Origin of the sequence: Micromonospora sp. NPDC093244 (assembly GCF_040683695.1) — a bacterium.
Taxonomy (GTDB): Bacteria; Actinomycetota; Actinomycetes; order Mycobacteriales; family Micromonosporaceae; genus Micromonospora.
The window spans coordinates 1,221,803-1,676,382 of record NZ_JBFBEO010000002.1 but is presented as its reverse complement, the minus strand read 5'-3'; the positions used below and the strand labels follow the sequence as shown (position 1 = coordinate 1,676,382).

At 71.2% G+C, this 454,580-nt stretch carries 430 protein-coding genes, 8 tRNA genes, 2 pseudogenes and 1 riboswitch (2 of these 441 running past the window's edge); of the genes and pseudogenes, 251 read left to right on the top strand and 189 right to left on the bottom strand.

The features are described from left to right. Positions 1–378: the 5' portion of a DUF4192 domain-containing protein gene (locus AB0N27_RS18055; RefSeq protein ID WP_364370308.1), read on the bottom strand. The gene continues 669 nt to the left of window position 1, outside the view; only the first 378 of its 1,047 coding nucleotides appear in the window; its start codon is at positions 376–378; its stop codon lies off the left edge, out of view. A 152-nt stretch (positions 379–530) separates the two neighbouring features. On the opposite strand from AB0N27_RS18055, the gene AB0N27_RS18050 reads away from it, so the two are divergent. From AB0N27_RS18050 to AB0N27_RS18030, 5 genes are all read left to right on the top strand, one after another. Further along, entirely contained in the window at positions 531–1,445 is a 915-nt protein-coding gene (locus tag AB0N27_RS18050; RefSeq protein ID WP_364370305.1) for a fructosamine kinase family protein, read from the top strand. Next, positions 1,442–2,455 carry a GTP 3',8-cyclase MoaA gene (gene moaA / locus AB0N27_RS18045; protein ID WP_364370302.1) on the top strand — a complete coding sequence of 338 codons (1,014 nt, stop codon included), beginning with the start codon at positions 1,442–1,444 and terminating at the stop codon, positions 2,453–2,455. The genes AB0N27_RS18050 and moaA overlap by 4 nt, the downstream gene beginning before the upstream one ends. An 18-nt stretch (positions 2,456–2,473) precedes the next feature. Next, positions 2,474–2,713 (top strand): MoaD/ThiS family protein, encoded by a 240-nt coding sequence (locus AB0N27_RS18040; RefSeq protein WP_364370820.1) that lies wholly within the window; start codon positions 2,474–2,476, stop codon positions 2,711–2,713. Between the two features lie 13 nt (positions 2,714–2,726). Further along, positions 2,727–3,971, top strand: coding sequence for a metallophosphoesterase (locus AB0N27_RS18035; protein WP_364370299.1), 1,245 nt, complete (start codon positions 2,727–2,729; stop codon positions 3,969–3,971). Positions 3,972–4,032: 61 nt separating this feature from the next. Next, positions 4,033–7,215, top strand: coding sequence for a UvrD-helicase domain-containing protein (locus tag AB0N27_RS18030; RefSeq protein WP_364370296.1), 3,183 nt, complete (start codon positions 4,033–4,035; stop codon positions 7,213–7,215). Between the two features lie 102 nt (positions 7,216–7,317). On the opposite strand, the gene AB0N27_RS18025 is transcribed toward AB0N27_RS18030, so the two are convergent. Then, complete coding sequence (locus tag AB0N27_RS18025) at positions 7,318–7,947, bottom strand: prepilin peptidase (protein ID WP_364370293.1); 630 nt, start codon at positions 7,945–7,947, stop codon at positions 7,318–7,320. A 10-nt stretch (positions 7,948–7,957) separates the two neighbouring features. Beyond that, a complete protein-coding gene (locus AB0N27_RS18020) occupies positions 7,958–8,950 on the bottom strand; it encodes an EamA family transporter (protein WP_364370290.1) in 993 nt (330 codons plus the stop codon). A 420-nt stretch (positions 8,951–9,370) separates the two neighbouring features. Here AB0N27_RS18020 and AB0N27_RS18015 point away from each other — a divergent pair. The 3 genes and pseudogenes from AB0N27_RS18015 to AB0N27_RS18005 all read left to right on the top strand — a co-directional run. After that, a pseudogene (locus AB0N27_RS18015) lies at positions 9,371–9,811 on the top strand (flagellar basal body protein FliL); the annotation flags it as partial. A 436-nt stretch (positions 9,812–10,247) separates the two neighbouring features. Next, a complete protein-coding gene (locus AB0N27_RS18010; protein WP_364370817.1) occupies positions 10,248–10,658 on the top strand; it encodes a hypothetical protein in 411 nt (136 codons plus the stop codon). 152 nt (positions 10,659–10,810) lie between these two features. Beyond that, on the top strand, positions 10,811–12,052 hold the full coding sequence (locus tag AB0N27_RS18005; protein ID WP_364370287.1) for an ATP-binding protein: 1,242 nt from the start codon (positions 10,811–10,813) through the stop codon (positions 12,050–12,052). Positions 12,053–12,061: 9 nt separating this feature from the next. Here the strand turns inward: AB0N27_RS18005 and AB0N27_RS18000 are convergent, their stop codons facing one another. Then, positions 12,062–12,610 (bottom strand): N-acetyltransferase, encoded by a 549-nt coding sequence (locus AB0N27_RS18000; RefSeq protein WP_364370284.1) that lies wholly within the window; start codon positions 12,608–12,610, stop codon positions 12,062–12,064. A 133-nt stretch (positions 12,611–12,743) separates the two neighbouring features. On the opposite strand from AB0N27_RS18000, the gene AB0N27_RS17995 reads away from it, so the two are divergent. Together AB0N27_RS17995 and AB0N27_RS17990 are read left to right on the top strand one after the other, a co-directional pair. Continuing rightward, positions 12,744–13,292, top strand: coding sequence for a DoxX family protein (locus AB0N27_RS17995; protein WP_364370281.1), 549 nt, complete (start codon positions 12,744–12,746; stop codon positions 13,290–13,292). Positions 13,293–13,507: 215 nt separating this feature from the next. Beyond that, entirely contained in the window at positions 13,508–14,953 is a 1,446-nt protein-coding gene (locus AB0N27_RS17990; protein WP_364370278.1) for a glycosyltransferase 87 family protein, read from the top strand. A 4-nt stretch (positions 14,954–14,957) separates the two neighbouring features. Here AB0N27_RS17990 and AB0N27_RS17985 read toward each other — a convergent pair whose 3' ends face one another. The 5 genes from AB0N27_RS17985 to AB0N27_RS17965 form a co-directional block, all read right to left on the bottom strand. Beyond that, the gene (locus AB0N27_RS17985; RefSeq protein ID WP_139586432.1) at positions 14,958–15,386 is read right to left on the bottom strand and encodes a molybdenum cofactor biosynthesis protein MoaE; all 429 of its coding nucleotides are present in this window, start codon (positions 15,384–15,386) and stop codon (positions 14,958–14,960) included. Then, positions 15,383–16,639: a molybdopterin molybdotransferase MoeA gene (locus AB0N27_RS17980; RefSeq protein ID WP_364370274.1), complete on the bottom strand. Its 1,257-nt coding sequence runs from the start codon at positions 16,637–16,639 to the stop codon at positions 15,383–15,385. The genes AB0N27_RS17985 and AB0N27_RS17980 overlap by 4 nt, the downstream gene beginning before the upstream one ends. 53 nt (positions 16,640–16,692) lie before the next feature. Then, the gene (locus AB0N27_RS17975; protein ID WP_364370271.1) at positions 16,693–17,163 is read right to left on the bottom strand and encodes a MogA/MoaB family molybdenum cofactor biosynthesis protein; all 471 of its coding nucleotides are present in this window, start codon (positions 17,161–17,163) and stop codon (positions 16,693–16,695) included. Further along, positions 17,160–17,651: a cyclic pyranopterin monophosphate synthase MoaC gene (moaC, locus tag AB0N27_RS17970; RefSeq protein WP_364370268.1), complete on the bottom strand. Its 492-nt coding sequence runs from the start codon at positions 17,649–17,651 to the stop codon at positions 17,160–17,162. The genes AB0N27_RS17975 and moaC overlap by 4 nt, the downstream gene beginning before the upstream one ends. Before the next feature lie 267 nt (positions 17,652–17,918). Beyond that, positions 17,919–20,984, bottom strand: a complete 3,066-nt coding sequence (locus tag AB0N27_RS17965) for a BTAD domain-containing putative transcriptional regulator (RefSeq protein ID WP_364370265.1) — start codon at positions 20,982–20,984, stop codon at positions 17,919–17,921. 511 nt (positions 20,985–21,495) lie between these two features. Here AB0N27_RS17965 and AB0N27_RS17960 point away from each other — a divergent pair. From AB0N27_RS17960 to AB0N27_RS17940, 5 genes are all read left to right on the top strand, one after another. Further along, entirely contained in the window at positions 21,496–24,009 is a 2,514-nt protein-coding gene (locus tag AB0N27_RS17960) for a bifunctional diguanylate cyclase/phosphodiesterase (RefSeq protein ID WP_364370262.1), read from the top strand. Between the two features lie 58 nt (positions 24,010–24,067). Then, positions 24,068–25,405: a glycosyltransferase family 87 protein gene (locus AB0N27_RS17955; protein ID WP_364370259.1), complete on the top strand. Its 1,338-nt coding sequence runs from the start codon at positions 24,068–24,070 to the stop codon at positions 25,403–25,405. A 41-nt stretch (positions 25,406–25,446) separates the two neighbouring features. Beyond that, complete coding sequence (locus AB0N27_RS17950; RefSeq protein ID WP_364370256.1) at positions 25,447–26,079, top strand: phosphoribosyltransferase family protein; 633 nt, start codon at positions 25,447–25,449, stop codon at positions 26,077–26,079. Between the two features lie 19 nt (positions 26,080–26,098). Then, complete coding sequence (locus tag AB0N27_RS17945; RefSeq protein ID WP_357984693.1) at positions 26,099–26,476, top strand: zf-TFIIB domain-containing protein; 378 nt, start codon at positions 26,099–26,101, stop codon at positions 26,474–26,476. 105 nt (positions 26,477–26,581) lie between these two features. After that, positions 26,582–27,259, top strand: a complete 678-nt coding sequence (locus AB0N27_RS17940; protein ID WP_364370252.1) for a maleylpyruvate isomerase N-terminal domain-containing protein — start codon at positions 26,582–26,584, stop codon at positions 27,257–27,259. Between the two features lie 18 nt (positions 27,260–27,277). Here the strand turns inward: AB0N27_RS17940 and AB0N27_RS17935 are convergent, their stop codons facing one another. Continuing rightward, entirely contained in the window at positions 27,278–29,974 is a 2,697-nt protein-coding gene (locus tag AB0N27_RS17935; protein ID WP_364370249.1) for a replicative DNA helicase, read from the bottom strand. A 380-nt stretch (positions 29,975–30,354) separates the two neighbouring features. On the opposite strand from AB0N27_RS17935, the gene AB0N27_RS17930 reads away from it, so the two are divergent. Continuing rightward, positions 30,355–31,902, top strand: a complete 1,548-nt coding sequence (locus AB0N27_RS17930; RefSeq protein ID WP_364370246.1) for a hypothetical protein — start codon at positions 30,355–30,357, stop codon at positions 31,900–31,902. 85 nt (positions 31,903–31,987) lie between these two features. Here the strand turns inward: AB0N27_RS17930 and rplI are convergent, their stop codons facing one another. The 4 genes from rplI to rpsF form a co-directional block, all read right to left on the bottom strand. Further along, positions 31,988–32,434, bottom strand: a complete 447-nt coding sequence (gene rplI / locus AB0N27_RS17925) for a 50S ribosomal protein L9 (protein ID WP_151487665.1) — start codon at positions 32,432–32,434, stop codon at positions 31,988–31,990. A 14-nt stretch (positions 32,435–32,448) separates the two neighbouring features. Next, a complete protein-coding gene (rpsR, locus tag AB0N27_RS17920; protein WP_013289355.1) occupies positions 32,449–32,688 on the bottom strand; it encodes a 30S ribosomal protein S18 in 240 nt (79 codons plus the stop codon). Between the two features lie 41 nt (positions 32,689–32,729). Beyond that, entirely contained in the window at positions 32,730–33,266 is a 537-nt protein-coding gene (locus tag AB0N27_RS17915) for a single-stranded DNA-binding protein (protein WP_354815052.1), read from the bottom strand. Between the two features lie 81 nt (positions 33,267–33,347). After that, positions 33,348–33,638: a 30S ribosomal protein S6 gene (gene rpsF / locus AB0N27_RS17910; RefSeq protein WP_074315517.1), complete on the bottom strand. Its 291-nt coding sequence runs from the start codon at positions 33,636–33,638 to the stop codon at positions 33,348–33,350. Between the two features lie 642 nt (positions 33,639–34,280). Between rpsF and AB0N27_RS17905 the strand changes: the two genes are divergently transcribed. Then, positions 34,281–35,072 (top strand): deoxyribonuclease IV, encoded by a 792-nt coding sequence (locus AB0N27_RS17905; protein WP_364370239.1) that lies wholly within the window; start codon positions 34,281–34,283, stop codon positions 35,070–35,072. Next, positions 35,069–37,270 (top strand): hypothetical protein, encoded by a 2,202-nt coding sequence (locus AB0N27_RS17900; protein ID WP_364370236.1) that lies wholly within the window; start codon positions 35,069–35,071, stop codon positions 37,268–37,270. The genes AB0N27_RS17905 and AB0N27_RS17900 overlap by 4 nt, the downstream gene beginning before the upstream one ends. Before the next feature lie 124 nt (positions 37,271–37,394). On the opposite strand, the gene AB0N27_RS17895 is transcribed toward AB0N27_RS17900, so the two are convergent. Then, a complete protein-coding gene (locus AB0N27_RS17895) occupies positions 37,395–38,897 on the bottom strand; it encodes a glycosyltransferase 87 family protein (protein WP_364370233.1) in 1,503 nt (500 codons plus the stop codon). Between the two features lie 128 nt (positions 38,898–39,025). Then, positions 39,026–41,503: a transglycosylase domain-containing protein gene (locus AB0N27_RS17890; protein WP_364370230.1), complete on the bottom strand. Its 2,478-nt coding sequence runs from the start codon at positions 41,501–41,503 to the stop codon at positions 39,026–39,028. Between the two features lie 91 nt (positions 41,504–41,594). On the opposite strand from AB0N27_RS17890, the gene AB0N27_RS17885 reads away from it, so the two are divergent. Continuing rightward, the gene (locus tag AB0N27_RS17885) at positions 41,595–41,951 is read left to right on the top strand and encodes a hypothetical protein (protein ID WP_364370227.1); all 357 of its coding nucleotides are present in this window, start codon (positions 41,595–41,597) and stop codon (positions 41,949–41,951) included. Positions 41,952–42,090: 139 nt separating this feature from the next. Here AB0N27_RS17885 and AB0N27_RS17880 read toward each other — a convergent pair whose 3' ends face one another. Next, positions 42,091–42,540, bottom strand: a complete 450-nt coding sequence (locus tag AB0N27_RS17880) for a DUF5318 domain-containing protein (protein ID WP_364370224.1) — start codon at positions 42,538–42,540, stop codon at positions 42,091–42,093. A gap of 175 nt (positions 42,541–42,715) precedes the next feature. Between AB0N27_RS17880 and AB0N27_RS17875 the strand changes: the two genes are divergently transcribed. Together AB0N27_RS17875 and AB0N27_RS17870 are read left to right on the top strand one after the other, a co-directional pair. Next, complete coding sequence (locus tag AB0N27_RS17875) at positions 42,716–43,354, top strand: PadR family transcriptional regulator (RefSeq protein WP_139588080.1); 639 nt, start codon at positions 42,716–42,718, stop codon at positions 43,352–43,354. Between the two features lie 23 nt (positions 43,355–43,377). Continuing rightward, on the top strand, positions 43,378–44,457 hold the full coding sequence (locus AB0N27_RS17870; protein ID WP_139588081.1) for an inositol-3-phosphate synthase: 1,080 nt from the start codon (positions 43,378–43,380) through the stop codon (positions 44,455–44,457). A gap of 60 nt (positions 44,458–44,517) precedes the next feature. On the opposite strand, the gene AB0N27_RS17865 is transcribed toward AB0N27_RS17870, so the two are convergent. Both AB0N27_RS17865 and AB0N27_RS17860 read right to left on the bottom strand, forming a co-directional pair. Further along, a complete protein-coding gene (locus tag AB0N27_RS17865) occupies positions 44,518–45,003 on the bottom strand; it encodes a methylated-DNA--[protein]-cysteine S-methyltransferase (protein WP_364370219.1) in 486 nt (161 codons plus the stop codon). A 169-nt stretch (positions 45,004–45,172) separates the two neighbouring features. Further along, positions 45,173–47,263, bottom strand: coding sequence for a S8 family serine peptidase (locus AB0N27_RS17860; protein ID WP_364370216.1), 2,091 nt, complete (start codon positions 47,261–47,263; stop codon positions 45,173–45,175). Between the two features lie 220 nt (positions 47,264–47,483). On the opposite strand from AB0N27_RS17860, the gene AB0N27_RS17855 reads away from it, so the two are divergent. Both AB0N27_RS17855 and AB0N27_RS17850 read left to right on the top strand, forming a co-directional pair. Beyond that, the gene (locus tag AB0N27_RS17855; RefSeq protein WP_364370213.1) at positions 47,484–48,005 is read left to right on the top strand and encodes a hypothetical protein; all 522 of its coding nucleotides are present in this window, start codon (positions 47,484–47,486) and stop codon (positions 48,003–48,005) included. A 28-nt stretch (positions 48,006–48,033) separates the two neighbouring features. Further along, the gene (locus AB0N27_RS17850; RefSeq protein WP_364370210.1) at positions 48,034–49,551 is read left to right on the top strand and encodes an SPFH domain-containing protein; all 1,518 of its coding nucleotides are present in this window, start codon (positions 48,034–48,036) and stop codon (positions 49,549–49,551) included. A gap of 70 nt (positions 49,552–49,621) precedes the next feature. Here the strand turns inward: AB0N27_RS17850 and AB0N27_RS17845 are convergent, their stop codons facing one another. Next, positions 49,622–51,082 (bottom strand): CCA tRNA nucleotidyltransferase, encoded by a 1,461-nt coding sequence (locus AB0N27_RS17845; RefSeq protein WP_364370207.1) that lies wholly within the window; start codon positions 51,080–51,082, stop codon positions 49,622–49,624. A 126-nt stretch (positions 51,083–51,208) separates the two neighbouring features. Here AB0N27_RS17845 and murJ point away from each other — a divergent pair, with 126 nt between their 5' ends. The 7 genes from murJ (at position 51,209) to AB0N27_RS17810 (ending at position 59,557) form a co-directional block, all read left to right on the top strand. Next, a complete protein-coding gene (murJ, locus tag AB0N27_RS17840) occupies positions 51,209–52,966 on the top strand; it encodes a murein biosynthesis integral membrane protein MurJ (protein ID WP_364370204.1) in 1,758 nt (585 codons plus the stop codon). 445 nt (positions 52,967–53,411) lie between these two features. Then, complete coding sequence (locus AB0N27_RS17835) at positions 53,412–55,019, top strand: protein kinase family protein (protein ID WP_364370201.1); 1,608 nt, start codon at positions 53,412–53,414, stop codon at positions 55,017–55,019. 43 nt (positions 55,020–55,062) lie between these two features. Continuing rightward, the gene (sigM, locus tag AB0N27_RS17830; protein ID WP_364370198.1) at positions 55,063–55,758 is read left to right on the top strand and encodes an RNA polymerase sigma factor SigM; all 696 of its coding nucleotides are present in this window, start codon (positions 55,063–55,065) and stop codon (positions 55,756–55,758) included. Continuing rightward, entirely contained in the window at positions 55,755–56,741 is a 987-nt protein-coding gene (locus tag AB0N27_RS17825) for a hypothetical protein (RefSeq protein ID WP_364370195.1), read from the top strand. Before sigM ends, AB0N27_RS17825 begins: the two co-directional genes overlap by 4 nt. Positions 56,742–56,921: 180 nt before the next feature. Continuing rightward, positions 56,922–57,872: a thioredoxin-disulfide reductase gene (gene trxB / locus AB0N27_RS17820; protein ID WP_364370192.1), complete on the top strand. Its 951-nt coding sequence runs from the start codon at positions 56,922–56,924 to the stop codon at positions 57,870–57,872. Between the two features lie 31 nt (positions 57,873–57,903). Then, positions 57,904–58,227: a thioredoxin gene (gene trxA, locus AB0N27_RS17815; protein ID WP_053651673.1), complete on the top strand. Its 324-nt coding sequence runs from the start codon at positions 57,904–57,906 to the stop codon at positions 58,225–58,227. A gap of 163 nt (positions 58,228–58,390) precedes the next feature. After that, positions 58,391–59,557: an N-acetylmuramoyl-L-alanine amidase gene (locus AB0N27_RS17810; RefSeq protein ID WP_364370188.1), complete on the top strand. Its 1,167-nt coding sequence runs from the start codon at positions 58,391–58,393 to the stop codon at positions 59,555–59,557. Between the two features lie 22 nt (positions 59,558–59,579). Here AB0N27_RS17810 and AB0N27_RS17805 read toward each other — a convergent pair whose 3' ends face one another. Further along, complete coding sequence (locus AB0N27_RS17805; protein ID WP_074315552.1) at positions 59,580–60,245, bottom strand: GNAT family N-acetyltransferase; 666 nt, start codon at positions 60,243–60,245, stop codon at positions 59,580–59,582. A gap of 287 nt (positions 60,246–60,532) precedes the next feature. On the opposite strand from AB0N27_RS17805, the gene AB0N27_RS17800 reads away from it, so the two are divergent. Then, on the top strand, positions 60,533–61,849 hold the full coding sequence (locus AB0N27_RS17800; RefSeq protein ID WP_364370184.1) for a PLP-dependent aminotransferase family protein: 1,317 nt from the start codon (positions 60,533–60,535) through the stop codon (positions 61,847–61,849). 7 nt (positions 61,850–61,856) lie between these two features. Continuing rightward, complete coding sequence (locus tag AB0N27_RS17795) at positions 61,857–62,858, top strand: D-alanine--D-alanine ligase (RefSeq protein ID WP_364370181.1); 1,002 nt, start codon at positions 61,857–61,859, stop codon at positions 62,856–62,858. Between the two features lie 114 nt (positions 62,859–62,972). On the opposite strand, the gene AB0N27_RS17790 is transcribed toward AB0N27_RS17795, so the two are convergent. From AB0N27_RS17790 to rpmH, 9 genes are all read right to left on the bottom strand, one after another. After that, positions 62,973–63,989: a hypothetical protein gene (locus AB0N27_RS17790; RefSeq protein WP_364370178.1), complete on the bottom strand. Its 1,017-nt coding sequence runs from the start codon at positions 63,987–63,989 to the stop codon at positions 62,973–62,975. A 1,499-nt stretch (positions 63,990–65,488) separates the two neighbouring features. Further along, positions 65,489–66,502 (bottom strand): ParB/RepB/Spo0J family partition protein, encoded by a 1,014-nt coding sequence (locus AB0N27_RS17785; protein ID WP_364370175.1) that lies wholly within the window; start codon positions 66,500–66,502, stop codon positions 65,489–65,491. A 27-nt stretch (positions 66,503–66,529) separates the two neighbouring features. Beyond that, positions 66,530–67,846, bottom strand: a complete 1,317-nt coding sequence (locus AB0N27_RS17780; protein ID WP_364370172.1) for an AAA family ATPase — start codon at positions 67,844–67,846, stop codon at positions 66,530–66,532. 259 nt (positions 67,847–68,105) lie between these two features. Beyond that, positions 68,106–68,933 carry a 16S rRNA (guanine(527)-N(7))-methyltransferase RsmG gene (gene rsmG / locus AB0N27_RS17775; RefSeq protein ID WP_364370169.1) on the bottom strand — a complete coding sequence of 276 codons (828 nt, stop codon included), beginning with the start codon at positions 68,931–68,933 and terminating at the stop codon, positions 68,106–68,108. A 5-nt stretch (positions 68,934–68,938) separates the two neighbouring features. Beyond that, on the bottom strand, positions 68,939–69,559 hold the full coding sequence (locus AB0N27_RS17770) for a R3H domain-containing nucleic acid-binding protein (RefSeq protein ID WP_139584729.1): 621 nt from the start codon (positions 69,557–69,559) through the stop codon (positions 68,939–68,941). Positions 69,560–69,771: 212 nt separating this feature from the next. Beyond that, positions 69,772–70,758, bottom strand: coding sequence for a membrane protein insertase YidC (gene yidC / locus AB0N27_RS17765; protein ID WP_357984843.1), 987 nt, complete (start codon positions 70,756–70,758; stop codon positions 69,772–69,774). Positions 70,759–70,760: 2 nt separating this feature from the next. Beyond that, positions 70,761–71,006, bottom strand: coding sequence for a membrane protein insertion efficiency factor YidD (yidD, locus tag AB0N27_RS17760; protein ID WP_139584732.1), 246 nt, complete (start codon positions 71,004–71,006; stop codon positions 70,761–70,763). 38 nt (positions 71,007–71,044) lie between these two features. Next, the gene (rnpA, locus tag AB0N27_RS17755) at positions 71,045–71,461 is read right to left on the bottom strand and encodes a ribonuclease P protein component (RefSeq protein WP_364370165.1); all 417 of its coding nucleotides are present in this window, start codon (positions 71,459–71,461) and stop codon (positions 71,045–71,047) included. Between the two features lie 34 nt (positions 71,462–71,495). After that, on the bottom strand, positions 71,496–71,633 hold the full coding sequence (gene rpmH / locus AB0N27_RS17750) for a 50S ribosomal protein L34 (RefSeq protein ID WP_007453904.1): 138 nt from the start codon (positions 71,631–71,633) through the stop codon (positions 71,496–71,498). Positions 71,634–72,259: 626 nt separating this feature from the next. On the opposite strand from rpmH, the gene dnaA reads away from it, so the two are divergent. From dnaA to AB0N27_RS17720, 6 genes are all read left to right on the top strand, one after another. Further along, entirely contained in the window at positions 72,260–74,077 is a 1,818-nt protein-coding gene (gene dnaA / locus AB0N27_RS17745; RefSeq protein WP_364370161.1) for a chromosomal replication initiator protein DnaA, read from the top strand. Between the two features lie 303 nt (positions 74,078–74,380). Continuing rightward, positions 74,381–74,653, top strand: coding sequence for a hypothetical protein (locus tag AB0N27_RS17740; protein WP_364370158.1), 273 nt, complete (start codon positions 74,381–74,383; stop codon positions 74,651–74,653). A gap of 212 nt (positions 74,654–74,865) precedes the next feature. Beyond that, entirely contained in the window at positions 74,866–75,999 is a 1,134-nt protein-coding gene (dnaN, locus tag AB0N27_RS17735) for a DNA polymerase III subunit beta (RefSeq protein WP_139587409.1), read from the top strand. Positions 76,000–76,039: 40 nt separating this feature from the next. Continuing rightward, on the top strand, positions 76,040–76,912 hold the full coding sequence (gene gnd / locus AB0N27_RS17730) for a phosphogluconate dehydrogenase (NAD(+)-dependent, decarboxylating) (RefSeq protein WP_364370154.1): 873 nt from the start codon (positions 76,040–76,042) through the stop codon (positions 76,910–76,912). 16 nt (positions 76,913–76,928) lie between these two features. Continuing rightward, positions 76,929–78,062 (top strand): DNA replication/repair protein RecF, encoded by a 1,134-nt coding sequence (recF, locus tag AB0N27_RS17725; RefSeq protein WP_364370151.1) that lies wholly within the window; start codon positions 76,929–76,931, stop codon positions 78,060–78,062. Beyond that, positions 78,052–78,678 (top strand): DciA family protein, encoded by a 627-nt coding sequence (locus AB0N27_RS17720; protein ID WP_364370148.1) that lies wholly within the window; start codon positions 78,052–78,054, stop codon positions 78,676–78,678. Before recF ends, AB0N27_RS17720 begins: the two co-directional genes overlap by 11 nt. Positions 78,679–78,687: 9 nt before the next feature. On the opposite strand, the gene AB0N27_RS17715 is transcribed toward AB0N27_RS17720, so the two are convergent. Beyond that, on the bottom strand, positions 78,688–78,903 hold the full coding sequence (locus tag AB0N27_RS17715; RefSeq protein WP_139587413.1) for a hypothetical protein: 216 nt from the start codon (positions 78,901–78,903) through the stop codon (positions 78,688–78,690). A gap of 87 nt (positions 78,904–78,990) precedes the next feature. On the opposite strand from AB0N27_RS17715, the gene AB0N27_RS17710 reads away from it, so the two are divergent. Then, entirely contained in the window at positions 78,991–79,482 is a 492-nt protein-coding gene (locus AB0N27_RS17710) for a MarR family transcriptional regulator (protein WP_364370144.1), read from the top strand. Here the strand turns inward: AB0N27_RS17710 and AB0N27_RS17705 are convergent. After that, complete coding sequence (locus AB0N27_RS17705) at positions 79,467–80,021, bottom strand: hypothetical protein (protein ID WP_364370141.1); 555 nt, start codon at positions 80,019–80,021, stop codon at positions 79,467–79,469. The two genes, AB0N27_RS17710 and AB0N27_RS17705, sit on opposite strands and share 16 nt — an antisense overlap. A 524-nt stretch (positions 80,022–80,545) precedes the next feature. On the opposite strand from AB0N27_RS17705, the gene gyrB reads away from it, so the two are divergent. From gyrB to AB0N27_RS17660, 9 genes are all read left to right on the top strand, one after another. Further along, positions 80,546–82,492 carry a DNA topoisomerase (ATP-hydrolyzing) subunit B gene (gene gyrB / locus AB0N27_RS17700; RefSeq protein ID WP_364370139.1) on the top strand — a complete coding sequence of 649 codons (1,947 nt, stop codon included), beginning with the start codon at positions 80,546–80,548 and terminating at the stop codon, positions 82,490–82,492. A 129-nt stretch (positions 82,493–82,621) separates the two neighbouring features. Beyond that, positions 82,622–85,144, top strand: coding sequence for a DNA gyrase subunit A (gyrA, locus tag AB0N27_RS17695; RefSeq protein ID WP_364370136.1), 2,523 nt, complete (start codon positions 82,622–82,624; stop codon positions 85,142–85,144). A gap of 4 nt (positions 85,145–85,148) precedes the next feature. Next, positions 85,149–86,042 (top strand): DUF3566 domain-containing protein, encoded by an 894-nt coding sequence (locus AB0N27_RS17690; protein WP_364370133.1) that lies wholly within the window; start codon positions 85,149–85,151, stop codon positions 86,040–86,042. 151 nt (positions 86,043–86,193) lie between these two features. After that, a tRNA-Ile gene (locus tag AB0N27_RS17685) sits at positions 86,194–86,267 on the top strand. A 42-nt stretch (positions 86,268–86,309) separates the two neighbouring features. After that, complete coding sequence (locus AB0N27_RS17680) at positions 86,310–86,438, top strand: DLW-39 family protein (protein WP_225854086.1); 129 nt, start codon at positions 86,310–86,312, stop codon at positions 86,436–86,438. A gap of 42 nt (positions 86,439–86,480) precedes the next feature. Beyond that, positions 86,481–86,556, top strand: a tRNA-Ala gene (locus tag AB0N27_RS17675). A gap of 97 nt (positions 86,557–86,653) precedes the next feature. Next, positions 86,654–86,908: an HAD hydrolase-like protein gene (locus AB0N27_RS17670; protein ID WP_364370129.1), complete on the top strand. Its 255-nt coding sequence runs from the start codon at positions 86,654–86,656 to the stop codon at positions 86,906–86,908. 226 nt (positions 86,909–87,134) lie between these two features. After that, complete coding sequence (locus AB0N27_RS17665; protein WP_364370126.1) at positions 87,135–87,602, top strand: nuclear transport factor 2 family protein; 468 nt, start codon at positions 87,135–87,137, stop codon at positions 87,600–87,602. Between the two features lie 195 nt (positions 87,603–87,797). Further along, a complete protein-coding gene (locus AB0N27_RS17660) occupies positions 87,798–88,349 on the top strand; it encodes a CbrC family protein (protein ID WP_364370123.1) in 552 nt (183 codons plus the stop codon). A 311-nt stretch (positions 88,350–88,660) separates the two neighbouring features. Here the strand turns inward: AB0N27_RS17660 and AB0N27_RS17655 are convergent, their stop codons facing one another. Continuing rightward, positions 88,661–89,713: a hypothetical protein gene (locus tag AB0N27_RS17655; RefSeq protein ID WP_364370121.1), complete on the bottom strand. Its 1,053-nt coding sequence runs from the start codon at positions 89,711–89,713 to the stop codon at positions 88,661–88,663. A gap of 237 nt (positions 89,714–89,950) precedes the next feature. Here AB0N27_RS17655 and AB0N27_RS17650 point away from each other — a divergent pair, with 237 nt between their 5' ends. Both AB0N27_RS17650 and AB0N27_RS17645 read left to right on the top strand, forming a co-directional pair. Further along, positions 89,951–90,460: a hypothetical protein gene (locus tag AB0N27_RS17650; RefSeq protein WP_364370118.1), complete on the top strand. Its 510-nt coding sequence runs from the start codon at positions 89,951–89,953 to the stop codon at positions 90,458–90,460. A 96-nt stretch (positions 90,461–90,556) separates the two neighbouring features. Continuing rightward, entirely contained in the window at positions 90,557–90,793 is a 237-nt protein-coding gene (locus AB0N27_RS17645) for a hypothetical protein (RefSeq protein WP_364370115.1), read from the top strand. Here AB0N27_RS17645 and AB0N27_RS17640 read toward each other — a convergent pair. Both AB0N27_RS17640 and AB0N27_RS17635 read right to left on the bottom strand, forming a co-directional pair. After that, positions 90,777–91,577: an MBL fold metallo-hydrolase gene (locus AB0N27_RS17640; RefSeq protein WP_364370112.1), complete on the bottom strand. Its 801-nt coding sequence runs from the start codon at positions 91,575–91,577 to the stop codon at positions 90,777–90,779. The genes AB0N27_RS17645 and AB0N27_RS17640 overlap by 17 nt on opposite strands. A 61-nt stretch (positions 91,578–91,638) precedes the next feature. After that, positions 91,639–96,072, bottom strand: a complete 4,434-nt coding sequence (locus tag AB0N27_RS17635) for an HAD-IC family P-type ATPase (RefSeq protein ID WP_364370812.1) — start codon at positions 96,070–96,072, stop codon at positions 91,639–91,641. Positions 96,073–96,290: 218 nt separating this feature from the next. Between AB0N27_RS17635 and AB0N27_RS17630 the strand changes: the two genes are divergently transcribed. From AB0N27_RS17630 to AB0N27_RS17610, 5 genes are all read left to right on the top strand, one after another. Next, entirely contained in the window at positions 96,291–96,551 is a 261-nt protein-coding gene (locus AB0N27_RS17630) for a hypothetical protein (RefSeq protein WP_364370109.1), read from the top strand. 59 nt (positions 96,552–96,610) lie between these two features. Further along, positions 96,611–97,990: an MFS transporter gene (locus AB0N27_RS17625; protein WP_364370106.1), complete on the top strand. Its 1,380-nt coding sequence runs from the start codon at positions 96,611–96,613 to the stop codon at positions 97,988–97,990. A gap of 63 nt (positions 97,991–98,053) precedes the next feature. Beyond that, the gene (locus AB0N27_RS17620) at positions 98,054–98,707 is read left to right on the top strand and encodes a GAP family protein (protein WP_364370103.1); all 654 of its coding nucleotides are present in this window, start codon (positions 98,054–98,056) and stop codon (positions 98,705–98,707) included. Between the two features lie 73 nt (positions 98,708–98,780). Further along, positions 98,781–98,975, top strand: a complete 195-nt coding sequence (locus AB0N27_RS17615) for a hypothetical protein (protein ID WP_278136729.1) — start codon at positions 98,781–98,783, stop codon at positions 98,973–98,975. A gap of 83 nt (positions 98,976–99,058) precedes the next feature. Then, positions 99,059–99,607, top strand: a complete 549-nt coding sequence (locus AB0N27_RS17610) for a YbaK/EbsC family protein (RefSeq protein WP_357992535.1) — start codon at positions 99,059–99,061, stop codon at positions 99,605–99,607. Between the two features lie 54 nt (positions 99,608–99,661). Here AB0N27_RS17610 and AB0N27_RS17605 read toward each other — a convergent pair whose 3' ends face one another. The 6 genes from AB0N27_RS17605 to AB0N27_RS17580 form a co-directional block, all read right to left on the bottom strand. Continuing rightward, positions 99,662–100,297: a DsbA family oxidoreductase gene (locus tag AB0N27_RS17605; RefSeq protein ID WP_364370098.1), complete on the bottom strand. Its 636-nt coding sequence runs from the start codon at positions 100,295–100,297 to the stop codon at positions 99,662–99,664. Positions 100,298–100,317: 20 nt separating this feature from the next. Next, positions 100,318–100,746, bottom strand: coding sequence for a SufE family protein (locus tag AB0N27_RS17600; RefSeq protein ID WP_357992541.1), 429 nt, complete (start codon positions 100,744–100,746; stop codon positions 100,318–100,320). Positions 100,747–100,771: 25 nt separating this feature from the next. After that, positions 100,772–101,197 carry a CBS domain-containing protein gene (locus AB0N27_RS17595; RefSeq protein WP_354945799.1) on the bottom strand — a complete coding sequence of 142 codons (426 nt, stop codon included), beginning with the start codon at positions 101,195–101,197 and terminating at the stop codon, positions 100,772–100,774. A gap of 56 nt (positions 101,198–101,253) precedes the next feature. Next, complete coding sequence (locus tag AB0N27_RS17590; RefSeq protein ID WP_364370094.1) at positions 101,254–103,023, bottom strand: proline--tRNA ligase; 1,770 nt, start codon at positions 103,021–103,023, stop codon at positions 101,254–101,256. Positions 103,024–103,142: 119 nt separating this feature from the next. Beyond that, on the bottom strand, positions 103,143–104,183 hold the full coding sequence (locus AB0N27_RS17585; RefSeq protein WP_364370091.1) for a hypothetical protein: 1,041 nt from the start codon (positions 104,181–104,183) through the stop codon (positions 103,143–103,145). Further along, on the bottom strand, positions 104,147–105,271 hold the full coding sequence (locus AB0N27_RS17580) for a transporter substrate-binding domain-containing protein (RefSeq protein ID WP_364370088.1): 1,125 nt from the start codon (positions 105,269–105,271) through the stop codon (positions 104,147–104,149). Before AB0N27_RS17580 ends, AB0N27_RS17585 begins: the two co-directional genes overlap by 37 nt. A gap of 251 nt (positions 105,272–105,522) precedes the next feature. Between AB0N27_RS17580 and AB0N27_RS17575 the strand changes: the two genes are divergently transcribed. Beyond that, entirely contained in the window at positions 105,523–106,290 is a 768-nt protein-coding gene (locus AB0N27_RS17575) for an SGNH/GDSL hydrolase family protein (RefSeq protein WP_364370085.1), read from the top strand. A gap of 521 nt (positions 106,291–106,811) precedes the next feature. Further along, on the top strand, positions 106,812–107,714 hold the full coding sequence (locus AB0N27_RS17570) for a sulfurtransferase (protein ID WP_364370808.1): 903 nt from the start codon (positions 106,812–106,814) through the stop codon (positions 107,712–107,714). Between the two features lie 49 nt (positions 107,715–107,763). Here AB0N27_RS17570 and AB0N27_RS17565 read toward each other — a convergent pair whose 3' ends face one another. From AB0N27_RS17565 to AB0N27_RS17555, 3 genes are all read right to left on the bottom strand, one after another. After that, on the bottom strand, positions 107,764–108,951 hold the full coding sequence (locus tag AB0N27_RS17565) for a hypothetical protein (protein WP_364370082.1): 1,188 nt from the start codon (positions 108,949–108,951) through the stop codon (positions 107,764–107,766). Continuing rightward, the gene (locus AB0N27_RS17560; RefSeq protein ID WP_364370079.1) at positions 108,948–109,493 is read right to left on the bottom strand and encodes a SigE family RNA polymerase sigma factor; all 546 of its coding nucleotides are present in this window, start codon (positions 109,491–109,493) and stop codon (positions 108,948–108,950) included. Before AB0N27_RS17560 ends, AB0N27_RS17565 begins: the two co-directional genes overlap by 4 nt. Before the next feature lie 68 nt (positions 109,494–109,561). Next, positions 109,562–110,134 carry a TetR family transcriptional regulator gene (locus tag AB0N27_RS17555; protein ID WP_364370076.1) on the bottom strand — a complete coding sequence of 191 codons (573 nt, stop codon included), beginning with the start codon at positions 110,132–110,134 and terminating at the stop codon, positions 109,562–109,564. Between the two features lie 107 nt (positions 110,135–110,241). Between AB0N27_RS17555 and AB0N27_RS17550 the strand changes: the two genes are divergently transcribed. Continuing rightward, positions 110,242–111,399, top strand: a complete 1,158-nt coding sequence (locus AB0N27_RS17550) for an FAD-dependent oxidoreductase (RefSeq protein WP_364370073.1) — start codon at positions 110,242–110,244, stop codon at positions 111,397–111,399. Here AB0N27_RS17550 and AB0N27_RS17545 read toward each other — a convergent pair. After that, entirely contained in the window at positions 111,396–112,604 is a 1,209-nt protein-coding gene (locus tag AB0N27_RS17545) for an MFS transporter (protein ID WP_364370070.1), read from the bottom strand. The two genes, AB0N27_RS17550 and AB0N27_RS17545, sit on opposite strands and share 4 nt — an antisense overlap. Before the next feature lie 120 nt (positions 112,605–112,724). Between AB0N27_RS17545 and AB0N27_RS17540 the strand changes: the two genes are divergently transcribed. From AB0N27_RS17540 to AB0N27_RS17520, 5 genes are all read left to right on the top strand, one after another. Further along, entirely contained in the window at positions 112,725–114,512 is a 1,788-nt protein-coding gene (locus AB0N27_RS17540) for an HSP90 family protein (RefSeq protein ID WP_364370067.1), read from the top strand. A gap of 2 nt (positions 114,513–114,514) precedes the next feature. After that, positions 114,515–117,376, top strand: coding sequence for a hypothetical protein (locus AB0N27_RS17535; RefSeq protein WP_364370064.1), 2,862 nt, complete (start codon positions 114,515–114,517; stop codon positions 117,374–117,376). Positions 117,377–117,449: 73 nt separating this feature from the next. After that, on the top strand, positions 117,450–118,049 hold the full coding sequence (locus AB0N27_RS17530; protein WP_364370061.1) for a helix-turn-helix domain-containing protein: 600 nt from the start codon (positions 117,450–117,452) through the stop codon (positions 118,047–118,049). 72 nt (positions 118,050–118,121) lie between these two features. Beyond that, a complete protein-coding gene (locus AB0N27_RS17525) occupies positions 118,122–119,489 on the top strand; it encodes a biotin carboxylase N-terminal domain-containing protein (protein WP_364370058.1) in 1,368 nt (455 codons plus the stop codon). A gap of 231 nt (positions 119,490–119,720) precedes the next feature. Continuing rightward, positions 119,721–120,632, top strand: coding sequence for a hydroxymethylglutaryl-CoA lyase (locus tag AB0N27_RS17520; RefSeq protein ID WP_364370805.1), 912 nt, complete (start codon positions 119,721–119,723; stop codon positions 120,630–120,632). 78 nt (positions 120,633–120,710) lie between these two features. Here AB0N27_RS17520 and AB0N27_RS17515 read toward each other — a convergent pair whose 3' ends face one another. Continuing rightward, on the bottom strand, positions 120,711–121,283 hold the full coding sequence (locus AB0N27_RS17515) for a snapalysin family zinc-dependent metalloprotease (RefSeq protein ID WP_364370055.1): 573 nt from the start codon (positions 121,281–121,283) through the stop codon (positions 120,711–120,713). A gap of 149 nt (positions 121,284–121,432) precedes the next feature. Between AB0N27_RS17515 and AB0N27_RS17510 the strand changes: the two genes are divergently transcribed. The 3 genes from AB0N27_RS17510 to AB0N27_RS17500 all read left to right on the top strand — a co-directional run bounded on the left by AB0N27_RS17510 (position 121,433) and on the right by AB0N27_RS17500 (position 127,026). Then, positions 121,433–122,965: an acyl-CoA carboxylase subunit beta gene (locus AB0N27_RS17510; protein WP_364370052.1), complete on the top strand. Its 1,533-nt coding sequence runs from the start codon at positions 121,433–121,435 to the stop codon at positions 122,963–122,965. Positions 122,966–123,042: 77 nt separating this feature from the next. Next, the gene (locus AB0N27_RS17505; RefSeq protein ID WP_364370049.1) at positions 123,043–124,191 is read left to right on the top strand and encodes an acyl-CoA dehydrogenase family protein; all 1,149 of its coding nucleotides are present in this window, start codon (positions 123,043–123,045) and stop codon (positions 124,189–124,191) included. Between the two features lie 168 nt (positions 124,192–124,359). Next, positions 124,360–127,026 (top strand): helix-turn-helix domain-containing protein, encoded by a 2,667-nt coding sequence (locus AB0N27_RS17500; protein WP_364370047.1) that lies wholly within the window; start codon positions 124,360–124,362, stop codon positions 127,024–127,026. 255 nt (positions 127,027–127,281) lie between these two features. On the opposite strand, the gene AB0N27_RS17495 is transcribed toward AB0N27_RS17500, so the two are convergent. Continuing rightward, positions 127,282–127,797, bottom strand: coding sequence for a MarR family transcriptional regulator (locus AB0N27_RS17495; RefSeq protein ID WP_364370044.1), 516 nt, complete (start codon positions 127,795–127,797; stop codon positions 127,282–127,284). 99 nt (positions 127,798–127,896) lie between these two features. On the opposite strand from AB0N27_RS17495, the gene AB0N27_RS17490 reads away from it, so the two are divergent. Both AB0N27_RS17490 and AB0N27_RS17485 read left to right on the top strand, forming a co-directional pair. Continuing rightward, positions 127,897–128,478 carry a YceI family protein gene (locus AB0N27_RS17490; RefSeq protein ID WP_139586897.1) on the top strand — a complete coding sequence of 194 codons (582 nt, stop codon included), beginning with the start codon at positions 127,897–127,899 and terminating at the stop codon, positions 128,476–128,478. Between the two features lie 284 nt (positions 128,479–128,762). After that, the gene (locus AB0N27_RS17485; protein WP_364370041.1) at positions 128,763–130,241 is read left to right on the top strand and encodes a glutamate--cysteine ligase; all 1,479 of its coding nucleotides are present in this window, start codon (positions 128,763–128,765) and stop codon (positions 130,239–130,241) included. Positions 130,242–130,262: 21 nt separating this feature from the next. Here AB0N27_RS17485 and AB0N27_RS17480 read toward each other — a convergent pair whose 3' ends face one another. Further along, the gene (locus tag AB0N27_RS17480) at positions 130,263–131,615 is read right to left on the bottom strand and encodes a hypothetical protein (protein ID WP_364370038.1); all 1,353 of its coding nucleotides are present in this window, start codon (positions 131,613–131,615) and stop codon (positions 130,263–130,265) included. 114 nt (positions 131,616–131,729) lie between these two features. Here AB0N27_RS17480 and AB0N27_RS17475 point away from each other — a divergent pair, with 114 nt between their 5' ends. Together AB0N27_RS17475 and AB0N27_RS17470 are read left to right on the top strand one after the other, a co-directional pair. Further along, on the top strand, positions 131,730–132,425 hold the full coding sequence (locus AB0N27_RS17475) for a PASTA domain-containing protein (RefSeq protein ID WP_364370035.1): 696 nt from the start codon (positions 131,730–131,732) through the stop codon (positions 132,423–132,425). 123 nt (positions 132,426–132,548) lie between these two features. Further along, entirely contained in the window at positions 132,549–133,442 is an 894-nt protein-coding gene (locus AB0N27_RS17470; RefSeq protein ID WP_364370032.1) for a PASTA domain-containing protein, read from the top strand. Between the two features lie 7 nt (positions 133,443–133,449). Here the strand turns inward: AB0N27_RS17470 and AB0N27_RS17465 are convergent, their stop codons facing one another. After that, complete coding sequence (locus AB0N27_RS17465) at positions 133,450–133,887, bottom strand: hypothetical protein (RefSeq protein WP_364370029.1); 438 nt, start codon at positions 133,885–133,887, stop codon at positions 133,450–133,452. 103 nt (positions 133,888–133,990) lie between these two features. Beyond that, on the bottom strand, positions 133,991–134,275 hold the full coding sequence (locus AB0N27_RS17460; RefSeq protein ID WP_364370026.1) for a hypothetical protein: 285 nt from the start codon (positions 134,273–134,275) through the stop codon (positions 133,991–133,993). Positions 134,276–134,901: 626 nt separating this feature from the next. Here AB0N27_RS17460 and AB0N27_RS17455 point away from each other — a divergent pair. The 3 genes from AB0N27_RS17455 (at position 134,902) to AB0N27_RS17445 (ending at position 136,566) form a co-directional block, all read left to right on the top strand. Continuing rightward, positions 134,902–135,783, top strand: a complete 882-nt coding sequence (locus tag AB0N27_RS17455; protein WP_030487606.1) for a helix-turn-helix transcriptional regulator — start codon at positions 134,902–134,904, stop codon at positions 135,781–135,783. Beyond that, entirely contained in the window at positions 135,753–135,974 is a 222-nt protein-coding gene (locus tag AB0N27_RS17450; protein WP_121656330.1) for a DUF397 domain-containing protein, read from the top strand. Before AB0N27_RS17455 ends, AB0N27_RS17450 begins: the two co-directional genes overlap by 31 nt. A 205-nt stretch (positions 135,975–136,179) precedes the next feature. Continuing rightward, a complete protein-coding gene (locus AB0N27_RS17445; protein ID WP_364370021.1) occupies positions 136,180–136,566 on the top strand; it encodes a hypothetical protein in 387 nt (128 codons plus the stop codon). Here the strand turns inward: AB0N27_RS17445 and AB0N27_RS17440 are convergent. Further along, on the bottom strand, positions 136,549–137,133 hold the full coding sequence (locus AB0N27_RS17440) for a hypothetical protein (RefSeq protein WP_364370018.1): 585 nt from the start codon (positions 137,131–137,133) through the stop codon (positions 136,549–136,551). The two genes, AB0N27_RS17445 and AB0N27_RS17440, sit on opposite strands and share 18 nt — an antisense overlap. A gap of 217 nt (positions 137,134–137,350) precedes the next feature. On the opposite strand from AB0N27_RS17440, the gene AB0N27_RS17435 reads away from it, so the two are divergent. Then, positions 137,351–138,907, top strand: a complete 1,557-nt coding sequence (locus tag AB0N27_RS17435) for a S8 family serine peptidase (RefSeq protein WP_364370015.1) — start codon at positions 137,351–137,353, stop codon at positions 138,905–138,907. A 66-nt stretch (positions 138,908–138,973) separates the two neighbouring features. Here AB0N27_RS17435 and AB0N27_RS17430 read toward each other — a convergent pair whose 3' ends face one another. From AB0N27_RS17430 to AB0N27_RS17420, 3 genes are all read right to left on the bottom strand, one after another. After that, positions 138,974–139,780, bottom strand: coding sequence for a WecB/TagA/CpsF family glycosyltransferase (locus tag AB0N27_RS17430; RefSeq protein ID WP_364370012.1), 807 nt, complete (start codon positions 139,778–139,780; stop codon positions 138,974–138,976). Next, positions 139,777–140,892: an NAD-dependent epimerase/dehydratase family protein gene (locus AB0N27_RS17425; protein ID WP_364370009.1), complete on the bottom strand. Its 1,116-nt coding sequence runs from the start codon at positions 140,890–140,892 to the stop codon at positions 139,777–139,779. The genes AB0N27_RS17430 and AB0N27_RS17425 overlap by 4 nt, the downstream gene beginning before the upstream one ends. A 64-nt stretch (positions 140,893–140,956) precedes the next feature. Continuing rightward, positions 140,957–141,042: transfer RNA gene (locus AB0N27_RS17420), tRNA-Leu, on the bottom strand. A 207-nt stretch (positions 141,043–141,249) separates the two neighbouring features. On the opposite strand from AB0N27_RS17420, the gene AB0N27_RS17415 reads away from it, so the two are divergent. Genes AB0N27_RS17415 through AB0N27_RS17380 form a run of 8 tightly spaced genes read left to right on the top strand, consistent with a single transcriptional unit; the run spans position 141,250 to position 150,949 of the window. Continuing rightward, a complete protein-coding gene (locus AB0N27_RS17415; protein ID WP_139586798.1) occupies positions 141,250–142,038 on the top strand; it encodes a DUF3662 and FHA domain-containing protein in 789 nt (262 codons plus the stop codon). A 6-nt stretch (positions 142,039–142,044) separates the two neighbouring features. Next, the gene (locus tag AB0N27_RS17410; RefSeq protein ID WP_074315675.1) at positions 142,045–142,530 is read left to right on the top strand and encodes an FHA domain-containing protein; all 486 of its coding nucleotides are present in this window, start codon (positions 142,045–142,047) and stop codon (positions 142,528–142,530) included. Further along, on the top strand, positions 142,527–143,981 hold the full coding sequence (locus AB0N27_RS17405) for a protein phosphatase 2C domain-containing protein (protein WP_364370004.1): 1,455 nt from the start codon (positions 142,527–142,529) through the stop codon (positions 143,979–143,981). Before AB0N27_RS17410 ends, AB0N27_RS17405 begins: the two co-directional genes overlap by 4 nt. A 30-nt stretch (positions 143,982–144,011) precedes the next feature. Beyond that, positions 144,012–145,502 (top strand): FtsW/RodA/SpoVE family cell cycle protein, encoded by a 1,491-nt coding sequence (locus AB0N27_RS17400; protein ID WP_364370001.1) that lies wholly within the window; start codon positions 144,012–144,014, stop codon positions 145,500–145,502. Beyond that, positions 145,499–147,004 carry a penicillin-binding protein 2 gene (locus tag AB0N27_RS17395; RefSeq protein WP_364369998.1) on the top strand — a complete coding sequence of 502 codons (1,506 nt, stop codon included), beginning with the start codon at positions 145,499–145,501 and terminating at the stop codon, positions 147,002–147,004. Before AB0N27_RS17400 ends, AB0N27_RS17395 begins: the two co-directional genes overlap by 4 nt. Before the next feature lies 1 nt (position 147,005). Further along, positions 147,006–148,421, top strand: coding sequence for a protein kinase (locus AB0N27_RS17390; RefSeq protein ID WP_364369995.1), 1,416 nt, complete (start codon positions 147,006–147,008; stop codon positions 148,419–148,421). Then, positions 148,418–150,235 carry a Stk1 family PASTA domain-containing Ser/Thr kinase gene (pknB, locus tag AB0N27_RS17385; protein WP_364369992.1) on the top strand — a complete coding sequence of 606 codons (1,818 nt, stop codon included), beginning with the start codon at positions 148,418–148,420 and terminating at the stop codon, positions 150,233–150,235. The genes AB0N27_RS17390 and pknB overlap by 4 nt, the downstream gene beginning before the upstream one ends. A 48-nt stretch (positions 150,236–150,283) precedes the next feature. Further along, on the top strand, positions 150,284–150,949 hold the full coding sequence (locus AB0N27_RS17380; RefSeq protein ID WP_364369989.1) for an ElyC/SanA/YdcF family protein: 666 nt from the start codon (positions 150,284–150,286) through the stop codon (positions 150,947–150,949). Positions 150,950–150,952: 3 nt separating this feature from the next. Here AB0N27_RS17380 and AB0N27_RS17375 read toward each other — a convergent pair whose 3' ends face one another. From AB0N27_RS17375 to AB0N27_RS17360, 4 genes are read right to left on the bottom strand one after another with little or no spacing between them, the layout of a single operon-like run. Beyond that, complete coding sequence (locus AB0N27_RS17375; RefSeq protein WP_364369986.1) at positions 150,953–151,603, bottom strand: aminodeoxychorismate/anthranilate synthase component II; 651 nt, start codon at positions 151,601–151,603, stop codon at positions 150,953–150,955. 2 nt (positions 151,604–151,605) lie between these two features. Beyond that, positions 151,606–151,890 carry a hypothetical protein gene (locus AB0N27_RS17370; RefSeq protein WP_139586791.1) on the bottom strand — a complete coding sequence of 95 codons (285 nt, stop codon included), beginning with the start codon at positions 151,888–151,890 and terminating at the stop codon, positions 151,606–151,608. Positions 151,891–151,894: 4 nt separating this feature from the next. Beyond that, complete coding sequence (locus tag AB0N27_RS17365) at positions 151,895–153,487, bottom strand: class E sortase (protein WP_364369983.1); 1,593 nt, start codon at positions 153,485–153,487, stop codon at positions 151,895–151,897. Then, entirely contained in the window at positions 153,484–154,287 is an 804-nt protein-coding gene (locus tag AB0N27_RS17360) for a DUF881 domain-containing protein (protein WP_364369979.1), read from the bottom strand. Before AB0N27_RS17360 ends, AB0N27_RS17365 begins: the two co-directional genes overlap by 4 nt. A gap of 222 nt (positions 154,288–154,509) precedes the next feature. On the opposite strand from AB0N27_RS17360, the gene AB0N27_RS17355 reads away from it, so the two are divergent. The 5 genes from AB0N27_RS17355 (at position 154,510) to AB0N27_RS17335 (ending at position 160,866) form a co-directional block, all read left to right on the top strand. Then, positions 154,510–154,773, top strand: coding sequence for a cell division protein CrgA (locus AB0N27_RS17355; RefSeq protein WP_357989847.1), 264 nt, complete (start codon positions 154,510–154,512; stop codon positions 154,771–154,773). 288 nt (positions 154,774–155,061) lie between these two features. After that, positions 155,062–157,260, top strand: coding sequence for a (Fe-S)-binding protein (locus AB0N27_RS17350; RefSeq protein ID WP_364369976.1), 2,199 nt, complete (start codon positions 155,062–155,064; stop codon positions 157,258–157,260). 117 nt (positions 157,261–157,377) lie between these two features. Further along, a complete protein-coding gene (locus tag AB0N27_RS17345; RefSeq protein ID WP_364369973.1) occupies positions 157,378–158,691 on the top strand; it encodes a hemolysin family protein in 1,314 nt (437 codons plus the stop codon). Further along, positions 158,684–159,685 carry a hemolysin family protein gene (locus AB0N27_RS17340; protein ID WP_364369970.1) on the top strand — a complete coding sequence of 334 codons (1,002 nt, stop codon included), beginning with the start codon at positions 158,684–158,686 and terminating at the stop codon, positions 159,683–159,685. The genes AB0N27_RS17345 and AB0N27_RS17340 overlap by 8 nt, the downstream gene beginning before the upstream one ends. A gap of 167 nt (positions 159,686–159,852) precedes the next feature. Beyond that, positions 159,853–160,866, top strand: a complete 1,014-nt coding sequence (locus AB0N27_RS17335) for an NlpC/P60 family protein (protein WP_364369967.1) — start codon at positions 159,853–159,855, stop codon at positions 160,864–160,866. Positions 160,867–160,936: 70 nt separating this feature from the next. Here the strand turns inward: AB0N27_RS17335 and AB0N27_RS17330 are convergent, their stop codons facing one another. Further along, on the bottom strand, positions 160,937–162,916 hold the full coding sequence (locus AB0N27_RS17330; RefSeq protein WP_364369964.1) for a peptidoglycan recognition family protein: 1,980 nt from the start codon (positions 162,914–162,916) through the stop codon (positions 160,937–160,939). Between the two features lie 235 nt (positions 162,917–163,151). Beyond that, positions 163,152–163,286, top strand: a riboswitch (cyclic di-AMP (ydaO/yuaA leader). Between the two features lie 13 nt (positions 163,287–163,299). Between AB0N27_RS17330 and AB0N27_RS17325 the strand changes: the two genes are divergently transcribed. Then, positions 163,300–164,340, top strand: coding sequence for an NlpC/P60 family protein (locus AB0N27_RS17325; protein WP_364369961.1), 1,041 nt, complete (start codon positions 163,300–163,302; stop codon positions 164,338–164,340). A gap of 60 nt (positions 164,341–164,400) precedes the next feature. Here the strand turns inward: AB0N27_RS17325 and dcd are convergent, their stop codons facing one another. After that, on the bottom strand, positions 164,401–164,979 hold the full coding sequence (gene dcd, locus AB0N27_RS17320) for a dCTP deaminase (protein ID WP_364369958.1): 579 nt from the start codon (positions 164,977–164,979) through the stop codon (positions 164,401–164,403). Between the two features lie 96 nt (positions 164,980–165,075). Between dcd and AB0N27_RS17315 the strand changes: the two genes are divergently transcribed. Further along, positions 165,076–165,633, top strand: coding sequence for a pyridoxamine 5'-phosphate oxidase family protein (locus AB0N27_RS17315; RefSeq protein WP_364369955.1), 558 nt, complete (start codon positions 165,076–165,078; stop codon positions 165,631–165,633). Between the two features lie 68 nt (positions 165,634–165,701). On the opposite strand, the gene AB0N27_RS17310 is transcribed toward AB0N27_RS17315, so the two are convergent. Further along, complete coding sequence (locus tag AB0N27_RS17310; protein WP_364369953.1) at positions 165,702–166,685, bottom strand: zinc metalloprotease; 984 nt, start codon at positions 166,683–166,685, stop codon at positions 165,702–165,704. A gap of 203 nt (positions 166,686–166,888) precedes the next feature. Here AB0N27_RS17310 and AB0N27_RS17305 point away from each other — a divergent pair. Beyond that, a tRNA-Gly gene (locus AB0N27_RS17305) sits at positions 166,889–166,962 on the top strand. A gap of 481 nt (positions 166,963–167,443) precedes the next feature. On the opposite strand, the gene AB0N27_RS17300 is transcribed toward AB0N27_RS17305, so the two are convergent. Next, positions 167,444–168,460, bottom strand: a complete 1,017-nt coding sequence (locus AB0N27_RS17300; protein ID WP_364369951.1) for a site-specific integrase — start codon at positions 168,458–168,460, stop codon at positions 167,444–167,446. Positions 168,461–168,555: 95 nt separating this feature from the next. Between AB0N27_RS17300 and AB0N27_RS17295 the strand changes: the two genes are divergently transcribed. The 8 genes from AB0N27_RS17295 (at position 168,556) to AB0N27_RS17260 (ending at position 176,174) form a co-directional block, all read left to right on the top strand. Beyond that, complete coding sequence (locus AB0N27_RS17295; RefSeq protein ID WP_364369948.1) at positions 168,556–169,422, top strand: GntR family transcriptional regulator; 867 nt, start codon at positions 168,556–168,558, stop codon at positions 169,420–169,422. Continuing rightward, positions 169,419–170,141 (top strand): HAD-IA family hydrolase, encoded by a 723-nt coding sequence (locus AB0N27_RS17290; RefSeq protein ID WP_364369945.1) that lies wholly within the window; start codon positions 169,419–169,421, stop codon positions 170,139–170,141. Before AB0N27_RS17295 ends, AB0N27_RS17290 begins: the two co-directional genes overlap by 4 nt. Positions 170,142–170,289: 148 nt before the next feature. After that, the gene (locus AB0N27_RS17285) at positions 170,290–171,330 is read left to right on the top strand and encodes an AAA family ATPase (protein WP_364369942.1); all 1,041 of its coding nucleotides are present in this window, start codon (positions 170,290–170,292) and stop codon (positions 171,328–171,330) included. A gap of 1,069 nt (positions 171,331–172,399) precedes the next feature. Next, complete coding sequence (locus tag AB0N27_RS17280) at positions 172,400–172,726, top strand: hypothetical protein (protein WP_364369939.1); 327 nt, start codon at positions 172,400–172,402, stop codon at positions 172,724–172,726. A 1,000-nt stretch (positions 172,727–173,726) separates the two neighbouring features. Further along, the gene (locus AB0N27_RS17275) at positions 173,727–174,206 is read left to right on the top strand and encodes a nuclear transport factor 2 family protein (protein ID WP_364369937.1); all 480 of its coding nucleotides are present in this window, start codon (positions 173,727–173,729) and stop codon (positions 174,204–174,206) included. Between the two features lie 275 nt (positions 174,207–174,481). Then, complete coding sequence (locus tag AB0N27_RS17270; RefSeq protein WP_364369934.1) at positions 174,482–175,027, top strand: TetR/AcrR family transcriptional regulator; 546 nt, start codon at positions 174,482–174,484, stop codon at positions 175,025–175,027. A gap of 120 nt (positions 175,028–175,147) precedes the next feature. Further along, complete coding sequence (locus tag AB0N27_RS17265) at positions 175,148–175,678, top strand: LLM class flavin-dependent oxidoreductase (RefSeq protein WP_364369931.1); 531 nt, start codon at positions 175,148–175,150, stop codon at positions 175,676–175,678. A gap of 34 nt (positions 175,679–175,712) precedes the next feature. Further along, on the top strand, positions 175,713–176,174 hold the full coding sequence (locus AB0N27_RS17260; protein WP_364369928.1) for a nuclear transport factor 2 family protein: 462 nt from the start codon (positions 175,713–175,715) through the stop codon (positions 176,172–176,174). 91 nt (positions 176,175–176,265) lie between these two features. Here AB0N27_RS17260 and AB0N27_RS17255 read toward each other — a convergent pair whose 3' ends face one another. After that, on the bottom strand, positions 176,266–176,757 hold the full coding sequence (locus tag AB0N27_RS17255) for a hypothetical protein (RefSeq protein WP_364369925.1): 492 nt from the start codon (positions 176,755–176,757) through the stop codon (positions 176,266–176,268). Between the two features lie 132 nt (positions 176,758–176,889). Between AB0N27_RS17255 and AB0N27_RS17250 the strand changes: the two genes are divergently transcribed. Further along, entirely contained in the window at positions 176,890–177,561 is a 672-nt protein-coding gene (locus AB0N27_RS17250; RefSeq protein ID WP_364369922.1) for an HAD-IA family hydrolase, read from the top strand. A 37-nt stretch (positions 177,562–177,598) separates the two neighbouring features. Here AB0N27_RS17250 and AB0N27_RS17245 read toward each other — a convergent pair whose 3' ends face one another. Then, positions 177,599–178,150, bottom strand: a complete 552-nt coding sequence (locus AB0N27_RS17245; RefSeq protein WP_364369919.1) for a DUF6886 family protein — start codon at positions 178,148–178,150, stop codon at positions 177,599–177,601. A gap of 141 nt (positions 178,151–178,291) precedes the next feature. After that, positions 178,292–178,996 carry a dihydrofolate reductase family protein gene (locus tag AB0N27_RS17240; RefSeq protein WP_364369916.1) on the bottom strand — a complete coding sequence of 235 codons (705 nt, stop codon included), beginning with the start codon at positions 178,994–178,996 and terminating at the stop codon, positions 178,292–178,294. 235 nt (positions 178,997–179,231) lie between these two features. Here AB0N27_RS17240 and AB0N27_RS17235 point away from each other — a divergent pair, with 235 nt between their 5' ends. Then, entirely contained in the window at positions 179,232–180,110 is an 879-nt protein-coding gene (locus tag AB0N27_RS17235; RefSeq protein ID WP_364369913.1) for an LLM class flavin-dependent oxidoreductase, read from the top strand. A gap of 10 nt (positions 180,111–180,120) precedes the next feature. On the opposite strand, the gene AB0N27_RS17230 is transcribed toward AB0N27_RS17235, so the two are convergent. From AB0N27_RS17230 to AB0N27_RS17220, 3 genes are read right to left on the bottom strand one after another with little or no spacing between them, the layout of a single operon-like run. Beyond that, entirely contained in the window at positions 180,121–180,552 is a 432-nt protein-coding gene (locus AB0N27_RS17230; RefSeq protein ID WP_364369910.1) for an ASCH domain-containing protein, read from the bottom strand. A gap of 53 nt (positions 180,553–180,605) precedes the next feature. Next, positions 180,606–181,646 (bottom strand): hypothetical protein, encoded by a 1,041-nt coding sequence (locus AB0N27_RS17225; RefSeq protein ID WP_364369907.1) that lies wholly within the window; start codon positions 181,644–181,646, stop codon positions 180,606–180,608. Between the two features lie 33 nt (positions 181,647–181,679). Beyond that, a complete protein-coding gene (locus AB0N27_RS17220; RefSeq protein ID WP_364369905.1) occupies positions 181,680–182,231 on the bottom strand; it encodes a phosphoribosyltransferase family protein in 552 nt (183 codons plus the stop codon). A gap of 188 nt (positions 182,232–182,419) precedes the next feature. On the opposite strand from AB0N27_RS17220, the gene AB0N27_RS17215 reads away from it, so the two are divergent. From AB0N27_RS17215 to AB0N27_RS17200, 4 genes are all read left to right on the top strand, one after another. After that, positions 182,420–183,052, top strand: a complete 633-nt coding sequence (locus tag AB0N27_RS17215; RefSeq protein ID WP_364369902.1) for a septal ring lytic transglycosylase RlpA family protein — start codon at positions 182,420–182,422, stop codon at positions 183,050–183,052. 101 nt (positions 183,053–183,153) lie between these two features. Beyond that, complete coding sequence (locus AB0N27_RS17210) at positions 183,154–184,281, top strand: PP2C family protein-serine/threonine phosphatase (RefSeq protein ID WP_364369899.1); 1,128 nt, start codon at positions 183,154–183,156, stop codon at positions 184,279–184,281. A 130-nt stretch (positions 184,282–184,411) separates the two neighbouring features. After that, complete coding sequence (locus tag AB0N27_RS17205; RefSeq protein WP_364369896.1) at positions 184,412–186,268, top strand: acyl-CoA dehydrogenase; 1,857 nt, start codon at positions 184,412–184,414, stop codon at positions 186,266–186,268. Positions 186,269–186,553: 285 nt separating this feature from the next. Beyond that, positions 186,554–186,823 carry a DUF6458 family protein gene (locus AB0N27_RS17200; RefSeq protein WP_030332052.1) on the top strand — a complete coding sequence of 90 codons (270 nt, stop codon included), beginning with the start codon at positions 186,554–186,556 and terminating at the stop codon, positions 186,821–186,823. Positions 186,824–186,863: 40 nt separating this feature from the next. On the opposite strand, the gene AB0N27_RS17195 is transcribed toward AB0N27_RS17200, so the two are convergent. Beyond that, the gene (locus tag AB0N27_RS17195; protein WP_364369892.1) at positions 186,864–187,403 is read right to left on the bottom strand and encodes a histidine phosphatase family protein; all 540 of its coding nucleotides are present in this window, start codon (positions 187,401–187,403) and stop codon (positions 186,864–186,866) included. Positions 187,404–187,515: 112 nt separating this feature from the next. Between AB0N27_RS17195 and AB0N27_RS17190 the strand changes: the two genes are divergently transcribed. Then, on the top strand, positions 187,516–187,800 hold the full coding sequence (locus AB0N27_RS17190; RefSeq protein ID WP_364369889.1) for a DUF6458 family protein: 285 nt from the start codon (positions 187,516–187,518) through the stop codon (positions 187,798–187,800). A 94-nt stretch (positions 187,801–187,894) separates the two neighbouring features. Here the strand turns inward: AB0N27_RS17190 and AB0N27_RS17185 are convergent, their stop codons facing one another. Next, entirely contained in the window at positions 187,895–188,572 is a 678-nt protein-coding gene (locus AB0N27_RS17185; protein ID WP_364369886.1) for a hemolysin III family protein, read from the bottom strand. 209 nt (positions 188,573–188,781) lie between these two features. Between AB0N27_RS17185 and AB0N27_RS17180 the strand changes: the two genes are divergently transcribed. Genes AB0N27_RS17180 through AB0N27_RS17170 form a run of 3 tightly spaced genes read left to right on the top strand, consistent with a single transcriptional unit; the run spans position 188,782 to position 191,157 of the window. Further along, the gene (locus tag AB0N27_RS17180; RefSeq protein WP_364369883.1) at positions 188,782–189,564 is read left to right on the top strand and encodes a carboxyltransferase domain-containing protein; all 783 of its coding nucleotides are present in this window, start codon (positions 188,782–188,784) and stop codon (positions 189,562–189,564) included. Continuing rightward, positions 189,561–190,424: a biotin-dependent carboxyltransferase family protein gene (locus AB0N27_RS17175; protein WP_364369880.1), complete on the top strand. Its 864-nt coding sequence runs from the start codon at positions 189,561–189,563 to the stop codon at positions 190,422–190,424. Before AB0N27_RS17180 ends, AB0N27_RS17175 begins: the two co-directional genes overlap by 4 nt. Continuing rightward, on the top strand, positions 190,408–191,157 hold the full coding sequence (locus AB0N27_RS17170; RefSeq protein WP_364369877.1) for a 5-oxoprolinase subunit PxpA: 750 nt from the start codon (positions 190,408–190,410) through the stop codon (positions 191,155–191,157). The genes AB0N27_RS17175 and AB0N27_RS17170 overlap by 17 nt, the downstream gene beginning before the upstream one ends. A gap of 3 nt (positions 191,158–191,160) precedes the next feature. On the opposite strand, the gene AB0N27_RS17165 is transcribed toward AB0N27_RS17170, so the two are convergent. From AB0N27_RS17165 to AB0N27_RS17135, 7 genes are all read right to left on the bottom strand, one after another. After that, a complete protein-coding gene (locus tag AB0N27_RS17165; protein WP_364369874.1) occupies positions 191,161–192,999 on the bottom strand; it encodes an NHL domain-containing thioredoxin family protein in 1,839 nt (612 codons plus the stop codon). Between the two features lie 124 nt (positions 193,000–193,123). Continuing rightward, positions 193,124–195,751, bottom strand: coding sequence for a hypothetical protein (locus AB0N27_RS17160; RefSeq protein WP_364369871.1), 2,628 nt, complete (start codon positions 195,749–195,751; stop codon positions 193,124–193,126). A 334-nt stretch (positions 195,752–196,085) separates the two neighbouring features. After that, complete coding sequence (locus AB0N27_RS17155; RefSeq protein WP_167517372.1) at positions 196,086–196,223, bottom strand: hypothetical protein; 138 nt, start codon at positions 196,221–196,223, stop codon at positions 196,086–196,088. A 219-nt stretch (positions 196,224–196,442) separates the two neighbouring features. Beyond that, a complete protein-coding gene (locus AB0N27_RS17150) occupies positions 196,443–197,906 on the bottom strand; it encodes a dihydrolipoamide acetyltransferase family protein (protein ID WP_364370802.1) in 1,464 nt (487 codons plus the stop codon). Between the two features lie 5 nt (positions 197,907–197,911). After that, positions 197,912–198,901 carry an alpha-ketoacid dehydrogenase subunit beta gene (locus tag AB0N27_RS17145; protein ID WP_364369866.1) on the bottom strand — a complete coding sequence of 330 codons (990 nt, stop codon included), beginning with the start codon at positions 198,899–198,901 and terminating at the stop codon, positions 197,912–197,914. After that, complete coding sequence (gene pdhA / locus AB0N27_RS17140; protein ID WP_364369863.1) at positions 198,901–200,076, bottom strand: pyruvate dehydrogenase (acetyl-transferring) E1 component subunit alpha; 1,176 nt, start codon at positions 200,074–200,076, stop codon at positions 198,901–198,903. The genes AB0N27_RS17145 and pdhA overlap by 1 nt, the downstream gene beginning before the upstream one ends. Before the next feature lie 642 nt (positions 200,077–200,718). Further along, entirely contained in the window at positions 200,719–201,378 is a 660-nt protein-coding gene (locus AB0N27_RS17135) for a hypothetical protein (RefSeq protein ID WP_364369860.1), read from the bottom strand. An 87-nt stretch (positions 201,379–201,465) separates the two neighbouring features. Here AB0N27_RS17135 and AB0N27_RS17130 point away from each other — a divergent pair, with 87 nt between their 5' ends. Next, positions 201,466–202,086, top strand: a complete 621-nt coding sequence (locus AB0N27_RS17130) for a phosphatase PAP2 family protein (protein WP_364369857.1) — start codon at positions 201,466–201,468, stop codon at positions 202,084–202,086. A gap of 97 nt (positions 202,087–202,183) precedes the next feature. On the opposite strand, the gene AB0N27_RS17125 is transcribed toward AB0N27_RS17130, so the two are convergent. The 3 genes from AB0N27_RS17125 to AB0N27_RS17115 are packed head-to-tail and all read right to left on the bottom strand — an operon-like array spanning position 202,184 to position 206,966. Beyond that, positions 202,184–203,407 (bottom strand): hypothetical protein, encoded by a 1,224-nt coding sequence (locus AB0N27_RS17125; RefSeq protein ID WP_364369854.1) that lies wholly within the window; start codon positions 203,405–203,407, stop codon positions 202,184–202,186. Between the two features lie 56 nt (positions 203,408–203,463). Beyond that, positions 203,464–205,152 carry a GTPase gene (locus AB0N27_RS17120; RefSeq protein ID WP_364369852.1) on the bottom strand — a complete coding sequence of 563 codons (1,689 nt, stop codon included), beginning with the start codon at positions 205,150–205,152 and terminating at the stop codon, positions 203,464–203,466. Beyond that, positions 205,149–206,966, bottom strand: a complete 1,818-nt coding sequence (locus AB0N27_RS17115; RefSeq protein WP_364369849.1) for an ABC transporter — start codon at positions 206,964–206,966, stop codon at positions 205,149–205,151. The genes AB0N27_RS17120 and AB0N27_RS17115 overlap by 4 nt, the downstream gene beginning before the upstream one ends. A 219-nt stretch (positions 206,967–207,185) precedes the next feature. On the opposite strand from AB0N27_RS17115, the gene dnaK reads away from it, so the two are divergent. The 5 genes from dnaK (at position 207,186) to AB0N27_RS17090 (ending at position 211,933) form a co-directional block, all read left to right on the top strand. Beyond that, a complete protein-coding gene (gene dnaK, locus AB0N27_RS17110) occupies positions 207,186–209,063 on the top strand; it encodes a molecular chaperone DnaK (protein ID WP_364369846.1) in 1,878 nt (625 codons plus the stop codon). 47 nt (positions 209,064–209,110) lie between these two features. Beyond that, on the top strand, positions 209,111–209,869 hold the full coding sequence (grpE, locus tag AB0N27_RS17105; RefSeq protein WP_364369843.1) for a nucleotide exchange factor GrpE: 759 nt from the start codon (positions 209,111–209,113) through the stop codon (positions 209,867–209,869). An 82-nt stretch (positions 209,870–209,951) separates the two neighbouring features. Further along, positions 209,952–211,139, top strand: coding sequence for a molecular chaperone DnaJ (dnaJ, locus tag AB0N27_RS17100; RefSeq protein WP_364369840.1), 1,188 nt, complete (start codon positions 209,952–209,954; stop codon positions 211,137–211,139). A gap of 30 nt (positions 211,140–211,169) precedes the next feature. After that, complete coding sequence (locus tag AB0N27_RS17095; RefSeq protein ID WP_030332087.1) at positions 211,170–211,610, top strand: helix-turn-helix transcriptional regulator; 441 nt, start codon at positions 211,170–211,172, stop codon at positions 211,608–211,610. 128 nt (positions 211,611–211,738) lie between these two features. Next, positions 211,739–211,933 (top strand): hypothetical protein, encoded by a 195-nt coding sequence (locus AB0N27_RS17090; RefSeq protein WP_364369837.1) that lies wholly within the window; start codon positions 211,739–211,741, stop codon positions 211,931–211,933. Positions 211,934–212,010: 77 nt separating this feature from the next. Here the strand turns inward: AB0N27_RS17090 and AB0N27_RS17085 are convergent, their stop codons facing one another. The 5 genes from AB0N27_RS17085 to AB0N27_RS17065 all read right to left on the bottom strand — a co-directional run bounded on the left by AB0N27_RS17085 (position 212,011) and on the right by AB0N27_RS17065 (position 215,868). Next, the gene (locus AB0N27_RS17085) at positions 212,011–212,442 is read right to left on the bottom strand and encodes a hypothetical protein (RefSeq protein ID WP_139583603.1); all 432 of its coding nucleotides are present in this window, start codon (positions 212,440–212,442) and stop codon (positions 212,011–212,013) included. A 141-nt stretch (positions 212,443–212,583) separates the two neighbouring features. Continuing rightward, positions 212,584–213,795, bottom strand: coding sequence for a cation:proton antiporter (locus AB0N27_RS17080; protein ID WP_364369834.1), 1,212 nt, complete (start codon positions 213,793–213,795; stop codon positions 212,584–212,586). Between the two features lie 5 nt (positions 213,796–213,800). Further along, entirely contained in the window at positions 213,801–214,301 is a 501-nt protein-coding gene (locus AB0N27_RS17075) for a TrkA C-terminal domain-containing protein (protein ID WP_364369831.1), read from the bottom strand. Between the two features lie 154 nt (positions 214,302–214,455). Beyond that, positions 214,456–214,638, bottom strand: coding sequence for a GntR family transcriptional regulator (locus AB0N27_RS17070; protein WP_364369828.1), 183 nt, complete (start codon positions 214,636–214,638; stop codon positions 214,456–214,458). 96 nt (positions 214,639–214,734) lie between these two features. After that, complete coding sequence (locus tag AB0N27_RS17065; protein ID WP_364369825.1) at positions 214,735–215,868, bottom strand: epoxide hydrolase family protein; 1,134 nt, start codon at positions 215,866–215,868, stop codon at positions 214,735–214,737. A gap of 84 nt (positions 215,869–215,952) precedes the next feature. On the opposite strand from AB0N27_RS17065, the gene AB0N27_RS17060 reads away from it, so the two are divergent. The 10 genes from AB0N27_RS17060 (at position 215,953) to AB0N27_RS17015 (ending at position 224,920) form a co-directional block, all read left to right on the top strand. After that, a complete protein-coding gene (locus AB0N27_RS17060) occupies positions 215,953–216,597 on the top strand; it encodes a helix-turn-helix domain-containing protein (RefSeq protein ID WP_364369822.1) in 645 nt (214 codons plus the stop codon). An 85-nt stretch (positions 216,598–216,682) separates the two neighbouring features. Further along, a complete protein-coding gene (gene clpB, locus AB0N27_RS17055) occupies positions 216,683–219,274 on the top strand; it encodes an ATP-dependent chaperone ClpB (protein WP_364369819.1) in 2,592 nt (863 codons plus the stop codon). Positions 219,275–219,398: 124 nt separating this feature from the next. Beyond that, positions 219,399–219,779, top strand: coding sequence for a hypothetical protein (locus AB0N27_RS17050; protein WP_364369816.1), 381 nt, complete (start codon positions 219,399–219,401; stop codon positions 219,777–219,779). Positions 219,780–219,848: 69 nt separating this feature from the next. Next, positions 219,849–220,703: a hypothetical protein gene (locus AB0N27_RS17045; protein ID WP_364369813.1), complete on the top strand. Its 855-nt coding sequence runs from the start codon at positions 219,849–219,851 to the stop codon at positions 220,701–220,703. Positions 220,704–220,785: 82 nt separating this feature from the next. Beyond that, the gene (locus tag AB0N27_RS17040; protein WP_364369810.1) at positions 220,786–221,367 is read left to right on the top strand and encodes a DUF4178 domain-containing protein; all 582 of its coding nucleotides are present in this window, start codon (positions 220,786–220,788) and stop codon (positions 221,365–221,367) included. Between the two features lie 92 nt (positions 221,368–221,459). Beyond that, on the top strand, positions 221,460–222,236 hold the full coding sequence (locus AB0N27_RS17035; protein ID WP_364369807.1) for a hypothetical protein: 777 nt from the start codon (positions 221,460–221,462) through the stop codon (positions 222,234–222,236). Positions 222,237–222,308: 72 nt separating this feature from the next. Further along, positions 222,309–222,959: a hypothetical protein gene (locus AB0N27_RS17030; RefSeq protein WP_364369804.1), complete on the top strand. Its 651-nt coding sequence runs from the start codon at positions 222,309–222,311 to the stop codon at positions 222,957–222,959. A gap of 9 nt (positions 222,960–222,968) precedes the next feature. Further along, positions 222,969–223,778: an SDR family oxidoreductase gene (locus AB0N27_RS17025; protein WP_364369801.1), complete on the top strand. Its 810-nt coding sequence runs from the start codon at positions 222,969–222,971 to the stop codon at positions 223,776–223,778. A 167-nt stretch (positions 223,779–223,945) separates the two neighbouring features. Next, on the top strand, positions 223,946–224,485 hold the full coding sequence (pyrE, locus tag AB0N27_RS17020; RefSeq protein ID WP_364369798.1) for an orotate phosphoribosyltransferase: 540 nt from the start codon (positions 223,946–223,948) through the stop codon (positions 224,483–224,485). 57 nt (positions 224,486–224,542) lie between these two features. Continuing rightward, on the top strand, positions 224,543–224,920 hold the full coding sequence (locus AB0N27_RS17015) for a metalloregulator ArsR/SmtB family transcription factor (protein WP_030332125.1): 378 nt from the start codon (positions 224,543–224,545) through the stop codon (positions 224,918–224,920). A 171-nt stretch (positions 224,921–225,091) separates the two neighbouring features. On the opposite strand, the gene AB0N27_RS17010 is transcribed toward AB0N27_RS17015, so the two are convergent. Together AB0N27_RS17010 and AB0N27_RS17005 are read right to left on the bottom strand one after the other, a co-directional pair. Continuing rightward, the gene (locus AB0N27_RS17010) at positions 225,092–225,910 is read right to left on the bottom strand and encodes a DedA family protein (RefSeq protein ID WP_364369794.1); all 819 of its coding nucleotides are present in this window, start codon (positions 225,908–225,910) and stop codon (positions 225,092–225,094) included. Positions 225,911–226,038: 128 nt separating this feature from the next. Beyond that, on the bottom strand, positions 226,039–227,598 hold the full coding sequence (locus AB0N27_RS17005; protein WP_364369791.1) for an LPXTG cell wall anchor domain-containing protein: 1,560 nt from the start codon (positions 227,596–227,598) through the stop codon (positions 226,039–226,041). Positions 227,599–227,781: 183 nt separating this feature from the next. On the opposite strand from AB0N27_RS17005, the gene AB0N27_RS17000 reads away from it, so the two are divergent. Next, positions 227,782–228,267: a SigE family RNA polymerase sigma factor gene (locus AB0N27_RS17000; protein WP_364369788.1), complete on the top strand. Its 486-nt coding sequence runs from the start codon at positions 227,782–227,784 to the stop codon at positions 228,265–228,267. Next, positions 228,264–229,328 carry an LCP family protein gene (locus AB0N27_RS16995; protein ID WP_364369785.1) on the top strand — a complete coding sequence of 355 codons (1,065 nt, stop codon included), beginning with the start codon at positions 228,264–228,266 and terminating at the stop codon, positions 229,326–229,328. Before AB0N27_RS17000 ends, AB0N27_RS16995 begins: the two co-directional genes overlap by 4 nt. Before the next feature lie 61 nt (positions 229,329–229,389). Here the strand turns inward: AB0N27_RS16995 and AB0N27_RS16990 are convergent, their stop codons facing one another. Further along, entirely contained in the window at positions 229,390–230,958 is a 1,569-nt protein-coding gene (locus AB0N27_RS16990) for an LPXTG cell wall anchor domain-containing protein (protein ID WP_364369782.1), read from the bottom strand. Between the two features lie 143 nt (positions 230,959–231,101). Then, positions 231,102–231,314 (bottom strand): hypothetical protein, encoded by a 213-nt coding sequence (locus tag AB0N27_RS16985; protein WP_364369779.1) that lies wholly within the window; start codon positions 231,312–231,314, stop codon positions 231,102–231,104. Positions 231,315–231,439: 125 nt separating this feature from the next. Between AB0N27_RS16985 and AB0N27_RS16980 the strand changes: the two genes are divergently transcribed. Then, complete coding sequence (locus AB0N27_RS16980) at positions 231,440–231,823, top strand: phage holin family protein (RefSeq protein ID WP_364369776.1); 384 nt, start codon at positions 231,440–231,442, stop codon at positions 231,821–231,823. 135 nt (positions 231,824–231,958) lie between these two features. Beyond that, on the top strand, positions 231,959–232,984 hold the full coding sequence (gene fbaA / locus AB0N27_RS16975; protein WP_354815565.1) for a class II fructose-bisphosphate aldolase: 1,026 nt from the start codon (positions 231,959–231,961) through the stop codon (positions 232,982–232,984). Positions 232,985–233,042: 58 nt separating this feature from the next. On the opposite strand, the gene AB0N27_RS16970 is transcribed toward fbaA, so the two are convergent. Continuing rightward, entirely contained in the window at positions 233,043–234,236 is a 1,194-nt protein-coding gene (locus tag AB0N27_RS16970; RefSeq protein WP_364369773.1) for a hypothetical protein, read from the bottom strand. A 248-nt stretch (positions 234,237–234,484) separates the two neighbouring features. Between AB0N27_RS16970 and AB0N27_RS16965 the strand changes: the two genes are divergently transcribed. Then, positions 234,485–234,913 (top strand): DUF3151 domain-containing protein, encoded by a 429-nt coding sequence (locus AB0N27_RS16965; RefSeq protein WP_357990730.1) that lies wholly within the window; start codon positions 234,485–234,487, stop codon positions 234,911–234,913. A 43-nt stretch (positions 234,914–234,956) separates the two neighbouring features. On the opposite strand, the gene AB0N27_RS16960 is transcribed toward AB0N27_RS16965, so the two are convergent. Continuing rightward, on the bottom strand, positions 234,957–236,675 hold the full coding sequence (locus tag AB0N27_RS16960) for a chromosome partitioning protein (protein WP_364369758.1): 1,719 nt from the start codon (positions 236,673–236,675) through the stop codon (positions 234,957–234,959). Between AB0N27_RS16960 and AB0N27_RS16955 the strand changes: the two genes are divergently transcribed. Further along, on the top strand, positions 236,674–237,024 hold the full coding sequence (locus tag AB0N27_RS16955; RefSeq protein WP_364369755.1) for a hypothetical protein: 351 nt from the start codon (positions 236,674–236,676) through the stop codon (positions 237,022–237,024). The two genes, AB0N27_RS16960 and AB0N27_RS16955, sit on opposite strands and share 2 nt — an antisense overlap. Positions 237,025–237,359: 335 nt before the next feature. Here AB0N27_RS16955 and AB0N27_RS16950 read toward each other — a convergent pair whose 3' ends face one another. After that, positions 237,360–238,370: a diacylglycerol kinase family protein gene (locus tag AB0N27_RS16950; protein WP_364369752.1), complete on the bottom strand. Its 1,011-nt coding sequence runs from the start codon at positions 238,368–238,370 to the stop codon at positions 237,360–237,362. A gap of 124 nt (positions 238,371–238,494) precedes the next feature. Here AB0N27_RS16950 and AB0N27_RS16945 point away from each other — a divergent pair, with 124 nt between their 5' ends. The 3 genes from AB0N27_RS16945 (at position 238,495) to purD (ending at position 242,226) form a co-directional block, all read left to right on the top strand. After that, positions 238,495–239,784, top strand: coding sequence for an adenylosuccinate synthase (locus AB0N27_RS16945; protein WP_364369749.1), 1,290 nt, complete (start codon positions 238,495–238,497; stop codon positions 239,782–239,784). Positions 239,785–239,954: 170 nt separating this feature from the next. Beyond that, positions 239,955–240,884: a type IV toxin-antitoxin system AbiEi family antitoxin domain-containing protein gene (locus AB0N27_RS16940; RefSeq protein ID WP_364369746.1), complete on the top strand. Its 930-nt coding sequence runs from the start codon at positions 239,955–239,957 to the stop codon at positions 240,882–240,884. Between the two features lie 91 nt (positions 240,885–240,975). Then, complete coding sequence (purD, locus tag AB0N27_RS16935; RefSeq protein ID WP_364369743.1) at positions 240,976–242,226, top strand: phosphoribosylamine--glycine ligase; 1,251 nt, start codon at positions 240,976–240,978, stop codon at positions 242,224–242,226. Positions 242,227–242,246: 20 nt separating this feature from the next. Here purD and AB0N27_RS16930 read toward each other — a convergent pair whose 3' ends face one another. From AB0N27_RS16930 to AB0N27_RS16920, 3 genes are all read right to left on the bottom strand, one after another. Continuing rightward, positions 242,247–243,809, bottom strand: coding sequence for an AMP-binding protein (locus tag AB0N27_RS16930; protein WP_364369740.1), 1,563 nt, complete (start codon positions 243,807–243,809; stop codon positions 242,247–242,249). 194 nt (positions 243,810–244,003) lie between these two features. Continuing rightward, positions 244,004–245,218 carry an acyl-CoA dehydrogenase family protein gene (locus AB0N27_RS16925; protein WP_364369737.1) on the bottom strand — a complete coding sequence of 405 codons (1,215 nt, stop codon included), beginning with the start codon at positions 245,216–245,218 and terminating at the stop codon, positions 244,004–244,006. Between the two features lies 1 nt (position 245,219). Then, complete coding sequence (locus AB0N27_RS16920; RefSeq protein ID WP_364369734.1) at positions 245,220–245,672, bottom strand: SCP2 sterol-binding domain-containing protein; 453 nt, start codon at positions 245,670–245,672, stop codon at positions 245,220–245,222. A 68-nt stretch (positions 245,673–245,740) separates the two neighbouring features. Here AB0N27_RS16920 and AB0N27_RS16915 point away from each other — a divergent pair, with 68 nt between their 5' ends. Next, positions 245,741–246,379: a TetR/AcrR family transcriptional regulator gene (locus AB0N27_RS16915; protein WP_364369731.1), complete on the top strand. Its 639-nt coding sequence runs from the start codon at positions 245,741–245,743 to the stop codon at positions 246,377–246,379. 236 nt (positions 246,380–246,615) lie between these two features. Here the strand turns inward: AB0N27_RS16915 and AB0N27_RS16910 are convergent, their stop codons facing one another. The 7 genes from AB0N27_RS16910 to AB0N27_RS16880 all read right to left on the bottom strand — a co-directional run bounded on the left by AB0N27_RS16910 (position 246,616) and on the right by AB0N27_RS16880 (position 253,645). Next, positions 246,616–247,236 (bottom strand): DedA family protein, encoded by a 621-nt coding sequence (locus tag AB0N27_RS16910; RefSeq protein WP_364369729.1) that lies wholly within the window; start codon positions 247,234–247,236, stop codon positions 246,616–246,618. A gap of 64 nt (positions 247,237–247,300) precedes the next feature. Continuing rightward, a complete protein-coding gene (locus AB0N27_RS16905; RefSeq protein ID WP_364369726.1) occupies positions 247,301–248,563 on the bottom strand; it encodes an adenylosuccinate synthetase in 1,263 nt (420 codons plus the stop codon). Then, positions 248,560–249,519 (bottom strand): hypothetical protein, encoded by a 960-nt coding sequence (locus tag AB0N27_RS16900; protein WP_364369723.1) that lies wholly within the window; start codon positions 249,517–249,519, stop codon positions 248,560–248,562. The genes AB0N27_RS16905 and AB0N27_RS16900 overlap by 4 nt, the downstream gene beginning before the upstream one ends. 9 nt (positions 249,520–249,528) lie before the next feature. After that, a complete protein-coding gene (locus AB0N27_RS16895; RefSeq protein ID WP_364369720.1) occupies positions 249,529–250,500 on the bottom strand; it encodes a serine/threonine protein kinase in 972 nt (323 codons plus the stop codon). Then, positions 250,497–251,249: an NUDIX domain-containing protein gene (locus AB0N27_RS16890; protein ID WP_364369717.1), complete on the bottom strand. Its 753-nt coding sequence runs from the start codon at positions 251,247–251,249 to the stop codon at positions 250,497–250,499. Before AB0N27_RS16890 ends, AB0N27_RS16895 begins: the two co-directional genes overlap by 4 nt. Positions 251,250–251,330: 81 nt before the next feature. Continuing rightward, positions 251,331–252,146, bottom strand: coding sequence for a MaoC/PaaZ C-terminal domain-containing protein (locus AB0N27_RS16885; RefSeq protein ID WP_364370799.1), 816 nt, complete (start codon positions 252,144–252,146; stop codon positions 251,331–251,333). A 131-nt stretch (positions 252,147–252,277) separates the two neighbouring features. Continuing rightward, positions 252,278–253,645 (bottom strand): 3-oxoacyl-ACP reductase, encoded by a 1,368-nt coding sequence (locus AB0N27_RS16880; RefSeq protein ID WP_364369714.1) that lies wholly within the window; start codon positions 253,643–253,645, stop codon positions 252,278–252,280. Between the two features lie 56 nt (positions 253,646–253,701). Here AB0N27_RS16880 and AB0N27_RS16875 point away from each other — a divergent pair, with 56 nt between their 5' ends. Next, a complete protein-coding gene (locus AB0N27_RS16875; RefSeq protein WP_364369711.1) occupies positions 253,702–254,994 on the top strand; it encodes an acetyl-CoA C-acetyltransferase in 1,293 nt (430 codons plus the stop codon). Positions 254,995–255,063: 69 nt separating this feature from the next. Here AB0N27_RS16875 and AB0N27_RS16870 read toward each other — a convergent pair whose 3' ends face one another. Continuing rightward, positions 255,064–257,394, bottom strand: coding sequence for a PKD domain-containing protein (locus AB0N27_RS16870; RefSeq protein ID WP_364369709.1), 2,331 nt, complete (start codon positions 257,392–257,394; stop codon positions 255,064–255,066). 124 nt (positions 257,395–257,518) lie between these two features. On the opposite strand from AB0N27_RS16870, the gene AB0N27_RS16865 reads away from it, so the two are divergent. After that, the gene (locus AB0N27_RS16865; RefSeq protein ID WP_364369706.1) at positions 257,519–257,704 is read left to right on the top strand and encodes a hypothetical protein; all 186 of its coding nucleotides are present in this window, start codon (positions 257,519–257,521) and stop codon (positions 257,702–257,704) included. 65 nt (positions 257,705–257,769) lie between these two features. On the opposite strand, the gene AB0N27_RS16860 is transcribed toward AB0N27_RS16865, so the two are convergent. Next, entirely contained in the window at positions 257,770–260,079 is a 2,310-nt protein-coding gene (locus AB0N27_RS16860; RefSeq protein ID WP_364369703.1) for a PKD domain-containing protein, read from the bottom strand. 174 nt (positions 260,080–260,253) lie between these two features. Between AB0N27_RS16860 and purB the strand changes: the two genes are divergently transcribed. Further along, complete coding sequence (gene purB / locus AB0N27_RS16855; RefSeq protein WP_364369700.1) at positions 260,254–261,678, top strand: adenylosuccinate lyase; 1,425 nt, start codon at positions 260,254–260,256, stop codon at positions 261,676–261,678. Between the two features lie 11 nt (positions 261,679–261,689). Here the strand turns inward: purB and AB0N27_RS16850 are convergent, their stop codons facing one another. Together AB0N27_RS16850 and AB0N27_RS16845 are read right to left on the bottom strand one after the other, a co-directional pair. Then, complete coding sequence (locus AB0N27_RS16850) at positions 261,690–262,253, bottom strand: YbjQ family protein (RefSeq protein ID WP_364369697.1); 564 nt, start codon at positions 262,251–262,253, stop codon at positions 261,690–261,692. 24 nt (positions 262,254–262,277) lie between these two features. Continuing rightward, positions 262,278–262,961, bottom strand: a complete 684-nt coding sequence (locus AB0N27_RS16845; protein ID WP_364369694.1) for a trypsin-like serine protease — start codon at positions 262,959–262,961, stop codon at positions 262,278–262,280. 357 nt (positions 262,962–263,318) lie between these two features. On the opposite strand from AB0N27_RS16845, the gene purS reads away from it, so the two are divergent. The 4 genes from purS (at position 263,319) to AB0N27_RS16825 (ending at position 267,747) form a co-directional block, all read left to right on the top strand. Beyond that, entirely contained in the window at positions 263,319–263,582 is a 264-nt protein-coding gene (gene purS / locus AB0N27_RS16840; RefSeq protein ID WP_030332194.1) for a phosphoribosylformylglycinamidine synthase subunit PurS, read from the top strand. Continuing rightward, positions 263,579–264,262, top strand: a complete 684-nt coding sequence (purQ, locus tag AB0N27_RS16835) for a phosphoribosylformylglycinamidine synthase subunit PurQ (protein ID WP_364369691.1) — start codon at positions 263,579–263,581, stop codon at positions 264,260–264,262. The genes purS and purQ overlap by 4 nt, the downstream gene beginning before the upstream one ends. A gap of 67 nt (positions 264,263–264,329) precedes the next feature. Further along, positions 264,330–266,987 (top strand): phosphoribosylformylglycinamidine synthase subunit PurL, encoded by a 2,658-nt coding sequence (purL, locus tag AB0N27_RS16830; RefSeq protein WP_364369688.1) that lies wholly within the window; start codon positions 264,330–264,332, stop codon positions 266,985–266,987. A gap of 4 nt (positions 266,988–266,991) precedes the next feature. Then, positions 266,992–267,747 carry a 2-phosphosulfolactate phosphatase gene (locus AB0N27_RS16825; protein ID WP_364369685.1) on the top strand — a complete coding sequence of 252 codons (756 nt, stop codon included), beginning with the start codon at positions 266,992–266,994 and terminating at the stop codon, positions 267,745–267,747. 90 nt (positions 267,748–267,837) lie between these two features. Here AB0N27_RS16825 and AB0N27_RS16820 read toward each other — a convergent pair whose 3' ends face one another. After that, positions 267,838–269,844, bottom strand: a complete 2,007-nt coding sequence (locus AB0N27_RS16820; protein WP_364369682.1) for a carboxypeptidase-like regulatory domain-containing protein — start codon at positions 269,842–269,844, stop codon at positions 267,838–267,840. Between the two features lie 163 nt (positions 269,845–270,007). Here AB0N27_RS16820 and AB0N27_RS16815 point away from each other — a divergent pair, with 163 nt between their 5' ends. The 6 genes from AB0N27_RS16815 (at position 270,008) to amcA (ending at position 276,271) form a co-directional block, all read left to right on the top strand. Then, the gene (locus AB0N27_RS16815; protein WP_364369680.1) at positions 270,008–270,361 is read left to right on the top strand and encodes a sterol carrier family protein; all 354 of its coding nucleotides are present in this window, start codon (positions 270,008–270,010) and stop codon (positions 270,359–270,361) included. 229 nt (positions 270,362–270,590) lie between these two features. After that, positions 270,591–270,890: a peptidase inhibitor family I36 protein gene (locus AB0N27_RS16810; RefSeq protein WP_364369678.1), complete on the top strand. Its 300-nt coding sequence runs from the start codon at positions 270,591–270,593 to the stop codon at positions 270,888–270,890. A gap of 1,143 nt (positions 270,891–272,033) precedes the next feature. After that, positions 272,034–273,572, top strand: a complete 1,539-nt coding sequence (purF, locus tag AB0N27_RS16805; RefSeq protein ID WP_364369676.1) for an amidophosphoribosyltransferase — start codon at positions 272,034–272,036, stop codon at positions 273,570–273,572. Positions 273,573–273,633: 61 nt separating this feature from the next. Then, positions 273,634–274,788: a phosphoribosylformylglycinamidine cyclo-ligase gene (gene purM / locus AB0N27_RS16800; RefSeq protein WP_364369673.1), complete on the top strand. Its 1,155-nt coding sequence runs from the start codon at positions 273,634–273,636 to the stop codon at positions 274,786–274,788. 174 nt (positions 274,789–274,962) lie between these two features. Continuing rightward, entirely contained in the window at positions 274,963–276,066 is a 1,104-nt protein-coding gene (amcB, locus tag AB0N27_RS16795) for a cyclophane-forming radical SAM peptide maturase AmcB (RefSeq protein ID WP_364370796.1), read from the top strand. Next, positions 276,035–276,271, top strand: a complete 237-nt coding sequence (gene amcA, locus AB0N27_RS16790; RefSeq protein WP_139586138.1) for a multiple cyclophane-containing RiPP AmcA — start codon at positions 276,035–276,037, stop codon at positions 276,269–276,271. The genes amcB and amcA overlap by 32 nt, the downstream gene beginning before the upstream one ends. Positions 276,272–276,415: 144 nt before the next feature. Here the strand turns inward: amcA and AB0N27_RS16785 are convergent, their stop codons facing one another. Together AB0N27_RS16785 and AB0N27_RS16780 are read right to left on the bottom strand one after the other, a co-directional pair. Further along, positions 276,416–276,631 carry a DUF3073 domain-containing protein gene (locus AB0N27_RS16785; protein WP_007454329.1) on the bottom strand — a complete coding sequence of 72 codons (216 nt, stop codon included), beginning with the start codon at positions 276,629–276,631 and terminating at the stop codon, positions 276,416–276,418. A gap of 302 nt (positions 276,632–276,933) precedes the next feature. Further along, on the bottom strand, positions 276,934–278,016 hold the full coding sequence (locus tag AB0N27_RS16780; protein ID WP_364369669.1) for a Glu/Leu/Phe/Val dehydrogenase dimerization domain-containing protein: 1,083 nt from the start codon (positions 278,014–278,016) through the stop codon (positions 276,934–276,936). Positions 278,017–278,208: 192 nt separating this feature from the next. On the opposite strand from AB0N27_RS16780, the gene AB0N27_RS16775 reads away from it, so the two are divergent. Next, positions 278,209–279,048 carry a hypothetical protein gene (locus AB0N27_RS16775; RefSeq protein WP_364369667.1) on the top strand — a complete coding sequence of 280 codons (840 nt, stop codon included), beginning with the start codon at positions 278,209–278,211 and terminating at the stop codon, positions 279,046–279,048. Between the two features lie 250 nt (positions 279,049–279,298). After that, positions 279,299–279,508, top strand: a complete 210-nt coding sequence (locus AB0N27_RS16770; protein WP_007073996.1) for a BldC family transcriptional regulator — start codon at positions 279,299–279,301, stop codon at positions 279,506–279,508. 66 nt (positions 279,509–279,574) lie between these two features. Here AB0N27_RS16770 and AB0N27_RS16765 read toward each other — a convergent pair whose 3' ends face one another. Next, positions 279,575–279,964 carry a PPOX class F420-dependent oxidoreductase gene (locus AB0N27_RS16765; RefSeq protein ID WP_364369664.1) on the bottom strand — a complete coding sequence of 130 codons (390 nt, stop codon included), beginning with the start codon at positions 279,962–279,964 and terminating at the stop codon, positions 279,575–279,577. Positions 279,965–280,018: 54 nt separating this feature from the next. Here AB0N27_RS16765 and AB0N27_RS16760 point away from each other — a divergent pair, with 54 nt between their 5' ends. Beyond that, positions 280,019–280,798 (top strand): class I SAM-dependent methyltransferase, encoded by a 780-nt coding sequence (locus AB0N27_RS16760; RefSeq protein WP_364369661.1) that lies wholly within the window; start codon positions 280,019–280,021, stop codon positions 280,796–280,798. Positions 280,799–280,847: 49 nt separating this feature from the next. Here the strand turns inward: AB0N27_RS16760 and AB0N27_RS16755 are convergent, their stop codons facing one another. Continuing rightward, the gene (locus AB0N27_RS16755) at positions 280,848–281,135 is read right to left on the bottom strand and encodes a hypothetical protein (protein WP_030491406.1); all 288 of its coding nucleotides are present in this window, start codon (positions 281,133–281,135) and stop codon (positions 280,848–280,850) included. A gap of 177 nt (positions 281,136–281,312) precedes the next feature. Between AB0N27_RS16755 and AB0N27_RS16750 the strand changes: the two genes are divergently transcribed. After that, positions 281,313–282,170, top strand: coding sequence for a 3-hydroxyacyl-CoA dehydrogenase family protein (locus AB0N27_RS16750; protein WP_364369657.1), 858 nt, complete (start codon positions 281,313–281,315; stop codon positions 282,168–282,170). Further along, the gene (locus AB0N27_RS16745; protein ID WP_364369655.1) at positions 282,167–282,910 is read left to right on the top strand and encodes an enoyl-CoA hydratase/isomerase family protein; all 744 of its coding nucleotides are present in this window, start codon (positions 282,167–282,169) and stop codon (positions 282,908–282,910) included. The genes AB0N27_RS16750 and AB0N27_RS16745 overlap by 4 nt, the downstream gene beginning before the upstream one ends. Before the next feature lie 63 nt (positions 282,911–282,973). Here the strand turns inward: AB0N27_RS16745 and AB0N27_RS16740 are convergent, their stop codons facing one another. After that, the gene (locus AB0N27_RS16740) at positions 282,974–284,317 is read right to left on the bottom strand and encodes an ABC transporter substrate-binding protein (protein ID WP_364369652.1); all 1,344 of its coding nucleotides are present in this window, start codon (positions 284,315–284,317) and stop codon (positions 282,974–282,976) included. A 156-nt stretch (positions 284,318–284,473) separates the two neighbouring features. Here AB0N27_RS16740 and AB0N27_RS16735 point away from each other — a divergent pair, with 156 nt between their 5' ends. Continuing rightward, complete coding sequence (locus AB0N27_RS16735; protein ID WP_139586146.1) at positions 284,474–284,863, top strand: hypothetical protein; 390 nt, start codon at positions 284,474–284,476, stop codon at positions 284,861–284,863. Positions 284,864–284,920: 57 nt separating this feature from the next. Here the strand turns inward: AB0N27_RS16735 and AB0N27_RS16730 are convergent, their stop codons facing one another. Next, entirely contained in the window at positions 284,921–285,361 is a 441-nt protein-coding gene (locus AB0N27_RS16730; protein WP_364369648.1) for a hypothetical protein, read from the bottom strand. Between the two features lie 126 nt (positions 285,362–285,487). On the opposite strand from AB0N27_RS16730, the gene AB0N27_RS16725 reads away from it, so the two are divergent. After that, positions 285,488–286,195: a DUF2786 domain-containing protein gene (locus tag AB0N27_RS16725; RefSeq protein WP_364369645.1), complete on the top strand. Its 708-nt coding sequence runs from the start codon at positions 285,488–285,490 to the stop codon at positions 286,193–286,195. A 6-nt stretch (positions 286,196–286,201) separates the two neighbouring features. On the opposite strand, the gene AB0N27_RS16720 is transcribed toward AB0N27_RS16725, so the two are convergent. Further along, complete coding sequence (locus tag AB0N27_RS16720) at positions 286,202–286,729, bottom strand: SRPBCC family protein (protein ID WP_364369642.1); 528 nt, start codon at positions 286,727–286,729, stop codon at positions 286,202–286,204. Positions 286,730–286,893: 164 nt separating this feature from the next. Between AB0N27_RS16720 and AB0N27_RS16715 the strand changes: the two genes are divergently transcribed. Beyond that, positions 286,894–287,922: a hypothetical protein gene (locus AB0N27_RS16715; protein ID WP_364369639.1), complete on the top strand. Its 1,029-nt coding sequence runs from the start codon at positions 286,894–286,896 to the stop codon at positions 287,920–287,922. Between the two features lie 53 nt (positions 287,923–287,975). Here AB0N27_RS16715 and AB0N27_RS16710 read toward each other — a convergent pair whose 3' ends face one another. From AB0N27_RS16710 to AB0N27_RS16660, 11 genes are all read right to left on the bottom strand, one after another. Next, complete coding sequence (locus AB0N27_RS16710; protein ID WP_364369636.1) at positions 287,976–288,512, bottom strand: hypothetical protein; 537 nt, start codon at positions 288,510–288,512, stop codon at positions 287,976–287,978. Then, a complete protein-coding gene (locus AB0N27_RS16705) occupies positions 288,509–289,246 on the bottom strand; it encodes a hypothetical protein (RefSeq protein ID WP_364369633.1) in 738 nt (245 codons plus the stop codon). The genes AB0N27_RS16710 and AB0N27_RS16705 overlap by 4 nt, the downstream gene beginning before the upstream one ends. Positions 289,247–289,338: 92 nt before the next feature. Continuing rightward, the gene (locus AB0N27_RS16700; protein WP_364369630.1) at positions 289,339–290,043 is read right to left on the bottom strand and encodes a hypothetical protein; all 705 of its coding nucleotides are present in this window, start codon (positions 290,041–290,043) and stop codon (positions 289,339–289,341) included. Positions 290,044–290,305: 262 nt separating this feature from the next. Further along, a tRNA-Phe gene (locus tag AB0N27_RS16695) sits at positions 290,306–290,379 on the bottom strand. Positions 290,380–290,478: 99 nt separating this feature from the next. Next, a tRNA-Asp gene (locus AB0N27_RS16690) sits at positions 290,479–290,552 on the bottom strand. Between the two features lie 31 nt (positions 290,553–290,583). After that, a tRNA-Glu gene (locus AB0N27_RS16685) sits at positions 290,584–290,656 on the bottom strand. A gap of 153 nt (positions 290,657–290,809) precedes the next feature. Then, positions 290,810–291,598: a polysaccharide deacetylase family protein gene (locus AB0N27_RS16680; RefSeq protein WP_364369627.1), complete on the bottom strand. Its 789-nt coding sequence runs from the start codon at positions 291,596–291,598 to the stop codon at positions 290,810–290,812. 77 nt (positions 291,599–291,675) lie between these two features. After that, complete coding sequence (locus AB0N27_RS16675) at positions 291,676–292,620, bottom strand: MerR family transcriptional regulator (RefSeq protein WP_364370793.1); 945 nt, start codon at positions 292,618–292,620, stop codon at positions 291,676–291,678. Continuing rightward, positions 292,610–293,227, bottom strand: a complete 618-nt coding sequence (gene idi / locus AB0N27_RS16670) for an isopentenyl-diphosphate Delta-isomerase (protein ID WP_364369624.1) — start codon at positions 293,225–293,227, stop codon at positions 292,610–292,612. Before idi ends, AB0N27_RS16675 begins: the two co-directional genes overlap by 11 nt. Beyond that, complete coding sequence (gene crtI / locus AB0N27_RS16665) at positions 293,224–294,705, bottom strand: phytoene desaturase family protein (protein ID WP_364369621.1); 1,482 nt, start codon at positions 294,703–294,705, stop codon at positions 293,224–293,226. Before crtI ends, idi begins: the two co-directional genes overlap by 4 nt. Positions 294,706–294,733: 28 nt before the next feature. Next, positions 294,734–295,876: a polyprenyl synthetase family protein gene (locus tag AB0N27_RS16660; RefSeq protein ID WP_364369618.1), complete on the bottom strand. Its 1,143-nt coding sequence runs from the start codon at positions 295,874–295,876 to the stop codon at positions 294,734–294,736. A 65-nt stretch (positions 295,877–295,941) separates the two neighbouring features. Between AB0N27_RS16660 and AB0N27_RS16655 the strand changes: the two genes are divergently transcribed. Then, positions 295,942–296,865 (top strand): phytoene/squalene synthase family protein, encoded by a 924-nt coding sequence (locus tag AB0N27_RS16655; protein WP_364369615.1) that lies wholly within the window; start codon positions 295,942–295,944, stop codon positions 296,863–296,865. Beyond that, a complete protein-coding gene (locus AB0N27_RS16650; RefSeq protein WP_364369613.1) occupies positions 296,862–298,187 on the top strand; it encodes a deoxyribodipyrimidine photo-lyase in 1,326 nt (441 codons plus the stop codon). The genes AB0N27_RS16655 and AB0N27_RS16650 overlap by 4 nt, the downstream gene beginning before the upstream one ends. On the opposite strand, the gene AB0N27_RS16645 is transcribed toward AB0N27_RS16650, so the two are convergent. Continuing rightward, entirely contained in the window at positions 298,188–299,258 is a 1,071-nt protein-coding gene (locus AB0N27_RS16645) for a serine hydrolase domain-containing protein (RefSeq protein ID WP_364369610.1), read from the bottom strand. Positions 299,259–299,350: 92 nt separating this feature from the next. Here AB0N27_RS16645 and AB0N27_RS16640 point away from each other — a divergent pair, with 92 nt between their 5' ends. The 7 genes from AB0N27_RS16640 (at position 299,351) to AB0N27_RS16610 (ending at position 311,078) form a co-directional block, all read left to right on the top strand. After that, on the top strand, positions 299,351–300,826 hold the full coding sequence (locus tag AB0N27_RS16640) for an FAD-dependent oxidoreductase (RefSeq protein ID WP_364369607.1): 1,476 nt from the start codon (positions 299,351–299,353) through the stop codon (positions 300,824–300,826). A gap of 91 nt (positions 300,827–300,917) precedes the next feature. After that, on the top strand, positions 300,918–301,922 hold the full coding sequence (locus AB0N27_RS16635; protein WP_364369604.1) for a LacI family DNA-binding transcriptional regulator: 1,005 nt from the start codon (positions 300,918–300,920) through the stop codon (positions 301,920–301,922). Positions 301,923–302,205: 283 nt separating this feature from the next. Further along, positions 302,206–303,585 (top strand): extracellular solute-binding protein, encoded by a 1,380-nt coding sequence (locus tag AB0N27_RS16630; RefSeq protein ID WP_364369601.1) that lies wholly within the window; start codon positions 302,206–302,208, stop codon positions 303,583–303,585. 77 nt (positions 303,586–303,662) lie between these two features. Continuing rightward, a complete protein-coding gene (locus AB0N27_RS16625; protein WP_364369598.1) occupies positions 303,663–304,619 on the top strand; it encodes a sugar ABC transporter permease in 957 nt (318 codons plus the stop codon). Positions 304,620–304,632: 13 nt separating this feature from the next. Further along, positions 304,633–305,520, top strand: a complete 888-nt coding sequence (locus tag AB0N27_RS16620; RefSeq protein ID WP_364369595.1) for a carbohydrate ABC transporter permease — start codon at positions 304,633–304,635, stop codon at positions 305,518–305,520. A gap of 98 nt (positions 305,521–305,618) precedes the next feature. Further along, positions 305,619–307,271 (top strand): glycoside hydrolase family 13 protein, encoded by a 1,653-nt coding sequence (locus tag AB0N27_RS16615; RefSeq protein WP_364369592.1) that lies wholly within the window; start codon positions 305,619–305,621, stop codon positions 307,269–307,271. A 168-nt stretch (positions 307,272–307,439) separates the two neighbouring features. Then, entirely contained in the window at positions 307,440–311,078 is a 3,639-nt protein-coding gene (locus AB0N27_RS16610; RefSeq protein ID WP_364369589.1) for a discoidin domain-containing protein, read from the top strand. Between the two features lies 1 nt (position 311,079). On the opposite strand, the gene AB0N27_RS16605 is transcribed toward AB0N27_RS16610, so the two are convergent. After that, entirely contained in the window at positions 311,080–311,883 is an 804-nt protein-coding gene (locus AB0N27_RS16605) for a crotonase/enoyl-CoA hydratase family protein (protein WP_364369586.1), read from the bottom strand. Between the two features lie 182 nt (positions 311,884–312,065). On the opposite strand from AB0N27_RS16605, the gene AB0N27_RS16600 reads away from it, so the two are divergent. Further along, a complete protein-coding gene (locus AB0N27_RS16600; protein ID WP_364369583.1) occupies positions 312,066–312,917 on the top strand; it encodes a Rieske 2Fe-2S domain-containing protein in 852 nt (283 codons plus the stop codon). Between the two features lie 48 nt (positions 312,918–312,965). Here the strand turns inward: AB0N27_RS16600 and AB0N27_RS16595 are convergent, their stop codons facing one another. Genes AB0N27_RS16595 through AB0N27_RS16540 form a run of 12 tightly spaced genes read right to left on the bottom strand, consistent with a single transcriptional unit; the run spans position 312,966 to position 321,839 of the window. After that, complete coding sequence (locus AB0N27_RS16595; RefSeq protein WP_364369580.1) at positions 312,966–314,069, bottom strand: LysM domain-containing protein; 1,104 nt, start codon at positions 314,067–314,069, stop codon at positions 312,966–312,968. A 16-nt stretch (positions 314,070–314,085) separates the two neighbouring features. Next, complete coding sequence (locus AB0N27_RS16590; RefSeq protein ID WP_364370790.1) at positions 314,086–314,457, bottom strand: hypothetical protein; 372 nt, start codon at positions 314,455–314,457, stop codon at positions 314,086–314,088. 53 nt (positions 314,458–314,510) lie between these two features. Then, positions 314,511–314,978: a TadE/TadG family type IV pilus assembly protein gene (locus AB0N27_RS16585; protein ID WP_364369577.1), complete on the bottom strand. Its 468-nt coding sequence runs from the start codon at positions 314,976–314,978 to the stop codon at positions 314,511–314,513. Beyond that, a complete protein-coding gene (locus tag AB0N27_RS16580) occupies positions 314,975–315,424 on the bottom strand; it encodes a TadE family protein (RefSeq protein ID WP_364369575.1) in 450 nt (149 codons plus the stop codon). Before AB0N27_RS16580 ends, AB0N27_RS16585 begins: the two co-directional genes overlap by 4 nt. 10 nt (positions 315,425–315,434) lie before the next feature. Next, on the bottom strand, positions 315,435–315,644 hold the full coding sequence (locus AB0N27_RS16575) for a hypothetical protein (protein WP_364369572.1): 210 nt from the start codon (positions 315,642–315,644) through the stop codon (positions 315,435–315,437). A gap of 26 nt (positions 315,645–315,670) precedes the next feature. Then, complete coding sequence (locus AB0N27_RS16570) at positions 315,671–316,540, bottom strand: type II secretion system F family protein (RefSeq protein WP_364370787.1); 870 nt, start codon at positions 316,538–316,540, stop codon at positions 315,671–315,673. Beyond that, entirely contained in the window at positions 316,540–317,442 is a 903-nt protein-coding gene (locus tag AB0N27_RS16565; RefSeq protein ID WP_364369569.1) for a type II secretion system F family protein, read from the bottom strand. Before AB0N27_RS16565 ends, AB0N27_RS16570 begins: the two co-directional genes overlap by 1 nt. Before the next feature lie 4 nt (positions 317,443–317,446). Next, on the bottom strand, positions 317,447–318,994 hold the full coding sequence (locus AB0N27_RS16560; protein ID WP_364369566.1) for an ATPase, T2SS/T4P/T4SS family: 1,548 nt from the start codon (positions 318,992–318,994) through the stop codon (positions 317,447–317,449). Continuing rightward, positions 318,984–319,784, bottom strand: a complete 801-nt coding sequence (locus AB0N27_RS16555) for a ParA family protein (RefSeq protein WP_364369563.1) — start codon at positions 319,782–319,784, stop codon at positions 318,984–318,986. Before AB0N27_RS16555 ends, AB0N27_RS16560 begins: the two co-directional genes overlap by 11 nt. A gap of 2 nt (positions 319,785–319,786) precedes the next feature. After that, a complete protein-coding gene (locus AB0N27_RS16550) occupies positions 319,787–320,446 on the bottom strand; it encodes an SAF domain-containing protein (RefSeq protein ID WP_364369560.1) in 660 nt (219 codons plus the stop codon). Further along, positions 320,443–321,318 carry a hypothetical protein gene (locus AB0N27_RS16545; protein WP_364370784.1) on the bottom strand — a complete coding sequence of 292 codons (876 nt, stop codon included), beginning with the start codon at positions 321,316–321,318 and terminating at the stop codon, positions 320,443–320,445. The genes AB0N27_RS16550 and AB0N27_RS16545 overlap by 4 nt, the downstream gene beginning before the upstream one ends. Before the next feature lie 59 nt (positions 321,319–321,377). Then, positions 321,378–321,839: a hypothetical protein gene (locus tag AB0N27_RS16540; RefSeq protein WP_364370781.1), complete on the bottom strand. Its 462-nt coding sequence runs from the start codon at positions 321,837–321,839 to the stop codon at positions 321,378–321,380. A gap of 773 nt (positions 321,840–322,612) precedes the next feature. Between AB0N27_RS16540 and AB0N27_RS16535 the strand changes: the two genes are divergently transcribed. After that, positions 322,613–323,359: an A24 family peptidase gene (locus AB0N27_RS16535; protein WP_364369557.1), complete on the top strand. Its 747-nt coding sequence runs from the start codon at positions 322,613–322,615 to the stop codon at positions 323,357–323,359. A 16-nt stretch (positions 323,360–323,375) separates the two neighbouring features. On the opposite strand, the gene AB0N27_RS16530 is transcribed toward AB0N27_RS16535, so the two are convergent. Continuing rightward, positions 323,376–324,005 carry a phosphatase PAP2 family protein gene (locus AB0N27_RS16530; RefSeq protein WP_364369554.1) on the bottom strand — a complete coding sequence of 210 codons (630 nt, stop codon included), beginning with the start codon at positions 324,003–324,005 and terminating at the stop codon, positions 323,376–323,378. A 215-nt stretch (positions 324,006–324,220) separates the two neighbouring features. On the opposite strand from AB0N27_RS16530, the gene AB0N27_RS16525 reads away from it, so the two are divergent. After that, entirely contained in the window at positions 324,221–326,575 is a 2,355-nt protein-coding gene (locus tag AB0N27_RS16525; protein WP_364370778.1) for a glycosyl hydrolase family 65 protein, read from the top strand. A gap of 17 nt (positions 326,576–326,592) precedes the next feature. Here the strand turns inward: AB0N27_RS16525 and AB0N27_RS16520 are convergent, their stop codons facing one another. Next, on the bottom strand, positions 326,593–327,057 hold the full coding sequence (locus AB0N27_RS16520; RefSeq protein WP_364369551.1) for a hypothetical protein: 465 nt from the start codon (positions 327,055–327,057) through the stop codon (positions 326,593–326,595). A 145-nt stretch (positions 327,058–327,202) separates the two neighbouring features. Between AB0N27_RS16520 and AB0N27_RS16515 the strand changes: the two genes are divergently transcribed. Together AB0N27_RS16515 and AB0N27_RS16510 are read left to right on the top strand one after the other, a co-directional pair. Further along, entirely contained in the window at positions 327,203–327,991 is a 789-nt protein-coding gene (locus AB0N27_RS16515) for an SAM-dependent methyltransferase (protein WP_364369548.1), read from the top strand. Positions 327,992–328,067: 76 nt separating this feature from the next. Next, positions 328,068–329,228 carry a low temperature requirement protein A gene (locus AB0N27_RS16510; protein WP_364369545.1) on the top strand — a complete coding sequence of 387 codons (1,161 nt, stop codon included), beginning with the start codon at positions 328,068–328,070 and terminating at the stop codon, positions 329,226–329,228. A gap of 120 nt (positions 329,229–329,348) precedes the next feature. On the opposite strand, the gene AB0N27_RS16505 is transcribed toward AB0N27_RS16510, so the two are convergent. Further along, positions 329,349–329,810 (bottom strand): VOC family protein, encoded by a 462-nt coding sequence (locus AB0N27_RS16505; protein ID WP_364369543.1) that lies wholly within the window; start codon positions 329,808–329,810, stop codon positions 329,349–329,351. Positions 329,811–329,917: 107 nt separating this feature from the next. Between AB0N27_RS16505 and AB0N27_RS16500 the strand changes: the two genes are divergently transcribed. After that, positions 329,918–330,877, top strand: coding sequence for a transcriptional regulator (locus tag AB0N27_RS16500; RefSeq protein ID WP_364369540.1), 960 nt, complete (start codon positions 329,918–329,920; stop codon positions 330,875–330,877). Here AB0N27_RS16500 and AB0N27_RS16495 read toward each other — a convergent pair whose 3' ends face one another. The 4 genes from AB0N27_RS16495 to argS all read right to left on the bottom strand — a co-directional run bounded on the left by AB0N27_RS16495 (position 330,878) and on the right by argS (position 337,225). Next, the gene (locus AB0N27_RS16495; protein ID WP_364369537.1) at positions 330,878–332,914 is read right to left on the bottom strand and encodes an ABC transporter permease subunit; all 2,037 of its coding nucleotides are present in this window, start codon (positions 332,912–332,914) and stop codon (positions 330,878–330,880) included. It abuts the gene before it with no gap. Continuing rightward, positions 332,911–334,347 (bottom strand): extracellular solute-binding protein, encoded by a 1,437-nt coding sequence (locus tag AB0N27_RS16490; RefSeq protein ID WP_364369534.1) that lies wholly within the window; start codon positions 334,345–334,347, stop codon positions 332,911–332,913. Before AB0N27_RS16490 ends, AB0N27_RS16495 begins: the two co-directional genes overlap by 4 nt. A 280-nt stretch (positions 334,348–334,627) precedes the next feature. After that, positions 334,628–335,398 (bottom strand): IclR family transcriptional regulator, encoded by a 771-nt coding sequence (locus AB0N27_RS16485; protein WP_364369530.1) that lies wholly within the window; start codon positions 335,396–335,398, stop codon positions 334,628–334,630. A 108-nt stretch (positions 335,399–335,506) separates the two neighbouring features. Continuing rightward, complete coding sequence (gene argS, locus AB0N27_RS16480; protein ID WP_364369527.1) at positions 335,507–337,225, bottom strand: arginine--tRNA ligase; 1,719 nt, start codon at positions 337,223–337,225, stop codon at positions 335,507–335,509. Between the two features lie 333 nt (positions 337,226–337,558). Here argS and AB0N27_RS16475 point away from each other — a divergent pair, with 333 nt between their 5' ends. The 7 genes from AB0N27_RS16475 (at position 337,559) to AB0N27_RS16445 (ending at position 343,410) form a co-directional block, all read left to right on the top strand. Then, the gene (locus AB0N27_RS16475) at positions 337,559–338,110 is read left to right on the top strand and encodes a sigma-70 family RNA polymerase sigma factor (RefSeq protein ID WP_364369524.1); all 552 of its coding nucleotides are present in this window, start codon (positions 337,559–337,561) and stop codon (positions 338,108–338,110) included. Next, entirely contained in the window at positions 338,107–338,913 is an 807-nt protein-coding gene (locus AB0N27_RS16470) for a zf-HC2 domain-containing protein (protein WP_364369521.1), read from the top strand. The genes AB0N27_RS16475 and AB0N27_RS16470 overlap by 4 nt, the downstream gene beginning before the upstream one ends. 11 nt (positions 338,914–338,924) lie before the next feature. Beyond that, positions 338,925–339,725, top strand: a complete 801-nt coding sequence (locus AB0N27_RS16465; protein ID WP_364369518.1) for an ATP-binding cassette domain-containing protein — start codon at positions 338,925–338,927, stop codon at positions 339,723–339,725. Further along, entirely contained in the window at positions 339,722–341,044 is a 1,323-nt protein-coding gene (locus AB0N27_RS16460) for a hypothetical protein (protein ID WP_364369515.1), read from the top strand. The genes AB0N27_RS16465 and AB0N27_RS16460 overlap by 4 nt, the downstream gene beginning before the upstream one ends. After that, on the top strand, positions 341,041–341,613 hold the full coding sequence (locus AB0N27_RS16455; RefSeq protein WP_364369512.1) for a hypothetical protein: 573 nt from the start codon (positions 341,041–341,043) through the stop codon (positions 341,611–341,613). Before AB0N27_RS16460 ends, AB0N27_RS16455 begins: the two co-directional genes overlap by 4 nt. 76 nt (positions 341,614–341,689) lie before the next feature. Then, positions 341,690–343,108 (top strand): hypothetical protein, encoded by a 1,419-nt coding sequence (locus AB0N27_RS16450; protein WP_364369509.1) that lies wholly within the window; start codon positions 341,690–341,692, stop codon positions 343,106–343,108. 17 nt (positions 343,109–343,125) lie between these two features. Further along, positions 343,126–343,410 (top strand): hypothetical protein, encoded by a 285-nt coding sequence (locus AB0N27_RS16445; RefSeq protein ID WP_364369507.1) that lies wholly within the window; start codon positions 343,126–343,128, stop codon positions 343,408–343,410. 136 nt (positions 343,411–343,546) lie between these two features. On the opposite strand, the gene AB0N27_RS16440 is transcribed toward AB0N27_RS16445, so the two are convergent. Beyond that, positions 343,547–344,284 (bottom strand): hypothetical protein, encoded by a 738-nt coding sequence (locus AB0N27_RS16440; protein WP_364369504.1) that lies wholly within the window; start codon positions 344,282–344,284, stop codon positions 343,547–343,549. A 245-nt stretch (positions 344,285–344,529) separates the two neighbouring features. Here AB0N27_RS16440 and AB0N27_RS16435 point away from each other — a divergent pair, with 245 nt between their 5' ends. Next, positions 344,530–345,105 carry a DinB family protein gene (locus AB0N27_RS16435; protein WP_364369501.1) on the top strand — a complete coding sequence of 192 codons (576 nt, stop codon included), beginning with the start codon at positions 344,530–344,532 and terminating at the stop codon, positions 345,103–345,105. 155 nt (positions 345,106–345,260) lie between these two features. On the opposite strand, the gene AB0N27_RS16430 is transcribed toward AB0N27_RS16435, so the two are convergent. From AB0N27_RS16430 to AB0N27_RS16420, 3 genes are all read right to left on the bottom strand, one after another. Further along, positions 345,261–345,518 carry a Txe/YoeB family addiction module toxin gene (locus AB0N27_RS16430; RefSeq protein WP_364369497.1) on the bottom strand — a complete coding sequence of 86 codons (258 nt, stop codon included), beginning with the start codon at positions 345,516–345,518 and terminating at the stop codon, positions 345,261–345,263. Continuing rightward, complete coding sequence (locus AB0N27_RS16425) at positions 345,515–345,790, bottom strand: type II toxin-antitoxin system prevent-host-death family antitoxin (protein ID WP_364369494.1); 276 nt, start codon at positions 345,788–345,790, stop codon at positions 345,515–345,517. Before AB0N27_RS16425 ends, AB0N27_RS16430 begins: the two co-directional genes overlap by 4 nt. A gap of 145 nt (positions 345,791–345,935) precedes the next feature. Next, positions 345,936–346,007, bottom strand: a tRNA-Lys gene (locus AB0N27_RS16420). Between the two features lie 223 nt (positions 346,008–346,230). Between AB0N27_RS16420 and AB0N27_RS16415 the strand changes: the two genes are divergently transcribed. After that, positions 346,231–346,533 (top strand): hypothetical protein, encoded by a 303-nt coding sequence (locus AB0N27_RS16415; RefSeq protein WP_364369491.1) that lies wholly within the window; start codon positions 346,231–346,233, stop codon positions 346,531–346,533. Between the two features lie 83 nt (positions 346,534–346,616). After that, a complete protein-coding gene (locus AB0N27_RS16410) occupies positions 346,617–347,699 on the top strand; it encodes an NAD-dependent epimerase/dehydratase family protein (RefSeq protein WP_364369488.1) in 1,083 nt (360 codons plus the stop codon). Between the two features lie 49 nt (positions 347,700–347,748). Here AB0N27_RS16410 and AB0N27_RS16405 read toward each other — a convergent pair whose 3' ends face one another. From AB0N27_RS16405 to AB0N27_RS16370, 8 genes are all read right to left on the bottom strand, one after another. After that, positions 347,749–348,927: a hypothetical protein gene (locus AB0N27_RS16405; protein ID WP_364370775.1), complete on the bottom strand. Its 1,179-nt coding sequence runs from the start codon at positions 348,925–348,927 to the stop codon at positions 347,749–347,751. 61 nt (positions 348,928–348,988) lie between these two features. Beyond that, positions 348,989–349,756: a ZIP family zinc transporter gene (locus tag AB0N27_RS16400; protein WP_364369485.1), complete on the bottom strand. Its 768-nt coding sequence runs from the start codon at positions 349,754–349,756 to the stop codon at positions 348,989–348,991. Between the two features lie 42 nt (positions 349,757–349,798). Continuing rightward, positions 349,799–350,989, bottom strand: coding sequence for a GNAT family N-acetyltransferase (locus tag AB0N27_RS16395; RefSeq protein ID WP_364369482.1), 1,191 nt, complete (start codon positions 350,987–350,989; stop codon positions 349,799–349,801). A gap of 53 nt (positions 350,990–351,042) precedes the next feature. Beyond that, positions 351,043–351,735 (bottom strand): hypothetical protein, encoded by a 693-nt coding sequence (locus AB0N27_RS16390; RefSeq protein ID WP_364369479.1) that lies wholly within the window; start codon positions 351,733–351,735, stop codon positions 351,043–351,045. Beyond that, positions 351,732–352,577 (bottom strand): ATP-binding cassette domain-containing protein, encoded by an 846-nt coding sequence (locus AB0N27_RS16385; protein WP_364369476.1) that lies wholly within the window; start codon positions 352,575–352,577, stop codon positions 351,732–351,734. The genes AB0N27_RS16390 and AB0N27_RS16385 overlap by 4 nt, the downstream gene beginning before the upstream one ends. Then, complete coding sequence (locus tag AB0N27_RS16380; protein ID WP_364369473.1) at positions 352,574–352,912, bottom strand: PadR family transcriptional regulator; 339 nt, start codon at positions 352,910–352,912, stop codon at positions 352,574–352,576. The genes AB0N27_RS16385 and AB0N27_RS16380 overlap by 4 nt, the downstream gene beginning before the upstream one ends. A gap of 103 nt (positions 352,913–353,015) precedes the next feature. After that, positions 353,016–353,735 carry a protein phosphatase 2C domain-containing protein gene (locus AB0N27_RS16375; RefSeq protein WP_364369470.1) on the bottom strand — a complete coding sequence of 240 codons (720 nt, stop codon included), beginning with the start codon at positions 353,733–353,735 and terminating at the stop codon, positions 353,016–353,018. A 36-nt stretch (positions 353,736–353,771) separates the two neighbouring features. Beyond that, positions 353,772–354,377 (bottom strand): XRE family transcriptional regulator, encoded by a 606-nt coding sequence (locus AB0N27_RS16370; RefSeq protein WP_364369467.1) that lies wholly within the window; start codon positions 354,375–354,377, stop codon positions 353,772–353,774. Positions 354,378–354,435: 58 nt separating this feature from the next. On the opposite strand from AB0N27_RS16370, the gene AB0N27_RS16365 reads away from it, so the two are divergent. Further along, a complete protein-coding gene (locus AB0N27_RS16365; RefSeq protein ID WP_364369464.1) occupies positions 354,436–355,671 on the top strand; it encodes a benzoate/H(+) symporter BenE family transporter in 1,236 nt (411 codons plus the stop codon). A gap of 10 nt (positions 355,672–355,681) precedes the next feature. Here the strand turns inward: AB0N27_RS16365 and AB0N27_RS16360 are convergent, their stop codons facing one another. From AB0N27_RS16360 to AB0N27_RS16345, 4 genes are all read right to left on the bottom strand, one after another. Then, entirely contained in the window at positions 355,682–356,053 is a 372-nt protein-coding gene (locus tag AB0N27_RS16360; protein ID WP_364369461.1) for a hypothetical protein, read from the bottom strand. Positions 356,054–356,203: 150 nt separating this feature from the next. Further along, positions 356,204–356,452 (bottom strand): hypothetical protein, encoded by a 249-nt coding sequence (locus tag AB0N27_RS16355; RefSeq protein WP_203174066.1) that lies wholly within the window; start codon positions 356,450–356,452, stop codon positions 356,204–356,206. Positions 356,453–356,533: 81 nt separating this feature from the next. Next, positions 356,534–357,007: a large conductance mechanosensitive channel protein MscL gene (gene mscL, locus AB0N27_RS16350; RefSeq protein ID WP_354815906.1), complete on the bottom strand. Its 474-nt coding sequence runs from the start codon at positions 357,005–357,007 to the stop codon at positions 356,534–356,536. 39 nt (positions 357,008–357,046) lie between these two features. After that, complete coding sequence (locus tag AB0N27_RS16345) at positions 357,047–357,727, bottom strand: FadR/GntR family transcriptional regulator (RefSeq protein WP_364370772.1); 681 nt, start codon at positions 357,725–357,727, stop codon at positions 357,047–357,049. Positions 357,728–357,813: 86 nt separating this feature from the next. On the opposite strand from AB0N27_RS16345, the gene AB0N27_RS16340 reads away from it, so the two are divergent. After that, the gene (locus tag AB0N27_RS16340) at positions 357,814–359,097 is read left to right on the top strand and encodes an MFS transporter (protein ID WP_364369456.1); all 1,284 of its coding nucleotides are present in this window, start codon (positions 357,814–357,816) and stop codon (positions 359,095–359,097) included. Between the two features lie 13 nt (positions 359,098–359,110). Here AB0N27_RS16340 and AB0N27_RS16335 read toward each other — a convergent pair whose 3' ends face one another. Then, complete coding sequence (locus tag AB0N27_RS16335) at positions 359,111–359,467, bottom strand: STAS domain-containing protein (RefSeq protein ID WP_007454464.1); 357 nt, start codon at positions 359,465–359,467, stop codon at positions 359,111–359,113. Between the two features lie 166 nt (positions 359,468–359,633). Here AB0N27_RS16335 and AB0N27_RS16330 point away from each other — a divergent pair, with 166 nt between their 5' ends. Genes AB0N27_RS16330 through AB0N27_RS16305 form a run of 6 tightly spaced genes read left to right on the top strand, consistent with a single transcriptional unit; the run spans position 359,634 to position 365,226 of the window. Further along, on the top strand, positions 359,634–360,494 hold the full coding sequence (locus tag AB0N27_RS16330; RefSeq protein WP_364369453.1) for an STAS domain-containing protein: 861 nt from the start codon (positions 359,634–359,636) through the stop codon (positions 360,492–360,494). Continuing rightward, positions 360,494–360,904: an STAS domain-containing protein gene (locus AB0N27_RS16325; protein WP_364369450.1), complete on the top strand. Its 411-nt coding sequence runs from the start codon at positions 360,494–360,496 to the stop codon at positions 360,902–360,904. The genes AB0N27_RS16330 and AB0N27_RS16325 overlap by 1 nt, the downstream gene beginning before the upstream one ends. Continuing rightward, positions 360,901–361,320, top strand: coding sequence for an ATP-binding protein (locus AB0N27_RS16320; RefSeq protein WP_364369448.1), 420 nt, complete (start codon positions 360,901–360,903; stop codon positions 361,318–361,320). The genes AB0N27_RS16325 and AB0N27_RS16320 overlap by 4 nt, the downstream gene beginning before the upstream one ends. Further along, complete coding sequence (locus tag AB0N27_RS16315; protein WP_364370769.1) at positions 361,317–362,327, top strand: SpoIIE family protein phosphatase; 1,011 nt, start codon at positions 361,317–361,319, stop codon at positions 362,325–362,327. The genes AB0N27_RS16320 and AB0N27_RS16315 overlap by 4 nt, the downstream gene beginning before the upstream one ends. Continuing rightward, positions 362,324–363,685 carry an ATP-binding protein gene (locus tag AB0N27_RS16310; RefSeq protein WP_364369445.1) on the top strand — a complete coding sequence of 454 codons (1,362 nt, stop codon included), beginning with the start codon at positions 362,324–362,326 and terminating at the stop codon, positions 363,683–363,685. Before AB0N27_RS16315 ends, AB0N27_RS16310 begins: the two co-directional genes overlap by 4 nt. Positions 363,686–363,696: 11 nt before the next feature. Then, a complete protein-coding gene (locus AB0N27_RS16305; protein WP_364369442.1) occupies positions 363,697–365,226 on the top strand; it encodes a SpoIIE family protein phosphatase in 1,530 nt (509 codons plus the stop codon). A gap of 10 nt (positions 365,227–365,236) precedes the next feature. Here the strand turns inward: AB0N27_RS16305 and AB0N27_RS16300 are convergent, their stop codons facing one another. Next, on the bottom strand, positions 365,237–366,046 hold the full coding sequence (locus tag AB0N27_RS16300) for an AraC family transcriptional regulator (RefSeq protein WP_364369439.1): 810 nt from the start codon (positions 366,044–366,046) through the stop codon (positions 365,237–365,239). 31 nt (positions 366,047–366,077) lie between these two features. On the opposite strand from AB0N27_RS16300, the gene AB0N27_RS16295 reads away from it, so the two are divergent. Genes AB0N27_RS16295 through AB0N27_RS16280 form a run of 4 tightly spaced genes read left to right on the top strand, consistent with a single transcriptional unit; the run spans position 366,078 to position 369,434 of the window. Then, positions 366,078–366,647 (top strand): TIGR03086 family metal-binding protein, encoded by a 570-nt coding sequence (locus tag AB0N27_RS16295; RefSeq protein ID WP_364369436.1) that lies wholly within the window; start codon positions 366,078–366,080, stop codon positions 366,645–366,647. Between the two features lie 32 nt (positions 366,648–366,679). Then, complete coding sequence (locus AB0N27_RS16290; protein WP_364369433.1) at positions 366,680–367,216, top strand: PadR family transcriptional regulator; 537 nt, start codon at positions 366,680–366,682, stop codon at positions 367,214–367,216. Next, positions 367,213–367,914, top strand: a complete 702-nt coding sequence (locus AB0N27_RS16285; RefSeq protein ID WP_364369430.1) for an ABC transporter ATP-binding protein — start codon at positions 367,213–367,215, stop codon at positions 367,912–367,914. Before AB0N27_RS16290 ends, AB0N27_RS16285 begins: the two co-directional genes overlap by 4 nt. After that, positions 367,911–369,434, top strand: a complete 1,524-nt coding sequence (locus AB0N27_RS16280; RefSeq protein ID WP_364369426.1) for an FtsX-like permease family protein — start codon at positions 367,911–367,913, stop codon at positions 369,432–369,434. Before AB0N27_RS16285 ends, AB0N27_RS16280 begins: the two co-directional genes overlap by 4 nt. Position 369,435: 1 nt before the next feature. On the opposite strand, the gene AB0N27_RS16275 is transcribed toward AB0N27_RS16280, so the two are convergent. Continuing rightward, positions 369,436–369,591, bottom strand: coding sequence for a hypothetical protein (locus AB0N27_RS16275; protein WP_364369423.1), 156 nt, complete (start codon positions 369,589–369,591; stop codon positions 369,436–369,438). A gap of 15 nt (positions 369,592–369,606) precedes the next feature. Beyond that, complete coding sequence (locus AB0N27_RS16270) at positions 369,607–371,703, bottom strand: S9 family peptidase (RefSeq protein ID WP_364369420.1); 2,097 nt, start codon at positions 371,701–371,703, stop codon at positions 369,607–369,609. 96 nt (positions 371,704–371,799) lie between these two features. On the opposite strand from AB0N27_RS16270, the gene AB0N27_RS16265 reads away from it, so the two are divergent. After that, positions 371,800–373,158, top strand: coding sequence for an FAD-binding oxidoreductase (locus AB0N27_RS16265; protein ID WP_364369417.1), 1,359 nt, complete (start codon positions 371,800–371,802; stop codon positions 373,156–373,158). 10 nt (positions 373,159–373,168) lie between these two features. On the opposite strand, the gene AB0N27_RS16260 is transcribed toward AB0N27_RS16265, so the two are convergent. After that, a complete protein-coding gene (locus AB0N27_RS16260; RefSeq protein WP_364369414.1) occupies positions 373,169–375,223 on the bottom strand; it encodes a SpoIIE family protein phosphatase in 2,055 nt (684 codons plus the stop codon). A gap of 268 nt (positions 375,224–375,491) precedes the next feature. On the opposite strand from AB0N27_RS16260, the gene AB0N27_RS16255 reads away from it, so the two are divergent. Next, a complete protein-coding gene (locus AB0N27_RS16255) occupies positions 375,492–379,859 on the top strand; it encodes a HAMP domain-containing protein (RefSeq protein WP_364369411.1) in 4,368 nt (1,455 codons plus the stop codon). After that, positions 379,856–380,410, top strand: a complete 555-nt coding sequence (locus AB0N27_RS16250) for a response regulator (RefSeq protein ID WP_364369408.1) — start codon at positions 379,856–379,858, stop codon at positions 380,408–380,410. Before AB0N27_RS16255 ends, AB0N27_RS16250 begins: the two co-directional genes overlap by 4 nt. 9 nt (positions 380,411–380,419) lie before the next feature. On the opposite strand, the gene AB0N27_RS16245 is transcribed toward AB0N27_RS16250, so the two are convergent. Continuing rightward, positions 380,420–380,917 (bottom strand): helix-turn-helix domain-containing protein, encoded by a 498-nt coding sequence (locus AB0N27_RS16245; protein WP_364369405.1) that lies wholly within the window; start codon positions 380,915–380,917, stop codon positions 380,420–380,422. 91 nt (positions 380,918–381,008) lie between these two features. On the opposite strand from AB0N27_RS16245, the gene AB0N27_RS16240 reads away from it, so the two are divergent. Both AB0N27_RS16240 and AB0N27_RS16235 read left to right on the top strand, forming a co-directional pair. Continuing rightward, positions 381,009–381,905 carry an ABC transporter ATP-binding protein gene (locus AB0N27_RS16240; RefSeq protein ID WP_364369402.1) on the top strand — a complete coding sequence of 299 codons (897 nt, stop codon included), beginning with the start codon at positions 381,009–381,011 and terminating at the stop codon, positions 381,903–381,905. Continuing rightward, positions 381,902–383,575 (top strand): ABC transporter permease, encoded by a 1,674-nt coding sequence (locus AB0N27_RS16235; protein ID WP_364369399.1) that lies wholly within the window; start codon positions 381,902–381,904, stop codon positions 383,573–383,575. The genes AB0N27_RS16240 and AB0N27_RS16235 overlap by 4 nt, the downstream gene beginning before the upstream one ends. Before the next feature lie 95 nt (positions 383,576–383,670). On the opposite strand, the gene AB0N27_RS16230 is transcribed toward AB0N27_RS16235, so the two are convergent. Then, the gene (locus tag AB0N27_RS16230) at positions 383,671–384,006 is read right to left on the bottom strand and encodes an STAS domain-containing protein (RefSeq protein ID WP_007454492.1); all 336 of its coding nucleotides are present in this window, start codon (positions 384,004–384,006) and stop codon (positions 383,671–383,673) included. A 154-nt stretch (positions 384,007–384,160) separates the two neighbouring features. Here AB0N27_RS16230 and hemL point away from each other — a divergent pair, with 154 nt between their 5' ends. The 6 genes from hemL to ccsB are packed head-to-tail and all read left to right on the top strand — an operon-like array spanning position 384,161 to position 390,135. Further along, complete coding sequence (hemL, locus tag AB0N27_RS16225; protein ID WP_364369395.1) at positions 384,161–385,498, top strand: glutamate-1-semialdehyde 2,1-aminomutase; 1,338 nt, start codon at positions 384,161–384,163, stop codon at positions 385,496–385,498. Between the two features lie 6 nt (positions 385,499–385,504). After that, positions 385,505–386,152, top strand: coding sequence for a histidine phosphatase family protein (locus AB0N27_RS16220; protein WP_354815974.1), 648 nt, complete (start codon positions 385,505–385,507; stop codon positions 386,150–386,152). Then, positions 386,152–386,721 (top strand): TlpA disulfide reductase family protein, encoded by a 570-nt coding sequence (locus AB0N27_RS16215; RefSeq protein ID WP_364369392.1) that lies wholly within the window; start codon positions 386,152–386,154, stop codon positions 386,719–386,721. Before AB0N27_RS16220 ends, AB0N27_RS16215 begins: the two co-directional genes overlap by 1 nt. Then, the gene (locus AB0N27_RS16210) at positions 386,721–387,539 is read left to right on the top strand and encodes a cytochrome c biogenesis protein CcdA (RefSeq protein WP_364369388.1); all 819 of its coding nucleotides are present in this window, start codon (positions 386,721–386,723) and stop codon (positions 387,537–387,539) included. The genes AB0N27_RS16215 and AB0N27_RS16210 overlap by 1 nt, the downstream gene beginning before the upstream one ends. Then, positions 387,539–389,164: a cytochrome c biogenesis protein ResB gene (locus AB0N27_RS16205; RefSeq protein ID WP_364369385.1), complete on the top strand. Its 1,626-nt coding sequence runs from the start codon at positions 387,539–387,541 to the stop codon at positions 389,162–389,164. The genes AB0N27_RS16210 and AB0N27_RS16205 overlap by 1 nt, the downstream gene beginning before the upstream one ends. Next, positions 389,164–390,135, top strand: a complete 972-nt coding sequence (gene ccsB / locus AB0N27_RS16200; RefSeq protein ID WP_364369383.1) for a c-type cytochrome biogenesis protein CcsB — start codon at positions 389,164–389,166, stop codon at positions 390,133–390,135. The genes AB0N27_RS16205 and ccsB overlap by 1 nt, the downstream gene beginning before the upstream one ends. Before the next feature lie 25 nt (positions 390,136–390,160). Here the strand turns inward: ccsB and AB0N27_RS16195 are convergent, their stop codons facing one another. Together AB0N27_RS16195 and AB0N27_RS16190 are read right to left on the bottom strand one after the other, a co-directional pair. Next, the gene (locus tag AB0N27_RS16195; protein ID WP_364369380.1) at positions 390,161–390,403 is read right to left on the bottom strand and encodes a hypothetical protein; all 243 of its coding nucleotides are present in this window, start codon (positions 390,401–390,403) and stop codon (positions 390,161–390,163) included. 67 nt (positions 390,404–390,470) lie between these two features. Continuing rightward, positions 390,471–390,947, bottom strand: a complete 477-nt coding sequence (locus AB0N27_RS16190; protein ID WP_364369377.1) for a MarR family transcriptional regulator — start codon at positions 390,945–390,947, stop codon at positions 390,471–390,473. A 73-nt stretch (positions 390,948–391,020) separates the two neighbouring features. Here AB0N27_RS16190 and AB0N27_RS16185 point away from each other — a divergent pair, with 73 nt between their 5' ends. The 3 genes from AB0N27_RS16185 to mqnP all read left to right on the top strand — a co-directional run bounded on the left by AB0N27_RS16185 (position 391,021) and on the right by mqnP (position 394,022). Then, complete coding sequence (locus AB0N27_RS16185) at positions 391,021–391,575, top strand: carboxymuconolactone decarboxylase family protein (RefSeq protein WP_364369371.1); 555 nt, start codon at positions 391,021–391,023, stop codon at positions 391,573–391,575. 75 nt (positions 391,576–391,650) lie between these two features. Then, entirely contained in the window at positions 391,651–393,111 is a 1,461-nt protein-coding gene (locus AB0N27_RS16180) for a menaquinone biosynthesis decarboxylase (RefSeq protein WP_364369368.1), read from the top strand. After that, a complete protein-coding gene (gene mqnP / locus AB0N27_RS16175; RefSeq protein WP_364369365.1) occupies positions 393,111–394,022 on the top strand; it encodes a menaquinone biosynthesis prenyltransferase MqnP in 912 nt (303 codons plus the stop codon). Before AB0N27_RS16180 ends, mqnP begins: the two co-directional genes overlap by 1 nt. Positions 394,023–394,051: 29 nt before the next feature. Here the strand turns inward: mqnP and AB0N27_RS16170 are convergent, their stop codons facing one another. After that, the gene (locus AB0N27_RS16170) at positions 394,052–394,834 is read right to left on the bottom strand and encodes a class I SAM-dependent methyltransferase (RefSeq protein ID WP_364369362.1); all 783 of its coding nucleotides are present in this window, start codon (positions 394,832–394,834) and stop codon (positions 394,052–394,054) included. Positions 394,835–394,882: 48 nt separating this feature from the next. On the opposite strand from AB0N27_RS16170, the gene AB0N27_RS16165 reads away from it, so the two are divergent. Beyond that, positions 394,883–395,455, top strand: coding sequence for a TetR family transcriptional regulator (locus AB0N27_RS16165; protein ID WP_364369359.1), 573 nt, complete (start codon positions 394,883–394,885; stop codon positions 395,453–395,455). A 62-nt stretch (positions 395,456–395,517) separates the two neighbouring features. Continuing rightward, on the top strand, positions 395,518–396,504 hold the full coding sequence (locus tag AB0N27_RS16160) for a DUF1648 domain-containing protein (RefSeq protein ID WP_364369356.1): 987 nt from the start codon (positions 395,518–395,520) through the stop codon (positions 396,502–396,504). Position 396,505: 1 nt separating this feature from the next. On the opposite strand, the gene AB0N27_RS16155 is transcribed toward AB0N27_RS16160, so the two are convergent. Then, positions 396,506–397,468: a terpene synthase gene (locus AB0N27_RS16155; protein ID WP_364369353.1), complete on the bottom strand. Its 963-nt coding sequence runs from the start codon at positions 397,466–397,468 to the stop codon at positions 396,506–396,508. A gap of 159 nt (positions 397,469–397,627) precedes the next feature. Here AB0N27_RS16155 and AB0N27_RS16150 point away from each other — a divergent pair, with 159 nt between their 5' ends. Continuing rightward, a complete protein-coding gene (locus AB0N27_RS16150) occupies positions 397,628–398,272 on the top strand; it encodes a UbiX family flavin prenyltransferase (RefSeq protein ID WP_364369350.1) in 645 nt (214 codons plus the stop codon). 61 nt (positions 398,273–398,333) lie between these two features. On the opposite strand, the gene AB0N27_RS16145 is transcribed toward AB0N27_RS16150, so the two are convergent. Beyond that, positions 398,334–398,600 carry a BldC family transcriptional regulator gene (locus AB0N27_RS16145; protein ID WP_007454516.1) on the bottom strand — a complete coding sequence of 89 codons (267 nt, stop codon included), beginning with the start codon at positions 398,598–398,600 and terminating at the stop codon, positions 398,334–398,336. Between the two features lie 269 nt (positions 398,601–398,869). Here AB0N27_RS16145 and AB0N27_RS16140 point away from each other — a divergent pair, with 269 nt between their 5' ends. The 3 genes from AB0N27_RS16140 to AB0N27_RS16130 are packed head-to-tail and all read left to right on the top strand — an operon-like array spanning position 398,870 to position 401,325. Next, positions 398,870–399,328: an Lrp/AsnC family transcriptional regulator gene (locus tag AB0N27_RS16140; RefSeq protein ID WP_364369346.1), complete on the top strand. Its 459-nt coding sequence runs from the start codon at positions 398,870–398,872 to the stop codon at positions 399,326–399,328. A gap of 47 nt (positions 399,329–399,375) precedes the next feature. After that, positions 399,376–400,206, top strand: a complete 831-nt coding sequence (locus AB0N27_RS16135; protein WP_364369343.1) for an SDR family oxidoreductase — start codon at positions 399,376–399,378, stop codon at positions 400,204–400,206. 27 nt (positions 400,207–400,233) lie between these two features. After that, entirely contained in the window at positions 400,234–401,325 is a 1,092-nt protein-coding gene (locus AB0N27_RS16130) for a PLP-dependent cysteine synthase family protein (RefSeq protein WP_364369340.1), read from the top strand. Positions 401,326–401,329: 4 nt separating this feature from the next. On the opposite strand, the gene AB0N27_RS16125 is transcribed toward AB0N27_RS16130, so the two are convergent. From AB0N27_RS16125 to AB0N27_RS16110, 4 genes are all read right to left on the bottom strand, one after another. Next, positions 401,330–401,950, bottom strand: a complete 621-nt coding sequence (locus tag AB0N27_RS16125) for a putative glycolipid-binding domain-containing protein (RefSeq protein ID WP_364370766.1) — start codon at positions 401,948–401,950, stop codon at positions 401,330–401,332. Positions 401,951–402,065: 115 nt separating this feature from the next. Then, on the bottom strand, positions 402,066–403,901 hold the full coding sequence (locus AB0N27_RS16120; RefSeq protein ID WP_364369337.1) for a DEAD/DEAH box helicase: 1,836 nt from the start codon (positions 403,899–403,901) through the stop codon (positions 402,066–402,068). Between the two features lie 194 nt (positions 403,902–404,095). Further along, a complete protein-coding gene (locus AB0N27_RS16115; protein ID WP_364369334.1) occupies positions 404,096–405,535 on the bottom strand; it encodes a hypothetical protein in 1,440 nt (479 codons plus the stop codon). A 114-nt stretch (positions 405,536–405,649) separates the two neighbouring features. After that, positions 405,650–407,194, bottom strand: coding sequence for a C40 family peptidase (locus tag AB0N27_RS16110; RefSeq protein ID WP_364369331.1), 1,545 nt, complete (start codon positions 407,192–407,194; stop codon positions 405,650–405,652). Between the two features lie 236 nt (positions 407,195–407,430). On the opposite strand from AB0N27_RS16110, the gene mqnE reads away from it, so the two are divergent. From mqnE to AB0N27_RS16095, 3 genes are all read left to right on the top strand, one after another. After that, positions 407,431–408,600 (top strand): aminofutalosine synthase MqnE, encoded by a 1,170-nt coding sequence (gene mqnE, locus AB0N27_RS16105; protein ID WP_357982616.1) that lies wholly within the window; start codon positions 407,431–407,433, stop codon positions 408,598–408,600. 23 nt (positions 408,601–408,623) lie between these two features. Further along, positions 408,624–409,061 (top strand): hypothetical protein, encoded by a 438-nt coding sequence (locus AB0N27_RS16100; RefSeq protein WP_364369327.1) that lies wholly within the window; start codon positions 408,624–408,626, stop codon positions 409,059–409,061. A gap of 61 nt (positions 409,062–409,122) precedes the next feature. Beyond that, positions 409,123–409,410, top strand: a complete 288-nt coding sequence (locus AB0N27_RS16095; RefSeq protein ID WP_364369324.1) for a DUF4229 domain-containing protein — start codon at positions 409,123–409,125, stop codon at positions 409,408–409,410. A 74-nt stretch (positions 409,411–409,484) separates the two neighbouring features. Here AB0N27_RS16095 and AB0N27_RS16090 read toward each other — a convergent pair whose 3' ends face one another. Next, positions 409,485–410,822 (bottom strand): C39 family peptidase, encoded by a 1,338-nt coding sequence (locus AB0N27_RS16090; protein ID WP_364369321.1) that lies wholly within the window; start codon positions 410,820–410,822, stop codon positions 409,485–409,487. Positions 410,823–411,033: 211 nt separating this feature from the next. Between AB0N27_RS16090 and AB0N27_RS16085 the strand changes: the two genes are divergently transcribed. From AB0N27_RS16085 to AB0N27_RS16070, 4 genes are all read left to right on the top strand, one after another. Beyond that, the gene (locus AB0N27_RS16085; RefSeq protein ID WP_364369318.1) at positions 411,034–412,914 is read left to right on the top strand and encodes a M14 family metallopeptidase; all 1,881 of its coding nucleotides are present in this window, start codon (positions 411,034–411,036) and stop codon (positions 412,912–412,914) included. A 354-nt stretch (positions 412,915–413,268) separates the two neighbouring features. Then, positions 413,269–414,198 carry an ABC transporter substrate-binding protein gene (locus AB0N27_RS16080; RefSeq protein ID WP_364369315.1) on the top strand — a complete coding sequence of 310 codons (930 nt, stop codon included), beginning with the start codon at positions 413,269–413,271 and terminating at the stop codon, positions 414,196–414,198. Positions 414,199–414,211: 13 nt separating this feature from the next. Next, positions 414,212–415,309: an iron ABC transporter permease gene (locus AB0N27_RS16075; RefSeq protein ID WP_364369312.1), complete on the top strand. Its 1,098-nt coding sequence runs from the start codon at positions 414,212–414,214 to the stop codon at positions 415,307–415,309. Further along, a complete protein-coding gene (locus AB0N27_RS16070; protein ID WP_364369309.1) occupies positions 415,306–416,118 on the top strand; it encodes an ABC transporter ATP-binding protein in 813 nt (270 codons plus the stop codon). The genes AB0N27_RS16075 and AB0N27_RS16070 overlap by 4 nt, the downstream gene beginning before the upstream one ends. 17 nt (positions 416,119–416,135) lie before the next feature. Here AB0N27_RS16070 and AB0N27_RS16065 read toward each other — a convergent pair whose 3' ends face one another. From AB0N27_RS16065 to AB0N27_RS16045, 5 genes are all read right to left on the bottom strand, one after another. After that, on the bottom strand, positions 416,136–416,900 hold the full coding sequence (locus AB0N27_RS16065; RefSeq protein ID WP_364369306.1) for a VOC family protein: 765 nt from the start codon (positions 416,898–416,900) through the stop codon (positions 416,136–416,138). Positions 416,901–416,996: 96 nt separating this feature from the next. Then, positions 416,997–417,734, bottom strand: coding sequence for an ABC transporter permease (locus tag AB0N27_RS16060; RefSeq protein WP_364369303.1), 738 nt, complete (start codon positions 417,732–417,734; stop codon positions 416,997–416,999). 12 nt (positions 417,735–417,746) lie between these two features. Beyond that, a complete protein-coding gene (locus tag AB0N27_RS16055) occupies positions 417,747–418,667 on the bottom strand; it encodes an ABC transporter ATP-binding protein (protein WP_364369300.1) in 921 nt (306 codons plus the stop codon). Next, on the bottom strand, positions 418,664–418,975 hold the full coding sequence (locus AB0N27_RS16050; RefSeq protein ID WP_364369297.1) for a transcriptional regulator: 312 nt from the start codon (positions 418,973–418,975) through the stop codon (positions 418,664–418,666). Before AB0N27_RS16050 ends, AB0N27_RS16055 begins: the two co-directional genes overlap by 4 nt. Next, positions 418,972–419,610, bottom strand: a complete 639-nt coding sequence (locus AB0N27_RS16045) for a transporter (protein WP_364369295.1) — start codon at positions 419,608–419,610, stop codon at positions 418,972–418,974. The genes AB0N27_RS16050 and AB0N27_RS16045 overlap by 4 nt, the downstream gene beginning before the upstream one ends. A 133-nt stretch (positions 419,611–419,743) precedes the next feature. On the opposite strand from AB0N27_RS16045, the gene AB0N27_RS16040 reads away from it, so the two are divergent. The 4 genes from AB0N27_RS16040 to AB0N27_RS16025 are packed head-to-tail and all read left to right on the top strand — an operon-like array spanning position 419,744 to position 422,019. Then, the gene (locus tag AB0N27_RS16040) at positions 419,744–420,139 is read left to right on the top strand and encodes a type VII secretion target (RefSeq protein WP_364369292.1); all 396 of its coding nucleotides are present in this window, start codon (positions 419,744–419,746) and stop codon (positions 420,137–420,139) included. Further along, positions 420,136–421,062 carry a WXG100 family type VII secretion target gene (locus AB0N27_RS16035; RefSeq protein ID WP_364369289.1) on the top strand — a complete coding sequence of 309 codons (927 nt, stop codon included), beginning with the start codon at positions 420,136–420,138 and terminating at the stop codon, positions 421,060–421,062. Before AB0N27_RS16040 ends, AB0N27_RS16035 begins: the two co-directional genes overlap by 4 nt. Positions 421,063–421,072: 10 nt before the next feature. Next, the gene (locus AB0N27_RS16030) at positions 421,073–421,411 is read left to right on the top strand and encodes a YbaB/EbfC family nucleoid-associated protein (RefSeq protein WP_364369286.1); all 339 of its coding nucleotides are present in this window, start codon (positions 421,073–421,075) and stop codon (positions 421,409–421,411) included. A 2-nt stretch (positions 421,412–421,413) separates the two neighbouring features. Beyond that, positions 421,414–422,019: a hypothetical protein gene (locus AB0N27_RS16025; RefSeq protein ID WP_364369283.1), complete on the top strand. Its 606-nt coding sequence runs from the start codon at positions 421,414–421,416 to the stop codon at positions 422,017–422,019. Positions 422,020–422,048: 29 nt separating this feature from the next. Here the strand turns inward: AB0N27_RS16025 and AB0N27_RS16020 are convergent, their stop codons facing one another. From AB0N27_RS16020 to AB0N27_RS16010, 3 genes and pseudogenes are all read right to left on the bottom strand, one after another. Next, positions 422,049–424,157: an AAA family ATPase gene (locus AB0N27_RS16020; protein ID WP_364369280.1), complete on the bottom strand. Its 2,109-nt coding sequence runs from the start codon at positions 424,155–424,157 to the stop codon at positions 422,049–422,051. A 237-nt stretch (positions 424,158–424,394) separates the two neighbouring features. Continuing rightward, a pseudogene (locus AB0N27_RS16015) lies at positions 424,395–424,521 on the bottom strand (HNH endonuclease signature motif containing protein); the annotation flags it as partial. A 5-nt stretch (positions 424,522–424,526) separates the two neighbouring features. Next, entirely contained in the window at positions 424,527–425,243 is a 717-nt protein-coding gene (locus tag AB0N27_RS16010) for an SDR family oxidoreductase (protein WP_364369277.1), read from the bottom strand. Between the two features lie 102 nt (positions 425,244–425,345). On the opposite strand from AB0N27_RS16010, the gene AB0N27_RS16005 reads away from it, so the two are divergent. The 4 genes from AB0N27_RS16005 to AB0N27_RS15990 are packed head-to-tail and all read left to right on the top strand — an operon-like array spanning position 425,346 to position 429,085. Beyond that, entirely contained in the window at positions 425,346–426,257 is a 912-nt protein-coding gene (locus AB0N27_RS16005) for a LysR family transcriptional regulator (protein ID WP_364370763.1), read from the top strand. A gap of 36 nt (positions 426,258–426,293) precedes the next feature. After that, positions 426,294–426,875 (top strand): winged helix-turn-helix domain-containing protein, encoded by a 582-nt coding sequence (locus tag AB0N27_RS16000; RefSeq protein WP_364369274.1) that lies wholly within the window; start codon positions 426,294–426,296, stop codon positions 426,873–426,875. Between the two features lie 43 nt (positions 426,876–426,918). After that, positions 426,919–428,241, top strand: coding sequence for an MFS transporter (locus tag AB0N27_RS15995; RefSeq protein WP_364369271.1), 1,323 nt, complete (start codon positions 426,919–426,921; stop codon positions 428,239–428,241). Beyond that, positions 428,234–429,085 carry a menaquinone biosynthesis protein gene (locus AB0N27_RS15990; RefSeq protein WP_364369268.1) on the top strand — a complete coding sequence of 284 codons (852 nt, stop codon included), beginning with the start codon at positions 428,234–428,236 and terminating at the stop codon, positions 429,083–429,085. Before AB0N27_RS15995 ends, AB0N27_RS15990 begins: the two co-directional genes overlap by 8 nt. Positions 429,086–429,137: 52 nt before the next feature. On the opposite strand, the gene AB0N27_RS15985 is transcribed toward AB0N27_RS15990, so the two are convergent. Next, positions 429,138–430,097: a hypothetical protein gene (locus tag AB0N27_RS15985; protein ID WP_364369265.1), complete on the bottom strand. Its 960-nt coding sequence runs from the start codon at positions 430,095–430,097 to the stop codon at positions 429,138–429,140. Further along, positions 430,097–431,086: a hypothetical protein gene (locus AB0N27_RS15980; RefSeq protein ID WP_364369262.1), complete on the bottom strand. Its 990-nt coding sequence runs from the start codon at positions 431,084–431,086 to the stop codon at positions 430,097–430,099. Before AB0N27_RS15980 ends, AB0N27_RS15985 begins: the two co-directional genes overlap by 1 nt. Before the next feature lie 373 nt (positions 431,087–431,459). Here AB0N27_RS15980 and paaA point away from each other — a divergent pair, with 373 nt between their 5' ends. From paaA to AB0N27_RS15860, 24 genes are all read left to right on the top strand, one after another. Beyond that, positions 431,460–432,536 carry a 1,2-phenylacetyl-CoA epoxidase subunit PaaA gene (paaA, locus tag AB0N27_RS15975; RefSeq protein WP_364369259.1) on the top strand — a complete coding sequence of 359 codons (1,077 nt, stop codon included), beginning with the start codon at positions 431,460–431,462 and terminating at the stop codon, positions 432,534–432,536. After that, complete coding sequence (gene paaB / locus AB0N27_RS15970) at positions 432,533–432,820, top strand: 1,2-phenylacetyl-CoA epoxidase subunit PaaB (RefSeq protein ID WP_364369256.1); 288 nt, start codon at positions 432,533–432,535, stop codon at positions 432,818–432,820. The genes paaA and paaB overlap by 4 nt, the downstream gene beginning before the upstream one ends. Before the next feature lie 76 nt (positions 432,821–432,896). Then, positions 432,897–433,622, top strand: a complete 726-nt coding sequence (gene paaC / locus AB0N27_RS15965) for a 1,2-phenylacetyl-CoA epoxidase subunit PaaC (protein ID WP_364369252.1) — start codon at positions 432,897–432,899, stop codon at positions 433,620–433,622. Beyond that, positions 433,616–434,092 carry a 1,2-phenylacetyl-CoA epoxidase subunit PaaD gene (gene paaD / locus AB0N27_RS15960; RefSeq protein WP_364369249.1) on the top strand — a complete coding sequence of 159 codons (477 nt, stop codon included), beginning with the start codon at positions 433,616–433,618 and terminating at the stop codon, positions 434,090–434,092. Before paaC ends, paaD begins: the two co-directional genes overlap by 7 nt. Next, on the top strand, positions 434,089–435,198 hold the full coding sequence (gene paaE, locus AB0N27_RS15955; protein WP_364369246.1) for a 1,2-phenylacetyl-CoA epoxidase subunit PaaE: 1,110 nt from the start codon (positions 434,089–434,091) through the stop codon (positions 435,196–435,198). Before paaD ends, paaE begins: the two co-directional genes overlap by 4 nt. After that, positions 435,195–435,596 carry a hypothetical protein gene (locus AB0N27_RS15950; RefSeq protein WP_364369243.1) on the top strand — a complete coding sequence of 134 codons (402 nt, stop codon included), beginning with the start codon at positions 435,195–435,197 and terminating at the stop codon, positions 435,594–435,596. Before paaE ends, AB0N27_RS15950 begins: the two co-directional genes overlap by 4 nt. 78 nt (positions 435,597–435,674) lie before the next feature. Next, the gene (mqnC, locus tag AB0N27_RS15945) at positions 435,675–436,865 is read left to right on the top strand and encodes a cyclic dehypoxanthinyl futalosine synthase (RefSeq protein WP_364369241.1); all 1,191 of its coding nucleotides are present in this window, start codon (positions 435,675–435,677) and stop codon (positions 436,863–436,865) included. Positions 436,866–437,277: 412 nt separating this feature from the next. After that, positions 437,278–438,492, top strand: a complete 1,215-nt coding sequence (locus AB0N27_RS15940) for an LPXTG cell wall anchor domain-containing protein (RefSeq protein ID WP_364369238.1) — start codon at positions 437,278–437,280, stop codon at positions 438,490–438,492. A gap of 135 nt (positions 438,493–438,627) precedes the next feature. After that, positions 438,628–439,338: a demethylmenaquinone methyltransferase gene (locus AB0N27_RS15935; protein WP_364369235.1), complete on the top strand. Its 711-nt coding sequence runs from the start codon at positions 438,628–438,630 to the stop codon at positions 439,336–439,338. A gap of 71 nt (positions 439,339–439,409) precedes the next feature. Then, complete coding sequence (locus AB0N27_RS15930) at positions 439,410–439,634, top strand: hypothetical protein (RefSeq protein ID WP_357990531.1); 225 nt, start codon at positions 439,410–439,412, stop codon at positions 439,632–439,634. A gap of 139 nt (positions 439,635–439,773) precedes the next feature. Then, positions 439,774–441,051 carry a geranylgeranyl reductase family protein gene (locus AB0N27_RS15925; protein WP_364369231.1) on the top strand — a complete coding sequence of 426 codons (1,278 nt, stop codon included), beginning with the start codon at positions 439,774–439,776 and terminating at the stop codon, positions 441,049–441,051. A 135-nt stretch (positions 441,052–441,186) separates the two neighbouring features. After that, on the top strand, positions 441,187–441,552 hold the full coding sequence (locus tag AB0N27_RS15920) for an NADH-quinone oxidoreductase subunit A (RefSeq protein ID WP_007454588.1): 366 nt from the start codon (positions 441,187–441,189) through the stop codon (positions 441,550–441,552). Between the two features lie 14 nt (positions 441,553–441,566). Then, positions 441,567–442,244: an NADH-quinone oxidoreductase subunit B family protein gene (locus AB0N27_RS15915; protein WP_364369227.1), complete on the top strand. Its 678-nt coding sequence runs from the start codon at positions 441,567–441,569 to the stop codon at positions 442,242–442,244. A 55-nt stretch (positions 442,245–442,299) separates the two neighbouring features. Then, complete coding sequence (locus tag AB0N27_RS15910) at positions 442,300–443,037, top strand: NADH-quinone oxidoreductase subunit C (protein WP_364369224.1); 738 nt, start codon at positions 442,300–442,302, stop codon at positions 443,035–443,037. Positions 443,038–443,146: 109 nt separating this feature from the next. Next, positions 443,147–444,472 (top strand): NADH-quinone oxidoreductase subunit D, encoded by a 1,326-nt coding sequence (locus tag AB0N27_RS15905; RefSeq protein ID WP_139585187.1) that lies wholly within the window; start codon positions 443,147–443,149, stop codon positions 444,470–444,472. Then, complete coding sequence (nuoE, locus tag AB0N27_RS15900) at positions 444,469–445,626, top strand: NADH-quinone oxidoreductase subunit NuoE (RefSeq protein WP_364369220.1); 1,158 nt, start codon at positions 444,469–444,471, stop codon at positions 445,624–445,626. Before AB0N27_RS15905 ends, nuoE begins: the two co-directional genes overlap by 4 nt. Next, the gene (gene nuoF / locus AB0N27_RS15895) at positions 445,623–446,939 is read left to right on the top strand and encodes an NADH-quinone oxidoreductase subunit NuoF (RefSeq protein ID WP_139585189.1); all 1,317 of its coding nucleotides are present in this window, start codon (positions 445,623–445,625) and stop codon (positions 446,937–446,939) included. Before nuoE ends, nuoF begins: the two co-directional genes overlap by 4 nt. Further along, positions 446,939–449,446, top strand: a complete 2,508-nt coding sequence (locus AB0N27_RS15890; RefSeq protein WP_364369216.1) for an NADH-quinone oxidoreductase subunit G — start codon at positions 446,939–446,941, stop codon at positions 449,444–449,446. Before nuoF ends, AB0N27_RS15890 begins: the two co-directional genes overlap by 1 nt. Next, positions 449,443–450,795: an NADH-quinone oxidoreductase subunit NuoH gene (gene nuoH, locus AB0N27_RS15885; protein ID WP_364369213.1), complete on the top strand. Its 1,353-nt coding sequence runs from the start codon at positions 449,443–449,445 to the stop codon at positions 450,793–450,795. Before AB0N27_RS15890 ends, nuoH begins: the two co-directional genes overlap by 4 nt. Before the next feature lies 1 nt (position 450,796). Next, positions 450,797–451,438, top strand: coding sequence for an NADH-quinone oxidoreductase subunit NuoI (nuoI, locus tag AB0N27_RS15880; protein ID WP_007454597.1), 642 nt, complete (start codon positions 450,797–450,799; stop codon positions 451,436–451,438). After that, positions 451,435–452,205, top strand: coding sequence for an NADH-quinone oxidoreductase subunit J (locus tag AB0N27_RS15875; RefSeq protein WP_364369210.1), 771 nt, complete (start codon positions 451,435–451,437; stop codon positions 452,203–452,205). Before nuoI ends, AB0N27_RS15875 begins: the two co-directional genes overlap by 4 nt. Beyond that, on the top strand, positions 452,202–452,501 hold the full coding sequence (nuoK, locus tag AB0N27_RS15870) for an NADH-quinone oxidoreductase subunit NuoK (protein WP_030486270.1): 300 nt from the start codon (positions 452,202–452,204) through the stop codon (positions 452,499–452,501). The genes AB0N27_RS15875 and nuoK overlap by 4 nt, the downstream gene beginning before the upstream one ends. An 11-nt stretch (positions 452,502–452,512) precedes the next feature. After that, the gene (gene nuoL / locus AB0N27_RS15865; protein WP_364369206.1) at positions 452,513–454,438 is read left to right on the top strand and encodes an NADH-quinone oxidoreductase subunit L; all 1,926 of its coding nucleotides are present in this window, start codon (positions 452,513–452,515) and stop codon (positions 454,436–454,438) included. 64 nt (positions 454,439–454,502) lie between these two features. Beyond that, positions 454,503–454,580: the beginning of an NADH-quinone oxidoreductase subunit M gene (locus AB0N27_RS15860; protein ID WP_364369203.1), read on the top strand. 1,458 nt of this gene lie beyond the right edge of the window; 78 of the gene's 1,536 nt are visible here — the first part of the coding sequence; its start codon is at positions 454,503–454,505; its stop codon lies off the right edge, out of view.

Genomic DNA, 454,580 nt, shown 5'->3' with positions numbered 1-454,580 from the left:
GTCGGCCTCGGCGCAGAGGTAGGACCACCAGCGGTCGCCGGTGACCCGCAGCGCGTCGAGCACCTCCAGCCCGACACCGGCGAGGGCGAGACGCACCGCGTCCACACTCGGTGTCACCCGTTCGGGAGGCCCGTAGCCGACCACGGTGGCGGACTCCGCGCCCTGGCGCAGGATCACCCCGGCCAGGTGCCGGGCCGGCTCGGCCGGATCGGTGGACGGGGCCGGCAGGTCGGCGCGGGCGGCGAAGATGATCTGCCGGCCGCGCAGCGCCACCGCGACGACGCTGTCGGCGGGATGGAAGCCGAGCAGGTACGGCACGGCGGCGATCAGGTCGGCGGGTGAGCGGACGGCGAGCTGGGCACGGTCGGTCGAGGTCATGTGGGGAGCGTGCGACCCGCCCAGCCGTCCCCGCCGCCCCTGTGGACGACACGCGGCTTATCCACAGTTACCGAGCGTATTTGTCCAGGTGGACGCGTTCTGATGTGCTCACACGACACAGATGTGTCACGGGGAGCGGTTACCGTGCGCTGATGGACCTGGCGTACCTGCGCGCGCATCCGGCACACCTGCCGACGTTCCGTACCCACCAACGGATCCGGGAGACACCCGTCGCCGGTGGGGACATCTGCGCGGCGGCCCGGCTCACCCTCGACGACGGGCACTCCGTCTTCGCCAAGTCCTGGCCCGAACAGGCCGACCGTCAGGTGCCTGAGGGTTTCTTCGAGACCGAGGCGGCCGGCTTGCGCTGGCTGCGGGAGGCGGGCGCGGTCGCCGTACCCGAGGTGCTCGTGGCGCTGCCCGACCTGCTGGCGCTCGACTGGGTGGAGCCCGGCGAGCCGACGCGGGAGGCGGCGGAGCGGTTCGGCCGCGAGCTGGCCGACCTGCACCGGGCCGGCGCCCCCACCTTCGGCGCGCCCTGGCCCGGCTTCATCGGGGCGCTCGAGCAGGACAACACCGCCGACGACGGCCCCTGGTCGACGTGGTTCGCCGAACGGCGACTCGCCCCCCACCTGCGCCGCTCGGTCGACCGGGGCGCTCTGACGCTCAAGGACGCCGCGCTTGTCGAGCAGGTGATGGGCCGATTGGGCGAGTTCGGCGGCGACGAGCTACCGGCACGCATCCACGGCGACCTGTGGCCGGGCAACGTGCTGTGGGGCGCGGACGACCGGGTCTGGCTCATCGACCCGGCGGCGCACGGCGGGCACCGGGAGACCGATCTCGCCCAGCTGGCGCTCTTCGGCGGCCTCCCCCACCTGGACACGGTGCTGGCCGCCTATCGGGAGAGCTGGCCGCTGTCGGCCGGCTGGCGCGAACGGGTGCCGCTGCACCAACTCCACCTGCTGCTCGTGCACACCGCGCTGTTCGGCGGCGGCTGGCGCGATGCGGTCGTCGAGAACGCCCGTGCCGCCCTTGGCCGGGCCGGGCGCGCTACGGTCGACAGGTGAGCGTCGCCCCGCGGTCCGACGGCGTCCTCGTCGACCGGTACGGCCGCGTCGCCCGGGACCTGCGCGTGTCCCTGACCGACAAGTGCAATCTGCGCTGCACCTACTGCATGCCTGCCGAGGGGCTGCCCTGGCTGGCCGGCCCCGAGCTGCTCACCGACGCGGAGATCGTCCGGCTGGTCCGGTTGGCCGTCGAGCGGCTCGGCGTGACCGAGGTGCGGTTCACCGGGGGCGAGCCGCTGATCCGCGCCGGCCTGGTGGACATCGTGGCCTCGGTGGCCGCCGTCGAGCCCCGCCCCCGGATCTCCCTCACCACCAACGGCATCGGCCTGGACCGGCTGGCCCCGGCGCTGCGTACGGCCGGTCTGGACCGGGTGAACGTCTCCCTCGACACGCTCGATCCGGCCCGGTTCACCCAGCTCACCCGTCGTCCCCGGCTGGACGCGGTGCTCGCCGGGCTCGCCGGGGCCGCCGCCGCTGGCCTCGACCCCGTGAAGATCAACTCGGTGCTGATGCGCGGCGTCAACGAGGACGAGGGGCCGGCGCTGCTCCGCTTCGCCCTCGACCACGGCTACCAGCTGCGGATCATCGAGCAGATGCCGCTGGACGCCCAGCACGGTTGGGACCGCGACACCATGGTCACCGCCGAGGAGATCCTCGCGTCGTTGCGTACCCGATTCGACCTCAGTCCCGACCCGACCGAACGCGGCGCGGCCCCGGCGGAGACCTGGCTGGTCGACGGCGGCCCGGCCCGGGTGGGCGTGATCGCCAGCGTCACCCGCCCCTTCTGCGGTGACTGCGACCGCACCCGGCTGACTGCTGACGGCCAGGTCCGCGCGTGTCTCTTCGCCACCGAGGAGTCCGACCTGCGTGCCGCGCTTCGCGGCGGCGCGGACGACGAGGAGCTGGCCCGACGCTGGCGCACCGCCATGTGGGGCAAACGCGCCGGGCACGGCATCGACGACCCCACCTTCCTCCAGCCGACCCGTCCGATGTCCGCGATCGGAGGCTGACGCGTGGACCAGGCATCGATGACCGTCCGCTACTTCGCGGGTGCGCGCGCCGCAGTCGGGCGCTCCGAGGAGGTCGTACCGGCCGGCCGGTCCCTCGACGACCTCACCGTCGACCTGGGCCGGCGGCACGGTGACCGTCTCGCCGCCGTGCTGCGCGTCGCGAGTTTCCTCGTGGACGGCGTCACCTGTCATGATCGTGCGACACCCCTGCCGGGCGGGGCCACGATCGACGTCCTGCCGCCGTTCGCGGGCGGCTGAGGGAGGCGCACAGATGTTGGCGGTAGTGGGGTTCGTGGCTGTCCTGGCGCTGGTCACCGGCCTCATCCACCTCTACCTGTGGAAGCGGCTCGTCCGGGACACCACCACGCCGGGTCGGTGGCGGCGGGCCGGCGGAATCGCGGCGCTGGTGCTGGCGTTCCTCGTGCCGGTCACCCTGACCAGCACGCAGGCCGGCCTCTACTGGCTCGCCTGGCCCGGCTACCTGTGGCTCGCGCTGATGTTATACCTGCTCGTCGTGCTCATCGTGCTGGAAGTGCCGATGCTCGTCACCCGGCTGGTCCTGCGTCGCCGGGTGGTTGCCGCCGAGCCCACCACCGCCGCGCCCGAGCCGGTGCTCGTCGGCGCCGCCGGGCCGACCGAGCCGCCGGCCGCCGCCGCCACCGCGACGCCAGACCACGACCCGGCCCGTCGGCTGCTGCTCGCCCGTGGGGCGGCCATCTTCGCCGGCCTCACCGCCGCCGGCATCACGGGGTACGGCGTACGCACCGCTCTCGGCCCGCCGCGACTGGACCGGGTGCAGATCCCGCTCGCCAAGCTCCCGCGATCCATGGACGGCCTGCGCATCGCCACCGTCTCCGACATCCACCTCGGCCCGCTGCGCGGCCGCGCGCACACCGAGCGGATCGTCGCCGCCATCAACCGGCTCGACGCCGACCTGGTGGCTGTCGTCGGTGACCTTGTCGACGGCTCGGTGGCCGAGCTGGGTTCGGCCGCCGCGCCGCTTCGTGACCTGCGCTCCCGGTACGGCAGCTTCTTCGTCACAGGCAACCACGAGTACTACTCAGGCGTCGAGGAGTGGGTCCAGGAGGTCGACCGGCTCGGCCTGCGGGTCCTGCAGAACCGGCGGCAGGAGATCCGGACGCCGGGCGGCGTGCTCGACCTGGCCGGGGTCAACGACGTGTCGGCCGCCGGCACCGGGCTGGCCGCCCCGCCCGACTTCGCCGCCGCTCTTGGCGACCGCGACCCGAGCCGGCCGGTGGTCCTGCTGGCGCACCAACCGATCGCCGCGGTCGACGCCGCGAAGTTCGGCGTCGACCTGCAACTGTCCGGGCACACCCACGGCGGGCAGATGGTGCCGTTCAACCTGGCCGTGCGGTTGGAGCAGCCGGTGGTCAGCGGGCTCGGCGAGGTCGACGGCACGAAGGTCTACGTGACCAACGGCGCCGGTTTCTGGGGCCCTCCGGTGCGGGTCGGCGCGGAGCCGCAGATCAGTGTGGTCGAGTTGCGCTCGGCATAGCGGACGTCACGTCCGCGCGTGGCGGCGGGCGACCCGCGTGGCGGGCGTGACAGGATGCGGCGTGCCCCCGTTCAGCGCCGTACCCTCCGGTGGCCTTCCGCCATTCGTCGCGGACCTGCACATCCACTCGAAGTACTCGCGCGCGTGCAGCCGGGACCTCACCCTGCCGAACCTCGCCTGGTGGGCGCGGCGCAAGGGAATCGCAGTGCTCGGCACGGGGGACTTCACCCACCCCGCCTGGTACGACCACCTGGTGGAGACGCTGCGCCCGGCGGAGCCGGGACTGTACCGGCTCGACCCGGAGGCGGAGCGGGACGTCGCCCGCCGGCTGCCGCCCCGGCTCGCCGGTACGACCGAGGCGGACGCGGTCCGGTTCATGCTGAGCGTGGAGATCTCCACCATCTACAAGCGGGACGACCGGACCCGCAAGGTGCACCACCTGATCTACCTGCCCGATCTGGAGGCGGTGGCCCGGTTCAACACCGCGCTGGGGCGGATCGGCAATCTCGGCTCCGACGGCCGGCCGATCCTCGGCCTCGACTCGCGGGATCTGCTGGAGATCACCCTGGAGGCGAGCCCGGACGGGTATCTGGTGCCGGCGCACATCTGGACGCCGTGGTTCTCCGCGCTGGGCTCGAAGTCGGGCTTCGACGCGATCGCGGACTGCTACGCCGACCTGGCCGGGCACATCTTCGCCGTGGAGACGGGCCTCTCCTCCGACCCGGCGATGAACTGGCGGGTCGGCAGCCTGGACGGCTACCAGCTGGTGTCCAACTCGGACGCGCACTCTCCGCCCGCGCTGGGCCGGGAGGCGACAGTGCTGACCGCCCAACGGGACTACTTCGCCGTCCGGGAGGCGTTGCGCACCGGCGACGGGCTGGCCGGCACCATCGAGTTCTTCCCGGAGGAGGGCAAGTACCACGCGGACGGGCACCGGCTGTGCGGGGTCAACTGGTCCCCGGAACGCACGCGGGCCGCCGGCGGACGCTGCCCCGAGTGCGGCAAGCCGCTCACCGTGGGCGTGCTCAGCCGGATCGAGGAGCTGGCCGACCGTCCGGAGGGACACCGCCCGGCGCATGCCCGCGAGGTCACCCACCTGGTGCCGCTGGCCGAGATCCTCGGCGAGATCAACAAGGTGGGCGCCCGCTCGAAGAAGGTCGAGGGGCGGTTCAACGAGTTGCTGGCCGCGCTCGGCCCCGAACTGGAGATCCTGACCGGGACGCCGTTGCCGGACATCGCGCAGGTCGGCGGCGAGCTGCTCGCGGAGGGCATCGGCCGGCTGCGGCGCGGTGACGTCCGCCGGGTGCCCGGCTACGACGGCGAGTACGGAGTGATCACCCTGTTCGATCCGTCCGAGCTGGGTACGCAGGAGACGCTGTTCGACGTACCCGTGCCCGCGCAGCGGCGCCCCGCGGAGCCGGCGCCCCGGGCCGCGGCCAAGCGCCAGGCTGCGCCCAGGGCGGAGCCGAAGCGCAAGGCCCCGGCGCCGCCGCCCGCCCCGCCGATCGCGTCGCCACCGTCGCCACACGAACCCTTCGAGCCGATGCTCTCCGGCATGGAGGAGGTCGGCACGGGTCTGCTGGACCGGCTGGACGCGATGCAGCGGGTGGCCGCGTCCGCGCCCGGCGGGCCGCTGCTCATCGTGGCCGGTCCGGGCACCGGCAAGACGCGGACGCTCACCCACCGGATCGCGTACCTCTGTGCCGAGCTGAACGTCTTCCCCGAGCACTGCCTGGCCATCACGTTCACCCGCCGCGCGGCGGAGGAGCTGCGGCACCGCCTCGACAGTCTGCTCGGCCCGGTCGCCGAGGACGTCACCGTGGGCACGTTCCACGCGCTGGGGTTGACCATCCTGCGGGAGAACGCCGACGCGGTGGGCCTGCCTGTCGGCTTCCGGATCGCCGACGACGCCGAGCGGGCGGCGGCCCGGTCGGAGGCCGGTGACGACCCCGCCACCTACACGACGCTGCTGCGCAAGCAGGACCTCGTCGACCTCGACGAGCTGGTGAGCCTGCCCGTGGAGCTGCTGCGGGCCGACCGGAAGCTGGTCCAGCGGTACCGGGACCGCTGGCGGTGGATCTTCGTCGACGAGTACCAGGACGTCGACGCGGTGCAGTACGAGCTGCTGCGGCTGCTCAGCCCCGCCGACGGCAACCTGTGCGCCATCGGTGACCCGGACCAGGCGATCTACTCGTTCCGGGGTGCCGACGTCGGCTACTTCCTGCGCTTCTCCGAGGACTTCACCGACGCCCGACTGGTCCGGCTCAACCGCAACTACCGCTCGTCGGCCCCCATCCTGGCCGCCGCCGTGCAGGCCATCGCCCCGTCCTCGCTGGTCCGGGGCCGACGGCTGGACCCGGCCCGCCTCGACCCGGAGGCGCCGTTGGTCGGCCGGTATCCGGCTGCGTCGGTCGCCGAGGAGGCCGACTTCGTGGTGCGTACGGTCGACGAGCTGGTCGGCGGGCTGTCCCACCGTTCACTGGACTCGGGCCGGATCGACGGCCGGGCCACCTCCTTGTCGTTCTCCGACATCGCGGTGCTGTACCGCACCGACGCGCAGGCCGCGCCGATCGTGGACGCCCTGGCCCGGGCCAACATCCCGGTGCAGAAGCGCTCACACGACCGGCTGCGGGACCGGCCGGGCGTGGCGGCCATCGCACGCGAGCTGCGGCACGCCGACGGGTTGGCCGGCTCGCTGGCCGCCCGGGTGCGCCTGGCCGGCCAGGTGGTCGCCGAGCGGTTCGCGGTGCCCACCCTGGACGGCACCGGCGGGGCTGTCCGCCCCGAGGACGTCCGCTCGGCGGTGGACCTGCTGACCCCGTTGGCCCGTCGCTGCGGCGACGACCTGGAGGCCTTCCTGTCGCAGTTGGCCACCGGCGCGGAGGTGGACGCGCTCGACCCGCGCGCGGAGGCGGTCACCCTGCTCACCCTGCACGCCGCGAAGGGCCTGGAGTTCCAGGTGGTCTTCCTGGTCGGGGCCGAGGACGGGCTGCTGCCGCTGCGCTGGCCGGGCTCGACGCCGGACGAGGACGCGGTCGCCGAGGAGCGCCGTCTCTTCTTCGTCGGTCTGACCCGGGCCCAGGACCGCCTGTACGTCAGTCACGCCGCCCGCCGTACCCGGCACGGTGTGGAGCGCGAGTGCAGTCCGTCGCCGTTCCTGAACACGATCGACCCTGGCCTGTTCGAACGGTTCGGCGAAACCGAACCCCGCCGCCCCAAAGACCGCCAGCTCCGCCTGATCTGACCCGTGACCGCCCCGTCGATCTTGCGCTTTCGGTTGCCGTGATGCCGTGATCCGCACCTTTCGCACCAACAAAAAGTGCAAGATCGACGGGGAGGGTGGGGGTTACGTCACGAGCACCGCGAGCCAGGTGCCGGTTAGCAGGGCCGGGCCCAGGGGGAGCAGCGTTTTCCGGTTCGCTCTCCGGGTGGCCAGCAGGGTGAGCACCAGGGTGCCGTGCAGCAGATGCGGCAGGAGCAGGCCGGCGAGGAGGGCGTCGCGGCCCAGCCAACCGAGCGGCAGGCCCAGGACGGCTGCGAGTTTGACGTCCCCGAAGCCCAGCCGCGACCCGGGGAGCAGCGCCAGCAGCACGTGGGCCGCCCCGGCGACGGTCGCGCCGGCCAGCGCGCCGAGCAGCCGCGCCGGGTCGTCGGCCAGCACCGCAGCGCCGGTCAGGCCGGCGAGGGCCAGCACTCCCGCGGCGAGGACGAGCGGGTCGGGCAGCCGCAGGCAGACCAGGTCGACCCCGGCCAGCACCAGCCCGACCGCCGCCACCGCCAGGAACACCGGCAACGCCGGATCGTCACCCCGCGAAACGGCGAGCCCTCCGAAGACCACGGCCGCCACCACCGGCCCGAGCCGGAACCACCTGCCGCGCCGGGCCGGCGGGCCCGTGAAATGCCAGGCCAACGGGGGTACGACAAGACCGACCAGCCCGCCGAGCACCACCACCCCGAGCAGCGCGGCCGCCGACATGGGCCGGACGTTACCGGCGGTCCCCCACCGGCGCGGCCCCCGAACGCGTTTCCGCGCTGACCCGGCGCGGCCGTTCGGTGCTCACCACCACCGCCACCCCGGCCACGATCACCGCACCGCCGAGCAGGGTCTGCGCGGTGACCGGCTCGGCCACCAGCAGCGCGCCGAGCGCCACCGCGACCGCCGGGTTGACGTAGGCGTACGTCGAGACCAGCGAGATGGGTGCGTTGTGCAGCAGCCACACGTACGCGGTGAAGGCCACGAGCGAGCCGGCCACCATGAGGTACACCAGCGCGAGCCAGGACCTGGTGCTGACCGACGCGGGGTGGAAGTCGCGCAGTTCGCCCCGGCCGGCGGCGATGACGGCGAGTACCAGCGCGCCGGCAAGCATCTCGTACACCGTTGCGACGAACGGGTCGGCGGGCATCCGCAGACGTCCGGACAGGAATGATCCGACCGACCAGGAGACGGCCGCCGCGACCACTGTCAACGCCCCGACCAGCGGCACAACGCTCGTGCTTCCCGCCGGCAGCACGAGCAGCACCAGGCCGACGAAGCCCACGGTGACCCCGACGAACGTCCACGCCGGTGGCCGGTCCCCGGTGCCGGAGCGCAGCAGCACCACGAGCAGCGGCACGGTCGCCACCAGCAGCGCGGCGATGCCGGAGGGCACCGCCACCCCGGGCGGTCCGGACTCGGCGAGCACCACCAGGCCGTTGCCGCCGGCGAGCAGGAGCACCCCGACGAACGCGGCGGAGGCGAGCTGCCGGCGGTCCACCCGCAGCGCGCCCGGCCCGCGACGCAGCCGTAGCACCACGGCGAGCACCAGACCGGCGGCGGCGAACCGCATCGCCGCCGACGTCAACGCGGGAAGCGTCTCCACGGCGATCCGGATGGCCAGATAGGTGGAGCCCCAGAGGACGTAGACCACGATCAACGCGGTCCAGATCAGAGTCGGTGCGGGGCCGGGGCGGCCTGCGGCACTCGTCGGAGATGAGCTCATCGGTGGACCACGCTACGGTGACGTCGGAGCCCGCGTCCCGCTTTGGTGGCCGGCCTCTCACCACTCGTGCAGGAGGGCGGCATGACGAACTACGGACCACCGGGTGGCGGCGTGCCAGGGGCATGGCGTGGGCAGCGGCCCGACGAGACGCCCGGTCGCCCGGCGCAGCAGCCCTACCCGCCTGCGCAGCAGCCCTACCCGCCTGCGCAGCAGCCGTACCCGCCGGTGCCCCAGCCCTACCCGCCGGCGCAACCCGGCCGCCCCGGTCCCTACGGTGACGGCTCCTACGGTGGGGCGCCCCCCTACGGCGGCGAGTCCTACCGGCCGGCCGAGCCGGTAACGCCGTACGGCGGGCAGCAGTACCGGCCCGACGACCGTCCGTACGGCGGGGATCCCGAACCGCCACCGGGTCGCTCGGGCCGCGGGCCGTTGCTCGCGGTGCTCGTCGTCCTGCTGCTGCTCGTGGCCGGCGGCGGCGCCTACTGGTTCTTCAGCGGTCGGGACAACCCCGCACCTGTCGCCGCGCCGACCGCCTCGGCTCCGGCAGTGGACACCGCACCGAGTGTGGACGCCGCCGAGCCGGCACCGAGCGCGGCGGCACCGGAGTCGTCGGCCGACCCGCGGTTCGCCAAGGTCGGCCAGTGTGTCCGCAACGACGGCGCGGCTGGCGGCAAGCCCAAGCTGCTGATCAGCGAATGCGCACCGAAGTCGTACCAGGTGTTGAGCCGGATCGACGGCGCGACCAGCGGCGAGCGTGACGCCGAAGCCAAGTGCGCCAAGGTCGAGGGCTACACCAACTGGTACTTCTTCGACAGCGAACTGGACACCCTCGACTTCGTCCTCTGCCTCAAGCAGCGCTGAGCCCACCCACCCTGGGGATGACATGACGACCTACGGCCCACCGGGCTCCGGGCAGCCGGACGACCCGTACCAGCGCCCGCAGACCGGCTCCGACGGCCCGCCGCCGGTGGACCCGACCCTGCCGCAGTGGGGTCCGCCACCGTCCGGCGACGATCCGACCCGGCAGCAGTGGGGTCCCCCGCCGGGCGGCGAGGAGCCGCCGACCGCGCCCCTGTGGGGCCCTCCGCCGACGTCGAGACCGGGCTACCCGCCGCCCGCATCGGGGCCTGGCTACCCGCCGCCCACGTCGGGGGCGGGCTACCCGCCGCCGCCCGGCCCGTTTCCGCCGGCCGGCCCGACGCCGGGAGCGGTGCCCGGAGCGTGGGGTCCGCCGGTCCCCGGCGGGTACGCGATGCCGCCCGGCCCACCGGCGAAGAGGTCGGGAGGGAAGATCGCCCTGATCATCGGCCTCGTGGTGGTGCTCCTGCTGTGCCCGTGTCTGGGTCTGGCGGGCTGGGCGATCTGGAGGGCCGCCGACGCGGGCGACGACACGTCGTCCGCCCCGCCGATGAGGACGAGCGCCCCGATCGTCCCGCCCGCGCTGCCCAGCGCCGCGCCGAGCCCGAGTGAGGACGAGGACCAGGACGAGTTCGCCAAGGGTGACTGCGTGGTGAACGACGGCACCGAGGACGACGCCGAGCTGCGCAAGGTGTCCTGCGCTCCGGGCACGTACCAGGTTCTGCTGCGGATTCCGGCGACCACCGACGGGGACCGCTGCGAGACGCTCGCGCCTCAGGCCACAGCGAACTACGTGCACGACAACTCGATCGACCTGTTCGACTACGTGCTCTGCCTGAAGAAGCGGTGACCGGGTGGAAGCAGTGACCGGTAGACAAAACTAGTGCTGTCTAGCGTGGACGCTAGACAGCCCTAGTTTGTTGTCGACGATCCCCGACACGCCGGTAGCCGCATCTATCCATGTCTAGCCCCCCAGCTAGATGGCCCGATACTGTGCGATGCGTGGATCCGGTCCGCAACCCGTACGCACCTGGCGCCGGTCAGCGCCCTCCCGAACTCGCCGGGCGGGGGCGGGAGCTGGACGTCTTCGACATCGTGCTGGAGCGCATCGCCCGGGGCCGCCCCGAGCGCAGCCTGATGCTCACCGGGCTGCGCGGCGTCGGCAAGACCGTCCTGCTGAACACCCTCCGGTCGCAGGCGATCAACAGGCTCTGGGGCAGCGGCAAGATCGAGGCCCGACCGGACCAGTCGCTGCGCCGCCCGGTCGCCGCCGCACTGCACATGGCCGTCCGGGAGCTGGCTCCCCGCCACCGGGCACCGGACCGGATCGACGCCTTCCTCGGCGTCCTCAAGGCATTCGCCCAGCGGTCCACCCCGACCGGCCGGGCCGGCGCGTCCAGCAAACTCCGCGACCGGTGGCAGCCCGGCATCGACGTGCCCGCCGCCAGCGGCCGGGCCGACTCCGGTGACATCGAGATCGACCTGGTCGAGCTGCTCAGCGACGCCGCCGCCGTGGCCAGCGACGTGGGCACCGGCATCGCCATCTTCATCGACGAGATGCAGGACCTCGGTCCGGAGGACGTGTCCGCACTCTGCGCCGCCTGCCACGAGCTGTCCCAGCTCGGCGCGCCACTCATCGTCGTCGGCGCCGGCCTGCCGCACCTGCCGGCGGTGCTCAGCGCCGCCAAGTCGTACTCCGAACGGCTGTTCCGCTACCAGCGCATCGACCGGCTCGACCGGATCGCCGCCGATCAGGCGCTCTGCGCGCCGGCCGACCGGGAGGACGTCGAGTACGAGCAGAAGGCGCTCGACCTGCTCTACGAGAAGTCCGGCGGCTACCCGTACTTCGTCCAGGCGTACGGGAAGGCGACCTGGGATCACGCGCCCCGCTCACCGATCACCGCCGCCGACGTACGGGTCGCCGCGCCGGAGGCGGAGGCCGAACTGGCTGTCGGCTTCTTCGGCTCCCGGTTCGAACGAGCCACCCCCGCCGAACGCGAATACATGCGGGCGATGGCGACGTTGTCCCTGGTGGAGGGCGAGTCCGGCGGCGTGGTCCGCGACGACATGGACGCCGCGGTGCCGACCGCGGAGATCGCACGGGCCCTCGGCCGCAAGCCGGCGAGCCTGTCACCGGCCCGGGACGCCCTGATCAAGAAGGGGCTGATCTACTCCGGCGAACGCGGCACCGTGGCGTTCACCGTGCCCCACTTCGGCCGGTACCTGCGCACCCAGCCGGCCTGACCGGCCCGGTCAGACCCGGGACCAGGGGGCCGGAAAGAGCACCTCGCCGCGGGGCGGCGCCCCCTCCTCGCTGGTGGACGGCGGCAGCACGAACGCCTGCCAGGGCTCACCGAGGCCGGCCCACGGGCTGGTCAACCCCAGGTCGCCGGCCGGTCCGAAGCCGAACCGGCGGTAGAAGGCCGGATCGCCGAGGACCACCACGAGACGCTCACCCAGCTCGGTGGCGGCGTCCAGGGCGGCCTGTACGACTGCCGTCCCGTGCCCGACGCGCTGCCGGTGCGGGGCCACCGCCACCGGGCCGAGCGCCAACGCCGGCGCGGCGCCTCCCCGGTCCGGTCGGACCCGGACCCGGCTCAGCAGCGCGTACCCGACCACCTCGCCGCCGTACTCGGCGACCATGGCCAGCTCCGGGAGCCAGGCGTCGGTGCCGCGCAGCTCGTCGACGAGAACCACCTCGGGCGGCGTCGTCACGTCGGGGCGGGCGAAGGCGGCGGCCAGCACCCGACGTACCGGCCCGGAGTCGGCCGGGTCCTCGGGGCGTAGCCGCAGCGTGGTCACCCGCGCGACGTTACCCGCCACGGCTCGTCCATCAGCGATTGTCGCTGGAATCGGCGTGGCGACGTGCACGCTCGCCGATTCGGATCCGGCGGTTGCCGGGGTAGGAAACGCCGCGACGGGGTATGACTGATCCATGACGCCTGTACGCTCCCTCGCTCGCGCCATGCTGAGCGGCATCTTCGTGGTCAGCGGATACCGCAACCTGCGCGCGCCGCAGCGGCTGGCCCAGAAGGCCGCGCCGGTGACCGACCGGGCGGCGCCGCTGCTGCGGAGGGTGCACCCCAACTTCCCCACCGAGACCGAGCAGCTGATCCGACTCAACTCGGCGGTGCAGCTCGGTGCCGGGCTGATGCTCGCCACCGGAAAGCTCACCCGGCCGGCCGCCCTGGTCCTCGCCGGCACGATCGTGCCGACGACTGTCGCCGGGCATCCCTTCTGGAACAAGGAAGACGACCAGGCGACCCGCGACACGAACAAGATCCACTTCCTGAAGAACATGGGGCTTCTCGGTGGACTGCTGCTCGCCGCCGCCGACACCGAGGGCAGGCCGGGTCTGCGTTGGCGTACCGGCCACCGCATCGGCCACTCTCGACGTTCCGTGGAGCGTGCGGTCCGGACGGCCAGGCGAGAGGCGCGGATCGCCGTCCGATCCGCCGCCACCGCCCGGCGCATCCCGGGCTGACCTGCGTCGATCCTCCCCCTCGCCGCCGCCACCCCCCGCTAAGGCCGCGAATTACCTGAACCACCCGGTAGGCGTTAACGCGGTGGAAATGTCAAAAACATGTGTGGGATCGGACACGGTCGCATAACGCGGGAGGCACTGACGTGAGGCGCCGTTCTAGGCTCCGTGCAGGACCTGGACGGGTAGGACGACCTTGGTACGGGGGTGGCCACGCCATGCCGACGGCTGTCGGTAGACGGGCGGACCGCCTCGCCCCAATCCAACGCGTGACGCGCAGGATCGATCGCAGGAAAGTCGTACGTGGCGCCATCGTGGCTGCCGTCGCCTATGCCGCATGGCTCGCCATCGGCACCTTCGGGCGTCCGTACAACTTCTTCGATATGAAGATCTACCACGGCGCGGTGGTGTGGTGGGCGAGCGGTCACGAGCTCTACGAGTTCATCGCGCCAGGCACAACGCTCGGTTTCACCTACCCCCCGTTCGCCGGGCTGGTGATGCTGCCGATGGCACAACTGCCGATCGAGGCCGCCGGCATGGTCAACGCTCTCGCGAGCATCGCCGCGCTGGCCCTGGTGCTGGCCGGGCTTCTCCGGCCCATCGTGGACCGGCTGGCCTGGCCACTGTGGTTCACCGTGGCCCTGGCGGTGCCGCTCGCGGTCGCCATCGAACCGGGCCGGGAGACCCTCGGCTACGGCCAGGTCAACATCCTGCTCTTCGCGTTGATCATGGCCGATCTGATCGGGCTGCGCTGGCGTTCCCGCCGGGGCACCCACTACGCCGCGACGGACGGCCCCCTGCTGCGCTTCGTCTACGGCGGCGCCTGGGCGGGCGCCGGCATCGGTCTCGCCACAGCCGTCAAGCTCACCCCGGCGCTGTTCATCGCGTACCTGCTGATCACCCGCCAGTGGCGGGTCGCGGCCACCGCCATCGGCACCACGATCGGCGTGACCCTGGGTACGTTCGCGATCGTCGGCGACGAGTCGCGGACGTACTTCGGCAGCGTGCTCTGGCAGACCGAGCGGGTCGGCGCGGCGGACATGACGCCGAACCAGTCACTCGCCGGCCTGCTGGCCCGGCTGTACGACTCGATCGAGACCCCGGGGCTGCTGTGGTTCACCTTCTCGGTGCTGATCCTGGCGCTCGGCCTGTCCCGGGCGGCCAGTTCCCGCGCCGACGGTGACGAGCTGACCGCGTTCACGCTTGTCGGCCTGACCGCAAACGTGATCAGCCCGATCTCCTGGACGCACCACCTGGTCTGGGTCATCCCCGCGATCATCGTCCTGGCCGACGCCGCCGTACGCCGCCGCGAGGCGAGCCGGGGGGTGACGCAGCGCTCCGGTCAGGGCCCGGCGTTCGGCGGGTTCCCCGGGCTCAACGGGCTCCGCCCGCCGATCTGGTATCCCACACTGACCGGGCTCCGGCACGGCGTCGCCGCGATCGGGCTCTACCTGCTCTTCCTGATCTCGCCGATCTGGCCGTACGAGCACCAGCTGCCCGAGATGTCGCACTATCAGGACGGCCTGTTCGGCGCGCTGATGGAGAACTCGCTGGCGCTGGCGCTGATCGTGCTGGTCGCCGCGCTGCCCTGGCGACCGGGCGCCGAGCCGGCGTTCTACGGCGACCGGCTGGCCCGGGCCGTGACTGTCAACGGCCGCCGCTGAACGATCAGGGGCAGTTGACCCATTCCTCGGTGCCGTCGGCGAAGACCTGCCGCTTCCAGATCGGCAGCCGGGCCTTGGCCTCGTCGACGAGTCGGGCGCACGCGGCGAAGGCCGCCGCGCGGTGCGCGGTGCTCACCGCGGCGACAAGCGCCACGTCACCGATGGCCAGCGGCCCGACGCGGTGTGACACCGCCACCGCGTAGACGTCGGGGTCGGCCGCGATTTCGGCGGCCACCTCGCGTAGCACCTGCACGGCGCTCGGATGGCCCTCGTACTCCAGGCTCACCACGGGTCGGCCGTGGTCGTGGTCGCGGACCACGCCCTGGAAGGAGACAACCGCGCCGGCCCGGCGGTCGGCGACGGCCGCCTCGTGCGCGGCGAGGTCGAGCGGCTGGTCGGTGACCTCGCCGAAGGTGATGGCCGGCGCGGTCACGACGCACGCTCCCCGGGCAGCAGCGGCAACGGCACGATCGGCACCCGGTCGCCCGCGGCGGCACTGGTGCCCGGCCTGATGACGGCGAACCCGTCCGCGCCGGCCAGCCCCCGCAGCATCGCCGAGCCGACGTGCCGCACCGGGAACGCGGTGCCGGTCAGCCGGTCCACACGGACCAACGCCAGGTGGGTGTGGTCACCGCGACCGGGCACCGCCTCGGCCAGTGTGACCTGCGGCAGCACCGGCATCGGGCGGCCCTGGAGGCCGGCGAGCAGCGGGGCGACAAGCGACACCAACGCGACGATCGCGGACTGCGGGTTGCCCGGCAGCCCGGCCACGAACCGGACCCGTCCGTCGTCACCGACGAGGCGGGCCAGCAGCATCGGGAAGCCCGGCCGCACGGCCACCGTGTTGACCACGTAGTCGGCGCCGAGCGCCTGCAACGTCGGGTGCAGGTGGTCGACCGGCCCGTTCATCGTGCCGCCCGTGGTGCAGACCAGATCGGCGCTGGCCAGAGCGGCGCGCAGCGCCGCCACGTGTGCGGGCAGCGTGTCGGCCACCGGGCCCACCACGTCCGCCGCCCGCACCTGGCAGCCGTACCGGCGCAGCCACCCCGGCACCGCCGGCCCCAGCGCGTCCCGGACCCGACCGGCCGCGGGCGGACCCGCCGTGAGCAGCTCGTCGCCGAACACCAGCAGCGCGGCGCGCGGCGCCCGCCGGACCCGCAGCGCGTCATGCCCGCAGGAAGCCGCCAGGCCGATCACCGCCGGGTCGATCGGCGTGCCGACCGGCAACAGCTCCTCATCGGCGTACGCCTCCTCGCCCGGCTGCCGCCACTCCGGTGTCGACCGGGGAGTGCCGCGCACCAGGCCGTCGGCGACGGTCGACTCCTCCACGCGCAGCACCGCAGTGGCGCCCTCGGGCACCATGGCGCCGGTGGCGATCTCGACTGTCGTGTCGTCCTCGGTGAGCGGCGCCGGGGTGTTGCCGGCCAGCACCCGACCGACGACGCGCCACGGGCCGGCGCCGCGCACCGCCCAGCCGTCAACGCTCGAGGTGGGGAAGGCGGGCAGGTCGGTGCGGGTGGTCAACGGCTCTGCCAGGGTCGACCCGTCGGTGTCGGCCAGCGGTCGGGCGACCACGGGGAGCGCGGCGGCCAGGCCGACGGCGTACACCCGGGATCGCGCCTCCTCCCAGCCGGCCGGCGGGGGAGCGGCGACCCGGTCCGTGGTTGGTGCCGTTTCCGTACTCACCGGCCGAGCCTATCGGGACGCGCCGACACCCGTCGGCGCCTGGCACGGACCGGTCAGTGGTCGCCGCCGCGAAGCTGGTCGACTGTGTGCCCGAGGATCGGACCGAGCACGGCCAGCCCGTCGCGCGCGCCACCTGTCGAGCCCGGCAGGTTGACCACGAGCATCCGGCCGGCCACCCCGGCCAGCCCTCGGGACAGCACCGAGGTGGGCACCCGGTCCCGGCTGTGGGCGCGGATGGCCTCGGCGATGCCGGGGATCTCGTAGTCGAGCAGACCCCGGGTCACGTCGGGCGTCCGGTCCGACGGGGTGACGCCGGTGCCGCCGCTTGTCAGCACCACGTCGACGCCGTCGGCGACCGCCGCCCGCAGGGCCACGCCTACCGGTTCGCCGTCGGGCACCACCACCGGCTCGTCGACCTCGCACCCCAGCTCACGGAGGCCGGCCACGAGCAGCGGCCCGCTGGTGTCGGCGTAGACACCTGCCGAAGCACGGTTGGACGCGACGATGACCCGGGCCCGGATCACGACCGGTCCTCCGGTCGAACCCACTCGCCGGTCTTGCCGCCCTCCTTGCGCAGCACCCGGACCGCCTCCACGGAGGCCGCGGGATCGACCGCCTTGACCATGTCGATCAGGGCGAGACCGGCGACGGCGACGGCGGTGAGCGCCTCCATCTCGACGCCCGTCCGGTCGGCCGTGCGCGCGGTGGCCGTGATCTCGACGGTGTCGGCGGTCAACAGCAGGTCGACGGTGACGCCGTGCAGGGCGATCGGGTGGCAGAGCGGAATCAGATCGGCTGTGCGCTTGGCGCCCATAATCCCGGCCAACCGACCCACCGCCAGCGCGTCACCCTTGGGCAACCCGTCGCGGTGCAGCAGGTCGATGACCTCGGGCGTGGTGCGCAGGCGGCCAGCCGCGACGGCCATCCGGCCACTCACCGGCTTGGCGGAGACGTCGACCATGCGGGCCGCGCCGGCGCGGTCGACGTGGCTGAGCTGGGCGGGTTCGGTCACGGCCGTGAGCCTATCGGGACGGTACGACGTCCACCTGTTCGGAAAGGAGCGGCGCCCGACAGCCAACCACGCCGGGTGCTGCGGCGCAGGGACGCAGGCACCGCTCCTCCCTCACCACCCGCAGCCGAAGTCGCTGGGGGGACCCGGCTGCGGGCGCGTGTCGACGACCCGGTTCTGCCCACGGGCAGAACCTCCCCCGTTCGCCGCTACGGCCGAAGAAGCTACCGGGGGTGGCGATAAGAAATCGATAAGAGCCGTACGGGCAGGTCAGTGGACGTTCACGGCGGTGGTGCCCAGCTCCGCGAGGCGACGCTCGACCTCGAAGCGCTCCGGCACCCCCATCCGCCGGAAGATCGCCAGCGCCCGCTCCCAGTGCCGGCGTGCCTCCGCCCGGTCGGTACGGGCGAAGTGCTCGGCCAGGCCGGCAAGCGCACGGCCCTGCTCGTACGGGTTGGAGATCCGCCCCGCAAGCCGAAGCCCTTCACGGAGAGCATCCGATCCTGCGGCCAGCTCCCCCGTCGCCAGCAGCGTCATGCCCAGATCGTTGAGTGCGGCGCACTGTGCATGCCGCTCGCCCGAGTCGTTCGCCAACTCGAAGGCGGCCTCGTGCTGCCGCCTGGCCAGATCCAGCTGTCCCAGCCCTCGATAGGCGGCACCAAGGGTGTTCCGCGCCTCGGCTTCGCCGTACCGGTGCCCGGTACGGCGAAACAGCGCCAGCGAGGAACTCAACAAGATCACAGCTCGCCTGAACTGTCCGAGCCGTACGCGTACCGCCGCGAGATGGCTCAGGGCGTTCGCCAGGTGGTAGTAGTCCTGTTTCAGCCGAGCCTGGAACAGGTGGTGCCGGTGGACCGTCATGGCCTCGTCCCAGCGACCGAGCGAGGCCAACGCGAGGCCCAGGTTCGGCAGGGCCAGTGGTACGCGGTTGTCGTAGAGTCCGCCGGCGAGGCTCTGCCGCCCCAGGGCCACAGCCTCCTCGAGATTGCCGCTCAGCCAGTTGACGACACTCAGATTCGCGCGAAGCTTGGCCAACTCCCGCACGTCGTCTGTCGCCTGGAACAGCGCGATCGCCGCGTGGAGATGGTCGGACGCGGACCGGTGGGAGCCGGTCTTCGCCAAGGCCGATGCGAGGTAGTTGTGCATTGTGCCGATCGCCCGTTGGTGGACGATGATCTTCGCCGAGGCAAGCCCCAACTCCTGGGTGTACAGGATGTCGTCGAAGTAGCCGCGCACGTACAAGAAGCGCCAGAGCACCCGGGACAGCTTCCATACGTGGTGGTGGAGCTCGTACGCCGCGCCGAGGCCCACGAGCATCGCCAGGTTAATGCGCTCCCGTTCGAGCCATTCGACACCAGCGATGATGTCGGGGCCGGTGAGATCCGGACGCGAGAACAGCCCAGGATCGACCTCTCCACGGACATCGACGGCCTGATGTAGTTCCTTGGCGGCTTCGAGGGAGGCATGGAGCGCGAAGTCCAGTAATCGCCGCACTGCCGTCCTGGTGGCCTCTGGGCCGTCCGCCGCCAGCAACTGCGCGCGCGAATACTGACGTAGGAGGTTGTGCAGCCGGTACCGGCCCCCTTCGATCTCCTCGACCAGGTGCCGATCGACCAGATCGTCGAGCAGTTCGACGGCAGCGGCGCGAGGCAGATCGAGCAGAGCCGCGACCATCTCCGCGCTGTACTGGCCCGCGTGGATGCTCAACAGACGAAAGGCACGCTTCGCCTGCTCCGGAATCGGCTCGTACGACGCCGCGAAGGCTCGCGCTAGAGTCCGGTCACCCACGTGGAGCTGGTCGACCGACGGCGGCTCTGCGGCCAGCAGCGCGGCGAGGTCCGAGACCCGTCGTGCGGGGCGATGCGCAAGTCGGGACCCGGCGAGTCGAATCGCCAGCGGGAGATAACCACAACGGCGGACGACCTCGGCGGCCGCATCCGGCTCCGACGCCACCCTCTCGATGCCGCCACTCTGCGACAGCAGCGCCATCCCTTCGGCGAGGGTCATCAGAGGCAGCGACTCAGGCGGGCCAACGTCCAGGTCAGCCAGTCGTCGACGGGACGTCACGAGGACCGCGGCACCCGGTGCGGTTGGTAGCAGGGGGAGTATCTGGCTGCTGTCGGCAACGTTGTCGAGGACGACGACGACTCTTCTGGCTGCCAGTTCCCGACGCCACAACTCGACGCGATGATCCAAGTCGGCAGGAATGCGGCCACCTGGCACACCCAACTGTCGGAGCAGGGTGAAGAGCGCCGTGAACGGCTCGATGGCCTCTTCGTCCCCGTGCCCCTGTAGGTCGATGAAGAGTTGCGCGTCGCGGTACTTCGGGGCGAGCTTGCGCGCCACATGGAGAGCAACTGTCGTTTTTCCGCTTCCCGCCATCCCGTCAACCACAAGTACCGCGGACGCACGGCCCTCCACCCGGCTGACGTGACTGAGCAGACGGCTGACGCACTCCTTCCGGCCGACGAACTCGATCACCGTTCTGGGAAGCCAGTCGGCAGCGGCCCGCTCACCAGTGATCCCCGGGCCGCTCGCGGACCGCAGACGGTCTTCGTCGTGGCTGGACACGCCAGTCCGGTTCGGCCCTCGCACCCGACCCAGTTCAGCCTCGTACAGTGCCTGTATCTCCGCCCCAGGCTCAACTCCGAGCTGATCATGCAGCACGTGGCGCGCCTCGTGATACGCCTCGACCAGTCCGGCCGTGTCACCGTTGCGCTGAAGAACTCGCATCAGGAGCAACCGAGCGGATTCCCGTAACGGATGCTCGGCGATCAGCCGCCGCAGTAACGGCACCGCCCGCCCTGCGCGACCTTGCTGCGACTGAAGATCGGCGAGGAGTTCGACCGCGAGAGCCCGCTCCTCCTCTATCGCGACACGCTGAGTCGCCAGTACGGGGCCGAGCGTCATTCCTGCGAGTACCGATCCCCTCCACTCCGACATGGCCCGTTCCAGAACGGCCTCGGCCCGGTCGAGTTCACCTTCCGCGACGAGCTTCCGGGAATGGTGATGATCTGCCATGAAACGGAAAGAGTCGATCGTCTCTGTCGGCAGCTCCAATCGATAACCGCTGCCCTCTCTCACCAGAGCGCCGCGTCCCTCGTCAGTCGCGTCGAACGTACGGCGCAGGCTTGCGGCGTACGTGCGAATATTGGGTAGCGCTGATCGAGGGGGGTTCGCACCCCACAACTCATCGACCAGCTCGTCGGGAGTGACGAGCCGGCCCGGATGCAGCGCGAACATGGCAAGCACAGTGCGTTGCTTCGGGGTCCCCAACCCCTGCCGCTCTCCCGAGATGAGCAGCGAAAGGCCGCCAAGTACTCGAATCTCCACCATCCCTCGGCCCCCCAGCCTTGAGGGTGATCTCATCGGGCCCACCATAACCACCACGAGCTTCCGCGAGCGGACCGCCAACCCACTCCGAGGTGAGGTGCACCTCTGACCGAAGCCGGCGCCTGGTTAACCGAATCGGCGGATGAGGTGCGACGATCCAGTACCGACACTGGTGGTTGCGGCTCACGCAACCGATCACCCAGCGACATTCTGCGACGGCGAAGCTGCCCTACGAAAGCAGCTGGACGCTCTCCGCACCGAAGTGCGAACAGAATGTCACTAATCGGCACCGAATTAACTAATAATGGTGATACCGACATTTATCAGCCCTAACCGGGGCCTACTCCACTTAAGCTCCCTTCATGGATCCGGTTCCCCAACAAGTTGGGTAGCCGAACGAAAGAAAGGAGTAGGTGAAATGCGCGGTAACGAGTGGGGCTGACATCGACGCGGGACTTCCGCGTCACACAGAGGTATGGTTCGAGCACGATAGGCGTGGTCATCCGGGAGTTGAGTGACCTCTTCACGACGGCGCGAGAGCGAGACCGAGCGACGGCTACGGCCGCTCGTCGGTCTCCTCGTCGTTGCCGCCACGTTCGTTACGCTCGCCGCCCTGCGAGTGATCCTGACCTCCGGGCCGGAAGCGGTACCTGACGTCGCGACTCTCGTGACCCTCACTTTCATGATCACCGTCGGGGCCTTCGTCAAGGCACGTGTCCGCGTGCGCTCCACCGTGCATCTGATCAGTTGGAGCGAAGCGGCAATCGTCATAGCGGCTGCCATCGCGCCGATGTCCTGGTTGATCGTCTGTACCTGCGTCGGCATCACGCTCGCCTCCGTCCGCCTGCCGACGATCAAGCTGACCTTCGGCGTCAGCAAGAACATCCTTGTCGCGGCTGGTGCAGGCCTGACGTTCACGGTGCTCGACTGGACCTGGCCCACGATGGACGCCCCGCAGCTGGTGGGAATCCTGGCTTTCGCGTACCTTTCGGCTGCTCTGCTGGACGAGACATTGGCAATCCCGGTCATCGCCCTAGCGTCCGGAAGCAAGATTTCATCGCAGTTCAAGAGCAACCTGGACCTCCGGCTTGCCGGGTACGGGGTCCGGTTCGTGGTGGCCGCGATCACCCTGCTCATCCTCCAGGCGGAACCCCGCCTCCTCCTCGCCGTCCCGCCCCTGGTCCTGAGCCTGCACCTCGCCTACTCCGCGCGCATCCGGGGCCGCACCGAACAGCAGGCGTGGCAACGGCTCGCCCGCACCACCGACGCGCTAAACGTGGTCGACCTGGACGAGGTCCTGACCACCGCCGTCACCCAGGCCGCCGAATTGTTCTCCGCCGACGAGGTCGAGATCGAGCTGCGCGACGGCGGCCGCACCGTACGCGGCGGCACGGGCGGACTCTCCTTCGACGGCCCGACCGGCGCAACCACCGAGGTGAACGCCACAGTCATCCCGGCCCCTCTGGAAGGCCACGACCGCTCCGTCGACGTCGGCGTGCTGCGGCTGCGTTTCCGGGGACCGGTGCAGCTCTCCGAGCGGGAGCAGTACACGCTGCGCACCTTCGCGTCCGCGCTCTGCACCGCCGTCCGCAACGCCCAGGCGTACGCCGAACTGGCCCGGGTCGCCGAAGAGCACGCGTACGCCGCCACTCATGACGCGCTCACCGACCTGGCGAACCGTAGGCATCTGCTCGACCAGGGCACCGAGCAGTTGAGCGCGCGGCACGCCGACGGCGTCACCGCGCTGGTGTTGATCGACCTCAACCACTTCAAGGAGGTCAACGACACCCTCGGGCACGCCGCCGGTGACCAGGTGCTGGTACAGGTCGCCGATCGGTTGAGCACAGCCGCCCAGTCCAGCGATCTCGTGGCGCGCCTCGGCGGCGACGAGTTCGCCGTACTCCTGCGCGGGCTGCCTGCCCCGGCGGTGGCCGCACACCGCGCGGAGACGCTGCTCGCCGCGCTGCACGAGCCGTTCGAGCTGGACGGCATGCGGATCAGCGTCGAGGCCAGCGGGGGCATCTCCGTCGCGCCGACCAGCGGCGGCATGCCCGAGCTGCTGCGCCGCGCCGACGTAGCGATGTACCAGGCGAAGCGCGCCGGGCTGCGGATCTCCACGTACGCCCCGGCGCGGGACACCGCCGACCTGGGCCGCCTCACTCTCGGCGGTGACCTGCCGCGGGCGGTCGAGGACCACGAGTTCGTCGTCAACTTCCAGCCGATCGTCGACCTGGGCACCGGCGAGGTGACAAGCGCCGAGGCCCTGGCTCGCTGGCACCACCCCACCCACGGCATGATCGACCCGCTGCGGTTCCTGGAGGCGGTGGAACGCTCCGGGCTGCTGCCGGCGTTCGCCGAGGCGATCCTCGACCAGGCGTTGACAGCTGCGGGCAGTTGGCGCGACGCGGGCTTCGACGTACCGGTCGCGGTCAACGTGTCGCCGCGCAGCCTCCTCGACGCGCGTTTCCCAGGTTCGGTGCTGGCCCGCCTGCGCGCCCACGACCTTCCACCGGACCGGCTGGTGCTGGAGTTGACCGAGACTCTGACGCTCAGCCAGCTCGACGTGGTCGACCGGGTGCTGAGCCGGCTCCGCGAGGAGGGCGTACGGCTGGCGTTGGACGACTTCGGCACCGGTTACTCGTCCCTCTCCCTGCTCTCCCGGATCCCCGTGCACGAACTCAAGATCGACCGCAGCTTCGTCACGACCATGGAGAGTTCGGCCGAGGCCGCCGCCGTCATCCGTTCCACCCTCGACCTGGGCCGCAGCCTCGACCTGGACGTGGTCGCCGAGGGCGTGGAGAGCGAGCCGCAGCGCCGCGCCCTCTGGGAGTTGGGCTGCGTCGCCGGCCAGGGGCACCTGTTCGCGCGGCCGATGCCGGCCGGCACTCTCCTGGCGGCCCTGCAACGCGGCTCGGGCGGTCGACCGGGTGCCCTGGCCGCCCCGCTGCACGACGCCGGGGCGGTGATCCGGCTGAACCAGACCCGCCGCCAGGCCGGGCGCAACAGGCTCCCGCACCTCCCCGCCTGACCGGGCACCGGCCTGCGGGAGTGACGTGGGCGCAGCCTGGTCTGCCAAACTGTCGCCCGTGACCGCCGACGACCCGACCGCCCGCCGCTGGCACTGGCGGGCACTCGACACCGCCGCCGGCGGGCTCGCCCTCGACCTCGGCCTCTACGCCGTCTCCGCCCTCTTCGCCGCGATCACCGCCGTCACCTCGACGCTGCTGCCGCACCGCGCGTGGGGGGCCGTCGCAGCCGTCGGCTACCTGGTCGCGGCACTGGCGGTGGTCGTCCAGCTCCTGCTGCGCCGGCGCACCCCCACCTCCCGGCTCGCCGGACTCCCCGCCCGGTGGACGGTCACCGCCCTCACCTGGTTGAGCACCGCACTGCTGCCGGTCATCTGGCAGAGCGTCGAGCGCACTGCCGGCCGCACGGACCGGGCCCAGGAGGAGGTGCTGGTCGTGGAGCACGCGGGCACCCGCCTGCTGGAGCACGGCACCCCCTACCTCGGGCCCGACGCCATCGCCGCCCTCCCGCCCGGCGAACAACTGCTCGGCTACACCCCGTACCAGCCGGGCATGGCCCTGTTCGGCCTGCCCAGAGCACTGATCGACACCTGGTGGACCGACGCCCGGGTCTGGTTCGCGGTGGGCACCGCGCTGGCGCTCGCCCTGGCGGTGCTCGCCCTGCGCGGAAAACCCGCAGCCAACCGGAAGACCGGCACGGGAAACCGCCGGGACGCCGCGCTGCTCCGCGCCGTACAGGCCGCCACCGTCCTGCCGATCTGCGCCCTCACCCTCGCCACCGGCGGCGACGACCTACCCGTACTCGCGCTCTGCCTGCTGGCCCTCGCGTTCGCCGCCGCCGACCGGCCCGGCCTGGCCGGCATCGCGGTCGGCCTGGCCGGCGCACTCAAGCTGTTCGCGTGGCCGGTCGCCCTCGTCCTGATCGTCTGGGGCCTCACCCGGCGGGCCGGCGCGCGGGTCGCCGCCGGCGCGATCGGCCTGCCCGTCGCCGCGCTGGTCCCGGCCCTGCTTGTCGACCGCGACGCACTTGTCGAGAACGTCCTGCGCTTCCCCCTCGGCCACGGCCTGGTGACCAGTCCGGCGCAGTCCCCGTTCCCCGGCCACCTGATCGCCTCGGCACTGCCCGCCGGCCGGATCATCGCCGCCGCCCTGCTGGTCGCGGTCGGCGTGGCCATCGCCGTCCGGCTCGCCCGCCGACCGCCCCGCACGGCCGTCACCACGGCGCTGATCTGCGGGTACGGGCTACTCGCCGCCATCGTCCTGATGCCCTCGACCCGGTTCGGCTACCTGCTGTACCCGCTCGCCCTGCTCGCCTGGGCACCCGCCCTGCACCGCCGCGCCGACACGTCGAGTGCCTCCGCGCCCGGTGAGCTGTCCGGTCGGGCCACTTCGGCGTAACTGCCGGGCGCGATCCCACCTCAGGGCGTAGACCTGAAGGCATGACCACGTACCGTGACCGCGCCGACGCGGGCCAGGTGCTCGCCGAGCGACTCACCGGACTCATCGGCGACCCCGACGTCGTCGTCCTCGGCCTCGTCCGCGGCGGCGTACCCGTCGCGCGTGTCGTCGCCGAACGACTCGGCGCACCACTCGACGTGCTCGTAGTCCGCAAGCTCGGCATGCCGTGGGCCCGCGAGGTCGCCTTCGGCGCCCTCGGTCCGGGCGGCGTGCAGGTCCTCAACGACGCGGTGGCCAGCCGACTCAGCGGCGACGACATCGCCGAGGTCAGACACCGCGAACAGACCGAGTTGGAGCGCCGGGAACGCCTCTACCGCGCCGGGCGGCCCCCGCTGGCCCTCGCCGGGCGGATCGCGGTCATCGTCGACGACGGCCTGGCCACCGGGGCGACCGCACGTGCCGCCGTCGAGGTCGTCCGCCAGCTCGGCGCCCGCCGCGTGGTGGTCGCCGTCCCGGTCGGCGCCCAGGAGGCGTACGAGCTGCTCGCCGCCGAGGCCGACCAGGTCGTCTGCGCCCAACGCCCCGCCGACTTCGGCGCGGTGAGCGTCTACTACGACGACTTCCACGAGGTGTCCGACGAAGAGGTCACCGAGGCGCTCACAGCAACCGCGTAGGTGGACCAGGTACCGTCGGGTGATGAGTCTCACCTGTCCCAAGTGCCACGGAGAAATGCGTCAGTACGAGCGCAGCGGTGTCGTCATCGACCAGTGCGGGGAGTGCCGGGGCATCTTCCTGGACCGCGGCGAGCTGGAGAAGCTGTTCGAGGCGGAGGCCAACTGGAGCCGTCAGCAGGCCGGCGGCCCGCCCCCGGCGCCGATGCAGCAGCCCGGTGGTTACCCGCCCGGCCAGCACCAGCCCGGCTACGGCGCTGTCCCCCCGCCGCCGCCCCCGCCGCCCGCCCACGGCTACCCGCCGGCGCCCGCGTACGGCCACCAGCAGCAGCACCACGGCTACCACGGGCACTACCGGCAGAAGAAGCGCAAGGGCTTCCTCGACGAGATGTTCGGCTGAGCCGGACCGGCACCACCCCGCCCGGGCCGAACCGCGCGTCGGCCCGGGCGCTTCGTTCGCCGGGAACTGTTGGCGGGTGCCGCCGCCCGTGCGAGGCTGCACCGCATGACCCCGATCCGGGCGGAGCAGGCGCTGGCTCAGGCGTACGACGGAATCACCGCAACTGTCGACGGCCTGGACGACGCCGCCCTGCAACGCGCCACCCGGTGTCGCGGGTGGCTCGTCGCGGACCTGCTTCTGCACGTCCTCGGTGACGCCCAGCGCGCCCTGGTGGCACTGGCCAGTCCCGTCGACGGCCCCGCCGACACCGACGACGTGAGCTACTGGCGCGGCTTCCCCGGCGACGACGACGAGGCGGCCCGGCACGCCTGGTGGGTACGCCGCTCGGCCGCCGCGTTCGACAGTCCCACCGGGATCGTCCGGCTGTGGGCGGAAACCGCGCCGGCCGCGGTCCGCGCTGCCACGTCAGCCGACCCGACCGGGTACGTGACCACGCAGGGGCACGTGCTGCGGGTACCCGACTTCCTCGCCACCCTGACCACCGAAGCCGTCGTCCACCACCTGGACATCACGAAGGAACTGCCCGACGCACCGGCACCCGGCCCACTGGCGGTACGCGTCGCCGTGGCCACCATGGACGGGCTGCTCAGCCACGACGCCGTCCGCCCGGCCTCGTGGGACGACACCGAATTCCTTCTCAAAGCCACCGGGCGGATACCGCTCAACGACCGCGATCGGCTGGAACTGGGCGAGTCGGCGGGCTGGTTTCCCCTGCTGGGCTGACCCGCCGGCCAGGATTCCTCAGCCGATGGCCATGTCGACGAAGCGGGACAGGTGTAGTTGGGCCGCCACGGTCACCGTGTCGGTAGGGCCATTCCGATGCTTAGCAACAATAAAATCCGCCTCCCCCGCCCGCGGCGACTCCTTGTCGTAGTAGTCGTCGCGGTGCAGAAGGATGACAACGTCAGCGTCCTGCTCGATGGAGTTGTGCGTGGCGATGCCGTTGGCAATGAAATTGTGCTTACCGAGCACGGTCGCGTCGAACACCTCCTGCTCACCGATCGACTCCACGCTCTCAATGGAGTCCCAGAAGATGTCGTTGGTTGCGTGCAGATCCAAGTCGGCAGCGTCGAGGACGCTGGCAATAGCTGCCAGCCGGGAGCGGCTGGGCGCACGCTTCCACAGGGCGCTGCCGCAGAACTGGGTGCCGATCGCCTTTGCGAACTCGCGGTGCGTCATCCCCTGCTCGACCAGGATGTCCTTGACCCTGGCCCACACCTCGCGCGGCACCGTGTCGACGTTGGTGTTGCTCTCCGTCGACTCCAGAGCAGCGAGAAGGGCGGCACAGCCCTCTGACCGCTGCCCGTGGACGCCTATCTCGCGCAGGAACCTCAACTGGTCGTCGCGGCCGGAGACGTCCAACGTGTACTGCGGACGGTGACCGGCCACCGGCACGACCTTCAACCGGGCAGTGATCCCATACCTCAGGAGCAACCGAGAGATGTCCTCAAGCATTCTCCGGCTCGTGGACGCGAAGTAGACGCGCCCTCCGCGACCTGATTTGTTGACGGTCACCGACCCGTCGGTCGCCCACAAATGCCGCAGGAACGTGGTGATCTGCTCCTTGGGGAGACTGAAGAGGGGCGGCGGAAGGAATTTCTCATGTGATCTGAGACCGAAGAGTCCGAAGCCATCCAGCCACTCGGCAATCGGGTTACGCCGGCCGCGAGCCAGTCGGTACGGAGCAGGCAGTCGGAGGGTTGTCACTCTCGCCGCTGCGTAGTCGTCACGGACAGCAGAAATCCCGAAGTGCTTAGCCGCGTCCGATACGGCTTGGAGATTCAGCTCGTCGCAACTCGCGTACCGGATCGGCTGACGCCGAACGAAGGAGCCGTCGCCGAGCAGATGCGCCATCATGACGACCTCCGCTTCTGCCCACGGACGCACGGCCATCGGGGGCGGCAGGTGCCGGGGAGTAGCGATGCGATCGCCTGGTGATAGCTCGCCCAACGGCACCCATCCGGTGAACGCGAGGAACGGGTGGTTGGCGGTAGCGTTGATCTGCTTGCCGGAGGCGAGGGTCAGACGAAATACCTCGCGGGTGCCGCTGGGGAAAACGTGGGTCATGGTGCGAGGGGTGTAGCGAAGACCCTCATCGAGCGCCCAGACCGGGACGTCCTTGGCACCGTTGGCCAGCAGGTCACCGAGTGTGATCTCGCTGTTGTTGTCGGCCCGTATCAGCCGGGTCTCGGCCGTGAGGCAGCCTGATTCACGCAGATCGGACAGCTGGGGGCGCTTGTCAGTGCGCTGCTCGGGGCCACGGTTCAGCTGACTGACCGCGATCACCGGGCACTCGACCTCCTTGGCCAGCAGCTTCAGGCCACGGGAGAGGTCCGCGACCTCCTGCTGCCGGCTCTCGGTGCGCTTCGGCGAGGTCATCAGCTGGAGGTAGTCGACGACGATCATCTTGAGATCGTGTCGCTGCTTGAGCCGGCGGGCCTTGGCCCTGATCTCCATCAGATTCATGCTCGGCGTGTCGTCGACGAACAGCGGCGCCTCGCTGATCTCGCCCATGCACCGGGCCAGCTTGGTCCAGTCGTCGTCGGAGAGTTGCCCGCTGCGCAGCACGTGCAGCGGCACCCGCGCCTCGGCCGAGAGCAGTCGCATGACGATCTCGACCTTGCTCATTTCGAGCGAGAAGATGGCCGCCGCCTGGTTGGCACGAATCGCCGCGTTTCGGGCAAAGTCCATGCTAGCGGTCGATTTGCCCAGACCAGGCCTGCCGGCCACGATGATCAGCTGTCCGGCGTGCAGGCCGTTGAGCAGACGGTCCAGGTCGCTGAAGCCGGTGGGTACGCCTGTCATGACGCCGCCCTGCGCGCCCACCGCCTCGATCTCGTCGAGCGTCGGCTGCAACATGTCGGCCAGGACCGCGAAGTCCTCGCTGACCCGCCGTTCGGTGACGTCGTAGACGGCCTGCTGGGCCAGGTCGACGATGTCGTCGACGTCGCGGCTGCCGCCGTTGGCGGTGCCGTAGCCCAGCTGCACGATCTTGGTGCCTGCCTCCACGAGGCGGCGCAGCACGGCCCGCTCGCTGACGATCCGCGCGTAGTAGGCGGCGTTCGCCGCCGTGGGCACGCTGGCGATGAGGGTGTGCAGGTAGGGCGCGCCGCCGATGCGGGCCAGGTCACCCGAGTCGGTCAGGGCGGCGGCAACGGTGATCGGGTCGGCCGGCTCGCCCCGGCCGTAGATGTCCAGAATGGTGTCGAAGATGGTGGCGTGCACCGGCCGGTAGAAGTCGTTGGTCTTGAGGATCTCGACGACGTCGGCGATGGCGTCCTTGGAGAGCAGCATGCCGCCCAGGACGCACTGCTCGGCGGCGACGTCCTGAGGTGGGGTCTTGTCGAACTGGCCGTCCCGCTGCGCGGGTGGTTGACCTCCGCCGGCTCGTGACTCCGCCCGCATGTCGTCGGTGACCGACACGGGTCCCCCCTCCACTGCGCCGGATCAGTCCCAGCTTCACGCCGGGGTACGACACTTCCGTCCGACCGGGCCGGTCGATCGGGGGCATCGCGCCGGCGGTCGAGGGCCAACCATACGGACCCCGAGGTCAGCGACTCAACAAGGCCGGTGGACGAGCCTCGGGACAACCTGTGGACGCCGGTGGACGAGCATGTGCGCAGCGTGTGCACAGGGTGTGGATAACCGTTGGGGAATTCTCGCCTGCAAGCGTGTGACCTGCGGTTTCGTGGTCCCCAGCCTGTGGAGGGGAATATTTCGGTCGGGACTGGGACACGATCGTCCCGTACTATCTCCAGCGAACGGCTACACCTGGACAGCGGATTACGCTTTCGGTTCAGAAGGGTCACAATCCGGCCGTGAGTTACCGGGACTGGGGACGCGGGGAGGGCAGCCCGCGAGAGGGCCAGCCGACAGCCTCGTGGGGTGAGCGCACGCCGTCCCCTCCGGTCGACCCGTACGACGAGGACGGGCGCTACCGCACCTCCAGCCGTCGGCGCGCGTTGGATCGCGGGCAGGACGAGCCGGTCGACGCGTACCTGCCCCGGTGGGCGCTCGAGTCGGGTGTTCGGCACGCCGACGGCGGTGGCCGGCACGCCGCGCCCGATGACGACGACGAGGACGATCCGCAGTTCGAGCGCCCGAGTTCCGGTGCCGGTTGGGGGCGTACCGAGACGACGAGCACCAGGCGGCAGGTCAGCGAGACGAGTTGGCGGGAGCGTCCGGCGATCGGTGCCGCACCCGAGTCGGACCACACCCGTGAGTGGACGCTCGACCGTCCGCAGGAGCAGGGGTACGCCGGCCGCCGGCGCGCCAACGCGGCGGAGGAGGAGCCCGTGTCGGGCGCGGTCGCGGACAGTCGTCCCCGTCGGGCGCCCGCGGGTCGCCCTCAGGTGATCTGGTCCGGTGGTGATCTGGATGCCGCGCCTGCCGAACCGGCACCCCGCCGGGATGCGAGCCGGCCCACCCGACGCAGCCGTCGCGCGGCGGAGGAGTCGTGGACGCGTCCGGCGGTGGATCCCTGGGAGCGCGGGTCGGAGCGGGCCGCCGAGCCCGAGCCGTCGTACGCGCCGGCTGTGGACCCGTGGGACGCCTCGGGTGTGCACGCGTGGCCCCCGATCGGGGACGCGGACGGCACGGACCTGAGCGGGCAGTGGGCGCAGGCGGAGGGTGTCGGGGGTTGGGAGCGGTCCGACCGTACCGGCCAGTGGGAGCGGTCGGCGGTCGAGGACGACAGTTGGGACCGGACGCTGCCGCCCCGCTCGGAGCGGCCGGCGGCGGCGGAAGGGTGGCCGAGTCGCGACGACGGGTTCTGGTCGGGTACCCGGCTGGCCGGTGACGACCCGCGCTGGATGGATCCGTCGACGTCGGCGCCGAGGTCGCCGGTGGTGGGCTACACCGCGCCGCGTCCGCGTAGCGCGCCCCTGCAGCGGGAGGGGGGCACCCGGGGTCGGGTGGTCCAGCCTCCGGTGGGTACGGCATCGGTCCGCCAGCGGGTGGAGTCGGTGGCGGCGGGCGGTTGGGCTCGGCGCCTGGAGGACGACCTGCTCGACCCGGATCCGGGTGGGTCCTTCCGGCCGATGCTGTACACCGCTGCCTGTTACCTGGTGCCGGCGGTGCTGATCTTCGTCTGGCTGTTGACTCTGGACGGTCTGCCGCCGGCCGGGTGTGTCACCGACATCAGCGGGGGCGGGTGTGACTCGCCCCGGTCGCGGGCGTTGGAGTCGATGCTGGCCGGCTCGCCGCGATTCGGGCTGGCGTTGGTGAGCAGTCTGGTGGTGGCGGCGTTGCTGCGCCGGGTCGGTACGACGTGGCGTTCGGCGACCATCGCTCTCGCCGCCGCTGTGGTGGGCGGTGGCCTCTCCACGGTGCTGATCAGCGCGGTGACGGGGCAGCCGATCGGTTGACCGGTCCGAGCCCGCCTCTCCACGGACATGCGCGAGGGCCCGTACCGATCGATCGGTACGGGCCCTCGTGGTGCTGTTACCGGCGTCAGCCCTGAACGACGTTCAGGTTGAACGACGCGGTCACCTCGGGGTGCAGCTTGATCTTCACCGGGTAGCTGCCGGTCGACTTGATGTGACCGGGCACCTCCAGCCGGCGGCGGTCCAGGACCGGGCCCCCGGCGCCCTTGACGGCGTCGACGATCTCGGCCGGGGTGACCGAGCCGAAGAGCCGACCGCCGTCACCGGCGCGGGCCTTCAGGCTGACCTTGAGCCCCTCGAGCTGACCCTTGACCTCGTTCGCGTGGTCGAGGTCGCGGATCTCACGGGCCGAACGGGCCCGCTTGATGACCGTGACCTGCTTTTCCGCGCCCTTGGTCCAGGCGATCGCGAAGCCCTGCGGCAGCAGGTAGTTACGGCCGTAGCCGTCCTTGACCTCGACGATGTCGCCCGGGGCACCGAGGCCGGACACTTCCTGAGTCAGGATGATCTTCATATCGGTGCCTCCTCTCAGCGGGTGGTGGCCGTGTACGGCAGGAGCGCCATCTCGCGGGCGTTCTTGACCGCGCGGGCGATCTGCCGCTGCTGCTGCGAGGTCACGCCGGTCACCCGTCGAGCGCGGATCTTGCCGCGGTCGGAGATGAACTTGCGCAGCAGCGCGGTGTCCTTGTAATCGATGTAGGTGATCCCGTCCTTGTCGAGCGGGTTCACCTTCTTCTTCGGCTTGCGAAGTGCCGCAGCCTTGGCCATTGCACGTGCTCCTGGTTTGCGATCGCGGGCGCTCGGCGCCATTAGAACGGTGGCTCCTCGTCAAAATTGGCGCCCGAACCGGCACGCGCGGGAGAGGGTGCGGCCGAAGCCCAGGGGTCGTCGAAGTTGCCTCCGCCGCCACCCTGGTTGCCACCACCACCGCCGCCACCGAAGCCGCCGCCACCGCCGCCGGAGCGGGACATCTTCTGCACCTTCGCCGTGGCGTAGCGCAGCGACGGGCCGATCTCGTCGACCTCGAGCTCGATGACTGTGCGCTTCTCACCCTCGCGGGTCTCGTAGGACCGCTGACGCAGCCGACCCGACACGATCACCCGGGCGCCACGCTGCAGCGACTCGGCGACGTGCTCGGCGGCCTGCCGCCAGACGGTGCAAGCGAGGAACAGCGGCTCGCCGTCCTTCCACTCGCCCGACGCCTTGTCCATGAAGCGGGGCGTCGAGGCGACTCGGAACTTGGCGACCGCAGCCCCGGAGGGGGTGAACCGCAACTCGGGGTCATCGGTCAGATTGCCGATGACCGTGATGGTGGTGTCTCCTGCCATGACCATCTCCTCGCGCACTCAGCGTCTCGTCGTACAGGCTCGCAGAGCCCTCCGACAGAGTCGCGGAGGCTGATCCGGACGAACCGGGGGTTTGAAGGCTTAGCGCATTTCCGGTCGGATGACCTTGGTGCGCAGCACGGACTCGTTGAGTCGCAGCTGACGGTCCAGCTCGGCGACAGCGGCAGGCGTGGCCTGCAGGTCGACGACGGCGTAGATGCCCTCTGCCTTTTTGTTGATCTCGTACGCGAGGCGCCTGCGGCCCCACACGTCCGTCTTCTCAACCGAGCCACCCGCGGTCCGGATCACATTCAGGTACGTGTCGAGAGACGGGGCGACGGTGCGCTCCTCGAGGCTGGGGTCGAGGATCACCATGACTTCGTAATGACGCAAGACGTGCTCACCTCCTGTGGGCTAAGCGGCCACGGTCCTTCCGTGGCAGGAGGTCGTGCGTCGCTGCCCGCACGTGCCGGGGGAACCCGGCCGGACGCGGACAACCTGACCAGGATACCCGGTCCGGACGATCATGCCCGGGGTGGTCGGGTCGGGCCCCGGGGCGTGCCGACGGGGGTCCACCGCCTGACCGCCATTGGTCAGTGGTGGACCCCCGTCAACGAGGCCGCGGGGCGTCCCGTCCGCATTCCTTGGGTGGGACCTGGGGAGGAACGACCACACCGATGAGGTTGGACTGGAGACGCCCCGCGGAGCTTTATCGTGTTGTTACCTGACGATACAACGGCTCTTGTGCCTTCTCGGGGGAAATAGCACAAATTTCCGAGATTGTTCATCGGTGGAGATCGGGTCTGCCAGGTCGGTCGCCCCCGCCTCGCCGGGCCGCGCGGCGGGGGTGACCTCGTTGTCGGTCCGTCGGCCACCGGCTGCCGTGCCGGCGCTCGCGCCATCCGGCGGTACCGGGCGTTGGCCGCCGGCTCCAAATCCATCAACGATCGTCGGTCCGTCCGGTGACGCGGACCCCTGCCGATGCCACGCCGGCCGTCACCCCACCTGTCGGGCTCGCGACGTAGGCTCGCTCGCATGCGTATCGGAGCTCACGTCGATTCGACCGACCCGCTGGCGGAGGCGGCCGCCCGGTCCGCCGACACCGTGCAGTTCTTCCTCTCTGACCCGCAGGGATGGAAGGCACCCAAACCTCGGGAGGACGCCGAGCGGCTGCGCGCGGCCGAGGTGGATCTGTATGTGCACGCGCCCTACGTGATCAATGTGGCGACACTCAACAACCGGATCCGGATCCCCAGCCGCAAACTGCTGCTCGGGCACGCCACCGCCGCCGCCGCGATCGGCGCCAAGGGCCTGATCGTCCACGGTGGGCACGTCAACGCCGGGGACGACCTGGCCGTCGGCTTCGACAACTGGCGCAAGACCTTCGCGTACGCGGCGGACTCCGGCGGCTTCGGCGTCCCCGTGCTCATCGAGAACACGGCAGGCGGCGACAACGCGTGCGCCCGCCGCCTGGACGCGCTCGCCCGACTGTGGGACGCGGTCGGCGACCACGAGGTGGGCTTCTGCCTGGACACCTGCCACGCGTACGCGGGCGGTGAGGAGCTGCTCGGCCTGGTCGACCGGGTCAAGGCGATCACCGGACGGATCGACCTGGTGCACGCCAACAACTCCAAGGGCGCGTTCAACTCGGGCCAGGACCGGCACGACAACCTGGGCGGCGGGACGATCGACCCGGAGTTGGTGGTCGCGGTGATCCGGGCGGCCGGAGCACCTGTGGTCGTCGAGACCCCAGGCGGCGTCTCCGGCCAGGCCGCCGACATCGACTTCCTGCGCCAGCAGCTCGGCACCGGGAGCCCGGCGGCATGACGACCGGCCAACCCGGGACCGGGAACGCCCGACCCACCCCCGACGACCCGGGGGCGCGCCCGGCCGGCACGACGACCGGCCCCGCGACGGAGGCCACCTCGGGCGACGGCCCCGAGCCGACGTCCACGACGACGTCCGCGACGACCGCCGTCCTGAAGGACGAGCCGACCAGTGGTGGCACCGCCAAGGGTGACGCGGCCAAGGACGACGAGGCCTACGACACTACGGACGCCGCCAAGGGCAACCCGGCCCAGCGCGACGCCGCCACGGATGCCGCCACCGGGGACAGCGCGGCCGACAATGCCGCCGCCAAGGACGCCGCGCCCACGGGTGCCGCCGCCACCGCCAAGGACGCCACCGCCAAGGACGCCGCCCCTGGGAGCGATGCGACAAAGGATGGCGACCAGGCGAAGCCGGAGGAGGGAGGCGATCGCTGGGACAAGTGGGCCTCCACCCCCGAGCCGGTGCCCTCCCGGCTCACCCGGGGGGCACGCGCCGTCGGCCGGTCCCTGATCCACGAGTGGACGCTGGCGAGCCTCGGCGCGCTGGCGCTGGCCGTGCTGATGACCTGGCCGACGCTGCGCTACCCGCGCTACACGCTTCCACAGGACTACTGGGACCCGAGCCTGCAGAGCTGGCAGATGGCCTGGTCCGGGCACATCCTGCTGGCTGACCCCGCCCGCCTGTGGCAGTCCAACACGTTCTTCCCCGAGCTGTGGAGCTTCGCGTTCTCCGACACGCTGCTCGGCTACGCCCCGGCGGGGATGCTCGGCAGCGGCCCCGAGGACGCGGTGCTGCGCTACAACATCATGTTCGTGCTGGCGCACGCGCTCGCGACGCTCGGGGCGTACGCGCTGGCGCGGCAGCTCGGCTCCGGCCGGATCGGTGGTGCGGTGGCCGGCGTCGCGTACGCGTACGCGCCGTGGCTGCTGGCCCAGGCCGGTCACCTGCACGTGCTGTCGAACGGCGGGATCCCGCTGGCGCTCGCGATGCTGGCACGCGGGCACGGCTGGTCGCTGCGGTACGGCTACCGGCCCGAACGACGGCACGACGGCTGGGTGTACGCGGGCTGGCTGGTCGCCGCCTGGCAGCTCAGCCTCGGTTTCGGCATCGGCCTGCCGTTCGCGTACTTCCTCGCCGGTGCGGTGCTCGTGGCCGCTGTCCTGTTCCTCGTTCGCCGACTCCGGACAGGTCAGGCGCTGCCGTTCGGTCGCCGGCTGCTCGTCGCCGACGTGCTCGGCGGGGTGTTCTTCGCAGGGGTGGGCCTGCTCCTGGCGTACCCCTATTTCAAGGTGACCGAGCTGCACCCGTACGCCGAGCGGACGATCGGCGACATCAGCATCTTCTCACCGCCGGCCTCCGGTTTCGTGACGGCACCCGCCGAGTCACGGATCTGGGGTGACCTGCACGAGGGCGCCCGCGCGGCGCTGCCGTGGCACCCGGAGATGACGCTGCTGCCGGGCTTCGTGCTCTACGCGTTGGCCGCCGGCGGGCTGTTCTTCTCGGTGTGGCGGCTGCGGCACCGGCTGCTGCTGCTCGCCGGGGTGCTGGTCACCATGGTCCTCGCGATGGGCACCCGTTTCTTCGACGGCACGTTCACCTACCTGCCGCTGTTCGAGCACGCGCCGGGGTGGAACGCGATGCGTACCCCGGGGCGGTTGATGTTGTGGACCACGCTGTTGCTGGCGCTGCTCGCGGCCGGTGCGGTCACCGCGCTCACCGACCGGGTCCGTGAGCTGGCAGCGCAGCGGATCCCGTCCTGGCCGGGCCCGTGGCTGCGGCTGGCCACCCTGCTGCCGTTGCTGCTGGTGACAGTCGAGGGCCTGAACACCACGCCCCACCCGGTGGTGCCGACCCAACCGGCGGCGCTGCGTTCGGCGCAGGGGCCGCTGCTGGTGCTGCCCAGCAACCAGAGCCTCGACCAGCACGTGATGCTCTGGTCGACAAGCGGCTTCCCTGACGTGGTGAACGGCGGCAGCGGTTTCACGCCGCGTCAGCTCGACGACGTCCGCCGGGTGAGCCAGTCGTTCCCCGACCAGACCAGCGTCGATTACCTGCGGACGCTAGGTGTCCGCACGGTGGTGCTGCTGCGTGGGCAGGTTCCCGGCACGCCCTGGGAGATCACCATCGACGCGCCTGTCGAGTCGCTCGGCATCACGCGCCAGGACGTGGGCGACGCGGTGGTGTATCGGCTCTGACGCTCCTGCCCTCGCCGGGGCGGTTTCGGGGGAGCCCACTCGGCTCCGGACGGTCAGGCTTGATCCCTGCGCCGGGCGGGCTCCCCCGAAACCTGCGTGGTCCGGTCGCGTCGTCTGTGGGGGATCAGGTGGTGGCGGGCTCGGGCTGGGGTTCGCTTGTTGTCGCCGGTCGGCGCCAGCGGTCGAGCCAGGGGGCGTCGGGGGCGCCGTCGAGGACGCCGCCGTCCGGATCGTCCGGGTAGTTGGCCCGCACCGCGTCCCGCTCGGGGTCCAGTATCTCCCGGACGACAAGCACGCAGAGCACCACCACAGTGGTCAGCCGCAACGTCGAGGCCATCACGAACACGCCCTCCGGGAAGACCGGACGGCTGGTGGCCGCGCCGAGCAGCTCGCCGTAGAAGGCGACGAAGTAGCAGACCTCGGCGATCTGCCACGCCAGGAAGGCACCCCACTTCGGCCGGGCCAGCACCACCAGCGGCAGCAGCCACAGCACGAACTGCTGGGACCACACCTTGCTGAAGATGAGGAACGCGGCGACCACCAGGAACGCGAGCTGCGCCAGCCGCGGCCGGCGCGGCGCCCGCAGCGCCAGCACTGCCACGCCGAGGCAGGCGAGCGCGAACAGGGCGTACGAGATGGTGTTGAGGGTGCTGATGTTGACGTTCAGCCACTCGAACGGACCGAGCCGGGAGGGATCACCGACCTTGCCGTCCAGGTAGCGCCCGATGTACCAGAGCGTTCCCCAGTCGATGGGTCTCGTGGTGTTCAACTCGAAGAACCGGTCCCAGTTCTCCGGGTACGCCCGTGCCGCCGGCAGGTTGACGAGCACCACCGCCGCGATGGCCGTACCGATGGCGATGAGCGCGGCGCGGACCCGCTCGGCGCGCAGTGCCAGGACGAGGATCGGGCCGAGCAGGAACAGCGGCCACAGCTTCGCCGCGCCCGCGAGGCCGAGCAGGACACCGGCCACCGCCGGTCGTCGGCGCGCCCAGGCCAGCAGGCCTAACGCGGCCAACCCGATGGCGAGCAGGTCCCAGTTGACTGTGGCGGTGAGCAGCAGCGCAGGGGCGAGCGCGAACAGCGCCGCGTCCCAGGGTCGTCGGCGGCGCAGGGCCAGGATCACCGCCACCGTGGCCACCGCGAGGGCGCCAAGCACCAGCGCGTTGAGGTTGTAGAACCACTGACCCTGGTTGATGCTCGGGTCGCCGTCGCCCAGGGCGTGCACGGGCAGACCCAGCGCCCCCATGAAGTAGCCGGTGAGCACCGGGTACTCCACCGGGTGGTCGCGGTAGGGCACCTTGCCCTCGTTGAGCCCCTCGGCGTAGTACAGGGCGAGCACGTCGGTGTAGCAGAACCGCGTGTACTGGACGTTGTTCTGCCAGGCGCCGTCCTGGCAGGGAGACTTCTGCACCCAGTGCAGGGCGAGCGTGAGGCAGGCAAGCGCCAGCACGATCCGTACGGCCGTCCAGAAGCGGCGTTCCCCGCCGGCCGGCCGGTCCAGGGCTGTCGCGTGGTCGCCCAGCGGCCCGCCGATCAACCCGGAGATGCCGCGGACGAACCCGTCGGAGCGGGACGGGTGGTCGGTGGTTCCGGCGTCGTCGATGCCGGGCGTCGACTGGGTGCTCATGGAAAGGCATCCTGCCGTACGGCGGGGGTGCGCGTCCCCTCCTGGCACCCAGATCCGGGGTACGGAAAACGCCGCAGCCGGTCGGACCTGTCGTCCGGCCGGCTGCGGCGTTGCGGTTGTGCGGGTGGTCAGTCCCGGGTGTTGGGTGTCAGACCGGGTAACAGTCCGCCACCGGCCCCGCCGTTTCCACCGTTGCCGGGGCCGCCAGGCCCGCCGGGACCGGTGCCGCCGTTGTTGCCGTCGGTACGCGGGCAGAACGGGTTGGTAAGCGGGTCACAGGGCTGCCCGCCGCCCGGACCACCCGGCCCACCGGGCAGGCCGGGGACGGTCGGCTGCACGACCGGCTCCTTGCCGTTGCCCTTCGTGGTGTCGCCCTCGCCGGTGACGCTGGGCAGGGAGATCTCGTCCTGGCCCTTGAGGGCGGTGTTCATGTACTTCTCCCAGATCGGGCCGGGCAGCGTCGAGCCACCGATCGGCTTACCGCCGGTGAGGCGGATCTGGGGCTTCTTCGGATCGCGGCTGCCCACCCAGACGGCTGTGGCTATCTGCGGGGTGTAGCCGACCGTCCACGCGTGGGCGTTGTCCTTGCTGTCGTACTCCCAGGTGCCGGTCTTGGCGGCGGCCTGGCGGCCGCCCTCGAGCGTCAGGTTGTTGGGCTTGGGGATCTGCTTCAGGACACCTGTGACCTCATCGGTGACCTTCTTGTCGATCCGCTCCTCCGGCTTGATGCGCTCGCTGCCGACGACCTTCCACTTGCCGGTGACCTTGTCCTGCTGCTCGACCTTGATGACGAAGTGCGCCTTGATGTACTTGCCGTCGTTGGCGAACGTGGCCATGGCGTTGGCATGGTCGAACACGGTGATCGGGTACTTGCCGAAACCGGTGTAGTTGTCGAACGGGTTCGGGCCCTTCTTCGACAGGTCGAAGGCCTTCGGCGGATCGACGCCCCACATGGTGGTCACGCCGGCCTTGCGGGCCATGTCGACCACCTTCTCGGCGCCGATCTCCTTGGTGACCCAGTAGAAGGGCACGTTGTACGACTGGACCGTCGACTCTTCGAGGGTGCAGTACTTGCCGCACTTGAGGTTGGTGCGGCCGGCGTTACCGATCGGGACCTTGGAGCCCTCGGGCTTGTACGGCGTCGGATCCCAGTGCGACTTCACCGAGATGCCCGCCTCGATGGCGGCGGCCAGGGTGTACACCTTCATCGACGAGCCGGGCTGGTGGCCGCCGGTGAGGTCGCCGTTCTTGTCGGTGTTCTTGCCCGCGTAGTCGAAGTCGGCGCCGCTGTCACCGCCGTAGTAGGCGAGCACGCGACCCTTCTTCGGGTCGATCGAGACGACTGCCGCCATCAGGTTCTTCGGCTGGTCGTTGAGCTCGGAGCCCTTCTTCGACTGCATCGCCGTGTTCTCGGCGGCCGACTGGAGCTTCGGGTCGATGGTGGTGGTGATCCGGTAGCCGCCGTCCCGCAGGGCGTCGACGCAACTGACCTTGCCATCTGCGCCGCTGTCGGAGCAGAGACCCATCTGGTCCATCTCCTGGCGGACGTAGTTGATGACGTTGCCTCGGGGGCTGTCGACACCGAAGCCGTTGCCGTCCTTCTTCGGAGGTTGGACCTTCGGGTACTCGATCGGGGTGGCCGGGTCGAGCCAGCCCTCCTTCTTCATGCCGTCGATCACGTAGTCCCAGCGGGTCTTGGCGTCGGTCGGGTTGACCGCCGGGTCGTAACCCCTGTGGGTTTCGGTCGCCTGCGGCTGTTTGATCAGCGCGGCCAGGACCGCCCCCTCGGCGGGGGTGAGTTTGATGGCCGGCTTGGCGAAGTAGGTCTGCGCCGCCGCCTCGATGCCGTACGCGCCGCGTCCGAAGTAGATCACGTTGAGGTAGTGCTGCATGATCTCCGGCTTGCTGTACCTGTCGTTCAGCTTGGAGGCGAGGATGGCCTCCTTCACCTTCCGGCCGTACGTGTCGTCCTTGAGGTTCTCGAACGCGTTGCGGGCGTACTGCTGGGTGATCGTCGAGGCGCCCTGCTTGTCACCGTTGGAGACGTTGTTCCACGCGGCGCGGATGATGCCCTTGTAGTCGACGCCGGAGTGCCGGTAGAAGTTCCGGTCCTCGGCCGCCGCCACCGCGTGCTGCACGTGCTCGGGGATCTGGTTGATGGTGACGAATGTGCGGTTCTCGCTGCCGAGGCGCGCCAGCGGAGTCTTGCCGTCCTTGGCGTAGACGGTTGTGGAGAGCGGCAGCGGCATCTCGTTCGGCATGACGACGTTCGTCGAGTAGTAGGTGAACCCGACCACGCCGATGCCGGCGAGCATGATGAAGACGGCGAAACCGGCGATCAGCAGGTTCATCCGCTTGCGCTTCTTGGCGCGGGCCGCTCCGGCCGGGTCACCGGCGCCGCGACCACCACGTCCGCCGCGCCCCGGACCGTTCGGGCCGCCGGGGCCACCCGGGCCGCCGGAGACCGGGGAGACACTCGCCCTGGCGACCGCGGCACGCCCGCCCACCGACGCGGAGCCCACACTGGCCCGGCCGGCCGAGGCGGCGCCGACGGCGGCGGTGCCGACCGTGGCCCGACCCGCAGGCGCGCCGGGTGCCGGCGACACCGGGACAGAGGCACGACCCGCTCCGGCACGACCGGCGGCCCCACCCGGTGCCGGCGACACCGGCACCGAGGCACGGCCGCTGCGGCCCGGAGTGGCCGACCCGACCGACGCCGACCCCACCGAGGCCGACCCCACCGAGGCCGACCCGGCCGCACCGCCGCGCGGGGGCACCGAGGCGGAGCCGCCCACCGACGCCCGGCCGCCAGCGGCCCGCGGTGTCACCGACGCACGGCCCGGAGGCGCCGCGCCCTCCGGAGCCGACCAGCCGCCTCCGCCGGAGTCACCGCCCGGTCGGCGGTACGCGTCGTTCGCGCCCGGCCCGGAGTCACCGTCGGGGCCCGAATACTGGGCCCGTCCGCGCGCAGAACTGGGATCGCCGTACGAGTTCATTCCTCACACCCTGCCGGTCGCGGTGGGGCGCGACTGCGCCGCCACCGGGTTGCCGTGAGTTGCTTCACCCGGATCGCCGGCACGGGGGTGCCGGTCCACCAGGGTCATTGCTGTATCAATCGGGCTATTCAGACCAACGAGCGGTCGGCCGTCCCGGGTCATGTCTGCGGCCCCGGGGCCGGTCGAACCAGCTGTGATCACCGTTGAGCCTCTCGCCTCCGCCGACCCGTGCCCTCGGCGCCCGCCATGTCCTGTTCGGCGACACCGTCGCCGTCGGCAGTGAGACCATCACGGCCGAGCAGGTACTGCTCGACGAGATGGTTCCAGTCACAGCCGAGGCACACCTCCACCACGAAGACCTGAAACTCACGCAGCGTCATCGCCAGCACTGGCAGCTCGGCAAGTGTCCGGGCCTGGCCGGCGGACTGCTTGAGTTCGTCACCGTAAATGTAGTGGACGAGCGTCAGATTCTCGCTGCGACAGATGGGGCAGCGCCGGTCCGTCGGCTCGCCGTGGAACCGAGCCGCGTTCTTCAGGTACGGGGACGCGTCGCACACGTCGTACGTGCCGACCCGGCCGGCCAGGAGCTCACGCAGCACTGCTCGCTTCTGAAGCGAGTAGTCGACGACCTGGCGCTGCGTACGCATGCGGAGAAGGGTACGCGGTCCGGCCCGAGCAGGCGACCACGGTCACGATCCGTGACGGGAACATCTCGGAACGGGGGTTTGCCCTGGCACCCGCGACCCGCTAACGTGCGATGTATCGGTCCGATACATCGCGGCGGTTGCCGCTCCCGCCGGAGGGTACAAGAGAGGGTGGCCAGTGCTCGAATTCGCCATCCTCGGCCTCCTCCAGGAGTCTCCGATGCACGGCTACGAGCTGCGCAAGGAACTGACCGCCAAACTCGGCGCGATCCGGGCGGCGATCAGCTACGGCTCGCTCTACCCGACGCTACGCAGGTTGCAGGCGGCGGGATGGATCACCGAAGCTGCCGAGACGCCCGCCACCGCCGAGGAGGTTCCCGCGCTGACCAGCCGACGTGGTCGGGTGGTCTACAAAATCACCGCGGAAGGCAAGGAACGCTTCGCCCAGCTGATCGCACAGGCGGGGCCCGAGACGTACGACGACACGGGCTTCGGGGTGCACTTCGCGTTCTTCGCCCGGACCGACCAGGCGACCCGCCTGCGCATCCTGGAGGGTCGCCGCCGCAAGATCGAGGAGCGTCGCGAAGGGCTTCGCGACGTGCTGGGCCGGGCAGCCGAGCGCCTCGACGCTTACACCTTGGAACTGCAGCGCCACGGCCTTGACGCCTGTGAGCGTGAGGTCCGCTGGCTGGAGGAGCTCATCGCCAACGAGCGCTCCGGCCGAGCCCCGACGGTCCCCCAGGTGGGGACGGCCGGTGGCCGACGAGAAGACAACAGCCCGCCTCCGCCTGGAGAGACCAGGAAAGAGCGGCCGTGACAGAAAAGAAGGAGGCAGACGCTATGGGCTCCGTCCGCGTCGCCATCGTCGGTGTGGGTAACTGCGCCTCGTCCCTGGTTCAGGGCGTCGAGTACTACCGGAATGCCGACCCGAACGACCGCGTCCCGGGTCTCATGCACGTCGCCTTCGGCGACTACCACGTCAACGCCGTGGAGTTCGTCGCGGCATTCGACGTGGACGCCAAGAAGGTGGGCATGGACCTCGCGGAGGCGATCGTCGCCAGCGAGAACAACACCATCAAGCTCTGCGACGTGCCGCCGACCGGCGTGTCCGTGCAGCGCGGTCCGACCTTCGACGGTCTGGGCCAGTACTACCGCGAGATCGTCGAGGAGTCCGACGCCACCCCCGTCGACGTGGCGCAGGCGCTGCGTGACGCGCAGGTCGACGTGGTCGTCTGCTACCTCCCGGTCGGCTCCGAGCAGGCCGCCAAGTTCTACGCCCAGGCCGCTATCGACGCCGGCTGCGCGTTCGTCAACGCCCTGCCGGTCTTCATCGCCTCCGACCCGGAGTGGGCCCAGAAGTTCACCGACGCTGGCCTGCCGATCGTCGGCGACGACATCAAGAGCCAGGTCGGCGCCACCATCGTGCACCGCGCCCTCGCGAAGCTCTTCGAGGACCGCGGCGTCGAGCTGCTGCGCACGTACCAGCTCAACTTCGGCGGCAACATGGACTTCATGAACATGCTGGAGCGCAAGCGGCTCGTCTCGAAGAAGATCTCGAAGACCCAGTCGGTCACCTCGCAGATCCCGCACGAGATGAGCAAGAGCGACGTGCACATCGGCCCGTCGGACCACGTGCCGTGGCTGGACGACCGCAAGTGGGCGTACATCCGCCTGGAAGGTCGCTCGTTCGGTGACACCCCGCTCAACGCCGAGCTCAAGCTCGAGGTGTGGGACTCGCCGAACTCGGCAGGCGTCATCATCGACGCGGTCCGCGCCGCGAAGATCGCGCTGGACCGGAAGATCGGCGGCCCGATCCTGTCGGCCTCGTCGTACTTCATGAAGTCCCCGCCGGTGCAGTACGCCGACCACGACGCCCACCAGGCCGTCGAGGAGTTCATCGCCGGTGAGGTCGAGCGCTGACCCGCTGAGCACGCGAACACCGCCGAGGGCCGGGTCCGTTGGGACCCGGCCCTCGCCGTGTCAGGCTCCGTACCAGGCGTCCCGCAGGGCCACCCGCGTTTCCAGCTCCAGCAGGTGCACCTTGCGCGGCAACCCGCCGCCGAACCCGACCAGCTTGCCTCCCGCACCGACGATCCGGTGACACGGTACGAGCACCGGGACCGGGTTGCGGTTGCAGGCCACACCCACCGCCCGCGCCGCCCCGGGATCACCGACCCGGCGCGCGACCTCACCGTAGGTCAACGTCTCGCCGTACGGGATGAGAGTCATCTCCCGCCAGACGGCCCGCTCGAAGTCCGAGCCGCGCGGAACCGACACCGGAACCGTGAACGCCGTCAACTCACCGGCGAAGTACGCCCGCAGCTCGTCGACGGCCTGCCGGGACACCGTGTCGGCGGGCTCGTCGGCGGCCGACTCCACCCGACCGAAGTGCGCGCCGCAGACGGTCTCGCCGTCGCTGGCCACGGAGAACTCGCCGATCGGCGAGTCGAGCACAGTCCAGCGCATCAAGCCATTGTCCCCGACGCGGTCGGTGGACCGGACGGCCCGTCGCCCGGCAGATCCGCTCGGCACCCTCGATGTGCCACCGCCCACACGGGCGGTGCCCGCCGACGCCGCCCGGTGAGGGGCGACGCCGACGGGCACCGATGGATGAACTGGTGGTGCGGAGACCCGGTCAGGCCGGGTTGATGAAGTACCGCTCGCCGGCCGACAGACCGAAGTCGTCAAGCTCATCGTTGAAGTTCTTGTTCGGAATGAGCTGACTGGTGCCGGCGCTGCCCGCGCTGACCGCCTGCTGGTCGATGTCCGCCCGCAACCAGATCGACCCGTCGCCCCGGTACCAGGGAAGGTCGAAGATCTCCCAGTCGCTGACGGCCGGTCCGGAGGCGATGAGCGGCTTGCTGCCCGCACCCTCGGCGCTGACGTACTTCCCGTTGGCCAGCGACCGGAGCGCGAAGTAGCCGTAGCCGATGTCGACCATCTCGAACTTCTCCCACGTGCTGGCCGTGGAGGCCAGCGGGATCAGCGGCTTCGAACCCGCACCGTCGGCGGAGACGTACAACCCGCTGGCGGCCGACCTGATGGTGACGATCGGGTTCGGGGCCTCGACGAAGAACTTCTCCCAGGTGCTCGCGCTCGGCGCGTTGGCGATCAACGTGCCACCGGTGTTCGGTGCGCTCACGAACTTGTTGTTGACAATCGCACGGAGACTCACCGTTCCGTCCGCATTGTTGATCAGCTGGAACTTCTCCCAGGTGCTGATCGCCGGCCCGTTGGCGATCAGCGGCTTGCTGCCCGCCCCGTCGGCCGAGACGAACTTCCCGTTGACCTTCGCCCGCAACGCGACAAGACCGCTGCCGGCGTCGACGATGTCGAACCTCTCCCAGGCGCCGAACGCCGGGCCGTTGTTGACGAGCGGTTTGCTGCCCGCCCCGTCGGCCGAGACGAACTTCCCGTTGGAGCGAGCCCGCAACCCGTGTGCGTCGCGTGCCGGAGACACCGCGGCCGCCACGTTCAGCAGCCGGTCCACGCCGCCCCACGGGTTGTGCACCGCACCGGCGATGCCCGTGCTGACGATGGTGTCCCGGACCTGCGCCGGGCTCCAGGTCGGGTTGGCCTCGAGCAGCAGCGCTGCGGCGCCCGCGACGTGCGGGCTGGCCATCGACGTGCCGTTGAAGGACACCGAGCCGTTGCCGGTCCCGGCCGCGGCGGAGACGATGCTCATGCCCGGCGCGTAGATGTCGATGCAGCTGCCGTAGTTGGTCCACCAGGAGCGGTAGTCGACCATGTCGGTCGCGCCCACGGTGATCGCGGCCGACACGTTCGCCGGCGAGTAGTAGCAGGCGTCGTCATAGTCGTTGCCGGCGGCGACGGCGTAGGTCAGACCGTTGGCGATCGAGTTGTTGATCGCGTTGGTCACGGCCTGGTAGTTGCCCTCGTCGTAGCCCCCGAGGCTCAGGTTGACCACGGAGGGCCCGGTCTTGTGCGTGGTCGCCCAGTCGATCGCGGCGACGATGTGGTCGGTGCGGGCTCCGCCCACGCACGGAAAGACTCGAAGGCCCACGAGCTTGACGTCCTTGGCCACGCCGAACCGGGTGCCACCGATGGTGCCCGCGACGTGGGTGCCGTGGCCGTCACAGTCCTCGGCGACGTCGTCCTGGTCGACGAAGTCGTACCCGGAGACGGCCCGGCCACCGAAGTCCTCGTGGGCCACGTCGATGCCGGTGTCGATCACGAACGCGGTGACGCCGGCGCCGGTGGTCGGGTAGGAGTACGAGCCGTCCAACTTGGGCGAGGCCTGGTCGACGCGGTCAAGACCCCACGAGGGGGGCGAGGTCTGCGTCCCGCTCGTCGACATCGTCCGGACCGGCTCCACGTAGGCGACGTCCGAGTTGGCGGCCAGCCGGTCCGCCTGCTGGCGGGTCATGGTGGCGGAGTAGCCGTTGAGCGCCTTCTCGAAGACCCGGCGGACCGTGCCGCCGTTCCCCTTGGTCAACGCCGTGGCGGCGGCCTTGCGCTGCCCCGGAGTGGCCATCTTGCCCTTCAGGACGACGATGTAGCTGTCCGGCACGATGGCGCTGGTCTTGCCCTTGGAGGGCTTGGAGTCGCCGTGCGCGCCCGCGACCTTGTGAGCGGGCTCGGCCGACGAAGGAGCAGTTGGTTTGGCCAGCGCGGCGCCACCGGTGCCGGCGCTGACGATGAGGGTTGCGGAGGCGATGGCGATGCCCGCCACCGCCGAGCGGCGAATGACGCCACGACGTTTCACAGACAGATCTCCCCGTGTCTTCGTTGACCGCCCCCTGCGGGCGACCAACCGCCCCGGCCGCTCCCACTGGCGCATCGATGTACGCCGCAGCCGCCGGGCGTCCCGTCATGATGGACGATCCCATCGGCCAGCGCCTCGGCCTTTCGGTCGGTACGCACCCGTGTCGTCGTGCTTCTGTCATCCCGACGGCCGGCCCGGAACCTTGCGGAGTGTCGATACCTTGCAGGTCGTGGCCACGGGGACGCTCATCTTTCTGATCATCGGCGGTGCGGGCGTCGCTGTGCTGGCTCTCGCGTTGCTCGGCACCGAGTTGCTCCACTTCGGGCACGTCGACGTGGACGGGCCGATCTCGCTCGAGACGGTCGCCGGCTTTGCCGGGGCGTTCGGGTTCGGCGGTGCCATCGTCAACGAACTGCTCGGCGCGCGTACACCGGGCATGATCGCTGGCGCGGCGGCCGGCGGCCTGCTCGCGGCCGTGCCCACCGGCTGGCTGGCCTCACGGTTCGGCCGGGCGGCCCGGAACATGCGCACCGACCCCACGCCCACCCGCGACGACCTGGTGGGGGCGCTCGGCCTGGTCGTCACGCCCGTGCCGGTCAACGGCTACGGCGAGGTCCGGGTACGCGTGGCCGGACAACCGGTCAAGCTCAACGCCCGCGCGGACCAGCCGATCCCGATCGGCGCCCAGGTCTTCGTCGTGCAGGCGCTCAGCGAGACAAGCGTGCACGTCGAGACCTACTGACTCCTCCTCTACAGACGGGACTTCATCCATGCCCCTGCTGATCGCCATCGGCGGCGCGGTCCTCCTCGTACTCATCCTGGTGTTGTTCGTGCTCTCCCGGATCAAGGTGGCCGGGCCGAACGAGGCGTTCATCGTCACCGGTCGCAAGGGCCGCACCACCCAGACCGCCGACGGCGCCAGGTCGACCGACAACTCCGGGCAGAAGGTCGTGCTGGGCGCCTCGGTGTTCGTGCTGCCGGTGGTGCAGAAACTCCAGTCGCTCGACCTGTCCAGCCGCCGGATCGACGTCGGCATCCGGGGAGCGGTGAGCAAGCAGGGCATCCGCGCCGACCTGCACGGCGTGGCGATCGTCAAGGTAGGCGGAACCGAGGACGCGATCCGGGCCGCCGCCCAGCGGTTCCTGCACCAGCAGGACGAGATCGACAACTTCACCCGCGAGGTGCTGGCCGGTGCGCTGCGGTCGATCGTCGGCCGGCTCACCGTCGAGGAGGTCATCCGGGACCGGGCCGCGTTCGCCAGCGCGGTCGCCGAGGAGGCCGAGCACTCGATGACCAACCAGGGCCTGGTGCTGGACACGTTCCAACTCCAGGACATCCTCGCCGAGGGCTCGTACCTGCAGGACCTGGGCCGGCCCGAGGCCGCCCGGGTGCTCAAGGACGCGGCGATCGCCGAGGCGCGGGCCCGGCAGCAGGCCGAACAGGAGCGGCTGCTCGCCGAGGAGGCCATCGCCGAGGCCAACCGGAACCTGGCCCTCAAGCAGGCCGGCATCCAGGCCGAGATCGACGCGGCGAAGGCCAAGTCCGCCGCGGCCGGACCGCTCGCCCAGGCCGAACGGGACCAGGCGATCCTCTCCGAGCAGCAGAAGGTCGCCGAGCGCAACGCCGAACTCAAGCAGCGCCAGCTCGACACCGAGGTCCGCAAGCCGGCCGACGCGGCCCGGTACAAGGTGGAGCAGGAGGCCGAGGCGTCCCGCAACGCGGCGGTGCTGCACGCCGACGCGCAGCGGCAGTCGGTCATCGCCGCCGCGCAGGCCTCCGCCGAGCAGGCCCGCCTCACCGGTGAGGGTGAGCGCGCCCGACGGGCCGCGCTCGCGGAGGCGAACGCCATCGAGGGCGCCAAGGAGGGTGAGGCCGAGCAGCGGCGGCGCTCCGCCATCGCCGAGGCCGTGGAGCGGGAAGGTCAGGCCGAGGCGGCGGCCATCCTGGCCAAGGGTGAGGCCGAGGCGGACGCGATGGCGCGCAAGGCCGAGGCGTTCGCCGCGTACGGGGAGGCAGCAGTCCTCGACCTGCTGGTCAAGGTGCTGCCGCAGGTCGTCGAGGCGGCAAGCGCCCCGATCGGCGCTATCGACAAGATGACTGTCATCTCCACCGACGGCGCCTCGTCGCTGACGAAGTCGGTGGCCGGCAACGTGGCCCAGGGCCTCCAGCTCGGCAGCGACCTGACCGGGATCGACCTGCCCGGTCTGCTGGCGCGGATCGGCTCGGCGTCCGCTCCGACCGGCAATGGCGCCGCGTCCGTTGACGGGAAGGCCGTCGAAACCCGCTGACCCGGTACGCCGACGGGCGCCGCTCCCGGCTGGGGGTGGCGCCCGTCGCGACGTCGATCAGCGCGAGGCGCTAGTTGATCAGGCCCTCGGCGCGGGCCCAGCGCAGCAGTTCCGCCTCGGCGGCGTCGCGGTCCAGCGGCCCGTGCTCCAGGCGCTGCTCCTTGAGGTGCTTCCAGGCCCGCCCGACGACAGGCCCCGGCGGTACGCCGAGCAGCTCCATGATCGCGTTGCCGTCGAGGTCGGGGCGGACCCGTGCCAGGTCCTCCTCGGCCGCGATCCGGGCGATCCGGTCCTCCAACGCGTCGTAGTCCGCAGCGAGCTGGGCCGCCTTGCGACGGTTGCGGGTCGTGCAGTCCGAGCGGGTCAGCTTGTGCAGCCGGGGCAGCAGGTCACCGGCGTCGGCGACGTAGCGGCGCACCGCCGAGTCGGTCCACTCGCCCCGCCCGTACCCGTAGAAGCGAAGGTGCAGCGCGACAAGCGCGGTCACCTTCGCGGTGATCTCCTTGGGGTAGCGCATCGCCTTCATCCGGGCCTTGGTCAGCCTGGCGCCCACCACCTCGTGGTGGTGGAAGCTGACCCGGCCGTCGGACCCGACCGCCTTCGTCGCCGGCTTGCCCACGTCGTGCATGAGGGCGGCCATCCGCAGGATGAAGTCGCAGCCCTCCTCCTCGAAGGAGACCGCGTTCTCGACGACCGTCAGCGTGTGCTCGTACACGTCCTTGTGCTGGGCGTGCTCGTCGATCTCCAGCTTCAGACCGGTCAGCTCGGGCAGGAACCGCTCGGCCAGCCCCGTGTCGACGAGCAGCCGCAGCCCGGTGATCGGGTCCGCGCCGCAGAGCAGCTTGGTGAACTCGTCGCGGATCCGTTCGGCGGTGATCCGGTCCAGGTCCGCCGACATGTCGCTCATCGCCCGGTGCGCGTCGGGGTGGACGGCGAAGCCCAGCTGGGCGGCGAACCGGGCCGCCCGCAGCATCCGCAGCGGGTCGTCGCCGAACGACTCGCGGGGGGTGCTGGGGGTACGGATCACCTTTGCCGAAAGGTCGTCCAACCCGCCGTGCGGATCGGTGAACCGGTGCTCCGGCAGGCTCACCGCCATCGCGTTGATCGTGAAGTCGCGCCGCTTCAGGTCCTCGTCGAGGCTGGTGCCGTACACGACCACCGGGTTGCGGCTCACCTGGTCGTACGACTCGGCGCGGAAGGTGGTGATCTCCAGCCGGAGGCCGGCGCGCTGAGCCCCGATGGTGCCGAACTCCCGGCCGGTCTCCCAGATCGACTCGGCCCAGCCCTTGAGGATCCGCAGCGTCTCGTCGGGGTGCGCGTCGGTGCAGAAGTCCAGGTCGTCGCCGAGCCGGCCGAGCAGGGCGTCCCGGACCGAACCGCCCACCAGATGCAACTCGTGACCGGCGCGCACGAACCGGCGGCCCAACTCGTCGGCGACCGGGGAGACCCGGAGCAGTTCGGCGACGGCGTTGCGCTGCGCGGCGGTGAGTTCGCGGCGGTCGGCGGTGTGGGGAGCGGAGACTTCGGACATGGGATCGCCAGCCTATCGGGCCGGGGTGTGATCGGATCCGCCGGGCGCGGGTAACGGGTACGGGTTGACTATGGTCTGTGACGTGCGGGTCGGTGCCCGGCTCGACGTACCCCTGGGAGGCTGGAGATGAGCGGCGGGCTCTACCGCAGCGCGAACGCCGCGCAGGACGGCGGTGCGGGAGCCGGCGTGCGACCCGGGGACGGCGCCACGTTCATCTCCGCCGAGCCGCTGAACCAGCCGGCCATGGAGTCGACAGCGCCGCCGCAGGAGCAGATCGGTGAGGCGAGCGCCGCGACGAACAGCGCCGTGATGGCCATCGGCAGCCTGGTCAGCCGGGGTACTGGCTTCCTGCGTACGTTGGCGTTGACCGCCGCGCTCGGTGGCGCGCTTGTCGGTGACGCGTACACGACCGCGCAGATCCTGCCGGGGATGGTGTACGAGTTCCTGCTCGGCGGCATCCTGACCAGCGTCCTGATCCCGGTGCTGGTACGCCGCCGCAAGGTCGACTCCGACGGCGGTCAGGCGTACGCCCAGCGGCTCCTGACCCTCGCGGTGCTCACGCTGGCGGGGGCGGCCCTGCTCGCCGTCCTGTCGGCGGGCCTGCTGACCCAGCTCTACGCCGGCGACAACACCGGGGACGACTTCCGGAGCCTGGTCAAGGCACTGTCGTACCTGATGCTGCCGATGATCTTCTTCACCGGCCTCAGCGCGCTGATCAGCGCCGTGCTCAACACGCGGGGGCACTTCGCCGCGCCGATGTGGGCGCCGATCCTCAACAACATCGTGGTGATCGCGACCGCGGGTCTGTACATCGCGATCTTCGGCGCGAAGATCGTCAAGCCGGAGGACATGACCACCGGCCGGATCCTGCTGATCGGCGGCGGCACGCTGCTCGGTGTCGCCATCCAGGCCGCCGGACTGCTGCCGGCGCTGCGCAAGGTCGGCTTCCGCTGGAAGCTGCGGTTCGACTTCCGCACGCTGGGTCTGCGCGAGCTGGGCCGCCTGGGCGGCTGGATGTTCTGCTACGTCGCGGTGAGCCAGGTCGGGCTGATCGTGCTGTTCAACCTGCTGAACAGGGCCGGTAAGGAGAACGCCGCCGGTCCACTGATCTACAACAACGTGTTCCTGCTGCTGATGATGGCGCACGGCATCATCGCCGTCTCGATCATCACGGCGCTGATGCCCCGGATGAGCGCCGCGGCGGCCGACGGCCGGTACGCCGATGTCGCCGCCGACCTGTCCCGGGGCACCCGGACCGTCTCGGCGGTGCTCGCCCCGATCGCGGTCTGCTACGCGGTGCTGGCGACCCCGCTGGCGGTGACGCTGTTCCGCTACGGCGCGTTCACCGACGAGAACGCCGCCGACACGTCACTGGTGCTGCTGCTGGCGGCGCTGGCGCTTGTGCCGTTCGCCATCAGCCAGCTCTTCACCTTCGCCTTCTACGCTCTGCCGGACACCCGCACCCCGGCGCTGATCAACATTCCGGTGGTGGCGCTGCGGATCGGCGTCCAGGTGGTCCTCTACGTCGCCTTCGCCGCGCACTTCGCGGCGGCCGGGATGATGATCGGCAACGCCGTGTCCTACCTGGCCGCGGCGTTCGCCTCCGCCTGGCTGCTGCGACCCCGGGTCGGCCGGATCGGGATGGGCGCCATCCTGCGCACCCTCGGCCGGGTGGCGGTCGCCGCGTTGGGTTCGGCGCTGGTCGGCCTGCTCGTGGTGAGCCTGCTGCCCGGCGGCGACACGCCGAGTTGGATGCAGGCGGTCGTCCAGCTCGTGATCGGCGGGGCGGTGATCGGCGGCACCTACCTCGGACTGGCCACTGTGCTGCGGATCGGGGAGATCACCGAGGTGGTCGGCATGGTCCGCCGCCGACTCGGTCGCTGACCGCAGGTTTACGGGCACAGAAAGTTGTGGCCGTACGGAACGTGACCGCGGATCACCAGGCTGGGGATGCACCTGTGGATAACTCCGCGATTCGCCGGTCAGCCACCGGATCGGCCTGTGGATAACCAACCGTACGGATGAGCGTGGCCGCCCGATCGGTGGGAACATGCCGGTTGGCGAGGGTGCCACGACAGGGTCAGCCCCAACGTCGGTCACTTGCGGTGAAGCCGTAGATTGGCTAGTACATGTGCCAGCAACGTGGCTGAGAACGGTCGTAACCGGACGACTGCCCTGACTCCCGGCACCCCGCCGGGTACGGCGGGAAGATGACATGTCGGGGAGACGGGCAACCCGGGTAAGGTCCTTCTCGACGGGTACGGCAGGCGCCGACGCTGGGCGTCGACACCGGTCGGCCGGTTCCTTCGACGGCAGAGCGGGAAGCCACATGCCCAGCAGTTCGGGTCCATCGATCGACACGATCACCGAGGGAGGACGGGTGACCCAGGTCGGCGAGGGTCAGGAGGCGGACGAGAGCGCTCCGCCGGTCATGACCTTCGGTGCTCCCACGGCCGGTGAAATCCTCGCCGAGCGTTACGAGCTGGTCGAGCACATCAACAACGACAGCGCGGGTCGGCTGGTCTGGCGCGGGGTCGACGTCATCCTGCGCCGTCCCGTCGCGGTGGTGCTGCGCTATCCGGGTGGCGACTCCGCCACCGAGATGCTCCAGGCCGCTGTCGCGGCCAGCCGGGTCATCCACCCCAACCTGGTAGGCGTCTACGACGCGATCGACGAGGCCGAGCGGGCGTACGTGGTCCGTGAGTGGGTCGACGGGCAGTCCCTGCGCGACCTGGCGACCGAGGGCCCGCTGGACCCGGCCCGGGCCACCGCGATCGGCAACGCCGTCGCGAGTGCGCTCGCCGCGGTGCACGCCACAGGCATGGTGCACGGAAACGTCCACCCCGGCACCGTCATGATCAGCGACGAGGGCCGCGTGGTGCTGGCCGACGCGCGCACCGACGGCGCCGACAGCCAGGAGAACGACATCCGGGCTGTCGGCGGCATCCTCTACTTCGCCCTGACCGGCCACTGGCCGCACGCCGAGGCGCCACTGCACGGCGCCACCGCCGGCCACGGACGGGCCGCCATCCCGGACGGTGTCCGGGACGCCACGGGCGCCATCGCGGCCCCCCGCCAGGTCCGGGCCGGCGTGCCCGCGTACCTGGACGACCTGACCATGGACCTGCTCGACGCCGAGATCGCCCCGCCCTCGTCGGACGTGCTCGCCGCCGAGTTGGCGCGACTGGACGTGCCGGCCGAGGATGAGCACTACCTCGACAACAGTGGCCCGCTGCGGTTCGCGGCCGACACCGAGGAGGAGCCGTCCCCGCTGGCGGCTGCCGGTGGCCGCAAAGTCGCGATCGGCATCGCCGGCCTGCTGGCGGTCGCCCTCGTCGGTCTGCTGATCGGGATCAGCGCGCTCGGCGACGGTGACAAGGACCAGCAGGCCAACCCCGTCGCCCCACCCACCTCCAGCGCCCCGGCCGGCGATGCCACCCCTGCCGCCGCCACGGCGCGCAAGCTGACCGTGAAGAACGTCCGGATCATCGACCCGGAGAGCTCGAACCGCAGCGAGGTCGACGGCGCCGACAAGGTCATCGACGGTGACGAGGACAAGGGCTGGGAGACCGAGACGTACCGCGACCGGCCCAACTTCGGCAATCTGAAGAAGGGCATGGGCGTCTGGATCGACCTCGGCGAGCCGCACACAGTCAAGTCGGTCCAGGCGGTGCTGTCGGCCACCGGGGCGTCCGCCCAGCTCCTCGCCGGTACGACCAACCCGCCGTCCAGCTCCAGCGGTGACAAGCAGTTGGTCGCGAGCTACAAGACGCCGATCGGTCAGCCGTTCGAGGACCACGACGGCACCACCATGACGTTCAACGGCTTCGACGCCGACACGAAGTACCGGTACCTGCTGTTCTGGATCACCCAGCTGCCGCCGTCCGAGGGCGGGTTCAAGCTGGGGGTGCAGGAGATCACGGTCCAGGGGTCGTGAGCCTGGCACCTCCACCGTCGCACCGCATCCGCTGGACGCGGTGATGGACGGGCGCGACGCGGCGACGGACCTGGAGCTGCTGCGCGCCCACGTCGCAGGTGATCGGGACGCGTTCGCCGAGCTGTTCCGCCGGCACCGCGACCGGTTGTGGGCGGTGGCCCTGCGGACGCTCGGCGACCGCGAGGAGGCGGCGGACGCTCTCCAGGACGCGCTGCTGTCCGCGCACCGGGCGGCCGGCCGTTTCCGCGGTGACTCCGCGGTCACCACCTGGCTGCACCGGATCGTGGTCAACGCCTGCCTGGACCGGGTCCGACGCCGCCAGGCGCATCCCACGGTGCCGCTGCCCGACGGCGACCCGGCCGGGGACGGCTCCGGCACCCGGGGTGTGGAGCCGGCCGCACCGATACAGGACCACGACACCGCGCTCGTGGTCCGCCAGGCACTCGCCACCCTGCCCGTCGAACAGCGCGCCGCCCTGGTGCTGGTGGACGTGCAGGGCTACCCCGTCGCCGAGGTGGCTCGCATCCTCGGTGTCGCCGAGGGAACGGTGAAGAGCCGCTGCGCACGGGGCAGAGCTCGGCTCGCGGTGGCGCTCGGGCACCTCCGTCCGGCCCGTCCGCAGCCGTCGGACCCGGTCGCGGACGTGCCGGGCGTCACCCCGGGGAACCCACGCCCGGTGGAGGGCGTCGGATCGGGGCCGGGCCGTTACCGGCGGGACGCCAATCAGGAGGACACGTGACGACCGAGGGGTTCAGGGAGGTCGACGACGACCTGCTCGCTGACTACCTCGGCGGGGCGCTGGACGGCACGCCGCAGCAGGCGGAGGTCGCCCGTCTGGTGGATTCGGACCCGGCATGGGCCGAGGCGCACGCCCGGCTGGACTCCGCGCTGACGCAGGTGCAGGCCGACCTGGCCGACCTGGCCGACCTGGCCGACCTGGCCGAGTGGGCCGGCCCGTCTCCGGAGATGCCGCCGGCGGTCGCCGACCGGCTCCTCGCGGCGCTGGCCGCCGCTGACGACACCACCGCCGCCCCGGGTGTCGTACCGGCCCAGGGTGGAGCGGGTCGGCGGCCCGCCGAACCCGATCGCACGGCCGCCACCGGACCTGGCCGCCGTCGGCGCCGCTGGGTGCGGCGTGGGGCACCGGTGGCCGTCGCGGCGGTCGCCGTCGTCGGGGTCGCGTTGGGCCTCAACCAGCTGTCGATGGACGCCTCGGACATCGCCGGCACCAGCGCCCTGGACCGGCCGGCCAGCGCGCCCGAGGGCGCCGCGACGGCCGGAGCGGTCCGCACCACCGGGCCGGCACTGCGCAGCGGTACGGACTACGACCCGCAGACCCTCGGGGACGCGGACCGGCCGGCGCCCTACCAGGCCACCGACATCCCCACCCGCACCCCGTCCGGCGCTCCCGGCGACGCCCCCGCCAACCAGCCCGGGGTGGACGCCGAGGGAGGCCGACGGCCCGCGCCGGACGGTCTGGACCAGCTGGCCCGCCTCACGGACCAGAGGGCGCTGACCGCCTGCCTGGCCGACGTGGCGACGGAGCACGGGTCCGCCCCGCTGGTGGTCGAGGTGATCGACTTCGCCGAGTTCCAGGGTGAGCAGGCACTGGTCATCAGGTTCACCGACTCCACTGGGGCCCGCTGGTCCTGGGTGAGCGGTCCGGAGTGCGGTGTCCCAGGGTCCGGCTCGGACACGCGGTATTCGACGCGGGTAGGGTGAATCAGCGGTCACCGGTGCGATGACCTTCTACGTGACCTGACCCACCGGATGCCCGGCTCGGGAATCCCCGGTTCGTACGATGACGTTCTGGAAGTCAGCTGCCGGCACCCCCCAGGCGTCGGCACTCGGATCGGCCTCGGTGCGCACCGACGCCGAACACACACAACGCGGGAGACGGCAGTGGACGAGGTCCGCAACCTGATCATCATCGGCTCCGGGCCGGCCGGTTACACGGCGGCGGTCTACGCCGCACGCGCCAACCTGAAGCCGCTGATCATCGAGGGCGTCCAGTCCGGTGGCGCGCTGATGACCACCACCGAGGTGGAAAACTTCCCCGGCTTCGCCGACGGCATCCTCGGCCCCGAGCTGATGGACAACATGCGCAAGCAGGCCGAGCGGTTCGGCGCCGAGTTCCTCACCGACGACGTGACCCGGGTCGAGCTGGTGGACACCGGCGACGCCGGTTCCGGCGCGCTGAGCACCGTCTGGGTCGGCGAGACCGCGTACCGGGCCCGCTCGATCATCCTCTCCACCGGGTCGGCCTGGCGTCCGCTGGGCGTGCCCGGCGAGCAGGAGTACCTGGGCCACGGTGTGTCCGCGTGTGCCACCTGTGATGGCTTCTTCTTCCGCAACCAGCACATCGTCGTCGTCGGCGGCGGTGACTCGGCGATGGAGGAGGCCACCTTCCTCACCCGTTTCGCCGACACGGTCACCATCATCCACAGGCGCGACTCGTTCCGGGCCAGCAAGATCATGGCTGACCGGGCGCTGAGCAACGAGAAGATCAAGGTCGAGTGGAACAGCACCGTCGAGGAGATCCTGGGCGACGACGGCAAGGTCACCGGCGTACGGGTCCGCAACGTGCACAGTGGCGAGACCAAGGTGATGGACGTGACTGGTGTCTTCGTGGCCATCGGTCACGACCCGCGCAGTGAGCTGTTCCAGGGCCAGGTCGAGCTGGACGACGAGGGCTACGTGAAGGTTCAGGCCCCGAGCACCCGCACCAACGTGCCAGGTGTGTTCGCCGCAGGCGACGTGGTCGACCACACCTACCGTCAGGCGATCACCGCGGCCGGCACCGGTTGTGCCGCCGCGCTCGACGCCGAGCGGTTCATCGCGACGCTCAGCTGAAACAAGGAACAGATCCCGGAGGAGGGGCACAGTGGGAAATACCAAGGCGGTCACGGACAAGAGCTTCGTCGCTGACGTGCTGCAGGCGGACAAGCCGGTTCTGGTGGACTTCTGGGCCGAGTGGTGCGGCCCCTGCCGCAAGGTGTCGCCGCTGCTCGAGGAGATCGCCGGCGAGATGGGCGACCGGGTCAGCATCGTCAAGCTCAACATCGACGAGAACCCGGAGACCGCCCGCGCCTACCGGGTGATGTCCGTACCGACGCTCACCGTGTTCAAGAACGGCCAGCCGGTGCAGTCGATCGCGGGTGCCAAGCCGAAGGGCGAGCTGGTCCGGCTCATCGAATCGGCTCTCTGACCAGCAGAAACCATCACCGAACCCCGTACCCCTCAAGGGGGGTGCGGGGTTCGCTGTTTCCGGGGCCGTTTTTCTCGGCCCGAGCCCCCACACCGCCCCGGAACGCATAGCCTCAAGCCGAGGCCGCGCCCGGCCAGCCAGCGTTGTGCAGAGGGGGTCGAGCGTGCGTCCGATCCGACCCGGTGACCGGGGACCAGCGGTCACGGAGATCCGAACCATCCTCACCGGCCTCGACCTGCTCGCGTCCACTGCCGGTGCGAACGCCGACGAGTTCGACCTCGACACCGAACGGGCGGTCCGCGCGTTCCAGCAGTCCCGGGGGCTCAGCGTCGACGGCCGGGTCGGGTCGGAGACCTGGGGGGCGCTGGACGCCGCACGCTGGAGGCTCGGCGCCCGCACCCTCTACCACGCGGTCCCCGACCCGCTCACCGGCGAGGACGTCCGGTCGCTCCAGGAACGGCTGCTGGAGATGGGGTACGACGTGGGTCGCGCGGACGCCATCTACGGCATCCGCACCTCCCGCGCGGTGGCCCAGTTCCAGCGCGAGGTCGGGCTCACACCCGACGGCTCCTGCGGCCCGCACACCATGAACGCGCTGCGCCGCATCGGCCGCAAGGTCGTCGGTGGCCGCCCCCAGTGGCTGCGCGAGTCCGACGCCATCCGGCAGTCCGGGCCGGCGCTCGTCGGCAAGACAGTCGTCATCGACCCCGGGCACGGCGGCACCGACCCGGGCATGGTGGTGCCCGACGGGCCGCTGCGCTGGACGGAGGCGGACCTGGTGCACGACCTGGCCAGCCGGCTGGAGGGGCGGCTCGCCGCGTCCGGGGTACGGGTGCAGCTCACCAGGGGTCCAGCGCCCGACAGCTGCCTGCCGGACACCGACCGGGCGCTGCTGGCCAACTCGCTCGGCGCCGACGTGTTCATCTCGCTGCACCTCGACGGGCACGCCAACCCGGACGCCGAAGGCGTGGCGACCTACCACTACGGCACCGACAACGGCGTGACCTCGGCGACCGGCGAACGGCTGGCCGGGCTGGTCCAGCGGGAGATCGTCGCGCGGACCGGGCTACGGGACTGCCGTACCCATGCCAAGGCCTGGGACCTGCTGCGGTTGACGCGGATGCCTGCCGTCCGGGTCGAGGTCGGCTACCTCACCTCGCCGACGGACCGCGCCCGGCTGGTCGACCCCCGGTTCCGCGACCGGGTGGTGGAGGCGATCGTGGCAGCGGTGCAGCGCATGTACTACCCGATCGAGCGGGACGTCCCGACCGGCTCGCTCGACGTCAGCGAACTGCGGGCGGTGGTGCACGCCGCCACGGTGGTCAGCTGAGCGGCGGTGCCGCGGCGGATGCTCAGCCGCCGGTGGAGCGGGTCGCCGGGGCGGGCCGCACCGGGCGGAGCAGGGTCTCCGGGCTCATCGAGCCGAGGAGCTTCTCCAGCGCGTACTCGACGTCGGACTTCCAGCTCAGGGCGGTCCGCAGCTCAAGGCGCAGTCGGGGGAACCGGGGATGCGGCCGGACGGTCTTGAAGCCGACTGAGAGGAAGAAGTCGGCAGGCGCGACGCACCCGCCCGCCGGGTCGTCGGCGTCCCCAAACTTCGCGTCGCCGAACGCCTCGATCGCCTTGATCCCCCGCTTGGTCAGGTCCCGGGCGACGCCCTGCACGAGCATCCGACCCAGCCCGCCACCGGCGAACGCGGCCACCACGTTCGCGGTCATCAACAGCGCCGCGTCGGCGGAGACCGGCGACGTCGGGAAGGCCATCGAGCGGGGAACGTAGGCCGGCGGGGCGTACATCACGAAGCCGGCCGGCATGCCGTCGACGTACGCGAGCTTGCCGCAGGAACCCCACTCCAGCAGGGTCTGGGAGACCCACGCCTCCTTCTCCAGGCCCGGGTCGCCAGCGGCGCACGCCCGGTCGGCGGACACCGGATCCAGCTCCCAGTACACGCACTGCCGGCAGGGGCGAGGAAGATCCTCCAGCGTGTCGAGGGTCAGGCTGACCAGACGTCGCGACATATGGCGCATCCCCACAATAGGCTCGGCGGTGAGACCGGCACGCAACGACAGCGCCGCCTTCCTGTCCCCGACGTGCGATCGTACGCCGCCGATCGGCGGTACGGGAGGGGACGCGCAGATCGTCACCGCACCGGGGGACGGGTCCGGGATGTGGACGATCCGTCTCGGCAGGCCGGCACGCTGGCCAGAGGCGGCTAGGATCGACAATCGGTGTCCCGACCGCCATGGTCACGTGCGTGCGGGGTACCCGGGGCGGGAGCCACCCGAGCAGCGATCGAGGTGAGGTCATGACCGGCACGACACTCGACGACTACACCGACCGGTACGCCCGGCGGGTACGAGGGATGACCGCCTCCGAGATCCGAGCACTCTTCGCCGTGGCCAGCAGGCCGGAGGTCGTCTCGCTCGCCGGCGGAGCACCGTACATCGCCGCCCTGCCGCTCGACGCCGTCGGTGAGATGCTCGGCCGGCTCGGCTCCGAGCACGGCGTCACCACCCTCCAGTACGGCATCGGCCAGGGCACCCTGGAGCTGCGCGAGCGGATCTGCGAGGTGATGGCGCTCTCCGGGATCGACGCCGGATGCGGCGCCTCCCCCGAGGACGTGGTCGTCACCGTCGGTGGGCAGCAGGCTCTGGACCTGGTGGCCCGACTCTTCCTCGACCCGGGCGACGTGGTGCTCGCCGAGGGGCCGACCTACGTCGGCGCGCTCGGGGTGTTCCAGGCTGCCCAGGCTCAGGTCGCACACGTACCCATGGACGCCGACGGGCTGATCCCGGAGGCACTGGAGGCGGCCATCGCCGACCTGGCCCGCGCGGGGCGGCGGGTGAAGTTCCTCTACACGATCCCCACCTACCAGAACCCGACGGGCGTGACGCTCAGCGAGGAGCGCCGGGAACGGGTGCTCGACATCTGCGAGCGCGCCGGCCTGCTCGTCGTCGAGGACGACCCGTACGGCCAGTTGGGGTTCGAGGGTGACGCGCCGGCGCCGCTGCGGGCCCGCCGCCGAGACGGGGTGTTCTACCTCAGCACCTTCTCCAAGACCTTCGCGCCGGGTCTGCGGGTCGGCTGGATCCTGGCGCCACATGCGGTCCGCGACAAGCTGGTCATCGCCAGCGAGGCGCAGATCCTCTGCCCCAGCGGCTACGCCCAGGCGGCGGTGGCCACCTACCTCGGCACGATGCCGTGGCGGCAGCAGCTCAAGGTCTACCGCGAGGTCTACCGGGAACGTCGCGACGCCCTGCTCGACGCGATGGCCGACCTCATGCCCGAGGGCACCAGCTGGACCACGCCGGCCGGCGGCCTGTTCGTCTGGGCCACCCTGCCCGAGGGGCTCGACTCGAAGGCGATGATGCCGCGCGCGGTCGCCGCCCGGGTCGCGTACGTGCCCGGCACCGGTTTCTACGCCGACGGCACCGGCACCGGCGCCATGCGGTTGAACTTCAGCTTCCCGCCGCCGGAGCGGATCCGCGAGGGCGTCCGCCGGCTGGCCGGCGTGATGGAGCAGGAGATCGCGATGCGCCGGGTCTTCGGTGCCGTGGGCGGCGGCGCCGCGGGTCGGCGCGGGCAGGCCGGCTCCGACGTGCCAGGTCCCGACTTGGCATGATGCCGGCATGGGTACGACAGCCGAGCGCCTCCTCGTGACCGATCCCGCCGTCTCGGCCGACCTGCGGGTGCTGGTGCTCGCCGGCGGGCTCTCCTACGAGCGGGACGTGTCGCTGCGCTCCGGCCGGCGGGTCCTCGACGCGCTGCGTGCCGTAGGCGTCGAGGCGGAACTGCGCGACGCCGACGTGGCGTTGCTACCGGCACTCGCGGCCGACCCGCCGGACGCCGTGGTGATCGCCCTGCACGGCGCGACCGGCGAGGACGGCTCGCTGCGCGGGGTGCTGGACCTGTGCGACATCCCGTACGTCGGCTGTGACGCCCGCGCCTCGCGGCTCGCCTGGGACAAGCCGTCAGCCAAGGCGGTGCTCCGCGAGGCAGGCATCCCCACCCCCGACTGGGTGGCCCTGCCGCACGACCGGTTCTCCGAACTCGGCGCGGTCGCCGTCCTGGACCGGATCGCCGACCGCCTCGGCCTGCCCCTGATGGTCAAGCCGGCGCAGGGCGGTTCGGGGCTGGGTGGCGCGGTGGTCCGGGACGCCGCAGCGCTGCCCGCCGCGATGGTGGGCTGCTTCGCGTACGACTCCACAGCCCTGGTCGAGCGGTACGTGCAGGGAATGGACGTGGCGGTCTCCGTGGTCGATCTCGGCGACGGCCCGCAGGCCCTGCCGCCGGTGGAGATCGTGCCCCGCAACGGCGTGTACGACTACGCGGCCCGCTACACCGCCGGACGGACCACCTGGCACGCGCCGGCCCGACTGGACCCGGAGGTCGCCGCCACGGTGGCGGACGTGGCGCTCGCCGCGCACACCGCGCTCGGCCTGCGCGACCTGTCCCGCGTCGACGTGATCGTGGACGCCGCGGGCCAACCGCACGTCCTTGAGGTCAACGTCTCACCAGGTATGACGGAGACGTCGCTGCTGCCCCTCGCCGTGCAGGCAGCCGGTCTGGACTTCGGGCGGCTCATCGGCTCGCTGGTCGCCCGGGCCGCCTCCCGCGTCACAGCTTCCTGACCATCCCGCCTCCCGTCGAGGTTGGCGGCAGCCCGTCAGGTGCCACCGCCAACCTCGTTCGTCAGCGACAGTCCTGAGGTACGCCTCGACCGGACCGCCTGGCCGCCATCGCCGTCATACCGGCGTCGCCGTAGGGGCCGCCGGGGTGGTGCCCTCGTCGTCTTCCGGTGTGGCGCTGCCGTGCCCGCCGTCGACGCCCTCGGCGTTCCTTTTCCGGCCCGTGTTCTGTTCGCCGACGCCGGCCTGCGCCGCGCTGCCGGGGGTGTCTTCGTCGACAGGCGAGCTGGCGGCGTCTCCGTCGGTGGGCGAGCGGAGCGCGTCCTTGTCGGTGGGCGGGACCTTGTCGGAGGGCGGGACGATGGCGTCCGCCGTTGAGGGCTCGGTGGGCGTTCCGCCCTGACCGTCGTCGTTGCTGCCGCTGTCGCCGTCGCCGCAGCCCGTCGTGTCCGGCTTCGGCTCAGGGATCTCCTCCGCCGCCTCGATCACCGAGACAGCCTCCGCCTCCGCGGCGGCGTGCGCGGCGGCGGACTGCGCCAGCAGACTGGACGGCGCCTGCCACTGGATGCGGGGAGGCTCGGCCAGCGGACGGCCGCCGAACTCCGCCAGCCACGCGGCGACGAGCGCCAGATTTTCCCGCCACTGAGCTTCGGAGATCGGCGGCAGGATCGAGTCCCACAGAGACAGGAACGTGCCCCGCAGTTGAAGCCGGCCGTACGGTCGAGCCAGGAACCACATGTGCAGGTGCGCCGAGCCGTCGCCCCATCGGTTGACGTGCACCCGGGCGACGCCGTCCAGCGACCGGATGGCCCGTTCCAGACGTACGGTCATCACACCCAACTCGGCGGCGAGCAGGTTCGGCAGGTCGCCCAGGTCGAGGTGGGTCCGCGATTCGAGGATGAGCACCATGGGCAGGCCCGTGGGCCGGTCCATGGCACGGACCCGCCACCGCTCGCCCACCCAGATGTAGGCGTCGTCCGGGGCGTTGCAGGCGGTGCATTCCCGGAGGCCCTCGCCCTTGCGTGGCGGTTCGACCGGGACCGGGTCGTCGAGCTGCTTCACGCGCAGGTCACCCTCGAAGGGAAACGAGGGCCACTGGGTGAAGTCCGGGACTGAGGGAGGGGTGTCGTGCACGACGCTGACCCTAACGGAGTCCGGCGCGGCTGTCCCTACCCGATCGGCAGGTGACGACCGGTCAGATCAGCGTTCGTCGTCGATCGGTCCAGTGATGTCCACAGGCTGCCGAGACCCCGAACACGGGCCGTCATCCACAGGCTGGCACCCGCTTTCACGCGGGGTTTCACGTGAAACGGGGGGTACCTGTGGACAACCGGTGTGGATAACTTTTCGAGCCCTCGTTCGTTGTGCGCCGATCGTCGGAGTGAGATCTTCGACCCCCTGCGTCGTGGTGAAACCGGGGCTGAAGAGTCCGCAGCCGGCCGTGTCCGCTGGGGCTCCGGCCCCTGCACCGCCCCGGGTCGCCAGAACTGCCTCCCGGTGCCTGACAGCAAGCCGGCGGGCCTCCCCGGGACAGACGCCTCGCGGGGGGCAGCAGCGCGGCGACGTCCTCCCAACCCGGGTCGCCGCGGCGCAACTCGTGGCGTGCGCTCGCCAGCCCACCGACCCGCTCTGGCGTGATCTGTCGGTACCGCTGCCGGGCTCCCGGCAGCGGTAAGCCGAGGGGCCGGCCAGCCGGGGCGTCGTCTGTCTCCCCCGTCCGCGCCAAGCAGTACGGGGATGTCCCGGAACGGCCGCGGGTTCGTCTCACCCAGAACGCCTCGCCCTATCGGTGAAGCCGCTAGGCGGCGGGAGTCGTGAGGCCTGAGTCCGGCAGAGACCTTGCAGTCAGTCTGGCGCTCCCGCTCTCGGCGCTCGCGGCCCTACCGTCAGCGCGACGGCTCCCTGCGCGATGGTCCCGGCCCGGCAGCCCCGGGCCGCCAGCCCTGGCCCGCCGGTCCCGCCCGCCGGTCCCGCCCCAGCGCTCGTAGCTTTGCGGCCCGGCGGCCCCGATCCAGCGTTTGCGATCCGGCTTGCCCGGTCCCGGCGCAGGGCTCGCGACCCCAACGGTCCGCCCGGCGGTCCCGGTGCGGGGCTCGCGACCCGGTCCCAACCCGGCGCTCGCGCCTCGGCGTACCCGGGCCCCGGCGATCCCAGCCGACGGCGCCAGCCCGGTGCTCGGGAAGCGGCGTGTGGTCCGGCTGGGCGGTGCCTGCGCGCGGGCGAGCGCGGCCTTGGCCCAGATGCGGCTGAAGCTGCGGGATTCGCCGGTGACGGCGGGCCCGCCCTAGCCGGATCACCCGCGTGGGGGCCACGATGCGACGAGAGACCGCGACTCGGCTCACCCTGGTGCTCTTCTTCTCCGGTGGCCGACAGTCCCAGAGGAGACCGCTCAGCGGGCGCGCGGCCCTTCTCCGGGTGTCGCTGGGAGTTCAGCCCGTCGAGTCTCCGTTTCACGTGAAACGGCACCGGCGGGACCGCGCTTCGCTCCATCGGCATCCACAGCCGGAGCGACCGAGCGAGCGGACAAACGAGCCTGACCGGCCTCGCCGTTTCACCTGAAACGCGAACGCCCGCGAGTCAGAGACAGAACGGCCGCGCCCCCGAGGGAGCGCGGCCGCGGCTGGCGAGATGGGTCAGTCCTCGCTCTCCTCCTGCTGTTGAACTCCGATGATGCCGACGATCCGCTCCAGGTCGTCGACCGTGGCGAACTCAATCGTGATCTTGCCCTTGCTCCGCCCGATGTCGACCTTCACCCGGGTGTCGAACCGGTCGGACAGCCTGTCGGCGAGGTCGGAGAGGGCTGGCGCGTGAGGCTTGGGCCGGCGCTTCGCGGCCCCCTTCGCCGGACCGTCGTTGAGCGTGAGGGCCACGATCTCCTCGGTCGCACGGACCGAGAGGCCCTCGGCCACGATCCGCATCGCCAGGTGTTCCTGGGCGGCGGACTCGTCGAGGCTCAGCAGGGCCCGGGCGTGCCCCGCCGAGAGGACCCCGGCGGCGACCCGGCGCTGCACCTGTGCCGGGAGGTTGAGCAGTCGAATGGTGTTGGAGATCTGCGGGCGGCTCCGCCCGATCCGGCGGGCGAGTTCCTCGTGGGTGGCGCCGAACTCCTCCAGCAGTTGCTGGTAGGCGGCTGCCTCTTCCAACGGGTTCAGGTTGGCCCGGTGGATGTTCTCCAACAGCGCGTCGCGGAGCATGGCGTCGTCACGGGTGTCCCGGACGATCGCTGGGATGTTCTCCCGCCCCACCGCCTGAGCGGCCCGCCAGCGGCGCTCGCCCATGACGAGTTCGTACTTCTCGTCGTCGAGCTGCCGGACGACGATCGGCTGGAGGAAGCCGACCTCCTGGATCGAGATCTTCAGCTCCTCCAGCGCATCCTCGTCGAAGACCTGGCGGGGCTGCTTGGGGTTCGGCACGATCGCGTCGACCGGGATCTCGGCGAACCGGGCACCGGGCACCGGGCTGAGCGCCACCTCCGGCTCCGGCCGTGCAGGTGCCAAGACCGCCGCAGGCGTTGACGCCGGGGTTACCTCGTCGTCGACTGACTCGTGCTCCGGCTCGGCCGTCGCGGTGCCCACACGGTTGACCGGCCCGGTCGGGATGAGCGCCCCCAGGCCCCGACCCAGACCGCCCCGAGGACGGTTCTTCATGCCACGCCTCCCAGCGTCTCTTCCGCACTACGCATTCCGGCCCACCGGCTCCTTGACGCCCCGCTCGGCGATTTCCTGGGCGGCCTCGAAGTAACTCGTGGCTCCCCGCGAACCGGGATCGTAGGTCATCACCGACTGGCCGTAGCTGGGTGCCTCGGAGACCCGCACGTTACGGGGGATGACCGCCTGGAGGACCTTGTCGCCGAAGTGGTTCCGCACGTCCTGCTCGACCGCGTCGGCCAGCCGGGTACGGCGGTCGTACATGGTCAGCAGGATCGTGGAGACGTCGAGCTTCGGGTTGAGGTGCTGCCGTACCAGGTTGATGTTGTTGATCAGCTGGTTGAGTCCCTCCAGGGCGTAGTACTCGCACTGGATGGGGATCAGTACCTCCTGCGCGGCGACCAGGGCGTTGACGGTCAGCAGGCCCAGCGAGGGCGGGCAGTCGATGAAGACGTAGTCGAACTGGCCCGGGTAGGCGGCGATGGCCCGGTCGAGACGGGACTCCCGTGCCACCACAGACACCAGCTCGATCTCCGCGCCGGCAAGGTCGATGGTCGCCGGTACGCACCAGAGGTTGGGGATGCCCTCGACCGCCTGCGCGACCTCGGACAGCGGGACGCTGTTGATCAGGCAGTCGTAGACGTCCGGGATACCGGTGTGGTGCGGCACGTTGAGCCCGGTGGAGGCGTTGCCCTGAGGGTCGAGGTCGACCACGAGCACCCGGTTGCCGTGCAGGGCGAGTGCCACCGCAAGGTTGACGGTGGTCGTGGTCTTGCCCACGCCGCCCTTCTGGTTGGCGACGCACATGACCCGGGTCCGGTCCGGTCGAGGCATGGTCACCTCGCCACTGGGATTCAGGATCTGCACGGCGCGCATCGCCTCCATAGCCAACGGTGGGTCATCCTCTTCGCGCGTCGGGGTTTCACGTGAAACGTACGTGGGATCTGCCGCCACTGCGGCCAGCGACTCGGCCGATGCCACAGGTATGTCGGGGGTCACCGGTGCGGCGTCCTGAACGCCCGCCGCAGTGGGTTGGTGTGGCACCGCCTGCTCGAAGCGGACGGCCGCGGCGGTGTTCCGCCGACCGACCGTCTGTCGCACCTCGACGGTGTTGGCTGGCCGGCTGGGCCCCTCCGAGGGCCTCCGGGCGGTCGTCGGTTCCGGGGCGTCCGGACGGACCGGCCCCGGTGAATCGTCGCGTGGTGCCAGCGGATCGTTGTCCGCTGGTCTGGGCGACGGTCCAGAATCGCCGGGCGTCCAGCCCTGGTAGTCGGTTTCACGTGAAACAGGGTCGTTGGTTGACCCGGTCACGCGTGGATCGTCGTACCTGCCGTCGTCATGCACCTGTCATCCCTGCCCGCTTCGGATGGTCGGTCCGCGCCCCGGTCAACTTGGCCGCACCCACGCCCGCACCCCGGAGCGTACGGCTCCTCGGGAGCGGTCGGGAGACCCGCGACGTCCGCCGCCCGCTCCACACTATCGACGCGCGGTCAGCCTACGGCGGACGGGCGTGGCCGGTCCACGTCGGGTTCTCATACCCTCGTTCCATCCGTACCGGTACAACGAGGCAACCGACCGGCCGGACGCCCGATGGCGCGAAGCGTCAGCGACGGCGGGCGCGACCGCCCCGGGACCGCTTGCTGGCCGCCGGGCGGGCCGGGCCGACCATCCGCTCGCGCACGATCTCCACGACTGTGGTGGGCGGGTCGATGACCCCGACGCCGCAGAGGTGAACGGTGGGCTCCCCGCCGCCGACTCGTGCGACCACGTCGGCGTGCTCCTCGATCTCTGCGGCAGCCGATGACCCCTTGAGGGCCAGGAGGCGGCCGCCACGGACCGTCAGCGGCAGGCTCCAGGTCGCCAGGCGGTCCAGGGGTGCGACCGCGCGGGAGGTCACCACGTCCCCGCTGATCGGCTCCCGCCCGCTGGAACCGCTCGCCGCCTCGTCGGCGCGACCACGGAAGACCCGTACCGATCTGGCCAGTCCCAGCCGCTCGACGACCTCGATGAGGAACGACGTCCGCCGGGCGAGCGGCTCGATGAGGGTGACCGTCAGGTCGGGACGCGCGATGGCGAGGGCCAGGCCCGGCAGGCCGGCGCCGGAGCCGACGTCGAGCACGGTCGCGGCGCTCGGGATCCGCTCGGCGACCGCCGCGCAGTTGAGCAGGTGCCGGTCCCAGATCCGGGGCGCCTCGCGGGGGCCGATCAGACCGCGTACCACGCCGTCGGTGGCCAGCAGTTCGGCGTACGCGGCGGCCAGGTCGAGCCGATCACCGAAGAGGGTCAGCGCCGCGGGGGCGAGTGCGGTCGGCAGCGCGGCGTCGGCAGGCGAGGGAGCGGTGTCGGTCGTGTCGGGTCGGACAGCGGACGGCCCGGGCGGCGTGCCGCCCGGGCCGGTCACGGCGTCGGCCGTGGCGTCGTCGTGTGTCAACGCGGTCAGTCCGCCGGCCGTACGACGATGCGCCGGTTCGGCTCGACACCCTCGGACTCGCTCTCCACGCCGGACATGGCGTTGACAACGTCGTGCACGCACTTGCGCTCGAACGCGGACATCGGCTCGAGCCGCACCGCCTCGCCGTACTCCTTGACCTTCTCGACGGCGTTCTTGGCGACCGCGGCGAGTTCCTTGCGACGGTTCGCCCGGTAGCCGCCGACGTCGAGCAGCAGGCGGCTCGGGGTGCCGGTCTGCCGGAAGACGGCGAGCCGGGTCAACTCCTGGAGCGCCTCCAGGGTGGCGCCGCGCTGGCCCACCAGGTTCTGCAGGCGCGCGCCGACGACCTCGACCACCGGGCGACCGCCGGCCACCAACTCGTCGATGTCGCCGTCGTAGTCGAGGATGTCGAGAAGCCCTTCGACGTAGTCGGCCGCGATCTCGCTCTGCCGGAACAGGTCGCCCTCGCCGGTAGCCTTCTTAGCCCGGCCGCCGGCGCTGGCACCGGTGTCGTCCGACTCGGTGTCGTCGTCGGACTCGACGTCCGTGTCGTCGTCCACCGCGAGCGGTGCGGTCTCCTCCTCGTCCAAGGACTGCTCGGCGCGGGGGATGCTGGTCTCGGTCACGGTCTCATCTCCGTACTCGTTCGGCCGGACCGTCGGGTCCGACTGGTTTCCCGGGGCCGGCTGGAGGTCGCCGGTGCCCACGGGCACGTCTGTACGGGCAGTGTCGCCCGTGGCCGCGCGGTGCGCGGTCGGTTCCGTCCGGCGCCGGCCGTACGGGGGCTGCGCGGTGCGGAACGGGCCGCCGTCGGTTGCCCGACGACGGCCCGGACGAGTCAGCCCTGCCGCTTGGCGGGGCGGCTCTTCTTCGGGTTGGTGGGCTTGGCACCCGGCTTCGGGCCTGCCACCTTGGGCGCGGTCGCTTTGACCGGAGCCGGCGGGGCGGCCTTGCCGCGACCGAACAGACCGGCGGACTTGGCGGGCTGCACCGGGTTGCGGCTGGAGGCCGGGGCGGCGGCCTTCTTGGCGGTCACCGGCGGCGGGAACTTCCGCAGCACCCACTGCTGCTGGCCGAGGGTGAAGAGGTTGTTCGTGACCCAGTAGATGATCACACCGATCGGGAAGATCGCGCCGGAGATCAGCAGCGACGCGGGGATGCCGTAGAGCATCAGTCGCTGGATCATCCGCTGCTGCGGGTCCTCCGCCCAGCCGGTCTTGAGGATCATCTGACGGCTGGTCAGGTAGGTGGTGCCGATCATGATGAGGACCAGGACACCAGCAATGATCTTGACGGTGGTGCCGTTGGCGCCGAGGCTGGCCAGCTCGTCGGCCGTGGAGCCGAACTTGCCGGCGATCGGGGCCGTGAAGAGCTTCGCCTGCGAGGCGCTCTGGAACTGGTCGACAGTCCAGCCGTACAGCGTCTTGTTCTGCTTGTCCGGGTCGAGCCGGCGCAGCACGTGGAAGAGACCGAGGAAGACCGGGATCTGGAGGAACATCGGAAGGCAGCCCATCAACGGGTTGGCCTTTTCCTTCCGATAGAGCTCCATCATCTCCTTCTGGAGCGTCTCCCGGTCACCCTTGTGCTTCTCCTGGAGCTCCTTGACCTTGGGCTGGAGCGCCTGCATCGCCCGCTGCGACTTGATCTGCTTGACGAAGACGGGGAACAGGATCACCCGGACGGTGACCACCAGGAACACGATGGACAGGATCCAGGCGAAGTTGGTGCCGATCACCGCCCCGACGGGCACCCCGATGGCGTCCCACGCCGAGTGCCAGGTCAGCAGGATCCACGAAATCGCGTAGTAGATCCAGTCGAGACTCAGACTCAATTCGGGGCTCCAGTCACATCAGCACGACGACGGCCGCCCGGCTCCGGCACCGGGTCATGTCCGCCAGGGTGAAAGGGGTGGCAGCGCAGCAGTCGCCGGACCGCCAGAGCGGCTCCCCGGAGCGCGCCGTGGCGGGCGACGGCCTCCTGCGCGTACGCACTGCACGACGGGTAGAACCGACAGCGGGCCGGCAGTGCCGGACTTATCCACCGACGGTACGCGATGATGGGCGCGATCAGCACCCTGGCCGCACCTGTTGGCTTCGCGCCCGGATCGCCGCTCATCGGGACCGTCGCTCTCGGGGCGACCGCGCGACCGTGAGGGCGGCGTCCAGGTCGGCGGCCAGCCGGGGGCACGACGCCTCGGCCGCCGCGGGAAGCGCCCGTACGACGAGGGTGCTGCCGGCCGGAAGTGCGGCCAGCCGCTCCCGGGTCAACGCCCGTAGCCGGCGTCGCACCCGGTTGCGGACCACCGCGTTGCCGACGGCCTTGGACACGACGAAGCCGGCGCGGGTCGACGCGGAGGGCTGCTCCGCGCCAGCGTCCCGCGCCGGCTCCGGCGAGGTCACTGCGCTGGGGTCGGTGGTCGCCGGCACGGTCAGGTGGACCACGACGGCACCTCGTCCGGCGCGTCGGCCACCGCGAACCGCTGCGGCGAAGTCAGTGCTGCGCCGCAGTCGCTGTGCGGCGGCCAGCACGACTGCCCACGTTTCCCGGACCGGCCCGGTCGGCTCAGGCCGACAGGGTGGTGCGACCCTTGGCGCGGCGGCTCGAGAGGATGGCACGGCCGGCACGGGTGCGCATGCGCAGCCGGAAGCCGTGGGTCTTCGCGCGCCGGCGGTTGTTCGGCTGGTAGGTGCGCTTGCTCACGTCAGGCTCTCCGTTTTCGTACGCGCCCCGCGCGACGGGATCGCCGGGGTCGTGGGGTGGTCCAGGCCACCTCGACGGTGGCCACCGATCGGTGCTGCCCGGCGGAGCGGGACCTCGGCGATGCGGGGATGCGACCGCGGACAGCAAGCACCCATCACCCTAGCAGAGGGCGAGAGAGCAGCCGCTCCAGCCTACGCAGGGCGGCAATGACCGTCAAACACCTCAGCGCGGGCGGGACGACGGGACTCGCCCGGGGCCGAAGGGGCGGTTTTCGCTGATGCCGACAAGGCCGCCTCCGCGCCGCCGGTTGATGGCGCAGGGACAACGCTGTTACCGTGCCCGATTGCGGTGAGCGTCTTCAAGCTTCGGTCGCAGGCAAGACCGGACAAGGTAGTGAATCGTTCGGCACGGTGAACCCGCTTCAGCGCCCATTCAGGCAGGGGGCAGGTCCCACAGGCGTCCGACGGACGGCCGCCATCGGTCTGCGCACAGGTTGTGGATAACCTGTGGACGACCACCGGTCGACCGTCCGGGTGGGTGATGTTCCACCCGCGAACGCGGCGGGCCCGGGATGGCCGGCCGCAGACAGCGGCGGCCGGGAGCAGAGGCGAGGGGGTGGCACGACGGTGGCCGGTACGACCGACCTTGCCGCGGTGTGGTTGGCGGCGACCGACGAGCTCGCCGACGAGATCATCTCAGCCCAGCAGCGTGCGTACCTCCGGCTGACCCGGCTACGGGCGATCGTCGAGGACACCGCGCTGCTCTCCGTCCCGGACGCGTTCACGCGGGACGTGATCGAGTCGCGACTGCGTCCGGCCATCACCGAGGCGCTCACCCGGCGGCTCGGCCGACCGATCCAGGTGGCGGTCACCGTGCGGGTGGCCGAGGACGCCTCCGGCCGGCCGGCCGGCACCGTCTACCGCAGCACCCCCGAACCGGGTGACGTCGACGGCCCGCCCGCCGACCCGCTCGACGAGCATTCGGGTCGACCGGTGGACGCGGTCATCCCCGACCAGCAGCGCGCCGCGTACGCCCCGGACTCGGGCCCGCCGCCGGCGCCCGCCGGTCCGCCTCCCGCGCCGACGACCGAGGGACACCGGTCGGGGCTGATCCCGGCCAGCCGGGACGGTCAGGAGGCGCTGTTCAGCGCGTCGTTCGTGGAGCCGATGCGGTCGCCACGGGCCGGGCCGGAGCGGCGCGGCTACGACGAGCAGGCCGCCCGACTGGACCCGCCCGGCCCGGACACCCGGCCGTACGAGCCCCGCTACCGCGAGGAGGCGGCGTCGCCACGGGATCAGCACGTGATCCGCGCGCTGCCCCGGGACAGCGGTACGGACAGCGGCCCGGGGCGCAGCGGCGTCGACCATCGGGCGGGTGGGCGGGACGACCGCCGGCTGCCGGGTGCCGACACCGGCGGCAACCGCCTGAACCCGAAGTACATGTTCGAGACGTTCGTCATCGGCTCGTCCAACCGGTTCGCGCACGCGGCGAGCGTCGCGGTGGCGGAGTCACCGGCGAAGGCGTACAACCCGCTGTTCATCTACGGCAGCTCGGGGCTGGGCAAGACGCACCTGCTGCACGCGATCGGGCACTACGCCACGACGCTCGGCAACGCCCGGTCGGTGCGGTACGTCTCGACCGAGGAGTTCACCAACGACTTCATCAACTCGCTCCGGGACGACAAGACGAGCGCGTTCCAGCGGCGCTACCGGGACGTCGACATCCTCCTGATCGACGACATCCAGTTCCTGGAGAACCGCGAGCGTACGCAGGAGGAGTTCTTCCACACCTTCAACACGCTGCACAACGCCAACAAGCAGATCGTGATCACCTCCGACCGGTCGCCGAAGCAACTGGCGACGCTGGAGGACCGGCTGCGGACGCGCTTCGAGTGGGGTCTGCTCGCCGACATCCAGCCGCCGGACCTGGAGACGCGGATCGCGATCCTGCAGAAGAAAGCGGCGCAGGAAAGGCTCTACGCCCCGCCGGACGTGCTGGAGTTCATCGCGTCGCGGGTGTCGAACTCGATCCGGGAGCTGGAGGGCGCGCTGATCCGGGTGACCGCGTTCGCCAGTCTGACCCGGTCGACTGTCGAGCTGTCGCTGGCCGAGGAGGTCCTACGGGACTTCATCCCGGACGGCGCCGGCCCGGAGATCACGGCGGACCAGATCATGGTCTCCACGGCTGATTACTTCGGGGTGAGCCTGGAGGACCTGCGGGGCCAGTCCCGTTCCCGTGTGCTTGTCAACGCCCGCCAGGTGGCCATGTATCTGTGTCGGGAGCTGACCGAGCTGTCCCTGCCACGGATCGGGCAGGCGTTCGGCGGCCGGGACCACACCACCGTCATGCACGCGGACCGCAAGATCCGGCAGCAGATGGCGGAGCGGCGCTCGCTGTACAACCAGATCGCCGAGCTGACCAACCGGATCAAACAGAACACCTGAGGGGTACGCCCGCCGCGACCGCGGCGCCATCGTCCCGGGACACGCCCGGCCGGATCTCCGGCCGGGCGTTCTTTTTCGCCGTTCCGGTGGTCGTCCGCTTGACCCTCGACATGGTGCAGACCACAGCATCGGAGCCGTGTCCGCTTCGATTGCTACTCGTTGTCCACAGCTCGTTGTCCACCGTCGGTGGATAACTACGGTCCGCTCGTTGCCGGTTACCCACAGGCTGTGGAGAAACCCTGTGCACGACGCTGTGGACGTCTGGGGACAACCGTCGCGTTGTCCACCGATGATCATGGCCCTGTGTACGAGCTGTTGAAGGTTCTGGGGATGACGGTCATGGTGATCTTCTCGGCGATCCACAGGCTTGGGGAGAAAGTCGGTGGATTACCGGTGGACAACCGGTGGACAACGGTGGACAACCGGCCGTCCACCCCGGGCTGTGGACACACAAGCCGGTTGTACCCCCGGTTCTCCACAGCTAAATCACCTGTAGATAACCTGTCTGAGCTGCGCGAACGCGGGTTCTCCACAGTTTGCACAGGTGCGATGAAGACGATGGGTTATCTCTTCTAAGAGAACAAAAACCAATCATCACCGTTGGGCTTTCTGTGGATCGTGCCGAACGCTGCTGGAAGCAGACGTCAGCATCGACACGATCCACGGGGTCGGGCGCACAGCCGATGCCCCCGCGCCCTAAGGTGCGATGGGTACCCGCACGGTCGGGCGGGACGGTAGGCAGCGGTCGGCATGAGAGAGTTGTCGCTGACGTCGACGCGGAGGCATTGATGAAGTTCCGAGTGGAGCGAGACGCGCTCGCCGAGGCCGTGGCGTGGACCGCGAAGAGCCTGCCGAACCGGCCATCCGTACCGGTGCTCGCCGGGGTGATGCTGCGCGTCACCGATGGCAACCTGCGGGTCTCCGGGTTCGACTACGAGGTTTCCAGCCAGGTCACCGTCGAGGTGCAGGGTGACGCCGACGGCGCCGCGCTGGTCTCCGGTCGCCTGCTCGCCGAGATCACCAAGGCGCTGCCGGCCAAGCCGGTGGACATCGCCGCGGTCGGCGCGCACCTGGAGCTGGTCTGCGGCAGCGCCCGGTTCACCCTGCCCACCATGCCTGTGGAGGACTACCCGGCACTGCCCGAGATGCCGCAGAGCGCCGGCACTGTCGACGCCGCCGCGTTCGCCACGGCCGTGGCCCAGGTGGCAGTCGCCGCCGGCCGCGACGAGACGCTGCCGATGATGACCGGGGTCCGCGTCGAGCTGTCCGGCGACACGCTGTCGATGCTCGCGACCGACCGCTACCGGCTGGCGCTGCGCGAGATCCAGTGGCGGCCGGACGACCCCGAGGTGAGCATCAACGCCCTGGTGCCGGCCCGCACCCTGAACGACACCGCCAAGGCGCTCGGCCCGCTGGGCGGCGAGGTCACCCTCGCGCTCGCGCAGGGCGCCGCGGGCGAGGGCATGGTCGGCCTGGCCGGCGGCACCCGGCGTACCACCAGCCGGCTGCTGGACGGCGCCAACTACCCGCCGGTGCGCTCACTCTTCCCGGCCACCCACAACGCCGAGGCCCGGGTGCCGGTCAGCACCCTGATCGAGGTGGTCAAGCGGGTCGCGCTTGTCGCCGAGCGGGCCACCCCGGTGCTGCTGAGCTTCAGCGCCGACGGTCTGGTCGTCGAGGCAGGTGGCTCCGAGGAGGCGCGGGCCAGCGAGGCGATGGAGGCGACCTTCACCGGGGATCCGCTGACCATCGGCTTCAACCCGCAGTACCTCATCGACGGCCTGGCCAACCTCGGCTCGCAGACCGCCATGCTCTCGTTCGTCGACGCTTTCAAGCCCGCGGTGATCTCACCTGCCGGCGAGGATGGCGAGGTCATTCCGGGGTACCGGTACCTCATCATGCCGATCCGCGTGTCCCGCTGATCGCGTCCAGCAACACCCAGATCCACGGAGGTAGACACACATGCAGCTCGGCCTGGTAGGACTCGGCCGGATGGGCGGCAACATGCGCGAGCGGTTGCGGGCGGCCGGTCACGAGGTGGTCGGTTTCGACCACAACGCGCAGCTGAGCGACGCGGCGAGCCTCGCGGAACTGGCGGACAAGCTCGACTCCCCGCGTGCGGTGTGGGTCATGGTGCCGGCCGGCGTCACCGACGCCACCATCGACGAACTCGCCGCGGAGCTCGGCGAGGGCGACATCATCATCGACGGCGGCAACTCGCGGTTCAGCGACGACGCACCCCGCGCCGAGCGGCTCAACGAGCGCGGCATCGGCTACGTCGACGTCGGTGTCTCCGGCGGTGTCTGGGGCCGGCAGAACGGCTACGGCCTGATGGTCGGCGGCGCCCAGGAGCACGTCGACAGGCTCATGCCGATCTTCGACGCACTCAAGCCGGAGGGCGAGTTCGGTTTCGTGCACGCCGGGCCGGTCGGTGCCGGGCACTACTCGAAGATGGTGCACAACGGCATCGAGTACGGCCTGATGCACGCCTACGCCGAGGGCTACGAGCTGCTCACCGCCTCCGAGCTGGTGACGAACGTGCCGGGCGTCTTCAAGTCCTGGCGCGAGGGCACGGTCGTGCGTTCCTGGCTGCTCGACCTGCTGGACCGGGCTCTCGACGAGGACCCGGAGCTGGCCGAGCTGAGCGGCTACACCGAGGACACCGGCGAGGGCCGGTGGACGGTCGACGAGGCGGTCCGGTTGGCCGTACCGCTGAACGTCATCACCGCCTCGCTGTTCGCGCGGTTCGCCTCCCGGCAGGACGACTCACCCGCCATGAAGGCCGTCGCCGCGCTGCGTCAGCAGTTCGGTGGCCACGCCGTCCACAAGCGCTGAGCGGTATCCACACCCTGTGTACGTCCACCGGCTGGAACTTGTCGACTTCCGCTCGTACGAGCGGGTCGCCGTCGACCTCCAGCCGGGGGCGAACGTCCTGATCGGCGCCAACGGTGTCGGCAAGACGAACCTCGTCGAGGCGCTGGGTTACGTGGCGACCCTGGACTCGCACCGGGTCGCCACGGACGCGCCACTGGTCCGGATGGGCGCCGCCTCGGCGGTGATCCGCTGCGCGGTGGTGCACGACGGCCGGGAGCTGCTGGTCGAGCTGGAGATCGTGCCGGGCCGGGCCAACCGCGCCCGGCTGGGCCGTTCCCCGGCGCGACGGGCCAGGGACGTACTCGGCGCGCTGCGGCTGGTGCTCTTCGCCCCGGAGGACCTGGAGCTGGTCCGGGGGGACCCGGCCGAGCGTCGCCGCTACCTCGACGACCTGCTGGTCAACCGTCAGCCCCGGTACGCGGGCGTGCGGGCCGACTACGAGCGGGTGGTCAAGCAGCGCAACGCCCTGCTGCGTACTGCGTACCTGGCCCGCAAGACGGGCGGGTCGCGCGGCGGTGACCTCGGCACCCTCGCCGTCTGGGACACCCACCTGGCCCAGCATGGCGCCGAGTTGCTCGCCGGCCGGTTGGAGTTGGTCGCCGCGCTCACCCCGCACGTCTCCAAGGCGTACGACGCGGTGGCCGCCGGGCGGGGCGCGGCAAGCATCGCCTACCGTCCCTCGATCGAGCTGGCCGAGCCGACCACCGACCGGGCCACGTTGGCCGAGGCGCTGACGGCGGCCCTGACCGCGTCCCGTTCGGCCGAGATCGAGCGGGGCACCACCCTTGTCGGTCCGCACCGCGACGAGTTGGCGCTCACCCTCGGTCCGCTGCCCGCCAAGGGGTACGCCAGCCACGGCGAGTCCTGGTCGTTCGCGTTAGCGCTGCGGCTGGCCGGTTACGACCTGCTGCGCGCCGACGGGATCGAGCCGGTGCTGGTGCTCGACGACGTCTTCGCCGAACTGGACACAGGCCGTCGGGAGCGGCTGGCGGAGCTGGTCGGCGGGGCGAGTCAACTGCTTGTGACGTGTGCGGTCGACGACGACGTGCCGGCGGCCCTGCGCGGCACCCGCTACCAGGTCGGCGAGGGGACGGTCAGCCGTGTCGAGTGAACCACGCGCCAACCGGGGCGACGCCGGGCGGCCCGGCGACACCACCGGGGCGGGTACGCCGGGGACGGCGGGTGCCGACGGCGGTGCGCAGCCGGATGCCGTGGCAGGTCCGGAGCTGGCCAGGGCGGTGCTCGACGCGGCGTTGTCCCGCCGGCAGGCGGCGGCGCGCGCACGGCGTACCCCCGGCGGTGGCTCCGGTGGCGACGGCGCCGGCGGCTCGGGACGGCGGCTGCGCGGCTATTCCGGCCCGGGCCCCGACCCGCGCGACCCGCAGCCGCTCGGCGCGGTGCTGAACCGGCTGGTGAAGGCGCGCGGCTGGCAGCAGCCCGCGGCCGAGGCCACGGTGTTCGGGGCGTGGGAGCGGGTGGTGGGCGCGGAGGTGGCCCAGCACAGCCGGCCGGTGAAGCTGGAGAACGGCGAGCTGACCGTGGAGGCCCGCTCGACCGCGTGGGCGACGCAGCTGCGGCTGCTGGCCGGTTCGCTGCTCAAGCAGATCGCCAGCGAGGTCGGCCACAACGTGGTGCGCAAGCTGCACATCCACGGCCCGGCCGCGCCGTCGTGGCAGAAGGGGCCGCGTCGGGTGCGGGGCCGTGGGCCGCGCGACACCTACGGCTGAGCGGGCGGGTCAGTTCTGCCGGGCGGCGCGCCGGCGTTCGCGCTGTTCCCTGGTGTAGCGCTTGCGCTCGGCCAGGTCGCGTTTCCAGGCCTCGCGTGCCTCGGCCGAGCCGCCCTGGATCGCGCCCTGCACGCCTTCGGCAGGCCCGGCGAGGTACCGGTACGCCCACCGCAGGAACCGGCCGCCCTCGCCCGGGGAACTCTTGGCCGCGCCGTCCTCGCTCATCTGGGCCTCCACCCTTTGGTTGGTGCACCAACTGTTGGTGTACCAAATGATCGGTACGATAGTCATCGTGCTTCAGGAGGGCAACAGATGAGCGAACCACCGGTCGGCGCCGACCCGCTGGCACTGGAACAGCAGGTCTGCTTCGCCCTGTCGGTGGCCGCGCGCAGCGTCGTGGCCGTCTACCGGCCGCTGTTGGAGCCGATGGGGCTGACCCATCCGCAGTACCTGGTCATGCTGGCGCTGTGGCAGCACGCGCCGCTGTCCGGCCGCGACCTCAGCCGCCTCCTGCAACTCGACCCGGGCACCCTGTCACCGCTGCTCAAGCGCCTCGAAGTGGCCGGCTACCTGCGGCGTGAGCGCGACGCCGCGGACGAACGCAGCCTCGCGGTCACCCTCACCCCCAGCGGGGCGGCACTGCGTGCCCAGGCGGAACGCATCCCGGCCGCCATCGTCCAACGGCTCGGGCTGCCGATCGAGGACCTGCAACAGCTGCACGCCGTTCTCACCCAGGTGATCGCCGCGGCCAACCGCCCCGGCGACGACCACCCCACCCCGCGGGCCGGTCAGGCGTCCGCGTAGACCGCGAAGCCGCGCTCGGCGCAGCGCCGGTAGAAGGCGGCCAGAACGCCCAACTCGGCACAGGTGAAGTTCCACTGCGGCGGATCGCCGCTCTCGTCGCGCAGGGCGTCCAGTCGGCTCTCCAGCCACCGCAACTGCTGTTCGGCCAACCGGCCGTCACCGAGCAACGCCCGCAGTACGACGCTCACCGACTCGAAGGTGACGGCGTCGCCGTACTCGCGGTGGCTGGCCACGAAACGCTCGATCCCGCCGGCGATCCACGCGCAGCCGTCCGGGTCGATGACCGGGTCCTCGTCCTCGGCTGCGGCATCTGTGGCGTACAACACACCTTCGAGCCCGAGCAGGAGATCAACCAGCTCGGTGTAGGCGGTCGCCCGGACGGTGCCGGTCTTCGCGATCAGCTCGGCCAGCGCCGCCGTCGGCGCGGAGATTCGGGGTACGTCGACGATCTCGCCGAAGTCGACGAACTCGGCCGGCGCGACCGGATCGTAGAAGCGGCCGGTCCGCGGCCAGTGCACCGCGACGTTGTCCAGCCCCATCTGTCACCTCTTAGAGAGCACGTGTCGGGTCGATCGGGTCGATCGTCCCGGTTCCGACCGGTAAAGATCAAGGGCGGTTCCGGGGCGCCGCAAACGTACGGCACGGGCGGGTCGGCCGCGACCCCCGACCCGCCCGGGCGCGGGTCAACCCGTCCGGGGGCGGCGCGTGCGATCGGAGCGTGGCGTGTGGGGGGAGTCGTGGGCAGCGGGGTTCTGCCGGCTATGGACATCTCAGCCGCCTCTTTGAGGGTGCCGAGTGGTGGTTCTGTCCTTCGCGCACAGTAGGATTGACGGTGAGACGAAGACCCGGTGCGGAGCGTGCGACGGGGCCGGTGGCCCCAGGATCAATTCTCCACGTCGGGTCGAGCCGATCGCGATCCGCGGGCAACCGCGGCGACCGGCGCGTTCGACCCGCTGTCCGGAGGTCTCCGGCACCGGTCCGCGCGCCGACGTCGCGTCCTGTCCGCCGAACCCGCGCCCGACGCGCCCTATCCGGCGCGGACGACGCGAGAAAGTGGCCGAGGGTGGCAGCGCAGGACAAGCAGGAGTACGGCGCGGAGTCGATCACCGTTCTGGAAGGGCTGGAGGCGGTCCGCAAGCGGCCCGGTATGTACATCGGGTCCACCGGCGAGCGTGGTCTGCACCACCTCGTCTGGGAGGTCGTCGACAACGCGGTGGACGAGGCGCTGGCCGGATACTGCGACACCATCGACGTGGTGCTGCTCGCCGACGGCGGCGTCCGGGTCACCGACAACGGCCGTGGTTTCCCCGTCGACCTGCACCCGAAGCTCAAGAAGCCGGGTGTCGAGGTCGCGTTGACGGTGCTGCACGCGGGCGGCAAGTTCGACGGCAAGGCGTACGCGGTCTCCGGCGGTCTGCACGGTGTCGGCGTCTCCGTCGTCAACGCGCTCTCCACCCGGATGGCCGTGGAGATCCACAAGTCGGGCTTCGTGTGGCGGCAGCAGTACGCCAACTCCAAGCCCAGCCCGCTGGAGAAGGGTGAGACCACCGACCGCAGCGGCTCGGCGGTGTCCTTCTGGCCCGACCCCGACGTCTTCGAGACCGTCGACTTCGACTTTCAGACCATCTACCGCCGTCTCCAGGAGATGGCCTTCCTCAACCGCGCGCTGCGCATCCACCTGCTCGACGAGCGGGTGGCCGAGGAGGAGGACGGCCGGCAGCGCGAGGTCACCTTCTACTACGAGGGTGGCATCGCCGACTTCGTCCGACACCTGAACGCCTCGAAGAACCCGATCCACAAGACGGTGGTCGAGTTCGGGGCCGAGGAGGAGGGCATGTCGGTCGAGATCGCCATGCAGTGGAACGAGTCGTACGGCGAGTCGGTCTACACCTTCGCCAACACGATCAACACCCACGAGGGCGGCACGCACGAGGAGGGCTTCCGGTCCGCGCTGACAAGCGTGGTCAACCGGTACGGCACCGACAAGAAGCTGCTCAAGGGCGACGAGAAGCTCTCCGGCGAGGACATCCGGGAAGGGCTCGCGGCGATCATCTCGGTCAAGCTGGCCAACCCGCAGTTCGAGGGCCAGACCAAGACCAAGCTCGGCAACACCCCGGTGAAGAGCTTCGTGCAGCGGGTCTGCAACGAGTGGCTGGTCGACTGGTTCGACCGTAACCCGGCCGAAGCCAAGATGATCATCACGAAGGCGTCCCAGGCGGCCCGTGCCCGGATCGCCGCACAGCAGGCGCGCAAGCTGGCCCGGCGCAAGTCGCTGCTGGAGTCCGGCTCGATGCCCGGCAAGCTGGCCGACTGCCAGTCGACCGACCCGCGCGAGTCCGAGGTCTTCATCGTCGAGGGTGACTCGGCCGGCGGCTCGGCGAAGCAGGGTCGCGACCCGCGCGTCCAGGCGATCCTGCCCATCCGCGGCAAGATCCTCAACGTGGAGAAGGCCCGGATCGACCGGGTTCTCAAGAACAACGAGGTGCAGGCGCTGATCACCGCGCTCGGCACCGGCATCCACGACGACTTCGACATCGAGAAGCTGCGGTACCACAAGATCGTGTTGATGGCCGACGCCGACGTCGACGGCCAGCACATCCAGACGCTGCTGCTCACCCTGCTGTTCCGCTTCATGCGTCCGCTGGTCGAGCTGGGGCACGTCTACCTGGCCGCCCCGCCGCTCTACAAGATCAAGTGGAACAAGAAGGGCGACGACGCCCAGTACGCGTACTCGGACCGGGAACGCGACGGGCTGGTGGCGCTGCGCCAGCAGAAGAAGCCGAACGCCAAGCCGGACGACATCCAGCGGTTCAAGGGTCTCGGTGAGATGAACTATCCCGAGCTGTGGGAAACCACGATGAACCCGGCCACCCGTACCCTGCGTCAGGTCACGCTCGACGACGCTGCAACCGCAGACGAGTTGTTCAGCGTCCTGATGGGTGAGGACGTCGAAGCCCGCCGGTCGTTCATCCAGCGCAACGCCAAGGACGTGCGGTTCCTGGACATCTGACGGACGTCAGCGGGTCAGCCCGGGTTCCCCGGCTGGCCCGCCGGTCCACAGAGTTATCCACAGCTTGGCGGCTATCCACAGCCGTTATCCACAGCACGAAAACGACTCTGAGTCTGATAAGGGTATACAGTGACCGATTCCCCCGAGTCCACACCGAACGAGCCCGAGGTACCCGCCGAGGCCATCGCCGCGGTGGTCGCGCACGACCGGATCGAACCGGTCGGGCTCGAGGTGGAGATGCAGCGCTCCTACCTCGACTACGCGATGAGCGTCATCGTCGGTCGCGCGCTGCCGGACGTCCGGGACGGGCTCAAGCCGGTCCACCGCAAGATCCTCTACGCCATGTTCGACTCCGGCTACCGGCCGGACCGCGGCTACGTGAAGTGCTCGCGGGTCGTCGGCGACGTGATGGGTCAGTTCCACCCGCACGGCGACTCGCCGATCTACGACGCGCTGGTCCGGATGGCGCAGCCCTGGTCGCTGCGCTACCCGCTGGTCGACGGCAACGGCAACTTCGGCTCGCCGGGTAACGACCCGGCTGCCGCCATGCGCTACACCGAGTGCAAGCTCGACCCGCTGGCCATGGAGATGATGCGGGATATCGACGAGGACACCGTCGATATGCAGGACAACTACGACGGCCGGGCCAAGGAGCCCACGATCCTGCCGTCGCGGATTCCCAACCTGCTGGTCAACGGCTCCGAGGGCATCGCGGTCGGCATGGCCACCAAGATCCCGCCGCACAACCTGCGGGAGATCGGCGCGGCCGTGCAGTGGTGCCTGGAGCACCCGGAGGAGGACGAGGCGACCACCCTCGAAGCCCTGCTCGGCATCGTCAAGGGCCCGGACTTCCCGACCCACGGCCTGATCGTCGGCACTACCGCGATCCAGGACGCGTACCGCACGGGTCGTGGCTCGATCCGGATGCGCGCAGTGGTGGAGGTCGAGGAGGACAAGCGGGGCCGGCCCTGCCTGGTCGTCAGCGAACTGCCCTACCAGGTCAACCCGGACAACCTCGCCGAGCGGATCGCCGAGCTGATCAAGGAGGGCAAGCTCGCCGGGATCGCCGACATCCGTGACGAGTCCTCCGGGCGTACCGGCATGCGGATCGTGCTTGTGCTCAAGCGCGACGCGGTCGCCAAGGTGGTGCTGAACAACCTCTACAAGCACACGCAGCTCCAGGAGACCTTCGGCGCCAACATGCTGGCGCTGGTCGACGGTGTGCCGCGCACGCTCAACCTAGCCCAGTTCATCCGCTACTACGTCGAGCACCAGATCGACGTGATCCGCCGGCGGACGGCGTTCCGGCTGCGCAAGGCCGAGGAGCGGGCGCACATCCTGCGCGGTCTCGCCAAGGCGCTGGACGCGCTGGACGAGGTGATCGCCCTGATCCGGCGGTCGCCGACAGTGGACGACGCCCGGCAGGGCCTGATCCGGCTGCTGGAGATCGACGAGATCCAGGCGACCGCGATCCTGGACATGCAGCTGCGCCGCCTGGCCGCCCTGGAGCGGCAGCGGATCGTCGACGACCTGGCCAAGCTGGAAATCGAGATCGCCGACCTCAAGGACATCCTCGCCAAGCCGGAGCGGCAGCGCCGGATCGTCTCCGAGGAGCTGGGCGAGATCGTCGCCAAGTGGGGCGACGAGCGGCGTACGCAGATCATCCCGTTCGACGGCGAGGTCTCGATGGAGGACCTCATCGCCCGCGAGGACGTGGTCGTCACGATCACCCGGACCGGGTACGCCAAGCGGACCAAGGTCGATCTGTACCGGTCGCAGCGGCGCGGCGGCAAGGGCGTCAGTGGCGCCACGCTGCGGCAGGACGACATCGTGAGCCACTTCTTCGTATGCTCGACCCACGACTGGATCCTGTTCTTCACCAACAAGGGTCGTGTGTACCGGGCCAAGGCGTACGAGCTGCCGGAGGCCAGTAGGGTAGCCAAGGGCCAACACGTGGCCAATCTGCTCGCCTTCCTACCCGACGAGCAGATCGCGCAGATCATCGAAATCCCGAACTACCAGGTAGCCCCCTATCTGGTACTGGCCACGAAGAACGGCCTGGTGAAGAAGACGCGGCTCGAGGAGTTCGACTCCAACCGTTCCGGCGGCATCATCGCGATCAACCTGCGCGATGAGGACGAGCTGGTCGGTGCTGCGCTGGTGGCACCGGAGAACGACCTGCTGCTGGTCTCCAAGAAGGCGCAGGCGATCCGGTTCAACGCCTCCGACGAGGCGTTGCGGCCGATGGGCCGGGCCACCTCGGGTGTGATCGGTATGCGGTTCACGGACGACGACGTCCTGCTCGCCATGGAGGTCGTCCGGGAGGGCCTGGACGTTCTGGTGGCGACGAACGGGGGATACGCGAAACGTACCCCGATCGAGGAATACCCGGTGCAGGGCCGGGGAGGTAAGGGCGTGTTGACTGCGAAGATCACCGAACGGCGCGGTGGTCTGGTCGGCGCGGTGGTGATCGACCCGGACGACGAGCTGTTCGCGATCACCAGCAACGGTGGTGTCATCCGGACTCCGGTGAAGCCTGTACGCCGTACGCGTGACCGGAACACAATGGGGGTCAAGCTGATGGACCTCCCGGACGGCGTGACTATCGTGGCGATTGCTCGCAATGCCGACGAGCCTGACGAACAGGACTAGTTGAATGACGGAGACACAGGCGAAGTCGGGGAACACGGGGACCTCGGCCAACCCGGTCGACGAGGAGGCCGCCAAGGGCGGCACACCAGCGACCGGCCGCGCGGCCGTGGGCCGGGCAACGGTCCCCGCCGACGCGCCTGCCCCGAAATTCACCCGGGCTCCCGGCATGACACCTCCGCCGGAGCCCGGCGAGGACGGCGGGTCGGGCGACAAGGGTGAGACGTCCGCCGAGGCCCCGACGTCCGCCTCCGCGCCCCCGGCAGCGGCTGCGCCGCCGGCCCGACCGACAACGACACAGCCGATCACCACCCGGCCGGGTCAGGCGACATCCGCAGGGACCACAGGCACGCAGCCGCGGATCACGCCCGGCATGACCCAGCCCGACTCGGGTCGTGCAGGCGCCGCCGGCCGGCCGGCCAGCGGCGGTGGGCTGCCTCCGGGCATCGGTAACCCGTCGGCCGTCGGGGCGGCCAGGGTCGGCGACGCGGTACGCGCCGCGCGTACCTCGGTCAGCTCCGCCGCGTCCCGCGGACCGCGCCGGGCCCGGCTGAACCTCAAGCGGATCGACCCCTGGTCCGTGATGAAGTTCGCGTTCGCCGTATCGGTGGTCCTGTTCATCGTCGTGGTGGTAGCCACGTCGGTGCTCTATCTGGCGCTTGACGCGATGGGCGTGTTCCAGAGCGTCAACGACAGCCTGAGCGACCTGGTCAACGCCGGCGGTGGGCAGAGCACCAGCGGCTTCCAGATCACCGCCAAGGGCGTCATCCTCAGCTCGGCCCTCATCGGCCTGGTCAACGTGGTGCTGTTCACCGCTCTGGCCACGCTGGGAGCGTTCGTCTACAACGTCTGCGCCGACCTGGTCGGCGGGATCGAGCTGACCCTCGCCGAGCGGGACTGAGTGACCGGGACGCCGGGGCACCGCGGAAAGCGGTCGCTCCGGCGTCCCGTACTCGGGTAGGTTTTGCAGGCGGCGACGAGCCCGGCTCGCAGGCGTGGACCCCGATTTGGGGCCAGCCGAGCGGATGGGTTAATCTTGCTCGTCGCAACGCGGGGCTATAGCTCAGTCGGTTAGAGCGCAGAGCTGATAACTCTGAGGTCGATGGTTCGATTCCATCTAGCCCCACCGCATGTCGTCCGACGGTAGTCGAGCGCGAGGGGTCGCCCCATGTTCAAGAAGCTGCTGATTCTGGCCGGCGTCGTCGGCGTGGCCGCCGTCGTCTACAACAAGGTCAAGGCCTCGAACGACGAGCGCGCCCTGTGGCACGAGGCGACCACCGCGCCCGACCTGCGCTGAGGTTCAGCGCGACCGGTTGGCGGCACCGCGCAGCCGCCCCACGGGGCCCTAGCTCAACTGGCAGAGCACTGCCTTTGCAAGGCAGGGGTTAGGGGTTCGAGTCCCCTGGGCTCCACCACGCACAGCCTGTGAGCTGCACCGGAGCTGCGTTCGAGATCATCGGGCACAGATTCGGCACAGATCAGGAATGATCTTCCCTCGGTTGGCATCTACCGGTGGTGTGCCGCAGCCCGCAGGACATCACCGATGACCTTGCCCTGGAAGGGCATGAGGCCCAGCGAACCACGTGCGTCCTCGTAGGCGACTCCACGACCGACATCCAAGCCGCACAAGCAGCGGGCGTCGGCAGCATCGGTTACGCGAACAAGGCAGGGAAGATCGAGGCTCTTGCCGAAGTTGGGGCAGACGCGGTTATCCGTCAGATGACCGAACTTGCGACCGCGCTTCGTGACGCGCCTCGCGGCTGGTGACTCAGGGACAGCGCGAACAGGGAGCCGGCCGGACTGCCGGCGTGTGATCCGACAGCTGATGTGCGACGCAACTCCGCCAGGTGATGTGCGACCGAACCAGCAAGCCAGGGGCGACAGGATGGCCGCCGAGGTGACGCCCTGTCATGCCGATGACAATGCACTCGAGCCGGTCGACGACAGCGCTTCGGGGCAGTCACATCAGGGCTGAGATCAGTAGGGTCGCGGCATGAGCAGCCCACGCGAAACTTTCCTTCGACTGGTGAACGGCGTCTGCGACGGTCCGTACGAGGACTTGGCCGACCTGTATGCCGAACAGACCCACGTCACGCATCCGTTCCACCCACTCGACCCGCCGCCGCTGCGCAGCCGCGGTGAACTGCACGAGCACTTCACCGCGCCGCCTCCGGTCGCCCGGACGCTGAACCGGAAGCCGGTCGATATCACGATTCATGAAACTGCCGACCCGGAGGTGATTGTCGCCGAGTTCGCCTATCAGGGGCGGGTCGACGAGACAGGCGAGGCGTTCAGAGTGCCATGCGTCTTTGTGATGCGCATCCGCGACGGGCTCGTCATCGAGTCGCGGGACTACATCGACCACATCGCTAGCGCGCGGGCTTGGGGTCAACTCGACAGCCTGCTGACCGCACTTCGTCCGCAGGAAAGCACTACCCATGAAGGTGCAGCGCGGCCCTGATGCGCGTCCGACGTCCTGCGCACTGATCTGCCGCGAGTGTCGCGCATCAGTCGACGAAGGAAAGCCGGACTGCCGGCGATGTCGGGTCTCAGGACCTCCGTGACAGATCAGTCTCGGGACGTGGGTGACACGTCCGGCTAGCAGAGTAGCTGTTCAGGGCTCAGGTGGCCGCTCGTGACGCCCTAGGATCGGCGGGTGCTGGCTGACGAGGAAAGCCTTCCGCAGTTCCCCTATCACCCGGATCCGGTGGGGACGGGTTCGATCGTGGCCGCTGAAGTGGTGTGCGTGTGTTGCAGGCGGCGGCGGCCGTTCGCGTATGTGGGCCCGGTCTATGCGGTGGAAAAGTTGGCCAGGGCGTTGTGCCCGTGGTGCATCGCGGACGGCCAGGCGGCGGCGATGTTCGACGCGCAGTTCACCGACGCGAGCTGGCGGGTTCCGGATGATGTGCCTGCAGACGTGACGGAGGTGGTTCTCCGCCGAACGCCCGGCTTTGTGGGGTGGCAGCAGGAGCAGTGGTTGCACCATTGCCGAGACGCGGCGGAGTTCCATGGCTCGGTGGGAGCGGACGAGTTGGCTGACTTTCCGGACGCGCTGGAACACCTGCGGCTGGAGTTGGCCGGGGTTGGCTGGTCGGCCGATGAGAAGGACTGGTATCTGCAAGCGCTGAGCAAGGACGGCCCGGTCACCGCATATCTCTTTCGCTGCCGGCACTGCGGCAGTCACCTCGCGTACTCCGACTCGACCTGACCGCCCGCTTTGCGCCGGCCTTCCTGGCCGCCGAGGCAAGCACCCGGCCGTCGGCGTGCAGCGAACGTGCAACTTGTGGCGGTGATCACCGGCGAAGAGCGGTGAACGACGGGCAACAGCGATCGGGGCAGCAGGGATGCCAAAAGCAAGATCCCCACCTGCGAATCCGCTGGTGGGGATCTCTGTAGCCCGGCGAAAGGCTATGTGGCCAGGGGCGGGGGGAACCGCCGACCTTCCGATTTTCGGTCGCAGAGGCTCGATGGGCTTACCAGGCTGGGGCGCGCCGCCGGGTGGCGGCGCGCCCCAGGAGGTTAGGCAAGCCGTTGGGCGCGGGTGGCGGTGACCGTCGCGGTGCCGCTGTTGGACAGGCCGGAGATCAGGTACGCCCGGTAGGTTCCGTTGGGCAGCACTGTCCACAGGTCCGGCGTGCTGTCGGCGTTGATGTCGGCGGCCTGCAGCGTGCTGATCGCGACGCCGGTGTTCCAGTTCGCCGCCACCTGGTACTGGGTGTGGGTCAGCGTGCCGGTGCCGTCACCGTTGTCGACCATGGTGACCCCGGTCCACAGGTAGAGGTCACCGGTGGTGGCGTTGCGCAGGAAGAGCGCGACGCCGGAGGTGGTCTCGGTGCTGGCGATGCTCCAGTTCTGCCAGTCGCTCCCGCCGGTCGGGGTGGAGTTGTTCAGCGTGGTGGTGCCGAAGTAGAGGCCCGCCGCGCCGAAGCTGGGGTGGTAGCCGAGGCGGTAGCCGTTGGTGGCGTCACCGGAGATGCCGATCAGGTCCGGGATGCCGCTGTCGACGCCGTCGGCGGTGTATCCGTTGACCAGCGTCAGCGGCGAGTTGCCGTTGGCGTCGAGGAGGTAGTCCGGGCTGATGTTCGCCTGGTTGCCGCTGACCGGGTCGAGCATCGTGCCGTCGCCGGCGCCCTTGATGACGGCGCCACCGCCGGCGTAGGCCCCGCCCGGGTAGTAGACGAGGAAGTCCTGCTCGGTGCCGCCGAAGAAGCGGCCGGTGATGACCTGTCCGCCGTCGAACTCGGCTGCCGAATAGGTGCCGCCGAAGCCGTTGCCGCGCAGGCCGATGTTGGTGGCCGGGGTCTGCACCTGGCCTGTGCCGACGCCGGTCTTGCGGGACTTCACGCCGAGCGCGGACCAGACGCCGGAGCCGAGGCCAGTGCCGGGGCCGCCGACGGCGACCAGGTCGGCGAGGCCGTCACCGTTGAGGTCCTTATCGACCGGGCCGGCGGTGACGGTGGGCGTGGGCTTCGCCGCGGCCTGGGCCGGCAGGGCCGGGGCGAGTGCGGTCAGCGCGAGCGCCACTGGCGCGGTCCAGGCGAGCATGCGGCGGGAACTGAAGGAATTCGTCAAGGGTTCCCCCGTGTTGTGAGGAGTTTGCCGCTCGGACGGTACTGGACGACGGCAACTGCCACGACCCCGTTTCGTCGGGCTTCGGGGATCCATGCAGGAGTTGGCTGTACAGCCATCCGTACAGCCAAGCCGGCCGACGGAAGCGGGTGAACACATCGGCGGCAGTCGACAGGTCAAGCAGGCTGGCAACGGTGGGCGACACAGGCGGACACGAGTGGCGTGCATTACCGTCGCGGCGTGGCCGAGTTTCGCGCGCGTATCGGAGTGCACTACGGCTTCCTCGAGGTCGCCGACGATCAATCCTGGGGTCGGACGGACTGGGCTGACGTCTTCTTCGGCAGGCGCCCGACCGGCCTCATCGCCACCTCTCCAGGGGAGGTTTTCCTCGTCACGGGTCGCCATACCGGCACCGTCGGGTTCACGGTCAGCGTCGGTGACGGCGACCCAGGGCCTGACCTGGAGGGATTCGAAGACGTGGTGGAGGTGCCGTTCGAGGCGTCCCTGCCGGAGTTGATGCTCATTCAATGGGCCGGCGAGAAGACTCACGCCCTGCCGCGTCTTTCGGCAGGGCCCGGCTCATACCGAATGCGTTACCACTGCCGGGGAATGGACGAAGCCAGGAGCAGTAGGGATTATCACGAGGTTGTCGACGAGTACCTGTTGCAGATCTGGCCGGCCCCGACCGGGTCGCCTGCCACGCTCAAGGTGACAAGTCGAGAGGGGCATCGCCACATCTTCGAAAGCTGAGTGACGTGCTGGAGCAGGACAACCTGGCTGCTGTCTCTTTCAGCGGCGGCGGGGGCCGCTGCCCCTGAGCTTCCGTGTCTTCGCCATGCTTCTCCGGTGGATGAGAGCCGGACACCTGTCACGCTGCACGTCTACTGCCGGATTGACGTCCTGGTCACCGATCCGGAGGCCGTCACCGCGCATGCCGTCGCGGCGCTGAGGTCAGGGGACATCGACTGGTCCACTGAGGAGGAGGACGTCGACACGGCGACCACCGGGTTACGGAGTGACCTGGTCGGGTCGGTGTCGCCGCCGGTTCTGCGGTGGCGGCGACCGGTCATTCGGGAGGCGTGAGGGGGAGTGTTTCGCCGCGGGCGATGGTGCGTACCTGCTTCACCCAGCCACGCCGGCGGGCCTCGTCGACGAAGTGGGCCAGCGGAGAGCGGAACACCGGGTAGTCGTCGTAGTGGATCGGCACTGTCAGCTTCGGTCGAACAAGCTCCACCAGGTTGGCGCCCTGCTGGGCGTCCATGGTGAGCAGGATCCCGGCGACCTTCGTGCCGCCGAGGTGGATCAGCATGGCGTCGATGTCCGGGTAACGCTCGGGGATGGCGGTGAGCAGCGGCCGGTTCAGCGTGTCACCTGTGACGTAGAGCCGGAACTCGCGCTGGCCGGCGCGTTCCACGTCGATCATCGTGCCCATCACGTCGGGCAGCAGCCGGTCCACGGCACCGGGTCCGTGTTTGCCGGGCATCGAGGTCAGCCGCACCGTCGTACCGTCGCGGTGCAGCTCGCGGGACGACCAGGTCGGCAGGCCCTGCGCGGCCCGGAAGCCCCAGCGGCGCAGCTTGCGTTCCGCGGCGGGCGTGGTGATGATGGGCAGCTCGCGGTCCAGTTCCCGGCGGGCCACCCGGTCGAAATGGTCGCCGTGCAGGTGGGAGAGGACCACCGCGTCCAGTTCGGGGAGTTGGGCGATCCGCAGCGCCGGGTCCGTGCGCCGCCGCGACCACAAACCCTTACCCAGGTACGCCCGCTGGCCCCGGTGCAGGAAGTTCGGGTCGGTCAGCAGGGTGAAGCCGCCGATCCGCAGCACTGTCGTCGCGGTGCCGATGAACGTCACCTGTGGTTGCTCAACCATCGTGGTCACCTCCTCTGGCAGCGGTACCCCGGCTGCCGCCGACCAAGCGGAGGAACGATCGTCAGTTCCCGGGGTGCCCGTCGGTGGGCCGCGCCTGCGGCAGGTGCTCCATCAGCCTGGTGAGCGCACCGTTGGCGAAGGTGGCGCCGAGCGCCGATCCCGCCCCGATGGTCCAGCCCACCGGCCCGAGCGGGGTGCAGCCGAAGAACTGGCTGACCCCCGGGGTCTGCACCACGACGACAAGCACGCCGAGTGACGCCGCCGTGGATGCCAGTACGGCCGGACTGGTACCGCCGGCCAGGATGGTCTGGCCGAGCTGGGTGCCGACCAGGGAGACCAGCGCGACCGTGCCGGCCCGCCGCTGCCGACCTGTGTAGCGGGCAAGCGTCCAGCCCGTTGTCGCCCCGAGCGTGGTCGCTGCCGCCCGCAGGCTGATCTCCCGGGTGAGGGTTTCGCCCAGGGACACGTCCGGGCCCTCCAGCAGCAGGCGATCGGTGCGGTCCGACGCCGGTGGCCGGACGGCGATTGCCAGTGCGGGTGCCAGGTCGGTGAGCAGGTTGACCAGCAGGAGTTGTCGTCCGGTGAGCGCGGAACGGCCGGTCGCCGCCGCGGTGAGCACACTGAACGCGATCTCGCCGAGGTTGCCGCCGACCAGGATGCTGAGCGCGTGCCGCACCGACGACCACATCGCCCGGCCCTCGACGAGCGTGGCGATGATGGTCTCCAACCGGTCGTCGGTGACCACCAGGTCGGCGGCGGCGCGCGCCGCAGGGGTGCCCCGTTGGCCGAGGGCGATGCCGACGTCGGCCAGCCGGATCGCCGGTGCGTCGTTGGCGCCGTCACCTGTCATCGCCACGGTCCGCCCGCACTTCTGCAACGCCTGGATGATCCGTACCTTGTGGGCCGGCGTGCAGCGGGCCACCACGTCGGTGTCCGCCAGCCGCTCGGCGAGCGTCTCGTCGTCCAGTTGGTCCAACGCGCCGGCGGTCACCACCCGCTGCTCGTCGTGTTCGCTGATGGTGGCCGCGATCGCCTCGGCCGTCGCTGGATGGTCCCCGGTGATCATGATGGTGTGCACGCCGGCCCGGCGGATCCGCCGCACCGCGGGCGCGGCGCTCTCCCGCACCCCGTCCGCAAGGGCCAGGAAACCCACGAAGGTCAGACCCCGCACGTCCCCGTCGGCCACCTTCGGGTCGTTCACCTGGCATTCGGCGACGGCCAGGATCCGGTGCCCCGCCCCGGCCCGCTCGGCGAGTGCCCGTTGCAGTTCCGCGCGGCCCGCGTCGTCCAGCGGCTCCTGGCGGCCGTCGGTGCGCCGGGCCGTGCACCGCGGCAACACCGTCTCCGGGGCACCCTTGACGCTCAACAGCAGGCGACCGTCGGTCTCCCCGATGCTCGCGTGATAGCCACGGGACGGCTCGAACGGCAGCCCTCCGGCGGCCCGCCAACCGGCCGCCCCGGTCTGCTCCACCACGCCGGCGGTGGCCGCGCCCCGGCGAACGGCACGGTCCGTCTGCAACGCCAACTGCTCCGGGTCGGCCGCCGCGGGAGTGGCCCGCAGCGCGGCCGCCAGCGTCAACCGCAGCCGGTCGTCAAGGCGGTCCACCGGGGCGTACCGGTCGCCGACGCCGTCGCCGACCCCGGCGAGCAGCAACGTGCCCTCGGTGAGGGTGCCGGTCTTGTCGAAGCAGAGCACGTCCACCCGGCCCAGCGCCTCGATCGTGCGCGGATTGCGGACCAACGCGCCGTGCTCGGCGAGCCGCCGGGCCGCCGCCAGTTGCGCAGCACTCACCAGGAACGGCAGCCCCTCCGGCACCGACGCAACGGCGAGGTTCGCGGCGGTCGCCGCCGTTTCGGCAAGGGGTACGCCCCGAAGCAGGCCCGCGCCGGCCACCGCCACTGCCGAACCGGCGGCCAGCGGGATGGCTGCGCTTGTCAGAGAGCCGAGCCGGGCTTCCACGCCACTTGTCGGCGGTGCCTGCCGGACCAGCGCCAGACTGCGCCCGGCCTCGGTGTCCGCGCCGGTCGCAACGACCACGGCACTGCCGTGACCGGCGGCGACTGTGGTGCCCTCGTACAGCATCGAGTGCCGGTCGGCGACGGCGGCGGCGACCACCGGTCGGTCGGTCTTGGCTACCGGAAGCGACTCCCCGGTCAGCGATGACTCGTCCGCCTCCAACCCCACCGATTCGAGCACCCGGCAGTCGGCGGGCACCGAGTCGCCCGACTCCAGCACGATGATGTCCCCCGGGACCAGATCCTCGGCGGCGACCACCCGTTCGCCACCGTCCCGGCGGACCCGGGCGGTCACCGCCGAACGGGACAGCAGCTCCGCCAGGGACCGTTCCGTGTTGCGTTCGTGCACCGCCCCGATCAGAGCCGATCCGCCGACGACACCACCCACGAGCGCGGCGTCGACAAGCGAGCCGAACGAGGCGGAGAGCACCGCCCCGGCGGCCAGCACCGGGGTAAGCGGGTTGGACAGCTCGTCCACGAAGGCGCGCAGCAGGCCACCACGTCCGGGAGCGGCATCGCCGTTCCCGCCGGAGTCGTGGCGCCGGTGCCGCGCCTCCGCGCTGGACAGGCCGTCGCGTGTGGTCCGCAGGTGGTCGAGGACTGTGGTGACGGGCATCAGGTGCCAGGCGGTCGCCACCGGTGCCGGGGCCTCCGACCGGTCGTGCAGCCGGCGGGCCTGCCAGACCCCGTTCGCGAAGGCCAACCCGGCCGCTCCGCTGCTCGCGACGAGCGACCGTTGGGGCAGGCGGGCCGGCGGCGCGGTGAGCGCTCCGAGCGCCCCCAGACCGGCGCCCGCCATGGCCAGCCGGATGTTCTGCTGGGCCGTTCGCCGGGCCACCCCGGTCGCCTCGATCACCAGGGCGACCAGCCGCAGATCGTCGCCGACAAGCAGGTGCGCGCCCCACGGCGGCAGGTCCTCAGGTGGGGCGAACCCGAGACCGCAGTCGGACGCGCCGAGCGCCCTGCGGTCCGCGGACACGAGCATGACCACCGCGCCGTCGCGCTGCAACGCGCGGACCGACTCGCACAGCCGGTCACCTCCGGGCAGGATCGCGTCGGCGAAGCCGTGCCGCTGCTCGTCGCCCCCGGCCACCACCAACCGCAGGCCGGCCTGGCGGGCGGCGGTCGGCAGCCCGTCGACGCCCGGGGCGGGTTCCGGCTCGACCCGCAGCAGCGCGGCGAGCCGGTCGTCGTGGGACAGGCCGAGCAACTGCCCGTTGGCGGCGCGCAACCGTTCCACGTCGGGGATGTCGCCGGTTGGTGGATGGTCCAGCGGCTCCAGTCGCCAACCGTCGACCGACCGCGAGCCGCCCGGATCGTCCGGGTCGAACAGCGCGAACGCCCGCTCCGCCACCTGGTCGACGTCCGCTCCCCTCGCCGGGGCCAGGTCGGCCAGTACGCCCCGGTCCGAGCCGAGCACCGCGGCGTCCAGCACGAGGGTGTCGATCCGGTCCAGTTCCCGCAGCACCCCACGGTCCATCGCGATCACTCCGCGCCGGGCGAGGATCCGACCGAGCTGCGCCGCGTACCCCTCTCGCCCGCTGCCCGGGGCCTTGGGCAGTGTGGACAGGCCCAGCGCCGCCGCCCTCTTGAGGCCGGCGAACGGTATCGCCGCAGCTCCGGCCGCCACACCCGCGGCGAGCGCCCGATCGATGTACCGCTCGACCGGTCCCTGCGGCTTCGGCCGGGGACGGTCGGACACCGGCCACCTGGCGACGGCCCGCTCCGGGTCCCCTGTCAACCGTGGCTCGGCCTTCTCCCAGGCGCTGAGTTCGGCCCGGTCCTCGCCCCACTGCACAAGCCGTTGGGCGCTGTCGAGGATGAGACCGGGCCAGCGGCCGGACAGGCCCTGCACCACCGCCTCGGCCAGCGGGAAGAGGACATCCGCGCGGGGATCCGAACGCAGCGGTTTGCCGAGCAACGCGTGCAGCTTGGGTTGCAGGTCCACCGCCGCCAGCAGGCCGGCCGCCTCGCCGGGCAGCGGTGCGAACGGCAGGATCCTGGTCGCCGCCCAGAGGCCCAGGCCCAGCGCGTCCGAGGCGAGCGCGCCGAGGGTGCGGGGAGTGTGCGGCCCCTCCTCGGGCGGGTGCGGCGGCGGGATCTCCGGGTCCGGCTCGTGGTCGCAGGTGCGTTCGACACGGCTGATGGTGGCGATCAGGTCCCGCAGCTTGGGCTGCGGAGACTGCACGGCGACCACAACCCGGCCGGACGGGGCGTTCACCCGCGCCCAGGCGACCCCGGGCATCCGCTCCAGCGCGCCCTCCACCTGACGGGCGAGCTGGTCGCCGCCGTCCTGGCAGACACCGTGCACCTCGATGTGGTGGCGACCCGGCCGTGACCAGACCCGACGCCGGGTCAGCCCGACCTGCCGGGCGACCCGGGTCGCCGCCGCCCCGACGGTCCGGGACGCCTCGCCGACCAGGTGCGGCACACCGATGGACGGGAGGATGCGTCCCGCTGCGCGACCCGCCGCCGTCATCGAGGCGTACGGCTGGACGGACGCCGGCCCGGCTCCCTGGTGCTGCTGGTGCTGACCTCCGCCATCTCGCCCTCCCACCGCCCTCACGTCCGGCGGCCTGGCTTCCCGACCTGCCGTCCGTTATGCCCTCGCCGCAGCGGAAGTTTCCGCCGTCGTCGGCGCATGGACGAGATGGGCTGTGGAATTCGGCGACTGTCACCGGACATGGGGAGGCCGGAATGAGCGCACTCAGCCGACACCTGAACGGGCCGCGCGAGAACGTCAGGATGTACAGCCGACGGATGGACCTGCCGATGCTCGGCGAGATGGCGGTGCCACCGCCGGACCGGATCGCCTACTACGCCGGAATCGGGGTGCTCGTCGCGCTCCAGGTCATCGAGTGGCCGCTCGCCCTGGCGATCGCCGCCGGGCATCTCCTCACCGACCAGCACTTCTCCGGCCTCGTCGGCGGCATCGGCGAGGCGTTCAAGGAGGCCTGACGAGAGCTGGGTCACCGCCGGGTTGACATGAATCCGGGTTGAGGTCGCAGGCTCGGTGCATGCCGAGTCCCACCACAGTCGTCGCCGTACCGGCCGCGCCCGGTCTGTTCGCACCCCGGCTGCGGGCGATGACAGTGGGCAGCGTCGCGTTGATCTCGCTGCTCGCGTTCGAGGCGCTGGCGGTCGGCACGGCGATGCCGACTGTCGCCCGCAGTCTGGACGGGCTGGCCCTGTACGGGATCGCGTTCGGGGGACCGTTCGCCACGAACGTGCTGGCCATGGTGGTGTCCGGCATCTGGTGCGACGCCCGAGGACCCCGGGGACCGATGTGGCACGGCGTCGCCTGGTTCGTTGTCGGACTTCTGATCGCCGGGACCGCGCCGGTGATGGGCGCGCTTGTCGTCGGCCGGGTGGTGCAGGGCTTCGGCTCGGGGCTCCTCGCGGTGGCGCTCTACGTGATCGTCGGACACGCGTACCCGCAGGACCTGCACCGGCGGATCTTCGCCGCGTTCGCGGCGGCGTGGGTCGTACCGTCGCTGGTCGGGCCGGCGGTGGCCGGCCTGATCGTCGAGCACCTGAACTGGCGGTGGGTCTTCCTGGCGGTGCCGGCGGTGGCCGTGCCGGCTGTCCTGCTGATCCACCCCGGCCTGCGGTCGCTCGGTCAGTCGGTGCGGACCGGGGTGCCGGCGGGTGCGGCGGTGCGGATCGGTTGGGCGTGCGGGGCGGCGGTGAGCGCCGCACTGCTGCACATCGGGGGGCAGCAGCGCGGCGTCACCGCTCTGGCGCTTGTCGCGGTGGCGGTGGCCGGCTTGCTGGTCTGCGCCCCACGTCTGCTGCCGGCCGGTTTCCTCCGGGCGGCCCGCGGCCTGCCCACGGTGATCGGGCTGCGAGGGTTGGCCTCGGCGGCGTTCGTCGGCGCCGAGGTGGTCATCCCGTTGATGCTCTCCCGGGAGCGGGGCCTGTCGCCGACCGGCGCCGGGCTGGTCCTCACGGTAGGCGCGCTGGCCTGGTCGGTGGGTTCGTGGATCCAGGGCAGGATTCCGGTGCCGGCGTCCCGTGCCAGCCTGCCCCGCGCCGGGTTGAGCTGCATCACCGTCGGTACCGCCACTGTGGCGCTTGCCGTACGGCCCGAGCTGCCGGTGGCCGTCGCCGTGCTGGGCTGGGCGGTCGCCGGTCTCGGCATGGGGCTGCTCTACCCGTCGTTGTCGGTGCTCACCCTCGAGCTGTCCGCTCCCGGCGAGCAGGGCCGTAACAGCTCGTCGTTGCAGCTGGGCGACTCGCTCTTCGCGGCGACAGTCCTGGCGCTCACCGGTGCGGTGCTGGCCGTCGGCAGCGCGCCGGGCCCGGCCAGCTACGCGTCGACGCTGGCGGTCGCCGCCGGCCTGGCGCTGCTCGGCACGCTGCTGGCGGGACGGGTCGTGGTGCGCGCGAGCGCGTAGCGGAGTTGGTGATCCGCAGATTCGGCACCGTCCGACGCCTTTCGGCCGGGAGGATGGCTGGCGATGAGTTTCCTGACCGTGCTGCCGCTGGCCGTGGTGATGGTCGCCGGCACCAAGGTGGTCGTGGCCGTCTTTCTCGCCTCGTCGGATCGGCCCCGGGCCGCGTCGCTGGGCTTCCTCCTCGGCGGCGGGCTGGTGGTGACCATCGGGGTGACCGCGAGTTGGCTGCTCACCCGACTGGTGGGCGGTGTGGCCAGCGACGCCGGTGCCTTCGCCGGCCGCGTCGACCGGGGTCCCGCCATCGACGTGGTGGTGCTCGTCCTGCTGGTCGCCCTCGCCGCTGTGGTGTGGCTGCGGCGGCACCGGGCCGGGCCGCCACGATGGCTGGGGGACCTCGGGCACGCCGGGCCGGCCCGGGCGGCGCGACTCTGCGCGCTGCTCTTCGTGGTGACGCCAAGCGACGACCTGACCATGGCCGCGGTGGGCGCGAGCGTCGCCCGGCACGACCTGCCCTGGTGGAACCTGCTGCCGTTCGTGCTGGTCACGGTGGTACTCCTCGCCCTGCCGCTGCTGGCGCTGCTGCTCCTCGGGCCGCGCGCCGTGCGGTCGCTGACCCGGATGCGGCAATGGGCCGAGGGGCACTCCTGGGTGGTCGACGAGGTGCTCATCGGTTTCTTCGCGCTGCTTACAGCCGTGGACCTGGTGCGCTCGGGGTGACCCGCCGACACGTACGGGGGAACCGGGCGGAGATGAGAGCTGCGACCGTTCACGTTCGCCTTACCGTGACGGCATGTTCGCTGTCGTCACCACGGTGATCCTCTACGTCTTCGGCTTCGTCTTCCTCTACGGCGTGATCCGGTTGGGTGTCCGGCACGCGCTCGAGGATCTGGAGCTTCAGCGGGCCAAGGCCCGGCGCGAAGAGGAGCTGGCGGCTGCCCGCGACCGTTCCTTCATGCGCGACAACGCGTTCCTGGCGGGCAGTTGAGTCCCGGTACGGGGGTGACGTCCGAGGGCGGCCCGGGAGTCGCCGGGCGGTCCGTCGCGGCAGATGCGAGGATCGCACCCGTGATGGGAACGCTGAAGACCGAACCGGCCCGTGCCCGCCTCGACCTGCTCGCCCCTCCGGTCGCGGAGGCCATCGCGCAGTGGCCCGCCGAGGCGCCGGTGGACGTCGACGACGTGCTTGTCGCCCCGATCGACGCCGAGCTCGCCGACACCGCCGCGTTCTGTGCCGCGTACGAGGTGGGGCTTGACGTGTCGGCCAACTGCGTCGTGGTGGCGGGCAAGCGTGAGGGCGTGGTCCGCTACGCGGCCTGCGTCGTCCTGGCCACCACCCGGGCCGACGTGAACGGGGTGGCCCGCCGCGCGCTTGACGTCCGCAAGGCCAGCTTCGCCCCGATGGACGATGCGGTGGAGCTGACCGGCATGGAGTACGGGGGCATCACCCCGATCGGACTGCCGGCGCAGTGGCCGATCCTGGTGGACTCGCGGGTGATCGCCACGCCGCACGTGATCATCGGATCCGGCGTACGCCACAGCAAGATCGCACTGCCGGGGCCGGCGCTTGGCGCGCTGCCCGGTGCGCAGGTGGTGGAAGGGTTGGCCCGACCGGCCTGACCAGGCATCGGCGTCGATACCGTTGCACGTGAAACATCACAACTGTCGATGGGGTCAGTTGGCGGCGGCCTCGCGCTGCTCGACCTCGGCGAGTGCGGCGAGCAGCGTCTGCACCTCCTGCGCACCGGACACCGCGTACTTCCCGGCCAGCACGAACATTGGGACGCCTGTGATGCCCAGCTCGCGGGCCGTGGCCAGGTCGGCGGTGACGTCGGCGGTCCGCTCGTCCGAGTCGAGGAACCGGCGTACGTCGGCGGCGTCGAGGCCGATCCCGCCGGCGACGGCTGCCAGCGCCTCCCGCGAGCCGAGGTCGACGCCCTGGGTGAAGTGCGCCCGGTAGAGCGCCTCCACCATCTCGCCGGCCCGACCGTGCTCGGTGGCGTACGCGACCAGCCGGTGCGCGTCGAAGGTGTTGGCGATCACCGCCCGGTCGAAGTCCAGCCGCAGCCCGTCCCCCGCGGCGACCGCTGTCACGTGGTCGAACATCTGCCGGGCGCGCTCCGGCCCGCCGAACTTCGCGGCCATCGCCGTCACCAGCGGTAGGGGCTCCGCGACCGGCGACGGGTCGAGCTGGAACGGCCGGTAGCGGACCGTCACCTCGCCGTCGTAGCTGGCGAGGGCCTGCTCCAGCCGGTGCTTGCCGATGTAGCACCAGGGGCAGACGAGGTCCGCGTAGATCTCGATCTCCATGCCCGGTGGCAACTGCCAGGTCAGCCCAGTTGTTCCCGGACCTGCCGCTTGAGTCGGCCCAGGATCGCCGTGCCGCCGCGTACCCGCAGCGGACTGATCGCCTGCGCCAGGCCCATCCGCTGGTAGAGGTCGTCCGGAACGGCCAGCACCTCCTCGGCGCTCGCGCCGGCCAGCCCTTCGGCGAGGATGCCCGCGAACGCCCGGGTCGTGGGTGCCTCGGGCGGGCAGTCGAAGAGAGTCTCCACGGTGCCCTGCGGCGTCACCCGGGCGCGCAGGAAGAACGCCGTCTGGCACTCCGGCACCTGCTCCATGCCCTCGCGGTCGGCGGCGCCGTCGGGCAGCGGCGGGATGGCGTCGGAGTATTCCAGGAGCATCTCCAGCACCAGGTCGCGCGGCGCGGCGGCGAATTCGTCGACGATCTCGGCCAGTCGGGCCGGCATGTCAGCCATGCGTCGAGGCTACCGCCGGCCGTTCCTAGACCGTCGGGGACTGCTCGCTGATCTCGCTGAGCGCACTTGTCGGGTCGAGCTGCATGGCCAGGTCGCCGAGGGAGACGATCCCGACGAGCTTGCGGTCGCTGTCACAGACAAGCACCCGCCGGATCCCCCTGTCGCGCATCAGCGCCGCCGCCTCACCCGCCGTGCAGTGCTGCTCGATCATCACCACCTCACGGGTGACGATCGAGCCGATCGTGGTGGCTGCCGGCGAACTGTTCTCCGCAACGGCCCGCACCACGATGTCCCGGTCGGTGAGCATGCCGGCGAGACTGGCGCCGTCGGTGACCACCACATCGCCGATGTCCGCCTCCTTCATCACCCTGGCCGCCTCGTCCAGGGTCGTCTCCACCGGCAGGTAGACGACCTGCTTGGTCATGACGTCGCTGACCCGGTAACCGGTCATGAAAGCCTCCGCAGCGTTTGCACCCGATCGAACTGCACTACCCCGTGACGCGGCCGCTACACCAGGTTCGCACGCTCCCGATGCACCTCGTCGACGATCCGCTCGACCAGACCGTCCACAGGCAACTCCACGCGCCCGTCACCGGCCCGCTCGCGCAACTCCACGTACCCCTCGGCGAGACGGCGGCCGACCACGACGGTGCGCGGGATGCCGATCAGCTCGGCGTCGGTGAACTTGACCCCGGCCGAGACGTGCGTCCGGTCGTCGACGAGCACGCGCAGGCCGGCGGCGGCGAGACGCCCGCCGAGCTCCAGCGCCGCATCGAGCTGCGGCCCCTTGCCCGCCACCGCCAGGTGTACGTCGCACGGCGCGACCGCCGCCGGCCAGATCAGCCCCCGGTCGTCGTGGTGCTGCTCGGCGATGGCCGCGACCGCCCGGGAAATCCCGATGCCGTAGCAACCCATGGTGGGCCGGACCGGCTTGCCGGCCGGACCGAGTACGTCGACAGCGAACGCGTCGGTGTACCGGCGTCCGAGTTGGAAGATGTGCCCGATCTCGATGCCCCGCCTGATGGTCAGCTCGCCGTCGCCGCAGGCGGGGCAGGGATCCCCGGCGCGCACCTCGGCCGCCTCGACCGTCCCGTCGGGCGTGAAGTCCCGCCCGCAGACGACCCCTGTCGCGTGCCGGCCGGGCTCGTTCGCGCCGGTCAGCCAAGAGGAGCCGGGCACCACCCGGGGATCGACGAGGTAGCGGATGCCCAGCTTGTCGAGCACCTGCGGGCCGATGTACCCGCGGACCAGCTCCGGATGCTCGGCCCACCCGTCGAAGACGGCCACCTGGGCCGGCTCCAGCGCGGCGCCGAGCCGCTTCAGGTCGACCTCCCGGTCACCGGGCAGCCCTACCACCAGCAGCTCGGTCCGTTCCGCACCCGGTTGGCGGACGGTCAACACGACGTTCTTCAGCGTCTCGGCGGCGGTCCAGCCGTCCCGACCGCCGAGCCGGCGGACGTTGGCCAGCTCCACAAGGCTGGCGATGGTCGCGGTCTCCGGGGTGTCGTGCACCTCGACGGCCGGCTGCGTGGCCGGGTCGCCATCGGTGGGCGCCCGGGTGACCACCGCCTCGGTGTTCGCCGCGTAGTCGCAGGCGGTGCAGCCGACGAAGGTGTCCTCACCGACAGGCGTCGCGGCGAGGAACTCCTCCGACGCCGAGCCGCCCATCGCGCCGGACATCGCGTGCACCACCGCATAGTCGAGCCCCAGCCGATCGAAGATCCGCTGGTACGCCACCCGGTGCCGCGCGTACGCCTCCCGCAGCCCGGCGTCGTCCAGGTCGAACGAGTAGGCGTCCTTCATCAGGAACTCCCGTCCGCGCAGCAGACCGGCCCGGGGCCGCGCCTCGTCGCGGAACTTCGTCTGCACCTGGAACAACGTCACAGGGAAATCCCGGTACGAGGTGAACACGTCCTTGACCAGCAGCGCCGCCATCTCCTCGTGGGTGGGCGCCAACAGGTGCTCGGCACCGCGCCGGTCGGCGAGGGTGAAGATGTCGTCGCCGTACTCCGTCCACCGGCCGCTCGTCCGGTACGGCTCGGCGGGCAGCAACGCCGGGAAGTGCACCTCCTGGTCGCCGATCGCGGTCAGCTCGGTGCGGACGATCTCGGTGATCCGGTCCAGCACCAGTTTGCCCAGCGGCAGCCACGTGTAGCCGCCCGGTGCGGCGCGGCGGATGTAACCGGCGCGCAGGAGAAGCCGGTGACTCGGCACCTCCGCGTCGGCCGGATCCTCGCGAAGGGTCCGCAGCAACAGGGTCGACATGCGTAGCAGCATCCGCGCAGCCTACGACCGGTGCGGCAGCGTGAGCGATCCATTTCGGTCCCAGCCCGCCCACCACGGCAACCATCGGCGTCCGAACCCGCCGGGTGCTGGCCGCGGTCCTCTCCGCACTGTCATCCCGGGCCGGGAAGCCGACCCTCGCAGCGCACGTCCGGGTCGACCATCTGCCGCCGGGGCATCATCCAGTCCAGGGCTGTCTCCTCCACCGGCCAGCCGCGTACCGACACCAGGCTGTACGGCACCTGCGCCGCCTGCGGGCAGAGGACCTGCGACTCGACCTGGCCGTTCGGCAGGAACCGCACACGGCCGCTCTGGTCCAGCACGATCGTCGACGTGTCGGTGACCGTGATGAGCGAGCCGAGCACCACCTCCAGACCGGCCCGGTCGGGCGGCGACGGAACCGCGTCGCTCACGGGAGCCTCGGCGGCCTTCTTCGGGTCGACCTCGATCGCGGCGATGGGCAGCAGCGGCACCCTGAGGAAGACCGCTCCCATCACCACCGGGAGCACGGCGGCGACAGTGAACGCCAGCCCGTGGGTCAGCGCCGGGGCGATCCAGCCGGGGATCGGGCCGGTGAGCAGCAGGGTGGCGGCGGGCGGCACCGCGAGCAGCGCCGCCGTGGACAACTCGCCCTCCTGGACCGCTGTCCAGATCGCCGGAGCCAGGACGCTGTACGCGAGCACCGCCGCCGCCACCGGCAGCGCCACTGTCACCACCAGGATCCGGGTCGGCTGGTCCGGGTGCAGGTAGCGGGTCCGCAGCGCGAGCAGCCAGAGACCGAGCATCAGCAGCGACGGCAGGAACCGCAGCTGCCAGGTGAGGGCCCCCAGCGCGACGGCCGCGCTGATCACCCAACCGGGGGTACGCGCGGTCCCCGAGGCCAGCAGCGACCGTTCCGGGTCGAAGCGGTCAGGGGCGCTGAGCCGGAGCAGTCGCCCGAGCACGCCGAACGCGAGCACCACCACGGGGAACGCCCACACCAGGGCGATCAGCAGGGCGCTCAGCAGGCCGAGAGGGCTGACGTACTGCACCAGCAGCAGCATCGTCGACATGTCCTGTCGGCTGAGCTGCCACAGCCGGAGCACCAGGAGCAGGACGGGGAACGCGGGCAGGAGGGTCAGCAGCCACTGCTGCGCCTGCCGCGCCCCCGCCATCCGGCGCGGTTTGCCGTCACCGAGGTCGGTGGCGATCCGGGGTGCGCCGGCGCCGGCAGCGCGATCCTCTCCCACGGCCACTGCCGCACCTCCACCTTCCGAGCCTCGGGTTGCTCCTGCTCCGCGACCGGCTGCCCGGGGTTGTACTGCTGCTGCCAGCGGAGGTTGGCGTTGTACGCGTTCTCCCAGGTCGCGTTCTCCTCGTCGTTCGCCGACGTGTACAGCGCGAGGTCGACCAGGTCGCGGAGCGCCCGGTTGGGGCCGGTGTTGACACCCCACCGCTCCTGGGGGGACGAGCCGATGTCCCAGTGCCGCAGCGGCTTGGTGTTCTTCAGGACGACCGGGAAGCGCTGACCGTCGTCGCCGGGCCGGTCGGCGGTGACGAAGCCGGCGAGGATCGCGGCGTCGGTGGTCACGGCCTCCACCTCGCCGTCGTACAACTCCTGGATGCACTCGCTGATCCGGTTCCGGCCCCTGGGCTTCGCGCCGGCCTCGGTCAGACGGTCGATCGAGGTCGAAGTGGTGAGCGAGCAGACCGACCGCCCGGCGAGATCCTGGAGGCTGCTCACCGGCCCCTTGAAGCTCTGCAGGGTGACCACCGACTGCTCGGTGTGCAGGTAGGCGGAGGAGAAGACCGCGCCCTCCTCCTCACGCTTCTTGTTGATGCTGTACGACGCGATGACGAGGTCGACGGTGACGAACCCGTCCCCGTCGCTGGCCTGCCGCCGGGCCCGGTCCTCGCTCTCGATGGGCAGGAACCGCACCTGGGAGCGGTCGAACCCGAGGAAGCTGGCGATCATGTAGGCGATGTCGACGTCGAAGCCCTTCCAGACGTTGTTCGAGAACCGCTGGGAGATGCCCGGCTGGTCGTCCTTCACCCCGATGACCAGTTGCTGCTTGCCCTTCATACCGGCCTGCTCCAGCAGCTCGTCGCGGGTCGGGGGACCCACGGCGAGCACGATCGGGACCAGGGCCGCCGCCAAGACGGCCAACGCGACGACAAGTCCCACGACCCGGATCTGGCGGGTGCGGGCGCTGCGTGTAGGTGTGGCCGGCCCGGCGGGGCTCGGCTCGCTTGCCTGACTCAACTCGGCCTCCCCGCTGCCTGGCCCCGCTGATCGGCCCTCCATTGTGGGGCCTGCGAGCGAGCCACGGCGACCCGCCGCGCGCACTCCGTCCATGGCCATGATCAACATGGGTCCGGAGCGCGCCACGCGGCTCGACCGGTGAGGACACCCGCGGATGACCTCCGCCACGTCGACCGGTCGGGGCACCGCGCGCCGCGTCCCCGGTGACAGACTGGTCGCCGCAGGCAACGGGTGGCGTGAGGGAGGCGCGGGTGCGCTGGCGCAGTTTTGTCGCGGTCGGGGACAGCTTCACCGAGGGCATGGACGACGCCTACCCGGACGGCTCGTACCGGGGCTGGGCGGATCTGGTCGCGACCCGGCTCGCCGCCGAGGTTGGCCCCGACTTCCGGTACGCGAACCTCGCCATCCGGGGCCGGCTCTTCCCGAGCGTGGTGGCCGAGCAGGTGCCCTCCGCCGTGGCGATGAAGCCGGATCTGATCAGTTTCGCGGCCGGCGGCAACGACGTGCTGCGCCGCACCTTCGACCCGGACACGCTTGTCGCCCGCTTCGACGAGGTGGTCCGGCAGTTGCGTTCGGGTGGCGCGGACGTGCTGCTCTTCCGTTTTGCCGACGTGATGGCGCGTCTGCCCGGTCAGCGCCTCGTCGCCCCCCGCGTGCAGTTGCTCAACCAGGCGGTGGGCGAGACCGCCGAGCGGCACGGCGCGATCATGGTCGACCTGTACGCCGACGACACCTTCCTCAACCCGATGCTCTGGAGTACGGACCGGCTGCACCTCTCCGCGGCCGGGCACCGGCGGGTCGCCGCGCAGGTGCTGAACGCGCTCGGGGTGGGCTGCGACGAGGAGTGGCTGATGGTCCCGCCGCATCCGGCGCCGTCGCCGTGGCTGGCCGCACGCGCCGCCGACCTGCGCTGGGCCGGGCAGCACCTCGCCCCGTGGATCAAGCGGCGGCTCACCGGCCGGTCGTCCGGCGACACGGTGACCGCCAAGCGTCCGTTGCTCGGGCCGATCGTCGACTGACGGTGCGTACCCTGCACACCGCGCCACTGCTGCGGCACACGCCCGACGGCGAACCGGTGCCGGAGTACGCCGTGCTCGTCGACGGCGACCGCGTCCAGGCCGTCGGCCCGTTGGCCGAGCTGAGCGGGGCGTACGAGGGTGTGCGGCTGCGCCGTTGGCCGGGCACGCTGGGGCCGGGGCTGCTGCACGACGGTCCGCTGCCGGCGGCACCCACCCCACGCGAGCGGGTGCACGCGCTGCTGCGGCACGGGGTGACGGCGGTGCTGGCGGAGCACCTCGCCGATCCGGCGCTGCGGGCCGCCGTCGACCGGAGCGACCTGCTGGTGCTGCCCGCACCCGTGGCGGTGACGCTGCGTCCGGGCGGGCGGGCCGACCTCGCGGTGTACGGCGCCGACGACGCCTGCCTGGTGACAGTGGTCGCGGGCCGGATCGCCCACCGCCGGGCCCGACCGCACATCACGTGGCCCGCGTCGCACCCGATGGTCGGTCAGCGGGCGGAGTTGCGGCGTAGTTTGGGGATCATGTCTGTGCCCAACGATCCTGATCCCCGCCTCCAGTCGTACGCGGACCCGCAGCGGCTGGTCACCACCGAGTGGCTGGCCGAGCACCTGGGCGACGAGGGCCTCGTGGTGGTCGAGTCCGACGAGGACGTGCTGCTCTACGAATCCGGTCACATCCCGGGCGCCGTGAAGGTCGACTGGCACCTGGAGCTGAACGACCAGGTGACCCGGGACTACCTGGACGCGAAGAGTTTCGCCGAGCTGTGTGCCGCGAAGGGCATCGGCCGGGGCGACACGGTCGTCTTCTACGGCGACAACTTCAACTGGTGGGCCGCGTACGCCCTCTGGGTGTTCTCGCTCTTCGGCCACGCCGACGTACGGCTGCTCGACGGCGGTCGGCAGAAGTGGATCGCCGAGGGTCGCGAGGTGACCCGCGACAAGCCGGCCCGCCCCCGCGCCGACTATCCGGTGCCGCAGCGCGACGACGCGCCGCTGCGGGCGTACCGCGAGCAGGTCATGGCCCACGTCGCCGCCGGCCGGCCGCTCGTCGACGTCCGGTCGCCGGGTGAGTACACGGGCGAGATGCTGCACATGCCGGACTACCCGCAGGAGGGCGCGCTGCGCGGCGGGCACATCCCGGGTGCGGTGAGCAAGCCGTGGAAGTCCGCCGCCAACGAGGACGGCACGTTCAAGTCCGCCGACGAACTGAAGGCGATCTACGCCGACCAGCTCGGGTTGAGCCCGGACGACGACGTGATCGCGTACTGCCGGATCGGTGAACGGTCCAGCCACACCTGGTTCGTGCTGCGGCACCTGCTGGGCTACCCGCAGGTGCGCAACTACGACGGTTCGTGGACCGAGTGGGGCAACCTGGTCCGGGCGCCAGTGGTCAAGGGTGACCAGCCCGGCGGCCTCGCCAACTGAGTGACCGCATCGTCCCCGCGCGGTCGTCACGGACGCGCGGGGACGGTGGTCAGCCCGCGAGGGCGACCACGCCGCGCAGGTCGCGGACGATGCCGGTGATCTCGCCGGTCTCCGGGTTCCAGCGTGCCAACCCGGCCGGGTCCAGGCGGAGCAGCACCGCGCCCCTGTTGTCCCAGCCCAGCACGGGGCAGCAGCCCTTGGCGCGGTCCCGGCCCAGGTCGAGCAGGTGGGTCACGGCACCGGTGCGCGCGTCCAGCACGGCCGCCCCCTCCGCGCCGTCCATCTCGCCGCTGACGATCCACGCCCCGGTGGCGATCCGTCCGCCGTGCAGCCAGCCCCGCCCGTAGAACTCGTTCACCTGGTACGGCGCGGGCAGCGCGTCGGCGGTGATCCGCTGTTCCGAGCGGATCGTGGCGTCGCGGGCGGTCCGGCTGCGCAGCGTCAGGCCACCCCGCTCGCCGATCATCTCGATCAGCGCGGCCTCGCGGCCGGCCGACGGGTCGGGTGCCACCACGTTCCAGGCGGACACGTCGATGGTGCTCGCCGCGTCGCTGTCCCGCTCCACCGCGTACGTCCGGTTGTCGCCGCCGACCAGCACCCGGTCGCTCGCCCAGACCACCAGCTCCAGGTAGCCGTCGAGCGGGATCCGGCGTACACCGGCTCTGGTGAGGTCGACCATGATCAGTTCGTTGGTCTGCGCGAACGCCGCCCACCGGCCGTCCGGCGACAGCACCCCCGGTTTCACGGCGGTTGCCTCGTTGCCGCCCGCGTCCCGGGTTGGCGCCAGCGTCACCACGTCCAGACCGCGTACGACACCGTCGTCGCCGAGGACCCGGACCGGTCCGACGGCGCGTCCCTCCTCGTCCAGGGGCTGGTACAGCGCCAGCGCCTGCCGGACCGGCCGCTCGGACAGCGGCACGGTCGGCGGGTCGGCGAGCCGGGCCAGCGGGTCGGGTGGGTAGGTCAGCTCGGCGGGGGGCCGCTGCACCGGACCGGCGTGGGTGGGTCCGACGGTCGGGGTCGGGGCCACCGGGCGGTCCGGTGGAGGATCGGCAGATGGTCGGAGCGCGGCCACCGTGCCGCCGCCGATCAGTGCCACGGCCAGGGCGACCGCACCGACCGCCCGCCGGGTACGCCTGGTGCGCCGCGCCCGGTCCCAGCCTGCCGTCGCGGGTTGGCTGGGCAGCACGTCCTCGACGCTGACTGTCAGAAGTCGACGGAGATCCTGCTCGTTCACGGGTTCACCTCCAGGCCTGTGGCTGCCGCGCCCGGGGCCGGCCGGGTGTCCACCGTGAGGTCCGGAGCCACCTCGCGGAGCCGGCGCAGGGCGGCGTGGCACTGGCTCTTCACGGTGCCGACGGTCACCCCCAGCGCCTCCGCCGTGGCGACCTCGGTCAGGTCCTCGTAGTAGCGCAGCACCAGGACGGCCCGCTGCCGCGGCGGCAGTTGCCCCAGCGCGTCGTGCAGCGTCAGCCGCAACGCGCCGTCCCGGTCGGGGGCCACCTGTTCCGGCGGCGCGGCGCTGAGCCGTTCGCGGCGACGGCGACGCCACCAGGACACCGCGTCGCGGTAGAGGATCGTCCGCACGTACGCGGCGGGGTCGCCGTCGCGTACCGACGACCAGCGCAGCGCCAGCTTCAGCAGGGCGTCCTGGAGGAGGTCCTCGGCCTGGTGCCGGTTGCCGCAGATCAAATAGGCCGCGCGCAGCAGCCGGTGCTGGTGGGTCTCCACGAAGGCGAGGTAGCCGTCGCGGCCGTCGTCGTTCGCCGTCGATCCCATCCGCCCCCCTTCCGGCCGCCGCGTCGCGCGTCACCTGGCAGACGCACGGGGAGCGGGAAAAGGTTGGGTCAGTTCTCCGGCCGCCCGGTCAGGTAGCGCTGGAGAGTCGGCCCGATCCAGGAGACCAGGTCCTCGGGTGTGGCGTCCACCATGGGCGGCAGGCGGACGATGTAGCGGGTGAAGGCGAGGCCGAGGATCTGACTTGCCACCAGGCCGGCGCGTCGGCCGGTCGTCCGCGCCTCGCTGTCGAACGTGGCGACGGCCGCGGCGAGCTGGTCGGCGAAGATGCCGCGCATCCGTTCGGCCGCGCCCGGGTTGGTGCTGGCGGCGCGTAGCAGCGCGACGAGCGTCTCGTCTCCCTCCCAGCGGGCGAGGAAGTGCCGGATCAGCGCCTCGCCGAGTTGCGCGGGAGGGACGGCGGTCAGGTCGGGCAGGCGCAGGTCGAACTCGGCCGCCGCCGCGAAGAGCCCCTCCTTGCTGCCGTAGTAGCGCATGACCATCGACGGGTCGATCCGGGCGTCGGCGGCGATGGCCCGGATGGTGGCGCGTTCGTACCCGTCCGCGGCGAACCGTTCCCGGGCGGCTCGCAGGATCGCCGCCCGGGTGGCGTCCGAGCGGCGGGGACGGGCGGGAGCTGTCATGTCAACGACCGTATGCCAACACCTGTTGACACGCAATCGACGGGCTTCTACCGTTGCCAACAAGTGTTTGCCAACGAGTGTTGGCAACTGTCGTTCCGGAGGTGGCAATGCTGCCCACGAGTACCGACGTCCTGGTGGTGGGGGCGGGCCCCACCGGCCTCGCCACCGCGCTGACACTCGCCCGACGTGGAGCCGACGTGACAGTCCTCGACGAGGTCGCCGCCGCGCCGGTGACCTCCCGCGCGGCCGTCGTGCACGCGTACACCCTGGAGGTGCTGGACCGGATCGGCGCCGCGGCGCCGCTCGTCGCCCAGGGCGTGCGGGCGCCGCGCTTCACGGTCCGCGACCGCGACCGGGTGCTGCTGGCGGTCCCGTTCCACGGGTTGCCGTCCCGCTTTCCCTACGCGCTGCTGGTCTCCCAGGCCGTGACCGAGAAGGTGCTCACCGACCAGTTGGCCGAGCTGGGCGTGCGGGTGCGGCGGCCGTGCCGGCTGACCGGCCTGAGCCACACCGCCGACGGCGTACGCGCGCAGGTCGACGGGGCCGAGCTGCGCGCCAGGTACGTGGTCGGTGCGGACGGCCTGCACAGCACCGTCCGGCAGGCGGCAGGCATCGGCTTCACCGGCCCGAGCGACGAGGAGTCCTTCGTGCTCGCCGACGTACGCGTGCACAGCGTGCTGCCCCGCGACGAGGCGGCGCTGTTCCTCGCCCGCCCCGGGCCGCTGGTCTGGGCGCCGCTGCCGGACGGTGTGGTCCGGATCGTCGCCGCGGTGCCGACGGCACCCGCCGAACCGGACGCGGCGTACCTCCAGGCGCTGCTCGACGAACGCGGCCCGAGACGGCGGCCGGACCGGGTGACCGCTGTGCTTTGGGGTTCCCGGTTCCGGGTGCGGCACCGCATCGCCGACACCTTCCGCGCCGGTCCGGTGCTGCTCGCCGGGGACGCCGCGCACGTGCACAGCCCCGCCGGCGGACAGGGCATGAACCTGGGGATCTGCGACGCGGTGGCCCTCGGTACCGCGCTGGCCGACGTGCTCGACGGCGGATCCGAAACGGTCCTGGACGGGTACGACGCCCGGCAGCGCCCGATGGCCGAGGACGTGCTGAGCTTCGCCTCCGGACTGACCCGGCTGGCCACCACCTCCCCGGCCCGCCGGCCGGCCCGCGACGTGCTGCTCCGGCTGCTCGGCGGGGTGCCACCGGTCCGGCGGCGGATCGCGCTGCGCCTGTCCGGGTTGTCCCACCGGGAACGGGCCACGCACTAGACGGCGCCCCGTCGAAGGGTCCGCCACGCCGCCACGGTGACCAGCGCGAACGTGGCCGCAGCGGCGCACATCACAGGCACCGTCCCCGATGCGGCGGCGACCAGTCCGGCGAGCACCGCGCCGACCGGAGCGGTGAGCAGACCCACCATCCGCTGGGCCGCACCCACCCGACCCAGCAGCCCCGCCGGCACGTGCCGCTGCCCGTACGACGCCCACAGGCTGTTCCACACCACAGTCCCGGCCGCGAAGACGGCAAGCGCGAACCCGCCCGGCACCGGATGCCGGGCCAGCGCGAACCCGCCCAACGCCACGGTCTGCGCGGCGAGCACCGCGCACAGCGCCCGCACCGTGCCGAGCCGGGCGGCGAGCCGACCCGCGCCCAGTGCCCCGGCCAGGCCGCCGACGATCGCCGACGCGGCGAACAGCCCGTACCCGGCCGGCGGCACGCGCAGCACGTCCAAGGCGTACAGCACCAGCACCGCCATGAGGCCGCTGATCGCCAGGTTGCACCCGGCGGCGAGCACTGTGACGTGCCACAGTGTCCGGTGGCCGCGCAGCCACCGCACCCCCTCGACGATCTCGCCCCACACCGACCCGCGCGGCGCGGCGGATCCGGCGGTCGGGTCGGCCTCGGGTGCCGGAGCCAAGGCCAGTACCAGCACGGCGGCCACCGCGAAGGTGACGGCGTCCAGAGTGAACGGCAGGGCCGGTGCGACGGCGAAGAGGACACCGGCGGCGGGCGCGCCGAGGAAACCGCCGGCCACCGCCGTACCCGCCTGGAGGCGGCCGTTGGCCCGGGGCAGCGCGGCCGGCGCCACCAGCGCGGGAAGCAGCGCGAACGAGGCCGAGTCGAAGAGCGTGCCCAGCGCGGCAAGGAGGAACGCCGCCACCAGCAGGGCCGCGATGCCGGCCCGGTCGACGGCGACAGCCATCGCCAACGCCGCCACCACCCCGGCGCGGATCCCGTCCACCAGGGCCATCGTCCGCCGGCGGTCCCAACGGTCGGCGTACACGCCGCCGAGCAGGCCGAAGAGCAGTGGCGGCACCTGCGCGACCACTGTGACCGCGGCGATGACCCGGGGATCGCGGGTCATCGCCGCCGCCAGCAGGGCCAGAGCCGGCGTACGAAGCGCGTCCCCGAACCGCGACGAGACGGTGGCGCACCACAGCAGCCGGAAGTCCCGACCGAGAACGGAAGCTGTCATGCCGGAGACCGTGCGGGTTCGACCGGGTCGAGGGTCAAGCCGCCGCGAACGGGGGACGCGCCCGTCGGTGATCATCGGTACGGTGGGCGCCGGTATTCGGGACCGGGGGAGAAAATAGGCGTGGACCACACCTTCCAGGTCGACCTCCGTGGCGTGGTCGACCTGCTCAGTCACCACCTCTACGGCAGCCCGCGGGTCTACGTCCGCGAGCTGTTGCAGAACGCCGTGGACGCGATCACCGCACGGCGCTCGACCGAACCGGACGCGCCCGCCCTGATCCGCATCGAAACCCCCGAGCTGACCGGCGACGGCACGTTGCGGGTACACGACACGGGCATCGGCCTCACCGAGGCGCAGGTGCACGAGCTGCTGGCCACCATCGGCCGCAGCTCCAAGCGGGACGAGCTGGGCTTCTCCCGCCACGAGTTCCTCGGCCAGTTCGGCATCGGTCTGCTCTCCTGCTTCCTGGTCGCCGACGAGATCCAGGTGCTCACCCGCAACGGCGAACACCCCACGGTCCGCTGGACCGGGTACGCCGACGGCAGGTACGCGGTGAGCGTCGCACCGCCGGAGGCCGCCCGCGCCGAACCGGGCACCACAGTCACGCTGGTGCCCCGCCGCGACGCCGACCAGTGGTTCACCACGCCGACGGTCACCGACCTGGCTCGCCTCTTCGGTTCGCTGCTGCCGGTCACCGTGCGGGTCGGTGACGTCGTCACCACCACGGGCGAGCCGCCGTGGCCCACCACGCCGGGGGCCCCTGTCGACCGGGCGGCCCTCGTCGCGTACGCGAGGGAGACGCTCGGCGTCGACCCGTTCGACGTGCTGCCGTTGACGGTCGCGGAGGCCGGGCTGACCGGTGTCGCCGTCATCCTGCCCACCCCGGTGAACCCGGCCGCCCGCGCGGGACACCGGGTCTACCTCAAGCGGATGCTGCTCACCGAGCACGCCGACGGGCTGCTGCCGGACTGGGCGTTCTTCGCCCACTGCGTGGTGGACGCCACCGAGCTGCGCCCCACCGCGAGCCGCGAGGCCCTCTACGAGGACACCCTGCTGGCCGCGACCCGGGAGGCGCTCGGCGACCAGGTACGCGGCTGGCTGGTCCGGCTTGCCCGGCACGACCCGCACCGGCTGGCCGAGTTCCTCCAGGTGCACCACCTCGGCGTGAAGGCGTTGGCGCTGCACGACGACGAGATGCTGCGACTGGTCGACAGGTGGTGGCCGATGGACACCAACGTCGGCACGCTCACCCTCGCCGAGTTCCGGGAACGCCACGGCGTCGTGCGCTACGCGGCGAGCCTGGACGAGTTCCGCCAGCTCGCCGCCGTGGCCGCCGCGCAGGACCTGGCGGTGGTCAACGCCGGCTACACGTACGACACCGAGCTGATCGAGCGGCTGCCGGCGGTGGACCGCTCGGTGCTGATCGAGCGGCTGGAGCCGAGCGACCTCACGACCCGCTTCGAGGGCCTCGACCCGCAGGTGGAGCTGGCGCTGCGGCCGTTCCTCAGCGCGGCGCAACGGGCCGTCGAACGGTCCGGCTGCGAGGTGGTGATCCGCGCGTACGACCCGGTGTCGCTGCCCGCCCTCTACCTGGTGAGCCGGTCGGCGGCGTTCAACGACCAGCTCGCGGCCAGCCGGGACCGGGCCGACGAGCTGTGGGGCGGGGTTCTCGACGCGCTCGCCGCCACCGCCCCACCGGACCGTCCACAGTTGGTGCTCAACCACCGCAACCCGCTGGTCCGCCGGGTCACCATGCTGGCCGACCCGGAGTTGGTGGGGCTCGCCATCGAGGCGCTGTACGGGCAGGCGCTGCTGCTCGGTCACCATCCGATCCGCGCGGCCGACGCGGCGCTGCTCAACGATTCCTTCCTCGGCCTGCTCGGCCGGGCCGTACCGGGACGGGAGTGAGCATGAGCGACGAGGATCTGTGGCGGGCGCTGCGCGGCATCACCGACATGCCGTACGGGGCGGGGCAGATCGCCGCCCTGGAGCAGCTGCTGCGCCGGGTGGACGCCGCCGACGACAGGCACCTGGCCTTCGTCACCCGGATGCAGTCCACTGTGGGCTACATCTACGGCGGGGAGCCGGCGAAGTCCTTCGTGACCTTCTCCTGGTGCCTGGCCGAGTTCGACCGCGACCCGCAGCCCTACCACCAGCGGCACCTGCACAACCTGCTCTGGCACTTCAAGTACATGATCTCCGGTCTGCTGAACTTCCCCGAGGTGCCGCTGGACCGCACGTACGCCGTGCTCGACGACATGGAACGCCGTTACCGGGCCGGCGGGCACAGCCTGCAGACCGTCCACAAGCACCGGTTCCGGGTCGCCGAACACGTGGGGGACGCCGACGCGGCAGCGCACTGGTACCGGCTCTGGCAGACCACCCCGCGCGACGACCTCTCCGACTGCGCCGGCTGTGATCCGACCAGCCAGGTGGGCTACCTCGCCGACAGCGGGCGGGACGTGGAGGCGGTGGCACTGGCCGAGCCGGTGCTCGCCGGCCGGCTCAGCTGCAACGAGCAGCCGCAGTCGATCCTCACGGCCCTGCTCCTGCCGTACCTGCGCACCGGGCGCGGTGAGTCGGCGCGGGACGCGCACCGGGAGGCGTACCGCCGGCTGCGCGGCAACCTCGCCAACCTGTGGGACATCGGCGACCACATCGAGTTCTGCACGATGACGGGCAACGAGGCGCGTGCGGTGGAACTCGTCGAACGGCACCTGGACTGGCTGGACCGGGCACCGTCACCGGCCGCCGCCATGCACTTCGCGGCGACGGCAGCCGCCGCGTTGCGCCAGGCCGGCCAGAGCGGCGCGGTGACCGTGTACCGGCGAACCGCCGAGGGCCGGCCCGCCGGCGAGGTGGCGGCACTGACGCTGGCCGACGAGTTGACGCGGACCGCGACCGGGTTGGCCGCACGCTTCGACTCCCGCAACGGCACCACCCACCAGTCGGAGTGGATCGCCCGCCGGCTCGCCGTGCGGCCGGACGGCGAGCACCTGCCACTGTCCGCGAGCGTCCGCCGACGCGCACCGCACCCGATCGGGCAGGAGCCGGCCCCGGTGCGTGCCGGCGCGCAGCGGCAGGCCGAGGCGCAAGTGGTTGTGGTGCCCGCCGACGCCGGCCCGGACGAGCTGCTGAATCTCGCCGAGCAGAGTTGGGGTCGACACGACCCGGCCACGTTCCGGGCGGCGCTGGCCGCCTACGACGAGCGGTACGGCTCCGAGGACCTCCCCCCGCGTACGGCAGCGCACCGGCTGGCGATGCGGGCGGCCGAACTCGGCGACGAGGACGACATCCCGGCTGCGATCGAGATGAACCGGGCCGCACTTGAGCTGTACCGCGAGGCGGGTGAGGCGGTGACCGCCCACGTGGTCGCCGGACGGCTCGGGGTGCTGCTGACCCGGTCCGACGACGACGCCGACGAGGGGTTGACGTTGGTCCGGGAGGCCGCCGAGACACTGGACCGGGACGGCGACGCCCGGCAGCGGGCCGCCGCCCACGACCGGGTGGCGTTGGCGCTGCTGCACCGGGAACGCTGGGCGGAGGCGCTCGCGGCGCTCGACCTGGTGCCCGCCGACGCAGGCGGCGATCCACACCTGGCGGCCCGGATCGCGCTGCACCGCGCGCACCTGCTGGAGCAGTCCGGGCGGGTCGAGGAGGCGCGCGCTGCCGCCGCCGAGGCCCGCCGGATCGGCCGTGAGCTGGGCGTCGGCGAACTCGTCACGGCTTCCTGCCTGACGTACGCCCGTACCGTGGAGGATCCCGCGGACGCGGTGGACGCCTGCGACGAGGCCCTGCGGGTGGCACCTGCGGACGCGGAGTTGCCGGTACGCGTCGCCCGCGCCCGCGCGCTGCTCTCCGCCGGCCGGGCCCCCGAGGCGGTGGACGAGTTCGTCGAGGCGGTGACGCTCTGCGTGGAGCGGGGCGCCGAGGGGGACTCCTTCCTGCGCTGGGAGTTGGCGAACGCGTACCGGATGGTGGGTCGGCTCGCCGAGGCCGCCGAGGTCGCCGAGGAGGCCGTGCTCGGTCTCGACCGGATGGGCGCCCAGGCCGAGGCGGACAGGTGCCGGCACCTGCTGGCCGGCGTGTACGCGGGGCTCGGCGAGATCGACCCGGCGCTGGCCCTGCTGGAGCAGTTGGCCGGCAACCTGGACGGCCCGGACAACCTCCCGTACCGGGCGCAGGTGCTGGAGGAGGCCGGCGGCATCCTGTACGACGCGGACCGGGACGCCGCCGGTGCCGAACGGTTCGCGGCGGCGGCCACGGCGTACCGGCTCGGCGGCCTGCCGCTCGACGAGTTGCGGGCGCGCCGGCGGGAGGCGTACGCGTGGTTCTGGGCCGACGACCGGCCTGCGGCGATCCGTGCCGTCGAGCAGGTGGACGGGTTGGCGGCGACGCTGGCCGGGCAGCCGGATCCGCCTGTGACGTACGAGCTGGCGATGGCCGCCGAGGCGGGCGCGCGGGTGCTGACGGCCGAGGGCCGGCCGGACGAGGCGCTGGCCCGGCTCGACGGGGTGCCGGACCGGTTGCGGTCGATCGAGGCGTTCGGCGAGGCGGCGCAGGTGGAGATTCTCACCGGTGAGCTGCTGCTGCGACTGGACCGGCCGGCGGAGGCGGAACAGCTCCTGCGGCGTGTCCTCGGTGGGCTCCCGGCCGACTCGCGGCCGGTCCGCCAGACGGCCTGGCTGCTGGCCCGCGCCCTGGACCTGCTGGACCGGCCCGACGAGGCGGCCGCCCTGCGGACGGAGCACGACCTGGACGCGGACGACTGAGCGGGCAGGGGTGTGCGCGAACCCTCGGTAACCGGAGCCCCATTGTGACCAGCGCGCGGTCTACGCTTGCCCCGTGACGGTGGAGCAGCAGGCACGGGGGGCGGCGGGCGCGGGCCGGCGCCGGTCCCGCAAGGACGAGATCCTGGAGATCGCGGTCGGTCTGTTCGCCGCCCGGGGCTACCACGGCGTGTCGATGGACGACATCGGCGCGGCCGCCGGGGTCACCGGTCCGGCGCTCTACCACCACTTCGCCGGCAAGGAGGCGATGCTTGCCGCCGCGCTGATCCCGGTCAGCGAGGGGTTGCTGGCCGGCGGGCGGGAACGCTCCGCCGGGCATCCGGACGACCCGCGCCTGGTGCTGGAGTCGCTTATCGACTTCCACGTCGAGTTCGCGCTTGCCAACCCGGCGGTCATCGCCCTGCACCTGCACGAGTTGGACCGCCTGCCCGACGAGCCACGGCGGCGGATCCGCCGTCTGCAGCGGATGTACGTCGAGGAGTGGGTGACGGTGCTCACCGCGCTGCACCCGGGTATGCCCGACGGTGAGGCGCGGGTGCTCGCCCACGCCGCGTTCGGCCTGATGAACTCGACGCCGTTCCTCGGTGGCGAGGTGGATCGGCGACGCCGGGCCGAGTTGCTGCGCGGCGCCACCCTGGCCGCGCTGCTCGCCTGAGTCGACTCGTCACCGGCGTACCGGTCATGGTTTCCTGACTCCGTCCCAACATCCGGACGCCGGGAGGAAAACATGATCGAGTCACTGCTGGTCGCCAATCGGGGCGAGATCGCCCGCCGGATCATCCGTACCGCCAGTCGACTCGGCATCCGCGCGATCGCTGTGTACTCGGAGGCGGACGCCGACCTGCCGTTCGTCGCCGAGGCGGACGAGGCGGTCCTCATCGGCCCTCCCAACCCGGCGCTGAGCTACCGCAACACCGAGGCGATCCTCGCCGCCGCGAAGTCGACGGGCGCGCAGGCCATCCACCCCGGGTACGGCTTCCTGTCGGAGAACGCCGAGTTCGCCCGTACCGTCGAGTCGAGCGGCCTGATCTGGGTCGGGCCTGGCGCGGACGCGATCACCGCGATGGGCGACAAGATCAACGCCCGGAACCTGATGGCGGCGGCGGGCGTTCCGGTCGCGCCAGGGACCACCGACCCGGCCGCCGACCTGGACGCGGCGGTGGCGGCCGCCACCGAGATCGGCTACCCGGTGATGGTCAAGGCCGCCGCCGGGGGCGGCGGTATGGGCATGGGCGTCGCGGTCGACGAGGCCGCGCTGCGCACCGAGTACGACAAGGTGCGGGCGTTCGCGGAGCGGATGTTCGGCGACGGATCGGTGTTGATCGAGCGGTACTTCCCCCGGGTACGCCACGTCGAGGTGCAGATCCTCGGCCTGGCCGACGGCCGGGTGGTGGCGCTCGGCGAGCGGGAGTGCTCGGTGCAGCGGCGCAACCAGAAGCTGGTCGAGGAGTCCCCGTCCCCGGCGGTCTCGCCGGAGCTGCGGGAGCGTTTCCTGGCGGCGGCGGTGCGCGCCGGTGAGGCGGTCGCCTACCGCAACGCGGGGACCGTGGAGTGTCTGTTGGTCCCGCGTCAGCGGGACTCCGAGGGTGACGGTCCCGGCTCCGAAGATTTCTTCTTCCTGGAGATGAACACGCGGTTGCAGGTGGAGCACCCGGTGACCGAGTACGTCTACGGCATCGACCTGGTCGAGGAGCAGTTGCGGGTGGCGTCCGGGTTGGCGCCGACCTTCGACCCGGACGCGTTGACCCCGCGTGGGCACGCCATCGAGATGCGGATCAACGCCGAGGACCCGAAGCGTTTCCTGCCCGGCCCCGGCGTGGTGAAGACCTGGGTGGAGCCCACGGGTGAGGGCGTCCGGGTGGACTCCGGCTACACCGAGGGCAACACGGTCACCCCGTTCTACGACAGCCTGCTGGCGAAGCTGATCATCAGTGGCGCGACCCGCGACGAGGTGCTGGAACGGGCGAAGGCCGCGGTCGCCGCCTTCCAGATCGAGGGCCCGAAGAACAACGTCCCCTTCTTCACCGAGCTGCTGGAGAACGAGGAGTTCCGCTCCGGCGCCTATGACACGGGCATCGTCTCCCGCATGCGCTGACCGGCCAGGTTCGTCGGCCGGCCGCCGGGGCGGCCGCGCCGCCGAGCCCCGACGGCCCGGGACTGGTACCCGCGCCCTTTGCTCTGCTTACCTGGAGGCGACAGTGGTGGTGCGGATACCGGATGGTGGCCGTTGCGTACAGGTAAGCAGAGCAAAGCGGTCGAACAACCCGACCCGACCCGACGCCACAGGTCCCGATCCGACGTCACAGCGAGGTGACCGATGAGCCATTTGCCAGATTCCGTCTCGATTCGTGAGGTCGGGCCGCGCGACGGGTTGCAGAACGAGGACCCGATTCCGACCGACGCCAAGGTGCGGCTGCTCGACGCGCTCTCCGGCATCGGCGTCCGCCGGATCGAGGCCGTGTCGTTCGTGCACCCCAGAGCGATTCCGCAGATGGCCGACGCCGACGAGGTGTGGCAACGGGCCCGGAAGGCCGACGGGGTGCGGTACTCGGCGCTGGTGCCGAACACCAGGGGCGCCCAGCGGGCCCTGGCCGCCGGGTTCACCGAGATCGAGGTGGTGGTCTCGGCCAGCGACACGCACAACCGGCGCAACGTCAACCGCTCGACCGACGAGTCGCTCGACGACATCGCCGAGCTGATCGACCTGCTGCACGGCGCGTCCGCGCGGGTCGAGGTGATCGTCGCCACTAGCTTCGGATGCCCCTACGAGGGGGACGTCGACCCCGCGCGGGTGGCGGGCATCGTGGACCGGGTGGTCCGCGACGGCGCGGACCGGGTGGCGTTCGGCGACACCACGGGCATGGCGACGCCGCGCCGGGTCCGCGAGCTGGTGACCGCGGTACGCGACCGCAACGCGCACGTGCCGGTGCTGCTGCACTTCCACAACACCAGGGGTACGGCACTCGCCAACCTGCTGACCGCGCTGGAGCTGGGGGTGACCGAGTTCGACGCCAGCGTGGGTGGCCTGGGTGGCTGCCCGTACGCGCCCGGCGCGAGCGGCAACCTGGCCACCGAGGAGGCCGTGCACATGTTGCACGACATGGGCATCGACACCGGGATCGACCTGGCGGCCCTCATCGAGGCGGCGGAACTGGCGGAGGAACTGCTCGGCAAGAAGCTCCCGTCGGGCGTGCTGCGGGCCGGGCCGCGTACCCGGCTGACGCCGATGCCGAGCTGACCGTCAGGTGACGCGATCCGTTCGGTGACGCGACGGAGGGGCCGGCGTGCTGCCGGCCCCTCCCGCGTACCAGGTCGGTCAGCTCACCGGGGCGAGCGCGGCCGGCCAGCTGTCCCGGAAGATGTCCGCGCTGCGGTCGGTGCTGCGCTCGGTGGCGCTGAAGGTACCGGCGAAGAGGTTGCTCACCCGGTTCGCCTCGGTGGTGCTCGGATACGGGTTGGTGCAGCTGGTGCCGGCGCTGCCGCCGGACATCAGGATCGAGCAGTTGCCGTTGTAGTTGTCCGGCAGGCCGAGGATGTGCCCGATCTCGTGGGTCATGATCCGCAGCGGGCTGTACTGCGCCGCCTGCTGGGTGTCGATGTAGACCCGGCCGTTGCCGAGGCTGGTCCGCACGGCGTACGAGCCGCCGCCGGTGATCTGGTAGATCCGCAGGTTGGAACCGCAGTTCGCGGAGAGCGTCAGGTTGACCGTGGCGTTGTTCCAGATGGAGGCGGCCTGGCTGGCGGTGCCGGCGTAGGCCCCTGCCTGGCTGGTGTTGTAGCAGATGGTCATGGCGGCGGATGCGGGCGACGGGTTGGCGACCGTGACGCCGAGGGTGGCGAGTGCCGTCGCGAGCATCGCGACCGCGAGCCGATTGAGTCGTGAGGTCATCGCTGACTCCAATCTGGGAGGGGTGTCAGGAGCCTAACGGTAAGCATCAATACATTTCAATGTCTGAGTGGGAAGCGATCGGGTCGCCGAGTGCCGCGTGGATGCGCTAACCTAACGATCGTTTAGGTTGGTGCGGCGAGGGGGTCGGCGTGACGCTCGACGGTGAGGCGCTGGAGCAGCTGCGCAAGCGGGCCCGGTCCGGCGGCGCGGACAAGTACCACGCGGCCAACACGGCCAAGGGCAAGCTGTTCGCCCGCGAACGGGTCGCGCTCCTGGTCGACGAGGGTTCGTTCGTCGAGGACGGCCTCTACGCCAACGCGCTCGCCGACGGGCTCCCCGCCGACGGCGTGGTCACCGGCACCGCCACCATCGACGGCCGCCAGGTCTGCCTGATGGCCAACGATTCCACGGTGAAGGCCGGCAGCTGGGGTGCCCGCACCGTCGAGAAGATCATCCGGATCATCGAGCGGGCGTACGGCGCCGGTGTGCCGATGGTCTACCTGGTCGACTCGGCCGGCGCACGGATCACCGACCAGGTCGACCTCTTCCCCGGCCGACGCGGCGCCGGCAAGATCTTCTGGAACCAGGTCCGCGCCTCCGGCTCCATCCCGCAGGTGTGCGCGTTGTTCGGCCCGAGTGCCGCCGGTGGGGCGTACATTCCGGCGTTCTGCGACGTGGTGGCCATGGTCGACGGCAACGCCAGCATGTACCTCGGCTCCGACCGGATGGTCGAGATGGTCACCGGGGAGAAGACCACCCTGGAGGCGATGGGCGGCGCGAAGGTGCACACCGCCGAGTCAGGCGTCGGGCACTTCCTCTGCAAGACCGAGGCCGACGCGCTCGACGTGGTGAAGACCTACCTGTCGTACCTGCCGGCGAACTGGACGCAGGCGCCGCCTGCCGCACCGGCCGTCGCCGCGCCCGCGAAGGCGGACCTGGCCGCGCTGGTGCCGGCCAGCGAGCGGCAGGCGTTCGACATGCGGCGGTACGTCAAGGGCCTGCTCGACGAGGGTTCGTTCTTCGAGATCCAGGCGCTGTGGGCCAAGGAGCTGACGATCGGCTTCGGCCGCCTCGACGGCCAGGTCGTCGGTGTGCTCGGCAACAACTCGATGTTCAAGGGCGGCGTGCTCTTCGTCGACTCCGCCGACAAGGCGACCCGGTTCGTGCAGCTCTGCGACGCGTTCAACGTGCCACTGCTCTTCCTCAGCGACGTACCCGGCTTCATGGTCGGCAGCGCGGTGGAGAAGCAGGGCATCATCAGGCACGGCGCCAAGATGATCACCGCGATCTCCGAGGCGACGGTCCCGAAGATCTGCGTGGTGGTCCGCAAGGCGTACGGGGCGGGCCTCTACGCGATGGCCGGCCCCGGGTTCGAGCCGGACGCCACGATCGCGCTGCCCACCGCCAAGATCGCGGTGATGGGGGCCGAGGCCGCCGTGAACGCGGTCTACGCCAACAAGATCGCGGCGATCGAGGACGAGTCCGAGCGGGCCGCGTTCGTGGCCGCCAAGCGGGCCGAGTACGAGCAGGACATCGACGTCGTGCGGCTCGCCAGCGAACTGGTGGTGGACGCCATCGTCGAGCCGCAGGACCTGCGCGGCGAGCTGGTCCGCCGGTTCGCCGCCGCGCGTACCAAGGATCGGCACTTCTCCCGGCGCCGGCACGGCGTCACCCCGGTCTGACCCGACCACCAGTCCCGCACCGCCACCGTCCGGGCGCCACAAGCGCCAGGCGGCACCGTCCCTAACAGGAGGATGAGATGGACTTCCGGCTCACCGACGACCAAACGGCGCTGCGGGAGAGCGTGCGGGACTTCGCGCGTGAGGTGGTCGCGCCGGTCATCGCCGAGCACTACGAGCAGCACACCTTCCCGTACGAGGTCATCCGGCAGATGGGCAAGATGGGCCTGTTCGGCCTGCCCTTCGACGAGGAGCACGGCGGCATGGGTGGCGACTACTTCGCGCTCTGCCTGGCCCTGGAGGAACTGGCCCGGGTCGACTCCAGCGTGGCGATCACCCTTGAGGCGGCGGTCTCGCTCGGCGCGATGCCGATCTACCGGTTCGGCACCGAGGAGCAGAAGGCCACCTGGCTGCCGAAGCTGCTCAGCGGGGAGGCGCTCGCCGGTTTCGGGCTCACCGAGCCGGGCACCGGCTCGGACGCGGCAGGCACCCAGACGCGGGCGGTGCTGGACGGCGACGAATGGGTGATCAACGGGTCGAAGGCGTTCATCACCAACTCGGGGACCGACATCACGGCCATGGTCACCGTCACCGCGGTCACCGGTACGAACCCGGACGGCTCGAAGGAGCTGTCGACGATCATCGTGCCCACCGGAACGCCCGGCTTCACGGTGGCGCCCGGCTACTCGAAGGTGGGTTGGACGGCCTCGGACACCCACGAGCTGACCTTCGACGACTGCCGGGTGCCGGCGGCCAACCTGCTCGGCAAGCGGGGTCGTGGGTTCGCCCAGTTCCTGCGGATCCTCGACGAGGGCCGGATCGCCATCGCCGCGCTTGCCGTCGGTCTCGCCCAGGGCTGCGTCGACGAGTCGATCAAGTACGCGAAGGAGCGGCAGGCCTTCGGCCAGCCGATCGGCGCCAACCAGGCGATCCAGTTCAAGATCGCCGACATGGAGCTGAAGGCGCACACCGCACGGCTGGCCTACTACGACGCCGCCGCCCGGATGCTGGCCGGCGAGCCGTTCAAGCGGCAGGCCGCCATCGCCAAACTCCACGCCAGCACCATCGCCGTGGACAACGCCCGGGAGGCCACCCAGATCCACGGCGGCTACGGCTTCATGAACGAGTACCCGGTCGCCCGCTTCTGGCGGGACTCCAAGATCCTGGAGATCGGTGAGGGCACCAGCGAGGTGCAGCGGATGATCATCGCGCGCGACCTGGGCCTCTGAGCGGACCGACCGGTCCGGACGCCTGCCCCCGAAGGGCGTCAGCCGGGACGGCTCAACCGGCCGACCCGGGCGGGACTGTCCGTTCGGCTGTCGGGTTTCGGCGAGTGGCCGTCGGCAGCCCGACGTTCGACTGCCGATGGTCGGAGTCGATCCGTACTCTTCCTGCCCATGACTCCGGATCATGACGGGTCACGGGGCCCGTCCGGTCGTACCGGGTTGTCGGAACTGCTCCGGGCCCACCGTCTGGCCGCCGGCCTGACCCAGGCCGAACTCGCGGCCCGGGCCGGCGTGGGCGTACGGACGGTGCGTGACCTGGAGCGTGCTCGGTCAGTCCGGCCGCAGCGCACCACGGTCGGCCTACTCGCCGAGGCGTTGCAGTTGACAGGCGCGACCCGGGCGGCGTTCATGGCCGCCGCCCGAGGCCCCGCCAGGGGCGAGCCCGCCCCGCCGGACGAGCCCCCGGCGTCGCCGTCGGAAACCCCGTCGCCCGCCCGCCCCGCCGGGCCGGATCCGCCTGTCGCCCTCCCTCCGCCGGTGGCGCTGATCGGCCGGGACCGGGACGTCACCGAGTTGGCAGGCATGTTGACCACCGAGCCGGGTCCCCGCCTGGTGAGCCTGGTCGGGCTGACAGGTGTCGGCAAGACGGCGTTGGCGCTGTCCGTGGCGCACGCGGCCGCCGGGGCGTACCCGGGTGGCGTGGCCGGGGTGCTGATCGGTGAGGGCTCGGACGGCCCGGACGTGCTCGCCGCCTCGATGGGGGTTCTCGGTGCGGCCCGGCTGCCGGAACTCGCCGCGCACCTCTCCGGGCGCCCGGCGCTGCTGGTGATGGACGCGGTCGAGCGCGCGCCCGGCCCGGTGGCCGAGACGCTGCACCGGCTGGTCGGCGTGCTGCCCTCCCTGCGGGTGCTGGTCACCGGCCGGCACCCCGTCGGGCTGCCCGGCGAGCGGGTCTGGCCGGTCTCGCCGCTCGACGTACCGCCGCCGGACGCCGACGAGGCCGATCCCTCCGCGCTCGGGTCGTGGCCGGCGGTGGCGCTGTTCACCGCACGGCTCGCCCAGGTCCGGCGGGAGCCGCCCACCTCCGACGAGTTGCCGGCGCTGGCCGCGCTGGTCCGCCGGCTGGGCGGACTGCCGCTGGCCATCGAGCTGATGGCTGCCCGGGGTCGGCTCCTCAACCTCACCGAACTGCTCGACAGGTACGGCGACCGGGTGCTCGACCTGGCCACCCCCGCGGACCCGCCGGCCCATCCGGGCTGGGACGGACCCGAGGCGGCGAGCGGTCGGCCGAGCGGCGTCGACGTCACCCGCACGGCTGCGGTGGGCACCCTGCGGGACGCGGTGGCGACCAGCTACCGGCTGCTCGCGCCTGACGAACGGGCGGCGCTGCGGCGGCTCGCCATGTTCGGCAACCGGTGGTCGGTCGAGCAGGCCGAGGAGATGCTCGCCGACGAGGCTGACCGGGACGGCACCGTGGCGATCGATCCCCTCCCGGTGCTGCACCGGCTCGTCGAGTTGGGCCTGCTCAGCGTGCGGGGCACCGGTTCGTTCCGGTTCCGTCTGCTGGACGCGGTCCGTGACTTCGCCGTCGAGCAGGCGGCCGGGGCCGGCGAGTTGAGCTGTCTGCGACGCCGGCACGCCGAGGTGGTCGCCCGCCTGGTGGCGCGTACGGCCACCGACCTGGCCGGCCCTCGGCTGCTTGACGCGATACACCGGCTGGACGAGGTGAGCAGTGACATCAGCTCGGCGCTGTCCCATGCGGCGGCCGACGATCCGCTGACCGCGCTCGGCCTGGCGGCCAGCCTCACCAGGTGGTGGCGGTTCCGTGGGCGGGACGTCGCCGGTCGACAGTGGTTGCGGCGGCTGCTGGCGGATCCGAGGACCGCCGACGCCGATCCTGTCCTGCGCGCCTGGGCGACACTGGGGGTGGCCCGGCTCGCCGCCGAGCACGGCGCCGACGAGCTGCCGACCGCGCGGACCGCGCTGGAGATGTTCCGGCAGGCGGGTGACGTGACCGGGGAGTTGGAGGCGCGTACGGTGCTCGGCGCGCTGCTGATCACCGTCGGAGGGCATGACGAGGCCCGTGTGCAGGCCGAGGCGGCGCTGCGGCTGGCGGCCCGCCACGGGCGGACGCGGGATCTGGCGGTGGCCCAGAACAGTCTCGCCTGGCACGAGATCCGGGTGGGTGACCTGGCGGCAGCGCGCCGCCGGCTGGCCGCCGTGGACCGGCTCGCCGCCGAGGGTGGTGAGCAGCGGTTGCGGGTGCTGGCCTGGGCGAACCGGGCTGAGGTCGCCCGCCTGGAGGGCCGGTACGCCGATGCCGTGGACCAGGGGCGGCGCGCGGCGACCGCGTTGTCCGAGCTGGGCGATCCGGGGCATCGCCGCCGGGTGCTGGGCACGGTCGGCCTGGCACTCGCGCAGGACGGTCGTGCCGGGGAGGCGACCGACGTGCTCGCCGAGTTGCGGGCGGGGGCCGCCGAGGCGGTGGGCGTACCGGTGCCGCGGGTACCCGGCCCGCCACGGCGGCGGTCGGACGACACCGTTCTCTCCTGGGGTGGCCCGGAGGTGGGGATCTGCGCGTTGATCGAGGGGAACCTGGCGCTGCACCGGGGTGAGCGCGAACTGGCCGCCGAGTGGTTCGCCGCCGCCGCCGATGCCGGTCACGATCGGCGGGACGTGGTGGAGGCGCTTGTGGGGTTGGCGGCGAGCACCGGGGACCCGGCGGTCCTGGATCGGCTCGACCGGGCCTGCCGGGAGACCGGGATCCGCCTGTTGCCGCAGGAGTCGGGGCTGCTCTACGCGTTGACCGCCACTCGTGGTGGGTCGGCGACCCGGTAGCGCGGCCGGCACGGCCAGGGGTGGCGGGGGTGGAGTGGCGCGGGCGAAAAGCCCCCTTTGTGCTACCCCTCGCTGTTCGCCCGCGCCGTCACCCCCCGGTGGATCCCCGGTGGTCGAAGCCTGCCACCGTGTCCCGGGCGGAAGGCGCATTTCATGCCTGTTTGCCCGGGCAGCAAGGTCAGTTCTGCCGGTCTTTCTGCCGGTAGGTGTCGGCGTTTCCGGACCAATCCCCCGGGTGGTCGGTGCCGTCGCCGATCACTGTCGGGGCGTGCCTCCGGCGGCGGTCTCCTGCTCCGGGGCCACGTCGGTGCTGCCGGCGGTGGCGCAGGGATGCACGGCGTCACGGATCCGACGCAGACCGTCGAGGAGCGCGTCCAGGGCCTGCGGGTCGAGCTGACCGGTGAACCACTGCTCGATCATCTGCAGGTGCCCCGGCAGCGTCTCGTCCAGTTGCTGCATGCCCTTCGGGGTGACCACCGCGTACGAGCTGCGGCGGTCGTTCGGGCATGCCCTGCGGGTGAGCAGACCGTCGCGTTCCATGCGGTCGACCACCCTGGTCACTCCGCTTGTGGACAGCGACGTCTGCGCGGCGAGATCGGTCATCCTGAGCTGGTTACCCGGTGAGCGGGCCAGTCGGGTGATGACCTCGAACTCGACAGCGGAGAAGCCGTGCTCCTCCAGTTGAGCGGTGAACCGGGTCGACAGCCCGGCGTGCACCTCGAAGAGAAGGCCGACGGCGGTGATCCGGGGATCGTCGAAGACGTTGGTCACTCGTTCATCCTACCAGTACTTGACACGGGGAATGTTGTTGCCGTTATAGTTGCTAAGGCAGTCGTTGGGCTACTAAACAATCTCCTGGAGGACAGCAGCATGACCAGCAGCACCGATGCGGTTACCCGCGACTGGGACGGCCTCACCATCCCGGCGGCCGGCACCTACGTGCTCGACGCCGCCCACAAGCGGGTCGGCTTCGTCGCCCGCCACATGATGGTGAGCAAGGTCCGCGGTGAGTTCAACGAGGCGACCGCCACCATCACCATCGCCGAGGACCCGCTGCAGTCGTCGGTCGTCGCGACCATCCAGGGCGCCAGCATCGACACCACCCAGGGCGACCGGGACGCGCACCTGCGCAGCGCCGAGTTCCTCGACGTCGAGAAGTACCCGACGCTCGAGTTCCGCAGCACCGGGGTCAAGTCCCGCAGCGGCAACGAGTTCGTTCTCACCGGCGACCTGACCATCAAGGACGTCACCCGTCCGGTGGAGCTCCAGGTCGAGTTCGAGGGCGTCGGCCGCAGCCCGTTCGGCCAGGACATCTTCGGCTTCTCCGCGACCACCGAGATCGACCGCGAGGAGTTCGGCCTGACCTGGAACGTCACCCTGGAAACCGGTGGCGTGCTGGTCGGCAAGAAGATCAAGATCGAGATCGAGGGCGAGGCCGTCCGCCAGGCCTGATCCTCGGATCACCGGCACGCTCCGGGCCCGCGTCGTACGTCGACGCGGGCCCGCCTCCGTCTCCCGACGTCGGTGTGAATTGTCACGAGTTGTTAGCGCCGCCATCGGATGGGTCACCTCCGGAACGGGGTACAGGTGGCAGCACGAACGCGCTCGCTGCGGACGTCGTCGGATCACGGCAACGGCCTCTGGCCCTGGCCAGGCGAGCGCTCTTAACGTGGATGGTTCACAATGCGCTTTCCGGGACGGCAGAATCCCGACCGCGCCGTCCGTCGGGAGGACACATGGGCAGGGACGTCTCGCAGGGCGCCTTCACCCGGGAGGACCGCGTCCGCTACCGGCACAAGGTCCGGCGATGCCTGGACGTCTTCGCCCTGATGCTCGACGACTTCGGCTTCGACGCCGACCGGCCGATGACCGGCCTGGAGATCGAACTCAACCTCGTCGACTCGGCCGCCGAGCCCGCGATGCGCAACGAGGAGATCCTCGCCGACATCGCCGACCCGCTCTTCCAGACCGAGCTGGGGCAGTTCAACCTGGAACTCAACGCCGAACCCCGTCTTATCGAGGGCACCGGCTTCGCCGACTACGAGGACGACCTGCGCGGCAGTCTCGCCCGGGCCGACGAGCGCGCGGCCAGGTCCGACGCGAAGATCGTCCTGGTCGGCATCCTCCCCACCCTCACCGAGGGGCACCTGGTCGAGGACAACCTGTCCACCAACGAGCGCTACCGGGTGCTCAACGACCAGATCGTCGGTGCCCGCGGCGAGGACATCGAGCTGGACATCCGCGGCGTCGAACAGTTGCGTACGCACACCGACTCGATCGCGCCCGAGGCCGCCTGCACCAGCCTCCAGTTCCACCTCCAGGTCGCGCCGGACAGCTTCGCCGACTACTGGAACGCCTCCCAGGCCATCGCCGGGGTTCAGGTGGCCGTCGGGGCCAACTCGCCCTTCCTGTACGGCCGTCAACTCTGGGCCGAGACCCGGATCGCCCTGTTCGAGCAGGCCACCGACACCCGCCCGGACGAGCTGAAGGCCCAGGGGGTACGACCCCGGGTGTGGTTCGGTGAACGGTGGATCACCTCGATCTTCGACCTTTTCGAGGAGAACGTCCGCTACTTCCCGCCGCTCCTGCCGATCTGCGAGGACGAGGACCCGGTGGAGGTGCTGCACGCCGGCGGTGTGCCCCAGCTCGGTGAACTGCGGCTGCACAACGGCACTGTCTACAGGTGGAACCGCCCGGTGTACGACATCATGAACGGCCGCCCGCACCTGCGGGTGGAGAACCGCGTACTGCCGGCCGGCCCGACGGTGGTGGACATGCTGGCGAACGCGGCCTTCTACTTCGGCCTGGCCCGTGGGCTCGCCGAGTCGGACCGGCCGATCTGGAGCCAGCTCACCTTCAGCTCCGCCGAGGAGAACTTCCACGCCGCCGCCCGGCGCGGCCTGGAGGCCGTACTGCACTGGCCCCAGCTCGGCGACGTGCCGGTCACCAAGCTCGTGCTGGACGAGCTGCTGCCCACCGCCGCCGCGGGACTGGACGGCTTCGGCGTCACCGCGGCGCAGCGGGACCGGCTGCTCGGCATCATCGAGCAGCGCTGCCGTACCGGCCGCAACGGCGCGGTCTGGCAGACGGAGACGGTCTGGGCGGCCGAGCGGCATCAAGGCATGGACCGGGCGGCGGCGCTGCACCACATGGTCCAGCGCTACGCGGAACTCCAGCGCACGAACGAACCGGTCCACACCTGGCCGCTCCCGTAACCCCCTGACGCGGCGGGCGGGTCAGTCGGTGGAGGGGCGGGAGGGTCTGCGGGTACGGCGGCCGGCCGGGGTCGGCCCCGGCGTCGCCGTGTCGGCCGGGGTGGGGAGGTCGGGCTCCGTCCGTGGTGCCGGTATCCGGGGTGCGGCGCTCGCGTCGCCGGGCCGGGATCCTGCCGCTGCGCTGTCGGTTCGGCCCCGCCGTGGCGAGGCGGCGGCCGAGGTACCAGCCGACGCGCCGGGCTTCGCTGCGTCGGGCTCCGCCGCGTCGGCCGTCTCGGCCTGAACCTCCGGGTCGGGCTGGGCAGCCGGGTCGGGCTGAGCAGCCGGGTCGGACTGAGCAGCCGGGTCGGACTGAGCAGCCGGCTCAGGCGGTGTGCTCGTGTCGGGCGTACCCGGGCTGGCTGCCCGGTGTCGCTCGGCGCGTTCGGCGAGGACGGCGACGAGCACCGAGCCACCGATTCCGGCGATCACCGCGTACGGGGCGACAAGCTGGGTGGACAGCTGTTCCGGGCCCAGCGCCGACCAGCGCGGCACGGTGCTCAGGTACGCGAGCGCGACGAGCAGCGGGCCGGCCGCCCCCGACGCCGTCGCGCCCACCCGGTGCCCCGGCGATCGGGTGGCCCCCCGGGCGGCCAGCGCCCCGATCACGAGTGCGGGGAGGAGCGCCAGCAGCGCACCGGGCCAGTAGAGCTGGTCTCCGATCCAGTACCTGCTGTGGTCCGGGTCGAGCTGCCAGGTGCCGAGCTGGGCACCGACCAGACCGCGTCCGACGCGTACCCCGTCGATCACCGAGACCACGGCGAGCAGCCACAGCCAGGCGGCCGTCGCCGTCACGTTCACGGCGGCGGCGCGGGAGCGCAGTGCCCAGAGCGCGACGAGGACGCCGATGACGATTCCCAGCGCCGTGTGGACGGCGGCGACGCGCTGCGGCGCCGCGGTGTCGGCGCCCTCCGCCACCCGCGCGGGTACGGCGACGAGGAGTACGGTGACCAGCCCGCCGAGCCCGGCGCCCAGGGCGATGGCCACCCGTCCCAGCAGGCTGCCGCCCTCAGCGGGTGGGTCGTCCGACACGGCCGGAGTGCCGGGCCTGTCGGTCGCCGACGGCCCGTGATCGCTGGCCACCTGGGACTCGTCGACCGGGACCGGCCGCTGGTGCAGCCGCTGCGCGCATACCGCGCCGAGGACCGTTGAGCTGGCGGCCAGCCAGGTCGCCCAGGCGAGGCCGTCCGCCCAGGCCGTGTCGACGGCGCCGGCGTCGGTGGGCGTCCAGGTGATGACGCCGAGCCCGTAGCCGAAGCCCAGTTGTGCGGCGCCCGCGCCGGCAGCGACCCCGATCGCCGTCGCGATCGATACTCCCCAGCCCTGTCTGGCCATGCCGGGCAGCGTAACGTCCCGTCGGCGACGCGGCGAGTCGCGATGACGCGCCGGCAGGCGCGAACGGGCTTGGCGGTGACCGGTACGGTCGCCGGTGATGAGGCGGTGTGCGGTATGACGGACGCGAACACGGGTCGGCAGGATCCCGCCGGCGGTCGGGACGGGGGCGGCGCGAGCCGGGCCACCGTCCTGCTCGGCGGTGGGCTGGTGGCGGTGCTCCTCGCCGCGGTGGGTGCGACAGGTGGCTGGCTGCTGGCCGGCAAGGACGAGGCCCCGGACGAGCCGCTCGCGGTGGCGAGCCTGACCGGCACGCCTACCGCCCGGACTGTCACACCCCGACCGAGCACGGGTCGGACCACGCCCTCGGCTCCCCGGACCTCCGCCAGCGCGACGAAGGGGGCCGGGCTGACCGTCCCGCCCGTCGTTGGCACCGATTTCGAAGAGGCCCGGGACATGCTGCGCAAGCAGCGGCTGGGCTGGCGGCTGGTCTTCGGCGGCGGCACCGGTCGTACGGTGCAGAGCGCCTCGCCTTCCGTGGGCACCGAGGTCACCAGGGGCACCACCGTGCAACTCCAGGTGGCCGGCCCGCCGCCGCCCGCGGAGGTACCGGATGTGGTCGGTGACGACTGCGCCAGGGCCGCCGACGAGTTGGTCGAGGAGGGGCTCTACCCGAGCTACCGCAGCGGGCGCAGTGGGAAGGTCAGCCGACAGGAACCGACCGAGGACGGTTCGGCCCGCTGGAACGACCAGGTGAGCATCTGGTGCGGTGCGAACCCGGGCGACCAGCCGAGCGTGAAACCCACCTCCTGACCCTGGGGTCCGGCGTTCGTTTCCGGCTCGCCGGGGCCGCTGATCCGCGCCGATGGCGGTACGGGCCGCTAGGTTGACGGTCGAGGGCCGTGCCGCCCGCCCCGGTTCGGGAAAGGACGTGCGATGAGCGACGACCGCCAGGAGCCGCCCGCCGGGGAGCCCGACGACGACCGGACCCGCCCTCTCCCTCCCGCCGACCGGCCGGAGCCGCCGCCCGCCGCACCCGATGAGACCGCGCCCCTGAACCGGGCCGCGTCGCCCGATGAGACGGCGCCGATGAACCGGGCCGCGCCGCCGGATGAGACGGCGCCGATGAACCGGGCCGCGCCGCCGGGCGGGCCCGATGCGACGGTGCCCTCCGACCAGACCATGCCCATCGACAGGTCCGGGCCGTCGCAGCCGGCGGACCGCACGGCGCGGATGCCCGTCGAGCGGTCCAACCCCGCGCCGTGGTCGGGGCGCGCGGAGGTGCGACCGCCGCGACCGGCCGAGCCGGCCGGCGACTGGTACGCCGAGGAGCAGAGTGGGCGGCGGTGGTGGCTGCCGATCCTCTGGGGTGTACTGGCGCTGGTGCTGGTAGGCCTGCTCGGGGCCGCGCTCTGGGTGGTGCTCAACGCCCGGGACAACGACCGGGACGACCCGGGGTCCACCCCGTCGCCGCCGCCGGGCAGTGCCACCAGCGCCGTGCCGACAAGCGCCGCTCCGACGTCCGCATCGCCGAGCAGTGCGTCGCCAAGTAGCCCGCCGCCGTCGAGCGAGCCCGCCGAGGTGCCCGTGCCGCCGGTCGCCGGCCTGCCGCAGGCCACCGCCGAGGGGCTGCTGGAACGGCTCGGCCTGTCCTACCGGGTGGTGTACCGCCCGTCGGAGCTGCCGCCGGGGACCGTGGTGGGCACCGAGCCGGAGGCCGGGGCGACTGTGTCGGACGGCGAGGACGTCCTGCTGATCGTCTCGCAGGCCCGCCCTTCGACCGGGAGCGGCACGACCACACCGGGCAGGACGGCGACCAGCACGCCGTGACCCCTGCTCACCACATCCGACGGCGGGTGCCGACCAGGCCGAGGCCGGCGAGCGAGATGGTGAGACCGAAGATCCCTGACCAGAACAGGGACCTGCGGACGTCAGTGGCGGTGTGCCCGGCCGGGCCCGACCCGGCGAGGTCCTGCCGCCCGGCGGACTGACCCCCGGCGCCGCCACCAGCGACCGACCCGGTCGGGTCTGTCGCTTCGGCGTGCTGGGTGGGTGCGACGGCACCGATCCAGCCGGGGTCGTCCTGCACGTGTGGGTCGGCGTCCACCACTGTGATCTCCGGTGCGGGTACCGGGGTGGTCAGCCGGGTCGCGGACGACGCCGGGTCGCGGGCCAGGACCACGAGTGTGGCCACGGCCCCGAGCAGGGCGAGCAGTCCGAGAGCGTAGGCGATACGGGAGCGGTGGTGCCGCCGCGGGGCGGGCTGATTGACCATGAACCATCCCAGGCTCAGGGCCCTGGAACGTGCGGTGGAACGTGCCGGGGTGGGCGTACCAATTCTATGGCGACGGCACGCCCACCGCGGCGGATCGCTGTGGTCAGCCCACCCGGACCGGGGTACGGGAGACGGGCCGCCGCGCCCTTACGGTGTGCGGGCGGGGTTCCGGTGCGGCCTGCACCTGTTGCAACCCTTCCCGCTGGACGAAGATCGACCGTCTGTTGACCGCGTCGCCAGCGGCGTTGAGCTCGTAGCCGTCGAGCCAGAGCCAACCGTCGTACGTCGGCCAGTCGAGCACACGGATGACCCGGAACATGATCGGCCTGAGGAACTGGACACTCGCCGCGCGAGTCACGTGCAGAACGTCACCGGAGCGGGGAAGCACATGGGCTCCTGGGGAGGGTTGGCCGGCGGCGGGGCCGGCGGTGACTGATCGGGGGGAAGAGTCTCGGCCGGTGACGGGGTCGTGCCTCGTGGACCGGTGGTGCGATGGTGGTGGTCGGGCCGTACCTCGCTGGTGGCGTGCCGCCACCCGACCATCACCCGGCTGCTCTCCGGGAACCGCGCCCGCCGCCGCAGCTTGCCGGCTTGCAGCGGCGGGGTCTTCACCCGGGGGCAGGTCTCGGTGTCGCCGGCCGGATCCGCGTCGTGTCCGGCCCCGGATAGGTGGGGTCACCACTCCGGGGGAGCGGACGGAGACGCTGAGTGATCCGTGCCATACGGACAGACTGCATCAGGGACGTGCTTCATGCAAGTTGCACGTCGACTTTTGCCGATACGTGAGCGTGTCGCGCAAAGCGGCGCTTGAAGCCATCCGCGTCCGGACGGCACACTGAGGGCCGGTTTCGCCCGTCGCGGCCGGCCGATGACCGGCACCACCCCCTCGTCGCGAACGCTCGCCGGTCGACGGTCGCGCCCCCGGCGGGTGTCACCCAGTGGCGCGTTACCGGAGGTAGCCCGAGTGGGGTCGAGCAGCCAGCGGCGGGGACCACTGACTTCTTGGATCGCGCCATGAGTGAGCGGCGCAGTCCGACCATCAGACGGCGGCGGCTCGGTGCCGAGCTGCGCCGCCAACGGGAGTCCGCCGGAATCACCATCGAGGTGGTCGCCGAGCAGTTGGAGTGCTCGGCGTCGAAGGTCTCCCGGATCGAGACGGGCCACACCACGGCCACGCCCCGCGACGTGCGGGACATGCTCCGGATCTACGGCGTGGTGGGCGCCGAGAGCGACGAGCTCGTGCAGATCGCCCGGGAGGCCCGGCAGAAGGGCTGGTGGCACCCGTACAGCACGGTGCTCGTCGGCGCGTACGTCGGGCTGGAGGCCGCGGCGAGTTCGATCCGGGCGTACGAACAGCAGGTGGTGCCGGGTCTTCTGGAGACCGAGGAGTACGCCGGGGCGATGATCCGCGCCGCCCGGCCGGACTTCACCGCCGATCAGGTGCACCAGAGGGTGCGTGTCCGTCTGGGCCGTCAGTCGTTGTTGACCCAGGACGATCCGGTCGATCTGTGGGTGGTGCTCGATGAGGCGGTGGTAAGTCGGCCGGTGGGCGGGGACGAGGTGATGCGCGGCCAGCTGAAAAGGCTGGTCGAGGTGGCCGAGTTGCCGAACGTGACGCTCCAGATCCTCCCCTTCGAGGTGGGGGCGCACGCCGGCATGGACGGGACCTTCACGATCCTCAGCTTTCCCGAGCCCGGTGATCCGGATGTTGTGTACGCGGAGAACGCCACGGGTGGGCTTTTCCTCGAGAAGAGCGACGAACTACAGAAGTACAGCTTCATCTTCGATCACATCCGTGCCGCGGCCATTCGTCCGGAGGAGTCCGTCGCACACATCGCAAAACTGGCAGAGGAGCCGTTGTGGAAATGGCGACCAAGGGGTTCCCCGTGGACCTGACGCAGGCAACGTGGTTCAAGAGCTCGAAGAGCGGGCCGAACTGTGACAACTGCGTGGAGGTGGCGTACGTGACCGGGGCGGTCGGAGTGCGGGACTCGAAGGACAAGGCCGGCCCGGCCCTGGTCTTCGCCCCGGGTGACTGGCACGCCTTCGTCGCCGGCACCAGAGGTGGTGTGTTCGGCTCGGCCTGACCGAGTATCACGTGGGTCCCCGTCCGGTTCCGACCGGGCGGGGGCCTTCCCGTGCCCGGGGGCGGGTGCCGTGACGGGCGCCGGCCGCCAGGTTCCGCCGGGATTCCCGTCGCCACAGCGGGTCCGTCTCGTTGAACCGGTCGGAGCGGCGCTGGTCGATGATCCGCCGCACCGATCCCGCAACCGAGCGAGGTAGGCGAGACGGATGACGACGATCGGGTCAGACAATCTCACCAACGGTCCGGGTAAGCCGGAGCGGTTCGGTGGCAAGTACCGCGGGGCGCGCCGGGACACCGTACTGACCGAGGTGGTGTCGAGCGAGCAGGAGCCGTCCGCCACAGAGTCGGCCGACCCGCCTCTCTCGCTGCCCTCCCTCGACCCGAATCCGCTCGTCGAGCCGTCGTTCCCGCCGAGCGGCTGGCCGCCGGAGGCCACCGGGTCACTTGCCGACCATCCGCTGCTGCGCGGTCTGCTGCTGGAGTTGCCGCCGAAGGGCAGCGTCCCGCCGCCCGGCTGGCTGGACCGCTGGTTCGAGGCGACCCGGGCGATCCTGGAGCTGCTGTACGTGCAGGGGTCAGGCCGCTCGCGCTGACGGCGACGCCGCCGGTCGGGTCCGCTCGGCGAGCCGGCTGTGCCGGAGCGCGTGCCGGACGCCGATGACAGCCACCGCGAGCGCGCCCACGGTGATCGCCGGACCTGTCACGCCCGGCTCGGCACCGAGGTCGGCGCCGGTGGCCGCGATCACCGCCGGCAGTGTGGTCAGGGCGCTCACCTGCAACGGCAGCCCGACGAGGGGATGTGCCGCGTCGGCGCGCAGGCCGTACGGCGCGGGGGTGCCCGGTGCGCTGGCGAACGCGCCGGCTCCGGCCCACAGCCGGCGGATGCGGCGTACCGAGCTGGCCGCCACCACGAGCGCGGGACCCATGGTCAGGGTCAGCCCGGCGGCTGCCCGGTCGATCGGGGCGGCGCCGGCGCTGAACAGCCCGCCGGCAAGCACGGCCGCGGTGAGCGTCACGCCGGTCGCGGCGAGGGCCAGCAACCATCCGGTACGCCGGCGCAGCGCGCGGGTGTTGCGCAGGCGGGGCAGGCTGTCGGCCAGGACGCCGGCGGCCACCCAGACGGCGGCGATCGGCAGCAGGATGGTGAGCTGACTCTCCATGTCGGAGAGTCTTTCCCGGATCGGGCCGGCGCGAATCAGGGCCGGCCCCCGTTCGCCCCGGACCCATGTCCCGTAGGGGGTCATCCCTCCGATGTTATGGACGTTTCGACATGTCCCCCCGGGCGGGTGCTGAAATACCCTCAGCTCGATCGGCAACAGTCGATTGATGTTGGGGCCGGTGGTCGCGATCCGCCGCCGGTCGGAGGGAGGTAGGCAGATGGGTCTTCCACGCAGATCAGTACTGGTCGGGGTGGCCACCGCGACCGTGCTGGCCGTCGGCACCCCGGCCCTGGCCGCCGAACCGGTCGGCGAGATCCGGTCCGCCGGCGGAGCCACCGCCGTGTCGGACAGCTACATCGTCGTGCTCAAGGACAGCGCGGTGTCCCGCGACCGGGTCGGTGACACCGCGAAGCGGCTGTCCGGCCGTCACGGCGGCAAGGTGGCCCGCACCTACGGCGCGGCGCTGCGCGGCTTCGAAATCACCCTGAGCGCGAACGCGGCGGCCCGCATCGCCGCCGACCCGGCGGTGGCGTACGTCGAGCAGAACCACACCGTCTCGATCTCCGGAACGCAGGCCAACCCGCCCTCCTGGGGTCTGGACCGGATCGACCAGCGCAACCTGCCCCTGGACAGCTCCTACACCTACCCGAACACGGCGAGCAACGTGCACGCCTACATCATCGACACCGGCATCCGCTTCTCCCACAACGACTTCGGCGGCCGGGCCACCTCCGGCTACGACGCCGTGGACGGCGGGTCGGCCGACGACTGCAACGGGCACGGCACGCACGTGGCCGGCACCGTCGGCGGTTCCTCGTATGGCGTGGCAAAGGGTGTCCAGCTGGTCGGCGTACGGGTACTGAACTGCTCCGGCAGCGGCACCAACGCCGGTGTCATCGGCGGCGTCGACTGGGTCACCGCGAACGCGATCAAGCCGGCGGTGGCGAACATGAGCCTCGGCGGCGGCGCGAACAGTTCCCTGGACACCGCAGTGCGCAACTCAATCGCCTCCGGCGTGACGTACGGCCTGGCGGCCGGCAACGACAGCGGCGCGAACGCCTGCAACACCTCCCCGGCGCGCACAACGGAGGCCATCACGGTCGGCTCGACGACCAACACGGACGCCCGCTCGTCGTTCTCCAACATCGGCACCTGCCTGGACATCTTCGCGCCCGGCTCGTCGATCACCTCGGCCTGGTACACCAGCAACACGGCGACCAACACGATCAGCGGCACCTCGATGGCCACGCCGCACGTGGTCGGCGCGGCTGCCCTGCTGGCCAGCGCCAACCCGAGCTGGACGCCGGCGCAGGTCCGCGACCAGATGGTGGCCAACGCGACGCCCAACGTGGTGGGCAACGCCGGCTCCGGCTCGCCGAACCGGCTGCTCTACGTGGGCTCCGGCGGCACCACCCCGCCGCCGACCGGCTGCACCGGCACCAACGGCACCGACGTCTCCATCCCGGACGCCGGCGCGGCGGTGACCAGCGCGATCACCATCTCCGGCTGTGGCCGGAACGCCTCGTCGGCCTCCACCGTCGCGGTGAACATCGTGCACACCTACCGGGGTGACCTGGTCATCGACCTGCTCGCACCGGACGGCAGCGCGTACCGGTTGAAGAACAGCAGCACCTCGGACAGCGCCGACAACGTGAACACCACGTACACGGCCAACGTCTCGGGTGAAGCCGCCGACGGCACCTGGCGGCTCCAGGTACGCGACACGTACTCGGCCGACACCGGCTACATCAACACCTGGACCCTGACCGTCTGACCGCCCGCACGAGCGAGGCCCCGTCCGCTTCCGCGGGTGGGGCCTCGTGTCGTACGAGATCGGCTGTCAGACCGCGAAGGTGGCCGGCCGTTCGGTGGCCGGGGCCGGCGGGCGCGCCTTCCACAGGCCGGTCTTCTGCCCCGCCAGGCGGGCCAGGTACGCCGGGTTGAGGATCACGTAACGCCTCCAGAGGCGCTTCGGCTCCAGACCGAGCCGCCAGAACCACTCCAGCCCGGCACGCTGCATCCACGGCGGCGGCTGGCGCAGCAGCCCGGCGTGGTAGTCGAACGCAGCGCCGACAGCCATCAGCGGCATGTCGAGCAGCGGTCGCATGGCGTACGTGAAGACCTCCTGGCGCGGGCAGCCGAGCCCGACCAGGACCAGTCGGGCGCCGCTGGACCGGATCCGGTCGGCGATCTCCGCGTCCTCGCCCGGCTGGACTGCCCGGAACTTCGACGGCTCCACCCCGGCGATCTTCAGCGCGGGGAACATCCGCTCCAGCGCCGGGATCAGCTTGGCAAGCGTCTCCTCGGTCGACCCGTACAGGTAGACCGGCAGCCCTTCGTCGGCGAAACGGGACAGCACGTGCAGGGTCAGCGTCGGCCCGTAGACGCGGTCCGTGAGCCCGGCGTGGTGCAGCAGGTTGAGCGCCCAGCGCACCGGCTGACCGTCGGGCGTGACCATGTCGAACGAGTTGAGCCGGGCATTGTGCGCCGGATCCAGGACGCCTGTCATCACGCCGTGCACGGCCAACGCGGTCAGAGCGAAGGGGCGCCGCTCGTGCGCGGCGGTCACCACGGCGTCCGTCGCCGTGGCGTAGTCGGTGGCGTCGACCAGGACGCCGAGCACGTTGCGCTTGGTCCGAGCGGTCATGACTGGGGCACCCACTTGTCCACGTTGGCCTCGTAGATCTCCCGCAGGATCATGGGTACGTCGTAGGTGATCCTCCAGTCCGGGTACTGCTCCTCGAACCGGGCCATGCTGCTGACGTACCACTGGTGGTCGCCCGTGCGGTTCTGCTCGACGTAGTTGATCCGCGCCTCGCGGCCGGTGATCTCCTCGGCGATCCGGAACGCCTCGATGTGTGAGGTGTTGGAGTGCCGTCCGCCGCCCAGGTTGTAGACCTCAGCCGAGCGCGGCGCCCGGAAGAACGCCTCGAACGCGGTAAGCACGTCCCGCGAGTGGATCGCGTCGCGGACCATCTTGCCCTTGTAGCCGAACAGGTTGTACGTCCGGCCCTCCATCACGCAGCGCATCAGGTACGCCAGGAAGCCGTGCAGCTCGGCAGCGGAGTGTGCCGGGCCGGTGAGTGTGCCGCCCCGGAAGCAGGCGGTCTTCATGTCGAAGTAGCGGCCGTACTCCTGGACCATCACGTCCGCGGCGACCTTGGAGGCGCCGAAGATCGAGTGCAGGGAGCTGTCGATCGACATGTCCTCGGTGATGCCGTTGTACCACCTGTGGTCCTCGGGCAGCTCGTACCGGGTCTCCAGCTCGATCAGCGGCAGGCTGTTGGGCCGGTCGCCGTACACCTTGTTCGTCGAGCAGTGGATGAACGGCGCGTCGATGGCGTGCAGCCGGGTGTTCTCCAGCATGTTGAGAGTGCCACCGGCGTTGACGTCGAAGTCGGTGTACGGCTCCTTCGCCGCCCAGTCGTGGCTCGGCTGCGCGGCGCTGTGGATCACCACGGCGATGTCCGAGCCGTACTTCTTGAACACCTGCTCCAAGCCGTCGCGGTCCCGGATGTCCACCGCGAAGTGGGTGTACGCGCTGCCCAGGTCACGGCCGAGCCGCTCCAGGCTCCACGAGGTGGAGCCGTCCTCACCGAAGAAGTACCGGCGCATGTCGTTGTCGATGCCGACGACGTCCAGGCCGAGCCCGGCGAAGTGCCGGACCGCCTCGGAGCCGATCAGACCACCAGACCCGGTCACCAACGCGACACTCACACGCCACTCCTGGTCCATCGGAGGCAGAATCCATCGGAGCATAGCGTGACGCCCGGCACGCCCCGATATGACGGAAGGGCCCCGCAGTGTGCGGAGCCCTCGTCGTTGGTGGGGATGGGGGGAGTTGAACCCCCACGCCCTTTCGGGCACACGGACCTGAACCGTGCGCGTCTGCCATTCCGCCACATCCCCGTGGCACAACCCGGAACACTCTAGTCGCCCCGATCCCGCTGTCTCCAGCGGGCCTCGGGAATACTACGCTGTCCCAGACATTCGCCACGAGCGGTTACCGTTCGTGGCGGACGAAAGATTAGCACGGCAGTCCCGGTCCTTCCGAGCGGGCCGGGAGCAGGCGGCCGAGCGGCGTGTGAGCTGCACGCGCGCCGGCCGGATACCATCATGTCCTCGGGACCCGAGGAGGAGCCGGTGAGCGTGCTGCAACGCTTCGAGAAGCGTCTGGAAGGCCTGGTCGAAGGGGCTTTCGCCAAGGTCTTCAAAGGGGTGGTCCACCCCGTGGAGATCCTCAACGCCATGCAGCGGGAGGCCGAGGCGCACAAGGCGATCCTGGCCGGTGGGCGCACGTTGGTGCCCAACCGCTACGTGATCGATCTCTCGCCGTTCGACCACAGTCGTCTGGCGCCGTACGCCGCCGCACTGGCCCAGGAGCTGGCCCAGTCGCAGGCGGAGTTCATCGGCGAGCAGGCCTGGACGGTCTACGGCGACGTGATCGTCGAGATCGAGCGGGGGGACGGCCTGGACACGGGGATGTTCCGCGTCACCGCCGAGGTCTACACCGGTGGCGAGGTCGCCCCGGTGTCGGCACCCGGCTACGACGCCGGCCCGCCCGCCTATCCCGCGTACGACCAGGGCGGTGGCTACGGCCCGCCGCCCGGCCACGGTGGCGGCCGCAACGTGCGGCTGGTCTCCGGCGACGGCCGCACCTACCCCCTCCAGATGGGGTCGACGGTGATCGGTCGCGGCGACCAGGCCAACCTGCGCCTGCCGGACGTCGGCATCTCCCGGCGACACGCCCGGCTGGATTTCGACGGCGGTCAGGTGGTGCTCACCGATCTGGGGTCGACCAACGGCACCATGGTCAACGGTCAGCGGGTCTCCGCCGTCGCCCTCAACCCGGGCGACATGGTCCAGCTCGGCACCACGACGCTGACCTTCCGCGTGGACGGCTGACCCGCCTTGCCGGAACTGGTCATCACCGTTGCCCGGTTCGGATTCCTGATCCTGCTGTGGATCTTCGTGTTCACGGTGGTCGGCGTGATCCGTCGGGACCTGTTCGCGGGGGCCCGGTCCGGTCGCCTGGTGGCGGCGCCACGAGCCGTTGGCGCCTCGACGGGGCAGGCGGCCAAGCCGGCGAAGGTGAAACGGGGCAGGGCGGCACACCAGCTGGTGGTGACCGCCGGCCAGCTGGCCGGCACCCGGATCACTCTCGGTGAAGCGCAGATCACCATCGGTCGGGCCGAGGACTCCACCCTGGTCATCACCGACGACTACGCCTCCGCGCGGCACGCCCGGCTCGTGCCCCGCGACGGTCAGTGGTTCGTCGAGGACCTCGGCTCGACTAACGGCACGTACCTCGATCGCGCTAAGGTCACCGGACCAACCCCCGTCCCCCTCGGCGTGCCGATCCGGATCGGCCGCACTTCCCTCGAATTACGGCCATGACTCTGACCCTGCGCTATGCGGCCCACAGCGACCGCGGTCTGATCCGAGACGGCAATCAAGACTCCGTCTACGCCGGACCGCGGCTACTCGCCGTTGCCGACGGCATGGGCGGCATGGCCGCCGGTGACGTCGCCAGCAACATCGTCATCGGTGCCATGGCGCCGCTCGACGAGGACGTCCCGGGGGACGCTCTCGTCGACGCGTTGCGTTCGGCCGTGGGTACCGCCAACCAACAACTCCGCGACACGGTGGACGCCAACCCGCAGTTGGAGGGGATGGGCACCACGCTGACGGCCACCCTCTTCACCGGCAGCAAGCTGGGGATGGTCCACATCGGCGACTCGCGGGCCTACCTGCTGCGCAACGGTGAGTTCGCGCAGATCACCAAGGACGACACGTACGTCCAGATGCTCGTCGACGAGGGCCGGATCAGCGCCGAGGAGGCGAGCAGCCACCCGCAACGGTCGCTGCTGACCCGCGCCCTGGACGGCCGGGACATCGACCCGGAGTACTCGGTGCGTCAGGTCCTGCCCGGCGACAGGTACCTGATCTGCAGCGACGGGCTGTCTGGCGTGGTCAGCGCCGAGACCATCGGTGAGACCATGCGGGAGTACACCGACCCGCAGCAGTGCGTCGAGCGACTGGTGCAGCTCGCGCTGCGCGGCGGCGGCCCGGACAACATCACGGTGATCATCGCCGACGCCACCGACCAGGACATCGTCGAGGCGACACCGATCGTCGGCGGCGCCGCCGCCCGGGACCGGGGCATGGCCACCTCCGCCGACGACTCCACCCCGGCCGCCCGGGCCTCCGCGCTCTCCGCGCCACGCCCGGCCGCGCCGGAGGAGCCGAACGCGTCGGACGACGAGCCGGAGCGGCCGAAGCGCCGGCCGGTGCGGACCGCCGCCATGGCGCTGGCCCTGCTGGTGATCGTCGGTGGCGCGGCCTTCGGCGGCTGGACGTACACCCAGCGGCAGTACTACGTGGGTGCCACCGATGAGGGCCAGGTCGCCGTCTTCCGGGGCATCCAGGGTCAGATCGCCGGGATGGACCTCTCCACCGTGCACCGCACCAGCGGGACCAGGCTTGACGACCTCACCGTCGCCGCACAGGACACCGTCAAGGTGGGCATCCGGGCCAAGAACGAGCCGGACGCCGAGCGCCAGCTCGCCGAGCTGACGAGCGACACCCCGACCAACCCCAACCTGAAGCCGCTCTGCCCGTCCGACCCGACGGTGGTGGCCGGCTCGCCGACCCCGGACGGGACGCCCGCGCCACCGAACGGCAGCCCCAGCGCGCCGGCGACTCCCAACGGGTCCGTGACAACGGGCCCGACCCCCGGGGTCACCGCCACCGCTGGCGTGACCGGCCCGACGACCGCACCCGACGCCACGCCCTCCGACTCGACACCGCCGACGCTCGATCCGGCCGGTTGCCGGTCTCCTGAGTGAGCGTCGACTGAGATCCCGAGGATTCCACCCGTGACCGTAGCGGCCACACCGGCGCCCTCGCCCGCGACCACGGGCGGGCAGTCCGGCGTACGCCTGGCCCGGTCCCGACGCAACGCCGAGCTGTCCCTGCTGCTGCTCGCCATGGTGCTGGTGGCCGCGTACGGGGCGACGGTTGAGGCGAACCTGCTCGACACCGTCACCCCGGACTTCTGGATGCCCGCCGCCGCACTCGGCGCGGTCTTCCTCGGCCTGCACCTGGTCATCCGGTTTCTCGCCCCGTTCGCCGACCCGGCCCTGCTGCCGGCGGTGGCCCTGCTCAACGGCCTCGGGGTGGGCTTTCTGCGCCGCATCGACCTGGGTGACGCGCCGGTGGCCGACCGGGAGAGCCTTGCGGTGTTCGCGGGCATCGGGGGGCGACAGTTGGCGTGGACGCTCGCCTCGGTGATCCTCGCCGCCGGCCTGCTCGCCATCATGAGAGACCACCGCTCGGTGTCCCGGTACGCGTACACCCTGGGGTTGGCCGGCATCGTGCTGGTGATGCTTCCGGCGGTGCTGCCGTCCAGCATCTCGGAGATCAACGGCGCCAAGCTGTGGATCCGGGTGGGCGGTTTCTCGATCCAGCCGGGTGAGTTCGCCAAGTTGGCGCTTCTTGTCTTCTTCGCCTACTACCTGGTGCGCAAGCGTGAGGTGCTGTCACTTGCCAGTCGGCGTGTGCTCGGCATCGACTTCCCGCGCGGGCGCGACCTCGGCCCGGTGGTCGTGGTCTGGTTGATCAGCCTCCTGGTGCTCGTCTTCGAGAAGGACCTGGGCACCTCGCTTCTCTACTTCGGCATGTTCGTGGTGACCCTCTACATCGCCACCGAACGGGTCAGTTGGCTGCTCATCGGTCTGGTCCTGTTCTTCGGCGGCGCCTACCTGGCGTACGTCCTCGGCTCGACTGTCGGCGGCCCGTTCGCCAACTTCTACCTGCGGGCGGAGATCTGGCTGGACCCGTTCGCCGACCCGACCGACAAGGGCTACCAGCTCGTGCAGGGGCTGCTCGCCCTGGGCACGGGTGGGCTCTTCGGCGCGGGGCCGGGCGGTGGCCAGCCGGAGATCCTGCCGGAGGTGCAGAACGACTTCATCTTCGCCGGCATCGGCGAGGAGATCGGCCTCTTCGGGCTCTCCGCGCTGCTGGTGGTCTACCTGCTGATCGTGGAGCGGGGGCTGCGTGCCGCGCTCGCGGTACGGGACTCGTTCGGCAAGCTGCTCGCCGGTGGTCTGGCGTTCACCCTCGGCCTGCAGGTCTTCGTGATCGTCGGCGGGATCAGCAAGCTCATCCCGCTGACCGGTCAGACCACCCCGTTCCTGTCCGCAGGTGGCTCGTCACTGATGGCCAACTGGTTGCTCATCGCGGTGCTGCTGCGGGTCTCCGACGGAGCCCGCCGGCCGGTCACCGGTGGTGGCGGCAAGGCCGCCCGGCCCGCCGGTGGTCCGCCGGAGCAACTGCACGGTGCCCCCACGGAGGTGATCAAGCCGTGAACGCACCCCTGCGCCGCGTCGGCGTCGTCGTCATTGTCCTGTTCGGTCTGCTCTTCGCCAATCTCAACTGGATCCAGGCCTACAAGGCGGACGAGTACCGCACCAGCGACTACAACGGTCGGGTCCAGGTCGCCGACTACAAGATCAAGCGCGGCAACATCGAGGCCGGCGGCACGGCACTGGCCACCAGCAAGGAGACCACCGGCAAGCTGAAGTTCCTGCGCACCTACCCGGGTGGCGCCAAGTACGCCCACGTGCTCGGCTACAAGCCGGTCAACCTGGCGGACCGGGGCATCGAGCAGGTGGAGAACGACTTCCTGGCCGGCACCAGCGACCAGCTCATCGGTGACCGGTTCAAGGACATGTTCACAGGTGACCAGACCGGTGGCGGCAACGTGCTGCTCACGCTCTCCAAGCGGGCCCAGGACGTGGCGTACGACCAGATGCGCAACAACCAGGTCGGGGCGAAGCGGGGCGCGGCCATCGCCATCGACCCGAGTACCGGGGCGGTGCAGGCGCTCGTCTCCATGCCGAGCTTCGACCCGAACCCGCTGGCCAGCCACGACACCGACGAGGCGGCGGCCGCGTTCAACAAGCTGGAACAGGACCCGGAACGTCCACTGAACAACAGGGCGCTCGGGGAGACGCTGCCGCCGGGCTCCACCTTCAAGATCGTAGTGGCGGCGGCGGCGCTGGAGAACGGCGTCACGAAGAACACCCCGATCCCGGCCGGCTCCAGCTACACCCCTCCCACGTCCGGCGAGCCGATCCGTAACGCCGCCCCCTCGATCTGCCCGCAGTCGCAGGTCACCCTGATGGAGGCGGTCACCGAGTCGTGCAACACCGGCTTCGCCCAGCTCGGTGTGCGACTCGGCGCCAACGCCCTCAAGGAGAAGGCCCGCCAGTTCGGCTTCGAGCAGGAGGACCTGACTGTCGGGCAGCTCGGTGAGGGTGGCCTGCCCACGGCGGCCAGCCGGACCGGCACCATCCAGAACACCGACGGCGGCGACGACCCGGCCGCGCTGGCCCAGTCCTCGATCGGTCAGCGAGACGTCCGGATGACGCCGCTGGAGGGCGCCATGATCGCCGGCTCGGTCGCCAACAACGGCAAGCAGATGCGGCCGTACCTGGTGCGGCAACTGCTCGCTCCGGACCGCACCACCAGCTACTACACCGCCAACGCGCGGGAGCTGCGCCAGCCGGTCACCCCGCAGGTCGCAGGCGACCTGCGGGACATGATGGTCAGCGTGGTCCAGAACGGGACCGGTAAGAAGGCCGCGATCAGCGGCTACAAGGTCGGTGGCAAGACCGGCACCGCGCAGTCCGCCCCGGACCGGCCCGACCACGGCTGGTTCATCGGCTTCGCCCTGGACAAGAACGACAAGCCCGTCTCCGCGGTCTGCGTGGTGCTGGAGCAGGCAGGCAGCGGTGGCAGCGCCGAGGCGGCCCGGATCGCCGGTCAGATCATGCGCGCGGCCATCGCCGACCCCGGGGGCCGCTGACATGCTCAGCCCCGGGGTCCAGCTCGGCAACCGCTACCGTCTCGACGAGCGGATCGCCAGCGGCGGCATGGGCGACGTGTGGCGCGGCACCGACCAGGTCCTCGGGCGGACGGTGGCGGTGAAGAGCCTGCTCCCCGCCCTGCTCGACGATCCGGACTTCGCCGAACGCTTCCGCGGCGAGGCCCGGACGATGGCCACCATCAACCACCCAGGAGTCGTGGACGTCTACGACTTCGGCAACGACCAGCAGATCGCCTTCCTGGTCATGGAGTACGTCGAGGGCGACGCCCTGTCGTCGACGCTGAGCCGGGTCGGCCGGCTCACCCCGGCCCGGACGATGGCCCTCGTCGCGCAGGCCGCCGACGCGCTGCACGCCGCGCACGAGAAGGGCATCGTGCACCGGGACGTGAAGCCGGGCAACCTGCTGGTCCGGCCGAACGGCACGCTCGTGCTCACCGACTTCGGCATCGCCCGCTCCGACCTGGTCGGCCAGCTCACCGCCGCCGGGTCGGTGCTGGGCACCGCCTCGTACATCTCGCCCGAGCAGGCCACCGGCGGCGTCGCCACCCCGGCGTCCGACGTGTACGCCCTCGGCGTGGTCGCGTACCAGTGCCTCGCCGGGCGGCGCCCGTTCGAGGGTGACAACCCGCTCGACATCGCCATGCGGCACGTCCGGGAGACGCCCCGCCCACTGCCCGCGGACATCCCGCCGCAGGTCCGGGCGGTCGTGGAACGGGCGTTGGCCAAGGACCCGGCCGCGCGCTGGCCCAGCGCCGCGGCTCTCGCGCAGGTCGCCCGTCAGCTCAAGGCCGCGCTCTCCCAGCAGGCCCGGGGCGGCGGTCACCCCGGCCCGGTCTCCGGAGCGCCGGCCTCACCGGCGGCACCCGGTCGGGCCCAGGTGCCCCAGTCGCAGCACCACCGCGCACCGGGCGCCCCGCACCGTCCGGTGCCCGCCGGGCAGCGACCGACCGCCGTCGCCCCGCCCCAGCAGCCCCGCCCCACCGCCGTCGCGCCGGCCGTCCCGTACGCCCGGCCCCCGGCCGGTGCGGCAGGCTACCCGCGCGGCGCCGCGGCGGTGCCGCCGGCACAGACCCGGCAGGAACACCCCCCGGCGTACGTGCGGCAGGCCGGCCCGACGCCATCCACTCCCGAACCCCACAGGTCCCGGCCCGGAATGGTGCTTCTCGCCATCCTGCTCGCCGTACTGGTCCTGCTCTGCTCGGGCGTGATTTCCTACAACCTGCGGAAGCAGTCGCAGTCCGGCGAAACCGGTGCGCTGGCTCCGCACGCGGCGACGTCCGGCGCGCTGCGGCCCGACGGACGCGACGATCCGACCCGGACGTCGTACCGTCGTGAGGTACGGCTCCAGCCGGTCGACGGCGGGACGACGACGAGCGAAGGACGACAGACGCGATGACAGCGCAGGCCCGCCTGCTCGGTGGCAGGTACCAGGTCGGCGAGCTGCTCGGCTATGGCGGCATGGCCGAGGTGCACCGCGGTCGCGACCTCCGGCTCGGTCGGGACGTCGCGATCAAGATGCTCCGCACCGACCTCGCCAGGGATGCGACGTTCCAGATGCGGTTCCGGCGGGAGGCGCAGAACGCGGCGTCGCTCAACCACCCGGCGATCGTGGCGGTCTACGACACCGGCGAGGAGACCGCGCCGACCGGCGAGACGCTGCCGTTCATCGTCATGGAGTTCGTCAACGGCCGGACGCTCAAGGAGGTGCTCGGCGCCGAGGGTCGGTTGCAACCCCGCCGGGCGCTGGAGATCTGCGCCGACATGTGCGCGGCGCTGGAGTTCAGCCACCGGCACGGCATCATCCACCGGGACATCAAGCCCGGCAACGTGATGCTCACCCAGACCGGCCAGGTCAAGGTGATGGACTTCGGCATCGCCCGGGCCCTGGCCAGCGGCGCGACCACCATGACGCAGACCAGCGCGGTGATCGGCACGGCCCAGTACCTGTCCCCGGAGCAGGCGCGCGGCGAGGCCGTGGACGCCCGTTCCGACGTGTACGCCGCCGGTTGCGTGCTCTTCGAGCTGGTCTGCGGGCACCCGCCGTTCGTGGGCGACAGTCCGGTAAGCGTCGCGTACCAGCACGTACGGGAGACGCCGCCGACGCCTAGCGACATCAACCCGGACGTCACCCCGGCCGTCGACGCGATCGTGCTCAAGGCGCTGTCGAAGAACCCGCTTAACCGCTACCAGAGCGCCGGTGAGATGCGCGCCGATCTGCTCCGCGCCGCCGCCGGCCGGCCCGTGCTGGCCACGCCTGTGATGCGCGAGGCGGAGACGGTGGCGATGGCCCCGGCCGGTGGCGGGGGCGGCTACCCGGCTGCCGCCGCTGGGCAGCAGACCCGGCAGATCCCGGCCCGGGTGGGCGATCCGCGGCAGCGCAAGGCGTCGTCCTGGCTGATCGCGATGTTCAGCGCGGTAGGCGTGCTGGCGGTGATCGCCCTGGTCGCCGCCCTGCTCTGGAGCCAGCAGGGCAAGGACCTGAAGTCGGTGCCCACCCTCACGGGTAAGAGTCAGGAAGCCGCGATCACGGAGATCCGCAATGCCGGCTTCCAGGCGGTGGTGGGCGAGCCGGTGATGGAGAGCAACTGCCAGAAGGACACGGTGGTCCGGCAGAATCCGCAGCCGGGCGCGCGGCTGGAGGAGACGCGTCAGGTCACCATCCAGATCTGTGGCGGCGCGCCCGAGGTGACAGTCCCGGTAGGCCTCAAGGGCAGCAAGCTGGAGAGCGCCATCGCCCGTCTCGAGGAAGCGAATCTCGTCGCCGACGTCAAGGAAATCAACAGCGAGGCGAGCCAGGACGAGGTACTCAGTGTCGACCCCCCGTCGGGGCAGCGCGTCCCCGAGGGCACGAAGGTGACGCTCACCGTCTCGAATGGCAAGGTCCGCGAGGTGCCGGACGTCGTCGGGCTCAGCCAGGAGGAAGCCACCCGGGTCCTCCGCAACGCCGGCTTCACCGTCGTCACCCAGGAGGGCCCGGAGGTGCCTGCCGCCGACGCGGGGAAGGTCACCGATCAGAGCCCGAACGCCAAGGACAAGAAGCCGACGGGTACGAAGGTGACCATCAAGGTCAGTCAGCCCGAGCCGGAGACCGACCCGACTCCCTCCGTGACGCCTTCGGTCACTCCGACGACCACGCCGACCACGCCTGGCAACGGAGGTGGCATCGGTCTGCCGTTCCCGCCCCCGCCGTCCCGGCTTCCGCAGGATTGATTCCGGGCACGGCGTGCGGGCAACGGTGTGAGTGACGATGCCCGGCCGGTGAAGCGGTGGCCACGGCGGCTGCGTCGCCTGGCCGTCCTCGGTGCCGTCCTGCTGCTGCTCGTCAGTCTGCCGTGGCTGTGGACGACGATCTCCGCGCGCGGCCACGTGTACGACGCGGCAGACGCCCCCAGGGCAGACGTGGTCATCGTGCTCGGCACCGCCGTGGCGGCCGACCGGCAGCGGCCAGGCGAACGGCTCGCCGGCCGGCTGGAAACCGCCGCCGCCCTGGTGACCAGCGGGCGGGCGACTGTCGTCCTCGTCTCCGGTGACGGCGGCGGCGCGTCGGGTGACGAGACGGCAGTGATGACGTCGTACCTCGCCGAGCTGGGTGTCGACCCGAAACGGGTGGTGGCCGACCCGTTCGGCCTGGACACCTACGACAGTTGCGCCAGGGCCCGCGACGTGTACGGCATCGAGCGGGCGCTTATCGTCACGCAGTCCTACCACCTGTCCCGAGCGGTGACGCTGTGCCGGCATCTCGGCCTCGACGCCGACGGGGTGACCGCCGGCTGCCCCGGTTGCGGGCGCGCCCTGCTCGTCGAGAAGTCGGCACGGGACTACTTCGCCAGCGGCAAGGCGGCGTGGGACGCGGTCCGCGGCCGGTCACCGGCGGTCCGTTCGCCGGCCGATCCGGCGGTCCGGGACGCGCTGCGGGGGAGCTGACCGTCAGGCGGCGGCGAAGGCGGCCCGGCGGCGGGCGTCCACCTCGGCGGCCAGCGAGGGGGCGCGTTCCAGCGCCTCGGGGTGGCCGCAGCCGGCCAGCCAGTTCGCGAGCATCAGGTGCCCGCCCTCGGTGAGCACCGACTCCGGGTGGAACTGCACGCCCTCGATGGGCAGCGTCCGGTGCCGCATCGCCATCACGACGCCCGAGCCGGTCCAGCCGGTGACCTCCAGCTCGTCGGGGAGCGTCTCGGGCAGCACCGCGAGTGAGTGGTACCGGGTGGCGGTGAACGGGTCCGACAGGCCTGCGAGGACGCCTACCGAGCGGTGTCGTACCTCGGAGGTCTTGCCGTGCAGCAGCTCGGGGGCGCGGTCGACTGTCGCGCCGAACGCCTCCCCGATCGCCTGGTGGCCGAGGCACACGCCGAAGATCGGCAGCTCGCCCGCGTACTGCCGGATGACGTCCAGGCAGATGCCGGCGCGGTCGGGGCTGCCCGGCCCGGGTGAGAGCAGGACACCCGCCGCGCCCACCCGGCCCACCTCGGCGACGTCGATCTCGTCGTTGCGGCGGACCTCGCACTCCACGCCGAGCTGGCCGAGGTACTGCACCAGGTTGAAGACGAACGAGTCGTAGTTGTCGATCACCAGGACGCGCATGGTCACCTGCTCGGGGAGGGAGGCGCGGGGTTGTTCTGGTCGGTGTCGTACGGCAGGTCGTGCTCGTCGCCGGCCGGGGTCTCCCCGGTCACGGCGTCACCGCCGCCCGGGTCACCGGGCACCCCCGAATCCTGGGTGACCTGCACGTCGTCGAAGGGCAGCAGTGGTTCGGCCCACGGAAAGGCCACGTACCAGAGCAGGGCCACCGCGGCGGCGGCGAGCAGCACCGAACCGGCCAGCTTTCCGGGCAGGCCGAAGGGCAGCTTGCGCCAGATGAACGCGTACATCGGGTCAGCCTCCCAGCTCGGCCGGGCGGCCCGCCGACTTGGGTTGGGTCCGGTCCAGCTCGGCGTGGACGATCAGCCGCTGGTAGTTGTCGAACTTGGGGTTGCAGGTGGTGAGGGTGAGCATCCGCTTGGTCGGCTTCTTGTCCGGCTCGCCGGGCACCGGGGCCACCACCTCGACCTGCGTCGGCTTGACGATCCGGGTCTGGGCCACCCGGTAGACGTACCAGTCGGTCTTGCCCTCGACGACTATCGCGTCGCCGTCGTCGAGCTCGTCGAGCCGCCAGAAGGTGGCCCGGTTGCGGTGGCCCGCCACGGAGAAGTTGCCGATCTGGCCGGGCATCGCGCTTGTCGGGTAGTGACCGGGGGCGTACCTGATGTCGGCCTGGGTGACGCCCTCGACCACCACCCAGTTCTTGTCGAGCTTGGGGATGTAGAGGCCCGCGATCGGCTTGCCGTGCACCGGCGGGGACGGCTTGGCGCTGGGCGCGGCGGCCGACGGCGCGACGGTCGGGGAGTCGGTGGGGGCCCACGCCTCGGCGAGTTGGCTGCTGAGGTCGTTCTGGTGGGCGTCGACGATTGCCGACTTGCCCCACACCTCGTAGCCGGCGAAGAGCAGCACCACGAGGCCGAAGGTGATGAGGACTTCGCCGGAGATCCGGATGCCGGTACGCACCCGGGAGGCGAACGACGGCCGGGTGAGCTCCGAGTAGACGCTCTTGTAGCCCTCACCGGTCTGGTGCGGCCGGAGCTGGACCACCCGCTCACCGCGGCGGGGCCGGGGAGGCTCGGCGGGGCTGTCGCTGGCGCCTGTCGGGTCGTCGGTCGTCGGCGTACGGGGCACGGCGCCCATCAGGGCCGTCGAGTCCATGGCCGGCGGGCGGACCGACGGGCCGCCGGAGACGGTGGGGATCAGCGCGGTGGCGGACGGGTCGACGGCGCGCTGGGGCCCGGCCGGGGGGATCGAGCCGGCTGGTGAGGTCGGGGAGGCGCTCGGCCGTGCGGGACCGGCGCCGACCTTGGGGATGAACGCGGTGGGCGCGTCACCACCCGCTGGGATCGGAGTGTCCGAGGCCGCCGGTCGGATCGCGGGGCCGGGAGCGGACGGCCGCGGCGGTAGCCCTGCGGGCGTACCCGGGCTGGTCGGCGTGGCCTGCGGCGGGCCTGGCGTGCCTCCGGTGGCCGGTGGCCGGCTCGACGATCCCGGTGCGGGGGTGCGGGTGGGCAGGTCGCCGAGGCTGCTCGCGCGGGCCGGGGCCTGGTTGGGCGCGGTCGGTCGACCGGGAGTCGCGGGGGGACGGCCAGATCCGGCGTGCGGTCCGGGTGTCGCGGCACCGGGCCAGGGCGGCGGCGCGCCAACGGACGGCGGCATCGCGGCCGGCGCGGCAGCTGGCGGCGGTATTGCGGCTGGCGGGGGCACTGCGGCCGGCGGCTCGGGGCTCGTCGGTGGGCGCGTGGCCCGGGGGCGGGTCGGCAGCTCCGGGGTGGGCCAGTTGCTCGCCGGGCCGGGCCGGGCCGACGGCTCGGGTCGGTCGACCTTCGGCAGGAACTCCGTCGGATCGTCCGCCTGGTCCCGGTGTCGCCCGTCCGCGCCGCTCACCTGGGCACCGTAGCCGAACGCAGGGCGGTCGAGTCCTCGAACGCCGGCACCGTCACCCTGGCGACGGCCTCCTCCTTGTAACCGAGCTGGTAGTCGTCGACTGCGTCCTTGAACAACCGGACTCCCTCGGAACCGGCGAGGGCCTGCTGAAGGGCAGCGGGATCGCCGATTGCTACGATCTTGAACGGTGGGGAGTACACCCGCCCGTGGAGCAGCAGGGTGTTACCGACGCAGCGTACCGCGCTGGTCGCAAGCACGCGGACGTTCATGATTGACATGGCCTCCGCCCCGCCGGCCCACAGCGCGTTGACCACCGCCTGGACGTCACCCTGGTGCACCACCAGGTCGTCGTTGCTGGCGTCCGGGTGGACCTGGTCCGACTGCGGCGCGTCGTTCAGCTCGACAGTCACGCCGGGACCGGCGAGCGCGGTGAAGCCGGCGGCCTGGAGGCTGCCTGCGGCGCGGTCCCGCTGGGCCTTGATCGGGCCGTCCGAGTCGGCGAGCGAGTCGGTCCGTTGTTCGACCTCGCCGCGCAGTTCGGCGGCCCGGCGTTCGCTCCCCGCTACCTGCTCGCGGCGGTCCTCGATGAACTGGTTGAGCTGCGGCCGACGATCCTCGCGCAGCGCGGTGCCGTCGGCGGTGGTGGCGGAGGTGGTGAAGAGCAGCCCGGCCGCGGCGGCGATCAGGGGCACCCCGATCGACCAGCCCGGTCGACGTTGGCGAGGTCGCCGGGGCAGGAGCCCGGCGCCGGCCCGTCGGAGGACCTTCTGCCAGGAGGCAGCGCCGGATGTGTACTCCACCGAGCGTTCCTTCCGCGTGTCGGGGATCGGTCCGCCCCGGCCCGGCCGGTGATGCGAACAGTCCCGCCTTTTTCGGTCACTCCGTGCACCGGCCTGACCCCATTCGTGGTCCGGGCGGGCGTTCCGGACTACGCTAGCTCTCGAACATTATTGGCCATGGACCGTCGCCCCCGCGCCCGGTTGTCAGGCCGGACGAGGTCGTCACCCCCTCTGGAGAGCGTCGTGCCCAAGTCACAGGTCCGCAAGAAGAAGGTGTACACCCCGCCGACGGACGTGCGTCCGACGACGGCGGCGACGTCGCGCAAGCCTAGCCCGGTGTGGTTGCCGGTCACCGCTGTCGCCCTGATCGTCGCCGGCATCGGCTGGCTTGTCGTCTACTACCTCTCCGAGCAGCAGTACCCGGTCATGTCGTGGGGTTACTGGAACCTCGCGGTGGGCTTCGGTGCGATGGTCGCCTCGCTGGTGCTGCTCTCCCGCTGGCGCTGAGTCGGCTCCGGCGCCGAGACGCCGGAGGATCCACGTCACCTCACGTGCCCCTGCCCGGCAGGACTGGGCGGGGCACCCTATGGTGTCCGCAGGGCGGCGTGGCCGGTGCGAGATGACTCACGTTACTGCTAAGTAACCTTGCGCGTAGGCTGCACTGCATGACCGAGCGGAGCGAGGTCATCGACCGGTCCGGTCGCGGGTGCGGTAACGGCGTGACGCCGTCTGCGCCCTGATCCGGCCCCCGGTCGCCGAGCCGCTCGACAGGCAGCAGACCGGGAGGCCAACTCGATGGGCAGCGTCCAGATCGTCACCACGATCCTCGCGGCCGGCATCACCGCCGTGGCGGTGTGGCTGGCGGTGCGTGCGGTCCTGAAGATGACGGCCGTCATCCGGCTCGGCCAGCCCGCGCCGGAGCGGTTCGCCGACAAGGGTGCCCGGACGAAGACCATGCTTGTGGAGACCGCCGGCCACACCCGGATGCTCAAGTGGAGCGTGGTGGGGGCGGCGCACTGGTTCGTGATGGTCGGGTTCATCGTGCTGTCGCTGCTGGTGCTCGAGGCGTACTTCGAGGTGGGCACCACCAACGGCGGGCTGCCGGTCATCGGCCACTGGACGATCTTCGGCCTGGTCACCGAGATCATCGGTGTGCTGGGCCTGGTCGGCATCCTGGTGCTGATGGCGATCCGGTTGCGTAACCGGCCGAACCGGCCGGGCGGGCGCTCCCGGTTCACCGGCTCGACCATGTGGCAGGGCTACTTCGTCGAGTGGATCGTGCTCCTGGTCCTGATCTTCGGGTTCGTGATCAGGGGCTTCAAGGTCGCCACCGACCACTTCGAGTTCCCGTTCTGGGCCACCCCGGTGAGCCACGCCTTCGGTGCGGTCCTGCCCGACTGGGCGGACGGGGTCAGCGTCGCCGCCGCCATCAAGATCATCATTTCGATGACCTGGCTGATCGTCATCTCCCTGAACGTCACGATGGGCGTCGCCTGGCACCGGTTCCTGGCGTTCCCCAACATCTTTTTCAAGCGTGAGCCGGCCAAGCCGGCCGGCTCCGGCCTCGGCGCGCTGCGCCCGATGACGAGCCAGGGCAAGCCGCTCGACTTCGAGGAGGCGGACCCGGAGAAGGACCAGTTCGGCGTCGCCCACGTCGAGCAGTTCAGCTGGAAGGGCCTGCTGGACTTCAGCACCTGCACCGAGTGCGGTCGCTGCCAGTCGCAGTGCCCGGCCTGGAACACCGGCAAGCCGCTGTCACCCAAGTTGCTCGTGCTGAGCCTGCGTGACCACGCGTACGCCAAGGCGCCGTACCTGCTGGCCGGCGGCGGCAAGGACCTCACCGGCGAGGAGAAGGCCACCCAGGCGCAGCTTGCCCACCTGGACGTCCTGTCGCTCGCCGAGGGCGACAAGCCGTTGATCGGCGACGCCGAGTCCGGTGGCGTCATCGACCCGGACGTGCTCTGGTCCTGCACGACCTGCGGCGCCTGCGTCGAGCAGTGCCCGGTGGACATCGAGCACGTCGACCACATCGTCGACATGCGCCGATACCAGGTGCTGATCGAGTCGAGCTTCCCGTCCGAGGCCGGCGTGATGCTGCGCAACCTGGAGAACAAGGGCAACCCGTGGGGTGCCCCGCAGAACACCCGCGAGGACTGGACCAAGGGTCTGGACTTCGAGGTGCCCCGGGTCGGCGAGGTGGACGACTTCGAGTACCTGTTCTGGGTCGGCTGCGCCGGCGCGTTCGAGGACCGGGCCAAGAAGACCACCCGCGCGGTGGCCACGCTGCTCAACGAGGCGGGCGTGAAGTTCGCGATCCTCGGTGAGGGTGAGACCTGCTCCGGCGACCCGGCGCGGCGGATCGGCAACGAATTCGTCTTCCAGATGCTCGCCCAGCAGAACGTCGAGACACTGAACGAGGCGTTCGAGGGCCGGGAGAAGGCCAAGCGCAAGATCGTCGCGACCTGCCCGCACTGCTTCAACACCCTGGGCAACGAGTACGGCCAGCTCGGCGGGGAGTTCGAGGTGGTCCACCACACCCAGCTGCTGGCCCACCTGGTCTCCACCGGCAAGCTCACGCCTGTGCAGCCGGTCGACGGCGGGGTCACCTACCACGACCCCTGCTACCTGGGTCGGCACAACCGGGTCTTCGCCGCTCCCCGCGAGGTGCTGGGCGACGCCATCGAGGGCGAGATCGCCGAGATGCCGCGCAACAGCGAGCGCTCCTTCTGCTGCGGCGCCGGCGGCGCCCGGATGTGGATGGAAGAGAAGATCGGTAAGCGGATCAACGTGGACCGTGTCGAGGAGGCCATGGCCACCGGCGCGAAGACGGTGGCGGTCGGCTGCCCGTTCTGCTCGACGATGCTCAGCGACGGCGTCAACGGCAAGGGCGCCGGTGAGCAGGTCGAGGTGATCGACGTGGCCACCGTGCTGCTCCGCTCGGTCAAGCCGGAGCAGCCGCAGGGCGGCAAGGAGAGCGCGCCGGTCGCCGGCTGAGGCCGCGTACACCTGGGATCTGAACATCGACGACGGCGGCCCCCTGCGGGCCGCCGTCGTCGTGCAAGAATCTCGCCGAGGTGAGGCGACATCGACGGCCTACTCTGGACGACGCTGTTGCCCCTGGTCGGCTTCGTCGCGCTGACCGCGGGCAACGCGTTCTTCGTCGCGGCCGAGTTCGCCCTGGTCACGGTCGACCGCGCGGAAATCGACAGGCGGGCCGCCGCCGGCGACCAGGCCGCACTGACGGTACGCGCCGCACTGCGTGAGCTGTCCTTCCAGCTCTCCGGGGCGCAGCTCGGCATCACCATCACGGCGCTGCTCACCGGCTACCTGGCCGAGCCGGCCCTGGCGCGCATCTTCACCCCGGTGCTGCGTCCGGTCGCGGGGGACGGCGCCGAGCGGTTCACGCCGTTCCTGGCGCTGGCGCTGGCCACCCTGCTCTCCATGCTCTTCGGTGAGCTGGTGCCGAAGAACGCCGCGCTGGCCCGGCCGATGCCCGCCGCGCTTGCCACCGCCGGCCCGATGCACGCCTTCTCCCGCGCGTTCGGCTGGCTGATCCGGGGGTTGAACGGCTCGGCGAACCGGCTGGTGCGGGCGCTCGGGGTGGAACCGCAGGAGGAGTTGGCGAGCGCCCGCTCACCGGAGGAGCTGGGCCTCCTGGCGGCCATCTCCGCCCGGGCCGGCGCGCTGCCCACCGACACGGCGATGCTGCTGCGTCGCACGATCCGGTTCGGTGACAAGCGGGCGGCCGAGGCGATGACGCCCCGCGTGGACGTGGTGGCGCTGCGGGCCACCGCCACCGTGGCCGAGCTGCTGGAGGAATCCCGGCGGACGGGACGGACGCGCTTCCCGGTGTACGAGGAGACCCTGGACCTGGTCACCGGGGTGGCCGGCGTGCCGGACGCGCTGGGCGTGCCGCTGGCCGCGCGGGCGTCGACAGTTGTCGGCTCGGTGGCCCGCGAGCCGGTGTACGTGCCGGAGAGCCTCAACCTGGACGGCGTACTGGCCGCGTTGAAGTCGGCAGGGGCCGACCTGGCGATCGTGGTCGACGAGTACGGCGGCACGGACGGCGTGGTGACCGTCGAGGACCTGGTCGAGGAGTTGGTCGGGGAGATCGCCGACGAGTTCGATCCGGCCACGGTGGACGATGTCGACCCGGTCGGGCTGACCGTGCCCGGTGGGGAACGCACGGTGCTGGTGGACGGGGTGCTGCGGTCCGACGAGGTGGCCGAGCAGACCGGGTTCCGGCTGCCCGACGGCCCGTACGAGACGCTGGCCGGGTATCTCATGGCGCGGCTCGGGCACATCCCGCTGGTCGGCGAGACGGTCGAGGAGCAGGGTTGGGAGTTCACAGTGGTGGAGGTGGAGCGGCACCGGATCGAGCAGGTCCGGGTGCTGCGCCCGGCAGATCCGGACGACGATGACTGAGCTGCTGGTGACGGTGGTGCTGCTGCTCGGCAACGGGTTCTTCGTCGGCAGCGAGTTCGCGCTCATCGCGTCCCGGCGTACGGTGATCGAGCCGTTGGCCGCCGGTTCGAAGCGGGCCCGGTGGGCGCTGTCGGCGATGAACCAGATTCCGCTGATGATCGCCGGCGCCCAGCTCGGCATCACTGTCTGTTCGCTGGGGCTGGGCGCGATCGCCGAGCCGGCGCTCGCGCATCTGCTGGAGCCGCCGTTCCACGCGGCGGGCCTGCCGGAGCGGGCGGTGCACCCGGTGGCGTTCGTGCTGGCGCTCGGCGTGGTGGTCTTCCTGCACACGGTCGTCGGCGAGATGGTGCCGAAGAACATCACGCTTGCCGGTCCGGAGGTCTCGGCGCTGTGGCTCGGCCCGGCGATGTTGGCGTTCTGTGTGGCCACCAAGCCGCTGCTGCTGGCGATGAAGTGGGCGGCCCGCCGGGTGCTCGCGTTCTGGCGGATCGAGGCGTCCGAGGCGGTGAAGACGGTGTTCACCGCCGAGGAGTTGGCAGGTCTGGTCTCCCAGGCGCGCACCGAGGGGCTGTTGGACGCCGAGCAGCACGCCCGGATCACGGGGGCGCTGGCGCTGCACGCGCGGACCGCGGCGGACGCGTTGCAGCAGTGGTCGACTGTGGTGACGGTGGCCGAGGACGTCTCGCCGGCGTCGCTCGAGGTGTTGGCGACCCGGACCGGTAGGTCCCGTTTTCCCGTGGTGCAGCGGTCGACCCGGCGGGTGCTCGGTTTCGTGCACGTCAAGGACGTGCTCGGCTATGCCGGGCAGAGTCGTCGGGCACCGGTGCCGGCGCAGGTGTACCGGCCGCTGGCGGTGGTCCCGCCGGAGCGTACGTTGGCGGATCTGCTGCTCGCGATGCGTCGCGAACGGCGGCACATGGTGCTGGTCAGCGACGGCCGGCGTCCGCTCGGTGTGGTGACGCTCGATGACGTATTGACCGCAATCGTTGGCTGATCGACCAATACCCTTGGTGTGCAAGCGGTTGCGTGACAGTAACCGTGACCGGGTTCGCCTTGATTCCGGTCCGGCGCTTCCCTAATGTGGGGCACCGACCGCTGTGGGTCGTCTGCCTCGGCCCTTCCCTCACGCGAGGCGCCCGGCGGTCGGTTGCAAAGGAGTCGATGCCGGTGGCAACCATGCCCCCTCATCGTCACGCCCCGGGGCTGTCCGCGCGGCCGGGCAGTCTGCGCCGGGTCGCCCACCGTCTGCTCGTCCTGGTCGCCGCGGCGGCCGTCGGTGCCGGTATACTCGCCGCGCCGGCACAGGCCGAGCCCACGGTCGACGAGATCGAGGCCCAGATCGACAAGCAGTGGGAGCAGTTGGAGCCCACCATCGAGCAGTACAACAAGGTGCGGGCGCAGCTGCAGGTCAACCGCAAGAAGTCGGCCGACCTGCAGAAGAAGATCGAGCCTCTGGCGCTGCAGAGCGAGCTGGCCCTCAACCGGGTCGGTGACCTCGCCTCCCGCTACTACATCTCCGGCCCGTCGCACGACATCGGCGCCCTGCTGGTCGCCGCCAAGCCGGACACCCTCACCGAGCAGCTCACCGTTCTGGACCGGCTCGCCGCGCTGGAGCGCAAGGAGGTCGAGGGTGTGCTTGCCGTGCGGGCCAAGTACGACGGCGAGAAGCAGAAGCTCGACGCGCTGATCACCACGCAGACGCGGCAGCAGAACGAGCTGGCCGCGAAGAAGAAGCAGATCGACGTCGAGATCAAGAAGCTCGAGGCGTCTCTGCCGAAGACCACTGTCAAGACCCCCGGTTGCCCGACCATCAACGGCGTGGTCAACGCGGCCGCCCAGAAGGCGATCAAGACCGCCTGCCAGCAGGTCGGCGACCCGTACGTCTGGGGTGCCACCGGCCCGAACTCGTTCGACTGCTCGGGTCTGACCCAGTACGCGTACAAGTCGGCGGGGATCTACCTCACCCACCACACGGGTGACCAGTGGAACGAGGGCAAGGCTGTCTCGCGAGCCGACGCCCGCCCCGGTGATCTGGTCTTCTTCTTCTCCGGCCTGAGCCATGTCGGGCTGTATCTGGGCAATGGCCAGATGGTGCACGCGCCACGTGCCGGTAAACCTGTGCAGGTGTCCAGCATCAACACGATGCCGGTCGCCGGGTTCCGCAGACCCGGCTGATCCGCCCCAGGCACGACGACGGCCCCCGGTCACCGACCGGGGGCCGTCGTGGTTTCTCAGGAGTTGCCGGTCAGCGGGGCGCGCCCACCGGGGAGGGCAGCAACTGCACGTCGTCCAGGTTGACGTACATGATGCGGTGGCCGAACTGGATCTGCGCGTACCGGTTCTTGCCGCGGATCACCGTCCAGTCGCCGGGCGATGAGCCGTCGAACGTGCTGGCCCGGTAGTACTCGCCGGCCAGCACCGCGCCGACGGAGTACCGCTGACCGGCGGCCAGGGTGTACTGCAACGGGGAGATGGTCTGGTAGGGCACGCCTTCGGGGTAGGCGGCCTCCTCCGGGTACGCCCGCCCGTACACCGGGATGGTGGCCCGGCCGGGCTTCGGGACGGCAACCACGCCGACGGTCCAGCTCGCGGTGGGGGCGGACGCCGGGTTGTGGAACCAGGCCTTCTGTCCGAGGTACCAGATGGCCGTCCAGTCGCCCTGCCGCCCTGCGAGGGCGTACGTCTGGCCGGCGGAGGCCCGGGCGCCGTGGTCGGACACCTCCATGGTGTTCGGGGTGCCGTCGGGGCGCAGCGCGATGTCGTTCACCAGCGGCGCGTCCGCGGACGGCGCGGTGCGCAGCACCACCGACGAGGAGCCGCGCGGTGTGCACGGCACGCCGGGGGTGACGCATCCGATGAACGCGGGCTGGTTGGTGGCGTAGTCCGGGTCGATCCGGACGAGGCCGGTGGCCGGGGTGCCGGTGTCCAGTCGCGGGGCGTGCAGCAGGTCGAAGTAGTGCGTCCAGTCCCAGTACGGCCCCGGGTCCCAGTGCATCCCGCGTACTGTCGACGCGACGGTGCCTGGCACGTTGTCGTGACCGATGATGTGCTGACGGTCCAGCGGGATGCCGAGCCGCAGCGCGAGGTGCCGGACGAGCTTCGCCGAGGTCCGGTACATCGCCTCGGTGTACCAGGTGCCCTGGGCGGCGAAGCCCTCGTGCTCCAGCCCGATCGACTTGGCGTTGACGTACCAGTTGCCGGCGTGCCAGCCGACGTCCTTGGTCTTGACGTGCTGGGCGATGTGCCCGTCCACCGACCGCAGCGAGTAGTGCCAGCTCACGTACGTCGGGTCCTGGACGAGTTTCAGCGTGGTCGCCCAGCTCGCCTCGGTGTCGTGGATGACGATGTACTCGATCTTCTGCCGGGCGGGCCGGTCGGAGAGGTCGTGGTTGCCGTAGTCGCCGTCGCCGAACGCCTGGTAGGGCGCCGGGATCCACTCGCAGGAGATGGTGCGGGGGCACTCCAGCCCGTCCGGGCGGGCGAGGCGACGCAGACCCAGCCGGTCCAGCCAGGAACGCTCCGGTCGTACCGCGCTGGCCGGCAGCGTGATCCGCTGGCCGTCGTCGGTCACCCGGGACTCGCCGGCGCTGATCGTGGTGAAGACCTCGTCGGCGAAGGCCGCCGCCGCGTCGGCGCTGTCCGCGCCGGCGTAGCGGGCCACCGCGCCGTACCAGGTGGCCGGGTCGGTGCCGGCTCCGACCGGGGCACCCAACTCCCGCTGGTACGACGCGAGCAGCGCCGCCCCGCCACGGATGTTGGCGTTCGGGTCGGTACGCAGCGACTCGGGTGCGGCGCCGGTCAGCGCGGCGGCGGCGTCCACGGTCTGCAACGCGGCCGGGGGCGGCGCGGGGTCCTCGGCGGGCGCGGTCGCGGGTGCCAGCGCGGGCCGGGAGTCGTCGCCACGCGGGTCCTCGGTGCCGGTGTCGTGGTGGCCGCGTCCGGGCAGGGCGGCCACGTGGCGGGCGTCGGTCAGGTGCATCGGGCCGTAGCCGCCGCTGGTGCTCGGTGTGCCGGCGTTGCTGTCCCAGCGGGACTCCAGGTAGGAGACACCGAGCAGCACGGTGGTCGGCACGCCGTACTCAGTCGCCGCGGCGGCGTACTGCTGCTGGCGGTCGGGGGCGGGCGCCGCTGCGGCGCCAGCGGGTGGCGGTATCGCGGTCGAGGCGGCGACCACGGCGGCGGCGAGCAGGGCGAGCCGGCCGGCGGACAGGGTTGGACGGTGCATCGAACCCCCCAGATTTGCGCGGATGAAGGTGAGGTCACCTTCGCGCCGCCCGGGAGCCCGCGTCAATACCTTTCCATCTGTCGAAGTCTTCGGAAAGAAATCTTCGCGTACGCCCCGTGACTCTCTCCAATCGGTACGGAGTGTCACGGCCGCACGGGTTGCGGATCGGTAACGGGCGTCTCTACTCTGGTCATTTGTCGGCCCGACAGCAGGTCCGCCCAGCCCGGGCGGTAACGGACCGACACCGCCGAGTCGCTTCCGAGCGAACCGGGGACCCACGTCCCCCGGGGTGAATCCGCAGCCACTGCGGTAGGGCGCAACTTCCCGCCCGAACCCGTCAGCTAACCCGGTAGGCGGTCAGGAAGAAGGAGAACGGAACCCCGGTGGCACTCCATGCCCCGCGGCCGTCGTCCGAGCGGCCGGCAGCAGCCGGCCCGACGTCGATCGTGCCGCGTCCACGCTGGTCCCGCTTCACCACCGCTCTCGCCGCACTGGCCGGCGTCGCCGTCGTCCTGACCGGCAGCGCCACCGCGGCCCACGCCGACCCGTCAGTCGCCGAGATCGAACGCCAGATCGACGCCGACTGGAACAAACTCGAACCGATCATCGAACGGCACAACGCCACCCGGATCGACCTTGCCGCCAAGCGCAAGCAGGCCGACGCGTTGGCCGCCCAGATCGCCCCGCTGGAGCGTCAGGTCGACGCCGCGATGGACAAGGTCAGCGCCCTGGCCGTACGCGCGTACAAGGGCGAGAACGTCTCCACCGTCAACGCCGTGCTGGGCAGCCGGTCGCCGAGCGAGGTCGTCGGGCAGCTCGAAATGCTCGACCGTTTCGCGCACAACCAGCAGCAGGACGTCCGCGAGGTGGCCGACCTGCGCGACGAGCTGGCGGCGAAGAAGGCCCCGCTGGACGAGATGGTGTCCCAGCTGACCCGCACCGAGGCCCAGCTGGCGGCGAAGAAGAAGCAGATCAACGAGGAGATCGACCGCCTCCAGAAGCTGCGCCTCAAGGTGTACGGCAACGGGGGCGGCGGCCCGCTGCGTCCCGCGCCCTGCCCGGCGAGCTACCCCGGCGGTGCCGCCGGCACGGCAGTGAAGTTCGCCTGCGCGCAGATCGGCAAGCCCTACGTGTGGGGCGCCGAGGGCCCGAACTCGTACGACTGCTCCGGGCTGATGCTCGCCGCGTGGGCGAAGGCCGGCGTGAGCCTGCCGCACAACGCCGCCGCGCAGAGCCGGGTCACGAAGAACGTCAGCCGGGCCGACCTGCGCGCCGGTGACCTGGTCTTCTACTACAGCGACATCCACCACGTCGGCATGTACGTCGGCAACGGCTGGGTGGTGCACGCCTCCCAGGCCGGTCAGCCGGTCAAGATGAAGAAGGTCGACGACGGCCCGATCCACAGCTACGGCCGCCCCGGCTGATCAGAGGTGACCGAAGGGCCCGTCGCGATCCGTTCGCGGCGGGCCCTCGTCGTTCTTGCCTCAGCGGGTCGGCCAGGTGCGCCAGTGCTGCCAGGCGCGGCTGGGCGTCGGCCCCCGCTGGCCCTGGTAGCGCGAGCCGTACACCGCCGAGCCGTACGGGTGCTCGGCCGGCGAGGAGAGCCGGAAGATGCACAGCTGGCCGATCTTCATGCCCGGCCAGAGCGTGATCGGCAGGTTCGCCACGTTCGACAGCTCCAGCGTCACGTGCCCCGAGAAGCCCGGGTCGATGAAGCCGGCGGTGGAGTGGGTGAGCAGGCCGAGGCGGCCCAGACTCGACTTGCCCTCCAGCCGGCCGGCGAGCTGGTCGCCAAGCGAGATCACCTCGAGCGTCGAGGCGAGCACGAACTCCCCCGGGTGCAGCACGAACGGCTCGCCATCGGGCACCTCGACCACCGAGGTCAGGTCGTCCTGCTGCATGGCCGGGTCGATGTGGGTGTAGAGGTGGTTGTTGAAGACCCGGAACAACCTGTCGAGTCGCACGTCGATGCTGGACGGTTGGACCAGCATGGGCTCGAAGGGCTCCAGGCCCAGCGAGCCGGCCTTGATCTCGGAGACCAGGTCGCGGTCGGAGAGCAGCATCGGACCACCATAGCGCCTTGCGTGCCAGCCGAATTCGGTGCCGGTGACCAGCGCGTCGAGGTCGCTGGTCGTACATTTGTTCGATAGAATGCTCACATGGCTTCCTGGTCCGAATTCGCCGCCGACGAGCCCCGACTCGCCGACGGGATCCGCGTTCTCCTCCAGCAGTACGGGCCGGGCTTCGGCTACCTGGCCACGGTCCGCGCCGACGGCGGGCCCCGGGTCCATCCGGTCTCCCCGGTCATCACCGACGAGGGCTTGTTCTGCTTCGTCATCGACTCCCCGAAGCGCCGTGACCTCGAACGGGACGGCCGTTACGCGCTGCACTCGTTCCCGCCTGAGGAGAGCGACGACGAGGCGTACGTGGCGGGTCACGCCCGACCGGTGACCGACCCGGCCCAACTGGCCCGATTGGCCCAGGGTGCCCGGGCCGAGCCGCACGCCGACTGGCGGCTGTTCGAGTTCACCGTCGACGTGGCGATGTTGACCCGCCGCGAGCAGCCCGTCGCGGGCATTCCGGGCTACGCGCCGGGCCGGCCGGCCGTGCAGGTCTGGCTCGACCCGCACGCTCCGCCGGTGGCTGCCGCGCCTGTCGCCGTACCGCCGGCGCGGCCGACCCGTCGCAGCCGTGACGTGCAGTGTACGGCCGCCTGACCACGGCCAGAAAGACGCCGGTGCCGGCTCCGTCGTGACGGAGCCGGCACCGGGTGTACGCGGAGAAGCTACGCGGCGCGGTAGGCGTTCCACGCGGTGATCATGCGGCTCGCCTGTCCCGGGGTGAACTGGTACATGCACGAGTCGTAGGTGTAGTCCATGAAGTTGGTGATCGGGTCCAGCCCGGTCGCCGAGCAGGTGTTGCGCCCGGTCGGGCACTCGTACGCGGGCGACGCCTCCGCCGGGGTGTCGCTGACGCCGTCACCCGAGCCGCCGCAGCCACCCTGGAAGGTGTGGTAGAGGTTCAGCCAGTGACCGACCTCGTGGGTGCCGGTGTCGCCCTGGTTGTAGTTGGTGGCGGTGCCGCCCGGCAGCGACTCGTTCAGCGCGACCACGCCGTCCATGCTGCTCAGGTTGCGCTGCGGGAAGGTCGCCCAGCCCAGCAGGTCGTTGCTCAGCTCACCGAGGTAGATGTTGAGGGTGTTCTTGCCGCCCACCCGCAGTGAGGACTTCATCGACCGCTCCGCCGACGAGCCCTGCACGATCGGGTACCACGACGGGTTCGTCACCCGGTTGATCTTGTCGAGTCGGAAGGCGAACGCGGTGACCGCTCCGCCGGTCGAGCCGGCGTAGGCCTGGTTCAGCACGGTGATCTGCGAGGTGATCATCGAGTCGGGGATGTTGCCGCCGGTCCGTGTGCTGTTCTCCTGGATCACGTGCACGACCACCGGGATGGTGACCGTGGCCAGCGCCGTCGCGCCGGCGCCGGTGCGGAAGTTGGCGCGCTCGCGCAGCGCCGCCGCGAGGTCCGCGTCCCGCTCGCGGACCTGCTTCGCGGTCAGCTCGTTCGGGTCGTGCTTGGCCGCCGCACCGGGCTTCATCCGGGCGTTGGAGTGGCTGTCGGCCGGCTCAGCGCAGGCGCCGCCGGGCGCCGCGGAGAAGGCCGAAGCAGCCGGAACGACGCCCACCGCGGCGGTGCTGAGCAGCAGCGCGAGGGTCGTCGACGCGACACCGGCGGCACGCCGGGTCAGCAGGTTGGGACGGGGTCCCATGGGCCCACCTCTTTCTGGCGGCGCGGCAGGGGGTGTGTCACGCCGTGGCTGGCAACGTGTGGCAGACGTTACAACCGATCGACGTATTTGAGAACGGCCATATGTTGCCGTCCGGAAACTTCTTCCTGGGTGTGCGGGGGTGGCGGGCTCGCGGGGGTACCTGGGTGCACCGGCTCGACCACTCGGGTACAGTGGTGCCGCTCGCGGGTGTAGTTCAATGGCAGAACATCAGCTTCCCAAGCTGACAGTGCGGGTTCGATTCCCGTCACCCGCTCCACGCACGGAAGCCCTGGTCAGGACCGATGGTCCGCCAGGGCTCACGTGGTTCTAGGTCACGCTGAAACAGGGGTGGGCCATTAGCGGGCCATTGTCACGCTCAGCCGCGAGCTAGAGCGATGATCAAGCTAGTCACAGCGCTAATGAAGGCCGCGAGGGCCAGTAGGAGCCCACGCGCGGCATGGATGCCCCGCATCACTCTCGGTGAAACCGGCCGTGACTCGCCGTTGTCTGTGCGGGGCGGTCTTGTTACGGTCATGGAGGTGCCTTCCTTCGACCTAGCGAGGCTTCCGGGTAGGTGATCTGAAACGGCATCCGTGGCTAGACGGGTGCCGTTTCCCATGGGTTGCAGGTCTTGACTTGCCGACCTTCAACCACGGTAGGTCATGAATCCCGTACGAAAGAAGGCGAAGGTGCCGGAGTGACTGTGGATAAATGCCACTTTCATTCGCTAAACCATTAAGGGTTTCCGCCCAACTTTGCTAGGAGATCGTGTCACCGTCGCCGCCTGCGACCCGCTTGACCTTGCGTTTGCTCGGCTTGCGCCGGGCCGCCTTGACTGCCTTGTCGATCGCGTCGGCGATGCCCTGGTCGGCCTCTCTGTTGGCGTGCTGGTAGATCAGCGCGGCACGCGGGCTGTCGTGACCCATTCGCGCCATGATGTCGCGCAGGCTCGCGCCCGGTGCCCGCGACGCGAGGGTGTTACCGGTGTGCCGCAGGTCGTGGAAGTGCAGCCCGGCCGCGCCGACCGCCGCAACCGCCTCGGGCCACTTGACCAGCTTGTTGAAGTTGCCGCGCCAGAGGTTCCGGCCGCTCTCGCCGGTGAACACGAACGCCTCGGGTGCCTTGCCGACGTAGCTGCCCATGTGCTGTTTCAGCACAGGCAGTGCCGCCTTGGGCAGGGCTACGGTCCGCGCGCCGGCCCGCCACTTTGGAGGGCCGAGGATTAGGCCGGTTCCCCGGTGTTCGACGAACGCCTGTCGCACCCGCACTGTGCCGGCCGCTAGGTCGATGTCGCATCGTTGCAGGGCGACCGCCTCGCCCCACCGCAGGCACCCGAACGTGGTGACCAGGATCAGCGCTTGGAAGCGCTCCGGTATCCGCTCGGCGAGCGCGAAGATCTGCGGAACGGTGAGGACCGGCCGCTCTGCGGGCTTCTCCTGGTCGGCACCGACGACGCGGCACGGGTTGATCCTGATCAGTTCGTCCTCCTTGACTGCGGTCATCAGGACCGCGCGTAGCAGCCGGTACGCCTTGGCGGCCATGGTTACCGATACGCCCTCGGTCAGCAGCCGCGCCCGCCACTCGCGGACCATGGGCGTGTCGATTCGGTTGAGCGGCATGTCGCCAAGGTGCGGCGTGATGTGCCTGCCGAGGGTCCAGCGGTACAGGTGCACTGTCCGGGGCCGTAGGTTCGGCCGTTCGGTGATCCATCGCTCGGCGTAGTCGCGTAGCCGGATCTTGCCGCGTTCAGGGTCGATCCACTCGCCCCGCATCATCTGGGCCTCGATCAGCGACAGGTCGCCTTGGCTAGTCAGGTCAAGCTCCGCGCGGGAACTTTCCTGGCTTGGCTAGTCAGAGGTAGTGTCGATTCGTGGCCGAGAACCTTGAATTCCTGGGTGACCTTGATCCCGACGACCCTCGACAGGCATCGCAGCAGATCGCGAACATGCTCCGGGCCGCGATCTTGACCCGGAAGCTCGCGCCCGGTGACAAGCTGCCGTCGCAACCCGAACTCGCGAACCGGTATGGCGTCGCCCGCGAGACGATCAAGCGCGCGCTTGAGGTGCTGCGCAACGAGCGCCTGATCGTGACTAGGCAGGGGAGCGGAGCGTTCGTCCGTGCGCAGACACAGCGACCGGTCGAGCTTCGGCCCCTGATCGAGGCAGCGTTCGAACACGAGCATGTGGCGATCGACTTTGCGGGGTTCTCAGGCGAGACGCTACGGGACGCAATAGCCGAGGCCCTCGACATGGTGCGTGCCGGCCGCTCCGCTCCCGAGACCATCAGCGTCCGCCTGCTGATCTCTGACATGTCGGTACCGATGGCGCTACCGGCCCTCGCTGCGACCGGAGCGGACGATCCTGCTGTCCGGAAGCGGGCAGAACGCATCACCCGACGGGCTGCCGACGGGATCATCGACCAGGTGCAGGAACTCGCCGACCTCGGCCTCGTGAAGTCCGCGACGGTGGAGGTGCGGACGCACAGCATCGCGCCAACCTTCAAGCTCTACATGCTGAACGGGCGAGAGGCGTTCTTCGGGTTCTACCCGGCGATCAGGCGCGAGGTGACCATCGGCCGAGGCCCGGTCGAGATCTTCGACCTGATGGGCAGGGACGCGACTTTGTTCCACTACGCCGTTGACGAAGACGAGGCGTCGCACGGCACACAATTTGTCGAGTCTGCGCGCCTCTGGTTCAACTCAGTGTGGGACAGCGTCGCGCGCGAGTACCGGTCGTGAGCGCCCCGACGCTGTCCGACCTGGTGGGCGTTGGGCCGTTGCTCCTGGACTTCGACGGGCCGGTCTGCTCGATCTTCGCGGGGTATCCCGCGCCGCGCGTGGCGGCAGAGTTGATCTATCTGCTCGGTGCGGAGCGGGTCGAAATTCCTCGCGACGTCTACTACGAAAAAGATCCGTTAGCCGTACTGCGTTGGTGTGGCGAGACATGCCCACCAGAACTCACGGCGACGCTTGAGGACACCCTATGCGCCGCTGAGAGGTACGCCGCTAGCGTCGCGGCGCCCACCCCATTCGGGCATGAGGTGATCCTCGGCGCGCACGCCCTCGGCGTGCCGGTGGCCGTGGTAAGCAACAACTCGGCGGTGGCGATCGAGGCGTACCTGACGGCCCATGATCTCGCCGCATACGTCACGCCGATCATCGGTCGGGCATACGCAGATCCGAGGCGGATGAAGCCAAATCCCGGCCCCGTCCTCGATGCGGTGCGCGCCCTCGGGGCAGATCCGGCCTCCTGCGTGCTGGTCGGCGACTCGCTCTCCGACATCGAGGCGGCCCGCGCCGCCGGGGTCGGCGCGATCGGATACGCCAACCGGCCGTGGAAGATCAACGCCTTCGCGGCGGCCGACATCGTCATCACGTCGATGGGGGACATCGCCGAGGCGCTGTCCCCCGTGTCCCCCGTGTCCCCCGTGTCCCCCGTGTCCCCCGATGGGGACTGAGCTGCAAGTACGAGGGGGACAGTGCATGCGACAAGGGTGCGAAGCTCTTACGACGTGGCGTGCCTTCAGGCACGGGCGCGCAAGGTGCGAGGATGCATATGACGGATAAGCATGGACAGCTTCGCGTGCGGCGGGAGGCCGATCACAATTGACTAAGACTATCGCCTTTTTCAACAACAAGGGCGGCGTGAGTAAAACCACCACCTGTTTCAACCTGGGGTGGATGCTTGCCGAACGTGGACATAAAGTCATTATGGTCGACGCCGATCCTCAGTGCAATCTCACCGGCATGGTATTGGATTTGCGGGAGGAGGATGCCCTTGAGAAATTCTACTCCGAAAACCCAAAGCGCAATCTGAAAGATGCTCTGGAACCCGCATTCGCGTCGCGACCGGTGCGGCTCGCGCCCGTGGAGTGTGTTCCGGTCACTGGACGGGAAGGACTCTACCTCTTGCCTGGCCACGTCGGGTTGGCCGAAGATGAAGTGTCCCTGGGTATCGCTCAGCAACTCTCAGAGTCTGTCCAAGCCCTAAAGAACTTGCCTGGCAGCTTCCGCTATCTTTTCGACATCACGGCGGCAGAGTATGATGCCGATTTCGTCTTGGTGGATCTCAGCCCCGGCCTTGGGTCCATCAATCAGAACCTCGTCACCACTGCCGACTTCTTTGCAATACCGGCCAGTCCGGACGTGTTCTCCGTCATGGCCTTAGCTTCGCTAAGCAGGGTTCTGCCGAGATGGATGGCATGGGGGCGTAATGCGGCCGGCCTTGAAGCTTTGGCGGATGCCGACTACCCATTCCCGAAACCCGACTTGAAGTTCTTGGGAATGATCGTTCAGCGATACCGCCTTAAGGGCGGAGAGCCAACGGAAGCTTTCCGCAGCTACTTCGATGATCTGGACAAGTCTGTGACTGACACGCTTGTGCCAGCCCTGACGCGCGCCGACCTTCTGCTGCCAGGGAACAAGTACCAGGAAGCTGGGCTCGAACCGACGCTGCGGCTTGCCAACATCCCCGATTTCAATACTCTCATTGCAAACTCCCAGCAGGCGCGCAAACCCGTATTCTCCCTGACTCAAGAAGACGTGAAACGGCGAGGGTTCGTCTGGGGCACCATCCGAGCGCAGATCTCCAACTTCAACGAAATATTCGAGGATATGGCGGAGAGGATTGAGAGACTCACGAGCTAGAGATGGCTACCTCGCGAGTGCGGCAGTTTGCGCTGGAGATCGTGCGAGCGCGGGACCTGGTTGGGCTAGGTCAAAGCTTGCAGGGCTTAACTCAGGGGCGTGTAGACGGATCCGATATGTACCGGGCAGCTTTGGTGCACGGCGTAGCTGCTCTAGATTCTTACATGCATGGGGTAATTCTCGATCGTGCCGTCGATATCCTAATGGGTCGTGTCACTAGCATCGGGGCCAAAAGCAAGATCGGTCTCCAATTCTCCGCAGTGCAGCAAATCCTTAGCGCGTCGAACCCGTTGCAGCAAGAGTTATCGGCGCGGTCCCACGTCGCTCAGCGCCTATCACTTGAGACCTTCCAGAAACCTGACGATGTTGCGAACGGACTCGCCATGGTTGGTCTACCAAAGATCTGGACCACCGCATTTCCGAACGATCCCAACGGCGCAAAGACTACTCTCGGCGTTATAGTGCAGCGGCGGAATAGAATAGTCCATCAATGCGATGCAGATCCGTTGACTCCAGGAACAGTGACGCCACTGAGTGACTCTGACGCAATCAAGAGCATCGACGCTGTCGAGCGAACGGTCACTACTATTGATCAGTATTGCTGATGTCCCTGGAGTAGCGGATTGGGGGAAGACGTGCCTCACGTCACGGTGGGCCATTAACCGGCCATTACGGCCTGCCTCCAGAGGCCACTCCAGGCCATCCGTGGACACGACACCCCGAGGTGGCGGCCGGTTAGGTGCGAACCCTGTACGGTTCCCAAGCTGACAGTGCGGGTTCGATTCCCGTCACCCGCTCCAGTACGAAGGCCCTGACCAGGACGACAATCCCGGTCAGGGCCTTCGATGTTCCGAGGTCAAGAATCATGCGGCATGCCATTAGCGTGCCATTAGCCCTGGTCGCCGCTGACGTCATCTCGGTCGGCCGACCGCCTCTTGCTTCGCTCCACGGTGTGTGGGACTCACGGCGGAGATGGCTCTGAGGCCCGCCGTGCGATTCAGGTGCGATGTCTCAGTCAGGGCTGGGGCCGGGCAGGCTGGGCATTGACATCACTTGGATGATTGGTCGCATGAGCGTGGATGACCCGGAGCCGGTGTGGACCGCCTTGCGCCTCGTCATCGTGGTTCTCAGCCTTGTCATGGTCATACTCGGCGTACGTGTCGCGGTGACGCGACGGTTTCCTACGGCCTGGGTACGGGTTGCGCACCTGACGGCCAGCCAGCGATCCCAGCCCGTCCGCCTCGGTGCTTATGTCGCCCTGCTCGGTGCGGGCCTGCTCGTCCCGCAGGTACCGTTTCTCATCCCCGTGCCCCACGCGGTCGGACGTGCCCTGTTCGCAGCAGCACTGCTTCTCCTCATAAGTGCGGTGGGAGGGCTCGTCCTGCTCCGGCGCTAACCATCGCTTCAGGCCGACGGTCGCGGCGAGCAACCGGCGTGCCATTAGCGTGCCATTGGGCGAGGACAACAGGGGCCAGCCGAGGCCACGGGAGACTGCCGAGACCAGGCCGCCAAGCCGGTGACCTGACGGAGATCGACAATTCCCAAGCTGACAGTGCGGGTTCGATTCCCGTCACCCGCTCCAACGTGCGAAAGCCCTGGTCAGGACGTGAGTCCCAGCCAGGGCTTTCGCGTTGTCGGGAGAGCCGAAACCGGCCGTGGGCCTCGGGCTGCGATCTTCGTTGCGGCGAACGTCATGATCTTGATCGTTCTCGTCTACGGATTCCTGTCCGGCGAGCCGATGCTGGTGAATCGGTGAGGAAGCCGCAGGCGTCTTGACGTTCTGGGCGTCCTCACTGTTGTCGACTTCACCAGCCCGCACAGCGACATCACCTCCGGCCACAGCCGCCGTCGGTAGGCCCACGGCCGTGCGCGTGCGGGCCGATGTATGCCGGCGGTGAGGACCAGGGCCTGAGGATCGGGTGACCGACGGGCGGCGTTCACCGAGACGGCCGGCGGGCAGCCCGCGGCTTCGGTGGCCCGAGGGATCGCCGTGACTCCACACACTTCGGCGAGCGCCTGCCAACCGCTCTGCCGGCTTCTCCTGATCCGCGACTTTCTGCTGGTCGGGGCGGGGAATCGGCACCGGTTCCTGCGCGGTCAATCGTCCTGCGTCACCGGGCGGAGCCGGCCGTTGTCAGGCGTGCCGGTTGACATCCTCAGATGAAAGTGGTTGATTACTTACATCAGCCCGCCGGGCTGAGATGCAAGGAGGTGAAGGACCCCGTCCGCGGCCTGTTTGCCCCGGACCGCATTGATCCGACGAGCAGTTCAGCCCCGCGCTGAGGGTTCGCGGAACCTCCCCGCTCCGTAAAGGATGCGGTCAACCACTTCCAAGCGATCGACCGCAGACCAACCGACCCGCCACCGACGGGTCACCCAGACAGAGAAGGACGTTCATGAGTAACGCCGTATCCACCCCGCAGAACACCGACGTCGACGCCGTGCGGGCCGCCGCGCAGCAGGCGTTCAAGAACCACATGGAGTACCTCTCCTCCGGGCGGATCCCGGAGTGGGTGGCCCTGTTCACCGAGGACGGTGTACTGGAGTTCCCGTACGCCCCCGAGGGCTACCCCACCCGCACCGCCGGCAAGGCGAACCTTCACGAGTACATGAAGAACTTCCCGGAGCACTTCAAGGTCGAGTTCACCGACCTGCACTTCCACGAGACCACCGACCCGTCGCTGGTCATCGCCGAGTTCAAGAGCCGGGGCACCGCACTGGCCACCGGCCGCCCCTACAACCAGACCTACATCTCGGTCGTGGAGACGAGGGACGGCAAGATCAGCCGGTACGTCGACTTCTGGAACCCGCTCATCGCCATCGAATCGCTCGGTGGCAGCTCGTCGGACATGGTCTCCGCCTTCAGTAACGAGTGACACCCCGCGCCACTCCCCGGCAGCGGACGGGCCGCCAGCGCGACCCGTCCGCGCCGGGGGCGGCCGGCACTCCGGTCGCCGCTCCACCGCACGCGCCTACAATCGGACCCGCATCCCTGGTCGTGGACACCAGCACAGACACGATCAGCCGGTACGTCGGGCTTTCGGGAATCTGATCGGAAGCTCTCGGCGACGAAGTGCTCTCCCGCCCTCAGCAATGACCGACGCAGCCTGGCGATTTGACGCCCTGCCTATGAAAGTGGTGGGTTACTCGCATGGAGACGAGGACACGGCAGCGCTCCACTGCCGAGGAGCGCCGGGCGACGGTCATGCGTACGGCGATCAAGACTTTCGCCGAGCGCGGCTACTACGGGACCTCGACGATGGACGTGGCCAAGGCCGCCGGCATCTCCCAGGGATACCTGTACCGGCTGTTCAAGGACAAGCAGACGCTGTTCGCGGTTCTGGTCGACTACTGCTCGACCCGCCTGCTCGAAGGCGCCGCCGCTGCTGCCGCGTCGGTGCAGAGCACCGATCCCGAGGTGGTGCTGGGGGCGCTCACGGCCTCGTACGACGGGGTCATCGCCGACCGCGACGTGCTGATGATCCTCCTGCACGCGCAGGGCTGCGCGGGTGAGCCGGTCATCGGCGAGGCAATCCGTGCCTGTTACGCCAAGCAGGTCGAGTACGTCCGCGCCGTCTCCGGCGGCTCCGACGAGCAGTTGCGCCGCTACTTCGCCGACGGACTGCTGTCCAACGTCCTGGTCGCGATCGACGCGCTCACCCTCGACGCACCGTGGGCCCGCACGCTGCGCGGCTGAGGACAACTCCCCATCGCCAACGGGCATCCCCGCCGTTGGTGTCCTCTGCCGGACCGCCATGTGGCGCCGGAAAATTAAGCGGTCCACCGCATAGCTTCACAGGAACCTTTCATCCTGGCCATGGGTGCTGGTGCCGCGATCGCCGCGGATCAGGGGCTGCCCTTCGTGATCGGCGACCTGCGCGATCAGGACCGGATGCTCGGGGCCATCGACACCTACCGGAACGGCTTCCGCCCCTCCCGATGGTCCGAACGCCCCTACGTCGTCGTGTCCGGCATCGTGGCCGTCGCCGCCACCACCGACGCGGCACGACGCCTGCTGATAACCGGAAGCCGGATCGATGGCGTACTCCCGCACACACGGCGTCTTCCCGCCCCTGGCCCCGGCCGACCAGACCAAGCGCGGTCGATGACGGCCGAGGAACTGAAGCACTACGAAGACGCTCTGCGCGGCCACATCCACGGCACGGAGGACGACGTGGCCGAACAACTGGCGACGATCGTGACAGCGAGCGGCGCCGACGAGGTACTCGTCACCACCAGCACCTACGACCGCGCAGAGTTGTACGACTCCTACCGCAGGCTGGCCCGCACCCTGGGCCTGTCAGAGCCTCGCCTTCCCGAAGGGAACCGCCTTGCATCCACACATTGACGACCGCTCGGCCGTGCAGGACACGCTTGTGCGAATGGCCTGGTACGTCGACCGACGCAACTGGAAGGGCCTGGCCGACGAGGTCTTCGCGGACATGATCCGTGTCGACTACACGGCGGTCTGGGGTGGCGAAGCCGAGGTGCTCCGAGGGCAGGACCAGGCCAACCGTTGGGAACGGGACCTCGCGCATCTCGACGCGACCCAGCACGTCATCACCGGGGTGCTGGTGTCCGTCGACGGTGACGAGGCGACCGCGACCGCGAACGTCCAGGCACACCTCGTACGACGTGGTGCCACCGCCGGGCCTTTGTGGTCGAATGGCGGGACCTACACCACCCGCCTGCGCCGCGGTGCCCACGGGTGGCGGATCACGGCGCTCATCGTCGAACTCCTGTGGGACTCGGGCAACGCAGCGGTTCTCACCGGAGACGAAGACGGCGTGCCGACCTCCGACAATGGCGCCACCGATGCGCACTCCACAAGCGAGCCGGAATAACGCGCTTGTACGTTGGTCGTGGTGACACTGTGGCATTGATTCAGTGGGAATGCCACATTTCTGCTCGCGACCGGCCGACGTGCGAGAGCGGTTACGTCAGGAGTTGGATGCGGGGTGCCTCGTGGCTGTGGGCGATGGGCTCGGAACAGTGCTCGCACCTGTGGGCCTCCGGGCGGACGGTGTTGGACTGCGTCGAGAAGGTGCCCGACTGGACCGGTTCCGGGCAGAGGTAGCCGAGGTGCAGCCGGACCCACGGGACGCGGGTCAGTGCGAGTGATGGCTGGTCCCGTTTGGCGTCGTCGAAGGGCGACCACCAGTAGTCGACCACCACCCGCAGGAGCGTCCTTTTCTGTTCTGAGGTGCGGTCGAAGGCGGAGATCCGGGCAGCCGCCGGGTGCTGGCCGGTTCGGCTGTCGCCGGAGCATGTGCCGTGTTCCGCGCCGTGTTGCAACCCCGTCGTACGGCCGGTCCTCCGGCAGATGAAGCAGTCGAGGCTCAGTTCGACGTCGCCCGTCCAGTGCAGGTTGTGGAAGGGCGAGTCGCTGACAGCCAGCACAGCCGTGACTTCGACGGATCGCAGCATGGCTCGATCCTGTCAGTGTGGGGCTTGGCAGTGCAGTGTCGGCAAGCGCTTCGTCGAGTGGGATGCGCTGCCCTGGCCGTCGTGCTCACCGGCGGGCAGGTGGCGGAGTGATGATCTCAGTAGCATGCGCGGATGCCCCAGCCAGTGATCTTCGACCTCTTCCACACCCTCGTTCACGGCGCCGATGACGAGCGTGACCGGGTGGTCGGCGAGATGGCGCTCATGGTCGGGGTGGCGCCGGCCGCTCTGGTCGCGGCGTACCACGCCACCTGGCGGGACCGGCTGGTCCGGTGGGACGTGGAGGAGACACTCCGCATCCTCGTCGGACGTCTGGGCGGCACGCCGACCGATGAACAGGTGACGCGGGCCGGGGAGCATCGGCGGGACCTCGCGCGCCGCGTACTGGGCGGTGTCTCGACCGCCACCGTGGACGTGCTCGACGCGCTCCGTGCCGACGGGCATCCGCTGGCCCTCATCAGCAACGCCACCTCGGAGACCGCCGAGGCATGGCCGCGCAGCCCGCTCGCCAGCCGCTTCGACGTCGCGGTCTTCTCCTGTGAGGTCGGGTTGGCCAAGCCCGATCCAGCGATCTACCACACTGCCGCTGAGCGGGTGGGCGTCGCGCCGGCAGCGTGCGTCTACGTGGGCGACGGCGCAGACGGCGAGCTGGCCGGGGCGGCAGCGGTCGGCATGACAGTGCTGAGGACCACGGAGCACAACGACACCGACCCGAGCTGGGGCGGGCCGGCGTTCGCGGCCCTTGGCGACCTGCCCACCCTGCTGCACCAGCCGTCTCGGGGGTAGGTCGACTGCCCGGGATCGTCAACGGCGCCGCACCCTGTTACTCGTCGCTGCGGCAGGGGCGAGGGTTGGCGTTGCGCAGCCGGATGCCGCTGAAGCCGACCGAGCTGTCGGTCACGACGTCCCAGAAGGGCCAGAGGTTGTCCAGCACCCGAAGCTGGATTCCCGCTTCCGCGTGGCACCGCAGAAGATCACCCACCGGTTCGGGTGGGCCGAGGGGTGTCACGGGCTCGACGGCCACGAACGCGTGCGGTTCGGGCGTGCCGAAGGGTCGGAAGCGATCGGCTGGCAGCCGGTACGCGAACAGTCGCGCCTGCCGCAGCGCCTCCAGCCAGCCGTACTCGATCGCATGGACCCGCTCGCCGCAGCCCGCTCCGATGACACGGTCACGGTCCTCCCGAGAGGTGGTGGGCAGCACCCAGGCCATCGCCCGTGGGCATTGGCGCGGGAACCAGTAGTCGGGAGCCCGGTCGTGGTCGACCGCCCACACGTAGGCGTCCGGCTGCTGAGCGGTCGCGGCGACGTGCGGGATGAACCGTGTGATCGTCGGGTCCTCCGAGAAGTGCAGCACCTGCCCGGGCTCCGGTCGCATGCTGTTGTCTCTACCCGGCAAGGGTGCCCAGCTCAACGAGATTCTCGCGATCCGCGCCGTGGGAGGGATGAGCTGGGTCGATACTTAGCGTGGCAGCCGCTACGACGCTGTTCGTCACGGTGACAGGTCGGTGAGTCCCCGTCAGTTCGTGGTGACCGTCGGGCCACCGCCGCTGCCCCTGTCGTCGAGCACCAGCGCGGCACGCCCGTTCACCTCGTACCTGATGTGGGTGACCTGCGGGGTGTGGATGCCCCGGGTGGGCGTCAGCTCGATCGCCTCCTTGTCGCCGAGGTCGAGGTCCGCGTCGAACAGCCGCAGGCCGGTGCCGAGGACGACGGGTACGACGTGCAGCTCCAACTCGTCGAGCAGGCCCGCCTTGAGGACCTGCCGGACGAGGCTGCCGCCCCCTGCCACCGCGACGTTCTTGCCGCCGGCTGCGGCGCGCGCCTGCTCGACGGCGCTGGCCACGCCGTCGGTGACGAAGGTGAAGCTGGTGCCGCCCTTGCGTTCGAGCTTTTGGCGGGGGCGGTGGGTGACCACGAACACCGGCGCGCGGAAGGGTGGCTCCTCACCCCAGGGAATCTCGCCGCCGTCGGCCATCCGGCGTCCCATCACGTACGCGCCGGCCGCCTCGAACGTCTCGGCGACCACCTCGGAGTTGGTGTCGTGTTCCCCGCCGGCGAAGCCCTGCCGTTCGCGCCACGACATCGCCTCGGTCACCCAGCGGGTGACCCGGAAGAATCCGGCGCTCTCGGCCGAGTCCATCCAGTTGCCGTCGCCTGTGAACTGCGGACCGGCGTAGAACCCGTCGGCCGACACCGAGAGCTGTGCGGTCACCTTCGTCATCGTTCGTTCCTCTCCTCGGGTGGCACCCGCGACGGGTGCCCGCTCGGGGATGGGTCGGAGCCGTCGGCGGCGTCCCGACAGGACGCGACTGTGGTGCTCGTCACAGGCTAGGTGACTGCCAGCTGCGACCGCATATTCACAGCGAGACGCTAGCGACAGGCGGGCATCGACGATGTCCCGCTGCGGCTTGCCCGAAGCGCGGGCGTACGTATCCGACGCGGCTAGGCTGGCGATCATGCGGATTGGCATCGTGATCCTGCCGGATCAGCGTTGGGCGCAGTCGCGGAGTCGCTGGCGGCAGGCCGACGAGTGGGGCTTCGACCACGCCTGGACGTACGACCACCTGGGCTGGCGGGATCTCGTCGACGGCCCGTGGTTGGACTCGATGGGCACGCTCACCGCGGCCGCGACGGTGACCGAGCGGATCCGGCTGGGCACCCTCGTGGCGTCGCCGAACTTCCGGCACCCGGCGGCGTTCGCCAGGCAGATCACGACTGTGGACGACGTGTCGGACGGCCGGCTGCTGCTGGGCCTGGGCGCGGGCGGGATCGGCTTCGACTCGGCGGTGCTGGGCGGCGAGACGTTGCCGCCGCGTCAGCGGGTCGACAGGTTCGCCGAGTTCACCGAGCTGCTGGATCTGATCCTGCGGGAGGACGGCACCACCTGGCGGGGCGAGTGGTTCGCCGCGGTGGACGCCCGCAACAATCCCGGCTGCGTGCAGCAACCCCGGGTGCCGTTCGTGGTGGCCGCCAACGGGCCACGGTCGATGCGCCTGGTGGCCCGGTTCGGTCAGGGTTGGGTGACCACAGGCACCGATGCCGACGACGTGAAGGGCTGGTGGGACACCGTGTCGGCGCTGTCGGCGCGGATGGACCGCACGCTGGCCGAGGCCGGCCGCGATCCGGCCACTCTGGACCGTTACCTCTCGCTGGACGCGGCGCCGGTGTTCTCGCTCAGCAGCGCGCAGTTCTTCGCCGACCAGGTCGGCCGGGCCGCCGAGCTGGGCTTCACCGACGTGGTGACGCACTGGCCGAGGGCCAGCAGTTGGTACGCCGGTGACGAGGCCGTGCTGGAGGATGTGGCGACGCGGTTGCTGCCCGCGCTGCGGGGCTGAGGCCCTACCGTCAGGTGCCGAGGTCGCCGCCTGCCACGGCGCCCTCGCCGCCGGACACCAGCCGCAGTCGTAGGCACACGATCGGCGTGTCGTCGTCGACAGGGGTGCCGAGCCGCGCCCAGTAGGCCGAGTGGCCGGCCCGCCACTCCTCGATCGACAGGTCGCCCTCGCCCTCGGCGCGGGCGAACTCCCAGGGCACGTCGCCGAAGCGGACCACCTCGACGCCGGTGATCTCGACGACGCCGGCCAGCGCGTCGTCGTCGTCGACGAGTGCCACCCGCTCGCCGACCTGCTCCAACTCCTCGCCCTCCTCTTCGTACTCGGCGAGCCGGCCGGCGGTGGCGGTCTTCACGCCGGCCAGCACGAGGGTGTTCAGGGTCGTCCGTAGCTCGCCGGGGGTGCCGAGGGCGAGGGTGCGCAGTTCACCGATCCGAGGCCACATCCTGCCGAGGCTAGGCTAGGCGAGCGCGGCCCGGCCCGCCGCCGCAATCTTGCTCAGATCAGCTGCCCGGCGTAGCCGGCGGCGGTGAGCAGCCGCTCGTCGCCTGTCGCCGCGTGTGCGTCGAGGGCCGCGTCGGCAAGCTTGACCACGTGCTCGTCGCCGTGCCGGGCCGCGCGGGCGAACACCTCCGCCGGTGTCGCGGCGGTCACGGTCGGCGGCGCGATCCCGTCGGTCGGGGCGTACACCGAGGTCATGGCCGCCGTCGCGGCCCAGGCCGCGGCGAGGCTCGGCGCCCACAGCGCCCGGTCCAGTGCCGGCAGGGTACGCAGCACCGCGGTCGGCGCGGTCACCGCGTGCACGAGCATGACAGGCGACGCGTGCCCGTAGCGCAGGTAGTTGAGGCCGGCGCGGTGCACGAGCGTGGTGAGGCCTCGCTGCGCCTCGGCCGGGGTCCGCGCGGGGCGCAGCGCCGCCAGTGCCGGCTCCCACCGGGGTACGCGGGCAAGCCGGCCCAGCCGGTCCCGGACGCCTCCGCTCTGGTCGTCGATCCGGGGCACCCCGGCCAGCGCGGCGTCGACGTCCACCTGCTCCCGCTCGGCGGTGGGGTCGGCGACGAGCCGGTCGGCGCCGGGGACGGGCTGCCACCGGGCCGCCCAGTAGCCGAGGGCCTGCGCCAGTTCGGTAATCCGGTGGGGGGTGGTGTCGTCCGATTCGAGCGCGCGTACGGCGTGCCCGACCCGGATCACGCCGTGGGTGGCGCCGGCCGCGATGCCCGGCAGCAGTCGGGGCCACCAGGTGCCGAGCACCTCGCGCCAGGGGTGTTCGCGCAGTTCCCTGTCGAAGTGGGCCAGCCAGTCGCCGGCCCGTTTCGCGTCGCCGAGCGCCGTCCGCCAGTCGTCGATGGGGTGCCGGCCCCGGGGTAGCTCGTCGAGCCGGCCGAGGTACCCGTCGAGCCAGCGGTGCACCCGCTGCTGGTGCCCGTGCCGGGTCAGCGCCTCGACCGCCATCGGCCCGTGGTTGGAGAGCCAGCCCTCGTATTCGGGACCGGTGCGGTGCAGCCGTTCGTACGCCTCGTCGAGAATTCCGTCGCTCATGGTTCGATCGTCGAAGATGAACCGAGCTTGAGGTCAACCCGGCAGATCCGCTCCGGTGATCAGACCGGTGATCCGTAGCGCGGCCGCGACCTCGGGTGGGCAGTCCAGGGCCACCACCGCGGCGCCCAGCACCTCGGCGCCGAGTGCCGCGCAGATGTCGTGGAGCGCGCGGATCTGTGCCCCGGTACGGACCCAGTCGTCCACCACCAGAACCCGGTCGTCGGGGCCGAGGTGCCGGTCCCGCACGGCCAGCTCGACCCGCCGACCCCGGTAGTCCGGCGGGCTCTGCGCCCAGGTGAGCGGCCCGGCCGGTAGGCGTCCGTCGCCGGGTTTGTGCGCGGCCACGAAACCGACGCCGAGGGCTGTGGCGGCCAGCGGGCCGAGCAGCAGACCGGTGACGGCCGGGGCGAGCACCACCGTCGGTCGGGCCGCCCGGTACGGCGCCACCAGGGCCGGTCCCAGGTCGGCCAGGACGCCCGGGTCGCGCCACCAGCCGGAGATGTCGCTGACCATGTGGCTGGTGCCGGGGCCGGGGTCGATCCACCGGAACAGGGCGGCCAGGCGTTCGGTCAGCTCACTGGGCATCCGCCCATCGTGCGGCACGGGCGCTCGACACAGCCGCACCGGGGCCGGTCGACCCATGCCGGCTCGGATGATCGGCTACACGTACCGGGGTAAATACGGCCATACCACCATGATCACGTTGACGTCGGAAGTGCTTCTCTCGTTACGGTCCGAGCCGGTTTGTTCAGTCGACGAAAGGAACCGGGCCGGTGGCAGGCAGGCACTCCCGTACCCGCATCTTCTCCTCTCCGGCGGGCATCGCGGCCACCGCGGCGGTCGGCGTCGTCCTCGCCGTCGGAGGCACAGTCGGTGCCGTCCAGCTGACCTCGGGTTCCGAGCCGGCGGGCCAGGCGGCCCTCGAGTTCACCCCGACCACCGCCCCCAGCAGCCTCGACGCGACCAGCCCGGCCGCCTCCCCGAGTGCCAGCGCCTCGCCGAGCGCGACGGCCAGCCCCTCGCCCAGCCGGTCCAAGCAGGCCGCCTCCCGGGCCAAGGCCCGCACCGCCTCCCCGAAGCCGAGCCCCACCGCGAAGAAGACCACGGCTGCGGCGAAGGTGCTCCAGAGCGGTTCGTGCGGCGCCTCGTTCTACTCCGACGGGCAGCTCACCGCCAACGGCGAGTCGTTCAACCCGAACGAGCTGACGGCGGCGCACAAGACGCTGCCGTTCAACACCAAGGTCCGCGTGACCAATCCGAACAGCGGCAAGTCGGTGGTGGTTCGGATCAACGACAGGGGTCCGTTCATCGACGGCCGTTGCCTGGATCTCTCCCGGGCCGCGTTCGCCACCATCGCGTCGGTGGACGTGGGTGCGCTCACCGTCCGCTACGAGGTGCTCGGCTGAGTGATTCGGTTCCCGCCGATCCGGCCGGACACCCGGGCCGGCCGGTCAGAACCTCCTCGGACGACGGGCCAGGTTCATTCACGCGCTCACGTGGATCAGGCATGCTGTCCCTCGTACCCACGCGACTCCTCCAGTCGGGCCGTCGCCCGCTGAGCCCCGGATCCCGCGCCGGCCTCGGCGCGGCCCTCGCCCTGCTCGTGATCGTCTCCGGGCTTGAGGCTGCGGACGGTCGGGGCGCGCACTACATCGCACTGCTGGCGGCTGCGCCGGTCCTGGCCGCCGCCCTGGCGTCCTGGCGGGTGGTGCTGGGCGTGGGCGCGGCGGCGGCAGTGCTCGGGGTCGGCTTCGCCGTCATCGAGCCGAAGATGGAGCTGGTCACCTCGGTCAACGTGGTCGCCGTCGTGCTCGGCACCGGCCTGGCCGTGGCGGTGGCGGCGGTACGACAGCGGCAGGCCGTTCAGATCGCCGAGCTGTCCAAGCTCGCCTCGGTGGCCCAGCAGGCGGTGCTGCGTCCACTGGGCCCGCAGGTCGGCACGCTCTCGGTGGCCGGTCGCTACATCTCCTCGACGGCGACCGCCCAGATCGGCGGCGACCTGTACGAGGCGATCGACACGCCCTACGGCGTACGCATGATCATCGGTGACGTGCGCGGCAAGGGGCTGGACGCGGTGCGGCTGGCGAGCATCGTCCTCGGCTCGTACCGGCACGTGGCCTACGAGCGGGCGGACCTGCGGGCCGTCGTCGCCGACCTGGACCGGGCTGTCGCCCGCAACGTCGGCGACGAGGACTTCGTGACGGCGGCGCTGGTCGAGGAGCGGGGTGGCACGCTCACCATCGTCAACTGCGGGCACCCGCCGCCGCTGCTGCTCCGCCGGGGCGCGGTGATTCCGCTGGAGCCGCCGGCGCCGGCGCCTCCGCTCGGGTTCATGCCCGTGGTCCGCCCCCGGGTGGAGCGCCTGGAGCCCGGCGACCGGCTGCTGCTGTTCACCGACGGTCTCGGTGAGGCGCGGCGGGACGGCGAGTTCTTCCCCACCGCCGACCGGGCCTGGCGGCTGCTGGGGCACGGCACCGTCGCCGACGGGCTGGCCTCGCTGGAGACGGCCCTGGTGGAGTGGGTGCAAGGCCGGCTCGATGACGACATCGCCCTGGTCCTGATGGAGTACGTGGGTGCCCGCACCGGCGCCGCCGCGGCCGTACCGAGCTGGGAGGTCGGCGCGGCCGAGAGCTGAGCGCCCCGTTTGTTACAAGCGTGTGTGTAATCGCTGTCACTCGGTTGATCTGCTTGTCGCTGCCTACCCGCGAGTAATACAGTGTGGGTTACTGATCGGTAACACCTGTCCGGAAGCGGGGCCAGCGAGCATGACCCACTACAAGAGCAACCTGCGGGACCTTGAGTTCAACCTGTTCGAGGTCTTCGGGGCGGACCAGGCGTTCGGCCAGGCACCGTACTCGGAACTCGACGCCGACACGGCCCGCACGTTCCTCGCCGAGCTTGACCGCCTCGCCCGCGAGGACCTGGCCGCCAGCTACACGGACAGCGACCGCAACCCGCCGGTGTTCGACCCGGCCACGCACACCGCGCCGCTGCCGGCGTCGTTCAAGAAGTCCTACCAGGCGTTCATGGACTCCGAGTTCTGGCGCCTGGACCTGCCGCCGCACCTGGGTGGCACCACCGCACCGCGCGCCCTCTGGTGGGCCCTCGCCGAGCTTGTGCTCGGCTCGAACGCCCCCATCTGGATGTACGCCTCGGGCCCGTCCTTCGCGCACGTGCTGGAGGTCGAGGGCACCGAGCAGCAGAAGCGGTGGGCCAAGCTCTTCATCGACAAGCAGTGGGGCTCCACCATGGTGCTCACCGAGCCGGACGCCGGCTCGGACGTCGGTGCCGGCCGCGCCCGCGCCATCCAGCAGCCGGACGGCTCCTGGCACATCGAGGGCGTGAAGCGCTTCATCACCTCGGGTGAGCACGACCTCACCGACAACATCGTGCACTACGTGCTGGCGCGCCCGGTGGGCGTGGAGGGCCACGGCGGCCCCGGCACCAAGGGCCTGTCGCTCTTCGTCGTGCCGAAGTTCCACTTCGACGAGACCACCGGCGAGCTGGGCGAGCGCAACGGCGTCTACGCCACGAACGTCGAGCACAAGATGGGCCTGAAGGTCTCCAACACCTGCGAGCTGACCTTCGGCGAGCACGGCGTACCGGCCAAGGGCTGGCTGCTGGGCGACAAGCACGACGGCATCCGCCAGATGTTCATGATCATCGAGTACGCCCGGATGCTCGTCGGCACCAAGGCGATCGCCACCCTCTCCACCGGCTACCTCAACGCCCTGGAGTACGCGAAGAACCGGGTGCAGGGCGCCGACCTGATCCAGCAGATGGACAAGACCGCGCCTCGGGTCACCATCACCCACCACCCGGACGTGCGCCGCTCGCTGCTGCTGCAGAAGTCGTACGCCGAGGGCCTGCGCGCCCTGGTCCTCTACACCGCCACCTGGCAGGACAAGGTGGCGGTCGCCGAGGCGGCCGGTGACGAGAAGGCCACCAAGCTGGCCAAGCGGGTCAACGACCTGCTGCTGCCGCTGGTCAAGGGCGTCGGCTCGGAGCGGGCGTACGAGCTGCTCGGGCACGAGGCGCTGCAGACCTTCGGCGGTTCGGGCTTCCTCCAGGACTACCCGCTGGAGCAGTACGTCCGGGACGCCAAGATCGACACCCTGTACGAGGGCACCACCGCCATCCAGAGCCTCGACCTGATCTTCCGCAAGATCGTTCGGGACAACGGCAAGGCGCTGATGGCGGTCGCCAGCGAGATCCAGGAGTTCATCTCCTCCGAGGCTGGCAACGGCCAGCTCAAGGAGGAGCGGCAGGCGCTCGGCAAGGCCCTCGGCGAGGTCCAGAACATCCTCGGTGTCATGACCGGGTGGTTGGGCGAGGCGCAGGGCGGCGAGGCCCGCGCGCTCTACAAGGTCGGGCTGAGCAGCCGTCGGTTCCTGCTGGCGATCGGCGACCTGGTGGTCGGCTGGCTGCTCCAGAAGCAGGCCGACGTGGCCCTCAAGGCCCTGGCCGGCGAGGTCTCCGCAAGCGACAAGGCGTTCTACACCGGCAAGGTGGCCGCCGCGCGCTTCTTCGCCCGCGAGGTGCTGCCGCGCATCGGCGCCGACCGGCGGATCATCGAGGGCACGGACCTCGACATCATGGACCTCCCGGAGGAGGCGTTCTGACCGTTCCACGGCATGCCTGAGGTTCCGGGTTCGCACCACCTGGCACCTACGGCCGGCGGCCGGCGGGGGCACTTCGCCCCGCCGGCCGTCGCCGTTTCCGCACCCGGGCCGTAGCGGCCCGGCGGTTTCGCCTGGCGCGCGTCGGCTGTCGGGGTCGGCGGGACGGGGCCCCGTCGGTCGGGTATTCGCGGCGTCGCGTCGGGTATGCCGGTGCCGTGGCGGGTAACCGTCGCGTGACCACGAAGGTGAACGCCCAGAGCCACCGCACGGGGGAGTGCAGCGCACATGGGTGTAGGAAGCGGAATCTTTCTCATCGCGATCGGCGCGATCCTGACCTTCGCGCTGAGAGCCAACGTCTGGTGGATCGACGTGCGGGCGGTCGGCTGGGTGTTCATCCTGGCCGGGCTGGCCGTCCTGCTGACCACCCTCTGGTTCTGGCAGGACCGGCGTAAGCGGGCTCGGACCCTCATCGTCGAGGAGAACCGGCTCTCCCATCCGACGGCGATGATGCCGCCGCCGCCCGACCCGCCGCCGCCGACCGCGCCACCCTCCTGAGCGGCCCACCCTGAGCCACCCGTCGTCCTCGGCGGGTGGCTCAGCCTCGTGCGGTGTGCCGCGCGGTGAGCCGCGCCCCGGCCGGGCCCAGATCCGCCCAGGCGTTGGTGCTCGTGTGCACCGCCGACTCGGCGGTCCGCAGACCCTCCTCGTCCGTACCCTCCGGATCGAGGAACGCGGACAGCAGCGAGATACCCGGGTTGTGGGCGATCAGCAACGCCGTCCGGGCCGCCGGGTCGACGGTGCGGACAAGCGCCAGCAGTTCCTCGGGATGGGCGTCGTACGCGCCCGGCTCGTAGCGGACGGTCGGGCTCGGCCCGGTCGGCCCGCCCTCCGGCGGTGCGCCGGTCATGCCCATCGCCACGCCGTGCCAGGTCTGCCGGGTACGCCGCGCGGTCGAGCAGATCACCACGTCGGGCAGCAGCCCGTGGTGGGCCAGCCACGCGCCAGCGGCTGCCGCGTCGGCGTCCCCGCGCGGGCTCAGGGGGCGGTTGGCGTCGTCCGCGGCGTCGCTGCCCTGCTCGGCTTTCGCGTGCCGGAGCAGCACCAGTGTCCGTGTCTCGGCGTGGGCGTCCGTCATGTACCCAGCTTGCCCGATTGGCGATCTCCGTGCCGGGGTAAGTCGATGGATGCCGCACCCCTACCGACGGCCGCGGCGGGCAGTACGCCAGGTTAGAGCCGAGGAGCGAAACATGGGCATTGGTGGCAGCATCTTCCTGATCGCGCTGGGCGCGATCCTCGCATTCGCCGTGGAAGCCGACATGGGCTGGCTGAACCTGTCAGTGGTCGGCTGGGTGCTGATGTTGGCCGGTGTCGCCGGCCTGCTCACCACCCTCTACTTCTGGAACAGCCGCCGCCGGGTGGTGGCCGCGCCGGTGCGCGAGGAGCGCGTCGTGGCCGACCGGGTGGTGCCCGTCCAGGACGACCGGGTCGTGCAGGAGTACCGCGAGGTGCGTCGGCCGGGTCCGCCGGCCTGACCCTCGTTCGCGAACTCCGGGGTCCCGCAGCGTGGCGGGGCCCCGGCTCGCGTTTTCCGGCGGGTCAGGTTCCGGCGGGGTCGGTTCCGGCCGGTCAGGCGAACAGCGCGAAGTAGATCGCGATGTGGTGGCAGAGCGCGGCCAGCAGGGTGCAGGCGTGGAAGAACTCGTGATGCCCGAACACGGTCGGCCACGGGTTGGGCCGGCGCAGGGCGTAGAACACCGCGCCGACGCTGTAGATCGCCCCACCGACGATCAGCAGGACCAGGGTCGTGACGCCGCCGCCGTGCAGGATGTCCGGCAGCATGGCCACCGCCACCCAGCCGAGCGCCAGGTAGAGCGGCGCGGACACCCAGCGCGGCGCGTGCGGCCAGATCAGCTTGAGCGCGACTCCGCCCAGCGCGCCACCCCAGACCAGGGCCAGCATGATGGTCGCCTGCCGGGTCGAGAGCAGCATGGCGCAGAGCGGGGTGTACGTGCCGGCGATGAACACGAAGATCATCGAGTGGTCCATCCGGCGCATTACCTGGTAGCCGCGCTCGGACCACACGCGTCGGTGGTACAGGGCGCTGGTGCCGAACAGCCCGCAGACCGTCAGGCTGTAGACGACGCAGCTCACCAGTGGCGCCCAGCCCGGACGGGTGGCGGCGATCGAGCAGAGCACGATGCCGGAGACCAGGGCGACGAAGAAGGCGTACGTGTGCAGCCAGCCGCGCATCCGGGGCTTACCGATGTCGACCGGCTTCAGGCGAAGCGGGGCGGAGGTGGTCACCACATCAGGTTACGGCACCGTAGGTTACCCGCAAGTAGTTGCTGCGGTGACGCGTGGCACCGTCCCGGTGAACGCGCCGCGAAAGTCGCCAGGCCCTCCAGGGGCCCTAGCGCCGATCTTGCACTTCCTGTCTGCGAAATGAGAAGATTGCCCATTTTCGTCGCCGCAGAAAGTGCAAGATCGCGAGGGGTGGGGGTGAAGATGGGTCGATGCGGATTTGGCCTGTCGGGGCGGACGCCCTGTTGATCGACTGCGCCGGTCTCGGTGACGGGTTCACGGCTGACCTGGTTGAGGCCTGGCGGGCCGAGTTGTGGCAGCGCCGGGAACGCGGAGACCTGACCGCCGTGGAGATCGTGCCGGCCGCCAGCACCGTGCTGCTCGACGGAATTCCGGATCCCGCCACCACCGCCGCCCTGCTGTCCCGCTGGGCGCCGACGGTAACCACCACCGCGCGGCAAACCGCGACCGCGAGAGCCGCCAGCGGTCCCACACCAGCCCCCAACCGCGGCGATCTTGCACCTTCTGTCCCGACAGAACGGGATGGTCGAGTCATATCGGCGACCGAAAGTGCAAGATCGACGGAGAGGGTGGGCCACGGCGCGGGGTGGGATGGGAGGGCGGTTCCTGTTTCGGTCGCGTTTGACGGGGCGGATCTGCCAACAGTCGCCGAGCACTGGGGTGTCGACGTTCCGGCGGTGGTGCGGCGGCTGACCGGCACCCGGTTCCGGGTCGCCTTCTGCGGCTTCGCACCCGGGTTCCCCTACCTGACCGGCCTCCCCGCCGAGCTGGCGTTGCCCCGACTGCCCACGCCCCGGTCCCGCGTACCGGCCGGCTCGGTGGCTCTGGCCGGGCCGTACGCCGGCATCTACCCGAGCGCGTCCCCAGGCGGTTGGCTGCTTGTCGGTCGGACCGAGCTGGTCCTCTTCGACGTGCACGCCGACCCACCGGCCCGGCTCCCCCCGGGCACCGAGGTGCGGATGGTGGCGGCGTGACCGGGCACACCGAGATCGAGGTACTGCGCGCCGGAGCACTCACCACCGTCCAGGACCAGGGCCGGCCCGGCTGGGCGCACCTCGGCGTACCCCGGTCCGGCGCGCTCGACCCGGCCGCCCTGCGACTGGCCAACCGGCTGGTCGGCAACCCCGAGCAGGCCGCCGGCCTGGAGATCACCCTGACCGGCTGTGTGCTGCGGCCGACCCGGGCCACCACCGTCGCCGTCACCGGTGCCGAGGTGCCCGTGCAGGTCGGCGAGCGGCCCGGCGACACCGGACGTCCACTCAGCGTGCCGGCCGGGGCGGTGCTGCGGATCGGCCCGGCCCGTCGGGGCGTACGCAGTTGGCTGGCCGTGGCGGGCGGAGTCGACGTACCGCCGGTGCTCGGCAGCCGCTGCACCGACACCCTCTCCGGGCTCGGCCCGCCCCCGCTGCGCGACGGTGACCTGCTGCCCGTCGGTCGGCCGCTCGGCGACCCCGCGCCCGTCGACCTGGCCATCGGCGGCGCACACCCGCCGGAGCTGCGCCTGACCGTGCGCCTCGGCCCCCGCGACGACTGGTTCACCCCTACCGCGCTCGACCTGCTGTTCGGCACCCCGTACACGGTGAGCCCGGTGAGCAACCGGGTCGGCGCGCGCCTCGCCGGCGCGCCGCTGCCCCGCGCGGTCGCCGGCGAACTGCCGAGCGAGGGCATCGTGCTCGGCGCGGTGCAGGTGCCGGCCGACGGCCAACCCCTGGTCTTCCTGGCCGACCATCCGACCACCGGCGGATACCCGGTCATCGGGGTGGTCACCGACGTGACACCGCTCGCGCAGGCCCGGCCAGGTACTACCGTCAGATTCCATGGACCTCAACGCTGACCTGGGCGAGGGATTCGGCATCTGGCGACTTGGCGACGACGACGCGCTGCTGGACCTGGTCACCTCCGCGAACGTCGCCTGCGGCTTCCACGGCGGCGACCCGTCCACCATGCGGCGGGTCTGCGAGGGTGCCGCCGAGCGCGGGGTCGCGGTGGGCGCGCAGGTCGGCTACCGAGACCTGGCCGGCTTCGGCCGGCGGCGCATCGCGTACGACTTCGCCGAGCTGCGCGACGAGGTGACCTACCAGCTGGGGGCGCTCGACGCGTTCTGCAGGCTCTTCCGCACCCGGGTCCGCTACCTCAAGCCGCACGGCGCGCTCTACAACGCTGCCGCCACCGACGAGTCCCAGGCCGCCGCGGTCGTCGCCGCGATCTGCGGCTACGACCCCGAACTGCCAGTCCTGTGCCTGCCCGGCTCGGTGCTCGCCCAGCTCGCCGTCGGCGCCGGCCTACCTGTGGTCGCCGAGGGGTTCGCCGACCGCGGCTACCTGCCCAACGGGACGCTCGTGCCGCGCGGCACCTCCGGCGCGCTGGTCACCGACCCGGAGGAGGTGGCCACCCGTGCGGTACGGATGGCCACCGAACGGACAGTCGTCGCGGTGGACGGCACAGTCGTCCCCTGCCCGGTGGACTCGATCTGCGTCCACGGCGACACACCGGGCGCGGTCTCCGCCACCGAACTCGTCCGCGCCAGCCTGATCGACGCCGGGGTCACCCTTGCCGCGTTCGCCTGAGCGCTACGCGTCCAGACCCCGCAGCACCAGCGGAAGCCGCTCCGCCGCCCCGTCGACCACCCGCACCGGTACGCCCCAGTCCTGACGGGTCAGGTGGCAGGCCGCGTGTTCGACGTCCGCGTCGCAGGTCGCCGCCTGCGCCGTCACCTGGAGCACCCCGCCGGAGACCTCGCCGTTGAGCACCAGCCGGCGGGACAGCTCGGTGCCCGTGCCGGCACCCTCCACCAGCAGCTCCGGCGGCGACGCGGAAACCACAAGCCGCGTCGACGGCCCGTACGTCTCGTCGAGCTTCTGCCCGGGCGCGGGCGTGAAGACGATATCCAGAGTGACCTCGCCGGACGCGATGTCGGTGGGCTTGCGCTCGGTACGGTGCCGGGGCCCGTCCACAGTGCTGGCACCCGCCGCAGACAGCGCGCCCGGGGCGAGGCGGGTCAGCCGGTGCGCCGCGGACTCCACCACCAGCACCTCACCGGCAGGCGTCAGCACCAGGTCGCTCGGCTCGGCCAGCCCGTCGGCGACAGAGGACACCTGGTTGGTGGTCGGGTCGAACCGACGCACCGCACCGTTGTACGTGTCGGCGATCAGCACCGACCCGTCAGGAAGCGCGCACACCCCCAGCGGATGCTGGAGCAGCGCCGACTCCGCCGGCCCGTCCACGTGCCCGAAGTCGAACAGGCCCTGCCCGACGGCGGTGCCCATCACCCCGTTCTCGACGTACCGCACCGCGCTCGTCTCGCTGTCGGCGATCCACAGCCGGACGCCGTCAGCCGAGACGGAGAGCCCCGAAGGCTGCGCCATCCACGCCTCGGCCAGCGGGCCGTCGCGCAGCGCCTCCACAGTCGTGCCCGCGTACATGCCGGCGGTCCGCTTGATCGGGTCGAACCACCAGAGCTGGTGGATGCCCGCCATCGCGATGATCAGCTTGTCGTCGTACCAGGCCAGGTCCCACGGGGAGGAGAGGTCAACGGCCAGTGCGTCGTGCGCGTGGTCGTCGACCGAAGCGCGCCACTGCCTACCGCTGCCGGCCACGGTCACCACCTCGCCGGTCTCCAGGCGTACGCCGCGCAGCAGGTGATTGACCGTGTCGGCGACGACCAGGTCGTAGCCGGCCACCTCGGCGACGTGCGTGGGCAGCACGCAGAGGCCCTGCGGCTCGGAGAAGGACGCCGCGCCGACCGGCCCGTCGGCCCGACCCCGCTCGCCCGAGCCGATCCGGCGCACCAGCGACTCGCCGTCCGGGGCCAGCTCGACAAGCGAGTGCCGCGCCGAGTCCGAGACCAGCAGGTTGCCGTCCGGCAGCACCACCGCCTTGCCCGGGAAGCGCAGCGTGGTGTCCGGCGCGGGCGGCGGCACGTACGGGCCGTCACCCCGGTGCAGGGTGCCCTTGGCCTCGTGGGTGACGATCAGCTCGTCGATCAGCCGGGCCAGCCCCTCGGCGTGCCCCTCGCCGGCCATCGTGGCCACCACGTAACCCTCGGGGTCGATCACCGACAGCGTCGGCCAGGCCCGGGCGGCGTACTGCTGCCACATGTCCATCTCGGGATCGTCGAGTACGGGGTGGTGCACCCCGTACCGCTCGACGGCGGCGGCCAGCGCGTCGGCGTCCTTCTCGTGCTCGAACTTCGGCGAGTGCACGCCGATCACGACGAGCACGTCGCCGTACTTCTCCTCAAGCGGGCGGAGCTCGTCGAGCACGTGCAGGCAGTTGATGCAGCAGAAGGTCCAGAAATCCGCCAGGACGATCTTGCCGCGCAGGTCCTGCAGGCTCAGGTCCTGGCCGCCTGTGTTGAGCCATCCCCGGCCGCGTAGCTCCGGCGCACGTACACGCGCTGTCGTTCCCATACCTGTCAGCCTGCCACGCCCCACCGGCCCGGCCGCCGTGACCCGTCACCTGATTGCCACCACCCGCTCGGCGTACGACGAAGGCGGGGCCACGGACGTCCGTGGCCCCGCCTTCACCGTGTGTCTACGGGGTCGCCGGCTTGAGGCAGAGCACCCGGTTGGCGCCGTCGCCGGGCAGCACCACGTACGGCTGCGTCGTGTCGGTGCACTTCTCCTTCGCGTCCACCTTCGAGACGATGGTGAACGCGCCCGCCTCGCCGCAGTCCGCCGCCGAGGCGCCGTCACCGGACTTCTTCACGCAGGTGCCGACCGCCGGGTCGAACGCCGGCGTTGCGTCGCCGCCGCCGAACTTGCCGAGCAGCATCAGCAGGCCGAGCGGCACCGCCAGGATGAGCACCGCGGCGATCAGCACGGCGGCCAGCACCCGGCCGTTGCGGACCTTCGGCGTCGGCGCTTCGACCTTCGGCTCCTCGGCGTCCGGCTTGAACGCGTCGAAGCGGCCCTGCTCCTGCTCCTGACCCCAGGAGGACGGCGCGGACGGCTGGGCTGCCGGCGGGAACGCCGGCGGGAAGCCGGCACTCGGTGCCTGGTCGGCGCTGGGGCCACCGAACTGCGGACCGCCGAAGCCCGGCGCCCCGTTGACCGTGGCGGCGCCGGCGGCCGGTGCTGCGGCGCTGCCGAACCGGTCGGCCTGTCGCTCGGCGCCGGCCTGCGGCCGGACCCCGTTCACCTGTCGGTTGTTGCCCGGCGCGTCGACGAAGGACGGCACACCCGGCGGGAACGCCGGAGGTGCGGACGGAGCCTCACCGAACCCGTTCGGCGTCGACGGCCGGTCCCGGTCGTCGAAGCGCGGGTCCGGCGTGGGCTCGCCACCCCAACCCGGGGCGGCCTGCCGGTCCGGACCCTGCTGCCAGTCCGGCGCGCCCTGGCGCTCCGGGCCGTTCTGCCAGTCGGGGGCGGCCGGCGGGTTCTGCCAGTCCGGTGCGCCCGGGCGCTCGGAGGCCTGCTCGGCCGGGAAGGCGTCCTGCTCCGGCTCGTCCGCCGGCTCGGGCGCGGCGGGACGGCCGTACACCCGTGGCTGGGGTGCGGGCGTGCCGGACGGCCGCATCGCCTGGTCCGTCGGGGGCATCACCCGGCTGGCCAGCGGCACCGAGGCGCTCGCCGAGGCCCGGCCGACGGCGCCGGCCGCCGACTCGGCCTCCGGCGCTGGTACGACCGCGCGACCCGACTCGGGGGAGGTACGCGGGGCGGGCACCACGGCACCGCTCGCGGGAGCCTCCTCGGCGCGACCCCATCCGGCCGGCTCGGCCTCGTAGTGTGCGGCCGCCTCCGGCGTCTCCCGCTCGGCGTACGCGGGCTGTTCGGGGATCGGGGCGTACTGGTTCTTCGGCGCGAAGTCGGCGGGCGGGGCGGCGGCCAGGCTGGCACCCGGCACGCGCTGCTCCTGCGGCGGCAGCGGTACGGCGTTGGCGGGCGAGATGCCCGGCGCGGGCGCGGGCTGGTAGATGGGCGAGTCGTCGCGCTGGTCCGCCTCCCAGCCGCCGCGGGACTGGGCGGAGGCTTCCGCCTCGGCGCGGCCCCACACCTCGCCGGGCGCCCACGGCTGGATCTCCGCCGAGCCGGCACCGCTCTGCGGGGCCGGATTGTCCGGAGCGGCTGCCCAACCGGGCGTGCCGTCGTTGCCGGGCACGCTGGCGCTGGCCCGGGCCGGAAGGCCAGACTGCTCCGGCGGGGTCCAGCCGCCGCCGGCCTGCTGCTCGGCCGGGGGGCGTCCGGCCTGCTGGTCCTGCTGTGCGAGCACCCAGTCGGGCTGCTGCGGACGCGCCTCGGCCTGGCCACCCCAGGCGGCCGGCTGCTGGGGCTCGTCCTGCTGCGCGTCGGCGTTGTCGCCCCAGTTGGCGGGCTGGGCCTGCTGCTGGGCGGCCCACCCGCCGGAGCGGGCCGGGTCGTCCTGGCCCGGCCAGTTCGTCGACGGTGCCGGCACCTGGGCGGCGCCGCGCGCGGCGGCCGGCTCGGCCTGCCCCCACGCGGGGGCCTGCTGCTCGGCCGGCTGGGAGGGCTGGCCCCACGACGGGGGCGACTGCTCCGCCGGAGTCCACGATGGCTGGTCCTGCTGGCCCGCCCCTGCGGGCCAGCCACCGGACTGCGCCGCTTCGGGCTGCTGCTCGTCGCCGCGCCAGTCACCGGCGGCCGGGCTGACCTGCGCGGGAGTGCCCCAGCCACCGGAACGGGACGGGTCCTCCTGCGCGGGCCAGGCGGTGGTGGCCGGCGGGACCTGCGCGGCGCCCCTGGTGGTCGGCTGGGCCTGCGCCCAGTCGGGCTGCTCGGCGGCGCCGGCGGCCCAGGTGGGCGCGGTCTGCTCGGGCGGCGTCCAGCCCTGCTGCGGCCCGGCCCACTGGGCGGGCTGCTGCGGGCTGTCGGGGGTGGAGTTGTTGCCGGCCCAGGCGCCGGACTGCTGCGGCTCGCTCGCGCCACCGCCGGTGGCCCAGGCGGGCTGTGCCGGCTCGGCGGGCTGCGGCGCGGCGGCGGCACCCCAGGCGGGGTTCGGCTGCTGCTCGGGCTGGTTGGCCCAGGCCGGGGTGCCCTGGTTCGGCTGCGCCGGCGGGGGTGGCGCCCAACCCAGGTCGGGGCCGGCGGCGTTGTAGCCGTTGTCCGGCTGCGCCGGGCGGTCGCCGTACGGCGCCGGTCCGCCGGCGCCCGGTGACACCTCGTCCGGCTCCTGGCCGGGACGGTGCGGGCCCTCGGACGTCATGGGTGCGCCTCCTCCATCACATGTCGGCCGCCGGTGCCGATCGGTCTCCTCGGCATGGCTGCCGGCGTCACCGGCGTGCCGGCTCCCCGCACCGTATCGGGTGGCAGCACGGGGTGTCCAAGGAGCACCGCCCGTCACTCCGTGTTGCCGAGTGGTGTCGAGCAGCTTCTATCGACTCGGCCGGTGGGGGTCGGCGGGCGGCGACCGAAGCCCACCGTACCGGGCGTGGCGACGGGGCGGAATCCCGGTGCCACGTGGCGGCGATACGCCGATGGCCCACCCGGTGGGCCGGGTGGGCCATCGATCTGGAGGAGGTGAGGAATGTCGTGGAGCGTCAGCTCATGTGACGCTGGGCGATGACGAGGAGTTCCTCGCGAACGGCCGGCGTGTTCGCCGAGCGCAGCGCGTGCTGGATGGCACGGGCGCGGCGGGTGGCGTCGCGGTGGTTGCGGATTCGCTCGATCATGCTCATTGGTGGGTCCCCCTGGCTTATTCGGTTGTCGGCCCCTGATGCCTCTATTCAACAGCAGAACGCCTCCAACTTCCATCGATTATTAGGTGAGCTGAGACACTTGCCTAACAATCGAAGGTCAACGGGCGCCCCAGCCGACGTTTCCGTCGCCCAACGGACACGGCCGGTGTGCCGGGCGTTAACCCGTGGCACACCGGCCGTGGCTGGTGATCCGGACGGTCAGGTCCAGGCGAGCAGCGCCGCCTCGGGGTCGGCGAGGAAGTCCCCGATGTCGCGCAGGAACTTCGACCCCAGCTCACCGTCGATGATCCGGTGGTCGAAGCTCAGCCCCAGCGTGGTGACCTGGCGGGCCTTGACCTTGCCCTTGTGTACCCAGGGCATCTCCCGCACCGCGCCGAAGGCCAGGATCGCCGACTCACCGGGCGGGAGGATCGGCGTGCCGGTGTCCACCCCGAACACACCGACGTTGGTGATGGTCAGGGTGCCGCCGGACATGTCCGCCGGAGACGTACGGCCCGACTTCGCCGTCTGCACCAGGTCGTTCAACGCGTCCGCCAGCTCCCGCAGCGAGAGCCGCCCGGCGTCCTTGACGTTCGGCACGATCAGCCCACGCTCGGTGGCCGCCGCGATGCCGAGGTTGACGTACTCCTTGACCACGATCTCGTCGCCCGCCCAGGTCGAGTTGACCATCGGGTGACGCTTGACCGCCAGGAGCACCGCCTTCGCCACCAGCAGCAGCGGCGACACCCGCACGTCCCGCCACTCCCGCCGGCCGCGCAGCCGGTCCAGCGCCTTCATCGCCCGGGTCACGTCGACGGTCAGGAACTCCGTCACGTGCGGGGCGGTGAACGCCGAGCGGGACATGTTCTCGGCGGTCAGCTTGCGTACCCCCTTGACCGGGATGCGCTGCTCGCGGTCTGCGCCGAAGCTCGCGGCGCTGGTTGCCGCAGACGTGACGGCGACCGGCTCGGCAGCCGCCACGGTCCCGTTCGCCGCCTGCTGCACGTCCTCCCGGGTGATCGAGCCCAGCGGGCCCGACCCGGTCAGCGTCCCCAGGTCGACCCCGAGGTCCTTGGCGAGCTTGCGCACCGGCGGCTTGGCCAGCACCACCGCGGCACGCTGCCCGTTCGACGCGGGCGCAGGCGCGGGCGCGACGGCCGGCTGTGCGACAGGCAGAACCGGCGCGGGCGCCGCCACGGCCGCGGGCTGCGCCGGAACACCGCCCCTGCGCGGGCGGCGCTTCGCGGCGGTGGTGCGCGGGCCGTAGCCCACCAGGACCGCCGTCCGCCCGCCCGGGGCGGGACCGCCGATCAGACCCGGCTCGACCATTCCCTCGGCCGGTGCCAGCTCCACGGCCGCCAGCGACGCCGCCGACGGGGTGGGCAGGTCATCGTCGGGCGTCGCAGTGGTCGACGGCACGTCCAGCGGGCCGGCACCCGGGTCGGTGTCGATGGCGATGATCGGCGTACCGACCTCGACAGTCGTCCCCTCCGGGTGGTGGATCGCCTGCACCTGCCCCGCCCACTTCGCCGGGATCTCCACAGCCGCCTTGGCCGTCTCGACCTCGACGATCGGCTGGTTCAGCTCGATGGTGTCGCCGACCTTGACCAGCCAGGTCAGGATCTCGCCCTCGGTCAGCCCCTCGCCCAGGTCGGGCAGGTTGAACGTCTTGATCCGGGACATGCCGCTCACCAGCCGTAGGTGCGGTCGACGGCGTCGAGCACCCGGTCGAGGTCGGGCAGGAACTCCTCCTCCACCCGGGCGGCCGGGTAGGGGATGTCGAAGCCGGTCACGCGCAGCACCGGCGACTCCAGGGAGTAGAAGCACTCCTCGGTGATCCGCGCGGCCAGTTCGGCGCCGAGACCGATGTTCGACGGCGCCTCGTGCACCACGACGGCGCGGCCGGTGCGCTTCACCGACTCGTACGCCGCCGTCAGGTCCAACGGGGAGAGCGAGCGCAGGTCGATGACCTCCAACTCCCGGCCGTCCTCGGCGGCGGCGGTCGCCGCGTCCAGGCACGTCCGCACCATCGGGCCGTACGCCAGCACCGTCACGTCCGTGCCGGGCCGCACCACCCGGGCCGAGTGCAGCGGGTACGCGTCGGACAGCGGGGCGTCCAGGTCGACAGGCCCCTTCTCCCAGTAGCGCCGCTTGGGCTCCAGGAAGACGATCGGGTCGTCCGAGGCGATGGCCTGCTGGATCATCACGTACGCGTCCTGCGGGTTGGCGCAGGTCACCACCTTCAGGCCGGCGGTGTGGGCGAAGTACGCCTCCGGCGACTCGGAGTGGTGCTCGACGGCGCCGATGCCGCCGCCGAACGGGATCCGGATCACCATGGGGATGTTGAGCTTACCGCCCGAGCGGTAGTGCATCTTCGCCACCTGCGACACGATCTGGTCGTACGCCGGGTAGACGAAGCCGTCGAACTGGATCTCGCAGACCGGCCGGTAGCCGCGGATCGCCAGACCGACGGCGGTGCCGATGATGCCGGACTCGGCGAGCGGGGTGTCGATCACCCGCTGGTCGCCGAAGTCCTTCTGAAGACCGTCGGTGATCCGGAAGACGCCGCCGAGCTTGCCGACGTCCTCGCCCATGATGACGACCTTCGGGTCGTTCTCCAGGGCGCGGCGCAGACCGGTGTTGAGGGCCTTGCCGATGGTGAGCGTCTCCGTGGCCATCAGTGGGCGCTCCCCTCGAACGACTCCATGTACCTGCTGAACTGCGCGCGCTGCTCGTCGAGCAGCGGAGACCCGTTGGGGTAGACGTGGTCGAACATCGTCACCGGCTCCGGGTTCGGCATCTCGAGCACCCGCTCGCGCAGGTGCACCGACTCACGGCGGGCCTGCTCGTCGACCTCGGCGAAGAAGTCCGCGTCGGCGATCTGCTGCTTCTCCAGGAAGGCCTTGACCCGGGCGATCGGATCCTTGGCCTGCCACGCCTCGACCTCACTGGCGATCCGGTAGCGGGTCGGGTCGTCGGAGGTGGTGTGCGCACCCATCCGGTAGGTGTACGCCTCGATCAGGCTCGGGCCCTGCCCGTGCCGGGCGTTGTCCAGCGCGGTGCGGGTGACCGCGTACGACGCCAGCACGTCGTTGCCGTCCACCCGTACGCCGGGGAAGCCGAAGCCGGCGGCCCGCTGGTAGAGCGGGACGCGGGTCTGCCGCTCCAGCGGCTCGGAGATCGCGTACTGGTTGTTCTGGCAGAAGAAGACGAGCGGCGCGTTGAACACGCTCGCCCAGACGAACGCCTCGTTCACGTCGCCCTGGCTGGTGGCGCCGTCGCCGAAGTAGGCGATCGCGGCCTCGCCGTCGTCGGTGCCGGTCTTGCCGTCGATGGTGATACCCATCGCGTAGCCGGTCGCGTGCAGGGTCTGCGCGCCGATGACGATCGTGTACATGTTGAACTTGAACTCGTTCGGGTCCCAGCCGCCCTGGTCGACGCCGCGGAACAGGCCGAGCGGCATGATCGGGTCGATGCCCCGGCAGTAGAGGACGCCGTGCTCCCGGTAGGTCGGGAAGGCCATGTCCTGGGGCCGCAGCGCCCGGCCGGAGCCGACCTGTGCGGCTTCCTGGCCGAGCAGGCTGGCCCAGAGGCCCAGCTCTCCCTGGCGCTGGAGTGCGGTCGCCTCGGCGTCCAGCTTCCGGACCAGCACCAGGTCGCGGTAGAGACCGCGGTATTCCTCGTTGGTGAAGTCGACGCGGTACTCGGTGCCGTCCGGCCCGGTGGCGCTGTCGATCCGCTCGCCGTCGGGGGTGAGCAGCTGTACCAGCGCGGGGTCGCCGGCCGTGCCCTTCCTGGAGCGGGGTGCAGCCCGCCTGCCGCGGGTGGTGCCCCCGGGGTCGCCCTTTGCCATCGGTCTCTCCCTGTCGTGTCTGCGTCGGCACCGGGGGGTCACCCGGCCGCGCAACTCGTGCGCCTGCCCGGCTGCTGCCGGACCGGTTCCTGGCGGCCGCGCCTAGCCCCGGTGGGGGTTGCCGCACGGCGTGAGCCGGATTCTGGCCGAATCCGGTTCGGGAGCGCCGGCACTCAACCGCGCCTGCCGCGAGGGTGCGCGGAGGTCACGGCTGCGTTGCCGTCGTGCTCCATATTCGCAGAGCAGGTGAGCGGGCCCACAGTACGCCCGCCCCGCATTCCGACCGTCCACCCTTTGTTGTCCTTTGTCGCCATCGTGCTCTCTCGCGTCCACCGGGTGTTCCGGCGATGATTCGTCACCGTTCGGACAGCACCGCGTGTCGACACGCGGTGGAGGTTGGCTGACGGAGGGTGACTGGGCGAGGCTGATTACCGCCAGATCACGTCGATCGGGCCAATTGCCGGGTTCTGCCTTCGGTGACGTCCATTCGCGTCCCGCGACGGCCGACGACAAGGGGTGTGCGGTGTACGAGCCAGGTGACGGTCCCGGCACACCCGCGCTCGGCCGGCACCGGTCGGCCGGAGACTACCGGCGGGTGGTCGGCGTGCACCGGGCTCCCGGCATCGGCGGTCCCTCCCGGGGCTACCTGCTCACCGTGGCACTGCTGGCCGGCACCGCGTCGATGCCCATCCTCGCCGCGATCAGCGCCGGCTCGGCCACCCCGGGCAGCACCGCCCTGCCGGACAGCAGCACCCCGTTCATTCCGACGCCCTCGGTCGGGCCGGTGCTGCTCCCGCCTCCCATGGCCAGCCAGCCGGCGCCACCTCCGCTCGGCACGCCCAGCGCCGGCCCGACCGCGACGCCCGGTTGGCTCCCCGCAGCACCAAGGCGTACGGCGGAGCGACCGGGAGCCGTCGACCCGGCGCACGTCGACCGTGGGCTGCCACCTGTGCCGGGGCCCACCCGGAGCACCCGACCGGTCGTGCCCCCGCCCGCCAGCCCGACGCCGACGCCCACGCGGACCGCTCCGCCGGACCCGACGCCGACGCCCACCACGACAGCCGGTCCGACGCCCACCGACACCGTCTCGTCGACCGCGACGGCCGTCCCGACCACCACCCTGTCCACACCGGCCACGACACCGGTGCCGAGCGCCACCGTGTCCGAGCCGGCCACGACACCCGACACGTCGCCGACGCCCCCACCGGCCAGCCGACCCGCCCCGACCGCCGTGACGTCACCCGGCTGCCCGCCGACGCGCCCGGTGACCCCCTCGCCGCTCGCCGGACCGACGTACCCCACGGTGTCCCCGGCGGTACGGTGACGATCAGGCGCGGCCCGTCCGGTGCCGGCGCTGTTCGGGGGTAGGCGCGTACCGGAGGGGGTGGCGTGGGCGGCGGTGGGGAACTCCGCCCGGTCAGCCGACCCGGCCCGGGGCTGCGGGTCGCCCGGCTCGTCACCGAGCTGACCGCTCCGGCCGTGCTGGTGTCACTGCTGATCTTCACGGTGAGCTGGCACAGCACCCGGCGTACCGGTCACGGCCTGGCCTGGGGCCTGCTCGCCACACTCTTCGTCACCGGCATCCCGTTCGCCTACATCGTCGGCGGCGTACGACGTGGCCGGCTCACCGACCACCACCTCGGCCGTCGGGAGCAGCGCAGGGTGCCCCTGCTGATCGGCCTCGGCTCGGTGACGGCGGGGCTCGCGCTGCTCACCGTGCTCGACGGTCCGCGTCCGGTGCTGGCGCTCGCGGTCGCCGGGTTGATCGGCCTCGTCGTGACCGTCACGGTCAGCCACTGGTGGAAGATGTCGATCCACTCGGCGGTCGCCGCCGGCACGCTCGTCATCCTGGCGCTGATCTTCGGCGGTCGGCTGCTCTTCGCCGCGCCGCTGCTGGCCGTCGTCGGCTGGTCCCGGGTGCGGTTACGGGACCACACCGTGCCGCAGGTGCTGGCCGGCGGGACGATCGGCGCGCTGATCGCCGGCGTGGTCTTCGGCCTGCTGCGCTGAGCGGGCTCGACCGGCTGCCAGGCCCCGGGCGGGTCGGACGTCCGAGTCGGGACGCGGCCCGGGCGGCCGGCGACGTGGCCGTCCGCCCGGGAAACGCTCAGGCGCCGTCGTCGGCGAGGCGGTGCCGGTTCGCCTCGATCCAGGCGTCCAACGCGGCCGGGTCGTCCGGGTCCACCCCGTCGGCCATCAACTGCGCCACCGCCGCCGTGGCCGGGCTGCGCCGCTCACCTGTCGAGTAGAGCCGCGCGAACTCCGGCACCATCTCCTCGATCGCCTCGTCGGTCCGTGTCGCGGCCGCCTCGGGCAGGCCCCGCTGGCGCGACGCGTACCGGGCCCAGGCGCGCAGCACCCGGGGCAGCATCGCCGCGTCGTCCATGTCCAGTACCGCGCGGCGGTGCACCCAGTCGAGCAGGAAAAGCCCGGACACCGCAGGGCTCCACCGCATCGGGTCGGCGTCCGGGAAGCTCGCCGAGTGGTCCAGCAGCAGGCTCAGGCAGAAGTGCAGCGAGGCCAGTTCCGGGCCGTCGACGGCGTCCAGCCCGAACCGGGCGGCCTCCGGCGCGGCCAGGAACCGCCGCACCAGGTCGGTCCGTTCGGCGGCGGTCAGCGGCTCGACCTCGGCCGGGCCGGTCGGGTCGGCGGCGGTGGGCAGCAGCGCCAGCCGGGCGCCGACAAGCGCCCGATCGGTGGCGAGGGAGCCCTCGCCGGGCAGCTCGCTCAACTCGTCGGTGACCGCCAGGTGCCGGGCCACCTCGCCGCGCAGGCGGGCCGGATCCTCGGTACGGAACCAGGTCAACTCGTCGTCCGCGCACATCTGCCGGACCTGGTCCAGGATCCGCTCCGCCGGCCCGCCGACGAAGATGTCCTTGGTGATGCCGATGTTGTGGTCCACGAGAGCCACCAGCGCGTGCTCCGCGCCGCCGGAGGCGTCGTCGTAGGCGAAGGTGGCGAGGTAGGAGGTCTGGTCGCCGTACACGTCGCCGTACGCCCAACTGCCCGTCAGGTGCACCCGGCCGAGCTGGCCCGTCCAGCTGGGCGCCTGGCTGCCCGGGCGCACCCGCTCGGTGCCGTCGGCGGTCGGGACGAGCGCGGCGAAGACCTGCCGGATGGTGGTCGCCGACGCCACCCGACGACGGGCGGTGGCGGCGAGGAACCCGGTGACGAACTCCCGTACGGCGGTGTCCCGGTCGGTTTCCGCGATCGCGTAGACGCTGCCCAGCAGGGCGCTGCCGAGCATCTCGGCGTCGAGCGCGGACTCCAGCTTGGTCACGTCGCGTGCGGCGTGCAGCACCGCGTCGTAGGGGGTCTGAGGCGTGGCCATACTCCGACCCTACGCCGCTGCGCCGGTACGCAGAGCAGTAGCGAGCCGTGGGTGCGTCAGCGGCGGGCGGCGTCGTGCAGCGCGTCCCGTGCCTGCGCGTACGAGGCGAGCACGATCCGCACCGGGGCGAGCACGTACTCCTCACCCACCTGGGCGACCCGCACCGTCAGCCGCTGCCGGGCGCGGGCCCGTGCCCGCTGGGCGGCCCAGCGCACCACCGGCCGGGTGAGCGCCGCCACCAGCAGCCCGGCCAGCAGGCCGCCGAGCAGCAGCACGGTGGGCAGTGGCACCTCGCCGACCATCGGGTCGTCCAGCGCGGGCAGGCCGAGCACCCGCAGCGCGTACCCGAGGACCAGCCAACCCAGGCCGACCACGGCGGCCAGGGTGACCAGCCACTGCACGCCGCCGACGATCCGCCACCAGAGCGGTCGACGGTCCAGGCCGAGGTCGGTGCCGGCGATCGCGCGGTCCAACGCGTCCGGCAGGTCGTCGTGGCGGGACCGGGCGGCCGCGGTGACCGCTGTGGGCCAGGCGGCGGGCAGGCCGGCGGCGGCCCGATCGGCCACCGCGCGGACGGCCAGGCCCAGCGCGGAACGCTGCGCGACAGTCGGATCCGGCACCGAGGTCGCCGCGACGAGGCTCTCCGCCGCCGGGTCGGCGGCCTCGCCTGTCGGTCCGGGCAGGTGCAGCCGGCGCAGCGGGTCGGGCCGCAGCCGCCGCCAGCCCCGCACCAGCGGCCAGCCGGTGGCCGCGCCCGCCCGATGCCGGTACGCCCGTTCCACCGCCTCGCTCACCGCGGGTACGCCGGCCGCGCCGGCCAGTGCCTTGTTCAACCCGGCGACTGTCGCGTCGTCCGGACCACCCGCCGGGCGTGCCGACCCGACCAGCTCGTCCAGGCCGGCGACCACCGAGTCGACGTCGCCGGCGAGCCGACGCAGGGCGGCCTGCCGCTCGGCGACCGTCCGCTCCAGCGCGCTGCGCAGCCCGACCATCCCGGCCGGGTCGATGGCCGTGGTGGCCAGCAGCGGTACGCCGGTCAGGCCGTCGGAGTCGAGCAGCCGGCGCAGGTCGTCCAGGACCCGGGGCAGCTCGGACGGGGGCAGCCGGTCGGCCTGGTTGAGCACGACAAGTGTGACGTCGCGGTGCCTGTGGAACTCGCGCAGGTAGCTGTCGTGGATGACCCGGTCGGCGTACTTCTGCGGGTCGACCACCCAGACCACCTGGTCGACCAGGCCGAGCAGCCGGTCCACCTCCAGCCGGTGGGAACGCTGCACCGAGTCGAAGTCGGGCAGGTCGAGCAGGATCAGCCCGTGCAGGGCGGTTTCGTCGTCCGCGTCGAGCGCGCTCTCCCTGACGAAGCGGTGCCGGGGCAGTACGCCGATCCAGTCGAGCAGCCGGTTCGCGCCCTCCAGCGGCCCCCACACGCACGCGTGGGTGACGCCTGTGGTCGGCCGGCGGACACCGACCGGCGACAGTTCCAGTTGGGCCAGCGCGTTGAACAGGCTGGACTTGCCGCTGCCGGTGGCACCGGCGAGGGCGACCACCGTGTGGTCGCGGGACAGCGCGAGCCGGGTGCCGGCGCGTTCGACAAGGGTGTGCGCGGGCACCAGTTCGGCGTCCGGCAGCAGGCCGTCCACAGCGGTCAGGAATCGGCGTACGGCGTCCAGGCGGGCGATCAGCACGTCGGGGTCGACGCGCTTGTCACTCCGGAACGCCTCCCGGATCCGACCGGTGATGTTGCTCACCGGGAACCCTCCTCGTCGGCGGCCAGGCCACTGCGGTGCCGGGCCAGCTCGACCCGGCCGGCGGCGCGGCGCAACCCGTCGCCGGCCTCCGCGTCGGGCCTGGCTTCGGCGGTGCGGCTCAGGAAGCGGTCGGCCTCCGCGTCGAGCAGCGTCCGTACCCGTTCCAGCAGGTCACCACGGGCCTTGGCGGCGAGGGTACGCACCGCCTGGTCACCGAAGATCGCCTGGAGTACGGCCTGCGCGGCGACTGTGGTGCCCGCGCCGGTGGCCACCTCCAGCCCGGTCGGGATGAACGCGGTGGACGCGAACACGGCGATCATCACGGCCAGCCCTGTGGCGTTCACCGCGTACGCGGCCGTACGCGCCACGAAGCGCTTGTCACCGCCCTCGACCCGGACCAGCTCCAGCACGCCCCGCTGCCAGTCGCGGACCATCCGTTCGGCCCGCTCGGGCAGGTCACCGCTCGGGTGGGCGAGCGCCGGATCGACCAGAGCGGCCCCGGCCGGGTGCGCCTTCCACGACGTGTACGCGGACTCGGCGGCCTCGGACGCCACCCCGCGTAGCAGGGTGACGAGCTGCGACTCGATGGCGTTGCGCAGCTCGGCGGAGGGCGCCGGCCGGCCGGTGACGGCGGCCACCACCCGGTCCCGCAGGCGTCCGATGCGCGCCTCCAGGGTGCGGAACAGCTCGCCGGTGCCGACGAACTCCTGCCAGCGGGCGAGCACCTCACCGCGGAGCAGCCGACCGTCCTGGAGGCCCTGCTCGACGGTCCGTTCGGCGCCCCGGTACGCGGCCCGGACCCGCTCGTCCAGCCCGTCGGCGGCGGCGACCTGCTCGTCGGCGGCGTCGGCCAGTTCCTCGACGGCCGGGTGCAGCGCGGCGAGCGCGCCGTCCAGGGTCTGTCGGACGACAGCGGCCCGGGCGTCGGCGTCCGCGGCCAGCCGGGCGAACCAGTCGGCCAGCGGCGCGGTGACCCCCTCTGGCAGCAGCCCCTGGCCGTCGACCCACGTCTCGGGCAGGACGAACAGGGGTGCCCTGCCGAGGTCCTGCGCCTCCAGCATCTCGGCCAGGTGCGCGGCGATCTCGTCGGTGGCCTCGGCGGGGACCCGGTCCAGCACCATGGCGATGACCGCGCCCCGCGCCCGGGCGCTGCGCAGCAGCTCCCACGGCACCGCGTCGGCGTACCGGGCGGCCGTGGTGACGAAGAGCCAGAGGTCGGCGGCGGCCAGCAACTGGCTGGCGAGCGCCCGGTTGGCGTCGACCACCGAGTCGATGTCAGGTGCGTCGAGGAAGGCCAGCCCGGGTGGCAGGGCGGGGGCGGTGACCAGGTGCAGCGCGCGTGGATCTTCGCTCGGCTCGGTGGTGCGGGTCAGCCCGGGCAGCAGGTCGCCCTGCCGGAACCAGGTCGCGTCGGCCGGGTTGCAGACCAGCACCGGGGAGCGGGTGGTGGGCCGGAGCACACCGGCGGCGCTCACCCGGGCCTTGACCAGGCTGTTGACCAGTGTCGACTTGCCCGCGCCGGTGGAGCCGCCTACCACCACGAGCAGGGGTGCGTCGAGCCGGGCGAGCCGGGGCAGCAGGTAGTCGTCGAGCTGGTCGGTGAGGGCGGCGGCGGTGTGCCGGGCGGACCCGGCGGAGGGCAGCGCGAGGGGATACCGGGTGGCACCGATCGCGGCCCGGAGGCCCGTCAGCGCGCCGGGGAGGCTGTCGTCCCCGGTGGTGGCGGGCGGCTCCTCCGCGGCGTCCGGCGGGCCGGTGCGGGCGGCGACGGCGGGCGCGCCGGAACGGGTGGCGGAATCGCCGTGCGTCGTCACCGCTAAAGCGTGCCCGACCGATGCAAGGGAAGACAACCGGACGGTAATAACGGGTGGGTTGCGTCGGGTCGGCTCAAGTCGACTTGACGATTCGCCGGGGCGTGGCACTATTGAGTCAAGTTCACTCAACTTGTGGTGTGGTCCGCTGCGGGCGGTGCCCGCCAGGCAGCGCGGGCGGTGCCCGTCACCTGCACAACCTTACGAAGTGAGGAAGCGAAGATGGCACGTGCGGTCGGTATCGACCTCGGCACGACGAACTCCTGCGTCAGCGTTCTCGAGGGCGGTGAGCCCACCGTCATCGCCAACGCTGAGGGCTCGCGGACGACCCCGTCGATCGTCGCGTTCGCCCGCAACGGCGAGGTGCTCGTCGGTGAGGTCGCCAAGCGCCAGGCGGTGACCAACCCGGACCGGACGATCCGCTCGGTCAAGCGCGAGGTCGGCACGAACTGGTCCGTCGACATCGACGGCAAGAAGTACACCCCGCAGGAGATCTCGGCCCGGACCCTGATGAAGCTCAAGCGGGACGCCGAGGCGTACCTGGGCGAGCAGATCACCGACGCGGTGATCACCGTTCCGGCCTACTTCAACGACAGCCAGCGCCAGGCCACCAAGGAGGCCGGTGAGATCGCCGGCTTCAACGTGCTGCGGATCGTCAACGAGCCGACCGCGGCCGCCCTGGCGTACGGGCTGGACAAGGGCTCCAAGGAGCAGACCGTCCTGGTCTTCGACCTCGGCGGCGGCACCTTCGACGTGTCGCTGCTCGAGCTGGCCGAAGGCGTCATCGAGGTCAAGTCGACGAGCGGTGACAACCACCTCGGCGGTGACGACTGGGACCAGCGGATCATCGACCACCTGGTCAAGACGTTCCGCGGTGAGCACGGCATCGACCTCGGCCAGGACAAGATGGCCCTCCAGCGGCTCCGTGAGGCCGCCGAGAAGGCCAAGATCGAGCTGTCGGCCGCCACCACCACCAACATCAACCTGCCGTACATCACCGCCGGCTCCGCCGGCCCGCTGCACCTCGACGTGACGCTCAGCCGCGCCGAGTTCCAGCGGATGACGCAGGATCTGCTGGACCGCTGCAAGGGCCCGTTCGAGCAGGCCGTGAAGGACGCCGGGATCAAGATCTCGGACGTCGAGCACGTCATCCTCGTCGGTGGCTCGACCCGGATGCCCGCCGTGACCGACCTGGTCAAGCAGCTCACCGGCCGCGACCCCAACAAGGGCGTCAACCCGGACGAGGTGGTCGCCGTCGGCGCCGCCCTCCAGGCCGGTGTGCTCAAGGGTGAGGTCAAGGACGTCCTGCTGCTCGACGTGACCCCGCTGAGCCTGGGCATCGAGACCAAGGGCGGCATCTTCACCAAGCTCATCGAGCGCAACACCACGATCCCGACCAAGCGCTCCGAGGTGTTCACCACGGCTGACGACAACCAGCCGTCGGTGCTCATCCAGGTGTTCCAGGGTGAGCGGGAGATCGCGGCCTACAACAAGAAGCTCGGCACCTTCGAGCTGACCGGCCTTCCGCCGGCGCCGCGCGGCGTGCCGCAGATCGAGGTCGCTTTCGACATCGACGCCAACGGCATCGTCAACGTGCACGCCAAGGACCTGGGCACCGGCAAGGAACAGAAGATGACGATCACCGGCGGCTCCTCGCTGCCGAAGGACGACATCGAGCGGATGCGCCGGGACGCCGAGGAGCACGCGGAGGAGGACAAGCGTCGCCGCGACGACGCCGAGACCCGCAACGTGGCCGAGGCGCTGCAGTGGCAGACCGAGAAGTTCCTCGCCGAGAGCGGCGACAAGCTGCCCACCGAGAACCGGGAGCAGCTCAACGAGGCGCTCGGCGAGCTGCGCGGCGCCCTCGGTGGTCAGGACATCGAGAAGATCAAGTCGGCGCACGAGCGGCTGGCGCAGGTCTCCCAGCAGGCCGGTTCGCTGCTCTACGCCCAGCAGGCCGAGCAGGGCCAGCAGCCGGGCGGCGAGGCCGGCCCGGGCGCGACCGGCGCGACCGGTGCGACCGGCCCGCAGGCCGGCGGCACCGGTGGCGGCGACGACGTGGTCGACGCGGAGATCGTGGACGAGGACGGCAAGAAGTGACCGTCGGCCTCCGACACGAATCCACGGCGAAGGGATGAGGTAGCCGCATGACGCAGAAGCCACGAGCCGCCGACCCGGGCGACACCGGGTCGACGCCGGGTGGCTCCGCGCCCACGGAGCCCAACACCGGTGCCGAGGAGCGGGTCGTCATCCGCAACAACCGCAAGATCAGCGACGCGACGGAGCCGGAGGGCGCGGCCGCCGACGCGGGGAGCGACGTTCCCGCCGAGGGCCTCGTCGAGGACGCCGAGATCGTGGTCGACGAGATCGAGGTCGAGGTCAACTCCACCGACGGTCCGGAGCCGTCCGGCCCGCCGGTGGTGGACGCCCCGGCGAAGCCGGCGGACGGCGGCGCCCCCGGCACCGCCCTCGGTGCCGAGCTGGAGGCGCTGCGGGCCGAGCTGGACGAGCGGACCCGGGACCTGCAACGGGTGTCGGCGGAGTACGCCAACTACCGCAAGCGGGTGGACCGGGACCGCAGCCTGGTGCAGGAGCAGGCGACCGGTTCGGTGCTGGCCGCGCTGCTGCCGATCCTGGACGACCTGGACCGGGCTCGGGAACACGGCGACCTGGTCGGACCGTTCGGCACGGTGGCGGAACAGCTCACCACCGCGCTCGGCAAGTTCGGTCTGAACGCCTTCGGCGAGCAGGGCGACCCGTTCGACCCGACCCGGCACGAGGCGGTCGCGCACCAGACCTCGACCGAGGTCAGCGAACCGACCTGCGTGCAGGTCATGCGGCGCGGCTACCAGCTCGGTGAGCGGCTGCTGCGCCCCGCTCTTGTCGCGGTCGCGGATCCGGAATAGTGCGAGACGGTGACCGGGCCGTCCCGCCCGCCGCGCGGCGGGCGGGACGGCCGGGCCACGACTGTTGGAAGGGGGTGGACCGGTGAGTTCGAAGGACTGGCTCGAGAAGGACTTCTACGCCGTGCTCGGCGTGGACAAGGCCGCCTCCGCGGATGACATCAAGAAGGCGTACCGCAAGGTGGCGCGGGAGTCGCACCCGGACCACAACCCGGGCGACGCCAAGGCCGAGGAGCGGTTCAAGGCCGCGTCCGAGGCGTACAACGTGCTCTCGGACGCCGGCCGCCGCCGGGAGTACGACGAGATGCGTTCGCTGTTCGGGTCGGGCGCGTTCCGGCGCAACGCCCGGGGCGGCGGCCAGCCGGGCGGTATGCCGTTCGACGTCTCCGACCTGTTCGGCGGCGGCGCTGCCGGAGGTGGTGACCGTCGCTTCGGCGGTGCCGGTTTCCAGGACCTGTTCAGTTCGATCTTCTCCGGTGGGCAGGGCGCCGGGCAGGCCGCGCCGCGCGGTCCGGCCCGTGGTCGGGACGTCGAGACCGAGGTGGCGCTCGACTTCGGCGACGCGGTACGCGGGGTGACACTGCCCCTCACGCTGCGCGCCCCGGGTGTCTGCGACACCTGCCACGGCAACGGCGCCAAGCCCGGCACCCAACCTCGTACCTGTCCGGTCTGCCACGGCGCCGGGGTCACCACCCGCAACCAGGGGTCGTTCAGCTTCTCCGAGCCGTGCCGCAACTGCCAGGGCGTCGGCACCGTGGTCGAGGAGAAGTGCCCCGAGTGCCACGGCAGCGGTGGGGTCACCAAGACCCGCACGATGAACGTGCGCTTCCCGGCCGGGGTGGCCGACGGCCAACGCATCCGGCTGGCCGGGCGCGGTGAGCCGGGCGAGCGCGGCGGTCCGGCCGGCGACCTGTTCGTGCACGTCAAGGTCCGGCCGGACGAGCTGTTCGGGCGTACCGGTGACGACCTGACCCTTACCGTGCCGGTGACGTTCGCGGAGGCAGTGCTCGGCACGGACCTGCGGGTGCCCACGCTCGACGGCGCGGTGACCCTGCGGGTGCCGCCGGGTACGCCGAGCGGCCGGGTGCTGCGGGCGCGGGGCAAGGGTGTGGTGCGCCGCGACGGGCAGGCAGGCGATCTGCTCGTCACGTTGGACGTGGTGGTGCCGGCTCGACTGTCCGACGAGGCGCGTACGGCGTTGGAGGCGTTCGCCGAGCAGAGTCCGCCGGCTGCGCGGGAACATCTCGACGCTCGGGTGCGTCGGGTCAGTTAGTCCGGTGGGATGGACGCGGAGGTGAGCGGCATGTCGGGCGAGTTCCTCGGTTCGGGTGACCCTGCCTACGAGGCCAAGGTGCTGATGATCTCGGTCGCGGCGCGGATGGCGGGGATGCATCCGCAGACCCTGCGCCAGTACGACCGGCTGGGGCTGGTGCAGCCCGGTCGGGCGGCCGGTGGCGGGCGTCGGTACAGCGTGCGCGACGTGGTGCTGCTGCGCGAGGTGCAGCGGCTCAGCCAGGACGACGGGATCAACCTCGCCGGGGTCAAGCGGATCATCGGGCTGGAGCGTCTGCTGGAGCAGGCGCAGCAGCGGGTGGCCCGGCTGGAGGCGGAGTTGGACGCCGCGTACCGCCGGGTGGCCGAGCTGGAGTCGCTTGCCCGTTTCCCGGGCCGTGATCTCGTGCCCACCAATCGCACGTCCACCGCGCTGGTGGTCTGGCGGCCCCGCCGTACGCCCGATCGCTGACCTCTTCTTCGCTTTTCCGGCCCGGCCCGCGCCCCGATTTCCCGGCGCGTGCCGGGCCGCTTCCGTTAATCTGTCGATACAGGTCCAACCGGCTTAATTCGGACCTGTCGGCATGGCGAGGGGGAGCAGTGGCGGAGCCGGCGAAGAAGGTCGCCCAACAGACCGAGGAACGGTTGGAGAACCTGGCCGACACCGTCCGCGAGAAGTTCGACAAGGTCACCGAGGGAACCTTCCGGGACCGGATCAAAGAGGGGCGGTTCGCGGACCAGACCGACCACGGCGTCGACCAGGCCCGAGCCGAGACCGAACGCAAGCGGGACTGACCGGTGACCGACGTGCGGGCCGGGACCCACGGGGGGTCCCGGCCCGTTCGCCCTGCTGACTCCCTGCCGCGACCAGCTCAGCCGAGGCGGCGGTTCTCGCGGACCAGGCCGCCTTCGCACCAGTCCCGGTAGACGAACAGATCCGGGCGGGCCAGCAGCACCCGGCCGTTGTGTGCCCAGATCTTCATCAGCTCGTCGCCCTCCCGCTCGGCCTGCTCCACCAGCTTGCGGAAGCGGCGCTTGGGGTGGGCGCGGAATTTCGTCCGGATGCCGTCGGCCGCGTAGATGTAGAGGCAGTGCAGCGCGAAGCGCCGAGCCGGACAGGTCGGGTCCATCGCCAGATCGAAGAGCGTCAGCACCAGCCGGTCACCGGAGACCAGGAGGTCCCAGTCCGGTGGCATGGAAGCCAACGGCACCGAATCGGGCTGGTACGCCCAAGCTCGCAACTCCGCCGGAGTTGGATCGACGGGGTTGGCGAAGCCGTGGAACGTCGACTCCTGCACGCTCACCGGCCAACCTTCCGCTCTCGCCCGCGGGTGGGCACGTGCCCACCCGCGAACGCTGGCTGCTGGGGCGAAACGGTAACCCGCCGCCGGGTGCTGCGGTAGTCCCCGTGCGGAGCAATTCGGCAACCGTTGGCCGGAGCGGCGTCAGTCCTGGATCGGAACCGGCACCGTGCGTTGGGCCGCCGCGGCGGCGCGGGTGCGCAGCCACCGTTTGAACCACGGGAAGTCGGGCAGTCGGGCCAGCATCGGGCCGGTCACCACTGTGATGAGCACGTACGCCGTGGCCAGGGCCGCCAGCCGAGGCTCGACGCTGCCGGCGGCTACCGCGAGCCCGGCGATGACGATGGAGAACTCACCACGGGGTACGAGTGCCAGGCCGGCCCGCCAACGACCGGGTTCGGCGATGCCGACCCGTCGGGCCGCCAGGTAACCGGTGAGCGTCTTCGTCGCCATGGTGACGATGGCCAGGGCGAGCGCCGGCAGCAGCACCGGCGGGATGTCCCGTGGATCGGTGACCAGGCCGAAGAACACGAAGAACACGGCGGCGAACAGGTCCCGCAGGGGGGAGAGCAGTTCGGTCGCGTGGTGCGCCACCGGGCCGGAGAGCGCGATGCCGACCAGGAACGCGCCGACCGCCGCCGACACCTGGAGCTTCGCCGCGATGCCGGCGATCAGCAGGGTCAGACCGAGTACGCCGAGCAGCAGCGCCTCCGGGTCCTTCGCCGACAGGGCGGACGAGATGAGGTGGCCGTACCGGATGGCTACCACCAGCACGATCAGCACCGTGCCCACTGCGACGGTGAGTGCGATGCCGCCGCCGAGCAGGCCGGTCCCGGCCAGTACCGCGGTGACCAGCGGCAGGTAGAGCGCCATCGCCAGGTCCTCGATCACGAGGACCGAGAGGATGACAGGGGTTTCCCGGTTACCCAGTCGGCCCAGGTCGGCGAGGACCTTGGCGATCACCCCGGAGGAGGAGACCCAGGTGATGCCGCCGAGCACCAGGGCCGCCACCCAGTCCCAGCCGAGCAGCAGGGCGAACGCCGCGCCGGGCAGCGCGTTGAGCACCCCGTCGATCAGCCCGGCCGGGGCCGCCGACCGGAGGTTGCCGACGAGTTCGTTGGCCGAGTACTCCAGGCCGAGCATCACCAGCAGCAGGATGACGCCGATCTCGGCGCCGACCGCGAAGAACTCCTCGCTGGCGGCCAGCGGGAGCAGCCCGCCGTGCCCGAAGGCGAGCCCGGCCAGCAGGTAGAGGGGGATGGGTGAGAGGCCTACGCGACGGCTGAGCCGACCGAGGACACCGAGCAGGAGGAGCAGCGCGCCGACTTCGACGAGCAGTGTGGTGGAGTCGTGCATCCGCCTCAGCCGTCCGGGTCACTGTCGGCGAGGATGGCGGACACGCCGTCGAGACCCCTGCGGGTCCCGACAACGACCACCACGTCGCCGGCCGCGAAGCGGAAGGAGGGAAGCGGCGAGACGATGACCTCGCCGTCACGCAGCACCGCCACGATGGAGGCGCTGGTGCGGGTACGCGCCTTGGTTTCGCTGAGCTGCCTGTTGACGTACCGCGACCCCGCCGTGATGGCGATCTGCTCGGTGAGCAGGCCGGCGGCCTGCTCGCGGAGCCCGGAGAGCTGACCGAGCATCAGCGACGCGCCGAGGATGTCGGCAAGCGCCTCCGCCTCGTCGTCGGTCAGCGGGATGTCCGCCTGGCAGGAGTCGGGGTCGTCGGGATCGTAGAGGACCAGGTCACGGCGACCATTGCGGTGGGAGACGACGCCCAGGCGGCGTCCGGACTCCGTCACCAGATCGTGACGTACCCCGATCCCGGGTAAGGCGGTCTGCTCGACACGTACTCGCACCCACCAAGGCTACCGCCTCGTTAACGAAACGCAGATCTTGGACGCTGATCGGCAGCGCAGCCTTGATCGACTCGACATCGCCGATGTGGGGGTATCCAGCGAGCGGGACACCCCGACATCGGCGATCTCGTGTCGATCTAGAGCCGTCGACCCGTCAGGAGGTCGGTGGCTTCTCCGCCACGAACACGCCGACGCCTTCCAGCGTCTCGGTGAGCCCGGTCGCGCGGAGGATCATCATGGCCTTGCCGACCACGGTGTCCGACACGCCGTATTCGTTGCAGAGCTGCGATCGGCTCGGCAGCTTCGTGCTCCGCGCCGACCACGAGACGCCCTGCACCGCCCGCCTACCCCGGCGAGCCTGATCGACTCGACATCACGGAAGTCGGGGTGTCCGAGAGATCCGGACACCCCGACTTCCAGGAAACCGAGTCGATCAGAGCTGCGCGAAGAACTCGCGGATGTCGTCGACCAGGACGTCGGTCGCCTGGTGGGCGGCGTAGTGGCCGCCGACGTCGCCGCGCCCATCGACGTCCGTGCCGTACGCCGTCCAGCGGACGATGTTCGCGTGGTCCCGCTCGGCGAAGCGGCGGATGGACTGGAAGTCGCCGGGGAACATGGCCACCGCGGTGGGCGCCGTCGTCGGCTCGGCCGGCTGCTCGTCGGTGTGCGCGTCCTCCCAGTAGAAGCGGATCGCCGAGGCGGCGGTGCCGGTGAACCAGTAGAGGGCGACGTTGGCCAGGATGAACTCGGCGTCCAGGCTCTCGTCGAAGAGTTGCGCGTTCCAGGCCAGCAGCCCGACGGGCGAGTCGGCCAGCGCGTACGCCAGGGTCTGCGGCTGCTGGCTGTGCACCTGGTTGAAGGAGAACTTGTTCTCGTAGAACCACTGGAGGTGCGCCAGCGCCGCCTGGTCCGCCTCGGACAGGTCGGCGAACTCGGCCGGGTCGCCGGACGGGAACGAGAAGATCTGGGTGACGTGCACGCCGAGCACGTGCTTGCGGTCGATCCGGCCCAGCTCCGGCGAGATCAACGAGCCGCCGTCGTTGCCGACCGCGCCGTAGCTGTCGTACCCCAGGCGGTTCATCAGCTCGGCCCAGGCGCGGGCCGTGCGGTGCCGGTTCCAGCCGGCGCTGCGGGTGGGGCCGGAGAACCCGAAACCGGGCAGCGACGGGATGACCAGGTGGAAGGCCGGCGCTGCCGGGTCGTTCGGCTCGGTGAGCGGGCCGATGACGTCCAGGTATTCGAGCACCGAGCCGGGCCAGCCGTGGGTGAGCACCAGGGCTGTGGCGTCCGGCCGGGACGACCTGACGTGCAGGAAGTGGATCTGCTCACCGTCGATCTCGGTGACGAACTGCGGGTGGGCGTTCAGCCGGGCCTCGACGGCCCGCCAGTCGAACCCGTCGCGCCAACGGTCGGCGAGCGCGCGGACTCGGTCGCCGCTCATCCCGTACGTGTCGCCGACGCCGGGCAGCTCGGCGGGCCAGATCGTGCGGTCCAGTCGGGTGGCCAGGTCGTCGAGGGCGGTCTGCGGGATCTCGACGCGGAACGGGCGGATCGCGGTGCCGGTCATGCGGGGCTCCTTCGGAACGGAATGTTTCGTTCTGTTAGAACAGTAGCAGACCGGAACGATCCGTTCCACTGTTACTGTGGAGCCATGCCGACGACTTCCGGAAACGCGCTTGCCGGGCGCCGCGCCCAGGCCGCCCGCAACGACGAGGTGATCCTCGAAGCTGCCCGCGCGGTCTTCCTCGACGACCCGAAGGCCCCGATCGCCGCCGTCGCCGAACGCGCGGGCGTCGGCATCAGCGCCCTCTATCGGAGGTACGCGGGCAAGGAGGACCTGCTGCGCCAGCTCTGCCACGCCGGGCTTCGCCGCTATCTGGCGGAGGCCGAGGCGGCGCTCGCCGAGCCGGACGACTGGGCCGCGTTCACCGGATTCCTCGCCCGGATCGTCGACGCCGACGTGCACTCGCTCACCGTCCACCTGGCCGGCACGTTCGCCCCCACAGAGGAGATGGGGCGCGACGCGGTACGCGCCGGGGAACTGGCCACCGCACTCGTCGACCGGGCGCACGCCAGCGGTCGGCTGCGCCCCGATGTCGTGGTGCAGGACCTTGGGCTGCTGCTGGAGGGCTGCGCCGCGGTCCGCGTACCCGATCCCGAACGGACCGGGCAGCTGCGCCGCCGGCAGCTGGCGGTGTTGCTGGCCGGCCTGTCCACGGTGCCGGACGCCGACCCGCTGCCCGGCCCGCCCCCGGCGGCTGGTGAGTTCGACTGGCGGTGGCGGCAGCGGACGTGACAGCCGTCACAGGCTAAGGTTGAGTGGAATACGCTCAACTCTGGTTGCGTCCAACCCAGTGGACAACGCCGATCCGGGGGAGCCCATGAACACGGAAAGACTCACCACCAAGAGCCGCGAAACCATCACCGGTGCCGTCGCGCTGGCCAACCAGCGCGGCCACGCCACCGTGGAGCCCTGGCACCTGCTGCTGTCCCTGCTGGACACCGACGGCTCGACCGCCGCCGGCCTGCTGCGCGCCGTCGGGGCCGACCCCGCCGAGCTGCGCCGGGCCGCCCAGCGGGCGGTCGACGCCCTGCCGGCGGCACGGGGCTCCAGCATCGCCGAGCCGACACTGGCCCGCGAGTTCGTCAACGCCATCGGCGCCGCCGAGCAGATCGCCCGGCCGCTTGGCGACGAGTACACGTCCACCGAGCACCTGCTCGCCGGCCTGGCCCGGGTGGGTGGCGCGGTGTCCGGCGCGCTGAAGACCGCGGGTGCCACCGAGGAGGCCCTTGTGGCCGCCTTCCCGACCGTCCGGGGCGGGGACCGGCGGGTCACCACTGCCGACCCGGAGCAGACCTACCAGGCCCTCAGCAAGTACGGCGTCGATCTGACCGCCAGCGCCCGCGACGGCAAGATCGACCCGGTGATCGGCCGGGACTCGGAGATCCGCCGGGTCATCCAGGTCCTCTCCCGTCGTACCAAGAACAACCCGGTGCTGATCGGCGAGCCCGGCGTCGGAAAGACCGCGATCGTCGAGGGTCTCGCCCAGCGGATCGTGGCCGGCGACGTCCCCGAGTCGCTGCGCGACAAGAAGCTGGTCTCACTGGACCTCGGCGCGATGGTCGCCGGGGCGCAGTACCGGGGGCAGTTCGAGGAGCGGCTGAAGTCCGTCCTGGAGGAGATCAAGAACTCCAACGGGCAGGTCATCACGTTCCTCGACGAGCTGCACACGGTCGTCGGCGCCGGCAAGGGCGAGGGCTCGATGGACGCCGGCAACATGCTCAAGCCGATGCTCGCCCGTGGTGAGCTGCGGATGGTAGGCGCCACCACGCTAGACGAGTACCGCGAGCACATTGAGAAGGACCCGGCGCTGGAGCGGCGCTTCCAGCCGGTGCTAGTCGGAGAGCCAACCATCGAGGACACCATCGGCATCCTGCGGGGGCTCAAGGAGCGCTACGAGGTGCACCACGGCGTACGGATCACCGACGCCGCGCTGGTCGCCGCCGCCACCCTCTCCGACCGCTACATCACCGACCGGTTCCTGCCGGACAAGGCGATCGACCTGGTGGACGAGTCCGCGTCCCGGCTGCGGATGGAGATCGACTCCCGGCCGGTCGAGGTCGACGAGATCGAGCGGGCGGTCCGCCGGCTGGAGATCGAGGAGATGGCCCTGGCCAAGGAGCCGGACGCGGCCTCCGCCGAGCGGCTGGAGCGGCTGCGCAAGGAACTGGCCGACAAACGCGAACAGCTCACCGTGCTCTCCGAGCGGTGGCAGACCGAGAAGAGCCACATCACCAAGCTCTCCACCGCCAAGGAGGAGCTGGAACGTCTGGGCGGCGAGGCCGAACGGGCCGAGCGCGACGGCGAGCTGGAGCGCGCCGCCGAGCTGCGCTACGGCCGCATCCCCGCCCTCAAGGTGGAGCTGACGCAGGCGGCCGAGGAGCTGGCCCGACTCCAGGCCGACGGCGCGATGCTCAAGGAGGAGGTCGGCGCGGACGACATCGCGGCCGTCGTCGCCTCCTGGACTGGCATCCCGGCGGGACGGCTGCTGGAGGGCGAGACGGCCAAGCTGCTGCGCATGGAGGAGTCGCTGGCCAGCCGGGTGGTCGGCCAGGCCGAGGCCGTGAGCGCGGTCTCCGACGCCGTACGCCGGGCGAGGGCGGGTGTCGCCGACCCGGACCGGCCGACGGGCAGCTTCCTCTTCCTCGGCCCCACAGGTGTCGGCAAGACCGAGCTGGCGAAGGCGCTCGCCGAGTTCCTCTTCGACGACGAGCGGGCCATGGTCCGCATCGACATGAGCGAGTACGGCGAGAAGCACTCGGTGGCCCGCCTGGTCGGCGCCCCGCCCGGCTACGTCGGCTACGAGGAGGGCGGTCAGCTCACCGAGGCGGTACGCCGCCGCCCGTACTCGGTGATCCTGCTGGACGAGGTGGAGAAGGCGCATCCGGATGTGTTCGACGTGCTGCTCCAGGTGCTCGACGACGGTCGGCTCACCGACGGTCAGGGCCGCACTGTGGACTTCCGCAACGCGATCCTGATCCTCACCTCGAACCTCGGGTCGTCGGTGATCAGCGACCTGACGCTCGCCGACGAGCAGCGCCGGGAGGGTGTGCTGGCAGTGGTCCGGTCGCACTTCAAGCCCGAGTTCCTCAACCGGCTGGACGACATCGTGGTCTTCGCCTCGCTGCGGGGGGACGACCTGCGGTCCATCGTCGACATCCAGCTGGACCGGATGCGCAGGCGTCTGGCGGATCGCCGGCTGGCGCTGGACATCACCGAGTCCGCGCGCCAGTGGTTGGCCGAGCACGGCTACGACCCGATCTACGGTGCCCGCCCGCTGCGCCGCCTGGTCCAGACGGCCATCGGAGACCAGCTGGCCAAGGCCCTGCTGAGTGGGTCGGTCCGCGACGGCGACACGGTGAAGACGGACCTGGACCCCGCCACCAACACCCTCACGGTCACCCCGGCCTGACAGCGCCCCACGCCGGCCGGCTGCGGCGACGATCAAGAGGTTTGCGTCATCGGGACGTCCGCAGATGACGCAAACCTCTTGATCAACAGGGTGGGAGGTGGACGATCGGGGAAAGGGTGAGGGCATGTTCGGGATGCGGAAAGCGTGGGAACGGGACCTCGACGCGGCCGTCGACCAGTTGGTGTCGGCTGACACTCTCGCCTTCGGCGGTGTCGGCATCGCCAACACGCTGCTGCCGGTCACCGAGGCGTACCACCGGGTCGAGGCCGCCCTCGCCGACCACCCCGAGGAGGTACGCCGACAGCTCGACCGGGTGCTGGCCGACGGCACACCCGCCGGCCGGGCGTACGCGGCCACGCTGCTGGAACGGCTCGATCCGGCGGCGGCCCGGGCGGCGTGGACGTCGCTGCGGGACGACCCGACCGAGTTCACCACGTTCGTCGGGTGCGTGATGGACCGCGAGACCCTCGGGAACTACGCCACCCAGCGCCTCACCGCAGCATGATCCATTCGCCGGTCGGGGCTGTCCGATCGGTCCTGCCGGCGGCCGGTGACCCGCCGTACGTTGCGAGCCATGAGTCCGCCCGCCACCGCGATCCGCCCGCCCCGGCCCGCCACCGTGACAGTCGCCTTCTGGCTGCAACTCACCGTGGTGCTGGTCCTGCTCGGCCTGGCCGCGCTGGTGGCCGCCGAGGCGGTGCACTTCGACAGCCAGATCGACCGCGCGGTGCGACTGGTGCCGGGCGCCGACCCGGCCGAGGTGGCCGGGGAACGGCAGGGCAACGTCGCCATGGCGCTGATCTTCGGCGTACCGGCGGTGCTGCTCGCGGTGTGGCTGGCGGTGACCGCCGCCCCGGTCCGACGGGGCGCCAACGTCGCGCGGATCCTGGTCTTCGTCGCCAGTGGCACGCAACTGCTCGTCTGCTTCGCCCAGTGCTGTTCCGGCGGGTTCCTCGTGCCCCTGCTGACCACCGCCGAGATGGAGACGGAGCCGCCGGCGGAGTGGGACGCGGAATGGAAGACCTCCACGTTCTTCGACACGCTCTACGCCGGCACCGACCCCTGGGACGACCTGTTCTTCCCGGCGGCGGGTCTGGGCGTACTCACCGTCCTGACGCTCACCACGGCGGTGGTCCTGCTGCTGGCGCTGCCGCCCGCGAACCGCTGGTTCGTGCCGGCGACCGCACCCGCCGAGGCGCCCACCGTCCCCTGGACGATGCCCGTTCTGACCTACGCCCCGACCGGTTACGGCTATCCGGGCGTCCCACTGGTGCCGCCCGGTGCGGGTGTGCCGGGCTTCCTGCCGCCGGGTGCGCCGGTCCCGCCCGGCTACCTCATCTGCCCCGACCCAAGCGCGCACCTCACCCCGGGTACGACGCCCGAACCGCCGGCGGTGGCACCGGACGACGCACCCGACGGCCCCCGCTAGCTGAGCTGTCGGCCACAGCACGGCCCTCGCAGGTGCCGAGGATTGTTAACGTCTGCGCCGACGTACCTGGGGAGGTGGTCGGGTGGACGCGCTGGTGACGTCCCTGGTGGCGGGCGGTGTGCTCGCGGCGGTGGTGGCCGTCGTGCGGGCCCGACGGGCGGCCACGGCCCGGCCCGGCGGCCGGCCGGCGGAGGCGCCGACTGGCGGCCCGCACCGCCTGGCCTTGGGCGACCGCGTGCGGATCCGCCAACAGGAGTATGTCGTCAGCGGCACCATCCGCCTCGTCGAGGGGGACTGGAGCTGGGTGCAGCACCTGCTCGACGACGGGTCCGGCGGTCGACGCCGGCTCTCCGTGGAGGATGGCCCCGAGTTGGAGCTGGTGCTCTGGACCGCCGAGCCCGGCGCGAAGGTCAGCCCGGGTGCCCCGACGATCGACCTCGACGGGCGGCGGTACACCTGGTCCGAGACCGGGCAGGCGCGCTACACCGCCATCGGTGAGACCGGACTTCCGTCGGCCGGGACGATGCGTTACCACGACTACCAGTCCGGCGGCGCCGCCCGACTCTCCTTCGAGGCGTACGGCGAGGAGGGCTGGCGGGTGGCCCGCGGCGACCTCCTCGACCCCGCCGACCTGGCGATCCGACCCACCACCGAGGGGCACTGAGCCCGGTCGGGCGGGGACGCGCCGGCCCGCCACGGCATGCCCGGGTGGCCGGTTGTCGATACGGTGTGGGCGCGATCTAGGGAAGGAGAATCGTGGTCGATACCCAGAGCACGCCGGCCCGTCAGCGGCCATCCATCGTGACGATTTCCAGTTATCTGCTTTTCCTGTTCCTCGCGTGCCAGGTGATCAGCCTGATCATCACGCTCGCCACCATCGGCAAGACGCGGGACGCGATCCGCGACGCGTACGCGGGCAGTTCCATTGAAAATCCCGACCAGGTGGCGGATGTCTTCTTCGCCATCGGTATCGGGAGCGGCATCCTGCTGCTGCTGCTCGCGATCGTGCTGGGCGTGCTGGCCCTGTTCAACAACCAGGGCCGCAACGGCTCCCGGATCACCACCTGGATCGTCGGCGGCATCATGATCTGCTGCACGGGTGGCGGCCTCATCAGTGGTGCGGCCGGCAGCTTCACCAGCGGTGGGGACACCGCCGGTGGCCCGAGCGGCGAGGAGGTCCAGCGCCGCATCGAGGAGGCTGTGCCGTCCTGGGTCACCCCGGTCAGCCTGCTGCTGGGTGTGGTCAGCCTGCTCGCCCTTCTCGCGGCGCTGATCCTGCTGGCGCTGCCGAAGGCCAACGAGTTCTTCCGTAAGCCCGCCGTCGGCTGGGAGCCGCCGACGCCGGGGGCCAGCTACCCGGGGTACCCGCAGACTCCCGGGCAGTCCGGTCAGCCGGGTTACCCGTCGACCGGCGAGCCGGGTTACCCGTCGGCGCCGGGGCCGGTGCAGCCGAGCACCCCGCCGTCCAGTGCGGACCGGCCGGACGACACCCCGCCGGCCGACCGTCCCGGCACGACCCCGCCGTCGAGCTGACGGCTCGATAAGCACGACGCCGACGATCCCTCCGAGTAGGTTGCAACCCGACGCCTACCGGAGGGATTCGTCGTGTCGTACCCCGAATCGGCACGGGCCCGACGGCCCGCCGTGGTCCTGCTGGCCACGGCGGTGCTGTTGGTGATGGCTGTCGCCGCGCTCGCGTACACCGTCGTCGACCTGGCGGTGCTGGGGCGGACTGTCGACGCGTTCCGCTCGGCCGCCCGGGACACGTCGGCGAACCCGCAGCAGATCGACGAGGTGGCGACGCTGCTGCGGTTGTCCACGGTGCTGACGGCTGTGGTGGCGGCGTTCTCCGCGGTCCTGCTGGCCGGTCTGGCACTGGCGCTGCTCACCGGTAGGCGTGGCGTTCGGGTGGCCACCTGGGTCGTCTGCGGGTTCGGCCTGCTCGCCGGCTGTTGCAGCGTGGCGGTGCTCGTCGGTGAGCGCGCCGCGCCGCTGCGGCTCGGCGACGGTGAACGGGCCACGGCGGAGCTGTTGGGCCTGATCGCGGACGCGTACCCGTCGTGGTGGATTCCCGTCAACGCCGGTCTTTCCGTGGGGCAGGGCCTCGGTTACCTTGTGGTAGCTACGTTGCTGGCACTGCCGGCGGCGAACGCCTGGTTCGGTCGACACCGCCCCTCGGCGCCGACCGCACCAGCCACTCCGCCCGGGTTCCCACCCGCACCGCACCAGCCGCCGCCCCCGTATCCGCCCAGGTGAGGACCGCCCGTGACGCTCGACCCCGCGACCGCCGAGCGACGGGCCCTGGTCACCGGCGCGACAGCCGGCATCGGTGCGGCGTTCGCTCGACGGCTCGCCTCCGACGGTTGGCACCTGGTGCTCGTCGCCCGGGACGCGGGCCGGCTGACGGAGCTGGCCGCCGAGTTGGGGTCCCGGCACGGCCACGACGTGGAGACGCTGTCGGCGGACCTGTCCACCGACGACGGTTGCGACGCCGTCGAGCAGCGGCTGAGCAGCGGCAGCCCGGTGCACCTTCTGGTGAACAACGCCGGCATCAGCCTCAACAAACCGTTCCTCCGCTCCACGGCCGAGGACGAGGCGCGCCTGCTGCGGCTCAATGTGCACGCCGTCATGCGACTGACCCTCGCAGCGCTGCGATCGATGACCGAACGGCGCGCCGGGGCAGTGATAAATGTCTCTTCCGTAGCGGGTTTTGGCGCGGTGATGCCGGGATCGACGTACTCGGCCAGCAAGGCGTGGGTCACCAACTTCAGCGAGTCCGTGGGCCAGTCTGCGCGGCCGTACGGGGTGCGGGTGATGGCCCTCTGCCCCGGCTACACCCGCACCGAATTCCACAAGCGGGCCGGCATCAACATGTCGAAGACACCTGAGTGGATGTGGCTGAAAGCCGAGGACGTGGTCGACGAAGCCCTACGTGACCTGGGCAAAGGCAAATTGGTAAGCATCCCGGCGTGGAAGTACAAGGTGGCCGTCGCCGGTCTGCGCCACGCGCCGCGCCGGCTGCTCCAGGTGGTCGCGCGGGACACCCGCGGCCGGATCGGTCGCGACGAACGCTGAGCGCCGCACCCGTCCAACCCCCGGTCGTCGCCGTGACAACGTTGGCGCGCCGCAATCGAGCCAGTCGCTCAGCGTAGTCGTACATCGCCAACCATCGGTCCCTCGTCAGCCTGATCGGGGTGGGCCGTCCACACGGCGTCCAGACTTGCGCAGTAACCTCTATCGCCATGGGGGACCACGACGACCTGCGTAAATTCATTACCGACCTGGCTGTGGTGCACGGACGGGTCGTGCTGTCCTCGGGGCGCGAGGCAGACTGGTACGTCGATCTGCGACGTGTCACGCTCCATCACCAGGCCGCTCCGTTGGTCGGTCGAGTGCTGCTCGACCTCACCGCCGACTGGGAGTACGACGCCGTCGGCGGACTCACCCTGGGCGCGGACCCTGTCGCGCTCTCGATGCTGCACGCCGCCGCTCCGACCGGACGCGCTCTGGACGCCTTTGTGGTGCGCAAGGCGGGCAAGGCGCACGGTCTGCAGCGGCGGATCGAGGGACCGGAGGTGGCCGGCCGCCGGGTGTTGGCGGTGGAGGACACGTCCACGACGGGCGGAAGCGTCATGACCGCGGTCGAGGCGCTACGTGAGGCCGGAGCGGAAGTCGTGGGTGTGGCGGTTATTGTTGATCGAGGCGCCGGCGACGCGGTGCGAGCCGCCGGATTGCCGTACCGGGCGGCCTATACGTTGGCTGACCTCGGCCTTGTGGCGTAAAAATTTGCCGATTCGGATCTGCTGATATGCAGGCGGATCGATGCTGCTGGTGGAAGGATGGAATACGTGGGAACTGCGTTGGCCGAAATGACTATGCCTCAGATCTCGCCGCTTAACGGCGAGCCGATCGAACGTGCCGATGCCGAGCGTCTCGCGGGGGTCCTCAAGGCCCTCGCCGATCCTGCTCGGCTGCGGCTGCTCAGCCTGATCCAGTCGGCCCCCGAGGGCGAGGCGTGCGTCTGTGACCTGACCGCACCCCTCGGCCTCTCCCAGCCGACGGTCAGTCACCACCTGCGCATCCTCACCGAGGCTGGCTTGCTGCAGCGGGAGAAGCGCGGTGTCTGGGCGTACTACAGCCTGGTCCCGAGTGCGATCGCGACGATCGCGGACCTGCTGACCCCGCCGCGCAAGCGGGCCACCAAGAAGGCCCGCTGACGTAGGCGCTGCGCACCGTCCCACTCCGGGACGGTGTCCGGTGGCGAGCCAGGGGTGGCGCCACCGGTCCACTGATACCTACTCGTCCCCGGCCGCACCGCCGGAGGCCGGGTCCGACATGCCGACGGCCGACCCCCGCACCAGGGGGCCGGCCGTCGTCGTACCCGATGCTCAGCGGTCCTGGCCGTGCTCCGGCCGCCGCCGGTCGTGCTCGTCGTCGTGGTCGAACGCCTCGCGGACCGCGTCCACCGCGCCCGCGGCGCTGGCCGCCGCGACCACGGCGACCGCCTCGCCGCGCTTACGGGCCCGCCTGTCACGCAGGAACTCGAAGAAGATCGGCAGCACCGAGAGCACGATGATGAGGGCCACCACCGGCAGGATGTAGTGGTCGATCTTGTCGCCGATCGCCTGGTAGATCCGGTCGGCAAGCAGGTAGCCGATCAGCAGGATGCCGTCCACCCAGAGCACCCCGCCGACGATGTTCCAGATGAGGAACTGCCGCGCCGGCATGCCCAGCGCACCGGCGACCGGGTTGAGGAAGGTGCGGACGATCGGGATGAAGCGCGCCAGCACCACTGCCTTCGCCGGGCCGAACTTCTGGAAGTAGTACTCGGCCTTCTCGACGTACTCCTTCTTGAAGAGCCGCGAGTTCGGCCGCTCGAACATCGGCCGCCCGTACCGCGATCCGAGCCAGTGCCCCAGCTGGGCACCGACGATCGCGCAGACCGGCCCACCGATCAGCAGGCCGGCCAGAGAGAGCCGGGTGCCGTCACCGAAGATGGCGTCCGCCACCGGCGAAGCCGCCACGCCGGCGAGGAACAGCAGCGAGTCCCCCGGGAAGAAGAAGCCCACCAGCAGGCCGGTCTCGGCGAAGAGGATCACCCAGACGCCGATCAGCCCGAAGGTCTGCAACAGCTCCTTGGGGTCGAGCGGGTTCAGGGCGACGCTCTCCATGAGAGCGCGGGTCGTCTCAGCTGTGTCCACGGCCACAAAGGGTACCGAAGGCGCAGCCTCGGGCCGCGCCGGACCGGGCCTTCCCACCCACCCGCGCCGTCGTCGCGGACGACGGTGCCCCGCCGACCTGGTGGTCGACGGGGCACCGGTTGGTACGGAATGGATCAGGCGACGAAGCGGGTCCGGCGACGCTTGGCCACCAGGTAGCCGCCGACACCCGCGGCGAGCAGCAGCGCGCCGATACCGGCGATCAGGCCGGTCGATTCACCGGTGATCGGCAGCGCGCCACCGTCACCGCCGCCCTCGCCGCCGGTGGCCGCGTTCACCACGATCTTGGCAGTGTCGTTGGCCGGCTTGAGGTCGGCATAGAAGCCGCCCTCGCACTCGCACGGCACGTTGACTTTGACGGTGCCGCTGGCGTTGGCGACCACCTTGTCGATGCGGAACGAGAACTCGCCGGTCAGCTCCTCACCAGCCGGAGCGAACGGCCCCGGGTAGCAGCGGTACGCCGCGGCACCGGGCGTGCCCGCCTCGTCCCACTCGGCGTTGTTGCCGGCACGCGGTGCGCACTCGATCGGCACCTCGACGGCCGTGGTGCCGGTCGGAACCGTCACGTCGATGTAGGTCACCTGGGAGTCGCTGCGGATGTAGTCAAGCGTTGCCGGACCGTTGTTCCGGAAGCCCAGCGCGGCGGTCAGGACCGCGCCCTTCTTACCGGTGAGCGTGGCACCGATGGCCTCCAGGTCGGCCCCGTTCTCGCCCGTCACATCGACCTGCAGAACACTTGTGTTGTTGTCGGGGTCGGTGTCGGTCTGCACGGCGCGAGCCGCGCGCGCGGTGGAGGCCGTCTTCAGCGACAGCGTCTTGCCGGTGCCCCGGCGAGCCTTCTCAGCGCCCGCCTCCTCCCGGACGCCGAGGAGGTCCTCGAAATCGGCCGGGGTCATGAACCAGGCGCCTCCGTACTCGCGGCCCGGCGCGTACGTGTCCTTGGCCAGCTCGTAGTTGAGCGTCGTCGACGCACCACCGGAGACGGGGATCTTCGCGTCGAACTCGCAGGCGAACAGGAAGTCCTCGGCGTAGAGGCAGTTGTCGAACCGCTCCCTGGTCCGGATGCCGTAGTCGTTGTCGAACAGCACCACGAAACCATCGATCTCGGTCGTGCCGGCGTTGAACACCGCGAGCGGAGCCTGGAACTTGCCGCCGGGCGCCGCCGTCGCCGTGGTGTCGGGGCCGGCCTGCAGGTCGACGCCCTGACCGACCCGGATGCGGGAGGTGTAGCTGGCGATCTGCTTGTCCGCGGTCTTGACGCTGATCTTCAGCTCGCCGGTGTCGCCGGTGGCCGCCTTGTCGGTCGGCGCGATGACGATGTTGTTGAAGAAGCCGCCGTAGAGCTCGTCGACGGAGAGCGGGAAGTACTCGCGGCAGAGCAGTACGCCATCCCCGTCGGCCTCGCAGATGTCACTGCGTTCGCCGGCCAGGGTGATCTTGCCGGTGAGGCTGCGGTAGTCGTAGCGGACCGAGACGTCGTTGAGCACCGTGGACTCGTTGCTGTACAGCGACGGCGACCGCACGACGCCGGCCGAGTCGGCGGCAACTGTGACGTCCTGGAAGTACAGATCGAACTCCGGGGCAGGATCGGCGAGGGCCGGGCTGGCGGAGGCGGCGACCAACGCGCCTGCGACGCCCAGCCCGGCGAGCCAACGCCGGGTGGAGTGGGTGAGCATGAGGGGGTTCCTCCAGTGCGGGGAAGATTCAGGGTGCAGCCCGTGGATCTTAAGGAATCCCTAAGGTTGCGCATGGCCCCGAGCATCGCCGGGATGCCAACACGAGCCGAACGGTTGATCAGTGTCACCGCAACGTTCCGGCTACCCGCTCCCGTCATCTGAGGCAGGAGCCCGGGAGGTGCAGTGACGTACGAGGAGTTCGCGGACACGCGACTGGCACCACTGCTGCGGTACGCGGTGATGCTCACCGGCGATCCGCATCAGGCGCAGGATCTGGTGCAGGAGACGATGGTCCGGGTCCAGTTGAACTGGCGGCGGGTCGCCCGGGCGGACTCGCCCGAGCGGTACGTGCGCCGGATGCTCACCAACCAGTACGTCGACTGGAAGCGCGGCTCGTGGATGCGCCGGGTGCTCCTGCGCGGAGAGCCCGACGAGTCCGTGCCGGCGTCCGCCGACCACGCCCAGTCGGCCGTGGACCGGGACCAGGTCTGGTCCTGGCTGTCCCGGCTGCCGCGCCGCCAGCGCGCGACCCTCGTGCTGCGGTACTACGAGGACCTGCCCGACGCCGAGATCGCCGAGATCCTCGGCTGTGCCGTCGGGACCGTACGTTCGTCCATCTCCCGGGCCCTGGCCACGCTCCGGGCCGAGTACGTGGAGGTTCGCTCATGATCGAGGATGACCTGCGTGCCGCCTTCGCTCGGCACGAGCCGCTGACCCCGCCGACCGGTCCACTGCGGGCCGCGATCGACCGCCTGGTGGCGCGTCGGCGTCGCCGTCGGCGGCGGTGGCAGGCCGGTGGTGCGGCGTTGGCGCTGCTCGGCGTCCTGGGGATCGGGGTGCCCCTGTTGACCCCGGAGCGCGCCGGGCCGCCACCGGTCGCGGATCTGCTCGGGGAGTCCAGCCGACCGGCTCCGACGGGCGCCCTGAACATCCTGCTGCTCGGCCTCGACGGCGAGGGGCCGGAGGCGTCGCGGTCGGATGCGCTGCTGCTGGTGCACATCCCGGCCGACCGCAGTCGCCCGTACCTGGTGTCGCTGCCACGTGACCTGGACGTGTCCATCCCGGGCCACGGCACGGAGAAGTTGAACGCCGCGTTTCCGTTCGGTGCCGGGTTCAGCAGGCCGCAGGCCGCGAAGGGCTACGAGCTGACCCGCCGTACGGTGGCCGAGTTGACCGGCGTACGGGTGGACGCCGGCGTGGTGCTGACCTACTCCACGGTGCGGACCGTTACCGACACTGTGGGCGGGGTGCCTGTGTGTCTGCCCGAGCAGGTGCGTTCGGTGCACACGAAGCGCGTCTTCCCGGCCGGGTGTCAGCGTCTCGGTGGGGCTGCGGCGGTCGACCTGCTCCGCCAGCGCTACGGCCTGCCGAACGGTGGCCAGGACCGGGAACGCAACGCCCGGCTCTTCGCCGCCGGTCTGCTCCGGCAGGCCGCCGACCAGGGCGTGCTCACCGATCCGGTACGCCTCGCCAGGCTGCTGGCCGCCGTCGGCCCGGACCTCGTGGTGTCACCCGACCGGGCCACCGCGCTGGACCTGCTGCGGCTCGTCCCGGCGCTGCGGTCGGTCGAGCCGGTCGGGCTCAGCCTGCCGGTCGTCGAGTCGGCCGGACCTGCCTGGCACCTGCGCCTCGACCCGAAGGGTGCGCCCGAGTTCCTGGCCGCGCTGCGGGAGGACCGGCTCGGCGATTGGACGGCCCGCCACCCGAAGCGGGTCGACGCCGTCCGTTGAGGCGGTGTGCGGCGACGCGCCCCGCCGTCCAGATCTGGACGGCGGGGCGGCCACGCGGACGTCAGGCGATGAACTGGGTCGTCCGACGCCGGGCGAGCAGGTAGCTGGCCACACCGGTGACGAGCAGCAGGCCCCCGATGCCGGCGAGCAGACCGGTGGGGGCACCGGTGATGGGTAGCGTGCCGCCGCCGCCACCACCGCCACCGCCGTCACCCGGGCCACCGTCGGCGGCCCGCGCGTTGACCAGGATCGTGGCCCTGTCGTTGGCCGGCTTGATGTCGTCCCCGAAGCTGCCGCCGGCGGGGCATTCGCACGGCGCGTTGACCCGCACCGCACCCCGGGCGTTGGGGATGACCCTGTCGATGCGTAGCTGGAAGTCCATGGTGTAGCTCTTGCCTGCCACCAGGAGCATTTCCGAGGCGCACAGGTACGTCCGGGTGCCCTGGCGCAGGTGGCAACCGAGGGGGATCCGGACGGCTGTGGTGCCCGGCGGCAGTTCGACGTCCGTGTGGGTGGCGGCCTCGTAGTCCGCGTTCACCTTGTCGAGCGTCGCCGGGCCGTTGTTCCGGAAGCCGACGGTTGCCGTGACGACCGCGCCGACGCCGCCCTTGAGGGTGTCGCCGATGGCCGCGAGGTCGGTGCCGTTCCTGCCGGTGACCCTGACGTCCCACCCGGTGTAGTCGAAGCCGGGGCCGACGTCGGTCTGGTCGGCCTGCCGCATCCTGCTGGGAGCCTCGGCCAGGGTCAGCTTCGCGCCGCCACCGCGGGTGGCCGCCCGGGCGCCGACGGCGTCGCGTACCCGGCCCAGGTCCTCGAAGTCGGCCTTGGTCATGAACTGGGCGTAGCCGGACTGGTTGCTCGGGGCGTAGGTGTCCCTGGCGAGTTGGAAGTCCAACGTGGTGCCGACTGCCTGGCCGACCGGGATCTCCTCGTCGAACTGGCAGGAGAGCAGGTGGTCGCCGGAGTAGAGGCAGTTGCTGAACCGGTCCGTGGCCCGGAACGAGTAGCGCAGGTCGAAGACCGCCACGAAACCCCGCACGGTCGTGGCGCCCACGTTGGCCACGACAAGCGGCAGCGTGACCGTCCCGCCTGGGGTGGTGGAGTGGTCGGTGAACGGACCGCCGGCCAGGTCGACCCCCTCGCCGATGCGGACCTGCGAGGTGTAGCTGCCGCGCTGCCCGCCGGCCGCCTCGAAGCTGACCGCGATGTCGCCGGAGTCGCCGAGCTGCGCGTCGTCGGTGGCGGCGATGCGTACCCGCTCGGCCACGCCACGGTGGATCCCGCTGCCCAGCGGCGGCAGTTCGCTGATGTCGATGCCGAAGGGATCATCGCAGACCAGGACACCCGGCTCCGGCGCCGTGCACGTCTGACCGTCGGCCGGGGCAACAGTGATCTTGCTGGCCAGGGAGCGGTAGTCGTACCGCAGGGAGACGTCGGTGAGGACCGTCGGCCCGTCGGCGAACAGGAACAACTGGCGTGTGACCGGCGCCGAGCCGACGGCCAGCGTGGAGTCCTGGAAGTAGGGCTCGACAGTGGGCGCGGCGGCGGCCACGGCGGGGGTGACGGAGGCGGCGACCAACGCGCCTGCGGCGCCGAGGCCTGCCAGCCAGCGGAACGGGTGCTTGAACATGGGGGTCCTCCCGTGGAAAACGGTGGCGCCCGTCCAACCTAGGGAGACGGCGGCATCTCCGGTGGCTCTGACGGATAGATGTCCGTCAAAAGGCCCGAACGGACTGCCACCTCTGCCGCAACGGGCAGCAGGCCCCGCGGTGGTTAGCGGTAGTCGTCCTCGTCCCCGGTGACCACCCGGGCCTGCTCCATCGCGTCCCAGTCGTCGACCTCCAGGCCCCGCTGCGGCTCGCCGTCGACGTCGGCGGGGCCGACCACCGTGGCCTGCTCGACGGCGTCGGCCGGCTCCGCCTCGGGGTCACGCTCGTCCGCGGCGAGGTGGTCGCCGGGGGTGAAGTCCTCGTCGGGCTGACCCATCGTCCCTCCCGGGGGTCTCGGTGCACGGTCCCCACCCACCGTACGGGCTGTGCCGGCGGCACGCCCGGAAGCCGAGTCGGCGGAATCGCCCCCTCGGGGGTGCGCGCCGATGCCAGGATGGGGCCGTGGGCTTCCTCATTCGACTGGCGATCACCGCTGTCGCGTTGTGGATCACCACGCTGATCGTGCCCGGGGTGGACGTGAACGGCCGCTCGGGCGGCAACACGGTCCTCACCCTGATCGTGGTCGCCCTGATCTTCGGCGTGATCAACGCGGTGCTCAAGCCCGTGATCAAGGTTGTCGGCTGCGTGTTCTACCTGCTGACCCTGGGCCTGTTCGCGCTGGTGGTCAACGCGCTGCTCTTCCTTCTCACCGACCGGATCGCCAGCGGGCTCGACCTGCCGTTCCAGGTGGACGGTTTCTGGCCGGCCTTCTGGGGAGCGATCGTGATGACAGTGGTCACCTGGTTGATCAGCGTCATCGTGCCGGACCACCTGGACCGGCGGTGAACGGCCGTACCCGGGTCGGTTGTTCCGACGCACCTCACCTACGGGATACTTCCGGGTGGAGGACAGCGCGGTCCGGCGCACACGTGAACAACAGCGGCCAGCACGGCCGAGAGTGGTAAGTAAGGAGCGCATCACATGCCCATCGCTTCCCCCGAGGCTTACGCGGAGATGCTGGACCGCGCCAAGGCTGGCCGGTACGCGTACCCCGCGATCAACGTGACCTCCTCCCAGACGCTGAACGCGGCGCTCAAGGGCTTCGCCGACGCGGAGAGCGACGGCATCATCCAGGTCTCCACGGGTGGCGCCGAGTACCTCTCCGGCCCCTCGATCAAGGACATGGTCACCGGCGCGGTCGCGTTCGCCGCGTACGCGCACGAGGTGGCCAAGAAGTACCCGGTGAACATCGCGCTGCACACCGACCACTGCCCGAAGGACAAGCTGGACGGGTTCGTGCGTCCGCTGATGGGCATCTCGCAGGAGCGGGTGAAGCGCGGCGAGCAGCCGCTGTACCAGTCGCACATGTGGGACGGCTCGGCCGTGCCGGTCGCCGAGAACCTCCAGATCGCGTCCCAGCTCCTCGACGAGGCCGCCAAGGGCAAGATCGTCCTTGAGATCGAGGTGGGCGTCGTCGGTGGCGAGGAGGACGGCGTCGAGAACGCCATCAACGACAAGCTCTACACCACTGTCGAGGACGGCCTGGCCATGGTCGAGGCGCTCGGCCTCGGCGAGAAGGGCCGCTACATGGCGGCGCTGACCTTCGGCAACGTGCACGGCGTCTACAAGCCGGGCAACGTCAAGCTCCGCCCGGAGATCCTGAACCAGATCCAGGAGGCGGTCGGTGCCAAGTACGGCAAGGACAAGCCGCTCAGCCTGGTCTTCCACGGCGGCTCCGGCTCCCTGCTCAGCGAGATCCGCGAGGCACTGGACTACGGCGTCGTGAAGATGAACATCGACACCGACACCCAGTACGCCTTCACCCGGCCCGTCGCGGACCACATGCTCCGCAACTACGACGGCGTGCTGAAGATCGACGGCGAGGTCGGCAACAAGAAGCAGTACGACCCGCGTACCTGGGGCAAGGCCGCCGAGGCCGGCCTGGCCGCCCGGGTCGTCGAGGCGTGCGAGCACCTGCGATCCACCGGCACCACGATGGCCAAGTAACGACGTTCGACAGGCGGCCGGCTCTCCGCACGGGGAGCCGGCCGTCGCCGTCAGGTCGTCAGGTCGTCAGGAGGCGTACGGCCTCGCGGACGTCGTCGGTGAGGTGGATCGTCGCCGACAGGTCGCCGAACGGCGAGGCCGCCAGCAGCGGGCGCAGCAACGCCTCCACCGGCAGCTCGGTGGTCCAGTAGCCACGATCCAGGAAGATGTACGCGCCGCTGGCCCCGTCGGTGCCGTAGTAGGTCTTGGTGGCCGCCTGGAACACCTCCTGCACGGTGCCCGCCCGCCCCGGGGCGAAGACGATGCCGCCCCGTGCGAGTCGCAGGATGGTGTCCTCCCGGATCGCGTTGGAGAAGTACTTGGCGATCCGACCGGCGAACAGGTTCGCCGGCTCGTGCCCGTACAGCCAGGTCGGGATGGCCAGCCCACCGGCGCGCGCCCATCCGGCGTCGGTGCCGCGCTGTCGGGGCACTCCCGCGTACCGCTGCCGGACCGCCAGCGCCGCCGCCGTGTACCGGTGGTGGTCGGTGAAGTCGGGCGCCGCCGCCAGCAGGTCGATAGCCGCCGTCAGCTCCGCCGCCGGCTGGTCCGCCAGGTACGCGCCGAGGTTCGCCGCCTCCATCACGCCGGGCCCGCCGCCGGTCACCACCAGCCGGTCGGCCCGCGCCAGCTCCCAACCCAGCACGGCAGCCATCCGGTACGCCGCACTGCCGCGCCGCACCGCGTGCCCGCCCATGATCCCCACGACCGACTGCGGCCCGTACGCGGACAGCCAGGCCCGGGTGGCGTCGCCCAACGCGTTGTCGACGCCGTGGTCGTGCAGCCGCTGGCCGAGCGCCTCCTTGACGTCCGGCAGCGCGCCGCCGTGCGCCCGGTAGTGCTCGTACACCCGGGTGTCGTACATCCCGGCGAACCCGCCCTCGGCGAACCCCTCGGCCAGTTCCTCAGGGGTGTAGAGGTGCGTCGGCTGGGTCGGGTACGGCAGCCCGGAGAACGGCGGCACCACGTTCGCACCGCGCCGGACCAGGTCCGCGCCCACGTCCCGGGAGGCGAACCGGCAGCCCACGAAGAGGGTGCCCGCTACCTCGATGCCTGTCAGGTCGGGCACCGGGTCGAGGTCGAGGCGCAGCCCCTGCACGGTCAGGCCGGTCAGTCGGCCGGTGGCCAACTGCCTGTCGAACTCGTCGCGGGTCTGGATCTCGTCGGTGTGCAGGTGCGGCTCGATGACGTCCGCGGGAGGTGGGGTCGGCACCCGGCAATCCTGCCCGCCCGCCGCCACCGGCCAAACCCGGGGCCGGCGGTGGCACGACAGGAGCCCGGTGGCCGTGGCCGCCGGGCTCCTGCGTAACCGGGTCCTGGGGAGGCTCCGGACCATTAGTTGTAACGGAAAACACCTGGCGGCGGCATAGGCCGCAGGCGTGAGCAAACCCTCAGCCGTTCAGCGGAACGCGCCGGCCGACCCGCTCGCGTGTCGCACTGTCCAGCGGGTTGAATGGGGCGATGCAGAACCTTTTGCCAGAGCCACCGGCCACCCTCCTGCCCGCGCACGACGAGGCTGACGCCGCCCTGGCCGCCGCCGAGGAGGCCGGCACGGACGAGGCGTTCGCCGAGGTGGCGGCCCGTTTCCCGACCTACAGCGCGGCGTGGGCCGCGCTCGCGGCCCGGGCGTTCGCGCAGGGCCAGGTGGTGACGGGGTACGCGTACGCGCGCACCGGCTACCACCGCGGCCTGGACCAGCTGCGCCGCAGCGGCTGGAAGGGCCACGGCCCGGTGCCGTGGTCGCACGAGCCGAACCGGGGCTTCCTGCGCTGCCTGTACGTGCTCTCCCGGGCCGCCGACGAGATCGGCGAGGCCGACGAGGCGGCCCGATGCGCCCAGTTCCTGCGCGACTGCGACCCGTCGGCGGCGGACGCGCTGGCCAGCAACTGACCCGTCCGAAGGCCGGCCCGACACCGGGCCGGCCTTCGGTGGGCTACAACCCTTCGGCGACCGCGGCGGCGATCTTGAGCCAGGCGTCCCGGGTGGCCGAGGAGAGCCCGCCGTACCGGATCGGCTCGCCACTGTCGATGAGCCGCTCGTACGGAGCCAGCAGCACCGCCCGCGTACGGGCCGCGAAATGCTCCTGGATCGCCGGCAGGTCGATCTCCTTGCGCGACGGCGGCATCGACACCACTGTCACCGCCTGCCGGACCAGCCGTTGCCTGCCGCTCTGCTCCAGGTGGTCGAGCATCCGGGCGGCGGTCTCCGCCGAGTCGTTACGGGCCGACATGGTGACCACCAACTGGTCGGTGGCGTCCATCGAGGCCTGCCAGTTCTGCGCCCGTACGTTGTTGCCGGTGTCCACGAAGATCAACTTGTAGAACCGGCTGACCACCTCGCGGATCTCGGCGAACGCGGCGGCCGTCAGCATCTCGCCGCCGGTGGCCGACTCGTCCGAGGCGAGCACGTCGAACATCCCCTCGCCCTGCGAACGGACGTACTGCGACAGGTCACCGACCCGCCCGTGCGCACCCTGGAACTGCCCGAGGTCACGCAGCATGTCCCGCACAGTGCGCGAGTGGAAGTCCTGCTGGGCCCGCATCCCCAGGGTGCCCTGCGTCTCGTTGTTGTCCCAGGCCAGCACGTAACCGCCGCGCTTCTGCCCGAACGTCATGGCGAGCAGCAGGATGGCCACCGTCTTTCCGGCACCACCCTTCGGGTTGACCACTGTCACCTGCCGCAGGCCACCGAAGTTGCGGCGCACCATCTCGATGTCCCGCTTGAGCTCCTGCTCGTGCCTGCCCGGCGACAGCCTCAGCAGACCCATCTTGTTGACCACCGCGCGTACGCCCATGGTCGCCACCGGCTCGGGCGGGCGGACCTGCCGGCGCCTCGCGAAGTCCTCGGCGGTCGGCGCGGCGGCGCTCTCCGGTGCCCAGGCGGCGTCCTGGTAGCCGGCCGCCGGCACCCGGGTCACCCCGTCCGCCTCCTGGTAATGCTGCGGCGGCGGTGGCGGAACTCCGGGCGTGCCCTGCTGCCACGGCGGGGGATACCAGCCGGGCGACGGCGGGAAGGGACCCGGCGGCGGGGCCGCCGCACCACCCTGCTGGGGCACGGCACCACCGTGCGGCGGGTCGCCGAACTGCGACGGGTCAGGTGGCGGCGGCAGCGGGACCTGGCCGGGGATCCCCGGGGAGTAGGTCTGAGCGGTGTAGGTCTGCCCCCCGCCGGCCTGCGGACCGGCCGCGCCACCGGACTGCTGCTGCGGCACCGTGGGCGGCGGGGTGGGAATCGGGGGCGTCGCGGTGGACGCCTCGTCGGAGGTGGGCTCGGCAGCGCTGGCCGGTCGCTGCGGCGGGTACGCCCAGGGTGAATCGGCGGGCGGTCGCGCCGTTCCGACAGTTGGCCCGTCCTGTCCGGCCCCACCGCCCTGCGACGACTCCGGCGCGGCGGCGGCCGCAGCCGTCGGGCCGCCTGCCTGCGGGCCGGCCGGGGCGCCTGCGGTCGGGGCGCCTGCGGTGGGGGCGCCGGCCTGACCTGCCGGGGCGCCTGCGGCCGGGGCGCCTGCCTGCGGGCCTGCCGGGCCGGCTGGCGCGGGGGCAGACGCCACCGGTTCGGCGCCGTTCGCGCTACCCGGGCGTGCGCTGTCGCCGCTGCCCGGGCTGTCGGCGGGCGCGGCGGACACCGCCGGGCGGTCCAGGGAGAACGGCATGTCCAGGTCGACGCCGCCCGACCCGACGGGAGGGGCGGGAAGGGGAGAGCCCGATTCCGCCGGCGACGTCCCCGTGCCGGGGGTGGTGCTCGCCACCTCGGAGGTGCTGGCGACGGGGATGCCGGCAACGGCGGCTCCGGTGTTGCCCGGCTGGTCCCGGCCCGCTGGCCCGGCCGTGCCGTTCGGCGGCACGTTCGGCGGGGCCGACACGGACGGCGCGGCCGGCACGTTCGGCGCGGGCGGGTCGGCCGGCGGCGGCCAACTCGGCTGCGCCGGCGCCCAGCCCGACGTGGGGCCGTTGTTCCCCCACCCGCCCGGTGCCGGTACCGCACCGGTGAGCGACGGGTAGTCCGACGGCGACGGCGGAGGTAGCGCCGGCGCCCCGGGCTGCCCGGGAACCGGTGGGCGGCCGATCGGCGGCGCCGCCACCGGCGGAGTCACAGGCGACTGCGCGGTCGACGGCGGTGTACCCCTCTGCTCGACGACCGACGCCCACGGCGGCACCACGCCAGCCGCGCCCGGGTCTGCTGGATCCGGCGGCCAGAGTGGCTCGATGTCCCGCTCCGGCGCCGGCTGCTGGCCGGGCTTCCGCGCCCGGTCGGCGTTTTCGTCCATTACGGCCCTCCCCAGTCCTCCTGCGAGGATAGGCGCACCCGCCGACCGGGGCCGGACGACGCAGCCGGGTCAGCTCGACCAGACCGCCCAGGCACCCGGTTCGATCCACCAGGACCGCTTCCGGGTCAGCTCACCCTCGACGCCGTCATCGAGGTAGGGCACCTTCTCCTCCCGGGGCAGCACCGACACGGCCCGCCCGCGAGCCCGGCGCACCTCCAGGCGTACCCGCTTGCGACCCAACGCCGAGCGGGCGACCACCGGCACGGCCACCGCGACCTCGACCTGGCCGTCGGCCGGGTCCGGCGCGGCCAACAGCGTCACGTCGTCGAGCGTCGCGTACCCGCCCGCGTTGCCCACCGCGCAGGCCAGCAGCGGTTCGTCACCGTTGGTGAGGACGGTGTCGTCCACCTCCACCCGGGCCCGCCAGTGCAGCGGCCGGCCCGCGTCGTCGGCGGCGCCGAGCAGAGCGCCGTCCAGGGTCACCGAGCCGCCGTCGTTGCGCAGCAGGTCCAGCCGGCGCGGCGTGCCGTCCAGCACCGCGGTGGCCACCGCCGCCGGGTCGCGCGGCAGACCGAGCTGCGCGGCCAGGTCCCGCTGAGTGCCGCCGCGCGCCGGGTCCAGCGGCAGGACGGCCACCGGCGGCAGGTCGGGCACGGTCCGGCCGTCGGCCAGGTCAGCCGGGCGGCGACTCGGCGCCGGCGCGTACCGCCGGACCAGCCGGCGGAGCACGGCGCGCAACTGCCCGTCGCTTGCCGTCGCGACGACCAGCCGGGTCTTGCTGTCCGGGTCGGGCCAGGTCAGGCCGTCCGGGCGGGCCGGTCCGTCGAACAGCGCCAGCACCTCGTCGATCTCCGCGTTCGAGCGGGCGGTGACCGTGTGCACCCGGGCGCCGCGGGCGTTCAGCGCGTCGGCGCAGGCCAGCACGGGAACGCGGGGCCGATTGGTGGCGCAGTGTTCCGCGTCGCCGGCCCCCGGGGTCTTGTCGGACTCGGTCGCGCCGCCGCAGCAGGCTCCGCCGCTGCCGCAGCCCCCGGAAGCGTCCCGCTCCGAATCGAGGGTGAGCAGCACCACGTCGTACACGGAAGGAGCCTCCTGCCTCTCGCCGCGACCCCTGCCGGCCGCGCCGTCACTACTTGTTAACCTGACACCCCGGGCTCGCCAACCGGTCGCCACCTGGCACCCGAGCCTTCTGGAGGCGGAAAAGATGCCAGCGATCGTGCTCCTCGGCGCTCAGTGGGGCGACGAGGGCAAGGGCAAGGTTACCGACCTGCTGGGTGAGCGGGTCGACTACGTCGTGCGCTACTCCGGCGGCAACAACGCCGGACACACCGTGATCACCCCGGACGGCCAGAAGTACGCGCTGCACCTGATGCCCTCCGGCGCGCTGTCACCCAGCGCGATGATCGTCATCGGCAACGGCGTGGTGGTCGACCCGAAGGTGCTGCTCGCCGAGATCGACGGCCTCGCCGAGCGGGGCGTCGACGTGTCCCGGCTGCGGATCTCCGGTGACGCGCATCTCATCATGCCGCACCACCGGGCACTGGACCGCGTGGTCGAGCGGTACCTCGGCTCGTCCCGAATCGGCACCACCGGCCGCGGCATCGGCCCGGCGTACGGCGACAAGGTCGCCCGGATGGGCATCCGGCTCCAGGACCTGCTCGACCCGGGCATCCTGCGCAAGAAGCTGGAACTCGCGCTGCGCGAGAAGAACCAGATGCTGTTCAAGGTCTACAACCGCAAGGCGATCGACCTCGAAGCCACAGTCGAGGAGTACCTGGCGTACGCGGAGCGGCTCAAGCCGTACATCGCGGAGACCCGCGCCATGCTCTGGGACGCCCTGGACCGGGGCGAGACGGTGCTCCTGGAGGGCGCCCAGGCCACCATGCTGGACATGGACCACGGCACGTACCCCTTCGTGACCTCGTCCAACCCGACCGCCGGCGGTGCCTGCGTCGGCGCCGGCATCCCGCCCACCGCGATCAACAAGGTCATCGCGGTGAGCAAGGCGTACACCACCCGGGTCGGCTCCGGGCCGTTCCCCACCGAGCTGTTCGACGAGAACGGCGCGCACCTGCGCAAGGTCGGAGCGGAGTACGGCACCACCACGGGCCGTGAGCGCCGCTGCGGGTGGTTCGACGCCGTGGTCGCCAGGTACGCCTGCCGCCTCAACGGCGTCACCGACCTGGTCATCACCAAACTCGACGTCCTCACCGGCCTCGCCAAGGTGCCGATCTGCGTCGGCTACGAGATCAACGGCGTACGGGTCGACGACATGCCGATGAGCCAGACGGACTTCCACCACGCCACGCCCATCTACGAGGAGCTGGACGGCTGGTGGGAGGACATCACCAAGGCCCGCACCGTCGATGAGCTGCCGGAGAACGCCCGCCGCTACATCGCCCGCATCGAGGAACTCTGCCGAACCCGCGTCAGCGTGATCGGCGTAGGCCCCGGCCGAGAAGAAAACGTGGTCCAACACCCCCTCCTCCCCTAACCCCCCGGCCCTCTTGCGGGCGTTGATCATGAAGTTATTGCCTCCCACCTCGGCGTGTCGTGGCAATAACTTCATGATCAACCAGCGATCTGCCCTGGGGTTATCCACAGGGGGTGGAGGGTTGTCCACAGGGGTGTGTTCCGGGTCTTTCACTCCTTCAGGGTTGTCGCGTGGACGCCTTGAACGTTGTGCGGCGGATTGCCGGCGAGCAGGACGGAATTGTGACGCTCGGGCAGGCGCGTCGCGCTGGCCTGAGCACCCATGAGGTACAGCGCTTCTGTCGGACCGGCCGGTGGCGCATCGTCGCGCGGGGCAGCTATCTCGTGGACGTCGATCTCTACGACCGCGTGCCCCGACGAGCGGAGATCAGGGCTGCGGTGGCGTCTTTCGGCCCGGCGGCAACCGCTGTGCTCTCGACTGCCGCCGAGCTGCACGGGCTGGCCGGGATGCCCGCCACCAAACAAATTCACGTGTCGGTGCCGGGCTCCGTCGCCAGGCCTGCTCGACTGGCCTACCCGGAGGTGACGGTCCATCAGTTGGTCGTCCCGCCCGAGCATCTCGTCCAGGTGAATGGGGTGAGCGCCACCGCGCCGCTGCGAACCCTCGCCGACCTCTGCCTGCGGGTTGATCGATTTCAGGCGGTCAGCGCGCTGGACTCGGCGGTTAATCGGCGCATCGTCACCGTCGATGACCTGCTCGCGATTCCACGACTCGTCCATGGGCGGCGTGGTGCGGTCGCGGCTCGTAGTTACCTCGCCGAGGTAGACGGGCGGGCGCAGTCGCCGCTGGAGACGCGCGCACGGCTCCGATGCATCGACGGCCGAGTGCCCCCTGACGCTCTGCAGCTCGAGGTCCGCGACGACGACGGCTATCTGCTCGGCATCGGAGACCTCGGCTGGCGCGTTCACCGGATCATCGCCGAGGCGGATGGTCGCGGCCCGCACGGCGTTCCCGAAGCTGTCTTCGCCGATCGCCGGCGGCAGAACCGTCTGGTCAACGCCGGCTGGACCGTACTGCGCTTCACCTGGTCGGACACCCTCCGCCCGGACTACATCCCGTGGACGGTCCGGCAGGCAATAGCCGCCGCCCAGCGCCGTTGATCATGCAGTTATCGCCGTGACACGCCGAGGCGGAGGGCAACAACTTCATGATCAACGGGGGTGGGTGGCGGGGACAGTAGGATTCCGGGTTGTGCGGGTTCTTTTGGTGGGTGGTGGCGGGCGGGAGCATGCGCTCGCGCTCGGGTTGGCTGCGGATCCGGCTGTTTCGGCGGTTGTTGCCGCACCCGGTAATCCGGGGATCGCCTCAGTGGCTGAGCTGCGGGCCGTGAGCGCTTCCGATCCGGCCGCCGTTGCGGCGCTGGCTGTGGAGACGGCTGCTGACCTGGTGGTGATCGGGCCGGAGGCGCCGCTTGTCGCGGGGGTCGCCGACGCGGTACGCGCCAAGGGCATCGCCGTGTTCGGCCCGTCGGCCGAGGCCGCCCGGCTGGAGGGGTCGAAGGCGTTCGCGAAGGACGTGATGACCGCCGCGAACGTGCCGACCGCGCGGGCGTACGTCTGCACCGACGAGGAGAGCACCGGCCGCGCGCTCGACGAGTTCGGTGCGCCGTACGTGGTGAAGGACGACGGGCTCGCCGCCGGCAAGGGCGTGGTGGTGACCGACGACCGGTCCGCCGCGTTGGCGCACGCCGCCGAGTGTGGCCGGGTCGTGGTGGAGGAGTTCCTCGACGGCCCGGAGGTCAGCCTGTTCGTGGTCACCGACGGTGAGGCGGCGCTGCCGCTGCTGCCGGCACAGGACTTCAAGCGGATCGGTGACGGCGACACCGGCCCGAACACCGGCGGCATGGGCGCGTACGCGCCGCTGCCCTGGGCTCCGCCCGGCCTGGTCGACGAGGTGATGCGCGACGTCGTGCACCCCACCCTTGCCGAGTTGCGGCGTCGGGGCGCCCCGTTCGCCGGCCTGCTCTACGTCGGCCTGGCGATGACCGCCGCCGGCCCTCGGGTGATCGAGTTCAACGCGCGCTTCGGTGACCCGGAGACGCAGGTGGTGTTGGCGCTGTTGGAGACTCCGCTTGGCGGGTTGTTGCACGCGGCGGCCACGGGCACGTTGGCCGAGCATCCGCCGCTGCGTTGGCGGGACGGCGCGGCGGTGACCGTGGTGCTCGCCGCGCAGGGCTATCCGGCGGCGCCGCGTACCGGTGATGTGATCACCGGCGCGGACCGCGAGGGCATCATCCACGCCGGCACCGCGCGGCGGGCCGGCGACGGGGCGTTGGTGTCCGCCGGGGGCCGGGTCCTCTGCGGTACGGCCACCGGCGCCGACCTGGCCGCCGCCCGCGACGCCGCGTACGCGCTTGTGGACGGGGTGGAGTTGGCGGGCTCGCAGCACCGCACCGACATCGCCGCCGCGGCGGTCGACGGCCGGATCACCATCCCGGGTTGAGGGACGGGCCGGAGGGCGATTCAGCCGTAGTAGCGGCGCAACTCTCGGGTGAGCACCTTGCCCGTGGCGTTGCGGGGCAGGTACTTCACGAAGATCACGTCCCGGGGGACGGAGAACCGGGCCAGGTAGTGGCGGACGTACTCGCGGACCGCGTCGGGGTCGAGGGTCTCGTCGGGGTGCAGTGCGAGGAAAGCGGCGAGTCGCTGGCCGTACTCGGGGTCGGGTACGCCGATCACCGCGGCCTCACGGACCTGCGGCAACCTGGCGATCAGGTCCTCCACCTCGGACGGGAAGACGTTCTCCCCACCGGAGACGATCATGTCGTCGGCTCGGCCGTCGACGAAGAGCAGCCCGTCCGCGTTGAGTCGGCCGAGGTCGCCGGTGTCGAGCAGCCCGTCACGGGTTTCCCGGCTGGCTCCGGAGGTGTACCCCTCGAAGAGCATCTCGTTGCCGACGAAGATCCGTCCGACGCTGCCGTCGGACACCGGCTTGCCCTCGTCGTCGAGGATCGCGAGGCGGGTGCCGTGGGGCGGCCGGCCGGCGGTGGTCGGCGCCTGGCGCAGCTCCGGCGGGCCGGCGATGGAGGCCCAGGAGACCTCGGTGGAGCCGTAGAGGTTGTAGAGCACGTCGCCGTAGACGTCCATGAACCTGGGCGCCAGCCCTCCGGGCAGGGCCGAGCCGCTGACGGCGACGACCTTGAGTTTGGGGCGCGGGTCCGGCGGCGGGACCTCCATCAGGCGTTGGATCATCACCGGTACGGCGAACATGGCGTCGCAGCGGTGGGTGACCAGGGCGGTGAGCGTGGCGGCCGGGTCGAAGCGGCGCTGCAACACGATTGTGGCGCGGAGCGCGAAGCACACCTGGAGTGCGGCGAATCCCCAGGTGTGGAAGATCGGCGCGGCGATCATCACGCGGTCCCGGACGTGCAGGGGGATGCGGTCGATGATGGACACCAGCGGGCCGAAGCCGCTCGGTGTGGGCCGGCGGGCGCCCTTGGGCGCACCTGTGGTGCCGGAGGTGAGCACGATGATCCGGCCGTCGCGCTCCGGCGGGCGCAGCTCACCTGGCAGTGCGCCGACGACGAGTTCCTCGCGGGCGTGTTCGTCGAGGCGGGGAAGTTCGGCGGGCAGGCCGATGACCCGCTCGGCGAACTCGTCGTCGTGCACCAATAGACGGAGTCGTTGCTCCTCGGCGACGGTGGCCAGTTGGGCGGCGGAGAGGCCGGTGTTGACGAGGACCGAGTCGACGCCCAGCAGGGTGGCCGCGACTATCGTCTCGATCAGCCCGCGGTGGTTGCGGCAGAGCACGCCGATCCGGTCGCCGGCCTGTACGCCGAGCCCGGCCCGCATCGACCGGGCCATCCGTTCGGCTCGGTCGAGCAGGTCGTGGTAGGTCAGCTCGGTGCCGTCCTCGTCGATGAGGGCCAGCCGGCCGGGGTCGCGTGCGGCTGCCTGGCGCAGCTCGCCGGCGAGGCTCCACCCCCAGGTGCGCAACGCGTTGAGCTGCGAGGCGATCCGGACCGGCCGGCCCGGGGTGAGCAGGCCGCGACGGGTCAGCGTGGCAACGATGAACGGCAGGTCCATGCCGCAGACCTCCTTGTCGGGGCGGTACGCGGACAGCCCCGTCCGTCGGGGCGTCTTCCTTGATCATGCACCGGGCGTGGCAGCGGGCCCAGCCTGCGTCGACGGGGGGTGACGAAGACGGCACGGATAGGTAGAGGGACGCCGCCCGGGCCGGATCAGCAGGTGTCCGACCCGAGCGGCAGCCGACCCGAGGGTCAGCGGATCTGCATTCCGGAGATTGCCCGCGAGATGACCAGCCGCTGGATCTCCGAGGTGCCCTCGAAGATGGTGTAGATCTTGGCGTCGCGGTACCAGCGTTCGACCGGGTGGTCGCGCAGGAAGCCGGCTCCGCCGAGCAGCTGCACCGCCTTCTCGGTGACCGACACCGCCACCTCGCCGGCCTTGAGCTTGGACATCGAGCCCTCACCGGCGGTGAACGGACGGTTGTTGCGGCCCATCCAGGAGGCCCGCCAGACGAGCAGCCGCGCGGCGTCGATCTCCATCCGCATGTCGGCGAGCGCGAAGGCGACGGCCTGGTTCTCGATGATGGGCCGTCCGAACTGGACCCGGTCCTTGGCGTAGTCCAGCGCGTACTCGTAGGCGGCCCGGGCCACGCCGAGCGCCTGCGCGCCCACCGTGGGTCGGGACAGCTCGAAGGTGCGCATGGCGGCCTGCCCGCTGGCCCGTTGCCCGGAGCGGGCGCGGGACAACCGCTCGTCGAGGGAGTCCTTGCCGCCGAGCAGGCAACGGCCGGGTACGCGTACCCCGTCGAGGAAGACATCGGCGGTGTGCGACGCGCGCAGGCCGAGCTTGCGCAGCTTGCGGGTGGCGGTGAGGCCGGGGGTGCCCGGCGGTACGACGAACGCCGCCTGGCCCCGGGAGCCGAGCGTGGGGTCGACGGAGGCGGTGACCACGTGCACGCCGGCGATGCCGCCGTTGGTGGCGTACGCCTTCTGGCCGTTCAGCACCCACTCGTCGGTTGCCTCGTCGTAGACGGCCCGGGTGCGCATCGCGCCGACGTCGGAGCCGGCCTCGGGTTCGCTTGTGCAGAACGCGGCGACGGCCGGCGAGTCGACGTCGCCGAAGCACTGTGGCACCCACTCGACCATCTGGTCGGGGGTGCCGGCGCCGTAGATGGCGGCGACGGCGAGCGAGGTGCCGAAGATGGACAGGCCGATGCCGGCGTCACCCCAGAAGAGTTCCTCACTGGCGATCGGCAGCGACAGCCCGGTCGGGTCGGCCCAGCAGGTGGCGAGGAACTCGAAGCCGTAGAGGCCGACCTTGGCGGCCTCCTGGATCACCGGCCAGGGAGTGTCCTCGCGTTCGTCCCACTCGGCGGCGGCCGGGCGCACGACCTCGGCGGCGAAGCCGTGCACCCAGTCGCGTAGATCCCGCTGTTCCTCGTTCAGGTCTAGCGAGAACTCGCCCATGTCAGGCCTTGGGGATGTCGAACAGGTTGGCGATGTTGGCGGCGAGGCCGAGGTCGCCCTTGGCCTTCAGCTTGCCGGTCATGAACATCATCACCGGGTTGGCGCCACCGGAGACGATCTTCAGGAACTCGACAGGGCCCATGGTGAGGCTCAGCTTCGGGTCGTGCTGCGGGGTCTCGTTCACGTCGCACTTGCCGTCGGCGATGACGACCTCGTAGGTGTCGTTGCCGCCGTCCGGACGCCCGGTGATGATCCAGTGGATGACCGCGTTGGTGGAGCCGGCCCGGTCGGCGCGGAACAGCGACGGCATCCGGCCGAACACCTCGCCCAGGATCTTGCCGCGCAGGTCACCGGACATCACCTGGGCGATCTTGTCGTCCGGGGTGGACTTGACCAGCTGGGCGAACTCCTTGGGGCCGACATTGGCGAAGGTGGCCGGGTCGAAGTCAGTCATCAGGTGTGCCTTCCGGAAGATTTGGCTACTCGTGCGTAACCCTACGCACGAGTAGGTATGCTCGCAAGGTGTCCACCGTCCCCGCCTTCAAGCGCCTGCCACGGGCCGTCCGCGAGCAGCAGATGCTCGACGCGGCAGTGAAGGTCTTCTCCCGGCGCGGCTTCCACGCCGCCAGCATGGACGAGATCGCGGAGGACGCCGGCATCTCCAAGCCCATGGTGTACGCGTACCTGGGCACCAAGGAGGAACTCTTCGTCGCCTGCCTGCACCGGGAGGGGACCCGGATGATGCAGGCCATCGCCGGTGCCGCCGCCCCGGACCTGCCGGCCGACGAACGGCTCTGGCGCGGGCTGCGGGCGTTCTTCGGCTTCGTGGGCGCACACCGCGACGGGTGGGCTGTGCTCTACCGGCAGGCCCGGGGCGAGCAGCCGTTCGCCGGCGAGCTGGCAGCCATGCGGGCCCGGTTGGTCGAGGTGGTCGCCGGGATGCTCGACCACGCGCTGCGCGCCGAGGGCCGCGAGATCGCCGCCATCGACCTGGAGGTCGTCGCGTACGCGCTTGTCGGCGCGTCCGAGTCGCTCGCCGACTGGCTCGCGGACCATCCGGACGCCGACCCGGAGAAGACGGCCACCCGCATGATGAACGTGGCCTGGCTCGGCGCCGCCCAACTCCTGCACGGAGTCACCTGGCGTCCGCCTGTCGACTGACCACTTGGACGTCACCGCACCGGGGTCCGGCCCAGCGGCGCGGTCACCGACGCCGGCCGCGCGGGCCGGCGGCGCTTGCGCAACCAACGGACCACCTCGACGACCAGCGTCACCGTCAGCGCGAGGCCCAGACCGAGTAGCAGCCCCCGCAGCGGGTGGCGAAGCTTCAGGTGGCCAACCGTGTCCAGGTGGCGATCCTGGTGTACGACGCCGATCTGCTGTGACGTGCTCGCCCGTCAGTGCCGGGAGGCGGCCTGGCGGTGCGCCCGACGGCGCAGCCACCGGATCCCCTCCAGTCCGAACGTGACGACCACCGAAATTCCCACACCGGCCAGCACGCCCTTCACCGGGTCTCGTTCGAAGGCCAGCCCACCGAAGTAGCCGAGCAGTCCGCAGTACAGCGCCCAGCTGACCGTCGCGATGCTGTCGTACAGCAGGAACGGCCGCCGGGGATAGCGCACCGCCCCCATGGTGAGAGTGACGGCGGTGCGGCCGCCCGGCACGTACCTGCTGGTGGTCAGGATCATCCCGCCGCGCCGGTCCACGGCGCGGCGGGCCCACTCGGAGCTGGCCCGGCGGCGGCTGCCGTCGGGCAGCCGGGCCAGCCGGCGTGCGCCGCCGCCCCGACCGATGGCGTACGAGATGTGGTCGCCGACCAGCGCGCCGATGGCGGCGCTCACGATCACCAGGGTCAGGCTGGGGTGCTCGCCGCTCGCCGCGAGCACCCCCGCGGTGATCACCGCTGCCTCGCCCGGCACCGCGGGGAAGAACGCGTCGACAGCGGTGAGCCCGAAGATCACCAGGTACACCCAGGGTGACGTGACGGTCCCACGCAGGAGGTCGAGCAGGGCGTCCATGCATCAATGCTCGCCGGGCGTGCGCCGCTCGGTGGCCGAGTCGCCGGATCGCCCCCTCCGGACGTCAGGCCGAGCACACCAGGGCCGGCGGGGCGAGCAGCGGGCCGTGCGGAGTCTTGTCGTCGGCGGTGGGGCCCCGCGACGTGAGCACCACCGGTGCGCCCAGCTCCGCGCGTAACGCCTCCGCCCAGTCGGCGGGCGGATCGTCGTAGACCGGGCGGGAACGCAGCAGGCGGTCCGTGAGCGCGGCCTGTCGGTCCAGGTCACCGGGTGGGCCCGGGGCGAGCCACGCGGTGGTGTCGTAGCGGCGGCAGATCCGCAGATCGGGGCCCGCCAGGTCGAGGTGGGTGAGCGCCAGGCCGTCCACCCCGCCGGCCACGTCGAGGGCGTACCTGTGGGCGACCGCGTCGAAGTGGCCGAACCGGAACCGGCCCTGCCACGGGTTCGTCGGGTTGTGCGGGTCGGCGAAGGGCAGGGCCGGGTCCTCGGTCACCAGCGGGCCGGGCCCGTGCCGGGTGGTGACCACGCGCAGCACCCCGATCCGGGTCACCTCGCCGGCCAGACCCGCCTCGGCGAGCAGACTGTCGGCGTTGGCGAACGTCGTGGTGCTCCACGTCGTGTACGGGTGGAAGCCGTGCCACTCGTCCAGCAGCACGCCCTGCGCGCCCTCGAAAACGCAGGTCCCGGCGCGCAGTGCTCCGGCGAGCCACGCCCCGTCGACGATCGCGACCCGCCCGGCGAACCCGCTGAACGCGGGCAGGCAGTCCTCGACCGGCGGCGCGTCCAGCCTGCCGAGTTCGGCGGTGAGCCGATCCCGCAGGGCGGTCAACCTGCGGCGCAGCAGCGCCGGTCGGCGGCAGTCGGCGACCCGGGGCGCGTCGTCGGGGTGGGCGAGACCGTACGCGACGGCCTCACCCACCCCCAGCCCGCAGGAGCCGTGCCGGTCGGCTCCCCGGGCGATCTCGCGGGCCCGGTTGGCGGCCCGGTGGTACGGGGTGGCGAGCAGCGCGTCCCCGTCGACGGTCAGCCGGTCCAGCGCGTCGGGCACCCCCACCGTGGCGAGGTGGTCGGCCTCGGCGGCCAGCGCCAGCGGGTCCACCACCACGTGTCGCGACAGGTGCGTACGTACACCCGGGTGGAACGTGCCCGCCCCGAACTGCGCGAACGTGTGGTGCCGCCCGTCGCGCATGACGACGTTGTGCGCCGCCTGCGCGCCCCCGTTGAAGCGGACCACCGTGTGCACCGGGCGGGTGGCGCAGAGCCAGTCCACGACAGTGCCCTTGCCGGCGTCGCCGTAGCCGAGGTCGACCACCGCCACGTGCCTCACAGCCGGGTCACCCCACCTGCCGTGTCGCGGAACGCCGGCAGCGTCGACACCTCGGCCCGCCGCCCCCGGCCGAGGCGGGCCAGGGCCTTGGAGACGGTCCGGGTGGCACCGGAGCCGGCGCGGTCCAGGTGGCGAAGACCCTCGTCGAGGTCGATGGCCTGCTCGCCGAGGCCGATGGTGAGCGCGATGGTCTCGCAGACCGCGTCGAGGTCGTCGAGCACGACGGCGTTCTGCCCGAGCAGGTCCCGCCAGAAGTCCAGGACCTTGGCGTTGCCGGAGTAGTGGCTGCCGGCGGGGAGCAGGTAGTAGGTGTCCCAGCGGCGGGTCACCTCGTCCACGACCTGCCGCAGCGGCAGGTCCTCGGCCAGCTCGTCGCCGATCAGGCCGGTCACCTCCCGCGCCTTGACCTGCGGGTACGCCAGCTCGTCGCCGATGATGAACAGGTAGCCGCGCCGGCCGCGCTTCTCCCAGTTGTCGGTGGTGGTGTGCCGGGCCATGAAGTACATGGCCAGCTCGTACGACTCGGTCATCTGCCCACCGCCACCGCCTTCGAGGACGATCCGGCCGAGGTCGTCGTCCATCCGGTTGTCCGACTCGAACTGGCCCACCTGCAACGGCACCCGGTCGCAGGTGGCGTCGCCGATCGCGCCGAACATGATCTGCGGGTCGCTGGCGTAGCCCTGCCGTTGCAGCAGCCCGAGCAGCTGCGGCAGCTTGGTCTGCAGGACGCGCGGCACCTTGAGCATCGAGCCGGTCACGTCGAAGAGCACCGCGACTGGCGTCGAGCGGGGGTGCTCGTCCGAGTCGCGGCTCTCGCGTGTCGCGTCGCGGGGGTCGAGCGCGGGGTGCACGGTGCGCGCCCCGCTGTCGCTGTAGGAGAACGCGCTGCGGCCGGTCCTGCGCCGGTAGTGGTCGGCGGCGTCGTACACGTCGGTGGACCAGGTTCCACTGCCCATGACAGCTCCTCAGGGGGTAAGGGTGAAGGGTCGGAAGGTGCGTGGCCCGTAGAGCCGGTCCAGCACCTGGTCGAGGTCGCGGAGCAGCCGCCAGGCGTCGTCGGGCCGGTCGGCGAGGAAGCGGTGCCGGCAGTCCTGGGCGAAGTCGAGCAGCTCGCGGGGTGCGTGGCGGTTGAGCAGCGAGGTCATGCAGCGGGTGGCCATCCAGATGTCGGTGCCCGGCCCGCTGGGCCGCTTCTGGAAGACCTCCGGCGGATACCAGTCCTGGTGACCGGGCACCATCGCCGGGATCGTGCCACCGATCGGGGCGGAGAAGCACCAGTCGATCAGCACGACGCCGTGGGCGTCCGGCTCGATCAGCACGTGTGGTGGCAGGACCGCGCCGTGCACCACGCCCGCCCGGTGGGCCAGGCCGAGCGCCACCAGCAGCCGCCGCCACATCCAGGCCACGTCCCGGGCGTCCAACCCGTCGGGGTACGCGCGCCGTACCTCGGTCAGGTCGTGCAGGCCGGGCGCGGTGGCGAGGACGTTGATCCGCCGTTCGGCACCGGTCGAGGTGTCGCGGTGCGGAAACTCGTCGACGAGCCGGGGCACGTACGGCAGGTAACGCGGGTCGCCGCGCTCGGCGATGGTGCGTAGGGCGTGCGCCTCGCGGGCCATCAGGTCGTTGTCGCTGGGGCGTCGGGGCAGCTTGAGGAGGCGGTCGTCGCCCACGTCGTAGAGGTCGGCCAGGTCACCCGAGTGGGCCGGCGCGCCGAGGCGGTAGTCGCCGATGACGGTGACCTGCCGGGCCTGCCACCTGGTGGTGACGTGGACGAACGCGTCGGTGGCCTGGGCGCGTACCGCAGGGTCGGCCGGCAGGCGGTCGGGGTGCAGGGCCGCGACCAGCTCGCGGTAGCGGCGGGCCGGGTGGTCCGTGCCGAACAGGTCTGTGTCGGTGCGGGCGGCCGTGACCAGGTCGATGGCCTCGGCGGTTCTCATCGCACGGTCTCCTCGCGGGCGGGGCGCAGCAGCGCCGGGTGCAGCAGTCGGGCGTCGCCGGCCCGGTAGAGCCGGGCGCGGGGGCCGCCCCGGGTGCCGCCGCGTTCGGTGCTGGCGCCTGTGCTCTCCACGAGGCCGGGGACGGAGAGCACCTTGCGGTGGAAGTTGCCGGCGTGCAGCGGGTGACCCCAGACCGTCTCGTAGACGGCGCGTAGCTCGCTGATGGTGAACTCGGTGGCGAGGAAGCGGGTGGCCAGCGGCGTGTACTCCAGCTTGGACCGGGCGCGCTCCAGCGCGTCGTCGATGATCCGGCCGTGGTCGAAGGCGAGCTGCCGGCTGGTCAACGCGGTCACCGGCAGCCAGAGCGCCTCGTCGGCGTCGGTGCCGGCGGCCGGGTCCGGCAGGTCCGGGGCGAACGCGAGGTGGGCGATCGAGACAACGCGCATCCGCGGGTCACGGTCGGGATCGCCGTAGCTGCCCAACTGCTCCAGGTGTACGCGGCGCAGCCCTTCGCCGCCGAGCCCGGTCTCCTCGGCCAGCTCCCGTCGGGCGCCGGCGCTCAGGTCCTCGTCGGGTTGGACGAAGCCGCCGGGCAACGCCCAGTGACCCTCGAAGGGTGCCTGGCCGCGCCTGATCAGCAGCAGGTGCAGCGCGTCGTCGCGGATGGTCAACGCCACCACGTCGACTGTCACGGCGACCGACGGGTAGGCCCGGGGGTCGTACGCCTCCAGGAACTCCTGCTCGTTCATCCCGTCACCCTCACTCTGAGAACATCTCAACGTGAGAACAACTTAGCGCACGACGGCCTCCCTGCCAAGCCCGAAATCGCGTCAGCGCAGAAGACCTGCCAGATGCGGTCGACCACGCGAGTCGTGCAGGGCGAACCCGCCGTCCGGCAGGAGGGCGAAGCTGACAGTGCTCGGCAGGGACACCGGCAACTTGAAGGCGACCTCGACCGTGTAGGCGTCCGGCAGCCGGCTCTCCATCGCGGCGAGGCAGCGCGCCTTGCTCCACATGCCGTGCGCGATCGGCCGGCGGAACCCGAACAGCCGCGCCCCGAGCCGGGACGTGTGGATCGGGTTGTGGTCCCCGGACACCCGCGCATACCCGGTGCCGACGCCGGGCTCCACACGCCAACGGGCCGAAGCGGCTGGTGCCTCGGGACGCTCACCCCGCGCACCGCCACCGGACGTGCGTTCCCGACCCAGGTACGTCGAGACGCCGCGCCAGACCTCCTCCCCGTCGACCGAGCCGACAAGCACCACGTCCACCTGCCGGCCCCGGTCGTGCGGACGCAGGTCCTGCGCGTACGTGGTGAAGTCGACAGTCTCGTCAGCGGTGATCGGGCGGTGCACGGTGATCCGGTTGCCGATGTGCACCAGGCCGATCAGCGGGATGGGGAACTCCGGCGCGGTCATCAGACGCAGCGCCAGCGGAAAGCCCATGACGTGCGGATACGTGGCAGGCAGTCGATCGGTGAGACGGAACCCGCAGACCCGGTCGTAGTCGGCCAGGTGCGCCCGGTCGACTGTCACCCCGCCGGCGGCCAACTCGACAGTCGGCAGGTCGGTCCCGCGCCGGCCGCCGCCGAGGCCCGGCAGCGCGCCGAGCACGGCCCGCCCGTACAGCGGGCCGGCCGCCGGCATCCGGGGCAGCTCCACCAGAGTGCGGCCGCCCGACTCCGGACGCCGTGCCGCGGCCTGGGTCCGCGCCGACAGCGTCTCCGTCGGGCCGTCGATCAGCTCGTGCAGTGAGAGCTCGTCGTCCGCGCCGCCCATCACGCCCCCAGCAGGCTCTGGCCGCAGACCCGGACCACGTTGCCGCTGACCGCGCCGGACGCCGGCCAGGCCAGCCAGCCGATCGTCTCGGCCACATCCACCGGTAGCCCGCCCTGCGACAGGCTGTTCATCCGCCGGCCCGCCTCCCGGACCATGAGCGGGATGCGCGCGGTCAACCGGGTCTCGATGAAACCGGGGGCCACCGCGTTGACGCTGATTCCCCGCTCACGCAGGGCCGGGGCGAGCGAGTCGACAAGCCCGATGACGCCGGCCTTGCTCGTGGCGTAGTTGGTCTGCCCCCGGTTTCCGGCGATCCCGGCGATCGAGGAGACCGCCACGATCCGCCCGCCGGTCGGAATCAGCCCCCGCTCCAGCAGTACGTCGTTGATCCGCTCCTGGCTGGAGAGGTTGACGTCGATCACCTGATCCCACCTGTCGGCGTCCATCCGGCCGAGCGTCTTGTCCCTGGTGATTCCGGCGTTGTGCACCACCACGTCGACCCGACCGTGCCGGCTGGCCAGGTGGTCGGCGAGCCGGGTGGGCGCGTCCGGTGCGGTCAGGTCGAGCTGCACGGCGGTTCCGCCGATCTCGTTCGCCACCGCCGCGAGGGCGTCACCCGCAGCCGGGATGTCCAGGGCCATCACCTGCGCGCCGTCGCGGGCGAGCACCTTCGCAAGCGCCGCGCCGATGCCCCGGGCCGCGCCGGTGACAAGCACGACCTGCCCGTCCAGCGGGCGGTCCCAGTCCGCCGGGGCGCTCGCCTCGCCGGCGCCGACCCGGACGACCTGCCCCGAGACGTACGCGGACCGGCCGGACAGGAGGAACCGCACCGTCGATTCGAGGCTCGTTCGGGTGCCGGCGGCGCTTGCGTCACGGGTCACGTAGACGAGCTGCGCGGTGGTGCCCCGGCCGAACTCCTTGCCGATGCTGCGCACCAACCCCTCCAGGGCGCGCTGCGCGGTCGCCTCGCGAGGCGTCGGGCACTCGTCCGGCGGGGTGCCGAGCACGATCACCCGGCCGCTGGCCAGCACGGACCGGGCCTGCGGGTGGAAGAAGTCGTAGAGCTGGCGCAGGCCGCTCGAATCGGTGATCCCGGTGGCGTCGAAGAGCAGCGCAGCGTACCGCTGCGGGGTGTCGGTCTGCGGCTCGGCGGCCGGGTCGGCCAGCTCGACCCCGGCGGCGGTCAGGATCTCCGCGACCGGCTCGGCGAGCCGGCCGCCGGTGGACGCACCCAGCAGGGCCGGCCCGGTCAGCAGCGGGTCGCCGGGGTGGTGCCGGCGCAGTCGGGGCGGGTCGGGAAGCCCGAGGCGCTTGACCAGCGTGCGGCCGGCGGCCGATTGGACGAAGCTCGCGTACCTGTCGGTCATGGGCGTAGCCTACTGGCGAGTAGGGTTGGTGCAACACATCTCGGAGGAGGCGGATCGTGCAGAGCATCCGGCGGGTCGCGGTCATCGGGGGCAACCGCATCCCCTTCGCCCGTTCGAACTCCCGCTACGCGGACGCGTCAAACGCCGACCTGCTCGGCGCCGCGCTGGACGGTCTCATCGCCAGGTACGGGCTGGCCGGGCAGCGGGTCGGCGAGGTGGTCACCGGAGCCGTGCTCAAGCACTCCCGTGACTTCAACCTCACCCGCGAGGTCGTCCTCGGGTCGCGACTCGACCCGCACACCCCCGCGTACGACATCCAGCAGGCCTGCGGCACCGGCCTGGAGGCCACGATCCTGGTCGCCAACAAGATCGCCCTCGGGCAGCTCGACGTGGGCATCGCCGGTGGTGTCGACACCACCTCCGACGCACCCCTCGCCGTCAACGAGGACATGCGCCGTACGCTGCTCAAACTCAACTCCGCCCGCACCCTCGGCGAACGGCTGAAGATCGCCGCGAAGCTGCGCCCGCTCCAGCCGTTCAAGCCGGACATCCCCCGCAACGCCGAACCGCGTACCGGCCTGTCCATGGGGGACCACGCCGCCCAGACCGCAGTGCGCTGGCAGATCGACAGGCGCTCCCAGGACGAACTGGCGTTGCGGTCGCACCAGCGACTCGCCGCCGCGTACGACAGGGGCTTCTTCGACGACCTCATGACGCCGTACCTGGGGCTCACCCGCGACCAGAACCTCCGCCCGGACACAAGCGTGGAGAAGCTCGGCTCGCTCAAGCCGGTCTTCGGCACCCGCGGTCCGGACGCCGAGCACGCCACGATGACCGCAGGCAACTCGTCGCCGCTCACCGACGGCGCCTCGACGGTGCTGCTGGCCAGCGAGGAGTGGGCGGCGGCGCACAACCTGCCGGTGCTGGCCTGGTTCAGCTGGTCCGAGACGGCGGCGGTGGACTTCGTGCACGGCGACGAAGGGCTGCTGATGGCCCCCGCGTACGCGGTGCCCCGGATGCTGGCCCGGGCCGGGCTCACGTTGCAGGACTTCGACTACTACGAGATCCACGAGGCGTTCGCGTCGCAGGTGCTGGCCACCCTCGCCGCCTGGGAGTCGCCGGAGTTCTGCAAGGACCGGCTCGGCCTGGACGCTCCGCTCGGCGCGATCGACACCGACCGGCTCAACGTCAACGGTTCGTCGCTGGCCGCCGGCCACCCGTTCGCCGCCACCGGCGGCCGGATCGTGGCCACGCTGGCGAAGCTGCTGGCCGAGAAGGGCAGCGGACGAGGACTGATCTCCATCTGCGCCGCAGGCGGCCAGGGCGTGACGGCGATCCTGGAACGCTGAGCAGAGGGCTGTGAACGACGACGCCCGCCGGACCCGAGGGTCTGGCGGGCGTCGATCGTGCGGTGCGGATCAGCCGAGGGTGAACTTCTCCCAGGTGCTGATGGCCGGACCGTTGGCGATCAGGGGCTTGGAGCCGGCGCCGTCCGCGCTGACGAACTTGTTGTTGATGCTGGCTCTGAGGCTGATCGTGCCGTCGCTGTTGTAGACCATGTCGAAGCGTTCCCAGGTGCTGGCCGTCGGCGCGTTCGCGATGAGGGGCTTGGAGCCCGCGCCGTCGGCGGAGACGAAGCGGTTGTTGACCCGCGCGAGGAGGCCGACATGTCCGTCGCTGAGCTGCACCAAGTCGAACCGCTCCCACAGGCTCGCCGTCGGGGCGGAGGCGATCAGGGGCTTGGCGCCGGCGCCGTCCGCGCTGACGTAGCGGCCATTGATCCGGGCCTTCAGGGACGTGTTCGCCTCCGAGGGCTTGACCTGGAAGAACTTCTCCCACGTGCTGATCGTGGGGCTACTGGCACTCATCGCGACGGTGCCGCTGGGGTCAGCGGTGACGTACTGCGCGGTGATGGGGGCCTGGAGGCTGATGGTGCCGTCGCTGTTGCGGATCAGCGTGAACGCCTCCCGCTTGTCCACGAGAATGCTCTCCGCGGTCAGCATGGTGTTGTCGAATTCCGAGATGGCGACGTAGCGACCAACCGCCCGGGAAAAGAGGGCGATCTTGCCGTTGCCCGCGTCCGCCAGGTCGAACTGCGCGGTCGCGCCCGGTTCGGTCTGGTTCGGCTGGAGACCGGAACCGGTCTCGTAGCTGACGTAGCGGCGGTTGGACAGGGCGCGCAGCCCCAACGTGCCCGTCTGTTGCAACACGCTGACCTGCTCGTTACGAGTCGTCGACCGGCCGTCGGTGCCGATGATTTTGATACTCAGGGTGTAGCGGTCGGCACGCGTGTAGGTGTGCGAGGCGATCGGGCCGGCCTGGGTGACTACGCTGTTGTCGCCGAACCTGAACTCGTAGGAGGCGATCGGGGCCAGGCCGGGGGTGGAGGCGGACGCGTCCACGGTCACCGAGCGGTTCTCCAGGTTCAGGCCGATATCGAACCGCACCACGGGGGTGCGGATGGTTTCCACGGCGCCTCGGTCGGCGTAGGTGACCGGGCCGGCGCCGGTGTTCGGCACTGTCGGGTCGTCGATCCGTTGCTGTCCGGTGCGGTCGAGTTCGGGGTAGCCGGGGGCTGCGGAGTTCGCCGAGTCGTAGCTGTCCGGGGCCTGTCCGGTCTCCCGGTCGTGCGCGGCCTGACCGGAGGCCGCCCGGAACGCCGCGAGGCCCATCCGGGTGTTCCAGGCGTAGATCTGCGGGGAGTCGTTGTAGTAGTGGTGGGCGTTGTTGTAGTCGACAACCGTCTTGCCGACGGCGCCGTCGTAGACGCCGATCTCGACGCCGTCGAGGAACGCCGGGTCGCAGTAGCCCTGGCTGAAGTAACCGTTCACCGCGAGCACGTTGTTCTGGACGGAGACGCCGGACGAGGCTCCGTCGACGCGGATGCCGTCGCGGCAGCGGTCCTTGATCGTGTTGTTGGCGATCGCCGTATCGGTGGCACCGTTGTTGTGCACGCCGTGACCGGCGCCGCCGGTGATCAGGTTGTTGGCCACCACGGTGCCGGTCGCGTCCGGGCCGAGCGCGACGGCCGCGTCCGTGAAGCCGTGGACCTGGCCACCCACGTACGAGTTGCGCGGCCCGTCGATCCGGACGCCGACGGTGTGGTCGGCGGCGGTGTAGCTGGCATCGCCCTGAACGGTCGTGCCCAGGATGTGGACGTCGCTGCTGGCCGCGTCCACGGCGACGCCGGCGGTGGAGGCATAACCGATGACTGTCGTATTCGACACGCTCGAACCGGTGATACCGGCGAACCGGATCACGGGGGAGTTCGCGGGTCTGTTCAGACCGTAGACGCCACCGCGGATGGTGACGCCCGACGAGTTGCTGGCGTCCACGGTTGGCACGCTCGCTGACCCGAAGACGCGCAAGTTCTGCAACACGACGTCGTGCTGGCCGTCGATGACGAAACCGGCCGTCGCGCCGGACACGGTGGCCGAGTTGGAGCTGGCGTTGGTAGTGAACACGATCGGCTGTTGCGGGGTGCCGGACGCGGTGACGTTTACCCGCTCCAGGTAGACACCGCCACCGATGTCGACCGTCTGCCCGGCGGTGACGATCGCGGCGGCGGCCCCGATCGAGCAGAACGGCTGCGCCAGGGTGCCCGGGTACGCGTCGGAGCAGTTGGCGGAGGGATTCTGCCGGACGTACAGCGTCGTCGGTGTGTCGGCGTGGGCGGGCACTGTGGTGCCCATCAGGGCGCCGCCGGTCAGGACGGTGGTCACGAGACCGGAGAAAAGGGATTTACGCATGCTGGCCCCGAGGGAAAAGGAGGACCCGGCGACGCCGGAATCAGATGCGGCTGATCCTGCACCACACCAGGTCGAGGCGCTGACCGGGGCGACAAAACGGCCACCGGTACGGTTCCGGCCGCGGATGACCGCGCTCGCCTGGGACAGCGTCGCCAACTTCTCCGCCGCGCCGCTGCGCCTCGCCACCTGGCTCGGCGCGGTCAGCTGGCTGTTCGCCGACACGCGGGCCGGCGATGTGTCACAGGCGCTGGCCGGGCTGGCCCAGGTGCGTCTCGTCTCCGGCAGCGTCACTGTGTACGAGTTGCGCTGACCCCCTTCACACGGCGACGCCCGCCGGACCCGAAGGTCCGGCGGGCGTCGAACGGCGGGGACGACTCAGCCGAGGGTGAACTTCTCCCAGGTGCTGACTGCGGGGCCGTTGGCGATCAACGGCTTGCTGCCCGCGCCGTCGGCGCTCACGTACTTGTTGTTGACGGTGGCCTTGAAACTGACCGTGCCATCACTGTTGCGGACCATCGTGAACTGCTCCCACAGGCTGACCGTGGGACGGGTCGCGATCAGCGGCTTGCTGCCGGCGCCGTCGGCAGTGACGAAGCGCCTGTTGGCGCGGGCGAGCAGGGCGACCTGCCCGTTGCCCAGGTCGACGATGTCGAACCGCTCCCACGTGCTGGCGGTCGTCGAACTCGCGATCAGCGGTTTCGTCCCGGTGTTGTCGGACATCACGAAACGGCCGTTCACGCTGGCCTTCAGCGACCTGTTCGCGTCGACGACCGGGACCTGGTGGAACTTCTCCCAGGTGCTGATCGCCGGACTGCTCGCCGACACCGTGAAGGAGCCGCTGGGGTCGGCGGTGACGTACAGGCCGTTGTTCGCCCTGAGGCTGACGGTGCCGTCGGTGTTCCGCACGACCGTGAACTTCTCCGTCGCGCCGACGACCTGGCTCTCGGCGTCCAGGTTCTCGTTTGCCGACTGCGTGACGTAACGGCCGTTGGCTCGTGCGAAGAGGGCGACCTGGCCGTTGCCGGCGTCCGCCAGGTCGTACTGCGCGGCGGCGGTCAGGCTGGCCTGGTCCGGTCGCATGGGTACGGCACCGATGTACCTGAGGTTGGACAGCGCGAGCAGACCCACGCTCGCGGTCCGCCGCAGCACGCTCACCTGCTCGGTGCTGTTGCCCTGCATCTCGTCCTCGCCGCGGACGGTGACGGTGATGTCGTACGTGCCCGGGGTGGCGTACCAGTGCGTGACGGTCGGGGCGGACTGGGTGACGACGTTTGTCCCGTCGCCGAAGTTGAACACGTACTCCCTGATCGGGACGAAACCCGGCGTGGAGGCGGAGGCGTCCACGGTGACCGCGCTCGCACTCGGGCCCAACGCGACGTCGAAGGACGCGGTCGGGGACTTGACGCTCTCGATGATGCCCCGGTCGGCGTACGTGATCGGGCCGGCACCGGTGTTCGTCACGGCCGGGTCGTCGCGGCGCGACTGGTTCTGGCTGTCGAGCTCCGGGAAGCCGGGTGCCGCCGAGTTCGCCGAGTCGATCCGGTCGGTGGCGTTCGCCGTGTCCCGGTCGTGCGCGGCCTGGCCGGACGCGGTACGGAACTGGGCCAGGCCCATGACGGTCCCGTTCCAGGAGTAGTTCGTCGAGGACGGAGAAGAGCCGTGGTACGTGTTGTTGTAGTCGACGACCGTGCTGCTCAGAGCTTCGTCGTGGACCCCGATCTCAACGCCGCCGACGGCCTGCGGGTCGCAGAACGCCTGGCTGTGGTGACCGTTGCTGCTGAACGTGTTGTTCTGCACGGAGACAGCGGAGGACGCCCCGTCGACCCGGACGCCGTCGACGCAGCGGTCCTTGATGGAGTTGTTGGTGATCGCCGTGTTGGCGGCCCCACGGTTGTGGATGCCGTGACCGGCCCCGCCCCTGATGTCGTTGTTGGCCAGAACAGTGCCGGAGGCGCCCGGCGCGATCTCGATGGCGGCGCCGGTGAAGCCGCCGACGACGGTGTCGAGGACGGAGGTGCGTGTTCCCTCGATCCGGATGCCCGAGCTGTGGGCGGCGGTGTCGTACTTCGAGTCGCTGCCCACCGTCGCGCGCTCCACGGTCACGTCGGTGGAGGTGGCGTCCACAGTGATTCCGTTGGCGAGCGCCGTCCCGGTGCCGATGATGTCCCGCAGGCTGGCCATCGTCACTCCGGTGAGCCGCACGGCGGGTGCCGTCGCGGCGCTGGCCATCGTGTAGGTGCCGCCGGCGACCTCGATGTTCGAGGAGTTGCGGATGTCCAGGGCGGGGATGTCGAGCCCCGTTCCGGCCACCTTGAAGTCCTGGAGGCCGATGTCGTGCTGGCCGTCGATGACCAGGCCCGCGGTCGGCCCGACGAGCCTGACCGCACTGCCGTTGGCGATGAAGCCGATCGGCTCGTCGGGGGTGCCGGAGCGGGTGAAGGTGACGCGCTCGGCATAGTCCCCGTCGTAGACGCGGACGGTCTGGCCGGCGGTGGCCACGGCGGTGGCGGCGCCGATCGTGCAGAACGGCTCCGTCGAGGAGCCGGGCCCCTGGTCGGAGCAGTTCGCGGCGGCCTTCTTGACATACAGGGTCGGTTCGGCCGCCTGGGCGGGTGCGCCGGTGGCCAACAGGGTGCCGCCGGTCACCGCGATCGCGGTGAGGCCGGCGAGGGATCTTCTACGCATGCATGCCCTCTGTCGAGAAGGTGGATTCGGCTTCGCCGGAGATCAGATGGAGACCATGATCCGATACCTGCTGCCAGCACGACGTCCCGGGCGACAAAACGGCTGACACGCCCCACCGGCTCCCGGCGTGGCCTCCCGGCTGGGCGAACCGCCGGGTAGGAGAGAATGAGGTACGTGACGACGATCCCCAACGTGCTCGCCAACCGGTACGCCTCACCCGAGTTGGTCGCCCTCTGGTCGCCCGAGGAGAAGGTCCGGATGGAGCGGCGGCTCTGGCTCGCCGTGCTCCGCGCCCAGCGTGATCTTGGCGTACCGGTGCCGGACGGCGTGGTCGAGGCGTACGAGCGGGTGCTCGACCAGGTCGACCTCGCCTCGATCGCCGAGCGGGAGCGGGTCACCCGGCACGACGTGAAGGCCCGGATCGAGGAGTTCAGCGCGCTCGCCGGCTTCGAGCACGTGCACAAGGGGATGACCTCGCGGGACCTCACCGAGAACGTCGAGCAACTTCAGGTGCGTGCCTCGCTGGAGCTGATCCGGGACCGGGTGGTGGCCACCCTCGCCCGGCTGGCCTGGCTGGCCCACGAGCATTCCGAGCTGGTGATGACCGGCCGCTCGCACAACGTGGCGGCGCAGGCCACCACGCTGGGCAAGCGCTTCGCGTCGGCGGCGGAGGAGCTGCTGATCGCGTACGAGCGACTGGAGGAGCTGATCGCCCGCTACCCGCTGCGGGGGATCAAGGGCCCGGTCGGCACGTCCGCCGACCAGCTCGACCTCTTCGACGGCGACGCCGACAGGGTGGCCGACCTGGAGCGCCGGATCGCCGAGCACCTGGGCTTCTCGCGGGTGCTGGACAGCGTGGGGCAGGTCTACCCGCGCTCGTTGGACTTCGACGTACTTGCCGCGTTGGCGCAGGTAGCGGCCGCGCCGTCGTCGCTGGCCACCACGATCCGGCTGATGGTCGGCCAGGAGTTGGTGACCGAGGGCTTCAAGCCGGGTCAGGTCGGCTCCAGCGCGATGCCGCACAAGATGAACACCCGCTCCTCGGAGCGCGTGAACGGCTTCGCGGTGATCATCCGGGGTTACCTGTCGATGGTCGGTGAGCTGGCCGGTGACCAGTGGAACGAGGGGGACGTGTCCTGCTCGGTGGTCCGGCGGGTGGCCCTGCCGGACGCGTTCTTCGCCGCCGACGGGCTGTTCCAGACGTTCCTCACGGTGCTCGACGAGTTCGGCGCGTACCCGGCGGTGATCAACCGGGAGCTGGAGCGGTTCCTTCCGTTCCTGGCCACCACGAAGATCCTGGTGGCGGCCGTGCGGCGGGGCGTCGGTCGGGAGGTCGCGCACGAGGTGATCAAGGAGCACGCGGTCGCCGTGGCGCTTGCCATGCGTGAGAAGGGTGCCCCGGAGAACGATTTGTTCGACCGCTTGGCCGCCGACGGCCGGCTGGGCCTGTCCCGCGCCGACATCGACACCCTGGTCGCCGACCGGACCGCCTTCGTCGGCACCGCGACGGCCCAGGTCCAGGCGGTGACCAGGCGTATCACCAAGGTGGTGGAGGCCCACCCGCACGCCGCCACGTACTCCCCGCCCCCGATCCTGTAACCCCGCCGAGGTTACTCGCCGGTGGGGGTCTCGGCGGCGGTTCTCAGGTTGGGGGCGCTTGCGGGTTCGGCGATGCCGCCGAGAGACTCGGCGAAGGCCGGGTCGGTGGCGGTCTCCGCCGCCACCACCGGCTGGTCGGAGGGCATGACCTCGGGCATCTTGGGTACGGCGATCACCGCAGTGCCGTACGCGCAGATCTCCATCCACATCTCGCCGCAGTCCCGGCTGTCGAACCGCATACCGATCACGGCGTTCGCGCCGAGCCGCAGGGCCTCCTCGCCGAGGCGGGACACCGAGTCGGTACGCCACCGGGTCAGGTTGTCAGGTGCCATCGGGTCGTACGCGCCACCGCGCAGGTTCTTGACACCCTCGCGGTACGGGTTGCGCGTCCTGGCCATCGATGACACCACCTCACCGAGGATCTGGCGGATCTCGTAGCCGGGCAGTTGATCCGTCGTCACGACCAGCACGGTTCCGATGCTGTCAGGAGCGGGGAGCCCCGATCGGGTGCATTGTTCACCTGATCGGATGCTGCAAAACAGCGCGGCGCGGACGGTCGGCACTCGGTCGACCATCCACGCCGCGCGGGGCGCTAACCGTCAGACACCGGCAGTCGAGGAGATCCAGGCCCGGTTGTACGCAACGCTGCCGTAGTTCTGGATGCTCGACCCGTCCGCGGTGGAGGCGACGCCGACCTGCTGGCCGTTGTAGAACTGCGGTCCGCCGGAGTCACCGCGCCAGGCGTTGCCGTTGATCCGGGTGCTGCGGATCGCCTGCCCGCCGTACGCGTCGGTGGCGCTGTTGCTGGTGACCCGGACGGTAGCGGTCTTCAGCGTGGTGGACGCCGAGCAGCCGCTGTAGCAGGTCATGCCCCAGCCGTAGATCGAGTTGGTCGAGTTGATCGGCGGGTTGCTGCTGGCCAGGCTCACCGCCGAGGTGCTGACGGTGCTGGAGAGGCGCATGAGGGCCAGGTCGTTGCGGGTGTAGGTGGCGCTGACCGTGCGGGTGACCCCGCCGGAGGTGCGGTTCACGCTTCCGACGCGTACCGACATGGTGCCGCTGATGCAGTGCCGGGCGGTGAGCACCCACTGCGGGGCGATCACGCTGCCGGAGCAGGTGAACGAGCCGTTGCTGAACACCGCGGCGGCCCAGGGGGCCGACGAGACGGTGCCGCCGCCGATGATGGGTTGCGGGCCGGCCGGGGCGGCGACCGCTCCGGACGTGGCGCCGAGGACGCCGACCAGCGCGGTGCCGAGCACGGCGAGCAGGGGACGGATGCGCATCGGGTGGACTCCTTGGACGGGGCGGGCCCGGGGTCGCCGGGTGCCGGACGGCGACGGCGGGAGGTCCCCGCCACCGCTCTGCATCGAGGTGCGTCGATGTAGAGTAGGGCGGACGGCGGGCGTTATCAAGAATTCGATCGAGGGTAACCAATGTAACGATTCGGCCACCCTGGACGCCGTATATGCCCTGGTGGGACCGCGTGTCCTGACTGGCGCACCATCCTGGTTACCCGTTAGGTTGATCACCGTCTGAACTGCACCCGACCGGTGCGTCCGCGACGGAATCTGCCAGGTACGCTGGCTGCGCTCGCCCGTTGTGGGTCGGCACCCAACTGCGTACACAGTCAGGAGTGCCCAGTGCCTCGCGTCGTCGTCGACGTCATGCTCAAGCCCGAGATCCTCGATCCGCAGGGCCAGGCCGTCGCAAACGCGCTGCCCCGGCTCGGCGTCAGCGACGTCGCCTCGGTTCGGATCGGCAGGCGGATCGAGATCGAATTCACAGGTGAACCGGACCTGGACCGCGCCCGGGAGATCGCCGACAAGCTGCTCGCCAACCCGGTCATCGAGGACTTCACCGTCCGCCTGGTCGAGGCCGACGAGACCGCGGACGCCCGCTCGTGACCGCCCGGGTCGGTGTGGTCACCTTCCCCGGCTCGCTCGACGACGGGGACGCGGCCCGGGCCGTCCGGATCGCCGGCGCCGAGCCGGTCCGGCTCTGGCACGGTGACCCGGATCTGCACCGGGTCGACGCGGTGGTCCTGCCCGGCGGTTTCTCCTACGGCGACTACCTGCGCTGCGGCGCCATCGCCCGCTTCGCGCCGGTGATGGAGACGATCGTGGCCGCCGCCCAGGGTGGTCTGCCGGTGCTCGGCATCTGCAACGGCTTCCAGATCCTCTGCGAGGCGCACCTGCTGCCGGGCGCGCTCACCCGCAACCAGCACCTGCACTTCCGCAACCGGGACCAGGTGCTGCGCATCGAGTCGGCAGGCACGGCGTGGACCAACACGTTCCAGCCCGGCCAGGAGGTGCTCGTCCCGGTGAAGAACGGCGAGGGCTGCTACGTCGCCGACGCGGCGACGCTGGACCAGCTCGAAGCCGAGGGCCGCGTGGTCGCCCGCTACGTCGGCGGCAACCCCAACGGGTCGCTGCGGGACATCGCCGCGATCACCAACTCCGCCGGCAACGTCGTCGGCATCATGCCGCACCCCGAGCACGCGGTGGAGGCGCTCACCGGCCCCTCGCTGGACGGCCTCGGCTTCTTCACCTCGGTCCTCAAGCATCTGGTGGGGACGCCGGCGTGACCGGCGACACGATCATCGGTCTGCTCAACCGCCGGTCTGGCGGGCACGAGCGCAGCGAGGAGAGGTCATGACCACCCATCCGGACCCGGTACGCGACACACCGGAGGCGTACTCCGCCCCGGCGCAGTCGGCCGAACCGCTCCCGGCGCAGCCCGTCGCCCCGGCGGCCGCTCCGGCCGAGCCGGCGATCGCCGACTGGACCGACGGCGTGGACACCGTGCCGCGCGCGAACGGCACCCCGGGCGAGCTTCAGCCGTACACCGAGCTGGGGCTCCGCGACGACGAGTACGACCGGATCCGGCAGATCCTCGGCCGCCGGCCCACCCAGTCCGAGCTGGCCATGTACTCGATCATGTGGAGTGAGCACTGCTCCTACAAGTCGAGCAAGGTGCACCTGCGGCAGTTCGGCGAGAAGGCCCCGCAGAGCGACAGGCTGCTCGCCGGCATCGGTGAGAACGCCGGTGTGGTGCAGGTGTCCGACCAGCTCGCGGTGACCTTCAAGGTCGAGTCGCACAACCACCCGAGTTTCGTCGAGCCGTACCAGGGTGCGGCGACGGGCGTCGGCGGAATCGTCCGGGACATCCTCGCCATGGGCGCCCGCCCGATCGCGGTGATGGACCCGCTGCGCTTCGGTGCCGCGGACCACCCGGACACCGCCCGGGTGCTCACAGGCGTCGTCGCCGGCGTGGGCGGCTACGGCAACTGCCTGGGCCTGCCCAACATCGGTGGCGAGCTGGTCTTCGACCCCTCCTACCAGGGCAACCCGCTGCTCAACGCGCTCTGCCTCGGCGTGCTGCCTGTCGACCGGCTCCAGAACAAGGCCGCCGCCGGTCCGGGCAATGTCGTGGTGCTGATGGGCGCCAAGACCGGCCGGGACGGCATCGGCGGTGTGTCGGTGCTGGCCAGCGCCACCTTCGACGAGGGCAGCGAGGCCCGCCGCCCCGCCGTGCAGGTCGGTGACCCGTTCACCGAGAAGCTGCTGATCGAGGCGTGCCTGGAGCTGTACGACGGCCAGCTCGTCGTCGGCATCCAGGACCTCGGCGGCGCCGGGTTGACCTGCGCGCTCACCGAGACCGCCGCCGCGGCCGGCACCGGCATGCGGGTCTGGCTGGAGCGGGTGCCGCTGCGCGAGCCCTCGATGGACCCGCACGAGATCCTGGCCAGCGAGTCGCAGGAGCGGATGCTGCTCGTCGTCGAGCCGGACAAGCTCGACGCGGTGCTCAAGACCTGCGAGAAGTGGGGCGTGCTCGCCACCGCGATCGGTGAGGTCACCGCCCCGGAGCCGGACGGCCGCCCGGGTCGACTGCTGATCACCTGGCAGGACCACCTGGTCGTCGACGTGCCGCCGGGCTCACTTGTGGACGACGGCCCGGTCTACGCCCGCCCGATGCGGGAGCCGGCCGACCTGATCCTGCTCCAGGCCGACCGGGCCGAGACGCTGCCCCGCCCGGCCGACCCGGAGGCGCTGCGGGAGACCGTGCTGCGCATGATCGCGTCGCCGAACCTCGCCGACAAGACCTGGGTCACCGAGCAGTACGACCGTTACGTGCTGGGCAACACGGTCCTCGCCCAGCCGGAGGACGGCGGTGTGATCCGACTCGACGAGCGCACCGGGCTCGGTGTGGCGCTGTCGGTGGACGGCAACGGCCGGTACGCCCGGCTCGACCCGTACAACGGCGCGAAGCTGGCCCTCGCCGAGGCGTACCGGAACGTGGCGGTGACAGGCGCGAAGCCGATCGCCGTGACCGACTGTCTCAACTTCGGCTCCCCGGAGGACCCGGGTGTCATGTGGCAGTTCGCCGAGGCCGTGCGCGGCCTCGCGGACGGCTGCCTGGAGCTGGGCATCCCGGTCACCGGCGGCAACGTCAGCTTCTACAACCAGACAGGTGCGGCGGCCATCCACCCGACCCCGGTGGTCGGCGTGCTGGGCGTGCTGGACAACGTGGCCGACCGGGTGCCGATGGGCTTCGTCCCGCGCCCCGGCGGCGACCACGACCAGCTCTACCTGCTCGGCGAGACGAACGTGGAGCTGTCCGGCTCGGAGTGGGCCTGGGTGACGCACGAGCACCTGGGCGGCATCCCGCCGCAGATCGACCTCGCCCGGGAGAAGGCGCTGGCCGACCTGCTGGCCGAGGCCGCCCGGGTGGGTCACCTGGCCTCCGCGCACGACCTCTCCGACGGTGGGCTCGCCCAGAGCCTTGTGGAGTCCTGCCTGCGCCGTGGCGTCGGCGCCCGGATCGCGGTGCCGGAGCAGTTCGCCGGCGGTTCGATGCCGTTCGTGTACCTGTTCAGCGAGTCCGCCACGCGGGCGCTCGTGTCGGTCCCGCGCGGTCACGACAAGGCGTTCGCGGCGCTCTGCGCCGAGCGGGGCGTGCCGTTCGAACTGATCGGCGTCACCGATCCGACCGGCGGTGCGCTCGAGGTGCACGGCCAGTTCCGGATCGGCCTGGACGAGCTGCGCGCCGCGCACACCGAGACGTTGCCGCGCCTCTTCGGGGGTACGGCGGCAGTCGAGGTGCCCGCACCGGCCGCCGGTGTGGCGGGTGCCGTCGAGGGTGTGCCGCTGCCGGCCGCTCCGGCGGAGCCGGTCGACCCGGCCGAGGTGCTCTCCGAGCCCATCGCCTCCTCGGGGCCCTCCCCGGAGACCGGTGCCGTCGAGCCGATCGGTTCGGAGCAGTCCGAGTCGGACACCGGTGACACCGAGCCGACGCCTGACGAGCGCTGAGGCGTTGGCCGCTGCCGTCCACGGCCAACCCGGATCGGGCGCTCGGTTCGACTGGGGATTGACCGGGGCGGCCGAACTCGGCCGGGTCTGCGCGGCGCTGGTGGTGGTGGACGTGCTGTCGTTCACCACCGCCGTCGAGGTGGCGGTGGCCCGGGGCATGCGGGTGCATCCGTTTCCGTGGGGTGAGCAGGCCGCCGACTACGCGGTGCGGGTCGGCGCGGTGGCCGCGGTGGGCCGGCGACAGACGACAGCGGACCATCCGTGGTCGCTGTCGCCCGCCGCGTTGAGCACCGCGCCGGTGGTGGCGGACCTCGTGCTGCCGTCGCCGAACGGCTCGGCCATCAGCGCCGCAGCCAGCGCCACAGGCCTGCCGGTGGTCGCGGGGTGCCTGCGTAACGCACACGCCGTCGGGCGGTGGCTGAGCCGCCAGGGGTACGGGACGCTTGACGCCCCGATCGGCGTGATCGCCTCGGGCGAGCGGTGGCCGGACGGGTCGCTGCGCCCGTCGGTGGAGGACCTGCTCGGCGCGGCGAGTGTGCTCGACGCCCTCTCCGGCGTACCGGACGGGCTCTCCGTGGAGGCGGCGATGGCGCTCGCCGCGCTGGCCAGCACCCCGGACGTGCCCGCCGCGGTCCGGGGCAGCGTCTCCGGCCGGGAGCTGACCGAGAGCGGCTTCGGCGAGGACGTCGAGGTCGCCGTCCGGGTGGGCGTATCGAATGTCGTACCGGTGCTCCGTCAGGGTGTCTTCTCCGCCGCCTGACAGACGCGGCGCGCACTGCTCGCCACCTTCAGCACAGCGGAACGGCCACCCGGAAAAACCGGGTGGCCGTTTCTCGCGCTGTGGTGGGGGTCAGTCGTCCAGCCAGTCGAGGCGTCGGCCGCCCCGCTCGGTCGGCGGCGGGCCGTCCGGCCGGGCGCGGCCGGCCTGCTGCCCGTAGCCGCCCTGGTCGTAGCCCGGCTCGTCGTAGCCGCCGCGCTGTGCCGGAGGTTCCTGGCCGTAGCCGCCGCGCTGCGCCGGAGGTTCCTGGCCGTAGCCACCCTGGTCGTACCCGCCGCCCTGCTGCCCGTAGCCACCCTGGTCGTAGCCCCGGTCGTCGTAGCCGCCGCGCTGCGCCGGAGGTTCCTGGCCGTAGCCGCCCTGGTCGTACCCGCCGGCCTGCTGGCCGTAGCCGCCCTGGTCGTACCCGCCGGCCTGCTGGCCGTAGCCGCCGGTCGGCTCGGCCTGGCGACCGCTGTACGGGGCCGTCGGGTCGGGCTGGCCGTAGCCCTGGCCCTGCTCCGGCTGGTAGACGCCTGTGGCGTACGGGTCGGCCGGAGCCGGGTACTGCGTGTCGCCTGTGTACCGGCCGGTCGGCTCGTCGAAGCGCTCGCCGTAGGGGGCGCCACCGGCGGGAGCCGGCGGGTAACCAGCCGCGCCGGCCGGAGCCGTGTAGTCACGGCTCCCGTAGCCGCCGCCCGAGGAGGGCGCGGCGCCGTAACCCGCGCCGGAGCCAGGCGTCGCGCCGTAGCCGTCACCTGCCGCTCCGGCACCGTAACCCTCGGGGGCCGCCGCCGTGCCGTAGCCGCCACCCGAGGCGGGAGCGTTGCCGTAGCCGCCCGCGCCGTAGCCACCGGGCGCCGGCTCGTCGCCGTAGCCCGTGCCGCCCCAGCCCTGCCCGCCCGCCGCGCCGTAGGGCTGCGCGGGCGCGCCGTACGGGTCCGGGGGAACGTCGTCGACCACCGGGCGGTGCATCATCGTCGGCGCCTCGCTCAGCGCCGCACCACCCACCATGGTCGGGTCAGGTCCGCCTCCGGCCCGGTTGACCACCCGGGTCTGGTCGTCGCCGCCCCGGAACGCGCCACGGGCAGCCGGCACCGCGCCGGCCGCGCCGGCGCCGTCCGGAGCGTCCTCATCGTCGCCGTTCTCCTTGCGCCGCATCCAGAGCAGCACGATCGTGCCGACGCCGGCGGCCACCAGCAGACCGCCGAGCAGGATGATCAGGTACGAGCCGAAGCCGCCGCCGTCGTCCTCGTTCGAGGCGTTCGCGGCGGCGCCCGGGCTGGCCGCCTCGGACGGCTGCTCCTCGGCGCCTTCCTCGGTCGCCTCGTCGGTGGGAAGCGCCTCGGCAGTGGGGGACGGAGTCGCGCTGGGCGTCGCCTCGGCCTTGATCGCCAAGGTGATCCGCTGCCCGCTGACGGACTGCCCCGCATTGGCGCTGAAGGACTTGAACGCCTTGATGTTGTCGAACGACGCACCCAGGTCGATCCGCCCGGGGGCGATCGGGCTCTGCGTGGTGCCGGTGAACTTGAAGTTGCCGCTGCCGTCGCTCATAGCGTCGTACCGGTGGCCGGCGCTGTCCTGGAGGACCACGAACGCGTTCGGCACGGCCTTGCCGTCGGTCTGCGCGACCACCTTGCCGGCGACCGACTTCACGGTCTGGTTCTGCGGCGGTGGCGGAGCGGCCTTGCCCTTCACGGAAAGCGCGACAGTGGCGGTGTCCGGGCCCGAGTCGGCCTCGACGGCGACCGTGACGGTAGCCGTGCCGTCGCTGGCGTTGTCGTTTGCCGCGATCCGGACCAGCACGGACCTCGCCTGGGGATTGCCGAGGCCGGGGAAGTCCACGTCGCCGCAACCGCTGGCGCAGCTGACGCCCGACGGCAGGCCCGAGAGACTGATCTTGGCTCTGCGGTCGTTGTCACCTGGCGTCACGCGCACGGTGATCGTGGCGTCGCTGCCGGCGTTTACCGAGACCGAGCCGGGGGAAACGTCTACCTCTGCGGCCATTGCTGGTGTGGCGGGGACGGCGAGCAGAGCGCCGGCAACCAGCGCTACGACCACACCGGCCCGCTGCTTCCAGGCACGTCGGTGTGTTGACACGTCCACCGCCTTCCGGGCTGACTTCCCTGGTGACCGGCAGGGCGCCGGGCCGGGGGATCATCACGGTACGAATACGCCGTCGGCAACTATGCCTTGTCTCACTGGATCGGCGCGACCCAGGGCCAGCGTCGAGTGTTCGACCTGCGGGTCGTATCGTCCCGTCGTGTCCTCTCCGTACAGTAAGTCCGTCGCGGTTGCGGCGGTGTTGTCGGCGCTCGACGAGGGGCGTACACCCGAACGGTCGGTGTTCCGGGAAGCGGTCCGGACGTTGTTGGCTGTCCTCGCGGAGCGTGCCCCGGGCCGATCGGTGGAGGTACGGGTCCCACCATACGGGGCGATCCAGTGCGTCCCCGGTCCTCGACACACCAGAGGAACCCCGCCAAATGTGGTCGAGATGTCGCCCGAAACCTGGCTCGCGTTGGCGCTCGGCCGGATCGACTGGGCGCAGGCGGTCACCGACGGTCGGGTCCAGGTGGGTGGGTCGCGGGCGGATATTTCCGCATTTCTACCTCTGTAGTCGGTGATCTACGCGCCAGGAATTCATCCTCCCCATGCTCGTGGGCGTCCACGGGTTCATCACTGAGTAAATCGATGGAAATGCTGGCGGATGTTGTGTGCGTCCAACTCAACCGCTAGGGTTGATGAGGGCATTGACGTAAATTTACATAGGAGGCGTTTCGTTGAGAACCACTGGGGCCCGAAGGCTCTTCGCGGCAAGTCTTGTAATAGGTGCACTCGCGAGCGTTGTGGTGGCTTCTCCGGCCCAGGCGGCCAAGAGTGAGTGCACCAGCACGGGCTGGCTTTGTGAGTGGGGGAGTGCTAACTATTCGGGCACCTTTGCTTACTGGGACCCCAGTGGAAGCTTAACCACTGAGTGTAGAAAGATTGGCTCGTACTATCCTCGGTCGGCCTATAACCGCGCTATCGGCACCTATCGCTACTACAGTGCGAGTAATTGCACTGGATCTTCCGTGACTGTCGCTAGCTACGGCTCGGCGCCGAACTTCGGCTTCGCCGCGCACAGCTTCCGATTTCTTACTCTCTAATTAGCATTCACTCGCCTTCTTGAGGCGATTGACTCGACCTCTGGAAAGGCAAGGGGGTCGCCGGACTCGCCTCGTCCCACAGGTATTTCCAGCCTGGTGGACGAGAGGGTCCGGCAATGCTATGTCCGAATGCTCTGCAGCTACGAAGCGAAGGCTCGAAGGACTCTATTGCGCTCAGTGGACGCGCTTCCCCCGCTCCGCTTGCGGCTTGACGGCACTAGATGTCATGGGAGCGGAATGCTGTAGGCGACCACTCAGTCAATGCCTCAAGGACGTCGACCTCGAAGCGTTTAGTTTGGGGTAAGCAATGACACTTTCATCTGTGCTTGATCGGCGCGGTGTCCTTCTCCGACTTCCAGCAGTTCGCCGACGGCAAATTGGCTTACCGTAGAATCACCTCCTTGGAAGGCTTCTGATGAATGCTGCTGGCGCCGCTACCATACGTTCAACCCCTGGTTGATGTCGTTGCTCCGGTGGACGGTGGTGTCATTGTTTGCCGGGCCACGTTGCTAGGGACTGCGGAGCGCTTTAGATTACTTGTCGACCTGCAGTTGCGCAGGACAGAGTTTTTTTTGCTTTGGGCGCAAGGTGAAGGTCCAGGGCTGGGCGGTGAAGCGTCAATTGTGAACCTGGCCCGGTCGGGCTTCGGCAATGAACCAGGGTAGGACAACGATGTGGGCCAACGGCGAGTCAACGGCATTTTTGATCGGCTGAGCAGCGAACCGCGCGACCCCTGAAGTGTTCGCCCGACTTGGCGGAATAACCAGGTTCACCTGCCAGACGTGGTAACCAGTAACATCTGGTCGCCGGATTAATGGCCATTGCCGGCCAGGGTCCCCTGTGAGTCGACCTCGCCAATCTGAACTTAAGCAAGCGCAAATCGGCCGGCCAGATAGCCGAGCCGCAGCCCTAGTGGACTGCGGGATCTGTTCCGGTCCAACGGTCAACCTTTGCCCACCGATTCCGGACGTCCTTGGCTGCCACGCACCCCGGCGTAATTACGCTGCGAGAGCGCTTCGTAACCTTCTGTATCGACAGCTGTTCGCGTACACTGTCAGGCGACGACAGTGGTCCCGGCCCAGGAGTGTGGATCCGCCCCGTGATCCCCGCCAGGCCGGTCCAGACCAGCGTGAGGGAGCGGTAGTGCCCCGAGGCGACGGCCGTTTGAGCCACGACCTTGATCCCCAACGACCCGGCCCACAGGACGCCTGTGGCGTCTTCGGTGTCTGGGCCCCCGGCGAAGAAGTTGCCAACCTGACCTACTTCGGCCTCTACGCCCTTCAGCACCGTGGCCAGGAGGCGGCGGGCATCGCGGTGAGCGACGGCTCCGGTGTGGTGGTCTACAAGGATCTCGGCCTGGTGGCCCAGGTCTTCGACGAGCCCACCCTGGCAAGCCTGCGTGGCCACCTGGCGATCGGGCACGCCCGCTACTCCACGACCGGCGCGTCGAACTGGGAGAACGCCCAGCCGACCATCCGGTCGACCAGCTCGGGCACCACCATCGCGCTTGCCCACAACGGCAACCTGGTCAACACCGCCGAACTGGAGAAGGAGGTCGCCGAGCGCGGCCTAGTCGCGGACGGCTCGACAAACGACACCTCCCTGGTGACCATGCTGCTGGCCAGCCGCCCGGATCTGTCGGTCGAGGCGGCCGCGATGGAGGTGCTGCCGCAGCTGCGGGGCGCCTTCAGCTTCGTCTTCATGGACGAGTCGACGCTCTACGCGGCCCGTGACCCGCACGGCGTACGCCCGCTGGTGCTCGGCCGACTCGAACGCGGCTGGGTGGTGGCCAGCGAGACCGCCGCCCTGGACATCGTCGGCGCCAGCGTGGTTCGCGAGGTCGAGCCGGGCGAGCTGATCGCGATCGACGAGGACGGGCTGCGGTCCACCCGGTTCGCCGCGCCGGAGCCGAAGGGCTGCCTCTTCGAGTACGTCTACATCGCGCGTCCGGACGCCACGATCGCCGGGCGCAACGTGCACGCGGCGCGGGTGCAGATCGGCCGGCAGTTGGCCAAGGAGCATCCGGTCGAGGCCGACCTGGTGATCCCGGTGCCCGAGTCCGGCACCCCGGCCGCGATCGGTTACGCGGAGGCGTCCGGCATCACCTACGGCGCCGGCCTCATGAAGAACCCGTACGTGGGGCGCACCTTCATCCAGCCGTCGCAGACCCTGCGTCAGCTCGGCATCAGGCTCAAGCTCAACCCGCTGCGGCAGAACGTGCGCGGCAAGCGGCTCGTGGTGGTGGACGACTCGATCGTCCGGGGCAACACCCAGCGGGCCATCGTCCGGATGCTGCGCGAGGCGGGCGCGCTGGAGGTGCACGTCCGCATCTCGTCCCCGCCGGTAAGTTGGCCCTGTTTCTACGGGATCGACTTCGCCACCCGGGCGGAACTGCTGGCCAACGGGTTGGACAACGACGGCATCCGGCGCTCGATCGGCGCCGACACGCTGGGCTACGTTTCGCTTCCCGGCCTGATCGCCGCGACCGAGCAGCCGAAGACCCGGCTGTGTCGGGCGTGTTTCGATGGGGAGTACCCGATCGAGCTGCCGGCCGGCAACCTGATCGGCAAGCACGTGCTCGAAGGGGTGGGCCGACGGGTCGCCGAGTCGGCGCCGGAGGCCCCGCACACCAACGGCTCGTTCGTCGCCACTCCTGGTGGCGTGACCGCAAACCGCCCGTAGCACCAACCGGCGCGGCCCGGCCACCGCCGGCGCGGCACCGAGAACCACAAAGGGGAGAACCGTGACGCACGTGTCCGAGCGCAGCGGCGCAGGAAGCAGCCCGACCGGCGCCGGCGGCGACCGCCAGCCCTGGACGGGCGGCGCCGGCCGCCAGGCGCGCAAACGCTCGGTCTCGTACGCCGACGCCGGCGTCTCGATCGACGCGGGCGACCGCGCGGTGGAGCTGCTCAAGTCGAAGGTGCGCCAGACCCGCCGTCCCGAGGTGCTGGGTGACCTCGGCGGCTTCGCCGGCCTGTTCCGGCTGGACACGAAGAAGTACAAGAGCCCGATCCTGGCGTCGTCCACCGATGGCGTGGGCACCAAGCTGGTGATCGCCCAGCAGATGGACATCCACGACACGGTCGGCATCGACCTGGTCGCGATGGTCGTCGACGACCTGGTGGCCTGTGGCGCCGAGCCGCTGTTCCTGCTCGACTACATCGCCACCGGCGAGGTCGTTCCGGACAAGGTCGCCGAGATCGGCGCGGGCATCGCCGACGGCTGCCGGTACGCGGGCTGCGCGCTGCTGGGCGGGGAGACCGCCGAGCACCCGGGCGTCCTGCGCCCGGACGAGTACGACATCTCCGCCACTGGTGTCGGCGTGGTCGAGGAGGCCGACATCCTCAGCCCCGACCGCGTGCAGGTGGGCGACGTGGTGATCGCCATGCGCTCGTCCGGTCTGCACTCGAACGGGTACTCGCTGGTCCGGCACGTGCTGCTCGGGGCCGCGCGGATGCGACTGGACATCGTGATCGACGACTTCGGCCGGCAGCGGACCCTCGGCGAGGAGCTGCTCACCCCGACCAAGATCTACGCCAAGGACTGCCTCAAGCTGATCGCCGAGGCCGACGTGCGGGCCCTGTCCCACATCACCGGTGGCGGCATTCCCGGCAACCTGGTCCGGGTGCTGCCCGAGCACGTGGACGCCGTTGTCAACCGCTCCACCTGGAAGCCGCAGCCGGTCTTCGACCTGATCCAGTCGAAGGGCCGGATCGACGACCACGACATGGAGTCGACCTTCAACATGGGCGTCGGCATGTTCGCGATCGTCTCGGCCGAGGACGCCGACCGGGCGCTGGCGACGCTTACCGGCCGTGGGGTCGAGGCGTGGCAGGCCGGCGAGATCATCGAGGGCACCGGCAACGTGCAGATGGTCGGCCAGCACACCCGCGGATGATCACAGTCCGGTGATCGTACGGGCACCTGATCAGGGCTTCACCCGAGTGGCCATTGCCGCCTAGCCTGAAGGGCACCCTTCAGAGACGCTCGGGAGCCGCCTCGCGGCTTACCGACCGCCTCTCAGGCCAGGCGGAGGAGGGCGATGGCTGCTCGGGGACAGTCGTTCAGCGGAATGCGCGGCCTCGCCGCGGTTCCGTCGTACGTCGTCATGCAGCCCACCACCCTGTGCAACCTGGACTGCGCGTACTGCTATCTGCCGTTCCGGGCCGACGACCGGCGGATGCCTGTGCCGGTGGCCGAGGCGGTGGCCTCTGCGGTCAATCCGTGGGCGACGGCGGGTCGGTTCTCGGTGGTGTGGCACGGCGGGGAGCCGTTGGCCACGGGCCGGGAGCACCTGGCGGCCCTGATCGCGCCGTTCGGTCCCGCTGTGGAACACCACGTGCAGACCAACGCCACGTTGATCGACGACGAGTGGTGTGACTTCTTCGCCAGGCACGAGGTGCGGGTGAGCGTCAGCGTGGACGGGCCGAGGGAGCGCAACGGCGACCGGGTCAACCGGGGCGGCCAGCCGGCGTACGACCGGATCCTGCGCGGTGTCGCCGCGCTTCGCCGGCACGGCCTGCCGTTCTCCGCGCTGGCAGTGGTGTCCCGACCGGAGTCGGGGCTCGCCACCGAGCTGTACGACTACTTCCTCGAGCTGGGCTGTGACGTGCTGGGCATCAACATCGAGGAGACCGAGGGCGTCAACACCCGCGACAACCGCCATGACCCGGCGGAGGTGACGGCGTTCTGGGCCGAGCTGGTGTCGGCCTGGCGGCGGGAACCCCGGATCCACCTGCGTGAGGTCGAGTGGTCGCTGCGGTACGCCGCGGCGGTCCTCGACGATTCGGCGGACGGGGTGCTGCCCCGCCGGCTGGACCCGATCCCGACGATCGGGCACGACGGCTCGGTGACGGTGCTCTCGCCGGAGCTGGCGGGCTTCACGGACGCCCGCTACGGCGATTTCAGCAGCGGCAACGTGCTGGCCACCCCGCTGGCCGAGATCCTCACCGGCGCGGCGGCCACGCCCTGGGTGGGCGAGTTCCTGGCAGGCGTGGAGGCCTGTCGCACGACCTGCCCGTACTTCGGCTTCTGTGGTGGTGGCCATGCCGCCAACCGTTACTTCGAGCTGGGGCGTTTTGACGGTACGGAGACCGAGCACTGCCGCAACAGCAAGATCCGCCTATTGGAGGGAGTGTTGGAGCATGCCCGAGACCACCAGTCACCGGCGGCCTGAGCGTGAAGCGGACGAAGCTCCGGACGGAGTCACCGAGCGGGTACGGGAGGCGGCCCCCGGGCTCGTCGCGCTCCTTCAGGAGGCCGAGGACGCGCGGCGGCTTCGGGCGGAGGTGTCAGGCTCCGACGGCGCCAGCGCGGTCTGCGCCTGGAACCACTTTGAGAACATCCCGACCTTCTACAACTGGAACAACAGGCCGCGCTGAGGGTGGCCGCGATCAGGGGCCTGTCGGCCGGCCGGGTGACTTCCCGGCCAGGGCAGGCCCCTGATCGTCGGCGCCGATACGGCTCCCGACGGGCACATGCGTGAGCACGCGGGGGTCACCGCGTGCTCAGCTCACGTCGAGAGGTCAGCGGGTCGGGCGGACCCAGGGATCCGGGTCGTCGTCCGCATGATTCTCATCATCGTCGTCGACGAACTCTTTTGAGTCGTCGTCGAAGTGGTGCTCAGACTTACCAGCACCCGCCAGTTCGCGCTGCAAGGCGGTGAGGTCGGTGTTCGGGGAGTGGTACTTCAACTCCCGCGCCACCTTCGTCTGCTTGGCCTTAGCACGGCCGCGCCCCATGGCTCGACCCCCTCGCACAGAATGCGGGGCAGCCCGAAGGCGGGCCCCGATGACGTCAGGCATCTCTCGTGGCTCTTACGGTACATGGGGATGCCATCGTTCGGCACCTCGGGTTACCGTCGGCCGGCTCTGCGCGTCGCGTCGATCCGGCCGTCACCCAGTGTACCCGGTAAGGAGCGGAGCGGAGAGCACCCGTGACACGGGACAAACCACGCCAAACTCGACCTGACTCCAGCCTACCGAGACGGGCCGGCGCAGGGGCCCGGAGGCGGATACCGATCGATCCGCCTCCGGGGCGCAGGTCAGCGCAGGTGGATGGTGCGCAGCCGGCCGACCTCTGCCATCCGCCGCTCCGCCAGCCGGTCCGCGGCCACCGCCGGCGGTACGCCCTCGGCGTCGGCCAGGTGCAGGATCTCCCGGGTGGTGTCGAAGATCTTGGTCGCCCGCAGCTTCGCCCGGTCGAAGTTGAAGCCCTCGATCTCGTCCGCCACCTGGATCACGCCACCGGCGTTCACCACGTAGTCCGGGGTGTACAGGATGCCCCGGTCGGCAAGCAGCTTCTCGATGCCCGGGTGGGCGAGCTGGTTGTTGGCCGCACCTGTCACCACCTTGGCCCGCAGGGCCGGCACGGTGTCGTCGTTCAGGGCGCCTCCGAGCGCGCACGGGGCGTACACGTCGATGTCGGCGGCGACCAGCGCGGAGGCGTCGTCGACAAGGGTGACCTGCGGGTGGTTGGCGCGGACCCAGGCCAGCGCCTTCGGGTTGACGTCGGTGGCGACCACCTCGGCGCCGTCCTCGAGCAGGTGCCCGGTCAGGTACTTGCCGACCTTGCCCAGGCCCGCCACGCCGACCCGCCGGCCGCGCAGGCTCGGCGTGCCCCAGACGTGCTCGGCGGCGGCCCGCATCCCCTGGAAGACACCCCAGGCGGTGAGGATCGACGAGTCGCCGGCGCCACCGTGCTCGACGCTGCGACCGGTCACGTACCGGGTCTCCCGGGCGATCACGTCCATGTCCGCCACGTACGTGCCGACGTCGCAGGCGGTGTAGTACCGGCCGGCGAGCGACTCCACGAAGCGGCCGTACGCGCGCAGCAACGCCTCGCTCTTGATCTGCTCCGGGTCACCCCAGATGACCGCCTTGCCGCCGCCCAGGTCGAGCCCGGCCAGCGCGTTCTTGTACGCCATTCCCCGGGACAGGTCGAGCACGTCGGCGAGCGCCTCGTCCTCGCTGGCGTACGGGTAGAACCGGGTGCCGCCCAGCGCCGGCCCCAGCGCGGTCGAGTAGATCCCGATGATCGCCTTCAGGCCGCTCTGCTTGTCCTGGCAGAACACGACCTGTTCGTGACCTGTCGATACCGGGTCGTCGGTGCTCGCGAATACGCCCATGGCTGGCTCCTGGAGTGGTGTGCGTCCTTGTGGGACGCGACCTGGTGGACCCCGGCGGGGATGATGCCGGTGTGATCGAGCCTAGTATCGGCCGCCGCGCGGGTGCTCGACGCGCCGCCGCCGTCCCACGTTGCGGCGCGCGTGGTCCGGGCGCTGACCGCGCTCGTGTGCGGTTCGTGGGAGGATCGCGCCGTGCCGTCGCTCTTCGCTTCTTACCTGCGCGTGTACGAGCCGCTGACCGCCTTCGACCGGGAGCGTCAGAGTTACTGGCGTCGCTACGTGTCCGAGGGGCGGGCGGTGGCGCCCGTGGAGGGTCCCGTCCGGCAACGGACGGCGGTCATCGAGGCGTTGGGCGCCGGCTGGACCAGGCTGCCCGACCTGCCCGAGGAGGCGTACGTCCTGGAGACGGACGACAGCCTGCTGGTCTGCCCCTGGAACCTGCGCATCCGGGTCGCTGAGGCGGCGCTCAGCGCCCGGGACGGGGTGCCCTCGGTGCTCGCCGACGCGTTCGTGCCGCCGGTGCTCGCGGGGCAGGCCAGGGCGGTGGTGGACGACTGGCGCAGCGGCGCGCGGGTGCTGGAGCACGGGGTGCCGCGCGTCCACGAGCAGATCGCGACGTGGGGCGTACCGCTGCGGTGGTTCGTGCTCTTCGAGGCGGCGGAGCGTGACCTCGTCACGGAGCCGGGCCGGCGGGCGTTGCGCTACCGCACCGAGATCTCCAAGGCTCGGCGGCGCTCGTCGCGGGCGCTGTCGGTGCTGCGCAAGTCGGTGGGCGAGGCTCCGATCACCGATGCGGTGGAGGAGGCGGCCCGCTGGCTGGAGGAGTTCCATCCGCGTTCGGTGGTGGAGCTGGACTACGGCGGCCTGGTCGACCTGCTCTCCGACGAGACTCTGGTCGCTGACGACTCGCCGGAGCTGGTCGCCGGCGGCCTCGCGGGGCTGTCCCGGGGTGAGGCCGAGGAGGCGTCGGCCGCGTACGACACGTTGGTGGCCCGGTGGCGTGCCGTACAGCTGCTGGAGCGGTGCAACTAGGGCAAACTGCCCGAGGAGCGCTCCCAAGGCGAGGTGGGCTCGTAGTTGACGCATCACGAACCGTGATCATGAGTCCGAATAAGGTAGTTTCTGCCGTGTAAAAGTCGTAAAAATCGGGCATGGTTCATCCGTCCGTCTAGGGACCTTCATCCGTTCGGCCCATGTCGGACATCGGGGACTAGCCGGACCATGGGAGACGCGTCGGCCGGCGGGACCCCGGCCGATGTCTATACATGTGGAGGAGTGACCGATGGCATCGCGAACGCACGAACCAGAGCCGCTACTCACACCGGCCGAGGTGGCGTCGATGTTCCGTGTCGACCCGAAGACGGTGACCCGGTGGGCCAAGGCCGGCAAGCTCAGCGCCATCCGCACCCTGGGTGGCCACCGTCGGTACCGCGAGTCGGAGGTCAGGGCGCTGTTGCAGGGCCAGATCCCGCAGCAGCGGCAGGGCGACTGACCCGGTAGGGGTTTCTTCGGAAAGGGGCGGTGGATCTCGATCCGCCGCCCCTTTCCGTGCCCGGGGTCAGCGCGCCCCCTCGGTCAACGTGACCCGGATGCCGACCGTGCCACCCTCCCCGCGACGCAGCCGACTGCCGAGCAGGCTCAGGCGGCCGATCAGCCGGTACTTGTGCTTGAGCAGATCGCGGATGCGACCGATGTCGCCATTGCCGCAGATCGTCGCGTGGGCCGGCACCTCCGCCCCGTGCGGACGACCCCGCACGTCGCACGGCGCCACAGTCACGTCGCCGTTGCGGCGGATCCGCTTCACCTTGCCCGAGTCGGCCCTGGTCCAGACCGCCAACGCGTCGCCGTCGCGTACCGCCCAGACCGGCGTCGGCACCGCCCGGCCGTCCTTGCGGAAGGTCGTGAGCAGGATGTACTTCTCGGCCGACAGCCGGTCCAGCGTGGTCACGCCGCCAGGATACGGCTGCCACGGGCCACTGAGTGGCCGGATAGCGTGAACGTCGTGACGGGCGAGCCTCAAATCGGTGACGTGATCGGTGAACTGCTGCGGGACACCCTCGCCGTGGCCACCGGGGTGGGTCCTCGACCGCTTGTCGGCGGCCGGCTGCCCCGACCGGTCATCGAGATCATCGAACGCGACGACGGGTTGATCAACGGCGCGCCGGCAGCGCACTACCTGGACGGGCCTGCCGACTGGCAGCCGTACGACCACCGGGCCGTGGACCGCGTCCGGGGCGAGACCCTGGACGTCGGCACCGGCGCCGGCCGGATCGCCCTGCTGCTCCAGGAGCGCGGCGTACCTGTCACCGGACTGGACACCTCGGCGGGCGCGCTTGAGGTGAGCCGGCGTCGCGGCGTGCGGCGGCTGGTGCACGGCACGGTGGACAGCCACGTCGCCGACGGCCAGCGGTACGACACGTTCCTGCTGCTCGGCAACAACCTCGGGCTCTTCGAGGGCCGACACCGGGCACCCGGGTTCCTGGCCGCGCTCGCCGCCCTGGCCCGGCCGGGGGCGCAGATCATCGCGCACGGCACCGACCCGTACGGCACCCGCGACCCGGTGCACACCGCCTACCACGAGCGCAACCGGCGGCGCGGTCGGCTCGGCGGCCAGCTGAGGCTGCGGCTGCGCTACCGCGAACTGGGCACCGAATGGTTCGACTACCTGGTCTGCTCGGCAGACGAGTTCGCCGCCCTGGTGCACGGCAGCGGATGGCGACTCACCGATGTGGACGACCGGGACGCCCCCTACTACCTCGCCACCCTGCGCCTCGCCGACTGAGGCGACGACCCCCGCGCTCCGGGGCGGAGGCGGGGGGCCGTCGTACGTCTCAGACCTGGACGGTCGGGGGGAGCTGCTCGGGCGGGAGGCCGCCGTCGCCGTCGACCACCTCGTCCGGCTGGCCGTCCTCGTCGATGTCGACCATGGTGATGTCCACCTTGCCGTCACCGTCGGTGTCGAACTGGAACAGGTCGGCCTTGCCGTCGCCGTCGGTGTCCACCACCCACACGTCGGTCTTGCCGTCGTTGTTGGTGTCGGCGCGCAGCAACTCCACCCGCTCGTCGCCCCGGGTCTCCACGATCTCGGAGTCGGTGACGCTCTCCGGTGCCTGGCTCATTTCGGTGCGGTCCTTCCCTCGGTTGACCGTTGGTCAGTACCCGATCCCACGCTCCCCCACGCATGGGCCGGGTCCTCGCGCTGAATAGGGTCGCACCATGAACGAGCGGAGCGGGCGGATCACCCGGCCCGGCGTGGCGGGGACCCCGCGCGCCGCCGGGCGGGACAGGGAGGCGTGATGAGCGATCGTTTCGTTGTCGTCGGTGCCGGCACGATGGGGCTGGGCATCGCGTACGTGGCGGCCGGTTCGGGGCACGCCGTGGAACTGGTCGAGGTGGACCCCCAGCGGGGCGCCGCGGCACTGAACCGGCTCGCCGACCTGTGGGAGCGGGCCGTGCAGCGCGGGAAGTTGAGCGCCGACGAGGCCGCCGCGAACCGGCAGCGGATCACGCTGCGGCAGAGCGTCGCCGACGTCGCGCCCGCCCCCGAGGTGATCGTCGAGGCGGTGCCCGAGCGGCTCGACCTCAAGCGCTCGGTGCTGCGTGCCGCCGCCGCGCTGGACCCGGCGTTGCTGGGCAGCAACACGTCGAGCATCCCCATCGGCGAGCTGGCCGCCGGGCTGGACGCGCCCGGGCGCTTCCTCGGCCTGCACTTCTTCAACCCGGTGTGGGCGATGGCCCTGCTGGAGATCGTGGTCGGCCCGGCCACCGCCGAGGAGACCACCGCCGCGGCCGTCGCGCTCGCCGGCCGGCTGGGCAAGGACCCCGTCGTGGTACGCGACATGCCCGGCTTCGCCACCTCCCGACTCGGTGTCACCCTCGGGCTGGAGGCGATCCGGATGGTCGCCGACGAGGTGGCCAGCCCGGCCGACATCGACAAGGCAATGGTGCTCGGCTACCGGCACCCGATCGGCCCGCTGGAACTCACCGACCTCGTCGGCCTGGACGTGCGGCTGGACATCGCCCGCACCCTCCAGGCCGCGTACGGGGACCGGTTCGCCCCGCCGCCCCTGCTGGAGGAGATGGTGGCCGCCGGGCGCCTGGGCAAGAAGTCCGGGCACGGTTTCTACAGCTGGGAAGGCGGTGTCAAGCAGTGAGCGGCCTGCGGATCGAGGAACGGCCGGACCGGCTGGTGGTCACCCTGGACCGGCCGGAGAAGCGCAACGCCATCGACGCCGACCTGATCGCCGAGCTGCACCAGGTCTGCGCGGAGTTGGAGGCCCGGCCACGGCTGCTGCTGCTCACCGGCGGCACGGCGGGCATCTTCGCCGGTGGCGCGGACATCGGTGAACTCCGCGAACGGGGCCGCACCGACGCCCTCGCCGCGATCAATTCGGCGGCGTTCGCCCGGATCCGGGCACTGCCGATGCCGACCGTGGCAGCAGTGGACGGCCCGGCGTTGGGCGGCGGCGCGGAGCTGGCGTACGCCTGCGATCTGCGGGTGTGCACGGCGCGTGCGGTTTTCGGTCAGCCGGAGGTGCGGTTGGGCATCCTGGCCGGCGCCGGCGCGACCCACCGGCTGCCCGCCCTCGTGGGCGAGGGCCGGGCCAAGGAGCTGTTGTTCACCGGCCGGCGGGTGGATGCGGCCGAGGCGCTGCGGATCGGCCTGGTGAACCGGGTGGTGGACGAGCCCGGTGAGCTGCTGGAGGTGGCGCACCTCCTGCTTGACGAGATCGCCCTGGGCTCGCCGCTGGCACTGCGCCTGACCAAACTGGCGGTGGACGCGCCGGCCGCCGCGCACCCGCAACTCGACCTGGTCAGCCAGGCGGTGCTCTTCGAGGACGACGAGAAGCGCCGCCGGATGACCGAGTTCCTGGAGCGACGCCGTACGCGGTGACGCGTGGACGACGAAAACGGCCGCACCGGGATGCCGGTGCGGCCGTTCGAGTCTGCGGAAGTGCTAGCTGCGGAACTGGACCCCGTTGTCGGCCAATCCGCGAATCACCTGCGCCGACTCACCGAAGCCGATGATCAGCACGGCGTCCGCGCCGAATTCCTTGATCTCCTTCGCGCCACCGCCGAAGTCGACAGGGGGCGCCTTCGCGTCGGCCGGCGGGTCGTAGGTCATCAGCTTGAGCCGGTCGTCGGGGATGCCGGCCTTCTCCAGTTCGTCACGGACGGTGGCCTGGAGGCCCTCGCCGTACGAGTCCTTGCGGGCGACGATGACGATCTTCTGCGATCCGTCGCGGAGGATCACGTCGGCAAGCGCCCGACCCTGGAGGCTGTCCGGCGGGGCGGTACGGAAGTAGAGGCCGTTGTCCTCGACGTCGGTGAGGCTGGCGTCGGTGTTGGACGGCGAGAAGAGGATCTTCCCGGCCTCGACCACGTCCGGCAGCACCTCCCGGGAGATGCCCGAGGCGCCCGCGCCGATGATCAGGCTGACCCCGGCCCCCACGTGCTTGGCCACTGTCGCCTTGGCCACCGTGGGGTTCGTGCCGTCGTCGCCGTCGATCCAGGTGACCGGCTTGCCGAGCGCGCCGCCAGCGGCGTTGATCTCCTTGATCGCCAGTGCCGCGCCGGCGGCCATCGGCGGGTAGGCGATCGACAGGTCACCGGTCTTGGGCAGCAGCCCACCCAGGATCAGCGGCTCCTGGTCGGGGTTGGCGCCCGGGCGCTGCTTCTTCGGCTTCGGTGGAGTCTTGGTGCTCGCCGCCGACTCGATGCCCGCCCCGACGAACTCGGTCTTGCCGTCGCTGATCTGCTGCCCGTCGAAGGTCAGCGTGGCGTAGCTCGCGGTGGCCGGCTCACCCTTGTCGGTGAAACCGGCCCGGGTCAGCGACACGCTGCGGTACTCGATGTCCTGCCCGTTGCGGGCCAGCGCGAGACAGCTGGCCGGGTCCTCGCAGCGCTGGCCGTTGTTCGTCACGCCGACGATCTGCTTGGCGATGGCCGCCGGGTCGGTGCTGCCGGCCAACTGGGCGGCGAGCACCCCGATCACCACCGCGTCGTACGTCTCGGCGGAGTACAGGTAGTCCGTCAGCGCCGGATTGACGGACCGTAGCCGGCTCTTGAATTCCTCGGGCAGAGGAGTGAGGGGCGTGGTTCCCTTCATCCCGTCGACGAGGTTCGCGCGTTCCTTCAACTCCGCTGGATAGGAGTTGAGCATGTTGCCGTCCGTGCCGTAGAGGCGCACCTGTTGGGCGCTTCCCTCGTTGGCCTTGTCATCCCCGCAAGCGCTTGTGGCGAGCAGGATCGTCGCGCAGGCGGCCAGTGTGGCCACCCGCGAGCGGCGTGATACGAGCATGGTCGTCCTTCCTCCGGCGAAGGTCCGCTGCGCACATTAGCGTGCCCAGCCCGGCGGCGGGACCGTGGAGGTGGCGTAAAGCGCAGGTCGCCCGCCTTGAACACGGAGAGTGACCAGTGCTGGGTGGGCTTGACCGTCCCTCGTACTGTGCGCTGCGTGACCGACCTACCACAGCAGACGTTCGACGACGCGGCCGCCGTGCTCAGTTCGGCGCTGGACGGGGACCAGGACGCGGTGGTGGGAGCGTTCGACGCGGTCGTCGACCGGGCCGGCCTGAGCGGCGCGTACGGAGTCGCCTGGTGCCTGGCCGCGACGATGGTCGGTGACCCGCCACCGGGCAGCGGAGCCGCGTTGGAGTTCCCGGGGATCGACCAGGCGGAGTACGACACCCGCTGGGTGGCCCGCTTCGTCAGCGCGTACGCCAACCGGGACGTACCCACCGGGGAGGCACTGTTCGGCGCGGCAGTCGCGGACGGGCAGCTGCCCGACTGTCTGCTCACGCTCGCCGGCTCGACGATCGCCACGCTGCGCAGCCGCGCGGGGTGACGTGCCGCGGGCGCGGCGTCCGTCGGGGGGTCGGACGCCGCGCCGGGCGCGGGCGGTTCAGAACGCGTGGTACGCCACAAGTGGCTCGTACTCGTAGCGCAGGTTCTCGAAACGGACCCGGAAGTCGACCCCGTCGCGGACGTTCGTCGCGACGGTTATCCAGCCCGAGTTGGCCGGCAGGTACGTCCAGTAGTTGCACGCGCTCGTCTTGTCCACGAAGATCACGCAGGCATCCGTCCCGTACGCGCTGGCGTTGCGAACGTTGATGTCGCGGCAGCGGGTTGTGGTGCGGTAGGTGCCGGCTTGGCCGCCGTAGCCGCCGGTTTGGAAGAACGACCGCACGGCACCGCCGTAGCAGGTGGCCTGGGTGGCGAAGAGGTTCGTCCCGGGGGCGGCGGGCGTGACCGGGGTGGTCTGTGCGGCCCGCGCCGGCGCACCGGCGGCGAGCAGTGCGGTGGCCGAGGCGACGGCGAGCAGGCGAGCGGTCGAGGATGACATGCGTGCCTCCGATGGTGGTGAGTTGACCGTCCGTGTCGAACGGTCGAGCGGACCGTGACGATGATACGTATCGATCAATGCCCGCGCGGTCCCCGTTCTGTCCTGCCCGTGTGATAGCTCTGGAGCATGTCCGAGGCCATGCTCAGCAAGGTGCGCAAGCTGCTCGCCCAGGCGGAGGACCCGGCCTGCACGCCCGCCGAGTCGGCCGCGTTCACCGCCAAGGCCACCGAGCTGATCGCCCGCTACGGAGTCGACCGGGCCCTGCTCGCCGCCCGTGACCCGGCCACCGACCCGGTCGGCGACCGGGTGCTGGACATCGTCGCCCCGTACGCCCGCGACAAGGTAGGGCTGCTCGCCGCGGTCGCCGAGCCGCTGCGCTGCCGGTGCGTACGCCGCCGGCAGGGCAACGGGTTCGCGCTGCACCTGTTCGGCTTCGCCAGCGACCTGGAACGCGTCGACCTGCTCTTCACCTCACTGCTCGTGCAGGCGGCGCACGGCCTGGCGGCCACGCCGGTGCCGGCTGACGACCACCCGGCCGCCTTCCGCCGCTCGTGGCTGGCCGGCTTCGCGGAGGTCATCGGAGGCCGGCTCCGGGCGGCCGAGACGGCGGCGGTCAGCGGATCGGGCACCCCGTCGGTGGCGCTGGTGCTCGCCGACCGCTCCGACCGGGTGCAACGACGGCTCGCCGAGCAGTACCCGCGACTGCGTACCGCACCGCCGCGCCGGCTGGCCGGCACCGGCTTCAGCTCCGGGGCCGAGGCCGGCAGTCGCGCCGACCTGGGCGGTCGGAACCTCAACGGCAGCTCCGCCGTCGCCCGGCGGCTCGGCCGCTGACAGCTGTCAGGCGGACGTCTCGGGGTGCCGGCGCGACACCGAGGCGAGGTAGCGGCTCAGCAACTCGTGCCAGCCGGCGGTCAGCGCCTTGCGGTACCCCTCGGCGGCCTCGCCGTGCCTGTCGAAGTGCCTGTGCTCCAGCTCGACGCGGGTCTGTTCGGCCCCCTCCGGGAGGAACAGCACCTCCACCTCACTCGCCCGGGCCGGATCCGGTACGGGAACCCGGTCCGGGCCGATCTGCCACGCGAAGACCAGCCGGCGGGGCGGATCCCAGGTGAGCACCCGGCCCCAGTCGGACCGGAAACCGTACGGGCCGATCTCGTAGAGCATCCCGCCGGCCCGCGGCTCCATGCCCAGCTCGGCCAGGGACTCCGGGCCCGACCAGGTGTACTCGGTGACCCACCAGTCAGTCAGCTCGTCGGTGAACACGGTGAACGCGTGCTCGGCGGAGCCGGGGACGAGGAGGCTACACCGTAAGGAGAACCGCTCCGCGTCCTGCCGGATGTCGGCCGGATCAGTCATCTCCTGTCCCATAGGCCCGGACCATACCGGCTGGTGCCCGCGTGTGCAGCTTTCGGGCCGGCCGGTTCTCGACAGTCGGTCGCCGGGCCGTCACCGACGGGATGTACCGCCGGAAAGCGGGTAACCGCGCCGGACGACCCGGACGACCGGGTAGGTGTGCGGCGGGGCGGGAGATCATGAGCGAGAGCACGCAGCAGCAGAAGCCCGACCGGGACGTCGGCGACAAGGACCCGGACGTCCTGCTGGACATTCCGAGGGTGTCTGTCGAATCGATCCGGCTGGCGGTCGACGGGCTGGACGCCGACCTCTCCCTGCGGGCACGGCTGGCCAATCTGCTCCAGATCGACGCGGGCGTACGCGTGCACCTGCGCGGTGTCGAGCTGGACATCAACGGGGTGCACGCCGAGGCGCAACTGCGGGTGCGGTTGGAGCAGCTGGTGACGGTCCTGGGCCGGGCGCTCGACACGATCGACCACAACCCGCAGGTCATCGAGATGCTCGCCCGCTCGGCCGGTACGGCAATCGACGACGTGAGTCGCAGCGAGCAACAGTTGACCAGGGCTGCCGAGGTGGCCGCGTCGGCCCGGCGCTCCGCCTCCGTACTCGACGAACCCGGCCGGCGCGTGGGTGCTGTCGCCGGCCAGGCCGCGTCCACGTCCGGGCGACCTGCGCCGGCGACCGGGGGTCCCGGCCCGCGCGTCGGTGGCCCGGGCCCGGCCGAACAGGTGCGACCTGATGCCGGCGGCGCCGCCAGGCCCGGTGCTGCGGCGACCGGTGCTGCCTCCAGGCCCGGCGGTCCGGAGGGGCCGCGACCGGAATCCGCCGGTCCGGCCCCGGGAGGGGCGCAGAGTCGTGGCCCCGGGGCCGGCGGGGCGGCGGGATCGGCGTCCGGTGCGGAGGGGCGACAGCCAGAGGGCCAGGGTGGGGGACGACAGCCGACCGGTGCGGGTGCAAGCGCTCAGCGGGGCGGGCAGCCGCCGTCCGGCGAAGCCCGCGACCGACCCGGCGCAACGTCCGCTACCGGAACCGGGCCGTCCGGCAACGGTGACGATGGTCAGGGCGGTGGCCTGGCCGGTGGGGCGCACACGGCGGCGCAGCTCGCCGAGCAGGCGGGGGAGACCCTGTGGCAGGCCGGGCGCAGCGTGTGGGAGGCGATCCAGGGCGGCGTGGCGCAGCGCCGCCAGCAGGGACACCAAGATCGGTAATCGAATTCGGCGCTGACGTGGCACCCGGGGGCCCCGTATGGGCTCCCGGACAGCTACTCGGCCTCGGCGAAACCCCTCACCGTCGAGACGCCGCGCTTCTTGCTCCAGGCCGTACTGGGCGTGTCCTTGCCCTGGTGGAGCAAGCCCAGGGTGATGGGCTCCAGGCCGATGCGCATCGACAGCGAGTGCAGCCCCTCACGAATGAACGGCATGACAACGAAGAAGGCGACCTGATCCATGAACTTCCGCATGAGCAGCCGGTCTGGCCTGCCGTCCTCCGCCAGCGAGAAGGTGGCGACGATCTGAATCTGTATCGAGGCGACCTCCTCGTCGTCGGTCGGCGACGACAGCGGCGCATCGACGGTGAATCGCGTGTCGAACCCATCGCCTCGATAGCGAAAGGCGCTGATGACCTTGAGATTGAGCTCGCCCACCTCGACGGGACTCTCCGTCAACAGTTCGGCATGCCATTTGGTCACTCGTACGTCCAGCAGGTCCGCGCGGGCGACAAGGTCCCTGAGGGCATCCTCGGAGTCGACAGCCGGCGAGGACTCGACGAGAGGGGCCTCAACCTCAGGCGCATTGCTCACGTTAATTCCTCAACCTGTTCCTGCCCGGGGGAAACCTCGATGTAGGAAGCCGCATCCTGGTGCGGATACCTGGCTACCCAGGACGACCAGTCGTCGCCCATCTTGATCGCCCAATGCATGTGACCCTTTGCGCGTGAGGCGAGGATCTCCTCGTCGAGTTGCTCCAGGAGCACGTGAAAATGTTCGCCCCGTTCGGCCGGCGGTCGTACGCTGCGTTCGTATGACGCGGCGGCCTCCCACTCGTCATCGATGGGCTGCTTCACCTTCAAAAGATGGGCGTTCAGCTCCGCGATCTGCTGAGCTGAGAGGTGCTGCTCATCTTCGCCGATGTGGTAGTGCTCCTGCACCCAGGAGTTGACCGCGAACCACTGCCACACCTTCGACTTGCCGTTTCCGATCGTCCCGAGCGGACGCGGAAAACCACCCGGACCGCGCAGCCCTTCGGCCCACAGCCGCACAGCCTCCCGCGATACGCCGAGTCGATGAGCGATGTCAGATGTGGAAACCAACTCCTGATCGGCATCCAATACCTCCGCGCCGGGCAGCGCGTGAGATATCCGGCGGGCCGCCGCCAGGGCGGTGGCGACCGGATTGGTGGCCGATGTGTGCAAGGTTGCCACCACGCCACCGTCGCGCTCCGACCATGCCAGATCGGAAAGATGCTCGCCCAGCAGCTCAAGGGTGCCGTCGTCGTCCAGATTCACGCCGCTGACACGAAGGGGGATACGGATCATGAGCCTCTCCCACCTGCTCGTCCTCTGAGCTCTAGCATAGGGCTGGTGTTGCCATCTGCCAACACCCTACGTCAACCAATCGCTTCGGTGCGTCACCTATCGGGTAAACGTGCTCGAAGGGACCGAATAGTAGTACGGATCTCCCGTACCCGCCTCTTCAGACCGCGCACCTCGACCGACTCGGTCTCCTGCTTGAGGGAATCCTTGACCTGCAGGGCTGACTCATCGGCCAGCTCCAATAGCTGTCCGGGTTCCCTCAGTGGTGTGGCCGCCTCGCCCAGAGACTCCTCCGCGGCGGCACCCGCCGCCTGGGCGGCTTCCTCCATGTCGAAGGCTGCCGTCAGTAGTTCGTCCACTTCGGATGCCGCGTCGCCGGCCTCGGCCAACAACTGCTCCGCCCTGTCGAACAGCGCTGCGGCGTCCTGCTCGTACGTCGATCGTTCAAGGAGCGCCGCCGCCCCTCGGCAGAGGGCTTCGACCTTGTCGAGCTGGGCGGCGGCCTCGGCCACCACGCCGACAGCCACTCCGGTGTTGTGGGGACACCTGCGGACCAGGCGTTCGAATTCGCGTGCTGCCGACTCGCCGCCGCCCCCGGTGGAGAACACGATGTACTTGCAGGCGTTGGCCCGGTCGTCGGGCGGCTGGCAGAAGGCGGTGCCGTGGATGTGCCCGGAGCCTCCAGCCTTCCGGTACCACCAGCCGGCGGCGCGCGCGTAGGCGAGAGCCCGGTCGAACCAGGGCTTCGGGTGGTGCCAGGGGTCGGATGGGCTCAGCCACGTTGGTCCGCTCCCCGACATGCATCCCCCTTGCAGGCGACGAGTCCACCATCGTCACGGCACCGACACTCTAGGTGATTTTGCCATAGCTGACCGTCAAGCCAAAGGGCGCGGGAGTGGTGCGGCACGGCCCTCTGCTCGGAGAAGACGCCAGGTGCGGCCCCGTGGGGGCCAAGAGGGGTCAACCACGAGTAATGCCGCCAGCTGCCCGATGAGGACAAAAGCAAGATCCCCACCTGCGTTTCCGCTGGTGGGGATCTCTGTAGCCCGGCGAAAGGCTATGTGGCCAGGGGCGGGGTCGAACCGCCGACCTTCCGATTTTCAGTCGGACGCTCGTACCAACTGAGCTACCTGGCCGTGTCGCTCGGCTCATGCTACCCGCCGACCGGACGAACCGTTGGCAGGGTCACACGCTCCGATACGCAGAACGCCGCGCGAGGCGCGGCGTCGGCGCTGCGGTCCTGACGGGACTTGAACCCGCGACCTCCGCCTTGACAGGGCGGCGAGCACTCCAACTGCTCCACAGGACCTAGCTTGTGTTGCTCCGGCTTGCGCCGGTCGTGCCCCCAACGGGATTCGAACCCGTGCTACCGCCTTGAAAGGGCGGCGTCCTGGGCCGCTAGACGATGAGGGCGGCCCCGCCATCATTGCACACTCGCAACTTCAAGCGGACTTGCTCCCATCCGGCCCCGCCGGAGGCTTGGAAAGCATACGTGATGCCCGGTCGGTCGACAAAATCGGTATCGGGGTGCCCCTCGTGCGGCGCATTTTCGCAGGTCAGAGGGCTTCAGCGCAGTCGGGCGACGCCGAAGCGGTGCTTCAGGTCGGCGATCAGGTGCGGGCAGGCGGCCAGCGTCGCGGCGCGGTCGCCGCCGCCGTCGTGCAACAGCACGATGGAACCGGGACGTGCGGCGTTGTGGACCCGTTTGGCGATCGTGGCGGCGGTCGGCTTGTCCCAGTCCTGCGGGTCGACGGCCCAGTGCAGCGGAAGCATCCCCAGTTCCTTCGCCACGCCCAGAACCTCAGACGTCCACCTGCCGCCCGGCTGCCGGTAGAAGGCCACCGGGGCGCCCGGAGCGGCCGCCTGGATGGCCCTGTTGGTGCGCACCAGGTCGGCGCGGATCTCGGCGACCGGCCGCCGGGCGAGGTCCAGGTCGTGCCGCCAACTGTGGTTGCAGAGCTGGTGACCCTCCCGGACGATCCGCCGGACCAACTCCGGGTGGCGTTGCGCCTCGCGGCCGACCACGCAGAAGGTGGCCGTGACCCGGGCGGCGCGCAGTTGGTCGAGGACCTTCGGCGTCCAGGCCGGGCTGGGGCCGTCGTCGAAGGTCAGGGCGACCGGGCGTACGCCCGTGTTGCGTCGCAGCCCGGCGGGGAGCTTGGCCGGCAGCGGACGCAGTTGGGGCTTCGGCGGCTTGGCGCGGGTCGGACTCGGCTTCGGTGTGGGGGTGGGCGGCATGGTCGACTGCACCGGCAGCGGTGCGCCGACGGGTGCGATGGTGCCGTCCGGCTGGGCGCAGCCGGACAAGACCAGCGCCATGGCGAGGACGGACGCCAGGACAGCGCGGGCTTGCATCTGCTCGCTCCCGGAGGGGGTTCGGGGTAGGCGGACTCCCCGACGCTAGTGGACGCTCCGCGAGTGGGACAGGGCGGTCATCCCTCGGTGGACTGGTCCAGCGAGTCGCGGACGGCCACGGAGAGTGATACCGCCTCGGCGAGGTCGACGGGCCGGACCACCCCGGCGGGCAGGGTGTCGGCCCTCCAGCCGGGGCCGGCGGCGAGTACGAGCAGTGGCCGGCGGGGTGCGGCGAGCACCGCGCTGAGCTGGGCCGGGTCGGCGGTGGCCCGGATGTGCGACCAGAGCACGACGGCGGCGGGGCCGGTCCGGGTGACCGCCTCGACGAGGGCGGCGACCGGCACCCGGGCGCCGAGCATGCGGTAGCTCACCCCGGCCTCGGCCAGGGCGGCGGCCAGCGCCTCGAGGGGAAGGGTGTGCTGCTCCTCGTCCGCGCAGGAGAGCAGGATGCGGGCCGGCCCGGTGGGCACCTTGGCCCGGCTGGCCGCCGAGAGCGCCTCCGACACGCAGCGGGAGACCAGGTGTTCCACCTCGATCAGCGCCCCTGTGGCGGCGTGCCGTTCGCCGATGCCGGCGAGCACTGGACGCAGCAGGCCCTCCCAGGTGGCGACGACGCCGCTGGCGGCCACGGTGTGCGCGATCGTCTCACTTATCGCCGCCGCGTCCAGCCGCATGGCGGCGCGGGCCAGCCCGCGGGCGGCCGGTCCGGCGCGACCCACCGGGATGCTTCCGCCGCCGTCCCGCGTGTGCGGGCGGATGCGGGTGTGCACGATCACGTCGGGGGTCACCGGGTCGGGTGCCTGCCGGGCCCAGCGGGCGGCCTCGGCGGGGCTGACCCCCTCGGCGGTGAGCCGACGCATGATCTCCAGGCGGGCCAGGTCGGCCGGTGTGTACCGGCGGTGGTGGCCCGGGATGTGTTCGCTCGGCCCGAGCCCGTAGCGCTGATGCCAGGTGCGCAGGGTGGTGACCGCTACCCCCAACCGGCGTGCGACGGCGCCCGCGCTCAGCGCCTCATCGGCCACCCGACCGCTCCGCCGCGTCATCCGCCGACGATCCGGCCGGGGTCACGGCCGGGCCGGACGCGCCGGACGTCGGCCCCGAGGGGCGCAACAGGCGGCTCACCACCCCGCCCAGCCAGGGCGCGTACGAGCGGGGGTCCCTGTCGAGTTCGGCCTCCAGGGCGACGGGATCGGCCCAGCGCAGCTCGGCCACCTCTTCCGGGTCGGGTCGCAGCGGTGCCGCCGGCCGGAACTCGCCGCGCAGTACGTGGTCGTACTCGAATTCGACCCGACCGGTGGCCGGGTCCTCGGCGTAGTAGACGTAGACGCCGACCTCGGTCAGCTCGACCGGGCCCGCGCCGAGCTCCTCGCTCAGCCGTCGGTTGGCCGCCTCGGCGAGGGATTCGCCCGGGCGGGGATGGCCGCAGCAGGAGTTCGCCCAGCGCAGCGGAAACCGCGTCTTGACGGCGGCCCGGCGCTGGAGCAGCACCTGGCCGTCCGGGTCGACGAGCATCACGGAGAACGCGCGGTGCAGTTGACCTGGTGGTTGGTGGGCGTTCGCGACGCTCGTCTCGCCGTGGGCCGTGCCGACGTCGTCGACCAGCTCGACGAGGTGCTCCTCGCGGCTCATCTGCCCTCCCCGGTGATTCGGCCGGCCGCCAGCTTGCCGGAGATCAACACCATCGGCACACCGACTCCGGGCTGGGTGCCGGAGCCGACGAACACCACGTTCGACAGGTCGCGGTGCAGGTTCGACGGGCGGAACGGGCCGGTCTGGAAGAGGGTGTGCGCGGCGGCGAACGGGGTGCCCGCAGCCATCCCCTGCTCCGCCCACTCGGCGGGAGTGATCGCCCGCAGCACCTCGACGCCGTCGCCGAAGCCGACGTAGCCGCGCTCCTCCAGGGTGCCGATCAGCTGGTCGCCGTAGCGCTGGGTCAGGTCGCCGCGCCACTCGAAGGGCGCCCGGTCGAGGTTGGGCACCGGGGCGAGCACGTAGTAGGTGTGCCGGTCCGGTGGCGCCACCGACGGGTCGGTGCGGCTGGGGTTGGTGACCAGCAGCGACGGGTCGGTCATCAGCTCGCCCCGACGGATGACCTCATCGAAGGTGCCCTTCCACGCGCGTCCGAAATGGATGTTGTGGTGGGCGATCTTCGCATAGCCCTGACGGGAGCCGATGTGCAGGACGACGCAGGACGGCGAGTAGGTCAGCTTCCGTTCCCGGCCGGCGGGCAGCAGATCGCGGTAGGCGACAGGCAGATCGGGGTTGAGCACCACCACGTCCGCCGGCACCAGTTCGCCGTCGGCGGTGAGGACGCCTGTGGCGCGACCGTTGGCGGTCTCCACCCGGGTCACCGTGGTGTCGTACCTGATCTGTACGCCGTGCTTCTCGGCGGCGCCGGCCATCGCCCGGGAGACGGCGTGGATGCCGCCGCGCGGGAAGTAGACGCCGGCGACCGAGTCGAGGTACGCGATGACTGCGTAGATGGCGAGCGCGTCGTGCGGGGCCAGACCTGCGTACATGGCCTGGAAGGAGAAGATCCGCTGGGTACGCGGGTCCCGGAAGAACTGGTTGATCTTTGTCTGGAGGCGACGGAACGCGCCGCCGGTGAGCAGCTTGAGGAGGTTGCCGGTGATCAGGTCGGTCGGCGCGTCCAGGTTGCGCTCGATGAAGTCGGTCCGCTCCAGGCGCCACAGCTCCCTGGCGTAGTCGACGAAGCGCAGGTAGCCGTCGGCTTCACGCGGGCCGCAGACCCGGGAGATCTCGGCCGCCATCCGGGTGGTGTCGGTGAGCACGTCGAGGGTCGACCCGTCGGGGTAGTACGCCCGGTAGGCCGGATCGAGGGGGGTCAGGTCGAGCCAGTCCCGCAGCTCCTCGCCGACCGCGCCGAGCGCCTCGGCGATGAGGTCGGGCATGGTGAGCACGGTGGGGCCGGTGTCGAACTCGTAGCCGTCCACCGCGAGCCGTCCGGCCCGCCCGCCGGGCACCGGCTCACGTTCCAGCACTGTCACCTGGCGTCCGCTGCCGGCCAGGTGCAGCGCGCAGGCGAGCCCGCCCAGCCCCGCGCCGACGACCACCACCCGGTCCGTCCGTCCTGTCACCGTCCGCACGTGACCCCCTCCTTGGGAAAATCGCTCATCAGGCCCGCCGATCGGTGGCGGCGGTGGCCAGGCCGGTAAGCGCGGTCCGCGCCGTCCGGTCCACCGGAGCGGCGTCGAGCGCGGCGAGCGCCTCCCCGACCCGCTCGGCGATCATCCGCTCGACCCGCGCCGCGGCGCCGGTCTCGGCGACCAGCTCGGCGAGCCGCTCGACAGGCCCCGCCTGGGCCTGCTCCAGGGCCGTGAGCTGCGCCGGCGTGGCCAACTGCCGGGCCAGCATGAGCAGTGCGGTCGGCTTTCCGGTGCGCAGGTCGTCACCGGCCGGCTTGCCGGTGGCGGCCGGGTCGCCGTAGACACCGAGCAGGTCGTCGCGAAGCTGGAACGCCTCGCCGACGGCCAGGCCGTAGCGGGTGTACGCGTCGGCGAGCGCCGCGTCGGCGGGCACCCCGGCCAGGCAGGCGCCGAAGAGCAGCGGTCGTTGGACTGTGTAGCTGGCGGTCTTGTAGCGCGCCACCCGCAGGGCCCGCTCGACCGACCAGTTGGTCGGGTCGTTCTCGCCGAGCACGTCGAGATACTGCCCGGCGACGGTGTCGACGCGCATCTGGTCGTAGCAGCGGCGGACCTCGAACAGCCTGCCCGGCGCGACAGTGGCCTGCGCCAGGAGCCGGTCGGCCCAGACCATGCAGAGGTCGCCGATGAGCACGGCGACCGCCTCGCCGAACCGGCCGGGATCGCCCCGGTGGCCGGCGGCGATGTGTTGCTCGGCGAGCGCCACGTGTGCGGTGGGCCGGCCGCGCCGGGTGGTGGAGGCGTCCATCACGTCGTCGTGGACCAGCGCGAAGGTGTGCAGCAGTTCGAGAGCGGCGAGCGCGGGCAGCACCGGCGCCAGCGGCTCGCCGCCGCCTGCCGCGCCGCGCCAGCCCCAGTAGGCGAAGGTGGGCCGGATCCGCTTGCCTCCGGACAGGACGGCGTTGCGGGCGGCGGCCGCGAAACCGCCCATCCCTGCGTCGATCTCGTCGAGGGTGTCGACCTCGGTGGTGAGGAAGGTCGCGAGTGTGTCGTCCACCGCGGTGATCAGGTCATTGGTGTACGCGGCCAGTACGGCACGGACCGGATCGTCCCCGTCGCCCGGCCGTGTTGGCGCCATGCGGAGCGCGTTGTCCGCAACTGCGTCGTTGGCCATGTGGGCGAGCGTACCCTAGGGTGATGAGTTGCGTCGATTGGTGCGTCGATATTTGAGGAGGGCCGGTGGACACAGATCTCACCGCTGCCTATGACCGGTGCCGTGAGCTGCACAAACGCCACGGCCGCACCTACTATCTCGCCACTCGGCTGCTCCCCGCGTGGAAACGACGACATGTGCACGCGCTCTACGGCTTCACGCGCTACGCGGACGAGATCGTCGACCAGACCGAGGACCTGCCGCCGGCCGAGCGGGCCGCCCTGCTCGACGACTGGGCCAGCCGTTTCGTGGCCGGCCTGCACGGTGCACCGGTCGACGACCCGCTGCTGCCGGCGGTGCTGCACACGATCGCCATCTTCGACCTCGACCGAGACGACTTTGCGTCGTTTCTGAAGAGCATGGCGATGGACCTGACCGTGACCACGTACCCGACCTACGACCACCTGCTCGACTACATGGAGGGCTCGGCGGCGGTCATCGGCACCATGATGCTGCCCATCCTGGGCAGCTCCGACCCGGCGGCGGCCCGCGAGCCGGCCCGCCAGCTCGGCTTCGCCTTCCAGCTCACCAACTTCATCCGGGACGTCGCCGAGGATCTCGACAGGGGCCGCACCTACCTGCCCGACGAGGACATGGCGAAGTTCGGTGTCACCCGGGACGACCTGCTCGAGGCCCGCGACCAGGGACGGGGCACGCCGCGCATCCGTGAGCTGATCGAGTACGAGGTGACCCGCGCGCAGGCGCACTACGCCGCCGCCGCACCCGGCATCACCATGCTCGCGCCCGCCTCGCAGGCCTGCATGCGCACCGCGTACGCGCTTTACGGCGGCATCCTCGACGAGGTGGCGGCGCAGGACTACGACGTCTTCACCCGGCGGGCCCTGGTGCCTCAGCGGCGTCGGATGGCGGTGGCCGCACGCGCCCTGCTCACGTCGACAGGTACGCCTGTCTCCATCCCCGGGCCGACGATCCAACCGGCGGCCCGGTGACCGCAGGCACCGCGGTCGTGCTCTTCACCCGCGACCTGCGGGTGTACGACCACCCGGCGCTGGCGACCACCTGTGCGGCCTTCGAGCGGGTGGTCCCGCTGTACGTGCTCGACCCGACGCTGGCCGGCCTGTCGGCCAACCGCACGCGGTTCCTGCACCAGGCGCTCGCCGAGCTGCGTACCGAGCTGCGCGAGCGTGGCGGGGATCTGGTGGTGCGGCACGGCGACCCGGTGGCCGAGACGGTCCGGTTGGCCGGCGAGGTCGGCGCCACAGCAGTCGCGCTCTCCGCCGACGTGAGCCACCACGCCCGGCGGCGAGAGCGGCTGCTGCGCGCCGAGTGCGAGCGGCACCGCCTGCACCTGCGGCTGTTTCCCGGCCTGACCGTGGTCGAGCCGGGCGCCCTGCGACCGGGCGGCGGCGGGGACCACTACCGGGTGTTCAGTCCGTACCACCGGGCCTGGGCGGCGTCGCGATGGCGCGAGGAGTTGGCCGCGCCGCGCCGGATCACGATTCCCGACGGGGTACGCGTGGGACGCCTGCCGGCGCTGCCGCCCGGCCTGTCACCCGAGGCGGCCGTCGGTGGCGAGCGGGTCGCCCGTAAGCGGCTCACCGACTGGCTTCCCGACCTCGACAGGTACGGCGACCAGCACGACGACATGGCAGGTGACGACACCTCCCGGCTCAGCCCGTACCTGCGTTTCGGCTGCGTGTCACCGCTGTCGGTGGCGAACCGTGCCGGTGACCGGGCCGGCCCGTTCGTCAGGCAGATCTGCTGGCGGGACTTCTACTACCAGGTCACCGCCTCCTTCCCGGAGATCTCGACCAGGGCGTACCGCTCGGGCGCCACCGAGCGGTGGCGCTACGACGACGACGCGTTGTCGGCGTGGACCGAGGGACGCACCGGCATGCCGATCGTGGACGCCGGGATGCGGCAGATGCGGGCCCAGGGCTGGATGCACAACCGGGCCCGGCTGATCACGGCCGGCTACCTGACCAAGCACCTCGGGCAGGACTGGCGGGCCGGGGTGGCGGTCTTCTTCAGGTGGTTGCTGGACGGCGACGTGGCGAACAACTCGGGCAACTGGCAGTGGGTCGCCGGCACCGGCAACGACACCAAGCCGTACCGGGGGTTCAACCCGGTCCGGCAGGCCGAGCGGTACGACCCGGCCGGCGACTACGTACGCCGCTGGGTGCCGGAGTTGGCGGGGGTGCCGGGCAAGGCGGTGCACCAGCCGTGGCGGCTGCCCGACGAGCTGCGCCGCACCCTGGACTACCCGCCGCCGCTCGCGGTGCCCGGCACCGACCCGGTCTGGCTGCGCTGATCAGAGGCAGGAGTGCAGCACCTCGGCCAGCCTGTCCACGCGGTCGTGTTCGGCGAGCACGGCAGTGGTGTACGCGAAGGCGTACCCCCGCTCCGGGTCGGCCCACGCGCTGCTGCCGCCGATGCCGCCCATGCCCCAGCTGCCGTCCGGCTCCCACTGCATGCCGAGGGTCCAGCGGACCTGCCGGTCCAGCACCAGGTCCGGTCCGTCGTACTGGACCCGGGTCGCCTCGGCGACGAGTTCGGCACCGATCAGCCGGACGCCGTCCAGGACACCGCCGGCGAGCAGACCCGCGTAGAGCCGGGCCAGGCCGGACGCGGTGGCGTGCAGGTTGACGGCGGGCATCTCGGCCCCCCGCCAGAGCGGGCTGTTCAGGACCGCCAGGTCCAGCCCGCCGGCCGGGTTGCCGAGCGCCTGCGCCCGCAGTGATCCCGGCTCGCCGAGCTTGCGGACCGGCCACCGCGGGTCGCCGTAGCGCAGGTCCGCGCAGCGCCGCTGGTCCGCCTCGGCGAGTCCGAGACCGAGGTCGAGCAGCCACCGGTCGGCGATCTCGTCGGCCAGGAACCGGCTCAGCGGCCGGCCGTCGACCCGCCGGACCAGCTCGCCCACCAGATGCCCGTACGTCCACGCGTGCTCGCCTGCCGTCGAGCCCGGCGTCCATTCGGGATCGGCCGCGGCCAGGTCCCCGGTGAGCAGCGCCCAGTCGGCGATCGCGGCGGCCGGCCGGGGCACCGGGAAGGCCGGTAGCCCGGCGGTGTGCGACAGCACCTGACGGACGGTGGCCGGGGTGCGGAACTCCGACCAGTACTGCGCGACGGGCGCGTCGAGGTCGACCTGTCCCCGGTCGACGAGCAGCAGCAGGCAGAGCGCGGCCACCGGCTTGCCTACCGAGTAGACGTTGACAAGCGTGTCCGGTCGCCACGGTGCACCGCCCGGCACGTCGCGGTACCCACCGACGAGATCGATCACCTGCTGCCCGTCGTACCAGACGGCCAGGCTCGCGCCGCTCTCGCGCCCGGTCGCGAGCAGGTCGTGGAAGCAGTCCCGAACCGGGGTGAAGCGTGCGTGCATGCGGTAACCGTAGGCCGTCCGGTCCGGTGTGGGAGCCGACTTTTCGCCCCACCCCGGTGGTTGGGGTGATGCCGCTGGGGGATGCTGTCAGGGTGGCGGAACCGGAGCTGGTGGATGTGGTCGTGGTCGGGCTCGGCGTCGGCGGCGAGGAGGTGGCCGGGCGTCTCGCCGAGGCCGGCCTGAGCGTCGTCGGTGTCGAACGGGACCTGGTCGGCGGCGAATGCCCGTACTGGGGCTGCATCCCGAGCAAGATGATGATCAGGGCGGCCAATGCACTCGCCGAGGCACGCCGGGTCGACGGGCTGGCCGGGACGGCGCAGGTCCGCCCGGACTGGGCACCGGTGGCCAAGCGCATCCGTGAGGAGGCCACCGACACCTGGGACGACACGGTGGCGGTGCGTCGGTTCACCGACCGGGGCGGCCGGTTCGTCAGGGGCAGTGGCCGGATCGACGGCCCGGGCCGGGTCCGCGTCGGTGACCAGGTGTTCCAGGCCCGCCACGGCATCGTACTGGGCACCGGGACCCGTCCCTCGGTGCCGCCGATCGACGGGTTGGCCGACACCCCGTACTGGACCAACCACCAGGCGATCGAGGTCGAGCAGCTGCCGGCGTCGCTGCTGGTGCTGGGCGGCGGCGCCATCGGGCTGGAGCTGGCCCAGGTCTTCGCCCGCTTCGGCGTGCGGGTCACGGTGGTGGAGGCGCTGGAGCGGGTGCTGGCCCTGGAGGAGCCGGAGGCGTCCGAGGTCGCCGCCGCGGCGCTGCGGGCCGACGGCGTGGAGATCCACACCGGGGTACGGGCCGAGCGGGTCGAGCACGACGGGAGCCGGTTCACCCTGCGGGGCGCCGGCGGGGCGGAGTTCACCGCCGATCAACTGCTTGTGGTGACCGGACGCCGCGCGCACCTGGACGAGCTGGGGTTGGACACGGTCGGGGTGGACGCCGGCCAGCGCTTCCTGCCGGTGGACGACCGGCTGCACGTCACCGACGGCATCTGGGCGGTCGGCGACGTGACAGGTGAGGGCGCCTTCACCCACATCGCCATGTACCAGGCGGCGATCGTCATCGCCGATGTCCTGGCGCACGCCCGGCTCGCGACGGCGGGGCCGGACGCCAGCGGGACCGCGAGCGTGGTCGGCGGCGCGATGGGCGCGTCCAACTCACTGGCGGCCAGCAGGTCGAGCGGATCGGCGGGCAGTGTGCCGCGCGCCGACTACCGTGCGCTGCCCCGGGTGACGTTCACCGATCCCGAGGTCGGCGCGGTGGGGTTGACCGAGCGGCAGGCCCGTGACCGCGGCATCAACGTGCAGGTCGGCTACACGAAGCTGAGCAGCTCGACCAGGGGTTGGATCCACCAGGTCGGCGACGAGGGTTTCATCAAGGTGATCGCGGACGCCGACCAGGGCGTGCTGATCGGTGCGACCTCTGTCGGCCCGGCCGGTGGTGAGGTGCTCTCCGCGCTTGTGGTGGCGGTGCACGCGGCGGTGCCGATCAGTCAGCTCCGGCACATGATCTACGCGTATCCGACGTTCCACAGGGCCATCGAGGACGCTCTGCGCGACCTGGCATGACGGTGACCCGCGCTTGACGCGGCAGATTGGCAGCAAATTCTGGCAGGATTGCTGTTCATTTCTTTCATAAGAGTGACGTACCATTGCGCCCGTGACCAAGCGGTTGACTGAAGTTGCCAAGAAGGCGGGCGTCAGCGAGGCCACCGTCAGCCGGGTCCTCAACGGCCGCGACGGAGTCTCCGAGTCGACCCGGACGGCGGTGCTCACCGCGCTCGACGTGCTCGGCTACGAGCGGCCGACCAAGCTGCGCGGCGAACGCGCGCGGCTGGTCGGGCTGGTGCTGCCCGAGTTGCAGAACCCGATCTTCCCGGCGTTGGCCGAGGTCGTCACCGGGACCCTCGCGCAGCGCGGCTACACCCCTGCTCTGTGCGCCCGGACCATCGGCGGTGTCTCCGAGATGGACTACGTGGAGATGCTCCTCGACCACCAGGTCTCCGGGGTGATCTTCGCCGGCGGTTCGTACGCGCTCGCCGACGCGCGGCACGACCACTACCGGAGGCTGACCGACAGGGGTCTTCCGGTGGTGTTGGTGAACGCGGGTGTGGACGAGCTGGGTTTCCCCCGCGTCTCCACCGACGACGCGGTGGCCGTCGAGCAGGCGTACGGGCACCTGCGCTCGCTCGGGCACGAGCGGATCGGGATGGTGCTCGGCCCGGAGGGGCATGTGCCGTCCCGCCGCAAACTCGACGCGATGGTCCAGGCCGCCGGCTGGGACGAGGCCGACGCGGAGTGTGTCGAGCGCTCCAGCTTCTCGATGGAGGGGGCGCGGGTCGCCGCGACGAAGCTTGTCGAGCGTGGCGTCACCGGCATCATCTGTGCCAGCGACGTCCTGGCGTTGGGCACGATCCGCGCGGCCCGCCGGCTGGGTCGTACGGTGCCCACCGACGTGTCGGTGGTGGGCTTCGACGACTCCGCGTTCATGACCTGCACCGACCCGCCGCTGACCACCGTGCGGCAGCCGATCGAGACGATGGGGCAGGCCGCTGTGGATCTGCTTGTCACCCAGATCGAGGGTGCCGGCGTGCTGCACGACGAGCTGCTGTTCGAGCCGGAGCTCGTGGTGCGTGGCTCCACCGCTCCCGCACCCGGCCGCTAGGCCGCATCCGCACGACGCGCTCCGGGCCGTCGACCGCTTCCCGCGGTCGGCGGCCGTTTTGTCGTCCAAAACAGACCAAATCCGATGTAAACGCAGAGTCTGTCGACATCTGCCGTAACGGAGTCGCGTCCTTTCAACACTAGGTCGACACCTTGCTGAAATGAGTCGGCCTCGTTACAGTGACTCCACTCACACCTGGCTCCGGCGCAGCTACAGGGCGTCAGGTCGCATCACCGCAGATCAGCGAAACCTTGGAGACACCCGTTCCCGAAGGGATGGACAGATGTCCGTACCGCAATACCGAAAGGCTGCGGCGCTGGCGCTCGTGGCCGGCCTGGGGCTCAGCCTCACGGCGTGCTCCACGAAGAGCGGCGACAAGGACACGACCGCCGGCGGCAAGGTCACCATCACGGTCGACTGCCAGCCGGTCGGCGCCCAGAAAGAGCTGTTGAAGAACTGGAACGACGACGTCGCCGAGTTCCAGCGGCTGAACCCGGACATCGTCGTCAAGAGCGTGAGCGTCGGCGAGCAGTGCAACAACCCGCCTGACTTCACCGCCCGCCTCGCCGGTGGCACCGTGACCGACGTCTTCTACGGCTACATGACCGACGTCCAGCAGGTGCTCGACTCCGGCCAGGCGATGGACATCACCCAGTACGCCAACAAGGACAACATCCCCACCTGGGACAGCGTCGACCCGGCGCTCAAGGAGGTCTTCACCGACGGCGGCAAGCTCTACGCCGTCCCGGTGAAGAACTACTCGATGGGCCTGGTCTACAACAAGGTCCTGTTCCAGCAGGCCGGGCTCGACGTCAACAACCCGCCGAAGACCTGGGCCGACGTCCGGGCCGCCGCCAAGAAGATCTCCGCGCTGGGCAACGGCATCGCCGGGTACTCGGAGTACAGCGCCGGCAACACCGGCGGCTGGCACTTCACCGCGCTGCTCTACTCGCAGGGCGGGCGGGTGCTGACCGAGGACGGCAAGAAGGCCGAGTTCAACAACGCCATGGGCAAGCAGGTCCTGCAGAACCTCAAGGACATGCGGTACGGCGACAACAGCATGGGCTCCCGTCAGCTCCTCCAGTGGGGTGACCTGCTGACGAACGCCGGCGCGGGCAAGGTGGGCATGTTCATCGGCGCGCCGGACGCCACCCAGGCGATCGTCAGCCAGTTCCAGGGCAAGTTCCAGGACTGGGCGATGAGCCCGCTGCCCGGCCAGGACGGTCCGGCCAAGGGGACGCTCGGTGGCGGCGAGGGCTACTTCTTCAAGAAGGACCTCACCCCGGAGCAGGTCAAGGCCGGCATGAAGTGGATCGCGTACCAGAAGCTGACCCCGGGCAAGGGCCAGTTCGACTACGTCCGGGCCAAGCCGCAGAACTACCCGGTGGGTCTGCCCCAGCCGCTGCTCTTCGCCAACGGCAGCGAGGCGCAGAAGCAGGAGTTGGAGCTGCGTAAGGCGAACGCGAACGTCGACACCGCCAACTTCGCGCTCTTCGAGGCGACCCCGGTGCCGATCAAGGGTGAGCCGCGCAACGCGCAGGCGATCTACGCGGTGCTCGACGCCGCGATGTCCGGGGTGCTGACGAACCCGAACGCGAACATCGACGCGCTGCTCAAGACCGCCGAGGAGAAGGTCAACCAGCTCCTCGCCGCGGAGAGCTGACCGATCGTGTGGGGGCCGGCACGCCGATCCGGCCCCCACACCGTCCACGCCGCACCGACTCACCCAGGAGAGTTGCCTTGGCGATCACCACCGTCCCGCAGATCCCTCGGAAAGCGGGCCGTCCGCCGTCGCCGTACCCGTCGGGGCCGCAGCGCACGAGCCTCGGCCGCAAGGTACGGGACAACCTCACGGGTCACGCGTTCCTGATCGGCGCGGTGCTCTGCTTCGTCGTCTTCTCCTGGTACCCGATGGTGCGCGGCGTCGTGATGAGCTTCCAGCGCACGCGGCGCGGCGAAACCACCTGGGTGGGCTGGGACAACTACACACGCATCATCGCCGACCCCAGCTTCTGGCCCGCCTGGAAGAACACCTTCTACTTCACGGTGCTGGCGCTCGTCCTCGGGTACGCGGTGCCGTTCTTCGTGGCGATCCTGCTCAACGAGTTCCGCCACGCCAAGGGGTACCTGCGGATCCTGGTCTACCTGCCGGTGATGCTGCCGCCCGCCTCGGCGCTGTTCCTGTTCAAGTTCTACGCGTACGACCCCAGTGAGGCGGGGCTCTTCAACGCGATCCTCAAGGAGCTGCACCTGCCCACGTCGCAGTGGATGCAGTCGCCCGAGATGACGATGCCGGCCATGGTGATCGCATCCACCTGGATGAACATGGGTGGCGCCGTGCTGATCTACCTGGCGTCCCTGCAGAACATCCCCGGCGAGTTGTACGAGGCGGCCGAACTCGACGGCGCCGGGATCTGGCGGCGCATCCGCCACGTGACGATCCCGCAGACCCGGCTGATCCTCGCGCTGCTGGCGATGTTGCAGATCGTCGCCACGATGCAGCTCTTCATCGAGCCGCTGATCCTCGCCAACGGCGCGGGCGCGGAGGACTCCGCGACGTCCGTGGCGTACCTCATCTACCAGCACGGTTTCTTCCAGAACGATCTCAACGGCGCCGCGGCGCTCGGTGTGATCATGCTGGTGGTGCTGGCCGGCTTCTCCGCCGTCTACGTGCGGCTCACTGCGAAACAGGACTAGGACGGGGCGGGCAATGGCACAGGATTCCGGAACCCGGACCCTCATCTCGCACACGCAGATCAGCCGGGGGCGCGGCAAGGTCATCTACTGGACGCTGCTCATCGTCGTCGTCGTGGGCTTCACGCTTGTCTTCCTCGGGCCGCTCTACTGGATGGTCACCGGCGCGCTCAAGTCCGGCCAGGAGATCGCGCAGACGCCACCGTCGCTGTTCCCCAAGGATCCGCAGCCGCAGAACTACATCGACGCCTGGAACAATCTGGCGCTCGCCAAGCTGCTGTTCAACACCTTCTACTACGCGATGGGCGCGGTGCTGTTCCAACTCGTCCTCGACAGCGCGGCGGCCTACTCCCTGTCCAAGCTTCGGCCGGTCTTCGGCAACGTGATCCTCGGCCTCATGCTGGCCACGCTGATGATCCCGGCGATGGTGCTCATCGTCCCGCAGTACGTGACAGTGCTCGACCTGCCGATCCTGCACATCAACCTGCTCGACTCGCCGTTCGCCATCTGGCTGCCGCTTGTCGCCAACGCGTTCAACATCTTCCTGTTGAAGCGGTTCTTCGACTCGATTCCGGAGGAGTTGATGGCGGCCGCTCTCATCGACGGGGCGTCGTCGCTGCGCACGCTGTGGTCGATCATCCTGCCGCTGTCGCGTCCCATCCTCGGCGTGGTCTCCATCTTCGCCGTCACGGCGGTCTGGAAGGACTTCCTCTGGCCGAAGCTGGTCATGCCCTCGCCGGAGACCCGGACGGTGAGCGTGGGCATCTACACCTTCGCCGGTGGCACGCCGATGAACGTGGTGATCGCCGCGTCGGTCATCGCCGCCATCCCGACGGTCATCATCTTCCTGATCTTCCAACGGAACATCATGTCCGGCCTGACCACGGGCAGCATCAAGGGGTAGCCAGCAGCGCACCTCCCGCGGTGAACAACGACAGTTCGCCCGACACATATCCAGGTCCGGCGAAACCGCCGACGTACTGATCCAGAAAGCAGGTGCTCGTGTCCACAGCAGACAGTGGTCCGTGGTGGCGTGGAGCGGTTATCTACCAGGTGTATCCGCGTAGCTTCGCCGACGGAAACGGCGACGGAATCGGGGACATAGCCGGGATCCGGTCCCGACTGGATCACCTGGCCGCGCTTGGCGTCGACGCCATCTGGTTCAGTCCCTGGTATCCGTCGCCGATGGCCGACGCCGGCTACGACGTGTCCGACTACCGCGACATCGACCCGGTCTTCGGCACGCTGGGCGAGGCGGAGGCGCTGATCGCGGAGGCCCACGCGCTCGGCATCCGGACCATCGTCGACGTCGTACCCAACCACTGCTCCGACGCGCACCCGTGGTTCCAGGCGGCGCTCGCCGGCGGCCCGGGTGCGCCCGAACGGGACCTGTTCTGGTTCCGGCCCGGCCGAGGCCCGAACGGCGACCAGCGGCCCACCGACTGGATCGGCGAGTTCGGTGGCGAGACCTGGACCCGGACCACCAACCCGGACGGCACGCCCGGCGACTGGTACCTGCACCTGTTCGCGCCCCAGCAGCCGGACTTCAACTGGGACCACCCACGGGTACGCGCCGAATTCGAGGACATCCTGCGGTTCTGGTTCGACCGGGGCGTCGACGGCATCCGGATCGACTCGGCAGGTCTGCTCGTCAAGGACGGGACGCTGCCCGAGGTCCTGCCGGACCGGCCGCACCCGTTCCACGACCTCGACGGCGTGCACGACATCTACCGGGGCTGGCGGCGGGTGGCCGACGAGTACGCGGACCGGGCCCTGATCGGTGAGGTGTGGCTCCCGGACCGGCAGCGGTTCGCCAACTACCTGCGCCCGGACGAGCTGCACGCGGCGTTCAACTTCGACTTCCTCGGCTGCGCCTGGGACGCCTCGGCGCTGCGCGAGAGCATCGACGGGACGTTGAGCGCCCACGCGCCTGTCGGCGCTCCGGCCACCTGGGTGCTCTCCAACCACGACGTCACCCGGCACGTCACCCGCTACGGCCGGGCCGACACGACGTTCAGCTTCGCCGCGAAGCGCGAGGGGATCCCCACCGACCTGGAACTGGGCACCCGCCGGGCCCGCGCCGCCGCGTTGCTGTCGCTGTCGCTGCCCGGCGCCGCCTACGTCTACCAGGGCGAGGAGCTGGGCCTCTACGAGGTCGAGGACATCCCGTACGCGATGCGCCAGGACCCGATGTGGGAACGCTCCGGCCGCGTCGACCCCGGCCGCGACGGCTGCCGCGTACCGCTGCCGTGGACCGGCGACGAGCCGCCGTTCGGGTTCAGCCCCGAGGGTTCGCCCGCGCCGTGGCTGCCCCAACCCGCCGACTGGAAGGACCGCACGGCTCGGGCGCAGACCGGCGACGCCGCCTCGATGCTTGAGCTGTACCGGGCGGCCATCGCGGTCCGCCGGGCCGAACCGGCCCTCGGCGATGGCGAGCTGAGCTGGCTGCCCGCCCCGGACGGGGTGCTCGCGTTCAGTAGGGGCGAGGGCTTCCGCTGCCTCGTCAACCTCTCCGACGCGCCGGTGGCGATACCCGCCGACGCGCGGTTGCTGCTGGCCAGCGGGCCGCTAGACGACGGGCTGCTGCCGTCGGACACGGCCGTCTGGCTGCGTACCGCCGATCTGCCCGCGGCGGACGGCGCCACCCGGACCTGACCCACAGCCGTGGTGCCGGCGGTCCCGTCCCGACGGCCGGCACCACCCACCACCCCGCGCGCCGCGCACGAAAGGAGGACCGAGGGGACACGCACCACGACGGGCATCCCCCGCACCCGTCGCCGGGCACCGCACCCACACCACCCCCGAAAGAGGTGTAGCGACCCCATGTCCAGAACAACTGTCACCAGACGAACCCGCAGATTGCTCGCCGGCGCGCTCGCCGGAATGCTCCTCGCCGCAGCCCCTGTCGTCACCCCCACGGCCGGCGCCGCACCCGCGGTCGACGCGTCCGCGACCCGGATGGCCCTGCTCGCCGGGGTCTCCGCCACCATGACCGCCAGCAGCTACAACCAGAACTACGTGGCGGGCAACGCCAACGACGGCAACGCGTCCACCTACTGGGAGAGCGCCAACAACGCCTTCCCGCAGTGGATCCAGGCCGACCTGGGCGCCACGGTAAACGTGGACCGGGTGGTGCTCAAGCTGCCGCCCGCGTCGGACTGGCAGACCCGTACGCAGACGCTGTCGGTGCTCGGCTCCACGAACGGCTCGACCTTCACCACCCTGAAGGCGTCCGCCGGCTACACCTTCAACCCGGCCAGCGGCAACACCGCCACCGTCAGCTTCACCGCCGCCAGCACCCGCTACGTACGGGTGCACGTCACGGGCAACACCGGCTGGCCGGCCGCGCAGTTCTCCGAGGTCGAGGTGTACGGCGCCAGCGGCAGCACGGACACCCAGGCGCCGAGCGTCCCCGGCAACCTGGCCTACACCCAACCCGCCAGCGGTCAGGTCCGGCTCACCTGGTCGGCGTCCACCGACAACGTCGGGGTGACCGGCTACGACGTGTACGCCAACGGCGCACTGCGCGGAAGCGTCAGCGGCTCGACGCTCACGTACACCGACAGTCAACCCGACAGCGCCACTGTCTCGTACTACGTCCGGGCCAAGGATGCGGCCGGCAACCAGTCGGCGAACAGCAACACGGTGACGCGGACCGGCACCGGCACCCCGCCGACCGGCACCAACCTGGCGGTCGGCAAGCCGATCACCGCCTCCGGGTACGTGCACACGTTCGTGGCGACCAACGCCAACGACAACAACGTGGCCACCTACTGGGAGGGCAACGGCAACCCGAGCACGCTCACCGTGCAGCTCGGCGCGAACGCCAGCCTCAGCCAGATCGTGCTGAAGCTCAACCCGGACTCGGCCTGGGGCACGCGTACCCAGAACATCACGGTGCTCGGCCGGGACCAGGGCTCGTCGAGCTTCACCACGCTGGTCGGCGCGGCGAACTACACCTTCAACCCGGGCAGCGGCAACACGGTGACCATCCCGGTCTCCGGCGCGGCGGCCGACGTACGGCTCTCGATCGCCTCGAACACCGGCGCCCCGGCCGGGCAGGTGGCCGAGTTCCAGGTCTTCGGCACCCCCGCGCCGAACCCGGACCTGACCGTGACCGGCATGTCGTTCAGCCCGTCCGCGCCCGTGGAGACCAGCAGCATCACCCTCTCCGCGACCGTCCGCAACGCCGGCTCGGCCGCCTCCGGCGCGACGAACGTCAACTTCTACCTGGGCTCCACCCGGGTCGGCACCGCGTCCGTCGGTGCCCTCGCGGCCGGCGCCTCGACCACAGTCACCGCCAGCATCGGCACCCGGGACGCGGGCAGCTACCCGCTCAGCGCGAAGGTCGACGAGTCGAACACGGTCGTCGAGCAGGACGACACGAACAACAGCAACACGAACCCGAGCCCGCTGGTGGTCAGCGCGGTCGCCAGCTCCGACCTGGTCGCCTCGGCGGTCGGCTGGTCACCTGGCAACCCGTCGGCCGGCAACACTGTCACCTTCTCCGTGTCGATCCGCAACGCCGGCAACCAGGCGTCCGCGTCCGGCGCGCACGGCATCACCCTCACCGTGCTCAACGAGTCCGGCACCGCCGTCCGTACGCTGACCGGCTCGTACTCCGGCGTGATCAACGCCGGTGCGACTGTCGGCCCGGTCAACCTGGGCACCTGGACCGCCGCGAACGGCAAGTACACCGTCCGGGTGGTGCTCGCCACCGACGCCAACGAGCTGCCCGTCAAGCAGGCGAACAACACGAGCGACCGGCCGCTCTTCGTCGGGCGCGGCGCCAACATGCCGTACGACATGTACGAGGCCGAGGACGGCGTGGTCGGCGGCGGCGCCAGCGTCGTCGGGCCGAACCGGGAGGTCGGCGACCTGGCCGGCGAGGCGTCCGGTCGGCGGGCGGTGACCCTCAACTCGACAGGCAGCTACGTCGAGTTCACCACCCGGGCCAGCACCAACACGCTTGTCACCCGCTTCTCCATCCCGGACGCCGCGGGCGGCGGCGGGATCAACTCGACGCTCAACGTCTACGTCAACGGCACGTTCCACAAGGCCATCGACCTGACGTCCCGCTACGCCTGGCTGTACGGCAACGAGACAAGTCCGGGCAACTCGCCGAGCGCGGGCGGGCCCCGGCACATCTACGACGAAGCAAACGTCATGCTCAACTCGACAGTCCCGGCCGGCAGCAAGATCCGCCTCCAGAAGGACCCGGCCAACACCACCACGTACGCCATCGACTTCATCAACACCGAGCAGGTGGCGCCGATCGCCAACCCGGACCCGGCGCGCTACACCACGCCGAGCGGCTTCACCCACCAGGACGTGCAGGACGCCCTGGACCGGGTGCGGATGGACACCACAGGCAACCTCATCGGGGTGTACCTGCCGGCCGGCAACTACTCCACCTCGTCCAAGTTCCAGGTGTACGGCAAGGCGGTCCAGGTGACCGGCGCCGGCCCCTGGTACACCCGGTTCAACGCCCCGGCGGGCCAGGACAACACCGACATCGGCTTCCGGGCCGAGAACTCGGCGGCGAACTCCTCCTTCAAGAACTTTGCCTACTTCGGTAACTACACCTCGCGGATCGACGGTCCGGGCAAGGTGTTCGACTTCGCCAACGTGTCGAACATCGTGATCGACAACATCTGGAACGAGCACATGGTGTGCCTCTACTGGGGCGCGAACACCGACTACATGACGATCAAGAACTCCCGGATCCGCAACATGTTCGCCGACGGCATCAACATGACAAACGGGAGCACCAACAACCTGGTCAGCAACAACGACGCCCGGGCCACCGGCGACGACAGCTTCGCGCTGTTCTCGGCGATCGACGCGGGCGGCGCCGACATGCGGGACAACGTCTACGAGAACCTGACGTCGACGCTCACCTGGCGGGCCGCCGGTGTGGCCGTGTACGGCGGCTACGGCAACACGTTCCGCAACATCTACATCGCGGACACGCTCGTCTACTCCGGCATCACCATCAGCTCGCTCGACTTCGGCTACCCGATGAACGGCTTCGGCGCGAGCCCGCCCACCCGGTTCGAGAACATTTCGATCGTGCGTGCCGGTGGGCACTTCTGGGGCGCGCAGACCTTCCCGGCGATCTGGGTCTTCTCCGCCTCGAAGGTGTTCCAGGGCATCCGGGTCAGCGACGTCGACATCGTCGACCCGACCTACAGCGGCATCATGTTCCAGACCAACTACCTCAACGGGCAGCCGCAGTTCCCGATCACCGACACGGTGTTCACGAACATCTCCATCAGCGGGGCGCGCAAGAGCGGTGACGCCTACGACGCGAAGTCCGGCTTCGCGATCTGGGCGAACCCGATGCCGGAGACCGGGCAGGGGCCGGCCGTCGGGTCGGTCACCTTCAACAACCTCCGGCTGAGCAACAACGCGGTGGACATCCAGAACACCACGTCGACCTTCACCATCAACCGCAACTGACTCACCCGGTAGCCGACGCCGTCGGGAGGCCCGACCCTCCCGGCGGCGTCGTGCCGTGCCGGCCCTCGCCCGCGACGAACCGGGCCGCCCCGGCCGCCGCGTCGGTGGCCAGCGACTCCATCCCGTACGCCAACTCGGTCGCCATGGCTTCCGCCTTGGTCCGGCCGGCGCCGGCCAGGACAGCCGCCCGGTCGTTGCGCAGGCAGGTCTGCGGATGCCTGGCGATCGCCGCCGCCAACTCCTCGGCCGCGGCCCGCGCCTGGCCGGGCGGCACCAACCGGTTGACCAACCCCATCGAGTACGCCTCGTCCGCCGGCACCGCACGGCCGGTGAGGATCAGGTCCATGGCGCGGCTCTCGCCGATCAGCCGGGGCAGCCGGACAGTGCCACCGTCGATCAGGGGTACGCCCCAGCGGCGGCAGAACACCCCGAGTGTCGCGTCGGACTCGGCGACCCGCAGGTCACACCAGAGCGCCAACTCCAGCCCGCCGGCCACCGCGTACCCGGAGATCGCGGCGATCACCGGTTTGCTAAGCGTCATCCGGGTCGGACCCATCGGTCCGTCCCCCTCGGGCTCGACGCGATTGCCGCTCGGTGTGCCGATCGCCTTGAGGTCGGCACCGGCGCAGAACGTGCCGCCCGCACCCCACAGCACGGCCACCGCCGCGTCCGGGTCGGCGTCGAAGGCCCGGAAGGCGTCCGCCAGCGCCCGGGCGGTCGGCCCGTCCACGGCATTCCGGGCCGCCGCGGCCCGGTCGAGAACGATTGTGCTGACCGCCCCGACCCGCTCCACCCGTACGCTCACCGCTCCATCCTGCCCGCCCCACCCCACCCCCACAATCTCCGTCGATCTTGCACTCTCGGATGGCGTTTCGCGGCTTGTGCCCCGAGATATCGGAGCAGAAGCCGCAAGATCGGCGGCGTGAGCGGGGCAGGTTTGTCGTTGGCGACCGGTTTGCGACGGCGATCGCCGGGAAGTCGGTACTCGTGCGAGCACTTTTGACGAAAGTTGAGCAGGACTCCCGGCTGGACCGCGCGGGTGACCGGTTGCAGAAGATCGTCCTGGGGACGCTGCGGCCCCGCCGGCTGCGCGACCTGCTGCACGGGGTGACCCTCGGGCATCCGCTGCACCCGGCCATGGTGCAGGTGCCGGTCGGCGCGTGGATCAGCGCCGCGGTGCTGGACCTCATGCCCGGGCAGCGCCGACCCGCCACCATGCTTGTCGGCCTCGGCACCGTGAGCGCGGTGCCGGCCGCCGTCGCCGGGCTCAACGACTGGGCAGCCCTGTCCCGCGACCAGCGGCGGGTCGGCCTGGTGCACGCCGCCGCGAACACGGTGGGCGTCGGCCTCTACGCGGGCTCGCTGGCCGCGCGGCTGTCCGGGCGGCACGGCGTCGGCCGTACCCTCGGCTTCCTCGGCCTCTCCGCGGTGAGCCTCGGCGCCTACATCGGCGGTCACCTGGCGTACAAGCAGGGCGCGCAGGTCAACCAGAGCGTGTCCGAGCTGCACCGGATCAGCGACGGCTGGCACTCGCTGGCGGACATGGCCGACCTGCCGCAACGCACTCTGATCACCCGTGAGGTGGACGACGTCTCGGTGATCCTCTACCGCCACGGCGACGAGGTCACGGTGATGCTTGAGCGTTGCCCGCACCAGAGTGGGCCGCTCGGCGAGGGCGACGTGCAGGAGATCGACGGCCACGCCTGCGTCGTCTGCCCGTGGCACGGCAGCGCGTTCCGGCTCAACGGCGGTGAGGTCGTACAGGGGCCGTCCGGCAACGACCAGCAGATCCTGCCCACCCGGATCGAGAACGGCGTGCTCCAGACCCGCCTGCCCTGACCGTCCGTCACTCTCGGGCAACTCGCCGACGGGCCGATCGTCGCGGGGTCAGCTTCGCCGGTGACGGCCGACATCCGGACCGTCCGGCACGTCTTCGATACCGTGCCCACCGGTGAACAACCCGCCGGTCCGGCCACTGCTGGGGGCCGCGCGGCCGCCGGCGGTCCTCGACGAGGCCGCCAGGCGCGGTGCCGCACCAGCGGTTGCCGGGCGGCGGCGCAACCCGAGCACCGCGCCGATCTGGGCGCCGACGATGCTCGCCACGGCCAGTACGGCGGAGACCGCCAGCGGACGGTTCACCCGGTCGGTGGCTCCGGCCCGTGCCGCGCCGACTGTCATCGTCGGCGGTTGACCGGCCGACTCCGTACCGCCGGTTGGCGCGGGATCCACCGGCCGCGGTGCGGTCCGCTCGGGCGCCGGGCGGGGTGCCGGCGGCTTCGGCGCTGTGGGTCGGCTCACCACCCGACCCGTGGCGTGCGGCCGTTTGCCCTGGTCGGCGGCCTCCGCGGGCAACCGGAGCAGTTGGCCGGGACGGATCTTGTCCGGGTCGTCGAGCTTGTTCAGTTTGGCGAGTTGCCGGTAGTCGCCGAACTCGTCGAGGTACCGCTCGGCCACCTCGCCCAGGTAGTCGCCCCGCGCCACCCGGTACACGGACGCCGTCGTGTCGGGTGGCGCCGTCGCGCCTGTCGTCGCGGCCAGGGTGGTGACGGCCGGCGCGCCGGGCTGGGCGTACGCCGGGCCGGCGTGGACCGCTGCGGCGCTGGCGGCGGCCGGGCTGGCGGCGAGGATCAGCGCCACCGAGCCGACAAGTGCGGCGGCGGCCTTCTGCTGACGGCTCATCCCTGGCAGTTTCGGGGCGGGTCGGCGCAGGGTCTGCGCGCCCAACTCGACGAGCACCGAGAAGGCGAACGTGGCCCACCCGAACCAGCCGGCCAGGGCAAGTGCCCGCAGGAAGAGCTGACCGTCGTCCCGGCTGGTCAGCGCGGTGCCCACCTCGCTGATGGTGGGCAGATGGTCGGGCAGTGGATTGCCGGCGAAGGCGATGAGCGCGATCGGCGCGCCGGCCAGCAACGCGCAGAGTACGACAAGCGCGCCGACGCCGGTGAGGATGCGTCCGGTGCGCCGTACGACGGAACCACCAGGTGCGGGCATGGCTGCCTCTCCCTTCCTACGGTCCTGCGGTGACGGCCCGCGCGGTCGCTTCGCCGGTGACGGTGACCGTCTGGGGGAAGCCGAGCAGCCCGAGCATCGAGCGCTGGTAGGTGACCGTGACTGTCACCCGGATCAGGGTTTCTCCGCCGACCTGCGGGAAGCTCACGGTGTGGCCGGTGGTGCCGGCGGAGGTGAGGTACGTGGCGACCGCCGCGGTCGCCTCCGGCTGGTCGATCCGTTTCGGGCCGCCCTCGATCGCGGTGGCCCGGTCGATGGCCTGACCGCCGGCCCTTGCCGCCTCCGCGGCCAGGTTGTCGGCGCGTTGCAGGGTGCGCAGCTGCCCGGCGCCGTCGAAGGAGAGGCCCACGATTGCCAGTACGCCGAGCATCGCCACCGCCAGGAAGATGCTCACCCGGCCGTCGTCCCCGCTGGTTGGCCTGGTCACTTCCGGCTCCGGTACCGGTCCAACGGCGACGTGAAAGTCGCCGTGATCAGGTTCTCGGTCGGCATCCCGGGGAGGACGTCCAGCGACACGTCCTGGAAGGACACCAGGCAACTGATCCGCACGGTCACCGTGGCGTTCACACCGACCGGGCTGCTGAACGCGTCCTCGAAGCTGGTCGCGGTGCCGGCCACCGACCCGGCGAACGTGGGGTTGAGGGTGTTGGAGCAGGCCAGCCCGTGCCAGTCCAACTGCTTCTGGGCGGCCTCCACGGCGGCCGTCCGGGCGGTGTCGGCGTCCCGGGAGATCGAGGCGGCGCGCGCCGCGTCGTGTGCGGCGGTCTCGAGCGACTCCGCCGCCACCGCGCTGCGACCGGCCACCCCGGCCAGCACCATCAGCGCGATGAACGCGGGCGCGAGCACCGCCACCTCGATGGAGACCGAGCCCCGCTCGGCGGTACGGTTCACGGCTGGGTCACCCTTTCCGCGGTTCCGTGGGCGGTCTGTTGCACCGCGAAGTCCACACCCGGAATGACCGACAGGGACCGACCCGTGACCGTGCAGGTCACCTCGGTGTCCGCGTCGGTGATCACACAGGTCGGTCCGGGGGTGTCCCAGCCGACGAGCCAGCCGCCCGCGTTGCCGAGGAACTGGGTCGCGCGTGCCACCCCGGCGCCGTCCTCCGCCTGCTGCACCCGCTGGGCGTTGACGCCGCTCTGCGCGGCGTTCAGGGCTGTGGAGCGGGCCAGGAAGACGGCCGCGACCTGGATCGAGCCGAAGAGCAGCACCAGGATGACCGGCATCATCACGGCCAGCTCCACCGGGTTGGCCCCCCGCTCCCGGTCACCGGCCGCGAAGCGACGCCGGACGGCGATCACCGCCCGGCGCCACCTCGGGAACGCGGCGTGGCACATCCGGTGGCTGCTAGGGGGCCGTCGGGTTCGAGAAGGTCGGGATGTTCGTCATCCAGTTGTTGGCCCTGGCGAGGGCCAGGCCGGTGACGACAGTGGCGACGAAGACCAGACCGAAGATGATCACGGCGGTCGGCACCGGGCTGTCGCCGCGCTCGCCGTCACGGCTCAGCTCGGCCAGGCGCGTCGTCACCACGACGTGCAGATAGCTGAGGATGGACATGGCGTACTCCTTTGTGCGGACGGGGGTCAGATACGGGCGATGAACGGATAGACGACGAAGCCGAGCAGCACGAAGACGAGCAGCGCCCCAGGAATGTCCAGTCGACTGGTCACCCCCTCGGCGCGGGCCAGGTTGTCGGTGCGGATCTGGTCGCGCAGCGAGTCGGCCCGGCTGCGCAGGGTCTCGTGCACCTGCGCGCCCTCGCTGCCGGAGGAACGCATGATCGCGCCGACGTCGCCCAACTCCGGGATGCCGATCTTGTCGGCGAGGTCGCGCAGCTCGTCCCAGGGCGCGTGCATCTGCATCTGGGCGATCCGCAACGACTCCTGGAGCCTGTCGAACACCCAGCCGTCGCAGACCGCCGCCGCCCGCTCCAGCGACTGCACCGGCCCGTGCGCGGCGGACAGCTGCAACGCCACCAGATCCAGGTACGTGCACACGGCCTGGCGGAACTCGTCGCGGGCGGCATCCGCCTTGGCCAGCACCGACCGGTGGGCCAGCAGGCCGGCCATCAGCGCCAGGCCGAGACTGCCGAGCACCGGTACGGCGAGCGGAAACGAGACACCGAACGCCAGCAGCGCCACCCCGAGCAGAGTCGGCAGGGCAAGCCCGATCAGCGCCGACAACAGCACCGACAGCGCGTACTGCTCGGGGGTCTGCCCGATCAGCGCGAGCTGCCGGTGCGGCGGTCGCAACCAGCGGGACAGCCCGGTCATCCACTCCAGCCGGCGGGACGCGGGGGTCGGGATCCGCCCGATGCCCGGAGGCTGGTGCAGCCGACGCAGCGCCGGGCCGAGCGCCGGTGTCGCCGGCACCAACTCCCGGACCACCAGGAACAGGCCGAGCCCGATCGCCGACCCGCCGCACACCGCGATGGCCAACTGCCAGTTGACGATCACGCGATCACCTCGTCCGGGTCGGGTGCGGGCAGAAAGCGCGCCGGTCGCTGCGGCTGACTCATCGACCGCACCCAGGCCAGCAGGGCGATGAACGCGGCACCGAGGGCGGCCATCACCACCTGGCCGACAGGGGTCCCGTACGGCTTGATGTACTCGGTGTTGATCAGCCCGTACGCCAGGGTGGCAAGCGTCATGCCGGTGAGGAAGCGGACCGCGAACCGTGGCTGGGTCCGTTTGGCCTCGATCTCCCGACGGGTCGCGACCTCGGCCGCCGCCGCGCCGGCGATCGAGCCGAGCACGTCACCCAGCCGTTCACCCCTGTCGCTGAGGTGCAGGATCAGCGCCGCGACCACCTGGTCGCAGACCGGATCGCCGATCTCGTCGGCGAACGCGAGCAGCGCGGAACGCGCGGTCCAGCCGGCCTGGAGCCGGGCGGCGAGCAGCCGGACCTCGTCCTCGATGCGCGGTGGAACGCTGCCTATCGTCCCGATGATCGACTGTTGGAGGCCCTGCCCGGTGCTGGAGACGTCCTTGAGTCGGCGGGTCCACTCGCCGACCGCCTCGATCCGGGCGATCGCCCGCTGTTCGGCCTTGCCCACGCCGAACAGCCACGGCGTGCCGGGCACCGCCACGGCCACCAGCAGGCCCACCACCGGCAGCCCGGTCAGCAGGAAGGCGAACGCTCCGGCGATCACCGCGGCGACCAGGAGGGCCTGATAGCTGCGCTGCTCGGCGGGAGTGCTGCCGGGGCCGCGCCACAGCCGGCTCAGGCCCGGCCCGGCGCCCGGGGACCGGCCGGCGGGCCGGCGGGTGCCGATCAACGCCACAACGGCAAGCAGCAGCCCGGCCACACACGCGGCGCCGGACACCACCGCGACCAACTCCAGGCTGTTTCCCATCACGTCACCGCCGGGCCAGTCTTGTCTGCCGGGCGCGACGCCAGGCGCCCGTACCAGCCTCGATCCACCGGGTCAGCAGCCGGACGTCGTAACCCACCCGCAGCAACTGGTCGCGGACGCGCTCGGGCAGGTGCCGGGGGACAGCGCGACCGTCCGGGCCGGGGCCGAAGACGGTGGTGGTGGTGATCCGGCCAGCCTCGCCGGCCCCGATCACCTCCTCCACGTGCGACACGAACCGGTGCTTGCGTCCGCCGATCGCCGTCTCGTCCTCGACGGTGACGTAGACGATCAGGTCGAGGGCGTTGCCGGCCATCCGGCGGGCCTGGTCGACTGTCATCTCGCGGCCGTGCGCCAACGCCAGCTCCACGATCCGTTCACCCACACCGGCGGCCGTACGGGCGTGGATGGTGCACATCGAACCCCGGCTCGTGGTCATCGCCTGGAGCATCGGCACGATCTCCCGGGACCGCACCTCACCCACGATGATCCGCAGCACGCCCATCCGCAGCGACAGCGGAATCAGGTCGGCGATCGTCACCTCACCGGCCGGGCGGCCGTCGAAGCCGCGTTCGCCGTGCCCCTCGCGCGCCTCGAAGCTCATCACCGCCCGGTGCCGCTCGCGGCGGCGGGCGGGTAGCAGTTCCCGGCTCTCCTCCAGCAGCACGTACGGCTCGTCGGGCGGGATCTCGTTCATCAACGCCCGGATGATCGTGGTCTTACCGGCACCGGCCAGCCCGGCGACCATGATGTTCAGCCCGGCGCGCATCGCCGCGCGCAGGAAGTCACGCAGCAGCGGGTCGATCATCTCGTCCAGGTCACCCCGGGCGCCGGCCAGATCGTCGAGGCTCACGTCGAGCGTGTTGTGCTTGCGGATGACCGCGTACGGGCGGTGGCTCACCAGGAACACGGCGGCCAGCCGGCTGCCGTCGGGCAGTTGCAGGTCGAGGGTGGGCTTCACTGTCGACAGGGACCGCTCGGTGGCGCCGGCCCGGCGGGCCGCCGCCTGGAGGATCTCCACCAGTTCGGCGTCGCTGTCGGCGATCGGCTCGGCCCAGTCCACCCCGCCGCCGTGCCTGGTGATGCGCACCTGGTCGCAGCCGAGGATGTGCACCTCCTCGATCGTGTCGTCGACCAGCAGGGTCTGCAGCCGGCCGAGGCCGACCAGCTCGGCGGTCACCTGGTCGAGCAGCAGTCGTTCCTCGTCGGCGGCCATCGGGGTGCCGGCCCGGCGGACCGCGTCGGCGTACTCGGCGACGACAGTGACGGCCAGCCGCGCCCGCTCGGTGTCCTCCTCGTCGACTGTGAACTCCCGGCCGCGCTGCCAGAGGGTGAGCCGTTCGGTGAGTTCCCGGCGCAGCTCCCGGACGACCTGGAAGTCCATCCGGGGGCGCAACGGCTGCTCCGGCGGTCGCGGGCCGGCCGTGGGCGGCTGCGGTGGCGTCGACACGGACTGGTGCTGGTGGCGGCCGTTCGGTGCGGGCAGCGGCGGCGCGGTGGAGGTGGCGCCAGGCGGCTGCCGGCGCGGGTCGGCGGAGACCGGCTCAAACCGCATCCGGCACTCCCTGCTGCACGGGCCAGGCAAGCCGTGCCTGCCGGCGTTCGAGCAGGGCGCCGATCGGCACCTCCAACGCGGCCGCCGCGCGCAGCAGCGGCCGTCCGGACCGCACTGTCCCACCGAGGCGGAGCACCCCTGCGGTACGCGGGTCGTGCGGCAGCCGGGCGATGACAGGCAGTTTCAACGTACGGCTGATCTCCGCCCGGCCGTGCCCGTCACCGACCAGCAGCAGCCGCAGGGTGCCCGGCGGCACCCGGTGCTCGGCGAAGTCCCGTTCGAGCGCCGTGACGACGGCCCGCGTTCCGGAGAGGTCGGGCAGGTGGGCGCGGGTCACCAGCAGCACCACCGAGGCGGCGCGCAGCAGCGGCCACGGCGGGCCGGCGACGTGTAGCCGGCCGCAGTCGACGAGGACGTCGTAGCCGGGGGTGCCGCGGTCCAGGGCGTTGAAGTAGTCGGCGAAGCGCTGCCAGAGCGGTGTGACACTGCCGGCCTGCGTCGGGTCGACGAGCCCGGGCAGCAGCAGCCGTTCGCGGCGCGGCGCGTCCAGGTCGACGAGCTGTGACCAGAACGCGGTCTCCAGGTTGCCGTCGCGCAGCTCACCCACGGCCAGCTCACCGAGGCCGCGTGGCCCGTCCAACTGGCCACCCAGGTAGCCGGCGAGGATCGAGCCGCCGGACGGGTCGCACTCGGCGAGCACCAGCCGGCGGTGCCAGGTCAACGCGCAGGCGAGCGCCGAGGTGGTGACGCCCGGCGAACCCTTCGCGGACACAAGCGCGACGATGGCCATGCTCAGGCCGCCTCGGTCAGGACGACGGCGAGCCGCTTCTGTGCGGCGAGCGCCACCACAGCGGGCACGTCCCTGGTGGTGAGCGCCAGGTAGACGACCTGGTCGTCGTTGGCCTGGTTGACCACGTCGATCACGGTTGCCGAGAAGCGGGTGCCGGCGGCGGCCGACTCTCCGTTGGCGTTGCTGTCCGGGGTGCTGACCAGCAGGACCTTGTCCCCGGGGTGCAGTCTGCGGGCCGGCACCTGTGCGGTCTTCAGGCCCAGCGCGATCTGCTGCTGGCCGGGCCCGAGAAGCGGATCGTCGGTGATCTGCGCCAGCGTGAGCAGGGTGCCCGGCACCAGCGCCACGGCGGCCCGCCTGCCGACCACCTCGTCGAGCCGGTTGGCGGGTACCGGCCGCAGCCCCTGCCCGCCGGCGACCTGCACGGTGATCAGGTCGGCGGTGCCGATCTCGCGACCGACCTCCACCGGCCGGGCCACCGCCAGGTAGCTGCCAGTGGCGCGGACCGAGGTGACCGCGAACGCCGCACCCAACCCGCCCAGGGCGATCAGGAGTACGGCCAGACCCAACAGCCCGGGGCGTACCCGGCGCTGCCGGACCACCTTGGGTGGGGTGATCGGCGCGTCGACCGATCCGGTCCCGTTGCGCGTCGCGAGGCTCATCTGGTGACCACCTGGAGTTCGTTGATCTGGATCGGAACGGTGCCGCTGGTCCGGGTCACCTGAATCTCGTCGTTCGCGCTTCCGTCGTCGGTCCACCAGCGCACCGTCCAGTGCGTCGTGGCGCCGACGCGGTACGTGCCGGCCTTCTGGTAGCCCTTGTCGAAGCCGCAGTCCGGGGAGGGTCTGCCGGCGTAACTGCCCTTGGCGTCGTACGGGGTGCCGGGACCGGTGCAGGTGACCGTGTCCTTCTTGTTGCCCATGTCCCAGACGATCCGGTCGACCTTCGCCTCGATGGAGACGGCCAGGCCACGGTCGGACGCGGACGCGCGCAACGGGCCGAAGTAGCTGGGGCTCGGGGTCGCCCACATCCACACCGGCAGCCCGACCAGGCCGGGGCCGACGTCCTTGCGGGGCGCGACGCGCAGTCGGGCCGGTAGCAGCTTGATCGACGCCAGCGCGCGACGGGCCAGTTCCTCCGGGTCGGGCGGCGCGCCGTACCCGGCCGGTGGCGCGTCCCGCAGTTCCTCGCGTTGGCTGCCCTGGTCACCGCCGTTGCAGGTGAGCAGGTACCACTGCTTGCCCTCGGGAGTGTTGGCCGGCTGCGGCTCCTCGAGCTTGTAGTAGCAGCCGTCGCCGTTGTTGAACCAGCCAAGCACAGGGTGGTAGCAGGGGATCGTCTTTCCGTCCCACTGGCAGACCCCGCCGCCTCCACCACCGCCGTCGTTCCCGCCGCCGCCACCGTTGTCCCCACCGCCGCCGGGAGTGCCGGGTTCGTCGTCCCAGACGCTGCAGTCGGGCTGGTCGGGCGGGCAGCTGGCCCCCGGGTCGGCGCGTCGGGCGGCGGTGGCCGGCAGGGTGCCGCCGATCACCAGCAGCAGCGCGAGCCCGATCCCGGCGAGGGCCCGGCCGGGCGTACCCCCTCCTGCTCGGGTCAGCACGGCTGGTCCCGGTGGGTCGAGCCGGTGTTGATGAGCCAGCGGCCGTCCGGATAGCGGGTGGCGGTGGCCGTGGAGAGGTGTTTGCCGCCGCCGCTGCCCGGGACCACCCGTCTGTCCTTGGCGTAGACCAGCCGGTACGCGCTCGTGTCCAGGCAGTCCTGGATGTCCACTGTGGCCGGGGTCGCGTCCAGGCTGACCGCCGTCACGGTCGGGTCGGACTTCACAGTCCCGGTACGCATAGCGCCGTGCTCCTTGGCCTCGTGAATGGACAACCGGACCCGGGTGAGAAGTGGATCAGCGAGGAAACGGGACAGTTCCGGCGCGCGCGGATCACTGCGTACGCTCGCCGTACGGGAAGCCGCGAGATAACCGGAGTACGCGGCCAGCGCGGCCTTTTCTGCGGCCTGCCGTTCGACATCGGGATCGGTCCGTTGCCCTTCCTGGGGGGCCGCCATCGGCTTTTCGGCGACTTCCCGTCCGCTGGCGCAGGCCGTGACAGGTACCGCCGCCACGACCGCCAGCAGGCAGATTGCCGCTCGTCTGAGCTGCCGTCCGCGCACCGTCGAGCCTCCTCGTGGTCGCCCGACGCGGTGACCGATCACCGGCGCAGGGCATGCGGAAGCGCGCCCGGATCAGCACATCCGGAGCTGGGCATTGCGCTTCTGCATTCACCGTTACGGATCTTCTACAAATGCAAGGTCCTGTGTCGTCCAGTTGTTGTAGTGAGGCTTGCGTCACACTCAAGGGGCGAGCATAAGCTGACGACCGCCGATACAACAGAGGTAATTCAAGCGAACACGTTCCGTGATGTCAGGTGGTGGTGGCGGGTGTCCGTGCTGCATCCCGATCAATGGCCGAATGGGCGGCCGTCGCCGATCGGGCGTCGCCGCGTCGGGTGGAGTCCCGCCGGCCCTTCCGCCGGTAGCGGGAGTGGGACATCGCGGCGTCATCCCGGCATCGCGCGGGCACTCTCGGCCGGACGGCCAGTCCGGCGGGTCGTCCGGACCGCCGGCTCGGGCACCGAAGGCGGCGGCCTCCGGCGGCCCGGCGCGCAGGTCGCTTTCTGCGCCATCCGCTACACCGAAGCGATGGTTCAGTCACGATCCGTGTTCACGTTGGCGGGGAGCTTCGAGCGAGCGGGGCGGCCGACGTGGCACTGACCGGCCCTCCGACGTCCGTTCCCGGGCAGCCGGACCCGACCGGTCGGCGCGAGAGTCGCCCACGACCGGTGCGGCGCGGCCCGGGTCACGACCAACTCGCGGCCGTGCTCGCGATCGTGACGGTGAGCCCGTTGCTGCGGCTGGCCGCCCTGCGGTACGCCGTACCGCCGGGCACCGCCGACCGGGCCGGCTGCGACGCCTGCGGCGCGGCGATCGGCCTGACCCGGCCGTGGCCGGCGCTCGGCCCGGCCGGCCGGTGCGGCCGCTGCCGGGCGAGGGTCGGCCCGCCACCGGGCACCGTCGAGCTGACCGCGCTCGGTGCTGTCGTGCTGCTGGTGCTGGTGGGGCCGCCGATCGGACCGCTCTCGGCGCTTGCCTGGTGGCTCGGCTGGACCATCCCGGCGGTCATCGTCGACCTGGCCGTCCACCGTCTGCCGGACCGGCTCACGCTGCCGGCGGCCACCGGGACCTGGCTGCTGCTCGGCCTGGCCGCACTCGGCGACGCCGCCCCCGGTCCGTGGCTGCGTGCCGTCACCGCCGGTACGGTGCTGGCGCTGCTCTTCGCCACCAGCACGCTGCTGCTCGGCCGCCGCGGCTTCGGGCTGGGCGACGCCAAGCTGGCCCTCAGCGTGGGAGCGTTGCTCGGCTGGTACGGCTGGCCGGTGCTGCTGCTCGGGATCCTGCTCGCGTTCGCCCTGTCCGCGCTGGTAAGCGTCGGACTGCTGGCGGCCCGACGGGCCCGCTGGAGCAGCCATCTCCCGTTCGGCCCGTTCCTGCTGCTGGGCACGACGGCAACCCTGCTCCTGGCGACCTGACCCCGGCCTCCGGCGGTCAGGGGCGGGAGCGGCTCGCCAGCTTGGGGCTCGGGCGGGTGGCGCGGTCGGCGCGGCGGCGGAGCGCCTCGGCCGTCGCTCGGGCCAGCAGCGGGGTCAGCACTGCGGCGACCAGGGCGCCGAGCAGCACACCCGCGGCGACGTCGTGGGGGTAGTGCACGCCCACGAAGACCCGGGAGAACGCGGCCAGCGCGGCCAGCGGCAGCGCGAACAGGCCGAGCTGGCGGGAGAGCAGCAGCGTGGTGACCGCCAGGGCGCCGGCGATGGTGGCGTGGTTGCTGGGGAAAGACCAGTCTCCCGGTGGTGGACAGGCACCAGCGATGATCGCCCGGCCGAGGTTCCGGCACGGCCGGTCCTCGTCCACCACGGTCTTGAGCCATTCGCTGCCCGCGTACGCCAGGAGGGTCGGCAGCGGCGAGACCAGGGCGAGTGCGCGGTCGCGGGGGCCGCCGGACAGGCGGCTCAGCGCGGCCACGACCAGTAGCGCGCCGAGGAGCAGGATCACCCCTTCGGTGGCGTGCCCCACGAACCACCGCAACGGGTCGGGGCTGCCGGCGGCGGCGTCGACGACGTCGCGGTACCACTCGGCGCTGATCTCGGGCACGTCCGTGCTGCCGTTGTCGACCATGCATCACCTCACTCAATGTTCATACCCCGTTCACCCGGGGGACATCGTAGGAACGCGGCACAGGGCACCGCTGCGGACGAAGGTCAGGTCGGCCCCACGACCTTCGTCCAGCAACCACTCAGGCGTTTCTGCTTGGCTGGTCGGGGACGTCGGCATCACCAGGAGGCTTTGTGCACACCAGTTCGACCACAGGTCAACCATCTCTCGCCGCCGACATGGTGGGAGACGAGACCTGGCGGATCCGGCGTACGGTGGCGGACCTCGACCGGCTCGGCGAGACCGAGTCGATCTTCGCGCTGGGCAACGGGTGGGTCGGCTGGCGTGGTGTCCTCGACGAGGGCACGCCGTGTGGGATGCCGGGCAGCTACGTCAACGGCTTCCACGAGCGGCGTGAGCTGAGCTACCCCGAGGAGGGGTACGCGTTTCCCCAGGCCAGCGACACCGTCATCAGCGCGCCGAATGCCGCGCTGATCCGGCTGTGGGTCGACGACGAGCCGCTGGACCTGCGGACCGGGACGGTGCGCGTCCACGACCGGGTGCTCGACCTGCGGGCGGGTGTGCTGCGCCGGGAAACCGAGTGGGTCTCGCCGGCCGGGCGGCGGGTACTCGTGCGCAGCACCCGGCTGGTGTCCCTGCCCCGCCGTCCGGTGGCAGCCGTCCGGTACGAGGTCGAGCCGCTGGACGCGCCCGTCGAGCTGCGGGTCTGCTCGGACCTGCTGGCCAACGAGAGGGTGCCGGAGAGTTCCGACGACCCGCGTGCCGCCTCGACGCTCACCGATCCGCTGACCGGTGAGGCGTACCGCGCGGACGGGCTCGACGGGGTGCTCGTGCACCGTACCGAGCGCAGCGGTCAGCGGGTCGCGGTGGCGGTCAGCCACCTGCTGGACGCGCCGGACACGGTGACCGTCAGCGGCGACGGCACCCCGGACCGCGTACGGGTGACGGTGGCGGGCCGGCTGCACCCGGGGGAGCGGCTGCGGTTGACGAAGTTCGCCGCGTACGAGTGCACGCCAGTCGACGGGACGCCCGTCGACGAGCTGGCCGACCTGGTCATCGCCGAGGCCGACGCGGCCCGCGCGGACGGCTTCGACGCTCTGCTCGCCGACCAGCGTGCCGCCCTGGACGCCGCCTGGCAGGTCGCCGACGTGCAGCTCGACGGCGATCCGGAACTCCAGCAGGCGGTCCGGTTCGCGATGTTCCACCTGATCCAGGCGGGCCGCCCGGACGGGGACCGGACCATCTCGGCCAAGGGGTTGACAGGCAACGGCTACGACGGGCACGTGCTCTGGGACACCGAGACGTACGTCCTGCCGGTGCTCACCTATCTGGCCCCCGCGGTGGCCCGCTCGGCGTTGAGCTGGCGGCACGCCCACCTGCCGCAGGCCCGGGAGCGGGCCGCCGAGCTGCGGCTGACCGGGGCGACGTTCCCGTGGCGGACCATCGGCGGCCGGGAGTGCTCGGGCTACTGGCCGGCGGGCACCGCGGCGCTGCACGTCAACGCCGACATCGCCGACGCGGTGCTGCGCTATCTGGCGGCCACCGACGACGAGCGGTTCCTCGCCGAGGCGGGGCTGGAACTGCTCGTGGAGACCGCCCGGTTGTGGCACGGCTTCGGCCACTGGTCCGACTCGGGCGCCTTTCACCTGCACGGGGTGACCGGCCCGGACGAGTACGCCGCCCTGGTGGACGACAACCTGTTCACCAACCTGATGGCGCGGCGGAATCTGCGTGGCGCGGCGGACGCCGCCGAACGCCTACCCGAGCTGGCCGGCCGGCTCGGCGTGGGCCCCGACGAGGTGGCCGGCTGGCGGGCCGCCGCCGACGCGATGTTCATCCCGTACGACAGCGAGCGCCGGGTGCACCAGCAGGCCGCCGGGTTCACCGAGCAGCCGGAGTGGGACTTCGCGGCCACCGACGAGGACGACTACCCGCTCCTGCTGCATTACCCGTACCTGGAGCTGTACCGCAAACAGGTGGTCAAGCAGGCCGACCTGGTGCTCGCCATGCAGCTCAACCCGGGTGAGTTCACTGCCGACGAGAAGGCCCGCAACCTGGCCTACTACGAGGCCCGGACCGTCCGCGACTCGTCCCTGTCGGCCGCGCCGCAGGCGGTGCTCGCCGCCGAGGTCGGGCACCTCGATCTCGCGTACGACCTGTTCGCCGAGTCGGTTCTCCAGGATCTGGAGGACCTGGGTGACAAGACCGCCGACGGCCTGCACCTGGCGTCGCTGGCCGGTGCCTGGCTGGCGCTGGTGCAGGGCTTCGGTGGGATGCGCGACGACCGTGGGGTGCTCTCCTTCGACCCCCGGCTGCCCGGGCGGCTCGACCGGCTGGCGTTCAACCTGCGCTGGCGCGGCGACCGGCTGCGGGTCACGCTGACTCCGACCGAGGCCCGCTACGAGCTGCCCGACGCCACCGGAGACGTCGAGGTCGAGCTGTGGCACCACGGCGAGTCGGTGGTGGTGACAGGCGCCGCGCCGGTCACCCGCCCGATGCCGCAGGTGCCGGACCCCGGCCCCGAGCCGCCCTCCCCGCCCGGTCGGCGCCCCACCCGCCGTTCGTCCGACTGAGGTCACCCGGCGCCCGCTCAGGCGGGCGCCGGGCCACCCGCCATCCGCTCGCGGACGGCCTCCAGCGCCTCGAAGGCGTACGCCCAGTTGTGGCACTTGAAGCTGCGCAGCCCGTCGATGGCGATGTGACAGTCGGAGCAGCGCACCCCGGCGATGGCATCGGGGACCTCGGTGTTGACGTACTTGCGTTCGCCCAGGATGACCGTCGCGATCATGGCTTTGTCGTGCAGGCCGGAGAGCGCCGACGAGACGATGTCGTACCAGGTGATCCGCCTGCCGCACCTGGGGCAGTCCGGGTCGTCGCCGCTGACCCAGAGCGGGGCGCCGATGCTGCGCGGCGGCATGCCGAGCAGCTTCTCCAACCGCCGGACGTCCGACTCGGGGGTGGTCCACCGGTGCCGGCCGGGCAGCGAACCGGGCGAGTCGTACACGGCACGGAACAGGTCGTTGTCGACATGCACGGTTTCCCGTTGAGCTGTCATCGGCGTCCCTCCTCGTTGAGTGGGTGCCCCCACCGTGGTCTGCGATGACCATGGGTGCAGCCGGATCAACGACACGAGGGGGCGGCGGGTCGTCGCCCCGGGTGCTAGACATCGAGATCCGACCGTGCCGTCGAAGGGACCCCTCGTGACCGACCAGCCGGCAGCCGACGCCACCGCCCGACCCAACGTCGCCCGGATGTACGACTACTTCCTCGGCGGCAGCCACAACTTCGCCGCCGACCGGGCCGCCGCCGAACGGGTGCTGGAGATCTTCCCGGAGACCGGGGTGGCCGCCCAGACCAACAGGCACTTCCTGCGTCGGGCCGTCCGGTACGCCGCAGCGCAGGGCGTACGCCAGTTCCTGGACATCGGCGCCGGCCTGCCCACCCAGGGCACCGTGCACGAGGTGGTGCGTACGGTGGCGCCGGGCGCGCGGGTCGTCTACGTCGACTACGACGAGGTGGCCGTCACGTACGCCCGGGAGTTGTTGACGGACGTGCCAGGCACGGCAGTCGTCCAGGGTGACCTGCGGCGGCCCGACGACCTGCTCGCGCACCCGGACGTGCGGGGCACGCTCGACCTGGACCGGCCGGTGGCGGTGCTGCTCCTCGCGGTGCTGCACTTCGTGTCGGACGCCGACGACCCGTGGGCGGCTGTCGCCCGGCTGCGCGACTCCACGGCGCCGGGCAGTCATCTGGTGCTGTCGCACCTGACGTTGGACGGCATCCCGGCGGAGTTGGCCGAGCGCGGGCAGGCCATCTACCGCAACAGCAGCGCGCCGTTGGTGCCGCGCACGCACGCCGAGACGCTGCGCTTCTTCACCGGGTACGACCTGGTCGAACCGGGTCTCGTGGAGACCACCAGGTGGCGGCCGGACGGGGAACCGGAACTGATCGACTCGCACGGCTACGCGGGGGTCGGCGTCCGCCGCTGATCCTCTTTCGCCTCGGGAGGCCTCCTCCGGGTGGTACGACGGACGCAGGGCGTGCGTGCCACCGGGAGGAGCGCCGATGGCGAGCAAGCCCGAGCGGCTGCTGCGGGGAAGCGGTGCGCCGCTCAGCGCCTCGTTCCTGGAGCTCTTCTTCGACCTGGCGTTCGTCCTGGCCCTCAGCCAGCTCGCCGAGCATCTGCTGCACGACCTCACGCCGGGTGGCGCGCTGCGGACCGCCCTGCTGCTGACCGGGGTCTGGTGGATCTGGGTGACGACCACCTGGTTCGCCGACTGGTACGACCCGGAGAGCCCGGCGGTCCGCGGGCTCCTGATCGCCGCCGCGCTTGCCAGTCTGCTGGCCGGGGTGGCGATCCCGCAGGCGCTGGGGGACCGGGGCCTGCTGTTCGCCGGCGCGTACGTGGTGCTGCACGTCGGCCGCAGCATGGTCACAGTCGTCGCGCTGCGCGGGCATCCACGGCAGCGCCGGGCGCTGCGGATCATGACCTGGTACAGCCTGTCCGGGGTGCCGTGGCTGGCCGGGGCGTTCCTGCCGGACTGGCGGGTGCCGCTGTGGGTGCTCGCGCTCGCGATCGATGTGATCGGCCCGCGACTCGGCTGGCCGACGCCCCGCCTGGGTCGCGCCGCGTCGGAGGAACTGCACCTCGCCGGCGAGCACTTCGCGGAGCGGTACCAGCAGATCATGATCATCGCGCTCGGTGAGCTCGTCCTGGTCGCCGGCCTCTCGTACGCCGACACGCGTCTGGATCTGCCGGAGACCGCCGCGTTCCTGCTGGTCTTCGCCACCGCCGTGCTCATCGGGCTGCTCTACGTGACGCCCGCCGGCCTGCGCCTGGCCCCGGCCATCGAGCACGCCGACCCGGCCCGGCTGGGCGTCATCACCGGATACCTGCACCTGGTGATGGTCGCCGGCCTGGTGGTCACCGCGGTCGGGGCGGAACTGAGCATCGCCCACCCCACCCAGGCCGGCGACACGGCGGCTGTCCTGGCCATCCTGGGCGGGCCGACGCTGTTCCTCGTCGGACGGATCCTGTTCTCGGTGGCGATCCACAGGCGGATCTCGTGGCCCCGGGTGGCCGCCCTGTTCGTGCTGTCCGGCGCGGCGGTCGCCCTGCGGCCGCCGCTGCTGGCGGTCAGCGCGATCGCCACAGGTGTGGCGCTCGTGGTGGTCGTCCTGGACCGGGCCGGCGTCATGCGCTACCGCCAGCAACGACCGGGATGAAGGGTGAAATCGCTGTTCGGGTTGCGTTTCGCCCGGAGTGCTACCTTGGCTGGTTCACCCAGCGCTACGCCCACCACTGGTTCGAGAAGCACCTCGCACCGTGAGGCGTGCCGCCGACGGTCAGCCGGCCCGGGTGGCGTTGACCTGGAGGATCCAGGTGACACCGAAGCGGTCGGTGAGCATCCCGAAGCCTGTGGAGAACTGCGACGGCGCGTACGCCTCGATGATCTCGGCGCCGTCCGCGAGCCCGTCCCACAGCGCCTCGATCTCCTCGGTGGTGTCGCCGCCGACCGCGACGAAGAACCGCTCGCCGGTGACCGTCATGCCGTCGACGCGGGTGGTGGCGGTCGGCGCGATCGGGGCTGGCGACTGACTGGGTGCGTCGTACGCCATGATGCGGAAGCCGTTCTCGGCGGTGACCTGGCCGAAGACGACCTTGTCGGCGTCGGGCAGTTCCTTCGGCATTCCGAAGTCTCCGTACGCGACGACCGTCAGGTCGCCGCCGAACACCGACTGGTAGAACTCGAGCGCCCGCCGTGCGTCGCCGCGGAAGTTCAGGTGGGTCGTGGTGGTGATCGCCATGTCAGGTCTCCGTCATTCGAGGGGCGGCCGGTGCTGTCCGGCGCGAGACCAACATTCGCAGGGGTAGGTGCCAGGGTGTGGCACCTACTGCGGGGAGAATCGGATCCATGCCGAAGACGTCCGCCCGACTGCTGGCCCTGCTGTCGTTGTTGCAGGCCCGGCGGGACTGGCCCGGCACGCTGCTGGCCGACCGACTCGACATCAGCCTGCGGACCGTCCGCCGCGACATCGACAGGTTGCGCGAGCTCGGCTATCCGATCGTGGCGGTCAAGGGCCCGGACGGCGGCTACCGGCTGGGCGCCGGCACCGAACTACCACCGCTGCTGTTCGACGACGAGCAGGCCGTCGCCCTGACCGTCGCCCTCCAGGTGGCGGCCACCACCTCCGGAGGCCTCGCCGACGCCGCGGCCCGGGCGCTGAACACAGTCCATCAGGTCATGCCCACCCGGCTCCGTAACCGCGTCGAAGCCCTGCACGTCACGAGCGTCGAGCGGCCGAGCGCCCGACCGACCGCACCTGTCGACGGTGAACTGCTGCTCGCACTCGGCGCGGCGGTCCACGCCCACGAGGTGCTGCGCTTCGACTACGGCTCCGCCGACGGGCCCGCGCGCCGCGTCGAACCGCACCACGTCGTCACCTGGGACGGACGCTGGTACCTCATCGCCTGGGATCTCGACCGCGCCGACTGGCGGACCTTCCGCGTCGACCGGATGACCCTGCGTACCCCCAACGGGCCCCGCTTCGTCCCCCGCGAACTCCCCGGCGCGGACGTCGCCAGCTACCTCGTCGGCACGTTCCGGGGCGCGGACGCCGGGGGCGGGTGGCCCTGCCGGGGCACGGTGATCCTCGATCTGCCCGCCGCCACGGTCGCCCTCTACACCCGCGACGGCATCATCGAGGAGGCCGGCCCCGGCCGTTGCCGGCTCACCCTCGGCTCCTGGTCCTGGCCCAGCCTCGCGGCCACGCTCGCCCGATACGACGCCGACATCGACGTCGTCGGTCCCAGCGAGCTGACCGACGCCTTCGCGCACCTCGGCCGCCGATTCGCCAGGGCCGTGGCAAGCTGATCAGCCCTTCACCGCGCCGGCGGTGAGGCCTTCGGTCAGGAAGCGCTGACCGAGGGCGTACATGATGACCACCGGGATGCTGACGAGCAGCGACGCCGCGGCGAGCTGGCCCTGCGGTACGACGTCACCGGCGATCATCGACTGCATCCCGACGGGGAGCGTCTTGTACTCGTCCTTCGTGATGAACACGAAGGCGAAGAGGAACTCGTTCCAGGCGTTGGTCAACGTGAAGAGGGCGACCGCCAGCAGCCCCGGCTTGGCCAGCGGCAGCACCACCCGGCCGAACGCCTGGAGGCGGGTGCAGCCGTCGACGAGCGCGGCCTCCTCCAGCTCGACGGGGATCGACGAGAAGTAGCCCACGAGCAGCCACGTGGCGAAGGGGAGCGTGAAGGTCGGGTACGTCACCACCAGGGACCACAGCGAGTCGGTGAGTCGTGCGCCGATGAGCATCTGGTACAGCGGGATGAACAGCAGCGCGCCAGGCATCACGTAGGTGAGCAGCACGGTGACGGTGAAGCCCTGTGCCCCGCGGAACCGCAGCCTGGCCAGCGCGTAGCCCGCGAGGGCGGCGCAGACGAGCGCCACGGCTGTGGACGCGGCGGACACCAGGATGGTGTTGAGGTACCAGCGGCCGAAGGGCTGGTTGGCGAACAGCGCGCTGAACTGCTCCATGGTCCACGGGGTCGGCCACAGGTCGTCGGTGCGCATGACGACCTGGCCCTCGGACTTGAAGGCCGTGACGGCGATCCAGTACAGCGGGCCCAGCACGAAGAAGAGCAAGCCTGCCAGCGCCACCCAGGACCCCAGGCCCGACACCACTGACGACGACCGGCGACCGCCCCGGGAGTTCAGGGCCGAGACCACCCGGCCGACCGCCGCCGCGACCAGCAGGATCACCCCGAGGACGACGGCCGCCTTCCAGAAGATTTGGGGCGACGCCCAGAACAGCAGACCGGTGACCACGGCGGTGATGACCCACGGCAGCGCTCTGCGCGCCGTCGGGGCCCACCGCGTTCCGACCCACCGCGCCGCTCGGCGTGCCCGGGGGAGTCTCGCCCCCGAATCCTGGCGCAGCAGCCGGACCAGGACGAACACCAGCCCGCCGATGACCGGCAGCATGACGAGAGTGACCGCCGCGCCGGCGCCGTACTGCAACTGCAGAATCGCCTTCGAGTACGCGACAAGCACGTACGGCGCGGTCACGTCGCCCGGGCCGCCCTGCGTGAGCAACCAGACGAGGTCGAAGTTGTTGAACGTCCAGATCGACGACAGGGTCACCGTCACGGTGATCACGTGGCGGAGGCCGGGCAGCGTCACATTCGCGAACCGCTGCCAGGACGAGGCGCCGTCGATGGTCGCCGCCTCGTAGAGGTCCGTCGGGATGGCCTTCAACCCGGCGAGGAAACACACGGTGAAGAACGGCACGCCCTTCCAGACGTTCACGAGGATCACCGACGGCATGGCCAGCTCCGGGTCGGACAGCCAGCCCGCCGGCCAACTGTCCACCAGGTGCAGGTCGACAAGCAGCGGGCCGATCCCGGTGGAGGTGAGCAGGGTGTTGACGCTGCCGAAGATCGGGTCGAGAAGCGCGCGCCAGCTGAACGCCGTCACCACCGTCGGCACCACCCACGGCACCAGCAGCAGACCCGCAAGCACCGCCCGCCCACGGCGTCGGTGGTGCAGCAGCAGGGCCGCGGCCAGCCCGAGCACCACCTTGAAGATCTCGGCGTACGCGGTGAAGACGAACGAGTTCACCACGCCCGTGTGGAACTGGTCGTCGCCGATGAGGGCGAGGTAGTTGTCCGCGCCGACGAACACGGACTCCTGCCCGTGCCGTTCGGTGGTGCTGGTGATGATCGACCGGGCGATCGGCACGAGAACGAGGCCGCCGACAAGCACGGCCATCGGTGCCAGGAACAGCGCGGCCAGCCGCCAGTCACGACCCAGTCGCCGCTGGGTCGCCGTGAGGGAGCCGGGCCCCGACGGCGGCGTCTTCCTCGCCGCCGTCGGGACCCGCGCGGGACGGACCGAGCTCACTGCGGCAGCCCCTGCTGGTTGAAGATCTGCACCATCTTGGTGTGGGCCGCCTTCACGGCCTGCGCGGGCGCGGTGCCCTGCACGACCTGCTGCATCATGTCGGTGAGCACGTACGCCGAGCCGACGGCCTGCTGGCCGGCGCTTGCCTTCTGCGGGAAGGTCAGGCCGTTCTTCGTGTTCAGCGGCAGTTGAAGTTCGGTGATCTTACGCAGCATGGGGAACGCCGGGTCGCCGCTGGTGAAGAACGGGTCCGCGTCCCAGACCTTCTCCCAGGCGGGCATCACCAGGCCGGGTGCCTCCTTCGCCACGCCGAGCAGCGCGGGCGCGGTCACCAGGTACTGCGCCAGGAGCTTGGCGAGCGCCGGGTTCTTGGCGCCCTTGAAGACCACGAAGCCCTGGGACTGGCCGAGCAGCAGGGGATTGTTCGTCGCCGGTCCGATGCAGTCGGAGAACACGTGGGTGTTCTCGTGCACCGGGTTCTTCTTGGTCCGGGAGTCCGCGTACACGCTGAACTGGTTGCGGGTGTAGCCCAGGATCCCGGCGAGCCAGTTCTCGTTGTTGCTGGTGTCGGTCCAGCTCGCGATCCCCGGCGGCAGCATCCGCTTGTACTTCGAATTCGTGTAGATGTCGCCCAGGAAGGTAACCGCCTGCACCGTCTCCGGGGAGTCGAAGGTGACCTTCCGGCCGTCGTTGGAGGCGATCGACCCGCCGTACGCGTTGATCAGCGCCTCGATCATGCCGTTGGCATCACCGGACCGGTTGATCGTCATGCCCCAGCCGAACCGGCGCTTGGCCGGATCGGAGATCTCCAGGCAGACGTCCCGCAGCTCTTCCCAGCTGTAGATGTCCTTGGGGGTGATGCCCTTGTCCTTCATCCAGTCCTTGCGCAGGAACGACCCGATCCCGATGAAGTGGTACGGGATCGCGAACCACTTGCCGTCGAAGACGCAGAAGTTCTTGGCCTCGGCGCAGGGCTCGCCGTACTTGGCGGTCAGCGCCTGGACGACGTCCGTCACGTCCTCCAGGTCGCCGAGTGCCTGGAACTGCGCGACGAACCGTGAGTCGGTCATGAACGCCAGGTCACGGGCCACCCCGCCCTTGACCTCGGCGTCGATCTTGGCCACCACGTCACCCGCGTCGGCCTGGACGAGGCTGTTCTCGATCTTCGTGCCGGTGGTGTCGGCGAACTTCTTGATCGAGCTGTCCAGGGCGTCGTTCGCCGCCGTCGAGTACAGCTTCTGCGACAGCATCCCCATCGAGGAGCCCTTCATCGCCGCGGCAGCGTCGATCAGCTCCTGCGGGACTTCCGCCTGCACCCTGGTCGGCGATTCGGATTCGCCTCCACACGCGGCCAGACCGGCCGCGCCGAGGACTCCCACGCCCATCCCCAGCACGCCGCGCCGAGACCACCCCGACTTGTCCTTCATGGACATTCGCCTCCTTCATCTCCCCTGCACCGCTGCGCACCTGGAGGCGCACTCGGCGAAAACGCGTGTCACCACGTCGACGGCGACGGACACGTCGCCCCCTGTGACCAGCGGGTTGGCGTGTCCGTCAGTGGAGTTGGTGGGGTTGCCGCGGTGGCATCGGCAGGCCCCTCTTCGTTCGAAATTTCGAACGAAGTTCGAAATACCGTTTCAAGTGGACGCGACGCTAGAGCACCTACGCAAGAGGTGTCAATGTTTCGATTTTATTTCGAAAGAAAACGGGAGGCTATCGAGGCTGAGCCCGGTAGCCCATGCGAGCCGACAGCGCGGCCGCGCCCTCGCGAACCAGCCCGGTCCACTCCACCTGCACTTGAGGCGTCCAGCGAATGATCGGCGCGGACAGGCTCATCGCGGCGATGACGGCGCCGGAATGGTCCCGGATCGCCGCGGCGACGCAGCGCATCGCGCTGTCGGACTCGCCGACGTCGACCGCCACGCCCTCCGCCCGGACCCGGTCCAGATGCTCGCGGAGAAGGTCCGGGTCGGTGATGCTGTCCGGCGTCATGCCCGGCAGCGGACCCTTCGACAGGACGGCATCAAGGGCCGGCTGGTCGAGGGCCGACAACAGCACCTTGCCCACCGCTGTGCAGTGGGCCGGCAGCCGCAGCCCGACCCCGGAAACCATCCGGACCGGGTGAGTGCTGTCGAACTTGACGAGGTAGATGACATCGGCGCCGTCGAGCACCGCCACATGAACTGCCTCGTCGCACTTGGCAGCCACGTCCCGCGCGACGCCCTGCGCCTCGCGTACCAGATCAAGCCGACCCGCGAACGCCGCGCCCAACTGGAACAGCGGCATGCCGAGCCGGTACTGCACCGGCTGGCCCGGCACGGAGATCAGGTACGAGCGCGCCTCGAGCGTGACCAGCAGCTCGTGGACTGTGGTGCGCGGCAGGTCGAGCCGCTCCATCACCTGGCGGGCCGACAGTTGGGGGCAGTCCAGGAACAGTTCGAGGACGTCGAGCGCGCGGATGACCGCCGGTACCACACGGGGCATGTCGAAAGTCCCTTCGCAGTGCCGGACCCGTGTCAATGATCTCCACACGGACCAGCACCTGAAGAGGATAGCTACGTCGGCCGTCGGCGCCAGGCTGCGGACTTCCGATCACATGCGTTCGGGGGTCCGGATGCCCAGCAGGTGCAGGCCCTGCCGGAGCACCCGGGCGGTCAGGTCGCAGAGCACCAGCCGGCTGTCCCGGACCGGTTCGTCGGCGCGCAGCACCGGACACCGTTCGTAGAACGCGCTGAACGCCGCGGCCAGCCGGTACAGGTACCCGGCGAGGTGATGGAACTCCAGGTTCTCCGCCACCTCGCCGACCACGCGGCCGAAGCCGACAAGCTCGAAGGCGAGCGCCCGCTCCGCCGGCTCGACCAGCGAGACGGCCGCGTCCGGCCGGGCCGCCACGCCGGCCCGCCGGAAGATGGACCGGATCCGGGAGTACGCGTACTGGAGGTAGGGCGCCGTGTTGCCGTCCAGGGACAGCATCCGTTCCCAGTCGAGCACGTAGTCCCGGTGCCGGTCACTGGACAGGTCGGCGTACTTGATGGCGCCGATGCCTACCGCCCGGCCCACCTCGGCCGCCTCCGCCTCGTCCAGCTCCGGGTTCCGCTCCCGGGTCAGCGTGGTCGCCCGGGAGATGGCCTCCTCCAGCAGGCCGACCAGCTTCACCGACCCGCCGGCCCGGCTGCGCAGCATCCGCCCGTCCGCCCCGAGGATCGAGCCGAATCCGACATGCTCGGCCCGGGCCGGCGGGGACAGCCAGCCGGCCTGCGCGGCGACGGCGTACACCATCTCGAAGTGCCGCCGTTGCGGCAGCCCGACCACGTAGAGCAGCCGCGTCGCGCCGAGCGTGCCGGTGCGGTGCCGGATCGCCGCCAGGTCGGTCGCCGGGTAGCCGTACCCGCCGTCGGACTTGCGCACGATCAACGGCAGCGGCTCGCCGTCCCGCCCCACCGAGCCGGGTGGGAACACACAGGACGCGCCGTCGCTCTCCCGCAGCAGTCCGAGCCGACCCAGGTCGTCGACCACCGGGGCGAGCCTGTCGTTGTAGCTGCTCTCGCCGTAGAAGTCTCCCTCGGTGAGGGTGACGTCGAGCCTGTCGTACACGGTCATGAAGTACCGCTCGGACTGCTCCACCAGCAGCCGCCACAGCCGCAGCGTCACCTCGTCGCCGCCCTGCAGGGCCACCACCCGCCGCCGGGACCGCTCGCGGAACGCCTCGTCGGCGTCGAACGCCGACCGGGCCGCCTTGTAGAACGAATCCAGGTCACCGACGGACAGCTCCTGCGCGGCCTCCACCTCACCCAGGTCGACCAGGTGCTCGATCAGCATCCCGAACGGGGTGCCCCAGTCGCCCAGGTGATTGGCCCGCAGGACCCGGTGCCCCAGCCACTCCAGCAGCCGGGCCGCCGCGTCGCCGATCACCGTCGAGCGCAGATGGCCGACGTGCATCTCCTTCGCCACGTTCGGCGCCGAGTAGTCGATGACCACGGTCTCCGGCTCGGCGGCCACCGGCACACCCAACCGGGGGTCGGCGGCGAGCGCCGACACCAGCCCGGCCAGGGCCGCGTCGGCGACTGTCAGGTTGAGAAAGCCCGGCCCGGACACCTCGGCGACGCTGCACAGGTCGGAAAGCTCGGCGTACCCCAGCACCTCGGCGGCGATGTCGCGCGGCGGCCGGCCGAGCCGCCGGGCCAGCGCGAGCGCCGCGTCGGACTGGAAGTCCGCGCGCCCGGACCGCCGCACGACCGGGTTCACCGGTACGCCGGCCACCGTCGCGAACGCCGGCGCCAGCCGGTCGGTAAGCAGTTCTTCCAGATCCATGGGTACGCCGATCTCGCTCGGATCCGCCGCTCGCGGATCACCGGAAGGGGATGCGGGCGGACCGAGGACGATCGGTGATGACCGGCGGCTCGATCCGCCGGTCGCAGGTGAGGGATGCTCAGCGCGGGCGGTCGCAGGACCGCCGGCGTCGCAGCGCGCCGAACAGGACGTCGGGGGACGCCGTCGGGAACGCGTACGAGCTGGACATGGCATCAACCTAACCAGCCGACCCGGGGCCGCGCAACGCTGTTGACGCCCGACCCGGACGGCGATGGTGACGGCGGTCACGCCGATGCGAGACCCGATCACGAGGAGGCCGTCGTCTTACCTGATGTGAGACGAAGTCTGGACGCGGCCGACGAGCAGGAACTCGTCCGCCGGGTGGCCCGCGGCGACCGGCGGGCCTTCGACGAGCTCTACAGGCGTACCGCACCCTGGCTGGAGGTGCGGCTGCGGCGTCGGTGCGCCGACGCGGACGTGGTCGCCGACGTCCTCCAGGAGACCTACCTGACGGTCTGGCGGGCGGCCGGCAGCTTCGCCGGTGACCAGGTCAGCGGCAGTGCCGTCGGCTGGTTGTGGACCATCGCCGCGCACCGCCTGGTGGACGCGTTCCGGCGCCGCTCCCGGCAGGCCCGGATGCCGGAGGTGCACCAGGTCGAGACGGTCGTACCCGCCGCCGAGGACGAGGTGCTGGCCGGCCGGGTCGGGCAGGAACTCGAACAGGCTCTCGCCGTGCTGCCTCCCGAGGTCCGCGCGGTGCTGCGCGCCACAGTCCTCGACGGCTTCACCGTCCGCGAGACGTCCGTGCTGCTGGGCGTACCCGAGAACACCGTCAAGTCCCGGATCCGCCGCGCCCGGATCGTCCTGCGGGAGGCCCTGTCATGACCACGCATCCCACCCTGAACGACATCGACCGCTATGCCGACGGCGATCCCGGCCTCGACGAGGCGACCGTCTGGTCGATCGAGGTGCACCTGGAGAGCTGCGCGGACTGCCGCGCCCGCCTGGCCGGCAGCACCACCGCCGAGTCGCGTGCCCTGGTCGCCGAGGTCGCGGCGGCCGTCGACCGTGGGATCGCCGCCGGGCCCGCGCCACGATCCAGGAGCTTCTTCCGTACGCCGGTGCGCCAGCGCTGGTTCGTGGCGGCGCTGCTGCCGTGGGTCGCCATGACCGCAGGGGTGCTCGGCACCGCGGCAGTGCTCACCTACTTCCTGTCCGAGTTGCCGTCGATCGTGCTGCTGCTCGCGCCCCTGGCGCCGCTGCCGGGGATCGCGGCGGCCTGGAGCAGACGCGGCGACCCGGCCTGGGAGCTGATCGTCGGCACCCCCTCGGCAGGCCTGACGATGCTGCTGCGTCGTACCGCGGTGGTGCTCGTCCTCGTCATCCCGGTGCTCGCCGCGTTCGCCGTCCTCGGCGACAGCCGGGCGGACCCCGCGTTGATGCTGCTGCCGTGCCTGGCCTTCACCGCCGCGACGCTGCTGCTCGGCTCCCTCGTCGGCGTCCACCGCGCGGCGATCGGCCTGATGGCGGCCTGGGCCGCCGCAGTGGTCGCACCCAGCCTGGCCACCGCCGACCTTCCGGTGCTCCTCCAGCCGTCAGCCATCGGCGGATGGGCAGTCGTCACTGTCGTGCTGGCCGCCCTGACCCTCCTGCGCGCCAACAGTTTCGGGCGCCTCACCTCGTTCTGAAAGGAACCACGATGCGAGCGGTGAGTACGGCCGAGACGGCCACCACCATCCACCCCTGGGCCGTGCACGCCGAGGCGCTGAAGGTACGGGCCGGCCGCCACCTGGCCGTCGACGGGCTCGACCTGAGCCTGGGCACGGGCGTGCACGGCCTGCTGGGGCGCAACGGCGCCGGCAAGACGACGTTGATGCGTGCCATCGCCACTGTGCTCAAACCGGCCGGAGGCCGGCTCACCCTGCTCGGCAGTTCGGTCGACGGGCGCGCCGACCTGCGCCAGGCCCGGCGCGCGCTGGGCTACCTGCCGCAGCACTTCGGCTACTACCCGCGGTTCACCGTGCGCGAGTTCGTGTCGTACATGGCCTGGTTGAAGGAGATGCCGAAGCGCGACATCCCGGCGGCCACCCAGCGCGCGATCGACCGGGTGGGGCTCAGCGCCAAGGCCGACGCCAAGCTCCGGACACTCTCCGGCGGGATGCTGCGCCGGGCCGGCGTCGCCCAGGCAATCGTCAACGACCCGCAGGTGCTGCTGCTGGACGAGCCGACCGTCGGCCTCGACCCCGAGCAGCGCCTCGACCTGCGCGAGCTGCTGCGCGACCTGGGTACGGACGCCTGCGTGCTGGTCTCCACCCACCTCGTCGAGGACGTGGTCGCCGCCTGCACCGAGGTCGTGCTGATCAACGAGGGTCGGCTGGTGTGGCAGGGCACGCCCGCCGCGCTGGCCGAGCAGGGCGACGAACGCCACCCGGGCGACAGCCCCGCCGAACGCGGCTACTCGGCCCTGCTGCGCCGCCACCTCGCGGAGGCCGCCCGATGAGCGTCCTCGGGATCGAACTGCGGCGCTCCGCAGCGGCCGGCGCCGCCCTGATCGCGTTGGTGGTCGGCGTCGCCGCCCTCTACACCGCCCCGGGCCGCTGGTCGGAGGGCTGGATGGCCCTCGCGCTGGCCACAAAGGAGTACATGATCCTGCTGTGGCCGATCGCCCTGGCCGCCGGAGCATGGCAGGGCCGCCGCGAGCACCGGGCCAAGGTCGGCGAGCTGTTCGCCACCACGCCCCGGTCCCGCGCCCGCCGGATGCTGCCGGTCCTCGTCGCGATGGGAGCCTCGCTCGGGCTCGCCTTCCTGCTCGTGATGGGCGCGGCCGGCCTGCGGATCGTCTCGACCGCCGCCTACTTCCCGCCGAGCTTCGTCGCCATCACGCTTGTCGGCGCGTTCTCCCTGGTGGCGGCGGCGTGGCTCGGCCTGGGCATCGGACGGCTGCTGCCCGCTCTGGTGACCGCACCCGTGCTCGCCGTGGCCGGTGTGCTGCTTGTCTTCTTCACCGCGATCATGCGACCGGACTGGATGGCCGCGATCCTGTCCCCCGCGTACGGCAGCACACCGTTCTACCCGTTCCAGACCATCGACCCGCGGGTCACCGCCGTGCTCGCCATCTTCATGGGCGGGCTCGCGCTGACCGGCGTACTCCTGATCGTCGCCCGGGGCCCACGGACGTCGGTGGCCGCCGCGCTGCCGGTGCTGCTCGGCTTCGGCGTCGCGGCGGTCATCGTCCCCCGCGACGAGGCCAGCCTCGTCGCACCGATCGACCCCGTGGCCCGGGAACTCGTCTGCACCGACGACGCGCCGAAGGTCTGCGTCACACGCGTCCACGCGAACGTGCTGGACGCGCTGACCCCGCTCGTTCGCCAGGGCCTGGCCGTCCTCGCGAAGATGCCGGACGCCCCCACCCAGGCGCACGAGGACACGCGGGCCTGGTTCACCGGGGACGCGCCCGCCCGCGACCCCGACGTCGTCACGATCACCGTCCGGATCGACGACCACGGCGGCCTGGCCCACCCCGACGCCGTGGTCCCCGAGATGGTCTTCGGCCTTGGTGCCGGCTATGGCAACTCGGAATGCGAGCGCAACGGCGCCGTCGAACGGGCAGCCGCCTACCACCTGCTCGGCCGCGAGCCGGTCTCCGACGTCGGCGTCATCCCCGAGATGATCGAGGAGGAACCGCAGCTCAACGCCGAGGCGGTCGCCCTGTGGCAGGGCCTGCAGAAGCTCCCCGCACCGGAAGCGCTCTCCCGCGTCACCGCCGTACGCGACGCGATCCTCACCTGCCAGGACCCCACCGGACTGCTGTCGAAATGACCCTGCACCTGCGCGCACGACGCGTACCCCTGGCACTTGCCGCATCCGTCGGCGCCGCAGCCCTGATCTGGGCGCTGTGGCTGACGCTCTCCAAGGAACGCGATGCCATCCTCCTGCTCGTCGTCCTGACGGTCATGCTGATGGTGGCGGTCCTGTCGACCACGCTTGCCGCCCCCGACGAAGACCTGGAACGCACAGCCGCACTGCACTGGCCGTGGCGACGAGCCCTGCACCTGCTGGCCGCCCTGGCGCTCGTACTCGCCGTGCTGCTCGCCACCCAACCCACAGGCGCCCGCTTCGGCCCCGCCGCGCTCGTGATCCGCGACGCCGCAGGCCTGCTGGGCCTGACCGCCCTCTGCGCGACGGTCGTGGGCGCGGCCCGCGCCTGGTTCCTCCCCCTGGGCTGGGCGGTCGCCGCCGCCCTGTTCCCCCAGCCGGGCACGTGGGGGGCGCTCACCACCTGGGCGGGCCAACCCCACACCAGCCGGCCGGCGGCGGCGGTCGCGGCCGTCCTGGCGGTCGCGGGCCTTGTGACGTACGCCTTGCGCGGCTCGGCCAGTGGCGAGTGACGGTGGGAGTCGACTTCGCAGCTGGCTGAAAATTCAGACATGGTGATCTGTGATCGCGAGGTGACACTATGCGGCCATGGCTCGAGAATTCGGCTCAGATTTTCCGGAGGAACAGGGCGTCTGGCATGACTTTCACGAAGACGTTGCTAAGCCCGACGGCGCGAGCGGCGAATCGGGGGACGACGGCGGCTCGGGGTGGGAGACGGTCATCGACCTGGGTCATGAGATTCGGGACGAGACACGCGGTCTGGATCAGATCCATTGGGCTGCCGCCGAACTCGATGACTTCATAACGTCCTACATGGGAGTGAGACCCCGGACGGACGACCCCGCATGGGTGGTCCCGGTCATTGCTGAGGCGCGCGATTTCCTCACCGTGCTGGACGAGGCCGACCTCCCGGGCGATCGGCTGCGCCCGCTCGAGCCGTTGATCGACTTGCTCGCAACTGAGTTGGGTGCAGATCTCGCGCGCGCTGACGCGGCCGGACCGCAGCCCCCGAAGTGGCTCGACGTGGCGTCGCCCGCGCACGGCCGCGTCAACGTCTCCGGTGTTCTCACCGCGTTCAGCAAGGGGCACGTGACGACCGCCGACTCCGCCACCGTCGTCACGGCCAACGACTGCACCCTTGAGGCCGAGGAGCACTACCACGTCCGCCGGGTGTCGCTCGACTGCAGCAGCCTTTTTGTCGACGACAAGGCGATGGAGGCCTTCGTATACGCGATGCTCGACCCGTCGTCCAGCAACATCTCCCGGTTGTTGGACCGGCTGGAACGCCTCATTGACCCTCCGCGCGACGCGGAGACGCAGCTCTACCACTATCGCCTGCCCGCCGATGTCTCCACACATACTGAGCGGTCGGCCGCTGTGGTGATGGGTACCGGCTCAACCGCGCACACCACGTCGAACTATCACGTCCGAGAGACGGTGGTCCCCCTCGACGAGCTGCTGCTTCGGCACCCGGACCTCATTTACGACCTGGCGATGCGTCGAGACGGCGACACCCTTGGAGAGCCGCTCCTGGCGGCGCTCGGACAGGTGGAGGACCCAGTCCTACTGCGTAACGCGAGGAGCCTTCCCCCGGTCCAGACCTCGGTGTCGCACTCCCTCGGTGGCACGCGCGTCCGTTTGGCAAACGCCGTGATGGTCGGCTATGGCAACACACTGACAGCCACCAGCGAAGTGCAGCGTGGCCAATCGAGGCTGACCAACCTGTCTCGCCTCGACCGGGAGGTGCAGAGGACCAAGAACGCAATGCGTGAGTGGCCGGAGCCGCCGCAGCCGCCCGACATGCCGCCCCAGCGGGAGCCCTCATCCTCCAGTCCGCCGCTTCCGGAACCACGGTTTCCGCTGCTATTTATGTCGCCGACGCAGCCTGCCGAGGAGGGCAAAAAACGTCATAACTTCCTACCGGATATCAACGACAAACTTGGTTTGACCGAGGATCGGAACATGCGCCGAGATGCCGACATCGATGGACCGAATTCAGGATTCTGAGTAGGAGAGGTGTCCCTGTGAAACTGCTCGTCTCGGTTGTTTTCGTGACGGCGCTGGTCGCTGCAGGTGTCTTCTTCGCCATTGAGGGCCTGAGCCGCGCCGACCAGTTCGCGAGCGTCGGAGCGTTTCTGCTCGCCCTGCTCGTCGCTGGCTTCACGGCGGTGAACGCACTCCGTCGGGCGCCCGCCAAGGAGCCTGAGACTCTGACGCAGGATGGCAACACCGCCATCAACTGCGGCGCTGTATCGATGGGGGCGAACTCCCATCAACACATTGTGATCAAGAATCGTTGGCGGCGTTGACCCACCGTCGAAGCCGTCCTGCCCGGTATTCCGGCGGCATCTGGGCAGGGCCGGAGGCCGATCCTGCATCGTGCCGGCGAGCCGGGACGGCAGCTAGTGACCACGGGCAGGGTCGTGCTTCGGTTGCCGCCAGCGCCTAGGATCCGGTCTTTTGGTATCTGCGGAGCGCAGCTTCGGCGACCCGTGTGAGTAGTTCGTCGTTACCGGGTTTGTTGCCCTCCTCCTGGATCACCACCAGAGTTGTTCCGACATGGATGAGTAGGACGTCGCATTTGAGCACGTCGGCGCCCGACGTCGCGGTGCAGTTGAGGTGGACGCTGTCGTCGCCCAGCTTGGGTCCGGGCGTCAAGGCGAATCGGTGGGTGGCATCGTCGCCCTGACCGGACAGCGCAACCGTGGGGCAGCGGTCGACGTAGGTACGCAGGTCCGTGATCGCTCGTCGGGCACCGTCATCGGGGTAGGTCCGGAGGACTTCGGTGCCCACCCAGAGGTCATCGGGACCGGCGTCATAGCTGAGGGTGGCTGCGGCGGTCGCCGACGGAGTCCCGGTCAGTCGGCGGGCGGACAGCAGCGGGATCATCTCCCGTGAACAGGATGCGTCGCCGGCCGAAGGGCGATCTCCCGCGTCCGAGGCCATGACTGTCGCGATGTCCAAAGAGAAGCCCGGCGGCAGCGACTCCGTATCCACCAGGCGCGCGGACAGCGCCGCCGAGTACCCTGCGCCGCCCGTTGCCGGAACGGGAGAGGGTGGCGTCGTCGCTGGCTTTGTTCCGCTCGCCGACGGATCCGCCGCGGGAGCGGTCGAGGGAGCGCACGCCGCCACCGAGTAGACGGCCACCGCCGCGACCGACCAACGCAGCACCAACCTGAGCACGGCCTGACTCCACCTCTCGCGGGAGGCGTCAAGCTACCAGCTAAGCGCGTGATGAACCGTCGCAGGCCTGCACACTCGCCGAGCTGACCGGATCGACAGATCAGCGTCGCACCACCCGTGTTCTGGCCGAGCTTGCTGGTGCCGGATGGACGGTGACCCCGCAGCGCGTGAGCGCAGTGTTTGGACGATGCCGTCCGCACCATGGTCGCGCGATACGGGCGGTAGATCGTACGTAGGGTGCGGAGGTGGCACGTAGCGAACAGCTCTCGGAGCAGTTGGACTGGTACTGGCGCAAGAAGCTGCGGCCACGGCTGGAGGGTCTTACCGACGAGGAGTACTTCTGGGAGCCGGTGCGCGGCTGCTGGAGTGTCCGCCCACGGGGCACGTCGACCGCACCGATGTCGCAAGGTTCGGGGGAATGGGCGATGGACCACGTGTTTCCCGCCCCGGTGCCGGCGCCGGTGACCACGATTGCCTGGCGGCTGGCGCACATCATCGTCTCGTGCCTGGGCTACCGGGTCCGGTGGTACTTCGGTGGCCGGGACATCGACTCCGAGACATTCGCCTATGCGGGGACCGCCGACGAGGCGCTGAAACAGCTCGACGAGATGTACGGGACATGGCATGCGGGCGTCCGCACCCTCTCGGACGCCGACCTGGACAATCCGCCTAGCGCGGGTCCCGAGCGATTCTCCATGGAGAACAGGATCCTGCACGTCAACAGGGAACTGATCCATCACGGCGCCGAGATTTCCCTGCTACGCGACCTCTACCGCTGGCAGGACCCGGCCGCACGTGACTTTCCGGCTACCGGCGACTGAGCTTCGGAATCGGGCGGACGTCGACGCGGGAGAGCCGACCAGCCTGGCTGCCGTCGGAGCCTGCCTGCCGGTTGGCCGGGCGGAGCGCCGTCCTCAAGCGGCGTGGCTCCGCGCTGACAGGTGAACCGCCGCGCTGCTTGTCCCGGTCCGGTTCGCTACCGGTCGCCGTAGTGGTACCGGCAGGCGATGATCTCGACGTCGTCCTTGGTGATCCGATACACCAGGCGGTGTTCGCGATCGATCCGGCGGGACCAGAAGCCGGAAAGCTCTCCCCGAAGGGGCTCCGGCTTGCCGATGCCCTCGTATCCGTTGCGCATCACGTCCGCGATGAGGTCGTTGATGCGCTTGACCAGTTTTCGGTCCGTGTGGCTGATGTACTGGCTCCACGCCGTTGCGGTGAAGACCAGCCTCACGCGACGTCCCGGACGGTGGCCGGGTCGATCAGGTCCCGCTCGGCCGCATCGCCCTGCTCCAGCTCCTCCATCGACCGGCGCAGCGCGGCGGCGTTGCTCGGGTTGCGGAGGAGGTATTCGGTCTCTTTCATCGACTCGTACTCGGCAAGTGGCACGATCACCACGGGCTCGTGGCCGGATCGGGTCACCACCAATTCCTCCGCGTCGTTGATGACGCTGTCGAGTTCAGCGGCCAGGTTTTGCCGTAGTTGGGTGAAGTTCACTGTCCGCATGACCACCTCCAAGTCAAGTACAGAAAACTGTACCTCAGGTGGCTCGAAGGCGGCTTGTTACTGGGTGGGCAGCTCGTGCTGCTGTCCGCGCCACGCGCACCCGAGGCGAGAAGCGGGTGCAGGACTGGCGGATGTGGGGAAGACGTGGGCCGCCAGGGACTCGAACCCTGAACCTATGGATTAAAAGTCCACAGCTCTGCCATTGAGCTAGCGGCCCGCGCGCTCAGGTTACCTGACAGTCAGCGTCGTTGACTCTCGGCTTCCGGCCGGCCGTCGATGCCTGGCCGCGCCGGCCCGGACCACACCTGATCATCACCAGGTCGGCGATGTGGTGGTGTCCGGGGGCGGTGGATGCCGCCAGGTCGGCGATGTGGAGTGGATCAAGCGACATCGCCCAGCCACGGTGCATGGGGCGGGGCGGCTGGGGAACCGGGTTGGGCATGAGATCGAGCGGTAGCCCGGCGGTGGCGGCGTCCGGGGAGGAGATCGGGCCGGACGGCGTACGCCAGCCGGGTGGGGAGGTGCACGCCTGGCTGCCCGGCCAGAACCAGACCGTCTGCGGCCTGGCGCTCAGCCGGACCCGGTTGCGTCGCTTCCCGCACGTGCGGTTCGACTACTCGGGCACCGACGTGCTCACCGAGGCGGACGCGGTGGGCTGGATCTGCCCGCGCTGCCTGGCGGCCACCGCAGGTCGGCGCGGCAAGGAGAAGCACGGCTGGGTCCGGAACTCGCCGCGCCCCTGATCGGGAAGGCAGCACACCGGGCTGATCAAGCGAGGCCAACTCCGGGGCGGTTGAGGGCGTGCTGGACGGGTACGGGGTCGGGCATGCGGATCGTGGTGGTGGGGGCGAGCGGCAACGTCGGTACGGCGGTGCTGCGGCGGCTGCGCCGGGAGCGGGGTGTGGAGCTGGTCGGGGTGGCCCGACGGCTGCCCGGTCCGGACGCCGGTACGCCGTACGACCAGGTGGAGTGGCACTCCTGTGACGTGGGGGCGCCTGCCGCCGCCGGCCAGTTGGCCGAGATCTTCGCCGGTGCGGACGCGGTGGTGCACCTGGCCTGGCAGATCCAGCCCAGCCATGATCAGCGGGTGCTGCGCCGGACGAACGTCGACGGCAGCCGTGCGGTGTTCGAGGCGGTGGCCCGGGCGGGGGTGCCGGCGCTCGTGTACGCGTCGTCGGTCGGCACGTACGCGCCAGGCCCGAAGGATCACCCGATCAGTGAGCGGTGGCCGGCGACCGGGGTGCCCGGCTCGTCGTACAGCGAGCACAAGGCGGAGGTCGAGGCGCTGCTGGACGGGTTGGAGCGGGAGCACTCCCAGCTGCGCGTGGTGCGGCTGCGGCCGGGGTTGATCTTCCAGCGGGATGCCGGGGTGGAGATCACCCGCTATTTCCTGGGCCCGTTCGCTCCGGTGCGGCTGTTGCGCTTCGGTCGGATCCCGCTGGTACCCACCAACCGCCGGCTGCGGATGCAGGCGGTGCACGCCGATGACGTGGCTGACGCGTACGCCAGGGCGGTTCTGGGTGATGCGCGCGGCGCCTTCAATGTCGCCGCGGACCCGGTGCTGACTCCGGAGCTGGTGGCCAGGCACTTCCACGGCTGGACGGTGCCTGTCGCGGCGCCGGTGCTGCGGGTGGCGGCGGCGCTGACCTGGCGGGCGCGGCTGCAACCTGTCGACGCGGGCTGGGTGGAACTGGGCCTGAACGCGCCGCTGATGTCCAGCGAGCGGGCGGAGACCGAGCTGGGTTGGACGCCGAAGGTCGACGCGCTCACCGCCCTCAAGGAGCTGTTCATCGGGATGGCCGGCGGCGATCACACCGGCAGCCCGCCGATGTCCGCAGTCGCGAACCAGCCCGGCCGCCCCAGCGGCCTCCTCGCGGGAAGGCCACCGGGCCAGGGCAGCCCCTACTGACGGCCAGCCCCGCTGATCACGGCGCCTGGGGGGAGCAGGGCCACGGGGGTCAGCTCAGTTTGGAGCCGGTCACCGTGGGGTTCCGCGCTCCCAGGAAGAAGATGCCGGGGTAGCCGGCGGTCTCGAACGTGCCGCTGGGATTGCGGCGCACTGTCGAGTTCTCGATCTTCATGGTGCCGGTGCGGTTGTTGCTGACGAAGAAGATCGCGCCGCCACCCTCGTTGGCCTTGTTGTTCTCGATGACCGTGCCCGCGATCCGAACGGTGAACTCGTTGCCGTCGCAGTAGATCGCGCCACCGCTGCCGCCGCCTGGCGTACCCGACTTGGCCGGGTTGGCGCCGCTGCCGATCGCCTCGTTGTTCCTCAACAGGCTGTTCAGCGCCACCCACGACACGCCGATGCTGCTCAGCGCGCCCCCGTTCGAGCAGGAGCCGCCGTCGAAGGTGCTGCTCACCACGTACACCGGCTTGTTCTCGTACTGGCTCAGCACCCGGACGGCTGCGCCACCCAGGTCGGGGCCGGTGCGGTCGCAGCGGTTGTCGACGAAGCGCGAGTTGACCACCTTGAGCCGCCCGCCGCGTACGAAGATCGCACCACCGCCGCCACCCTCGGCTTTGTCGCCTGTGGAGTTGCCGTCGGCGAAGGTCAGGTTCTGCACTGTGAGCTGCGGGTGGTCCTGGTTCTGGCAGTGCGAGGTGGTCCAGCCCTGGGCTTCGTCGCAGGTGTTCATGTAGAGGATGCGGCGCTTCCCCTGGCCGCTGAGCGTGACAGTGCCGCCGCCGTCCAGGACGACAGTCGGCCCGTTGGCGTTGCGGACCTTCGCGGTGGCGGCCATCTTGATCGTCACCGGGGCCGGTCCACAGTTGAACGTGATGACGCCTCCTGCGGCGACGGCCTTCACGACCGCCGCCGAGGTGCAGCTCGCGGGGGTGCCGGTGCCGATGGTCCGGGTCGGCTTCGAGGTGTCCACCGCGCGGGCCTCGGCCGGCACGGAGGCCTTGCCGTTCGGGTTGCCTGCCGCGAGCGCCTTCGCCGCGGGCTTCGGGCTGGCGCTGGCCCCGGGACCGCCGAGACCGTCGCGGCCGGCCGGTACGACGTCCTGGTCGCCGGTCGCCACGGCCTCCGGCGAGGCGGTCTGCGCGGTGCCTGGCGTCGGCTCGTCGGACGCGCAGGCGGGAAGGGTCGCGGTGGCGACACCGAGGACGAGCAGAGCGGCTAGCGACGTCATGCGCACCAGGTGATGCTAGGAGCCGCCACGGCGTCCCGACGAATCCGCCATGCCGATCCGGCTACGGCTGGGCGGACGCTCCGGCGTGGGAGAGGGCGAAGGCGGTCAGGAAACCGGCGACAGTGATGAGACCGACGAGCAGGTGGGCGTTCTCGAACGCCTCCGGGACCATCGTGTCGGTGATCATCGCGAGGATCGCCCCGGCGGCCAACGCCGTGATGGCGGCCAGCACCTCCGGTGGGGCACCACCCAGCAGCGTGTTGCCCACCAGCGCGGCGAGCCCGCTGACCAGCGCGATCCCGGTCCACAGCAGGAACACGTACCGTCGGGACCGGCCGGCCTGACGCATGCCGGCCGCACTGGACAGCCCCTCCGGCACGTTGCTGAGGAACACCGCCCCCACAGTGACCAGGCTGACCGCGCCACCGCTGAGCAGGCTGGCACCGATCACCACCGATTCCGGTATGCCGTCCAGCAGCGCGCCCACGGCGATCGCCGAGCCGGAGCCGGGCTTGTCGCCCTCGGAGGGCTGCTGGTCGCCGGACCGCTTGCGGTGCCGAGCGCCATGTCGGGCGAGAACCAGGTTGGCCAGGGTGTAGACAACCGCACCAACAGTTGCGCCGATCGCCGTGGGCAGCAGTCCGCCCCGGTCGCTCGCGACCTCGATCAGCTCGTACGACACGGCGGAGATCAGCACACCCGCGCCGAACGCCATGACCGAGGCGGTGAGCCGCTGCGGCACGCGCGCGAACCAGCCGACAGCCGCCCCGATCAGCAGCGCCGACCCGGCCAGCAGTCCCCATCCACCCGCCTGCAACCACTCCGGCATTCCCGGGACCGTACCCGGTGGGGCACCCGCGGCAAACCGCGCTCAGAAGTCCGCGAACAGGTACGGCACCGCGCGCGGAAAGATGCCGCGCAACTCCGTGGCGGCGTCGGCCGGGACGTCGCCGAGCCCCCGCAGCGGCAGCTCGGCCGGGTCCAGCACCCCGTACGCCAGGGCGGAGAGTCCGGCAGCGGTGAGCGTGGCTGTCGGCGCCGGGCCGCTGTCGCCGGCGACCACCTCCAGGGTGCCTGTCGTGCCGTCCAGCAGATGCGTGCCGGTCAGCCACCGGTCCCCGGTCAGCTCGACGCGTACCCGGCCCGGCCCGGCGGGCAGCCCGCGCAGCGCGTCAAGCGACAGCAGCCGGGCCATCGGCGCGGACGAGCCCGGCCGGCCCACCCGCGCCTCGACGTGCACGTCCAGGTCGGTGAGCCACAGCTCCGGCAGCTCGTCCGGCGGGACCTGGACGGTGACCCGATCGACCTGGTCGACGTGCCTGGCGAAGAACTGCAACAGCAGCGCCCGCGCGAGCGGATCGGTGGCGAGCAGCTCGTTGCCGTGCAGGGTGCCGCCGTGCTCGTCGATCCGGTACGTGACCGCGCCGGTGACCGCGCCGTCCACCCGGGCGGTGAGCAGCCAGTACTCGTCCCGGTCGCGCAGGCCGGCGTCCCGGTAGTCGGGGAAGACGGCGAAGCCGTGCCGCTGCGCGAGGCAGCGCTCGGTGAACGCGCGCCACACCGGATAGCCGGTGGCGATCCGCTCCCAGCCCAACTCACCGGGCAGCTCGGCACGCAGCAGTGACCCCAGATCCGCGGGCGTGAAGGTGACAGTGCGCGGCTTGGGTAGGCCCACGTAACCGAACCGGGCGTAGAAGCTGGGTCGGAACGGGTAGAGCGCGCTGAGCGGGTGCCCCTCGTCGCGCATCTCGTCGAGGAGCCGGTGCAGCAGCGTCCGTACGTGCCCCTGCCGGCGGGCCAGCGGATGGGTGGCCACCCCGGCGACGCCCGCCATCGGCAGGACCGTTCCGCGCAGGTTCTGCCGCATCGGAATCGCCGAGACGGCGGCAAGCGTCTCGCCGTCCTCCTGCACGGCAAGCGTCGTGTTGCCCTGGTGGTAGGGCAGGTAGTCGCGGAACTGCTCGACCCGCGTCGCGGCGAGCGGTGACGACTCGAACGCGTACGCGGCCAGCGGGAAACTGGTGGTGAGACGCTCGTCGGCGGTCACCCGTCGGATGGTCATCCGCTCATCTCAACCCGCCGTGCCGGCGCCGGCAACCGGATTGGCCGGATCCGTCAGCCGACGGGCAGGTGGCGCAGGTGCCGGCGGCGGCGCAGCCGCACACTGGCGACTGTGGCCACGCCGAGGACGAGCAGGGCGGTCACGACGAGCCCGTGCAGCACGCCCCTGGTGAGGTAGCCCGCGTCGGTGTGGTCCACCGTCCAGGTGGCGATCTCCCGGCTCGACCAGAACGGCGTCAGCTTCGCCCCCGACCCGGCCGGGTCGATGAGCATCTGCACCGTCACCACGGTGAGCAGCAGCAGCGTGCCTTCCAGCTCGCGGGGCAGCAGCGTACCGATCAACATTCCGAATGGTGCCGCCACCGCCACGGAGCAGAGCATCGCGGCGACCAGACCGCCGTACCGCAGATCCGCGCCGTCGAGCACGGGCAGCAGGAGGAACGGTACGGAGATGACAAGCCCCACCGTCCACAGGCCGAGCATCCGACCCAGGTAGAGGTGGTGCGGGCGGTAGCCGGCCAACCGCAGCCTCGGCTCCAGCTCCCGCGCCGCGCTGGTGGCGAAGAGCGCGGCGGTGCTCACCGCCCAACCCACGCCGAGCAGCAGCGACCGGACCGACTGCCCGAGGTAGGCGTCCCGCCGGATCAGGTAGAAGGTCAACGGCATCAACAACAACAGCAGGAGTACGCCCCGACGCCGCAGCAGCTCCCGCAGGGTCATCTCGGCGACTGTGACGAGCCGGGTCACGCGCGGCCTCCTCGAACGCCGGGCGCGACCCGCCCGGACTGTTGTGCCGGGGTCAGGTCGAGCACGATGTCCACCCGGTCGAGCTGGTTGAGCAGGTGCGTCACCACGACGATCGCCGTGCCCGCGTCGCGCAGCCGGCCGAGCTGGTCCCAGAAGTTGACGTACGTGCCCTGGTCGAAGCCCTGGTACGGCTCGTCGAGCAGCAGCACGTCGGGTTCGCTGAGGGTGGACATGGTCAGGTTGAGCTTCTGCCGGGTGCCGCCGGAGAGGTGTCGGGCCTGGGTGTCCCCGCCCGCCTCCCAGCCGAGCTGTCGGGCGGCCACCCGACCGGCGCGACGGGCGGGCCCCCGGGCCACCCCCTGACCCGCGCCGACGAGCACGAAGTGCTCGTCGGCGAGCAGGAAGTCGGCGGTGCCGCCGGACTGCGGGCAGTAGCCGAGCCGGCCGGAGACGGTCACCTCACCGGCGTCGGGTGACATCAGCCCGGCGCAGATCCGCAGGAAGGTGCTCTTGCCGCACCCGTTCGCGCCGACGACGGCGGCGATCTGTCCGGCCCGGACGGTAAGCGAGGCGTCGCGCAGCACGGTCTGTCGGCCGTACCGCTTGGTGATGCCCGCCGCGTGCAGTCGGACCGGGCCGGGTCGCGGGGCGGGCGCGGTGCCGATGCTCTCCACGACCGCGTCCGCGTACTGCTGGGGTGGACCGAAGACGACCCAGGGGTCGCCGCCTCCCTCGCGCAGGTGTGTGGCGGCCTCGGCGACCACGTGCCGGACGGCGTCCGGCGCGACCCGGCGCTGGTGCAGCTCGGCCGTGAGCGCGCGGAGCCAGTAGTCGGCGTTCACCCGGCGACCCCCTTCGTGACGATGTCGTTCACCGGCCGGACGAAGGTGAGCCAGGCGCTGCCGCCCGAGCGCAGCGCCGCGTGCCCGTCGTCGGTGAGCCGGTAGTACTTGCGGGCCGGTCCGGCGCTGCCCTCGCGCCACTGCGCGGTGACCAGGCCGGTCTTCTGTAGGCGCAGCAGCACCGGATAGAGCGTGCCGCCCTGGATCGGCCCGACGCCCGCCGCGTCGAGCGCCTGGGCGAGCTGGTAGCCGTAGGACTCGCGCTCGGCCAGCAGGGCCAGTACGCAGATGTCGAGCACCCCCCGCAGCCACTGCCCGCGCCTGTCGGAATCCACAGGCGGACACTAGCGGCGCAACCTAGATGGCACAACTACCTACCGAGGCCGACCGGAGACCCGGCCGGACGGTCAGATGACCGCTCGGACGGGTCGGGCGAGGTCAGCGAGTCGTGACGTCGGAGACGACGACCGTGACGTTGTCCGGAGCGCCGGCGTGGTGGGCCAGCTTCACCAACTGCTCGCCGCACTGCTGGCGGTCGGAGTACATGCCCAGCGCCGCCGCGATGGCGTCGTCCTCGACATAGTCGGAGAGCCCGTCGCTGCACAGCAGCAGCCGGTCGCCGGGGACCACGGTGAGCACTCCGACCGCCGGTGGGGTGTCGGCACCCTGCACGGCCCGGGTCACCAGGGACCGCTGCGGATGGTGCCGGGCCTGGTCGGGGGAGAGCGTGCCCTGGTCGACCAGCGCCTGCACGAACGTGTCGTCGCGGGTGAGCTGGGTCAGCTCCCCGTCGCGCAGCAGGTAGCAGCGGGAGTCGCCGACCTGGGCCAGCACCAGCGTCTCCCCGGCGAGCAGCGCCGCGGTGAGCGTCGTACCCATCCCCTCACGGGTCGGATCGACGGTGATGGCGGCGTGGATGCGCTGATTGGCGGTGCTGACCACGGCACGCAGGGCGTCCGCGGCCCCGTCGGGGTCTGTGGGCGGGGCCAGCTCGTCCAGGATCCGGATCACGATCTCGCTCGCCACCTCACCCGCGGGCAGCCCGCCCATGCCGTCGGCGACGGCGATCAGGCGGTCACCGGCGAGGGCGGAGTCCTCGTTGTTGGTGCGTACCAGGCCGATGTCGTTGAGGATGACCGAGCGGAGGATCAGCGTCATGGGGACAAGCTTGCCAAGAACAACCCGCGTTCGTCTCTACGGCTCCTGCGTCGGGTCGAGAAATGATTGCGATTTCCGGCCTGGACGGCTCGGGTAGCGCAGCAGCAGGCTGGCTGCGACCTCCTCGTCACCCACCGCCGCGTAGGTGTGCGGCACGTCCGAGACCCAGCGCAGGTGACCGCCGGCCGGTGCGGTGAGCGGCGCGTCGGCCGGGCCGGCCCGCAGCACACCGGCGAAGACGGTGATGTGTTCGGTGACGCCCGGTTGGTGGGCGGGGGAGAGTTGCGTGACGCCGGGCGCGACGCGCATCCGGTACAGCTCGTATGTCGCGTCGGTGTCGGTGAACACCTCAAGCAGGGTGGCGGTGACGGTCCTGCCGTGCATGACGGGTTCGGCTGTCGGTTCGGCGAGCAGGGCGGTGAACGGTACGCCGAGCTGCGCGGTGACTGCCCAGAGCGTGTCCAGGGTCGGGTTGCGGGTGCCGTTCTCCAGGCCGGAGAGGGTGGCCTTTCCGACGCCTGCGAGCCGGGCCAGTGTGGACAGCGAGATCCCCCGCTCCTGGCGCAGGGCGCGGACCCGGCGTCCGACGACTGCGGCGTCCACATCGAGGCCCGGCCGACGGGCTGGTGGTGGGTGCGGCACCCGGCTATCGTGCTACACGCTGTCGTTCCGTAAACGGAACGGCACTCGGGAGGGTGGGATGGCTGGACGCGCGCAACCGGTGCTGGCCGGTGTGGTGACCGCGCTCGTCGGCTTCGCCAGTTCGTTCACAGTCGTGCTGGCCGGGCTCCGGGCCGCCGGCGCGTCGGACGCCCAGGCGGCCTCCGGCCTGCTCGCCCTCTGCGTCGCGAGCGGGCTCACCGCCGTCTGGCTGGGCTGGCGACACCGGATACCGATGAGCGTGGCCTGGTCGACTCCGGGCGCGGCGCTGCTGGTGGCGACCGGGTCACCGCCCGGCGGATGGCCTGTCGCAGTGGGCGCGTTCCTCGTCTCCGGTCTGCTGATCGGCGCCGCCGGACTGTTCCCGCCGCTCGGCAGGGCGGTGGCCGCCATCCCCAAGCCGGTGGCCGGCGCGATGCTCGCCGGGGTGCTGCTGCCGCTGTGCACCGCCCCGGTCCGCGCGCTCGTCGAGGTGCCCACGGTGGCCGGCCCGGTGGTGGTCGGCTGGCTGCTGCTGCACCGGTTCGCCCGCCGCTGGGCGGTACCCGGCGCGCTGCTCGTGGCGGTGGTGGCGATCGCGCTGACCTCGCCGTCGACAGGCCTGGGCGGTGCCGCGCTGATCCCGTCGGTCACTCTCACCGCGCCGGCCTGGAACGCGTCGACGCTTGCCGGACTCGCCCTGCCGCTGTTCCTCGTCACCATGGCCGCGCAGAACGTGCCAGGCATGGCGGTGCTGGTCGGCTACGGCTACCGGCCGCCGTTCGGGGCCGCGCTGCGGGCCACCGGTCTGGCCAGCCTGCTCGCCGCACCGGCCGGCGCTCACGCCGTCAACCTCGCGGCGATCACCGCCGCCCTGGCCGCCGGCCCGGACGCCCACCGGGACCCGGAGCGCCGGTGGGTCGCCTCGGTCACCGCCGGCGTCGGACTGGCCCTGCTCGGGCTGGGTGCCGGCGTCGCCACCGCGCTTGTCGCCGTCGCACCGCCGATCCTCATCGAGGCGGTCGCCGGCCTGGCCCTGCTGGGCGCGCTCGCCACCGCACTCGCGGCTGCGGTGACCGACCCGGCGACCCGCGAGGCGGCCGTGGTCACCTTCGTGGTGACCGCGTCCGGGGTGACGCTGATCGGCGTGGGCGGCGCGTTCTGGGGACTCGTCGCCGGCTGCCTGATGCTGCTGCTCTTCCGCCGTCGATCCGCTCCCGAGGCTCCCTCGGAGGGATCGACACCGGATCAGCGACGTGACGACGTCCCGGCCGACCGGGTCCGGGCGTCGTCATGAGGCTGGTGGGTTACTCCTCGGGTGGCAGGTCGGTCACGCCCACGGCGAGACGCACCCGACCGTCGGCCACCGCCCCGATCTGGTCGGCCGGTACGTAGACCGCGCCGCTCTGCGTCAGCTCGGTGGTGACCTTCAGGTAGCCGGTGTGCAGCAGCCGCGCCGCCAGGTCAGCGGGTACGTCCGGCTCCTCGACGGCAGTCGCCTCGATCAGCTCGTCCAGGCTGCTGCCCGGGTCGGCGGTCGGGGTCTGCACGGTCACCGCGTTCGGGTCGCCCCGCTGGACGAGATCCACCGTCCCGACCTCGGTGCCGGCAACGTCGATCACCGACATCCCGGTGGTGATCCGCGAGATGGCCGCCTGCTGCTCGTCCTGCTGATCCATCCTCCAGCGGTTCCCGGGGCGGCGCGCCGCTAAACGCCGGGGACGGGCGGTGGTGCGACGGGTATGACCGTGGGTCCTATATCCAGGTGTCATACCCCTCGGGAGCGACACCGCCCCACGGCAGCCCCGCGACGGCCGCGAGCGTCGGAGTCAGCCGGACGTCGTCCAGCCGCCCGGTGGGCGGGGAGACAACTCGCGCCAGGTGTCCGTGCCGTCGAGGAGCGCCCGGACCGTCTCCTCGGCCTCGTCCGCACTGCCGTACTCGTAGAAGCGGGAGATGCCCTCGGCGCCGCCGGCCCGCTGCTCGACATGCCACCGGTCGGCGTCCACCCGCAGGAAGACGTCCCGCCGGGCCAGCCGCCCCCACTTCCCGTTCCACCAGTGCTTTCGCTGCTCCATGGCGGGACTCTATCGAACACACGTACGAGAACGTGCGGCCCCTGCGGGATTCCCGCAGGGGCCGATGTGCATCCGTTCGGGTCAGCGCGGTGCCGGCGGCTCGTGGCGGCGACCAAGCACGTCATCAAGTGCCCCGCGCTGCTGGCCCGGGGTGGTGTGCCCGGCCGAGACCAGGGCGTCCCGGATCTCGGTGAGCAGCTTGACCTCCTCGCTCGGCGCCGAGGGCGGCGGCTCCTCGCCACGCTTGCGTCGCTCGGCCAGCCGATTCATCGGGTAGACGACCAGGAAGTAGAGCGCCGCCGCGGTGAGCAGGAAGGTGATCACCGCGTTGACGAAGGCGATCCAGTCGAACGGGATGCCCCGGAACGTGGGCGCCGTGCCGGCCAGGCCCTTGTCGCTGCCCGTGATGAGCAGCACGAAGACGCGGATCAGCGGTTCGAGGAACGATTTGGTGAGCTGGGTGACCACGCCCGTGAACGCGGCGCCGATGACGACACCGACCGCCAGGTCGACGACGTTGCCGCGCATGATGAAATCTTTGAAGCCCTTGAGCATCCGTACTCCTGAGGTGTCCGGTTTTCCGTCCGGCACAACCTATGCCTCGGGAGCGGGCTCCAGAAACGCGCCGGCTTCGATCGCGGCCCGACCGGGCTCGCCGGCCCGGATGGCCTCGACCAGCCGGGAGTGGTCGACGTAACGCTCGGGGGTGAGCGCGTCACCCATCGCCTGGGCGACGGTGCTGCGCAGGGCGGCGCCGACCGAGGCGTACAGCTCGGCGAGCATGGCGTTGTGCGCGGCGGCGACCACGGCCGTGTGCAGTGCCGCGTCGGCCTCGACGAACGCGTCGACCCGGCCCGCGTGCCAGGCTGCCTCGCGGTCGGCGAGCGCGCCGTCGAGCGCCGCCAGGTCCTGGGGTGTACGCCTCAGCGCGGCGAGCCGGGCGGCCTCCACCTCGAAGGCGCGCCGCACCTCGATGACCTCGGTCATCCGGTCGTCGCCGAGTCGGCGGGCCACCACGGGGGCCAGCTCGTCGGTGGACACCACGTACGTGCCGGAGCCCTGCCGGCACTCCAGCACCCCGGCGTGCACCAGGGCGCGGACGGCCTCACGGACCGTGTTGCGCCCCACGCCCAGCGCGGCGACGAGCTGCGGCTCGGTGGGGATGCGCCCACCGACAGGCCACTCACCGCCGAGGATCCGGGCCCGGAGCTGCTCGATGGTCTGCCGGACGCGGTGGCCGCGGGGCGGCACGGCGGGCTGGCCGCGCGGCGGCACCGGTGGTGCGGAGGCGGAATCGACAGACGGTGGCACTGGTTACATCACCGGGCCCAAATTCATCCCATGATTGTAGGTTAGAGGTCATGACACCGCCACCCACCGCCGCTCCGGCGGCTCCCGCTCCCGTCGCCGTCGCCGTCGACACCGGCCCGGCGCGCGACCCGGCGGGGCGTCGGACGCATCCGGCGACCGGTGGCGCGCTCGTACTGGTCGGGATGCTGCTGGTCGCGCTCAACCTGCGTGCCGTGGTGACGAGCCTCGGCGCCCTGCTCGACGAGGTCCGCGACGGGCTGGGGCTCTCCGGCACCATGGCCGGCCTCGTCACCACGCTGCCCACGATCGCGTTCGCCGGGCTGGGCGCGCTCACCCCGTGGCTGGTCCGCCGGGTGGCGCCGGCCCGGGTGCTCGTGGTCGCCATGCTCGCCCTCACCGCGGGGCAGGTGCTCCGGGCCACCACCGACTCGGCCTGGATCTTCGTGTTCACCAGCGCGCTGGCGCTGGCCGGCATCGCGGTCGCCAACATCCTGCTGCCCATGCTGGTCAAGCAGCACTTCCCGCACCGCACCGGGCTGGTCACCGGGGCGTACACGATGGCGTTGACCCTGGGGACGACGGTGGCCGCGGCCTCCGCCGTGCCGATCGCGCACGCCTTCGGCTCCTGGCGGGCCGGGCTGGGCGTCTGGGCCGCGATGGCCGCGGTGGCCGTACTCCCGTGGGTGCCGCTGGCGCTGCGGACCCGGGCGCGCGCACGGCGCGCGACCGCGACGGCGGCCGTCACCGCGCCCACCCGGGTCCGGCCGGCGCGGACCCGCCTGGGCTGGGCCATGGCCCTCTACTTCGGGGCGCAGTCACTCAGCGGGTACGCGATCATGGGCTGGCTTGCCCAGCTGTTCCGCGACGCCGGCTACCAGCCGGAGGCCGCCGGGCTGCTGCTCGCCGGGGTGACCGCGCTCGGCGTGCCGATCGCGCTGCTGATGCCCACCGTGGCCGGACGGATGACCAGCCTGCGGCCCCTGGTGCTCGGGCTGACCACCGCGTCGACGCTCGCCTACCTGGGGCTGGCGCTCGCGCCGCGCGGAGCGGCGCTGCTCTGGGTGGCCCTGCTGGCGATCGGCCAGGGCGCGTTCCCGATGATCCTGACCGCCATCGGCCTGCGCGCGCGCACCGCCGAGGGGACCGTCGCGCTCTCCGCGTTCGCGCAGAGCACCGGGTACGTCATCGCGGCGCTCGGCCCGCTGATGGTCGGCATCCTCTACGAGATCACCGGCGGCTGGACCGCGCCGATCGGATTCCTGCTGGCCGCGCTCGCCGTGCAGACGGCGGCGGGCATGGCGATCGCCCGTCCCCGCTACGTCGAGGACGAGTGATCGACGGCAGTGGTCAGGAGGACGCCGGCGTCGGTTCGCCGGCGACTGCCTCATCCACCGTCGGGTAGGTGTGCAGCACCTCGACCAGCCCGCTGACCTCGAGGATGCGCAGCACACCGCGCTGCGGGGCGGCCAGCCGCACCACACCGCCGGCCTCGTCGCAGCTGTTCTTGGCGCGGACGAAGACCGACAGACCTGTCGAGTCACAGAACGACACGTCCGCCAGGTCGAACACCAGCCGGTTACGGCCCTTGTCGAGCAGGTCGGTGATCTGGTCCTGCAACTGCGGTGCGGTCGCCATGTCCAGCTCGCCCGCGACCGACACGACGACCACGTCGCCGCGCTGTTCCGTGTGCACCGTCAGGGACATTTGGCAGACCTCCTGTTATCGGGGGAACGGTATCCCACGACCGGGGTCGTACGCAGAAGGGGAGCCGCTATCCGGTGGCCATCCTCATTTCCGTTGCTACGGGGCAAGTAGTTCGCCAGTTCCCGGTGGTAGAGTCCGGCCGTTCCAGGTCGAGGGGGGTTTCGCAATGGCGTTGAACGCCGAGGAAAGTGGTCGGCTAGCCGCACTGCTCGGCGGACACGCCGAACAGGTCACGGCTCGATGGACCGAGATCGTCACCGGTTCGTTGCGTGGCCGGCTCAGCCAGGCCGAGTTGCGCCGGCAGGTCCAGGACCTGCACAGCGCCATCGCCACCACGGCCGGGCAGGGTGGCGTCGACCTGTCCGCCGAAAGCTCGGGCGAGCTGCGTGCCGCGCTCACCGAACTGTCCCGTGGGCGGGCCCGGCAGGGCTTCTCCGCCAGCGAGACCGCGATCAGCATCTTCGCGCTCAAGGACGTGCTCGCCGAGCTGGTGCAGGAGGCCGGCGGCGCCAACGCGCTGCACGACTACATCGCCTTCTCCAAGCTGATCGACGAGCTGGGCCTGTTCACCTTCGAGAGCTTCGTCCGCACCCGGGAGAGCCTGATCGCCGACCAGGCCGAGCAGCTCCTGGAGCTCTCCACGCCGGTGGTCAAGCTCTGGGAGGGTGTGGTCGCCGTCCCGCTGGTCGGCACCCTGGACTCGGCGCGCGCCCAGGTGGTCATGGAGCGGCTGCTGCAGACCCTTGTCGACACCGGCTCGCCGTACGCGATCATCGACATCACCGGCGTCCCGGCGGTCGACACCCAGGTCGCCCAGCACATCCTGAAGACAGTGGTGGCCGCCCGACTGATGGGCGCCGACTGCATCATCTCCGGCATCCGGCCGCAGATCGCCCAGACCATCGTCGCGCTCGGCATCGAGTTCGGCGACATCGCCACCAAGGCGAGCCTCGCCGACGCGCTGCGCCACGTGCTGCGGCTCACCGGGGTGGAGACCCCCCGTCGCCAGCCGCGCCGGGACGCCTGATGGAACGCGTGCCGATCCTCAAGATCGGCGACATCCTGCTGGTCTCCATCCAGCTCGACATGTCCGACCAGACCGCGGTCCAGCTCCAGGAGGACCTCGCCGAGCGGATCGTCGACACCGGCTGCCACGGCGTGATCATCGACATCACCGCCCTGGACATCGTCGACTCCTTCGTCGGCCGGATGCTCTCCACCATCGCGTCGATCTCCAAGGTGCTCGACGCCGAGACGGTTGTCGTCGGGATGCGACCCGCCGTCGCCATCACCCTTGTCGAACTGGGGCTGTCGCTGAACGGCATCCGCACCGCGCTGAACGTCGAACGCGGCATGGAACTGATCGCGGCGGCCCGCGCCGACGAGCTCGAGTACCAGCTCGACGACGATCCGGACGCCGAGACGGCCACGCTGTGACTACTGGCGTCGACCTGGGCCAGCCGCAGGCGCAGGCGATCCGCAGCGACGAGGACGTGGTGCGCGTCCGGCAGTTGGTCCGCGCCGTGGCGGTGGCCGTCAAGCTGTCACTCGTCGACCAGACCAAGGTGGTCACGGCGGCGAGCGAGTTGGCCCGCAACACCCTGGTGTACGGCGGCGGCGGATCGGTCGAGGTGGTGATCGTCGACAACGGCCGACGCAAGGGCGTACAGATCGTCTTCGCCGACTCCGGCCCCGGCATCCCCGACCTGGATCTGGCCCTCACCGACGGCTACACCACAGGCGGTGGCCTCGGCCTCGGCCTCAGCGGCGCCCGCCGGCTCGTCGACGAGTTCCAGATCGAGACGTCGGCGGAGACCGGAACACGCATCACGGTGACCAAGTGGTCACGGTGAACGCGGACGCGGTCACCGACAGCGGCATCTGGTTCCGGGTGGACGCCGGCAGCGCAGCAAGCGCCGTCCGACGTGCCGCCGAACGCCTCGGCTCACAGGTGGAGATGGGTGCGGCACGCATCGCCGACCTCGCCATCGTCGCAGCCGAACTGACAAGCAACCTGGTCAAGCACGCCGACGACGGTGTCCTGCTGCTGCGGCCGGTCCGCCGCGCCGGGGAGGCCGGCGTGGAACTGGTAGCCATCGACTCCGGGCCCGGCATGGCCGACCTGACCGTCTCGTCCCGGGACGGGCACTCCACCAGTGGCACCCTCGGCATCGGCCTCGGCGCGATCGTCCGACAGGCCAGCTGGTTCGACGGGTACTCGCTGCCCGGCCGGGGCACCGTCCTCGCCGTACAGGTCTGGCCCGCCGCGCCGCCCCGGGTGTCCTGGGCCGGCGCCCTCGCCAGGCCGATCACCGGTGAGACGGTCAGCGGTGACGGGTACGCCGTCCGGGTCGCCGACGGCCGCCACCAGGTGCTGGTCAGCGACGGCCTGGGGCACGGCCCACTGGCCAACAACGCCACCGAGGCGGCGCTTGCCGCGTTCCGCGACGCCCCGGCCGGCCCGCCGGCGACAGTCGTCGGGCACCTGCACCGGAGCATGTCGCACACCCGCGGCGCCGCGCTCGCCGTCGCCGAACTGGCGGAGGGGGGCATGCTGCGGTACGCCGGGCTGGGCAACATCTCCGGCGTGATCGTCGAGGGGGACGGGCAGCGCCGGGGACTGGTGTCGCTGCCGGGCATCGCCGGGCACCAGCGGCCGACAATCCGGGAGTACGACTACCCGTTCGGGCCGGGCGCCCGGCTGGTGATGCACAGCGACGGGGTGGTCGACCGGTGGCGGTTGACCGACTATCCCGGTCTCGCCGAGCGGTCACCACTGGTGATGGCGGCCACCCTGCTGCGTGACGCAGGCGTACGACGCGACGACGCCTGCGTACTGGTCGCGAGGTCCTGGACATGACCGCCGAGCCGGCCGCGCTGCCGCTGTTGCAGATGGCGCTGCGGGTCGAGCAGGACATCTTCGTGATCCGCCAGCGGGGCCGCGAGGTGGCGGCCGTGGTCGGTCTCGAACACCAGGACCAGGTCCGGATCGCCACCGCGCTCAGCGAGGTCGCCCGGGACCTGCTGCGTACGACCGGTGGCGCGGACGTCTCGTTCCACATCGATGCGGGCATCGACGGCCGCTTCCACCTCCGCGCCGACCTGGCCCCGGTGACCCCGCTGCCCGGCGGCCGGTACGAGCCGCAGTCCGGCGCGGTGTCCCGACTGGTCGACACACTGAGCGTGTCGACAGTCGAGGGGGTTACGGTCGTGAGGATGTCCCGACGAGTCCCGGCCAGCGCGCCGACGCCGACCCCGGAGCGGCTCGCCGAGTTCCGTACCGAACTCGGCCGCACCGCGCCGGCCAGCGCGCTTGACGAGCTGACCGTCCAGAACGGGCAGCTCATCGCGGCGCTCGACGAGGTACGCAGCCAGCGCGACGAGCTGGCCGTGCTGAACGACGAGCTGGCCGAGACCAACAGGGGTGTGCTGGCGCTCTACAACCAGCTCACCGAGGAGCTGGAGGAGACCAACAGGGGTGTGGTCGCCCTCTACGCCGAGCTGGACGAGAAGTCGGCCCAGCTGCGCGCGGCGAGCGAGTCGAAGAGCCGGTTCCTGGCCAACGTGAGCCACGAGCTCCGCGCCCCGGTCACCGCGATCATCGGGTTGGGTCGACTGCTCTCCGACTCGTCCTCCGACCCGCTCACCGCCGAGCAGGCCCGCCAGGTCGGCCTGATCCGCTCGTCGGCGGCGGATCTGCTCGGACTCGTCAACGAACTGCTGGACCTCGCCAAGGCCGAGTCCGGCCGGATCGAGCCGGACTGGGCGGACGTGGACCTGCGCCCGGTCTTCGGCCAGCTCCGCGGCACACTGCGCGCGCTCGCCACCCGTCCCGAGGTCGAGCTGGTCGTGGACGAGCCGCCGGCGCCCGCCCTGCTGCGCACCGACGAGGTGCTGCTCGGCCAGGTGCTGCGCAACCTGCTGCACAACGGCCTGAAGTTCACCGAACGCGGCCAGGTGCGGCTGCGCGCCGAGCGGCACGGCGACCTGTGGATTTTCGAGGTCAGCGACACCGGTCCGGGCATCACTCCGGAACTGCACGATCGGATCTTCGAGGAGTTCTACCAGGTGCCGGGCGCCACCCGCGTCGGCGGCACCGGCCTGGGTCTGCCGTACGCCCGGCGGTTGGTGACCCTGCTCGGCGGGACGCTGGGGCTGGCCAGCGAACCGGGCCGAGGCAGCACGTTCACCGTCTCCCTGCCCACCGGAGGAGTGTGACGGTGGACGGCATGCCGACGACCGTCCTGGTGGTCGATGACAGTCGTACCAAGCGCTACCTGCTTGTCAGTTGGCTGACCCGGGCCGGGTTCACCGTCCTGGAGGCGGAGAACGGCGCCGAGGCGCTGGCCCGCGTCGAGGTGGACCGGATCGACCTCGTGGTGCTCGACGTCCGGCTGCCCGACCTCAGCGGGTACGAGGTCTGCGAACGGATCAAGGAACGGCACCCGGCCATGCCGGTGATCCACGTGTCGGCGCACGCCGTCGACGTGTCCGACCGCGCACAGGGCCTCACCCGGGGTGCGGACGCCTACCTCACCGAGCCCATCGAGCCCGAGGAGCTGATCGCCACCACCCGGGCGGTGCTGCGCTACTACCAGGCCCGAAAGCGCGCCGAACTGCTCGCCGAGCGACTGCTCGTCCTCGCCGACACGACTGTGGCGGTGCACGCCGCGCCGAACTTCGCCCGGCTGCTGAAGGCCGCCGCCGAGGGTGCCGCCCAGATCTTCAAGAGCCCGGCGGCGGTGGTCGCCGAGACGTTCGACGGCGACTGCCTCGCGGGGATCTGCGCCGGTCCGGGCCTGGAGGCCGACGTGGTGCCGTGGGTCGTCGACGACACGGGGGTGCCGACCGGCGCGACAGTGCGGATCCAGGAGCCGGCGCAGTGGGGGCTGCTCGGCTGGCCGGAGGGCGACTCGGTGACCGTGGCCGCCGCCCGGCTGCGCGAGGACCGGGCCCCGCTGTACGTGGTGGTCCCCACCGCCACCCAGACCGCCCGGACGCCCGTGCTGGTACAGCTCGCGCAGGCGGTCGCGGCGGCGGTGGAGGCCCAGCGCTCGTTCGACGAGGAACACCGGATCGCCGTCACCCTCCAGCGCAGCCTGCTGCCGCGCGGACTGCCCGAGGTGGCCGGACTGGACCTCGCGGTGCGCTACGAGCCGGCCAGCGCGCAGACCGAGGTGGGTGGCGACTTCTACGAGCTGGTGATGCTCGACGGGCACCTGCTCCTGGCGATCGGCGACGTGGCCGGTCACTCGCTGCACGCGGCGACAGTGATGGCCGAACTGCGGCACGCCGTGCGGGCGTACGCGGTCGAGGGGCACCAGCCCGGCGAGATCCTGCACCGGGTCAACGAGCTGATGCGCACGCTCCTGCCGAACGAGCTGGCCACGCTCTGTGTGCTGCTGCTGCACCCGCCGAGCGGGCGGGTCCGGTTGGCCAGCGCCGGTCACCTTCCGCCGGTGCTCAGCCTGGACGGCAAGGTCGAGTTCGTGCAGCACTCGGCGCCGCTGCTCGGCGTCCGCGCCCCCCGTCCGGCCGATCTGGAGTTCGTGCTGCCGGCCGGGGCGACGCTTGTGTTCTACACCGACGGGTTGATCGAGCGGCGGGACGCCACAATCGACGAGGGGTTGGCCGCGCTCGCCGCGCTTACCGGCACCGTCGACGAGGACCTGGACCGGTTCTGCGAGCGGCTGCTGGTGGAGCTGGCCCCACCGGAGATCCAGGACGACGTGGCGGTGGTCGTGCTGCGCCGCCGCTGAGACACAGGTGTCAGCGGACCGAGCGGGCGTACGCGGCGGGTGACACGCCGGCGACGGCGCTGAAGTCGCGTACCAGGTGGGCCTGGTCGCTGTAGCCGAGGTCGGCGGCGAGGTCCGCCCAGTTCAATGGGCCGCCGGCGGCCTGTTCGACGGCCTCCTGGAGCCGGTACCGGCGGATCACCCACTTCGGGCCGACGCCGACGTGCTCGGTGAAAAGCCGTTGCAGGCGGCGGACCGGCACGCGGTGCCGGGCGGCGAAGTCGTCGACCCGCAGCACCGTGCGGTCGGTGCGGATCGCCTCGGCCAGCCGGATGGCCTCCTGCGTCGCCGGATCCGGGGCCGGGGCCCACGCGGTGAGCACGGCGTCCAGCGCGCGGCGCCGGTCGTCGTCGGTGCCGCCGCAGACCGGACCGTCGGGGCGGGGCAGACGGCCGGCGGGCAGCGGGAGCCGGCGTCCGGTCAACTCGGCGACCGACCCGCGCCAGAACGGGTGGAAGCCGCCGGGGCGGAACTGCACACCACAGACCCGGCCGGTGCCGGTCAGCGTGATCCGGAACAGGTCGCGACCCACCCCGGCCACCTCACCGTCCTCCGGCCCTTCGCCGGTGCCGTCGTCGTCGCGCCGGAATACCACGTTCACCGCCGGGTGCGGCACCACCCGCTGCTCGAACGGCGCGTCCAACGCCCAGTCGATCAGCCAGTAGTGCTCGACCCACTGGCGCAGCGACTCGGCGGGCAGGTGCCGACGAAAGTGGACCTCGCGCAGCATCCGTACCGGGTCGAGGATCCCCCGGCTGTCGTTGCGCGGTCGCTGTCGCATTTGTTCAAGACCACCCTCATACGCTGGCCCTATGGCAACTCAGACTAGCGATCTGCTGGCCGCTGCCGCGCCGCGAACTGTCGACGTGGTGCGCGGCATCGCCGACGACCAGCTCGACCTGCCCACGCCGTGCCGTGACTACGCTGTCCGCGACCTGCTCAACCACCTCTTCCAGGTGGTGGTGAACTTCCAGGATCTGGCCGTGAAGAGCCAGGTGGAGTGGGCCGAGAAACCGGACCACCTGGGCGACGGCTGGCGGGACCGGTTCGCCGTGGAGACCGACCGCCTTGTCGCCGCCTGGTCGGATCCGTCCACCCTGGAGGGTGTCTCGCCCGGAATGGGTATGCCGCAGGTCGTCGTCGGCGGCATGGCCCTGCTGGACCTGACCGTGCACGGCTGGGACCTCGCCGTCGCCACCGGTCAGCCGTACGAGCCGGCCCCGGAGGTCGTGGCCGAGCTGCACGGGCTGGTCGAGCGGTTGGGTCCGACGGCCCGCCGGATGGGCGTCTTCGCCGACCCCGTCCCGACCCCCACGCCCGGAGCGCCAGACCTGGCCCACCTCCTGTCGCAGACCGGCCGCGCGCCCACCTGGAGTCGTTGACTCGGGTATTCGCTTGGTGAATAGTGGGCGACGTGTCCACGTCGCACGTTCTGCTCGGGTTGCTCGCCGCCGGAAGCCGGCACGGGTACGACCTCAAGCGCGCGCACGACGAGCGGCTGCCCCGGGCCCGGCCGTTGGCCTTCGGGCAGGTCTACGCCACCCTCGGCCGCCTGCAACGCGACGGCCTGGTGGCCGCCGCCGGTCAGGATCGGGCGGCCGGCCCGGACCGCACGACGTACGCGCTGACCGACCCGGGCCGGGCCGCGCTCGACGAGTGGCTGTCCACAGTCGAACCACCCATGCCGTACGTGGCCAGCACGCTCTTCACCAAGGTCGTGGTGGCGCTGCTGGTCGCCGACGTCGACCGGGCCCGGTCCTACCTGATCGCCCAGCGCGGCGCGCACAGCGCACGGCTGCGTGAGTTGACCGCCGCCAAGACCGACCCGGCCGCCACCCTCAGCGACGTGATCGCGGCCGACTTCGCGATCGACCACCTCGATGCCGACCTGCGGTGGCTGCGCGCCACCCTGGACCGGGTCGCCGACTGGCACCGGGAGGTGCACCCGTGACGCAACTCCAGGCTCGCGGCGTGGTTCGGGCGTACGGCCCGACGCCCGCCCTGCGTGGCGTGACGCTCGACGTGGCGGAGGGCGAGATCGTCGCCGTCACCGGGCCCAGTGGCTGCGGCAAGTCGACACTGCTGCACTGCCTGGCGGGGATCCTCCGCCCGGACGCCGGTGAGGTCACCTGGCGTGGTCACCGGATCGACACCTGGTCGGAGGCGGCCCGGTCCCGGTTGCGGCGCACCGAGTTCGGGGTGCTGTTCCAGTTCGGCCAGTTGGTGGCCGAGCTGACCGCGGCGGAGAACGTCTCCCTGCCGCTGCTTCTCGCCGGCACGGGGCGGCGAGAGGCACGGACGGCCGCGCTCACCTGGCTGGAACGGTTCGGGGTGGCCGAACTGGCCGACGTCCGGCCGGGTGAGATGTCCGGCGGTCAGCAGCAGCGCTGCGCCACGGCACGGGCGTTGGTCACCGAGCCACGGGTGCTCTTCGCCGACGAGCCGACCGGCGCACTGGACACGCTCACCGGTGAGCAGGTCCTCACCCAACTGGTCCGGCTCGCCCGTGAGCAGCACACGTCCGTCGTGCTGATCACCCACGAGCCACGGATCGCCGCGTACGCCGATCGGGAGATCATGCTGCGCGACGGCCTGGTGGACCACACGGGCCTGGGGCTGGACGTGCCCCTGGCCGGCGGCGCGCGATGAGACCGGGGACGCTGGTCCGGCTCGCTCTCGCCGGCACCCGCACCGACACCGCCCGGGTGGTGCTCACGGCGGTCAGCGCCCTGCTGGCGACCCTGGCCGGGTTGGCGGCGCTCACCGTGCTGGCCATCGACAAGCCGCCGGGCGACGCCTGGGCGGAGTCGGAGCAGTACCGCAACGCGCTGCTGCGTGAACCGGGGCTGCGCGGCGGGACGGCGTTCGCGTTGCTGATGCTGACCATCCCGGTGCTGGCGTTGGCCGGTCAGTGTGCCCGGCTCGGCGCTCCGGCCCGGGACCGCCGGCTTGCGGCTCTGCGGCTGGCCGGTGCCACACCCGGTCAGGTCACCCGGCTGGCGGTGCTGGAGACCGGGGTGGCCGCCCTGCTGGGCACGCTCGCCGGGCTGGGCGTCCACCTGGCCGGTCGCGAGGTGCTGCACCGTCCGGACGCGCAGGGCCGGCTGGCGCTGCCCACCGACGTGCTGCCGTCGACAGGTGCCATCGCGGCGGTGGTGCTGGGTCTGCCGGTGCTCGCGGCGCTTGCCACCGCCCTGATGCTGCGGACGGTCACCGCGAGTCCGCTCGGGGTGAGCCGTAGGGCACCTCGCGAGCGTGGCCCTCGGCCGTGGGCCGGCATCCTGATCGGGGTCGGCGTGGCGTCGTTCGCCGCGGTCCGCCCGGTGGCGTACCGGTTCGACGGCAACGACGAGGTGCTGGGCTGGCTGGTGCCACTGCTGTTCGTGGCCGGTGCGCTCGCCGCGATGATCGGGGTGGTGATCGGCACCGGCTGGATCTCGTACACCTGCGGTCGGTTGTTGCGGCGGTACGCCCGCCGGCCGCCGGCCCTGCTCGCGGCGGGCCGGCTGATGGCCGACCCGTGGGCGGGCAGCCGCACGTTCGCGGCGCTGCTGGCCGCGGTGATCTTCGGTGCCGGCGCGGCCGCGCTGCGCGCCTACTTCGTCACCCAGGACCAGCTCGACAGGCAGCAGAGCCAGCTTGCCGGCGCGGACGGGAGCGCCGACCCGTTCTACCTGTCCACCATGGACCTGGTCGACGCCGCCGTCGCGGTGGCCATCCTGATCGCGGCGGGTGGGCTGATGGTCGCGCTCGTCGAGGGGATCGTCGCCCGTCGCCGCGCCTACGCCGCGCTCGTCGCCACCGGCGTGCCGCGCGGCACGCTTAGCCGCTCGGTGGTCTGGCAGGCGCTGACCCCCGCGGTGCCGGCGATCCTGCTCGCGCTCGGCGTGGGCGAAGTGCTCGGCCGAGGGCTCTTCCCGCGAGCGGCGACGGGAGGGTCGTCGGCGCAGGTCTGCGACGCCACTGCCGCGCTCTGCGACGACCCGGCCACCCGCGAGCGGTACACGCGGATCGTCGAGACCCCCGGATCTGAGCGGGTGCCGGACGTACCCCTGGAACACCTGGCCTGGCTCGGTGCCGGCGCCCTTGTCGCGGTGCTGGTGACGGTCGGCGTCGGCCTGCTCTTCCTGCGGGTCAGCACCGCCCTGGACGAGCTGCGCACGGCCTGAGTCAGGTCGGGGTGTGGAAGAGGCCGGCCGACCAGGAGATCAGCAGGCCGACGGCGGCCGAGCAGCAGCACACGAGCAGGGCGGCGGCGACCACCGCGAGGATCATCCAGGCGGACATGCGCCGGGTCGCCGACCCCGGCTCGTCCTCATCGGTCATCGCCGCCGCCCGTCGTCAGGCCCGACCCAGGCGGTCCAGGATCCAGGCGTTGATGAACGCCTCCTCGCGCCAGGCGTCGTACCTGCCGCTCGGCCCGCCGTGCCCGGCGCCCATCTCGGTCTTGAGCAGGTAGTCGCCCTGCGGGGCGGTCGCCCGCAGCCGGGCGATCCACTTCGCCGGCTCCGAGTAGAGCACCCGCGTGTCGTTGAGACTGGTCACCGCCAGGATCGCCGGATAGTCAACTGCGGCCACGTTCTCGTACGGCGTGTACGACTTCATGTACGCGTACACCTCGGGGTCGTCCAGCGGGTTGCCCCACTCCTCCCACTCGGTGACGGTAAGCGGCAGCGACGGGTCGAGGATCGAGGTGAGCGCGTCCACGAACGGCACCTGAGCGACGATCCCCGCGAACGCGTCGGGGGCGAGATTGGCCACCGCGCCCATCAGCAGGCCACCGGCCGAGGCGCCCCGGGCGACCAGCCGGTCGCTTGCCGTCCAGCCGGCCTTGACCAGGTGCCGGGCGCAGGCCACGAAGTCGGTGAACGTGTTCTTCTTGGCCAGCATCTTGCCCTGGTCGTACCAGCGTCGGCCCAGCTCACCGCCGCCCCGGGTGTGCGCCACGGCGAAGACCACACCCCGGTCCAGCAGGGACAGTCGGGCCACCGAGAACCACGGGTCCATGCTTGCCTCGTACGAGCCGTAGCCGTACAGCTCGCAGGGCGCCGAGCCGTCCCGGGGAGTGCCCACCCGGCAGACCAGCGAGATCGGCACGCGGGTGCCGTCGTCGGCGAGCGCCCAGTCGCGGTGCTGCTCGTACTCGGCCGGGTCGTACGGCCGTCCGTCCGGCCCGGGCAGCACCGGCTTCTGCTTGCGCAGCACCATCTGCCTGGTGACCAGGTCGTAGTCGTACACCGAGTCCGGGGTGACGAGCGACGAGTAGCGCAGGCGGATCTGCCCGGTGCGGTACTCCGGGTTGGTGTCCAGCCCGACGCTGTACAGCGGCTCGGGGAAGTCGATGTCGTGCGCGTCGTCGCTGCCCACCGGCAGCACCCGCAGGCCGGTGAGCCCATCGGTGCGCAGTGACACCACCAGGTGGTTCGCGAACGCGTCCACCGCCTCCAGCCGGGTGCCGGGTGTGTGCTCGATCAGCGGCACCCAGTCGCCCGGCGCGTCCGCCGAGGTGAACGCCAGCGCGAAGTCCTCCGCGCCGTCGTTGTGCAGGATGAGGAAGCGGTGGCCGTGGTGCTCCACCGCGTACTCGACGCCCTGCCGGCGTGGCGCGACCACGGCCGGGGCGCCCGTCGGGTTGCCGGCGGGGATCACCAGCACCTCGCTGGTGACCTTGCTGTGGATGTCGATGAGGACGAACTTCTCCGAGCGGGTCAGCTCCACGCCGACCCAGAACCGCTCGTCGTCCTCCTGGTGGACGACCACGTCGTCGGCGGAGGCCGAGCCGACGGTGTGCCGCCACACCCGGTTCGGCCGCCAGGCGTCGTCGACGGTCACGTAGAACAGCACCGACGCGTCGGACGACCAGGCCGTGCCGTAGAACGTGTCAGGCACCTCGTCGGGCAGCAGCTCGCCGGTGGTCAGGTCCTTGACGCGCAGGGTGAACCGCTCGTCGCCGGAGAAGTCCGTGGAGTAGGCCAGCCAACGGCCGTCCGGGCTGACGTCGAACGCGCCGAGCGAGAAGAAGTCGTGCCCCGCGGCCAGCTGATTGCCGTCGAGCAGCACCTCCTCGCCGTCGAGCGGGGCACCGTCCGCGCTGACCGGCGGGTCGGTCTCGCCGTCCCGGACGGCTCGGCGGCAGTGCACCCCGTACTGCTGCCCCTCGATCGTCCGGGTGTAGTACCAGTACCCGCCCTTGCGGGTCGGCACCGACAGGTCGGTCTCGAGGGTGCGCCGCCGGGTCTCCTCGAACAGGGCGGTGCGCAGCTCGGCCAGGTGCGCCGTGCGCTCGTCGGTGTACTCGTTCTCGGCGGTCAGGTAGGCGATCGTCTCCGGGTCGTCCTTGACAGCGAGCCAGGCGTACTCGTCGACGACGGTGTCGCCGTGGTGGGTGCGCTCGGTGGGCACCCGCTTCGCCGCGGGCGGGGCAGTCTCGGTGGTCACGGCGGCCACGTTACCGGCAGGCCCGCTCCGCGCGCCGGAGCAGCGGCATCCCGACATCCCTCACCACCGCTTTCGAACACATGTACGATAGCCGGCATGGCGGCAGCAGCGAGTTCCCTCGGCCGGTCCGGAGCCCTCGAGATCACCCGACGGTTGGCGGCGATCTGCGGTCCGCCGTTCTCCCGGCTCGGTGGTCCGGCGGACGAGGTGGCGGGGCGGGCGGCGCGCTGGGTGGCCGTGCCGGGCGGCCCGCACGCCGCCGCCGAGGTCCTTCGGCTGGCCGCCGCACACGACCTGACCGTGGTGCCCCGGGGCGCCGGCACGAAGATCGACTGGGGTGCCCCGCCGGTGCAGGTCGACATCATGCTCGACACCGGGCGGCTGGCCGGTATCGGCCACGAGCCGGTCGGTGCGCCCGTGGCCGAGGTGGGCGCCGGCACACCGCTGCGGGCCGTGCAGGCCACGCTTGAGCGCACCGGGCAACGGCTGGCGTTGGACGCCCCGTCGCCAGGTGCGACGGTGGGCGGGGTGCTGGCCGCCGGTGAGGCCGGTCCACTGCGGCACCGCCACGGCAGCCCCTGCGACCAGCTCCTCGGCGTCCGCTACCTGGGCGCCGACGGTGAGCTGGTCAGCGCCGGAGGCGGCGCGCCCGGTCTCGACCTGGCCCGGCTGCTCTGCGGCTCGCAGGGCGCGCTCGGCGTGCTGGTCTCGGCGAGCCTGCGGGTGCAGCCGGCGCCGGCGAGCCGGCTGTGGGTGTCCCGTCCGGTGTGGACGCCGCTGGAGGTGCACGACCTGGTCCGGATGATCCTCGCCGCCCGGCTGGATCCGGCGGCCGTCGAGCTGGATCTCCCCGCCGGTACGCCCCGGCCGCGGACGCCGTACCCGCCCGGTCATCCGTCCGCCACCGCCCGGGAACGCCACCCGTCGATGTCGGGCCGGCCCGGTGCGCCGTCCCGCGCGGGCAGCCTGGTGGTGCTGCTGGAGGGCGGCCCGGCCGACGTCACCGAACGCGCCGAACGCCTGGTGGGCCTGCTGCACGGGGAGGCGACGGTCGCGCACTCCGCCCCGACGTGGTGGCGGCGTTACCCGTTCGCGCCGGGCGACACGGCGCTGCGGCTGGAGGTGCCGATCAGTGACCTGCACGCGGCCGTGTACGCGCTGCGCGACGCGGCCGGCTCCCCGGTGCCGGTGCGGGGTTCGGCGGGGCTGGGCGTGGTGCACGCAGCGCTGCCCGGCGCGCTGGCACCCGACCGGGTGGCGTCGATCCTGGCCGCCGTTCGGGGGGTGTTGATGGCCCGGGAGGGTCGTTGCGTCGTGGTCTCCGCTCCCGCGCCGGTCCGGCGGGCCGTCGACCTCTGGGGTGAGATCGCCGGTCTCGCCCAGTTGCGGGCCGCGAAGGAGCATCTCGACCCGGATCACCGGCTCGCCCCCGGCCGGCTGCCCGGTGGCCTGTGACCCGTCCGGGTCAGACGGCGTCGTTGCGCAGCACCAGGATGGCGATGTCGTCGCGGGGCGGCTCGACCGAGAAGTTGATCGCGGCGGCGCGCAGTCGGGCGGCCACCACGTCGGCCGAGTAGCCGGCCAGCGGCGCGGCCGCGTCCCGCAGCCGGTCGGTACCGAACAGCTCCCGGCCGCGTCGCCGCTCGGTGACGCCGTCGGTGTAGAAGATGAGCGAGTCGCCCGGGCCGAGGGTGATCTCCGCCGTCGGTGAGGTGATCGTGTCGAGCAGGCCGAGCGCCGTGCCGCCGGTGCCCACGAACCCCGCGCCGCCCTTTCCGGACAGCAGCACCGGTCGGTCGTGCCCCGCCAGATGCAGCGCGACGTCCAGCTGGTCGCCACCGCCCGGGCCGATCGCCGCCAGAGCCAACGTGCAGTACCTGCCGCCGCCCCGCTCGACAAGCGTCTCGTTGAGTCGGGACAGCACCTCCGGCAGCGGCTTGCCGTCGCCGACCAGCACGCGGATCACGTCCCGGACCAGCCCGGTCACCGCGGCGGCCTGTACGCCCTTGCCCGAGACGTCGCCGATCACCACCAGCGAACGCCCGTCGGGCAGCGGCACCACGTCGTAGAAGTCGCCGCCGACCTCCGCGTCGTCGCCGGTCGGGACGTACTCGGCGGCGAAGCCGATCCCGTCGACCACCGGCAGCACCGGGGGCAGCAGGGACTGCTGGAGGGTCTGCGCCACGCGCCGCCGCTCGGCGTGGATGCGGGCGTTCTCGATGGCCAGCGCGGCCCGACGGGCGACGTCCTCCAGGACGGACACCTCGTCCGGGTCGTGCCGGTGCCGCTGGTGCCGGCCCACGGCGAGGGTGCCGAGCCGCTGCCCGCGCGCGATCAGCGGAACCGCGAAACCCTCCATCGGACCGCCGAGCGGGATCTGCGCCGCACTGCGCGACGCCTCGCGCAGCCGCGCCTGGATCGAGTCCGGGCCGGTCTCCGCCAGCACCTTGTGCAGCTGCGGCAGCACCGACTCGTCGGCGTGGGTAGCCGCCGCCAACCGCAGCCGGCCCCACTCGTCGGTGGTGTGCACCGCGCACCACTGGCCGAGCCGCGGCACCACCAGCTGCGGGATCAACGCCATGGTCAGTTCGACATCCAACGACTGGGCCAGCAGTTCGCTCGCCTCGGCCAGGAACGTCAACCACGCCTGCCGGCGGACGTCGGCCCGGCGCAGCCTGTCGTTCTCCAGGTGCAGCGACAGCCGCTCGGCGGTCAGCACCGCCAGCGGCCGGGCGTACGCGGACGGCGCGGCGTCCAACTCCAGCTCCCCGCCGTACGGGCGGTGCACGGTCAGTGGCACCTGGAGCAGTTCGCTGCCGAGGCGCGGCTGTCGGCCGATGCGGGCCAGCACCTGCCGGCCCTGCCCGTCGCCCCGGTCCAGGCGGATCACGCCGCCGGCCGCTCCCACCATCTCGGCGAGCCTGCTGAGCAGGCCGGCGGCGAAGTCGGGCAGCGGGTCGTCCGCGTACATGTCGGGGGTGGTCTGCATGAGTTCGCTCATGGCGCTGGCGCTCGGGCCGGCGCTGCCCGCGGCCGTGCCTGTCGGTGTCGCGTTGCCGGCGGCGTCGGGCGGGTCGGCGTCGGGCCGGTCCAGCCGGAACCAGACGCCCTTGCCGGTGGGCAGGTACGTGGTGCCCCACCGGCTGGCGAAGTGGTCGACCAGCAGCAGGCCACGGCCCCGCTCGGACACCTCGTCGATCTCGGTGGCGTCGTTTCGGGTGCCGACGGTCAGTTCGTCGCCGGGCCCGGCCGCGAAGTCGGAGACGGTCACGGTGAGCCCCACCTCGTCGGCGACGACGTCGATGTCCAACTCGGTGCGGGCGTGCTCGACGGCGTTGGTGGTCAGCTCGGTGGTGAGCAGCAGAGCCTCGTTGGCCAGTTCGTCGAGGTGCGCCTCGGTCAGCACCGAGCGGACGACCGCGCGGGCGGCGGCGGGGGTACGCCGGTCGGCGGGCAGTCTGACATGCCGGACCGCCCCGTTCCGGGCCCCGGCCGTCGCGGGCCCCGCCTCGGCTGACACCTTCGTATCCTCCATCGTCCTTGCGCCGGCTGCCAAGCCGATCACCGTCGTGGCGGACGTTCGTGGTTCCCCGGGCTGTAGCGCGCCGTTTCGTCACCCGGACGAGGTCTGCGACGCACCGTACCGGATCGGTTGCCCGTGGGTGGATCGGTTGCGGTACCCGGGGGGTCCGGCGGGTCGCGAACCCTGGCACCGCGGCGCGCGCGGGCACAATATGGGGTGCCGGTGTGTCCGCACGGACCGGCGCCCCCGAGTTGAGCGAGGAATGATGACCACGGCGAAGCAGTCGGTGGCGGATCCGTCCGCCTCCGACCACGAGGCGCTCCTCGGTGAGTTGACCGAGGCGCTGCGACGGATCGGCCGCGGCGATCTGAAGGTCCGGCTTCCCCGCCGTGCTGGCAAGGCCGGTGAGGTGGCGGACGCCTTCAACGAGGTGGTATCGCTCCAGGAGCGGCAGTACCTGGACCTGCGGCGGATTAGCCGGATCGTCGGCCGGGACGGTCGGCTCACCGAACGGCTGGACGACGAGGGGCTGGACGGGTCCTGGGCGGAGGGGCAGCGGGCGATCAACTCGCTGATCGACGACCTGGGCCGGCCGACCACGGAGATCGCCCGGGTGATCGTGGCGGTCGCCGACGGCGACCTGTCGCAGCACATGGCGCTGGAGATCGACGGCCGGCCGCTGCGCGGTGAGTACCTGCGCATCGGTCGCACGGTCAACACGATGGTCGACCAGTTGTCGTCGTTCTCGAACGAGGTGACCCGGGTCGCCCGTGAGGTGGGCACCGAGGGCAAGCTGGGCGGTCAGGCGGACGTCCGGGGTGTCGCCGGCACCTGGAAGGACCTCACCGACTCGGTGAACACCATGGCGTCGAACCTGACTGGCCAGGTGCGGTCGATCTCGCAGGTGGCGACGGCGGTGGCCAAGGGCGACCTGTCGCAGAAGATCACGGTCGGCGCGCGCGGTGAGGTGGCGGAGTTGGCCGCCACGATGAACTACCTCACGGACACGCTGCGGCTCTTCGCCGAGCAGGTGACCCGGGTGGCCCGTGAGGTGGGCACCGAGGGCAAGCTGGGCGGCCAGGCCGAGGTGCCGAACGTCGCGGGCACGTGGAAGGACCTGACCGACAGCGTCAACTCGATGGCGTCGAACCTGACCGCCCAGGTCCGCAACATCGCGCAGGTCTCCACGGCTGTGGCACGCGGTGATCTGTCGCAGAAGATCACCGTGGCGGCGCAGGGCGAGATCCTGGAGCTGAAGGACACCGTCAACACGATGGTGGACCAGTTGTCGTCGTTCGCGGACGAGGTGACCCGGGTCGCGCGTGAGGTGGGCATCGAGGGCAAGTTGGGCGGCCAGGCGCAGGTGCGGGGCGTCTCCGGCACCTGGCGGGACCTCACCGAGAACGTCAACCAGCTCGCCGGCAACCTGACCAGCCAGGTCCGCAACATCTCCCAGGTCTCCACGGCGGTGGCCAAGGGCGACCTGTCGCAGAAGATCACTGTGGACGCGCAGGGCGAGATCCTGGAGCTGAAGAACACTGTCAACACGATGGTGGACCAGTTGTCGTCGTTCGCGGACGAGGTGACCCGGGTCGCGCGTGAGGTGGGCACCGAGGGCAACCTGGGCGGTCAGGCGCAGGTCAAGGGCGTCAGCGGTACGTGGCGGGACCTGACGGACAACGTGAACTCGATGGCGTCGAACCTGACCAGCCAGGTCCGCAACATCGCCTCGGTGACCACGGCTGTGGCGAAGGGTGACCTGTCGCAGAAGATCACGGTGGACGCCCGGGGCGAGATCCTGGAGTTGAAGTCGACTGTCAACACGATGGTTGACCAGTTGTCGTCGTTCGCCGACGAGGTGACCCGGGTGGCCCGCGAGGTGGGCACCGAGGGCAAGCTCGGCGGGCAGGCCCAGGTACGCGGGGTCGCCGGCACCTGGCGGGACCTGACGGACAACGTGAACTCGATGGCGTCGAACCTGACCGCCCAGGTCCGCAACATCGCCCAGGTCTCCACGGCTGTGGCGAAGGGTGACCTGTCGCAGAAGATCACTGTGGACGCCCGGGGCGAGATCCTGGAGTTGAAGTCGACTGTCAACACGATGGTTGACCAGTTGTCGTCGTTCGCCGACGAGGTGACCCGGGTGGCCCGTGAGGTGGGCACCGAGGGCAAGCTCGGTGGTCAGGCGCAGGTCAAGGGCGTCAGCGGTACGTGGCGGGACCTGACCGACAACGTGAACTCGATGGCGTCGAACCTGACCAGCCAGGTCCGCAACATCGCCTCGGTGACCACCGCCGTGGCGAAGGGTGACCTGAGCCAGAAGATCACCGTGGACGCGCAGGGCGAGATCCTGGAGCTGAAGTCGACAGTCAACACGATGGTCGACCAGCTGTCGTCGTTCGCCGACGAGGTGACCCGGGTCGCCCGCGAGGTCGGCATCGAGGGCAAGCTCGGTGGTCAGGCGCAGGTCAAGGGCGTCTCCGGCACCTGGCGGGACCTCACCGAGAACGTCAACCAGCTCGCCTCCACGCTCACCACCCAGTTGCGGGCCATCGCCCAGGTGTCCACGTCGGTGACCAGGGGCGACCTGACCCAGCGGATCGCGGTCAAGGCGCAGGGCGAGGTCGCCGAGCTGAAGGACAACATCAACCAGATGATCGTCACCCTTCGGGAGACGACCAAGAAGAACGCCGAGCAGGGCTGGCTGGACTCCAATTTGGCCCGCATCGGCGGCCTGTTGCAGGGTCAGCGGGACCTGGGCGAGGTCTGCCGCATGATCATGACGGAGGTGACCCCGCTCGTCGACGCCCAGCTCGGTGCCTTCTTCCTCGCCGACGACACCGACGGCAGCATGCGGCTGCGGCTGACCTCGTCGTACGGGTACGTGGCGCGGGGGCACGACGTCACCTTCGGCCCGGGTGAGGGGCTGGTCGGGCAGACCGCCCTGTCCCGCCGGACGATCCGGGTCAGCGCCTCGCCGGACAGCCGACTCACCCTGCGCTCCGGGCTGGCCGCGACACCCCCATCGGACCTGGTGGTGCTCCCCGTCCTCTTCGAGGGCGAACTGCTCGGGGTGATCGAGTTCGCGAGCGTGGACGCCTTCTCCGAACTGCACCTGTCGTTCCTGGAGCGGCTGGTGCTGACCATCGGCATCGCGGTAAACACCATCCAGGCCAACAGGCGTACGGAGGAGCTGCTGGCCCAGTCGCAGCGGCTCGCCCACGAGTTGCAGGAGCAGTCGGCCGAGTTGCAGCGCACGAACGCCGAACTGGAGGAGAAGGCCACTCTGCTGTCCGAGCAGAAGGGCAACATCGAGACGAAGAACCGGGAGATCGAGCTGGCCCGGCTCGGCCTGGAGGAGAAGGCGCAGCAGCTCACCCGGGCGTCGGCGTACAAGTCGGAGTTCCTGGCGAACATGAGCCACGAGCTGCGTACGCCTCTGAACTCCTTGCTGCTGTTGGCGCGTCTGCTTGCGGAGAACTCGGAGCAGAACCTGACCCCGAAGCAGATCGAGTTCGCCCGGACCATCCACGGCTCCGGCTCGGACCTGCTGCGGCTCATCGACGACATCCTGGACCTGTCCAAGATCGAGGCGGGCCGGATGGACGTCGAGCCGACCGAGATCCGCTTCGCGGAGATCCGCGGGTACGTCGAGCAGGCGTTCGCGCCGCAGGCCGAGGAGAAGAACCTCGACTTCCAGGTACGCGTGAGCAAGGATCTGCCGCCCGCGCTGGTCACCGACGCGCAGCGGTTGCAGCAGATCCTGCGCAACCTGCTGTCCAACGCGGTGAAGTTCACCGACAACGGCGCGGTGACGCTGCGGATCGCCCCGGCGGCCGAGAACGCGGTATTCGACGTGCCGGCGCTGACGAACGCCCAGCAGGTGATCGCGTTCACGGTGATCGACACCGGGATCGGGATCTCCGACGACAAGCTGTCGATCATCTTCGAGGCGTTCCAGCAGGCGGACGGCACCACGAGCCGTCGCTACGGTGGCACCGGCCTCGGACTGTCGATCAGCCGCGATCTGGCCCGGCTGATCGGTGGCACCATCACCGTGTCGTCGGCGCCCGGTCAGGGTTCGACGTTCACGCTGTTCGTACCCCAGGTGCTGGCTCCGGACGCGGTGGTCGCGCCCGCGCCGCCGTCGCCGCAGCGCGCCGGTCTGCCGTCGTCGCTGCTGATGCCGCCGCTGGAGCTGTTGGCGGAGCGGCCGGAGGCGCCGGTCACCCGGCAGTTGGACGGCGCCACGGTGCTGATCGTGGACGACGACGTGCGGAACGTCTTCGCCCTGACCAGCGCATTGGAGCTGCACGGAATGACCGTGCTGTACTCGGACAACGGGGCGGACGGCGTCCGCCTGCTGGCCGAGCATCCGGAGGTGGACATCGTGCTGATGGACGCCATGATGCCGGACCAGGACGGGTACGAGACGACCCGCCAGATCCGCCGCAACCACCGGTTCGCGGACCTGCCTGTGGTGTTCCTGACCGCGAAGGCGATGCCTGGTGACCGCGAGTCGGCGCTCGCGGCCGGTGGCAGCGACTACATCACCAAGCCGGTCGACCTGGACGATCTGATCGAGTTGATGTCGTCCTGGATCAGCGGCAGCCGGACTGAGGAGACCTCGTGACCCAGATGGCCAAGGCGCTGCTCGTGGACGACCGGCGGGAGAATCTGATGGCCCTGGAGGCGATCCTCCAGGGCCTGCCGGTCCAGTCGGTGGCGGTGGAGAGCGGCGAGGCGGCCCTCAAGCAGTTGCTTGTGGACGACTTCGCGGTGATCCTGCTGGACGCGCAGATGCCGGACATGGACGGCTTCGAGACGGCCAGTCACATCAAGCGTCGGGAGCGGACCCGGCACGTGCCGATCATCTTCCTCACCGCCGCCGACCGGGACGCCCAGCTCGCGCTCCGGGGCTACCAGGTGGGCGCTGTGGACTACCTCACCAAGCCGTTCGACCCGTGGGTGCTGCGGGCCAAGGTGTCGGTCTTCGTCGAGTTGTGGGTGAAGACCCGGCAGTTGGCGGCCCAGTCGGACCTGGTCCGGGAGCGCGACACGCAGTGGCGGCGGCTCACCGACGCGGTCGACGAGGCGACGACGCTGCTGCGTTCGGACGACGTCCAGGCCCGTGACCGGGCCGTGCGTCTGCTGGAGCAGGCCCGCTGGGGCAACACCGACTGACCGGGCCGGTCAGGCCTCGCCCGGTCGGGCGTGGCCGGTGGCGGCCCGACGGATTCGCCAGCGTTCACCCAGCGAGTCGATCTCTTCCTGGACGAAGAGGAAGAAGTCGCGCATCTCGGCCACCCGTTCGCCGGCTGGCGTGTCGGGGCCGTTGAGGGCTGCCACTCCGCCGTCGGCCACGTCGATGAAGGTCTTGTAGAGCCCGGTCTTGGTGATGGTGGCCTCGTACCAGGGGTTCTCAGGCATCCGGTAGCGGTCCCGGCGGGAGCGGGGGACCGGCTCGCGGATCAGCATGCCGAACTGGGTGAGGTAGCGCACAGCCCCGCTGACGGCGGCCGCGCTCACCCCGAGCCGCTCGCCGATCTCGGCGGCGGTCAGCGGATCGTCGGCGCTCATCACCGTGAACAGCACCCGGGCGGCCATCCGCGGGAAGCCGACCTCGGCGAAGGTCAACGCCATCCGCTCGACGAAGAGGTGCACCGGGTCGTGGCTGTCGCCGGCTGCCATGGTGGTCCCCTTCCGCGTGTGGTGTAGCCCTCGATGGTGCCGAGGTCTCACAGTCTTCACAACTTTGTGAAACGAGTGTAGCTTCCGATACATGGAAACTCCCATTTCGGTGTCCGGCCTGGTCAAGACCTTCGGCCGGACCCGGGCGCTCGACGGTCTGAACCTGACCGTCCGCGCCGGCGAGGTGCACGGCTTCCTCGGCCCCAACGGCGCTGGCAAGTCGACTGCCATCCGGGCACTGCTCGGCCTGCTGCGGACCGACGCCGGGACCCTCCGCCTCCTCGGTGGCGACCCGTGGCGCGACGCGGTGGCCCTGCACCGCCGGCTGGCGTACGTGCCGGGCGACGTCACGCTCTGGCCCAACCTCTCCGGCGGCGAGGTCATCGACCTGCTCGGCCGGATGCGCGGCGGCCTCGACCCGGCCCGCCGGGCCGAACTGCTCGACACCTTCGAGCTGGACCCCCGTAAGAAGGGCCGGGCCTACTCCAAGGGCAACAGGCAGAAGGTCGGCCTGGTGGCGGCCCTCGCCTCCGACGCCGAACTGCTCATCCTGGACGAGCCCACCTCCGGCCTGGACCCCCTCATGGAGGAGGTCTTCCAGCACTGGGTCCGCCGGGCGAAGGCCGACGGCCGCACCGTGCTGCTGTCCAGCCACATCCTGGCCGAGGTGGAGGCGCTCTGCGACAGGGTGACGATCATCCGCAACGGACGGGACGTGGAGACCGGCACCCTGACCGAGCTGCGTCACCTGCGACGCACCTCGATCGAGGCCGAGCTGACCGGACCGGTGGACGGACTGGGCCAGCTCACCGGCGTACACGACCTGCGGGTGGACGGGAGCCGCGTGCGCTTCGACGTCGAGAACGCCGCGCTGGACGCCGCGCTGCGCCGGCTCACCGAGATCGGCGTACGGAGCCTGGTCAGCCAACCGCCGACGTTGGAGGAGCTGTTCCTGCGGCACTACCAGGCCGAGCAGGTGCGGTCGTGAACGCGACGAGTGAGCCGGGCCTGCGAGCCCCGCAGTCGCGAACGAAACGCAGATCAGCGACCGCGCTTACCGGCACCCGGCACCTGGTGCGGCTCATCCTGCGCCGGGACCGGGTGCTGCTGCCGATCTGGATCCTGCTGCTGGCGGTGCTGCCGGCCAGCTACGCCAGCACGTACGCCGAGCTGTACCCGACCGCCGCCGAGCGGGCCGCGTACCTGGCCGGCACGGCGAGCAACCCGTCGATCGTCGCACTGCTCGGCCCGGTGTACGGCGACAGCGTCGGCGCGCTCACCGTCCAGCGGGCCGGCCTGCTCGCCCTGGTCGTCGCCCTGGTCAGCGTGCTCACCGTGGTGCGGCACACCCGTACCGAGGAGGAGGCCGGTCGCCGGGAGTTGCTCGGCGCGACGGTGCTGGGCCGGTACGCCGGGCTGACCGCCGCGCTGCTGGTGACGTACGCGGCGAATGTGCTTCTCGGTCTGCTCACCGCCGCGGGTCTGGCCGCCGCTGGCCAGCCTGGCGCCGGTTCGCTGCTCTTCGGCGCGGGGGTGGCGCTCACCGGCATCGCCTTCGCCAGCGTCGGCGGGTTGGCCGCGCAGCTCACCGAGAGCGCCGGGGGTGCGCGCGGGATCGGCCTGGGTGTGCTCGGGTTGGCGTTCCTGCTGCGGCTGGGCGGCGACGCCGGCGGGTCGGGTGGCACCGGCGGGAGCGCCGAGTGGCTGAGCTGGCTCTCACCGCTGGGCTGGGCGGCCCGGGGTCGGGCCTTCGCCGACGAGCGGTGGTGGGTGCTGCTGCTTCCGGTGCTGTTCAGCGTGGCTGTCGCGCTCGTCGCGTACCCCGTCTCGGTGCGTCGTGACCTCGGCGCCGGAGTGTTCCCGCCCCGGCTCGGCCCGGCGAGCGCCGGCCGTGGGCTCACCGGCCCGTTCGGCCTGGCCTGGCGACTGCACCGGGGTCAGTTGCTCGGGTGGACCGTCGGCTTCGGGCTGCTCGGCCTCGTGCTGGGCGGCGCGGCTGACGCGGCAGGCGACGCGGTGCAGGGCAACCAGCAGGTCGCCGAGATCCTGGCCCGCCTCGGCGGCACGTCGGCGCTCGCCGAGGCGTACCTCGGTGGGACGTTGAGCCTGACCGCGCTGGCCGCCGCCGGGTACGGCATCCAGGCCGCGCTGCGGGCGCGGGCCGAGGAGACCGCCGGGCGGGCCGAGCCGCTGCTCGCCACCGGGGTGAGCCGGACCCGCTGGTTGGCGGCGCACCTGCTCTTCGCGCTGCTCGGCCCGGCGCTGGTGCTGGCCGTGGCGGGGCTCGCCACCGGGCTGGCGTACGGCCTCAGTGTGGGTGACGTCGGCCGTGAGCTGCCCCGGATGCTCGGTGCCGGGCTGGCCCAGGTGCCTGCGGTCTGGGTGCTGTCCGGGTTGGCGGCGCTGCTGGTGGGCTGGCTGCCCCGGTTCTCCGGTGCGGCGTGGGCGGTGCTCGCGGGTTGCCTGCTGCTCGGTCAGTTGGGCGCGGTGCTCAAGCTGAGTCAGTGGGCGCTTGACGTCTCCCCGTTCACGCACACCCCGCAGGTCCTGGGTGACACCTGGACGGCGACGCCGCTGGCGGCGCTGACGGTGATCGCGGCGGCGCTCCTGGCCCTGGCCCTGCGCACGTTCCGATCCCGCGACATCCCCACCCTCTGACCCGTGCCGATCATGAGGCTGGCGGGTGTTGCGGGCACCTGATCGCCCGTCAACCTCATGATCAACGGCGTTTGACCGGCAGGCGTGCGGGTTGGTCAGCCGGTGGGTTGGTCGTTGCGGATCATCAGGGCGCTGCGCAGGCCGGTGATGTCCAGGACGCGGATCAGGAAGTCGCCCACGTGGGTGAGCATCAGCAGGCTCTGCGCGTGGCTGGCCTTGCGGCTGAGGACGACAAGTGTGCCCAGGCCCTGCGAGTCGCAGAACGTGACGCCACCGAGGTCGAGCACGATGCGCGGCGGCGGGTCGGCCAGCACCTCGTTGACGACTGTGGAGAGCTGGGCGGCCGTGAGCATGTCGATCTCACCGGCCAGGCGCAGCACTGCTTCGTCGCCCGTCCGGTGTAGCGTGATGGACAGTTCGGCACGATCCACCCGGTCAGCCTAGCGCGATCCAGGCGACCCGGCCTGTCGAGGCCGCGAGCCGCGCCCGACGGGCTCCGACGAGCGCCGATGGCGGGTGAGCCCGGTAACCCCGGCCCGGGGTGGCTGCTGGTTGGCCGTTCGGCGCTGACACAATGGCGGCATCGTGACCGACATCGTTTCCGCCGGATCTGGCCGTTACCCGGCCGACGCGCCGGCCTCCGAGGCCCTGTTCGACCGCGCCCGCGCCATCGTGCCGGGCGGGGTGAACTCCCCCGTGCGTGCCTTCCAGGCGGTCGGCGGCGCCCCACGTTTCATGGTCCGCGGCGAGGGCGCGTGGCTGTACGACGCCGACGACCGCCGCTACGTCGACCTGGTCTGCTCGTGGGGTCCGCTGATCCTCGGGCACGCCCACCCGGAGGTGGTGGACGCCGTGCAGGCCGCCGCCGCCCGGGGCACCAGCTTCGGCACCCCCACCCCCGGTGAGGTGGAGCTGGCCGCCGAGCTGGTGGACCGGACGCCGATGGAGCAGGTACGCCTGGTCAACTCCGGCACCGAGGCGACCATGTCGGCGATCCGGCTGGCTCGCGGCTTCACCGGCCGCTCCAAGATCGTCAAGTTCGCGGGCTGCTACCACGGCCACGTCGACGCGCTGCTCGCCTCCGCCGGGTCCGGCGTGGCCACCCTCGGCCTGCCCGACTCGCCGGGCGTGACGGGCGCGGCGGCCAGCGAGACGATCGTCCTGCCGTACAACGACATCCGGGCCGTCGAGGAGGCCTTCGCCGCCGAGGGCCAGCACATCGCCGCGGTGATCACCGAGGCGGCCGCCGGCAACATGGGCGTGGTGGCCCCCCGCGACGGCTTCAACCAGCAGCTCGCCCGGATCGCGCACGCCCACGGCGCGCTGCTCGTGGTGGACGAGGTGATGACCGGGTTCCGGGTCTCCCGCGCCGGGTGGCACGGCCTCGACGCCTCCGACGCCGACCTGTGGACGTACGGCAAGGTCATGGGGGGTGGCCTGCCCGCCGCCGCGTTCGGCGGGCGCGCGGAGATCATGTCGCGGCTCGCGCCGGCCGGCCCGGTCTACCAGGCCGGCACGCTCTCCGGTAACCCGCTGGCCTGCGCCGCCGGCCTGGCCACGCTGCGGCTCGCCGACGACGCGCTCTACCGACGCCTCGACGAGACGGCCGCCGTCGTGGGCAAGCTCGCGTCCGACGCGCTTGCCGCCGCCGGGGTCCCGCACCGGCTGTCGTACGCGGGCAGCATGTTCTCGATCTTCTTCACCGACGCCGACGTCGTGGACTACGACAGCGCCCGCACCCAGCAGGTGCCGGCGTTCAAGGCGTTCTTCCACGCGATGCTCGCCGCCGGCGTCTACCTGCCGCCGAGCGCGTTCGAGTCGTGGTTCGTGTCGGCGGCGATCGACGACGCCGCACTGGAGCACATCGCCGCCGCGCTGCCGACGGCGGCAAACGCGGCGGCAGCGGCTGGTCACGGGGGGTAGCAAACGGTGAGCAAGACGACGGTCCACGTGCTCCGGCACGGCGAGGTGCACAACCCCGACCAGATCCTCTACGGCCGGCTGCCCGGTTTCCGCCTGTCCGAGCTGGGTGTGCAGATGGCCAAGGCCGCCGCGGAGGGTCTCGCCGAGCGGGAGATCGTGCACGTGGTGGCCAGCCCTCTGGAACGCGCCCAGCAGACCGCCGAGCCGATCGCCGCCCAGTTCGGGCTGCCGGTCGGGGTGGACGAGCGGCTGATCGAGAGCGCCAACTGGTTCGAGGGCAAGAAGGTGTCCCCGGGTGACGGGTCGTTCCGCGACCCGCGCAACTGGTGGGTGCTGCGTGACCCGGTGACGCCGTCCTGGGGTGAGGCGTACCGGGTGATCGCCGAGCGGATGTTCGCTGCCGTGCACGCCGCCCGGGTCGCCGCCGAGGGGCGCGAGGCCGTGCTGGTGTCGCACCAACTCCCCATCTGGACGCTGCGCCGGTACGTCGAACGCAAGCGGCTCTGGCACGACCCGCGCAAGCGGCAGTGCGGGCTGGCCAGTCTCACGTCGTTCCACTTCGACGGCGCGAAGGTGGTGGGCATCGGCTACAGCGAGCCCGCCGCCCACCTGATCGCTCTCTCCGCGACAGCCCGGACGGCCAAGGGGGCCTGATGAACGCCCGGAGGTGGACCGCCGGTCTGCTCGCCACAGTCGCCGCGGTGGCGCTTGTCGGCTGCACGTCGTCCAAAGGGCAGGAGAAGACCTGCACGACCACCACCGATGGGATCTTCGAGTGCGCGCCGGACCAGCGCTCGGCCCCTCCGAAGCTCGCCGGTGAGCTGCTCACCGGCGGCACGTACGACGTCGACCAGGCCCGTGGGCAGGTCGTGGTGGTCAACTTCTGGGGCTCCTGGTGCGCGCCGTGCCGAGCCGAGGCCGACGACCTGGAGGCCACCTACCAGGCCACGAAGGCCTCCGGGGTGACGTTCCTCGGCATCAACGTCCAGGACTCGCGGGACAAGGCCAAGGCGTTCGAGGAGGGCCGGGTCACCTATCCGAGCCTCTTCGACCCGTCCAGCCGGTTGGCGCTCGACCTGGACATCCCACCGAACACCGTCCCGGCGACCGTGGTGCTCGACCGGGACGGTCGGACCGCCGCCGTGATCCGGGCAGCGGTCAAGCAGGAGGGTCTGCAACCGATCGTCGAGCGGATCGCCGCCGAGAAGCCGACCTCGAACTGATGGGCGAGACCTTCCGGGAGTTGGCGCTGAGCGGGCCGCTCCTGCTCGCCATCGGCGCGGCGGCACTCGCCGGCCTGGTCAGCTTCCTGTCCCCATGCGTGCTCCCGCTGGTCCCCGGCTACCTGTCGTACGTCACGGGTCTGGCCGGCGCGGACCTCGAAGGCCGCCGGCCTCAGGCGGACCCGGCGCCCGACGGCGCCGGGGGCGTCGCGGTCCGGGAACGGTCCGCCGTGGTGGCCGTGAAGGGCCGGGTGCTCGCCGGGACGCTGCTCTTCATCGCCGGCTTCACAGTCGTCTTCGTCGCCACCGCGATCCTGTTCGCCGGCATCGGCCGGGTCTTCTTCGAGTACGAGCGGCAGCTGGAGATCGTCGTCGGCGCGCTGATCATCGTGCTCGGGCTGGGCTACCTCGGGATGATCCCGGCGCTGCAGCGGGAGTTCCGGATCTCCCGGCTGCCGTCGGCCGGGCTGCTGGGCGCACCGGTCTTCGGCGCTGTCTTCGCGCTCAGTTGGGTGCCCTGCACCGGCCCGACGCTCGGCGCCGTGATGGGGATGGCGGCCACCAGCGGCCAGAGCGACCGTGCCGTGGTGCTCGCCGTGGCGTACTGCCTCGGGCTGGGGCTACCGTTCGTCGTGTTCGGGCTGGGCTTCCAGCGCCTGCTCGGGGTCTTCCGCGCCATCCGGCGCAACAGCCGCTGGGTCACCCGGGTCGGCGGCGCCCTGCTCATCCTGATCGGCCTGGCGCTTGTCACCGGCGGGTGGCAGAGCTTCGTGATCTGGTTGCAGACCACCGTAGGGGTGGGCGAGGTGAGCATCTGATGACTGTCGTCGACGACCGGCCGGAGGCCGAGGCACCGGCACCCCGGCGCCGGCCCAACCGGCTGCTGGCCCTGCTGCGCAACTCGTGGCGGCAGCTCACCAGCATGCGTACGGCGCTGATCCTGCTCTTCCTGCTCGCGGTCGCCGCCATTCCCGGCTCGGTGCTGCCGCAGCGCGGGATCAGCCCGGAGAAGGTCAACCAGTACTTCGTCGACCACCCCGACTGGGCGCCCCGACTGGACCGGATCGGCGCGTTCGAGGTCTTCGGCTCGGTCTGGTTCTCCGCCATCTACCTGCTGCTGTTCACCTCGCTGATCGGCTGCATCACGCCCCGGCTGCGCGATCACGTCCGGGCTCTGCGCTCCCGGCCGCCGGTCGCGCCGAAGCGGCTGGCACGGCTGCCGCAGCACACCGTGCTGCCCGCCCCGGCCGGCGGCGCGGCGGCCGTCGCCGAGGTGCTGCGCAAGCGGCGCTGGCGCGTCGAGGTACGCGGCGACGAGGTCTCCGCCGAGAAGGGCTACCTCAAGGAGACAGGCAACCTGCTGTTCCACACCTCGCTGATCGCGGTGCTGATCGGCGTCGCGCTCGGCTCGTGGTACGGCTGGAGCGGCAACCGCCTGCTGGTGGCGGGCGCGGACAACGCGTTCTGCAACACCCGTCAGCAGTACGCCGAGGCGAAGCTCGGCCCCCGGGTGGACAGCGCCGACCTGCCCCGCTTCTGCCTGCGGCTGGACGACTTCCAGGCCCGGTTCCTGGACAGCGGTCAGCCGGAGTTCTTCAACGCCACGGTGACCGTCGACGGCCCCGACGAGCCGACCCGTCGGGCGGACTTCTCGGTGAACGCGCCGCTGCGCCTGAACGACGCGAGCGTCTACCTGCTCGGCCACGGGTACGCCCCGGTGATCCGCTACACCGACCGGTTCGGTCGAAGCCAGACCAGCACCACGCCATTCCTGACCACCGGCGACATGGGTCTGACGAGCGAGGGTCTTGCCGCCTTCCCGGACGCCAACGTCGACCCGCAGACCGGCAAGCGGGCACCGGACCAGCAGATGGCGTTCACAGGCATCTACCTGCCCACCGCGCCGCAGCAGGCCCCGTTCGTGCGCTCGGAGTACCCGACCGAGCGCAACCCGGCGCTGAACCTGGTCGCCTACCGGGGCAACCTCGGTCTGGACGCCGGCATCCCCGGCTCGGTCTACCAACTCGACCAGCGGCAGGTACGCGCCGGCAAGGTCAAGGAGGTCGGCACCAAGCTGCTCCGCAAGGGGGAGAGCTGGACGCTCGACGACGGCACGACTGTCGAGTTCCTGGGCACCGAGCGGTACGTCACGCTCTCCGTCCGGCACGATCCCGGCTCGACGATGCTGCTGGTGAGCTGTGGTTTCCTGCTGGTCGGGCTGATGGGCTCGCTGTTCGGCAAGCGCCGCCGGGTCTTCTTCCGGGTGGTGCCCGCCGACCCGGCGGAAGGATCTCCGACGAGCGGTAGTAGCTTGATGGAGGCCGGTGGGTTGCCGCGCACCGACTATCCAGGGTTCGCCGACGAGTTCGCACAGCTCGTCGCCGCTGTCCGCGGTGACGAACAAGCGGCCGGGCGGGCCGGCGCGCGAGAAGGAGCCGAGTGATGTCCGCACTCTCCGACAATCTGGTGACCTTCGCGATCCTGGCGTATCTGGTCGCGATGATCGGCCACGCCGTGGAGTACGCGCTGGGCAACGCGCGTACCCGGGTCGCCGCCGCGGCTCCCGTACGCGAACTGGTCGGTGCCGGTGGTGGTGTCGTCCCGACGCCGCCCGCGCCCGTACCGTCGTCGCCCGCCGCCGACCGCTCGGCGGCGCGTGCCCGACTCGCGGGCCTGATCGGGGTGGGCGCCACGGCCGTCGCCGCCGCCCTGCACCTCGCGGCACTTGTCACCCGCGGCCTCGCGGCCGACCGGATGCCGTGGGGCAACATGTACGAGTTCGTGCTCACGGTGACGTTCATCGGGGTCGCGGCCTGGCTGGTGGTGCTCTGGAAGCGGCCGTCGCTGCGCAAGCTCGGCCTGTTCCTCACCCTGGTGATGGTGCTGCTCGTGGCCACCGCCGAGCTGGTGCTGTACGTGCCGATCGTGCCGCTGGTGCCGGCCCTGAACTCGTACTGGTTCGTCATCCACGTGTCGACGATCGTCTTCGCGTCAGGCATCTTCCTGTTCGGCGCGGTGCCGGCGGTCGGCTTCCTGATGCGCAGCGGGTACGAGCAGGGCAAGCGGAGCTTCCCGTACACCCTCGCCAAGCGGCTGCCCGGCGCGGCCAGCCTGGAGCGGCTGACCTTCTCGCTGCACGCCTTCGCGTTCCCGATCTTCACGTTCGCGGTGATCGCCGGCGCGATCTGGGCCGAGGCGGCCTGGGGGCGGCCGTGGGGCTGGGACCCGAAGGAGACCTGGGCGTTCATCTCCTGGGTGGTGTACGCCGGCTACCTGCACGCCCGCGCCACGCCAAGCGTGAAGCGCAACGTGGCCACCTGGATCGCGGTGGTCGGCTTCCTCACGGTGCTGATGAACCTGTTCGGCGTGAACATCTTCTTCACCGGCCTGCACTCGTACGGCGGGCTGGACTGACCCTCTCGACCCGGCACTCCTGATCCTAGTGATCAGCTGTAACGTTTCTCGATCCCGTCGCGGTGTGGATCCGTGCCGATCGCCAGTCGCGCAGCGTCCGCTCGACCTGGACGGTGACCTGGTAGGACACCTCCGGCAGATCGGCCAGCTCGATCCGTTCCCCGCGCATGGCCAGCTGCGAGTGCAGCTCCCTGGCGACGGCGTCGCGGACCGCGACCAGCAGGGGAGACAACCCGTCCGGGTCGCCGACGACGTACGCGTCCGACATGCCATCAGTCTGCGCCCGAGCGGGCGTGGCACGCCAGGGCCGGTGAGATGTGTCCGCCGGGCTTGACTCAGCCGCCGAACCAGCCGGGCATGTCCAGGCGGAACCAGTTGGCCGAGGCCATCGTGCGCAGGTCGTCCTCCATGGCGTCGACCCGTTCCGCGCCGAGGGTGTCGGCCCACCGCGCGCGCAGCCGGTCGAAGATCTCCGCCGAACGGCGCAGCCCGTCGGCGCCGCGCGGGGTCACCCGGACCAGCCGGCGTCGGGCGTCGCGGGGATCGTCAGCCCGCTCCAGGTAGCCGACGGCGACCAGCCGGTCGATGGTCTTGCCGGCTGCCTGTTTGGAGATGCCGAGCCGCTGGCCCAGTTCGGTGGCGGTGGTGCCGTCCGCGCCCACGGCCTGGAGCACGAATCCGTGCAGCGGCCGCAGCTCGGGATGTCCTTCCCGGGCCAGCTCGGCGTGCAGGTTGTCGATCAGCGTCCGGAAGCCGGCGAGCAGCAGCAGTGGGAGCTGGAAGCCGGGCCGGGGTGGGTCAGCGGTTGCCATGTTCGACAACCTCATTTACTATTTGGTCAACCACATTGACTATCTTACGGTCCCGGCAGGAAGTAGGTAACCCATGCCCGTCTTCACCGCCCACACCCCCGAGACGGCGCCAGCCGCCGCCCGGCGAGCCATCGAGGGGGTACGCAACCGCTTCGGCTGGCTGCCCACCCCGGTGGCGCTGATGGCCGAGTCGCCGCAGCTGCTCGCCGGCTTCCTCGCCGCAAGTGCCGGCTTCGAACAGACGACCCTCGCACCCCTGGAACGGGAGGTCGTCATCCTCACCATCTCCACCAGCCACGAATGCCACTTCTGCGTCGCCCTGCACACCGGCAAGCTCACCGCGCTCGGCGCCACCCCCGAACTGGTCGCCGCGCTGCGCGCCAGCACCGCTCTGCCCGAGCCGAGGCTGGAGGCGCTGCGCCGCTTCACGCTCGCCGTGCTCCACCACCGGGGCGCGGTGCCCGACGACGAGCTGGACGACTTCCTGGCCGCCGGCTACCTGTCGCGGCAGGCGCTTGACGTCGCGCTCGGCGTCGGCGCGTACACCATGTCGACGTTCGCGAACCGGCTCACCCGCGCGCCGCTCGACCCGCCCCTGGCCGACCACGCCTGGACACCAGCGGCCTGACCGGAGGGGCGTCCGGGCGTATGTCACAGCACCCGGCTTGGGCCGTGCCGCACCGGGTGCGGGAGACTGGCGGGTATGGCGGCTCGTGGCTTCCCGTACACCGATCTCAAGGACTTCCTCGCGGCGCTCGAGCGCGCGGGGGAGCTGCGCCGGGTCACCGTTCCGGTCGATCCCACCCTGGAGATCAGCGAGGTGGTGACCCGGACGGTGCGGACCGGCGGGCCGGCGCTGCTCTTCGAGCGGCCGACGCGGGGTGAGATGCCTGTGGCGGTCAACCTCTTCGGCACCGAGAAGCGGATGGCCATGGCCCTCGGGGTGGAACGCCTCGACGAGATCGGCGAGCGGATCGGCGACATGCTCAAGCCGGAGCTGCCGCAGGGCTTCTCGGGCATGATGGGCGGCCTCGGCAAGGTCATGCAGCTCAAGTCCATGCCGCCCAAGAAGGTCAAGACGGCCCCCTGCCAGCAGGTCGTCTACCGCGGCGACGACGTCGACCTCAACCGGCTGCCCGGGTTGCAGGTCTGGCCCGGGGACGGCGGGATCTTCCACAACTTCGGGCTGACCCACACGAAGGACCCGCAGACCGGCAAGCGCAACCTCGGGCTGTACCGGCTCCAGCAGCACTCGCACAACACGATCGGCATGCACTGGCAGATCCACAAGAACTCCACGGCGCACCACGCGGTCGCCGAGCGGCTCGGGCAGCGGCTGCCGGTGGCCATCGCCATCGGTGCCGACCCGGCGGTCGCCTACTCGGCGAGCGCGCCGCTCCCCGCCGAGATCGACGAGTACCTGTTCGCCGGGTTCCTGCGCGGCGAACGCGTCGAGATGGTCGACTGCCTGACCGTCCCGTTGCAGGTGCCGGCGCACGCGCAGATCGTGCTGGAGGGCTACATCGAGCCGGGCGAGCGCATGCCCGAGGGGCCGTTCGGCGACCACACAGGCTTCTACACGCCCGTGGAACCGTTCCCGGTGATGCACGTCGAGTGCATGACGATGCAGCGTGACCCGGTCTACCACTCGATCGTCACGTCCCAGCCGCCGCAGGAGGACCACGGTCTCGGCAAGGCCACCGAGCGGATCTTCGCGCCGCTGCTGCGCTTCCTGATCCCGGACATCGTCGACTACGACCTGCCGGCCGCCGGTGTCTTCCACAACTGCGCCATCGTGTCGATCCGTAAGCGCTACCCGAAGCACGCGCAGAAGGTCATGAACGCGATCTGGGGCGCGCACATGATGTCGCTCACCAAGCTGATCGTGATCGTGGACGAGGACTGCGACGTGCACGACTACAACGAGGTGGCGTTCCGCGCCTTCGGCAACGTCGACTACGCACGGGACCTGCTGCTCACCGAGGGCCCTGTCGACCACCTCGACCACGCCTCGTACCAGCAGTTCTGGGGCGGCAAGGCAGGCGTCGACGCGACCCGCAAGCTGCCGACCGAGGGCTACACCCGGGGTTGGCCGGAGGAGATGCGCATGAGCCCGGAGGTCACGACCCTGGTCGACAAGCGCTGGAAGGAGTACGGGATCTGATGGTCGTTCTCGACGCTCCGGCCGAGAAGCCGGGCCGGGTCAAGTCCTTCCTCAAGCTCGTCGCGATCGAGCACTCGGTGTTCGCGCTGCCGTTCGCGTACCTGTCGGCTCTGACTGCCATGCAGGTTTCCGGCGGGCGGGTGCGGTGGCTCGACCTGCTGCTGATCACCGTGGCGATGGTCGGGGCGCGGACGTTCGCGATGGCCGCCAACCGGATTCTCGACCGGAGCATCGACGCGCGGAACCCGCGTACCGCCAACCGGGAACTGGTCACCGGTGCGGTGAGCGTACGGACGGCCTGGACCGGCGCGGCCGTCGCGCTAGTGGTCTTCCTCGCCGCCGCCGCCCTGCTCAACCCGCTCTGCCTGGTGCTGGCGCCGCTCGCCGTGGTGCCGCTCGTGGTCTACCCGTACGGCAAGCGGTTCACCAACTGGCCGCACGCCATCCTCGCGATCGCCCAGGCGGTCGGCCCGGTCGGCGCCTGGCTGGCGGTCACCGGCACCCTGGACGGCTCCTGGCCGGCCTGGCTGCTGGGTGCCGCGGTCGGGCTGTGGATCGGCGGGTTCGACCTGATCTACGCCTGCCAGGACTCCGAGATCGACAAGGAGATCGGCGTGCACAGCGTGCCCGCCCGGTACGGCAGGCGCTTCGCGCTGCACGCCTCCACAGTCGCGCACGTGGTGACGTTCGGGCTGTTCGTCTGGTTCGGTGCGCTCATCGGGTTCGGCTGGCTCTGGTGGGTGGGGCTGGCGCTTACCGCAGTCGCGTTCGCGTACCAGCACCTGGTGGTAAGCCCGACCGACCTGAGCAAGGTCAACCGTGCGTTCTTCACCGCCAACGGCTTCGTGGGCATCGCGCTGTTCGTGTTCGCCCTGCTCGATCTCGTGGTGCGGCTGGGGCTGCGCGCCTAGCGCCTTTCGCGGCGAGCGGCGTCGGCGGGTTACCTGCGGACAGCGGTCAGGCGCCAGGTGGCATAGGTGAGGGTGACATCGCCGTCGACCGCGGCGGTGACCGTCGACAGGATCTCGGCGAGAGCATCTGGTGGCGCGCTCGCGAGGCCGCCGGAAGTCGTGATGAGTTCGAGCAGTTCGTTCGGGGCGTAGGTGCGCTGCCAGTCGTAACGCCGGATCTCGGGTTCGGCGAAACAGCCGGACGCGCGGACTCCCTCGGCGGCGCGGTCGTAGAGGGCGCGGTAGCCGTCGAGAATGGAACCGGTCGGCTGTCGGTAGGGCAGGTTCGGCGCAGCCCGGCGTAACCCGGCAGCGAGCGCTGCGGCAATCGGCGACGGCAGCTCGTAGACGTGGCCGAACGGCGCGAGGACGCCGCCCGGGCGCAATATCTCGGCGGCCTTGGCGGCTCCGGCGACCGGGTCGACCCAGTGCCAGGCCGTGCCGGAGACGATCGCGTCGAAGTTGCGGCCGGCAGGCTCCCACGTCTCGAAGGTCGCAACCTCGACGTCGACGCCTGTCGCGCGGGCGAATCCGGCCATCCGAGGGTCGGGCTCGACACCGACGACCCTGCACCCGGCGGCGCGGAACTGGCGGGCTGCGATCCCGGTCCCGCAACCGACGTCGATAAATGCCGGGCCCGGTGCGGCGGCGACGATGTGCTCGATCAACGCATCCGGATACGGCGGCCGACTGCGGTCGTAGCGCCCGGGGTCGACCCCGAATGACTCTGCGACGCTGCGGGCTCTGTGCGGTTGGGACGGTAGAGTGACCATGTGCCCACTCTAATGGGCAATCGCCCATTAAAGAAACGGGAGCTCTCCATGCCCACCGGCGTAGCTCTGCGCGATCCGCGCCAGCAACTGTTCGACGCGGCCGTGAGGGTGCTCCTGCGCGGCGGCGTCACGGCGTTGACCAGCCGCGCGATTACCGACGAGGCCGGAGTGGCCAAGGGCGTGCTGCATCGGCACTTCGCCGACTTCGACGCGTTCCTGGTCGATCTGGTGCTCGACCGCATCGCGCGGGTGGAGGCGAAAGGTGTTGCACTCCGCGATGCGGCCGGGACAGGGACCGTTGCCGGCAACCTCACCGACGCGATATTCGAACTCTTCGAGCCGGTCATGTCCGCGATCATCGTGCTCACCATCGCCCGCGACGAGCTGCGCAACCGCCTGCGCGCGGCAGGCACCGCCCGGTTTCCCCTGGTGGGCGAGTCGGTCGCCGCGGTGGCCGGCTACCTGGCGGCCGAGCACGACCTCGGTCGGATCGCCGCCGACGCGGACGTGCAGGTACTGGCGCCGACCCTGATCGGCGCCGTGCAGCTGCTGTTCACCGAGCACCGAGGCGATCCGCCGGTCGAAGATGTGCGCATCGTCGTGGCGAGCGTCCTGCGCTGACGACGCAGCAGGCCGGGAGCGGGCAAAGCCACAGCCACACTCCTCAAGGAGGCGTTCTCATCATGACCACCGGCACCGAGCCCGCCCGTGACAAGCGCCTCGTCGGCCTCACGGCCACCGTCTGCGGCCTCGTGATCCTCGCCGTGGCCGCCGCCGTCGCCCTCTCCTGGCGTGGCGACCTGCCCGACCCGGTGGCGACGCACTGGGGAACCCAGGGCCGACCGGACGGCTTCATGTCCCTCGACGCCTCCCTGTGGGCGACCTTGGGCACAGGTGCTCTCCTGGTGCTCGGCTTCGGCGCGGTAACCACGCTGTGGGGTCAGGCGGCGGCGAGCCGCCGCATCGGCGCGGCGACCGCTGTCTGGGTGGCGCTCTTCCTCGCCCTCGTGCAGCTCGGCGCGCTGCACGGGCAGCTCGGCCTCGCCGACGCCCGCGAGGCAGGCGGTCTCGGCGGCGCGCTCACCCTGGCGATCGTCGGCTCTCTCGTGCCGGCCGTGCTCGTCGGCGTGCTCCTGCCCGGTGACCCGCCCCAGCCGGCGGACGCCCCCGTCGCGCCCGAGGGGCCCCGCGTCCCCCTCGCCCCGAACGAACGGGCCGTCTGGATCGGGCAGACCGGCGCCGGGCCGGGCCTCACCATGGGCGCGGTATCCATAGTCGTGCTGGTCACGCTCGCCGTCATCAGTGGCGTGTGGGCGCTGCTGATCGTCGCGGCGCTTCTCGTCGCCGTCTTCGCGGCGATGTTCGCCTTCACCGTCCGGGTCGACGAGACCGGCCTGCTGATCCGATCGTCGGCCGGCTGGCCGCGCACCCGCGTCCCCCTCGACGAGGTGCTCCGCGCCAGCGTCGTGCAGGTCCACCCGCTGCGCGAATTCGGCGGCTGGGGCTGGCGGGTGGGCCGGGGAGGCCGGGTCGGCATCGTCCTGCGCTCGGGCGACGGCCTGCTGGTCGAGCGGACCGGCGGACGGTCGGTCGTCGTCACCGTCGCCGACGCCGGCACCGCCGCCGCCCTGCTCAACACGCTCGCCGACCGCCAGCGGCAGGCCCGCTGACTCACCTGTGGGAGGCCGAGTACCTGTCGCTCTCCAGTGACCAGTCGATGGTGCCGCGCACCGAGTGGGCGACCCCCTCCACGTGCGCGGCCACCGCCGGGTCCAGGGCCGAGCCGAAGGACGGGAACTCGGCCCGCAGCCTCATGAACCGCCCCATCGCCGCGCGCCAGCGGTCCACCGCCGCCTCCACGGCCCGCTCCTGCGGCAGGCGCTGCTCCCGGGCGATGGCCAGCACCAGGTTGTGCCCGCCCGAGGTCAGCCGGTCCGTCTCCAGCGACACCAGGTCGTTGAACCAGGAGAGCAGGTCATTTCCCGTCGCCGCAAGCGTCCGCAGCGCCGGATGGTGGTAGACGGCGTCCGGCAACGCGTGGCCGGTGACGAACTCGATCATCGTGTACGACACGTACGCCGCCGAGGTGGCCCGGCGCAGCGCGACGTACTCGGCGACACCGGGACGGTGTCCCCGGGTCTTGTTCTCCGCCTCCGTCCGGTCGCCCTCCAGGTGGTGGGCGACCGCGTCGGCGAAGCGCTGCTGCCAGGCGAGCGGCATCCGGGCACGCGGTGCCTGCCACGCGTCCGCGAGCATCAGACGCAGCGGCCCGCCAAACCCCGCCGGGCCCGCGCCGGCACCGCCGCGCAGCACGTGCAGCACCCCGTCACGCAGGGCCGCCACCTCCGCGCCGCTGGCCCGGTGCGGCCCGTCGCAGGCGTCGTCGAGAAGGAAGAACCAGGTCCAGAGCGCGGCGATCGTACGCAGGTCGTCCGCGCTGGCGTCCGGGTAGAGCCGACCCGCGTACCAGGCGAAACGAGCAGCGTCCAGCCGGCGCAGGGCGACGTCGTCCAGCGGCAGATCGAAGCGGCGTACCCACTCGGCCAGCCACTCCTGCGTCGCCTGGGAGTGGGGGGAGCACCGCGAAGGAAGGGGACATTCGGCACGTAGGGTGCGGGCTGCCGCCGCCGTCATCGGTCGTACCGCCCCTCCGGTCGCTGCACGGTGATCCTCCGGTGCGAGCATGTCAGAAATCGGCTGTCGATGATGTCCGTGGCGGGTCGGGACGATGACGGGCGGGACAACAGCGGGGGCCACGGCGCGGCGTCCACCCCGACCAGGCAGGCTGAGGGCATGCGGGAACCATGGGTGGTCGGTGTCTCCGGGGCCTCCGGCACGCCGTACGCGGCGGCGGTCATCGGCGGACTCCTCGACGCGGGCGAGCCGGTGGACCTCGTCGTGTCCCGGGCGGCGCGGCTCACGGTGCTCGACGAGACAGGCCGGCCGTTCCGGGACGCCCACTGGGCCGAGGACCTCGCGGACTGGCTCGGACGGGACCTGACCGGCGCGGACGTGCGGCACTGGCCGGCGGGCGACCTGGCGGCCGGGCCGAGCAGCGGCTCCTACCGGGTACGCGGCATGGCAGTGGTCCCGGCGAGCACGGCCGCCTGCGCGGGCATCGCGATAGGGCTCTCCAAGGACCTGTTGCAGCGCGCCGCCGAGGTCAACCTCAAGGAACGCCGCCCGGTGGTGGTGGTCCCCCGGGAGACGCCTGTGACCCGCAGCCACCTGGAGCACCTCATCGACCTGCACGACGCCGGCGCGATAGTGCTGCCCGCCAGCCCCGGCTTCTACGGGGCCGGCGCGGCGGCCAGCGCCCAGCAGTTGGTCGACTTCGTGGCCGGCAAGGTGCTGGACGCGCTAGGCGTCCCGCACACCCTGTTCCGGCGGTGGTCCGGTCAGCTCGGCTCAGCCCGCTCGGCCGAGCCGCCTCGCTGATCGTCGCAGCGGGACGCGGACCGGACTGGTGTCCGGCCCGCGTGACGTTGTCCGCACCAGTTCAGTACATGCCGGCGTTGGCCGGACCCGGCCCGGTGGATGCGGCCGGTCCCACGTTGCGTGGCTTTCCGACCTCGTCCACCTCGTCCAGCATGCCCTCCCCCTCAAGCAGGGCTCGCACCTCGGATTCCCGAAACCGGCGATGCCCGCCTGGAGTCCGGATGCTTCCTATCCGGCCGGCCGCCGCCCATCTCGTCACAGTCTTCGGGTCCACCCGAAACAGCGCGGCGACCTCACCCGGTGTCAGCAGGCGATCTCCAGTGTCCACAGCCCCCTCCTCGCGTCGACGAAGCCCCTGGCTGAACACACTGCCCCCGGCTGGTGCGAGCCCAGAGCCGTCATGAGGGACGTATGGCAATTACAGCACCAGGGACCTGGCCTGTCCGCCAAACGCGAAAAATGCACTGAGTGGGAAGTTAGTAAATGGTACTGGTGCAACCCCTACCTTGACCGACGGTTTGTGAACAGTTACTCACTGCTGTGTGCAACGGGTGCCGAAGCCTTCGCGTTACGCCCAACCGGTTAAGGTCACTCTCCGTGGACGCCATCGACCTGAGCCTCGTCGACCTGCTGCGCGGCAACGCCCGACTGTCGTACGCCGAACTGGCCCGGCAGGTCGGTCTCTCCGCCCCCGCCGTCCACGAGCGGGTCGGCAAGCTGGAGAGCAGCGGCGTGGTACGCGGCTACCGCGCGGACGTCGAGCCGGAGGCGATCGGGCTGGGCGTCACCGCGCTGATCGGCATCGTCGAGGACTCCGGGGCGGACTCCGACGACATGCTCGAGTCGCTGCGGGTGCTGCCCGAGATCGAGTCCTGCTACTTCATGGCCGGCGTGGAGTCGTTCCTGCTCAAGGCGCGGGTCGGCACGATCGCCGAGCTGGAGCAGCTGATCGTGCGGCTCAACCGGACGCCAGGTGTCGCCTCGACCCGCACCGCCATCGCGCTCAGCACCAAGTGGGAGAACCGCCCCCAGCCGATCGGCCCACAGGCTCCCTGACCGCGTACCCCTGGTGCCGCCCCGCCCACGGGCGGTAGCGTGCGCCGATGACCTCGCCCCGACGTGGCACGGCCGTGGTGACCGGGGCCGCTGGCGGCCTGGGTCGCGCCATCGCCGCCGCGCTTCACGACGACGGCTGGACGGTGCTGCTCACCGACGTCGACGCCGCGGCGGTGGCCTCCGCCGCCGCGCCGCTCGGCGGCTGGTCGGCTGCCCTGGACGTACGGGACGAGGTTGCCTGCGCGGAGATCGCGGCGACGGCGGCGAGCAGGGGCGGCCTCGACCTCTGGGTCAACAACGCCGGCCTCCTGGTCACCGGCCCGGCCTGGGAACACGACGGGCGGACCCGGCGCCGGCTGCTCGACGTCAACACGTTCGGCGCGATGAACGGCACCCTCGCCGCGCTCACGCTCATGCGCGAGCAGGGGCACGGCCACGTGCTCAACGTCGTGTCGCTGGCCGGGCTGATCGCCGCGCCAGGCGAGACGGTGTACGCGGCAAGCAAACACGCACTGCTGGCGTTCAGCCTCGGCACCCTGACCGACCTGCGGATGGCCGGTTACCGGCGGGTGCACGTCTCCTGCCTCTGCCCGGACGGCATCTGGACCCCGATGCTGCACGACCGGCTGGACGACGCGGGGGCGCTCGCCTCGTTCACCGGAACGATGCTGACCCCGCAGCGCGTCGCCGCCCGCGCGGTCCGGCTGGCCCGCCGGCCACGCCCGGTGGTCAGCCTGCCCCGCTGGCGGGGGGCGCAGGTCCGACTGCTGGACGCGCTGCCCCGGCTGGCCGTCGCGCTGACCCCGGTCATCCGGGCCGCCGGCCGGGCCGGGCAGCGCCGCCAACTGCGCCGGACCGCCCCACCGGACCGGAGCTGACCTCGGCCTGCTTGCTAGGTTTCCGGCGTGACTCATCTCGACAGGTGCGACCAGGCCAGCCGGACCTGGGTGACCGAGGCGATCGCCGCCGTCGAGGCGGACGCGAACCGCTCGGCCGACACCCACCTGCTGCCGTTCCCGCTGCCCCGGGCGTGGGGGATCGACCTGTACCTCAAGGACGAGTCGTCACACCCGACCGGTTCACTGAAGCACCGGCTGGCCCGCTCGCTGTTCCTTTACGGGCTCTGCAACGGCTGGATCGGGCCCCGCACCACAGTCGTCGAGGCGTCGTCCGGCTCCACCGCCGTCTCCGAGGCGTACTTCGCCCGGATGCTCGGCCTGCCGTTCATCGCCGTCATGCCCGCCTCCACCTCCCCGGAGAAGATCTCCCAGATCGAGTTCCAGGGCGGCCGGTGCCACCTGGTCGACGACCCGGCGAGCGTGGTGGTCGAGGCCCGCTGGCTGGCCGAGGACACCGGCGGGCACTTCATGGACCAGTTCACGTACGCCGAGCGGGCCACCGACTGGCGGGGCAACAACAACATCGCCGAGTCGATCTACGCGCAGCTGAAGCGGGAACGGCACGCGATCCCGGCCTGGATCGTGGTCGGCGCCGGCACCGGCGGCACCAGCGCGACCATCGGCCGGTACGCCAGGTACCAGCGGCTGCCCACCAAACTGTGCGTGGTGGACCCGGAGAACTCCGCGTTCTACCCCGCCTGGCTCGCCGCCGACTGGTCGGTACGCACCGGTCGGGGCTCCCGGATCGAGGGCATCGGCCGCCCCACCGTGGAGGCGTCCTTCGTGCCATCCGTGGTGGACCGGATGGTCCAGGTGCCGGACGCGGCGTCGATCGCGGCCATGCGGGCCGGCTCGGCGGTGCTCGGCCGTCGGGTCGGCGGCTCGACCGGCACCAACCTCTGGGGCGCGTTCGGCCTGATCGCCGACATGCTCGCCGAGGGGCGGACCGGCTCGGTCGTCACCCTGATCTGCGACCCCGGCGACAGGTACGCCGACACGTACTACGCCGACGGCTGGCTGGCCGCCCAGGGCCTCGACCTGGCACCCCACCTGGCCACCGTCGAGCGGTTCCTGACCAGCGGCGAATGGCCCGTCTGAGCGCTCAGCGCGTGTCGATCCGCTCGGCCAGCCCCGGGTAGCGCACCACGTACCCGTCGGCGTCCACGTCGATGTCGGCGGTGAAGGTGCCGCTGGCGAACCGCACCCGGCCCGGCCCGAGCCCGGTGTAGGTCTGCTCGGCCGGCACCACCTCGAGGCCGGGCAGCAGCACCCACGCCACGGTGATCCGGCGGGGCATGTCGGCGGCCTGGGCGGCCATCCCGAGCCTGTGGAACGGCAGGGCGTTGAACAGCGGCGACCCGCTCAGGTCCACGTCGAGGGCGTCGGCCAGCCGGTCCGGGTCGTCGGTGCCCGGCAGGCCGGCCCGGGGGTGGCCGGCCGCCACCAGGGCGGCGTCCAGGTCGCCCTGCTCGGCGGTGGTCACCCGCCACCTGCCGGTGGCCCGTTCCAGCGTCACCCGGCGCAGCCAGCCCGACCCCTCGGCCTCGACCTCCACCCGGGTGGTGCTCCAGTCCGGTGCGGTGGTCACCCGGTAGCGGGCCGTCCACGGGATCGGGTCCACGGCGAGCAGGGTGCCCCGGGCCGCGAGACCGTTGCCGTCGTCGAGCAGCACATGCTCACTGCCGGCGGTGTCCGTCCGGGACCAGAAGATCGACTTCGGCATGGTCGGCATGAGCCGGACGTTACGCGACCGCGCCGACATCGGCAGGCCATGCGCGAACGCCGTCGCGGAGCAGGCGCTCCGCGACGGCGTTCGGGTCGATCAGTGGATCAGTGGATCAGTGGGTACGTGCCGGCGGACGCCCGCCGAAGCCGCGCCGGTCGTCGCGCGGCCGGTCGTCCCGGCCACGGCCCTCGGAGCGGTAGCCACCCCGGGTGTCCCGGTCGCCGAAGCGCCGCTCACCGGACGGCCGGTCGCCGTACTGCCGGTCGCCGGTGGGCCGGTCGCCGTACTGCCGGTCACCCTGCGGGCGGTCACCGTAGCGCCGCTCACCGGTGGGCCGGTCGCCCCGGCCGTCCCGGTCACCGAACTGCGGACGGTCGCCGTAGCGCCGCTCGCCCTGCGGCCGGTCGCCGAAACGGCGCTCACCCTGCGGCCGGTCGCCGTACTGCCGGTCGCCGGTCGGACGGTCGCCGTAGCGGCGCTCGCCCTGCGGACGGTCGCCGTACTGCCGGTCGCCGGTCGGACGGTCGCCGTAGCGGCGCTCACCCTGCGGGCGGTCGCCGTAGCGCCGGTCACCCTGCGGGCGGTCGCCGAAGCGGCGGGGGCCACCGGACCGGTCGTCGAAACGACGCGAGCCGCCGGAGCGGTCACCGTAGCCGCGCGGCTCGGCCTCCACCCGCACCGGAACGCCGCTCGGCTCGCGGGCGCCGATCAGCTCGGCCAGCACCGGGTCGCCGACCCGGACGCGGGTCTCGGCGGGCGCGACACCCGCCTTCTCCATCATCGCCAGCGTGGTCCGCCGCTGCTTGGGCAGCACAAGCGTGGCCACCGCGCCCGACTCGCCGGCCCGGGCGGTACGCCCGGCGCGGTGCAGGTAGTCCTTGGGGTCCTTCGGCGGGTCCACGTGCAGCACCAGGGTGACGCCGTCGACGTGGATGCCCCGGGCGGCCACGTCCGTGGCGACCAGGACGTTCATCCGGCCCTCACGGAACTCGGCGAGGGTCTTGGTCCGCATCCGCTGCGTCTTGCCGCCGTGCAGGCCACCGGCCCGTACGCCGACCGCGGCGAGCTGCTCGACCAGCCGGTCCACACCGAGTTGGGTGCGGGCGAAGACCATGGTCCGGCCGTCCCGGGCGGCGATCGAGGCGGCCACCGGGAACTTCTCGTGCGGCGGGATCAACAGCATGTGGTGGTCCATGGTGGACACCGAGGCCGTGGACGGTGCCGTGGAGTGGGTCACCGGGTCGTTCATGAACCGCCTGACCAACGCGTCGACGTCACCGTCCAGGGTGGCCGAGAAGAGCAGCCGCTGACCGTTCGCGGGCGTCTTCGCCAGCAGCTCGGTCACCTCCGGCAGGAAGCCCATGTCGGCCATCTGGTCGGCCTCGTCGAGCACCGTCACCTCGACGTCGTCGAGCTGGCAGATGCCCCGCTCGATGAGGTCGCCGAGCCGACCCGGCGTCGCCACGATGATCTCCACGCCGCGCCGCAGCGCGTCGATCTGACGGTCGTAGGGGACCCCGCCGACGGCGGTCTTCAGGAACACGTTGAGGGACTTGCCAAGCGGCAGCAGAGCGTCGTTGACCTGCATGGCCAACTCGCGCGTCGGCACCAGGACCAGGGCGCGCGGGCGCATCGGCCGGGCCGGCTTGCCGGCGGCGACCCGGGCCAGCACCGGCAGGCCGAAGGCGAGCGTCTTGCCCGAGCCGGTCTGCCCACGGCCCAGCACGTCGCGGCCGGCGAGCGCGTCGGGCACGGTGGCCCGCTGGATCTCGAACGGGGTGGTGATGCCCTGCCGCGCCAACGCGCGGACCAGGGGCTCGGGCAGGCCGAGCGCGGCGAAGTCGATCTCCGCGGGTGCGGCCTCGACCGGGGCCGGACCGGCCTCGGTGGTCGGGACGGCGGGGTCGTAAACGGACGGAACGATGCTGGGGTCAGCAGAGGTGGTCAACAAATGCCCTTCGAGCGGGGCGCATCTTCGCGATGGCCTGCCGCGGCTGTTGTCGCCGGATCGCCCGCAAGATCGCCCATGGGCGCGCACCACGCGCGCCAGGTCAGTGATCTCGACAAGTGTACGGCGGTTCGCCCAACTCGCCAGCCGCATGGCCGACCGTAGTGGGCCGACTCACCATCGCCCCCGCTGCCTCAGCTGTTGAGCACGTCGCCCATCAGACCGTCCAGAGCGTTGTTGGCCAGCAGAACCACCAGGACGCTGATCGCCACCAGCAGCCCCAACGAGGCGGCCAGGACGAGCAGGACACGCGTCGTACGGGGTCGGTCGGCCGGCGTGTCAGCCCAACCCTGGGCCAGGATGTGCCCGGTCAGGGAGCCGGAATTCTCCACCGCGTTGGCGGGTATGGCGACGGTGGCGAAGCCGGGCCCCTCCCCGCCGCCGTAGACCGTGCCGGCCAGATCGGCGCCGGCATCCGACCGGCCGTGCCGGACACCTGCCGTGGCCCGTCCCGCCGCGCTTGTCGTGGTCGGTCGGGTGGTGTCGGTGCCCCGGTGCGTGGTCGGTGCGGCGCCGGTGGTGGACGGCGGCCACGCGGGCAGCGCGGGCGCGGGCACGACCGGCGGAGCGGAGACGGGTGCCCCGGCCCAGCCGGTGCCGGAGGTCGGCACCGCGGGCCCGGCGCCGGACGCCCGGCCCGCCGGAGGGGCGGAGACCGAGGCGGTCGCGCGTGCCCCGGGCAGGTGGGACATCGCCGGGGGCGGCGGGAACGGGGGCGCCGGCATCGGGCCGGGCGGCGACGGCGGCGCGGGCACCGGCGGGCCGGGCGGCGGAGTGGGCGGCCCGGGTACCGGAGGCGTCGCTGGGCCCGGCATGGGGGGCACTGGCGCGGGCGGCGGTACGGGTGGGCCCGGAACGGGCGGGACCGGGTCGGGCGGCGGCGTGGGTCGAGGTTCCGGCGTCGGCGCAGGCCCGGGAGGGTACGGCCCGGGGCCCGGCGCGGGCACGGGCTCGGGCGGTGCCGGCTCGGTCGGCCCCGGGCCGGGCGGCGTGGGGGCCGGCTCCGGCTCGGGGGTCGGCGGCGCGGGTGGCTGGGCCGGCTCCGGAGGCTGTGCCGGCTCGGGCGGCTCGGTGTTCACCGGGCCGGAGCGGTAGACGGCGGGCGTGCTCGCCCGGGAGTCCGGGATGCCCATGGCACCGGCCGCGACCCGGCTGCTGCCGGGCACCGTGGCGCTGGCCCGGGCGGCCGGGGCGGACGAGCCGTCCCGCTGGCCGGGTAGCGGAACGCCTACCGGGCTGGCGGACCCGGTCGCCCGGTAGGTGGTCGCGGTCGCCGACGCGGCGGCCGGGAGGTCACCGGGCAGGGCCCCGGCGGTGGCGACGGCCGCCCGCGCCCGTACCGGTGCCGGCGTCTCGGCCTGGATGTCGGGGGTAGCCGCCCGGTCCGCGTGGGAATTCGCCTGCTCCGCGTCGGGGGGAGCCGCCTTCCCGGCGTGGGGCGTCTCGGCGCTGCCGCCGTCGTCGGACGGGCTGGCTTCGGGGTCGGTCGTCGAGTCGGTGACGCCTGATTCCCGCGGATCAGCCCGATCGACGACGGGGTCGACAGTCTCCGCCGGATCCTTCTGCTCGGCCATCTCCGCCCTCCGTGCCACGCTCGCACCCGGACCCGTGACGTCGAGCCGGATGTGCCTGGATGTCACGGTGCCACAGATCGCCCCGAGCGGACAGCCGGAGTCCGTCGTGGCGCCTCAGCTCCCGGACTTCGGGCTGCCCGACGGGCTTTCACTCGCCGTGCCGCTGCGGCTCGCCTCCGGCGTACCGGAAGGGGTGGTGCTGGCCGGTGCGGTGGTCGGCGGCGTGCTGCTCGAGGTGGACGAAGGGGTCGGGTCGACCGTCTTGGTCGGCGTCGGCGTCGGCGTCGCGGTGTCGGTGGGTGTGGGGGTCGGCGTGACCGTCTTGGTCGGCGTCGGCGTCGGCGTCGGGGTGGGCTTCTTGGTAGGCGTCGTGCTGGGCGTCGGCTTCGGCGACGTCGGCGGCTTCGGGTTGGTCGGAGGCACCGGAATCGTGGGAATGGTCGGCGGGGCCGGCACGGCGCCGATCACGCGGGTGGCGGCGTAGAGCCGGGACCAGCTCACGACGGAGATCTTCACGACGTCGCCTGTGGTGGGCGCCTGCACCATCTTGCCGTTGCCGATGTACATGCCGACGTGGTGGATCGTGGTGTAGCTGCTGCCGGACGCGAAGAACAGCAGGTCGCCGGGGAGCAGTGCGGTCTGCGGCACCGTCCGACTGCGCGTTGCGGCGTACTGGTCGCGGGAGACGCGGGGCAGGTCGAAGTAGTCGGCTCCCGGGGACCGGTACGCCGCCCACATGAGGCCCGAGCAGTCGAACCGGTCCGGGCCCTCCTCCGACCACTTGTACGGGTCGCCGAGCTGGGCCAGCGCGTACCTGACGGCGGCCAGCGCCCGGGGGTGCGCGGCCATGCCGCTGATGTTCTGACCGGCGACGTAGCCCGCGCCGAGCTGCTGCTCGGTGGCCTCCTGCTGACGCTCGATCTCGACAAGCAGCGTGGCGTTGTCCCGGCGCAGCTTGAGCAGGCTGGCCTCGGCGGTGCGCAGCGCCGTCTCACCTGCGGTGAACTCGGCCTGGGTGGCGTCGAGTTGCGCCTTGGCCGTCGAGTGCGCCTGGTACGCGGCCTGCTCGGCGGCGCGGGCGCGGGACAGCTCCCCGGCGACGCCTGTGGTGCCGCCCTCGACCTTCTCGCCACGGGTGATCTGCTGGAGCCGGCTCAACCCGCGGAGGTCCTGGGCGAACTCGCCTGGCGGCAGCGCGGCGGCGGCCTTCACCGCGTCCGCGGCGGCGGCGTCGGCGGCCTGCTGGGCTCGCAGCAGGGCGTCCTGCGCGGTCTCCAGCGCCTTTCCGGCGGCGTCGAGCTGGGCCTGCGCGGCGGTGCGTCTCTGTTGGCTCAGCAGCAAGGCGTCGCCGAGCGCGCCGACCTGGACCTCACCGGCGGAGATCTGGGCGGCCAGCGGGCCGGTGCCGACGTTGACGAGCGACGGCGCCGGAACGCCGGCGACGGGTGCACCGCCGGGCACCTGGAGCGCGCCGATCGCCGGCGGGCGCGCGCCGGTGTCCGGCACCGTCGTGGGCACGCCTGGCTCGGCGTACGCGGGGGTGGCCAGCACGGCGGCGGCGATCGCCCCGAGCAGGGCGGCCCAGAGCTTCGGACGCAGGACCGGGGAGATCACCGGGCTCCGTCGTCGCTGCCGTCGCCCGCGCCCGCTGTAGACCATTCCGCTCCCCGTCCGACTGCTCCTCGCCGCGCTCGGTGGGCGCGGCCGACGGGACGGTACCAGTGTGTGTTCCGCCCCACCTTGTTACTACCGCACGCCGCCACCGATGTCGATGCGTGGCCGGGTTACAGGAGGCTGAGAGTCTGGTGAAGTGGGTCGCTGTCGGCGACCGTGCCGCCGGCCCGATCGGCGTACCGACGTACGCTCGATCCGACCGCAGGTGGAAGGGACGTGGCATGGACGCCGGACTCAAGCGTGAGCTCGAAGCGAAGGTGTACGCCGGTGAGCGGCTGACCCGCGAGGACGGGGTCGCCCTCTACGAGAGCGACGACCTGACCTGGTTGGGGCGGTTGGCGCACCACAAGCGCACCGAGCTCAACGGCGACCGGGTGATGTTCAACGTCAACCGGCACCTCAACCTGACGAACGTCTGCTCGGCGTCCTGTGCGTACTGCTCGTTCCAGCGCAAGCCGGGCGAGAAGGACGCGTACACGATGCGCATCGACGAGGCGGTCCGCAAGGCCAAGGAGATGGAGGGTGAGCAGCTCACGGAGCTGCACATCGTCAACGGCCTGCACCCGACGCTGCCGTGGCGGTACTACCCGAAGGTGCTGCGGGAGCTGAAGGCGGCGCTGCCGAACGTCAAGCTCAAGTGCTTCACGGCCACCGAGGTGCAGTGGTTCGAGAAGATCAGCGGGTTGAGCGCCGACGAGATCCTGGACGAGCTGATGGACGCCGGCCTGGAGTCGCTGACCGGCGGCGGTGCGGAGATCTTCGACTGGGAGGTCCGCCAGCACATCGTCGACCATGCCTGCCACTGGGAGGACTGGTCGCGCATCCACGCCCTGGCGCACAGCAAGGGCATGAAGACCCCGGCGACGATGCTGTACGGCCACATCGAGGAGCCCCGGCACCGCGTCGACCACGTGTTGCGGCTGCGCGAGTTGCAGGATGAGACAGGCGGTTTCGCTGTCTTCATTCCGCTGCGCTACCAGCACGACTTCGTGGACTCGGCGGACGGCAAGATCCGTAACCGGATCCAGGCACGCACCACGATGGCGTCGCCGGCCGAGTCGCTGAAGACGTTCGCCGTCTCCCGGCTGCTGTTCGACAACGTGCCGCACGTGAAGAACTTCTGGGTGATGCACGGGCTCTCGGTGGCCCAGCTGTCGCTGAACTTCGGCGTGGACGACCTGGACGGCTCCGTCGTCGAATACAAGATCACCCACGACGCCGACTCGTACGGCACCCCCAACACGATGCACCGCGACGACCTGCTGCACCTGATCTGGGACGCCGGCTTCCAGCCCGTGGAGCGGGACACCCGCTACAACGTGGTCCGGGAGTACGACAAGGCCCCGTCGCTGGCCGAGCGCCGCGCCGAGCCGCAGCAGGTCTGGGCCTGAGCCACCACGTACCCTCGCAGTCGATGACCGAGCAGAGCGGTTCCGAGCAGCAGGGCGGGTTTCCCCGCCGGGACGCCGAGGGGCGCGTCCGTACCCTGGGTGACCTGCTCGGGGTGTGCCTGGCCGGCGTGGTCATCGGCGTGTTGGCGCTTGTGCTGTTCGACTGGGCGTTCGCCTCGGTCGGCGCCGGCGACTTCGGGCACACCAACGGTTGGCTGGCGGTGATCCTGCCGGCCTGGCTGTTCTGGGACGACTTCCGGGCGTGGGAGTTCGGTGCGGCCCGTGTGGTGGCGGCGATCGCCGCGGCGGCCGTCGGGGTGTTCGCCGGGCTGCTGATCGCCGGGCTCGGCGCCGGGCTGCCGCCGCTGCTGTCCGGTGCGTTGGCGGCGGCCGCGTTCACCGTGGCGTACGCGGCCGTGTGGTTTCCGGGCGTCCGCTGGCTGGCCCGCCGGACCGGCTGACCGCGACCAGGTCGACCCTTCCGCCGGGACCGGCGGCTGACGAGAGAACGGAGTGGTGCGGGTGAGCGCGGCGGTCAAGTACACGCTGGGTCGGATCGGGCTGTTCGTCGCCGTGCTGGCGGCCCTCTGGCTTGTCGACATGAACGTGTTCCTGAAGCTGATGCTGGCGTTGGCGTTCTCCGCCGCGCTCTCCTTCTTCCTGTTGCGCGGTTGGCGCGACGAGATGGCAGGCGAGATGGCCGACGCCGCCGAGCGCCGCAAGTCGGAGAAGGAACGCCTGCGCTCCGCCCTGGCCGGCGAGGACCAGCCCCCCACCGCACCCACCGAAGGCCCCGACCCGAAGCGTTGATCATGAAGTTATTGCCACGACACGCCTGGCGGTCGGGCAATAACTTCATGATCAACGGTGCCGGGCGGTGAGGGCTACCAGTTGGTGGAGCCGGGGACCTTTGGCCAGGGCTTCGACGTCGGCTTGATCAGGTACGCGATGCCGCCGGACCCGCCGGAGGTGCCGCCGCTGGCGTTCGTGCGCTTGGTCCGCAGCCAGATCTGCTCGAACTGGGCCCGCTTGTAGACGTTGCGCACGACGTCGTTGCTCGACGAGGCGGGGTCGTTGACGATCACGTCACCGTCGGCGGTGAAACCGACCACCACGAACAGGTGCCCGGAGGTGCCGTAGTTCGCCCCGTCCAGCTCGCTGGCGAGGAAGGACTGGCTGGTCACCACGGGGATGCCGGCGGCGATGAAACGCTCCACCTCGTCGAGCGAGTGCAGCCGCGTCACCCGCCCCTCCAGGCCCGGGAAGCTCGCCGCGTACGCGGTGTTGAACGGCCAGTTGCCGGCGCCGTCGTACTCGTAGTCGTAGGTCATCCGCGCGGCGTGGTTGACGGTCGGGTCGGGGTAGGTCGGGTCCACCCAGGAGGTGTCGGCCGGTGACGGGCCGCGCCCCCAGTACTCGACGACCATCTCGGTGGAGGTGGGGGAGCACCAGGCCTCGCCGCCGCCGTCGTACTCGGGGTAGTGCCCGGCGTGCACGTTCTGCGAGTAGCGCGGCACCGGCAGCTCGACGCCCCAGGCGATGTGCCCGGCGCTCGGCGCGACTGTGAACCGGTCCGGCACTGTGGAACTCATCGCGCCGAGCATCCGGACCACGGGCGCGGCGGTCTGCCCGGGCACCCGGTAGAGGGTCAGCCGCAGCTGGTACGACCGCAGCAGCACCCCGGCGTCGGCGTCGTCGATGCTGAAGGTGTCGGTCCAGATCGTCGACCAGGGGTCGCCCTGCCGGTTGACGCTCGCCCGTTTGATGTCGGTGTCGCCGGACGCCCAGCGGCCCATGACGTACCACGGCGTCTGGTCGCCGCTTGTGTAGCTGCCCTGCATCTCGACCTGGATCCAGGTGCCGGCGGGGGTCTCGGCGTTCCAGGAGGCGATCAGCTCGGTGGCGTCGAACCCGATCCGGGTCACCGGCGACGTCCAGGTGCCGTACTCCCAGGTGCGGGTGGTGCCGGTGTGCGGATCGGCGTACTCGGTGGTGCCGGCCGGGCGGGCCAGGGTGACGCCCGCCCGGGCGCCGGGCACGACGCGGGTGCCGTCCCGGCTGCCCCGGTGCCAGTCGGCGGGCCCGGACCAGTCCTGGAAGGTGATCTGCTCGTCGTGGACGACGGCGGGCGGGCGGGCCGCGGTGGCGGGCGCGGCGGTGGCGAGCAGGGTGAGCGCGGTGACGCCGGCGAGGGCGGCCGCGTGCAGGCGGGATCTGGCCATGGGTGCTCCGCGGTGTCGAGAGGGACATCGTCGCTGGTCAGTGTTCCGCTTGGAGGGAAGTTTCGCCAGATGTTCAGGGATGGAAAATCATTGCCGCCGCGATGATCCTCCTGGGATGCTTAAGGCAGTGATCAATATTGATATGACCATGTGACAGATGGTGAAGTGTCCTCCACCGAGCGGGATCTCCCGCCGACCGAGGAGGAAGTCCATGGCCCTCCGCACGCCCATCCGTATCCGCCGCGCCCTGGTGCTCGCCGTCGTCGCCGGGCTGGGAATCGTCACCGTCGCCACCGGCCCGGTCGCCGCCCGACCGGCGCCGGACCGCAGCGCCGAGCCGGTCGCCACCAGCTACCGGGTGCTCGGGCCCCGGACCCTCGCCGACCGCAACGCGGTGGCCCGCACCGGAGCCGCCATCGACTACTCCGAGCACGGCGTCCTGCACATCTCGGCCACCGCCGCCGAGGCCGCCGCGATCGGCAAGCTCGGCTTCCGACTGGAACCGCTCGCCCCGCCGCCCAGCGCCGAACGCGGGGCCGGCGACGTCGGCGCACTCGCCTTCCCGCCCGCCGACTCCAACTACCACGACTACGCGGAGCTGACCGCCGTCGTGAACCAGGTCGTCGCCGACCATCCGGCCATCGCCCGCAAGATCAGCATTGGTACGTCGTACGAGGGCCGCGACCTGATGGCGGTGAAGATCTCCGACAACGTGGGCACCGACGAGAACGAGCCGGAGATCCTGTTCAACTCCCAGCAGCACGCCCGCGAGCACCTGACCGTCGAGATGGCGATCTACCTGCTCAACCTCTTCACCGACAGCTACGGCGGCGACTCCCGGATCACCAACATCGTCAACAGCCGGGAGATCTGGATCGTGCCGACCGTCAACCCGGACGGCAGCGAGTACGACATCGCCACCGGGTCGTACCGCTCCTGGCGCAAGAACCGGCAACCCAACAGCGGCTCGTCGAACGTCGGCACCGACCTGAACCGCAACTGGGGCTACAACTGGGGCTGCTGCGGCGGCTCGTCCGGCAGCACCTCGTCGGAGACCTACCGCGGCCCGTCGGCGTTCTCCGCCCCCGAGACGCAGGCGCTGCGCAACTTCGTCAACAGTCGGGTGGTCGGCGGGACGCAGCAGATCAAGGCGAACATCGACTTCCACACGTACTCGCAGCTGGTGCTCTGGCCGTACGGCTACACCACGGCGAACACCGCGACCGGGATGAACGCCGACCAGTACAACACCTTCGCCGCCATCGGCCAGCAGATGGCGGCCACCAACAACTACACCCCGGAGCAGTCGAGCGACCTCTACATCACCGACGGGGACAGCCTCGACTGGATGTGGGCCACCCACAACATCTGGGCGTACACCTTCGAGATGTACCCCGGCTCGGCGAGCGGCGGCGGCTTCTACCCGCCCGACGAGGTGATCCCGGCGCAGACCAGCCGCAACCGCGAGGCCGTGCTGCTGCTCAGCGAGTACGCCGACTGCCCGTACCGGGCCATCGGCAAGCAGGCGCAGTACTGCGGCAGCGGGGGTGGCGGCACCACTGTCTGGTCGGACACCTTCGAGACGGCCACCGGCTGGACCATCAACCCGTCCGGCACCGACACCGCCACGGCCGGTGCGTTCGAGCGGGGCGCCGCCCAGGCGACCACGTCCTCCGGCGCCAAGCAGCTCACCCCGTACGCCGGCGCGAACGACCTGGTCACCGGGAGGCTCGCCGGCTCGGCGGCAGGTGACTACGACGTCGACGGCGGCGTGACAAGCGCCCGGTCCCCGGCGGTGACGCTGCCGTCGTCCGGCACCCTGACCCTCTCCCTCGCCTGGTACCTGGCGCACGGCTCGAACGCCTCGTCGGCCGACTACCTGCGGGTCAGCGTGGTGCACAACGGCGGCACGACAGCCCTGCTCACCCAGGCCGGAGCGGCCGCCAACCGCAACGGGAGCTGGGCGGTGGCCAACCTCAACCTCACCCCGTACGCCGGGCAGTCCGTCCGCATCCTCGTCGAGGCGGCGGACGCCTCCGGCGCCAGCCTCGTCGAGGCGGCTGTGGACAACGTCACCATCACCTCCTCCTGATCGGGTGGGGCCCCGCTCCGCCCCGGCGGGGCCCCGCCACCCGTACCCGAGCCTCCTGATCCGGGACATATCCCTCGATGTGCGCCGGTCTAGGCATCGCGCGTTGTCGATCGACCCTTGATCGATCCGGCACGTTGGGTCGGTGCGCTACGGTCTTACCGACCAGTCCGCAGCGAAGCCGGTGCTCAACCCGGCGCTGTCCCGCAACTGTGATGCCCCGCCCGACGGCGGGGACGAGCCAGGTCGCCTGCGGATCGGTCGCGACACGCGCTCTCGAGGAAGGGCGCCTCGTGGGCGGGCGTACGAAAGTCCCTGTCGGCGAAGCACCACACTCCTCGACCGACAGGAGGCCCCATGTTCAGACGTACCCCTCGGCTTTTCGCCGCGACCCTCGCGGTCGCCGCGCTGGCCCTCGGCGCCTGCGCCGAGAAGGCCGACGACAAGCCGACCACCGGCACCGCGGCCGCCAGCTTCCCGGTGACTGTCGGCGCGCTCACCCTCGACAAGCGCCCTGAGAAAATCGTCGTGCTGTCGCCCAGCGCCACCGAGATGGTCTTCGCGATCGGTGCCGGCCCGCAGGTGATCGCCGTCGACGACCAGTCCAACTACCCGGCCGACGTGCCCAAGAGCGACCTCTCCGCGTTCCAGCCGAACGCCGAGGCGATCGCCGGTAAGAACCCCGACCTGGTGGTGCTCTCCGACGACCGCAACAAGATCGTCGAGCAGCTCGGCAAGCTGAAGATCCCGGTGTACCAGACCCCGGCGGCGACGACGCTCGACGACACGTACCGGCAGATCACCGAGCTGGGCACGCTGACCGGGCACGCCGACCAGGCCGCCGACGTCGCCACCCGGATGAAGGACGACATCGCCAAGCTGGTCAAGGACCTGCCGCAGCGCGCCGAGAAGCTCACCTACTACCACGAGCTGGGCCCCGAGCTGTACAGCGCGACAAGCAAGACCTTCATCGGCTCGCTCTACAGTCTGGTCGGGCTCGCCAACATCGCCGACCCGGCAGACGCGGACGGTAAGAACTTCGGCTACCCGCAGTTGTCCCAGGAGTTCATCGTCAAGGCCGACCCGGACTTCGTCTTCCTGGCCGACTCCAAGTGCTGCCAGCAGAACGCCGACACGGTAAAGGCCCGCAGCGGCTGGGCCGGGCTCACCGCCGTGAAGAACAACCAGGTGGTCGCACTTGACGACGACGTCGCCTCCCGCTGGGGGCCGCGAGTCGTGGACCTGCTCCGGGTGATCATCGACGCGGTCGCCAAGGTGCCCGCGTGACACTGGTCCGTCGATGACCGAGCCGCTCTCCGCGGCTCGGCCCGCCGGGCTGCTCTCCGCGGCCCGGCCCGCCGGCCTACGCGTGCGTTGGCTGGTCGCGGGGTTGTTCGCGGTGCTCGTCGCGCTGGTCGGCGGGGTGTCACTCGGGCCGGTGAGCCTGCCGCCGGGCAGCGTCGCCGCCGAACTGCTCAACCTGCTCCCCGGCGTGCACCTCGACAGCGGGCTCTCCGAGCGCGAGGCCGCGATCGTCACCGAGCTGCGGCTGCCCCGGGTCGTGCTGGGCCTGCTCGTCGGTGGCCTGCTCGCCCTGGCCGGCGGCTGCTACCAGGGCGTGTTCCGCAACCCGTTGGCCGACCCGTACCTGCTCGGCGTCGCCGCCGGTGCGGGCCTCGCGGTCACCGCCGTGATCGCCCTCGGTGGCGCCGGCCTGGAGGGCTCGCTCTCGGGGCTGCCGCTGACCGTCCCGCTTGCCGCGTTCGCCGGTTCGCTGCTCGCCGTCACGATGACCTACGTGCTCGGCGGGGCCGGCGGCCGGAGCCGGTCACCGGCGATGCTGATCCTGGCCGGGGTGGCCGTCTCCGCGTTCCTCTCCGCCGGGCAGACGTACCTGCTGCAACGACACGCCGACAGCATCCAGCCGGTCTACTCGTGGCTGCTCGGTCGGCTGGCCACCGCCGGCTGGCACGACGTGCTGCTGGTGCTGCCGTACGCCGCCCTGACCACCGTCGTGGTCCTGCTGCACCGCCGTGAGCTGGACGTCCTCGCGGTCGGCGACGACGAGGCGAGGAGCCTGGGCCTGCACCCGCAGCGCACCAGGTACCTGCTGATCGCCGCCGCCTCCCTGGGCACCGCGGCGGCGGTCTCCGCGACCGGGCTGATCGGCTTCGTGGGCATCATCGTGCCGCACACCGTCCGGCTGCTCGCCGGGTCGAGCTACCGGGTGATCCTGCCGCTGTCGCTGCTGTTCGGCGGCGCGTTCCTGGCGCTTACCGACGTGGTGGCCCGTACCGCCGCCGCGCCTGCCGAGGTGCCCATCGGGGTGGTGACCGCGCTGCTCGGCGGCCCGTTCTTCGTCCTCGTGCTGCGCACGGCGCGACGGGTGCTCACATGAGCCCCGACCGGACCGCCGCCGCCGGGGGGCCGGCCGTCGAGGTGCGGGGGCTGCACGTCAGCCTGGACGGCACCCCGATCCTCACCGGAGTCGATCTCACAATCGCCGTCGGCGAGTGGGTCACCGTGATCGGTCCGAACGGCGCCGGCAAGTCGACACTGCTGCGCGCCATCGGCGGCCTGCTGCCCGCGCCGGAGGCCATCACCCTCTTCGGTACGCCGAGCGCCGCGCTGCGTCGCCGGGACCGCGCCCGGGTGGTGGCCACCGTGGCGCAGTCCCCGGTCGTACCGCCGGGCATGTCGGTGCTGGACTACGTGCTGCTCGGCCGCACCCCGTACATCCCGCCGCTGGGCCGGGAGTCGGCCGCCGACGTGGACGCCGTACACGAGGTGCTGCACCGGCTCGACCTCGTGGGCTTCCACCGACGCGAGCTGGCCACCCTCTCCGGGGGCGAACGACAGCGGGTCTTCCTGGCCCGCGCGCTGGCCCAGGGCGCGACGCTGCTGCTGCTGGACGAGCCGACAAGCGCCCTCGACATCGGCCACCAGCAGGAGGTGCTGGAACTGGTCGACCAGCTCCGCCGGGAGAACGGCTTCACGGTGGTCGCCACCATGCACGACCTGTCCCTGGCCGGCGAGTACGCCGACCGCATGGTGCTGCTCGCCGACGGTCAGGTGGTGGCATCGGGAAGCCCGCACGAGGTGCTGACCGAGCACCTGCTCGCCACCCACTACCGGGCAAGCGTCCGGGTGGTGCCCGGAGCCCACGGCCCCCTTGTGGTTCCCGTGCGCCCCCGCCCCGCTCCCTGAGCCACGACCGGAGTGCGTCAGGGGCCGAGGTCGATCACCGAGAAGAGAGCGCCCTGGGGGTCGCGCAGGGCAGCGAACCGGCCGGACGGGATGTCGCGGGGCGGGACCAGGATCGTGCCGCCGAGTTCGGAGGCGCGGGCCGCTGCGGCGTCCGCGTCGGCCACCGCGAAGTACACGGTCCAGTACGCCGGCAGATCGGCCGGGAAGTCCTCGGCCAGTGGCCGCATCATCCCGGCGACGATCCGCGCCCCGAGGCGCCACCCGGTGTACGTCGTCCCGGCGACCGGCTGGTCGTCGGGCTGCCAGCCGAACACCAACTCGTAGAAGGCCTTCGCGCCCTCGGGGTCGGGGGTGACCAGTTCGTTCCAGCTCATCGCGCCCGGTACACCGACCACCTCGGCGCCGGCCATGGTCAGTGGCTGCCAGACGCTGAACGTGGCGCCGGCCGGGTCGGCGAAGACGGCCATCCAACCCCTGTCGAACACCTCGAACGGCGGCACCACCACCTGCCCGCCGGCCCGTTCGACCCGGCCGGCGACGAGTTCGGCGTCGTCGGTGGCGACGTACGTCGACCAGATCGGCACCTGGTCCGGGATGGCCGGCGGCCCGGCGCCGGCCACGGCCCGGCCGTCGAGCTGGAAGATCGTGTAGCCGCCCGCCTCGGGTTCCGGCGTGACCTGGCCGGTCCAGCCGAACAGTTCCGGGTAGAAGCGCCGCGCGTCGGTCAGGTCCGGGGTGGCCAGGTCGGCCCAGCAGGGCGTGCCCGGCGGGACGGTGCTCACGGTCAAGACCCCTCTCGGCCCGGGGCGGCCACGGCGACCCCCTGCCGGAATCCTGGCACCGTCCCGCCGCGGCTCGGGGCGGAAACGGACGAATCGTCAGCTGAACCGGCGACCCTCGTCCCTCCGGTACGCCCAGCCGGCCAGTGCCGCGAGCAGCACCACCCAGACGCCGAGCATGATCAGCGCCAGCGGCTCGACGCGGTAGTCGCCGACCGCCGACCACATCAGTTCCGCCGCGCCGCGGGTGGGCAGGTACGGCGCGATCGTCTCGATGAACCCGGGCGCTTCGCCGGGCGCGGACAGCAGGCCGCCGCCGAACGCCAGCGGCAGGAAGACCACCTGCGCGACCACGATCGCCGCCTTGCTGGGCAGCGAGTAGCCGATGGCGAGCCCCATCAGCGTGAACGGCACCGAGATGACTGCCACCGTGCCGAGGGCCAGCAGGAACGCCGCCGGGGTGAGCTGGGCCGCGGTGAGCGTCGCGCCGATCACCACGACCGGGATCAGCGAGAGGTACGTCAGGGCTAGGCCGGCGAGCACCCGGCCGGCGAAGCGGGGTGCCGGCCCGGCCGGCAGGGTCCGGGTGTACGGGTTCCAGGGCTGGTCGCGGTCCTCGGCGACGCCGACGCCGTACTGGAAGATGTTGGCGCTCATCACCGAGAACGTGACCATCGACGCGGTGGCGTAGGTGGCCCCTACCGCGTCGTCACCCGCGAACGGCACCACGAAGAAGATCATGGCGGCGGCCGGGAAGAAGGCGCTGCCGAAGACGGCCACCGGAATCCGGATGATCTCCAGGAGCTGGTAGCGGGCGTGGACCAGGGCGAGCTGCATCGGGTCGCCTCCTCAGACGGTGGTGGGTCGGGCGGCAACGGTGGCGGGCTGAGCGTCGGCGGTGGGCCGCTCTTCGCCGGTGATGGCGAGGAACGCCTCCTCGAGCGAGGTCGGCCGGACCTCCAGGTCGGTGAAGGCGGTTCCGGTGGTGACCAGCGCCCGGACCAGCTCGTCGGCGTCGGTGGTGAGCAGGTGCAACCGACCGTCGATGCGTTCGGTGCGGACCACGCCGGGCAGGTCGGGCAGCTCGTCGGCGAGCAGGCTGACCCGTCGTACGCCGACGATGCCGCGCACCGCGTCCACGGTGTCGTCGGCGAGCACCCGGCCCTGCCCGATCACCACTACCCGGCGGGCCAGCGCCTCGACCTCCTCCAGGTAGTGGCTGCTCAGCAGGACGGTCCCGCCGTCGTCGTGGAACGCGCGGATCGCGTCCCACAGGGTGTGCCGGGCGGTCACGTCCAGGCCTGTGGTCGGCTCGTCGAGCAGGACGAGTCGGGGCCGACCGACGAACGCCAGCGCCACGGCCAACCGGCGGCGCTGCCCGCCGGAGAGCCCACCGGTCTGCCGCCGGACGAGGTCGCCGATGCCGAAGCGGTCGAGCAGTTCACCCCGGGGCACCGGGTCGGGGTAGTGCGCGGAGACGAAGTCGACGACCTCGCCGACGCGCAGTGTGCCGGGAAGGCCGGTCTCCTGCGGGGTGACGCCTACCTGTCGTCGCGACGCCGGGTCGCGCGGGTCGCCGCCGAACAGCTCGACGCGCCCGGAGCTGGGCTTGCGCAGCCCGACCAGCAGGTTCATCAGGGTGCTCTTGCCGGCGCCGTTCGGACCGAGCAGGCCGACCAGTTCACCTGCCCGTACCTCCAGGTCGACGCGGTCGAGGGCGAGGACGTCGCCGTACCGGCGGCTGGCCTGGTCGGCTCGGGCGAGGGTCATGGCTGCTCCTTCGACGGGGAGGGGTCGAGCAGGGTGCGGATGGTCTCGGTGTACTCCTCGAACGCCAGCCGGCCCCGCCGGCTGAGCCGGATCAGGGTGGTCGGGGTGCGTCCACGGTGGGTCTTGCTGATCTCCACGTAGCCGGCGTCCTCGAGCTTGCGCAGGTGTACGGAGAGGTTGCCGGCGGTCATCGCGAGCAGGTCCTGGAGGCGGGGGAAGGTGATCCGGTCGCCGTCGTTCAGCGCGGAGAGGCTCGCCACCACGCGCAGCCGGGCCTGGGCGTGGATGACCGGGTCCAGATCGGTCATCGTGCGCGCCGGCGGCGCAGGTGGGCGAGCAGACCGGCGACGAGGATGCCGCCACCGCCGGCCACGGAGACCACAAGCGAGTGCCAGCCCGGCCCGGCGAACGCGCCGACCACGTTGATCACGCTGATCCACACGCCCAGCCGGAACAGGTCCCGGTCCAGCCAGATCGCGCCGCCGGCCATGTGCAGCGCGCCGGTGAGCCCGACGGCCGTCGCCGACCAGAGCAGCGCCGCCAGGTCGTGCGGCAGGTGCTCACTGATCCGGCTGAGCCCCACGTACACGCTCACCGACCCCAGCGCCCAGGCGAAGCCGTACCAGCGCCCGCGCGTCGCCGAGTCGCCGGTCACCTGGCCGTACGCCTTCATGCCCGCCACCGCCTGGATCGCGCCGGCACCCAGGAGCAGGGCGAACAGGACGGTCAGCGGCAGCCACCCGGGCAGCCGTACCAGCACCCGGTCGTCCGGTGCGAAGCGCAGGAAGAACAGCCCGAAGCCGACAAGCCAGGCGACGCCCCACGGCCAGTAGAGCACCCGGGGGTCCGGCTCGAGCCGGCGTGCCGTCTGCGACCGCTGGTCCTCGATGAGCCGGAGCGCGGCTGCGGCGTCGGTGGGAGGCAGGTCGTCGTCGCGAGTCATGCAAACTACTTTACGGCACAAAGTCGATGCGGTGTGACCCCGTTCCGCCGTCGGGTTACCGACTGCGGCGCGCAGTGCCTATGGTGGGTGGCTGTAGCGGCTGATCCGTCGCACAGGACACAGGGGAGGGTCCGTGTCGAGCCCGAGCAGAGAGCTGGACGTCCAGCCCGAGGCGCTGACGGCGTTCGCCGCGGCCTCCACCGACCGGGCGGCCCGCTTTCGCGAGCTGCACCGCTCGTTCGGCGAGGGCCACGTGCCCCGGCACGCCTTCGGGGTGATGCCCGCGTCGTTCAGCCTCGCCGCGACGTACGCCGAGCAGTTCGAGGCGTGCCTCCAGGGGCTTGCCGACGGCGCCGAGGTGATGGCGGACATCGCCGAAGGGCTCCGCGACACCGCCGGGGCGTACACCGGCACCGACGTGGCAAACACCGACATGTTCGTACCTGGCCGCCCGGCCGCCCCCGACGTCATCGCGCCGGGCCCCTGGTCGCCCGGCACCGGCGGCACGACCGGGCCGGTGCCCGCATGAGCACCGAGGCGTTGCAGCGCAACAAGACCTACTTCGAGCAGATCGTCTCGGGCACCCCCGACCCGTTCAAGCCGCTGTCAAACGCGGTGCTCTGGCCCTTCGAGCAACTTCTCGAGCTTGTCGCGGGCGAACCGGACGACCTGATGCGGGCCGCGCAGCTCTGCCTGGACACCGGCGCGGCGGTCCGCGAGATCGCCGGCGAGCAGATCCAGGACCGGGCCCGGCTGCGCGGTTACTGGACGGGCGACGCCGCCGAGAGCTTCCACGCCTCGATGGCCTCGGTGGAGGAGGCGATCGAGGAGCTGGCCAAGGGTTTGGACGGCACCAAGGAGGTGCTCGTCGACGCGGCCAACGCGGCTGTCGACGCCTTCAACCTGCTTGTCGAGCTGATCCTCGAGTTCCTGCTCTGGTTCCTCACCGAGGTGATCATCGCGGCGGTGGCGGCGGCGCTCAGCGCCGGCATCTCGCTCGCCGCGACAGTGGTCCGGGTGCTGGCGAGGCTGGCCACCACCGTCGGCCGGATGGTCAAGATCGTGGCGCGGTTCGCTGAGATCCTGACGAAGTTGGCTACCAAGATGCAGAAGGTCGCCGAGCTGCTGATGAGGTACCGCCGCGCGGTGCTGGAGATCCGCAAGGCGAAGAAGGCGTACCGGGCGTGGAACAAGTCCGGCTGGACCGCCGAGGCGCGGGCCTTCCAGATAGAGAAATTCAAGACCCTCTTCCCGGGCAAGTTCCTGATCAACCAGGCGTCCCCGGTGAACATCCCCGGCCTGGGAGGCTCCCTCCTGGACACCGGCGTCGGGCTGCACGACGTCTCCGACGGCACCAAGGACCGCAACTACCTGGTGGACGGCACCTACCGCGCGGATCTGGGCCCCTACACCAAGGGCGTGCAGAATGTCTTCGACTCAATCCTGACCTGAGGGGACCGACATGACCTTTCCCGGTCTGGACCGCATCGAGGCGCTGGCCCGCAACCTGGACGGCTGGCAGCGTGAACTGGCCGGCAAGATGGCCGAACTCGAGGACAGCAGCGCCGAGGGCGTGAGCGACTCCGGCCTGGTGCGGGTCACCGCCTCGGCGGACGGCACGATCGTCTCGACCGACGTCAACGCCCGCGCCATGCGGTTCGACTCGTACACGCTGGCCGAGGAGTTCACCGCCGCCGCCAAGCGTGCCCAGGAGGCGGCCGCCGCCCGCGTACGCGAACTGGTGGGTGAGGTGATGGCCGACGCGCCCGGCGCGGCCCAGTCCCACCCGGATCGGTACTGAACATGGTGGACGTCGACTACGCCGGACGACTCACCCAGCTCGTCGAGCCCGGTGAGCAGGTGCTCGCCGTCGCGAAGACCGGGATCGCCCAGGGCTCCCTGCCGGCCGACCCACCGGACCCGCAGCGACCCGAACCCACCCGCCCCGGAGGCGTCGTCGCCAGTGCGCTGCTCAACCTGATCTCGCCGCTTGTCTCCTTCCCGGCGGGGGACCGGCTCGTCGACCGGATCGCGTACGGGGTGGCCGGTCGCGGCGCTCCCGGTTCGGCGGCGTCCACCCTCCAGTACGCCCGCCGGCCGGTGCCGCCCGCGACCTCCATCAGGGACACCATCCTCGCCGTCACCGACAAGCGGTTCCTCGTCTGCGAGTCCGGGGCGGTCAAGCTCTGGTCGAGCCGGGCCGACGACGAGCGGGCGGCAGCCGAGACGACAATCGTCTGGTCGGTGCCTCGGACCGAGGTCGCCGCCGCCCGGGTCGGTTGGCACCGGCTCAACCCGAAGCGCCTCCGAATCGACTTCACCGACGGCTCGTGGTTGGCCTTCACCGTGCCGATCGCCGATTCCGGCAAACCGCTGCGCGAGATCGCCGCCGCCCTGAACGCCCGCTGACCCTGAGCCGCCGTTGGTCCGCCGCGCGGTCAGCGGTTGGCGGGCTGGCTCGGCAGTGGCGCGGGCAGGGGCTCGTGGTGCAGCACCGACAGCCGCGACACGGCCCGGGTGAGCACCACGTACAGCCGGTGCAGCCCACGCGGCTCGGCCGCGACGATCGCGGCCGGCTCGACCACCACCACATGGTCGTACTCCAGGCCCTTGACCAGCGTCGCGGGCACCACAGTGACGCGCTCCGCGGCCGTCACGTCGTCGGCGGTCGCGGTCGCCACGCCGGCGGCGGCCAGCGCCGCGCGAAGCCCGTCGACGGCGTCGTCCGCGGCGATCACGCCGACCGAGCCGTCGTGCGCCAGGGCCGCACGCACCTCGGCCACCGTCGCCGAGGTCAGGTCGGTCACCGTACGCACGTCCAGGCCGCCGTCGCGGCGCAGCGACTCGGCCGGCGGTACGTTCACGGCGAGCGCCGGCAGCAGGAGGTTGGCGAACGCGACGACCGCCGCGGGCACCCGGAAACCGACAGTCAGCGGAACCACCACGGCGTCCGGCTTGCCGAGATGGGCGAGGGATTGCGCCCACTCCGTGGCTGCCCACGGCGCGGTGCCCTGGGCCAGGTCACCGAGGAGGGTGATCGAGCCGTGCTCGCTGCGCCGGGCGATGGCCCGACACTGCATCGGGGAGAGGTCCTGCGCCTCGTCCACCACGACGTGCCCGAACCCGGAGGGCCGTTCGAGCAGCCCGGCCGCCTCGTCGAGCAGCACCGTGTCGGCTGCGGTCCAGCGGGTCGCCTTGGGGGTGCGTGCCGGCTTCGTCCAGATGAGAAGCGCCTGCTCGGCGTCGTCGAGCAGTCCGTCGGCCGCGGCGGCGAGCCGGGCCGGGTCGGAGAGCAGGCCGTGGACCAACCCTTCCGGGGTGAGAGCCGGCCAGACCGCGTCCAGGAAGTCCAGCACCGGCCGGCAGCGGCCCATCCGACGCAGCCACGCATCGCTCGGCGACTCCGCCCGCCGCGCCTCGGCCTGCCGTTGCAGCAGGCTCACCACCCGCGCGCGGACCCGCTCCCGACCGGTGCCGTACGGCAGCCCTTCCCGGCGGGTCTCCTCGACGATCCGGTGCAGCGGCTCCACGCCGATCCGCCACCGGAACGAGCCGTCCGACACCGTGATCGGGTCCGTCGGCGTACCGATCTGTGCCTGCGCCGCGCGGTGCAGCACGGCCGCCATCCGCGCGTCGTGCTTGAGCGCGGCGACCGCAGGCGGCTCCACCGCCCGGACCGGCACCCGCGCGATCAGCTCCTCCACCGTCGCCTGCTCGACCTCGACCTCGCCGAGCGCCGGCAGCACCGCCGCGATGTACGACAGGAACGCCCTGTTCGGTCCCACGATCAGCACACCGGCCCGCCGCAACCGCTCCCGGTGCAGATAGAGCAGGTACGCGGCCCGGTGCAGACCGACAGCCGTCTTCCCGGTGCCCGGCGCTCCCTGCACACAGATCGAGTCGGCCAGATCGGCGCGGACCAGATCGTCCTGCTCCGGCTGGATGGTCGCGACGATGTCCCGCATCGGCCCGACACGCGGCCGCTCGATCTCGGCGGTGAGGATCCGACTGGTCGTACCCAGTTCCTCGCCCCGATCCAGCCGCTCATCCTCGAAGCTGGTGAGCACCCCGTTGCTGAACCCGAACCGCCGCCGGACCGCCACGCCCTGCGGATCCCGGGCGCTGGCCCGGTAGAACGACCGGGAGACCGGCGCACGCCAGTCCAGCACCAACGGTTCGCCGAGCTCGTCGGTGACGTGCCGCCGCCCCACGTGGTACCGCCGACCGTCGTGGTCGCCGGTGCCGGTGCTGTCGTCGTCGCCCGTCTCCGCAGCCTGCGGGGTCCCGGCGAAGTCGAGACGGCCGAAGAACAGCGGCGTGGTCGGGTCGTCGGCGAGTTCGGCAACCCGGCGGGCCAGCGTGCGGCCGAGGGTCTCCGCGGCGTACGCGTCACCGGCGACCTGGTCACCCGTCGAGAACAGGGCTTCGGCCCGCTCCCGCATCCGCCGCAGCGCCGCCCGCGACGTGTCCAGGTGTGCGCGCTCGGCGGCCAGGTCGGCGTCGAGGTGGGTGCCGTCCAGGTGGGTGTCAAGGTCAAGTGCGGGCATGCTGACGTCCCATCGTTCACATCTGCTGCTCGCTCGCGTGTCCGGGGGCGGATGGCCGGCCGCCCGGCGCGGGGACGTCCGTTCCGGTGCAGCTCACCTCGGCCGTCAAGCGGCCTGCAACCCTACGCTCTCCGGCCCACCCCCACCACCGAATTACCGAAGGGGTCACCCGATGGTGACGGCGTGGCGCGGCCTTGGGCGGGACGGGCCGGGCGTGACGCGGGGTGCTCCTGGGCGGATGAGCCGGTGATGATGCCCGCAGAGCAGGACGGCGTTGCCCAAGGGCTGTCACACCACCATCGGCCCAGTGCCGGACGTGGTGACCGTCGCACCAACGGGAGGGCCTGTCGCAGCCCGGGAGCGCCGTCCTCACCAGGGGACGACGCCCCCGTCGTCGAAGAAGCCGCCGCGCGGCCCGTCATCCGGCAGGGTGGCGAGCCGGATCGCGATCGCGGCGCCCTGCTCGGGCGTCCGGGGTGCGTTGAACCCGGTGAAGTCCGTCGCCACGTAGCCGGGGCAGGCGGCGTTCACGATGACGTTCGTGTCGGCGAGCCGGCGGGCGTACTGCGCCGTGACGCTGTTGAGCATCGACTTCGACGGTGCGTACGCGGCGAGGACCGGGCCGGTCTGCAACGTCAGGGAGCCCATATTGCTCGACATGTTGACGATGCGCGGCGAGGCTGCGCGGCGCAGCAGCGGGAGCATCGCGTTCGTCACGCGGACGACCCCGAACACGTTCGTTTCGAGGACGGTGCGGACGACGTCGAGGTCGAGTGTCGTCGGGTCCTGCGCGCCACCGTCGGTCCGGCCGCCGATGCCCGCGTTGTTGACGAGCACGTCGAGGCGTCCTGCCGTCCGCTCGATGGTCGCCGCCGCCGAGGCGACGCTGTCATCGGAGGTGACGTCGACTGTGACTCCGAATGCGTCGACGTCCGCGGCGTGCAGACGTTCGACTGCCTCGTCGCGCCTCGCCACGTCGCGGGCGCCCACCGCGACCGTGAAGCCGATCGCTCCGAGGCCCTGGGCGATGGCGAAACCGATTCCCTTGTTCGCGCCGGTGACCAGCGCGATCTTCTTGTCGTTCACGCGGTTCATGCTCATCGGGTCGTGAGCCGGCGTCCAAGACCGATCCGGTACGCGGTGATACCCGGCAGGTATCAGGCGCGTTAGGCTCTGTCCGTGAGTGACCTGGAGACACGCGAACTCCGATACTTCGTCGCCGTCGCCGAGGAACTGCACTTCGGGCGTGCCGCTGTCCGGCTCGGGATCGCCCAGCCGCCGCTCTCGCGGGCGATCCGCCAGCTGGAGCACAGGCTCGGTGTCGACCTCCTCGACCGGGACCGTCGTGGCACCGCGCTCACCGATGCCGGGAGGGTGCTACTCGGCGAGGCGCGAGCAGCCCTCGACGCGGTGGCGGCCGCTGAGCGACGGACACGGCGTGCCGGCAGTCCGGAACGGCCGCTGGTGCTCGCGACGAAAGCCGGCGCGTCCCACGAGCTGCTGCAACGGCTCCTGGACGCGGCTGCGAGCGAACCCGGTGCGGCGCCCGTCGAAGTCCTCCTCTGCGAGGTCGGTGAGCAGGCGGGGCTGCTGCGCGCCGGGCGCGCCGACGTGGCACTCATGCACCGTCCCTTCGACGACCTTGCCGGGTTCGACACCGAGGACCTCTGCGTCGAAGGCCAGGTCGCGCTCCTGCCCGCCGGGCACCCGCTCGCGTCCCGCGACCAGCTCACGATGGCCGAGGTCCGCGACGTGCCGGGCCTGCCGATCGCGCGATGGCCCCGGCTGGACGGGTCGTACCCGGACGGTCCGGGACCGGAGGTGCACACCCAGTCTCAGCTCGCTCAGCTCGTCGCGCTCGGCAGGACGCTGCTCGTGATTCCTGCCTCCAGCCGTGCCTGGCAGTGGCCCGATCACGTCGCGGTGCCGGTGGTCGACGCACCGGACGTCACCACCGTGATCGCCTGGCCGTCGAGCAGTCGCTCACTGGCAATCGCATCACTTGTCCGTTCCGCGGCCGACCTGCGCAAGACCGGCGCTGTTGACCCCGACGGCCCGAGAGCCAGCCACGACGCCACGGTGGCGCAACTCAGGGGCTGATGGCAGGTCGGGCCGCCGGCCGGGATCATGGGGGGCATGACCGAGGCTCGTCCCGAGCCGAGTCGGAGGATGATCAGCGACCCGCAGGTGATGCGGGCGTTGGCCCATCCGGCCCGGATCGCGATCATGGAATACCTCAACGTCCGTGAGGGTGGCGGGACTGCCACCGAGTGTGCGGAGGTCGCCGGGTTGTCGCCGAGCGCCACCAGCTATCACCTGCGGGCGTTGGCGAAGTTCGGCCTGGTGGAGCAGGCGCCCAGCCGTGGGGATGCGCGGGAGCGGGTGTGGCGTGCGCCGAACCCGAGCTGGATGGTCGACGCGGGTCGCGACGCCGGGCCCGCGGCACGGGCGGCCGAGCAGGTGCTGATGGAGGTGTATGCCGACCGGGACATGGAGCGGGTTCGGGATTGGTCGCGGCGCGCCGCGGACGAGCCTCCCGAGTGGTACGACAAGGCGCTGTTCAACGACTCGTTGCTGCTGCTCACTGCCGAGGAGTTGGCCGAGTTGAACGAGGCGGTCCTGACCTTGCTCAAGCCCTATCACCCTCGACGACGCACCGACGCACCGCCGGGAGCGCGCACCGTCGCGGTGCAGTACCGGACGGTGCCGCTGGCATAGATGAAGGTTGTGTCGAACAGTTGTGAAGGATTATTTTCGAAGTATGTCTTTCACAACTGGGCCGTCGCGCTGGCCGGACGTCTGGCTCGCCGCCACCGCCCGGGGCGTCACGATCTGCGGCGACTTCCTCGCCGCCACGGCGCTCGCCCTGGCTCTGCAGGGTGCCGGTGCTGGAGGGCTCGCCGTCTCGGGGCTGCTGCTCGCGGCCACCCTGCCCCTGGTGGTGCTCGCCCCACTCGCCGGTCGGCTCGCCGACCGGGTGGACAGCCGTACCCTGCTGGCGACCGTGGGGCTGGCGCAGGCCGCGATCTGTGGGCTGCTCGCCGTCGCCGAGGATCCGGCGGTGGTCGTGGCGCTCGTCGCGCTGCTCGCCTGCGGGCTCGCGGTGACCCAGCCCTGCCTTTCGGCGCTGATACCGGCCATGGTCCGTCCGGCCGATCTGCCCCGGGCCAGCGCGATCAGCCAGACCGCCGGGTCGCTCGGCGCGCTCGGGGGGCCGGTGCTTGCCGGCCTGCTGGTGGGGCAGTTCGGCACCCGCGTACCGCTGCTGATCGACGCGGCGACCTACCTGGCGTTGGTGGTCGCAGGCCTGATGCTGCGGACCCGGCGCGGCGGCCGGCCGCCAGTCGCCGTCGACAGCCAGACCCGACCGGACGGCCAGGTGGCAGCCGGCAGCCAGGTGGGCCCGAGGGGTACGGGCGCGGAGTGGCGGCTGCGTCGGGATCCGCTGATGCTCGTCATGATGGTCAGCACGGCTGTGGTGATCGCGGCGATCGGCGGCATCAACGTGATCGAGGTCTTCTTCATCAGGGAGACGTTGCACGGTACGGCCACCACGTATGGCCTGGTCAGCGCCGCGTGGATGGCCGGCATGCTGCCCGGCGGCTGGCTCGCCGCCCGACTCGCCCGCCGGCTCGACGACGAAGCAGCGCTCGTACGCGGGGTGCTCGCCACGCTTGCCGTGTGCAGCCTGATGGTGCTGTTCGCCGCGTTCGTGCCGGTCGCCGGGCTGCTGGTGCCGCTCTGGCTGGTGGGAGGCGTGGCGAACGGTGGCGACAACGTCTTCGCCAACCTGCTCACCGCGCGCCGCGTGCCGGAGGTGATGCGCGCCCGGGCGTACGCCAGTTACGGCGCCGCGGTGCAGGGTGGCTCGATGGCCGGCTTCCTGGCCGGCGGGGCGCTGCTCGCGGTCGTTCCGTCGCGGCCACTGATCGCCGGAGCCGGCGTGGCCGGGCTGCTGGTGGTGCTGGCCTTCGTGCCGGTCGTCACCCGGGCCGTTCGTCGGGAGCGGATGCGGGCTTTGCCACTCCGGGCCGGCCCGCCGAGCCCCGCCGGAACGCCGGGGATACGGTCGGGTCATGGCTGAGCGCATCGCACGCCCGCGAGTAGGGCACATCCAGTTCCTGAACTGCCTGCCGATCTACTGGGGCCTGATGCGCTCGGGTGCCCTCCTCGACGTCGACCTGCACAAGGACTCGCCGGACCGGTTGAGCGCGGCGCTTGTCGCCGGTGACCTCGACATCGGCCCGATCACGCTGATGGAGTACCTGCGGCACGCCGACGAGCTGCTCCTCCTGCCGGACCTGGCGGTGGGCAGCGACGGGCCGGTGCTCTCGGTCAACCTGGTCTCGACCCGCCCCCTCACCGAGCTGGACGGCGCGAAGGTTGCGCTCGGCTCGACGTCCCGCACCGGGGTGATGCTGGCCCAGCTGCTGCTCGCCGAGCGGTACGACGTGCGGCCCGACTACTTCCGCTGCCCGCCGGACCTGACCCAGATGCTGCTGGAGGCCGACGCCGGTGTGCTGATCGGGGACGTGGCGCTGCGGGCGCTCTACGACGCGCCGCAGCGCGGCCTCACGGTCACCGACCTCGGTCAGGCGTGGCGGGAGTGGAGTGGACTCCCGATGGTCTTCGCCGTCTGGGCGGTACGCCGCGATTTCGCCGCCGCCCATCCGGGCCTGGTCAAGGAGGTCCACGAGGCGTTCCTGCGCTCGCGTGACCTGTGCCTGGCCGAGCTGGACCAGGTCGCCGAGGCGGCTGCCCGGTGGGAGACGTTCGACGCCGCGACGCTCGCCACGTACTTCCGGACCCTTGACTTCTCGCTCGGCGACCGGCAGGTCGCGGGGCTGCGCGAGTTCGCCAGGCGGGTCGCGGCGCTCGGGGAGGTTCCGGAGCTGCCGGACGGCGGCCCCGAGTTCTTCGCCGGCTGAGCCGGCGGGCACGCCAGCCGGCGCGGCCGGCCGGCTGGCGTTGAGCTGGGGGTCAGGTGCCGGGGCGGAGCAGCGCCTCGGTGATCTTCTCGCAGTTCTTCATGCCGTAGTCGTAGCCCATGTCGATCGGGTACTTCACCATCACGCCCATCGTCCAGGTGTCGCCGATGGCCAGGCAGTTGATGTGCATCTCCTGCTCCCTGGTCCGGTCGATCCACCCGTTCTTGATGGCGATCTGCTTCTGCTCGGCTGCCGGGAACGCCTTGCGGATGCCGAAGTCACCGGCGCCGCGCACCAGCTTCATCTCGTTGAGCAGCCACTTGGTCCACTTCGGGCCGGCGGCCGTGCCGGTGGCGATGCAGTTGCCCAGGCGGGCGGTGTCGCGCGGGGAGAGTGCCGTCCGGGACCAGCCCTTGTCGGGGGCGACGCTGCTGTCGGTGAGCTTGCACATGGAGATCAGTCGCTTGATCGAGGCGTCCCGGCCCACCGTGTTGTAGAACTGCTCGGCGCGGGTGTTGTCGCTGTCCCTGATGATCCGAGTCGCGTCGGCGAGCTTCGCGTCGCTCGGCGTCTGACCGTTGTCGGCCGCGCGGCGGAGGTAGTCGGCGACGATCCAGGCCTTGATCATCGAGGCGGTGGTGCTGGTCTCGCCCATGTTCTTCGAACCGATGATCTTTCCGGTCCGACGGTCGAGCACACTCCAGGAGTACCAGCCCTCGATGTCGAGCTTGAGGTCCTTCGCCACGAACGGCAGCGGCTCCAGCGACGGGCTGGGGCTGGGTGACGGTGCGGCCGGCTGGCGGGCGCTGCGGTCGGTGGCCGTGCCTGTGGACCGGCCGCCGGGCGTACCGGAATCACCCCACCGGGCGGCGGCGGACGATTCGAACGGCGACCCGGGCAGCAGTCGCAGCGACACCAGCACCAGCCCGATCAGGATGACCGCGATGGCGATCAACCGGAGTGGGGACGCCTCACCACCGCCGCGCCTGTCGGCCCGACGGTTGCCGGCCATCAGAGCTTCCCGACGGGCTGCTGCGGCACCTTCAGCGCGGCGCCCGGCTGCGGGGTGACCAACTGGGTGGCGACGCTGGCGCAGACCTGCGCCCCGTAGTCCAGTCCACTTCTGATCGGATAGCGCAGCATCACCGCGAGGCTCCACTTGCCGTTGACGGCCAGACAGTTGACGTGCCAGTTGCCGTCGTACGCGATCGGGGTCCAGCCGTTCTTCATGCTGACCGGGCCCTGCGCGGTGATCGACTTGGGCAGGCCGTCGATGATCCCCCAGCGGCCACCGCCGTAGGTGGGCCTCTGGTCCTTGGCGGCGGTGGTGCCCCTGACCTTGCTCATCTGGTCGAGCACCCACTTCGTCCACTTCGGGCCGGCGGCCTTGCCGTCGGCGATGCAGTCGCCGAGCCGGACGGCGTCGCGGGGGGACATCCGGGTGAAGCTCCAGTAGCCGGTGTACGGCTTGACGTTGCCCCGCTTGGTGTCGGTCAGCCCGCAGATCTTGATTGCCCGCTGGATCACCGCGTCGGGCGTGCTGCTGGTCGAGGCCCGGTACGAGCCACCGGCGGCGGAGTGGACCTTGTTGGCGGCGCCGTCGTTGCTGTCGATGATGGCCAGCCGGGACGCCTCCTTCAGCGCCGCGGGCGGCTCCCTGTCACCGAGCTGCCGCAGGTAGTCGGAGACGATCCACGCCTTGATCATCGACTCGGTGGAGCTGGTCGAGGTCATGTTGGGCGATCCGGAGATCTTGCCGGTCTGCCTGTCCATCAGCGCCCATGAGAAGAACTCGCCCTTGAAGCTCACCGACACCGGGCCGGCCGCCAGGGTGGGCGGCGGTGGCGGGGTGGGTGCGGGTGCGGCGACCGTCGAGGCGGCACCGCCGCCGCCTCCGCCGCTGCTGCCGTCGGCCAGTCGGGCGTACGCGGTGGGGACCAGCAGGACGCCACCGAGCAGGACCGCCGCGACGGCGAGCACCATGGTCACGCGAGATCGCATGAGTTGGGTGAGCTCCAGATGTCAGGGCCGGGGGGACCGGCTTGTTGTCCGGGGCGACCGGTGCGATCGCCGAGGCCGGGGGAGGTGGCCTCTGTGGAGACGGCGATTCTGGGCAGCCGATCGATGTGACCGGCAGAAGTCTACGTCCGGACCGGCGGCTCGCCAGAACTCGACACCAGACAACTTGCAATGAAGACGGAATATCGACACGTTTTGCGGCCTCTGGGAGGGTTCATCTTCCGGCCGTGACCTAGCTCATAGCCGCGCCGGTTGCGCATGGTGAGGAGATATCGCCATTTCGTTACCGAAGGTGACTCCGGTTTCCTGTTACACCCCCTGGTGCATCAAGGCGCAAGCTGTAACACTTGTCCTCATGTATGGCAACGACTTCTCCGCGCCGGACATCCCGGACGACCCGCCCGGCGGCGGCCTGCTGGGTGAGGTCGAGGCGGCCGAGGCCGACCTGCGCGCGGCAGCAGCGCGCGAGCGGCGCGGCGGACCCGCGCCGGACGAGGACCTGGCCGCGTACTTCGCCGACGTGGTGGGGGCCGAGCAGAAGATCGAGCCGCGCGACTGGATGCCCGAGGCGTACCGCCGGACGCTGATCCGGCAGATCGCCCAGCACGCCCACTCCGAGATCATCGGCATGCAGCCGGAGGGCAACTGGATCAGCCGGGCGCCGTCGCTCAAGCGCAAGGCGATCCTGCTGGCCAAGGTGCAGGACGAGGCGGGCCACGGGCTCTACCTGTACGCCGCCGCCGAGACCCTCGGCATCAGCCGCGACGAGCTTGTCCAACTGCTCCTGGACGGGAAGCAGAAGTACAGCTCGATCTTCAACTACCCCACCCTGACCTGGGCCGACGTGGGCGCGATCGGCTGGCTGGTTGACGGCGCCGCGATCGTCAACCAGGTGCCGCTGTGCCGCTGCTCCTACGGCCCGTACGCCCGGGCGATGATCCGGGTCTGCAAGGAGGAGTCGTTCCACCAGCGGCAGGGCTACGAGATCCTGCACACCCTCGCGCACGGCACGACCGGGCAGAAGGCCATGGCGCAGGACGCGGTGGACCGCTGGTGGTATCCGTCGCTCGCCATGTTCGGCCCCCCGGACGGCGACTCCACGCACTCCGCCCAGTCGATGGCCTGGAAGATCAAGCGTTTCTCGAACGACGACCTGCGGCAGCGTTTCGTCGACATGTGCGTCGGGCAGGCCGAGGTGCTCGGGCTGCGCATTCCCGATGACGACCTGCGCTGGAACGAGGAGCGGCAGGCGTACGACTACACCCAGCCGGACTACGACGAGCTGATGCGGGTGATCTCCGGCAACGGGCCGTGCAACAGGGAGCGGATGGCGCACCGGCGGGCCGCCCACGCCGACGGCGCATGGGTACGCGAGGCCGCCGCGGCGTACGCCGCCAAGCGGGCGGAACAGAAGGAGAAGGTGGCCGCGTGAGCACCGAACACTCGCCGTTGTGGGAGGTCTTCGTGCGGGCCCGGCGCGGGCTGTCGCACACCCACGTCGGCAGCCTGCACGCCCCCGACGCCGAACTGGCCCTGCGTAACGCCAGGGATCTCTACACCCGGCGGCAGGAGGGCGTGTCGATCTGGGTGGTGGCGGCCGGCGCGATCACCGCGTCCAGCCCGGACGAGAAGGACGCCTTCTTCGACCCGGCCGCCGACAAGGTCTACCGCCACCCCACCTTCTACGAGGTGCCGGACGGGGTGGCACACCTGTGAGCGAGCGGAGCGAGCGAACCAGCCAGCTCAGCAACGCGGCGCTTCGCGCGGCCGCCGAGCGCGGCGAGGTGGCGACGTGAACGGGCCCTTCGACTTCGCTCTCGGCCTCGGTGACGACGCGTTGGTCGCCGCGCAGCGGCTCGCCGAGTGGACCACCCGCGCACCGGAGATGGAAGAGGACATCGCGCTCGCAAACATCGCCCTCGACCAGCTCGGCGCGGCGCGCCTGCTGCTGTCGTACGCCGGTGAGCTGGAGGGCGCGGGCCGGGACGAGGACGCGCTGGCGTACCTGCGCGACGACCGCGAGTTCCGCAACCTGCTCCTGGTCGAGCTGCCCAACGGCGACTTCGCGGTGACGATGGCGAAGCTGTTCTTCCTGGCCGCGTACCAGCTTCCGCTCTACACGGCGCTTGTTGGTTGCGGCGACGAGCGGCTGGCCGCGATCGGCGCGAAGGCACGCAAGGAGTCGGCGTACCACCTGGACCACAGCGCGCTGTGGGTGAAGCGGCTCGGCGACGGCACCGAGGAGTCGCACAGTCGCATGCAGTCGGCAGTCGACGAGGTGTGGCCGTACACCCATGAGCTGTTCACCGCGGACCCGGCGGCGCCTGTCGACCCGGCCACCCTGCGGCAGGCGTTCGACGAGACGGTCGGCCCGGTGCTGACCGAGGCGACGCTGACCCGGCCGGAGAGCGCCTGGGCGCCGGCCGGTGGCCGGGCCGGTGTGCACACCGAGCACCTGTCCTACCTGCTGGCCGAGATGCAGGTGCTGCACCGTGCCCATCCCGGGGCGACGTGGTGAACCCCAGGGACGCGGCGGCGTCGGTGGTGGACCCGGAGATCCGGGTGGTCACCATCGACGAGCTGGGCATCCTGCGGGCGGTCGAGGAGGATCCGGCGAGTGGCCGGGTCACCGTCACCATCACCCCGACCTACACGGGCTGCCCGGCGATGGACGTGATCCGGGCCGACATCAGGCGGGCGCTCGCCGCCGCCGGCCACGTCGACGCGGAGATCCGGACCGTCTACAGCCCACCGTGGAGCACCGACTGGATCTCCGAGGGTGGGCGCGCCAAGCTCGCCGCCGCCGGGATCGCCCCGCCGGAGCCGGTACGCGCCCCCGGCGTCGTGTCGTTGACCCTCGCGGTCCGGTGCCCGCAGTGCGGCTCACCGGAGACCGAGCAGGTCAGCAGGTTCGGCTCGACCGCCTGCAAGGCGCTGTGGCGTTGCCGTTCCTGCTCCGAACCCTTCGACCACCTGAAGGCGCTGTGACTGTCACCATCACCCGCCCGGTCCGCCGCCGGCCGGTCTTCCACCCGCTGTACGTCGCCGCAGTCGACAGGCTCACCGACGACTCCGTGGCGGTGACCTTCGCGGTACCCGAGGATCTGCGGGAGACCTTCGCGTTCCGCGCCGGCCAGCACCTCACCGTGCGGCGGGTCACCGACGACGGCGAGGACGTGCGCCGGTCGTACTCCATCTGTTCCACCCCCGACGACCTGACCCGGCACGGCCGGTTGCGGATCGGGGTGCGGGAGGTCCCCGGCGGCGCCTTCTCGGCGTTCGCCTGCGGCGCGCTGCGCGGCGGCGACACGGTCGAGGTGCTGCCGCCGCTGGGCACCTTCACCACGGCGTTCGCGCCGGACCGGGTGCGGCACTACGGCGCGGTCGTCGCCGGCTCCGGCATCACGCCGGTGCTCGGGCTGGTCGCGACCGCCCTGGCCGTCGAGCCGGCCAGCACGTTCACAGTGGTGTACGGCAACCGCACGGCGAACACAGTGATGTTCGCCGAGGAGCTGGCCGACCTGAAGGACCGCTATCCCACGCGGCTGCACCTGGTGCACGTGCTGTCCCGGGAGCAGGGCGAGTCGCCGTTGCTCTCCGGTCGGATCGACGCCGAGCGGCTGGGCCGTCTGCTGGACACGATCGTGCCGGGCGACGTCATCGAGGAGTGGTTCCTCTGCGGCCCGTACGGCATGGTGGTCGACGTCCGGGACGTGCTGACCGAGCGGGGGCTGCCCGAGTCGGCGGTACGCACCGAACTGTTCCACGTCGACACCCCGCCGGAGCCGGTGCGCCGCCCCGTCGACCAGCCGGGTGCCGGCACCGAGGTCACCATCGTCCTGGACGGCAGGTCGTCGAGCTTCACGATGGGCCGCGAGGAGCGGGTGCTGGACGCCGCGCTGAAGGTGCGCGGCGAGTTGCCGTACGCCTGCAAGGGCGGTGTCTGCTCGACCTGCAAGGCGAAGGTCGTGGACGGGTCCGTCACGATGGCCCGCAACTACGCCCTGGAGCCCGACGAGTTGGCCGCCGGCTACGTGCTGACCTGCCAGTCCAGCCCGACCACCGACAAGCTCGCTGTCGACTACGACGCATGACGACGCCTGACGACCGGGAGTTCGTCGAGCGGTTCGCCGAGGTCACCGGCGGGCGGCGTCCGACCGGGTACGTCCAGGGGTGGGAGCAGTTCGTCGGGTTCTGTGAGGAGGGCTACCACGACAACCTCGACGAGTACTGGTTCGACCTCAGCATCCGGGACTCCATCGAGAGGCTGCTGACCGACGAACGGTTGTCCAGCTTCCCGCAGATGGGCTGGGTCCGGGAGCGGATCGAGGCGGCGGACGAACGGTTCCGGGCGGTGCTCTCCGAACAGCCGATGCCGGGGCGCTCCGAGCGGTCGTGGTGGGAGGCGTACCTGCCGGCATGGGCGGGGTCGGAGTTCACGACGGAGCTGCGGGACACCTACGGCGTACACGTCGAGGTGCGCGAGAGCTGACCGGTCGCGGCTGTGGGACGTGCCGCACCCTTCCGGGGCCAGGCGGTCGAGTCGGGTGCGGCGACGTACGCTCGGGGTGTGACGGTGAGCCGGGAGATCGACGACATCCTGCAGCGTGGCGCGGACGGCGGGCGGATCACGCCTGAGGAGGCGCTGCTGCTCTACACCGAGGCGCCCTTCCACGCGTTGGGCGAGGCGGCGGACGCGGTGCGCCGGCGGCGCTACCCGGACAACGTCGTCACCTACCTGATCGATCGCAACATCAACTACACGAACGTCTGCGTGACGGCGTGCAAGTTCTGCGCCTTCTACCGCGCGCCAAAGCACTCCGAGGGGTGGACCCACCCGACCGAGGAGATCCTGCGCCGGTGCGGTGAGGCGGTCGAGCTGGGCGCGACCCAGGTGATGCTCCAGGGCGGGCACCACCCGGACTACGGCGTCGAGTACTACGAGGAGTTGTTCTCCTCCGTCAAGCAGGCGTACCCGCAGCTCGCCATCCACTCGATCGGCCCGAGCGAGATCCTGCACATGGCCAAGGTGTCCGGGGTGAGCCTGGACGAGGCCATCGCGCGCATCAAGACCGCCGGTCTGGACTCGATCGCCGGTGCCGGCGCGGAGATGCTGCCGGAGCGGCCCCGCAAGGCCATCGCGCCACTCAAGGAGTCGGGCGAGCGCTGGCTGGAGGTCATGGAGCTGGCCCACCGGCAGGGCATCGAGTCGACCGCCACCATGATGATGGGCACCGGTGAGACGCACGCCGAGCGGATCGAGCACCTGCGCATGATCCGTGACGTGCAGGACCGCACCCGCGGTTTCCGGTCCTTCATCCCGTGGACGTACCAGCCGGAGAACAACCACCTCAAGGGCCGCACCCAGGCGACCACCCTCGAGTACCTGCGCCTCGTCGCGGTGGCCCGACTGTTCTTCGAGACCGTCCCGCACCTCCAGGCGTCCTGGCTGACCACAGGCAAGGACGTCGGGCAGCTCTCCCTGCACATGGGCGTGGACGACCTCGGCTCGATCATGCTGGAGGAGAACGTGATCTCCTCGGCGGGCGCGCGGCACCGCTCCAACCTGCACGAGCTGATCGGCATGATCCGCTCGGCGGACCGGATCCCCGCGCAGCGGGACACGCTCTACAACCGGCTGGCCGTGCACCACACGCCTGCCGACGACCCGACCGACGAGCGGGTGGTCTCGCACTTCTCCTCGATCGCCCTGCCGGGCGGCGGGGCTGGCCGGTCGCTGCCCCTCGTCGAGGTCAACTGACCCGTCCGTTCGGCTGACCGGGGCTCGTGCTCCCGCCCGACCACGGTGGCCGGTACGGGTGGTCCCGGCCGTCGCAACGTCCGGCTGTCCCGTCCGGGGCTGGTGGAGATGATCGTCGGCGGCTAGCGTCCCGGCTCGTATCCGTCGCCACCGTGGATCGACGAAATCGGCGCGACCCTGCTGCCGGCGGATGGTCTGATGGTCCTGGTCAGGGCTGTCCTCCATCGGCCCGTGAGGGTCGTCCACATAACGCACGGCGGTACGGGCGGGATGGGTCACCATCCCGCCCGTACCGTCTCCGGGCCCGGACCGGACGGCTCGAAGTGGTGCGCGCCGCTGGCGTGGGACATCGACCTCCGATAACGTCCCCCCGGTTCCGCAACCACTGATTTCCCTATCCCCCGGGGGACTGATGACCGCGTTCCACCGCTCGGCGCTGGCTCGTGCCAGCGTCGTGGCCCTGCTGGCGGCCGGTGGCCTGGCCACCGTCGCCGCCCCGGCGCACGCAGCCGACCAGGCCGACCTGTTGCTCCACCCGCTGAGCTACGAGGTGGCCAAGGGTGTCAAGGCGGCCAAGGCCAAGCCGTTCAAGTTCCAGGTCGACAACACCCGGAGCACTGTCGACGCCAAGAACGTCCGGGTCACCGTCGAGACGAAGGGCCTCAAGCCCCGCAAGGTCGGCGTGCTCGTCCCGGACGGGTGCGAAATCACCGGCACGACCATCAACTGCCTGCTCGGCGACCTGGGCGCCGGCACCACCGAGGACTTCGGCATCCCGGTGTTCTCCACGGGTGGTCGCGGTGACGCCGGCACGATGGTCGTCACCATCAAGTCGGCCACCGGCAAGCCGGTCACCGTCAAACACGACATCACAGTCGCCAAGCCGGGCTACGACCTGACCTCCTGGGTGCAGGACGTCTACGCGGACGTGACAGTGGACGGCGACAAGGCGGCCGAGGCCGGCCTCAAGCCGGTCAAGCGCGGCGAGACCGCGCCGCTGGACTGGGCGGTCTACAACGACGGCAGCCGCAAGGCGACCGGCTTGGCGTACGGGCTCAGCCTGCCGGCCGGCGTCACCTTCGCCGAGCTGCCGGAGGGCTGCGTCGAGGTGACGCTTGGCGGCCTCGCGAACGCGTACTGCGAGGACACCGGTGTGGTGCTGAAGCCGGGCCAGTTCTACACCGCAGACGTGCGCGTGAAGATCGGCGCCGACGTGACCGAGAAGGTGCTTCGACCCGGCTTCCTCTGGGCCGAGGGTCTGGACGCCGCCGAGGGCACTCCCGAGGAGCAGCCGCGGGTGGCCACCAGCGCGCAGCGCCGGACGTTCACCGAGGTCGACGAGGGGGACAACACCGCGCAGTTCGACGTCTTCGTCGACCTGAACGCGCAGCCGAGTCCGACGCCCACGCCGACCGTGACGCCGACCGGCACGCCGACGCCGGGAGCGACCACCTCGCCGGGCGCCGGCGGCGGTGCGGGCGGAGGACTGCCGGTGACCGGTGTGCAGGCCGGCCTGATCGGCGGCATCGGCGGTCTGATCCTGCTCGTGGGTGGGGCGCTGCTGGTGCTCTCCCGCCGCCGCAAGGTCGTCCTGGTCATCCCGGGCGACGAGAAGTCGACCGACTGACGTAGCAGCGACGCGGGGGCGGGGTGGGGGACCACCCCGCCCTTTCGCGTCCCCCGCCGGGCCGCGCCGGTCCCGCACCCGGGGGTACGCGGACCCAGCGGTCGACCGCGGGGGCGTGGCTGGCAGAGTAGAGGGGTGAGCCGTACCCCGCAGGGCCAGCGAGCCAGCCTGGACAAGCAGCCGCACGAGGTCGCCGCGATGTTCGACGGCGTGGCGGAGCGTTACGACCTGACCAACACGGTGCTCTCCTTCGGCCAGGACCGCTCCTGGCGTCGGTCCACCCGGGCGGCGCTCGGGTTGCGACCGGGGGAGCGTGTGCTGGACGTGGGCGCGGGCACCGGCGTCTCGACCCTGGAGCTGGCGCAGTCCGGGGCGTACGCGGTGGGTGCGGACCTGTCGCTGGGCATGCTGTACGCGGGCAAGCGGGCCCGACCGCAGGTGCCGTTGCTGGCCGGTGACGCCCTCCGGCTGCCGTTCGCGGACGCCAGCTTCGACGCGGTGACCATCTCGTTCGCGCTGCGCAACGTCAACGACACCGACGCGGCCCTGCGCGAGCTGGCCCGGGTCACCCGGCCCGGTGGGCGGCTGGTGGTGTGCGAGTTCAGCACCCCGGTCAACCCGGCCTTCCGGACGGTGTACCTGTCGTACCTGATGCGGTCCCTGCCCGCGGTCGCCCGCACGGTCTCCAGCAACCCCGAGGCGTACGTGTACCTGGCCGAGTCGATCCGGGCCTGGCCGGACCAGGCAGCCCTCGCCGGGCGGGTCGCCGCGGCCGGCTGGGGTCGGGTGGCGTGGCGCAACCTGACAGGCGGTGTGGTGGCCCTGCACCGGGGCATCCGCGAGTAGGTACGCCACTCGGCCGTGGACAATTCGTGAATATCGGGCTTTAGTCCACTTTGCCCCGTACGCTCGTCCGCATGACCGGAGCAGACCGGGCGGACCCGGTGGCCGCCACCGACGACGACGCTGCCGAACTCATCGCGCAGCTCCGCGCGCTGGCCGGCGCCGACCCGGCGGAGGTCCGGCAGGTGGTCGCCGAGGTGCTGGCCGCGCTGGACCGGGCGGCCGGAGGCGCGCTGCGCGAGCACCTGCCGGAGACGATCCGCGTCGACGCGGGCCTGGACGCACCCAGCCCGGCCTGACACTCGACTGCTGTGGACGGTCCTCGACTGTCACATCGGCGAGTTAGGTACCCCTGATCCTGCGCTGGTATGACGCCGGTCATACACTCGTCCCGTCTGGCTTGTGAAGCATTTCACGAGCGTGCGGGAGGAGGCGCGAATGACCGCGGTGGAACATGACGCCGACGTCATCGTCGTGGGCGCCGGTCCCGGTGGATCGGCGACGGCGTACCACCTGGCCCGGCATGGCGTACGGGTGCTGCTGTTGGAGAAGACCGAGTTTCCCCGGGAGAAGGTCTGCGGCGACGGGTTGACCCCGCGCGCCGTGCGCCAGCTCGTCCGGATGGGTGTGGACACCTCACCCGAGGCCGGCTGGCTGCACAACAAGGGCCTGCGGGTCATCGGCGGCGGCGTACGCCTGGAACTGGACTGGCCGGAGCTGGCGAGCTTCCCCAACTACGGCCTCGTCCGCACCCGACTGGACTTCGACGACCTGCTCGCCCAGCGGGCGGTGGCCGCCGGCGCCAAGCTGCGTACCAACGTCAACGTGCTGGGCCCCGTGCTCGACGGTGACGGCCGGGTGACGGGGGTCGAGGCGGAGGTGGGTCCCGGCAAGGAGCCGACGACCTTCCACGCGCCGCTCGTCGTGGCGGCCGACGGGGTCTCCGGTCGGTTCCCGCTCGCGCTGGGGCTGGCCAAGCGGGAGGACCGGCCGATCGGCGTGGCCGTCCGCCGCTACTACCGCTCGCCGGTCAAGCACGACGACAACTACCTGGAGTCGTGGCTGGAGCTGCGCAGCAAGGACAGCGGCGACAACCTGCTGCCCGGGTACGGCTGGATCTTCGGGCTCGGTGACGGACGGGTGAACGTCGGCCTCGGCGTGCTCAACTCGTCCTCCGCGTTCGGCAAGACCAACTACCGCCGGCTGCTCACCGACTGGCTCGCCAACACCCCCGCCGACTGGGGGATGACCGACGAGACAAACGCCGACGGCCCGATCCTCGGCGCCGCTCTGCCGATGGGCTTCAACCGGGTGCCGCACTACACCCGCGGCGTCATGCTTGTCGGCGACTCCGGCGGCATGGTCAACCCGTTCAACGGCGAGGGCATCGCGTACGCGATGGAGTCCGGCGAACTGGCGGCGGAGGTCGCGGTGCAGGCCCTCGCGCGGCCGGCCGGGCCGGAGCGCGAGCGGGCGCTGATGGCGTACCCGAACGAGCTGAAGGCCCGCCTCGGCGGCTACTACCGACTCGGCGGCATTTTCGTGAAGCTGATCGGCCGTCCGGAGATCATGCGGATCGCCACCAAACACGGCATGCCCCACCCGACGCTGATGCGTTTCGTACTCAAGCTGTTGGCCAATCTGACCGACCCGCGTGGCGGGGACGCGATGGACCGGGTCATCAACGCGATGACGAAGGCCGCGCCAGCTGTGTAAGTAGGACGGCATCGGTGCTGGTCACAGCACCGATGCCGACAAAGATCGACCCCCGCCGGCAGCCACCGCGAGGGACGTGAATAGTGTGATTTTCGTCAAGCACCGAGGGCAGGGAAGGACGAGCAGGAGAAAACGATGTCGCTCTCGCCTTACGCACCGATCATCGGGCTGTTCGCCCTCGCCGCGGCGTTCTCGCTGTTCTCCGTTGGCGCCGCCCGCTTCGCCGGTCCACGTCGTTACAACAAGGCCAAACTCGAGGCTTACGAGTGCGGCATCGAGCCCAGCCCCCAGCCGGTCGGCGGTGGGCGGTTCCCGATCAAGTTCTACCTGACGGCGATGCTCTTCATCGTCTTCGACATCGAGATCATCTTCCTCTACCCCTGGGCGGTCTCGTTCGACGCCCTGCCGATCTTCGGCTTCGTGGAGATGGTCCTGTTCATCGTCGCGGTCTTCGTCGCGTACGCCTACGTGTGGCGTCGCGGCGGCCTGGACTGGGACTGAGGAAGGAACGTCAGATGGGCATCGAGGAGAAGCTTCCCGCCGGCGTCCTGCTCACCTCGGTGGAGAAGCTGGTCAACTGGTCCCGGAAGTCGTCCGTGTGGGGCGCCACCTTCGGCCTGGCCTGCTGCGCCATCGAGATGATGGCCGCCGGTGGTCCGCACTACGACATGGGTCGCTGGGGCATGGAGGTCTTCCGGGCCTCGCCCCGGCAGGCCGACCTGATGATCGTCGCCGGCCGGGTGAGTCAGAAGATGGCCCCGGTGCTGCGGCAGATCTACGACCAGATGGCCGAGCCCCGCTGGGTGCTCTCGATGGGCGTCTGCGCCAGCAGCGGCGGCATGTTCAACAACTACGCGATCGTGCAGGGCGTCGACCACGTGGTGCCGGTCGACATGTACCTGCCCGGCTGCCCGCCCCGCCCCGAGATGCTCATCGACGCGATCCTCAAGCTCCGCGAGAAGATCATGTACGAGCCGCTCGGCCCGAACGGCCGCAAGATGCTTGCGGCCCGGCAGGAGCGCGGCGACGTCCCGGTCGTCCCCTACGGCTCCATGCCGTCCTCGTACCGCAACGACAAGGCCCGGCGTGCCGAGTGGACCAAGGCGGTCCGTGAGGGGCGCGAGGAGCAGTTGCGGATCGAGAACTGGATGAATGCCCAGAACCACCTCCACCCGCACGGGGGACCCAGGTGAGCGCGAGGAGTGCAGCGAAGCGGAGCCCCGCAGTCGCGAACGGAGGGCAGGCTCGGTGACCGCACCCAACGACAGGAACAACGACGGCGGGGTGCCCCTGCCGGTGGTGCCGGCCGGCGCCAGCGGCACCGCCCCGGCCGAGTACCCGCCGGCCAGCCCGGCCGGCCGGGGGATGTTCGGCAACCAGGGCTCCGGTGACGTGTCCGGCTACGGCGGCCTGGTCCGTCCGCGCCAGCCGATCGAGGAGGCCGCCCGCCCGTACGGCGGCTACTTCGACGAGGTGCGCGACGCCCTCGAAGAGGCGTACCCGGCCTTCGGCGACGCGATCGAGAAGGTGGTCGTCGACCGGGGTGAGCTGACCCTGCACGTACGCCCCGAGCGGATCGCCGAGGTCTGCCAGGTGATGCGCGACGACATGGCGCTGCGCTTCGAGCTGTGCTCCTCGGTGTCCGGGGTGGACTACCTCGGCGCCGACGAGCGTCGCCTGCACGTGATCTACCAGCTCACCTCGATGACCTACCGGCGTCGGGTGCGACTGGAGGCCGCGGTCTCCGTCGAAGCCCCGCACCTGCCCAGCGTGACGGCGGTCTACCCGACCGCGGACTGGCAGGAGCGGGAGGCGTACGACATGTTCGGCATCGTCTTCGACGGCCACCCCAACCTGACCCGGGTCCTCATGCCGGACGACTGGGAGGGCCACCCGCAGCGCAAGGACTACCCGCTCGGCGGCGTTCCCGTCGAGTACAAGGGCGCGGAAATCCCACCGCCGGACCGTAGGAGGTCCTACCAGTGAGCGCGAGGAGTGAGCTTGCGAGCCCCAGCCGCCCGCGGGAGGAGCGAGCGCAGCGAGCCCCGCAGTCGCGGGCAGAGGTTCGCGCAGTCGCGAACGGAGGACGGGCACTGTGACCACGTCGAACTACGCGACCGAGCGCGAGACCACCGAGGGTCGCGTCTTCACAGTCACCGGCGGTGACTGGGACACGATCGTCTCGGGCACCGACCCGATCAACGACGAGCGCATCGTCGTCAACATGGGTCCGCAGCACCCGTCCACGCACGGCGTACTGCGGCTGATCCTGGAGCTGGAGGGCGAGACGGTCCGCGAGGCCCGTTCCGTCGTCGGCTACCTGCACACAGGCATCGAGAAGAACCTCGAGTACCGCAACTGGGTGCAGGGTTCGACGTTCGTGACCCGGATGGACTACCTCGCGCCGATCTTCAACGAGACGGCGTACGCCCTCGCGGTCGAGAAGCTGCTCGGGATCACCGACGACATCACCGAGCGGGCCACCACCATCCGCGTGCTGATGATGGAGCTCAACCGGATCTCGTCGCACCTGGTCTGGCTGGCCACCACCGGCATGGAGCTGGGCGCGATCTCGATCATGCTGTACGGCTTCCGGGAGCGGGAGTACATCCTCGACATCTTCGAGACCATCACCGGCCTGCGGATGAACCACGCGTACGTCCGGCCGGGCGGTGTCGCGCAGGACGTGCCGGACGAGGCGATCGTCAAGATCCGCGAGTTCCTCAAGATGATGCCGAAGAAGCTCAAGGAGTACGAGGACCTGCTCTCCGGCCAGCCGATCTGGCTGGAGCGTACGAAGAACGTGGCGGTTCTCGACGTGACCGGCTGCGTGGCGCTCGGCGTCACCGGCCCGGTGCTGCGCTCCGCCGGCCTCGCCTGGGACCTGCGCAAGACGATGCCGTACTGCGGCTACGAGACGTACGAGTTCGACGTGCCGACCCACCCCGACGGTGACGTGTGGGGTCGCTACCAGGTGCGCCTCGCCGAGATCCGCGAGTCGATGAAGCTTGTCGAGCAGGCACTGGACCGGTTGAAGCCGGGCCCGGTGATGGTCGCCGACCGCAAGATCGCGTGGCCGGCGCAGCTGGCCATCGGCGTGGACGGCATGGGCAACTCGCTGGAGCACGTCGCGAAGATCATGGGTCAGTCGATGGAGTCGCTGATCCACCACTTCAAGCTCGTCACCGAGGGCTTCCGGGTCCCGCCCGGCCAGGTGTACGTCGGCATCGAGTCGCCGCGCGGCGAGTTGGGCGTGCACGCGGTCTCCGACGGTGGCACGCGGCCGTACCGGGTGCACTACCGGGAGCCGAGCTTCGTCAATCTCCAGGCCCTCCCGGCGATGGCCGAGGGCGGCCTGATCGCCGACGTGATCGCCGGTGGCGCCTCGCTGGACCCCGTGATGGGTGGTTGTGACCGATGACGACTTTCACCGACGAGACGCGGGAGCGGGCGCGCGAGATCATCGCCCGTTACCCGGCGGACCGGTCCCGCTCGGCGCTGCTGCCGCTGCTGCACCTGGTCCAGGCCGAGGAGGGGTACGTCTCCCCGGCCGGCGTGGCGTTCTGCGCCGAGGTGCTCGGGCTGAACAAGGCCCAGGTGGGCGCCGTGGCCACCTTCTACACCATGTACAAGCGCAAGCCGACAGGTGACTTCCTGGTAAGCGTCTGCACCAACACGATGTGCAACGTGCTCGGTGGCCAGGAGGTCTACGACACGCTCTCCGAGCACCTGGGCGTCGGGCACGACGAGACCACCGCCGACGGCACGATCACGCTTGAGCACGCCGAGTGCCTGGCGGCGTGCGACTACGGCCCGGTGATGACAGTCAACTACGACTTCTTCGACGGGGTCGACCCGTCGACGGCTGTCGGAGTGGTCGACGAGCTGCGCGCGGGCGGGCGGCCGATGCCGACCCGTGGCGCGCGGCTCTGCACGCTCAAGGAGATGGCGGTGCAGCTCGCCGGTTTCGCCGACGAGCGCGACGGCGCGGTCGCCGACGGCGGGCCGGGCGAGCCCACCCTGCGCGGACTGCGGCTGGCCCAGCAGCACGGCGTCTCGGTGCCGGGCTTCGACCCGAACACCCCGATCCGCAGCAAGGCCGAGGCCGACAAGGCCGCCGCCGAGGCGAAGGCGAAGGCGGAGGCCGCCAAGCCGGCGCCCGCCGAGGCCAGCGCGGCTCCGGTCAAGGGCGGCGACGGAGCGTCCGCCCCGACGGGCGCGGCAGGCGTCGCCGAGCCGGCGAAGCCGGAGTCCGTGACGGGCAGCACCGCTCCGGACGTGAAGGCGCCTGACGACAAGTCGCCGCAGGTGCGTACCGCCGAGACCCGGCAACCGGACGCGGACACCGCAGTTCCGGACGCACCAGGCACCAAGGTTCCGACGGAGACCTCGCCGCCGGCCTCGCGCGACGCGCGGGAGGCGGAGGCCGCCGGCGCGGCGGCCAACGCGCCCGCCGGCGACGGGAAGCCCGCCGGTGACTCCACCGGCGCGCAGGAGCGCAACCTCAACGAAGCGTCGGCGGGCACCGATGGCGCGAACTCCGCCGGCGCGAACGAAACGGGGGCCCAGAAGTGACCACTCCCCGACCGGAGACGTTGGCCAAGCTGACGCCGGTGCTGACCAAGCGCTGGCTGTCGCCGGACGCCTGGCGGATCGGCACCTACGAGCAGCTCGACGGCTACGCCGCGCTGCGCAAGGCGCTCAAGGCCCACCCGGACGACCTGATCCAGCTGATCAAGGACTCCGGGCTGCGCGGCCGTGGCGGCGCGGGCTTCCCCACCGGACTCAAGTGGGGCTTCATCCCGCAGGGCGACGGCAAGCCGCACTACCTGGTGGTAAACGCCGACGAGGGCGAGCCGGGCACGTGCAAGGACCTGCCGCTGATGACCCACGACCCGCACGCGCTCGTCGAGGGCGTCATCATCGCCTCGTACGCGATCCGGGCCAGCCGCGCCTACATCTACATCCGGGGCGAGGCGGTGCACGCCGCGCGCCGACTGCGCAACGCGGTCCAGGAGGCGTACGACAAGGGCTACCTCGGCCGGAACATCCTGCGCAGCGGCTACGACCTGGAGCTGGTGGTGCACTCCGGCGCCGGGGCGTACATCTGCGGCGAGGAGACGGCGCTGCTGGACTCGCTCGAAGGGTTCCGGGGTCAGCCCCGGCTGCGCCCGCCGTTCCCGGCCACCCACGGCCTGTACGCCAGCCCGACGGTGGTGAACAACGTCGGCACCATCGCCAGCGTGCCGCCGATCGTGCTCGGTGGCGCCGACTGGTGGAAGAGCATGGGCACCGAGAAGTCCTCCGGGCCGATGATCTACTCGCTGTCCGGCCGGGTCGCGAACCCCGGCCAGTACGAGTGCTCGATGGGTGTCACGCTGCGCGAGCTGCTGGAGCTGGCCGGCGGGATGCAGCCCGGTCACAACCTGCGGTTCTGGACGCCCGGTGGATCGTCGACGCCGCTGCTCGCCGCCGAGCACCTCGACGTGCCACTGGACTTCGAGGGGGTGGCGGCGGCCGGCTCGATCCTGGGCACCACCGCCACCCAGATCTTCTCCGACCAGGACTGCCCGGTCTACGCGACGTACCGGTGGCTGGAGTTCTACCACCACGAGTCGTGCGGCAAGTGCACCCCGTGCCGCGAGGGCAACTACTGGATGGTCCGGGTCTACCGGCGGATCCTCGCCGGTCAGGGCACCCACGAGGACCTGGACACCCTTCTGGACACCTGCGACAACATCCTCGGTCGTTCGTTCTGCGGCCTCGGTGACGGCGCGACCAGCTCGGTGACCTCGTCGCTGAAGTACTTCAAGCAGGACTACCTCGACTACATCGAGGGTCGGACCGCACCCAAGCTGTCGGAGAAGACCCTGGTAGGGGCGCACTGATGACCGACGTAGCCAAGCAGACCGAGACCGTCACCCTCACCATCGACGGCGTCGAGGTCACCGCGCCCAAGGGGACCCTGCTGATCCGGGTCGCCGAGCAGATGGGCACCGAGATCCCCCGGTTCTGCGACCACCCGCTGCTGGCCCCGGCCGGCGCGTGCCGCCAGTGCCTGGTCGAGGTGGAGGGGCAGCGCAAGCCGGTCGCCTCCTGCACCCAGACCGTCGCCGACGGCATGGTCGTGCGTACGCAGCTCACCTCCCCGGTCGCCAAGAAGGCGCAGGAGGGGGTGATGGAGCTGCTGCTGCTCAACCACCCGCTGGACTGCCCGATGTGCGACAAGGGCGGCGAGTGCCCGCTGCAGAACCAGGCGATGTCCACCGGCCGCACCGACTCGCGCTTCCACGAGCACAAGCGGGAGTACGAGAAGCCGATGGCGATCAGCAGCCAGGTGCTGCTGGACCGCGAGCGTTGCGTGCTCTGCCAGCGGTGCACCCGGTTCTCCGAGGAGATCGCCGGCGACAAGTTCATCGACCTGATGGGCCGGTCGTCCGCCGAGGAGATCAACATCTACCGGGACGACGCGTACGGCGAGGAGGGCGACGCCGGGGACGTCCCGTTCAACTCCTACTTCTCCGGCAACACCGTGCAGATCTGCCCGGTGGGTGCGTTGACCGGCGCCCAGTACCGCTTCCGGGCCCGCCCGTTCGACCTGGTGTCCAGCCCGAGCGTCTGCGAGCACTGCTCCGCCGGCTGCGGGCAGCGCACCGACTGGCGGCGCGGCAAGGTGCTGCGCCGGCTGGCCGGCGACGAGCCGGAGGTCAACGAGGAGTGGAACTGCGACAAGGGCCGCTGGGGCTTCCAGTACACCCGCGCCACCGACCGGCTGACCAACCCGCTGGTCCGCGACGAGCGCACCGGTGAGCTGCGGGAGGCGTCCTGGAGTGAGGCGCTCACCGTGGCCGCCGAGGGGCTGCACGCGGCCCGCGAGGGCGGGCAGGGCGCGGCGGTGCTCACCGGCGGCCGGCTGACCGTCGAGGACGCCTACGCGTACGCGAAGTTCGCCCGGGTGGCACTGAACACCAACGACATCGACTTCCGGGCCCGACCGGTCTCCCGCGAGGAGGCCGACTTCCTGGCCAGCTCGGTCGCCGGCGTCACCGACGTGACCTACACCGACGTGGAGAACGCGCCGGCGGTGGTGCTCGTCGGCCTGGAGCCGGAGGAGGAGTGCCCCATCCTCTTCCTGCGACTGCGCAAGGCGTACCTGAAGAAGACCCTGACGGTGTACGCGCTGGCGCCGTTCGCGACCCGCGGCCTGGAGAAGCTCGGCGCCAAGCTGGCCCGGGTGGTGCCCGGCGAGGAGGCAAGCGTGCTCGCCGAGCACGCCACGGTCGCCGAGGCGCTCAGCGCCCCGGGCGCGATCCTGATCGTCGGCGAGCGGCTGGCGAGCGTCCCCGGTGGGCTCTCCGCCGCGGCGAACGTGGCCCGGCGTACCGGCGCGAAGCTGGCCTGGGTGCCGCGACGCGCGGGTGACCGTGGCGCGGTCGACGCGGGCTGCCTGCCGAACCTGCTGCCCGGTGGCCGGCTGGTCACCGAGCCGGCCGCGCGGGCCGAGCTGGGCGAGGCGTGGGACATCCCGGCCGGGGTGATCCCGAGCCAGGCCGGTCGGGACACCGACCAGATCCTGGCGGCCGCGGCCAACGGCCAGCTCGGCGCCCTGGTGGTGGGCGGTGTCGACCCGGCCGACCTGGCGGACCCTCGGCTCGCCGAGGCCGCCCTGGACGCGGTGCCGTTCCTGGTCAGCCTGGAGCTGCGCGCCAGCGCGGTGACCCGGCGGGCGAACGTGGTGCTGCCGGTCGCGCCGGTGGTCGAGAAGGCCGGCAGCTTCCTGGACTGGGAGGGCCGGCTGCGTCCGTTCGAGGCGGTGCTGAACACCGCCGCGATGACCGACGGTCGGGTGCTCGACGCGCTGGCCGCGCTGCTCGACGTGCGGCTCGGCACCGCAGACGTGCCGAGTGTGCGTCGGGAGCTGGGCTCGCTGCCGGCCAGCCGTACGTCCCGGCCGGCTCCCCCGTCGGTGTCGCCGGGCAAGGTGCCCCACCCGGGCGCCGGGGAGGCCGTACTGGCCACCTGGCACCAGCTTGTCGACCTGGGCAGCCTGACCGACGGCGACGAGCACCTCGCCGGCACCGCCCGCCCGCCGGTCGTCCGGCTGGGCAAGGGCACCGCCGAGGCGCTCGGCGTGGCCGACGGCGACGCGGTCACCGTCGGTACCGACCGGGGCGCGCTCACCCTGCCGGCCGAGCTCACCGAGATGCCGGACGGCGTGGTCTGGTTGCCGACCAACTCTCCCGGTTCGACCGTGCGACGCAGCCTCGGGGCGACGTCCGGCGCGGTCGTCCGGATCTCCGTCCCCGCACCGAGCGCGGCCGTACCGGCCGGGCGGGTGGCGGCCGACGAGACCGGTCTGCCGGGTCCGCTCCTCAACACCGGGGGTGCCCAGTGAGTCCGTCAATCCTGGCCCAGGACCCGACGCTTGCCGACTTCGGCAGGGATCCGTGGTGGCTGGTCCTCGGCAAGATCGTCTTCGCGTTCGCGTTCGGTCTGCTGGCCACCCTGCTCGGTGTCTGGTTCGAGCGGCGCGTGGTGGGCTACATGCAGGTGCGGCCCGGCCCCAACCAGGTCGGCCCGTTCGGTCTGCTGCAGACCCTCGCCGACGGCCTGAAGATGGCCTTCAAGGAGGACATCCTGCCGAAGGCGGCCGACAAGGTCGTCTACTTCTTCGCGCCGACCATCTCGGTGATCTGCGCGGTCACCGCGCTGTCGGTGGTGCCGTTCGGCCCGATGGTGAGCATCGCCGGTCACCACACGCCGTTGCAGGTCACCGACGTGCCGGTGGCGGTGCTGCTGCTGCTGGCCTGCTCCTCGATGGGCGTCTACGGCATCGTGCTGGGCGGTTGGGCCTCCGGCTCGACGTACCCGCTGCTGGGCGGTCTGCGGTCCAGCGCCCAGATGATCTCGTACGAGGTCGCGATGGGACTGAGCATCGTGGCGGTCTTCATGACCGCCGGCACGATGAGCACCAGCGGGATCGTCGCCGCTCAGGGCGACGCCACCCAGCTGAGCGTCTTCGGCACCGAGATCCCGGCGCCGGGCTGGTACGCGATCCTGCTGCTGCCCAGCTTCATCATCTTCTTCATCGCCACGGTGGGTGAGACCAACCGGGCGCCGTTCGACCTCCCCGAGGCCGAGTCCGAGCTGGTCGCCGGCTTCATGACCGAGTACAGCTCGCTGAAGTTCGCACTCTTCATGCTCAGCGAGTACGTCGCGATGGTGACCATGTCCGCGGTCACCACCACGCTGTTCCTCGGCGGTTGGCGGGCACCGTGGCCGATCACCCTGTGGGAGGGCGCCAACTCCGGTTGGTGGCCGATGCTGTGGTTCTTCGGCAAGGTGATCGCGCTGGTCTTCGTGTTCGTGTGGCTGCGCGGCACGCTGCCCCGGCTGCGCTACGACCAGTTCATGCGCTTCGGCTGGAAGGTGCTGCTGCCGATCAACCTGGTGTGGATCCTGGTCCTGTCGGGCCTGCGCTCCATCGAGGACTGGGACTCGCGCAGCAAGCTCATCGCGGTCGGCATCCCGGCCGGCGTGCTGCTGATCGCCACGCTGTTCTGGCCCAACCGCCGGCCGCAGCCGAAGCCGACCACGCAGGAACAGGTCGACAACCGGCCGTACGGGAGCTTCCCGCTGCCACCGATGGATCTACAGGTACCACCGAGCCCGCGTATCACGCGCGTGGTCGCCGAGCGGGAGCCGGCGAACATCGTCGCCGGCTCGGACTCCAGGGAGGTGTGACGTGGGCGCGATCACCGGAACGTTCAAGGGATTCGGTGTCACCTTCTCGCACATGTTCAGGAAGGTCGTCACGACCGACTACCCGTTCAAGCCGCCGGTGTCGGCGCCGCGCTACCACGGGCGGCACATCCTCAACCGGCACCCGGACGGGCTGGAGAAGTGCATCGGCTGCGAGCTGTGCGCCTGGGCCTGCCCGGCGGACGCCATCTACGTCGAGGGCGGCGACAACACCGACGAGCAGCGCTTCTCGCCTGGTGAGCGGTACGCCAGCACCTACCAGATCAACTACGCGCGGTGCATCTTCTGTGGGCTCTGCATCGAGGCCTGCCCGACCCGTTCGCTCACGATGAGCAACGAGTACGAGCTGGCCCGGGACAACCGGCAGGACCTGATCTTCACGAAGGAGCAGCTGCTCGCGCCGCTTCTCGAGGGCATGGAGCAGCCGCCGCACCCGATGCGCCTGGGCGACAGCGAGAAGGACTACTACGTCGGCGCGCTCGACAACCCGGGCACCTCCGCCGGTGCCGAGACGTCCCCGATGGGCCCCGGCCGCTACCAGGTCGAGGAGCACCCCGGTGTGACGTTCCCGGGTGCCGAGCAGGCCGCCCAGCGCGCGGCGGCCGGCAAGGGAGAGGGAGCATGACCACGTCTACGGTGCTGGCCGCGGCGGGCGGGGTGTCCGGCGGCGAGGAGGTCACCTTCTGGATCCTCGCGCCGCTCGCCCTGATCGGCGCGATCGGGATGGTGGCCGCCCGCAATGCCGTGCACTCGGCGCTCTGGCTGGTGCTCACCATGCTCTGCCTGGGCGTGTTCTACGTGCTCCAGGCCGGGCCGTTCATCGGCATGGTGCAGATCATCGTCTACACCGGCGCGATCATGATGCTCTTCCTGTTCGTGCTGATGCTTGTCGGCCGGGACTCCACGGACTCGCTTATCGAGACGCTGCGCGGCCAGCGGGTCGCCGCGATCGTGCTCGGCCTGGGCTTCGCCGGCCTGGTCGGCGGGGCGCTCTACCGGGCGCTGGAGGGCACCACCGCGGTCGGCCTGGAGCAGGCCAACGCGGAGGGCAACGTGCAGGGCATCGCCCGGCTGCTCTTCACCAAGTACGTCTTCGCGTTCGAGCTGACCTCGGCGCTGCTCATCACCGCGGCGGTCGGCGCCATGGTGCTCGCGCACATCGAGCGGCGCAAGCAGGACAAGATCGATCAGCCGTCGACCATGAAGGCCCGCTTCGCGCCGGGCAACTACCCCGGCCCCAAGCCGGGCCCCGGCGTCTTCGCGACCTCCTCCTCGGTGGCCACCCCGGCGCGGCTGCCGGACGGGCGGCTCACCGACCGGAGCACGCCGGACATCCTGCCGGTGCGGGAGCTGACCGCGCAGGAGACCACCCTGAAGGGGACGGACCAATGACACCTGACTACTACCTGGTGTTGGCCGCGGTGCTGTTCACCATCGGCGCCGCCGGGGTGCTCGTCCGGCGCAACGCGATAGTGCTCTTCATGTGCGTGGAGCTGATGCTCAACGCGGCCAACCTGACCCTTGTCACCTTCAGCCGGATCAACGGTGACCTGAACGGTCAGATCATGGCGTTCTTCGTGATGGTGGTGGCCGCGGCCGAGGTCGTGGTCGGGCTCGCGATCATCATGTCGATCTTCCGTACTCGACGCTCCGCGAGCGTCGACGACGCCAACCTGCTCAAGTACTAAGGGGCAAGCAAGTGGAAGAGACTGTGCAGTACGCCGGTGCCACGGGCTTGCTCGGCAGCGTATGGCTGCTGGTGGCGATCCCGCTGGTCAGCGCGGCCATCCTGCTGCTGCTCGGCCGTCGGGCCGACCGCTGGGGGCACTGGTTGGGCGTCGCCGCCATCGGTGCCGCTTTCGTGCTCGGCCTGGCCTTCTTCTTCCAGCTGCGTGGCCTGGAGAACAAGTCGGTCGAGCTGAGCCTCTGGGACTTCATCGCGGTTGGTGACCTCCGCGTCGACTTCGGCCTGTTGTTCGACCCGCTCGCAGCGGTCTTCGTGCTGCTGATCACCGGGGTGGGTTTCCTGATCCACCTGTACGCGGTGGAGTACATGGCGCACGACAGTGGCCGCCGCCGGTTCTTCGCGTACTTCAACCTGTTCGTCGCGGCCATGCTGCTGCTGGTGCTCGGCAACAACTACGTGATGCTGTACTTCGGCTGGGAGGGCGTCGGTCTGGCGTCGTACCTGCTGATCTCCTTCTGGTACGGACGGCCGAGCGCGGCCACCGCCGGTAAGAAGGCGTTCCTGATGAACCGGGTCGGCGACGCCGGTCTGGCCGTCGGCATCTTCATCATGTTCGCCACGCTGGGCACCACCCAGTACGACGAGGTGTTCACCGGCGTCGGCGGGCTGACCGCCACCACTGTGCTGGTGCTCGGTCTGCTGCTGCTGCTCGGCGCGGCAGGCAAGTCCGGCCAGTTCCCGCTCCAGGCGTGGCTGCCGGACGCCATGGAGGGCCCGACCCCGGTGTCGGCGCTCATCCACGCCGCGACCATGGTCACGGCGGGCGTCTACCTGATCGCCCGCTCCAACCCGATCTTCTCCGCGAACTCGACCCTCCAGCTCGTGGTGGTAAGCGTCGGCGCGCTCACCCTGCTGATGGGCTGCATCATCGGCGCGGCCAAGGACGACATCAAGCGGGTGCTCGCCTGGTCGACGGTGAGCCAGATCGGCTACATGTTCCTCGGCGTCGGCCTGGGCGGTGGGGCGTACGCGCTGGCCATCGTCCACCTGCTGGCGCACGGTTTCTTCAAGGCCAACATGTTCCTGGGCGCCGGCTCGGTCATGCACGGGATGAAGGACCAGGTGGACATCCGCCGGTTCGGTGGGCTGTCGAAGTACATGAAGATCACCTGGTTGACCTTCATGATGGGCTGGCTGGCCATCATCGGCATGTTCCCGTTCTCCGGCTTCTTCTCCAAGGAGCCGATCATCGTGGCCGCCTTCGAGCGGGACGACTGGACCGCCTGGCTCTTCGGCGGCGCGGCGCTGCTCGGGGCCGGGCTTACCGCGTTCTACATGACCCGGCTGTTCGTGCTCACCTTTCACGGCCCGAAGCGGTGGACCGAGGACATCGAGCACCCGCACGAGTCGCCGAAGCTGATGACCATCCCGCTGATCCTGCTGGCGGTCGGCTCGGTGGGCGCCGGTTTCCTGCTCTCCACGTCCGTTCCGGACTGGCTGACGGCGACCGCCGGGCTCGGCGGCGAGCACGCCGAGCACGAGGCGGTTCTCTCGCACGCCGTGATCACCACGCTGTCGCTGCTGGTCACCGTGCTCGGCGCCGGGCTGGCCTGGTTCCTGTTCCGGGCCGGTACGGCCACCGCGCCGCAGCCGGCAGGTGTGCTGGTCACCGCCGCCCGGCGCAACCTCTACACCGACGCGGTGAACGAAGCGGTCTTCGAGAAGCCGGGCGTCTTCCTCACCCGGGCGCTTGTCTTCCTCGACAACCGGGGCATCGACGGGCTGGTCAACGGGCTCGCCGCCGCGGTCGGCGGTGGATCGGGCCGGCTCCGGCGGATGCAGACCGGCTTCGTCCGCTCGTACGCCACCTCGATCCTGGCCGGTGCGCTGCTGGTGATGGCGGCGTTCCTGGCGGTGCAGGCGGGGTGGTTGGCGTGATCGACCTCTTTCCGGCCGCCCCCGCCGGCGGACTACGCATCCACGACGGAGGTAAGGCCGCATAATGTCCAACTTCCCGTTCCTCTCGGTGCTCACGGTGGCGCCACTGGTGGGCGCCCTGGTGGTGGCCTTCCTGCCGCGC

Bases quoted from the DNA above. Each gene is read 5' to 3' on its own strand.
- sigM (WP_364370198.1), top strand. From the start codon at position 55,063: ATGGACGGGCGCGACGCGGCGACGGACCTGGAGCTGCTGCGCGCCCAC.
- AB0N27_RS16590 (WP_364370790.1), bottom strand. From the start codon at position 314,457: ATGCTCGGCGTACTGGCAATCGTGGGCCTCTCCTTCGACGGCGCCGGG.
- AB0N27_RS16025 (WP_364369283.1), top strand. From the start codon at position 421,414: ATGGTGGACGTCGACTACGCCGGACGACTCACCCAGCTCGTCGAGCCC.
- AB0N27_RS17270 (WP_364369934.1), top strand. From the start codon at position 174,482: ATGGAGACGAGGACACGGCAGCGCTCCACTGCCGAGGAGCGCCGGGCG.
- AB0N27_RS16255 (WP_364369411.1), top strand. From the start codon at position 375,492: ATGACCACGGCGAAGCAGTCGGTGGCGGATCCGTCCGCCTCCGACCAC.
- AB0N27_RS17180 (WP_364369883.1), top strand. From the start codon at position 188,782: ATGCGGATTTGGCCTGTCGGGGCGGACGCCCTGTTGATCGACTGCGCC.
- murJ (WP_364370204.1), top strand. From the start codon at position 51,209: ATGAGCGGCGGGCTCTACCGCAGCGCGAACGCCGCGCAGGACGGCGGT.
- AB0N27_RS17900 (WP_364370236.1), top strand. From the start codon at position 35,069: ATGACGACCGGCCAACCCGGGACCGGGAACGCCCGACCCACCCCCGAC.
- AB0N27_RS17950 (WP_364370256.1), top strand. From the start codon at position 25,447: ATGACCACGTACCGTGACCGCGCCGACGCGGGCCAGGTGCTCGCCGAG.
- AB0N27_RS17470 (WP_364370032.1), top strand. From the start codon at position 132,549: ATGAGCGACGACCGCCAGGAGCCGCCCGCCGGGGAGCCCGACGACGAC.
- AB0N27_RS16755 (WP_030491406.1), bottom strand. From the start codon at position 281,135: ATGAGCCAGGCACCGGAGAGCGTCACCGACTCCGAGATCGTGGAGACC.
- dcd (WP_364369958.1), bottom strand. From the start codon at position 164,979: ATGCTGCTCTCCGACCGCGACCTGGTCTCCGAGATCAAGGCCGGCTCG.
- AB0N27_RS17680 (WP_225854086.1), top strand. From the start codon at position 86,310: ATGTTCAAGAAGCTGCTGATTCTGGCCGGCGTCGTCGGCGTGGCCGCC.
- clpB (WP_364369819.1), top strand. From the start codon at position 216,683: ATGAACACGGAAAGACTCACCACCAAGAGCCGCGAAACCATCACCGGT.
- AB0N27_RS17430 (WP_364370012.1), bottom strand. From the start codon at position 139,780: ATGACCGCTCGGACCAAGCGCAACGTGCTCGGCGTCCTGGTCGACGCC.
- AB0N27_RS16730 (WP_364369648.1), bottom strand. From the start codon at position 285,361: ATGTCATCCTCGACCGCTCGCCTGCTCGCCGTCGCCTCGGCCACCGCA.
- AB0N27_RS17690 (WP_364370133.1), top strand. From the start codon at position 85,149: ATGACGGAGACACAGGCGAAGTCGGGGAACACGGGGACCTCGGCCAAC.
- AB0N27_RS16150 (WP_364369350.1), top strand. From the start codon at position 397,628: ATGCGGGAACCATGGGTGGTCGGTGTCTCCGGGGCCTCCGGCACGCCG.
- AB0N27_RS17415 (WP_139586798.1), top strand. From the start codon at position 141,250: ATGTCCTCGGGACCCGAGGAGGAGCCGGTGAGCGTGCTGCAACGCTTC.
- AB0N27_RS17280 (WP_364369939.1), top strand. From the start codon at position 172,400: ATGAGCGTGGATGACCCGGAGCCGGTGTGGACCGCCTTGCGCCTCGTC.
- AB0N27_RS17255 (WP_364369925.1), bottom strand. From the start codon at position 176,757: ATGCTGCGATCCGTCGAAGTCACGGCTGTGCTGGCTGTCAGCGACTCG.
- AB0N27_RS17245 (WP_364369919.1), bottom strand. From the start codon at position 178,150: ATGCGACCGGAGCCCGGGCAGGTGCTGCACTTCTCGGAGGACCCGACG.
- AB0N27_RS16860 (WP_364369703.1), bottom strand. From the start codon at position 260,079: ATGCGTAGAAGATCCCTCGCCGGCCTCACCGCGATCGCGGTGACCGGC.
- AB0N27_RS17310 (WP_364369953.1), bottom strand. From the start codon at position 166,685: ATGGGACCCCGTCCCAACCTGCTGACCCGGCGTGCCGCCGGTGTCGCG.
- AB0N27_RS16645 (WP_364369610.1), bottom strand. From the start codon at position 299,258: ATGCACGCACGCTTCACCCCGGTTCGGGACTGCTTCCACGACCTGCTC.
- rplI (WP_151487665.1), bottom strand. From the start codon at position 32,434: ATGAAGATCATCCTGACTCAGGAAGTGTCCGGCCTCGGTGCCCCGGGC.
- mscL (WP_354815906.1), bottom strand. From the start codon at position 357,007: ATGCTCAAGGGCTTCAAAGATTTCATCATGCGCGGCAACGTCGTCGAC.
- AB0N27_RS17080 (WP_364369834.1), bottom strand. From the start codon at position 213,795: ATGCACGACTCCACCACACTGCTCGTCGAAGTCGGCGCGCTGCTCCTC.
- AB0N27_RS17965 (WP_364370265.1), bottom strand. From the start codon at position 20,984: ATGGTGGAGATTCGAGTACTTGGCGGCCTTTCGCTGCTCATCTCGGGA.
- AB0N27_RS16060 (WP_364369303.1), bottom strand. From the start codon at position 417,734: ATGCAGCTCGCCCTGGTCCACGCCCGCTACCAGCTCCTGGAGATCATC.
- AB0N27_RS17095 (WP_030332087.1), top strand. From the start codon at position 211,170: ATGTCGGGCGAGTTCCTCGGTTCGGGTGACCCTGCCTACGAGGCCAAG.
- AB0N27_RS16880 (WP_364369714.1), bottom strand. From the start codon at position 253,645: ATGACCGACAGGTACGCGAGCTTCGTCCAATCGGCCGCCGGCCGCACG.
- AB0N27_RS17210 (WP_364369899.1), top strand. From the start codon at position 183,154: ATGCTGTCCCTCGTACCCACGCGACTCCTCCAGTCGGGCCGTCGCCCG.
- AB0N27_RS16925 (WP_364369737.1), bottom strand. From the start codon at position 245,218: ATGGGCGAGTTCTCGCTAGACCTGAACGAGGAACAGCGGGATCTACGC.
- AB0N27_RS16185 (WP_364369371.1), top strand. From the start codon at position 391,021: ATGCCCGTCTTCACCGCCCACACCCCCGAGACGGCGCCAGCCGCCGCC.
- gnd (WP_364370154.1), top strand. From the start codon at position 76,040: ATGCAGCTCGGCCTGGTAGGACTCGGCCGGATGGGCGGCAACATGCGC.
- AB0N27_RS17620 (WP_364370103.1), top strand. From the start codon at position 98,054: ATGAGTTTCCTGACCGTGCTGCCGCTGGCCGTGGTGATGGTCGCCGGC.
- mqnE (WP_357982616.1), top strand. From the start codon at position 407,431: ATGGACGCCGGACTCAAGCGTGAGCTCGAAGCGAAGGTGTACGCCGGT.
- nuoE (WP_364369220.1), top strand. From the start codon at position 444,469: ATGACGACTTTCACCGACGAGACGCGGGAGCGGGCGCGCGAGATCATC.
- AB0N27_RS16335 (WP_007454464.1), bottom strand. From the start codon at position 359,467: ATGTCCCTGACGGTGCACACGGAACAGCGCGGCGACGTGGTCGTCGTG.
- AB0N27_RS17445 (WP_364370021.1), top strand. From the start codon at position 136,180: ATGACGACGATCGGGTCAGACAATCTCACCAACGGTCCGGGTAAGCCG.
- AB0N27_RS17990 (WP_364370278.1), top strand. From the start codon at position 13,508: ATGCCGACGGCTGTCGGTAGACGGGCGGACCGCCTCGCCCCAATCCAA.
- AB0N27_RS17065 (WP_364369825.1), bottom strand. From the start codon at position 215,868: ATGACCGGCACCGCGATCCGCCCGTTCCGCGTCGAGATCCCGCAGACC.
- AB0N27_RS15875 (WP_364369210.1), top strand. From the start codon at position 451,435: ATGACCACGTCTACGGTGCTGGCCGCGGCGGGCGGGGTGTCCGGCGGC.
- AB0N27_RS17060 (WP_364369822.1), top strand. From the start codon at position 215,953: ATGCCGACGACTTCCGGAAACGCGCTTGCCGGGCGCCGCGCCCAGGCC.
- AB0N27_RS16770 (WP_007073996.1), top strand. From the start codon at position 279,299: ATGGCATCGCGAACGCACGAACCAGAGCCGCTACTCACACCGGCCGAG.
- AB0N27_RS16845 (WP_364369694.1), bottom strand. From the start codon at position 262,961: ATGCGCATCCGTCCCCTGCTCGCCGTGCTCGGCACCGCGCTGGTCGGC.
- AB0N27_RS17475 (WP_364370035.1), top strand. From the start codon at position 131,730: ATGACGGACGCGAACACGGGTCGGCAGGATCCCGCCGGCGGTCGGGAC.
- AB0N27_RS17570 (WP_364370808.1), top strand. From the start codon at position 106,812: ATGTCTGTGCCCAACGATCCTGATCCCCGCCTCCAGTCGTACGCGGAC.
- mqnP (WP_364369365.1), top strand. From the start codon at position 393,111: ATGGTCGTTCTCGACGCTCCGGCCGAGAAGCCGGGCCGGGTCAAGTCC.
- AB0N27_RS17585 (WP_364370091.1), bottom strand. From the start codon at position 104,183: ATGGCGGGGGCGCGGCAGGCGCAGCAGTGGCTGCTGACCCTCCTGCCC.
- AB0N27_RS16505 (WP_364369543.1), bottom strand. From the start codon at position 329,810: ATGGCGATCACCACCACGACCCACCTGAACTTCCGCGGCGACGCACGG.
- AB0N27_RS17440 (WP_364370018.1), bottom strand. From the start codon at position 137,133: ATGGAGAGTCAGCTCACCATCCTGCTGCCGATCGCCGCCGTCTGGGTG.
- AB0N27_RS16405 (WP_364370775.1), bottom strand. From the start codon at position 348,927: ATGACGTCGCTAGCCGCTCTGCTCGTCCTCGGTGTCGCCACCGCGACC.
- AB0N27_RS16400 (WP_364369485.1), bottom strand. From the start codon at position 349,756: ATGCCGGAGTGGTTGCAGGCGGGTGGATGGGGACTGCTGGCCGGGTCG.
- AB0N27_RS16715 (WP_364369639.1), top strand. From the start codon at position 286,894: ATGAGCGAGAGCACGCAGCAGCAGAAGCCCGACCGGGACGTCGGCGAC.
- AB0N27_RS16050 (WP_364369297.1), bottom strand. From the start codon at position 418,975: ATGACCGATCTGGACCCGGTCATCCACGCCCAGGCCCGGCTGCGCGTG.
- AB0N27_RS16740 (WP_364369652.1), bottom strand. From the start codon at position 284,317: ATGCTCGTATCACGCCGCTCGCGGGTGGCCACACTGGCCGCCTGCGCG.
- AB0N27_RS17205 (WP_364369896.1), top strand. From the start codon at position 184,412: ATGACCCACTACAAGAGCAACCTGCGGGACCTTGAGTTCAACCTGTTC.
- AB0N27_RS15950 (WP_364369243.1), top strand. From the start codon at position 435,195: ATGACGACGCCTGACGACCGGGAGTTCGTCGAGCGGTTCGCCGAGGTC.
- AB0N27_RS16965 (WP_357990730.1), top strand. From the start codon at position 234,485: ATGCAGAACCTTTTGCCAGAGCCACCGGCCACCCTCCTGCCCGCGCAC.
- AB0N27_RS16520 (WP_364369551.1), bottom strand. From the start codon at position 327,057: ATGACAGCTCAACGGGAAACCGTGCATGTCGACAACGACCTGTTCCGT.
- AB0N27_RS17605 (WP_364370098.1), bottom strand. From the start codon at position 100,297: ATGGAGATCGAGATCTACGCGGACCTCGTCTGCCCCTGGTGCTACATC.
- AB0N27_RS16115 (WP_364369334.1), bottom strand. From the start codon at position 405,535: ATGGCCGAGCAGAAGGATCCGGCGGAGACTGTCGACCCCGTCGTCGAT.
- AB0N27_RS16960 (WP_364369758.1), bottom strand. From the start codon at position 236,675: ATGCCGTTCTCCCTGGACCGCCCGGCGGTGTCCGCCGCGCCCGCCGAC.
- AB0N27_RS16360 (WP_364369461.1), bottom strand. From the start codon at position 356,053: ATGGATCAGCAGGACGAGCAGCAGGCGGCCATCTCGCGGATCACCACC.
- AB0N27_RS16455 (WP_364369512.1), top strand. From the start codon at position 341,041: ATGACCCTGCACCTGCGCGCACGACGCGTACCCCTGGCACTTGCCGCA.
- AB0N27_RS16990 (WP_364369782.1), bottom strand. From the start codon at position 230,958: ATGTTCAAGCACCCGTTCCGCTGGCTGGCAGGCCTCGGCGCCGCAGGC.
- AB0N27_RS17250 (WP_364369922.1), top strand. From the start codon at position 176,890: ATGCCCCAGCCAGTGATCTTCGACCTCTTCCACACCCTCGTTCACGGC.
- AB0N27_RS16460 (WP_364369515.1), top strand. From the start codon at position 339,722: ATGAGCGTCCTCGGGATCGAACTGCGGCGCTCCGCAGCGGCCGGCGCC.
- AB0N27_RS18025 (WP_364370293.1), bottom strand. From the start codon at position 7,947: ATGTCGGCGGCCGCGCTGCTCGGGGTGGTGGTGCTCGGCGGGCTGGTC.
- AB0N27_RS16565 (WP_364369569.1), bottom strand. From the start codon at position 317,442: ATGGGAAACAGCCTGGAGTTGGTCGCGGTGGTGTCCGGCGCCGCGTGT.
- amcA (WP_139586138.1), top strand. From the start codon at position 276,035: ATGCCCGAGACCACCAGTCACCGGCGGCCTGAGCGTGAAGCGGACGAA.
- AB0N27_RS17525 (WP_364370058.1), top strand. From the start codon at position 118,122: ATGATCGAGTCACTGCTGGTCGCCAATCGGGGCGAGATCGCCCGCCGG.
- AB0N27_RS16085 (WP_364369318.1), top strand. From the start codon at position 411,034: ATGGCCCTCCGCACGCCCATCCGTATCCGCCGCGCCCTGGTGCTCGCC.
- AB0N27_RS17300 (WP_364369951.1), bottom strand. From the start codon at position 168,460: ATGATGCGGGGCGAGTGGATCGACCCTGAACGCGGCAAGATCCGGCTA.
- AB0N27_RS16510 (WP_364369545.1), top strand. From the start codon at position 328,068: ATGGCGAGCAAGCCCGAGCGGCTGCTGCGGGGAAGCGGTGCGCCGCTC.
- AB0N27_RS16465 (WP_364369518.1), top strand. From the start codon at position 338,925: ATGCGAGCGGTGAGTACGGCCGAGACGGCCACCACCATCCACCCCTGG.
- AB0N27_RS16660 (WP_364369618.1), bottom strand. From the start codon at position 295,876: ATGGCCAACGACGCAGTTGCGGACAACGCGCTCCGCATGGCGCCAACA.
- AB0N27_RS17835 (WP_364370201.1), top strand. From the start codon at position 53,412: ATGCCCAGCAGTTCGGGTCCATCGATCGACACGATCACCGAGGGAGGA.
- AB0N27_RS16750 (WP_364369657.1), top strand. From the start codon at position 281,313: ATGAGCGATCGTTTCGTTGTCGTCGGTGCCGGCACGATGGGGCTGGGC.
- AB0N27_RS15930 (WP_357990531.1), top strand. From the start codon at position 439,410: ATGACCGGAGCAGACCGGGCGGACCCGGTGGCCGCCACCGACGACGAC.
- AB0N27_RS17795 (WP_364370181.1), top strand. From the start codon at position 61,857: ATGGGTACGACAGCCGAGCGCCTCCTCGTGACCGATCCCGCCGTCTCG.
- AB0N27_RS17545 (WP_364370070.1), bottom strand. From the start codon at position 112,604: ATGACAGCTTCCGTTCTCGGTCGGGACTTCCGGCTGCTGTGGTGCGCC.
- AB0N27_RS16995 (WP_364369785.1), top strand. From the start codon at position 228,264: ATGATCGAGGATGACCTGCGTGCCGCCTTCGCTCGGCACGAGCCGCTG.
- AB0N27_RS16450 (WP_364369509.1), top strand. From the start codon at position 341,690: ATGGCTCGAGAATTCGGCTCAGATTTTCCGGAGGAACAGGGCGTCTGG.
- AB0N27_RS16080 (WP_364369315.1), top strand. From the start codon at position 413,269: ATGTTCAGACGTACCCCTCGGCTTTTCGCCGCGACCCTCGCGGTCGCC.
- dnaK (WP_364369846.1), top strand. From the start codon at position 207,186: ATGGCACGTGCGGTCGGTATCGACCTCGGCACGACGAACTCCTGCGTC.
- AB0N27_RS16275 (WP_364369423.1), bottom strand. From the start codon at position 369,591: ATGACCGATGAGGACGAGCCGGGGTCGGCGACCCGGCGCATGTCCGCC.
- AB0N27_RS16045 (WP_364369295.1), bottom strand. From the start codon at position 419,610: ATGACTCGCGACGACGACCTGCCTCCCACCGACGCCGCAGCCGCGCTC.
- pknB (WP_364369992.1), top strand. From the start codon at position 148,418: ATGACAGCGCAGGCCCGCCTGCTCGGTGGCAGGTACCAGGTCGGCGAG.
- AB0N27_RS17615 (WP_278136729.1), top strand. From the start codon at position 98,781: ATGTTCGCTGTCGTCACCACGGTGATCCTCTACGTCTTCGGCTTCGTC.
- AB0N27_RS16070 (WP_364369309.1), top strand. From the start codon at position 415,306: ATGAGCCCCGACCGGACCGCCGCCGCCGGGGGGCCGGCCGTCGAGGTG.
- AB0N27_RS16090 (WP_364369321.1), bottom strand. From the start codon at position 410,822: ATGGCCAGATCCCGCCTGCACGCGGCCGCCCTCGCCGGCGTCACCGCG.
- AB0N27_RS17635 (WP_364370812.1), bottom strand. From the start codon at position 96,072: ATGACGGCGGCGGGTCGCGCAGCGGGACGCATCCTCCCGTCCATCGGT.
- AB0N27_RS17515 (WP_364370055.1), bottom strand. From the start codon at position 121,283: ATGACCTCACGACTCAATCGGCTCGCGGTCGCGATGCTCGCGACGGCA.
- AB0N27_RS16330 (WP_364369453.1), top strand. From the start codon at position 359,634: ATGGCGTTGAACGCCGAGGAAAGTGGTCGGCTAGCCGCACTGCTCGGC.
- AB0N27_RS16865 (WP_364369706.1), top strand. From the start codon at position 257,519: ATGACCGCGCTCGCCTGGGACAGCGTCGCCAACTTCTCCGCCGCGCCG.
- AB0N27_RS16725 (WP_364369645.1), top strand. From the start codon at position 285,488: ATGTCCGAGGCCATGCTCAGCAAGGTGCGCAAGCTGCTCGCCCAGGCG.
- AB0N27_RS17315 (WP_364369955.1), top strand. From the start codon at position 165,076: ATGGCTTCCTGGTCCGAATTCGCCGCCGACGAGCCCCGACTCGCCGAC.
- AB0N27_RS17235 (WP_364369913.1), top strand. From the start codon at position 179,232: ATGCGGATTGGCATCGTGATCCTGCCGGATCAGCGTTGGGCGCAGTCG.
- AB0N27_RS17595 (WP_354945799.1), bottom strand. From the start codon at position 101,197: ATGACCGGTTACCGGGTCAGCGACGTCATGACCAAGCAGGTCGTCTAC.
- AB0N27_RS17880 (WP_364370224.1), bottom strand. From the start codon at position 42,540: ATGCGTACGCAGCGCCAGGTCGTCGACTACTCGCTTCAGAAGCGAGCA.
- AB0N27_RS16415 (WP_364369491.1), top strand. From the start codon at position 346,231: ATGAGATCGAGCGGTAGCCCGGCGGTGGCGGCGTCCGGGGAGGAGATC.
- AB0N27_RS16595 (WP_364369580.1), bottom strand. From the start codon at position 314,069: ATGCCCGCACCTGGTGGTTCCGTCGTACGGCGCACCGGACGCATCCTC.
- AB0N27_RS16910 (WP_364369729.1), bottom strand. From the start codon at position 247,236: ATGGACGCCCTGCTCGACCTCCTGCGTGGGACCGTCACGTCACCCTGG.
- AB0N27_RS17590 (WP_364370094.1), bottom strand. From the start codon at position 103,023: ATGCTGCTACGCATGTCGACCCTGTTGCTGCGGACCCTTCGCGAGGAT.
- AB0N27_RS17375 (WP_364369986.1), bottom strand. From the start codon at position 151,603: ATGCGCGTCCTGGTGATCGACAACTACGACTCGTTCGTCTTCAACCTG.
- AB0N27_RS16490 (WP_364369534.1), bottom strand. From the start codon at position 334,347: ATGTCCATGAAGGACAAGTCGGGGTGGTCTCGGCGCGGCGTGCTGGGG.
- AB0N27_RS16310 (WP_364369445.1), top strand. From the start codon at position 362,324: ATGACCGCCGAGCCGGCCGCGCTGCCGCTGTTGCAGATGGCGCTGCGG.
- AB0N27_RS15940 (WP_364369238.1), top strand. From the start codon at position 437,278: ATGACCGCGTTCCACCGCTCGGCGCTGGCTCGTGCCAGCGTCGTGGCC.
- AB0N27_RS16525 (WP_364370778.1), top strand. From the start codon at position 324,221: ATGGTGGGAGACGAGACCTGGCGGATCCGGCGTACGGTGGCGGACCTC.
- AB0N27_RS17335 (WP_364369967.1), top strand. From the start codon at position 159,853: ATGCCGGTGGCAACCATGCCCCCTCATCGTCACGCCCCGGGGCTGTCC.
- AB0N27_RS17640 (WP_364370112.1), bottom strand. From the start codon at position 91,577: ATGGTTGAGCAACCACAGGTGACGTTCATCGGCACCGCGACGACAGTG.
- AB0N27_RS16325 (WP_364369450.1), top strand. From the start codon at position 360,494: ATGGAACGCGTGCCGATCCTCAAGATCGGCGACATCCTGCTGGTCTCC.
- AB0N27_RS17240 (WP_364369916.1), bottom strand. From the start codon at position 178,996: ATGACGAAGGTGACCGCACAGCTCTCGGTGTCGGCCGACGGGTTCTAC.
- AB0N27_RS16055 (WP_364369300.1), bottom strand. From the start codon at position 418,667: ATGACCCTCGCCCGAGCCGACCAGGCCAGCCGCCGGTACGGCGACGTC.
- AB0N27_RS16245 (WP_364369405.1), bottom strand. From the start codon at position 380,917: ATGGCAGCCGGCGACAGCCACGACCCGGTGCACCTCTTCGTCGAGCGG.
- AB0N27_RS16110 (WP_364369331.1), bottom strand. From the start codon at position 407,194: ATGGTCTACAGCGGGCGCGGGCGACGGCAGCGACGACGGAGCCCGGTG.
- AB0N27_RS17895 (WP_364370233.1), bottom strand. From the start codon at position 38,897: ATGAGCACCCAGTCGACGCCCGGCATCGACGACGCCGGAACCACCGAC.
- AB0N27_RS17155 (WP_167517372.1), bottom strand. From the start codon at position 196,223: ATGAGCATGATCGAGCGAATCCGCAACCACCGCGACGCCACCCGCCGC.
- AB0N27_RS17465 (WP_364370029.1), bottom strand. From the start codon at position 133,887: ATGGTCAATCAGCCCGCCCCGCGGCGGCACCACCGCTCCCGTATCGCC.
- AB0N27_RS18050 (WP_364370305.1), top strand. From the start codon at position 531: ATGGACCTGGCGTACCTGCGCGCGCATCCGGCACACCTGCCGACGTTC.
- AB0N27_RS16470 (WP_364369521.1), top strand. From the start codon at position 338,107: ATGACCACGCATCCCACCCTGAACGACATCGACCGCTATGCCGACGGC.
- paaA (WP_364369259.1), top strand. From the start codon at position 431,460: ATGTATGGCAACGACTTCTCCGCGCCGGACATCCCGGACGACCCGCCC.
- AB0N27_RS16125 (WP_364370766.1), bottom strand. From the start codon at position 401,950: ATGCCGAAGTCGATCTTCTGGTCCCGGACGGACACCGCCGGCAGTGAG.
- AB0N27_RS16205 (WP_364369385.1), top strand. From the start codon at position 387,539: ATGACTGTCGTCGACGACCGGCCGGAGGCCGAGGCACCGGCACCCCGG.
- AB0N27_RS17340 (WP_364369970.1), top strand. From the start codon at position 158,684: ATGACTGAGCTGCTGGTGACGGTGGTGCTGCTGCTCGGCAACGGGTTC.
- AB0N27_RS15980 (WP_364369262.1), bottom strand. From the start codon at position 431,086: ATGCGATCTCGCGTGACCATGGTGCTCGCCGTCGCGGCGGTCCTGCTC.
- AB0N27_RS17665 (WP_364370126.1), top strand. From the start codon at position 87,135: ATGAGCAGCCCACGCGAAACTTTCCTTCGACTGGTGAACGGCGTCTGC.
- AB0N27_RS17555 (WP_364370076.1), bottom strand. From the start codon at position 110,134: ATGACAGCTCCCGCCCGTCCCCGCCGCTCGGACGCCACCCGGGCGGCG.
- amcB (WP_364370796.1), top strand. From the start codon at position 274,963: ATGCGCGGCCTCGCCGCGGTTCCGTCGTACGTCGTCATGCAGCCCACC.
- AB0N27_RS16355 (WP_203174066.1), bottom strand. From the start codon at position 356,452: ATGGAGCAGCGAAAGCACTGGTGGAACGGGAAGTGGGGGCGGCTGGCC.
- AB0N27_RS17265 (WP_364369931.1), top strand. From the start codon at position 175,148: ATGGGTGCTGGTGCCGCGATCGCCGCGGATCAGGGGCTGCCCTTCGTG.
- idi (WP_364369624.1), bottom strand. From the start codon at position 293,227: ATGAGCCGCGAGGAGCACCTCGTCGAGCTGGTCGACGACGTCGGCACG.
- AB0N27_RS17610 (WP_357992535.1), top strand. From the start codon at position 99,059: ATGGGAACGCTGAAGACCGAACCGGCCCGTGCCCGCCTCGACCTGCTC.
- AB0N27_RS17220 (WP_364369905.1), bottom strand. From the start codon at position 182,231: ATGCCCAGTGAGCTGACCGAACGCCTGGCCGCCCTGTTCCGGTGGATC.
- AB0N27_RS16900 (WP_364369723.1), bottom strand. From the start codon at position 249,519: ATGGGCAGTGGAACCTGGTCCACCGACGTGTACGACGCCGCCGACCAC.
- AB0N27_RS17995 (WP_364370281.1), top strand. From the start codon at position 12,744: ATGACGCCTGTACGCTCCCTCGCTCGCGCCATGCTGAGCGGCATCTTC.
- AB0N27_RS16195 (WP_364369380.1), bottom strand. From the start codon at position 390,403: ATGTCGGACGCGTACGTCGTCGGCGACCCGGACGGGTTGTCTCCCCTG.
- AB0N27_RS17195 (WP_364369892.1), bottom strand. From the start codon at position 187,403: ATGACGGACGCCCACGCCGAGACACGGACACTGGTGCTGCTCCGGCAC.
- AB0N27_RS17805 (WP_074315552.1), bottom strand. From the start codon at position 60,245: ATGTCGCGACGTCTGGTCAGCCTGACCCTCGACACGCTGGAGGATCTT.
- AB0N27_RS17870 (WP_139588081.1), top strand. From the start codon at position 43,378: ATGGGCTCCGTCCGCGTCGCCATCGTCGGTGTGGGTAACTGCGCCTCG.
- AB0N27_RS16580 (WP_364369575.1), bottom strand. From the start codon at position 315,424: ATGTGCCACGCCGCGTTCCCGAGGTGGCGCCGGGCGGTGATCGCCGTC.
- AB0N27_RS17905 (WP_364370239.1), top strand. From the start codon at position 34,281: ATGCGTATCGGAGCTCACGTCGATTCGACCGACCCGCTGGCGGAGGCG.
- AB0N27_RS16895 (WP_364369720.1), bottom strand. From the start codon at position 250,500: ATGAGAACCGCCGAGGCCATCGACCTGGTCACGGCCGCCCGCACCGAC.
- AB0N27_RS17865 (WP_364370219.1), bottom strand. From the start codon at position 45,003: ATGCGCTGGACTGTGCTCGACTCGCCGATCGGCGAGTTCTCCGTGGCC.
- fbaA (WP_354815565.1), top strand. From the start codon at position 231,959: ATGCCCATCGCTTCCCCCGAGGCTTACGCGGAGATGCTGGACCGCGCC.
- AB0N27_RS17535 (WP_364370064.1), top strand. From the start codon at position 114,515: ATGAGCGACGAGGATCTGTGGCGGGCGCTGCGCGGCATCACCGACATG.
- AB0N27_RS16530 (WP_364369554.1), bottom strand. From the start codon at position 324,005: ATGGTCGACAACGGCAGCACGGACGTGCCCGAGATCAGCGCCGAGTGG.
- AB0N27_RS16425 (WP_364369494.1), bottom strand. From the start codon at position 345,790: ATGCGGACAGTGAACTTCACCCAACTACGGCAAAACCTGGCCGCTGAA.
- AB0N27_RS16930 (WP_364369740.1), bottom strand. From the start codon at position 243,809: ATGGACCTGCCGTTCATCGTTGCCACGCTGACCCGTCGCGGCCTGCTC.
- AB0N27_RS17190 (WP_364369889.1), top strand. From the start codon at position 187,516: ATGGGCATTGGTGGCAGCATCTTCCTGATCGCGCTGGGCGCGATCCTC.
- AB0N27_RS16410 (WP_364369488.1), top strand. From the start codon at position 346,617: ATGCGGATCGTGGTGGTGGGGGCGAGCGGCAACGTCGGTACGGCGGTG.
- AB0N27_RS17845 (WP_364370207.1), bottom strand. From the start codon at position 51,082: ATGTCCGAAGTCTCCGCTCCCCACACCGCCGACCGCCGCGAACTCACC.
- AB0N27_RS15995 (WP_364369271.1), top strand. From the start codon at position 426,919: ATGTCTTTCACAACTGGGCCGTCGCGCTGGCCGGACGTCTGGCTCGCC.
- AB0N27_RS16240 (WP_364369402.1), top strand. From the start codon at position 381,009: ATGGAAACTCCCATTTCGGTGTCCGGCCTGGTCAAGACCTTCGGCCGG.
- AB0N27_RS16555 (WP_364369563.1), bottom strand. From the start codon at position 319,784: ATGGCCATCGTCGCGCTTGTGTCCGCGAAGGGTTCGCCGGGCGTCACC.
- AB0N27_RS17350 (WP_364369976.1), top strand. From the start codon at position 155,062: ATGGGCAGCGTCCAGATCGTCACCACGATCCTCGCGGCCGGCATCACC.
- AB0N27_RS16785 (WP_007454329.1), bottom strand. From the start codon at position 276,631: ATGGGGCGCGGCCGTGCTAAGGCCAAGCAGACGAAGGTGGCGCGGGAG.
- AB0N27_RS16030 (WP_364369286.1), top strand. From the start codon at position 421,073: ATGACCTTTCCCGGTCTGGACCGCATCGAGGCGCTGGCCCGCAACCTG.
- AB0N27_RS17505 (WP_364370049.1), top strand. From the start codon at position 123,043: ATGGACTTCCGGCTCACCGACGACCAAACGGCGCTGCGGGAGAGCGTG.
- AB0N27_RS17230 (WP_364369910.1), bottom strand. From the start codon at position 180,552: ATGTGGCCTCGGATCGGTGAACTGCGCACCCTCGCCCTCGGCACCCCC.
- AB0N27_RS15985 (WP_364369265.1), bottom strand. From the start codon at position 430,097: ATGGCCGGCAACCGTCGGGCCGACAGGCGCGGCGGTGGTGAGGCGTCC.
- AB0N27_RS17170 (WP_364369877.1), top strand. From the start codon at position 190,408: ATGGACCTCAACGCTGACCTGGGCGAGGGATTCGGCATCTGGCGACTT.
- AB0N27_RS16020 (WP_364369280.1), bottom strand. From the start codon at position 424,157: ATGCCCGCACTTGACCTTGACACCCACCTGGACGGCACCCACCTCGAC.
- AB0N27_RS17705 (WP_364370141.1), bottom strand. From the start codon at position 80,021: ATGGGGCTGGACAACGTCGCGGTGCACTGGCCGCGGACCGGCCGCTTC.
- AB0N27_RS15920 (WP_007454588.1), top strand. From the start codon at position 441,187: ATGTCGCTCTCGCCTTACGCACCGATCATCGGGCTGTTCGCCCTCGCC.
- AB0N27_RS16540 (WP_364370781.1), bottom strand. From the start codon at position 321,839: ATGGCGGCCCCCCAGGAAGGGCAACGGACCGATCCCGATGTCGAACGG.
- AB0N27_RS17405 (WP_364370004.1), top strand. From the start codon at position 142,527: ATGACTCTGACCCTGCGCTATGCGGCCCACAGCGACCGCGGTCTGATC.
- AB0N27_RS17050 (WP_364369816.1), top strand. From the start codon at position 219,399: ATGTTCGGGATGCGGAAAGCGTGGGAACGGGACCTCGACGCGGCCGTC.
- AB0N27_RS18020 (WP_364370290.1), bottom strand. From the start codon at position 8,950: ATGAGCTCATCTCCGACGAGTGCCGCAGGCCGCCCCGGCCCCGCACCG.
- AB0N27_RS17390 (WP_364369995.1), top strand. From the start codon at position 147,006: ATGCTCAGCCCCGGGGTCCAGCTCGGCAACCGCTACCGTCTCGACGAG.
- AB0N27_RS16170 (WP_364369362.1), bottom strand. From the start codon at position 394,834: ATGGTCACTCTACCGTCCCAACCGCACAGAGCCCGCAGCGTCGCAGAG.
- AB0N27_RS16985 (WP_364369779.1), bottom strand. From the start codon at position 231,314: ATGGGTCAGCCCGACGAGGACTTCACCCCCGGCGACCACCTCGCCGCG.
- AB0N27_RS17330 (WP_364369964.1), bottom strand. From the start codon at position 162,916: ATGCACCGTCCAACCCTGTCCGCCGGCCGGCTCGCCCTGCTCGCCGCC.
- AB0N27_RS16075 (WP_364369312.1), top strand. From the start codon at position 414,212: ATGACCGAGCCGCTCTCCGCGGCTCGGCCCGCCGGGCTGCTCTCCGCG.
- AB0N27_RS16135 (WP_364369343.1), top strand. From the start codon at position 399,376: ATGACCTCGCCCCGACGTGGCACGGCCGTGGTGACCGGGGCCGCTGGC.
- AB0N27_RS16305 (WP_364369442.1), top strand. From the start codon at position 363,697: ATGCCGACGACCGTCCTGGTGGTCGATGACAGTCGTACCAAGCGCTAC.
- AB0N27_RS15890 (WP_364369216.1), top strand. From the start codon at position 446,939: ATGACCGACGTAGCCAAGCAGACCGAGACCGTCACCCTCACCATCGAC.
- AB0N27_RS16680 (WP_364369627.1), bottom strand. From the start codon at position 291,598: ATGCAAGCCCGCGCTGTCCTGGCGTCCGTCCTCGCCATGGCGCTGGTC.
- AB0N27_RS16575 (WP_364369572.1), bottom strand. From the start codon at position 315,644: ATGTCCATCCTCAGCTATCTGCACGTCGTGGTGACGACGCGCCTGGCC.
- AB0N27_RS17045 (WP_364369813.1), top strand. From the start codon at position 219,849: ATGAGTCCGCCCGCCACCGCGATCCGCCCGCCCCGGCCCGCCACCGTG.
- AB0N27_RS17425 (WP_364370009.1), bottom strand. From the start codon at position 140,892: ATGCTCCGATGGATTCTGCCTCCGATGGACCAGGAGTGGCGTGTGAGT.
- AB0N27_RS16560 (WP_364369566.1), bottom strand. From the start codon at position 318,994: ATGCGGTTTGAGCCGGTCTCCGCCGACCCGCGCCGGCAGCCGCCTGGC.
- AB0N27_RS17500 (WP_364370047.1), top strand. From the start codon at position 124,360: ATGACTCCGGATCATGACGGGTCACGGGGCCCGTCCGGTCGTACCGGG.
- AB0N27_RS17710 (WP_364370144.1), top strand. From the start codon at position 78,991: ATGAGCGAACCACCGGTCGGCGCCGACCCGCTGGCACTGGAACAGCAG.
- AB0N27_RS17275 (WP_364369937.1), top strand. From the start codon at position 173,727: ATGAGTAACGCCGTATCCACCCCGCAGAACACCGACGTCGACGCCGTG.
- AB0N27_RS16265 (WP_364369417.1), top strand. From the start codon at position 371,800: ATGGCGGCAGCAGCGAGTTCCCTCGGCCGGTCCGGAGCCCTCGAGATC.
- AB0N27_RS17850 (WP_364370210.1), top strand. From the start codon at position 48,034: ATGCCCCTGCTGATCGCCATCGGCGGCGCGGTCCTCCTCGTACTCATC.
- AB0N27_RS16165 (WP_364369359.1), top strand. From the start codon at position 394,883: ATGCCCACCGGCGTAGCTCTGCGCGATCCGCGCCAGCAACTGTTCGAC.
- AB0N27_RS17260 (WP_364369928.1), top strand. From the start codon at position 175,713: ATGGCCTGGTACGTCGACCGACGCAACTGGAAGGGCCTGGCCGACGAG.
- AB0N27_RS17370 (WP_139586791.1), bottom strand. From the start codon at position 151,890: ATGTACGCGTTCATCTGGCGCAAGCTGCCCTTCGGCCTGCCCGGAAAG.
- AB0N27_RS17200 (WP_030332052.1), top strand. From the start codon at position 186,554: ATGGGTGTAGGAAGCGGAATCTTTCTCATCGCGATCGGCGCGATCCTG.
- AB0N27_RS17005 (WP_364369791.1), bottom strand. From the start codon at position 227,598: ATGCTCACCCACTCCACCCGGCGTTGGCTCGCCGGGCTGGGCGTCGCA.
- AB0N27_RS16180 (WP_364369368.1), top strand. From the start codon at position 391,651: ATGGCGGCTCGTGGCTTCCCGTACACCGATCTCAAGGACTTCCTCGCG.
- AB0N27_RS16890 (WP_364369717.1), bottom strand. From the start codon at position 251,249: ATGAACGAGCAGGAGTTCCTGGAGGCGTACGACCCCCGGGCCTACCCG.
- AB0N27_RS17560 (WP_364370079.1), bottom strand. From the start codon at position 109,493: ATGGGATCGACGGCGAACGACGACGGCCGCGACGGCTACCTCGCCTTC.
- AB0N27_RS16210 (WP_364369388.1), top strand. From the start codon at position 386,721: ATGGGCGAGACCTTCCGGGAGTTGGCGCTGAGCGGGCCGCTCCTGCTC.
- AB0N27_RS17600 (WP_357992541.1), bottom strand. From the start codon at position 100,746: ATGGCTGACATGCCGGCCCGACTGGCCGAGATCGTCGACGAATTCGCC.
- AB0N27_RS16215 (WP_364369392.1), top strand. From the start codon at position 386,152: ATGAACGCCCGGAGGTGGACCGCCGGTCTGCTCGCCACAGTCGCCGCG.
- AB0N27_RS16000 (WP_364369274.1), top strand. From the start codon at position 426,294: ATGACCGAGGCTCGTCCCGAGCCGAGTCGGAGGATGATCAGCGACCCG.
- AB0N27_RS17715 (WP_139587413.1), bottom strand. From the start codon at position 78,903: ATGAGCGAGGACGGCGCGGCCAAGAGTTCCCCGGGCGAGGGCGGCCGG.
- AB0N27_RS16630 (WP_364369601.1), top strand. From the start codon at position 302,206: ATGTCCGTACCGCAATACCGAAAGGCTGCGGCGCTGGCGCTCGTGGCC.
- AB0N27_RS17490 (WP_139586897.1), top strand. From the start codon at position 127,897: ATGACCAGCAGCACCGATGCGGTTACCCGCGACTGGGACGGCCTCACC.
- AB0N27_RS17550 (WP_364370073.1), top strand. From the start codon at position 110,242: ATGCTGCCCACGAGTACCGACGTCCTGGTGGTGGGGGCGGGCCCCACC.
- nuoK (WP_030486270.1), top strand. From the start codon at position 452,202: ATGACACCTGACTACTACCTGGTGTTGGCCGCGGTGCTGTTCACCATC.
- AB0N27_RS16155 (WP_364369353.1), bottom strand. From the start codon at position 397,468: ATGACGGCGGCGGCAGCCCGCACCCTACGTGCCGAATGTCCCCTTCCT.
- rpsR (WP_013289355.1), bottom strand. From the start codon at position 32,688: ATGGCCAAGGCTGCGGCACTTCGCAAGCCGAAGAAGAAGGTGAACCCG.
- AB0N27_RS16365 (WP_364369464.1), top strand. From the start codon at position 354,436: ATGGCTGGACGCGCGCAACCGGTGCTGGCCGGTGTGGTGACCGCGCTC.
- AB0N27_RS17145 (WP_364369866.1), bottom strand. From the start codon at position 198,901: ATGGCCACGGAGACGCTCACCATCGGCAAGGCCCTCAACACCGGTCTG.
- AB0N27_RS16295 (WP_364369436.1), top strand. From the start codon at position 366,078: ATGGCAACTCAGACTAGCGATCTGCTGGCCGCTGCCGCGCCGCGAACT.
- AB0N27_RS17480 (WP_364370038.1), bottom strand. From the start codon at position 131,615: ATGGCCAGACAGGGCTGGGGAGTATCGATCGCGACGGCGATCGGGGTC.
- AB0N27_RS16850 (WP_364369697.1), bottom strand. From the start codon at position 262,253: ATGGTCGACCGAGTGCCGACCGTCCGCGCCGCGCTGTTTTGCAGCATC.
- AB0N27_RS16870 (WP_364369709.1), bottom strand. From the start codon at position 257,394: ATGCGTAAATCCCTTTTCTCCGGTCTCGTGACCACCGTCCTGACCGGC.
- dnaN (WP_139587409.1), top strand. From the start codon at position 74,866: ATGAAGTTCCGAGTGGAGCGAGACGCGCTCGCCGAGGCCGTGGCGTGG.
- AB0N27_RS16340 (WP_364369456.1), top strand. From the start codon at position 357,814: ATGACACCGCCACCCACCGCCGCTCCGGCGGCTCCCGCTCCCGTCGCC.
- AB0N27_RS15915 (WP_364369227.1), top strand. From the start codon at position 441,567: ATGGGCATCGAGGAGAAGCTTCCCGCCGGCGTCCTGCTCACCTCGGTG.
- AB0N27_RS16100 (WP_364369327.1), top strand. From the start codon at position 408,624: ATGACCGAGCAGAGCGGTTCCGAGCAGCAGGGCGGGTTTCCCCGCCGG.
- pyrE (WP_364369798.1), top strand. From the start codon at position 223,946: ATGGGGGACCACGACGACCTGCGTAAATTCATTACCGACCTGGCTGTG.
- AB0N27_RS17940 (WP_364370252.1), top strand. From the start codon at position 26,582: ATGACCCCGATCCGGGCGGAGCAGGCGCTGGCTCAGGCGTACGACGGA.
- AB0N27_RS17165 (WP_364369874.1), bottom strand. From the start codon at position 192,999: ATGGGAACGACAGCGCGTGTACGTGCGCCGGAGCTACGCGGCCGGGGA.
- grpE (WP_364369843.1), top strand. From the start codon at position 209,111: ATGACGCAGAAGCCACGAGCCGCCGACCCGGGCGACACCGGGTCGACG.
- AB0N27_RS16160 (WP_364369356.1), top strand. From the start codon at position 395,518: ATGACCACCGGCACCGAGCCCGCCCGTGACAAGCGCCTCGTCGGCCTC.
- AB0N27_RS17225 (WP_364369907.1), bottom strand. From the start codon at position 181,646: ATGAGCGACGGAATTCTCGACGAGGCGTACGAACGGCTGCACCGCACC.
- AB0N27_RS16920 (WP_364369734.1), bottom strand. From the start codon at position 245,672: ATGACTGACTTCGACCCGGCCACCTTCGCCAATGTCGGCCCCAAGGAG.
- AB0N27_RS17485 (WP_364370041.1), top strand. From the start codon at position 128,763: ATGGGCAGGGACGTCTCGCAGGGCGCCTTCACCCGGGAGGACCGCGTC.
- argS (WP_364369527.1), bottom strand. From the start codon at position 337,225: ATGGATCTGGAAGAACTGCTTACCGACCGGCTGGCGCCGGCGTTCGCG.
- AB0N27_RS18035 (WP_364370299.1), top strand. From the start codon at position 2,727: ATGTTGGCGGTAGTGGGGTTCGTGGCTGTCCTGGCGCTGGTCACCGGC.
- AB0N27_RS17630 (WP_364370109.1), top strand. From the start codon at position 96,291: ATGAGCGCACTCAGCCGACACCTGAACGGGCCGCGCGAGAACGTCAGG.
- AB0N27_RS16780 (WP_364369669.1), bottom strand. From the start codon at position 278,016: ATGGGCGTATTCGCGAGCACCGACGACCCGGTATCGACAGGTCACGAA.
- AB0N27_RS16035 (WP_364369289.1), top strand. From the start codon at position 420,136: ATGAGCACCGAGGCGTTGCAGCGCAACAAGACCTACTTCGAGCAGATC.
- purL (WP_364369688.1), top strand. From the start codon at position 264,330: ATGACCACCCATCCGGACCCGGTACGCGACACACCGGAGGCGTACTCC.
- AB0N27_RS17800 (WP_364370184.1), top strand. From the start codon at position 60,533: ATGACCGGCACGACACTCGACGACTACACCGACCGGTACGCCCGGCGG.
- AB0N27_RS16700 (WP_364369630.1), bottom strand. From the start codon at position 290,043: ATGTCGGGGAGCGGACCAACGTGGCTGAGCCCATCCGACCCCTGGCAC.
- AB0N27_RS17785 (WP_364370175.1), bottom strand. From the start codon at position 66,502: ATGAAGAACCGTCCTCGGGGCGGTCTGGGTCGGGGCCTGGGGGCGCTC.
- AB0N27_RS16375 (WP_364369470.1), bottom strand. From the start codon at position 353,735: ATGACGCTGATCCTCCGCTCGGTCATCCTCAACGACATCGGCCTGGTA.
- AB0N27_RS16720 (WP_364369642.1), bottom strand. From the start codon at position 286,729: ATGGGACAGGAGATGACTGATCCGGCCGACATCCGGCAGGACGCGGAG.
- AB0N27_RS16500 (WP_364369540.1), top strand. From the start codon at position 329,918: ATGCCGAAGACGTCCGCCCGACTGCTGGCCCTGCTGTCGTTGTTGCAG.
- AB0N27_RS16190 (WP_364369377.1), bottom strand. From the start codon at position 390,947: ATGGCAACCGCTGACCCACCCCGGCCCGGCTTCCAGCTCCCACTGCTG.
- AB0N27_RS18040 (WP_364370820.1), top strand. From the start codon at position 2,474: ATGACCGTCCGCTACTTCGCGGGTGCGCGCGCCGCAGTCGGGCGCTCC.
- AB0N27_RS16550 (WP_364369560.1), bottom strand. From the start codon at position 320,446: ATGAGCCTCGCGACGCGCAACGGGACCGGATCGGTCGACGCGCCGATC.
- AB0N27_RS16485 (WP_364369530.1), bottom strand. From the start codon at position 335,398: ATGCCCCGTGTGGTACCGGCGGTCATCCGCGCGCTCGACGTCCTCGAA.
- AB0N27_RS15990 (WP_364369268.1), top strand. From the start codon at position 428,234: ATGGCTGAGCGCATCGCACGCCCGCGAGTAGGGCACATCCAGTTCCTG.
- AB0N27_RS17450 (WP_121656330.1), top strand. From the start codon at position 135,753: ATGGCGACCAAGGGGTTCCCCGTGGACCTGACGCAGGCAACGTGGTTC.
- AB0N27_RS16955 (WP_364369755.1), top strand. From the start codon at position 236,674: ATGTCCAGGTCGACGCCGCCCGACCCGACGGGAGGGGCGGGAAGGGGA.
- AB0N27_RS17625 (WP_364370106.1), top strand. From the start codon at position 96,611: ATGCCGAGTCCCACCACAGTCGTCGCCGTACCGGCCGCGCCCGGTCTG.
- AB0N27_RS17015 (WP_030332125.1), top strand. From the start codon at position 224,543: ATGGAATACGTGGGAACTGCGTTGGCCGAAATGACTATGCCTCAGATC.
- AB0N27_RS16395 (WP_364369482.1), bottom strand. From the start codon at position 350,989: ATGACCATCCGACGGGTGACCGCCGACGAGCGTCTCACCACCAGTTTC.
- AB0N27_RS17125 (WP_364369854.1), bottom strand. From the start codon at position 203,407: ATGGCCACGCCTCAGACCCCCTACGACGCGGTGCTGCACGCCGCACGC.
- AB0N27_RS17160 (WP_364369871.1), bottom strand. From the start codon at position 195,751: ATGACGTCCGAGGGCCCGCACCGTCCCGGCCAGGAGCCGGACGAGGTG.
- AB0N27_RS17455 (WP_030487606.1), top strand. From the start codon at position 134,902: ATGAGTGAGCGGCGCAGTCCGACCATCAGACGGCGGCGGCTCGGTGCC.
- AB0N27_RS17150 (WP_364370802.1), bottom strand. From the start codon at position 197,906: ATGTCCCGGATCAAGACGTTCAACCTGCCCGACCTGGGCGAGGGGCTG.
- AB0N27_RS17435 (WP_364370015.1), top strand. From the start codon at position 137,351: ATGGGTCTTCCACGCAGATCAGTACTGGTCGGGGTGGCCACCGCGACC.
- pdhA (WP_364369863.1), bottom strand. From the start codon at position 200,076: ATGGCAAAGGGCGACCCCGGGGGCACCACCCGCGGCAGGCGGGCTGCA.
- AB0N27_RS16945 (WP_364369749.1), top strand. From the start codon at position 238,495: ATGCCAGCGATCGTGCTCCTCGGCGCTCAGTGGGGCGACGAGGGCAAG.
- AB0N27_RS15925 (WP_364369231.1), top strand. From the start codon at position 439,774: ATGACCGCGGTGGAACATGACGCCGACGTCATCGTCGTGGGCGCCGGT.
- AB0N27_RS16300 (WP_364369439.1), bottom strand. From the start codon at position 366,046: ATGCGACAGCGACCGCGCAACGACAGCCGGGGGATCCTCGACCCGGTA.
- AB0N27_RS16620 (WP_364369595.1), top strand. From the start codon at position 304,633: ATGGCACAGGATTCCGGAACCCGGACCCTCATCTCGCACACGCAGATC.
- AB0N27_RS16885 (WP_364370799.1), bottom strand. From the start codon at position 252,146: ATGCCGGCGGCCGGCCCGCTGTACGGGCGGGCCGTGCTCGGCGCGCTG.
- AB0N27_RS16610 (WP_364369589.1), top strand. From the start codon at position 307,440: ATGTCCAGAACAACTGTCACCAGACGAACCCGCAGATTGCTCGCCGGC.
- ccsB (WP_364369383.1), top strand. From the start codon at position 389,164: ATGTCCGCACTCTCCGACAATCTGGTGACCTTCGCGATCCTGGCGTAT.
- AB0N27_RS16705 (WP_364369633.1), bottom strand. From the start codon at position 289,246: ATGATCCGTATCCCCCTTCGTGTCAGCGGCGTGAATCTGGACGACGAC.
- AB0N27_RS16280 (WP_364369426.1), top strand. From the start codon at position 367,911: ATGAGACCGGGGACGCTGGTCCGGCTCGCTCTCGCCGGCACCCGCACC.